This window comes from Enterococcus sp. DIV0806c, from assembly GCF_051710905.1.
Lineage (GTDB): Bacteria > Bacillota > Bacilli > Lactobacillales > Enterococcaceae > Enterococcus_B > Enterococcus_B mundtii.
On sequence record NZ_JBIOLO010000001.1, the window covers coordinates 1651714 to 2113086 of the forward strand.

The following is a 461373-nucleotide window of genomic DNA, read 5'->3' on the forward strand; positions in this document are numbered from 1 at the left end:
TAAAATCAAATAGCTTGTTCCAGCGCATCCCCTTTCTTCTCCAGACACAAGTTAGGCAAGGCGAGCAAAAAAGGGAAGGAAAGCATAAGAAAAGGTCAGAAACCTTTTCGAACAAGATTTCTGACCTAGCATCATCTCATCGTCCGAGTTTTAGCACTATACAACGTAAAGAACGTATTCTTAGCTATTGGAAAAAGCCTTAATCCGACAATTCCTGTTTGACCCATTGGCGTCTTTCGACGTTTCTGGGCAATAGCCTATGTTTGTATAGGAGCCTCACCTAACAAGGTTAGTACTTATTTGATTTTCACAAAATTTATCATATTCCTCTTCGCATCGATAATCAATAAAATAAAGAATAAAATAACTAAATTAAACTTTATTTAATAAATATGAGAATATCATTTGATCTATAAATATTTTTTCGTTAGAAAAAACTGCGTTATCGACGTACATTTATTCCGGACGTAACAAGCGAATGATCTCACCTAACTTGCCGTAGTCGTTTCCTGCTAAGCGGCTGATTGGTTGTAACTGTTTCGGATCAATATAGCCTGTTTGTTCATCATAAACAGCTTCACTTATTTGATAAGTAGAAATTTGCAGTAAAAATAAATCAGCGGTCGTTTCTTGTTTTTTTTTGATCGGCACGTGTTGGTATAGTGTCGTTTCAAAGGCAATACTTGCTTCATTGATCCTTGGGACGCTGATAGTATCTGATTCGGAAGTAGTGAAAGAAGTCAACGTCAATTCACTTTCTTCGCTCGATAAGCTAGCAGCTGTCTGATTAGCATCTATCAGAATTCTTTCGTCTAGAACATGGATCACTGCTTCTTTTGTATCGATAAGATGTTTTGCCGTATCTTTCCACTCCCCATTTTTTCTTTGGATAGCTAAAGAAAGAATCGGTGGATTTGAACTAACAATATTGAAGTAACTAAATGGTGCAACATTGGTCACTCCTTGTAAAGATCTTGTTGCAACCACTGCCACCGGACGAGGGATAACTGAACCGATCAATAGTTTATAATTTTCTCTTTCTGTTAAGTCTGAAGGTACTCGTTTGAACATTTCTTTTCCTACTTTCTGGTTGAATGACCATTTCTGATGATAATCATGGTATCGAACAATCTAAAGCATTGTCAACTAAACGTTCTTACTACTATCTTTTTTGATACAAAAACACCCAGTGCATTTAGATGCACTGAGTGTGAATTTGATTATTTCAAGCGGAATAATGTCGGCGCTTGATTTGGAGACCATGTTACATCACCAAAGTTAAAATGTGTTACAAGGGTTGTGTATACTCGTCCTTGGAAGCTTACTTCTTCGTTTGCAGTATAAAGTTCCGGTGAAGACATAGAACCTAATCTCCATTCACGGACACCTTCGATTGTTTCATCTTGTTTCGTTGTCACTAATAGAGTGTTACTTGCGTCTGAAACTTCGTCTGTAGTACTGATTGCACGTACCACGTATGAATAGGTTGTACCAGAAGCTAAGTTCTCATCTGTGTAACTCGTAGATGGTGTTGAAGCCACTAACTGACCATTACGATAAATATCATATTGTTTGATTCCTTGTGTATGTGTTGAAGCTCCCCACATCAATGATACGCTTGAAGTCGTTTCACCCATTGAATGTAAGTTTTTAGGAGCAGTTGGTTTTTCTTCCGCAGTTGTCGCTCTAGTTGTTACTGAAATCGTTGTTTTGTCAGATGTCAATCCAGTTTGGCTAACTGCTTCGATCTCATAGTTGTAGGTTGTTTCTTCATTTAGTCCTGCATCTTTAAATTCTGGATCATTTGTATTGCCAACTAATTCACCGTCACGGTAAACGTTATATGATACAGTATTTGCTTGTCCATTCCATGCTAATTCTACAGAAGAAGCAGTCACATTTTCAGCACGTACATTTTTAGGAGCTTGAGGTTTCACAGGAATAGCTGAATCACCTTTTACATCCACGTCAATCACGTTATAGAATGCATTAGCTGTGTCCGCTACATCCCAAACAGCTAAAATCACATGGTAACCTAAACGATCACTTGGGACGTTGATTGCGTGTGGTGTCGTTGATGCTGGTGTTCCATTATGGTTGATTGTACCGATCAATTCAAAATCAGAACGTTCCAATTTATCATTTGGGTTCCAGTCAGCTTTCGTCATATAATAATGCCATTTTGTCGTCGCATGTCCGACAGTATAGCGCCATGTAAATAAATTCGCACCTTGGTTGATTCCTTGTTTTGTCCATAAAGTTGAGGTTTGTTGATCAAGATTGAAATCACCAAGCGAACCACCTGCTGATGCAATTTGTCCATCGGCTGGTCCAGCTTGTGGGTATCCTTTTAATGCTTCTAAAGATTGAGGTTCGTTGATAACAGCCCCATATTTTTGAAAAGCAGCAGTCCAGTTTGAATTTCTGTCTAAATGTCCTTGATACCCACGACTGATAGGAGACTGTACATATCCATGTGCAGATGCTTCATTCCCACCAATTGCTAAGCTTGCTCCAAATAAAATACTTGAGCATAAAATAGTTCCTAAAATTTGTTTTTTCATGTTTCCCTCCATAATTAACGATTAATATAGATAACTCCAGATTTTTCAAAAAAATTCTATTATGTATTTGCTTTTGTTATCTTAAATTAAGAATAACAGACAGATATGATTAAATCTAACCGGTTATTACCGCAAGCAAGGTAATAATAAATTACAAAAAAAATGTTAAAACACCGTACAAAATGTTGTATAAACAAGATTTTATGGACGTATTTTAGTAATAGATATTCCAAAAAAATATTACTTGTTTCTATTCTTAATTTTTTTATTATAAATTAACAAAGTTTGAATGATTCAATTTTCGTTATTTCTTATTTGTAAAAAAAACTATAACTCTAGCTATAATAACATCTATCCCCTTGCTCTTTTGCTGGTGTAAGTTCATTCATTTGCGGTATCAATTGCTTCATCATATGATGATACAAAGGGGGGTGTATGTATGAGCGCTTGGCTGATCTTACCCTTTGCAGTTTTACTGTTTTCATTAACGAGTTGTGAAGAGCCACAGCAGATGACCGTTCCTGATCAAACGAAAAGGACCACTTCTACTATCGAGCAAACAACCACTGAACAAACCGATCATTTAATTGAAGAAACGGAGGAATCGCTTATGAGTTACCCATCTGGCAGTTTATTAGCCGCAGTTGAAGACAACGATCGAAAGAAAGTTGAGGATATTCTAAAAACAGAGTATTCAATCGATGAACAAAATGACAAAGGTGAGACACCTTTACTGATTGCCACCCATCATGATTTTGTTGAAATCGCCAAACTTCTGATCGATCATGGTGCGTCGATCGACATCCAGGATACGATCCAAGACAGCCCTTACCTTTACGCTGCCGCACAAGGAAAAACAGAGATTCTATCTTATATGTTGGAACATCGTGAACCAAATCAAGCAATTGTCAATCGTTTTGGCGGTAATGCCTTGATTCCAGCAGCTGAAAAAGGCCATTTAGATAATGTGAAACTTCTATTAACCGACGCACGTGTGGACATCGACCATCAAAATAATTATGGTTATACCGCGTTGATTGAAGCAGTTGCTTTACGAGATGGGTCTGAAATCTATCAACAAATCGTTAAAGAACTGTTGAATCATGGCGCAAACAAAACATTACGTGACAATCAAGGAAAAACTGCGGAAGATTATGCTAGAGAACTGGGATATACTAAGATATTGGCACAACTGACTCAATCATAAAATAAATATAAGCGCTGAAAAATCTCCCTAAAATGCGATGTACACGCATTCGAGGGAGATTTTCATGCTAATATTTTTATTTGCCGATCACGTTGAAATTATGATTCACTTTTGCATCAATCACTTTTTTTCGTTTGAGATAGTCGGCAATCAATTCGGTCATGTCGATTGGACATTCTTTTACGATCTTCTCCGCTGAAAACATCTTATAATTCCCACCACCAACTGCTCGATATTGATTGATCACCACTTCTAGTGATTTATCTAAGGGAATTGGCTCTCCTGCTTTTTCAAAGCGTGTCACACGATGACCGATTGGTTGATTTAAATCAATCGTGTAATTTATACCTTCATACATATCATAGTTATAATATTGAGGCTTGGGCTGGATATACTTTGGGTCAAACGTAATTCTTTCATCGGTTGCCATTAAGTAACCAGCTGTTTGTTCGAGCGCTGCTTTCAGTTCTTGTCCAGTCACACGTACAACAGCCAGAGTATTTGGGTAAATATAATTCGTAAGAATATGACGCATGCTGACAGATTGTGGGAATCCCGTCACTTCATTATTGAATAAGGCTGTTCCTGAAATCTCTGCTCCAGTTGCATCCATCTGTATTCGATTGATCAGTTCAATATATGGATGCTCATTGACTCTTGCTGCCATAGGATCAACAATCCGTAGATTGCCCAGCACTTCTCCCACTGGTTGGTCTAGCCACATATCTAATGCTTTAGAAACCGGTTCAATTTGTTTAAGGATTATAGGATCTGGAGAAGCCTCTTTCGTTGGATAAAGTTTACACGAGTGATCCAAGACGACAAACTTGTTGTCTTGTTTTTTGACAGTTAGTTGGATTGCTCCTACAAAAGCCCCACGATACCCTGGCTGGATCACAGGTACCCCATTGACGATTTCAGCAAGCTCACGATGTTGATGCCCTGTGACTAACGCATCGATCCCAGGCACTTCTTGTAACAACCGACTGGCTTCATTTTCACCGGTCAATGCTTCAGTCGGCTCGTTTGTTGTTAAATCTCTTTCAAAACCGCCATGGTATGCGACGACGACTAAGTCTGCTAACTCACGTAATAAAGGTACGTATTTTTTGGCGGTTTCAACAGCCGACACAAAATGAAGATCCTTGATTGTTCCAGGGTTTTCCCAGTTGGGGATATACTGAGTCACGAGTCCCAAAACAGCCACTTTGATCCCTTGTTTCTCAATGATCTGATACGGAGGTAAAACCGATTCCTGTTGATTCTTCCTCAACATATTGGCTACGACTATTGGGAAATCATAGGATTGGATTGCTTCATTCAAATAGGACCAGCCATAATTGAATTCATGATTGCCTAACACACCAACATCATAGTTCATGCTGTTTAGAAGCTTCGTTAACGTCGAGACAGAATACTCCGATTGTTTTGCAACAAAATAACTAAGTGGCGAACCTTGGATAAAGTCACCGTTCTCAATCATGAATACCGGACCGCTTACTGCCTGTCTTAATTCCTTCAGTTTTCCGGCTACTTTCGCCACGCCAAATGGTTGTTCTAAGTCACTGGCATAATTCGTCGGCAGAATGTAACCGTGCATGTCACTTGTTGCAAGGATTGTCACTTCCATTATCTCATCCTCTCAGTCGTTTTTATTGATTCCAAGCGTCTTCTAACTGGGGTACTGAATCTGAGATCAATTGATCTGTATCTTGATTCGTATTAGCTAATATATTTTCCATGATCGTACGCATTTCATTGAACGCATTGTCACTATTCTCCACTACTGGAATCGAGAACAATTCTTTAGTTGCACCCTCTAACTGTCGTGGTACTTTTGTTTCAGATGAATTTTTGTAGTCATCACTTTCTAATACTGATTCGATCGTTGGCATATAGCCAGTCATGGTTGCCCAATACAACTGGTTTTCTGGCTCTGATAAGAATTTCATATATAAAAATGCTGCTGTCCGTTCTTCTGGTGTGGCACTACTGAACATATAAAGATCCGTTCCTTGTTGTAAATTGATTTTTTCAGGACGTGGAGCAACATCATACGTAAATACACCTTCCGTATCTTTCTTTACATAGCCTTCCCCTGCAATCGAACCAATAAACATTGCTACCTTTTGATTGGCAAACGGACCAGATAAATAGTTGTCCGATCCTGCGATCCGGAAGTACCCATCTTTGACACCCTCCGCGTAGTAGTTGATCAATTCTTTGGATTCGTCACTAGTCAAATCTGTCTCTTTGTCAAATTCGACTCCTTTGTTTTCCATACCGATCGTATAATAGTTGTTCAAAGAATCGAATCCGGCTCCTACCACTTCGCCATTCGTTGCTTCGTAAATCGTTTTTGATGCTTCTTTTAGTTCATCTAATGTCGTGGGCACAGGGACATCATATTTTTCCAACATATCTTTATTATAAAAGAGCATTTCAGTCGATTTATTAAAAGGAATACCATACTGGACATCATCGATCTTGGCGCCATCCATCAAAGAGGTGCGAATCTCTTCTTGGTCTTGCCATCCAATCGTGTCATTATCGATCAAAGGTTGTAGATCGACGAGCATCTCATCTTGAGCCGCGTTATATAACCAACCAGGATATGCCTGAGTGATTGTTGGAAGATCTCCTGCTGATGGAAGAGTAGCATTGATCTTTGCTTGTAGATCAGAATATTGGGCTTGATTTTGTAATTCGACTTTGATAGTTGGGTTTGCTTTGACAAAATCATCGGTCATTTTTTGTAACGCTGTTTCTTGCGCACCATTCATTGCGTGCCAAAAAGTGATCGTCGTCTCTTCTGTTAGCTCAGTGACGATTTCTTCACTAGATGAAGAGGCATTCGAGCCAGTGTTCCCGCAAGCGCCTAAAGTCATTACAGCTGCTGATGCTACCAAAAACTTACTAATAGTTGTCCATTTCATTTTTCATTTTCCTCCGATTATAGTTGAATGGTTTCGCCTCTTTTTACTAATACTCTGCTTCCATATGGATTGTGCATACTCTCAGGTTTTAAAGTATGGATGGGAACCAACATAGCTGGTTTTATCCGATCGATGATTTCAGCTAGATCCGCTGGTTTTGCATGACCTGATAATGATAACTGCTTAAACTCCACTTGTTGCTTTTCAAATGCTCCTCTAAAAATCGCGTACTGGGGATCAAACTCGCCTAATGGTTGGGCATCACTGTGTATATACAGACCTCCTTTTTGTAATGAATCAACCTCACCAACAAATTGCCAGAAATAATCCGTCGAATCTGCTAATAAAGTTTCGTAAGAATACTCAAGTCGGGGGTCTAATGTACCGATCCGCTCTTTCTTCTCAGCGTAGTAATAAGGGACTTCTCGTTTTGCGACTTTTTGTAAGAGTAAAGCCATTTCTGCTTCGACAACTACTCGTCGTGGGGAAGCATCAATCAAAGCTTCCCAGCGTTTGATATTGGCTGGATAAAAATTGAAAGTCAATTGACGATTCTCGTTTTCTTGGATCATCTTCACTAGTTGCTCCGTCAACGCTCGTTCACTGTCTGGTGATGCCTCATTTTTCTTCTCTTTTTCCGGGAAACTAATGCTGACTCCTTCAAGCATCAATACATCGACCTTCTGTGCCACTTCACAGAAATTCTCTGTCAAATGTCGATCAAATCCATGAAGTCGAAGATCACCAGAATAAGCAATCAAAGCAGTTGGTGTCTCGATAAGAAAGGCTGCCGCACCATACGCATCATGATCTACAGGAAACAAACGAATCATCAATTCGCCGGTGTGAAGATCCTGACAAGGCGCAATCGTTTTGATCGTTCGTGTATTTCCTTCTATATAAGGTGAAGACAGCAAGAATGTTCCGTTACGATTTAAGCTTTCCAATAAAACTTTGGTTGGTTCTAATGTATACAATGGGATTTCTGGATCAAGATAATTGATCATTTTTGTGTGATCCAAGTGAACATGTGATAAAAATACGGCGGTATTTACAAACTTAGAATCCCTCTTGCGTGTGGTCAATCGCGGATCATAAATATCAATTGCTGGAATAAATCCCACATCTAGTAAAGTCGATAGCTCTTCATTTGGTAAGTTGATTTCAGGGTGATATTCTGTTCCAAAGTCAAAAAAGATTCTATCGTCGCCGTAAGCAACTTCAATGACTGTCCCACCAATCGTCAAGAGCCCACTGTGAAAGGTAATGCTGGTTTTTTGATTAGCCTTTGATCCCATTTTTTGCCACTCCTCGGATGATTTCTTTTCTAAAAATAAAGTAAATAAGCACGATTGGTAATACGGTTAAAGTAGCTGCTGCTAATTGTAAGTGAACGTCACTGCCACTTTCGCTCGTAAATGCAGATAAGCCATTGTTCAATAATCGAAATTTTTTGTCATTTGTGACCAATAACGGCCATAAAAAGGAGTTCCAACTCGAAATGAAAGTCAAAATCCCTACTGTGACCAGTGCTGGCTTGGACATCGGAATAAGGATCTTTTTGATATATTCCATATCAGAAGCTCCATCGATCTTAGCTGCTTGATAAAAGGAACGCGAAATACTTTTCAAGTAATTAGTCAAATAATAAATATAAAAAATACTCGTCAAAAACGGCAAGATCAAAGCTGTATAAGAGTTCAATAAGCCTAAACGTGCGATTGTATTATAATTCGTAAATATGATCGACTCGTATGGAATCATCAACAAAGAAATCAATCCTACCATCACTACTTTCTTGTAGCGAAATTCCAAAGTTGCTAAGGCAAATGCTGCAAACAGTGAAGTGAGAACGGTTGCCAATGTGGTCACTAACGATACAAATAAAGTGTTGATGAAGTATTGGATAAATGGCGCTTTTTCGAATACTGTGAAATAATTCACCCATTGAAAGGAATCAGGTATAACAGTTGGTGGAATACTTGTCGCTTCCCGATATGTCATCAATCCACCAAGTATCATATAGATAAATGGAAACACCGTAATGATTCCTAGGAGTGTCAAAAATAAGAGTGAGAGCAATGTAACGATTTTTTTCATCTTTTTCTCCCCACCTTCTTCAAAATCAACTGTTGGAAAAAAGTAATACTTAGAATAAGCAAGAATAAAACAAGTGTTGCTGCCATAGCTAGACCTGGTCTACCTGCAACATGGAACTTATCATAAATGTAAAATACTGCGGTCATCGCACTTTTAGCAATCCCAGCTTGACCACCAAATAGTGCGTAAACTTGCGTATAGATTTTAAACGCACCAATCAAATTGACTGTTAAGAGGAACGTGAGTGTAGGAAGTAATTGTGGCAAAGTGATCTTCACAAAAATCTCCCATTCATTTGCGCCAAACATCTTCGCGATTTTGTAATGCTCTTTCTCGATGTTACGGAATCCCGCTAATAATATGATAATATTGAAAGCTAAACTCGTCCAAATGCCAAAGAGGATCAAAGTCGGCATACTCATTGATACACTATCTAACCAATTCACTCGTGGGAGCCCAAAAAATTCAAGTAAGTAATTGATGAGCCCGTATGATCCGTTGAAAAAATAGCGAAAAACAATACCGATCGCAATTGTACTCGTGACATAAGGCATAAAAAAAATCGCTTCAAAAAATGACTTGTACTTTACTTTTTCAAAAATCACCCACGCAATCGCCAGTGAAAGAATCAAAGCAATTGGTACGACGGTAAAACTGTAGAACACAGTATTTTTCAACGCGCGGAAAAATACTGGATCACTAAGCAAACGTTGATAATTCTCAACTCCTGCAAATCGAGGATTGATCAATGTCCCTTTTTGAAAGCTCATAAAAAAAGCCCGAAAAAGCGGATAAATATTGAATACAAAAATTGCAAGTAATGCTGGAAGTAAAAAATACCAAGCTTTTAATTGATTTTCAGAATTATAATTTTTCTTTCCCATCAATAGATCCTCTCTCCATCAAAGCTAAATAGGAACACTTTGTGATAAGCTAAGTCAAACGTAACCGTAGTTCCTTCAGTGATCTCATTTTCCACCCCTACGATTGACTTTACTCGCTCTCCTGCGAGTTCAAAGTGTAAAATTCGTTCACGACCAATCAACTCAACACTTTGAATCTTCCCTTTTAAAGGACCACTATCGCTTGGTAAAATATCTTCAGGACGCATGCCTAAGTAATATTTCCCATTTGTGATCGATTTTTTGAAACGTTTTTCGATAAAATGAGTGAGTGGTAAATCAAATGACGCATGTTTGATCCCATCATCGACAACTTCAATTGGTAAAAAATTAATGATTGGATTACCGATGAACTTTGCAACGAATAAATTTTCTGGCTCTAAATAGAGATTTTGAGGATCATCTTCTTGCTGTATCTTGCCATCTTCTAACAAGATGATTTTGTCACTGATCGATAAAGCTTCTTCTTGGTCATGGGTGACAAAAATCGTTGTGATCCCCACTTCTTTCACTAACCTGCGAATCTCTTCACGGATCTTCAAGCGTAATCGAGCATCCAGATTACTTAAAGGTTCATCCAATAATAGGACTTCTGGTTCTTGTACTAACGCTCTCGTGATAGCTACTCGTTGTTGTTGCCCACCAGATAAAGTTCCAGGTTTCTTATTCTGTAACTCTTTGATATTGGTTAATTCCATATATTTTTCAGCAATCGCTTTAGCATCACCTTTTTTCTTTTTATTATCCCCAACTAATAATGGAAACATGATGTTCTCTAAAACAGTCATATGTGGATACAATGCGTAATTTTGAAATACGAATCCGATATTTCGATCTTTGGGCTCCGTTTTTATGACCGATTCCCCCTTAAAACGAATATCACCATCTGTCGGTTGTAACAGTCCTGCGATGAGGTTCAACATTGTCGATTTACCACAACCACTAGGACCTAAAAGACAAACAAGTTCCCCTTTTTCTATCGTAAAATCCACTTGCTTCAATGCTTCAAAGCCATTATCAAAAGTTTTTTGTAATCCGATCACCTCAATCATAAGTGACCCTCCACTCTTCCATATATTTTTATGACAGCTGTTTTCTTTCTATATCTTCATCTTAACGTTCGAATATTTAGATTACATATATTATATGTAAATATCTTGAAAATATTCTCAACTCCTTGTTTTTATGATTGTTTTTTGGTAAAAATTGAAATCAATGTTATAAAATGATACTTATGAAAACTCTTCATATAATATTTCAATAAAAGGATAACAAAGAAAAAATGCTTTATCTATAGCAACATTTAACATTAAGACAAGAAATAACAGTTGTCTAACAGTTAAACCTCAAAGAATGCTATGGATAAAACATTTTGTTATTTTTTTAATATCAAAAAAATATAGTTTACATATTATTTTTATGGGCAACACAGCGATTCAAGTTAATCAATCGATTGAAACACACAAACAATGGATGTTCGAAAATATGTACAAATAAACCGACCACAAAGAGTAAGTACAAAAACTACTCTTTGTGGTCGGTTAGAATGTTTAGTCGATCTATTACTTAATCTCAAATCTTTCAATCTGAGTAAGCGCCCTTTGCTTAAAGTTTACGTGCAAAGAATGAAACGATCAATACTAAAATGATTGCTCCGATAAGTGATGGTACGATTGCCATTCCACCGATCACTGGACCCCAAGTACCTAAAAGTGCTTGACCAATAGCTGATCCAACTAGACCTGCGATTACATTCGCAATGATGCCCATTGAAGAACCTTTATTTGTGATTGCTCCTGCAATTGCTCCGATAATACCACCAACGATTAATGACCAAATAAATCCCATAATTATTTCCTCCTAAAATTCTAAAAAATTAAGTTTATTGTACGCGTGGTTCATTGTTTTCTTTTACTTTTTGCGCACCTTTGCCAACAGCTGATTTTGCTTTGTCAGTTTGTTTTGAAGCAAATTGACCAGTTGATTTTGCTGCATCAGTTACTTTATCTTGAACTGTTTCTTGATCTTTTTCGTATTCTGCTTGTGTTTTGATGTCAACAACATTTACATTGACTTCGATCACATCAAGATGAGTCATTTCATTCACTTCTGTGCTGATCAATTCTTTGATTTGATCATAAATGTTTTCGATATCTTTGCCATATTCAACAACTACATCTAAATCAACAGCCACTTGTTTTTTACCAACTTCTGCATTGATTCCAGCAGTCACGTTGTCTGTATTGACTAATTTTTCAGCAATGTTTGAGAAAAATCCACCATCAAGAGTCAACAAACCGTCAACATCTTTCAATGCGTAACCAATGATTTTTTGAATGACTTTGTCTTCATAAGTCAATTCACCTTTTGCTGCAGTGTCAGCAACTGGATTTGTACCTGTAGTAGTGTTCACGTTTTTGAAATCTTTGTTTTCCATATTAAATTCCTCCTATGATTTGAAATATTCATCTAATAATCTTGTTTCTTTTAAATAAAAACCAATACCCACACCAATAGCGGTCATGATCAATATTAAAAGAGTTTTGAAAAATCCAACTGTTAACCATAAAACGGCTAATAGTAAGCCAAGACCCCCAAAGATAATAGGGAGCTTATATAGTGAAAAGAATTCTTTCATTTGTGTGCCCTCCTATTCTACTCGTGAGTGCTGGTTGTCTTCATGTTCTTTTTCATCTTGATAACTACTATAATTGACAGCTACTTTGATCTCTTGTTCTGAACCAAGGACATTGGCAACTTGCTCTCTCACTTCTTGCATCAACATTTCTGTTTTACCAATAAGAGAAGAAGTACGTTTTAGATCGCCTTTTACATGAATATTGATTTTCTGTTTTGTTGATCGTACTTTGACTTTTGGTGATTGAATGAATTCTTCTTCGTGTAGATACGAACGAGTCAGTCCTTCAATGGCTTTTTTATCCAACGTCAATTTTCCATCTTTGTGCTTTAATACGAAGGTTCCTTTCGATTTTGGATAGAAAAGAACAAATAATAAGATGAGAACGACAACAATTGCAAATACGACTGCAGCCCAGAAAATATATTGTTGCATATAATAATTTGTTATCGTAAAAAAGCGAAAACGTTCCAATTGTTCAGGTAAGACATATGGTGCATTAACTAGAGCGATGATCAAAAGTACTGAAAGTAAAATTATGCTTACAATTACACCGATGATCTTTACCCCCTTATTCATTTTCCACCTCCTAAGTATCTTATTTTTTATTTTCAACACATGACCAACAAGTATATCGCTTGAGGAACCTATAGGAATACCTACTTTAAGTAAGCGCTACCAAAAAGTGCAGACTCAAAATAACTTTGGTACTCTCCCCTGTATAGAAATCTTAAATAACAGTAACAATTATTATATAACTTCTATTGTTTCTTGCTGGCTATACTACAAGAATAGTATTCAAGATTAAAAATTGCAAAGATAATGCTCATTTATATTACAAAATAAAAAATAAAAATGACAAAATACAGCGAGAACCGATAATTTCCCGCTTTCAAACCAAATGTTTTAATCTTTTATTATAAAGGATGATACCCTTTTCAAAAATCATTGAAATATTTTATAATAAGTTGAAGAAAAATGTTAGAATAATAGTAATTTGATTTAGTTAAGCTATTATTCTTAGAAAGAGGTGTCACATGTTAAAAAAATCCATATACGCATTTATAATAACGATTATTTATTTGATTGTTTCCAATGCTGGCAATCTATTTTTTGGGGTGTCAAAAGAATTTAGCTGGACAACTACGTTGTGGGAATCATTATTTTTCTTTTTATTCGTTCTCTTACTACAAAATTATCGAAAGAAATGAATTGACATTTACAAAAAAAAAAGCAATTTAGATTTTTTCTAAATTGCTTTTTTATTTTTATTTATTCATTTCATTTTTTAATGCTTCTGGCATTTTTGGTTCGTAGATAACGAATGTGCAATCCGCACCGATCGTTCCCATTGCATAAGTTGCGATAGCAATCGCCATTGTTGAGATAACCTGCATCATTTGTAATTTCTTTGTTTTTAGACTTGTTAACATATTTACTCTACCCCTTTATTTTTAATAAACATCAACAATGTAGCAATTGCTAGACCTAACAAGAGATATGTACGAATACTGTCACTAGGTAAAAGCACGCCGATCGTTGTGATGAACAGAATGATAAAGACCGTTTTTCTTAATCGGAAAGGTCCTTTTGTTTGATTGATCGTTCGCTCTTTTACGAGTATTCCTAAGCCAACGAATAGAATTCCGAGAACAAACAAAGGACGAGTCAATTCAAAACCAATCGAAGCGGTGATCCAAGGCAAAACAACCAAGAACAGCACACTAAGTATTGTACAAACTGCACTATTACTTGCATGAAATCCTTTCGTTGTCAAACGAACTGAGATGAATACAAGGTGTGTGATGAACACTGCTCCCACAATGTGTAAGAGAAACGCAATCCCATACATCACGATCATCTTGAACAGATCAACAAATAGGATCGATAACCCATATTCCATCTTTGCTTGTTCAATCGGTGAAAGGCCTAATTGTGAAGCGAAATGTCCACTTATTTTCTTTGATAATTTTTCCTCTATTGAAATGTACTCTTCAGTCATCTTTCACGCTCCTTCGCAGTTTATTATACCTATTTTACTAATCTATAGATTATTTTATCAAAAGTGTTTCTAATTTTGTCAAAAGTGCAAAAATCGATGCATTTATGCTTTGGGCGAAAACTCATTTTCAAAGCGAGTGACTAATTTTTTTAAATACCTGGTAGAGACTAAACATTCTTCCCCATTCGTCATGATCACTTTTCGCTCTTTCTTATTGATTTCTGCTATGTTTGCCAAATTGACGACAAACGATTGGTGACAACGACACAAAGAATCACTTAATTTTTCGATTTCTTTGATTTTCCCCGCATACTCAATCATGCGATTGTCCAAGTGTACGATCAGTTTATGTGGTGTTGGACTTGAACTAAAAAAGAGAATTTCATCAACATATAATTTTACATCGACGGCACCGCTTTTTAGCCAGATCTGTTCCCTAGTAGACAACGCAGTATTCATATATCGTTCAATCGCAATATCAATACAACTGATGATTTTTTGTTGCAATTGTTCTTCATTATCTTTGATTATATAATCCAACGCCTCTACCTTATAAAGAAAAGTAAGATAGACAAAATCGGTGTACGTCGTAACAAAAATGATTTTGGCTGTTGGATCATACAGTCGGATCTGCTTCCCTAGTTCTACGCCATTGATATCTGAATTTAAATCGATATCTAAAAAATAGATACCCTCTGTTTTGTTAGTTGATACATAAGATAAAATATCATACGGGTTATCTGCAGCTAGTTGGAACTCAACATCATAATCCATCATCATTACGTAATTTTTAATAATGTTGGTGATGCGGTTACGATGGATCTCTTCATCATCACAAATAAAAATTTTTAACATACTTACCCCTCTACCTCACATATAGTTATGATTTGTATAAACTTATCATCTTGGATCTTTGTATCTAAAAACACATTTGCATTCAACTGGACTAGCTCATCCAGATTTGTCAAACCTATCCCAGAATTACCGGGTTTTGTTGTAAAACTTGCTTTCTTTAAATCATGTAATTTAGGCAAATCACTTGGACAGTTATTGATCAACATAAAGGTACAGTCTTTATGGTCTGCCACGATTGCTAGTTCGATCTCTGGATGTTCAAGTTCTTCTGAGGCTTCAATTGCATTATCCAAAATGATCCCCAGCATTCTTACGAGTACCATCGTAGACACTTCCACATGATTGACCACCTCAGGCACAGAAATGCTCACATGTATCCCTTTCTGGTGTGCCATATATAACTTGCTCATGATCACACTTTTGATTTCTCGGATTTTTATATTCGAAATCGAAGACATCCTGAAAATTTCTTGATCAAAAATCGAACCTGTCGCCTTGATACTATTTCTAAAATAATCCTTTAGTCCTGCTAGATCTTCAGTTTCGATATACTCTTCTAATGAAATAAGAATGTTTTTGTAATCGTGTTTAAATTTTAGAATCTCTAGATAATTTTTTTCAGCTTGTTCACTGTATTCGATCAAGTAACTCATTTGGCGTTTTTGTTCTCTATTTTCATATTCCGTTCTTTTTATGAAAATAAAAGAAAAACAAATGATTGCTGACAACAGCCCATACAATATCATGAATAGCTCATGTGCATCGATCAAATAAATGCGCAAATTAGGAAATCTTTCTATGACGACTAGACTAAAATAGACACAAATCGTCGCTGTCGCAATGACTCCGCTGATTTTCATCGTCAAGAGATCTTTGTAGCACTTTTCTAATAACCGTGTTTTGAAAATATATGCAAAGAAGAAAAAAAGAAGAGTTCCTAAAATCACAGTTAATCTTATATTTAGAACCAAGTGAAGAATCGTATAACTGAAATTGATGATATAATCGGAAAAAATATATAAACAGAATGTGACAGAAGGGATAAATAGCGCAATATAAATATTTCGCCGGAAGTAATAAGTTACGGCACATAAACTAGCCCATAAAACTGCAGTTGCAAAAACATTGATTACAAAATAAAGTGCCATATAGCAAATGATTCCAATGATCGACAAAATGACGTAATACCGATTTTTTAAATGCGTATCCAAATAGCTAGTCACCCAAAAGATGCAAGCCGTTTGAACGATGACAATCAACAAGCTTTCCAGCGTGTCTAAATTCACAAAATGTCCCCCTAATTTAAGTAAGTCCTCACGTACACAACAAACCAAAAACAACAAAGAATTGCTTCATTAAACTATTTTTTTAAAACAAAGCCTAAGTTCTTCATTTTATGTATCTTTCGATAACAAAAACGTTTTAATCCTTTTCAACAAAAAAGATTGTAGCACATTTCACTAGTCTTTTGGATTACATGTTGATTAATAAACTGCGTAGAACTTTTCATTTTTTCGGTACAGCCAATGTTTTTTTTCTGAAAGTTATAGTCTATTTACATCTATAGCATGTTGTGCTATAATGGAATTATTACGAATCATATGTTATACGACATCTTAATTTGTTTTTATGAAATTTAATCCCACTGGCGTAACTAAAGGGTTACAAGGATGTATTAGTGGTTAGGGAATACATTGTTTAAATGAGAAAGAGTTAATATAGAGTAATCGCCTCTTTAGAGGTTTTAAGTAACACAAATGCTTCGTTAGATTGCCTTTTCTTCGGGAAAGGCAATCGTTCAGCTATTTGTTTATCGAAAAACGATAAATAATAATTGAATATCAATATATATTTATTTAAGGAGTTAAACAAATGAAAATACATTCATTATTTTTAAAAACAACTACTATCGGAGTATGTGTCGTTTTCGGTCTATTTGGTCTATTATTTGGTACTCAGTTATTAACCAATGAATCGAACACCCTCTTAGATTGGCAAACCATTCTTATGATTTTAGTCATTTTCACTACTCTGCTATCAGGTATAATCATTGGTGGCATCATTTTTAAATTATTAACAATCGTATCTAAAGACCAGACATTTTCAAAGCATTCCCATCGTTTAGTTAGCTATATCCGGAAAGTAATGATTTTCTTATCACTCAGTGCTTTTGGTATTTTACCAAAATTCTACCAAATGGCAGATGCGGATGACGCTCCTGGATTGATGCTATTAGGCCTTGCACTGGTTTTCTTACCTTTTGCAGGGTTAGTATTAATGAATGTCTTGATCAAAATATTGGAAAAAGCAATTCGTTTGAAGAAAAATGACGAATTGACAGTGTGAGGTGCGAGATGGCGATCATTGTTAATTTAGACGTGATGTTAGCAAAACGGAAAATGTCAGTAACTGAACTAAGTGAGAAAGTTGGCATAACCATGGCTAATCTTTCAATATTGAAAACTGGAAAAGCAAAGGCGATCCGCTTCACTACGTTAGATAAAATCTGTGAAGTTTTAAATTGTCAACCAGGTGACCTTCTTGTCTTTGAAAAAGATAAAGAAATCTAACTATTTCAGCTATTATAAAAATGCAAGCCCCATAATCTCAAGATTTGGAGGACTTGCATTTTTTTATTCGTTATCAAGCAAGCAATTCTTGATAAAAGTTTATCAGATTATGTATCTCCCTTGTTTTAGGGAAAACGGAGATACCGAATATAGGGATATTATATGTTTTATCAATCGTAATATTTGAAATAATACAATCAAAATTCTCATAATTAATTAGATCCTGAGATAATACTTTATTGTTTTTCACGACAAATTCATATTGATTGCCCAACTGGTGTTCTAGCTTGCTGAGCAAATAGTCGTCATATTTAAGGGTAGAATTGGTTATGACTAATGCACGAACATGTTTATTATCTTCGAATTTTTTTATTAGATCTGGCCAGTACAATAATATTTCTGTAAATACAGTTGTCGCAAATTCTTCGAAATCATTTAGTAGAATATTATGCGTATGGACGTAATGTTTTAACTTATTCCATAATCGAAGTTGGATTTTATTCATTTCTGAGTGAGTGTTTTTTAAAAAAAGTGAGTGCTTTTGGTAATTTATGGAAAATGGCACCGTATTTTGTTGTAATAAAATAGTGATCTTGTGGAAGATCTTTGTTTTGTCTTCGCATACAATTCCATATTTCTCTTCCACCTCTTTGATGAAGCTATCTAATGCAAGTATAATGGGATTTTTTTGATTCAAAGTATCTATATCGAATAATTGGAAAATAAACGGTTGATCGAATATAAACCGTGCCAAGTGCTCATTAATCAATTCGTTCTTCTTAGGTAGGTGCAATTGCTTAGTTGTTAATATTTCGTACTTGAATTTCTTTGTTTTTTTACTGTTTGAAACTAGCGCACTATCATTTTGGAGCAATAGTATACGGCTCGCAATCCAAAAATGAAATATTTTTTTCTCTTGTGGCTCCAAACTAATCAGCGTTTGTTGCAAGTTATTTTCTTCAACAAACTCCTGTGCTAGTTGAGTAACAATCAACCGAAAAGTCGCAGGGAAAGCATCCTCAAAATAATGATATTTTTCCATTAAGAACTGTACAGTCATTTCAGTAATGATTTGGTCGTTACCAACAAGCTTAATCAATGCTTGTACTTTCAGATCAAAACTTTGTAACATCGGATTGATTTTATCGACAATTCGTCGCAAGGTACTTTCAGAAATAAATAAATAGTCTGCTAATTCTAGATAATTCTTAAACTTATGTAATAATATAGCTTCTAAGTAACGATATTCGATCGACTCTTGCTTGATCACTTGATAAATATAATCTTCTGTTACATGAGGTAGAATTGTTGCTTTAACCCCTTCTTCTCGTGTCATTTGAATGGTAATATCACTGGCATAAGAGTTAAGATCAAGTAAGTCATTCCTCAAAGTTTTTGCTGAACAACCAAGTAAATTTTCTAAGTCGTTAAAACGATAGGTATTGCCTTCAAATAAGTACTCTAGTAATTTCAATTGTCTTTTTAATTTTTTTGACAAAATTTTCAACATTTCTATTCACCTCACTAACAAATAAAAAACACTCAAATTTGGGTCTCCCCTCCTTTGAGTGTTTCCCTTATTTAATTTTAGTGGTCTTTTTTCTTCTCTAAAAACTATTTTTTCTACAATGGATAAAAAGTGGATAAAAAGTTGTTTTATTCATTTGACTCTTCTTCCACCTCGTCAGTAGATCGTTTTTTCCAAAAGAAGATGCCGCCAACCAATGTCAGTAATATGGTACCCAATACAGAGAGAAGCGTGTTTCTAGTGGCATTTGTTTGTGGTAAGTTGCCTGTTGCTTCTTGATCACTTCCGTCATTTGGTCCACTTTCTCCGTTCTCGCCGGTATCACTTCCAGTCCCCTCTTCACCAGCAGCACCTGGAGTATCTTCTGCACCTTGTTCAACCACTGAGTATCTTCCTTCAGCACTTGTTGTAAAACCACCATGTGCTTCATTGACTTGGATGTCTAAACCAACGACATTGTTACTTCCAAGTGCAGATGTATCGATTTGTGAATCTTCTTGTAACTGAACCGTATAAGAATTGGCTGGAATTTCGCGACCATTTACTCTTACTGTTTCAACCATAGATTTCGGATCGACTCTTTCTGTGCCAATCGCAATAGAAGCTACTCGTGTTCGAACATCTAACTCCCCTGTTGGCTCAAAGCCATATTCTGTCACATTATAAACAGCAAACTGTCCTCCATAAGTGAAGTTTCTTTCTTGTTCTTCATGCATCAAGATATTGTTGTTCGCATCTTGGTGGAAGACCTTGACAACATCTCCTTCAACTACTGGAAAGGCACTTCCACTATTGAACCGTGAAATAGCTTGTTGGATCGTTTGTGTTCCACGAACTTCATATTGATATTTCGACCGTCCATCTTGGCCGATGATTTCGATTCCATAATACACATTATTGTCGTCCACTTGCGTTACTCGATTATTTAAAATCGTACGATCCGAACCTTGAATGGATTGAATCTCGATTTGGCGACCACTTTTCACTAAACCAAATGAACCTACTGTCTCATTTTGACGATTCTTTAAATGGATCGTGCTGCCCCATTTGACTTCATAAGGCACTTCGATATCTGTTGCGGTTACACCATCTGCTGTGGATACACGAACGGTCACTGATTTTTGACCAGCTGTTTGTGTATCGAACGCATCAATTTGTTCCACATTATATAACGAACTAGATAATTGGTGTCCGTTAAAGCGGACTTCATTGATCAGCTTTGTTGCATCCAATTCACTTGCATCTTCACCTAAAACCAAGCTTTGATTTTGTTTTTCTGCATGGATCATAGTGATTGGTTCAAACTCACCGTTTTGGATTCGGTAATGGGCATAATTAGATCCCGCCGTAAAGTTTCTGACCAAGTTATCACGCATCAACAAGTTACGATTTTCTGTTTCCGCATGATAAACTTTGAAAATATCCCCTTCATTTACTTCTAACGGTTGCCCATTATTAAAGCCTTGGATTGCTTGTCTGATCGTCATATGTCCTGTCACTTCATAGCTGTATTTGATATTATCAGGAAACAGGCGACTTTCTGGCTGCTCTGGATCAGCTAAAATTTCGATTCGATAATACGTATCACGACCAAAAACATTATTCACCGCATTGTTTAAAATCGTTCCTTCCTCGCCTTGAGTGGCGTGGATTTTTGATAGCCCATCTTGCTCGACGATACTGAATGCCCCAACTGTTGCATTTTCTAAGCCCTTCAATAAGAATGTACTACCCCACTTCACTTCATAAGGAATCTCCAGCTCCACGGAGGCTAGACCGTCCTTCATAGCCATTCTCAACCGAACTTCTCGTTTACCAATGGTTGAAGTATCGAAATCAGATAAGCGCTCGATCGTATAGGTATCTTCTGCCACAGGTTCTCCATTGATCGTCACGCTATCTAATAATTCTTCCAATTCAAAGTTGGTTGTATCTTGCGCTAAAACAAGTTCCTTATTTGCTGTATGAGCATCCATTACTGCCATTGGTTCAAATCCGTATGCGGTTACCTCATAGTAGGCATAAGAAGAATTGTGAGTAAAGTCTTTTTCTTCCTCATTAACGAATAACACTGAACTTCCTTCTGAACGTTGCGGATGATAAATTTTGATGATATCTCCAAATTGAACGGTTACCGCGCGATTGGTTCCAAAATTATCCATCACTTGTTGTAGCGTTGCTCGTCCTGGCATATCTTGAGAATAAATTGTACGATCGCCACGAATGATCTCCATTGAGTAATACAAGGAAGAGTTTGGACTCAACTGCTCATTTAACGGTGAATCAATCCCCGGGAACATCGTTAACTGACGCACCGAATTATTACTTCCTGGTCTTAAAGAGAAAGCTCCTGCCGCACCGCCATTGGCTGAACGCATCACAATCGTATTCCCCCACTTGACTTCATAAGGGACAGTGATTTCTTTTGAAACTAATCCATCTCTTGTTTCAAATTGGATGCGTAAATCTTTCTTACCAGCAGTGGATGTATCAAATTCTTCTAATTGAGTCACTGTATATAGACTCGGTGCTAATTCGACCCCATTGACTGTGATATGATCGATCAGATTTGCTCCATTGATGCCTGCTGTACTATCGCCTAAAGTAAATTCTTGTGGTGAAGATTCTGCAGCCACGGTAATAATTGGTTCTAACCCATTATCTGTCACTTCGTAATAAGCATAATTTGAACCAATCGTGTAATCACGAACTAATTCGTCTTGCATGAGCAAGTTTCGCCCTTGCGAAGCACCTTGAGGATCTGCATGGTAAACTTTGATCACATTGCCTTTTTCCACTGGTAAAGGCTGTCCATTATTGAAGCCATTGATCGCATCTCTAATCGAGGAGTTACCTGCTACTTCATATGTAAAATTCGAGCTAGTTCCTCCCATGATCTCGATCGAATAATACGTATCGCGACCAAAGTGATTGTTGACTGGATTGGCAAGGTTCGTACCACTTACGCCTTGAGATGCATGGAGTGCCAATTGTCCGTTTTCTTTAAGCAAACTAAACGCACCAACCGTTGCTTCATTCAATCCTCTTAACACAAAAGTATGGCCCCAATTCACGCCGTATTCTACTTCCATTTCATTCGAGGCAAGACCATCATTCATATTTAGTCTTAGACGCATATTACGTGTGCCAATCGTACTCGTGTCAAAATCAATCAGTGATTCCACTGTATATTGGCTATTATCAATTCTTCGACCATTGATCGTCACATTATCGATCAACGAGCTAGGATCAATGTTGGAGGTGTTTTCACCTAATGCAAAGTTTTTTTGTGAAGCTTGCGCTTCCATGACCGGAGCAGGTCTAAAACCAGAAGAGGTGACTTCGTAGTATGCATATTCTGTGTCATAGGTAAAATCATGCTCTTCTTCATTCATCATCAAAACTGAGCTGTTGGCTGTTCGTTCCGGATGATGGATACGAATTACATCGCCCAATTGGACATTGAAAATATTGTCTGTGTTACCAAATTGATCCATGATTTGTTGTAGAGTCGTACGATTCGACATCTCTTGATTGTAGATTACATTGTTATTACGCATAATTTGGATCGAATAGTATGTAGAAAAAGGAGAAGTTAATCGTCCTACAGAAGCGTCCATGTCTGTTGCTAAGCCATTAGTAATTCTTAGGGGAATATTATTAGAATCTGAATTACTTAATAATAATGAAAATGCCCCAGCTGATTGACCGTTGATCGATCTCATCAAAATTGTGTTATCCCAACGCACGTTAACAGTAGTTTCAATTGTTCCTGTGGTTCTCACGTTTACGTCTGGTCGTTGTCCTTCAACAGTTAATCTTAATTGATGTTCACCAACTGTTTGATAATCTGGCTCAAATGATTCTGAAGCAACCAATCTAAGAGAATCGATATCTAGTGGTGTTCCTCTAAAAGATGCAGATTTGATTAAATCTCTGAATGCATTACTATTCAATAAAGATCTTGTATTACCTAGCTGTTGAGCTCTGATTGGATGTAACTCAATCATTATTCCTTGGTCTGGTATTACTTCAGCATTCACAGAAGCGGTTGCTTCTCTGCCATCTTGTGTACGAACTCGCGCTTGCCATACGAAGGAACCTGGGGTCGCTGTACTCGTCGGAGTAATCCATGACAACTGATAGGAACCTTGATAATTGACGTCAAAAAGTTCATCCAAAGCTGGTACTGGATCATTTTGATAAACTTGTATTTGATCTTCTTTTGTAGTAATCAATGGTAGGACTTCCATATCAAAAGTCACGATTACTGGAGGTCTGCCAGTTTGATCCCTGACTTCTATGCGTACTTGTTGCTTACCTATTCTGTTCGTATCTGGTTCCGTTAACCATCGGTAACTGACATCTCCACGAGAATTCACTACGTTTACATAGCTTTCAGGATCGGGAACTGTCTCCCCATGGCTAAGTGTATGTGTACCTGGCTTGACATTCGCACGTAGATCACCAATATCCGTAGTTGAAAAATCAAATTTAAACTCCGTCGCAATTCTTACCGTACTCCAAGCTTCATTCCAGGGTTCAATATACCAATAATAAGAATACGGAAATCTCTCTACATCAAATATTTCTTCTTGAGGTGGAGCTACTCTTAGACGAGTGAATACAACATTTATTTCTCCAATATTCAAATTTTGAGCTGTAGAACTTTCCGTAGGGGTGATTTCCATTCGCCAATTTCCACTACGTGAAATGGCGTTGATCCTGAAAACTCTTCTTGGTGCAGAATCCCCATTCGCCCTTAATGGGCTCAGATTATTGATTGTTACTCCTGGTGTACTCACACTAGAGGAATAATAAAAAATAGGTGTCACGTTTCTAAATATCATTGTGTCATTAACACTTAAATTATCATTGTCTGTATTGAATTGTTCATTGATCCCTTTTTGCATCTCATTAACTAAAAACTCACCTAAACGAATTGAATTAGTACTAGGAGCAACTAGGATACTATCTGGAACGTCTATCGCATATCTAGGATTTAATAATCGTTCCAAAATTCGTTCTTGTTCTTCTTTTGATTCTTTCTCTGATACCGTGCGAGAATTTGTTTCTTCTTTATTTGATGTACTATCTGTTGTTCTACTGGCGTTTTTATTTACCTTTTTACTATCTTCAGTGTTTTCTATCGCCTTCTCAGAGTCATCATTTTTTTGCCTATTACTAACTTGTCTATTTTGACTCATTCCTAAATTATTGAATGCAGTCACTGCCTGAACAACTGTTCCATTAAGATTACCTAAAGTCAATCCTAGGATCAAAGCACTGTTCAACAGTTTTTTTCTTGTTCTCAAATCATTACCTCCCTATTCTCAAACAACAAGAGAAAAAACATTTCGTCTGTTTCATTCTCTGTTGGTAGTCATTTATTTACCTTCAAAGGATGTTCGTAGTATCTCAAATGACTCTTTTATTAAAAACGTTATGTATTTTCCGTTTCTTAATCGTCTTTTTACTATTCACTCCTTTTTCAAATCATTTAGAAAAGCATCGAAAAGCTTTACTTATTCAAGCTTATCGGTCATCCTCATCTTGTGTAACGCCATTTTTTCCCTTTCGATTGGGAGTAATTGAAAGGAGGTTTTTTGTGAGAAAATAATCTTTTGCTTATCTACTTGATAAAACGCCGAAAGGACAACAAAAAAGAAGGATCTTTACTTCGTTGAACAAGTCAACTTGTAAAGATCCTTCAATCAAATAACTGTTAATTGAATGTTACCGATTATTTCAAAGTAGAAGAATTTTTGCATTCATCGCAAATTTCTTCTTTATTCTTATAATTTACGTGCAAAGAATGACACGATCAATACTAAGACGATCGCACCGATCAATGAAGGAACGATTGCCATACCACCAATTACTGGTCCCCATGATCCTAGCACTGCTTGCCCGATTGCTGAACCAACAAGTCCTGCAATGACGTTTGCAATGATACCCATTGAAGAACCCTTATTTGTGATTGCTCCTGCAATTGCTCCGATAACTCCACCTACGATTAATGACCAAATAAAACCCATCTGTATTTCCTCCTATAGTGTCTAGCCGATTTTTTCAATGCGACATCTTATTTATTTTAATTAAAAGTTTTTTTGACTCACCAAGATACTTTATTGTACTCTTGGTTCGTTATTTTCTTTTACTTTTTCCGTTCCTTTGTTTGCTGCATGTTTTGCTTTGTCTGTTTGTTCTGACGCAAATTCTCCAGTTGCTTTTGCAGCATCTGTCACTTTATCTTGAACAGTGACTTGGTCTTGTTCAAATTCTTCTTTTGATTTGATATCTGTGACATTGACATTCACTTCGATGACATCTAAATGTGTCATATTCGCTACTTCTTCACTGATGATCTCTTTCATTTGTTTAAAGATATCTTCAATGTCCTTGCCGTATTCAACGACGATCGACATATCAACAGCCACTTGTTTTTTTCCAACTTCTGTTTCGATGCCTGCTGTTTCATTGTCCGTATTGACTAATTTACCAGCAACATTTGAGAAAAAGCCTCCATCTACTGTTAATAGTCCGTCGATACGTTCTAATGCGATCGCAATAATTTTTTGAATGACTTTGTCATCATAAGTTACTTCACCGTTCATTGATTCTTCACTGCCCTTCACTTCGTTTGTCTGTTTACTTGCCTCATGAGTTGGAGTATGCACACCTGGATTTTTTGCTTCATGATGTGGATGATCATGGTGTTCTTTTTGATCATGCGCTACTTTTTCTTCTACATGTGGCACCACTGGATCTGGATGTGCAGATACCGGTGCTGTTTTATTTTTTTCATCCTTGATCCCTTGCGCTTGATTTGGCGTTGTTGGATCTGGATGTGCTGATTTCGGTGTATTTCCGTTTGTATTTGTATGATTGTTTTCCATGGTAAAGCCTCCTAAGATTTAAAGTAATGTTCTAAAATTCCGGTTCTTTTTAAATACATGCCGATGGCTACGCCAAGTGCAACCATGATCACGATCAGCAATGTTTTAAAAAATCCGACAGCTACTAGCAAAATAGCTAATATCAATCCAAGCGCGCCACAAATAATTGGGAGCTTGTATGTCGAAAAGATCTCGTTCATTTTCTCTCCCCCTTACTGTACTCGTGAGTGTTCAACTCTTTTTGATTGTGGTGAATCAAAACCGGTATAATTGATCAGGACATTCACTGGTTCATCTGTGCCGATGATTTGTTTTACATCGCGCTCAATGTCTGTCATTAGTGCTCCTGTTTTACCGATTAATGATGACGTACGTTTCAACTCGCCTTTTACTTTTACGTCAATTTTATTTTTTGTTGCTTTGATCGTTACTTTTGGGGAAGAAACAAAGTCTTCTTTCGTCAATCGTGAACGAACCATTCCTTCGATTGCTTTTTTATCTAATGTTAACTCTCCATCACCTTTTTTTAATAAGAATGACCGGTAAGTTTTTGGGTAGAATAATAAGACTAGAATCAATATCAACGTCAACACAGCAAACGCTGCGGTTACCCAAAAGACATATTGTTGTACGTAAAAGTTAGTTAATGATAAAAAGCGAAATTCTTCTAACTTAAACGGCAATGGATACACTGAGCTTAGCAACATTGCAAATATTAAAACAGACAGCAGAAGGATCAGTAAGATCGCTCCTATCGTTTTGGCTCCTTTGTTCATTTTCTCGCCCTCCTAGCTTCTAGTCACTGATTATAGATTGATAGCTTCTCCACCAGTGATACCGTAAATCTGTGCTGTGACATAGCTTGCTTTGTTGGATGCAAGAAAGACATAAACAGGTGCTAGCTCAGCTGGTTGACCTGCACGTTCCAACAATGCTTGTTGACCAAACTCAGGTAGATCTTCTTTTGGTTGACCTGCATCTAGTTGTAATGGTGTCCAAATTGGTCCTGGTGCTACGCCGTTGACACGAATTCCTTTTGGTGCTAATTGTTTTGCTAAACCAATGGTGAAGTTTGCAATCGAAGCTTTAGTCGCTGCATAATCTAACAAGTGTTCACTTGGATTGAATGCTTGGACAGAAGTCGTTGTAAGGATTGCTCCTCCTGCTGGAATATGTGGAATTGCTTCTTTCACAAGTGCAAACATTGCGATGATATTTACAGCAAAAGTATCTTTTACTTGTTCTAATGGGATTTCTGCAATTGAAGGAGACGAAATTTGTTGCGCCGCATTCAGAACAAGTGTGTCTAATCCACCAAATGCATCCACTGTTTTTTGGATGATTTCTTTTGGTGCAGCTTCATCTCGCAAATCATAAGGTAATAGTAATGCTTTACGTCCAGCTTCCTCGATATAATGGGCCACTTGTTGCGCGTCTTCTTCCTCACCTGGGAAAAATTGAATGGCTACATCTGCGCCTTCTCGTGCAAAAGCAATGGCAGCGGCACGTCCAATACCAGAGTCTGCACCTGTGATCAAGACACGTCGATTTGCTAATTGCTCCGTACCTTTATAACTTTCTTCACCGCAATCAGGAACTGGTTTCATATCCTTTTGCAAAGCCGGAGTTTCTTGATCCTGTTTTGGAAATTCTTCTGTGTGGTATAGTTTTCTTGGGTCGATTAAATTTGGTTCTGTCATGTTGATCCTCCTAATTTTTAGTCATAACTGACGTTATAAATTTGGACATAAAAGCCCATATTAATTATTTTGTGTAATCTTTTCTAAATAAATGATACCCTAGCGCAGCAGCCGCAAGGATTGATCCTCCTAATACTAAGAGAAAACCAGTTGCTGAATCTTCTCCTGGTAATCCACCGGTATTCATTCCCCAAATACCAGCGATCATCGCAGGTACAGAGATGATCAATGCGGTAGAATCCAGATATTTCATCAGATGATTCAAATTGTTGTCCATCATTCCATTGAACAGATCGCCGATACTTTCTAACAGATCGCGATAAATCAGAATCATCTTCTCTGTTTGGCGTTGCCTTAAACGAACGTCATAAAGAAGCTGTTCGTCATTGACACGTTCTTTGAATTCAGGTGTTTCCCACAATAGTTCCATTGTCTCTTTTTGATCCCGCAACGTATGATCGATGTAAACAATGTCTCTTTCTAAATCAGCTTGCTTGTACAGCTCTTCATTTTCTGTCGTTTTTCGAGCTTCTTGATCTAACGCATCAATACGCGTTTTCATTTCACGAAGTTCTTTGACAAAATGGGTATAGATATCTAATGCCGCATAAACAATCACTTTTTCGAAAGAATCAATTTTATTACCATGATGTTCAATCAGCCGATCGATAAAATTGGTTTTTTCGTCCCGACAGGTAATCAATAAGTCATTTGACATGACGAACGACAATGGCGTCAGGCGACGTTCGATTTTTTCTTTTTCACTTGAAAGGTTGAGCAGTACTAAGGAAATCGGGTTGTTCAAACTTGTTCCTGATAGATGTTCAAGCCGTGAGACCTCTTCTGGATAAGTCATACCGACAAAAATATCTTCAGGAAGCTGATAGGTTCGAGTAACCTGTTCGATTTCCTCAGTATCGCTCGTATCAATAACAAGCCAATTAAAATGTTCTTCATCTGCGGCTATTACTTTCTTGTTTTCATCAATCAAGTAATATTCCAGCATGGTGAATCGTCCTTTCCAGTATGCACTCAACTAAAGAAACAATTAGTTAGTTTGATATTATGATCTAGTACAGCAATCTCATTTTCTAATGAGAAACTGTTCAATACATGATCATAATCCATCGTCAAATATTTGCCTAAATAGCATTGTTCGCTTTGTGATGTATAGATTTCTAGCGAAGGATGATTGATTTTTGTGACGTATAGTCCAAATTCAGTAACAAAAGGGATAATTTGGAAAAAGCTACCTTTCGCACAAGCTCCTTTGTCTCTAAGAAAAGGATCTTTACTATTGATCAATGCAAGTGCTAATTTTGATTGTTCGCCTGCTTTTTCCTTCAAGATGTCCATCGCATTTCTTGTCAGTGTGATTTCCATATCGATCATCTCCTCTATATAATAGTAAGTTTTTCTATTATCGATCAATGACTCAATTCTGTATTTCGTTTAACACGAGCGTACATTGGATATTTAGGGAATGATTTAACACAACGAAAAGCGGTCATATTTGCATACTTTTCATAGTATTTTTTACTAGCACCTTTAAAATCTTCACTCCATGGTTTGATGTGTCCAGAGTAATGGATGATATAAGGCTTACGACGTGCTTCTTCGTACTCTTTTTCTCCTTCAGCTGTTGGATGTTGTTTTGCTTTCGCCATGATGTAACCTTGTGCATTCCATTTTGGATGCAAAGCAATCCAACGATCGTGTAAGATAGCATTCAAAGCATCTTGGTCATGGAATCGAAGTTTTTCTGGATTTTCTTCAATGAAGTTAAGAACTTTTTTCGTGATATTTTGTTCTAACCATTTTTCAACATTGATCAGCATCAAGCCTGAGTTAAAGTAACGCATTGAGTCTGCTTCGATCTCCATTTTTTCAAGACGTTGGTGGAAACCAGCATCTTCAACTGCTGCCATGACTGCGCCGTTAAACTCTAAATCCCATAGTTTGCTGACATCGTTCAACGCGATCATGTCACAATCCATATAAAGGACACGTTCCACATTTTTCCCTCTAAACAACTCAGGGATTGCAATACGATAGTATGCTGTTTCAGGAATACGATCACTTGTTACTAAGTTTTTGAAGAATTTTTTATTGATTTTCAAAAATTCTACATCTGTATTCATTCGTGAATTCTTCACTGAATAACGTAAAAGATTTTTACTTTCTAATTCAATATCATCATCAACCACATAGAATCGTACAAACACTTTTGGGTCACTATTTTCTAAAATCGACACGAACAGTGCTGCTAGATGAGGCACAAATTTTGTATTACAACTAGAGACAACTGCTACTTCTTTTCTTCTATTCATTTACCTCGCCTACTTTCATTAATACGCTATGCGCTAGATTTTTTAGATAGATTTGTGTATAAGGATGATCCTCCAATGTATTCCAAGGTTTATCATGCCCTGTGAAATGAACGATTGAAGGAGCTTCATTCCCACTCTTATATAACTCTTCATATTTTTTATCTGGAGCTGGGTGGCGTTCAAAAATCAACGAACATTGCATGTTCCATTTTGGATGAAGTTGTTCCCAATCTCCATATAAGACACCATTCAATGCGTCTTGGTCATGATAGATAATCTGATCACCATTTTCTTTTAGGAATTGGATCGTTTTATCTGTAATGTCTTTTTCAATCCATTGATCAATATCGATCACCATAACACCTGAGTTAAAATAATATTCTTCTGAATCGATCCCTAGGCGCTTCAACGCTTTCGTTTGTCCTGGATCAATTACTGCCCCAATTGTTTTACCGTTCAATGATTCATCATATAATGCAACAATATCATCTAATACTAAAACATCTGCATCTAGATACAACACTTTTTTATAATTGTATTTTGCTAAGATCTTAGGTAGAGAAATTCTTAAATACGCAGTTGTTGTAATGTGGTCACTGACTAAGAAATCTTCATATACATCTTTCTCCACTGTCAAGAATTGGATGCTTGCATGTTCTGAGTGTTGTGCAACTGTCTGACGCAATCCTTCTTTACTATATTCTGATAGGCCATCATCAATCACATAAAAATATATATGTCTCATCTTATTCGCATTTTCCAGTGCCGTTGCAATCATTACGCTTAGATAAGGAGCATAATTTTCATCTGAAGCAGTCACAACCGGTACAGTCCCATACTTAATCTCCATCAAAATCACTCCTTTTTTTAATCTTTTTCTAACCTGTTCTACATCTACAATATGCCTACTTTTTCCTGAAAGCAAAAGATATGCTTTGTTTTTTATGAATATTACCCTAAATTTGACCTTTTTTATGAAAATGAAAACGAAAACATTAAGATTGTTATGCTTTTTTATACAGCGGTCTTAACCATTTACTTACTAATATTCTTTTCATCCTTTATGAAAAATCTTTTTTGAAAAAATTCAAAGAGTTAAAGCATTTTATTTTTATTTTAGAAGTTTCTCATTTAAGCTATTGGTGAAAGAAAAAAGACTAAGGGAGCGTAAAAAGATGAAATTAGCAGCAATCGATCTAGACGGGACCTTGCTTGATTCCCAAGGAGTTGTCCCACAAGAAAATATTCGAGCATTAAAAGCATTCTCCTCTAATGGAGGAATCGTAACGATCGCTACAGGAAGAAATAGTATATCTGCAAAGGATGTCTTTGCACAATTAGGAGTTAGTGGCTATTTGATTTCTTCTAACGGTGCATTAATTTCGGAAATGAAAGACGGCAAGATCGATCATGTATTAAGACGCTCAAAAATTGAAGTACCTATACTAAAAAAGGCCTTTTATTTAGCAAAAGAAGCAAAAATATCGATCATCGCAAGCCGAGAAACACAAGATGACCAAATCACTTTTAACGAAAATGCCTTAGTAAAAGACGACCCTTATTATCAACACTTTAACTTGCAAAATCATTCTTTCGATGAGATCACAGCACAGTTGGACGATCCTTCATTGAGCTATTTGAAACTGGCACTGACGGATAAAAATGAGGAAAAACTAAAAAAAATCCAAGTAGAGTTGGAGAAAGAAGGAATTGATTCTGTCTTTTCAGACCCACATTTCCTGGAAATCACTCCTAGAAATATTACAAAGGCACACTCTCTCTTATTCCTAACTGAGTACTTAGGTTTATCTTCAGAAGACGTCATGGCGTTTGGTGATCAAGAAAATGATTTGGCAATGCTTGAGTTCAGTGGATTAAGCGTGGCTATGGGCAATGCGCAAGAACATGTGAAGGATTTAGCAGATGAAGTGACAGAAACTAATGACGAAGCCGGTGTCGCAAACTTTTTGAATGATCACTTTTTATAAGGAGAGATGATAGATGTTAGTGGTTATCGATATGCAAAATCATATTTTAGATCCAACTAGTGAATTTTATTTAGAAGATGGTGAAGCATTAGTTGAACGTGTAAACACACGCTTAAACCAAGCACGTGCAGCGAATGAATACGTACTATTCACTCGAGATATCCCTATCGAACGGAAAGATGAGGCAGAGAGTGAAGATCTTAAAATCATTCCCGCTCTCTCCCCTCTATCAGATGAGCGTGAAATCAAAAAATACTACTTCACTCTGCCTCCAGAAATATTAACAGAGATCAAACATTCACTTTTTGAACGTAAAGAAGAACAAAAAACAATTGAAGTAGTTGGGATCGAAACTAATTTGTGTGTCTTATCCAACACGATTGCTTTACAAAGCGCCTTTCCAGAAGCTGACTTTATCATTGATTCGTCACTAGTCAGCAGTCGTAATCATGAGCCACAAGCACTTAAACTTCTAAAAGACTTTAATGTTTATGTTAAAGAGTAAATGGTCGAAACCAATCGAAAAGCATAAAAAAGGTGGAATGAAGGTTCCACCTTTTTTTATTTTTTTCAAATGATACGTCTACAGAAAAATCATGTTTTTTATCGAAATATTTGTTCAGAATCGTATAACATGCTATCTTTTATTTAGTGAATATAAATCTAGTATATTCTCAAATAGAATAACTCAAAACACAATTTATGCACGAATAAAATATAGCTATGGGAGTTTATTTATTATGCTGGAATTGAGCCGACTTGCTTTTATTTTTCCTGTTTTTATCTTTGTACCGATCGTTTTTTCATTTATCAAATGGACAAAAGAACGAAAAAAAATCGCTTTGGCTAGTTTTCCTGCGATCTATTTTATGTACAAAGTATTAAATTATCAGTTTTTCGAACCCTTCCAGATCTTTACGTTTAATTTAGTTGGGTTCATTTTCTCCATACTCTTTGTCATTGGGTATTTATTTTATCTAAACAGAAAAAATAAACGTTAACTCTCATAGATAATTATTTAGAGAAAGGTGAGGTAAAATGACCATTGAAGAAGCGATTTTACTGGATACACTGCATTGCCGTTTAAACTTCCTCAAAGATAAAAAGCATTTAACTACACCACAGGTTGCTGAAAAAGTGAACTTACCGATTGAGACATATAAAAGCTATGAAGATGGAAAAAATATACCTAGTATTATCGAATTAATCTTTATCGCAGATTTTTACGACACGACCATCGATTATTTGATTGGTCGAACGGAAGCATCATAAACACTCAATTCACTGTTTTAGAAAGAAGGAAATCTTATATGCGCTTATGGCATCAAAGCCTCTTGCAATCACTTCCACGCCAACAATTATTAGGACAACATCGCGAATGTTGTGCTCTGAGAGGCAATGGTTGGGGACGAAAACATGCAACTGTCGATTACGTTTTTACACATTCGCCTTATAAATTATTTCAATATCATTTGTTAGTAATGGAAGAAATGAAGAAACAGAATTATAAACCTGGTGAAGAATGGTTTGATCCCTTGTATCGTGGGAAGATCTGCGAACCTTATCCTACCCTTTCCCCTATCGAATGGACCTCACCCCTTTATCCAGAACATGATCAGATCTACTTAGCCGAATGCGTGGCAAACTTAGAACAGAAAGGGATCATCTTATAAACAAGTAATAACTCATGGCTCTATCAAACCTCTCGATTACTGAATCGAGAGGCTTTTATTGAAATTAGACACAAAAAAACTGCTCTTTCATAAGAAAGAGCAGTAAGATATCAATCGTTTGATTATGCTTTAACGATGTTGATTGCTTGAGGGCCACGTTGTCCATCTTCAACATCAAAAGTCACAGCTTGACCTTCGTCTAATGTTTTGAAACCGTCACCTTGGATAGCTGAAAAATGAGCGAATACGTCATTTCCATCTTCACCAGTGATAAATCCAAAACCTTTGTCTGCGTTAAACCATTTTACTGTACCGTTATTCATGTATATTTCCTCCTGATACGTATCAACGTACGTTTATAGTGCAATAAATATTTGATAGGCAAAAGGAGTCTTATAATGTTTAACTTATAGCTCAAATTACGTTTCAAAATAGATTACTTTTATACTATAGCATGCCCTTTCATAAAACACAACTATAAACCCTCGGTACTTTCAATTTCTCTATTTATCTCATTTGTTTGATTCGTTCATTAGATGAAGTAATGTCTTTCTTTTGATAAATCATCCCTAACTCCTGCATCAAAAAACGCTCACTCACATTTGACAACATTTGTCTAATTCCGCTGATAGCTTCTTCTGCAGCAGATCCTTGAACAAACCAGAAAACAGATTTTTGATACAAAGGAGCCTCTGGTGTGTCTAACCCATACTCAAATAGATCCGTCCAGCGATCAATAAATGTTTTTAACAGACCGGTCACATCCCACCAGTAGATAGGTGTACCAATCACCAAGACGTCAGCTTGTTTGATTACTCCCATGACTTTGTCAAATTCATCCTCTTCGGTCATCTGCCCTAACTGATTGATCGAATAATCAACTAAATGCAGGACCGTATAGTCGATATCTTTTAAGATTTTTTCTCCCCATTTAACGGTCATCCCCTCTTTGTTCGGGCTTGCATTAATAAACAAAATGCGCATATTATCTCCTCCTCTACCCAGTTTTTCATCCTCACTCTTTTTTTCATATGAACTCTTGGTTAATTTTTATATTCAAACGATTATGATATCAAAACGATACTTTTCTTCATCAAATATAACATTTTTTACATTAAAAAAACAAATATTAAAAAAATCATCATCCATTAAAATTCTCTGTTATTATGTTCATCTTAATGATAAAATAAAGTTTGTTTGTTATTATTTCTTTATATAATTATAACGTTGCGCTTTCTTGTACTACTATTCTTTTTTGATTTATCTACACTCTCTAACTGGCTTTCGTCGGTTCGATTCCGACATAGAGAATACGGTCAAGCGCCGTAAATAAAACCAATCGCTTTTATTAGGGGGAGCTTTGTATGAAAGCGATCTATTTTTTGTAGAAACAGGAGGAAAAAATGAATTTATTGTTGTTATTGTTAGGATTAATCAGTTTGATACTTGGTCTCCATCTATTTAGCCGATCAAGTAAAAGAAATGGAAAAACTTGGCAGCGCCATCTCATTTTATTTAGTGCTTTATTCGGTTTACTACTAATCAGTAGCGCTTGCGGATCTGGTACCAATCAAGCGTCAAAAGCAGATACTGCTGCTACTTCGAAAACCACTTCAACATCCAGTGAAGATAAAGCCCAACGAGAAGCGGCTGAAAAAAAAGAATTAGAAGAGAAAAAGAAAGAAGAAAAATTAGCAGCTGAGAAAAAAGCACAAGAAGAACAAGCGAAACGTGAAGCAGAAAAGAAAGCGCAAGAAGAACAAGCAAAACTTGAAGCAGAAAAGAAAGCACAAGAAGAACAAGCTCGTCTTGAAGCAGAAAAGAAAGCACAGGAAGAACAAGCTCGTCTTGAAGCAGAACAGGCAGCACAAGCACAGGCAGCGGAACAAGCGCGTATCGCTGAACAAGCTCGTGTAGCCGCTGAACAAGCAGAAGCCCAACGCGTGGCACAAGAACAAGCAGCCGCAGCTCAAGCGCAACAAGCACAAGCGAATGAAGCACAAGTCTTAGTTACCAGAACTGGAGCAAAGTACCATACGCATAAGTGTGGTAACGGTGACTACTATCCTGCGACAATGAGTGAAGCATTGGCACGCGGATTGACCCCTTGCGAAAAATGTTACTAAAATAATTTATGCAGTATACGAGATCGCTACCGATCTCGTATACTGCTTTTTTCGGCTCTTTGTCAATAAGGACTGATGAGTTGCGAAAAATTAAATCTGGGTCAGAATGAACCTCATTCTGGCTCAGATTTTTTGTTATCTAACATTGATTAATTGATTGGTCAAAAAGATTCTAATTTTCATGTTCTCAAATGATCTAAAACCGTAGGATACTCGTTTCATCGTTTTTATGTGGGTATTCTTTGCTTCTATTTTTCCATTGGAGTAAGGATAAATCATCGCATTGGCGATGCCTTCTTCGTAGGTCAGAAGGTTTTGAAGTTTCTCACGAAAGCCGTCATCTAACGTTTCGGGAAGTTCTGCCAATAAGGAGAAAAACAAGTCAGGGTCTTTGTCTCGAAAAGCTTCAACTAATTCATGGAAAAAGGGATACGCCTCCTTTAGGGGCGTAGAAAAGCTAAGCAATCGATCAATCATCATTGCTTCAGTAAGAAATGGGTATTTAGGTGCTCGGAAACTTTTCCATGTTTTATACTCATAGTGGTTAATGTTTGCACGATTTTTTAGCAGAAAGCGCCAGTTCTTTTTCAGTTTTTCTGCATGGCTTTTCTGTCCTGCTTTACGCAGTTCATTCATTTCACGGATACGCAACTCATTGAAAGCTTGATTCATGTGTTTGACAATATGAAACCGATCAATCACTACTTTCGCATTTGGCAGAACGCGTTTGGTAAGCTGGAAGTAGGCGGCGTTCATGTCTGTGACTAAGAATTTTACTTCTTCTGGATTGATGCAGCCCAAGAAATAGTTTGTTAATCGAGGTAATTTACGCGTAGGTAAGATATCAATTAAATTACCTGTTTCTCCATCTGCGCAAATAAAGCTCATTTTATCTTCTATGGAAGTGTGCGAACGAAATTCATCAACCATCAATACTTTGGGGAGAATCCTCTTAGTGGGCTTTGGTAAATAGCTTTTAAACTCTTTCAATGTACGAATAACAGTGGTCAAAGATACCTGACAGCTTTTCGCAATAAAAGATAAAGAGACTTTTTCAGTCAGTAAAGAAGCAATTTTATATCTGACATGATCCGCAATTGAATGTCTTGGGCGGACAAAATAGCTTTGAGCAGTCCAATGGGATCGACAGTTTTTACAGGTATAGCGTTGCTTTTTTAAGCGCATAACCATTGGCATATGATTGTATTGTTCAAAGCGGACAATGATTTCCTTCTTCCCATTTTTCACCACAGTTGCTTTCCCGTTTCCATCTACCACAGTAGAACCACAACTTCTACAGGCACGAGGAGTAGGTGAGAGAATGGCATTAATGACCAATGTCTTTTCCTTATGAAAGATCTCGTAAGAGATCTTAGTAATCATCAAATCTTTATCTATTAATCTCAGCATTTTTTTGATAGAATCATTCATATAGCATATCGTCCTCTCAGTTGTTTATTTTGTGGTGATTTAATCATACTAGAGAACGATATGTTTTTTAATACCTAAAATGAAAATGAGACTAAAGAATCAATTTTGATTCATCAGTCCCATAAATTATAGAGCCCTTTTTTCTTATCAACTTTATAATTTAGTGTACATCTTCTTATCCTTTCTTTTCATTTAAATAATCCAATTTTTTTGTGTCAATGTTGCCCTTTAAATAATAATCATTATTATTTAATAAAAATACAGTTGATTCAATTCAACTATCTGTGCTATAATAGTTATGGAATTTCGTTATCAACGTATCGTTGCCTTTCAACAGAACAATAAGAAAGGAGAATGACTATGACATTCTATAACAAAGAATTACAATATCGTGTCACTCTTAATACCGATTTAAATCTTTTCGTCGTGTTCGACAAAGAAGATAGCAATCGTGTAGCGACTGGTGTAACGATCGAACAAGCAGTGCAAGAACTTAAAAAATCCGCATAGGAGTGAAAACCTCGAATGGACGATTGCAACTCTAGTTCACAATAAGACACCTACTTGAAAGATCAAAGTAGGTGTCTTAAATTTTATATGCGTGACGAAACTCTTCTCTTATTTTACATATGATGATCGGATGATCCTAGCTTATTCTTAAGAATATTCTTTTTTAAATTATTCGATCCTATTTTCAGCAACTGGAATAATGACCTTATTGGCACTAATCTTCAACTAATCCTTACAATCTTTTTTGCTTTATGCTAAAATTTCTTTTTCAAGATAAAAAAATATTTTTGTCTTTAGAAGCCGTTTACAAGGAGGTTTAGAAATGAAAACAGCGACAGTTCACTCTTCACGTGATAGAAAAAATGGCTGTCTCCATGTTTTCAATTTGATATGGAAAAGAATCTAACCGTATGGACTTTACTATTATGTTTGATCATTGGATTAGCTTTATTACTTTTTAATGTGATTAGTTGGACAACATACTTTGTTGTAGTATTGATTATTGCTGGATTGACGTTCTATGAAAAAAAACGACGTTCCAACCTTAATAAATAAAACTCGTTTGATTATGTAAAGGCAACGAAAACTGCATTAGAAATATAGTTAAAAATAAGCGCCACCTCTCGAAAATCATTTTTATGGTTTCGAAAAGGGTGACGCTTATTTTATAATGAAGTGGATCTCAATTATATTAAATGATAGAACTGATGGGATGACAAATACGCTTTTTATACCACCAAGCTATTGTAATAATTCTGGCAATCCAAATACTTCAAATCCATAGATTCTTGCTGCAGTGTCTGATCCTTGTGTTGGTTTGTCAATACGTAATCGGACATATCGTGCAGATTGTACCGCAAAAGTCTCGACCGAGCTACTCGCCGTATTATTGGTAGTTTTGGCGACTTCTTTATATATCTCTCCATCTTCACTTAGTTCGATCACATATGCTTTTGTATTCATATCAGGACTTTCTCCACCTGCTTGCGCATGGTCTATACGAACTTCACTAATGGTTTGAACATGCCCTAAATCAAGTGTCAATTCGTGTGGCGGCGTACCCGTTGCACACCACTTAGTCGTCAAGTCGCCATCTATTGCAAAATGAGGTGCTTCCGCTTCATTGGTGTAAGAAGAAGCGGTCGCTTTCACGTCTCGTGATAACAGCGGCAACTCAGTTGGTACTTTATCAGAAATTGTGATCAAACCGACTTTTTCGACAGGTGTCTCCCCTGCTTGATTGCTTGCCGTTAATTTGACTTTATAAACACCTTCTTTGTGGTAAGTGACAACTGGCGAATTTTCATGACTTGTCGTAATATCCCCACCTTCAAATTCCCAAGTAACCGTTTCGGTATTTAAAGATGACGTGCTTGTAAAAGTAATTGCTGACCCTGCAGCGGCTAACGTTCTTGAAGCAGTAAAATCAGCTCTCGGCACTTTATTATCCGGCCAATCAAAAGAAACGACCTCTGAAGGTTCACCTTGATTACCCAGCACATCTACAGGCACGACAATCAATTTTGTTTGCGTGGTGTCTAAGGTTCGTTCAAGGGCATTGATATAATGATTCGTAGCTGGTGTTGCTCCTAAGAAAGATTTTGAGTTATCAGGATTCAACCGGTAGATCTCATAATAGCTTGCTTGACTCTTCGTCTCATCCCAAGCAAGTCGTATGCCAGCGTATCGCCCTTCTTCTTCATCAAATGCAACATCTTCAAGCGTCAGTCCCGAAACTTTTGTGGTTGGAAGTTCCTTTCCATCTGTCAGAGCTAATTGACCTAAGTGTAACGAGTAATCCGGCTGAGTCTCTGAAGAAGCAAGCTGATAAGAGAGTGTGTTGATTTTTTCTCCTGCTAACCGACTGACATCATAGCTGACAGTTGTCCAATCCCGACCGATTGGCTCACTTGCCGAGATGATTTCTTTTCGTCCGTCAGCCATTTCTAAAACTAAGTCAAGTTGGCTCATGCTCGTTGCTTTTGCCGTTGTTGTGATAGAAGTTTTATCGGAAATGATTCCATCCATTCGATATAGTTTGATTGTACTTGATGCCTCGTTCGCCATACTCCCTTTAAGAAGCAAAGAATTCCCGCCACGAAACGCCTCATCATAATCCATCTCAACTGCTAATTGATTTTCTCCTTGATGTTCAAAGATCCAACGATACGTTGGCATCACGTCTTGCATACTGCGATTATTCCACTGTAGATTAGATACTTTTTTTCCATTAATGAAGTAACCATACCCATTCCCCACATTAAAATTCGTTACAAAAGGTATGCTGGTAATAGCGCTCTGCTCTACTGCATACGTAGAGATCCCAGGCCATTCTTTTTCTACCGGTGCCTTCCCTTTCGTTGGATCACCTTGTTCATTGACCCAAAAACGCATTTCACGACGTTGAAAATCAGCAGGATCACTTGCTGATGTGTAGGTCCAACTCGGGACATACAGTCCTAATGAAGTATAAGGAGTGCCAGTTTCATCTGTGAATAGCCGCCAGTTCACAGGGGTATCATACCCATTTTGTTGGACATCGATTCCCGCATATAATTGATAAGGATCGATCCCTAATTCATTGGCTTTCTTCTTTGAAGCTTTCAATAATTCTTGACTCGCTAAACGATCGGTATTCCACCAAAAATTCAAAAACATGCTATCAGCTACAGGATTCATTTCCGCATCGACTAAAAACGCTTGGTTTTTATCTGTCAACGCATTTTGCCAATCCATCTTCCCTTCCGAAGTCATCGAATCGTACCACATGATTTCTAAAGCTGCTGCTTTTTGCTTGAATTGTTTGATGAATTCTTGCATCAAATCCGCATGTTCTTTACTCAATCCTCCTGCTGTATTTGCCCCTTCTACCTTTTTTTGATTGTTTGCATCATCAAAACTTGTGACTAGTGTGTCCGTTTCCTGATTGATAAACCAGCCATCAAACCCATATCGAGTAGCTACTTCGATCAATTGATCAACTAAAGGAAAGGTACCGTCCTCATCTTTTTGCAAGAATGTATCCAACCATTCGATTTTACCGCCATGAGCGGACTGCGGAAAGAAAACTGTCCCTAATACTGGCACACCATTTTTATGGGCCGCATCAATGACATCAGGACTTGGCGGTACAATGATCCCTTCACCAGACGAACCACCCCAATACACAAGTTGGTCGATATATTGCCAATTGGAAAATACATTGGCATCAAAAGTATTGATACCTCTAGGCGCATTCCCACTTGTACTGCTATTCATGATCGACAAAGCGACCACTTTCATTTCTGGTGTTTGCGTGTCATTTGAAGTTGTCAGTGCCTTTTTATCGATCCGTTTTGCTAAAGGCACTTTACTGACGTTATAAGGTGCATCCAGATCTTTAGAAAATTCCCATTCTAACAATTCTTCAGGAAACCAGTAAGACGATTCCGGCTGATTATCCATTCCTCGTTGATAAGTTGCTGCTTCTGTTTCTTTGTAATCAAACGTTTTAGTCTCTGCGTGATACGTTGTCCCACTGCCAATTGCGCTTGCTATTACTACTGCACAAAAGAGTCCGACTGCTATTTTTTTCTTATTCTTCATCTCCGCTCCCCCTAAATTTAATTGATACACAAAAATGATAACGCTTTCTTAAACATGGGTATATGAACAAAGCATAGAACTTTCACAACAAATTATAGGTAACATGAATAAAAAACTGATTTTGATCGTCGATCGAAATCAGTTTTTATATTGTTGATTCACTATTATGCCGTTTTACGATAGATTTTATTTGAAACCCTCACGAAACCAATCAACTATAATAAAACTTGTATTGTAGGTCAGCATGATTAGTTACTTCAATGGTATTACCTTTATTCATGGAGATAGTTACTTCAACATTTGACTTTTCGTCGTTTGTTCAGTGATGACGGATTTTTCAATCATTCATTCCATCACTGAAAACACGAATCTCATAAACGATTTCTTCTAATGTTCCAGTGGAAGCTTCTGCTTCAATCGCAAGAACTGCCGCTTTTTTTTCAAAGATTTCTGGAAATAACTCTGGAAGGCGCTCACCGTAACTTTTAGGACTAAATCGGCATACGTATTCTCCACTAGGTAAAATCTTGATATTGTTACCGACATTTTTTGTAGGCTTGATCTCTATATACATATACTGCTGCACGTCTTTATCAATAAATTCATAGAGAATGCCAAAATCATATAAAGGCTCATACCCCGCTTCCATTGAGCGATCAAACAAATGGGCTGCTTCTGTATAAAGAGTCTTTTTGTTATCAGTCGGTTGGTAAGGAAAAACATATAAGTACTTTTCTGACAATTGACGAATATGTTGCTTTTTAGAATGTCTGTATTTTTTTAATAATTTGATTTCCTCTTTGACCTCTTGCATCCCTTTTAAGTTTTGTTGAAGTAACTCGATTTTTTGCTTCATCAATTCTTCACTATATGATAAAAAAGATAGATAATCGATGGAATTATTTGGATCACTAAAGCGATGCAGTTCTTTTAATGGTAAACCAATCTCTACACATGCTTGAATCAGCTCGACCGCGCTCACTTGGGCTAAGGAATAATAGCGATAGCCAGAATCTGGATTGATGTATACCGGCAACAACACTCCGACTTGTTCATAATATCTTAACGATTTAATATTGACACCGGTTATTTTCGCCATTTCCCCGATACTCAACAATTCACTTCTTTTGTCCTTTTCTCTCATTGCAATTCTCCTACATACTAAATATTGCTCCAGTATCAAGTGCTTAGATATTGATTATACCATAGGCAATCTTTTAACTTTACATTTTATTGTTATTTTTTAATGTAAAACCATTTAACAAGCTTCTATTTTTCAAATATATTTAACTTCGAAAAATCCTAAACAACAATTATTTTACACTAATTTACATATTCTCTATTTTTTTAAACTATAAAAAACAAACGTAATATTATCACGTCTTGTATTATTCATTAGATAAAGATATAATATTAGTGTGTTTTCGATGAAGCGACAAAAAATTAGATACAAAAGCTCGTTCATCACAAATTGAATACGTTTTCTAACCGCACCTTGTGTTAACCATTTTTGGTAACTACTACATTTACATAGTAGTGAAAATAATTTTTTGGGGGAAAAAAATGAAAAAAATCGTTAGTCGTTCCGTGTTATTGTTCGTTCTACTATTTCTAGCTGCCTGTGGAAAGCAAGTCAGTGTTGATGACCTGAAAGCCAATGATTGGCTGATTGAAGAATTGGAGGAAGTAGACATGATTGCCTCTTTCTCAAATCATGTGGTATCGTTTCGCATTGATCCTTCTTCTTACCAATCGACCGCTACCAATGAATGGGAAGCCTTGGGTGAAGAATTTGCGAAAAGCATGCTTGAAGAATTTCAACATAAGTTTGAATACACGTTAGAAGGAAATATCATGACCTGGGAAAACGACGGGGAAACAGGTAAGTATACAGTAACAAAAGAAGATAAAAATATTATTCTCACACCTACCAAAGATAACGAGGAAGATAAAAAAATTGTTCTGAAGCCATATGATAAAAGTAAAACAGCAACATCTTCTACTTCTTCAGACAGCACCACAACTGATAAAGACGCAACAGATGATTCATCTCTCGTAGATATCACTGATAACTCAACTGAACTAAGCGGCTCGGATGACGCGTCAGGTGATTCTGCTTTTGGCAAACGCTCAAACCCTGTGCCCCTCGACAACCCGATCACGTTCGACACTGTTTATTATGATGACGAATATGAAGAAATCGATACAAATATTTCCTTAACCATCAGTAACGTTGTCCGTGGTGAAGAAGCGTATAATTATATGATCAGCATGGATGAGTACAATGAACCAGCACCAGAAGGAAAAGAATGGGTAGTTTTTGATGCAGAGCTAACTGTCAATAAAGGGAGCCAAGATGAGCCATATCGCGCTTTTTCTAGATTCGTACCAGTTAGTTCAACTGGTGAAGAAGTCAATCAGGAAAGCTATAGCTACTTAGGCAACGAAGAATTTGGGAACAAAGATTTGTACGAAGGTGGTACGGACAAAGGCAAAGTTGCATTGCTCGTTCCGATTGGGGACGATACGCTTATTGAATTTAATGATTTTACAAATAGGATTTTTTTCAAATTACAGTAACCTTTGAAAAGCAGCAAGAAAACGTACTAGAGAGCATTAAAAATCATCGCCAGCTGACAGTAGCAGACTAGTCAAGATATGCTTTAAATAAGGGCTACACTCCTAGAAATAACTATAGCCCGATCCAACTAGTTTTTACTTGACATCAGAGAAAAAGGACCCATCTAAATCAATACGTAGATGGGTCCTTTTGTCTCACTATTGGTTGTCATCTGCTGAAAACTTTTAATGGTCTTTTCCACTACTTGTAAAACAAATGTATCAGCTTTAAAACGCATTCTAAAAGCTTTTTAAAGTCTTTTAGAATGCGTTTTACATCATGTATTCATAAGGATGTTGATCGACTATTTTATTTCGAAATCAATTGATTCGTCTCACGGACAATCATACGTTCTTCATTCGTCGGTACAATCATGACAGCCACTCGACCATTTTCTTGACTGACAATTGATTGTCTTGCATTGTTTCTTTCTTCATCAACGGTTACGCCAAAGAATGACAAGCCTTCACACGATAGTTGACGAATGATTGGCGAGTTCTCTCCGATGCCAGCCGTGAAGATCAACACATCAAGTCCGCCTAGTTCAGCAGCGTAAGCACCGATCATCTGTTTTACGCGACCACAAAACATGTTCATTGCTAAAACCGCTTTTGGATCGCCCTGCTCAAAAGCTTCTTCGATGTCACGAGCATCACTACTGATGCCAGAAACTCCTTTGAATCCTGAGTCTTGGTTCATCATCTGCTCGATTTCTGCGAAGCTCATCTGTTTTTCTCTGCCTAGATAGGTCACGATGGAAGGATCGATATCGCCACAGCGAGTACCCATCATAATACCTGCTAAAGGAGTGAATCCCATACTAGTAATAACAGACTGGCCATTCTTGATCCCGCAAATACTCCCCCCATTTCCTAAATGACAGGAAATGATTTTTAAATCCTCAAGCTTTTTACCTAAAGACTTGGCAGCTTCCGTCGCCACAAATTGATGACTTGTCCCATGAAATCCGAAACGGCGAATTCCCTCTTCCTCATATAATTTATAAGGAATTGGATAAAGATAGTTTTCTTCTGGCATTGTTTGGTGGAATGACGTATCGAAAACAGCCACTTGCGGACAAGCTGGCAAATTATTTTTGAACGCTTCGATCCCCATGATGTTGATTGGGTTGTGCAACGGTGCTAAATGAGAAAGCGATTTGATTTTTTTCAATGATTCATCCTCAACGATACAGGACCCTTTGAAGAATTCTCCACCATGAGCGACACGATGGCCGACACCAGTGATTTCTGACAAATCAGCAACGATTTTTTCTTCCAATAAAAAATCTAGTAAATACTTGACTGCATCTTCATGTGTTTCACCTTTAACTGAGCGACTGCTTTTACCACCGTCTAAAGAATACGTCAAATCCATGGAGCTTGCTAACCCGATTCGTTCGAACAATCCCTTGGCGATCTTTTTTTCTTCAGGAAACTCATAGACTTGAAACTTTAACGAAGAACTTCCTGAATTGATTGCAATAATTAATTCTTTCAATGCTTTACCCCTCAATCTAATCTTTTACAGAATGTTTACTAAAAGCACAGCAATCGTTGCACCAACGATCGGGCCTACTAATGGTACCCATGCGTATTTCCAGTTATAGTCAGTGTTTTTATTTGGTAATGGCATCAATGTATACATCAAACGCGGACCAAGGTCACGCGCTGGATTGATCGCGTAGCCTGTTGTCGAACCAAATGAAAATGAAATTCCTACTAGCAAGAACAATGCAACAACTGGTTGGAATCCTCCTGGGAAGTCTCCCGCTGGAAGTAACAATAAGGTGAAGATAAATGCAAATGTTGCAATGATCTCACTGATGACATTCGCAATAGGTGCGTCGATTGCTGGACCTGTAGCAAAGATGCCTACGGAGTTTCCTTCATCTGGTCCGGTTTCTTTAAAGTGAGCCATAAATGAGATTGCAGCGATCAATGCACCTAAAAAAGCACCTGCAAATTGCGCTAAAACAAATGGTACAACCATATTCCATTCAAAAAGTCCGCCAATCGCAAAAGCAATCGAAACCGCAGGATTCAAATGACCTGGCGATCCAAAGTAGCCCGCAGAATAAATCCCTAACATCACGGCAACACCCCAGCCAAACGCAACTAATACCCAATTGGTACCAACTCCTTTGGCCAAAGTCTTCTTCAAGTTGATGCTACAACCAACACCACAACCGAAAAGTGTTAAGACTAACGTTCCAATAAATTCACCTAATACTGTATTATCCATTTTTGTACCCCTTTTCAAACGATTTTATGATAGATTTCTTTTAGTTTTGTACGATCAAACGAGATTGGATTCGATTGGAAAGTAAAATCGTTCATCGCATTGTCAGCTACTTGTTCCGCTGCTCTGATCGCTGTTGATTCTTCGATGTTCCATTCGGCCAATGTTGCTGGCACCCCAGAATCTTTACTCAATCGCTTGATGGCATCTACTAATTTGATCACAGCCACTTCGTCTGAAAGACCGTTCGTACATAATTTAAGTTTTCTTGACACATCAGCGTATAAAGACTTTGCCGTCCAATCTTTGGCATTCGCTAAAACGACATGTGGTAACAACATCGCATTTGCTAAACCATGAGGAACTTTGAAAAGCGCGCCGACTTGATGTGCTAAAGCATGGCAAACACCTAAACCAGCATTGTCAAAAGCCACTCCAGCAAGTGTTGCTGCTTCGTGCATTTGGATGCGTGCATCTTCATTTTGGCCATTTTTAACACACTCAACTAAATTCGAAAAGACAAGCGTGATTGCTTTTTCTGCAAGCGCAGAAGAATAATTTGTTCGACCTTTTGCGACCAATGCTTCTAAGGCATGAGTCAAGACATCCAAACCACTGTATGCCGTGATCGAAGGTGGGCTTGTCATCACAAAATCAATGGATAAGATTGCTTCGTCAGGAATCAACTCTTCAGCAAATATCGGATATTTGATTTTGTTTGCCGTATCGGTGATCACAGCTGCACTGGTCACTTCAGATCCAGTGCCACTCGTTGTTGGGATCGCAACAAAATAATTGATTGATTGCTTTGCTACCTTCTGATAGAAATAGATGATCCCTTTTGCCGTGTCTAACGCTGAACCACCGCCAATTGCGATCACAACGGTTGGCTCAGCTTGCAAAGCCATTTGCATGCCTGTTACCACTTTTTCAATCGGCGGATCTGGCACGATCTCCGTAAAAGTGATCACGCGATTTTTTTGTTCTAGATATGCAATCATTTCACGTACTTTTTGATTGCTTTTCAAAAAAGGATCAAAAACGAACAAGACAGTTTCGTCTGAAAAACGTTCGAACCTTTTAACGATGTCTGTTGTTACAGCTACTTTTGTTTTCATTGACCATTGATTCAAACTGTTTCCTCCTAACGAATCGAAAATCCGTCCGTTAATACACAACGACGTTTTCTAGCAAAATTTCTAGCAGTCGTCGTACACTCGCCGGTTGGTGTTGCAATCGTGAATGTGGTTGGACCTTCGCCACCAAATCCTAATCCTGCAAATGAAGAGCCATTTTTTACAAAGATCGAGGTTTGGAATTTTTTCGCTGCAAGGTTCAATCGTTGAATATTTTGGGAGTGCATCGTTGCTGTATGGTGACATTTATTTTCGATTCCTAATGCTGTCGGTAATGCTTCATCAAAATCTTTTACAGTCACGATCGGTAAGATCGGCATCAACATTTCTTTGACAACAAATGGATGATCTTTCTGTGTTTTCATGATGATCACTCGAATGTCCGCTGATACATGGACACCTACGGCGGCTAAGATCTCGCTCGCGTTTTTACCGACAAACTGTCGGTTAGGCGCACCATTTTCCGCAATCATCTGTTCGATCAATCGTTGAATGATTTGTTCATCACCTACATAATAAGCCCCTTGTTTTTCCATTTGTAAAATCAAGTAGTCAACGACTTGTTCGACAGCAACGACACTTTTCTCTGCCGTACATAAAATATTATTATCAAAAGATGCACCCAAGACAATATCTGCCGCTGCCTTATCAAGATCGGCGGTTTCATCAACAAGTGAAGGTGGATTGCCTTCTCCAGCAGCAATCGTTTTCTTACCACTCTTCATTGCTTGTCTCACCACACCAGGACCGCCTGTGATCACTAATAGTGAAATGTCTGGATGGGACATCATCTCTTGAGCAGCTTCAATCGAAGGTTTTTCGATCGTTACAACCAAGTTATGGATGCCACAGCTTTGATAAATCAATTCATTCAATTTTGAAACGACCCAGCCAGAAATGCGCTTCGCGCCTGGATGGACACTGAAATAAATAGCATTGCCTGCTGCAATCATTCCGATTGCATTACAGATCAACGTTTCTGCCGGATTAGTACTTGGTGTCACCGCACCGATCACGCCATACGGAGATAACTCATAAAGGGTCATTCCGTTGTCACCAGTGACCGCTTCAGTAATAAGATCTTCGACACCTGGTGTCTTGTTGATCGCAAGAGTCAATTTTTGGATCTTATCTTCATATCTTCCCATTTTCGTCTCTTCCACTGTTTCACGAGCAATTGTTTCGATATGCGGCGTCATTCCAGTACGAATCGCAGCAATGATTGCTCTTCGCTGTTCCAATGACAAGTCATCTAAACGCTCTTGTGCTACTTTTGCTGCGGCAACTGCTGTATCAACCGTTGGAAAAATCCCGACGGAAGAAGTTGCAACTGTTGCGGTAGTCGGTTCTTCTAAAAGGATTCCTTGAATCACTTTCATGATTTGTTCTTTTAATTGTTCTTCGCCCATCATGCTCGCTCCTTAAACTTTTTGATTCCTTTTGTTGCAATTTCCATATCTTGATCTGGACTACCACCGCTCACACCAATACCACCAACAATGTTTCCTTGCCCATCTTTGAGAAGGAATCCACCACCAAAGGTCACAAGCTTTCCATCACTTAATGTTTCTAATTGGAAAAGCGGCTGGTTTGGTTGTACCAACTCCGTTAGTTCGTGGGTGTCAGCTTTCATTGAGACCGTTGTATAAGCCTTTTTGATTGCCATGCTTTCACTCACAATCAGTGCATCGTCCATTCGATAGAATTGTTTCAAAGCCCCGTTTTTATCAACGATTGCAATAGAAACCGGTACGCTCAAACAATTCGCATGATCGATACACGCGTGAACGATCTCTTCAAAATCAAGTTTGATCTTTGGTTGTTGCACCCGTTCTTGATAACGACGGATGATTTGATTAAGCAGCACTTCTTGTTCCTGTTCATGATCTGCTTCACGGGCAAAAGAGTACAGACAATCAGATAAACGGTTGGCAAACTTGCTGAGTTCTGAACGGACTTCTTCGTTTTCCATAAAGCGATCAAGAACACGTTCCCCACGACGGCAAACCGTCCGAGCAACATGCAACTGCGCCCCTGCTAGACTTTTTCCAGGCAAAATAAATTCATGGATTTCTGGTAGTTTTGCTGTTTTTTCATCGATCCAGATTTCCAATTGATGAATATCTTCCGCAGAGATCAAGTCGCTTTTATGCGCTAATTTATCCTTTTTTGTTGCTGTCGCTAATTCTGCGTTCATCTGAAAAAGTTTATTTTGCACCCAGTCAAGCGCTTGTTGGCTTTCTGGATTTTTCAACATTTTTTGTGCCAAGCTGATTTGCGCACAGCACTCGTCAAACGTTCCATAGACTTCTACTCGTAAACTTGCTTTTTTTACTCGTGTCCCATCAAAAAGGCTCGTCATTCCTTGATCACCAGTTTTTGTATAGATCGGCATTCTTTTCACTTCCTTACATATCAAACGTATCGATGATACCAACAATCGCACAATCCACCGCTTCTGATGGCTCCGAGAATAAATGTCTCGCTGAACTACCGCTATTTAACAGAACATAATCACCAATTCCAGCACCTACCGTATCAGCTGCCACTTGTTGAAAACGTACTGCCTCTTTTTGAGCATTTATCGGTTGCACGATCATTAATTTTTTGCCTACAAGAGAGGAATCTTTTTGAGTAGAAACAACGCTACCAATAATTTTTCCCATTAACATTGCGATCCGCTCCTTTTACAGATAGTCATCTGTTTTTCCTGAATTTTTTCTTGCGCCAATAATGTAAAGTTTTGATTCGTTGAAAGTATCAACGCTGCTTGATTCGGTAAAACAGCCACTTGCTTGTAAGTGATATACCGATTTGAAAAGGCATAACATGGTTTTTCAGCAACTGTAAAAACTTCGACGTTATAATGGAAGATTTCTACAGGTATCAAAGTCAGATCCGAAAAAGAGCATTGAAATCTAAGCTCACAACCGTAGTCCAAGCTACGAAATAGCCATCGTACGAATGGGTCGTTCTCATTTTTTGTTGCAAATTTCGTTAAAAAGAAGCAGTCGCAATTTTTGACATAGATATATTTATTCGACAAAAAAGGGCTGATCGAATCCGTTTGAACGGAATCAGTTGATACGAACAATGTACTTTTTTCTCTTTTTATTAGCCAACCCACTACTTTTTGAACAATATCTTCCATACGAAACTCCTATTCCACAATGACTTTTGAGGCCATCGCTATGCCGATCGGTGTAACGAATTGCGGATGAACAGGTTTCAATACTTTCTTACCAATGACGCTACTCATTTCTTCTTCAAACTGTGAAAAATAGGCAGCCCCGCCGACAACAAAAATCGGCTCTATTGGATGTTCATCTAGCATTTTTTTGGCGATGGTCGCCATTTTTTGGATCACTGGACGACAAATCGTAAAATTTTCTGCTTCATTTTTGGGATTTCTCTTTATTTTTTCTGCGTCATCTATATCTACGCTATGATAACCGGCGATCACTAGAGTCATATGTGTACCACCAGTTGGTTCATCATCAACGAAGGCAACTTCTCCATTTTTAAGGACACTGATCCCCGTCGTACCGCCCCCGATATCAATGACCGCCCCATCTGTAATATCAAGTGTCAAGGCAGCCGCTGATGGTTCATCCACTAACTGGTCGATTTCCATGCCGGCACTTTCAATGACGTTTGCCACGACTTTTTTGTTGTTGCCGATCGTTCCTGGGGGGATAGCCCCGGAAGCTGCTTTAAGTGCAAACCCTAAAGCGGCTTCCGCTTCTTCCCTTAATACTTCAACGATCTTTACTGCTTTTTGATAATCAACGACCAAGCCATCACGTATCACTTTGGCTTCTTTGAACGAACCGAACAATGGTTGATTGTCAGCATCTAAGACAACTAAGACGATCGAAGCTGTGCCCAGATCAACACCAACCTTATAGCCATCGGCCGCTTTGTGACCAGTTGGCACAAAAGAATGGACGATTTGATTGAAAGATTCTAGTAACTCATTGCCTTTCTCAATTCCTTGCATCTTTTGCTCCTTCTGATCAACGAATGATCCTTGCTCTAGTTTCGGTAGTGACATTGGCCGCATTGGCTTCATCTGTATCGATGTGCATTTCCATGATAAATTTTTCGTGCGGGCGTAGCGCAACCTCATGATAGACAGTTCCTCGTTCGCCAGATAAAATTTCGACTGAAACGCTCTCATCCTTATGCAGATCCAAACGTTTCATATCTTCATGATTCAAATGGATGTGACGTTGTGCGATGATTGTAGCTGGGATCGTAATTGAAGCAGCTTCGGTCATCAAAGTGATTTCTACTGCTTCATCAAGATCACCAGAAAGTTTGATTGGTGGATTGATCCCTAATAGACGTGCATCTGTTTTTGATACTTCTACTTGTGAGCGATTGCGGAACGGACCCAGAATCCGCACTCTTTCGATCTTTCCTTTTGGACCGATCAACGTCACCGTTTGTTTTGCCGCAAATTCACCTGGTTGCTTTAAATCACGCAATTTTTCGATGGATTGTCCTGGGAAAAGTTGTTCAAAGTGAGCAGGTGTCAAATGGATATGACGATTAGAGATACCAATCGGAAAGGTTTGATCAAGATCTGCGATCACCTTCCGAACGATTTCTTTCAACTCAGCTTTTGAAAAATCAAGCATTGTTTTGACCTGCTAATAGTTTGTTCACATCATGATGAGGGCGAGGGATCACGTGTACAGAAACCACTTCACCTATACGCTCAGCTGCGGCAGAACCTGCATCTGTCGCTGCTTTAACCGCACCAACATCTCCACGAACCATGATCGTTACTAAACCAGAACCGATTTTCTCCGTTCCGATCAATTGTACGTTTGCGGCTTTCACCATTGCATCAGCTGCCTCGACAGCCCCTACTAAACCTTTTGTTTCGATCATTCCTAATGCGTCATTCATTTATGTGTTCCTCCTAGTTTTTCTTATTTTTTTTGGTTGCAGTTTTATTTCCTTTTTTAGAAGAATCTTTTGACTTTTTTTCTTTGCTTGCCACTTCATCAGTGCTAAGTGAAGTAGGTTCTTTCTTATCTTCCTTGATAACAGGTACATTTTCACTCTTCACTGGTGTGGTTTTGTCTATTGAGGGTTCTTGCTTCGTTGCTGTTTCCTCAATATCAATGACAGGTTGCTCTGCTTGTAGGGAATCATGTTGCGCTTCTTTTGAAGAAAAGACATCAAGGATATTGTCTCCTGGTCTTGGTATAACTAGAGAAGAGACGTAAGCATCCAGACCAATGGCAGCTGACTTCGCTGCATCGATCGCTGCTTTGACAGCCCCGACATCCCCTTGGATCATCACGGTCATCCAGCCAAAACCTTTTGTTTTTTCTATACTCAAAAGTTCAATATTTGCGGATTTCACCATGATATCAGAAAGGTTGATGGCACTGGCTAATCCTGTTGATTCGATCATTCCGATTGCTTGATTCATTGTTTCACCTCCAATAATTCCAAGGATTTTAATGGAATACCTTTGACGATTCGAGCAGCATTACTTCCTAGATTTCTCAAGATCGCAGAAGGGACAATTGAAACATGCTCCAACACTTGATAAGGTTTCTCTTTTTTCAAGCTTTTATGATGTATGCAAAGAGTGTCCCTGCTCCCACCAATACCTACTTGTAAAGGAGAAGCTAAAGCCGCTTCATACGCCGCTTGTGCTGCATCTTCAAATACTTTTGCTTCTAGCTTATACGGAATGCTTTCTTCTTCTATCCCATAGAGTAACGAAGTCAAGATTTCTTCGTCTATTCCATTTACGTAGATGATGATCGACGGTCTATCCATGTTCATTCCTCCTCAAATGTGAAAGGATCAACCCAGTGGCAACCGCATTTCTAGGACCTTCACACGCACGGACATTTCCTTGTCCAGCAACTAACCCATAGTGAGATAACGCATCTGTCACGATTTGGGGAATCTCAAAATCAAGTGCTGATCCTCCAACGATCACAACAAAAGGAATATCACGGATGTTGCCAGTTGGACTTACTCGTTTCAATGCTCGAATCGTGTTTGTTACAAATACTCGTTTTTTCGCTGTCTGTCTAACTAATTTGATTTTTTCGATTGAAAGATCAAGTGGAATTGGAATGAGACCCTCTGGTTTGACAACGACAACTTTCGCAAATAAATGAGGATCTAACGGTTCCTCAAAGAATTGCACACTACCGTCTTCATGTCGGATATAAAAGATGTTCTCTACTTTTGCCAAAGGATACTTTTTGATATCTTCTGCCAAGTAAATATCGTCGATCCCTAACTCCGACTTGATCAATAATGTCACCATATCTCCTGCACCAGCCAAATGTGTAGCAGAAATCGCTTGTTCCCCAATGATCGACGCATCAGTCGAACCAGCACCTAAGTCCAAAATAGCTAAAGGTGTGCTTGTACCAGGTGTCGTCAAGGCGCCCAAAATAGCCGCTTCTGCTTCTGCCCCGCCAATTTCAACAGGTGTTTTCAAATCTTCTTCAATGGATTGTGCGATTTTCGACATTTGCAAATGATCCGATTTGACCATCGAAGCAATCCCTACTGCTTGCTCCATCGAGAACTCACCGGCAACACCACCTTTGACCTCTATCGGCACAAAAGTATCGACTGCCAGTAAGTCTTGGATGAAAATTTCTGCGAGGGGGCGTTCCGTTAAATTCGCCATCGTTAGTCGAACTTTTTCGAGCATCCCACCGACATTGGTTCCTGACTCACCAGTCACATTGTCGATTTCTGCAAACGAACTCACCGCAGTCATGATATCTTCTGCACCAGCAGAGATTTCAACGATTTTACGACGATTGCCACCTGTAATCTCAATACTTCCTGCCGGGATCACTCGTGCTTGTACATCCCCTTGAGGTGTCTTGATCACAACGGCAGAACGATTACCAATCAACGCACGAGCCATAGGAACGATACTTTTCGTTGCTTCTGAATCCAGTTCAAAAACTGTCGCAATACCATATGGATTCGATAATTGAGCAACCCCTTGACCGGCAGGCGCTACTTCGACCGCAGCTAACATGCCTAGTGGAATTTTTTCAATATAAGCCACTTCGTCTATGATCGGGATCTTATGAGTCAAACGATTATTGACTAAAACCCCATCATCACTTTGAAGAATCGCACCTGTGACCCGAATATTCGTTTCAACGATTTGGTTGATCCATTTCGCCGCCTGATCAAATTCGATTTCTTTTTCAACGACGACGACATAGTCATCATCGCTGAATGTTTTTTGGACTAATTCTGATAATTTGATCGTTTTTCCTACGCCTAAGCCATGACCGCCAGGCGTTTTTGGGTTGTGACCGATCATCGTCGATTCGGTGATGATCGTTTCCGTGATCATCTCCATCGCCACGTCACCAATGACAGGCGTTGCCTCGTTGATGCGGATCAAATCGATATCGGAGATCGTAAGATCATTTTTAGCGCAAGCTTCATTGATTGCTTTATAGATCCCAAAGAGATTTTTCTTTGTTCCTTTGATCCCCGTTGTTTCAGTAATAGCCGATTGTAGAAAATGAACCTGATCATTCGTATCGATCTCTGCAAGTGCGATCTCCGTTGAGGAATTTCCAATATCAATACCTATAATACGTTTCATGCACATTCCTCCCGATAACTGGCGATCCTTTAATTATCCCCTTTGAGCTTCTTACGTGTTTCATAATGTTCACTTGCTTCACGGAAATAAGCAGCAGAGATTTTCGCATGGTATTTCGTTTCTAATTCGTCGGCAATATCTAACAATTCTTGTTTACTTGAGCGATACGGACGTAACGCATTGTACATTGCTAAGACACGCTCATCAGGAACCGCCGTCAATTCTGCGGCACGATCGAAGTTAGAAGAAATCGTCTTGCGTCCTGCACTATGAGCAATTTCACCTTGCGCTTTTAAGATCGATGGTGTGATCTTCAAGTCTTCTGGCGTTAAAGAACCGTTCAATACATTAGCTAATGTGATATCTTCTAACGTTTTGCCTGTTTTTGTTTTCACCCAGTCTGGATGTTTGACGGCAATTGGGTAATCAGCAGTCGTCGCTTGGGCGCCATTCGCAACTTCAGTTGTCCCAGTCGGTTTATTGTTCATATCTTGTAAGATATTTCTTACCAAGCTTTCTAATGTCTGTTCGTTCATCTGTTTCACCTCGTTATAATGTTACAGCAATTTCTTCTGCTGGTTTCCCAATGACAACATGCTTTGTTTCTTTGATGTGAAGTAAAGCAGATTGTGCTTGGTATTTCGGACGTGCCATTTGGTCATTCATCATCGGCACTGGATTTGGTGATTCGCCTTTTGCATATTTCGCAGCGTTCTTACCGATTGCACGATACGTTTCCAGCGTGATCAGTGGCGCTTGCGGGAATAATTCAAGATTTGACAATGGTTGTAGATCTTTTTGGTGAATGATCGCCGTTCCTTTTGATTGGATCGACACGCAAATTCCTGAACCTGAAAGCTTATCTCCCTCAACTGCGACAAATGCCACATCAGATGAACGGAAAACTTTGACTACACGGGCTTTCAACCCTTCTTCTTCGATTCCTGCAATCACTTGTTTCAAGATATCTTTATGGCTCACACCAATGATATTCGTTGTTTGAGATGTTGCGAATGCAGGTCCAACTGCAATAACCACTTCGTCTTGTGCATTGCCAGGTTGTGCGACACCGATTGAACGGAACCAAGATTCAGAATTGTTGTCTGTCGCTACAGCCGTCGACGGTGTACTTTTGAACGCAACTGTTTGTTCACTTTTCGTTGTATCCATTTCAGTCAAGACTTCTTGAATGATCGATCTTAGTAAATTTTCGTTGATTTCTGCCATTTCATACTCCTCCTATATATCCTGCGGGTTGATTGCGTTAGGAATTGCTTTCACTTTTTCCCACTCTGAGCCATCTAAACGGTGTCCAGTTCCTGGTCCAGCATAGTCATTTTTATCATTGACAGCAGAAATGACATTCCAATCTTTATCAAAGATAGAAGAAGTTTGTAAAAAGTCTCCGGCAACGCGTTGTTTCAATAGATTCAATACACTGACAGCCACATCTTCAAAGCCTGTTTTAGATAATGCTTTGACTAGATCTAAACCAGTTGCTCCACTAGCCAACAACTCTTCTGCACCTTTGATATCTTGAACCATATCACGAGCAGGCATGTCATCAGAACCACGAGCATAAGTCGCCGCTTCTACTTCTTCGTCTGTGATCGTTGGCAACCCTAACTCTGCAAATAGTGCTTGCATCGCTTTCGCTGCTTTATTACGAACTTTGATCACTTCTGCTTCTTTGACTGGTCGTAAACCACCATCAACACGAAGGTCACGTTGTAAAATGTTGTAATCGTCGAAATCATCTGCATCAAAGTTTGAACCCGCAAACATATTGTCGTAATTCGGAGTAGCAGAGTAGCCAGAAGAGATATAGTCAGTCCCTGGTAAGAATTGCATCAATAAACGAGCTGTTCGACGGATATCTGAGTGAGAGAATGTTTGGTCATTTCCAGAGGCCACTTCAAGGTCAAGCAACATAGCGATCAAGTTTTCCGCTAAGACCGCACGAATCCCTGATGGCACCGCACCTGGAATACCGATACAACTGATCGAACCATTTTGTAACCCTTGAACCCCCGCTGCTTTTGTCAGATAAATACATCTAGTTTCCAAGTACAACATCGATTTGCCTTCTGCATAACCCATTTGTACTTCTGAACCAGTCCCTGAGGTGAAACGCATCTTCAAGCCGCGAGACGCATAACATGAGGCAAGGAATCCTTTCGACCAAGGCGTATCATCGCCATCGGTAAATACTTTCTCTGTTCCATAAACTGAGATCGTTTCAGCATAAGCTGTGAATCCTCTCATACCAAGGTCAAGTTCAGTTGCTTCTTCCAATGAGCACTGTGTCAACACCCCTGGACGTCCAACTTGTGAACCAATCATGATCGAGATGGCATTAAATGGTGCATAACGTGCAACCGCAACTGTGGTTTCTTGTTCATCAAACCCACGTAAAGCACCTTCAGCGGCATCCGCAGCAATCTGCACTGGGTTGTCGCGTAAGTTTGTTACGTGAGATTGGGTGGTAGGACGACGGCGAGCACGCATTTTTTGCACAGCCATCATCATTTCAACCACGTTCATGTAGCCAACCACTTCATTGATTTTTGCCGGTGTAGCAGAAGTCGTCAATTGGATGATTTCTTCACGACAAATGTTTGGATCAACGATTTTATTCGCTAATTCTTTCGATGACATTTGCATAACTTCTTCCGCACGAGTGATGTCGATGCCATACTGTGCAATATAAGCATCGATCAAATCAAAGTCTTCTTTTGCTTTTCCATCTAATTCAACGACTTCACCCGCAACGATCTTGATGCTTGGTTTTGGATCATTAGGACTTTGCATGGCAATCAGACCTTCGTCTATCCACTCATCAACAAATCCATCTTGGTTCACTGGTCTTTTTGATAATTCTTCAAATCGTTTCGATTTCATCTATTTACTCACTCTCCAATTTAAATATATGATGGCTGATCATTTGTTGGCTCACTACCTAATGTCGCTAATAGTTTGATACCGATTTCGCGAGCAGAAATAACAGCCTGACGGACAGCCCCTGAATCACCACTAAATGTCATCGTGACTTCATTTGAGAAATTCTGTCCATTTTGTGGAGTCGCATAGCTGACCACTTCAATATTCGCCGCCTTCATGGCTGTATCTGCCATCACTACACCGATTGCAGCTGGTGCACCAACGATCAAACCAAATGATTTGCCGATTGGAGTTCCAAATACTTTGTTACACGCATAACTTGCTCTGGCAGTGTATTGACATTCAATGTGGCCTGCTTCATTCGCATACACATCTCCGAACGTGCGAGTATCCACTTCTTTTAACGTCACTTCTACCGCTCGTTTAACATCCGAAACATCATCCCCACCAAAAATGATAAGCGAACCATGTCCAGCGCCACCTTTAGTATCTCTTGGCATTTCGATCGAGATGACTTCTGTGTTTGTTGCTTTGACTGCTTCATCTGCCGCTAAAATATGCGGTCCAGCACCGGTACGAGCACCTACGATACCAATCGATCGATATTTTTTCTCTAATTTCATCGTATCCAATAAGGCTGAATCAACATTTGCGATCACTAAACCAATAGTATCCCCAAATGCTGATGCACCGACAAATTCTGTTAATCCACAATATTTTTCAATCATTTTGCTTGTTCCTCCCGATGTAGTTTCCTTTGTTTCATTCGATTCGATTTTATTCAAAACTTTTTTCAAGATTTCTTCTACTGCTGCATTGCTTTCAACCATTTAAATCACCTCAGTCAGTTAAATTTGGGAGTACTCTCTCAACCTCAGAGTGAGGGCGTGGAATCACATAATTTGAAACAACTTCTCCCACAGAACTAGCTGCTGTCACGCCAGCATCAACTGCGGCTTTTACTGCACCTACATCTCCTCTGACCATTACAGTGACTAAACCTGAACCGATTTTTTCAGTACCGATCAGCGTTACATTTGCCGCCTTCACCATCGCATCTGCTGCTTCGATCGATCCAATCAAACCGCGAGTTTCAATCATGCCTAAAGCTTCTTGACCCATTGTCATACCTCCTAATTTTAGTAGCGCTTACAAAAACTATCATAATAAAAAAAGATGGGAAATAATTGCCCCATCTTTTTTGTACCTATTGAGATAATAATAATAATTTGCTGTGAATAAAAAAAGAAAACACGACAAATAGGCTTAAATTTAAATAATTCAAGCCAAATAATCTATCAAATTCTTGTCATTTGATAGTCAAAATTGTGGTATTTGTGATGTTTTATACAATAACCATTGTTTTTCTGTTAAAATAAGTGCCATGAAAGGGGGCTGTTGCATGATTCAAGGTCATCCAAAAGGAATTCATTCAGATAGACTAGCAAAGATATTGGAAGAATTTGCATTAGCAGTCGATTATGGCGCTGTTTTAGTTGATATTCACGGCAAAGAAACGTCAAATCTATTTAATTTTTCTCCTTTTTGCCAAAATATGCGAGCAAATCCACAATTCAAACATCTCTGTCAAAAGTGTGATGCTTACGGTGGTTTAGAAGCATCAAAGACTGGAAAACCACACATTTATCAATGCCATGCTGGATTGACGGATATCTCATTACCTTTGATCCATGATCGACAACTGCACGGTTTTGCACTTTTTGGGCAAGTAAAAGTATCAGATATTGAAGATCATCAAATCGACCGCATTCATCCATCCATCACGAATTGGAAAGAGCATGCGGAGTTGAGGCATGCACGTAATAAGGTACGCGTAGTGAACAGAAAACAGGTCACGGCTGCCGCCTCACTTTTCGAAACGATTGCTCAACATTATGAGAAAGAAGAAAACCATCCTAGAGATCGAATCAAATTCAATATCAAAACAGCTGAACATAAACCGATTAAGTCTAAAAACAAACGAATCGACTCCGACCATGGAGAAATCAATAAAGCAATCGAATATATCAATAAAAATCTCTCTCGCAATATTACCTTAGATGAAGTGGCAAATCATGTCTATTTGAGTCATTATTATTTCAGCAGACTCTTCAAAAAAGAATTAGGCATCAGTTTTGTCAACTACCTTAATAAACAGAGAATCGAACAAGCAAAAGAATTATTACGCCAAACCAATTTAAGCGTTCAAAAAATTGCTTATCGCATCGGTTATACCCAACCGAGCTATTTCTGTAAGTTATTCAAAAAAGAGACCGGAACAACTCCTGCTTCCTTTCGAAGAACGAGCTGATCCACTGAAAGACAGTTGTCCGACTGTCTTTTTGTTTAATAAAAAATGAAGTGTCTTCGAAAAAACACTTCACTAAACAAACCGTTCAATAGGAATCGGTTCGGCTCGCAAAGTAATTTTCCCAATAAAATCACTTTCACATCATGTAAGGTATCCTGACTTTGCTTCATCCTACTACCTCGCCTTCCCGTAAGTGGCTAAATTGAGGGGTCGTCTGCATATACAGTAAAAAGGGTCTGTCAAGGATTCGCACCTTGTTCCCTTCACATCATGTGCTCATATTTTATTATTTTCAATTATACATTAATTCACAATCGCGGTCAATAGATAACGGAAACGATTTATTTTAAAAATTGTTTTTGGCTTTTATCCATTCGTAGACAAGTGTTTCTCTAACTCATCTAAACCAAAACCTGTTATCGTAGAAACTTCAAATATCTTAGAAGCACCGGCTAACTCCAATAATTCACGGGCTTTTGCTAGCGTCTGCTGATCTGCTAAATCGACTTTGGAGATCACACCAATCACTTCTTTGTTGAATCTCGATGAAAAATAAGGTGGAAAATAGTTTTGTGCGCTTGTAATATCTTGAACGAATGCCACTACCTCCGCCTCGATTGAAGCACTGACCAACGCATTATAATAAAACTGATTTTCCATGAACTCACCCGGTGTATCAATTGACTCATCCAGATAATACACTTGTTGAGTCTTGTGATAAGAAATGTCTTTCTTTTGTAGCCACTGTGACAATGTAGTCTTACCGCTACCTGTTTGTCCGATAAAAATCACTCGACGCATCTCTTCACCTATCGTCTCTCATAAATAAATAACTACCAACCATTTAGGTTTTTGTAATATTAGGCGTATCAAACCCCAAAACCGTACTCATTGTTTGGATAACTTGTTGCAAAGCATATTCAACTGAAGATACCTCACCAGTAAAAACGACTGATCCACTAAAGCGATCCATGAAACCAATCGCCACATCTCCAGATTTTTTTGCGATATCTGCACCAATAATCGACGCCTCACTCGGTGTGATCGTCAAAATACCGATAGCATTACTTGCTTCACTTAATCCAAGTTTTGTAAAAACTTCACGATCTGCATTTGGGATAATATGCGCAAGTGTGACCTGTTTTCCAGGGACGTACTCTTGGATCGTTCGTTCGATTTGTCTTTCATTTGCTACCATTTGCCACCTCCTACAATCTGATAATAACTATATTCTAGCATAGATGAATAAAAGGATTTTGCTTTTGATTCAGTGGAGTAACAAATATTTGCGGCTTGGTATAATTTATTATGCGATCAAAAAACTGCTATTCTCAACTTTATCAGAGCTGTGGTTGGCTCCCCGTCAAGTGGACATGGAAATATAATAAAATTTTTAGAGAGCTGTTTGCTAACTTTGTGGCAAACAGTTCTTTTGATTTTCATTGTTTAAACCTGATTGGTGTATTTCTTAGATGTGAGAAACAAAGGACATTTCACACATCTAAGAAATACGATTATTACGCTGCCATTAAAAGCTGTTGGTGAACTTGTAATGGAGTTTTAGATTTCAAGCATCGTTGATAACGGCCATTGTTATAGTAGTTGATGTAATCTTCGATCATCGATACGAGATCTTCGCGACTTGTAAATTTACGACGATAGTATTTTTCACGTTTCAATGTTCCCCAGAACCCTTCCATTGGCCCATTATCAATACAATGGGCAACACGAGACATGCTTTGTTTCATCCCTTGATTTTTGATTTTAGTTCTCATGTTTTTACTGGTGTACTGAAACCCTCGATCGCTATGTAATAGCGGATGAGCCTTAGGCTCAAGTCGAATCGCTTCGTCAAAGGTATCAAAAACCAACTTATTATCATTTCTATCGCTAATGATAAAAGAGACAATACGTCGATCTGCTAAGTCTAGAATGGCACTAAGGTAAATTTTCTTTACTTGGTTTTCTAGAGTGTACTTGAATTCACTGACATCAGTTAGCCATTTTTCATTTGGTTTATCTGCATGGAAATCTCTATTTAGATAGTTCTTGGCAATATGATAAGGATTATTGAAAGCTTTAGTAATTCCGTTTGGATGGTGTTTGACGGTAGATTTAATTTGAAGATTACGACAAATACGTAAGACTCTTTTGTCATTGACATGCAAACCAAAATCTTGAACCAAGTCGTCTCGGATTCTCCGATACCCCTTGTCATTATCTGCTTCATAGATGTATCTTACTAGGTCTGCCAAGTGTTCGTTAAAGATAGTTTGAGCTGATTTTGGTTGCTTTAACCAACGGTAATACGCTGATCTGGAGACGTTAAAAAAATCACACATTAATTTTATCGAATAATTTTTGAGATCGTGGAGTTCCTTAATTGCTTGGTATTCAAAGATATGACGGTTGAGGTCTAGTCCCACTTCCTTTCTAACTCCCTTACTTTTTTTAAGAGGTCATTTTCCATTTCTAATCGTTTGATTTTGCGTTCTTGTTCAGCCAGTCGATCACGCATTTCTTCTTCAGGTGTCCGACTGGGTTCTGTTCCAGCTCGATGTCCTCGGCGATCTTTTAGGCCGGCTTCGCCCATTTCTTCAAATTTTAGTACCCAATTACGTACCTGTTGGTACGATACCTGGTACTTGATAGCCGTTTTTCCATAGTTATGATCATGCACAATACAATAGTGGACAATTTCCACCCGTTCTTTGAAGGTTGTTTTTCTTGATTGACTCATTTGACTTCCACCGCTTCCTGTTTTGAAGTTTCTATGAGTATTATATATCTTTATCCAATCTCGTAGTTGTTTAGACTGTCTTAGTCCATATTTCTTAGTAATTTCCGACAGACTCCCCAAACCATTTAGGTAATCATTTACAGCCTGAATCTTTGTTTCAATCGTATAATGTGTATTCTTCCGTCTTGCTAATAAGCCAGTAGGTCCCCCATTCTCATAAAGCATAATCCAGTTTTTTAAAGCAGCCCAACTAATGCCTGCAGTGCGAGCTAAGCTGATAATACTGGCTTCACCATTCAAATAGCGCTCTACTAGTTCAACTCGTTTTTCTGGAGTGAGTTTCATCTTTCTTTTTGGCATACAAAATACCCCCTACACAGGACTTTTATATTTCAGTGTCCTATATAGGGGGAGCATATCACTGACAATAGCAGTTTTCTTTTACTTAATAGATGTGATAATCAGACTTTTCTTCTTGTTCAATGGTTATCACTAGTCGATGAGGCAAACAGATACTAGTCTGTCCAGGTTCTTTTCTTATCTATTATTTTTCCCTGAATGAAGAATATCATCCGCTTTATCTGCAATGGATTCCGTTAAAAGGACTGAAAAATTTATCCCCGCACGTTTGCCTAACGTATCGGCCCATCGTGGTATCGTTAAAGTCTTTTTGACAAGTTCTGTATCCTTTAGATATTTAGCAACATCTACACGAATCAATGTCGTAAAGGAATCTTTTTCAGCCAAGACTTCTTTGATCGGCGTCGGCTCTGGTATTTGCTCTTCGTGCTCAATATAGTCCGCTAGAACCATACCTAATACCTCTTGTGCCATAGCAATTCCATAAGAGATATCATCTTCATTGATTCCTGTATAAGCACCCTGAATATCAGGAAATTCAATGAAGTAACCGCCACTGTCTTCGGGTTTAAAAATAGCAGGATATGTTTTTGCTAAAGGTTCGCTTAACATTTCAGTCAATCCCTTCTTGTAATCAAATGCGAGATTATTTCAATCCCGCATCCTTCAAAATTTTTTGCTCAAGTCCTCGGCCTAGATCTTGATTGGCATGAACAGGGACAGTAATTCTAACGCCATCTTTATAAAGGTGATGATGAGAGTCTTCCTGCCTTCGCTCAATCCAGCCATTCTTCTTCAATAACCGAAGAATTTCTTTTCCTGTAAGCGGCATTCTGCACGATACCTCCTTACAAAAACAACTATAGCACGTGCCAGCACGTATGTAAAGGTGAGGCTATATTTTTAACGAGCGATTTTTCTTGGTTGATAAATTCTAAATTTTGAAATCATTTAAATAGCTCATGCCATCTTCTTTAATTTTTAAATACATATTTTTTAATGTATGATCATATCCGATTGTACCCTGTTACTCTGGAGAAAAAAAACTACCACCATCAACTTTCTACAAGCTGACAATAGCAGTTTTCTTTTACTTAATAGATGTGATAATCAGACTTTCCTTCTTTTTCAATGGTTATCACTAGTCGATGAGGCAAACAGATACTAGTCTGTCCAGGTTCCGAGATCCAACCTGTTCTTACAGCGATTTGATCGGGGCTATTATCTTCTTTGACTCTGATCTTACCTTCTTGGATTTCGACAATATTGTATTGGGTATCAGATGGATGGTAAGTCACCATCTTGCTACTGATTTCATCTAAATCAAAACGTTCGACTTCTTTTCCGTCGATTTTGACTATCGCATACGTCACGCTATTTTCAGTTTCTGCATTATCAAATGACAAAGCAAAAACAATTGTCGGAGCGAAAGAAGCAACTACCAGAACAAAAATAATGATGATATCCCAAGGTTTTATACCTGATTTACGAAAGTTATGCATATAGATTGTCCTTTTGGCTTTTCTTATTCTATCCTTTTACCGATCTTCTAAATAGATGTTGATTTGTTGTTCGTCATCATAATCCAGTTGATCCGTTTCAAGCATTTCCATTAATTCTATTTTCAAGTCTACAGGAATCTCCCAGAAGCCGTCAATAGATTTGAACAAATCGGCATCATACTTTTGAAAAATAGGATAAATGTCCAAAAATTCTTCAAAGGATAAGTTTTGTTTTTCGTAATAGTCTTTGACAAAGCCTTGCTCTATCGCATGTTCTGTAGGAAGACCAGTTTCTGTAATCAGTTTCTTATCGACCATCGCACGATAGAATTCTCCTTTGTCTACAGGTTCGTTTTCCGTTTCCGAATAATATTTGATTCCTTGTTCGACCAATGGCGGATAAATAATTTCCATTTCTTGCAGCCTCCTTGCATCGTCCAATCGATTATTCTGTCACTTTCCGTCCTTTATAATAACCTTTTAAGGAGACGTGATGACTTCGACGATAATCACCAGTCACCTCGTCAAAAGAAATCTCTGGTTTCGTCAAACGTTGGTGTGTTCGTCGCAAACGTTTTTTAGCTTTCGATGTTTTTCTTGCTGGTACTGCCATGACTTTTTCCTCCTATTTTACCAACTTGCTTTTTTAACTCCTGGGATCATTCCTTGATGCGCCAGTTCTCTAAATGTGATTCGAGACATACCAAATTTTCTCATGTAGCCACGAGGACGTCCGTCTGTCTGATCTCTCAGTTTCAAACGATTAGGATTAGACTCTTTTGGTAGCTTAGCTAGTCCTTCATAATCTTTTGCTGCTTTTAACTCTTGACGTTGTTCACTATATTTATTGATCAAAGCTACTTGCTTATTCATTTTTGCAATTTTTGATTTTTTTGCCACTAATAATCTGCTCCTTTATTCCACTTTATATTTATTAAATCGTAATAATTACGTTTTGGGTAGAACTACAATACCACTTCTTTATTTGTTTGTCAAAAAAGAAATACGAATAAAGTCAATTTATTAACGACTTCAGACTGAGCTCATCTTTCGAGTACATTGAAAAAGCTCCAATGATATTTATCCTTAACATCACTGTGAGCTTTTTCTACTATTAATAAATGGACACTAAGAATTCAACATCCTAGCCATTACGAATTGATTTTTTCCAACGCCTTCGTAGGCACTTCGTTTTCTGGTACTTCACTCCATCCTTTTCCTTGCATTCCTTTTGCATAGATTTTTAAGTATTTACCTTGTTTTAACTCGTGATCCACTAATTTTTTTACTGTTTGTTGATTGCCATCTTCATCGTATCCTTCAAACGTGTAGAGATAATCCTTCCCTTTTTTATCCCCACTACTTGTTTTGACATAGTATTCCTTCACTTCTTTATCAGATAAAAAATTTTCCGTTAATGCTTGAAAGCCTTCTGTCTTTGATTCAATAAAAAATGCACCAATTCCTAAAATAAGCACAATTGCTAATAATCCTTTTACTAGTTTTCCCATTATCATTCCCACTTCCCTATTCTTTTTCACTTCCTGTCTAAATCATACTAAATAGGCATGTGGGTTGGAATCTATTCTACTAGTGATTAGCTTACATTAACGTAACAAATTTTTTTGCAATTGCTTTTGACCTAGCTAGAATTATGCAATAAAAAAACCGTAAAACCCAAGAAGATAATTCATTCTCGGATTTTACAGGCTATTGAAAAGTATTACTACAACAATTGGTTTTATTATGGTTTAGTCTATCTTACAACTACCGCGTATTTACGTGCATTATAAATATTCTCAAATGTTGTCCGATTCATCCAATAAGAACCACTGATCGGATCTGATACATGGACTTGATTACTTCCTTTATTATATCCATCAAGAGTGACCGCATGATTATTATTCGCTGCGACACCAAAATTCCAATTCCCCCAACGGATTGGTTGGAAATTGATCGTCACCCAAGCAACAACCGGATGGCCATTTTTGACTTCGTTTAGCAACGTATTCATCGAGCTACCTGAAATATTTTGGGCATTTCCGTACTTCTTGCCCCACGTCGTCAAAGGTGCAGGATAAATTGCAGAATAAGTCCATGAATTTTCGACGAATGGGCTGCCAACAAAACCGCTGTTTGGATTACCATTCGGTGATTTAGGGATCGTATTCAAGAATTGAGTCAAACTCCAATTGGTGATCTTCCCTTTATATTGAAGTGCTTGCAATAAAGAAGCCCCTTCACATCCACTTGGCGCACCTAACGCATATTGGTTGTAATTTTTCACACCCAATAGTTTATAGTCCTCTTGATTTTGTTGACCACTACCAACTGCGTACCAACCAACACCTTCATAGACCCAGCCTTGTTTCGTGATTACTTTTTTCTCATTTTCATCTAACGTGTAATGGTGCCAGTTCACTCGTTTACTATATAAACGACTGACAGGAATGGCATTCGCTCCTTTATAGGAATACCAACCGATTCCTTCATACTTCCAGCCTTGTTTCGTGATACTATCTCTTTCTTTTGCGTTCAACGTATAAAAATGTTCCCCATTATAGCGATTGTACAAACGATAGACAGGATCACCACTTGTCGGTGCCTGCCAACCAACACCTTCGTAATTCCAACCAATCCTTCTTAAATTATCTCGTTCACCAGTATCTCTCGTGTAAAAATGCTCACCACTATGTGGATTGAATAAACGATACATTGGAATCGTTTGCACAGCTGCTCGAAATAATCTTGGGGAGCCTTCGATCAATTCCTCTTTTGGCGCTTGTGTGATATCCGCTTCGTTTTTACCAGCTTTTTCTGGTGCTTCCAAAGCGACTTCTACTCCATCGACGATTGCAGTTTGTGGTTGCTCTGGTTGAACTTCTGTTTCTTCACTCGCTTGTATTGATGGTGTTTGTTGTGACTCTTGCGTTGGTATCTCTGTTTCTGTCGTTTCTGTCGTTTCTGTCTGCTGACTGACTACATTTGTTTCTGTATTTTTTATCTGTGGAGCTGCTGACGTTTGAGTCGATTCAGTCGAGGTAGCCATTGTAGACGAATCCTCTGCAAAAACTTGACTCACACCAAACGAACTCGCTAAAATCGCAAGTATCGTGAACCCACAAATCCCCTTAGTAATAAATCCCCTTTTCATCTTTTTCCTCCTCATAAATGAATAAAAAATAGCAATAAATTTAACATAAAATATTCTCTGAAAATATTATAACGACAGTAATATATACTATTGTTTAAATTATACATGAATCTATTTTTTTGTCCGAATGATTTGTTTAATTTATTTGAGAACCAAAGAAAGCATACGCTAATTTCATTGAGTAAAACTAGATGGAGCTAAGGTAGGAATGAATGAATCTTATCTTTTAGAATATGAGGTTTTCCAATGCTGGCGAACATATATTATTATGAATGCGCCCATCCTTTAAAACAATTGCTCTGGAAGATTGACTGGCAAGCTCTAGGTCATGAGTCACCATAACGATTGTCTTTCCTTTGCTTACTAATTCTTTCAGTACTTCCATAATAAGGACACGTGAGTGAGTATCTAATGCGCTAGTAGGTTCATCTAAAAATAATATTTCTGGATCTGCTAATATTGTGCGACCAATTGCCACTTTTTGTTGTTCACCACCCGAAAGAGCATCAATGGGTTGGTGTAAATCCGCTTTTAATTCCAATCGTTCTGCCAGAGAATAAACATTTTCCCTTTTTATTTTGTGACCATTCAATGTTCCTGGGAGTACCATATTATCGTAGGCTGACAATGAAGGTATGAGTTGGAAATCTTGAAAAATAAAGCCGATTTTTTTACGGCGAAACTTTGCTAATTTCGCTGCACTCCATCCATATGGTGATTCGCCATCGATCATCACCTCTCCCTCTGTAGGAGGTAATAAGCTAGAGATACAATGAAGCAACGTTGTTTTCCCTGAACCAGAAGGTCCTACGATTGATACAAACTCTTGTTGTTTTACATCAAAAGAAATATCAGTAAGCACTTGTAAAAGATTTCCTTTCGCAAGCTCTATTTCTTTTTTTAATTCAGTTATTGAAATCACTATCTCTCTCATCGGTCTTAACCTCCAAAAATTTAATAATACTAATAGTACTATCCTTACCACAAAATCATTCTAGTTTATAAATCGAATTCTCATATAGAACTGTAGGGCGCAAACTACTCACTGATAGTAGAAGGATCTCCCCTTTCAGCTATTCCCCTACTTCTTTCAATCTGAATTTATTACTCTCTTATGATTGGTTCAACTAAAACAGATGGATTCTTTTAGTATACTAATAAATCTACTCCACATACTTCTTTGATGTATGACGCTCAAACCAATAAATGGAAATAAAACACAAACCGAAGACAACAAAATTTCCTAACGATAATAGAATATTAATCGACCAATTCGCCTTAAAAATATTGCCCCCACCCAGATAGGTCACTCTTAATAATGGAATCGCAAACATTATTATTCCAATGAAAGTAACTATTATTGATATGAGTGAAACTATACTGATTTCAATGATTCTCATTTTAAAAATCCAATTTGGTGTACATCCAGTATAAAAGTATTCTTTAGATTCAACTTTTGTTTTAATTCTAAAAAGAAAAATTGACACAAATACATTGGCCAAGCTGATGAGTATTGGAGCACCAAATACAAAAATAAGGTTGATGACCAAATCTGAAATATAAGAGTTATCATTTGTACCATCAATCAGTAGTTTAGTGTTGAGAAACAAAGCTATAAAATTCCCAACTAGCAAAGTAATGATGCTGACAGGACGAATTAATTTTATTAATTCTTCTATATTGTATTGCATATTGTAAAATGCAGTGCGGACCATTGGATTCTTTGTCATTTTTGGTAATCCAACAATTATATGTACGATCCCTCGAAATATGGGACGAATCAAAAAATTCATAGTCATAAGTATAGAAAGCCACAGAAGGAGCAATAAATTCATTGAGTTACTCATACTTTGAGTATATTCTTTTATTAAAGTTGGATCAGGAATATTTTTGAAATATAAATATACTGTCGCACCTACGCTTATGAGTAACGCAATTATTCCCAAAAATCTACCACTGTTCTTCGTTTTATTAGATGCTCTATGAGAGGAAAGGCTTCCCTTTCTTTTCTTATAGTTTTTAAGACAATAGCGCATACATGTATATAGAATAATTGCTAGTTGAATCATTATCACAGCAAAAATGATATTCCATGAGAACTGAAGAGGGATATGTACAAGAGATTCTTTAGCAGCACTCGAAGGTAATGTGGATAAAAAAAGCTGTGAAGATTTTAAGGAAAAGCAGCTTCCAAAAAACGCTCCAATCATACCGATTAATGACATTTGACCGGTCATTACCAAACTAATTTGAGCTGGAGAAGCCCCTAAAAGAAGCAATATGTCATTTGTTTCATCAAAAAAATCTATACACTGTTTCATTGCATTGGTAGTCAATAAAAACAACACTACTATCCCTATAACTATTGGTAACTGCATAAAAACACCATAATCAACCGAACTGTTAAGATCAGCCCTACTTAAAGCATTTAATATCACAAAAGCAGTGCTAAATATTAAACCAGAAACAATAAAAATAGGTAGTATTGATAGCCAAATTTTCCAATGCTGTAAAAATTGCTTAATAATTAACTTAAACATTTACCAGCAGCCTCCTTATTTAGTATTTCTAAATTTAAGGTAGCATAAGAAAATTGTAGAAACAATTAGACTTTAGCCTGATCATTGAATTAATACTTTTGATATTACGTATCAAATTCAAAAATACCTTCTTTCGATAAAAATATCCTAAAATGGTTCTATGAGAAGCAGACAGAAGTAACAAAAAATCTACCTCTTGCTTCAGAATATAAACCAAATTAGGATACACTTCTTCTTTCACATACTGAAATCTGGATAGTTATAGTATGATTTAACAGTCTTATATCACTTGGATAAGTATTCCGCCAACCCCAGTTAGCCGTACTACCGCATTCTCCTTCGACTTCCTCGATAACTTCATCTTCGATCTCAAGAGATTTAAACTTCAAAATTTCGTTTGACATTGCTAGTTTGTCTCGTATCTGTCATTTTTGGTAATAATAAAAATTCATCTGTTGCAATCGATTCCAGTGCAAGTACTAAACCTGCGAAACCGGAAGCAACATCAGTGGTCAAACGCATACCACTATCACCTGCAACACATGAACCCTTACCGAACTTGATTAAGTGTTGGGAAATACCAGAATATACGGATTTTATAATTTCTTGAACATCATCTTTTTTTAGATACTTATTCATCATCATTTGTCCCAATTTCAACCCTGCAAATCCATTAAATAACCCTGGTGAAATGCAAAAATTTGTTTTTGTCGCTTCATAAAGCGATTCAAATACATGCATGTATTTTTTATCAACTATATCGGCATTTTGTGAGATGAGTATTCCTAATCCTGCACTTCCCATCGAAAGATATGGTAAAATTCTAAAACCTTGAGCATATTGCATCATGTCTGTATCATCTTTGAAATATCCTTTTAGCTCATTAGCTATTGATTGATTTAATCCTTTTATATAAATAGTCTCTCCAGTATATCTATACATTTCAGCAAAAAGCCAACCAAGACTAGCATGTCCATATAGTAACCCGGCTTCAATCTTATGCGGATTATTAGTCGCAATTTTACCTTTTCCAATTGATAAATATCTTTCAGGATCAGAAATGTACTCCTTCACATAAACTTTTGTAACAGTCCTAAGTATTACTTCAAACTCTTTTGAAAATAATCCTTCATTGGCAAAATCCAGTCCTACTAATAAAATACCTGCTTTACCTTTATAAATACTATGATTATTGGTCTCTTTCCACCAAATTGCAAAATTATTTTCAAATATTCTTGCAGCAACATCGGAGTTTCCCATTTTATGCATGATCCACAAAGTTCCTGCTGCTCCTTCTCCAAAACTAAAATCACGCATGTGACCATTGGCAATTTCATTTACCAGTTCAATTCTCACTTTTTCTTGTAGTTGTTTGAAGTCATTAGATAAAGTAATCCCAATTCTTTTTGCAGCAAGTGAATAAGCCCAAAATATACCTAAATCAGAAAAAGCTATTCCTTGGAGTGTAGTTAACCCATAATAGTGCACAGGACAGTTACGATAAGGATATTTCCATCTTCTAATTGTTTCATCAAAGCCTTGAAGTAATTCTCCTAATATATTCTTAAAATCAATATTTTTCTCCTTATATCGATCTAAATAAGGATGTAAGTTTTTTCGATCAGTCAAAACTTGTACATTCCCTGCTTTATTTCTCAACCTATTGAGCGTCACTAAAAATCCACTTAGGACTTTAACATCAACATTTAGCGAATCAAATATCTCTTTGCCAGCCTTTTCTTGCTGTTTGGAAAACCCATAAACTAAATCTCCTTGTAAAGCAACAGGGAAAAACAAACTATGAGCAAGTTGAGAAACGCCATACCAATCTATTTCCTCTGGTGTTGTTTGTCCCCACTGCCTGAATCCAGGTGCTGCTACCATATGGAATCTTTTATCAAGTTCATTGAATACCGCTTGCTCCCAATCAATTACACTAAAGTTGTCTTGCACATCAATAACAAAGTTTTTAGGATGAATATCTTGATGAAAAATACCTTTTTCATGTATAGTTTCAAAAAATATCTCTATTTTTTTTACTAACTCATGTGCTCTGTTAAGATAATCCGTCGCGTACCATGTACCAGCTTTGTCGCCTTTAGAATACAATGGATAATTTTTTGTGATCCATCGATTTAATGTTACTCCGTTAACTTTGTCCATAACAAGAAAATGATGTTCCCAAAGTTCTCCTTCCCACAGGAATTTAGGTACACAGGTTGAATCGGCAAGCAACTTCAATGCTTTTCCTTCATTTTTTATTCGATCAATCGCTGTGAGGTGCTTATCATCAATTCCTGTATATGGTCTCGCCTCTTTTATAAAAACTAATTCGTCTCCCAGTTCAGAGTAGTATCCTTCATAGATACCGCCACAGTTTGAAAATCGAATCGGTCTAGCTATTTCAAAAGGAATTAAGTCAGATGAAGATGAAGCATTTTCTTGCACATTTAGCCACTGCTTTAGAAACTCAGGAATTACACTATCATCAGGTCTCACGAAGAAAGACTTCCTGTTATCAGCGACCATTTTCCCATCTATTTCAAGTTCATCACTAAACATTCCTTCACTATTTGGCGAACCTTTCTTAAACATTCCATATCGTAAATATATCGGCCCTTTTGCCCAACGTTTATCGCTTAAAATATAAGGCCCTGGATAACCATGTAATTGGTCTTCTAAACGGTTTAGAAATTCTTCTAAAATTGACTCATCAGGATAACAAGTGATGAACTTTCCAGCATGTTCTCGAGGTATTTGTTTTCCATTGCGATTAACAAAACGTTTAAGTGTTGATAAATGCTTAAAAAACAACGTTTTTTTTATAACAATAGTCAGAGACGATTTTTAGTATCTCATCTGTATACTCAAGAGTTGAACTAATATGGACTTTCCATCCTTGACGTTGCATATTATTTTTTAGAGGAATGATATACGTCCACTCAGTTTCACGAAATTCTTCCCAATTGTTAGGGATTGGCACTGAAAAGGATTTAGAATTATCTGTATCGTATTTCGAATCTGTGAAAAAAAGTACATCGTCTGTTGAATAGTTACCTTCCACTTGATCACCTCCATATATATAAAACTTTTTTATTCAATGATTTAATCTATTAATCTACACTCATAGTCTATCAAATTAAAATATTTTACACGTCATATGTAACAAAAACAAAATAACATGTAATAAAAAATAAAATGGACTTTAACTAGTAAAATTTTAATCAATAAAATTTGCGAACAGTTACGTTCAAACGATAAAACGTTACAAGATATTAAAAATATATATTTTTGGTGTAAAATAGAGCTAAATATCTATGGGAGATGAGTCGTATGTTAAATATAGCAATTTGCGATGATGAGCCTTCGTTTATAGAGCAAGTTGAACGCCAAATTTTAAGTTATCCAAATTTAAAATTCGACGTTGATGTATATACAGACAGTGTTCAATTGTACAAGAAACTAAAAAAAGAGAAATATGATATTTACTTCTTAGACATAGATATGCCCAAATTGGATGGCATTTCTTTAGCTGAAAAAATAAGAGAAAAAGATGACTATGCCATTTTAATTTTTTTTACTAGTTATAGAGAATATATGGAAAGTGTCTTTAAAGTACGACCTTTCGATTATCTATTGAAACCTTTAGATAGACAGAAAACTTGGGAAATTTTGGCAAAAGCTGTGCGCCATCTGAATGAATTTCCAAATCAATTTTCCTATTTAAGTGAAAAAACCAATTTTATAATTGCTAAAAACGATATCTATTTCTTTGAGAAACAGAAGCGAAAAGTCATAATGCATGGGAAAATCGGTAAAAAATCCTTTTATATGGATACAAAAACACTTTTAGAGAAATTAGGTGACGGTTTCGTGCAGATTCATACTTCATATATCGTAAACGCATATTATATACGTGGTGTGAAAAAAAGATCTGTTATTGTTCAAATTTATGATGGTTCTGAAGAGTTACCTATTAGTGCAAAGTTCAATGAACAGTGCAAAGAACAAATCCTATCAACGTTAGGAGTATGAAATTTATGCTAGTTTACTTTATTAATACTTTATTCACTCTCATAGACTGTCTATTAATGGCTTACATTTATAAAAAATCTGCTCCTACACAATCTACGAATAAGTGGATAATTTTAGTACTTATTTGCTTCATACTAAAATACGCATTATTTATCTTTATACCTGAAAACTTATTTATTAAAGAGTTCATTAACTTAATTTTTTCATTTATTATTTACCTTTGTGTCGGAATCTTAATGAAAGTTGAAAAAAGCAGCATTATGTTATGGGCTTTTGTATTTTTGAGTATTGTTATGATTTCTGAAAACCTGGCACAGCTTACTCAACTAGGTACAGCTAGAGAACCTTGGTTCACTGATTCAGTTCCATCGTTAATTCCATATCTTAACCTCTCTCTCTTTTCTAGTATTTTAAAGATAATATTGCTTTACATCATATTTTTGATATTTTTTCAAAACCATCTAAAACAAATACCCAAGCTTCCAAATAAACTGGTTCTCATCTTGTGTGTTGTTCCTATTTCATCAATAACAATTTTATTTACAACTAGATTATGGTGGTATAATCGCATTGTTTTATCAGTGATTGGGTTATTAGGAATAGATTTTGGCGTTATAACAATAACTATGGCTAACTTACTTATATTCAAATTTATCCAAATACATATTCTTGAATTATCACACAAAAAAAGAAGAGAAATTATTGCGAAGAATAATAGCCAGTATCTTAATGATCTTGAAACTAAAGAAAAAAGAATTCGAACAATGCACCATGACTTAAAAAATCAATACCTCATATTAGCTAGCTATATTGAGAATCACAATGAGAAAGCAGCTTTAAATTATATAAATAAATCCATTATTACATTGGATCAATCATTAATTGATTTTTATACAAGTAATCCAAGCATTAACTATTTGTTGAATCAAAAAGCGCAACAAGCTAGAGATAATAATATAAAAATGGCAATTGAAACATTTATACCAAATAATTTTTATATAGGAAATACTATTATTACCTCAATATTAGGCAATCTGCTTGATAATGCCCTTTATGCATGCATTAGACAAAAAAACTTAGAAAAGAAAATGAATGTTTCGCTAAAATTATTTAATAACAATCTCATCATAAATATCGATAATACTTTTGATCCTAGCGAAATTCGTTCAAGAAAATGGCGTATTAGAAAAGGAATTGGGCTAAAAATCGTTCAAACTATTGTGGAAGAACAGAATGGATTATACCGACATTGGATTGAAGATGGTATTTATCATGCATCAGTTATTCTAATGAATATCTATGGCGAAGAAGAAAAAGAAGAAAAAGAATAAAAGATTCATAACCGTTCATTTAATCAGTAGCTATAATTTCACTGAATTTATTTGCCACTTGAATTCTTGACGATAAAAAAAGCATCTCCTGCGAGATGCTTTCCTCTAAAATCAATTTAAATTTTCTATTTCTTCGGTTCATCCTCATCCATTTTCAGAACAGCCATGAAGGCTTCTTATAGTCTTGTATTCTAAAAGTATTATATGCATTTTCAGTAAGTTTTAAATTGCTTCATATAGAAGTCTTTTCAATTGCTGCATGTTCTATTGTTTTTTCACACTACTTCGTATCACTTCACATTTTTTTGTAGTTTTATATAGACTCCGTGGGATAAATGTGGGAGATATTGTCTTTATCTAACTCTTAATAGTTAATCTGTTGTTTGCTAGTAAAGTCCTTAACCACCAAAAAAGAAAAACATACTTATGGTTTGAATTTGACCCTTCAAATAGATCTATCAAAGATTTATATAAATTATGATATTCAGAAGTTTTTTTGGCAATCGAAGATAGCTTATTAATCAATCTCTATGATTCCAATAAGAACTACTTTAAAATCCCTGCTGCAAAAACTAGAATAAAAAAAAATTTATATTTTTATTTGATATCGTGACGAGCGGAGCGATCATCGGCTGTATGACTATATAGAGTATAATTTATTGATCTAGAAAAGTATGTAATAAAAAACTCACCTCAAAATGATAGAGGGGAGTTCATATATATTTATAAATATTTAGACCTGAGTAATCTAAATTATACCTCTTAATACTTCTAAAAAATTATCATTAAGCTTAACTTTGTTAGTAACCTTCTTGTATAAAGCAGGATTATCTATTTTAAATCTATAAAAAAGAACCTCGATTTCTTTTATGAAGTTATTTCTGACTGTTTCTCTTTTCGACAACATAATAACAATAGTCACAAACAAAGAAAAAATATCGTTTTTTAATACTCCCTTTAAATATAAACCTTTTATTTCCTTTTTGTTAAGGGCATATAATTCTAAAAGATGTATTTTTATATTATGCTTAGAAGAGTGATTAATAATTCTATTACCATGAGCTGCTCGATTCCTATACTCTTTTATAAGAGTAGTTAAATTCGTAAAAAGTTCAATATTTTCTTCAATATCGGTTATGTGGGTAAAAGGATATTGTTCAAAATCATAAAGCATAGTTTGCACAGTTTTTTCTTTTATTTTTCTGTTGGATAGTCTATACCAATACATGAGAGTATCCATAGATAAGCAACTAGCTAATACCCACGGTGGTACATATCCATATATTTTTGAATAATGCTCTATTTGTAAATCTCTTTCCATATCGATTGTTCTATTTAATTTTTCTAATAAAATATCTACTTCAAATTTTTGTTCTCTTGCAACATAATTACCTTTTCTATATTTTTTTACATCTAGATAATCAGTATTCTTATGACCATACTGCTCTCCAATATAATATGAAAATATAGCTTTAATAGAATCTTCAATCCTTAATAAATATTTGAAAACTAAAGCTGAAAGTTCCTTATCAAAATCAAATGTATCTCTCAAATCAACAAATAGTTCATGCTGGTAATCATCTTCTCCACTTTCATCAAGAATACAGAAAAAATCCTTATATCCATTAACTAGTGCATAATATGAATTATTTTGCAATGCGAATTTTGCATTTTTTCTTTCTTCATCAGTTCTAAAACAAATATTTCTAGACTCAAGTTTTTCTACTTGCTTGTTCCATGTTAAAAAAATTTTTTCTCCCATATTTATGATTTGTCCTTTCAAAATCATAGAAAAATAGCCCCACTTCATAACACATATGAAATGAGACTTATTTCCTAGGCATCGCACCCTTCATTAAATAAAATATACCACAATAGTTTTTTTAATTCAACTAGTAATTACATTTTTTTATATTTATAGAATATTCAAGAATTATCACTTTTTTATGGAAATTTACTTATTTTATTTTCTGTTACTTATTAACTCAGTCACTGTCATTACCGTCACTTAAAAATTCTTTTAACGGCTTTATTTTTTTGTAATTCTCTAGTCGCTCTTTTTGTTCCTCCATGTATTGTTGTATTAATTCTATCGGAAATATTATCTGTTTACTAAATTCTTTTCCTTCCACATTTTGATATACAATTTCTAAGGTCATCTTTCTTAAATATTTATTCCTTTTAGTACGCTTATATAAATACGAAAGATGATCATATAGTAATTCTACTTTAACTTTCTCTATTTTTGTTCTTTCTTTTGATCCTAGTGTTTGATACTCAGGGCGTCGTTCTTCGAAAGGGTTGCTTAAATCCAATGGGTTCTTTGGTATTTTAAAAAATAATTTCCCTAAAATAGTATACTTTGGTCTAATTGTGTAAAAATATACAGAATCTGGATTTTTCGAAAAATTAACTGCATAGAATTCAAAGAATACTGGCTCACTATATCCAATAAGCATCTCATTATTTTCCTCTGTATACAATGGATATAATACTATTCTAAATTCTCTTTTATTATCATTTAAATAGTATTTAACCGTAAAAAATATGGTAAGAGCTGTTACTAATATACCAACCCAATCTGCGACACTACCCATATATTCAGGATTATATACCAATTCATTTCATCACCTCTTTATCATTATACCAAAATATAACAACTAGGCGAGTCTTCCATCACTTTATGTATTGCCCCTCAATGAGGGGTTATTTTTATTTATAACACTAAATAAATATCAGAAATCCTCACGTTATTTACTGCACCTTCACCATTAGAATGATTGCATCGGCGTAAAATAATATCAATCTTCTTCCCTTTCAGCCAATCAGTATCAAAAGTTACATCAAAACCAAGAGTATCTCCACCTTGATAACCATATGCTTTTTTGACATCTGGACGTGAGATACCTTTAGATTCAATGCGAGTAAATTCTTTATTTGTGCCATGCTCCATGATCAAAACGAATGCTCTTGTACCAATAGGTCCTTGCGGAATGCTAGGCACTAACCATCCAGCGACACGAGCTTTGCCCTTCTCGAAGACATTGAACTTATCAAGCTTGGCTATCGCATTTCCTTGCCGAACTGGCGCACTTGCAGCAACTGCCTTATCATGTTCGCTAGGAGTAGATGGAGTGAGTTGCTCTCCAATTACATCTCCTGGTTTCATGGAAGGACTGTTATAAAATTTAGATACTTGGTTAATAAAATAATCCTGTAGTTTGAGAGAAACTGCGCTTGGTACTGCCAATGTGGAATCATAACCACAATGCTCAATTAGTGAACGCTTAGGACACTCTGTTGCAGAAAACGTGTGATGCAACCGTACAGTATTACGATTTACTGGCAAGCCATTTTCTCGAAGCATTGCAGCTACTCGCCAAAATGTGATTTGTTCCGTTAATAGGTAAGCTGTACGAGACGTGTTACGATTACAACAAATTTCATAACCGATAAATCCATTGTTACCAACACTATTCGCAACATGCCATGCTCGATTTAAATGATTTTCTGTTACATAGACTGTGTTACTGTCGATGTATTCATGGGCAAATCCTGCTTCCAATTGTGCAGGAGTCATTCTGGCAAGTCGGTCCGCCTCTTGTTTAGCCGTAGCGGAACTCCAAGAGTTATGGATTACAGCTCCTTGAATCGCCCCACTACGTCGACCAGCAACTCCTCTAGTTACATAATTTACAATGATTTCAACTGCCATTATTAAAACTTCCTTTCTTATACGTGTATTATTTTGAAGGTTCTGAATAGCTCAATGCCTTTTCACTATCCGTCAGTCCTTTACTAGTTGGATCTGGCACCATGTTTAGAGCGTTTACTACTGTCAATCCTAGTAAATAAGGGTTGCCTATAAATTTACCTAATACATCTAACAAGGTATCGAAAGAAGTAATATCCTCAAACTTTAATCCGAAGTATGCGAGAATCGGAATTAATAATGCTCCGATAAAACGTAAAACAAAAGATAAATTACCTTTGCTAAAGCGGACCTTCCAGTTAATATTTTTCATTTCGTCCTCTCCCTAAATAAAGTTCTGATTTGCTGCGTGTGTTCAACTAATTTTTCTGCATGCTTATCTAACCTATCATCATGTATTTTTAGTTCTTCATGAATCGTCATACGATCAGATTTACTTGCTTCTAGATCTTTCGTTAGTAAATCTAAATTTCTACTCACTTTTGATAAAGTCTCGGTAATTTTTGAAAATGAAGTTGTAATTGGTTTGATAACCAATAAAATTAAAGAGACAATAGCTGCGATTGAGCCAGCTATTGCTCCCCATTCTCCCAAATTAATCATGTAGCAACTCCTTTTGCCATAATAAAAAGCGCACTCGTTTGAGTACGCCTCTCTAATTTTCTGTATTTACAATTTTTTCTGCTTCCTCATTAGTGATACAGAGAGGAACAAACTGCCTAACTTGGTCATCAGTGAAACAACCCCAATCATACATCATCTTCACATCTTCAAAACTAAACATTCTCTTCTCCTCCTTCAGTTTGAGAATTCAATTGCTCTTTTATATTCGAAATTTCTTGCGTACACTGATTTATAGCTAGCATTGTTTTCGAGTTGATTTGAGCCAACCCATCTGCTTTTTGTTTTAATAGAGTATTCTCTTGTTTGATTGCTACATCATTAAGCATTAATTTACCATTCAATTGTTTTAGATTATCATTCTCTGATTCTAAAACATGGTACATTGCTTCTAAATTATTTAGTATGTTATGATCCAAAAGATTTGATAAGACAACCCAACGATTTTCTTTTGGGTCAAATGCTTGATCATTGATCGATAGTGGTTCACCATCTTCACGTATTCCTTCAAGCGGTGATACATCAGTAAAAGGTACTGTTACAAGTAAATCATCTACAACTTCACCAACGTATTCTCCGCCAGTTCTTCCATATTTCCAAATATTCTTCAATACATTTCCTCCTTACGCTGTCAAAATTTCTCTGATATACACTTGATCAACACCCCATGCATTGACTGAATCAGTTGTATAATTTGTTCCAGTTACAAGCGTTACTACATCACCGACGTTAAATTTCCTTACACAAAACCATCCAACATCATTTCGCCAATTTAGTGTTCCTCCTATACCAGCTACACGCCAGTCACTCGCCCCATTCACACGCATTCCTAGATAAGCATAGTAACTGGCATTGTTCGTTTGACAGGTAAATTTACCGATAAATTGAAGCGCACAGCTTTTTAGAATCGTTAAAGATTTAGCGTCTTCAGATATTGTAAATAAATCATTCATTTTTGATCGTTCATTATCATATGCATACGGTCTTCCCCAATTTAAAACAGTCCCATCTGAAACGGGTACTCCTGTTAATTGTCCACCAGTTAGTGATACTCCAAATTTTTCAGTTGATATACGTTCACCTGAAATTAAAGGTTGCTCTAGAAAATTCTTCGTTCCAGCAATGGATTGTGGTTCTGTTAAACTTACTTTCTCATTCAAACTTTTTTCAGTATATGCTGAGGTTACATCCCAGCTATAATCATTTGGGTCATTGCTATCTTTTAACCCCTCGCCGAAGTATTTGTAAAAGCTGATTGGTGGTGTTGCCACTGTTCCGTACTCAATTTTACACCACTTAATAGACACCGCACCTAAGTTACTATTAGGATGCTGATACAATCTAAAACGTTGGGTCAAGTCTGTATCATCAAAATTATAGTTATTGACAACTAACTCCCACGTATTTTTTAACCCTTCAACTTGTACCATATCACCTAAGAAATCATTTGAAACCACTGTTCCGTCAACCTTTGTCTTGTACATATAAAATCTAAAATACTTATCATTAGGTTTAGTACCCTCTAGTCTAATAGTGAATGTAGAACCTTTTTTGATAAACTCACTAGGGAAGTAGGTATATACCAGGTAATTACTTGTATTAACAGGTGTCATACCGTTTGTATCTAGATGGTTATTTAGTGCAACTTTTGATACTTGATAAGGCTCTTGTAATAGATTAGGTTGATATGGTGTAGCATCTGCACCATGTTCTATTTTTAGCTTTCTTATTTTAAGTGTACCAGTAGGGTTAACCGTATTGCTTACTGTCTGCCAAGTAAAATATAATACTTTAGGCACACGCCCTTGATAATCTATAGTTGAAGTTCCACTTACAGTGATCCAAGTATTTCTAGGTGCATCACTTGGCAAGCGTGATGTTTGTAAAATGCTATATCCACCATCTGTGTAAGCATAGTTTGCAAAAATTTGTGTGACATCCCCTGTGTAGTCAGATCCCACGTATATTTCACAACTCATCGTATACTGCGTTTTATCCTTCAAATAAGCACTTGTTTCTGAATTTACATTATATCTGCTCAATCTTCCACTGCCATCCATATGAACAGTATATTCACCGTTCGCATAGGTTACTGGACCACCTGTCCCTGATTTAAACGTATCTGAGTTAGTTATGGCTAGATTATGATTTCCAGAATAATCGTAATCCCCAAAATCAATACTGTTTGAGTACATCTTTTTAAGTTTTCCAAGATTACCAATTTGTTGATTGGTTAGATCTATACGATCATTCGCCTCATTAATTTCGTTGCTCAAAGTTTCAATATTTTGATTTGCTTGAACGATTCCATTGTTAGCTTCTTCCAACTTTTCATTAATTTGCTGCTCCGAATCTGCAATCTTCTGATCAATCGCTTGCTTACCATCAGTCATAATTTTTTCTATTTTATCGATTGTTTGACTAAAGCCATTGAAATAGTAGTCTTCTAGCTCTGATGTGGTTTCATCTATAGGGCTACGTCGAATCGTGAAAGTGAATCGACCAGCAGTATCTAACGAGCGATTATCAGGAAAATTAATGTAAACACTACCTTCTACTTTACCGACATAGCCCAAAATATTATCTTTCAAAACAATTGAAACAATACCACCTAGTCTATCTTCAATAGTTGCTAGATAATCATGTTTTCCAAATCCGTCTTTTGCGGTTTTTGATTTAAACTTTAACCGAATCGGAATCGTTGTCCCTTCGGATAAAATTTGCGGAGTATTGTCCTTTCTCAACAATTGCATACGTAATTTTGCTGTGCCTTTGTCATAAGACCAAAAGACAGCATTCGTTGGAATATGACTTAATGATTCTGCTTGGATTCTTATGATGGATTCATTTATTTTATAAACCATTAAGACAACACCGTCCCTTTAGTAATGATAAGTCCATTTTCAACAACTTCGGTAGGCGTAGTTGCAAAGTTGCTTGGCAAGGTACCTCGAACAATCGCAGCTAAGCATCTCACACCCTTGGTATTTTCTGACCCTTTGATACTGGATAAATTTACCTGTCCCATCAACTTTGTGTGAATCGCAATACTTTGACGATAAAAATAAGTAGACGTGTATAAATTCATCGCAGACATACCACCACAATAGACTCCCATCGCATTTCTATTTCGAGTATCTTCAGCAAATTTACATCTTTCTACGGCTAGATATCCCCCTTGCTCGACTAATAATCCATAGCTGTAACCTTCAAAAAGCAAGCCATTTGCTTGATCAACAAACTGAATGCTTGAAACTTGAAAGTATCCTTTGCATTGATAGAACCCAATACTTCTTACCTTTACAGGAAGGTCAGAAGTAGAAGGATCAATACCAGTAGTATTATTTTGTGGGCGAATTCTTATTGTTGTAAAGCTGATATTTCTGATCACAACATCTTCTAGATAGACACCATCATCAATCCAAATCGTTACCCCTTGCACCACGATTAATGGAATTTGATTCACTGCTGTTTGAATCGTCGCAAAAGGTTTCTCTTCTGTGCCATTGCCAGTTTGATCGCTGCCATTTGAAGCTGAGACATACAAATCTATTGCTTCACCACCGCCTCCAACCAAAGTTGCCACGCTATCATTCAACTGACTCACTTGATCGCATGTATCCACCTGCATACTTTTTAAAGATAAAATATTTTCTTTGGTACTTCTTTCTGTGTCATTCAATCTTGATTGAAGTGTTTCAAACATTTCACCATCGATATTTACACGAGCATCGATCACTTCATTTGGCGAATCACCACCAGAATTTAAAACGAGATTATCAATACGACTATTTGTCGATTTATCTTTATTTGATAATCTTGTTTCCAGACCATCCAAATAATCAACATTCTTGTTAAATACCTCTTTCCATTCAGCGGAAATACGATTATTGATTAGTTTTAGTAACCCCATTAAATCACTCCTCTCTGTGCCATATCAGCAAGAATCGCTGTCATAGTTTTTTTCGTGTTACTCAATATAACTTCTGGTGGCTTATTTGGTATCGCTGGATATTTTTTGATACCTACAATCTGAATGTAAGTATTTATATTCAGTGGTTCATAAATGAATGGGACGTAGTCACCCTTTTCTGGATTAATCTTCCATTTTAATGTCACTGAACCAGAAATGCTTGGATAATCTTGTAAGTCATTTTTTAAGCGCTCTAACATATTTCCTGCAACTGTATAACGTTCATCTTCTACTGGATCTTGAATGCGTATCCCCCACTTATTTGACTCAGGACTTGTATAAGTGATTGGGCTGAAGTAGTAAGATTCATCTTCTTTCTTCTTGCCGTATCCACGAATTTGAGTCTTTAAACTATAGGTATCAATTTCAAATGAAACTTCATCCGTATTGAATTTATATCGGATTTGTTCCTCTGTTTTCTGGCCATATTCAGAGGCGGGATAAAAAGTTAGATGTTTATTATTAGGAATCACTATCGCATTGTAGTCAGATAGAATTTCATTGATCAGCTTCAAATAATTCCCATTTCCAAAGTTTTCTTGTTCAACCGTAAGAAGTTTTTTATTCGGATCGATGACTTCCCACGTAAACCCACGGTTACCCGCGCTGAAAATGTGTGTTAGTAATTGGCTAACCGATCTTGTACCAGTTAATGTATTGTACTGATATCCGTCTTGAATCGTATAGTAAACATGAGTTGCGACTACTTGCTTGATAACTAATTGTCCGACAGTGTTACGGTTCATTTCTTTAATAATGAACTCTTGCCCATCAAAAAAGACTGACGACTCATATTCAATTAAATCGAATACTTCTTTTTGTACTGAACTGTTCGTCGCTGTAAAAGCAATTTCCCATGTTTCATTTTGTTGCCAATTCTCATAAAAAGAATCCTTGTTATAACCGACAAGGATTTCTTCTTTAGTTTGTTCATAATTTCGGATAATTAAATCAGTCACTCAATCACCTACTTATACAAGAAACGGAAATCCCATGCTGATTTCACCCTTGTAATATTTTGGATTTCAATTTGATTTACTCCCTCGGACAAACTAATTAATCCATGATTAGTGTCAATACCACAGCTAACTCCATTCAAACGAGGAATGACTCCATCTACTACTAAAGATTGTCCCAGCTTCGTAGATAATGGAGGATAATATATAAACCTTTCACCTGTCGTTCTATTAAATATGGTTGCATTCCCTTCTGACTCACCTTCCAACACAATTCGAAGATAATGTTCTCTCGGATCAATCATGATGCTTCCACCGTTATAAATAGTGAAGCGACTTGTTTGATGCCTGTAACTATAGTCTTCAGAGATCATCCCTTGTGAGAATTGCCATTCATTTTCTAAACTAAAGTCTGATAGTGTAGTTGCAATTGATTCCGATAGACCTTTGATTGCTAACAGATTAACAGTATACCTTGTATAAATTGCCCCTTTTCTTTCATCTTCAATTGAATCATAAACAACTCGATATTTTTTACCTGGTTCTTTACTGTAATTTAAATAGAATTCAGGTTCTTTTGTAAACAATTCACGAAGTTCAGTCTTTTCTAAAACCAAGTCAAACATAGATTTTTCTAAGCTTCGAATATCAAATATTAACGTGATGGGGAAGGAGTCCAAAGAGCTATTAGAAAGGCGTTTACCATTAGTCCCTGAAAATTCAACGTATTCATTTTTTGCTACAGGCATACCTATATTTATATCAATTAATCGTAAGTGCTGATTATCGGTTAACTCAATTCTTTCATTAGCAAATTCGAGATATATCGTCGTTTTTTCACTCATTCAATCACCCTCCATTTGTGTATCGTCTACGATTTATTGTTTTTCCAAAACGATTATCTATATTCTCACCTACTAGAGATCCGTCTAAATAGCTTAAGACCTTAACTGGTTTCCTTGAAATAATCTGTGCAAGTTTATCAATATCAATCTGTTTTTGGTTGTTGTAGGTGTTATTAACGATCTGCGATCCTACAGATGCCATGCCCATTCTCGAAGTGCCAAGAGCTGATTCTGGAGTGATAGTTTTCATTAATCCATTGGATAATTTATCCATTGCTGAATAAGCGGTTTTTGCATCAGCTTCAATACCTACTGCCACACCTTGAGGAATAAATTTACCCACATAGTCTCTCATCCACCGAGAAGGAGAATGTATGCCTAAAGCTCCAGTAATTTTATCTTTGATGTTTCCAGCTACTTCAGCAATTTTAGATGTTACAGCTCCAACCATTGAGCCAATACCATTTACTAATCCCTGAATGATATTTTTCCCAATATCGAATAAGTTGATATTGCCCAACGTGTCCATTATAGAACTTCCAATATCAGTAGCCGCATTAATTACTGACCCAACAGAGCTTGTAATACCAGAAACTAGATTACTAATTAAATCAGCACCTGCACGAAGCATTCTACCTAAGAAACTTGCAATAGAACTTAATAAGCTTGTAATCAGTCTTACACCAGCAGCTACTAATTGACCAACCAAACTTAAAATTCCTCTTACTAATGCACTTATTAATTGGATACCAGCAGATAATAATTGTGGGATAGCACCAATTAATGCTCTAAGTAAAGCACTAATCAATTGTAATGCCGCACTAACCAACTGAGGTAAAACCGAAATCACACCATTTACTAAGGAGACAATCAATTTAATTCCTGAAGAAATCAATTGTGGCACCATATTAATTACAGCATTAACTAATGCAATTATTAATTGAATTCCAGCTGCAATTATTTGCGGAATAATTGAAATTATCCCTTGAATTAAAGCTAATATTAGTTGAATCCCAGCATTAATAATTTGTGGAAGTGCGTTAATTAGTGCTCCGATTAGCGCTAAAACTATTTGGATTGATGCATTGATCAATAATGGTAGCACTGATAGCAATCCATTTATCAGTGCCATTAACATCTGTATTCCTGCATCGATCAATGTTGGTAGAGCTTCAATAATTGCACTTAATAGACCGGTTACTATTGTTGTAGCAGCTGTAACTAATTGAGGAAGTGCTGTAACAATTGCATTAACAAGTGTTATTACTATTTGCAAGCCAATTTCAAGTAACATCGGCAAAACTGTAATAAAGGCATCAACTATAGTATTTATTATTTGAACAACAACTTCTATGATTTTTGGCAAAGCAGAAATGATACCGTTTATTAATGTTGTCAGTAATTTAACTCCTATTTCAATCATTTGCGGTAAGATTTCAGATAAAGCATTGATCAAAGTGGTGATAATTCCTGTTGCAACAGTCAATAACTTTGGTAGTGCAATAGATATGCCTTGAACTAAAGTACTTATGATAGAAGTTGCAGTCTCAGTTAATTTTGGTAAATAAGAGACTATCGCCTGTGTTAAACTTTGAATAATTTGGATTGCTGCTTCTGTAAGTTGAGGCAACATTTCTATAATTTTGTCTACGATTCCAGTAATAATAGAGGTAATAGTTTCGATTATTTTTGGAAGATACTTTGAAATTGAATCTGCTACGTTCCTAATAGTTTCACTTAGTTGGTCAAATACAGTGGCAATCCCATCTGCACTAAAATCACCTGTTTTAGCCCACGCTGCTATAAATGAGATTACTAAAGAAATAACTAATCCAAGAGGTCCTGTTAATCCTAATGCTGCAATAGCGACTTTTGTTAGCATACTTACAACTATAGAGATTACCCCACCAATTTTTCCAAATGATCCTCCAAGTTTTTCTAGTAAATTCCCTGCTAGTTCCATTCCAGAAGAAAAAACTCCCGATAATACACTACCGATTTGAGACAACATTGCCCCAAACTTTTCAATACCTGAGGAAATGACATTTTTTACTGCATGAGCAAATGCTTCAAAAGCTGGTACGACAACCGAAGCAATCGATATTCCTACATCAACAAGTTTTTGAAAACCATTTACTACAGATACAGAAATCACGCCTGCTACACTTTGCAGTGTCGGCAATATAGAAGAAAGTACAGATTTTAAGTAGTCGAAAGCCTTAATTAGTCCTGACTCTATTATTTTAATTGTTTGGTTAACACCATTTTTAAAAGTTTCATTTGTTTTATAGAAATACAAGAATGAAGCGACCACTGCACCAATGACTCCGGCCAGTAATGAAAAAACTGTCACACCAGCTGGTATAATTGCTGCAAGTAATCCGTATGCAGTACCTGACACCCCAAGCATACTAACCATGCTACCTAGAGCAGTAATGATCCCGTATATTTTTGTGACAAAAGCAACCATTGTCCCTAATGACAATGCTGTTTTAAACCCAATGTATGCCCCTGTTGCTGCAACAAAAGCTGGTGCTAATAAGTCAACTATTTCCAACAAGCTATCAAATGCTTTTACCAAATTATCAGAATGACTGATTAATACATCCATTCCTTTAGCCATTTCTTCAAATGCTTTATTGATCAGAGCTTTCATTCCATCAATATTTTGTGCAATGGATTGACCAGTCAGCTTTTGAGTGAGTTCATCAAACTTAGTAATCATATTAGCTACGCCTTTTGAAACAGCATTCCTAAGATTGCCAAATGAAGTAGCAATCCCTAAAGAATTTTCCTTGGCTAAATCAGCTAACATACCTGTTCCAGTACCTAATTCAATTAATTTATCTTGAAATTGGTCAAATGTAACTGTGCCTTCTTTAAGCGCAGTATAAAGATCTCTTTGCGCTGATTTTCCAACAAATCCCATAGCTTCGGCAGTTTTTTGCAAGGCTAACGGCATAGTTTCTTGCAAAGTTTTCCAACTCTCAAGGTCTACTTGTCCTGTGGAGAGCATTTGATTGTATTGCTGCATTCCTCGGCTGGCATCATCCGTTGAAGCTCCCGAAGCAAGAAAGGCATTATTCAAAGCTAATACTGTATCTGTTGACTTGTCTAGGTCACCTGTTATTGCTGTCATTTGTTGCGTGCTTGCCACTACATCATCTAACTTTGTCGGTAAACCATCGATACCATCAGAAAGTTTGTTAATAGAGCGTTGTGATTCTTCAGCACTAAATCCCAAAGCTTTCATGACTTTCGGAAACTTCTGCATGGTATCGAAACGACTGATTGCTGCATCAAGCGAGTTCTTCAAAACATTAAAAGCTGCCGCTGCAACTTTGACGAGGCCTAAGGAAATGACTAAGTTCTTAATTGATGCGCCAGCCTTGTTACTTTTCCCCTTTAACTGATCAAGATTATTGTTTAGTATTGTTACGCCTTTACCATCAACATCAACTTCAATCTGGATTTTTCCATCAGCCATCGTCTTCACCTACTTCCAAATCGGGTAAAGCATATTTTTGCTGCAACTTTCTCATTCTTTCTTTTTCTCTAGTAGATTCTCCTTTGCTTGGTTCCCAGTTTCTAATTTGAATAATGCGAGAAAGGATTGTGTCATCTGGTAAACTCTCTAATAATGCTTGGAACTCTTCCCATGATAAACGTCCTTGTTCTTCAAAAAGATTAATTCCGATTTGTCTAAACGAAGCATAAATATATTTGGCATCATGAACTAAATTGATACTCCTATTTTCTTTACCAGCACTTGGCATAGGATTTCCTAATCGATCTGTTTCAACAATATCAGTATTCCCCACTGAAATATAGTTTTCTAAAATATAGTTGAATAATAAAAACTGTTGATCAGCTGAACCTTGAGAAGTTTCATCAAAGTTAGTGAGCAACAGTCCTAAAGCCATGTTTACTTTTTCTTCTGGAAATAATTCAGAATCTTCGAGAATATCGAAAACATCAAGTACATTATCAAATGTTAAATCTATAGGATGTTCCTTCCCCTCAAATTCTATAGAAGTGACTAACGGATCATTTAACCGCATTTAATCACCTACTTCTTTTTCTTATTTTTCAATGCTTTCTTCTTCAATAAGTCTGCTTTCTTTTTGGATAAGGTGTCTTTGCGCTTCAATGCTTCTTTTTCAATTGCTCCAGCAACTTCAAAAGCAATTGGATCAAATAATTCAATCAATTGTTCTGCATCTGGATAAGTAGAGTAAATTCTTTCAAAAGATCCTTCTCCCAGTAAAGAATCATACTCAGCTTTCGCAAGTTCCTTGGTTAGAGAAATAATGCGAAGTGCATCTTCTTTATCAGGTGTATCAATATTTTTGATTTGTTTTAGTTGCTGTTTGAGTTCTTTCACATGTTCTTCAAATTCAGCTTGCACATCAAAAAAACGTGTCAATTCCTCCGTTGTAGTTCCGAAGAAAAATTCAAGATCCCCAATATTTACAGGAAATCCTTTTTTCTCTAGTTGAAACGATACTTTATTAGTCATAATATCCTCCTTAAAGCTATCCAATTGGACAACTTTTTTAATCTTTGTTCAGCATTACAGGATCGAACCAGTCAGAATATATATCAGATTCATTAGTATTCATGACCCCAGCTAAATTCTGGGGTGTATTAGGGTGTAACTGGCACTTCTTCTGCTTCTGGCGTACTGTCAAATGCAATTCCGCATGAAAAGTCACCATAAGCCGTCGCATCGCCGACTTGTGCAACAGGTTCTGTCACGGTTGCTTTTCCAATACGTTGTTTTTTACCAGAAGCTGATACTACTTTGAACCAAACTTTTCGAGCTTCACCAGATTTACCGATCATATTTTCAATTGCTGCCATGGCTTCATTCTCTTCGTCATATAATCCAGTAAATGAATAACCAAGTTGGTGTGAAGTAACATCAGTTTCGCCTTCACCGTTCCCATCGTAATATCCAGTAGTTTCAGATTCTTCATTTGAATTATCATCAACATTGGAAATCCATTTTGCTAATTCTAACCAGCTATCTTCGGTTGGCGTATCAGCATTAGTAGTTGTAATTAATTGAATAAAATAAGATTGTAAAGCGTTTTTCCGTCTCATTTATTTTCCCCCTCAAATGTGGTTAATTTTGTTTGAAAATCTAATAAAAAAACGAACCAACCTTGTTCATCTGCTTCATTGATGAAGGGCCTGTTCGTTATTGTTAAATTGTTATACTCAAAAGAGCCATCTTTACTTGATAATTCTTCAATATTTTCTAATACATCCGATAGTAGCCACAACGTTTGCTCTATCTTAGAACCGTCTTTTGATTTCATGGCAATTTCATAGTTTAATAGTTCATCTTTGATGCCATCATAATATTCGACGTCGACCTTGCCACCTGGTAATGGATAAATTACTAAACTTTCTACTGCGGAAAGATAACCTTTCCGAATATTTAAAGTTAGATTAGGAATCTGATTTAATTTTTCGTTTAAACAATCAAGAAAATCCATTATTTAATACCCGCTCCTTTCAAAAAAGCTCGTTTCCAAGAATTCATGTAAGCACCTTTAGCTTTTAAATCCCACCTTGGACCTGTGCCTGGAGTAGTATATTTTTTCCCATTTAGGTAGAATTGACGTTGTGCATATTTTGTTTCATACACAATTGCACTACCTGAATTATTAAGATGAGCGCTCTGTCTAAGGTTACTATCTTTCTTAGGAACAAATTGATTCATGTCTGCCATTGCTTGATTAGCTAATGCGTATCTTCCGCTTTTCATAGCTTCAGGGCTAACTTTGCCTTTCACACCAGTTAAGTCAACTTTAATCCCCACTAAATCACCTCTATTTCGTATGAATAGATTACAGCGGAATAAACTTCCGTAACTCTATCGATTTTAGTGATAACATGGTCTTTCCCATCAAATTTAATTAGTGATTGCTCTTTGAATTTTGGCATTGGATCAGTTAAGCCGTTATAACAAAAGATTACCGCATTATAAAGTAATTGCTTGCCACTTGATGAGAAGGAGAATTGACTTCCTCGGTCAATCCGACAATATGCTATATACGTATCATTCCCATAAATTGGCTTATTCCAATCTCCTTCGCCTAAAAACTCTTTATAAATAATTGAATCAACTAAAAATTCTTTCGGTGGTTTTGGCATTACCATGATGGAACACCTCGCTGCAAGAGACCAGTTCCTTCCAGATAAATATAAATATCTTCAGCAACCAATGATTTACTTTCGTTTTCTCCGGAGGGATTATATCTACTAGCATTTGACACACTTGTCCTACCAGCCGAAAAGCTTTGTGGAGTATTATTTATGCTCTCATAAGTATCAGCACCTACCTCATCAAAATAAATGATTTGAGAGCATAGCGCTAATTTAAACTGATTCACACGGAAAGTTATTGGATCACTTTCAAGACTATTAAACTGATAATATCTGTTTGTAATATTATCCAATACAGCTGAAGCCTTCTGTAAATATTTCTCAAAGGTAGTTACAAAGTCATCTGTTTTTCCAGTAATACATTTGAAGTCTTCAAAATCAATATATGTCATATGCCCCTCCTACTAAAGGAGGCATTAGCGCCTCCCTATTTTTGCTTCTTACCCTTATTTTCTTTGTCTTCTTTATTCTCTTCTTTAGCTTCGTCATTGTTTTCAGTTAATTCTTTAAAATCTTTTGCTAACAGTTCTTTATGAAAATCACTATCTTTTTGTACTCTATAAACCATATTAGCTTTTTCCAATTTAATCATCTTTAAATTATCCCTCCTGTGTAGCTGCTGGCTTAGTAGAAACATATAAACCATCTTTTTGTTGTTTTAAGACAAACAAATCATGATATAAACGATTTTGATATAAATATCCGTCTCCATTAGTATGATCACCAGGAGCGAATAGAAATACTGCATTATGTTTTGCTTTAGCAATTACCGCAGGTTTAGCAACTACTAAAAAGTTGATGTCTAACCCATCATCAGCTTTAACAAATCCTTCTGTAAAATCAAATTTTGTTGCAAAACGCTCCGTATCCCATACTTCTACTAAAGTAACACCATCAATAGAAGTTACTCGCGATTCTAATGCAGTCACTCCAACATTCTGATTTGTAATATTGCGATTAAATTCTTTAGAACGTTCTAAAAGATCCATTGTTTCTGATGAAACGTAAGTGATAATATTCTGTGGTTTATATTTACGAATTGGTAAAATAGCCGCTTTTAGTTTCGAGTAAACATTATCTACAGTTAAAATTTCTGAATCTGTCTTTTTATTACTAATTGCTTCAGTTGCCATCTTAGAGAAACGATAAGCATCTACTTCGGGTCCAGCTTCTTCAGTAATAAATGTATTTGAAATTTTTGCAGCTGCTAAATCTTGATCTGTTTCATCCACATCCATCGTGTCTACATAAAATTCGATATCACGATCAAACCCTAACGTATATGTTTCTTTATCGTTTGTATATGAGCCGCTATTGAAGCCTTTACTACGTGAATGATTTTTAAATCCTGTAGTAGAAAGTGTTGTTACTTCAAAAGATTTTGCACCAGTCCAATTTACATTTGGTGTTTCAATTAAAGATGTCAATGTCTCTTGTATTAATTTTTGATCAAATAAACCTGAATTTTTCTTTGCATAGTTAATAGCCATATCTTAATTCCTCCGATTACTCATTAGTTTTGAGACCCAATGCTTGGGCCATTTTTTCGTCATTTGTAACTTGTCCTCTACCCGCAGGATTTCCACCAGTTACAATTGTTGGTGTAGGTTTCTCATTTGGATCTGTTAGCTGAAATAAAAATCCTTTATTTTCTTGCAAGTTTTTTAATTGTTCTTCAAACCCTTGTAATTTACCATCAATGATTTTGATAGTGTCCTTATCTAATTGACCTAGTACAATATCTTGATCTAATGCCTGTGCTTCTTTCAATGCTAACTTAATTGCAAATTCCTTTTGTTGTTCGGCAAGTTGCTGTTCGGAATTTGTTTTCGATTCATCAAACTTCGTCTGCAATTCAGTAAGTTGTTTTTCAAGGTCCTCATTACCTTTTGCTGACTCTTTTAACGAGTTTAATTCAGCTTGATTGTCAGCAAGTTCTTGCTTCACAGTATCACGCTCATTTTCTGCGGCAGCTAGTTGTGAATTTAGCTGTGTCACTGTTTTCCCATGCAACGCCATGATAGATTTAGCTTTTTCCTCCTCTAAACCTAATGCAATCAAATCTTCTTTTTTCATTAGCTGTTCCTCCTAAGTGTTTTTTGAGTGGCAACTCCCACTGTGAGCCGTCTTTTTGAGACTTCCGAGCAGGTCTAGGGCAAAACAAAAAGCACCAACCTATTTGCAGTCAGTGCTTTCTCATTCAATTATTTCAATATCTTTTATATCTTTTACGAAAATCGTAACTGGATAGTAGGAGGCTGGATACGAATAGGGTAGATGCGTACATCCTGTATCTATGTTTAAAGCATCTCCAATGTCATTATCAAAGGCAGTTTCTGATGTATCAACAAAACCAACAATCACCTTATCATCTTTTTTTGTGATTCGTACAATATGATCTTCAAAACTATACATATTAAAACTTTTAGTAACTACCACATCCATCACCTCTCTTCCATTTTGGTTGGAACAATATGAATCCCTGTCTTAGAAATATGAATTTTAGCACGGTTCGTTTTTAGTTTTTCGCCAGTCGTTTGATTCACATATACTCCAATAATTTCAGGAAATTCAATGATTTTACTCTGTTTTGAGTAATCTTCTTCTGTCAATAAAACATCTATCATTTGTTGGGCTTTTTTTGCTGATATAGTTAAATAACTAGGCGCTTGTCCTGCTCGTGTTCCCTTAGCTAAATAGCTATCATATTCCTTTGTACCTCGTACATGCCGATTAAATTTATCCATGTTTATCTTACTTCTAATTTTATCATATTGATTATCATATCTAAAATCTTTAAGCAACCTGTCAATCGGTGTATATACTTTCTCCCGTGCATAGTTACGTGAGAGGTATGGATTACTGTCTATCAACCCTCTAATAGCACGTTGAGCATTAGTAATGTTTCGTTGCCATTGGCTCGCACCATCAATATTTCCCATCTCTTCTGCAATCATTTTATTTTTTTTGAATTTAATGATTTGTCTTTCAAAATAGCGCTGTTTCTTTGTCAATTCAACTACTTTTGCATTCTCTTCAGGATCAATTTTTGGCTGATTGTTAGTATTGGCTCCAGGAATGAATGGAATATGGAGATGTTGACAATTTACCCCTCGATGCCCACCTGCTGTCCCGTATTCCGCCTGCCAATTAGGATCATAAATACTTCTATATTTCCAGTTGTATGGTAATTCCGATGTCTGCCTTAGATCTACAACTTGCCCTTGAATTCTAGAACAAGCTTGTCGTGCTCCCATATGACTTGTGACTACTACTGTATTGACCCCATATTCGCTCATACGGTCCTTTCTTAGAGTATCGTAAGTATTTGCTAGGGTAGACTTTAAAACAGTTCTAACGTAACGCTCTAAGCTCCATGTATGGCCCCCTTTATCTGTAAAAGTAGATTTGATACCTTTTTGTGCCCATTCTCTAATCGTTTTTTCCAATGCTTCATCAAACGTAAATAGACCACTGTTAAATGCAGCAGCCGTCTTATTGATTATCTCATTGTACATTCTCGTTGTTGCAGTACTGTATCCGAAGTTAGTTGAGAGTAAAGTTTGATTGACGTTATTGGTGATATCGGACCATGCTTGCTCATGATAGGCCTTCATTATATCATCGAGATTTGATGGTAAAGGTCTGGGATCGTAAGGTAATTGCATGTCTAAATCCTTTACAATTCTTTCTCCTGACTCCTCAAACATCTTTTCAACCTCACCATGTGCGATTCCTGTTACTTGAGAAATAATTTTTGTGGTTTCTTTATTAAAAAGATGTAGTTGCTGAAGTTTTTCCCTTTGCCAGTCTAGAATGTTGCCGTGACCACTATGCAATCGTTTGATAAGAATTCGTATCAATTCACCTTCTAATGATTGATAAAGATGTGACATGTTACTGGACCATAAATCTAATTGATGAGGCGTTATCACTATTCCTCATCTCCTAACTCATTTTCAACAGCCGTTTGCTCATGCTCTGAGTAATCCATTTCAAGATTTTCAGCTCGTATCTGATACACAATCTTTTTTGCTTCTTTTTCTGTAACGCCAGTCAACTTTTGAATAGCAGTAAGTTTTGATGTTAAACCTGCTGTTACTAATTTTGAATAGTAATCAGCTTTTGCATCCTGTGACTGAAACACGCCATCGTCAAAATCGATGTTGGCTCCAAACTCTTTGACAGGTTTAAAGAGCCCATATGCTGATGCCAACTCAAATATTGTAGTGATTAGTTCTTTCAATGCTTCTTCCACGATAAGAACGTTATCAGATCGAGTAGAAAAAGTTTCTGAATTTTCACTAATGATTTCTGTTGCAGTTTTAACAGACTGACCATCAAAACTAAACGTTCCACTAGAAAATCCTGTTTGAAGCTCAATAATACGCAAAATAAAATTAATACTTGCTATAAACTCCTCAGATCTTAATGAAGGAGAAAATTCATCGATAAATGGTTCATCTGATTTCAAACGTTGAAAAATTGATGTTTTACTATCAAATCTTTTCATAGGTTGGCCTTTTTCACTATAGCTATACTTAAAGAAGTGATCAGAGGCCAAGATTTTTCTCCTTGCTTCCTCAATTTCCCACATAAACTCATCGTACTTCTCATTGATATCTTTGAGTTGTCTTTTAGCATTGTCAATAATTCCGAGACTTAAAGGACTATCTAAATCGATATTGTTTTTCCCTGCTAATTTTATATATATAAAAAGAGGACGACTGAAACCTTGTAGTATCGTCTCCTCCTGTAAGTTTTTGTACTTCTCTAAAGAACCTAGCGGGACTCTTACTCCAACTTGTTTTTGATTTTCAGAACGATATAATTCATTTCTTATGCAATACTTCTCATCAATCCATTCATGAAATTCAAGTAAAGTATAGTAAATCATTTTCTTACCTTCTGCTTGTTGTGTTACGGTTGCAATAGCTGCTTCTGAAATATCATTGGTATTGGATTGTAGTGGGAAAAATGTATCTGCTCGACAGAAAGAGATTCTAATTTTTCCTGATTTAGTATCAACATACGGTCTCAATGCTAATCCGCCAATAGCATACCCAGCTTCTAGCTCTTCACCGAAATTTTTTCTAAACTTGTTATCAACAAACACCGATTGCAAAAATCTATCCGCTTTTTTATCATCTAAGCTTATATTGCATCCGTCATTAAATACTAATTTAGATAGTTTTCTAGATACTACTTTGGATACATTTAATGAGTGAAATGGGCGTGTCTGTCTGTGTCCATCGCTATTTATATACTCAATATCCTTATAAACACTTTTGTAGATTTCTTTATTAGCTCTGATTCTGTTAAGTTCACTAGCTTTCATAGCAATTTTTGGATGATCAGTAATACTATTCAATGTTTCAACCATTCCTATTTTCGCACCTCCAATCTTAAATAAAGCTTTTAATTTCTCGAACATTTCCCCACCTCGTTTCTAAGCGATGTAAGTTTTGTAAAAATAGTTATTCCCATATCTCGCTTCATCGAGAGCATGATTGTATTTATCAATTGGTAATCCATTGTCATTTCTCACATACATTGATATCTCTTTTTCAAAACTATAGTGATCATATTTATCTCCAGTTTCCAAAATGATAAATTGACCGCTTGTCATAGTATTTTGTAGCCTTTCAATCCCTACCTCGATTTTCAAACCATTGCTAGACACTTTATCTGAGCTATTGTTGTCTGCTTTGTCGGTATCAATACCAATCAAATCCAACTCAGTTCGTAGTGTTTTACATGCTGGATCGACAAAGAACCAATTCCAATGAGGCAGAAAACTCCATTTCGTGTAACACCATTCCACAAACTTTTTAATTTCTTTCGCATAAACTGACATTGCTTTGGTTTCACCTGTATCCGTTCCGCTGTGATAATAGTTAGCTAAACGATATAAATAGAATTTACCCTCATGATGAGTAACAACCCAAAAAGCGCAAGTCGTAGCATCTGCTTGCCCTCCATCTGCTGTAAAAAAGGTTTCTACTATATTACCTTTAATGACATCAGCTTTATTATTCTTGCCAAACATGGAATAAATCACACCTTGTGGCAACACTCTGTGTCCATACCAGTCACGTTCTAGAAGATATTCACTACTTGATAACTCATCGTATAATTGTTTTTTCCGCTCTTCTCCAAGTATTGGGTTATCATTTGGTGTCCAGTGACGAAATAAAAAACGTTCCGATTTCTCAAAACGCTCTAATAATTCAAGATTTGGATGATTCGGAGCTGGTGGATTTTGTTCGCCTAAGTGATAGCGCCATTCAGCAGCAAAGGTCCGTCTAAAACACTCATTAATAAAATCTTTGTGCAAAAGATTGAATTCAAGAAATGTTACGGATCCCAAAGACATACCTGTAATGGCACCGACTGAATTTATTTTCCCTCCGCCTTTGTAATAGATTTTCTTTTCACCGTTCGGAGCATATAGTAATAGATGATCGCCATGTTCGTCATGACGTATATCTGAACAGCCGTCGAAAATATGGACTAATCCTAATCCATCTCCATCCATAAACATCCGATATGCTTGTTCTTGGTTGTATGCAGTCACGAGATGGTTCTGGTCAGGTGATTGCAAATAGAAATCTGCCATTTTAAAGATGTCAGAAGTAGTTTTCCCACTCCTTGGTGTACCTTCGTTCAACTCAAACGTTATGCCTTCAGTAGGTTGGTTGATGTTTTCAATCTGTTTCTGACTGAATTGTAGCTGAGCCACTGCCATCTCCTCCTGACTTGACATCCAACAAGGAACGAAGTAGTTCGTTGACTTTGCCACTAGATGTTAGCTTATCAGCTGTATTCTCAACGATCTTAGTTTCAGCTGATAATTTTCTCACTTGAATACTTGCGATCTTAGTTCTTTCAGCCTGTAACTCTAATTCATTGAACAGCTTAATAGTTTTTGTTAGGTTATTGCTGATTCTCGTCAATGCTTCTTCTAAAGATAAAATATTATCTATTTTCCGATAAGTTTTCCTTGTTACTTGAACATCTTGCATAACCTCACGCTTGATTTCTAACTTTTTACCATCCTTTTCGATTGGTGTTTTAATCTTTCGCAGTTGTTGCAGGCGGTCAACTTCTTCATCGTTTAAACCAACCTCGGCTTGCTGTATTCTTTTCATCATTCGCAACTGCCTTATCTTCAGCAACCGTATTTCCTCGGACAAAACAAAAGAAGGATCATCATCCAAACTTGAATAGATGTCCTTCTCGTCATCGCTTAACGTATCAAAGAATATTGTTTCGTATTCACCTGTTTTCAAAGCGTTCTTGTTTCTCTTAGGTGGTGATGCTCTGCTGTTCCCTTTATTCCCTTTAGCGTTCTGATTACCAAAAGGAGCACCTCCTTGATTAGTAACGTTACCTTTTGCATTGGTAACACTACCTTTCAATTCAGCACTCCATTTATCAATTGATTTCCATTTCCTAATTTGAGAATCTGAAACATTTAATTTTGATGCAATTTCCTTTAATTGCTTTTCTCCGTTGGATTCTAGCCAAATCTTTTTGGCTTCGTCACGTCTTGGATCACGTTTTCTTGCCATTCAATGTACACCACCTCGCAATCTTTTTAAGTTGAGTTTTGTTTTCTATTTTCCTTCCTTAGCTTTATCCCATTCTATTTTTAGATATAAAGATATAATCAACGAAAAATCTTCTATAGATTTTTGATAGTCTATTAATCTGCTTTTTAATTTTTTTATTTCTTCTTGATAATGTGTGATATTATTTTCTGCGGCTGCGTAATCATATGCTTTCCCTTCTAATTTCTCTGCTGGTGTATTTTTTATTTCCATTAAGTCTGACGCTTCATGTGATAAAGTATATTCAAAATTTTCTTCATACAGTTTGTTTATTAAATCAGAATAAAACCTTATCTCACTGACAATCTTTTGGTAATTGTCTTCTTTATACAATTCAACTAAACACTCAATGTATCTTTTTATATATGCGTGTTTATTAATATTATCAGTTTCTTTAAAAACTATAAATCCAGCTGATTTAGAAATGATTATTTTGTTTTTATCAATATATATTTCTGAATTTGATTTTTCATTCATTTTTGAATTAAAATATAACTTTAATAGCTCAGATACCTCTTCTATTTCCAACCATTGTTCATAAAAAACTGTTTTTTCTTTTTGTAATGAAAGTAATAAAGAAATAAGTTCTGATGTTTTATCTCTGACTCCACCTATCCATTTTATTCTTGCTGTTGCTTTTAAATTAGCATCTATTTGTTGTTTAGCTATTTTCCTTTGTGTCCGTACATTCATAATTACACCTATAAACACAAGAAAAGCAGATAAAGCTGAAACAGTAGCTGAAACACCTGACCAAATAAGCTCTCCATTTGAATCAATGAAAATATTTGATAACATTTTATACCTCCGTTAGTTTTATTTTAATTATCTACTAACTATCGATATCTTTCAACATTAGATCAGCTTCAATCAATATCTTTAAATCTGAAACTTTATCCAACTTGATTTGTCCTGATTGGAGATTTTTAAGCCATTTCCCCAAAGCTATTCGAATGATTTTCTTATATTCATCTATAGATTCTGATTTCTCCATAGCCTTTTCAATCTCATAATCTAAATCAAAGTTTTCATTTTCCATTGTCTAAGCACCCCTACATCTGTTATGATGCTAAAAGATACAGAGGGTATCAGAAAACCACGCGTGGGCATTCTCTGTATCTTCGGGGGCTTAAGGTCCTTGTTGAAGTAGTCGAGTGTTTGCGCACTCGGCTTCTTTTTATTTAGTTTATCTTAATTGCTTTTTTACCTGTAAATTCTTCCCATCGATTAATGATTACATCTACATAGCGAGGATCCAACTCCATTAGATATGCATGTCTATTATTTTGTTCACAAGCAATCATTGTAGTCCCGCTTCCTCCAAATATATCCAATATTCTATCGCTCTTCTTAGAACTATTTTTAATTTGGTAATCAAATAGAGGAACTGGTTTCATAGTAGGATGTTCCTTGTTAGACAATGGCTTATCAAAATCTAGGACAGTAGTTTGCTTTCTATCTCCCCTCCATTTGTGACTGCCATCTGCTTTCCATCCGTAAAGGCATGGCTCATGTTGCCAGTGATAATCTTGCCTTCCCAGTACGAAAGTATTCTTACACCATATAAGTTCTTGTTTAACTAAAAAATTTGAATCAACTAGCGCAGTGACAAAGTTCACTACTTCAGACGATGCATACCATACATAAAAAGATGCGCCTATGTCTAACTGTTTATAAACTGCATCAAACGCGTTTTTTAGGAATTCATAAAATTCAAGAGAAGTTTTATTATCATTTTGTATAGTTAATGAATCTTCTGTTTTACCTTCATAATTTACATTATATGGAGGATCAGTAATTAGCATGTCTGCCTTTTCTCCATCCATAAGTTCCTCTATTTGTTCAATATCTGTACTATCTCCACACATCAATCTGTGATTTCCTAGCTGATAGATATCACCTAATTTAGATTTTGGCTCTTTAGGAAGTTCAATTTCATAATTATCATCTATTGCTTCATTTCCCATATCTAATTTCGCATCAAACTGATCAATTACATCCTGAAACTCATCTTCAGAAAAACCTGACACATCTAAAGCCTCGCTATCTAATTCTTTTAACAATACAGCTAACTTGTCTTCGTCCCATTGTCCAGAGATCTTATTGAGAGCCACGTTGAGGGATTTTTCTCTTTCTAAGGATAAATCTACTACCGATACCTCTATCTCTTCGCATAAGCCCAAATCTTTTGCCACAGCAACACGTTGGTGACCGCCTACAAGATTTCCTGTTCGTTTGTTAAAAATGGGTGGATCAACAAATCCAAATTCTAAAATAGAGTGTTTTAACTTCTCATATTCATCCATGCCTGGTTCTAAGTTTATTCTAGGGTTATAATCAGCAGGTTTTAGGTCCACTAATTTCATTGATTTAATTACCATTCGTATCCCTCAAATTCTTGTCTATATTTTCTTGAATATATGGTTCGTTAAAATACCCGCAACCACAGTAGCGAAGATTATATTTATCAATCTCTTTAGGAGTCGCTTCTCGTGCCAACTCAATAATTGAGTATTTCTTTTTTATCTGTACTGATTGAACCATTCTAATTGGATCAGATTTGTTTGATTTAGGATATCTGTTAGATAATGATATGTACCAAAAATTCCTCATATATACCATCCTTTCAGCATAATAAAAAAAGACCACTCTACGAGTGATCTTCATTCACCTTATTCATCAACTCAAAGGAGTCAATTAGTTACCGCTATCCAAAATACTTGGATATTCAAAATTAGTTTTCATTATCATTTCACAAAATTTAATGAGATTTGTTGCATCTTCTTTAGATTTAATTACAGTTTCGTGAGTAGCTTCATTTCCTGTAGTTCTTATCTTATCTACCCAAATTTTACTATTTCTTGAAATATAATGGTTTTCATCTAGATAGTCTACATACTCTATAAATCGTTTACCTGAATCTGCTCCTAATTCCACTGCTATATTCATTAATAGTTTTCTACATAATAAAACTACTCCGGTATATGCACTGACAGAATAAGAATTTCTAGCTTCGTCATACAAATTAGATAGCTCTTCAGAAATTCCAGTAACTGTGTTCCCAAATTTATGACCCGGCACTTGTTCGTGATTCCAAAAAAAGCTAGGCAACTGACAATGTGTACATATATATACGCCATCATTTTGGTATTGGTTGTAAAAACCTCTATCATTTTGTTTCATTAATGACATTCCAATTATTGAGGAGGTATGACGATCACAATATCCACACACATAATCCCTTTCAGCTATCTTATCACCATTCAGTTTAAAATTTTTATAACTTGAAATTTTATTCATATTTAAAATCTCCTACATTTTTTATAAATCTATTATAACCAAAACAAAGTTTAATTAGTAATTAAAATTTATAAATAAGTTGTAGTAGTTTTGAAACAAAAAAATATTTAAATTCTGTCTCCTAATCTTTCGACACTATCAGAATATCACGATAATTCAGCTAAAAAACGCCATGATTCCGCCAAAAATCCGCCAAATTATTTATAAGCGATAAGCTTTCCATTCTTATAAGCCTCAGCAAACTCAATCAGTCCCTCTGACTTCATCCGCTGTATACTTCTTTCTGAATATCCTACCTCACGACTGATCTTATAGTTGGAGTAGCTGTCGGGCACGCAGTAGCAGTAATAAAGTATCTGGCGACTGTTTATACTCAAAGCCATTAAAGCCGCTAATATCGCATCTCTTTCCGTTTCAGCATCTAACAATTGGACGATGGCATTTTCGGCACTATTTCCAAGTTTAGGTGCCTTTGGCATATCTGTGATGATAGGTGATTTCACATTAATCAAGGAACGACCTGCTATCCGCTCCAAACGTCTAAAGTTTTTAAGCACGCTTCTCGCATTCTCTCTAGTTTGTTTGAAATCTACTTCTTTTAATAATTGCATCAAGTCAAACCGCTCCTTTTTATGGTATAATATGAATACCTTGGCAGGGGCAAATCATATTTGTCTGGAGCAGCAAGCTAATTATTGCTTGCTGTTTTTCTTTGTCCTCATTCCTTTATTACCTTTATATCCACCAATCGAGCGACTGCTAAATTTTCTTTACTCCTTGCTAAGGATTTATCGCATTCCATTGTGTTTTCAATACGAATAATTGCTGAATGATTGTAAACATGTTTTACATACCCTCTAAACGGATAAATGAACTCTTCTGCCTCGCATCGGACCATATCGCCAACTTTTACTTTGGCTTTCCTTTTCTTTTTAGGTCTATTTGTAGGGACGTCTAATACTAGTCCTCCAATACCAAAACTACTTTTATAAAATCCATCATTTATTTTCAATTTACTACCTCCTGCTTTTCTATGATTTTTTCAGTATATTTGATACTTATTTCTTTTAAATTCACTCTTCGATGATGTCGAACGATCATTCAAATTCTTTCAATCTAAGAATCTCAGTTCTTAAATTCATCACATGTAAGTCAATCGCTTCTTTTGCAGTCTCATTATTCATTGCTGATTTTATAAACCCTAACTCCTCAATTTCACTATGACAGTATTGAATGTGTGCTTGAATAAGTTCTTCGGGTGTCATAATTAATCACCTCTCTAAAATCGTTCTTCTTTAAACGTCCTTCTGTATTTCTTGGCTAGAATTAATGGGATTTGATACTGGTGGCAAAACAGCTTCGCCTTGAGCTTAAAGTCTTTTGTCTGTATTCCTTTGACATCTACAACCTTCACTAATTTACCGTTTTGATAGAATGTAAAGTCAGGGATATACTCAATTTTTCTGTATTTCTTTCCCTCTAACTCATATTTTGGCAACAATTCAAACCGTTCTTGAAGCTTGAGTTTCCATCCATTCGCCTCAGCTTGCCAAGTGGCTAAATCATAATATTCTGCTTCTGCCACTGAATCAAATTGAATACCACGATAAGTTGTTTTTCGGTTACGATATTTACTCACTCTTAAGTAATGCCTCCTTTTTAGCCTGATAGGCAGCAAAACGAGCTTCCATTTCTGCTTTTTTATCAGGATCAAGCGCCTTTTCTTCGACAGGCTTATCTACCCATTTTGGGAGTTTTTCACGTCTAACATTTTGAGGGAAGCCTCTAGTGTTTTTTGCTTGCTGACTTTTTCTTTTTGCTTCTTCTCCTTCGATTGCTTCTTTGCTGAATAAACGTTTATTGAAACGATTCTTCAAAATGCCATCCAAGTAGTTCCAGCGACGATTATTGTTTTCAATCGCTGTATTGACTCCATGAATTAACCAAGCATCTGCTTGTTTGATTGTGAGACCAGTTTCTTCAAGATCCTTCAACCAGAAATTGATATTGTCACCCATAGTATTGCCATACGGACTACCGAAGCCATTTTGTTCAAGGTAGGTATAAATTTGGATTGAATACTGCTCTGGTTCAGTAGTCTTTGTTTTACTTTTATTTACTTTAGTTTTATTTACTTTACTTTGGGGATTAATGTCAGCATTAACTCTTTCATCTTGTGTATTATTGTTTACATTAATTACGTACTTAGTTGGTTTTGGTAATTTTCTTCTTTTTATTGCTTCAAAGTATACGGCTTGAATGTTTTCAGATGTCAGCACCTTAGCCGAATTGAACAGGTCTTCATTAAAGAATCCCCACGCAACCAAGCGGGCTACAATCTGATCTAACAATTCCTTACTTACTCCGGGCAGGCGTTTCAAAAGGGTTGCTTTGGTTAAATCATTCCACACAATGAAGTATCCTTTTTTATATACCGCACATAGCAGCTTGATAACCGCAAGCTCTCCTTTTATGCCAAACTCCCCAGCAATAGCCTCTATTTTTTCATCTTCGAAAACATCCACATCAAGAGGAAAATAATCAAGACCATCTTTTGTAGGTCTTGCCACAAGAACACCTCCTAGAATGAGAGGGAGATAACTCCCTCGTTATTTGTTTAGTGGTGGATTGGAAGTATCGAACAATCCAGTTTGTACTTCGTCTGCTTCTTCATTAATAGGTTCTGCTTCTTTTCTCTCCGGCATATCTTCCTCAACATCTGTTTCAGCAATAATATTCCCATCTTCTTGCACTCGTTGAACTTTTTCATCTGAGGTAGTAGCTTCTTGCATTTCAATGGATAAAATTCCCCATTTTGATAGAAGATTTCTTAAAACAGTTTTTCGTGCCATTGCATTGTAATCGGATGCCCAAACACCACTTAATTTTGTTTTGTCACGATCCTTATTGTTTGCAATGCGATGGGTTTCTATTTCCTGTTTTGTCCAATAGACTGTTTTTTTGAATCCATTCAATAGTTCAAAATAACCTACATAACCAATCACTTCATCTGATGTTCTACCGTTTGGATCAAATTCAAATTCTTCAGTCAATCTGTTCCAACTATTCAACTCTCCTTCATATACTTCAATCACATTTAATGCTTTGTATTTACCCGAACGTTGAGCTAGTTGGATATATCCCTTATATCCAAGCATAAATTGAGCTTTCTTTTCCCATTTTCCTGTTTGTTTGTTTTTACTATTGAATGGAACTAAATACGCATAACCTAAATTCTTGTCTAATCCAAGATTTAAAGTTGCTGCTGTTAAGGCACCACTCATGATGGAAATTGGTTCGCTATCTGCAAGATAGCTGTCATTAGATACAAGAGTCATAACATTCGACATAAAAGCATTTGCATTATCATGTAGGACCTCTTCGAATTTCTTTCTCATTGTTGGCGTGTTCATCAATGCTTTAAGCCCTAATTGATTGGATGGAACTTGTTTCTGCACTTTGCCTAATTGATTTTTTAAAGTTTCATTTGTAGCCATCTTATTTGATCTCCTTTTCTGTCAATCTTCTAGATTCAGTAATGCTATAGATTTCTTCATCACTTGCGATAGCTGGGTATTTCTCTGCTAGTTTCTTCGTGTTCATGCGTTTAGTACTGACAAGTTTCCAGCTGATGATGTTCCTTTGTGTAATACCGATACTTGCCTGACGTTTCCCTAATTCACTTATAATTTCGTTGTCTACTTGACGGATAGCTGTTTCAATTTCTTTCTTGGTCCGTTTAAGTTCTCTTTTTTGTTCGATAAGTTCATCAAAATGCGATGATAGTGCTGTTTGATTTTCTTCAACATCTGCATATTTTTCTTTTAAGAAACCAGCAGCCGCTTCACTGCCATCAATTACAGGCTCGACACCTCCAATTACATTTGTTTCCCAAAATTCAACCAAGCGTTCTGTAATTGTATCGATCAATTCTTGATCTCTCGCAACTCGCTTCCAAATGAATCTTTGTCCTCCAATCAACACAGCAATGTAACAATAATCTTTGTTCAAAACATTCATATAATGTTGAACCTGACAGAGATAGCTAAGTGGGACTTCTTCTCCCTCCCACTCTTTGCCAAGAAATTGGTTAGCTGTTTTGCATTCAAGAATGGAATTTTCACCTACTACGTCACGATCAATATTTGCTCTTAAAAATGGATGTAACGGATGTTCAAACACTTGGTTTCTTCTGCGTACTTTTTTGCCTGTTCGTTCTTGAAATTCTTTTGCAACAACTTCTTCCAAAACATTTCCCCAATAGGCTGGTTCACTTTCTGATTCTGTCAAAATGACTTGCTCAGTTTTTTCCAACCATAGTTGATAAGGTGATTTCCATTTATTCAATCCTAAAATTGTTCCAACATCAGAACCACCGATACCCTTCTTACGATCTTCGAGCCATTCTTGCTGGCTCATTTCTAAAGTAGATTTACTCATCCTCTTCCTCCTCTTTATGTGGCGTGCCCCATTCAGGAGTGGTTAAATATTGATCGAGTGCTTGTCCAAAATCATTCATTGTTTTAGCTTTCCTTTCGTGCTAAAATATAGTTAAGTTATTTTAATATGTTGCCGATTAGCGATTGCAGTCGCTGGTCGGTCTTTTTTGTTTAGGTATTTTAAAACTTTCTCTTGTGAACGTTGCTGAAAATAAACCTCCCCAAATTATCAATGCAAATCTAACATCAATACTAGCTAGTACGATTGCTACTAGACTCATGAGCAAAGCACTTTTGACAGTCATTTTGTATACAGTTTTCATTTATCCCACCTCAATTAGTTTTGTATAGACTATTCTTTTTTAACATTTCCGGATCTGAAAATTTTCTATAATCTTTTTGGCTACTGATAGCAGATTTCATAAATCTTCTAATTTCAAAAAGAGGAATTGAAAGAGTTCCAAATTTTATTGCTCTTAATTCTCCCGTTTTAATAAGGTTTCTTATTACGTGTTCACTGGTATTCATAATTTTAGCGGTTTCCTTAACAGAGAAACTTTCTTTTGGTATGTTTATTGTTTGACTCACAGATAATCATCCTTTCATATATCCTTGGTTGATCCAGTACGATAATCGCTGCTCACTGAGCTTGCGGATGTCGATACCAAGCATTTCGCATAATGCACTGATAAGAGTTACTTCAACCATAATCTCGTCTAAAAACTCATAGGCATATGAGATTATTTGTTGACGATCGTCAGCGGTTAAATAATTAACTTGTTTGAGAAGAATTTTCTCAACTTCTTTTTTCTTTTGCTTTCTTTCATCAGATTCAATCATTTGCAATTTATCTAATGAAGATGGATCTCTTCTATAAACATCACCATCAATTGATTTGAATAGACCAAAAAACTCATGAATCACTTGAAGTGTAAAATCAGAATCTCGAAAGTAATCAGTTAAAGTTTGGGCATTTTCAAGTGTGACTGGCTTTGTATTATGCTGTGTTGACCAATCGCTTAGTGACTGTTGTGAGACATTGATTTGCCTTGCAATCTCCTTCTTGGTTTCACCACTCTTATTAATCGCTTCAATTAATGATTCTCTAATGACCACTGATTGTTTTAGCATTTTCATCACTCCTTTTTTCTTATTTGCTCACATACTAATATGAACAAATTCCCTATATCATTAATTTGTGAATCAAACAAACGCTGCTTCATCTAGTTCTCGTTGAAGTTCTTTTTGAACTTCCTCAACTAAGCGATCAAGTTGATCATCGTTAGCACATTTGATGATGTGAACTAAACGTGGTCTAGCATTAAGCACAATGTTTATTTTTTCATGTCTTGTCATTTGGCAATCTCCTTCCTGTTGTTTTTTGGCAATACTTCACTAAAAATAAAAAGCTTATCAAAATCTTTTTCAGAAAGTTCGAAAGCTTTGAGTAGTTTAGGGATCAGTTCTCCGCCAATCCCTCGATCTCCATTCAATATCCTATAGACTGTTGATGGAGCGACGTCCATTCTTCTAGCTAAGGAATATGGATCATCCCCCTTTAATTGCATTAGGGAATTGAGTTCGTCTTGTTTAAGTAATGTTTTCATTTTGCACCTCCGTTGCCTTATGACAATAATATAATACATATTTTGTCATTTGGCAATACTTTTTTGTTGCCAAATTGCAATTTTTTTTGCATTTGTTGCCATAAGGCTATATCATTTACCTAAGAAAGGGGTTTTATCATGGAGTTTGGAGAAAAACTAAAAGAATTGAGAACCTCTAGAGGATTAGGGGTGAATCAGTTAGCATTAAAATCTGGTGTTAGCGCTTCTCAAATATCTAGATTTGAAAAAGGAGAACGAAAAGACCCTACCTTAGAAACACTAAAAAAATTATCTACAGCTTTAGGTGTGTCTATATCTTATTTTGAAGACAATTCACCAATTAAAACAGATGTAATTCCAGAATGGGCTGAAGAAGATGATTTAATCGAACTTGACAAGATGCTCGAATCAAATATCAATATGGCATATGGCGGAGAGACATTAACTAACGCGGAGAAGCAACGAGTAAAAGATGTTTTAACTGGTCTTTTTTGGGAGTTTAGAAAAGAAGATAAAAGCAAAGAGAAGTGATTTAAGTATGGAGATGGATGTCATTAATTTAGTAACGGATTTGAAAAGAAAATATAATTCATCTAATCCTTTTAACATCTGTGAACAAATGGGGATTCAAATTAAATATGTTCCCTTTATGACAAATCCGAAAGGACAATTTCAAGAATTATTAGGCCGATCCGTAATTCTTTTAAATCATGAACTCAAAGATTCAGAGGAACGCTTTTATATTTGTGCTCACGAACTTGGTCACGCAATCTATCATAAAGGATTATCTAGTTACTATGTCTCTAATAGGAAATCACGTAGCAAGTCAGAAAGTGAAGCAAATTGCTTTGCAGCTAATCTTATCGTTTGTCTTTATAAGGAAGACTACGACCAGTATCCTCGAAGAATTGAAGATTTAACTAACTTATATGGCCTACCTGAAGGTGCATATAGATTTTTAATATAACCTAATAAAAATCCTAATACTAATTAAAGAACATAAATGGAAGAAGGGAACTTAATGGGGTTGTTCAGCAATAGCAAAAAGAAAGAAGAAAAAATAAAGAGGAAATTATTAATTAAAGAAGAAAATGAAGAAAAAAAACTAATGAAAAAAAGAAAGCAAGAAGAAAATCTAAAAAAACTAAAAGATTTCAACCCTACTCGAACAATTGAAAAAAGTATTTTTATAGATACAGAAAAACGACAATTTAAACTCAAAGGACTTTCAAATGCTACTTATATTTATGATTTAGATAAAATAAACAGTTACGAATTAGTTGAAAACGGAACTTCTATTTCTTCTGGAGGTTTAGGAAGAGCTGCTGTAGGTGCCCTAGCTTTTGGCGGAGTTGGAGCAATAGTTGGCGCAGTTACTGGAAAAAAGAAAGACAAATCTATTGTTGATAACCTTAAAATAAAAATCAATATGGATGATTTAGACAATCCAGTTATATATTTACCTCTGCTAAGTGTAAAAACTAAACGCAGCTCGCTGATATATGAAAATGCTATTTTACAAGCTGATAAAATTCTTTCAACCTTGAACATATTATTGAAAGAAAATACTATGGATAAGCAAGAAGATGAAACAAAGAATATTTCTGTTGTTGAAGAAATAAGAGAATATAAAAAGCTACTAGATGAGGGAATAATAAATCAATATGAATTCGATACAAAAAAGAAAGAACTTTTAAATCTATAGTGATATGCTCCCTATAAAGTAGACAAGGAAAAAAACAAAATTCCAAATCTACTTTATAAGGAGTTTTTTGTATGTCTAAGAGAAGTCCATATTCTCCAAAAGAAAAATATCAGATCATTTCAGAGGTGATGGGTGGTCGTTGTAGCGTAAACAGTATAACGAAGAAATATTCTCTTTCCAATGGGACGATAGAAAGTTGGATTCATAAATATAACGAGGAGGGGCTCGAGGGGTTAAAAGAGGCGAAAACCTGGAAGCGGTATGATCGTGAACAAAAACAGAAAGCCATTCTAGCTGTCCTCAATAAAGAGATGTCTCTTCGTCAGGCAACGCTATTATTTCAAATATCTTCACACTCCGTTTTAAGAAAATGGATTTCAAGTTATACTAAGGGGGAAACACTAAAATTTACAAGTAAAGGCAGTGTACCCAAAACCATGACAAAAGGACGTAAAACCACTTATCAAGAGCGTATCGAGATCGCTCAATACACCATCGCTAATGAGCTGAATTACGCTCAGTCGATTGAAAAATACGATATTTCCTATCAACAAGTGTATTCTTGGGTAAAAAAATACCAACAATACGGAGAAGAAGCGTTAAAAGACAATCGTGGTCGAAACAGATCAAGCGAGTTCTTAACCGAAGAAGAACGGCTGAAATTACGAGTAAAAGAGTTAGAAGCTCGAAACAAGCATTTAGAAATGGAGAATGATTTCGTAAAAAAGTTACAGGAAGTTCGGCGGCGAAACCATCCCTCACGTTAGTGAGGAACGTTGAACTCTACCAAACGATTTCTTCTCTTCATGAAGAGAAGAACTATTCAATCACTCAGCTCTGTCAGTTAGCAGGGATTGCCCGCTCTTCCTACTATAAATGGGTGAAATGGCAACCTTCCAAAAAGGAAATGGCCAACCGAAAGTTGGCGAAAGAGATTAAGAAGAAATATGACAGCAAAAAAGGAGCAATTGGTTATCGGCAAATTCGAATGCAGATTAACAGAAAACTAAAGAAACAGTATTCTCGAAATCGTTATTATCGATTAATGAAAGCCATTGGTATCAAAGCAGTCATCAAAAAAAAGCGTCCCACTTATATAAAATCGATGGAAGCACATGTTGCAGAAAATGTATTAAACCGTAAATTTGTCGCTAAAAAGCCCAATCAGAAATGGTGTACAGACGTGACTGAATTGCGCTATGGAAATGGTAGAAAAGCCTATTTAAGTGCAATCATCGATCTCTATGATCATTCGATTGTCTCTTGGGAGCTAGGTCATTCAAACAATAATTTACTTGTCATGAATACGATAAAAAAAGCAATGGATAAGAACTCTGGAGTAAGACCATTACTTCATAGTGATCGTGGGTTTCAATACACGTCTTATGACTATAAGAAACTTGAAACAACATATAAGTTCACCAAAAGTATGTCCCGAGTGGGGCGTTGTCTAGATAATCAACCGATTGAACATTTTTGGGGAACCTTTAAAGAAGAAAAATTTTATCAAGAAAGCTACCAGAATTTTGAGGACTTAAAGAAATCTGTAGGTGAATATATGCGGTATTATAATAACTACCGCTATTCGGAAGCCTTGAATGAGCTTTCGCCGAATGAGTTTAGAAAGCAAGCTGCATGAAAACAGGAATCGAGTGACTCGATCCCTGTTTTCATACCATGGACTTGGTATAATAAACTAGACAATAAATTAAGAGAAAGAGAGGATCTAGATTATGCCAAGACGTTCATTTGATAAAGCATTTAAAATCGCCGCTGTAAAACTGGTAACTGAAGAAGGATTTTCTGTTAAAGAAGTTAGCCTACAGCTAGAAGTTCACGCTAATAGCTTGTATCGATGGGTTCAAGAAGTTGAAAAATATGGAGAAAGTGCGTTTCCTGGAAAAGGGAGCGCACTTTTTGATGCCCATTACGAAATAAAGAAACTCGAACAAGAAAATCGTTACCTAAGAGAGGAATTAGACTTATTAAAAAAGTTCCAGGTCTTCTTGAAGCCAAACAAGAAGTAAGATTTCAGTACTTAAAAGAACACAAAAATGAGTTGAATATCCGGAGAGCTTGCCAGACATTGAACGTTTCAAAAGCTGGTTTTTATGAGTTCCTTAAAAGAAAACCATCCAAAAGAAAAAAAGAGAATGAACTCTTGAAAGAAGAAATCGCTACTATTTTTCAGGAACATCATGGAAGATATGGAGCGATTCGAATAACAAAAGTATTAAATAAAAAAGGAATTCTTGTTAATCGAAAACGTGTAGGAAAGCTTCTCCATCAACTTGGTCTTTATGCTAAAGGCAGTACCTATAAATACAAGTATTATAATCGAAAATCGCCCTCTCTTTCACGACCCAATCTTATTAATCAAACGTTTAAGGCAACAGAAAAAAATAAAATTTGGTTAGGAGACATTACCTACATCCCTCTGAAAGAAGGAACACTTTATTTATCTGTATTTATTGATGTCTGTACGAGAAAGATTGTTGGATGGTCTATGTCACCTAGAATGAAAGATCAATTAGTTGTGGATTCTTTTCTTCAAGCATTTGGAAAAGAGCAGCCTGGACCAGGATTGATTATTCACACGGACCAAGGCTCACAATACACAGGTACGAAATTCCAATCGGTGTTAAGAAAAAAAGAAGCACGCGCTAGTATGAGTCGAAAAGGAAACCCCTATGACAATGCCTTAATGGAATCTTTTTATAAAACGTTAAAAAGAGAGCTGATCAATGATGCTCAATTCAGTGATATCGATCAGGCTCAAATGGAGATATTTAAATATATTGAAACTTACTATAACACAAAACGCATACACTCTGCCCTTGGCTACCAATCTCCTAGAGACTTTGAAAAAAAATCCGCTTATTCTCTTAACTAAGTGTCTAGTTTTTCTTGACAAATCCACCATTTTTGTTTTTTTACTGTCTACTTGACAGGGGGCACTTCATAGTTTAGCCTTCGGGCTTTTCTTTTTAAATCAAAAAGAACATACGTTCGTACTATTGGCGGAAATATAAGAAAGTAAACAAATTTAACTCACATTAACTGATGTAGTTAAACAGGTTGTCATATTTTTTGATTACAACTACGAAAGGATTGATATATATGAATGGATCTGTTAGAAAACGAGGAAAAAGTTGGTATTACAGAATTGATTTAGCATATATAAACGGAAAAAGAAAACAAATCGAACGATTTGGAGGAAAAACAAAAGAAGAAGCACAGAATACTTTAAGAGAAGCTATCAGAGAATATCAAACAACTGGTGACGTATTATCTTTATCTGATATATCTGTAATCGACTACTATGAGTACTGGTTTAATAATTATGTAAAAATAAATTTGAAACTGAATACTCAAAAAAACTATCGTGGAATACTTGATAATCACATTTTCCCTTACATTGGTAGTTATCAATTAAAATCAGTTAAACCTGGTGCCCTTCAAAAGTTACTAAACGAAGAATTTGATAAGGGCTTCTCGAAGCAGACACTTTCTATTATAAAAGGTGTATTAAATAAAGGATTTCAAATGGCTGTCTACCCTTATGGATATTTACAACAAGATCCTACAAGATACATCTCTATTCCTAAATATGATATGAAAGAATGGAAAGATAAAGGAGATTTAAAAATAATATCTATGGAAGATTTCAAAATCCTCTCTTCTGTTGTTTCTCAAAGCGATCCGTTTTACCTACCTATGATGATAAGCTTTCAAACAGGTTTGCGACGTGCTGAGGTCTGTGGTTTGATGTGGAAAGATATAGACTTCGATGAAGAAACTTTAACCGTTGAACGTATTATGGTCCAAGATGGAAAAGACTTTGTCTTAGGAACTCCGAAAACAAAAGCATCATATAGAACAATTGCAATGGGAAGTACACTTGTAAAGATTTTACGGACTATGCGAAAAAGACAAAAAGAAAACAAACTTTTTTATGGAGATAAATATATGGATACAGATTTTGTTTGTGTAAAAGAAAATGGTCAACCGGTAACAACAAACTCTATTAAGTGGTATACAGCAAAATTAAGAAAACAAACAAAAGTTAATTTTAATTTTCATTCTTTTAGACATACACATGCGACTATGCTTCTTGAACAAGGGGCAAAGCCTAAAGATATTCAGGCAAGGTTAGGTCATTCTCGGTTATCAACTACTATGGATACTTACGCTCATGTTACAAAAAAAATGAAAAAAGATACTGTAGATATATTTGAAAGAATGTTAAAAGACAGTATGATTTAAATTTCCCATACAACCGTGGGAAATCCGTGGGAAAAAGCAACAAAAAAGGTCTAGCCCGACGGCTAGACCCCTTACTATTTCTTCGGTTCATCCTCATCCATTTTCAGAACGGCCATGAAGGCTTCTTGAGGGACTTCGACGTTACCAATTTGTTTCATTCGTTTCTTACCTTCTTTTTGTTTTTCAAGAAGTTTACGTTTACGGGAAACGTCACCACCGTAACATTTAGCCAGCACATTTTTACGTAAGGCTTTGATGTCTGAACGGGCAACGATTTTTTGACCGATCGCTGCTTGGATCGGAACCTCGAATTGTTGACGAGGGATCAGTTTTTTCAGTTTTTCAACGATGGCTTTTCCGCGTTCATAGGCAAAATCACGGTGAACGATGAAGCTTAATGCGTCGACTTTTTCAGCATTCAGCAAGATATCCATTTTCACTAGCTTGCTCTTTTGATAACCTGACATTTCGTAGTCAAGTGAAGCGTAGCCTTTCGTGCTTGATTTTAGTTTGTCAAAGAAATCAAAGACGATCTCTGACAAAGGCAAGTTATAAACGACATTGACACGATAATCATCTAAATAATCCATTGTAATAAAATCGCCACGTTTACGTTGCGAAAGTTCCATGACTGCACCAACGTACTCATTAGGTACCATGATCTGTGCTTTCACAAAAGGTTCTTCAACATCTTGGATCGTGACTGGTTCAGGAAAATCAGCAGGATTATCAACAACGACCATCGAACCGTCTGTCTTGTTGACATGATAGATTACAGAAGGCGCTGTCGTGATCAATTCAAGATTGAACTCACGCTCTAAACGTTCTTGGACGACGTCCATATGAAGCAATCCTAAGAAGCCACAACGGAAACCAAAGCCAAGTGCTTGTGATGTTTCTGGTTCAAACTGCAAAGCAGCATCATTTAGTTGAAGTTTTTCCAATGCTTCACGTAGATCATTATATCGTGATGTGTCGATCGGGTACAAACCACAATAGACCATTGGATTCATTTTTCGATAGCCTGGTAATGCTTCTGTAGCTGGATTATCCGCAAGTGTCACGGTATCTCCGACGCTTGTATCTTGGACTGTCTTGATACTTGCAGTGATATAACCGACATCACCGACCATCAAAAAGTCACGCGCAATCGTTTTTGGTGAGAAAACACCAACTTCGGTCACATCAAAGGTCTTGCCATTACTCATCAATTTGATTTTATCTCCTGCTTTGACAACACCATCTGTGATACGCACATTTAAAATAACTCCGCGGTAGCTGTCATAGATCGAATCAAAAATCAATGCTTTCAAAGGAGCTTCAATATCGCCAGAAGGTGCTGGGACATATTCCACTACTTGTTCTAGTATTTCTTCGATACCAATTCCAGACTTCGCACTTGCTAACACCGCTTCACTGGCATCGATGCCGATCACTTCTTCGATTTCATTACGCACACGCTCTGGATCTGCGGCTGGTAGATCGATCTTATTGATGACTGGTAAAATCTCTAGGTCATTATCTAATGCCAAATAAACATTGGCTAATGTTTGTGCTTCAATCCCTTGAGCGGCATCCACGACTAAGACTGCTCCTTCACAGGCAGCTAAACTTCGGGATACTTCATAGGTAAAATCGACGTGCCCTGGGGTATCGATCAAATGGAAGATATATGTCTCTCCATTTTTAGCCGTATAGTTCAATTCTACGGCATTTAGTTTGATCGTGATCCCACGTTCACGTTCTAGATCCATGGAGTCTAATAACTGATCTTGCATTTCGCGAGACGTCACAGTGTTCGTCTTTTCCAAAATCCGATCGGCCAAAGTTGATTTCCCATGGTCGATATGAGCAATGATCGAAAAATTTCGAATTTGCTCTTGGCGTTGTTTCATTTTCTTTATATCCATAGCGTCTCCTCTTTTCATATAATCAGCACTTTTCATTATACCAACGAAAAGGAGGAATTTAAAGACTTTTTCCTTCTAAGGACTTTAGAAGTTTTTTTTAGAAACTTTTGTTATACTGTGAACAAGTAACTAAATTGGAGTTGAAAAAATGGACCAAACAGATTTTAGAGAAAATTTTGAGTTGAAGCCTGTCACGGAGGAACATGTTGACCAGTTCAATGAGTTACTTTCCTACGTTTTTCAAGTCACTGACTCTGATATTGAAGAAAGTGGATTCGAAAACAAACGGGAATTTGTACGTTCCAAGCGACCGATTCTAGAATTATCAAATGTATTCGGCTGGTTTCATAAAGAAAAATTGATTTCTCAAATCGCGATCTATCCTTGCGAGGTCAATATCCACGGTACACGGTACCAAATGGGCGGAGTGACTGGGGTTGGAACCTATCCTGAATATGCCAACCATGGATTGATGCAAGACTTGATCATCGTCGCATTAGACAACATGCGCAAAAACAAACAGTGGATCTCTTATCTTTATCCTTACAATATCCCTTATTACAGGCGTAAAGGTTGGGAAATCATGTCAGATAAGTTATCCTTTAAAATACGTGATACGCAACTACCTAAACAAGTACCTGTTTCTGGTATCGTGGAACGACTGCCTGTCGATCACGAAGATGTTTTCCGTGTCTATCAACAGTTTGCGGGAAAGAATCATGGTGCGCTGTTTCGTAGTGCCTTTCACTGGGAAGAATATTGGCGTTTTGAAAATGAAGAAGAACGGACTGCGGCGATTTATTACAATAGTGACAATGAGCCAACCGGAGTGCTTTTTTATTGGGTCGCCGAAGAAGTCTTCCATGTCAAAGAGATGTTTTATTTGAACCAAGAGGCGCGTAACGGATTGTGGAACTTCATCTCTGCACATTTTTCAATGGTTTACTGGGTACATGGCGATATCTACAAAAATGAACCCCTTGCTTTTTTATTAGAAGATAGTCAAATCAAAGAACAGATCGAACCTTACTTTATGGCAAGGATCGTTGACGTCAAAGAATTTATCCAGCGCTTCCCTTTTTCTGGTACAGCAGAAGACTTCCATTTCATCGTGGAAGATTCCGTGGCACCTTGGAATAACGGCGTGTTTGGCTTGACGTGGCGAGATGGCCACTTGTCGATCGTTAACGAACCGATTGGTAAAATGGTTCGTTTAGATATCCAAACATTGACGTGTCTAATGATGAATTATCGTCGTGCTTCTTACCTTGCTCGAATCGAGCGCATAACCACAGATGAGGAGATGGTCAAGACATTAGAGCGGATCATCCCAAACATGGAAGCTTATTTTAGTGACTATTTCTAATACAAAGGATGTTGAAACGAATGAATATTTATTTTGCAGCACCACTTTTTGCAAAGGGAGATTTGCTTTATAACGAATCTCTTGTCAAAAAAATCAGAGAGATTTCTTCTGATTTGTCGATCTATCTACCACAAGAAAACGAAGCGATCAATGATAAGACTGCATATGCAGACAGCAAAATGATTGCCTTGGCTGATACAGAAAAAGTACTAGAAAGTGACTTGATGATCGCTCTTTTAGACGGATTAACGATCGATGCCGGAGTTGCTTCTGAGATCGGAGTCGCCTATGCTAAAGGCATCCCGATCATTGGTTTATACACAGACAGCCGCCAACAAGGAGCGACTCATCCAAAAAAAGTCGCTGCCTTGCAACAGGCCGGTGAAAATCAGTTTCATTATTTAAATCTTTATACGGTCGGCTTGATCAAGTTGAACGGAACGATCGTGTCTTCTGAAGAAGCATTGTTCGAAGCATTGAAATCATATCTAGCTGGGGGAAATATTAGTGAGTAAGACAGTAAAAAAAGTTCAGATTGCATTAACGATTTTCGGTCTATTTGTTGTGGGTTATAACATTTTCGAATTTGTAACAAATAAATATTCGACCACACAAGGAATCACCTTTATCGTCGAATCTTTGGCAGGTATCTTATTGATTTATTTGCCACAGATCATTCGCCGATTGTTCAAGATCCATGTTCCTGATGCGATTGTTTTATTTTATTGGTTTTTCTTGTTTATCTCTGTCTTTTTAGGAACAGGTATGCACTTGATCAGTATTATTTCATTTTGGGATAAAATCTTACACGCCGTTAGCCCGATGGTTCTGACTGCCTTAGGTTACGGTTTGATTGGCTTCTTGCTGAAAGACGCACCAATCGAGAAAACAAGTCCTTGGCTATTTCTTTTATTTGGATTTGCTTTTGCCGGATTATGCGGTGTTTTCTGGGAGTTCTGGGAATTTCTATGCGATCAATTCTTAGGGATGAACCTGCAACGATTTGCTGCTTCTGATGGTACACTCTTCGTCGGACGCGAAGCATTGATGGATACAATGGGAGATTTACTAACAAATACAGTCGGCGCCTTTATCATGGGTGTTTATGCGTGGGTCCAAGTGAAAAAAGACCCAGCACATTTTGAGAGCTACCGACTAAAAAAATTGGAAGATTGATTGCTAGTATCAACAGTAACCTTACTAAAAAAGTGAGTTTGGGATCCTAAAGATTCCTGACTCACTTTTTTTCCTGCAAATTTTTACTTCAACAAGCTCATGCCAATTACACCGATGACATACACCAGTGTACCCAAATACACAAAACGTTTCTCTAATACCGTTTTCTTTTCTCTCAAAAGAATGATACTTCCGTAAGTTGCCACAAGCAAACTCATTTGCGAAAAGGAATAAGTGATGCCCACACCTAAAGACGAAGATACAGCAAATAACGTCGTATTAGCGATCACCCAAGAACAACCGGTGATGATATTTCGAGTAATGGCATTGACTTTCACTTGTCTGATCTTCTTCATTGAGATGATCATCCCTCCAACAAACATGCCGATGGATTGAGGTAGAAAAACTTGTGGTCCATGAATATCAAAATAACTAGTGATTGTTACATATAGCATCAAAAATGCAGATGAAATGCACAAAAAGACAATGACTTGTTTGGCAACTGCGCCGTTTCCATTGCTTGTTTTAGTCACCAAAAGCACACCGACTAAAATGACCGCCAACGCCACGATCGACATAATAGCTACAAAGATACTCGTCCATTCTAACAAAAAAATGCCTGAGACTAGCGTAACAAAGGCTAATTGTGTCCCAACAGATATGGGCATGGCTTTTGATACTTCGGCCTTTTCTAATGCGCGGAACTGAAAGTATTGCCCCACCGCCCAAAATGCTCCGGACAAAAAACAAATAATAAATGAAACCGTTTGGTACGTCGCTTGTTGAGACAAACTAAATATCAAACCAAATAGTAAGGCAGCAATGGTGGTGCCGATCAACTGTTCTTCTGACTTCCCTCCCATGATCTTAGATAATATTGGCATCATTCCCCACCCTAATGCTGGGATCAAAGCTAAAAATAAAAGGTGTATCGCCATAATTTCTCCTCTTTCAATTTCACAACTAAAGAAAGACACAAGTAGTCAACTTGCTGTTCCTAAAACCCGCTAAACGGTGTTCCAGAAGCAACGCCTTGAGAACCAACTTGTGCCTCAATGTATTTTTTATTTTGTTAATAAATAAGTGGCTAAACCATAGCCGTTGATCGATTTTGTCTCTGTCACTTCTTCTTCCAAGGCATTGATACGTGTGTACTTAAATCCTGCAAAAAGCTTCTCTGGCTCAAGGTAACGTTTTTCTGAAGTGCCATTGACTAATCGAATCACTACACCTTCTGAATAATAAGCGTTATGGATCGCACTGACAGCTAATCCTTCTGCTAAATCTAACGAAATTTGCGTATACGTACGTTCACTCAAAGAAAGTGGTTGGATTCTACTTTGGATCTTATTGTCGATTCGATAAACGAAATAATTCAAATCTTGCAATTGATACGAAATCGACGGTTGTTCTTTTTCTGCTTTCCATGTCACTAACGTGTTTTCTGAAATATCAGTTGGTGCCATGCGCACCGAAAAGTCAAAATCGATCCGTTGATTTTCCATTTGAGCAAGCGGTGTGTCCATCATGATATGCCCTTTTTTCGTCGTATCTCCTGAAGCTCGTCCTGGACGATACATCAAATCTGGTTTCCCTAACGAATCCGTCGTGGCTAATACGGTGACATATAAGGAGTCATTGATATATTCGTATTCCTTACTTTGTTCGGTATAAAACACTAGTGCCTCTTCGGAACTATACGCGATCACTTGTTTTTCAAATGGTTCGATATTTACTGGCATTTCAGAATATTTTTGTTCCCAATCGTTCATCGACTGGTTTGTTTTTTCCAAGTAACCAAATTGGATCGCAGAAACGACCTTTTCAATCGATTGATTCAACTTTGTTTTGATGCGGATACGGTGATTTAACACAGAATTTCTAAAAGAAAGACTGCCTTGGACCTCTCCCTGTTCCGTTAACTTCAATGTCAGCTGGTAAGCGAAGATTTTCGTTGTTTGACCGGCGATACGTTCTGCCAATGTATAAGGAAGCGCCAGTTTCCCTTCCAAGATCAAGGTTTCTTCGTCGCCTTTACATGAATCAAACGGCAAAGAGAATGGGTGATCATTAGGTATCGGAGAATAATCGTAAGTGTCTCCGGCATTACTATCATCCACGATCGTCAAGAAGTCTTTGATCGTATGATGACCATCTGAAAAGGCAAGTTGTCCCTCTTCAAAAGTCAAAGAATAGTTACCTTTTGAGATCATCGTGCGTGGGGTCATGTCAGGTAGACCAGTCGTAGTCTGTTCGACGAAATCGAAGACTTGATAGCCTAACCCAGCAAATGAACAATCAACTGCTACTTGTAAAATATAGTATCCTGGCTCTTCGATAAAACGATTGCCGGCTGGGGTTTCTTCCATGATATTTTGACGACTAGGTACATAATCCAACGAGATGACAGCAGAATCATGGCCCAATACTTCGATTTGCTTGACTTTTGAGATGAGTTTTACCACTTTTTTTCCTTTGAAAGGTGTAACTGAAGTATTCAAAATCAAGAATTGTTGATCCGTCAGCTGTAGTCCTTCAGAAATTCTTTTCAATACTAAGTTTTCGATACTATCACAGATTTCTGATACTTCTTTCAAACGATGAGCGATGTCTTGCGCGACACTATCTGACACACAGCCGGCTAGACTGTCATGTGCTTGGCACTCAAATAATTTTTTCCATGCCTTCATGACTAACCGATTGCTCAAAACGATGCCTAGCTCCTTCGCAATAACGACCATTGGTTCGATTTCTAATGTCAGTTTATTTTCTAATCTGAAAATCTCACGTTTCAAATCCATCCGGACAGAACCAATCGTTTTGTGTACGCGAGCAAAAACAGGTGCACGAAATTCTCCTTGGTACTCTTCCAGATCTTTTTGACGAACCAAGTCCATGAACGCTTGATACGTGCTTGTTTGATAGTTATATTTACCGATTTGATTGATTTTATCGATTTTCTCTTCTAAAGATGAGATAATGCCTAATTGATCGTTTCCTGTTGGAATCAAGATGTCTGTTTCATCTGCGTAGCTCTTGATAAAATCGATGCCTTTATCTAATCGTCCTTCCACATAACTCTTCGTTGGTTCTAGTTGTTGTTGCGCACCATAACCTTGGGGAAAGTTCACTGCATACAATTCATTCTCTCCACTTAGACTTTTCCATTTGAAATATGGCGATTGGACATGTTCAACTAAGTCGATCCCACGCCAAAAAATAATATTGTCAAACCCCGCCTCGTTTAAAATCGTCGGCATTTGTGCATTGAATCCAAATGTATCTGGAAGATAACCAATAGGTAGATACTCCCCATATTTTTTACTTTCAAAGACTCCTACCATTGCATTTCTTAAAATAGATTCCCCTGAGGCAAAAAACGCATCCGTTTGTGTGAACCAAGGGCCAATAAATAATTGACCCTTCGCAACTAATTCTTTGATCTCTGGTAATTTTTCTGGATATAGTTCCAAGTAATCATCTAAGATCGAAAGCTGTCCATCTAATACAAAAGTAGCATTAGGCTGTCTTTTCAGCTCTTCCAAAACATCTGTAAATAACTGATCACTTAAAACGATGCAATCCATTGAAGTAAAGTACCATTCTCTATCCCAATGTGTATGATTTACAATGTGTATATTTGTCATAGTTACGCTTCCCATTGCTCTTCCCAAGCAGCTTCATCAAATTCTTCTACTGCTGATTCTACTTCTTGTCCAGCATCTTTTGAACGTAACACGCTAGTTAGGATCGCGATGAATAACGCACCTGTAGCGATCGAAAGTACATAGATCGGCCATTTTTCCACTGTGAACCAGCCATAAAATCCTGAGATTGGCGCTGTGTTCACTGCCCCTAAACCAACTGCCATGGCAGAACCTAAGGCAGAACCAATCATATTGATTGGGATAACTTTTAATGGATTTTCAACAGCAAATGGGATCGCTCCTTCAGAAATACCGACAAGTCCCATGATCACAGCTGATTTTCCAGCTTCTTTTAATTCATTGTTGTATTTATTTTTCGCAAAGATCGTGGCTAATCCTAACCCGATTGGTGGAATGATGATGGCCACTTGTGCTGCAGTATTTGGTGCATAAACATTACTAGTCAATAGCGCCATTGCTGTTGTCACCGCCGCTTTATTGACTGGTCCACCTAAGTCAAAACCAACCATTGCGCCAACGACTGCTGCCATAACGATGGCATTTCCACCACTTAAACCGTTCAACCATGATTCTAACCCAACGTTCAATGCTGCAAATGGCGTACCGATCACATAATTGACTAATAGAACGGTGATCAATGTACCTAAAACTGGTACTAGAAATACTGGTACAACGGATGCCATTGATTTTGGCAATTTGATTTTGTTTTTGATCAACAAGCAAGCATAACCAGCGATCAAACCAGAAACGATTGCGCCTAAAAAGCCTGCATTGATATCTTTCACTAACATCCCGCCAACTAAACCAGGAGCAATCCCTAGTTTATCTGAGATCGAATAGGCAATAAATGCGGAAATCACTGGGAACATTAAACCAAGTGCTGTGCCACCGAAACCATCTAAACTATGCAATAAACGAATGATCGCATTCCCACTCTCGCCATGAGAACCGTCCCAAATATCCACAATTCCGTAAAATGAACCACCCACACGAGAAATGGCCATGATTACTGCTCCGGCGATCACTAACGGTATCATATAAGATATTCCTGTTAAAACATGATTTTTGATTTCACTTGCTATTTTTTTCATTTACTTTCTCCCCCACTGATTAATTGATTAGTCGATCATTCCTAAAGCTTCTTCGATGACTTTTTCGGCATTCTTGATTGGTGCGGCAACTGGCACTTTTAAGATCGTTTTGCCTTTGAAACGCTCTTCATTTCTCACTTTTGTATCTACTGCAAAAATAACGACTTCGCCAATCTTGCAATCTTTTTCAGTCAACTCATTTTCGATACCTGTTGCTCCTTGTGTTTCAACTTTGATCAAATCTCCACGTTTTGCTGCTGCTTTCTTTAGTGCTTGAGCTGCCATATACGTATGAGCGACCCCTGTAGCACAAGCTGTAACTGCGATAATTTTTCTTTTCATCTCTTTTTCCTCTTTTCATTTGTTTATTCGCTTAATAGTTTCGCGATTTGTTGTTTATCTGTCTCAGTTTTTAACTGTGCCGTAATCTCATCATCCATTAATTTCATCGCAATCTCAGATAAGATTCTTAGATGGGTATCCCCTTTTTGTGACTCTGGGATCGCCAATAAAATGACCACAAAAACTGGTTCTTCATCTAATGATTGCCAATCGATTGGTTGTTTCAATCGTGCAAAAACAATTGCTGGCTCACTGACTGCTTCACTTTTCCCATGAGGAATGGCAATATTGTTCCCAATGCCTGTCGTCGAATGTTCTTCTCTTTCTAATACAGACTGGATATAAGCTTCTTTATTGTTGACTAAGCCGTTATTCGTTAAAACTTCCCCTAATTGACGAATCGTTTCTTCTTTGGTTGTACTCTCCATATCTAAAAAAATATGATTAGAAGGTAGTAAAGTTGCAATGCTCATATTAAAATTCCTCTTTCAAATAGTTTTTGATCTCATTTTTTGTTCCTTTTAGCAAATGTTTTTTTTCACCAGATTCGATGATCTCTAGCATGACATCATAGACTTCTTCCAGCTCTTGTGCTGTTTCATCTTTGATACAGATGAAAAATAAATATTTGACTTTCGTTTCTCCCCACATCAATTCATTAGCTAAGCGTAAAAAGACGATCGCTGATTTTTTGACGTATTTAGGGGCCCCGTGTGGTGTCGCAAATTTTCCAAAAGAGGTAAAAGATAGCTGTTCTCTTTCTAAAGAAGAAGAGATGATTTTTTCTTCCGCGTATCCTTTTTCAATCAATTGTTGTCCAACGAATTGGATCACTTCCTGATAGTCTGAGAATGAATGATCCAAAAAGATCAATTCCTCTTTGATCAAGTCCGCAAAGTGATTCGTTGACTTGATGGTATTATTTTGAGCATCCTTTAAAAAACGCTCAATTTTTTGACGTTCTGATTTGTTGAGAACCGGTGAAACATTGATCGTTGGTATCGTCTCTAGGTTCAAGTTGACAGTCGATATCACCAGATCTTCATCGATCGATGTCTGCATCAACTCTTGGATTGAAAGTATCCTAGAAATTTCGATCTTCTCATAATTTCTACGAAGTCGGGCAGCCAAGAGTTGTGATGTGCCTTTGCCACTGCTACAAACAAGTAAGACACTGACTTTCTTCTGATATTTTTCTTCTTTTTGCTCTTTCATTGCTTGGATATGGACAGCAAGAAAAGCGACTTCATCTTCTGGGACGTTGATCACAAAATCTTTGCTCAAGGCATTAGCTAATTGGATCGCTTCTGTAAAAGCCACAGGAAAGTTTTTCTTCACATCTTGTAAAAAAGGATTATGGATCAACAGTCCTTTTTTGATACGCAAGACTGCTTCTTTGATGTGTGTAACTAATCCTAAAATGATACTTTCATTGTAAAGGGTTACATTTTCGTGAATCAATTGTCGAATGCGTTCATCTGTCACTTCTTGCATATGCTTCGTTTGTTCAAGCAACGTATCACCTTCTAAGTGTAAGAGAATATAACGGACTTCAGAAGAAGGTAATGTCAATGAGAAAGTTTTTTCTAGTTTTAGAATGAATAAATCAAATGGTTTATTTTCTCTGACTTTTCCAAATACTCCTTCACTTTCTAAATAGTTATCCTCTCTTACGCGATCAATCATGATCAACAGATGGAGCAATAATGAATGATAGGTCGTATCATTCAACCTTATTTGTGCATCTTTTAGATATTCCTGCAACATTGTATCAACTAATGTGATGTTCTTCATGTCGATGAAATCATTGACAAAAGGAGGAATACCTTGGATCGAGTGTAGATATAGTTGGTTCTTTTTGGTGATTTTCCAATTACTACCCCAAAAATAGTAAATCAGATCAAAGGCTAAGCGTCTTTTTTCTTGCTCTGATAAGTTTAGAAATGAACCTTTACCAGGCAATCGATCGATGCTAACGTTGAAATGGCGGAAAATCTCATGGACTTGGATCATATCACCTTCTAATGTCGATTTGCTTATAAATAGTGTATCTTGTAGTTCTTGGCGAGTGAAATAGGTCTTTTTTTTCAAGAGTTCAAAACAGAGGAATTGAATACGTTCTTTTTTAGAAGCTGGAACTGTTACCATGTTCGTTGTATCGATCTGATTTAATATTTCGTTTGGATCACCGTTGATCGAGACACCGACTCGTGGTTTTCTAATTAGTTCGATGGTTGTTCCGCTAAATAGCTCATCGATCAATTTTAGTGATTGTGAAACTGTTTTATTCGATAAATTCATGTGTTTTGCTATTTTTGTGACCGTCGTATGTTCGTTCATCAAAATATATTGAATGATTGCTTTTTCCCGTTCCTTGATCATCACACTATCACCTCATCTACATTTTCTATCTTAGCTTGTCTGCCGTTTTATGAAAACACTTACTTTTACCGTTTTGAATACAGTAAATCATAGGTTTAGTCGCTAACTTGACTACGCCATTCATTTTTTAGTTTCTGTTTCTTCAATGAACCAACTAATTGTTTATTAAAGTATAGACGAAAAAAAATACCTGTCAAAGTGCAGACTATCAGTAATAGTCCACTACTTTGACAGGTAATGATTTCCGCTTCTGTCATGTATAATGGTGATACAAGCGCTTCTTATTATTCGTCTTCGGGTAAGTTTTCAGTTGCGAATGCCAAGTGGTGATCAAACAAAGTGATCGTTACTTTCGATTTTGGCATGATCTTGCCAGCTACGATTTCTTTAGCCAACGGCGTTTCAACTTCTTTTGTAATGAATCGTTTCAATGGGCGTGCCCCATATGCAGGCTCATACGCATTTTCTGCAATCCATGTTTTTGCTTCGTCACTGATTTCCAAAATGATTTCTTGATGTTCTAAACGATGTGCCAAATGAGAAATCATCTTGTCAACGATCCCTTTGACATTGTTTAGACTTAATGGCGTAAAGAGGATCGTGTCATCAATACGATTCAAGAATTCTGGTTTGAAATGACTACGAAGGATCGTTCGCACTTGTTCTTCGACTTCTTCTGGAATCGTTCCTTCTGGGGTGACACCTTCCAACAATAATTGAGAACCGATATTGCTTGTCATGATCATCACCGTGTTTTTAAAGTCAACGAGACGACCTTTTGAATCCGTCAAACGTCCATCGTCTAATACTTGTAATAAAATATTGAAGACATCTGGATGTGCCTTTTCAATTTCATCAAGCAAAACGATCGTATATGGGTTTCGTCGCACAGCCTCTGTTAGCTGTCCACCTTCTTCGTAGCCAATGTAGCCTGGAGGCGCACCAACTAAACGAGAAACGGCATGTTTTTCCATGTATTCACTCATATCGATCCGCACCATATGCTCTTCAGAATCAAACAAGTTTTCTGCTAAAGCTTTTGCTAGTTCGGTTTTACCGACACCAGTTGGTCCTAAGAATAAGAATGAACCCAATGGTCGGTTTGGATCTTGTAATCCCGCACGAGAACGAATGACCGCATCACTTACTGCGTCTACCGCTTCATCTTGCCCAATGACACGTTTATGAAGCGTTTCATTCAACTTGATTAGTTTTTCGCGTTCACCTTCCACGAGTTTCGTTACTGGAATCCCTGTTAAACGACCTACAACTTGAGCAATTTCATTTTCAGTGACAGATTCTTGTACCATCTTGATGTCACTGTCTTTTGTTTTTGCTTCAAGTTCTGCTAGTTCTTTCTCTAATTGTGGAATCGTACCATGACGCAAAACAGCGGCACGCTCAAGATCATAATTGTTTTCTGCGTCTTCTAATTCATGTTTTGCCTTATCGATTTCTGCACGTTTAGAAGAAACGGTATTTACTTCTTCTTTTTCAGTTTCCCACTGCATCTTCATCGCATTGGCTTCTTCTCGAAGATCGGCTAGTTCTTCTTGTAAGTTCTTCAAACGTTTTTTACTTGCATCATCAGATTCTTTCTTCAAAGCTGCTTCTTCGATCTCCAACTGCATCAAACGACGAGTCACTTGATCTAATTCCGTTGGCATAGAGTTCATTTCCACTCGGATCGTAGCACTTGCCTCATCGATCAAATCAATGGCTTTATCAGGTAAAAAGCGGTCTGTGATATAGCGATCGGATAATGTAGCTGCTGCAACCAAAGCATTGTCATGGATATTGACGCTATGGTGGATCTCAAAACGCTCTTTCAATCCTCGAAGGATACTGATCGTATCTTCAACAGTTGGTTCCTTCACTAATACTTTTTGGAAACGGCGCTCTAACGCTTTGTCCTTTTCCATGTATTGGCGGTATTCATCTAAAGTAGTCGCACCGATCAAATGAAGTTCCCCACGTGCTAACATCGGTTTAAGCAAGTTACCGGCATCCATACTACCTTCCGTTTTCCCTGCACCGACGATGTTGTGGATCTCATCGATGAACAAGATGATCCGTCCATCGCTTTTCTTCACTTCTTTCAAGACTGCTTTTAAGCGTTCTTCAAACTCCCCACGGAATTTTGCTCCAGCAATCAAGGCACCCATATCTAAAGAAAAAATGGTTTTATCTTTTAAGTTTTCTGGTACGTCTTTGCGAACGATTCGTTGCGCTAATCCTTCAACGATCGCTGTTTTACCCACACCAGGTTCCCCGATCAACACAGGGTTGTTTTTAGTTTTACGCGACAAGATCCGGATCACATCACGAATTTCTTCATCTCGGCCAATGATCGGGTCCATTTTGCCACTACGGACTTGTTGGACGAGATCGACACCATATTTTTCTAACGCTTTATATTGTTCTTCTTGATTTTTAGAGGTCACACGCTCTCCTCCCCTCATGTCTTCGATATTTTTACGCAATTCTTTTTCATTCAGTCCCTGTTTGGTCAAATAAACCGTCAGTGGATAATTTTTTAATTTCATTAAAGCTAATAGCACGATCTCAGTGGATAAGAATTCATCGCCAAAACTTTCTCTCAATTGATCCGCTTCGTTCAATAAATGAAAAAGATTTTGACTAAGATTTTGTCCATATTGGACATTGCTGCCTGAGACTGTTGGATATTCATCTAACACTCGATCAATCTCTTGTTCAAAGGCATCTGCATCAATGCCTGCATCTGTATATAGATTACGGCCAAAATGATTTGGCTGTAAAAAGATCTTCCATAAATGAACGATGTCGATTTCTTGATGTTTTCTTGTCATCGCTACTTGTTGTGCTTCTGCAATCGCTTCTTGGAGCGTAGTTGTCATTTTTTCACTATTCATATATTTCCCTCCTGTAGTAGAAGTTGTTTGGTCAAAGTCAACTATATCTTTCTCTAGCGTCTATATCATCCGTCTAAAGTCTCGTTTTCTTTAACCTTTACATGATTATTATACTCATTTGGTCAGCTTTGGTCAAAGATTATACTCACGATTATCAAAAAAATTTGAGACAAAAGTTACCGTAAATGTTGTCTGTCACTCTATACCAAATAAACGGCAGAAACAAAAGAAACCTCTATAAAAATAAAGGCAACAACCACAGTCATTTACAGAACGATTCCGTGGTTGTTACCCTTCATTCTAGAGGCTGGTTATATTCCGACCTAGAGGTATTTATTTCTGATGATTGCTTAGCACAAACTAGTTGATTCATCAAAATCAAGTCATGAGGATTGATTTTGATGAGTGAGCGCTGAAATAAAGTAGCTGATATTTTTATATGAATCATTTAAACCAATTCCGCCTTTTTTAGGCATTTTTATTACATTGATCTTTTTAGCATAGCGTACAAAGGCAGGATTTTCTTCAGACATCGCAGCTACACTTGGGATTCCTTGTTCACTGAAAACCAAAGCTAATTGGGCCGCCATCATGCCAAAATTAGCATAATGCATCGCGGGACCACAAAGAACAGCATCTGCATCGAATTTTTTGGCAAAACCTATAAATTTTTTGTTTACCTCTTCTTGGTGATCGAGATAATACTGATCACCACAATACAATGTAGCAATGATTTCTGTATCGTGTTCTTGAAAAAGTGGATTTAAGGTACGCCCTGGTCCAAGAGCTGTTTTTTTGCCCCCAGGAGGTAGCTGGGCATTTTCATCACTGCCCAAGCCTGCAGTCAAATGATTGAGAATCAAGACTATTTTTTTCATTCCTATGGCCTCTTTTCCTATAAATCATCAAAATCGAATTCATCAAAATCGATTTCTTCTTCTTCCTGTACCGCCTCTGCTTCTTCTTTTAAATACTGATTATCTAGCACTTTAATAAAAGGATAATAAATAGCCATTCCTAATAGGATCAGTAATGCTTGCAAAACAGATGCCTGCCAACCACTAACTAAAAAACCAGAAATGATCGGTGGCGTTGTCCATGGTAGTTGAATACCATTCGTATAATTAACTAATCCTACCTCCATACAAAAATAGGAAATGATAATATTGATCGTGGGTACAAGTGCAAATGGAATAAGTAAGACTGGATTTAAGACAATCGGTAATCCAAAAATAATCGGTTCATTGATTCCAAAAATCCCTGGTACTAGTGACAATTGCGACAGTTTTTTTACTCGTTGGCTTTTGCATACTAGAATCATGACTAAAATCAATGAAAGCGTAGATCCTCCACCACCAAAAGTAGCAAACATATCTTGAAATTGACCTGTGATGATATTTGGTATATCTGCGCCATTTTTGAAGGCATCTAAATTTTCAACGGATAGTGCTCGTAAAATCGGATTGAATACTGCCCCAACTACACTCGAACCGTTGATACCGAAAAACCAAAAAAAATGCAAGAATAAGTAGGCTATGATCATCGCGCCTAGAGTATTTCCTAAGCTAAGTAAAGGAGTTTGTAGGAACTTAAATAGTATTTCTTGTAAATTACCATATGAGGTTAGATTTGCTAACCAATTGACAATCATAAAAAGAGTAACAATCACAAAACTTGGGATCAACGCTTCAAAGGATTGTACGACGGTTGGTGGCACACCTTCAGGCATTTTGATCGTCCAACCTTTACGTAATAAAGCGACAAACAATCGGGTAGCAACCAAAGCCACGACCATCCCTAAGAACAGGCCGCTAGAACCCATCCAACGTAATGGCAAGCTTCCTACTTCATAGACTTCAGTGGAGCCTTCTGGTGTAAATAGGGTTGTAAAAGGGGTCACGATAAAAAAAGCGACCAATGAAATAATTGCCGCTTGCATGGCATCTACTTTAAATTGTTTTGCCAGACTATATCCAATACCCCCAACCGCTAAAATCGTCATAATATCAAAACTTGCCGTGGCAGGCATATTCAACATCGTTGCCCAGTTATCTCCGAGAATATGGCTCATCGTTTCATTCCAATTTGGAATTGGAAAATTAGTCAAAACTAAAAAGAGCGATCCTACGATCAGTAAGGGTGTTGATAGCAAAAAACCATCACGAATCGCAATCAAATACTTATTTTCACCGATTGTTTTCGCCATTGGTGTTAACACACGTTCTAACCAATCCAAAAATTTTTGCATGTTTCTTCCTCCCATCCAGCTGCTTTATTTTTGTTTGAGGACACAATTTTTCGATTGAAATCCCATTTTATTAAGCTACTTTGTCGCTTTTGATTTTTTGATCAAACCCAAGACATCTTTCAACGCTTTTTCCCCGTCCATCATGCCATATGTTTCTGGAGCAATCGTGCCAACAGGAATCCCCATTGGGTCAAACGTTTCTTTCATTTTACTCGCTAAATGACGGACTTGAGGCCCTAATAAAATAGCCACAGGTTTTTCTTGTGCGACTTTTTCTTCCGCATGGATCGCAGGAAAAGCGGCAATTTCTAATGGCATTTTGTGTTTTTTGACGACCTCCATCATTTTATTGACCATAATACTTGTTGACATTCCTGCTTCACAAAATAAATAAATTTTTTTAGTTGTCATATTTATTCCTCCATTTTATTCTTGTTAACCGTTTATCCGATTCGCTGTTAAATTGGTGCTTTGATACGTGCTTCATAGGCATCAAGCCATGCTTGTGTGATTGGTGTGATCACTGTCGTCTGATCTGGACCAGGATTGGCCATAAAAATTGCTGGTTCTTGAGCCATCGTTGCGACACTAAATGTAAATTCAACGTTCGTAGCTACCCCCCATTCGCCATATTTATCTAATGCTACTAACGAGAACGCCCCCGCTTTGCCATAACGTTTACGCAATCGCTCATCAAATCCATAAACGGCTCGATCACAAGCCGCTTGTGGCGTAAATCCATTCCCCATCAATCGAACGATTTCATAAGAGAGGCAGCCCTTCATAAGATCCTCCCCTAAGCCTGTAGCTGTCGCACCGCCAATCGTACTATCCACATAAAATCCCGAACCAGATAATGGCGAATCTCCTACACGTCCATGTTTTTTCATAAACAAACCGGAACTGGATGTTCCTACTGCCATCTGTTGTTGCGTATCGAGCGCGACAACCCCGACCGTATCATGGCCATCGTAAGGATCTAAATTCAACTTAGCGATTTCTTTTACTCGTTGTTCCCAGATTTTTTTTGCACGTGCTGTTAACATATTTTTTCGTTCAAAACCAGATAGCATTGCATATTCTGTTGCTCCCTGTCCTACTCGAAAACTATTGAATTTTTCATCACTTAATTGCCGAGCAACAGAAATCGGATTGGCTACATCAGTAATCCCTGCAACTGCACCAATCTTAAATGTTTCTCCATCCATAAAAGCAGCATCCATTTCTACGATTCCTTTTTCATTTGGTAACCCACCATAACCAACGGATTTATAAAATGGATAATCTTCTACCACTTTGATCGCCGTTTCCACAGCATCTTTACATGAAAACTGTGCTTCTAATTGTTGTTTAGCCGCCAAGACACCTTCATGTGCCATGCGCCAAGTTGCAATCATTCCCCACATTTTTTTCCCTCCATCTCCTAACATTTGTAGCGCTTTCAAGTATATTCTATATGGTATATACTATTATGTCTATACTAAAAAACGAGTTTCTTTCTAAAACTCATCGTTTTATTAGAAACTCGTTTTACGTGAAATTTATTTTTCAATTGTTCGTTCTATCTGAATGTTTTATTCTGTTAATGCTTGGAGGCTGCGCATGTAGATTTCTAAATTTGTTCGCAAATCTGCGGAATCCATGTATTCGTTCGCCGTATGCGCAATCCCTTTTTGCCCTGGAAATGAAGGACCAAATGCTAAGATATTCGGCATTTTACGCGCATACGTGGCGCCTGTTGTTGTCACTGGTTTAGGATCATTACCGGTGACTTGATGATAGATCATTGACAGTGTATCGATTTTTTTTTGCTCTTCTGTCCGACAAAATCCAGGAATACTACGAACCACTTCTAAATCAACACCTAGAGGCAATTGGTTTTTCAAACGTGACACGACTTGTTTTTCTGATACGGTCACCGGGTAACGTAAGGCAATTTCTAATAGCAAGCCTTCTGGAGACTTTTGTAGCACAACAGGTGTCAAAATCAACTTGCCTGAATCTTCGTCTTCAAACGCTAAATCGATCCCTTCTCCAAAATGTTTTTGATGAAAGCTTTGACAAATCCAGCGAAAATAACCCTGTGCAATTGGCGTGATCATTCGTTCTTCAGCTAGTTTTGACACCAAGATCGTGATAGCATTTTCTCCTAACTCAGGCGCGTTACTTGGTGCTCGTTTACCACTGGCACTTATTTCTTTTTTGGCAATTCTCACGTGCAGTTGGTCTGGAACATGATCACGGAACTGGTCCCCTTCGAATCGACTGATTTGTTGATGTTCCTCTTCGGGTAAAGTAAAGTGGAGTACCACATTTACGATCCCACGTTCGCCATAGACCACAGGATATTTACAATCGGGCGTGAACCCGAATAACGGAGGGCTTTCCTCGGCTAAGTAATGAGAAATATCTGACATGCCACTTTCTTCATCCGTTCCAAAGATGATCCGAAGATTCTTTTTTGGCTGGTGTCCTAGGTCTTTTAATAGTTTCATGCCATACAGACAACACATGATAGGCCCTTTGTTGTCTAATATTCCTCGACCATAAAAACGACCCTTTTTCTCACTGAGATCAAACGGCGGAAACTCCCATCCTTGACCAGCAGGAACCACGTCAAGATGTCCCAGGATCCCGATATAATCACTTCCATCATTCCCCCACTGGGCATAGCCGATCGCATCATCGATTACTTTTGTTTGGAACCCATACCCGGCACTTTTGTCCATGACCAAAGAAAGAACCGAGCGTGCTTCTTTACCAAAGGGAGCTCCTGGTCCAGGTACTGACTTAACACTAGGAACTTGCATGACTTGTTTGAGTAAATCCAGAAAATCTAGCCAATTCTCTTCGATTGCTGTGTTGATTTGATCCATTTTTCACCTCTTATTTTTGACGTATCAATGTATTTTTAAACGTATATTGATCTGCACGATAAAAAGACGTGTCGAACAATATCGGTTTAGCAGAAGGGGAATAAGTCATCGAATGGACGAGAAGCATTGGATCATCTTCTGATACATGCAATAACTTGGCAATATCTGGGGGACTTATGACTGCTTCGACTTCTTGATGCGCGTAGCCAATCTCAATGTTCTCTTCAATTATTTCATATAATGAAGATGCCAGCTGAGCTTGAGGAAGTTCACCACTTTCATTTTGCAAATAACGTTTTAGTATATAGAGGTTTTCTACTGTCATTGGTTCATCATCAAAGTAACGTAAACGAGACAGATATACCATTGCTTCATTTCCATAGTCAGCGAACATCTGGCGAATCTTCAACGGTACTTCTTTTACGATCTCAACTTGCAATACTTCTGTCCGTGTCTTTTTTCCTTGAGCCTTGGCAGTTTCAGTAAAACTTTGTAAGCCACCGGAACCGCTTTGGATCTTCGGTTGCTTCATGACATAAGTTCCTTTTCCTCTTTCTTTCACTAAAATATTTTGACTGATCAAAAGATCAATTGCTTTGCGTACTGTCAGTCGACTGCATTGAAATTCTTCCGCTAAATCATAATCTGAAGGCAACTTTTGACTGGTCACGTAAGTTCCATCATTGACTCGTTGTGCAATTTTTTCAGCTATATCTTGGAAAACCGCTTGTTTTTTCACTTTATTACCTACTTTCTAACTACATATCATTCATCAAACAGTCGATTCATTCTGACATCAAAAGTCAAACATCTAAAAGTTGAACGGTCCAAAATGAAAGAGCAACTTCTATCGTTTTTTATCCTGCTTGTAGGATGAGTAAAATCAAGAAAATCTTTCTTGTCGAAAGCTAAGTTTTCGATTGATTTTATATATAGTATATACCATTAAGTATAGACTTTCAGCAACTAATCGTGGGATTTTAATTTTACCCTACCGGTGTTGATTGTTTCTTCCATACATTTCGAGGGACTGTTTTGTTTGAGAGATAGCAACGTCTAGCCTATTCTGCGTGAAAGCAATTGTTGAACAGATATTTTTTAACAAACGAAAAAAGAATCAATCTAAGCATTTTCAGCTCAGACTGATTCTCCATTTAAATTTTACTTGAAAGTTGTTCAAATTATTTAAATTTTCCCCTTTGTACGCTTTTTTTCTGCCTTTACTTCATGGATCTCTTGACGTAAGATATTCCGTCTTTCTGCAATCACATAGAAAAAACCATAAATGAATGGCAAGATGAACGAGCCAAATCGGTAAAGTAATAAGGAAGAAACAGCATCCACCGTTCCAACTACAGGTCGAAAGAGCAATAGATAGACAAATTCAAACGAGCCAATGCCTGCGGGAGTTGGTAAGACTCCTGATAAAACTACTGCAAAGCTAATAAATGAAAATGTCAAAAGAAAATCAAGATGTGGATGGTTTTCTACTAAAAACAGATAAGGCATCACATACCAACAGAGTAGTTTTAGCAGGTTCCAACAATAGATCCTGATCAATGCGGTGCGGTCTTGGATGATCGTTTGTACCGTTTCTCTCAGTGAATAGATCTGGCTGTTGCACGTATCGACCCAGTGACGTAAACGTTCAGTTTTGAATAAACGATTGGACACTTTGACGAAAAAAACTTGAAGATTCAAACTGACGGAGACGGTCACAAGAAATAAAATGATCAAAGCCGTCAAAATGATCCCAGCAATGATAAACCAAATCATATTGGGTGCCTTTTCGTAGAACAAAGAAAATTGAACGATCAAGCCAATGACTGCATAAGTGATCACCGCTAATTTATACATAATCATATGCAAGGCAGTGACTCCTGCTCCTTGAGAAAACTTCAGCCCTTTTTTATTGTAAAAATAAATTTCTGAGATCAGTGTACCCGTTCCAAATGAGACGATCCGATAAAAGGCAATATAACAAGACGTCCAGAACCCATCACTTGTACTGAAAGATTTGGAAAACGGCTTGGCGATCTCTTTGATTGAGCGACCTTCTACAATTTGATAAAGTGTACCGAAAAAAAACATCGCCAGAAGCACTTGGACACTTGTTGAAAGCAACTCTTTGAAAATATCCGCAAAAGATTGGTTGATCAAATAATAAATAATAGCGAGAATAATAGTCAATAATAATAAATTAATGATGATTTTGATTTTTGTTCCTTTAGTAGACATGTACGACTCCTTAATGGAAAAAATAGATCAAGACGAGATCAATCATGATTCCTAACATGAAAACGATCGTGAACTTCTTTTTTTTAGTTTTGTGACGGAATATGCGTTGTGCGAACAAACCGCCCAAACCACCGCCTAACAAGCTAACAAACAACAAATTACTTTCTGGTACACGCCAAGCGCCTTTTTTTGCCTGACGTTTATCATAACCCATCAAGCCAAATAGATAAACATTCACAATGAATAAGTAAAACCATAAGGGATTATGCATCAATACTTCCATCAACTTCCTCCAATTATTGCTCTTCTTTTGGTACGTAGATCGTTATACCTTCTGGGATGACTTTTAATTCGATCGGTAAGTCATCTGTAGTGTCACCATCCGTCCGAGTTGTCACTTTCTTTTCTCGTGCCTGGATATTGACTTGACTAGCTGTCAGATATTTGATGCCAGGAACAGAATAGATCTTACCTTTGATCATACGTGGGAGATAAAATGCAAACCGGAAAAAATCTAATGAAGGAACGATGGTGATGTGGAACTTGCCATCATCTGGCGCAGCAGAATCATCAAAACCAGTAAAACCGCCTACTGAGTTGGACATCGTGATCGTCAACAACTGTGCTTTACCCTTCCAATGCTCTTCTTCCGTCTTGATATCTAAATGATATTTTTTCTTTTTTAGCAATAATTTCACGAAACGTTTGATAAAGATCCATGAACCGTATTTTTGCTTCTCTTTTTGGCTGATCCAGACCGCTGTATCGGCTAATATGCCAATAGTCAAAGTAGAAATGACTACTTTATCATTCACTTTCCCATAATCGATTTTGCGGATCGATTCCTCTAACATCATCGCTGCGGCTTCTTCTTTCTCAAAAGGAATGCCTAACACTTTCGCTAAGTTATTGATTGTTCCACCAGGTAATAAGCCAACACGATAATGGTCTAATTCATCTTGGAATGCTTGGATGATATGATGGATCGTGCCATCACCACCAATGATGACTAGTGTATCTACCTCATGTTCTTTTGCTTTTTCTCTCAATGTTTCATCTTTGATCGACGGTCCAGTTTCCGTTAGATAAACATCTAGTTCTGGTCGATGTTTTGCGACATACTCTTTGAACCATTCTGCTAATTGTTCCCCTTCATCCTTTCCTGAACTTTTGTTATAAAATACCAGTAACTTCTTCATAAACCATATTCCTCCTACTTTCCTGCAAAAAACAAAGGGAGTGGATGCGAAATAAACGCTCACCCTCCCCCATGAACAGTGATTCGAGCACTGACTAAAATAGCCTCGAATCAATCATATGTCAATGCAGTGTAGCAATCAACCAATAATGTGAGATTATTGGTTGAAATTTAATCTTTTTTATCAATGAATCGGATCAATTACACATGCGTATTCAACTCTGCGATTTTAACAATGACATCTGTCGCTTTTTCCATGACTTGTAGGGACACAAATTCAAAACGTCCGTGCATGTTTTCGCCACCTGCAAATAGATTTGGTGTTGGTATCCCCAGATAAGAGATTTTTGAGCCATCTGTCCCACCACGTACCGGTTCGATCACTGGCTTGATGTCTAGTTCGATCATTGCTTTTTCAGCTAGATCAACGATACTCATATCCTTTTCGATGATTTCACGCATATTGTAGTATTGATCATACATTTCTACTTGAATACGCTCTTGGTCAAACCGTTGATTCATTTTTTCTTGAATGCTTGTGATCATTGCTTTTCTTGCTTCAAATGACTCACGTTTATGGTCACGGATGATATAGCTCATTTTCGCCTCTTCTGGACTTCCATTCAAAGCCATCAAATGGAAGAATCCTTCGTAACCATCTGTTTTTTCAGGAACTTCATCAGCCGGTAACTCATTGTGGAAGTCGATCGCTACTTGTAAAGCATTGATCATTGTATTCTTCGCTGTACCAGGATGGACATTTTTCCCTTGGATCGTGATGTTTGCTTGCGCTGCACTAAACGTTTCGTATTGTAGCTCTCCTAAAGGTCCACCATCGATCGTGTAAGCAAAATCCACGTTGAACTGTTCTACGTCAAATTTGTCTGCACCAACTCCGATTTCTTCATCTGGACCAAAAGCGACTTTGATCTCCCCATGAGGAATGGAAGGATTTTTCAACAAAATCTCCATAGCTGTCATGATTTCTGCAATACCCGCTTTGTCATCTGCGCCTAATAATGTCGTACCATCAGTTGTGATCAATGTATGGCCATCATAATTTTTTAAATTAGGGAAATCTTTGACATTCAATGTAAAGCGTCCTTCTTTATCTAAAACGATCGTTGATTCTCCATCATAATTTTCAATGATCTGAGGATTTACGCCTACTGCATTGAAATCAGCTGTATCCATGTGAGCAATAAAACCAATCGAACGTACGTCATGATCGATATTACTAGGTAGTGTAGCAATCAGAAAACCGTTTTCTGTATTATATGTTACATCAGACAAGCCTAGATCTTCTAATTCTTTTTTCAAGACTTGCGCAAACTCTACTTGCGTTTGCGTAGATGGCGTAGTACGACTTGTTGGATCGGATTGTGTTTCCGTTTTGACATATCTTAAAAATCGGGGTAATAAGTTCTCGTACATAAATGACTCTCCTTTTTATTTAAATTCAAATGGATTGGTCGATGTTTCTGAAACAAAAAAGTCAACCGTCCAATTCTCTTCGTTTTTCCACTTTTCAAATTTCTCTACAAATTTTTCCTTGCACAATGATTCGATATAATGGCCAGGATCAATTGCAGCTAATCCCGCACTTTGCATATCTTGCGCTGTATGGAAATAAATATCGCCAGTAATATACACATCCGCTCCTTGAGCCAAGGCTGCGGGATAAAACTTCTCACCACTCCCACCACAAATAGCGACTCGTTTGATCATTTTTTGTGGGCTTGTCGTTGGGCGAACCACACGTAAACCTTCCAATTGAAAAACTTCTTTTACATGGGCTGCGAAATCATCCAAGCTCTGTTCTTTTGCTAGTTCCCCAATGCGACCTAATCCCCAGGTTTTAACTGGTGCATCGATCGAGAACAAATCAAATGCCGGTTCTTCGTAAGGATGTGCTGCAAACATCGCTTGTAAGACTTTCTCTTCTATATTTTCTGGGAAGATCACTTCGACTTTGGCTTCTTGAACTTGTTCCCCACGTCCGACTTCACCAATTGTTGGATTCGCTCCAGCTTTTGGACGGAATCGACCTTGGCCAATCGAGGTAAAACTTGTACTATCATACTCTCCTTGTTCTCCGGCACCCGCTTTTGCCAAGGCAGCTCTTAAACGCGGAGCATCCTCCACTGGAAGATAACTGATCAATTTTTTGTAGCCACGTTCATGCGTTTGAACAAGATGACCTGTGACCTCAATTCCTAATTGCTCACAAAACCAATCGTTCAACCCATCTTCAATGATATCCATGTTTGTGTGGGCTGCATAGACTGCAATATCATGTTTCAACAAATCAGCGTACATTTTTTCTTGTGGAGAATCAGTGATCAAGCGTTTGACTGGTCTAAAAATCGGGGGATGTTTTGCAATCAAAAGATCGATCTTTTTCTCAATGGCTTCTGCCACCACTTCTGGTCGGACATCTAAAGTCATCATCACACGTTGGATCGGTTTGTCCAAAGTGCCGATATGCAACCCAACTGGATCGCCTTCTTCCGCTAACCATTGCGGGCAATAGCTTTCAAATTTTTTGATGAAATCTTGTGCTTTAATGGACATGTCATAAAACCTCCTTGATCCATTCCACCTCTTGTTGGATTGTCTCATATCTGTTTTGTTCACTCGCATTTTTTAATTGCTCTAAGATCACTTCACGTTGTTTGAGCTCCCGTTGCCATTTTGCCGAAAAAGTAGCGTTTTTATCTTCGAGTAAGAATGGCCCGAACATCAGCTCTTTTTCAGAATAGTCAATGGGCTGTTCTTTCTTTTCAGCTACGATGATCTCATAGATCTTTTTGTTTTCTTCGATGATTTCTTCTGCAATGATCTGATAGTTATTTTCTTTCAGCCACGTTCGTAACGTTTTTTCGCCAATATTGGGCTGTAGAATCAAACGTTCTTCTCCCGATAAGCGCTGGTTTTGCCGACCAGCTTCTAAGATGTCACGAATCAAAGAGCCTCCCATGCCAGCAATCGTGATCGCGCTGATTTGATCATGCTTTTCGATGGCATCTAATCCATTGGCCAAGCGTACCTCAATTCGCTCAGACAGTCCATTTTTCATCACCTGTCGTTTTGCCGATTCAAAAGGTCCTTTAACGACTTCTCCGGCTACAGCAAAGTCGATTTTTCCTTTGAGCATCAATGCGACGGGTAAGTACGCATGATCTGAACCGATATCTGCTAAACGAGCAGCTTCTGGTACAAAACGTCCGACAGTTTCAAGACGTTTCGATAACTCTGTGTGATTCATTTTTCCACTCCTTAACTACTGAATGTTTGGATAGCATCCAATTTGTCATGACTTTGGACAAACACTTACTTATTAAAGTTATCCTACTTATTTACGCTTTTGGGATAACTATTGTTCTTGTCCCTATCATAACATTAGTTTATGTTCACTAGAAAAAAGAACTGGGAAAATATCCCAGTCTTTTTTTAACAAGTAATCAAAAGATTTCAATTGATTCTTTTTTATTGGACAGTGATCTCAATGATCGAATTTCCAGGAACTTGTGGAGGGATCGACATCGTCATGACCGCCATTTCTACCAATTTAAATTCGATCTTTTCTCCTTCTTTTAAGGAATCGACACCACCAGTGATTTGATCCACTGAAGCATTCAAGATCACTCCATCATTGCTGAAGGACGTACCGATATTTGCTGGATCTTCTATTTCTTCTACATCTTTGACGGTGATTTGGTACACATCACCTTCCGCTTCGCCGAAGCTTTCGATCGTACCTGTAAACACACTTTGTTTTTGTTCGGTAGAACTATCTGTTTCCACTGTCGATTCTGCATTGATCGAATCGATTGAACCTGTACTTCCTTCTTCGTTGCCGCAGCCTGCCAATGCAAACACGAGACCGGCAGCAACTAGACCAGTTAAAATAGCTTTCATCATACATCCTCCGTGTAATTTCTTGCGTTACTGCTTTGATGATTCCATCCGGTTATTTCTTCAAGTCCATGGATTCGTTTCATCTTAACTTTGTTCATTTTATGAATTTTTATTGAAAAGGTGAAAAACAGTGACAGTTGAGTAGATACTCCAACCTGTTTCTGTAAAAATCAATTGCTGGCATTAGCCATTTCGACGATTTCGGCCTGTCATTTCGATTTCTTTTGTCAAATAGCGGATTCGTTCCATGATCCGTTTGGCTTTCAACGGTTCCTCATCGCCTCGTTGTGTCACCGTCAAATGTTGTTCTAATTCGTTCATCGTGAAGTTTGAAGAAAAGAATGTTGGCAATTGTTCTTGCATCCGATACTGTAGGATGACACCAAATACTTCGTCACGGATCCAACTACTCATCGCATCCGCTCCAATATCATCGATCATCAAGATCGGCGATTTCTTCACCGCATCTAACTTCTCAGCCACTTGATCTTTGCCGATGGCTTGCTTCATTTCAACAGCAAATGTTGGGAAATGAACCAACGTTGTGGTGAATCCTTTGATTGCCAGTTCTTTCGCTGTTGCACCTAAAAGATAGGTTTTCCCGATACCAAAACTTCCGACCAAGTACAACCCTTTGTGGAAGTTTTTAGGATCAGCTGAATATTGTTCAACGAAGTCTAATGCTTCTAAGCTTGCATAGCCACGTCCATCTGTTCGTTCGAAATTTTCAAAGGAAGCAGATTGGATGTCTTTGGGCATATCCATTGCTTTCACACGACTCTTGATCTCTTCTTGTTTTTGACGAGCTAAGAGTGCTTCTGTCGGCACATAGGTGACATCGACATAGTGGAAATTCAATGTCAATTTTGGTTCATATCCGGGAGCGATCATCGTTGGATCGTTCGTTTGATATTTTCTTTTTTCTTGGACATACTCATAGAGTTTGGCATAGCTTTTTTCGATATCCGCTTGCGTCAATCGGTCTTGATGGGCTGATAGAAAGGCTTGAACATCCGCATCATTCAAAACTTCAGCAATCATCTCGGAATACTTTTCTTGGTAGTTGCGTTTACTGATGATTTTCTTCAGTTCTTTTCCTACATCTTCCATTAGCTCTCACCTTCCTTTTTAGCCAGATACTCTTTGAAGCGACGATCGATCTCGGCTTTTTTCTCTGTACTGATTTGCGTTTCGTCTTTTGGTTGATTGACCCAATCAGGCAATTTTTCTCGCCTTACGTTTCGTCGATAATTTGACGTGTTGTTTTGTTTTGTCGCTTTTGGTTGCTTTGCTTTCGTACTCAATGTATGGAGATGCTCAATCGCATCTTCTGGCGTACTGATTTTTTTTTGCGCCCACTCATTGGCGATCGTATTCACGAAGCTCGCATTCAAGCTCGCATGGTTTTTTATGACTAACACATAGTTGATCAAAATGTTGATGACACTGCTAGACAGACCGGATTGGGTGACCAAATCTTGCAACAACCAATTTTCCTGTTTGGAAACATACCCGCCTTTTTCTTTTTTTATCGCTTCGAGATAACGCATCGGTGGGGTTTGTCGTGCGACTTGGATCAATTGTTGTGCAGCACTAGGCAACGCCTGATTGACAGGGACACCTGTTTCAGCAGGCTGATCGGTATCCAGAGTGTTACTTGATTGTCGCAACGCATTCTGCTGTTGCTGCCGTAGCAAGACGATCCGTTGAAGTTCTTTTAAAGATACTTCTTCTGTCGTAAAATCAAACGACTGTAGAATCAACTCTCCTAAAGTCAGTTCATCAAAGCCATAGAGTTGTTGGTATGTTTTCACTTGTTGAAGGACTGGTTCTGTCAACTGATTGATGTGTTGTTTCTTCAACCAATCGGTCAGAAACGTCCAGTCAAACGAGTCTGAATCTGCTATCAATGATTTGGGTCCAACAGGTGTGAATTTTTGCTGGATCGATTCCACTTGTTCTTGGTTTGCTGCATAGACTGTTTCATTGAACCGATAGACTTCCAAAAACTTCTTAGTAATTTTTTGATAGCCTTCATGCGAAAGATTTTTTGGCTTAAATAACTCTGTCAATTGGTTGAATCGACGTTCACCAACTTTTTCTAGAAGTAAAAAAGAAAGTAACGTATCATTGAAAAACGCAGGAACGTCCATCGGTTCTAACAACTCATAAAGAAAACAATTGCCCAAATTTTCATCTTTTTTGAAATAGACTTCTAAAAGACCGATTCCTTCTAGTTTTTTTCGCGCCTCATAAAATTGTGGTAATCCACAACTTAGACTACTCAATAAATCGGCGTGTAATCCTTCAGGACCTACGCCAGTTTCTAACGAGATCTCCGAGTACAACGTCAAGTAAAGACTCAACGCTTCTCCCCCGATCAATGGTTGGTAAAGGGATAACAAGGCTGACTTTCCTTCTTCTTTTAAAGGACTGCTCTTTCTTCCTTGGTAAATATTTTTCGGTTGTAATTCTTTCCACGCATTTTCCAAGGAATGCTCCCTCCTTTATTAATTACGCATCATTTTCACTATTACCCGAATCTTTGGCTTTATCAACAATGTCTTGTAATTCTTTCAAAAAGACAGACATATCTTTGAATTGACGATAAACACTCGCAAAACGAATATAGGCGATTTCATCTAAATTCACTAAATCTTCCATGACGTATTCGCCGATCAGATTAGTTGAAACCTCATTTTCGCCAAGACTTCTTACACGATTTTCAACATGATTGACGATCTGTTCCATTTGTTCCATCGCTACTGGACGTTTTTCGGCAGAACGGATCAATCCACGTAAAATCTTGTCACGATTGAATTCTTCCCGTTCACCATTTTTCTTGATAACTAATAAAGGTGCCGCTTCAATTCGTTCAAAGGTCGTAAAACGGAAGGAACATTTTTCGCACTCCCGGCGTCTTCTTATCGCTCGACCATCGTCAGCTTGACGACTATCGATCACTCTTGAGTTGTTATGTTGACATCTAGGACATCTCATCGTAATTTTCACCTCTCTTGGTGTAGTTTAATCGCTTATTTGAATGTACCAAATGAAGTTGTTCCATCAGTTAACTCTTCCACCTACTATGAATCATTGGTGTTAAAAAGGCTGATTTTCACACTAAGCTTAAAAATTATAAAATATGAAAAGGACTTTTTCAATTTATATCTTATTGCTCAGGTCAAAATAATTTTTACAACTTCACTGCTTAATTGTGTTAGATTTTTTCCCACTGATTTTTTATTGAACTAATTCAAGTGGATCGTAATAAACGTTTTCTTATTACTAACTTTAGTATAACATGAAACAATTAAGCAATGCGACTGTCCCAGTTAAAAAATCGCTTGAACTGAAAGATTTGTTGTGTTTTCATCTCAACGAACGAAAACAGACTGGCGTTAAGCACCAGCCTGTTTCTTTTTGATTTTCTGTTTTACTAAATGATTGGGTAATCTCTATAGTTTATCTTCGATTCCCGTATAATGTTTCATTCGTTCTTCTTCGATTTTTTGTTCTGTTGAACGATGATCGAATTGGGGGGCTTGTTTTTCTTCAGGACTTGTCTCTGGATCTTTGCGTTCTGTTGTTAAGTCTTGGCGTTTGGCTTCTTTTTCGACATGTTGGTCTTCTAACTCAGCAATTCTCGCCCGGTATTCATCTTCACGGATTTTACCTTCTTCTGCTTGGATCTGGCCCTTTTCCTGTAAGTCTTCTTTGTGGAGAATCTCACCAATCTTTTCTTTCGCAGAACCTACTACTTTGTCTTTTTGGTTTTTGAATGTACCCATCGTATCATCTCCCCCTCTTTCTTTATATAAATAGCATAGCAAAATGTTGCGATTTACTCAAAGAAAGCGATTAAGTAACAACCATTTTTTGATTTCAGCGGATAAATCTTCCTTGGTTTGACGATTATCGAACACGATATCCGCACGTCGTTTTTTTTCCTCGATCGACAATTGACTTTTCACCCGTTGTTCTGCGTCTTTTTTTGATAATTGATTGCGTACCATCAAACGTTCGATCTGCTGGGATTCTGGAATATAGACCACTGCGACGGCATCCATTTGTGTATCATACTGTCCCTCAAATAATAATGGAATATCGACGACGATCAGCGGATATTTTACTTTCTTCTCTATGATTTCTTCAGTGATTTTCCCACGGATAAATGGATCTAATACTTGATTCAATTGCTCACGTGCGGTGACAGAGCCGAAAATCAATTGTCCAAGTTTTGCCCGGTCTAAGCGACCATCCTGTTGGAGGATCTCCTTGCCGAACGCTTGAACCAACGCTTGAAGTCCTGGCGTATCCGGTTCAACGACCGCTCTTGCCACTTGATCGGCATCAATTACTGGAAAGCCATATTGTTGGAAAATAGCAGCGGCAGTACTCTTGCCTGTCGCAATTCCTCCTGTCAAACCTAAAACAAATCCTACTTGGGTATTCTTAATTTCTGACATGTTGGACAATAGTGCGTCCCCCTTTGCGCAACTTTCGTTTTCACGATTGGTGTTTGACAACGAACACATGCTTCTCCTGTCTGTCCATAGACATGTAAAGCCACTTGGAAACTCCCTGACTCACCTAACGCATTGAGATAACTTCGGATCGTTGTCCCCCCTGCTTCAACTGCTCGTGACAACACATCAATGATTGCTTGACGGAGTAATTTGATTTCTTTTGGGCGTAAAGAATCAGCTGGTTGCTCTGGATGGATCTTCGCTTCCCATAATGCTTCATCTACGTAGATATTTCCTAGTCCTGTGACCAACTTTTGATCAAGTAACAAAGGTTTGATAGCTTTGTGTGACTTTTGTAGTCCTAAGGTAAAGTCTTTCAACAAGAACAAATCTGGTAAAGGTTCTGGACCTAATTTCAAGATCCCTTTATAGGTATTGCTCGCCCCTTTTTCAACAATCGTCATCCGACCGAATTTTCGTACATCGTGGTATCGTAATTGGCTGCCATCTTCAAAAGAGAAAATCACATGTGTGTGCTTATCGATTGGTTCTTCTTTTTCAAAATATTGATATTTTCCCTCCATCCGTAAATGGGAAATCATTTCATAATGACTCAAGTGAAAAATCAAAAATTTCCCTCTGCGACCGATCGATTCGATGGTTTCACCAATTAACGTTGCTTCAAAAATTGGTACCTCCGGTTGTTCAATGATTCTCGGCCACAGCACTTGAACGTTTTTGATTTTTTTGTTTTTCACTAATTTTTCTAATCCTTTTCGGACAGTTTCAACTTCTGGTAATTCGGGCATGCTTTTTCTCACCTACATTTTTCACTTATTTGATTTAAATTGAACTTATTTGGGACAGAAATAAAATCTTTTTTGTTCCTGAGCTTAAAACCGAATAAACGGTGTTCCAGAAGCTGACCTTCAACATTACGCAATAAAATTGTAAAATATAAAAAACTATTTTTTGATTTTCTATCTTACGGCTCAGGTCAAAATGCGTTTATCACAACCTTGATAAACGGTACTCCAGAAACAACTCCTTCAGGAATAAGCTAAGAAACCCAAAAATTTTAAAAAAAATTTTCGGGTTTCTCGCCTTATTCTCGGAGCTGGATATTTCAGTCACAATCTACTCCCGCATCGAACGAACCCGATCCAAGTGCTTCCCTCAAAGTTTGTCTGTCAGTATAAAAGTAAAGAATTATTTTGCTTCATACCATGTTTTGCCCCAACTGCTATCTGTGATCAATGGGACATGTAAAGCAACCGCCTGTTCCATTACTTCGCTGACTAATTTATCTAACCTCTCTAATTCACTTTCTGGCACTTCAAAGACTAATTCATCGTGCACTTGAAGCAACATCGTCGCTTGCAAGTCCGATTCTTTCAAGCGTTTGTCTAATTCGATCATGGCGATTTTCAGGATATCCGCCGCACTTCCTTGGATTGGTGTATTGATCGCTGTTCGTTCAGCAAATGAACGAATGTTGTAGTTTCTTGAATTGATGTCGGGTAAATAACGACGACGATGGTATAACGTTTCAACAAAACCTTGATCTTTCGCTTCACGAACGATACGCTCCATGTATTCTTTGACACCTGGATATTTTTCAAAGTACGTATCGATATATTGTTGAGCCGCTTTACGAGTAATGCCTAAGTTTTGTGATAACCCATAATCAGAAATTCCATAAACGATTCCGAAATTGACTGCTTTCGCTTGACGACGCATATTTGGTGTCACGTCTTCGGCTTTTTCAATGCCGAACACACGCATTGCTGTACTTGAATGGATATCTTGTCCTTCTAAAAAGGCAGCTTTTAAATGCTCGTCATCTGAGATATGCGCCAATACACGTAATTCGATCTGAGAATAGTCAGAAGAATAGATCAACCAATCTTCATTTCTAGGAACGAATGCTTGACGGATCTTGCGACCTTCATCTAAACGGATCGGAATATTTTGTAAGTTGGGATCAACTGAACTCAAACGGCCTGTCTGCGTCAATGTTTGAACATAGCGAGTATGGACTTTCCCGTCCGATTGGATCACTTTCAGTAAACCTTCGACATAGGTCGATTGGATTTTAGCGATTTGTCGATAAATCAAAATATCATCAACGATCGGTGCTTGCTCACGCAATTGTTCTAAGACATCAACCGCAGTCGAATACCCTGTTTTGGTTTTTTTGATCACTGGAAGACCCATCTTTTCAAAAAGGATGACACCTAATTGTTTGGGTGAGTTTAGATTGAATTCTTCTCCAGCCTCTTCATAGATTTTTCGTTCGATCTCTCTCAATCGATCCGAAAATTCGATTTTCATTTCTTGAAGGCGAGTCGCATCCACTTTGATCCCACTGATTTCCATTTCAGCCAAGATGATCGACAAAGGTAATTCCATTTTTCGGAAAAGATCTTCTTGATTTTTTTCTGCTAGTTCTTGACTTAGTTTAGGTGTCAAGCCATTGATTGCTGAAACTTTACGTGCTAGGTGGGCAAAGAAAACTTCTTCATCTTCTGGTAGACCTTTCTTCGCGCCTTTTCCATAGATTGCTTCATCCGATTGAATATCATGGTACCCATAATGTGATGCTATCCCTTCGATGTCCTCACTTTTCTCGTTCGTATCCAATAAATAAGCACCTAGTAAGACATCAAAGTCGATCCCTTGTAATTTCGTTGCATAGCGGTTCAATGCCACATACGTACGCTTAGCATCATATACATTTTTCAGGCGAGTCTTGTCCCCAATCCATGAAAGAAAGGCTTCATTTTCAAAAATCGCTAAGTCATTTGTCACATAGATTTTCTCTGGTGTTCCCCAAGCCACACCAACGATGTCTTCTGTATGATAGTTGTCGCCCATCATCTCGACATATAAAGCCATATTTGTCTGGAACATGCTTTCATCATATTCATGGACCACTTCAAACAAAATATCTTTCATTTCTACTTGTTCTTCGACCACATCTAATTTAGCAAGGAATTGTTTGAAATCCATTTCCTTGAAGAAAGGCACCAGTTTATCTAAGTCTTTCCCTTGATAAGCAAGAGATTCAATATCAACTTTTACCGGCGCATCGGTATCGATCGTTGCTAATTTTTTAGACAAGAAAGCTTGCTCTTTGTCATTGATCAGATTTTCTTTCATCTTACTTTGTTTCATTTCGTCGATATGTTCATAGATCCCTTCAACAGAGCCATATTGATTCAATAATTTGATCGCTGTTTTTTCACCGATCTTTGTTACGCCTGGGATATTATCTGAAGCATCCCCTGCTAATCCCTTCATATCGATGATTTGTTTCGGTGTAAGTCCATCATATTTTTCCGCCACATGTTCTGGCGTATAACTTTCAATATCACTTACACCTTTCACAGTAATATCGACTTTGATTTCTTTTGATGCCAATTGTGTTAAATCTCGGTCACCGGACAAGACAACTACATCGAATGTTTCTTTATCCACTTTTTCTGCTAAAGTACCAATGATATCGTCTGCCTCATAGTTCGGCAACTCGTAATACTTCACACCTAGACCGGTTAGAAGCTCACGGATATAAGGCATTTGTTCTTTGAATTCTCCCGGTGTCTTTGAACGGCCACCTTTGTATTCTGCATACATTTCTGTTCGGAATGTTGTTTTCCCCGCATCAAAAGCAACCAAAACATGGGTTGGTTGTTCTTTTTGCATGACATTTTCAAACATATTATGAAACGCATAGATTGCGTTTGTATGCAACCCATTACGATTTTTAAAACGTTCCAACGAATTGTGCAACGCAAAGAATGCACGAAAGGCCACACTATTTCCGTCAACGAGCAATAATTTATTTTTAGTCATCCGCTTAACTCCTTACTATAAAGTTCTTTCTCATTCTAACAAAGAATGCCAAAGAATGCGAAAAGAAAAAACGGACAGGCAAAAGGTTGTTAGAAAAGCGGTCCGTACTAAGGAGTAAGATACCAGTGTTACTTTTTGAATACCGTTTATCCTAGATCGCGAACAAAGTAATTTAGGATAAAAATAGTGATTATTGGTATCGACGACCCAAAAAAAGAACCCACTAGAATTTGACGATCAAATTCTGTGGATTCTTTCTTTTCATATGAGAGATATTTTTATCTTGTTCTTCGTTTATTGCTTAGTTATTACGTCCAAAGATTCGTAAGAATGCCAAGAACAAGTTGATGAAATCTAGATATAGTTGAAGTGCCAAGAATACGGCAATCCCACTATTTGCTTGTCCATTTGATTGGACATATACATTTGCGATCTTTTGGTTATCATAAGCAGTGATACCTGCAAAAATCACGACAAGTAGTAATGAGATGAACAATTCAACTGCACTACTTCTTAAAATAAAAACATTCAAGACCATCGCAATGATCACACCGATCAATGCTGCCATACCGGCACGACCCACACCTGTTAGATCTTTTTTAGTGAACATCCCGATTGCTGACATCCCAATGAACATCCCAGTTGCTGAAATAAAAGCAGTCGTGATCGTTCCGATATCATAGAAAGCTAATGTAACAGCTAAAACTATACCGTTCAACAAGGAATATGCGATAAATCCACCGATTGCTAAGCTTGGATTTTTTTGTGCTTTTGCTCCTAAAACTAAAACCAAAATGATTTGGACGATCCATAATCCCATAAAACCTAATGGAAAATTATTGATGAAACTTGCTACTTGATAAGGAAAGACTTGGATCGCTAAATAGGAAGTGATCGCACTCAGCGCTAGACCGATTCCTAAAAATCCGTAGACTTTCGCATAAAAGCGGTTGATACTATTTGATATGATTTGATTGTTCATCTTATTCACCTTCACTTTCAAGAGTTAATTCTTGTTCTAATTCTGGTGGTTGTACCATGACTACCGCATCTAATACACGATTGTCTTGTGTATTCGTGGCCTCCACTGAAATAGTCACAACATTTTTCATCTTATCCACTCGAATGACTTCAAACTGAAAAGTCAATGTTTCATAATGAAAAACCGGCTCGACAAAATTAGCTGAAAAATTCACCACATGAGAACCTGGACCAGGCAAGTGTTTGGACACTGCACTTGTTATGATTCCCATTAGCATCACAGTTGGAACAATGGGTTGATGATATTCCGTTTTCTGTGCAAAATCATGTTGGATATATAAAGGGTTGGCATCGTTTGTTAATCCTAAATACAATAATAACTGATTATCTTCAATTGATTCTGTTAAAGATAACGAGTCACCTTCCTCGATTTCATTGATTGTTTTTCCTAATTTACGCGGTTTACTTATGTTCAAGTTTAAACCCTCCAGTTTATTTATTCATTCGTACCAATTGTACCAAATCATACAAAAAACGCAAGTTACAGAACATGCTTTGGTCTTTCACTTATGTAAGCAATCACTTCGATGATCGTACATTATTTATTGTAGACTATAGCATAGTTGAATAAAAACCGTTCGTATTTTGTCTGGATACTTTAGGATTTCTTAATTCGATCGAATACGTACGGTCACTATAAGCAGGCGAAACATTACTGAAAACGAACTACCCATCACCCACAAATAAACGTCAAAAGGGGCTGCCACCTGACAATCCCTTTTGACGCTAACTTCTTTTATTCACTTAAGTGATTACAGAACGTTTTTCGTTGTACTGCTCAATAATTTTTCATAGGCTTGTTCAAATTTTTGAACATCACCAGCACCCATGAAAATAATCACTGCTTCGTGGTAGTCTAATAACGGCGAAACGTTATCTTCTTTGATTACTTGACCACCTTTTTTGATTTTTGCTCCTAAGTCTTCGATTTTAACGTCCCCTTGTTCTTCACGGGCAGAACCAAAAATATCACATAGATACACACGGTCAGCTAAATCTAAGGCTTCGGCAAATTCATCCATCAAGGCAATCGTACGAGTAAATGTATGTGGTTGGAAGACTGCAATGATTTCTTTGTCTGGATATTTCTGACGTGCGCCATCAATAGTTGCTTTGATTTCTGCTGGATGGTGAGCATAGTCATCAACGACTGTCATATCAGCTACGATTTTCTCGCTAAAACGACGTTTCACTCCAGGGAATGTCAACATTTCGTCAGCAACTTCTTTCACATCTAACTTTTCAAAGTAGGCAACTGCGATAACACCAAGTGCATTCAAAATATTATGTTTTCCAAATGCTGGAACTGTAAAGTGTCCAACAAACTCTTCGCCATGGAACACATCAAAAGCTGAACCAGTTGTCGTACGTTCAATATTACGTGCTTGGATATCGTCATCTTCATTCATACCGTAATAATAGATTGGCACATCCGCTTCTAACTTTCTTAGATAGTCGTCATCTCCGTAAGCAAAGATCGCTTTTTTGACTTGTTTTGCCATCGTTTGGAAAGCTGAGAAAACATCATCGATACTTGTATAATAATCAGGATGATCAAAATCGATATTCGTCATGATCACATAATCAGGAGAGTAAGCTAAAAAGTGGCGACGATATTCACATGCTTCAAAAGCAAAGAATTCTGCCTCTGGATCACCATGACCAGTGCCGTCACCAATCAAGTAACTTGTCGGACGAATCCCTGTCAATACATGTGATAATAGACCTGTCGTACTTGTTTTCCCATGGGAACCAGTGACAGCGATACTCGTATAATTTTGGATAAAATCTGCAATAAAATCATGGTAACGGATTACTTCTAATCCAAGCTCTTTTGCACGTTGGATCTCTTCGTGTGAATCTGGAAAAGCATTGCCGGCGATCACGATCATTCCTGGTTTGACGTTTTCTGCATCAAACGGCAAGATAGAGATATTGGCTTTTTCTAAATCTCTTTGAGTAAAGAAATATTTTTCGATATCTGATCCTTGGACGTTTAATCCTTTTTCATGTAATACAAGTGCCAAAGAGCTCATTCCTGAGCCTTTAATACCAACAAAGTGGTACAAATTTTCTTGATTTTTCATTTGAATCCTCTTCTCTTAACTATCATCCATTATTTTATTCATACATTCAACACGAAACCCATTATCTTATAAACAATAAAAAATTTCAACCAAATTTATTCGGATGATTTTTAGTTCCTTAAATATTAGTGCCCTGATTACCTTTTTAGCGAAACTTTTTCATTCATTGCTAAGAGACGTAAATAAGCAGACCACACCTCATCTGGGATGTCGACATGACCGATAAATCCCGTTCCATTAGGTCCGTAACCTTGGGCATCATCTTTCAAACGAACCATTTCTCCAAATACTAAGGCTTGGAAATAATCAGAAGGCCACAAGTCATTTAGTCTTTGATCAGAGAAGTTGAATCCCTTGGTACTTTCTGTCACTTGTGGAAGTATCGGTACATAATTATAAAAATGAACAGACTCATTGCCCCAATCCTTCTCAAAAGTCGCCTTTGTTCGTCGTTGCAAGGTCGGATCATTCATTAAAAGAACACGTTCAGGTAATGGGCCCTGTGCTTTTAATAACTTGTAAGAAAATGAAGCATTCTCGCCACAATTGGTTGACTCTGTTTCTAACAATAGCGCTCGTTTTGGTAACTCATATTTTTCAAGCAAATAGCGGGCACAAATCTCACTTTCACTTAAACCTTGTTCAAATAAGAATCCTTGTTTTTCAAAATTTTTATAGAGATACTTCGTCGCATGTCCGATCCCACCAACTAAAACGATTTGCTCAACCTGCTGATTCAAGTATGCCTTTGCTGCTTCATCTACTAGGACGGGCAGACAATTCCCCGCTAAAATCAGTGTAGGTGCTTTTAGTTCCGAACGCTCCTGTAGGTCAGGGTCGGCTAAAAAATCCAATAAGCAATTCCAGTCTGCATTTCTTGATCGTTCACCTGTCATTCTATTTCTCTCCTCATACTATTATTCAACATCCAAGTACGTGGTTTCTTTCCATACCAATCGTCCTCTACAACGCCCACACAAATAGCGATCTGTATTGATTTTCCTTTTACGATAAATCCATTCAGCACACTTTTGGCATTGATATCCTTCGATTTTTTGCCTTCTATTTGAAGGAATGGCAGGTGCATAACGTAACCCACCCGTCTTTAACAATAAATGTTTGAAATCTGAGTCACGATGACGATAGCCTTTTCCAGTCAAGTGAAGATGATAATGACACAGCTCATGTTTGATGATCCCGATGATCGTAGCTTGATCGGCTACTGCAAACATCGTCGGATTAAAATCCAAATGGTGGTCATTCAAATGATACCTACCACCTGTTGTTTTCAAACGCTTATTGAACATTGCTTGGTGCATGAACGGACGCTGGAAGCTTGTTAAAGAAATCTCTTCGACTAACTGTTGTAATTCTTCTTGTGTCACGCTTGTTCCTCGTAAGGCGAAAGCATCGTCAGACTGATGCGCCCTTTGTTCGTATCCACTTGTTCGATCCAAACAGTGACGACATCCCCAACGGAAACAACGTCAGTTGGATGTTTGACGAATTTATTGCTTAATTTAGAGATATGGACTAAACCATCTTGTTTCACCCCAATATCAACGAATGCCCCAAAATCGATCACGTTTCGGACTGTTCCTTTTAATTCCATGCCAGGTTTCAAGTCTTCCATACTCAATACATCTGAACGCAAAAGTGGCGCAGGCATTTCATCTCGCATGTCTCGTCCTGGTTGGGTCAACCCTTCAAGAATATCTTTCAATGTTTCTTCACCTACTGGCACCTGTTGCACCAAACGTTGCGGAGAAAGTTGACTTAATTTTTCGATTGCTTCTTTTGTTCCTAAGTCTTTTTCAGATAATTGGTTAGCCTGTAAGATCTCTTTTGCTACTGCATAACTCTCTGGATGGATCGCAGTATTATCAAGTACATGTTTCCCACCAGGCACACGCAGGAAACCGATCGCTTGTTCATACGCTTTTGGCCCTAAACGTGGGACCTTCTTCAATTGCGTTCGAGAAGCAAATGCACCATTTTCTTCACGATACGTCACGATGTTTTGAGCAGTCGTCTTATTTAGACCAGAAATATGTTGCAACAACTGAGGACTCGCTGTATTGACATCGACTCCTACTTGGTTCACTGCCGTTTCAACAACAAAATCCAACTGTTCTGCTAATCTTTTTTGTGAAACATCATGTTGATATTGTCCAACGCCAACAGCCTTCGGATCGATTTTCACTAGTTCAGCCAACGGGTCTTGTAGTCTTCGTGCAATCGACACTGCACTCCGTTCTTCGACTTGTAACTCCGGAAATTCTTTACGGGCAATATCACTTGCGGAATAGACAGAAGCTCCGGCTTCATTGACGATGGCATAAAACGCTTGATGTTTGGCTAACTTCAACTGTTCTGCCACAAATAACTCCGATTCACGGCTCGCCGTTCCATTACCGATGGCAACCATATCCACATGGTACTGATCAATCAATTTCACAAATGCAGGGCCTGCTTCGGCTCTTTTTGCTTGATTTGCCGGTTTATGCGGGTAAATCACTTCGATCGCTAAAACCTTACCTGTCGCATCCACCACTGCTAATTTACAACCGGTACGATAAGCTGGGTCAAAGCCTAAGACAACTTTCCCTTTTAAAGGTGGTTGTAATAACAAGTTACGCAGATTCTCACCAAATATAGCGATGGCTTGTTCATCCGCTTTTTCGGTCAATTCATTACGGACCTCCCGCTCAATCGCAGGTTGGATGAATCGTTTGTAACTATCGTGAATCGCCAAACGTACATAACTAGCAGAAGGCGAAGCTGTATCAGGAATCAGTTGTCTTTCCAAGTAAGTTAAAAGTGCAGCTTCATCAACCGTTAAATTGACTTTCAATACTTCTTCTTTTTCTCCACGATTGGTCGCTAAGATGCGATGAGAAACGATTTTATGAATCGGTTCAGAAAAATCATAATACATTTCGTATACGCCTTTTTCATCATTCTCTTTGTTCTTGACCGTACTTTCATACAGGCCCTTGTTGTACGTATAGGAACGGACCCATGTTCTGAATTTTGCATTGTCACTTACCTGCTCCGCAATGATCTCATGGGCACCTAGTAAGGCTTCTTCAGGAGACGGAACTTCTTCAGTGACGTATTTAGCTGCTTCAGTCAAAACATCCTCAGATGTAAAGGTCAATAACCAAGTGGCTAAAGGTTCTAACCCTTTTTCTTTCGCAATCGTTGCTTTCGTTCTTCGTTTTTGTTTGTACGGACGATATAAATCCTCTACTTGTTGCATTTTTACAGATTGTGTAATACTTTGTTGTAATTCTGGAGTTAATTTTCCTTGTTCATCAATCAAACGCAAGACTTCGGTTTTACGCTTTTCTAAATTTTCTAAATAAGCATAGCGCTCTTCAATTTCACGGATTTGTACTTCGTCCAAGCTTCCGGTCATTTCTTTACGGTAACGAGCAATAAAAGGCACCGTATTTCCTTCTGCTAATAGATTTAAAACAGTCGTCAACTGTTTTGCTTGATAATCTGCCAATTCTTTCTTTACAAGATCTAGAATCGTTGGATTTACTTTGTCTGTCATTAAATAGCCTCTTTTCTAAGTCGAAATCGATTCTTGCTACGGTTTACTCATTAAAAAGCAAGAATCAAAAAATCATACTGATTTATTTTAGCATAGATTCTGGTATTTCTAAATGTAACTAAACAGTGTCTAGAACAAAAATAAAATTCATTTTTGTTTTTAATTTTAAAACGAATTATTGGTGTTCCAAAATCTGACCTTCAGGACTAAGCGAAAAAGCCCAAAAATTTGAAAAACAAATTTCGGGTTTCTCGGCTTATAAATCACAACTGGACACTTTTATCAAAAACTTTTTTTGATCAATCACGTGGTTGCCATGGTCCTTGATTGTTTTGATACTCGATATCTTGGATGATTCCAATTGGATCAAAAACGACACCATGCATTGATCCGCCAAAGACAGCCCCACCGTCGATCCCGATTTTCTGATCTTGTATCCATAAATCAGTTGTCTGCATATCTCCATGGAGTAGTGGCGTGATCGTATGACCAAATACGATCGTCTTACCCGTCCGATTCTTATGCTCATGAAAAGGCTCTCTGATCCATAAAAAATCTCTAGGGCTAGTATCACGCCAATCTTTTTTAGTTAGATCAACACCCGCATGGACAAAAAGATAGTTTTCCCATTCATAATATAAAGGCAAATTACATAAAAAATCGACCAATTCACGATATCTTGAACGAATCATCATGGCAATCTCAGTTGGTGAATATTCTTCTGCTGCACCTGGATGCAAAAGACTTTCCATTGTTTCTCTTCCACCGTTTCGTAAATAAGACGGATACCAGTCTTCTGGTTCTTGGAGAAACTGTAAGAAGTACTCTTCATGATTGCCTCGCAAGTAGATCGCACCAGTTTCTTTCACTAACTTCATTCCTAGTAATAAGCAATCTTTTGTTTTTGGTCCACGATCATTCAAATCACCAATCAAGACTAATTGATGAAGATGTAGATCATAATGTGTTAATAGCTTTTGAAAAAGATCATAACTTCCATGGACATCCCCGATTGCATAGACAAATGGTTTATTCATGATACCACCACCTTTTCATTTGATTATATCGTAATTCCACTATCATAGGTAGCAACAATTTCCGAATAGTTAAAGGAAAAATCTCCTGATTTCAGATTAAAATGAGAGCCACGAAAATTTGAAGAACAACTTTCATGACTCTCATTTTATTTTATAAACACTAGCTACGTCTGCTTTTATTGTTAGAAAAATTATACAAATGCTGCTAAATGTGCATCGATTTCTTCTGTTGTTAGATTTCTTTCTTTGACATAGCGATTATGCGGATGTTTGGCACATGCTACTGAACATGATCCTAAATGTTTTTCTTCGTTTTCCACTGATGCTAACATTTGACGATTACACTCTGGATTTGCACAGTTGATATAACGTTCGCAAGGAGTACCATCAAACCAGTCTTTCCCTACGATCTGCTTATCTACATGATTGATGTCGACAGCGATACGCTCATCAAAAACATACATTTTGCCATCCCATAGTTCCCCTTGGACTTCTGGATCTTTGCCATATGTCGCAATACCACCATGCAATTGACCGACGTCTTTAAATCCTTCTCTCACTAACCACCCTGAGAATTTCTCACAGCGGATGCCACCTGTACAGTAAGTAACGACCCGTTTTTCCATAAACTCTTCTTTATGGTCACGAATCCATTGTGGTAGTTCTCTAAAGCTACGGATATCAGGGCGAACCGCTCCTCTAAAATGCCCAAGATCATATTCATAGTCATTTCGTGCATCGATCACAACCGTATCTTCATCAAGAATCGCTTCTTTAAACTCTTTAGGCGATAAATAAGCGCCCGTCATTTCTTTTGGATCAATGTCATCTTCTAGTTTTAGTGAAACTAGTTCAGGACGCGCACGAACAAACATTTTTTTGAATGCATGACCCTCGCTAGGATCAATTTTGAAAAATGTGTCAGCAAAACGTTCATCTGCCAACATCGCTTCCATGTATGCCTCAGTTTCTGCGATCGTTCCAGAAACCGTGCCGTTGATTCCTTCTTCTGCGACAAGGATACGACCTTTCAAATTCAAAGATTTACAAAAAGCAAGATGCTCCTTCGCAAAAAGTTCAGGATCAGTGATCGTTGTATATTTATAATATAATAGTACTTGGTAATCCATTTAGTTACTTCCTTCCTACAATTCATTCCATAATAGTATAAAGAAGTCTAACTGAAATGACGATTTTTCTGCTTGTGCATTTTTGCGCAAGTATAGTTTACATAATATAAATATTGTAATTTTATGTATTCATAGACACAAAAAAACCGACTAAAATTTCAGTCGGAGTTCTTGCTTCATTCTTACTAAGTAAGTTATTTTCCTGTCACAGCAAAGTAATTCCCATCAGGATCTGCAAAGTTGAATACATATTCTTCACCTAAATGGACTAAATCACCTAATGTCACTTCTAATTGTTGCATCTTTTTGTATAAACCAAAAATGTCCGCACTATAAAACATCAAAGAAGGTGCCCCACTAGCTGTGCCTGGTGAATGCTGTTCGATAAATTCACGATCATATAAAACAAACGCAGTACCCGCATCTTTTGATTGGGCAATCTCAATAATCAATGTACCATCCATTTCTTGACGATCCAACACAACAAAACCGATCTGCTGCCAGAAATCTGCATTTTTTTCAACATCATCTACGTATAACATGATTTTCATTTCATTTGTAAACATCTATTCATTCCTCCACTTTTTTCGTCCTAGCTAGTTTAGCATAGCTGGTACTGAAAATCTATGTTGGAGAGGTACGGATGAGAAAAGTGATTTATGTCCTTCATTTTATAAGTAAACTTATCTTTTACTAGTCAAGTCTATGCTATATGATAGTAATCAGTCAAAAATGTTTTAATATAGCATTATTCGAAAGCTGCATGAATAATAGTCTTCACTTGGATAAGATCTTTTCGAGTATATTTGTAACTTAGCTTTTTTTGTTTAATAAGAAATTCACTTTCAGAAATTTTATTGATATAGTACACATTCCGTTTTTCGTTTACAATTTCTGATAAAACTTTTCTGCCAATTTGAACATCTTTAATATATTGAAATTTTTCACCACTATCATCTAGTTCACCAAAAAGAAATTTTACAATTTGTCTCCCACCTTTAACAAGTACTGTAAACCTATTTATTGGTACATCATAAATACATTCAATCTTAAAGAATTGAGATCTATGAAGACAATTTTTATCCCTTTTGTTTTTCTAAAAATCATATGCCTTATCATGATACTATACTGTATTCCTTAAGGGGATATTTTGTTTATTGCTGTTCTTTGACTTTTACTTAAAATATGGTTTAATCCATAAAGATTTTAGGCATTGATCATTATCTACCACAGCGATGACATTCTCAAGAAACTCTACACATTTATCACTGTTATTAAGCATAAAATCTCCAAAGCATAACCAATTTCGTTATGAATCATAGTAAGTAAGCCACGATTCTTCCTTATCTGGCCTCCATGAACCTGATTCCAAAGCCTCTTCTAGTTTGATTTTGCCTTTCTGTACCCTTAACGGTAAAATCAAATCTTTTTTATTCCAACTTTCTTTTGGTGTGTATCCCCAAACTTGATTAGCAGAATTTTTAGTAGAGTCAAATCCTATATTTATATAATTTATAAGTAATAAAATATCTGAGTTTAATTTGGGATTAAAATCTAAGTTTCCATCCTTATCATCATACGTTACTTGTCCGTTAATTATTTCATTCTCAAAATTTATATTTAGTTTTATCATTTTTCACCCCATTAAACTAGTTTTTCTATCTAAATTGTTTTTTTCATTTTATGATTTCTCCTCATAGACTATGGAGCAGGAGTTGAATATGTACGTATAGCCTAAAAATCATCGTTAAGATTCATTCACGTGTTGTATTTTCGATGTACAACTTAAAGTATCAAGAACAAAAAATCATCCACAAACTAGTGATGTGATGATTTTTTGTTCTTGAAATACCTTACTTACTATTTTCTAAAGTTTATAATTTTAATTTTTCTACTAATTTTTTAAAATTACGAATGTTTTTATTTCGCAAAGAATTTAGTTTAATTATTTCTGATAAATAATACTCTGATTTCTCTAATACTTCTGTTCTGAAGTCAGAAAATAGCATTTTTTTATCTTTCCAGAATTGATAATCCGGATTTGAAAGTTTCTCTGTGCGAATCCACCCTCCTTGACCCACTTTAGTACCTGAAACCTTACTAATAGATAGGATTTCTTTATCTCTATAAATTTCTATCCACGTATTAAAAGATTCAATATCATTAATCAAAACATAGTTTTCTGTTTTTAAAATCTCTAAGGCCCTTAAAAAACTTATAAACCAATCATATAGAGATACAGTAAAATCATCTAGTTCTTCTTCCAGGATAATCCCATAGTGTTCATTATCAATTGTGAAACTAAAATAGCCATATTCTCCGATAAGATTGTCTGAATCAATGTTTTCAAATACTTTAAATTTTATTTCAAGCATTTTCTCACCCTATTTCTTAAGATTTTTAAATTCCTCTAAAGTATACCGATACTTCCCATAAGACGTTCCAAATCCTCCATCAGGTTGGATATAAATATTGATTTCCTCTCCATTTATCTTATATAGAAAAGTATCTCCCTTCTTTCCTTGTGACAATAAATCATTATAAGCAATTTCTGTATATTTTTTTATATCTTCACTAGTCCAATTAGAATTGAAAAAGCTAGTTCCATCTAACTTTTCAGTCAATTGATTTTCAGTTAAAAACTGTGATTGTTTCTTGAGAGAATTAATATTATGTTTATTTATATGTGATTGATTATTTTTACTAAGAGGTCTTTTTATTTTAACATCTGATATCGCCCCACCTACCTCCTCAATCTTACCATTTTCCACCTGCTTCACACCAGTAGTCGTCAATACTTTGTAAGACGCATAAGTAAAGCCTAAGACCATCAAGGCTTGACCCAGTTCAGATTCATTGATCCATGTGTAGCCGTCTTTGACGTATTGTGAGGTAGAGACGAGACTGCCTAAGAGTGGGTCTAGTTTTTCACCAGTTTCGTAATTGACGCCTTGACGCCATGCTGCATTGACTTTCTCTTGGTAGGTATCGTACGTCATGAATTGGATCAGTTCAGGTTCTAAGTAGTGACCTACTTTCGTGACATATTGATACAGCTCGGGGTTCACGATGCCATAGCCTGATTGCTTGTCTTCGATTTTCCAAAAGACACGTGGGTTTCCCTCGCTATCGTGAATAATGAGGGCATAGACGTTGTACTTTTCTAGTTCTTTGTTTTTAGTTGGATCGATGCCTTTTTTCTCGTTTTCTGCTTGTTGCCATTTGTCTTGGATCGTAGTTGTCCAGGACAAATCTTTCGGCATAGAGAATGTCTTCGTTTGACTATTCCAAGCAGTTTTCGTTTGAGCAAGGCCTTGATTGACTGCTTGTTCGAGACTTTTGATTTCTGTAAAAAATTGCGCGGAGCTTTGGTTGTAAGCTAAGAGTTTTTGGAGTTTTTCTTCCAGCTTGTGTTTCAAGTCATGATACATCGTGAGTAACAACGTATTCTGATTGAGTTGAAAGCTTTGATGTTCTTCTGGCATATAAGGTGAAAGAAGCAGTTGCCGTATCCCTTCAGCTTGGGTGATATATTGATTCATTTGACGAATTTGCGCTTCTAATTCGGATTGTTTCAAGCTGATAGAATCAACTTGATTTATGTATTCCTGTGGAAATCGTTTCGCTGCTTTTTCGACCGCTTCGGAGAGTAAAATTCCTCCTTGGACGAGTGGGTAAAGTATTTGAGAAAAATAGGCTTTCGCAGCGTCGTAGGTTTTCCCTTGGAGATTGGGCGTTTGTAAAGTGAATTGAGTGATGGCTTGTTGGAGATTTTGGTAATCAGTGACTTGTTTTTGGCAGAAGTGACTGGCGCTCGTGGCTTGGGCTAAGGAATCGGACAGATACATATCGATACTCATGTGTTTTGATCCTCCAACAAAATTTTTCTTTTCTCAAAGCTAATCTCATCAAGCTTTTGCGTGATTTTTTGTTGTTGGATCATTTCGTAATGTTGGCATTCATCAAAGCCATTCATCAATCGCCTACTTTGATGTGAAAACTCCGAGGTGAATGTTTCGATGGACGTAAAGGTATTCGATTTCTGGTAAGACAATTGTAATCGAAATAAGAAGTTTCCGATTTCTTTAAAGTGATTCTGGTAATCTGAACGGCAGGCATCAAGTTGTTTCATTTTCTTTTCCTGTTCTTCTCTTTTTGCTTGCAGCAACGTTTCCTCGGTATCAAGATTTATCCATTGATTCATTAGCGTCTCTCCTTAAAAAGATCTCGACTTAACTGAGTGTCTAGTGTAGAAAATCCTTGAGCAGCAGTTTGCAATTGATTGGCAGCGCCTGAGATGGCTGAGGCAATTTGATTGGCTGAGTTTTTGGCGGACGTTATGCTACTTTGAATGTCTTGATTGCCAATTAGCGTGGTGCGTGTGTCATTTTGAAGCGATGATGCTTGGTTTAAAGGGGTGGTTGCACTGGTGATTCTTGAAGTGGACTGTTGGGCTTGTTGAGAACTACTGCTGAATGTGACCATTGATCTCCTCCTCGATTTATATAGGCTGTATAGAACGCTTACATATTCATTATAACAATACATAACCTTCCGTTGGATGAGAATTGTATTAGATAGGTCTTGTTACCTTATTGTTTTATACATTTTTATATTGAAAATTCCACACTTTCACTTTTCGGAATATATTTACAGAGTAAAAAAGCGAGAGCATTTGGCTCTCACTTTTCTTTTTTTATTAAGCATTCACGTCAACGACTTTTGCTTCATCTTTGATCACATCTCGATCAAGATCATTGATACGTGCACTTGTAACAATACCTGCTACCATACTACCACTTACGTTGACAGCTGTACGAGCCATGTCGATCAATGGTTCGACGGAGATAACTAAACCAACGATTGCTACTGGTAAGTTCATTGAACCTAATACGATCAATGAGGCAAAGGTTGCCCCACCACCGACACCAGCTACTCCGAATGAGCTGATTGTTACGATGGCTACTAGTAGCAAGATGAATTGAATGCTAAAGACATCCATTCCAGCTGCTGGTGCAACGATTGTCGCTAGCATGGCTGGGTAAACACCCGCACAGCCATTTTGACCGATCGATAAACCAAAGCTGGCAGCAAAGTTTGCTGTGGCTTCATCCACACCGAGTGCTTTTGTTTGTGTTTCGATATTCAATGGCAAAGCCCCCGCACTTGAACGTGAAGTAAATGCAAAACTTAGTACTGGAAATGTTTTTTTCAAGTAGTCGATCGGGCTGACTTTCACACCGATCAAAATCAAGAAATGAACGATCATCACTGCAAACAATGCAAGATAAGACGCTAACACAAATTTACCTAAGTTCAAAATGGCATCAAAATCACTTGTTGCCATCACGTTCGTCATCAATGCGAACACGCCATAAGGTGTCAAACGCAAGACTAACGTCACGATACGCATCACGATACGGTACAAGCTATCGATCATATCAGCAAAGAATGATGCTTCTTTTGGTGCTTTTCGTTTGATTCCTAAGTAAGCAACCCCAACAAATGCCGCAAAGATCACGACAGCAATCGTACTTGTTGCACGAGTTCCGGCAAGGTCTGCAAAAATATTTTTAGGAATAAATGACAAGATTTGTTGTGGGATACTTAATCCTTCCACTGTTTCTTGTCGTGTCGCTAACTCAGAAATACGAGCAGTTTCGGCCGCTCCTTGCGTAAATTCAGCACCTTGAAGACCAAATGCGATCGTCACACCGATCCCAATCAATGCGGAAATAGCCGTTGTTGCTAATAAAGTGGTCAGCACCGTTGCACTGATTTTACCTAATTTTTCTGATACTTTCATTTTTGTAAAAGCCGCAACGATTGAAACAAAGACTAAAGGCATGATCAACATTTGTAAGAAACTAACGTAGCCGTTCCCAACGATACTGATCCAATCCATGGATTGCGTAATAACCTCGTTTTCTACTCCAAAAATTAGTTGCAACGCGCCCCCGAATACGATACCGGCAGCTAGCGCAGTGTAAACCCGCGTTGAAAATTTTGCATGGCGCTTTTGCATACGATAAAACACATATAATAATGCCGCAAAAACTAGAACCACTAAAACTGTGATGAGTGTTGTCATTTTCATCCTCCTCTTAATTTGTAATGACAAGTCCATCTAAGGAAGTAAAGGTTCCCGAGAAGAACTCTTCAGCTCTTCTCCTGAAAATATTTTTTTCAGTGACTTATTCATTCTAGACTATTTTCCGAAATTTTTCCTTACTTTTGCTTACAATTAGTAATAGAAAAAAACACCAGTGATAGCTAATAACTATCACTAGTGTTTTTTTCTTAATTTTCTTCTTTGGCTTTTTCTTCTTTTTCTGATTGGAAGTTCAATTTCACACCTGGTGCATCCAAGGCGATCTCTGTTACTTCGTAGGCCAGACGTTTGACCATCTCAAAAAGCGGTGCCACTAATTCATCGACCTCTTCTTGCGTCACATCGTTTTGATCTTGGACTTTACGATTCAAGATGTGGTTGATTTGACTAACGCTTCCAGATAACACATATGTATCAAATACTAAACGAAATTCTAAACGGGCACCAACGATGCTATGTTCTTTCGGATAGTTTTCAATTGTCTCTTTTAGTGGTGAAAAACCTACTTTTAAGTCGGTTTGTACCTCTTGATCAGGCTTTAAAAAATCATAATGAAAAGCTTCTACTACTTCTTTTTGTCTTCTAATTTCCATTTTATCACTCCTCTGTTTAAATTATAGCATAACTAAAGTTGAAAGGGGATACTTATTCTGCATTCTTTTCGATTGCTAAAATATCCGCTAGATTCGCCACAATATGATCGGCAGGAATCTCACCTAAGAAATGATCAATATCATATAGGCAAGTGTGGATCTTTGCATTGATCCCTGCTTCAATATCTAATCTTCGATCCCCTACCATCATAGTTTTTTCTGGGTCTAAGTGATACTGATCGATCAAGTGATTGATGGCATCAGGTGCTGGTTTTCTGGCAAAGCCTTGGTCGATACCAATCACTTCTTCGATCAAATCTGCTAGCTCAAAGACTTTTAAAAGTTTCCAAGTAGAAGCCGTTACACGATGTGTTAAAATATAATGTTTTGCTCCATTCTGTTTTAAACGGCGTAAAACCATTTCAGTCTCTTTGAACGGTACTGAGAGTTCCTGATATTGTTCTTCATATTGATGAAACAAATGATTGAAGGAGACTTCTTCTAATTGATAGCTTTCTCGTAGTTTTCTCACCGATTCTTGCTTCATCACACGATAGATTTCCTTTTTTGGGCGTTCGATACCAAAATCTTGTAATGCTTGAGATACTCCTTCAACCATCGCCGGATACGTATCGAACAATGTCCCATCAAAATCCCAAATGTAATTTTTAATCATTCTTTTACTCCTTTTTACTCATTTCACTAGACATTTGACTAGTATTTTTTCTTATACCTTTCTTGTAAATTGCGTGCCACACTTTTTACAAGTCACTCGAATCTCACCCTTGCCTTTCGGCGCTCTTTGCTTGAGTTGACAAGTTGGACATGAAAAAATCGTGTAGGTAGCGCTAGCTTGTTGTTCAGGTTGACGTTTCAGTTTATTTTTTATTTTTGTAAACCAGCTTTTGATCGCCACTGTTTTTTGTAAATACGCTTGATTTTCGTTTGAACGAACATAGATTTTCTTTGAACTAAATCGAGCGATGGTCAAAGCGATAAAAAAGAAGAAGAGTAGATAGCCTAAACTGAAAGGCAACCAATATCTAACGACAAAGAAAAATAATCCTAAAACTAACAATAAACGATTCAATGGATCAAGACGCGCATATCTCCCTTTCATAACTTGTTGATATTTTTGTTGAGCTTTCATTATACGTTGTATCCAAATAGGTCCCATTTTTTTCTCCATTTCTCTTTTATTCAAAAAGAAAAAGCCTTAGTTGGCCTTTTCCATCGTCATTTGTTGTAACACATGACGGTTCCGCATAAAATCGATCACGATCAGTTTTTTTTCATCTTCACGTTTTACCACTCGAAAGGTATCTTGTAAAGGTAATGTCAACTTCTTAGATTGGATTTCCTTCAAGCGAACAAAACGACGGATCAACGAGAGCAATTGTGGAAACTGGATCGATGTGTGTAATAATTCTGGATATTTTTTTAATAACTGCGTTGTTTTAAACAAATTTCTTTTTCGGCTGATTTGTTTTAAAAAACTTTTTAATATCTTTTGCTGCCGCTGAAAGATTGAAAGAGAGCCTTCTTCATCGATCTGGTAACGCATCTGACGTTGTAGATCTTTCACCGATAGATGTACTTCAGTGGTACCTGACTCTACGTTGATTCCTTGAGGGAAAAGTTCTGAGATTGCTTTGTCCCACTCTTTTAATGATACTTCAAGATAGTCATTCATTGGCAGTTGAAGTTCTTGAATAAAAAAATGCTTGGCAGCTTGGATGCCACCTTGTTCGTAAATCTCCCCAATCGTCAACCCTTCTAAATGAAACTCCGGCGAAAAATGCAAGACTGTTTTTTGTTCATCGATTTGTGTATAGATGAATGTCGACCGTTTGAGAATCGTATCTTTTAAAACAACTAAAAAATTCATTCTTCTCCCCCTTTTTTCTACTACAAAATAGCATATTTTCAACGGTTTGTGTGCAAATATGCAGGAGATTTCATAAATTCTTATTCTTTGAATTTTATACGCATATAAAAAACTTATTTTATGGCTCTATTCGTTTTTTTATTCATGTATTTGATGTTATGGGCGATTCGATAACCGTTACCTAGTATCTGAATCTAAAGGTGTCTGACAACTTATAGATTCAATTCGGTGCGCCTTCTGATTTTTTGCTCGTTAATAAGCCTTGTATTCGTATCATTACTATTTGCTTTACCTATATTTTTGATTGTTGAAAAACTTCTATTTCCCGAAGGGGCCTGTGTATGCTGTGAGACGTTGATTTCTGTCGTTATTTCCGCGTTTTCTAAGGTAGTTTCTAATTGATGCTCGGTTACTAAATTCTCCACATTAACTACTTCAATCACAGCAAGAGCAAACAATAGGTCGCCGTTTCCTAGTTGGTCAGCTAGACTTCTTTTTACGGGTGCTCGCTCAAAAAAGTTTCGTCCTAATCCAATATCACGAATACAAGTCATCAGCATCTCAGCATCGGTTATTTGAAGGTTTGCTTTTAACATCTTGTCAGTCAGTACAGCATTGAAGACAGCTTGTTTTGTGACAGTCGGCAAATTTAACATCTCACTTACATTCTCCACAAAAGAATCAAACCCTTCGCCATGAATTAGCTTCAGAAAATTTACTTCGTATCTCTTTCGAAGATCTTCTCCACTACTCCTGAAACCTATCGGACTACTTGGACAACTTATCAAATCGTCCGATGACGCGACAATATGGGTCACTTCGTGCATAAGAGTATCCTTGGAACTTGGCTGTGCTTGAATTCCTGGTCTAGTAGCTGGATTTACATGAAAACCATCAAGCATTAAAATAATTCGACATTCAGGGTCAAACCGCATAACAAACGCATGTGCACCCATGTGTCCTTTAATTTGTGAGTAGTAATTTTTTGTCACCTCATCACGCAATAAATCAGTAGAAACAAGCCAAATATTTTTAAAATTAAAATCCTCCGTTTGTTGAAGAAGCTGCGTACTTTTTTTTGCAACTGATAACAAGCGCTTCATAATTTCTTTTAAAATTTGTTCTTGATTTTCCGCATCACTTAGTCTAAACATTTCGATTAAGTAAGCTCCCGCAGTCGTAGGTGCAAGAGCCTCTTCTTTTGATAGTTCCTTCTCCTTATCTATAAATTTCTGGAAATTTTCGTGCGCATTTTTAAACTCTGCAGTAAATTGTTTTAGAAATGGTTTGAGTGATTCTGGCGCCTTAGTGATGTCGATACCAGAAAATACACGATAATTCGGATTTGAACCTTCGGGGAAAAACCCTTTAATTCCTAAAGTAATTTGCTCTCTTAATTTTGCTTCATCACTGATTACATAAGGCGGGAATTCTGGGACAAACTCCGATAAAACTGGTACTATCACTTTTGGATCCTCCACTATATCTGTACCTTCAGGAACTTGTATTGCTTGGCGAAGTTTATTCCACTCCTTCGCATAAGGTAGTGTATCTGGAAGTTGGAAATATGGTGGATACCGATTATCAACGAATACTTGTGATGAAGATGACGCTAGATGATCAAAAAGTGAATCGGCGCCTTTTGAAGTGCTAGGAATTTGGTCATCTGAGACATCGTCTTTCCCACCTGCGGGTTGTGCATAAGATTGAAATTTGAGGGCACGTTTTTCTAGTTCCGTTTCAAATCGGAACTGATCATTTGCTAAATCTAAGCGTAAGACTGTCATCGGTTCAAGAATATCGTTTTTAACTAAATGATAGCGCTGTTTCTCTTTATGGAATAAAACTAATGGTACATAACGTTCATTAATCTTGATATAGGTTCTACCTGTCTCTGAACTCATCAAGCCCAAATCATCTGGTGGTGAAAGCGTACTTGGCTCTTTCAATGATTGAAATTTATCGATATTTTTACTTACTTTTTGTAATACTTCTTCGGAGAGCGTTCGCGAAGTGGCTGGTTCGAAATACCATTCAATGCCGTTGTAGTTCACCGGAAAAACCCGTTCTCCTTCACAGATATCATAACGCACGCCTTGCTCCTTGATGACCGTTACTCTTATAGGCGTAATTTTATTTTTCATTACAATGTAGCGGCTACTTTGCTCTCCTTCTTTTTTTCCTGTTAAAATCATTCCGTCACCATAAAACTTGACGTTTAGATTCTTTTCCTCGACAAACTGTTGATCGATATTCACTTTACTGGATAGACGATTGATCAAATCAAGTTGGTCAGAGGTAAAGGAGGCTTGTCCTTCAAACACTCTTAATTGTCCTCCTCGCAACGTATAGAATTCTCCAAAAACATCTCTAGTTTTCAAATTGGTTACTCGCATGTATAGTTGGGCTTTCACCCGTTTGACGAAAACCTTGGGACCATTTTTTTTCAGCTGAGCGGAAATAAGCTCTTTCGATAATGGTTCTGACGGTTTTTTTATTTTATTTAGCTTTACCAGTAGTGGTTTGATATCTTTTCGAATAAATGCGCGTGTTTTCATATTGATCAGCTTCTGGAGGACTAACTGACTACTCCCTTTTACCAGCTCAACTCCCGGATCAATATAACGGATCGCACCTATTACTAGAGACTCTATCTCGGCGATATTGGGAAGGGCCCGCACACTATTTTTAACAATTCCTTCTGCACCACCCACTATTGCTGCTTTTGCCACGGATAAACCGAATTTCAGATTAAGGGAAGTGACCTGTCCCAAAACAGGTAGTAAAAGCACCACGTCGATTGTGCAAGAAATAGCTGCTCCTTTCGTATCTCGATTATTGATCCCAACAATGCAATCATAAAATGGAATAAAATGCTTGACACCATCCCAGGCAGCACTAGCAACTGTTTTATCATTTCCTGAATCATATAATTGGCGATACAACTGGTCCCGATGTTTCTGAGCAATCCTGTCAATAACTGTTCTCAAATCCCCTTTAGAAGTGAGTGCATTCATTCGATCAACTTGACTAGAAAAAGTGTAGTCCTTGTTGCCGATTCGAATCTTTTCCCCGACTTTCGAATATCCTCCTCCCCAGACATTTTTTTTATCAAATAAGCCATATTTAAGATAGAGCATAGGATCCTTATCTACACGATAGATGGCATACCCTCCCTCTTTATCTAGGTTTTTCAAGGCATACACCCGTTCTTCTTTTTCGTTGACAGCTACCAAAATATTCGTCTTTTCTAAATTAAGAGTTGTATCCAGCCAAGTTTCTCGATTCCCAAAAAATACTGGAGGAATTGATCCTGGTGCGGAAGGCGCATAATAGCGCACTTCATTTTTCAATTGAGTAAATGCTTCATAAATATGTGTCTTTGGAGAAATAATAAAATTGAAATCTTCTATATTGAGTGAATGAAATGCATACTCCATCAACTTCTTATTTAATGCACGGTGCTTGTCTGCTACTTCTTTCGTTAATTCGGTGTACCATTTTTCTATATCTCTTGGGATCCATGGCCCGGGGCATGGGTTTCCACCATCAAGATACACTTGATCTCCAAATAAACTCACTCTTATCCCGAGTCGTTCACACTCTGCTAACACTTCATTCACTAAGCCTTTTTTACGACGCCAGTTTATAAAAGCCTCTTCATACTCTTGATACAGATGCTCAACATCTTCTTGATTTTCCATATAATTGAAATAGCCTTTTTGGTAATAACTCATAAAACTACTTAATGCAAATTCTTTATGAATCCCTAACTCCATCGCCTTATTTAACCGCTCTGGCTCTAGTTGTGCTGTAGCTAGTAAGGCTGGCACAAAAAAATAATTCAATTCATTTAAATTATCTATACCTTGATGAGTGGCAATATCAAACAAAAACATTCCTAAAGTATTCGTTTCATTTTTATTGAAATTCGAATGATAGCCTGTATCTTCTAAAAATTTTGAACCAATCAATTGCATCAAAGATTCATAGTCAGAAATCAACAGCTCATCAGCTAACTGACTTGTTTCTAGGAAATAATTTGGGAGCATGTTTTTTGTCAATAGGATCCATAGTTTCGTTATAGTCTCTTGTTCTTCCTTCTTAGGTCGTTGCTTGATCAGACCAGCTTCAATTAGCTCGTGTACCTCAAATAACTTTCTAAGACGGCCGATAGTAAACGTTGCCGGATCAGGAGCGGAAATAATATTTTGGACGATGTAGGTTTCCACCGATTTTTCCAGAACTGTTTCAAATACCCACTTCATGACTGTTGATTCAGCGTCCTTATTTGAAATCTTCTCGTCTGACTTCCCTCCATAAAGATCCAACTCATTAAGGATTACTTTCGCAACTGCCTGAACTTTCTCTGGCATTAGCACCGTCCCAACACCTTCTTGCGTAAACCATTTTCCGACTGCAAGTAAAATATCTTCTTTCGTGGGTCGTTCAGATAGCAATCCTTTTTGTCGAAAAAAAAGTTCAATTTGGTTCTTGATATTCTCAGATTGCCATTTTGAAACTATCGCTTTACTCATAGTCTGAGATTGTTTTTGCTCTAAAGTATTTTCTTTAGGTTTCACTTCCAAAGATGGAGTATCCATTTCTATTGTATCTTTCATCCACTGGACAAATATTTGTTGGGCTTCTTCGTTAGAGATCACCCTCTCTTTTTCATCCCCTAGAATTACCCGAACTAATTCTTTCAATTTCCCCCAATCGATCGTATCAATCTCTAACCCTTCTACTAATGCCCATTTAGCGGCACTTTCCACCAAGATATTTTTATTACTTAGATCGTTAGCAAAACCTCTTTCTGATAAAAAATTGGTCATATTTTTGCATATAAGCTCATATTGTTCAATAGTAGAATTGGGTAAAGAAAAAGCCAATGGTTCACTAATCGTTGGTTTTGAGGAATCAATCTCATTCTCACGTAAAAAAGTGATGATTTTCTTATCTAATTCTTCCCTTTTATTTCCTTTGTTCCACTCATAGGCATAATTTCTTTTGTCTTTTTCAATTGTATACCCATAATACGCATTATTATTCCCCCATTGAAGATAGATGGCAACAGCTTTATCGATCGATAAATCTTTTTCCTCGAGTTTATACGTTTTTACAATGATTTTTGCTATTTTTTTTACTCGTTTAATTATTGTTTTATAGGTCTCTCCAGCAATAATCCAATGATCTACCGCTTTTGATACATCCGCCAGGGACGCTCCCTGAGTTGGGATTCCCTTTTCATCTAATATCTTTTTCAAATCATAAACTGCTTTTACTATGTTATTCCTTACTTCAAAAAGTGGCGGATAATAGACAAAGGGAATCAATGGATGTTCATGAGATATCAAGTCATAGCGCTCATTGATGAAATCATCATAGATTTGATTACTTTCACTTTTTTGTTCTTGATTACGGGCTAATAAAGAATCTTCCCATGGAGATAACTTATAATAAATCGTTTGCTGATCTATTTTCTTATACTCATTTTTCTCAAGTAAGGTATTGGCTTTCCACTGCATGAAAATTCCGAATAACTGATTGGCTGATAGGGAATCTCCTAGTCTGCTTTGTCCCACTCCATAAGCTTTCAAAATAACATAAGCAAGATACTGTATTTTTCTTGATTTATATGACTTCTTTGAGCCCCAATCTTCTTGGCTATACTTTTCGATTGCCTTTACCAGTTCCAATCCACTGTCAGAAGAGGGTGTAATACCACTTTTTCCAAGGAGTTTCTTCAATTGTTGATTCACCTTACTAGTTTTTTCCCTATGCTCAAAAAGATCATATTGGTAATAAAAAATCGGTAATAACTCTCCGTCGTTTACAAGAAGGTTACGATTATTCATGAGATCTCTCACAAGTTCATCAATTCGCTCTAAGTCTGTTTTCTTAGAGGAAATTGTGGCAGGTGTAGTCTCACTCACAGGCTTGTTTTTTTCTTCATTACTCAGAACATTTGAAGGTGTCCATATAATCTTTTTTATTATTTTAAATTGAACATTTTTAAATATATTATTATTTCGCCATTGAAGGAAAATAGCATTTGCTCGCTCATCAGTCAGTCCGTGTGTTGAGAGGCCACAAGTATCAAAAATGATATGTGCAATCTGTGTTCTTCTAGCAATCACTTTTTCAACTACTTCGCTATTTTCCAATTTTTGTAGATTTGTGAATACATAACGCATTGAGGTATCGTCTTCCAGCCACCAGCCAGAACCCTCCTCTCGTAGATATTTTTTGACCGCTGTATTGATTTTTTCCGTTTCATTCCGTTCTTGAAAAAGAGCGTAATTAAACCAAAATGGTAGTTGTTTTTCACCCAACTCGTACTCAGGCAAGTTAACTTGAATGTATCTTTTAGTAGCTAAAAAAACAATATTAGAGGTTTCCATTTGCAAAGTCTCATAGGATTTCAACGAAGATTCCAATCGATGATCAGACCGTGGATTCAATGGGCTAATATCAAACCATGGAGCTGCTTCAACTCCCTTTACTTTCAGAACATCCCATTTATCAATATAATCATCCAAAGTATCTGATAGTTTATTTGTTAAACTCCAAAGCTGTGAGAAGATCCCTTCCTCTCTAACCTGTGTGATCGAACTTTTTTTTGAAAAAAACAGTCCTTGAAAAGATTCCGGTAAGAAATCAACGAGTGATGCAGATACTGACTCTGCATTCTTGGCTTGATCATCTGATAGAATTTGTTGCTCATCGTTCCTGTAAAATACTCGATTCATCATCCCCAGAAAAAGATCGAGCACTGAAATACCGTTTAAATCTTTCATTTTTTCCGTGAAGGTTGCATTTTCAGGAATGCTAAAAAAAATAGTGAATTGATCGGTCATATCTTTCCAAAAAGCTGCTATCAACGAATCCTCATTGATCGAAACTATCTTGCTGGTACTGCCTGAAGGAATGATGTCAGTTGATCTAAACTGATAGTTAACATTGGCTTCAAATACATTTTTTAATTTCTCAGCCGAATTTTTTGCTATAAAATAGGAGGAATCGGTTTCTTCTGTACGTGGCTCAAAGTGATTTCGGGAGAGAGTTAGGGTTTGCTGTTCATTTGATTGCTGTGCTCTCAGAACAGCTGCTTGGCGGATTTTGCTAAACTGGTTTTGAGTATGATTGAAAGATTTCTGGGAGCCAGGTTGCTTTTGATTAGAAAGTTCTCTATTCATCGTATAATTGGCGCGTTTTGAGAATAGCTGGGCAAGCTGCTGCATGTTGAGATTCCATTGATGTGCTTTAGCCGTTAGATAAATCATTGGATTAGTTGAGGATAGTTGCTCAATGAGGGGATTGACTGTTTTATGAAAGTCTGGATAGCTGAAACGTTTGAGGTCTACACTTGAACTTGATGAGGGGCTATACATCGTGAATTTCTTTTCTTTTTGGCGAACCTTTAAATGAGTATCTTCTTTAAAAGCAGCTGACTGTTTCTTTCCCACTTGCTGACGTGTCAGTGGGACTTCCCCTACTATTTGAAAGTTACCTAAGATATTGCAAATATAAAGGTAACCTGTTAAACTTCTTAGACCTTTTGGCGTAAGCGTATTTCCCATTTGATTTGTACTATAATTCGGCCACATTTGATCATTTAACTGTTTAAAATCCTCGTGACGTGTATTGTACAATTTACCAATCTCTTCGGAATAACTGTCTTTAGTCACTATCTTCACTCCTTAAATTTATTTTTATTTTTTCTACATTACACAAAAAATAACACACACACTTTAGAGCCATTACTTAAACTGTTACAATTGTTTTAGTACCCGAGCGATTTCTCTTGATCAACTTAACTACTTTAGTAGCACATACATCCACCGATCCTATATTTAATCGGTCTCAAGGCTAATTATAAGTAAATACAAGAAGTCTACCTCACCTTTTTCCAATTAAAAATCGAAAAAAAGTTTATCTAATCAGAAGTTTCTTTATTTATAATTTTAAGTTATAACCTAAAAAATGCTCATCCCGCAATATAGACAAGCATTTTTGGTAAAAGAAAAAGCCGTAAAAAACTTAAAATAGCACAAGGTCTATTTTGTTTTTTTCGACTTATTGTCAAAACAAGATGATCAAATTTTGGTATATTTCAAGGTAAGTGCTATTCCGAATTTAGCCACTTGCAATTGGATGAGTTTCAATTATCTTCTAATAAATCTTTCATTTCAACAACTTCGCGATATTGATGGATTTTCGTAATACCAATTACTTTATCGATATCAATACTAAAACAAATACCATTACCCGGAACATCGATCTTGATGCCTTTTCCTATCGCATCCATCACTTCGTTTGTCAAACTATCTGGTACTAATGTCAGAACGATATCCTTTTCCGGTGAGATATCCAATCCTAAGAATTTTCCTGTGTCATGGACGCCAGAACCACGTCCATGTAAAATCGTCCCCCCTGATGCGCCAGCCTTCTTTGAGTAATCGATCACATCTTCCCCAATGCCACCATCCACGATCGTGACGATCATCTCGAGATTTAGTGCGACTAAATCATTCATTGTTGTTCCTCCATTTGTTGTAATTTTTCTTTGTTTTTCTGATCTTTCTTGTCTTTTTGTTTATAAATGAACCCTAAGACTAATGTTGATAGTATTGGTGTCAATGCGATCATTGCCACCACGCCAAATCCATCAATAATTGGATCTCGACCGTCGATCTGTGTGGCGATTGCCACACTCATAGACAAAATAAAGGTAGAACACATCGGTCCTGTGGCGACACCGCCGTTATCAAAAGCCATCGATAGAAAAATCTTGTCGACTTTTGCACCCAAGACAAAAGCTAAGCCATATCCAGGAACCAAGAAATAATAAAGAGAAAAACCAGCTAATAAGCGCCACATGGATAGACCGACTGCTAGACCGATCCCAATCGAGATCACTGCTAACATTACTTTTGCATGAATCCGACCTTCACTTAGTTCTTCGACTTGTTTGACCATCACATGGATAGCTGGCTCTGCAAAACCTACTAAAAATCCCATAACAAACCCTAAAGGAATCAGGATCTGATTATTCGCTAAAGAAGCAATTGCACTTCCCAGGTGTTGCCCCACTGGTACATAAGCAACATTTACACCATGTAAAAATAAAACTAATCCGATAGTTGTGATCAAAAAACCTTTCATGATATCAAAAAAACGTTTTCTCCTCAGTTTGAATGAAAGAAAGTTCATTAGTACAAATAGGCCCACGATCGGTGCCACCGCAAGGATGACTTCATATCCAACTTGTCCAATACCTGCAAAAAAAGTGACCAAAAAATTCATTGGAAGATCACCCCCAGGATCATGACAGCCAAGATAGGACCAAGTGAGGCAATACCAACCATTCCAAAGCTATCGTTTTCATTTTTCCCTTGGCGGATCATACTTGTCATTCCACCAGCCAAGGCTAGAATAAACGGAACAGTCACTGGGCCAGTTGTGACTCCACCTGCATCAAAAGCAATCGGCATAAATTCATTACTTGTAAAGAAGGAAGCGATAAGTACCGCAAGATAACCGATCACCATCAATCGATAATACGACAGTTTAAATACGACTCGTAGTAGTGCAAAAGCTAAAAATACGCCGGTTCCCACACTGACTATACCGATCAATAAGACTCGACCAATCTCTCCATCCGAAATATCAAATACTTGTTGACCCAATACTTGCACCGACGGTTCGGCAATCGTGATCACGATCCCAATCAGAAAACCCAAACTAATGATGATTGGTAGACTTTTCTTTTTGATCATATATTTACCGACCAAATCACCAACTTCCATCATCGAATAATCAGCACCAAATAAAAAGAGACTCATGCCAACCATCATCATGATTGCTCCTAAGATGAATCTTCCCATGGTTTCAACATCTAATGGTGCAAATACAAAGGTCAGGATAACGATCAATACCGTCATAGGCATGATTGCAATGATTACTTCTTTAAAATTTTTCCTCATGTATCCTCCTCCTTTACTTCTAGTTTACCTGATTAAAAGTAAGTTTACGAGGAAAAACCGTAAGCGATACCATTTTTATGTAAAAACTTTTAAAAAAAACAGCAACAAACTAGCTAAAGCATCAAAAAAAATCAACGAACATTATTTTTTATTTTTTTAAAAAAGTCTCAACTACTTGCTATAAGCGATAAAAGCCAAAAATAGATAAACTATTTCTGACTTTTATCGCTTATTTTTAAGAAGTTTATTTTATAACGAAAGTTATCCATAAATCGAAAGTCTAAAGGGGTCCTTTTTTCTCATTTTTGATTATTCAGAAGATAGTTTCTGAACATGAGATTTCAGGCTTAATTCTGTCTATTTGACAGAACCAATCATCCCTTGAACAAATTGTTTTTGTAAAACGAAAAACACAAGTGCAGTTGGTAAGGTCGCAATCACCAGTCCACTCATGATCATGCCATAGTCTGGTGTATAGGATGCCCCCATGGCTGATAATACTAATGGAACTGTTCGTTTATCTGGAGATTGTAACGCCACTAAAGGCCAGAGGTAATTGTTCCAACTACTCATAAACGTGATGATCGCCGCAGCGGCATACGTATTTTTAGCTGTTGGTAAATAGACACGAAAGAAAATACTTAATTCTTTAAGACCGTCTAAACGTGCCGCCTCTACAAGGTCCTTAGGAAAGGACTTCGCGTTTTGACGGAAAAAGAAAATCAAAAAGGCGGTACTTACTGAAGGTAAGATGACAACTAGAAAACTATTGATTCCTAATATCGTACCATTCAATTGAGAAAACATCCGATACAGCGGGATCATCAATGCCGCAAAAGGTACCATCATCGATAATAACAAAATATTAAAAACGACCTCTTTTCTTTTACTCTTATAGATCTCAAAACCATAACCTGCCATGGAGGAGATCAATAAAGCAAAAATCGTTGTAACCACAGCGATCATTGCAGAATTAAGTAAAGAGCGTGAAAAATTCAAGTCATTCGAAAAGAGATTTTGGAAATTGATCACTAAATTCTCACCAATCATCAGTTTACCTGAACTAATATCCACTGCGGTATTCGTCATCCCTAAAATCATCCAAACAAACGGGAAAATTGAAATAAAGGAAACGATGACTAAAGAGGTATATTTAAAAATGCTCAAGAGTAACTGTCCAATACTCACTTGCTTTTTCGTAATTGATCGGGGTTCACTACTTGTCATTTCTCTCATTTGCTCTCACTCCCTATTTTAGTTTGAATCACTGATAACAAGACGATAAATAGTACGATAACGAAAGAAACAGCTGCGGCATAACCAAAATTCGGGGTGAATTTATAACTCAAATTATAGATATATTGTGACAATGTCGTCGTTGCATTAGCTGGCCCACCACCAGTGATATTTTGTACCTCATCAAATAATTGCAAGGTACCGATCGTTGAAGTGATCGACGTAAACAAAATGATTGGTTTCAAGTTAGGTATCGTGATTTTAATGAACTGTTGCCACCTTGATGCGCCATCAATATCAGCAGCTTCGTATATTTCTGGATCGATGTTTTGCATACCAGATAAAAAGAAAATCATATTATACCCTGTCCAACGCCATGTGATGGAAATAATGATCAAAACTTTTGCCCAAAATGGATGAGTCAACCAACCGATCGGGTTATCGATCAAGCCAATTCCAACTAAAAGGTTATTGACTAAACCTGATTGGGAAAATAAACTTTTCATGATCAAAGAATAGCTGACCATTGAGGTAATACATGGCAAGAAAATCGCTGTTCTGAACAATCCTTTGAACTTCAATTTTTTATCATTCAATAGATTTGAAATAAACAATGCCAAAAACAACATGACAGGAACCTGTACTAATAAGTATAAAAAGGTATTGAAAAATGCTTTACGAAAAGTCGAATCTCCTAACATTCGTTGATAATTTCCTAATCCGTTGAACGTCATATTTACAGGAGGTCCACTTTGAAAAGAGGTGATCAGTGCTAACACCATTGGTATAAAAACCAAAATCGAGATCATGATCACTGGCAAAACTAAAAACGCATGACCATTTCTGAATAGATCCTTTTGTTTCATATTATTCCCCACTTTCATTACACATATGTTGAAGAAATACATGCCTCACAGAAAGTCAGACAAAATAGATTGTTATTTTCTTCTAAGCTTTGAACCACTGCCCGTGATTGGTTCCATCCGACAGAGAATAGAAAACGAGCGGAACTTCTTATTTTTTCGAATACCATTGCTAAAGTTATACAGGATAGCTAACGGTGTGAATGTCCATGTCCCCCATACGCGTTTCAATTAATTGCTTATTCCATAAGCGATACCTTCAAACGAACGAACAATACACTCGTTGATCCGTTTGAAGAGATCGCCACTCATTTCTTTGTTGTTCCATTCATAATCGGTTTACTGTTGACGCTGGATATGACTTAATTGGCTAACTGCGCTTCGACTTGTTTTTGCGTATCTGCCAAAACTTTGTCCGCTGATTCACCATTGATGATTCGGCTCAAGGATTCCGCCACAACAGATTCAATGGCATAAGTTTCATGACCATAGTTCACTTCAGGGATTTCTGCTGTCCATTTTGAAAAGTCATCAAATACTTTTTGATTACTATAGAATTCAGATGGCTGTTGATAAGCTTCTTGATCATTCGCACTCAACATGGTCGATACTAAACCAATTTCTTCAGCTAATTTGCCCATCAATTCTTCATTTGTTGCGAATGTCTTTTCCAAGAAATCTTTCGCATTTTCTTCACCAGCTACGCCCTTGATCACATACCAGCCGGCACCACCCAAGTTGGAAGCTTGTGCCTTTTTCATGTTAGCAGGTAGAGCTGGAATCGGTGCGATCTTCCACTTGCCTGATTGATCTTCTGCCCCTTGGATGGTTGAAGAATACCAAGCGCCAGTTGGTGTAGAAGCAACAGCTCCTGATTGGACCGCCGTAACCCCAGCATTCCAGTCAGATGTTTGTTCGACTAGATCTTCTTTAAGTAAGGTAGCAAAGAGTTCTAATCCATATTTTAATGATTCATTATTTTCGATCGTCACTGTTTCTCCATCTTCCGAGGTATACCACTCTCCAGCTTGTTGCATGATCATGCGCACACGACCTAAATCGGAAGGATTGACTTCAGAGATTTTTTTCCCTGTTTTTTCTTTGACATCTCGTGCAACTTGTAAATAATCATCCCACGTCAAGTTCTTCATATCTTCTTCCGAATAACCAGCTTCTTCTAAGATATCCGTACGATAGAAATTAGCTGTCACACCTGAGTCAAAAGGTACGCCGTAAATTTTATCGTCAACTTTGTTTACTGCAAATTTGTAGGCGGCAAAGTTACTTTCATCCACAATATCCGTCAAATCAGCAAACGCATCTGGGTAAGAAGTAAGGTATCCTTGGATACGGTAATCTTCGATCAACACAACATTTGGTAACCCATCTGTATTTCCGCTGGCTAATGCCGTATTCAGTTTTTGTACGATATCATCTTGAGACATCGTCACTACTTCCACGTCAACATCCTCATTTTCGTAAAACTCTTTGGCTTCATTGACGGCTTTGATATTAAAGGCCTCATCCCATGCCCAGACCGTTACTTTATCTTCGTTTCCGGAAGCATCGCTGGAAGAATTGCCACAACCGGCAAAAAGTGTAACTGCTGCTGTTAGGACGAAAGCGCTAGCTAAGATTTTTTTTAGTTTCATTTTTTTACCCACCCTTTTTAGTGTTTGTTTTTTTTACATGCTTATCATAGCAGACTTGCAAGCGTTTTCTTCGTTAATGATCGTTCTCAAGAAAAATATCCTAAAATAAGAAAAAAGTACAATTTTGTCATCTTTTGATTTAGTAAATGAAATTTTAGACTTGCATTTGTAAACGTTTCCCAGTATTTTTAACTTACGTAACAAAGGAATAGGGGGAAAAACATTGAAAAATATCGTATTGATCGATGATGAACAGACCATTCTCTCTGGTCTAAGTACCCTGATCGATTGGCCAGCGCACGACTTCCATCTCAAAGGGGCCTTTTCAAAACCATTAGAAGCGCTCGAATTCATTAAGCATCAGTCTCTTGATATCATCGTAACGGATTTGATGATGCCAGATCTAAATGGTATCGAACTTTCTCGATTGATCAAGAAGGAACAACCTGAAGCAAAAATCTTGGTTCTATCTAGCTATGATGACTTTCAATTGGTCAAAGATTCATTCAAAGAAGGCGTCTCAGATTATTTACTTAAACCAAAATTGAACCCTAGTGAATTTTTAGCTTCTCTAAAGAGTCTGGTGGAACAATCTACAGAAGTAAAGAAACCACGTTTGACAGAACTCGAAAAAACGAGTCAATTACTGAGCAATTATTTGTCCGGAACTTCTCTTGATTTAGGTATGTCACGCAAACAATTCCCATATGACCACTTTTATCTAGTATATTGTGAAGAAAAGCAATCGGAAAAACAGCGTCGGAGTGAACAAATGATTGCAGAAGCACCACGATACACAAATCAGCTCGCCTCTGTCTTTCCTTTTTCTACGACAGCAAATGATATTGGTTATTTTATCAATGTCGCTTCGAAGAAGGCATTCGATCGGTTGATTGAACGATTTCAGCAAGAGCACCAGGCAGATTCTTGTCTCTATGTTCTATCTGATGCACTTGATTTTGAAAACTTTTATTCTGAATTCCTTACATTAAAGCAAAAAAGTAGCGGACAGCACTTTTATCTGACAGATCACTGCGTTATTTGTGAAGAGCTATTATCTCCCCTACTCTCTTCTTATGAGCAACAAACAAAAAGTTATTTGACCAAGATCATGAACAAAGATTTTGTATCTGCCATCGAAGAATTGGACAATTACATGAGTAAGGTACTTGATCAACGATTGCAACCAAGCTATCTGAAACACGAGATCATCAATCGACTCTATGCCTTGATCAACGCGATCGCGGACGAACATGAAAAAAGAAAAGAGATCATGACACTAAAAATCACGATTCCAGCACAGATCACGCAAGCAGAACGGTGGGATGATCTGGTCTTGATCGTCAATAATACGACGAAGTTATTGCGTGAAGTCACCACAACCTTCAGAAAAGACAACTCAGATGTGTTGACGTTGATCTATGAGTATGTGCAAGAGAATTATCATCAAGACATCAGTCTACAAACGCTATCCGAAAAATATCATTTTTCTTATAGTTATTTATCGACGATTTTTACAGAAAAGTATGGGATCAATTTTACGAAGTACTTAAAAAAAGTCCGTATCAACCATGCAAAACTATTGTTGAAAGAATCGAATCTTTCGTTAAGTGATATTGGTCAGCAAACTGGATTTACTGAACTTGGTTATTTTTCTCGAGTATTCAAAGAAGAAACTGGGTTGACCCCTTCACAATATCGTAAAGGAATACTGACCGTATGATTAAAAAGCTAAGAGAACACGAGCTTTTGACCAAACTTTTGATCATTCTTTTTATTGCTTTGTTCACTCAAGCAGCGACGATTTCTTTGTTCATTTATCAACGCTCAAGAGACGCCTACATTCAACAATTCGATCGATCCAATCGAATGACCTTACAAAAGATCCAACATGATTTTGAAACATTGAATGACAATATAGAGAACACGTTGACATTATTGGCTGAAAGCTCTGCTGTAGAGGGGTATTTCAAAGAAGGGCAACAAACGACTTTGGAGAAAATCAATCAACTACGTACGGTGCAAAAAATGAATGATTCATTGGCACCGATCTTTCCAAACATCAAAGATGATATTTTTCTTTTTGGGGAAAATGGTCGGATGTTCATTAGTAATGATATGGTGAGTGATCTCACTGCTGATGACTTTTTTCAATTAGAGTTGATCCAGAAAGTCAATGAAAATCCAACAGCGACACAAATGGTCTTTACCCAGTTTGGACTGACGAAACGCGACAAACAATCACCAAGTGTCTTGTTTATCAAAAAGCTTAGATCCACTTTGAACCAAACTTATGGTTATGCTGTCGTTGCCATCACTTCTGATGAGTTGGCAAAAATATTCAGCCAATCAGTCGACCCGCTAATCACGCAAATCGATTTTGTGACAGATGAGAAAAAAATCTTTGCTTCGAATGTTGAAAATCGGATTGGAACGACGTTTGATTCATTTGATGAGTTGGTCGAACACGAGACGTTGACCAAAGCCAATCAGCGGATCACTCGGTTACCACTTTACCGACAAAACTCGGCTTTAGTCAGTGAGGTCAATGTCCACTCGATCGCCGATCAAATGAATGTCATCATTCCGATCATCCTTTATAATATTGGAACACTGATTTTAGGTGGTATCGTAGTAGCGATCTATTTGAATCGCAATACTCGCTCAATCTATCAATTAGTAGATTCATTGAACAAAATCAAAGAACCGGTAGCAGCTACTGTTCCGATCCAGGGAACCTATGAGATCCGGACACTCGCTACTACAATCAATCAGCTGCTAACAACGATCAGTGACAATCATACGCAATCTTTACAAAATGAAAAGAAAAAAAGGACCTTAGAGATACAAGCGATGCAAGCACAGATCCAGCCTCATTTTATATATAATACGTTAACTAGCCTCAAATTTTTAGTGTGGCAACAAGAAAATGAAAAAGCAGTCGCAGGCATTGACAGTTTTATCGATCTCTTGCGCAGTACGATCGGCAATAAAAATGAAATTATCCCTGTGGAAGAAGAATTGAACAGTGTGAGAAGTTATATTGCGATCTTGACACTGCGCTACGGTGATGCAATCTCAACCAAAATCATGGTACCTGAGGAACTTTATTCTTTGTACATGCCCAATATGATCATCCAGCCAATCATCGAAAATGCTTATTTACATGCGTTCCAAACGAAGAAAAGTGGCTTCATCACTTTGTATGGGATGATCAGAGAGGATAAATTGTCGTTTGAAGTTATGGATACAGGTGATGGCTTTGATACGGAACAGCCAACGAAAAACAGAGACTATTTTTCAGGTATCGGTAGCAAAAATGTTCATGAACGAATCCAATTACTTTATGGTGAAGATTATGGCTTACACATTGATTCGGTAGTCGGTGTGGGTACATCGGTAACGATCACGTTACCGATCATAAAAAAGGAGAGTAAAACTGAATGAACGTGTAGACAGAAACAATTCCTTCAGCAATTCTGGCGAACCACTTCTTTCTTGACCTTCAAGTATCAGCCACAACTCATAGGACCCTCTAAAAATCCGCAGAATGGATTTTTAGAGGGTCCTATTTTTGATTTTACGAATTTACATCATTTAATGATAAAACTGAACGCGTGGTCTTCTTCACCACTAATATGATAGGCTTCTTCGACATCCGCTCCCCAAGAATCGATACCTCCGACTCCTCGGACTTTCGCCAACATCGTGACAACCGTTCGCCGTTCTGGTGGCAGTTCCTCCATGTGTGTCGCCTGTTCTAATTCTTCTGCTTTGAACGGTAATGCCGCAAAAGCAAATGGCGAATCCTTTTGTTCAAATCGTAAGGAAAACTCTTCCTGACTTTTATCTGCATTATTCAAGGTTGTCTTGCGCGTGATCTCTAACCACTTGGTATCCATATGGACGCCACAATCTTGTGGCACTAAATAAGGTGGGATCGGTAGGCCCTCTACATGATAGACCCCAGGTACGCCACCAGCTTTACGATCCGGATAAGTTTCACCTGACAGCCCTTCGTAATCGAAATGAGTGGCTTTCGTTGGCATGATCATGCGAAATCCTATTACTGGCAGTTCGGGTAATCCTTCTTTGCCATGATAGTGCATGTTCACGTGTAGATCCCCTTGTTCATTGACACGATACGTCATATCGACGGTCGTTTGTGGAGTTGTATTGACAGCCAATGTGAAAGTGATTTCGACTGTATTCGCATACTCTTGATTGCTATAACGATTATTGACTGGTGCGATCGGCAGTTCGATGGCTTGGTCGTTTATTGCAACATGGATTGCTTCCACTTTTAGATACAACCCTGCACCAAGCCACATACTTGAGCGATACCCAAAGCCATTTCCTCGATCATTATCTGTCAATGCTCGCCAAAAAGTTGGTTGCGTTTCACGATAAAGCCATTCTTTCCCATTCTTTTTGAGTGATTCCAAACCACCTCTGGTGTAAGAGAAAATATAATGTTTTTCTTCTGTTTTGATCCCTAAGGTGCAGTCGCCATAAATGATTCTCAGTTTAGGAGCTGTATTTGCCATAATAGTATCTTACCTCCTGTAATGCTGGTTTTTCTTGTCCATTTGCAAAAACGATGCCATTTCCCGAAAACTCATAATCACTTGGACGATCATCAAAATCGCCGCCGTAACGCATGACTTTTCGATTTGTCACTGGATCAAGTACCTCAAGTGCCTGATCTTTAAAATCCCAAATATATCCGCCTTGATACATCTCATATTTGTCTAACAGTGCCATATAAGAACCTAATCCACCTAAAGAATTCCCCATATCGTGCATGTATTCGCACAAGATATATGGTTTATCTGCTTGATTCTCTAGATATTCAGCGACTGCCGTAGGTGTTGCGTACATACTACTTTTCATGTCCGAAACAGAAGCTTCAAATTTGGGATCAACATAATTCCCTTCATAATGCACCAAGCGGTCTGGATCAACCGTCTTGAAGTATTCATTCATCAAGCGAATATTCTCCCCTACATAAGACTCGTTGCCTAAGGACCAGAACAAGATACTGGTATGGTTTTTGAAGGTTTCAAAATTGGTTTTTGCTCGATCTAGCACCACTTCTCGCCATTGCGGAATTCCTCTTGGTACATTATAGGATGGCTCAAAAGCACCCATTTTTTGCCATGACCCATGTGATTCTAAATTGGTTTCTGCCATCACGTGGATACCTGCTTGATCGCATAGGAAATACCAAGGAATCTGGTTGGGATAATGTGAGGTCCGCACACCATTGATGTTAGCATTTTTAATCACTGCCAAATCCTTTTCCATGTCAGCTAATGTGATTGCACGTCCTGTTTTTTCACTCCACTCATGACGATTGACGCCATTGATGATCAAACGTTTTCCATTCAGATACATCACTTTATCTTTTAACTCGATCTTGCGAAAGCCGAATGGATACTCGACATATTCAGTCACTCCGTCACGGTCCCTGGTTTCAATTTCAAAGCTATACAGATTCGGGGCAAAATGATCCCATAATACTACTTCACCTAAATCAATACTGAGCTGCATCGTTTCAACTATCGTATGCTTTTCTTCATAGATCGTTTGCTTGTCTAAATCAAGGACCCTTACCTGTAAGACACTTTCAGCTGTGAGATTTTCAAAAGACAACGACACATCCAATTTACCTTTTTGATACGTGTCATCTAATTGGGGACGTAACCACAAGTCTTCTAAATGATTCTTGCCACGAGCAACTAAAATGACATCCCGAAAAATCCCGAAGAAACGGAAAAAATCCTGATCTTCTAAAAAGGCAGCTGTGCTACGTTTGTGGACTTCGACTGCCAAACGATTCTCTTCTTCTAGATAAGGGGACAAATCAAATTCTGACGGAGTAAATGAATCTTCCGCATAACCGACGAAATGACCATTCAACCACACATACATGGCTTGTTCGACACCTTCAAAGCGAATCGTGACATCTTTCCCTTTCAATCCTTCTGCTAATTGGAAAGTCGTGACATAGGTCCCCACTGGATTTTCTTCCGCTTGAGAGAACATCCCTGCCATTTCCGTTTCTGAAGCAGTTGTATAAGCGGGACGACGAAACTCATGACCCTCCCATGGATACATCGTGTTGATATAATGGATCTTATCAAAATCACTTAGTTCAATGTGCCCAGGCACATGGATCGTGTCGAACGAACGATCATCAAAATCTTGTTCAAAAAACTCTTTTGGGCGTTTTTCTGCATTTTCAGAAAAACAAAAGCGCCATTCACCATTTAGTGACTGTATTCGGGAACTTTGACTTCTCATTTCTTCTTTTGAACCATAGACTGTATGATCGCTATGTGCCTTTAGCTGATTCACACGAAAAACTTGCGGATCATCTAACCAATCAATTGATGCTTGCATTTTCTTCTTCCTTTCCTGTAGCTATTTTTTCAAAGTGAAAGACTTCTGTTTGAAAATCTCCGTGAAAATCAGGGAGATAAAGCCCCATCGTCATTAACTCCGAGCCTGAATAAATCAATGAACTTTTACGCTCACGATACATCCCTTCCTCTAAACCAACCAAGCGGATCTCATGAAAAGGTGGTTGTCCAGAAGTTAATCGTCGTGCCATAAAGACAACGATCTCCTTTTTATTTGGAGAAACAAATTGCCACGCCGCAATGTTTTGTTCAAAGGGATTTTCTAAGCGGTCAAACTTTCCCTGTTGGACGGTTTGACGAATTTCTTTATACGTGCTGATCTGTTCTTTGATGATTCTCTTTTCTTGTTCGTCTAATGCGGTCAAATCTAGTTCATAACCAAATACCCCGCTCATCGCTACGTCCCCGCGTGTCTTTAAATCTGTCACACGTCCACTTTGATGGTTAGGTGATGCGGAGACATGAGCGCCCATCGAGGAAATCGGGTAGCCAAGACTCGTTCCGTATTGGATGTCGATTCGTTCCATCGCATCAGTATTATCACTTGTCCAGGATTGTGGCATATAATAAAGGATTCCTGCGTCAAAACGGCCACCACCACCTGAACATCCCTCCCATAAGATATCTGGGTAAGCTGTGGTCAACTCTTCTAAAAGATCATATAAGCCTAAAACATACCGGTGATAGACCTCTCCTTGATTCTCCACGTAAGCAGAGTAAACATCTGATAAGGAGCGATTCATATCCCATTTGATATAATCGATCGGTACCTCATCCAAAATTTTTCGTAATTGCTGACTGATCGAATCTCGCACTTCTTTTCGTGTAAAATCCAAAACAAATTGTGACCGAGATGCCGCAGGCGTTCGTGCTGGTTCTTGCATCAAATAATCAGGCGTCTGACGATACAATTCAGAATCGATCGAGATCATTTCGGGCTCTACCCATAGCCCAAATTTGAGGCCCTTTTCATGGGCATACTCTGCAATGCCTTTCAAACCATTCGCCAATTTCCCTTCATATTCAAACCAGTCTCCTAAAGAAGAAGTATCTGCATCTCTTTTCCCAAACCAGCCGTCGTCTAAGACGAACATTTCCATACCTAACGCTGCTGCTTCATCGATCAGTGCTTCGATTTTTTTGCTAGTAAAGTCAAAATAAGTCGCTTCCCAATTATTGACCAAGATTGGACGTGGTTCGTACTGATGCTTCCCACGTGCCACGCGTTCTCGCAGCAGTTCATGATGTATGTGGCTCATACCATTTAATCCTTCGTCTGAATAAGAAAGGATCATTTCTGGCGTTTGAAACGCTTCGTTGGTTGAAAGTTGCCATTGGAACTGATACGCATTGATGCCACCAACGATTCTTAGTTGATCGATTTGATCTTTTTCGATCTCAAACGCATGATTGCCAGAATAGATAAACTGTAGACCGATGGCTTCTCCAAGGTTTTCTGTCGTATGTGTATGTGTCAAAGCGATAAAATTGTTCATTTGGTGACTACTGCTTCCTCGTCGACTTTCAAATGATTTCACCCCCTCAGTGATCCGTTGTCGCGAAATCAAACGCTCTCTAGCGTGGGCTCCAGGTAAAGCGATCACTTCAGTAAATCTGCCAGAATTTGTCAAATCTAATTGAAAAGAAGCAGCTTTATCTAACCAGATCGTTTGCTCTGTTTGATTACGATACTTAGCGGAGCGGATAATGACCCCTCGTTTTTCGTAAATCGTATAAAAAAGATCCACATAGATCGGTAAATCTCGGTCTTTCAATGTGATACACAACGTTTGTGCTTCCTGTTCCTCCAATATATAGGTTTGTGGTAATCCTGAAAGCTTTGGTTTACCTTGGATGATCTGATACGTTTCATATCTTAAATCAAGTAAGCTAGAGCCATTCTCACGTGTGATGATCGTGGCTGGTATGCGATAATCCATACTTCCGTGTCCCGAAAATTCTTGTGGCAACGTATCTTTTGAAAATGCTCGCTCCTCATGCAAAGGAACATTTCCTGAAAAACCGCGATCTCTTCTTGGGTATTTTTTGGTATCGGTATAGTTACTCACTTTTTTACCGAAATGAATATGGCTCAACACACCAGATTCTTCAATTTTCATCACATAAGAAATCAATGGATTCGACAAATGAAAAACATTTGTTTCCGAATCGAATGCAATCAATGATTGTCTTTTCATTTCTTCACCTCACAAATTTTTAGAAACCGTTTACTTTTTAACTAACTCCTGTATACTGTTTACTAAACATATTTGTCAATAACTTTTTTTATATTTCTTAAAGGGGTGATTTTATGGTAGGTATTCGTGATGTCGCTCGAAAAGCGAATGTCTCTCCTGCAACTGTTTCGCGCGTATTGAATCAAGATAAGACGATCCATGTCGCACCAGAAACAAAGAAACGGATTTTTGAAGTTGCAGAAAAATTGAACTATGATATCAATAAACGAAAATATATCAAAAAACGAATGCCCTCGATCGGTGTGATCTCGACGATCAGTAAGGCAAGTGAAGCACAAGATGTCTATTACAAAGAATTACGTATGGGATTAGAAGAAGAAGCAAACCGCCTGCATATTGGCATGAATCGAATTTACAATCTCTCTGACAATCCCAAGGAATGGAAAGACCTAGATCAACTAGGAGCGATCATCGTAGTTGGAACAGTGACGAAGCAGTCGATCACTGATCTATTATCACAAAATCAGCATTTGATCGTTGTTGATAATCCTGATATCCAACAAGAAGTCGATATGGTTTATGGAGATTTAGAGCGAATGACCAAAGCTGTTTTAGAGTTATTTCTAGAGAATGGGCATCATCGAATCGCCTATATCGGTGGCTACCAAGTCGATATGGATGAACGAGGAGGCAAGACGATCAATCCAGATGAAAAACGCGTCCGTGCCTATTTGCATTTCATGTCCGATCACCAGTTACAAGATTACAGTACGCACTACCTGGGAAATTGGACCGAAGAAGACGGTGAACGATTAGCTGAAGAGCTGATCCAAAGCTCTGATCCACTTCCAACCGCACTCCTTGTAGGAAGCGATCCAATGGCAATCGGCGTCTATCACACCATGAAAAAGCACCATTTGGCCATCGGTAAAGACATCATGATCGCCAGTTTCGATAACATTGAAGCAGCCAGTAGACTAACTCCTGGCTTGACCACTGTCCAAATCAATGCCAAATCCATCGGTAAAGCCGCTGTTCGCTTAGCCGTCGAAAGAATCGACCAAATCCGCGACGAACCCATTATTTTGACCTACCCCACCCGATTAGTGGTAAGAGAAAGCTTTGTGCCCAAGAGGTTGTGAAATGAGCGCTCTGACCTGAGCAGTAAGCTGTCATGCCGTATAAATAAGAAAAACCGTTAAGAACAACTGAGTTGTTCTTAACGGTTTTCCTGAATACTTGGTTCGTCGGCTATTCCTTAATTCCAAACCTCTTCTGCGATACTCTTGATCAATGCGATTTTTTCCCATTGTGCTTCTTCCGTCAAAATATTCCCTTCCTCGGTAGAGGCGAACCCGCATTGTGGGCTTAAACACAATCGATCTAAAGGGACGTAACGAGTGGCTTCATAAATTCGTTCGATGATTTTTTGACGATCCTCAAGTTCACCGGATTTTGAGGTTATCAATCCTAATACTACAAGTTTTTCTTCACCAACTTTCGCAAGTGGTTCAAAACCGCCTGAACGATCGTTGTCATATTCTAAATAATAGGCATGAACATTTTCTTCCGTAAATAGTGGTTCAGCTACAGCTTCATATCCGCCAGCTGCTGCCCAGGTGGAGTGGTAATTCCCTCGACAGACATGGGTATTCAAAATCAAATCTTGTGGTTGATTTCCAAGAACCGCATTATTGATTTGTAAATAGGTCTGCGCCAACTCTTTGCGAATCTCGCTTTCCTCTTTATCACTCTCTGCTAAAAATCCTTCTGGTAAAGGTGCTACTAATACGCCCCACGTACAGTCATCCAATTGGATCGTTCTGGCACCTGCTTCATATAAATCCGCAATCACTTGACGATAAGCAGTAACGATATCTTGAAAAAGTTCTTCATTTTCCGGATAGATGTCACGGACATATGGCAAGATATCTGGACGTAATAACTCGACTAACAATTGTGCTGGGGCTGGAATGGTTTGCTTTACTTCGATTCCTTCACTTGTATGGGCCCGGGTAAATCGAAAATGGTCGACAAAAGGGTGTTTTTCTCCCTTGATTTTTCCCGTTACAGTCACTGTCCCTGGACGTGTCTCTTCTCCGTGAAATTGATACCCTCGCTCAGGGACAAAAAACTCAATACCTTGTAAACCAAAGAAAAAGTCCAAATGCCACCAACTCCGACGAAACTCACCATCTGTCACCGCATGTAAGCCAGCAGCTTCTTGTTTTTTGATCAGATCGATAATAGCTTCATCTTCGATCTCTTTCAAATCAGTAACAGAAATAAGCGATTCGTTATACGCTTTTCGTGCCTTTTTTAACTTCTCTGGGCGCAAAAAGCTCCCAACGATGTCATAACGAAATGGGGATGTGGTACGATTAGTCATAAAAAAAATTCCTCCTTAGATTACGTAGTAGCTGAAGACCTGATGAAAACAAAAAACACTCATCCCTTTTGCCAATTCTTGACAAAAGGGACGAATGCGTCGTGTTACCACCCTTATTTACATTATCCTCACAAATAATGCCTCAACGATACCATCAGATATCCGGCGAGTTAACGGTCGCAGTCCGGTTCTACTCACTTACTAGTAAAACAAGCTCCAAGTTCATCTTCACTAAGGTTTTAGGTCTCCTTTTTCACCCTCCGGAGTCTCTTTTTACCGTTGACCGTTAGTTACTCTTCTCTTCTACGCTTTGATATTGTCAATTACTATCCCATGTTTACTTCCGAATGTCAACTAATCCTACTTCCCCTCACTCACTTCGATCCATGCTCGGTAATATTCAAAGGAAATCTTGTCCTTTGTCGTATGAGTCAACAAGTATTGACCAATCGTTTGCCCTAATCGGTAGCCTTGCTTTTGCAACCTGTCTTTTACTTCAAATAGATTATTATTTTTTGTGTTATTCACTTGGACTTTTAATAGAAATCGCACGTACTTTTTCGCAGGATCATTCTGCCAGATTGTCTGTGAGCCTGGGAGTTTTTTCGTGTGCTCGTCCGTACAGAACCCATAAATACTGTTCTGATTATTTTCTGGAAAATAAATCACGAAACTTGAATAATTCTTTAGATATTCCTTTGAATATAAGATGTCATCAGATGCTGCCACGACGATTTTTTGAAAGGGAATTTCTTCTTCAGGAAATTTATCTGGTTCACTATCGATCATTTCTTTCAACTGGTTTTTTCTTGATAATACTTCTTTATGCTTTTGTTCTAAGATTTTTTTCTCATGATCCAAGCGCTGTTCCGTTTCAGCTAAAATGTCGTACATCTCATTTAATGATTTACTATATAGATTTTTCATTTGCTTCATGGGAATATCTAGTTTTCGATAAAAATTGATGTCATATACTTGAAAAATGGCATCGATATCAAATAATCGATACCCATTTTCCTCTTCTCTTGCTGCATGGATCAATCCTTCTGCATCCCAATACCGAATGGTTGATCTAGGGATATTCAATAACTCCGATACTTCCCCAATCGAATACAATCGTTTCATACCTTTCACCTCAATGATAGTTTATGCTTTTTCTTCTTGACCTTCAAGTAACTTTAAGGTGTAGAATGCGTATTTGTCGGGAAAAGGAGGAAACACAATGACATTATTAAAAAAATCTATAAAAAACAATAAAGGAATTGCATTACTTACTCTTTTATTTATCTGTTTACAACTTCTAGGAACCCTCGGTGTGCCAAAGTTAGTAGCTGATCTCATAGATACAGGGATTGCAAGTGGCGAAGTGAAACAAATCCAACAAATCGGAATTCAAATGTTGATCGTTGCCTTATTAGGATCTTTTGCCGCAGTTGCCTCAAGCTACTATTCTGCTTTGTTAGCCGCTCGATTTGGCTATCAGACACGAGCAAGCTTTTTTCAAAAATTCCAACAATTATCAATGAAAGATGTTGATCGATTTAACACCGGTTCTCTTTTGACTAGAATGACCAATGACGTAGATAACGTCCAACAAATGATCGTCATGTTCTGCCAGATGATCATCCCAGCACCGATCATTTCGCTATTTACGATTCTGATGATGTTGGAGCATTCCGTCAAGTTAACAGTGATCACTTTAGGCTCGATCTTCGTCTATGCTCTAGTCACGTATTATTTGATGAAAAAAGGAACGCCTTTATCTTTGAGTATCCAACCGAAGATGGACCGTGTCACGACAACGCTACGTGAATTCTTTACAGGTGTCAATATGATCCGTGCCTTTAATAATCAAGACTACGAAGAAAAAAGAACAAATAAGACCTTTGAAAATTACGCGCAACAAATGATTCGTGTCAATCGGATCTTTGCTTGGGTCACACCCATTGCCTTTTTATTGATGGGCATCGTTTATGCCTCTATTTTGTGGTTTGGTGGCGGTTTGGTGGCTAATGGTAGCTTACAAATCGGCACAGTGACTGCCATTGTAGAATATTCGATGTTGACACTTGCCTATTTGATGATTGCCGCAATGGTTCTTGTTATCGTGCCAAAATCAATTTCTTGTCTTAAACGGATTGAGGAAGTATTACACGCTGAAATCGAAATTAAAGATCCCGACCAACCAGAAACTTTATCCTTCGATTCAATCGATGATACTTTCTTATCCTTTGAGAATGTCACGTTTCGTTATAACGAAACCGCTGATCCTGTGTTGGAAAACATTGATTTTTCCGTCCCAAAAGGTAAAACCACAGCGATTGTTGGTGGAACAGGTTCAGGAAAAAGTACCATTGCAAAATTATTGCTACGTTTAAATGATGTTTCAAGTGGCCAAATCACTTTCGCAGGCACTCCAATCAAAGAAATGAACCAAGAAACACTGCGAAGCTATATTAGTTATGTTCCCCAAAAAGCTTTTTTATTTAGTGGAACGATTCGAAGTAATCTACTGATGGGTAAGGAACATGCGACAGATGAAGAATTAACCAAAGCAGTTCGCGTCGCACAATTGAATGAAGTCTTAGAAAATCTACCAGATCGATTGGACAGCTTTGTTGCTCAAGGGGGAGATAATTATTCTGGCGGACAAAAACAAAGGATATGTATCGCTAGGGCGTTAGTCAAACCTGCTGAAATCTATGTCTTTGACGATAGTTTCTCTGCATTGGACTATCGGACAGATGCCAAATTACGACGTGCGTTGCATCGAGAAATGGCAGATAAAACATTGATCATCGTGGCACAACGTTTAAGTACCATCGTGAACGCTGATAATATTATTGTTTTGGATGAAGGACGGATCGTCGGACAAGGCACGCATGAAGCGTTATTGAAAACCAATCACTCGTATCAGGAATTTGCGAAATCACAAGGTTTGTTGAAGGAGGGAGTCGATGGAAATGACTAAAACAACGATAAAAAAACAAAGTTTGAAACGCTTCTGGAAAATGATCCAACCCGAGCATAAAATCTTCTATGGTTCATTACTTTGTAGCTTGATCGGGAATACATTAGTCGTTGCAATGCCTCTGATCATGGGTATCGGGATCGACCAACTACTCGCACGTATCCAAGCTGTTGGCTTGCCCCAAATGACTGCGGCTGATGTGAAAGAAACATTGCTTTTACCCGTTATACTGCTGATACTCTTTTCTTTACTGAGTAGCGTCACTTCTTTTATCCAAGAACGAGCAATGGCTTCATTGAGTGAACGAGTAACATTGCGTGTCCGAAAAGAAGTCACGAAAAAATTCAAAGCTCTACCGATGGCTTTTTATGACCGCCATCAAGTCGGCGACATCATTAGTCGTACAACTACTGGTTTAAATCAACTATCACAAGTTTTGCTAACAGGTATCAATCAATTTTTCACCTCTCTTGTAACGATTCTTTTAGCTGGTATCATGTTGTTTTACATCGATATAAAATTGACTTTACTTGTTCTTGTTTTGATTACGATCAGCACAGTTGTCACAACAAAATTTGCAAACAAAAATAAAAAAATTTCTGACAATAACCAAGAAGAACTGGGAGATTTGAACAATAAAGCGGAAGAATATTTGACTGGTAATTTGGTGATCAAAGCTTTCAACCAACAAGCATTAGCGATTGAAGAAGTCGATAAAGTAAATGAAAAACAATCGCAAGCTTTCAAAAAAGCGCAATTCATGAATTTTGCGATCTATCCAGCGATTCGTTTGATCAATCAATTAGCGTTTATCGCTAGTGGGATCATTGGCGCAATATCTGTTTTATCTGGTGGTATCACAATTGGTTTCTTGCAAGCCTATTTGCAGTACATCAACCAAATCTCGGAACCAATCTCGACCGCTTCTTATGTCATCAACTCGGTGCAATCAGCAATGGCTTCCATCGAACGAATCTTTGAAATCATGGATGAGCCAGAAGAAGCCATTGATCAGGTAGTAGAAAATCCAATCATCACACCACAAGGAGCTATTGAATTCAAACATGTGCGCTTTGGTTATACACCAGAAAAACCGTTGATGAAAGATGTTAACTTCTCGGTCAAGCCACAACAAACTGTTGCCATCGTTGGGCCAACTGGCGCCGGAAAAACAACACTTGTCAATCTTTTGATGCGTTTTTATGAGATCAATGACGGTCAGATTTTATTCGACCGTCATGACATCACCGATTTGCCGCGCCATGAATTGCGCAATCTATTTGGCATGGTACTACAAAATACTTGGTTATTCGAAGGTACTGTTGCAGAAAATATTGCTTACGGCAAAAAAGAGGCAACCAGAGATGAAGTCATTCAAGCAGCAAAAATTGCTCAATGTGATCATTTTATCCGCACATTGCCACAAGGTTATGACACCATTATCTCGAGCGAAAATGGGTCGATATCTCAAGGCCAACAACAGCTCTTAACGATTGCACGAGTCATTTTAGCTAATCCTGCAGTCGTCATTTTAGATGAAGCAACGTCGAGTGTCGACACACGTACGGAAGCGTTGATCCAAGAAGCAATGAATGCTTTGACTAAAAACCGGACAAGTTTCGTGATTGCCCACCGCCTTTCTACGATTGAACATGCGGATATGATCGTAGTGATGCAAAACGGAGATATCATTGAAACAGGAACACATACAGAACTATTACAACAACCAACTCTTTACGCGAGCTTATACAACAGCCAATTTCAAAATAGTTGAGCCACAAAAAAGCCAACTTAGTCTAGGTTCATTCCGAAACTAAGTTGGCTTTTTGATTTTATAGAATCAATCGTTACGATTTTTCTTTTTATTGTAGATATAAGTTCCGATCGCTCCACCTACGAGGGCTAAACCAAGAACTGCTGCACTAGATTGGATCTCACCCGTTTTTGGTAAGTTTTTTGCTGCATTTCCTTGGACTTGTCTTTTTTGGGTCGCAGGGGTGTTGGCTGTTTTCTTTTGCTGAGTATTCCCTCCGCCTGTGTTGGCATTTCCTCCCGTAGTCCCTCGTTTACTCACTGTCACTTGACTTGTTTCTGAAACGGAACCATTCGTATAAGTGATCGTGTAGGTTCCTTCTTTGTTGGTATCAACATCACCTGACACCATATTCTGGTCAAATGCAAGAGTGAACCCTTCGCGATTTGTTGCCGATACGAAGCCATCGCTTGGGTCCCACGTATCACCGATATATAATTGAAGATCCTTTGTTACAATCGTTTCTCCGTTTTCTTTTACGACTACCATGACTTCTTCTGTTGCTCGACCGTTGGTATAAGTCAACGGATAATCGCCAGCTTTAGTTGTATCTACCGTACCACTGACCATGCTTTCATCAAAAACGATCATTTCCCCATCTTTGTTTGTAGCAGATACAAATTGATCACTTGGCGCCCACTTATCACCGACATAAATGCTGCCATTTTTTGCTTGGATCGTTTCTCTATTTTCAACCACGGTCACTGTGATTTTTTGAGAGGCTTCTCCATTCGTATAAGTAATGATGAAGTTTCCTGTTCGTCCGGTGTCAACGGTGCCTGACACCATACTTTCATCAAATGGCAAAGTGTCACCTGCTCTATTGGTCGCTGAGATAAAATTATCGCTTGGATGCCAAACATCCCCTGTGTGGATTCTTGAATCGGTCGCCTTGATCGCTTCTTGACTAGCAATGACGGTCACTGTGATTTCACGACTGAGTCTCCCAAAAGTATAGGTGATCTTGTACTCACCTACTTGCGTCGTATCGACTTCGCCGCTGACCATATTTTCATCAAAGGCAACAGCTTCTCCCGTTTTATCAGTAGCGGAAACAAAATTATCACTTGGTGTCCAAGCATCCCCTACAATGATCGTCGAATCTGTGACTTTAAGGGTTTCTTGACTTTCTTCGACAGTCACATTGATCTGTTGACTTGCAGATCCATTGGTATAAGTCACTGGATAGACTCCTGCTGTCGTCGTATCCACTGTACCAGTGACCATACTTTCATCAAAAGGAATTGATTCTCCATTTGGATCGGTCGCTAAGACAAAATTGTCGATTGGTTCCCAACTATCACCAACATAAATCGTTGAATCAATTGCGCGGATCGACTCACTAGCGGTTGGTTGCCACACATAAGTATCCGCCATACTATTTTCATAAGTTGACATCAGTGAAGAGGAGCTTAATACATATTCACCGAGTGGGACATCGTCTGTGCCAGATCCCACGTTTTGCCAATACCCCGTATGCTCTTCTGTAGCGAGCAAATCTGGAATATTGGTATCATTTAAAGAATAAAACTGGACACCTAAAGAGATTTTCGATAAGGAGGTTGTACCAGCAAACATCTCTTGCTGCAATTGTACCTTGCCAGTTTTAAAATGAGATAAATCCAATTCAGTGATCTTTTGGCAGTTTCTAAACATTCCTCGCATAAATCGAAGATTCTCCGTATCAAAACCACTGACATCGATTGTTTCTAAATTGAGACATTCTGCAAACATAAAACTCATTGTTGTCACGTTAGTTGTTGAAAAGTTCGTAACATCTAACGCTGTCAGACCGGAACAACCGAAAAACATATAGTACATAGAAGTCACGTTTGTCGTATCAAAGCGGCTAACATCAAGTTCTGTCAAACCGGAACAGCCATGGAACATATAATGCATGTACATAACGTTGCTCGTATCAAAATGTGTCACATCTAACGCTTGTAATCCCGAACAGCCATGGAACATGAAGGACATTTCTGTTGCTTGACTCGTTACAAAACTAGAAAGATCCAGTTGAGCCAATCCGGAACAACCGCGGAACATATGACTGAAATTTGTCACGTTGGCTGTTTGAAAACCAGTTACATCCAGTGTCTTCAAGGCAGAGCAATCATAAAACATGTAGCTCATGTTCGACACGTTCGTCGTGTTAAAACTGGACAAATCTAATGAAGTCAATCCACTCATCCCATAAAATATATGACTCATTTCAGTGACGTTCGCAGTATTGAAGTTGGTTAGATCGAGCGTACTGACAGAAGATACCCCATTGAACATGTGGTTCATCGAACGAACATTTTGGGTATCAAAAGTTGTAAGATCCAATGAGGTCAGTTGCTGGCACCAAGCAAAGAAATAATCCATATTCGTGACTTGACTTGTATCTAGATTGGTTAAATTCTCGATCGTCGTTAGCTGATTCAGATCAAAAAACAATCCTAGTGATTCAGCATTCGCTACCACTGGTCCAGTAAGAACCACTTTTTTGATGAGTGAACGGTGAGGAAACCACGGCGCACGAGCCGCCAAAGTTGTTTCTCCTAATGTTCCTGCATCTATGTACAATACACCTTCCTGGTCGATCCGCCAAGGACTGCTACCAAACACACCAGATGCTAATTGATCTTCTGTTCCTTGTATCTCAAAACATTCCGTCTTGGCATTTGGATCTGGAATAACTGGTTCACTTGAAACATCTGTCACTTCTTGTTCCACAGTGGTGGGAACTGTCGAATCGACAGTAGATTGCTCTAGCTCAGCATTTCCATCTGGAGTTGTTTCTGTGGTGGATTCTGTCGGCGCTTCTGATGTAGCAGTTGCTGGGGATTCTGGCGTTTCACTTGTTTGTTGTTCATCCATCGCTTCGTTTTCTGCTGTTTCCATCAGGCTGTTCTCTGTTGGTTCTTCGATGGTCGAATTGACTAGCTCTTCTGTCATTTGTCCACTGTCTAAATGATCAGCAAATGTCGTGATACTCTGTTGGGATGCGTTCATGAGTAATAACATTGAAGCTGTCACTTTTACTATTTTTCTGTGGTCCATTCCTTATTCAACTCCTCAAATTATAGAAAGATAAAAAAACATCCAACTAAATTCTAACGTAATCTGTGAAAGAAAATTTTTTATTTTTTTTTTTTGAAAAAAATATTTGAGAATCGATTTGTATTTCCAAAATAAGAAAGATAAAATAAAACAATCGAATAAGAGTCACCCAAACGAAAGGAGCAATTAATGGAACCTTTTTTCAAACTACATGAAAATAAACAATTACATCGCCAAATCAAGATTCTTACTTATTTGAGAAAACGAAATGACATCACTTCGATCACAGAACTAGTTCAAGAAATAGGCTGTACACCTCCCACTCTACGTTCAGATATTCAAGCATTGCGTGCCAAATTACCACCATCAATTCAATTGCAATCAACCAAAATGATCGGTTACCGCTTAAAAATACCCGATGGGGAAACACTGGATACCTATCTTTTATCTCTTGTTAGAGAAACGATTACTTATAAAATCATTGACCGTAGCCTTAAGGGAAATCAACAATCCTTCGAAGCCATGCGCTTGGAGTATCATTTATCTAGTTCGGCTTTACGCAAAATCATTCAACACATGAACCATGAACTAAAAAACTACCGAATCCAACTCTCTCCCAAAAATGGTGATCTTGTTGGAAAAGAAAACGAGATTCGTTTTTTCTTTTTTAACTTTTATACGAGTTTTCGACGAACGATCATTACAGATCATTCCTATCTATTCTCACAAGAGACATACAAAGTCATGTTCGCTGAACTAGAGCAAGTATTTCAGTCTCATTTACATATTAGTAATTTTCGCGCCACGTTATGGTTGTCCATCTTAAAAGAAAGATGGTTGCGTCGTAAACAAGGTGAAATCACCTCAGAAACATTGAGTATGATCCAGTCTAGAAAAAGCTTCAAAAGGTTCTCAAAAAAAATCACTCCTTTTCTGAGAGAGATTCTTGGGATTCAACAGCTGTCTGTAAATGAACTAGTTTGGGCTTATTTGATTGCTTTACACTGTATTTCCTATAGCTCATCGAACTATCAAGAGACAAGATCGCATAAAGCGACCCATTACCAAGAAGAAGCACCAACCAAAAAATGGATCAAGCAATTTTTACTCGACGAAGCGCTGATTGACGGTACAACAAAGGAAGGTATTGAGCAAATGAGTGCTTACTTAGCTAATCTACGCTTGCTTAATAAAATCACTGATGGTTTTGAGAATCACCCATTGTCGATTGATCATTTAGTCGATCCATCCTTTGAATTACTCTATCACTCCTGGCAAGACCGATTGCAGCAACTCAAATGGCAAGAGATCCTACCAATGACCTGCATAAAAGACGTTGCACTATCTTTAAGTATGATCCAATCCTCCTATCAGCAAATCCAAAGAAGGAAAAAGCAAACAATCGTCTTTACTTTTCATGGAGATGCTGGCTACGATAATTTTTTAATGGCTATGATCCAAAAGTGGCTACCTGAAACGTATCACCCTCTTTTTCTTTTTGATCAACCGATTAAACAAACAAAGATCGACGAGTTAGAAGCTTGTCTCATCGTCAGCAACTATGATCTTACGGAGAAAATGGCCTGTGAAGTGATTCAAATTGCCCAAATACCGACCCATGAGGAGTGGAAAGACTTGAAACTACACTTGATTGAACGGGCTTCAAGTCATTCATAGCAGTATCCAGGAACTACTCGATTTTTGCTGTAGACTTAGAGAGAAACGTCTAAAATTTCTCCCTAAGTCTAAGACTTGCGGCTATTCACAAATGAAGCTACTAGACTATGGATGCCAACCAAGGAAGGAAAAGAATCGAACTAAAACGTAGTGCGACATTCTTTCAAAATAGTTTAAGACAGCGAAACACTTGAAATAAATCATCCCTGTGGTTCCGTATAAGATAAACGCTTAAAATGGTAACCACAAGCACTAAAACAAAGACATCGATCTGTTTATCTGTTCTCGTCTGCATAGAAGGTTCTCTCCTTTCATCTGACTTTTTTGTTCATTGTTCTTTTTCTTTGTCTATGATAAAAAAGAACAAAAAATGCAACGCCAAAAAGAGTAACAATCCAAGAATCATTGGCGAAACATTTGGGTGCCGATTGAAGTATTTTGTGGTCCTCACGCTGATCCAACCTTTTTTTGCTTGTTGACGAACCTGATGATCAAGTTTTTTTGAGGGGGAACTATCTAAAAGTTTATGTAATCGATCATTTTTGCTGGCATAATTAAACGATTCTCCATCGAGTAATTCTGTTCTCAAATTAAATGGTATCAGTAATAGTGATTTCATACCATCCGCCCCTATTTTTCATCTGTCGATTTCATTCTTTGAACATACCATGAGTCAAGAATGAGTTGTTTCAATGAACATTCTTGACTCATGTTTGTTATCTATCTATACTTAATAATTAGCAATGCGACAACTCTCGTATTTTTCCGCCAGATCAATTACTTAGTTGTTGCATTGTTTTTTTGATATTCTGTTCTTTTTCATCGTTTCACTAAATAAACAATACCACTACTGTATACTAAAAAACCACCAACTAATAGTAAGAAGATCCCAGCATAATTTGTTACGATATTGACTTGATTAATGATGATCACAGATTGAGCAATACCTAAACCAATAAGCGTGATAAAATGTGGTGTCGCTGATTTTTTTTGTTGTTTTATTTTGTGCCAAGCATAAATCACCATAAATAGTACAATGAAATTCATACCATTCAAGAGAATCGATATCGTACTATTCGTTTGTCCATCACTGATGACTTGAAATAATCTTCCTACGAGTAAAACTACACTAAATAGCATTGCAGAGATTCCTGCTAATTTTTGAATTGAATTTCCCATTTTTTTCACCGTTCCTTTTAATCTGAATTTTTTTCATGTCCGAATCGTATCGCTTGAATGGATTCGATTGGTAACTCTTTGATCCGGCCACTTCCTACAAATCTCTGTTCTTTCGTTAAATAGACATAAACTTTACGACTATTACTGATCGTATCATGCAACCATCTATCACCATCTACATTGATGATCACATCACTTTCTGTCATTTGTCTCATGAAAGTACAATCCTTGATTTTCTTGATATCTTGTAACTTCAATTTGAGTTCAAGATCTCTCATTCCCTTACCTTGAATGACTTCATCCCTCCAATACTTTAAAGAAGGCAGGTCTGCGGCATCAATGATCCCTGAAAAATCAGCGCTTTTATCAGTTAAAACAGGCAAATTTTGCTCATTTACCTCGTGGTAACCAACAAACAGAACCATCAATGCACTACTGATCAATAGACATATTTTTCTCAATTTTTCTTGCCCCTTTACTAAAGGTTTAATTGGATCTACCGATAAAGGTCTCCATCACTCCATACGCATCACCACCTTTCATTTTTTAATCATTCAGCAAGTTTCTTTTCACTTCTGGAGGTACCATCTTTTGGATCTACGATCACCACGTTACTTGCCTCCGCTTTTACGTATACTCCAGGATGCAGTATCTTAACTATGTTTTCCCCAAACAACGGTAAATTCAATCTCCGTTCAGCGCCTTGCTCATCAAACATTCTGATATTAGGAAGGATTTCTAATATTGCTAAGCCCTCTTTTTCATAAGAATCGAAACCGTTGGACTTTTCAATTTTTTATCGTTGCTTTTTCCCTTCTCGCAAAACAGGCACATGATCTTGCTTTAAAACACTAAGTCTTTCAATCGTCCTTTTTACTTTGATTTCTTGGTAAATCCCCATAGATGTATTGACTAAAATCGAGACCTTAAAAAAACTATTTCTAAAAGATCCGATCGATACAACTGTAATGAACCACATGACATTAAAAAAATTAAATAAAGTCATACAATTTTTTAAAATAATTTCTTTTGTCGTTTCCAGCAGATTGTGTATCTAGTTCATTCGATTTATTTTTTAAGAGCCTTTCTTCAACTTGGCTTTTTATTCAGCCTGATTTCTCATTTAATTATTCAGGAATTATTGAGAAATATTCTTCCATTTTTTTTCCTCCTAATTCATTATCATCAAATAATTTATTGAAAAAAGAGAGACCCAATCGTAAAACAAAAAAGGATTCCGTTATATTTACTCGTAGCTATCTTCCTAAATACCTTAACATTAAATAACCAATTTCTAAATACACTTTTTTCTCCAAAATGAATTTTTTATAAAAAATCATAAAAAATATGCATAAAAACATTATTAAAAAAGCTATTTAATGTATTTTTCATTTAATCGTTATTATATTCTAAAAACCAAAACGATATAAAATAACAATAACCATCGTTTTCCAACGTTCTCTTTAATGTGATTTTATAAAAATAAAAATAGCTTATGTATTTTTATCAAACAGGTTTTTTTCTGATTTTTTTCCCAATAATTCTTTATATTTGTTTGGAGGTTTATTTTACTAGAGACCTATTTCTTCGTTTTTAGACAAAAAAACACCAGTGATTACTCACTAGTGTTAGTTTATAACAACAAATAATTCAGCTGATATATACCAGTCGTTCATTATTTATTATAGATTTTAGGTCCTTTTCTCATGTTACTACGATCATTCTTTGGCGTAGCCATCTTTTCAACTCGACCGCCACCTTGTTTCTTTTTGATTATTTCAAGCATTTTCTCTTTTGAATTCATCTGTTTCCCTCTTTTACTCTATTCACTTTTTCGCTACTGTGATAAACACTTCGCTATTGTACCACATTTTTACTTAAAAAATTCATACTTATTGATTTCTTTATGCTTTTCATCATAAAAACGTACGATGTTTGTATGTTCATCACAGGTTAAGATCACATAGCTTTTCTCATTATAAAAACCTAATACAAAAAGCAGATGAAGATCACTAACTTGCTGCTGTGTTGACGTTGATTGGTGCAATCGTTACATGATGGTGAATCGCCGTAACAAATAGAGAAGCCAATGCTTTGGCCGATCGTTGCAATGTGCGATACGCTTAAACTGCTTTGACAAACACAAGTAAAGCACCAATGGCAGAATTTCCAGGGATCAACGGTAAAATCACTCGGCGCAAACGATAAAAATACAACCACCAAAAATCACTGCACTTTCATCTAGAGTAGCGCCGATGTTCAGTAAGACTATGATCAAACATGAAATAAAGAGAATTGGAAATTTTAAAACAGGCTTAGTTTAGAACGAATGAGAGTACAGCAAATCTGTCGTGCCTACCCAATCAAAGTTCCTTTATTTTTAGTCCTTACGAACGGTGCATATATCATGATGTTCAATGCAATCAAAGCCATTTGCAGAAAGGCTCCAGAAACTCCAGAGGCTAAGAATCCAGAAATAATAGGTGGTGTCGTCCATGGAATTTGGATGCCATTTGTTTTCGCTACAATTCCTACACTCATAGAAAAATAAGCTATGACTGTGTTGACTACTGGACAAAGAATAAATGGGATAAATACTCTAAAGTTTAGTAAAATCGGAAGGCCATAAATTATTGGCTCGTTTATGTTAAATAAACCTGGGATAAATGATACTTTTGCTATACTTTTTTTGTCACTGTTCTTTGAGAAGAATAGTATTGCTAGAATTAATGCAAAGGTACTTCCGCTTCCTCCAAAATTAATAAATAAAGATTGGAACGTTCCAGTAATAATATTTTTAGGAACTTCTCCTTTGGTTATACTCAAAAGATTTTCCATATTTAATGAAAAATAAATCGGATTCATTATTGAATTGAATAGATAACTCCCATTAAACCCAAAAAACCATAACAATGTAATTCCTAGATTAATTATGATAACTGCTGGAAGAGTACTACCTAAATTCGTGATCGGTACTTGGATTAATCCATTGATCATACTAGATGGATTGTCTATTTTTAAAGTTACTAAGACTAATTTTATAAAAAATAATACTACCGTGGTCGTAAGGAAAGGTAACAAATATTCAAAGCTTTCTGCTACTTCTCTTGGAACAGAAGAATGTAGATTTATCTTTTTTTTCTTTTTAAAACTTACAGTTAATATACCGCATGTCATAAGAGCACAAAGCATCGAAAAGAATATACCTTGTGATCCAAGTGAATCGATCAATTTATCTGGGGATTCAAGCGGCAAAAAAATAAAATAAGCGAATATTGTTGATGTGATGTACAGTATATAATCTTTCTTTTTTATTTTACAATAATTATAGGCAATCGATATTAAAATAAACAAACCTATCAGATTATTAAAAGCATTGGGAATTGAAGGAAGGGCAGTCGTCCATAATACATTGAAATTTTTTTCCATAAATTTAGTAAAAGTTGGGATAGGAAAATTCACTATCAGAATAAAAAATGAACTGATAATCGTAATTGGCATCAATGAAATAAAACTATTTCGCAATATTTTTAAAAGTAAATTATTTTCAATCGTACTATATACTTTATTCATTTTGTTCTTCCTTTTTTAAGGAGATTTCTGTGAGTGAACTAATAATATTATTTGCTACAGTAAATAACTCACTATTTCCATTAACCATGCAATATGACTTTTCAGTAAGCATAAGCATCTCTTTATCATTTAATTCATCTCCAACAATGATTGAGTTGCTGACATCAGCTTCGACTAAATTTCCTAAACAAATAACGGAACTAGCCTTTCCACTCCCAAGTGGTGAAATATCAATGTATTTTTTATTTTTATTCACCTGAAAGCCTGTCCGCTCTATAGCTTTTGTGAAAATATCTATTTCACTGCTTAATTCTTTATAACCATTGACTTCTAAAGTAACAGAGTTTGTTATTAAAGGGATATTGGATGTTCTTTTCAAAAAATTATTACTATGGATGCCTTCTAAAAAAATATTCTGTTGAAGATGACTAAATGTAATATTGATAATGGTCTCTTTTTTTACTAACATTTCTTGAACTATCGGTAATATCATACTAGTTTTCATAATTAAACTTAAAAGTATGGAACCGTGTTTATCCATTACTAAAGCACCATTATTAAGTATACAATATTCATATTCAAAGTTATATTCTTGTATAAAACGATGGAACATTGCGTAATTTCTTCCTGTAGCCAAAACAATTGGATGCCTTTTAGATACAGAACTTAAAAAGAACAATTCCTCTTCTGTTACTTTTTTCTCTCTATAGATTGTTCCATCGATGTCACTTATAAAAAAAATAGAATCCATCATTCCCTAACTCCTTTTCACAAATTGTAATATACGTTCTCACTCCCCAATAATTGGGAATTGTTTCATAATAATGGGACTTGTAAAAGTCCATTTCTAATATCCCTTGAGTCGTAGCGATACCAAAATATGGATTGATCTCAAGCACACGCTTAAAAAATGAGAGTGCTTGAAAATAGTTCTCGGAAAAAAAGTAGGTTAGCCCTATATTTATATATATGTGTATACACAGAGGTGAAATTTCAAATGCTTTCTCGAAAAATTCCCTAGCAGTTTCATAATTCCCACAACAGAGTTCTGTTATTCCTAATGAATTTAGAGCCCTAGTATTCTTAGGATTAATGATTAGTACTTTTTGAAATTGTTTTTTTGATCGTTGAATGTCATTTTCACTTCTAAAAATATATCCTAAAAAGAGTTGAGCAATTTCACTATCTGGATTAGCTTCTGCTGCTTCTTGTGCATTCTTCTTTGCTAATTTTAGTTTTCCTGCATTTCTTTGAATGATTGCCAAATAAGATTTCGCTAGTGTCTCTTTTGGGTTATTCAAAATTTGCTCGTTCATTATTTGAATATACTTTTCATTTTTCATTTGTCGTTCTTTGAAGGGTCTTAGGTGGTCTAAATGATTGAGTGTAATAGGAATATCGGCAACACTAAACCCTTTACATTTAATTGATGGTTCTATTTTTTCGGTGGCTTTTTTATAATATTTAAATCCACAATGATTCCGAAACAATTTTACCATTGAGTCAGAGTACCACCCACCTGTTCCAAAAAAGTTATACCTTAAAAATCTATAGCCACCAGTATTGCTATCATCACTATTACTTTTTATAAAATGTCTAATTTTGTACCAATCCGATTCCAATAGTAACTCATCTGCATCCAAGAATAATATCCAATCTTCTTCTACCTTCTCTAGCAAATAATTTCTCATAGCTGAAAAATCATTATTAAAAGGCTTACTATAAATATTAGTTGTATATTTTTGCGCAATTTGAATTGATTGATCAGTTGATCCCGTATCAAGTACATAAATAGCATCAGCAAAGCAGTTTCGAAAAAAATCATCTAAATATTCTTCTTCGTTTTTCATCATTAAACATAATGCTAAGCCCATCCAAAGGCCTCCTCAAATTTCAATATTTATTATTTCGTTATTTTGAAATTCAGTCATTTCTAATTTAAATTCTTCCAATGGATAAAACAAAGGATCTTTAACAAGATACACTTCAGTTCCAATTCTATATGCTTCCATAAAAATTCTTTTTTTCAAAGTTGGAAATATAGAAATTCCTGCGTCAAAAAGAAATACGCAATCAAAATAGTTATCCTTGTAATTTGTAGAAACACCAAAATATTTAGTCGTCTTGATTGTCGAAAGGTGTTTATTCACAACTTGCTCAAACCTATCGGACCATACTAGTATTTCTTGGGGCAATAACTGTTTTAATATGCTAAGTGAGTCAGTCCCTATGAATAAATTATTGCTTTTCATTTTTGACTTGATAGCACTCAAGTCATGGTGAGCATAAACTGGTGACATCGAACAAATAACAGTTACTTCTAATTTATTGAGAACGTTATTCAAATTTATCCCAGTAATGTATTTATATAATTCACTTTTTATTGCTGGATTCTTCATAAAAAGTTTGCACCTATTATTAAAATACTCCTTAGAAATGTTTTTTGACTTACTTGGATGCGGAAAATGAATAACCGGAGATTTTTCAGAAATTATAAAAGTGTTATTATTTAGAAATAATCGATAAGACAAATCCGTATCTTCTGCTCCCCAACCATTAAAAGATTCATCAAATCCTTTCACTTTCATAAATTCGGAGTTATTACATGTGAAAGCACCACTCCATCCATATACCCATGGAGCTCTCAACGTTGAGAGATCATCTTTATACAGTTGAAAAACATCTTTTCTATAATCACTCCAGACGTCCTCATATGTTTTTAAAAACTGCCCAACATTCATCGGAGATATTTTTTCAAAAATAGATCGATTAGGTAGAGTATCTTCTACATTAAACCCATAAATATAATGTAAAAGCACAGTTTTATTTGTAACTTTTTTCAATTTAAGAATAATTTCTTCAAAAAAATCTTGCTTAAATATCATATCTACGTCTAGAAAAGTTATAAATTCTCCTTTTGCAAAATCAGCCCCATAATTTCTTAATTGAGAAATATTTCCTTGTGCATGTTCATAAATTGATACATTTGGAATAGAACTAGTTGAAATTGAGTCATTTGTTACAATAATCCATTCAAATTGGTAAAGATCAGGGCGAATAAGCTTCTCGATATATTCCAATAATCTATTCAATTCTTTCGGTTTGTTCATTGCTACAGTTACAAAGGAATGGATATTACTGTTTCCAATATATTCCTTCATTAAACCCACCTCGTTCTTCGTACTTTTTAGTTTTAGCGTGCAATACATGTTCTTTCTTTAATAAGTCAAAACTATAAAATGCGTCGATTACTTCTAGAATATCTGCCATCTCTTCATTTTTTTCATACACACTTTTAGCCTCAATAAATTCTTGTACTTCCTCTAATAGCTTTTTTTTAAGTTCACTTTCTACTTCAATAGACGTTAAATCAATGAATTTAGCATTTGGATTAGTTTCAAGTATTTTTTCTCTTAATTTGGTTCTAATTAGTTTATTCATTATTTTCACCTATAATTAACTTTTTCTTCGCTGAGTAAAATTTATTCCACTCAGGAAATTCTTGCCAGTTTGCTAATTCTGGTCTTCCAATTTTTATTGCAGTTATAAACCTTAAATACTGTCTTTGTAAAGGTTGCGTAATTGGTACAAGAAACTTCCTTGAAGTTACATCTTCATAATATAAATAATGTCCATATTCCATATACGCCTTGAAAAATTCACGATCATTTTCTAACTCGATAGGAAATAATCCATCCGCTTTAAAACTTTCTAGTAAGTCAATCGCAACAGGTACCGCATGCAAGTGTCTATGGTAGCATAATTGCTCTCCAGGTTGTACATTACAATAACCTACACGTCCATGTTCATAAAAAATACACGCCCCATAATACTTAGTTAATAAATTTCGTACTTTTTGTTTTAATTGAAGATATTCTTTTTTTAAAATATCTGGTAGAGCACCAATACAATGATAATGATCATTAGGCATAATTAGTGAATAACCTTCAACGATTTGACCAATAGCTAACCAGACTGTAAAATTTTCAGTTTTGATATAAATTTTATCTTTTTCCTGAGAACAAAATGTACAAAAATCAATCGTTTTACTTTTCATTGAAATACTTCCTTTCTGGAATGGGCAATTCATAAACCCTTGGAAGCTTAATATTTTGATATTCTCCCACCTTGTTACAAATCCCTCCCAAGATATCTATTAGTTTGTCTGCCTCTTCCTTTGTATTTGATTCAGATAAACTAATCCTCACACAACCATATACATTGTCATGGATATGATGGTGCAAAAAGGTTGCGCATAGTAAACCTGAGCGTGTCTTAATATTTTCTTTTTGAAGTAAGCTAGAAACTCGTGCAGCAATCATTCCTTTAATATTAAAAGAAACGATACCTAATACATTGGCATTGCTATAAATATCAATATTATGCATATCAGTTAATTTATTTATTAAATAATCCGTCAGAGTATATATGTATTCTTTTTTATTTTTTAAAGTCTCTATAGACATTTCTGATAAACTACAATACAAAGAAAAAATTCCTGGATAGTTCAATGTTCCTGATTCAAAATAATATGGGAGAGTCCTTGGCTGACTAAGAAGTTCTGATAAAACACCGGTGCCACCAACTTTCAAAGGAGAAATACTAGTATGCTTGGGGTTAATATAAAACCCACCAATACCAGATAACGCTTTCAAAGCTTTATGACCAGTAAAAACGATAAAATCTGCTTCAAGGTTATTATTATCAATTTCTATATGCCCTATGGTTTGAGACATGTCAATCAAAATAGGAATATCTCCTTTTTGTTTGACACGTTTACAAATCTCGGCGATTGGTTGTACTTGACCAGTTACATTTGAACCATGGTTCACTATAACAAGATCTGTTTTTTCATCGATAAAATCAATTAGTTCATCTACATTGATTAAACCATAGCGATCACATTCAACCCAATCAACTGTTATATTTCTAATCTTTTGTAAATAGGTTAACGGACGTATTACTGAATTATGTTCTGTGACAGTAGAAACTATATTTGCGTTTTTATTTACGAATCCAAAAATAATGGTATTCAGAGCTTCTGTTGCATTACTTGTAAATATAATATGGGTTGGATACTTTACTCCTATAAGCTCTGCTAGTTTTCTCCTAGTTTCAAAGATATAATCACTTTCTTCAGTTGATTCTGAACGATTGTAACTACCGTCAGTATTTTTTATAAAATCTGAAATACTTTCCAATACTTTTTTACTTTTAGGAAATGATGTAGATGCGTTGTCAAAGTAAATAGAATCCATAGAATCGCCTCCAATATTTTAATTCGTCATCATTTTTTTTGAAACTTAAAAATATAAATTTTGTTTTTTTTCTCTTTGTTTTAACTATTGTTCTTTTTTATTTATATCAACCCCCGCTCTTCTATGTATTATTCGATACTATATCTATCGCTAGAAATATTATATCTAGAATATGATATAATGTTTCCAGAATGTACAGATTTCCGTCAAGAGAGGTGGTTACCAATGAAACATCATGAAATAATAAAAAGATTACGCAAAGAAAGAAATATAAGTCAGAGAACTCTAAGCGAAGGGATTTGTAGCCGAACAACTCTTTCTTCTTTCGAAAATACTGGAACTAATATTTCTTTGAATTTGTTCCAATCGTACTTGGACAGATTAAATATTTCTGTTGAAGATTACTTTTTACTACATTTTAATGAAGAATGGCCAAATCAAACAGTAGCTTCAAATAAGGAAAAAGCGAATAAAGTATTAGAAAAAGCCTATTATACGTATAACTGGACTGACTTAGAAGAAAAAATAAACCATACATATCAGCTATACATGAAAAGTAATGATTTCTATTATTATTACTTATTCATCCAATACAAATTATTATTATATCGAAAAATCAGGGCTGAAAAATTTATTATCACAGAGAATGAAGTTATGGTTATAAAGAACTATTTAAATGATGTAGAAGTATGGGGGGCATTCGAATTAAATTTATTCTCCAACTGTCTCTCCCTTTTTAATGATGCTTATATTTTTTCAAAAGTAAAAATTCTTCGAAAAAAATATCGGAATGTGCGAGGGAGTTTTAAATTTTACAAATTATATAGCTTCTTTATAATCAACGTTATCATGTTGAAATTTGAAAGAGACGAGCTTGAAAATATGAACTTCTATTTAGCCGAACTCAAAAGTTTCAACACGATCAATTATGTAAGAGAACGTATTTTATATAATATTTTTACTGAGATCTTAAAATGTAAGTATGATCCTACTGTCAAAAATTTCAACACGATTGATTCATTTATCGATATGTTTAGACTATTGGATTTTAATGATTATGCTCAAGAAATGGAGACTTTCGCAAAAAAAATGCTTGGATTAAGGTAATTTTATAGGGATTTACTTGTAATCTATCCATCTTCCAAAAATGTTGCTAGTGATTATGGCTCCAACCATTAACAAGAGTGATGTCAGAAAAAAACATCAACAAAATGCTGATACTTTTAATCTATAAAACCACTAAAGATTGTAAATTTTATACACAAAGTTTTTTAAGAAGTCTAATTTGGATAGTATCAATCGTCTATTTTACAAAATTTTTGACCTATCGAGTACATTCAGGATTAGACCCCAAAACATTTAAAAATCTTTTGATAGTTTTCAAAATCAACAATCTATTGGTATAAAGACTTTCTAGTCGCTCTCCTCCATCCTTAATGTGATGGTCTAGTTTATAGTCCTTTGTGAATGTGAAAATTTTATGTACGTTGCTAATTTCAGGTGACAACTAAGTTTTCTTTTTATATTTTGAGTACGATACCATTTTTAGAAGAGCTCTCCTTGATAACTAATATTATCACTCACCTAAAAAAGACGTTTCTTTTGACAGAAACGTCTTCTAAAATGAGTTTATAGGATATAATGCCTTGCGCTCATCTATTTAAATCAATTAACCTTTACGTAATAATCCGACACATTCCACATGATGTGTTTGTGGGAATAAATCAACTGGTTGGACTTTTTCCAATTTATAACCATCTTCTGCAAACAACTTCACATCTCTGGCAAACGTTGCAGGATTGCATGAGATATAAACGATTCGTTCAGGAGCCATCTCGATCGCTGAATCAATAAAGCGTGCATCCAAGCCTTTTCTTGGAGGATCGACAACTAAAACAGTTGGTTTGATCCCTTTTTCTTGCCATTTTTTCATGACTGTTTCGGCTTTTCCAACTTCATAATGCGCATTTTCGATTTTGTTTGTCAATGCGTTAAACTGCGCATCTTCAATCGCTGCTGGTACGATTTCCATTCCATAGACGCTTGCTACTTGATCTGCGATAGATAAACCAATCGTTCCAATTCCTGAATAGGCATCAATCACGACATCGTCATTTTTCAATTCAGCAAATTCAATCGCTTTTTGATACAGTACTTCGGTTTGTAATGTATTGACCTGATAAAAGGATTTAGAAGAAATACGATAGGTCTTACCAAGTAACTGATCTTCGATATATGATTGACCAAAAAGAACTTTTTCTTTTTCTCCTAAAATGACATTCGTTTTTTCTTCATTAATATTTTGGATCACTGACACCACTTCCGGTAAAGCTTCATGGATGGCTTCAGCGATTTCTTTCGCTTTGAAGAATTTTTCTTTTCGAGTGACTAGAACGACCATCATTTGATGCGTGTAATGACCTCTACGAACAATGATATGACGAATTTGTCCTTCATTTTTTTCTTCATTGTAACCACGTACTTGGAAACGTTGCAAGATGTCTCTTACCTTAATGATGGCTTGATCGATTTGTGGGTCTTGGATGAAGAAATCTTCTATTTCCACTAAGTCATGACTGTTTTTCTTGTAAAAACCAGTCACTAATTCGCCTTCGACGCGACGAACAGGAATCTGTGCTTTATTGCGATATCCTGTAGGTTCTTCCATCCCGATCGTTGGTTGCACTTCGACTTCAGGCGTTTTAGCGATTTTAGCTAAAACGTGTTCGACTTGTTTTTGTTTGAATACTAATTGTTGATCATAACTTAAATGGGCTAAAGGAGCGATTCCTGTACGCAACAGAACATTACTAGTGATTTCTTGACGGTCTGGTGACGTCGTCAACCAGTTTTCGACCTTACCATAGCCAAATTTATTGCCTGCTTTTACGACAAGGATCTCCACTTGTTCACCTGGCAAAGCATTTTCAATAAATAATGGATAGCCATCAATTTTCGCAACACCTAATCCTTCGTAACTTAAATCGATGATATCAACAGTATACCGTTCATTTTTCTTAATTGTTTGTGTCATTTCATTACTCCTATTCTTTTGAATGGTTTCTAATTTTGTCCGTTTAACAAAGGAAAGAGCTGGGAGATCCATTCATTCCCAGCCCTTTTTTTCTTCAGTCTATTGGAAAAAGTAAGTAATCCTATGATCATTGATTTTTCCTTCTAATAGTCGTCCAATCCTGCTCAGCTCTGATCCTTATCAGCAATTTTGCCATCGCCATCGATGTCTTCATCCGTCAAACGTTCTACTTCTTTGACGAATTCTTTGCTAACTTCTTCTAGTTCTTCTTCCTCAAAACCAGTGATTGCCTCATCTGGAATTTGATCTGTGTTTGCATAAAACTCGATATGTTGATGAAGATTTTGGAAATGCATCGGAGCATTACCTCCATATTCGCCATCTAAATTGATCATGACAGGACGATTCGCATTATCTTCGGTTTCAACATAAAGGGAACTTGTTTTTGTATAAATGACCCTTGGATCATCTACATGCTTTCCTCCATTGAGCATGAGTGCCGCAATGTGTAGGATCTCAAAAATATTCGCCGTTTTGACAATGATCAAAGAAAATTTTCCATCATCTAGCTTTGCATCAGGCGCAATTTGTTCAAATCCACCAACGGAATTCGTCAACCCTAAAAAGAACATCGAAGCATTGCCATTATATTCTCCTTCGTCATACTTCAAGTGCATCTTGATCGGTTTGACACGTGGTAACATTTCTGCTCCTTTTGCCAAATATGCAAGATAGCCAAAAATACTTTTCAATTCGGAAGGAACTTCGTAGGTCAATTCTGTCAAGTAGCCACCAGCTGCAATATTGATGAAATAGCTATTATCGGATTGACCGATATCCATTTTGACTGTTTGATTCTTTTTGATGACTTCTGCTGCTGCCTTGATATTATCTCGAGGAATCTTCAAGGCGCGAGCATAGTCATTGGTCGTTCCCGCTGGAATGATCGCCATTTTAGGTCTAACTTCCAGTGAGGCGATACCATTGACGACTTCATTGATCGTCCCATCGCCACCAGCAGCAACGACAAGATCAAAACCTAACTCAGCGACTCGTCGTGCTTCATTTTTTGCCGAGTCCTCTTCCGGAGTCGTGGCATAAGCACTTGCTTCATAGCCCGACTCCTCCAGAGCTTGGAGGATGTCGGCAAGATTACGTTTTAACAATTCTTTACCTGAGACCGGATTATAGATCACACGCGCTTTTTTCATAGCATCCCTCTATCGTTTCGCTAATTCTTCATTTAGCAATTTGTTGACCACACCTGGGTTTGCTTGTCCTTTTGTAGCTTTCATGATTTGTCCAACTAAGAAACCGACTGCACGGTCTTTTCCGTTTTTGAAATCATCAACAGATTGTTGATTGTTATCTAAGATTTCATTGATGATCGGTAATAACTTCGCTGGGTCAGATAATTGGACCCAACCGTTTGCTTCGACAACACTTTGTGCATCTCCGCCATTCATGATCAACTCACGAAAGACTTTTTTCGCAATTTTAGAACTGATCGTACCATCTGCGATCAAAAGAATCATACCTGCTAAGTTTTCAGGTGTTAATTTCGTTTCAGCTAATTCTAACTTTTCACTGTTTAAGTAAGCTGATACTTCACCCATCAACCAGTTGGATGCTTGTTTGGCATCTGCCCCATTTTCCAATGTTGCTTCAAAGAAATCAGACATTTCTTTTGATAGTGTCAATACTTTTGCATCATACTCTGGTAGACCCAGTTCACGAATATAACGTTCACGACGAGAGGCAGGCATTTCTGGTAAGCTTGCTTTCACTCGTTGGATCCATTCGTCATCGATCACGAATCTTGGGATATCAGGTTCTGGGAAGTAACGATAGTCACTTGACCCTTCTTTGACACGCATCAAGATCGTCTTATTCGTCGTTTCATCAAAGCGACGAGTTTCTTGTTGGATCTCTCCACCAGATAACAATACTTTTGCTTGGCGTTTTTCTTCAAATGCTAAACCTTTTTTGACAAAAGAAAGGGAGTTCAAGTTTTTCAATTCTGCTTTTGTCCCAAATTCTTCTTGTCCATAGGGGCGTAAAGAAATGTTCGCATCACAACGCATTGAACCTTCTTCTAATTTCACGTCACTGACTTCAGTAAATTGGATTACAGAACGCAAAGCTTCTAAATAAGCATAGGCTTCTTCTGGAGAACGCATGTCTGCTTCTGAAACGATCTCGATCAATGGTGTTCCTTGTCTGTTTAGATCGACATAAGAGTACCCACCGATGCCGTGCATGTTTTTCCCTGCATCTTCTTCTAAATGCACACGTTCAATGCGGATTTTTTTCTTTTTACCTTCTACTTCGATCTCAATCCAGCCATCATGACCGATTGGTTGATCGAATTGTGAGATTTGGTAAGCTTTGGGATTGTCAGGATAGAAATAGTTTTTGCGGTCAAAATGAGTATCTTTCGAAATTTCGCAATTCAATGCTAACGCTGCACGCATCCCAAATTCCAGCGCGGCTTTATTCATTACTGGTAAAACTCCAGGGTATCCCCAGTCGATCACATTGGTGTTGCTGTTTGGTTCAGCACCAAAATGCGCAGGAGCTGGAGAGAAGATTTTTGAGTTGGTTTTTAATTCCACATGGACTTCAAGTCCAATGACTGTTTCAAAATTCATTCGGCTTTCCCTCCTAAAATAGCTGGTTGTTGACGATGGAACTCAGTCGCTTGCTCAAACGCATAAGCTGCTTGATACATGGTTTTCTCTTCGAAATAATTACCGATGATCTGTAAACCAACTGGTAATCCTTCCGATAAGCCTGCAGGTACTGACATGCCTGGTAGTCCTGCCAAGTTCACTGGGATCGTCAAGATATCACTCATATACATCGTGATCGGGTCGTTGATATTTTCACCAAGACCGAACGCAACTGTTGGTGAAGAAGGGCCGATGATCAAATCATAATCCGCGAAAACTTTTTCAAAGTCACGCTTGATCAATGTACGGACTTGTCCTGCTTTTTTGAAATGCGCGTCATAGTAACCTGCACTCAATGAGAACGTTCCTAACATGATCCGGCGTTTTACTTCTTCTCCGAAACCTTCAGAACGTGAATTGACATAAACGTCATCCAAGTTCTTGACATCTTCTGAACGATATCCATAACGAATACCGTCAAAACGTTGCAAGTTCGAACTTGCTTCAGATGAAGCAATGATATAGTAGACAGCCACGCCATATTTTGAATGAGGTAAGCTAACTTCTTCAACTGTTGCACCTAATGAACGGAATGTTTCAGCTGCTTTAAGAATTGCTTCTTTCACGCCTTCATCGACACCTTCACCTAAATATTCTTTAGGTAAAGCAATCTTCATTCCTTTAATATCACCAGACAAGCCATCTGCAAAGTTAGGCACAGATACACCAGATGAAGTACCGTCTTTTTCGTCGTAGCCACTGATTGCGGTCAATGCTAATGCGTTATCTTTGACTGTCCGGGTCATTGGACCGATTTGGTCTAAAGATGAAGCAAATGCAATCAAACCGAAACGTGACACACGACCATAAGTTGGTTTCATTCCTACGATCCCATTGAAAGCGGCTGGTTGGCGGATACTTCCACCAGTGTCACTACCTAGAGAAACTGGCACTTGTCCTGCGGCAACTGCGGCGGCTGAACCACCAGATGATCCGCCAGGTACTTTTGTTTGATCCCAAGCGTTCTTTGTTTTTTTGAAGTAAGAAGTTTCGGTACTTCCGCCCATTGCAAATTCATCCATGTTCAATTTACCAACAGGGATCATGTCTGCTTCGTATACTTTTTCCATGACTGTCGCATCGTAGATCGGTTCAAAATTATAAAGGATCTTTGAAGCTGCTGTCGTCAAAAGATCTTTTGTCACGATGTTGTCTTTGATACCGATCGGGATACCAGAAAGGACATTATGCTCATCGATGCCTTTTTCATCTAAGGCTTTGGCTTGGGCTAAAGCTTTCTCTTCATTCAATGTAATGAATGCATCAATCGCAGGTTCTGTATCCTTGATACGATCAAATGTAGCTCTCACTAAGTCTTGTGCAGTGATTTCTTTTGACACTAATAAGTCGTGTAGTTCTTCTAATGAACGATTGTATAATTCTGTCATTATGCGCCAGCCTCCCCATTATCGATGATTGCTGGTACTTTGATGAACCCATCTTCTTTTTCTGGTACATTTTTTAATAATTCATCTCTGCTCCAACCTAGTTGTGCACGGTCTTGTCGCATGACGTTGACAGTCTCAACGACGTTTGATGTAAATGGTACGCCTTCTGTGTCTACTTCTTCCAGCATTTCTACCATATCAATGATTTTTCCTAATTGGTCAGTAAAACCTGCGCGCTCTTCATCGGCAAATTTCAATTTGGCTAACTTCGCTACATGTTTTACTTGTTCTTCACTAATCGCCATAGTACCCCTTCTTTCCTAAATGAAAACTTTGCTTCTTATTTTAACATAAGAAATTCGCATTCTGAAATTCTTTCTTGAAATTTATCTGAAAAATTATTCTGCTCCCTCGACAGGATGACTCTCTGCTAACGCGTCAGCCATTTGATCTTCCGTCCAAACCTCGACCCCTAACTCTTGGGCTTTCGTTAATTTACTACCCGCATCTTCGCCAGCGACAACGATATCTGTTTTTTTCGACACGCTACCAGTGACTTTTCCGCCAAGATTCTCAATCGTTTCTTTGGCTTCTTCCCTTGTGAATCGAGTTAGTTTACCCGTCAATACGATCGTCTTGTTTTTGAACGGCGATTCTACTTCTTTCAGCTGTGTCGAACGAATCCCTTTGTATTCAAGGTTGACACCTGCTTGTTTTAACTCTTCCATCAACTCGTGGACTTCTTCGTTGTCAAAATAAGTCACTACACTATCTGCAATAATATCCCCAATCGTATCTAATTGGATGATTGATTCAAAATCGCTGCGACTCAACGTTTCTAAATCGCCAAAATGCTCTGCTAAGATTTTCGCTGCTTTTGCGCCAACGTGACGGATACCTAAACCAAAGATCAAGCGTTCTACCGAGTTATCTTTGCTCTTGTCGATCGCTGTTAAAATATTATTCGCTGATTTTTCTTTGATTTTGTCTAACGTCAATAATTCTTCTTCTGTTAGTTTATAGAGATCGGCAACATCAGCGACTAGTTTCTTATCGTACATCTGTTCCAAGACTCTTGGGCCTAAGCCATCGATGTTCATCGCATTTCGGGAAACGAAATGGTTCAGTCCTTCTTTCATTTGTGCGGGACACTTCGGATTGATGCAACGCAAGGCAACTTCTTCATCTAAATGAACCAGCTCACTGTGACAGACAGGGCAATGTTCGGGCAATTTATAAGGCTCGCTGTCTTTTGGACGTTTATCTAAAATGACTTGTGCGACTTCTGGAATGATATCCCCTGCCTTATAGATTTGGACAGTATCGTTCAAGCGGATATCTTTCATTTGGATATAATCCCCGTTATGCAGACTGGCGCGACTGACCGTCGTTCCAGCAACACGAACTGGTGTCATGATCGCTGTCGGTGTCACTACACCCGTTCTGCCGACCGTCCATTCGATTTCTTCGATGACCGTTTCTACTTCTTCAGGTGGAAATTTATAGGCTGTTGCCCAACGTGGGGCTTTGACCGTGAAACCTAATTGGTCTTGGATTGAAAAGTCATTGACTTTAATAACGATCCCGTCGATCTCATAAGGTAAGGCTTTTCGTTTTTCATGGTATTCCTCAATGAACGCCCAAACTTCTTCGATTGAGTGACAAAGCCGTTTTTCATGGTTCGTATGGAAACCGATCTTGTCTAATTCTTCTAACGCTTCGTATTGCGTAGTGGCTTGCATTGGTCCAAAATCGGCTACGGTATATAAGAACGTATCAAGATTTCTTTTTGCTGTGATCTTGGAATCTAACTGGCGCAAGGAACCTGCTGCAGCATTGCGGGGATTGGCAAAGACTGCTTTACCTTCTTCTTCATTTTTTTGGTTCAATTTTACAAATGAACGTTTTGGCATAAAGCATTCGCCACGCACTTCAATACTCATTGGTTCTTTTAATTTGATTGGAACAGAGCGTACAGTTTTCAGATTTTCCGTGATATTTTCGCCGACAGAACCATCCCCACGAGTTGCTCCCCGAACAAACTCACCATTCTCATAACGCAAGGATACCGATAAACCATCAATTTTCAATTCACAGCAATAATCGACTGGATGGCCGATTGCTTTTTGGACGCGTTGATCAAATGCTAATAGTTCTTCTTTATTGAAGACATCGTTCAAACTATATAATGGAATGTCATGTGTGACTTTTTCAAATGCTGAAAGAATCTTTCCACCTACTCGTTGTGTCGGTGAATCTGCGGTGATCAGGTCTGGATATTGTTCTTCGATCGCCACTAATTCGGCATAGGTTTTGTCGTAGATATAATCTTCTACTGTTGGCTGGTCCAACACATAATACTCACGAGACCAACGATCTAACTGCACTCTGAGTTCTTCTGCTTTTTTTGTTGCTTCATCGATCGTCATTTCGTGTTCCATCTTTTTCTCCCCCTATTGAACTAAACTTTTTCGATTGGTGCAAAAGCGGCTAATACACGCTTGACTCCTTGACTTGGAAAAGCAATATCAAGTTCAAGATCTTTTGCGTCACCACTTACTCTAACCACTGTTCCTGGTCCCCATTTTTTATGTTTGACTTTATCTCCTGGTTTCCAACCACCTGTTTCGCCACATGTAGCGACTTTTGCTGAAACACCTGCTTTTGTTGGTTGTTGGTACTTAGGTGTCGCGTTATTCGTACGAAAAGGTGACGGTTGAGACGCATTCGGTGTTGGACGCATGCCATGGATGTCTAATAATTCTTGATCAATTTCTTCTAAGAAACGTGATGGGCGATTGTACTGCGTGCGTCCATACAACGTTCGCGAAAAGGCATTTGTTAAAAACAATGCTTCTTCGGCTCTGGTGATCCCCACATAAGCCAATCGACGTTCTTCTTCCAATTCACTTTCTTCCATCAAGGCACGTGAAAGCGGAAAAACCCCTTCCTCTAAACCAATCAAGAATACCACTGGAAATTCTAATCCTTTAGCCGCATGTAATGTCATCAATGTTACTTGTTTCGTTTCTTCTTCTAAATTATCCAGATCTGAAACAAGCGCTAAATCATTCAAGAATACGGTCAATTTGTCTTCTGGTGATTCTGCATTATCTAATCCTTCTTTTTCAAATTGTTTATCAAATTCTTGTGTCACGGTCAAAAACTCTTCCAAGTTTTCGATACGTGCTTGTGATTCTAAGGTATTTTGGATTTTTAGATCATCTAAATAGCCGCTACGCTCTAACACTTCTTTGGTTAACTCTGTGACGGTCAAATAAGGGATCATTTCAGTCAATTGGTGCATCATCTCGCCAAAAGAGCCTAATTGTGTTCCGGCTTTTCCACCGATGTTCGCTAATTCAACATTTCTTGCAGCCTCTAGCAATGGCCATTCGTGCATCGTGGCAAAGCTACGGAGTTTTTCCACCGATCCTGGTCCAATGCCACGTTTTGGTGAGTTGACGATCCGCTCAAAACTCAGTGAATCTTGAGGATTAGCCATCACATTAAGATACGCCAAAACATCTTTGATTTCTTTTCGATCATAGAATTTATGACCTCCAACCATTTTGTACGGAATATTGGCTTTCAGTAAGGTTTCTTCCATGACACGCGATTGGGCATTTGTTCGGTAAAGAATGGCAAAATCTCCATAATTCCGACGATTCATCTGGATCTCTTCTTGCATTCTTTCTACAATAAAACGTGTTTCGTCACGTTCATTGTCTGCTCGATAGTAGGTGATTTTATTCCCATCTTGATTTTCAGTCCATAGATTTTTGGGTTTGCGATTGCTGTTGTTTTCAATGACTTGATTCGCTGCATTCAAGATTGTTTTTGTTGAGCGATAATTTTGTTCTAACAAGATCACCGCAGCATCTGGATAATCTTTTTCAAAGTCCAAGATGTTTTGCATATCTGCTCCACGCCAACCGTAAATACTTTGATCTGCATCTCCTACTACGCAAAGATTTCTGAAACGTCCGGCTAATAGATTGACCAACGTATATTGTGCATGGTTCGTATCTTGATATTCATCTACATGGATGTAATGGAATTTGTTTTGGTAATACGTCAATGAATCTGGATGCTCATCAAATAAACGGATCGTATTCATGATCAGATCATCAAAATCCATACATTGGTTGTATTGGAGTTCCTTCTGGTATGCTGCATAGCATTTCGCAGCAATTTCTTCATAGTAACTGCCTTGCATTTTGGCAAAAGCCTCTGGTGACAATAAGCTATTTTTTGCTTGCGAGATCGAACCTAAAAGGCTTCTTGGGTCGTACTTTTTAGGGTCGATATTCAGTTCCTTCAAAATTCGTTTCATCAACGATAATTGTTCGGAAGAATCAATAATCGTAAAGTTTCGGTTATACCCGATATAATCCACATCACGTCTTAAAATACGGACACACATGGAGTGAAAGGTAGATACCCAAACATCTTCGCCGCCTGTTTCTAAAATGGCATTGACCCGTTCTTTCATTTCTTTCGCCGCTTTATTGGTAAAGGTGATCGCCAAGATATTCCACGGATTCACTTCTTTTTCTTCAATCAAATAAGCGATTCGATGCGTCAAAACGCGGGTTTTCCCACTACCGGCGCCAGCCATCAATAAAAGCGGGCCATCCGTATGTAGAACCGCTTCTTTTTGACGAGGGTTCATTCCCTTTAATAAGTTTTCTTTGGATGACATTCACAACATCCTTTCTATTATCAATCCTTCTAATTATAGCATTATCATGCGGTTCAATAAAGGGAATCTTCTTGTGAAAGCTTGTTTATATCTTGTGAAGAACCTAGAATAAAAAAGAAATATTCTACTTTAATATACGTCTAACCATCGGTTTTACAAAATTTTGAAGAATTTCAAAAGGCGTCCATTTTGACCATTCATAAATGAATAAAGAACCCTTGTATCATGTCAGAAAAAGGTCAAAAAAGCAGTCTGGTCTATTGTTCTACTTTGTCATCCTAAAAAAGCCAGAAAATCTAAAATATGCCCATTTTTAGATTTTCTGGCTTTCGTTTGAAGATCCCTCTCCTAAAACATCCCTTATTTAGTTTTCAAATTAATAACAAGCTGCGTTCACCGCTTCTTCCGTACATGGCAACATCTATTTACTAAGTTCAACTTTGAGCGCTTAGTTTGTAGATGAACCGGTATCTCACATCATGTTTATCCGTCATGGGACCAGAATATTCTCCTTTAAGGTATAGTTTTAAGGGATTCTCAAGAAAAGGCAATACTTCAATTGAATCTGATTGATTTTCACCAAGAATCAATGGCCCAGAATGTTGCCCATTTGTCGCTGCTAAATGAAGACGTAAATGTTTATGGGCGTCTTGCACTACATTATTCACTAAAGTCACTGGCGTTTCTTCAATTGAATGGTCAATTACTTCAGTCACTGAAAAATCGATTGGAAAATTACTATGGCTGATGATTGGTTGGGCGGCGGCCAGTTCATCAAATTCTCCTGCTTCACGGACAGTAAAGAATTTCTCCAAAGGTACTTCCACACTCAGCACACTCTTAGGCACATCAACTACGAATTCCTTCCACAAACTTTGACTTAAGTATTTCTGAAGTTCTGGATCTTCTTGCATGATTCCTGTTACTTTCACATAGACATAGTAGGTGCCAGCGCGTAATTTTTCTTGTTTCCAAGTTCTTTCAGTCTCTGAAGTTTCAATTGCTACTACACCACTAGTTGCAGGGGTAGTACTAGTAATCTGCGATTGAGCCGCCTCTGTGTTGATGGACATCCCTGACCAAAGCGGTTCTTTACTCAGTATAAATTGATGATTCGTCAACGGGCGGTTGCTTGGTGTCACCGTCTCAATTGTCGTGGTCAGTTCACTCACATCTAAATCAACCTCTGGACTAGTCTCAACTGTTGGAATATCGAATTTTTTTTGGTAAATCACTTCATTCGTTATACCAAGCGTATACAAATCAACAAGTTGTTCTGTCGCAATATCTTTCGAAATCGGTTGATTATACCGATCCTCCGCATTGAATTGATAGCCACCGATTTCTCCAGATTGCCCATCTAAACGGTTGATTTGAATTTTTTCTATTCCACTACTAATTGAACTAGTTACTGACGTACTTCTTTTTTTGAACCTGATCAATTCAGGCTCATTCACATTAAACAAGACTTTAGAACTAGGCGTTAGAAGGGGATTAAACGTGGAGTAAGTGCTGAAAGTCAACTGTGCATCTTTAGCAACATTTATCTCCGACACCGTGGTTGAAGACTGCTTGGCAAGCCCAAATTCCATTAACCCCTCACTTTCATAACTTAGCTTACTGCCTTCTCCTATAAATAGATCATATCCCACAGGTGTAATGCCTAACTGAGGAATATTGGCATTAATGATTACTTCCGAACGATCTTCTAGTTGAATTTGTAATCTTTGATCAGCCGAACTTTGACCGGTTGCTAATTGAGTACTAAATATCGCTGAATTAACGAGTCTATCATCAGAAATCAGATACGTTTTAGAATTTTCTGCAAATGTCACATGCCACATGTCGATCATCGAACTATAGATTGGAAGAAAAGAACCATCAATAGTGATTATATTTTCTCCGTAAAAAGTAATTGTAGATTCTTGGTTGTTAGTAAAAAATCGACGACCACCATAATTCGTATAAATCGTAATATTTTCTACACTTAAATGAAACGGAATGGACACATTAGCAGAAGTCAATATTCCAGATGTAGGAAGCAAACTTATCTCTGACCCTCCAGGAATTACATAGCCCTTTTTACCAAAATTAAGATTTTTGATGGTTACATTTACGTTTGGGACTTGTACTCGAAAGAGATAAGATCCTTGGTTGGTACTGGAAGAATGCATGTAAAACCCTTGCCCGTCAATGATGATATCTTTATGAATATCATGGACACCTGAAGCGTAAAAAAGAATATTAGCAGTGTATTTAATATGATAAGGTCCGCTACCGGCATCGGTATTTATCGCATTTAACGCAGCAATCAAATCGTCTCGGGAAGCTACTGTATAAGGATCGGTTTCTGTCCCACTTCCACCATATGCTCTAGCCACTTGATTAGATTCTGATAGAGTCCCTTCTCCATTATCATTTACTGAATTGCGATCACTTCCCAAAAAATTAGGGTCCCTCTGTCCGCTTTGTACAATACTTGATTCAGTTTTTCCATCTACTAAATCAGTTTCAGCGTAAACTAATTGATTCAAAAATAATAGTTGAGTGAACAACAAAAATGTCCAATAGATAAGCCACCTTTTATGTTGTTTCATATTTACCTCCATGTATGAGATTTTTTTATTGATTCATAGAGAGTTCAACGCTTACTATAAGCCAGTTCACCCTTTTTTATCTGAAAACTCCTGATACTCTTCACTAGTTATTCACTTCATTATTCAGTTTAATGATGACCAGCCTGTAAGCGATGACATAAATAACTAAAAAATCAGTTCAGTTTCAATCGCTGTCTCCACTAAATCATTTGTTCATTTTACGATCAATAATTCGATAGCTGATCACAGCAAACACAAGGAAAATACCTACCCACGTCACAACTAAAGGTTCCGATTGTTCATTGGTTTTTGGAAAATAATCAATCGTTTGCGTTTCGACTTTGATCGGTATTTGGGTACTCCCTTGGATATCTGTTCGAATTGCTGTGTTTGTATCGTTTATTTGTTCAAGTTGCTCATCTGTCCTCGTTGAATCCGTCGTTGATGTGCGCTCCTCAGAAGAACTACTCTCCTCTGTTGATGGCTGACTTTCTCCAGGGGGTGGTTTAATTTCTTCAGTCGGCGGTCGACTATCCACGATACCTAATTCGCCTTTTAACTCTATATTTGTCTCCATAATATTCCTTACCCCTCTCTATTCAAAGATAACCAGCTTCAAATGTTCCCCTTATATCTATAAAAATCAAACGTTTCGACTGATCATCTGCTTATTTTTGCTTGATTATTTCGCTGTCAACTGATAAACAAATGAATAGCTGACCTCATGTTTTTGCTGGAGTGACCCAGCATATTCCCCCTTGAGATACAAATGCAACGGATTATCTAAAAATGGAAGTATTTCAATGGGAGACGCTTGGTTCAGTCCCACAACTAGAGAACCAGAATCTTGGTTATTCGTCGTCCCTAAGTGCAAACGTAGCTGTTTGTTTGCGCCAGATAGAATTTCATTCACCAATGTCACAGGTGAAGCTGTGGCATGTTCCACGACTTCGGTTACCGTTAAATTGATCGGAAAATTACTGTGGCTGATAATCGGTTGAGAGGATGCAATCGTATCAAATTGCCCTTCTTCACGAATTTTAAAGATTTTTTCTAAAGGAACTTCGACATTTAATGGACTTTTTGGCACCTCGATAACGACTTCATACCAAAAGCTTTCACTTGGTAAATGTGCTAGTTCAGGATCTTCATGTAATTGACCAGTTACTTTCACGTAGACATAATAGGTGCCAGCATAAAGTTTTTGCTCTTGCCATAAACTTTCAGTAGGTGAAGATCGAACAGCAACCATTCCATTCGTTGTAAGGGTAGCATTGTTGATTTGAGTTTGTGCTGTTTGATTATTGACTGAACTACCTGTCCACAACCGTTGCTTACTTAATTTGAAATCGTGCTTTGTTAGCGGTCGCTCAGGCGGAATCGTTGTATTGATGGTAGTGGTTAAATTACTTATATCTATACCCACCTCTGGTTCTACTTGAATCTCGTCAATCACAAAATTCGGCTGATAGATAATATCATAAGTGCCTGAACCACCACTATAGACAGTAGTTAAATCCCTCGATACTGTGGTATTTGGAAATACACTTAAATTGCCAAGTTGAGTATTGGCGACCCTATAGCTAACTTGGTAATGACCACCAAATTCACTTGCTGTATCAAGTCGATTAACTGCAAATATCCCTCTTCCAGTTAATGTTTGTCTTGCTGCTGCTCTAAAAAGGATATACTTCGGTTTATCAGCCATAAATGTATAAGAATTGCCGATCATCGTTTGACTCTCATGTACGACAGTAGCGTTTGGTCCAACTAGTATCATTGTACCAACAGCACTAGAATATTGAGTGTGATAAATCATATAGGATGAAATAGCTGTCGGGTGCGTCGTATAAACAAATAGTCTCGCCTCGGTTCTTATATCCATCCTGATAGAATTTATTGCAGATATTGCTTTAGGAGTAGGTGTTACTATGGATAATTCGGCATTTCTGTCAATGACAAATGGTTCGTTTAAACTAGAATTACTCAGGTAAAAACAGTAATCTATCATAGAACTTGAAGGTTGCATCGCATAAATTGCAGTTGTGGAATTTTCCGCAAAGAATACTTGCTGGTTGATGACAAATCTTCCCGCATTTCTAAATGAATTATGCCCTTTAAATGTCACTCTTGCTGCGTAAATCACATCAAAATAGACTGTTCCATAGTAATTGATATTTTCAATAATTACAGATACATCATAAATAGAAGATGGACTGACACTTTCTCTATAGATCAAACGAGAGGGGTTTTTGTTGTAAAGTATACCATTACTATCCATCAGTGTATCACTGCCAATATTCATGTTCCTGAGTGTAACACTTAATCCTGCCACAGCCACATTGAATAATCTTTCAGCTCTAGAAGGGCTGTCATTATTATGCAATACATAATAGCCTTTCCCATCAATTACTACGTCTTTGTAAATATTAAAAACAATGGTGGCTCCTTCATAAATAATATTGCCCGTTAACTCAATATAATAGGTCCCAGTACCAGGATCATTTTGAATCATAGCCAAAGCGCTGATCATTTCGGCCTGAGAACCTACCAAATAAGGATCAATCTCAGTTCCGTTTCCTGCATAGGCAGTAATTGGCTGATCAGAGCTATCATTTAAAATTGTTGCTGGTATAACATTCTCATCGTTTTTATCGGAAAAGTTTTTTTGAGCGTCTGTAGGGACTTCGTTTATTTCTTCATACGACCAGCTATCATCTTCTGTTGGTATATTTAATGAATCATCCGAGCTTACACTTTCCGAATTGTTTACTGTTAATGGTTTGTCGCTTTCAAATGTCTCCGTTAGAGCAAAATGATGACTCATCGTTGAGCTAGTAAAACAAATAATAGAAACAAAAATAAGTAAACGTGATATTTTTTTCATAACGACCTCCTTTTCCTACTGTTTGTCTCAGATCATCGCGAAGTCAATTGATACTAAAATTCTCAGCTGACTCCATGTCTTCGATGACTAAATTCTGAATAATGCACTCTTAAATAGAGTTTCAATGGCTTCTCTAAAAGGAAATCCATTGAAGAATCACTGTAACAATTAATAGATGACGCACATTTTATTCATTTGATGAACATATAATATTTTTTCAATCATTTTTGTGGACGATTCTGTCACAACTCTTCATCCATCTAAAGCCGATTCCCTTTGTAGCAACTCACCTATTCCCCTTTTTTTGACAATTTCCTCCCGCTGATAATCTTGATTTTATTTATTTGAGTTATTTTGATCATAATAGTCATATGAAAACCTTCATATTGATTCAAGCAAGCCTTACCCTTTATAGACAATTAGATCACGAACAATAATCTAGTAAATTTTTACTTGTTTTTCGTGCTTATTTATATTGATTAAAATTAGATTATAAACAGATTGCAAAATAATGATACTACACTCCTTTATTTATAGTCAAAACATGTTCTATGGCAAAACGCTGAAAACGATCGTTATATAAACAACAAAAAATTAATTTCCCTCTATAAAAATGTTAAGCGAGGTATTATTTTAGCTAAACAGCCGAACCATTCACACTTGATCACTATTTATGGATTGTCAAAATAATACAAAAAATAACAAATAATTTTTTAGTCTCATAGATGAGACTCATTTTTTCCAAGGTTATTTATGTAATAAGTGCCGCATGAAATCTATCTATCGAGTCAACCGATTTTTGTCATTGGGAGAATTCAAATCAGTACGATATGTTACTAGTACGATATCTTTTATTCAAATTAAAATAAAACGTTACGAATGAATGGCTGTTTTCGATATATGGAATCGCTCTATTCACAACAGGTTTTCAATAGTGTTTACATTTCAATTGAAGCAAGCATGTGACCGCCCTAAGGTCTTTTCTATGACGAAAAAAGAACAGAAAAGAGATGTTAATCTTCTTTCTGCTCTTTTTACTTAAAACCTTCTCAATACCTACTGATTTGGATTTTTAAGGATTTGTTTTGTAAGTTTTATTTCTTGAATCAAGTATTGTCCAATTGATGTCTCAGAAACAATCCCCCTACGATCATAAAAATCAACACGAATCCTAAAAGTGAAAGATATATACCTGTTTGATCATTTGTCTGTGGCATTGGTTGAACCACCTTCACTTCTGTACGGGCCACCTGATTTCTTTCGGTTGTAGGCGATTCTTCGGGTACTGGTGCAAGTGTCGGTGTTTCTACACCTAGCCTCCCATTCAATTCAATCGTCGTAGTACTCATAGTATCTCCTCTAACTTAGGATTAAAAGTTCACGGCGTCTAATTGAAGTGTCAGTGTAAATGACGGATTTGCTTCTGAAATATTAGCTGATGTGACAGCACCACTATAGCTAAAAGTAGTAGAGGTCGGGTTTGATGTATCACCAGTAGCTGTCAATCTCCCCTCACGATTTGCTAAAGTGAATATCACTCCGGATGATTCAGGTGTGAAATCTTGCAGTTGACCGTTGGCGATCAATCTTCTTGACGCTGATAAAGGTGATGGCGAAACAATATCTAAGGCAGAGATAGCGGAATAATCGCCAGAATTGCTTGCAAAATTTTTAACAGACACTGCTACTGGTCGACCAGAATTATTGGCGATATTGTAGGTTGGTGAATTTATGCTGGTTGTGCCTGCAAGATTATAAAAAATTGTCGCAGTGTCCAGTGTGACATTGATCCAATTTGTATCACCTTCTTCGATTTCTTCTTCAGGATCTGTATTGTCCAACCCCAAAGAACCGTTGATTTGAATATCTGCCGTTGGTTCTCCAATAACATCCGATGCTAAAATCGTCGTTGGTGCAAACGCTCCCGCAGTTGTTCCTAAAACGAATACACTTGCTAATAATTTCTTTTTCATCCTAATATTCCCCTATCTAATGTATTTTTTATTCGATGACTAGTGTTACTCCAGCTGCTACTTGTCCTTTTTTCTGATTCGTATCTGGATCGTATAAGCTAAACATTGCTACAGATGGATGTTCTCCTTTCTCCAGTGACTGTTCAAGTGTTACCTCTTTTATTTCATACCCTGGCTGGATTGCGCCAGATGTATAAACAAGTTCATCATTACTCTGTTTTCGTATTTCCACATTGATGGGATGGCCATTTTCAAGTGGGTTCTTGATCATCAATTCACCTTGCAGCGTTCGGTGATTAAACGTCGCCTCTGGTGAAATCATTAGATTGAATTTACTTCTATCAACTGCTGTTTGCGATAATTCTAACAACTCTTCTTCTGAGATTCGTTGCGCATCTTTTCCATCTGGAAGGAATTCCCCGCTGACAAGTGTCACTGGTTCAGGTGTTTTTTGAAAGTAATATCGATAAATCAGCCAACCACTAATCAGTAATAATAGACTTACCAATATAATAATCAGAGTTTTCTTTCGTTTATTCATCCCTATTTCCATTAATCCACGTCTCCTTTTGCTGTCAGAGTATAAGTCAATCTAAAATCTGTTTCATGTTTCTTGAAAATCGATCCAGCGAATTCACCTTTTAAGAAAAGTTCTAATGGATCTTTTAAGAACGGTTCTAATGTGATCGCTTCCGGTCGATTTTCACCTACAATCAACGGCCCAAATGCTTGACCATCATTTGTACTCAACTTCAATAACAAATGATCCCCCTCCACTTCTGGTATCTGAACAACCAATGAAATTGTCGGATCAATCGAGTGATCAGCAATATGTGTCACTGTAAAATCAATGGTAAAATTACTATGGGTAATGATTGGTTGGCTATGTTCCTCTTGATGAAAAGTTCCAGCTTCACGAACTTCAAATATCTTTTTCAGAGGCACTTCTACATGTATCGGACTGCGGACAATCATCACTTCTTTTTCCTCCCATAAACTCTCAATCGATAAGGGCTCCATCTCTTGCCCTGCAACCGCTCCGTCAGCCATCTGTTGAAAAATCACTTGGACATACACATAATACGTACCTGCCCGTAATTGTTCATTCTGCCAAGACAAGCTTGTTGTATTTTCGACTGACATCACTCCTGGTGTATCCAGGTTTGCTTGTGCAATCGCATCTTGGGCAGCACAGGTGAGGTAACCGAATCTCCACTCCAAAGACGTTCAGTGCTAAGCTTATAGCGGACCTCTTTAATAATCTGGCTTGTTGGATGAATCGTAGTCAATAGTTCACTTTTGCCGATCTGTACATTTGGAATGCTGTCCCACGTAAAATGAACACCTCTTTGGTAAATCGCTTGTCGCAACCCTATGAGACTAAACTGATTGTCTGCCAAGATTTGTGTCGCCCTTCCTGGTATTTGCTTTTTCCCTACGCCTTGGTCATGATCAAGATAATTAATCTGGTAATCTCCAGTAACACCTGGAACACCATCTAAGCGATTGAGCGTCATATCTCGGGCGAATAATCGATTGGTTGTACCGACATTTTCAAAATGGATAAACTCCGGTTCATCGACATTGAAAGTTACTGAATTACCTGAATTGATCGGGCCGTTGCTTAAGAATGTTGTTTGAGCGTCTCTACCGATATTGATCGTTGTAGCATGTGAATCGGAAAAATTAAGTGCCCGATTCGCTGTTTGTCGATAGAAGAATTTTGCATTGTCAGCGATTGTAAAAATCAATGGTGCACCATGTGTCAAGTTTTGCTTTGATGAAAGAATTGACACTTCTGCCTCTTCTTCGATCACGACTTCTATTCGCCTATTACCTCCATTCGAACCTCCAGTACCAAATCCATGAATAAATCCTGAATCGGTTTCCGTTTGATGATCAATCGTTGTTTTTGTACCTGAACCAAAAACAAGATTATAACCTTCCATAAATTCCTGGCTATTTGTTCCTGCTCGACTAGTAAAATGGTTCTCTCCTTTAAATATAAACGTCGACTCTTGATTCCAAGACAAAAGTGGTTGCGCACCTGTTCTTGCATAATAATCAACATCTTCAAAAACTGCCGTAAAGTTTATTCCTGATACATTTCCAGATCCAATAATTCCATAGTAGGTATTATTGTCATAGATTCTTCCAGCGGCATCTGTCATGCTATCGCTTCCAAAATTCATATTTCTAAGTGTCACATGTCCCCAGATCTTTGGATTCGATATCCCGTATTAATCGCTGTACTACTAGAACTATTAGAGTAAAGCATGTGAAATCCCTGCCCGTCGACCACTAAATTTCTTCTTATCTCAAAGACATCTGAATCTTGGTACAAGATATGATTCGTCAGAACAACATGATAAACGCCATTTGAAGGACTTGAATTGATTGCTCTTAGCACATCACGTAATTCAGTAGCTGTTCCAGCAGTATAGGGATTCCCTTCAGTCCCAAGCCCATTCAAGGATTCAATTTGTTCAAATCCATGATTATTCACATCTTCAGTCATCACATAGTCAAACGTTTCCCACTCGGTTCCATTTTCTAAATCCGATAGAATTTCTTCTTTTTGAATAAATAGCTCTTGTTCTTTTTCGTTATTTTTTGAATGTTCAAAATGATTGATATCTTCTCCTGCTTCATGAGAATCATTGACTTCAAATTGTATGTCTCTAGCGTAATAATAAACGATTGGTAATAGACTTAAATAAAAAAAAACTAGTAATATAGATATTTTATTCATTATAATCATAATTACCTCCACATATTTTTTAAAAAAGAAAAAATTAGATAGATTAGATTTTGATTGCAAAACGATGATACTATGAAAAGAAGTAATAAGTCAACTTATTTGGTATAGTGTTTTTTTTTAAAAAAAGAATCTTACTAAAGAATTATACTTTAGTAAGATTCGACTATTTCTATTAAACAACTATACTATATCAAGCTTCAACAGCGGCAGGTGCTTTTCTTAGCCAACCATAGATAATACCGGAGACCACTGCACCAATTAAAATAAATACAAGATACATAATCGGATGACTTAGTAAGAAGACAACGAAGATCCCACCATGTGGTGCTAGCAATTTGATACCAAAAGCTCCCACTAAACCACCTGTCAATGCAGAACCAATAATGAAACTTGGAATTGCTCTGATTGGATCAGCTGCGGCAAATGGAATCGATCCTTCGGTTACGAAAGAGAGCCCCATAACAATGTTTGTCAACCCAGCATCTTGGTCTGTTTTACTGAATTTATTTTTGAATAAACGTGTTGCAACGAAGATAGCTAATGGTGGAACCATTCCTCCCGCCATAACGGAAGCCATCACAACACTACCACCCGTTGCGACAGTGGTTGCTAATGTTGCTGTACCGAACACATATGCTGCTTTATTGATTGGTCCACCTAGATCGGCAGCCATCATCCCAGCAAGTAATGCGCCTAATAACGCAGCATTTGAACCGCTAAGTCCAGACAAGAAACCGTTCAAGCCATCATTGAGTGCTTTCATCGGTACATTGACCATCAACATCAAGAAACCGGTAATCAACAATCCGAATACAGGATAGAATAGAATCGTTTTGATTCCTTCCAGTGACTTAGGTAAGTTTTTGAATAATTTACGTAAGAAGACGATCACATAACCTGCCAAGAAACCACCAATCAAGGCACCCAAGAACCCAGCACCGCCAGCATTTGCTAATGCTCCCGCTGCAAAACCAACGATCAATCCAGGACGGTCACCAATACTTGACGCAATGAATCCAGCTAAAACTGGTAACATAAAGCCAAATGCCGCTTGTCCAATTTGATTGAACCAGCTTGCTGCTTGGTTGTAATTCCCAAGGTTGGCTAATTGATCTTGTGGTACACCCATGAACTGATCGACCATGAATGATAATGCAATGGCGATCCCACCGCCGATAACGAATGGTAACATGTGAGAAACACCATTCATCAAATCTTTATAGATTCGTTGGCCGATCGTTCCATCTGCATTTCCTTCGTCAGAAGAATTTTCTTTTCCATCACCATGGAAAACTGGTGCTGAACCACTGACAGCTAAGTTGATCAATTCTTCCGTTTTTCGAATACCGTCACTTACTGGACGATTGACTAATTCTTTTCCGTCAAAACGATTCATTTCGACTTTTTTATCAGCCGCAACGATAACGCCATCTGCACGGGCAATATCTTCAGCAGTTAAACGGTTTTTGATTCCTTCTGAACCGTTTGTTTCAACTTTGATCTCAACACCCATCTCTTTGGCTTTTTTCTTCAACGCATCTTCAGCCATGTAAGTATGGGCGATCCCTGTTGGACATGCAGTAACTGCAACAACAAATTTTTTATTAGAAGAAGTCGCTGTTTGTGCTGCTTCTTCTTGTTCCGCTACCGCTTCTGCTTCTTTTTGTTGTTCCGCTGTTTGGAATAATTCTTGGACCTCTTCCGGTGTTCCTGCTTCTTTTAATTTTCCAACAAAATCTGGATCGATCAACAAACGTGATAAAGCAGCTAATGCTTGCAAATGTGTGTCGTTTGCTCCTTCTGGTGCGGCGATCATAAAGAATAAGAAAGTTGGTTGACCATCTAGTGCTTCATAATCCACGCCTTTATTACTTTTCGCAAACAAAACTGTTGCTTCTTTGACAGCCGCATTCTTCGCATGTGGCATTGCAATGCCATCGCCCAACCCAGTGGATGTTTGAGCTTCACGAGCTAAGATCCCTTGTTTATAAGTTTCGATATCTGAGATACGACCTGCATCATACATTTTTTGGACCATTTCATCGATGGCGCCTTTTTTATCAGTTGCCTGTAGATCCATGATCATCGCATCTTTGATCATTAAGTCTTTGATTTCCATGATTTATCCCCCACGATATTAATCAATTTTTGTTATTTCTACTTCTGGTAATAATTCATCAATGAATGAACGAACCGCTAAATCATCCGAAAAAGCAGTTGCACTTCCACATGCCACGCCCCACTTGAAGGCTTCTACCGCATCTCTATGTTTGCTATATGAACCGATAAAACCAGCAATCATCGAGTCTCCGGCACCCACTGAATTTTTCAATGGTCGAACTAATACATTTGAACGGTAGGTTCCTTCTTTTGTAAACAATAAAGCACCGTCCCCAGCCATTGAGATCAACACATTTTTTACTCCTTCTGCTAGTAATTTCTTGCCATAAGGAATGATATCTTCAACGGAATGGAATGTCACATCATACAATTCAGCTAGTTCGTGATTGTTTGGTTTGATCAATAACGGTTCTTTTTTTAATGCTTCTTTCAAATCATCGCCGGTGGTGTCAATCACAAACTCAGCACCTTTTTCACGGATGATCTCAATCAATTCTTGATAGAATCCCGCACGTAAACTCGCAGGTGCGCTTCCTGACAATACCACGATATCGTCTGCTCCAACTGTTGCTAATTCTGCTTTCAAACGTTCAATGGCTTGATCTGAGATTGTTGGTCCTTGTCCATTGATCTCTGTTTCAGAATCAGACTTAAGTTTGATGTTGATCCGTGTATCTTCTTCCACTTGTGTAAAAGCTGTCGCGATTTGTTCTTCTTTCAACCAGTCAGAAATAAAATTCCCAGTGAAACCACCAAGAAATCCTAAAGCGGTCGAATCAGAATCGATTCGCTTCAATAGACGAGAAACATTGATCCCTTTTCCTCCAGGGACTTTGAAATCTTCGGTCATTCGATTTAAATCACCGAGTTTTAATCCATCTACTCGTACGATAAAATCGATGGATGGATTAAGCGTTACTGTATAAATCATTGATTTGCCTCCTTAATTGTCGTCCGTTCACTGTAGTCGTCAAGAAATTCTAGTGGACAACGCTCGGTTATGATCGTGGCATCTTGCAGTGGTGCAACAGAAACAAAGGTTTGCTTATTGAACTTCGTATGGTCAAGTAAAACATAACTATCTTGGGCATTTGTAATTGCTAAGCGTTTGACCGCTGCTTCTTCTGGATCTGGGGTAGTGAATCCACGTTCAAGATGAACGCCATTCATTCCCATAAATGCTTTATTAAAATGGTAATCCCGTAATTGGCCAAGTGTATTAGCTCCTAATACTGCATTCGTTGAGAGTTTCACTTGCCCCCCTAGGACGATCGTTGAAACTTGTAGATCAACTAGCGCAGCAGCATGTTTTACTGAGTTAGTTACAACAGTGATCCGTTTATCTTTTAAAAAGGGGATCATCTCTAACGTAGTTGATCCTGCATCAAGATAAATGACTTCTTCATCATTCACCAGATCTGCTGCTAGTCGTGCAATCACTTGTTTTTCATGAACGTTTTTGAGCGTTTTCTCACTCATGTTTTGTTCAAAACCTAAAAGATCCTCTTTTTTTGCTCCTCCATGGATACGTTGCAATAACCCTTCATCTTCTAGCTCTTGAAGATCCCGTCTAATCGTTGATTCAGAAGCATCTAACAAGACTACTAACTCTTGGGATTTGACAATTTTATGTTGTTCCAATAGTTGTAGGATTTTCTGTTTACGTTCTTCTGTAAGCATTTCCACGATCACCTCACGATAGATTCTAGCATATTTTGATTTAACATTCAACAAGATTCATTCAAAAACATTCAAAAACGATAAAAATCCTGAATCTACAAATAACTTCAACTACAATAAGAAGGCATCCACAAAATCATGCTTCACTTTTTGTGGATGCCTTCTGACATTTTAGGTTTTAAACTAGCTTACGTTTTCAATTTTCTGATCGTCTCAGCACGATCCAGCTTTTCTTGCAAACGATTGAAATGAGCTAATTTTTCTGCATCAATAGATTCCCAGACAATTCAGCTTGATCTAATAAGACGACCCGGAGACGTTTTTTTCCTTGTACTGCGTCAAAGCTTAAACGTCCTCTTCTCTTGCGGATTCGTTTGAATTGGATCTCTGATAATCGATTGCGGATCTCTTCGATGGGAAAATCAGCTAAAAACTTAGTCGGCAAGTAAATACGTAATGAGGTCAAATAGTCTTGGTACATTTCATCGGGGGCTTCGACATTCAAGTATTCATTGATATAATAACTATAAGCATCGATCCCCTTGTCTAACATGAATGTTGGATCGATTACTTTATAACAGATCAACTGGCTATGGCTTTCATCGACCCATGGAAAAAATGCTTGACGATTAAGGACACCTCTCGCTCTTTTTTCTTTGTAATCGTAAGTAGCAAAATCATAGCTTCTTGTTACGAAAAATGTAGCTTTCTTCTTTTCTGTTGGTTGCATCAAGTGATTTTGATATTGGACAGCTTGTAAGGAATCCTGCGTATAGGCATACTCGACAAATGGCTCTTTCAGTAAACCAACGCCATTATCCCACGACAAATGATCAAAGCCTAATTGATCTCGATAGTATTGTTGAAATTTTAAATTTGCTTCACATTGCCAACGAAATGGGTCGCGATACAACTGGATACCAATTACTTGATTCTCATATTGGGTGACTTTCTCTACCTGTTGCATTTCCAAAAAAATCTCTTTAGGAATCAATCGATAGTAATATTGACTATAATACATTTCCCAACAAGAAGTAAAACAACGCCCTTCCACGATTAGATCATAACCGGAAAACTGGTTACAATCTACCTCGATCTGTCCATTTCGCCCTTTGATTTTAGGTAACTTCTCGATGTTCTCGGCAGATTCAAAGGATAAACGCTTTTCGATTTCTTTCGTATTATGATACAAATATTCTTCGACACTTCTCATGTAAGCAAAAATACCATTTTTTTGCATTTTAATTTGAAGATAGTTTCGAATCACCGATTCATTTTTTTGAAATGTCTGCCATAAAAACTGATAATCAATTTGGAGATGATGATAGCCAAATTCAAAACGGCAAGTAATACCATTCGCATAAATTTCCAACCAACCGATTTCTTCATCAGAGATTTCTTCTAAGGCTTTTTTTACTGCAATAAAGGTATATGGTTCTTTCGTCTGACGAGAGGATTGGTAAAAATCAGGGGTAAGCAAGATACGAGTAAGCATGGACCAATCATAGGCTTCTTCTTTTTCGTTCGTACGATCTCTGGTCAAGACGAGACGGAGCATCATTTTTTCTTTCGTCACCACATTTCTCACCTCTCTCAAATCTATTTATAATCAAATTATAACGAATAATAAAAAAAAACTAAAACTTTTCGTCTTATGCCACCGATTGAGGAGGAGCATGTTAAAATAAAGAAAGAGGTGATAAACATGGGATTGAAATTTGAGCGTACAGATAATTTCGACAAACTATTTGAATCTTTTGGCGTTGATCCGGAAAAGACCGTTGCTCCAAAAGAAGATATTGACCGCTTTTTAAAACCAAAAAGCGACCCAAAAAAAGACAAAAAAAAGAAATAAACAAAAAAGACTTGATACCTTAGCTTTTTGAAAGTTCGCCTTTCAACCTAAGTATCAAGTCTTATTTGTTTACTCGCTGATCGCGTCTTCGATGGCTTTCCACGCTTCTTCTTTTCCTTGTTTGGTTACAGAAGAAAATAAAATGAATGTGTCATTGCGATCAAAATTCAACGCTTTTTTAATTTCACTTTCGTGTTTGTTCCATTTTCCACGAGGGATCTTATCCGCTTTTGTCGCAACAACGATCACTGGGATATCATAGTATTTCAAGAATTCATACATTTGGATATCTTCTTGTGATGGTTTATGGCGAACATCCACCAGTGACACGACTGCTTTTAATTGTTCTCTAGATGTCAAATAAGTTTCGATCATCTGTCCCCACTTCGCACGCTCTGTTTTAGAAACTTTCGCGTAACCATAGCCTGGAACATCGACAAAATGCAGCGCATTTTCGATCAGATAAAAATTCAGGGTTTGTGTTTTCCCTGGTTTACCTGATGTACGAGCGAGATTCTTTCGATCGATCAGCGTATTGATAAAGGAAGATTTCCCGACATTTGAGCGACCTGCTAAGGCAATCTCTGGTAGATCTGTTTCTGGATATTGTTTCGGTGCAACAGCACTGATCACAATATCCGCATGATGGACTTTCATATGCTCTCTCTCCTTCAAAGCGGCAAAGTGGCTCACTCCCTCTCCACTTTCTTCGACAGAATGAAAAGGAGTAGTCGAAAAAGCTTCTAAAACTTTCACGACTGCTCCTTTCATTTTATCCCGCTTTTTTTTCTGAATCTTTGTAAATAACTGTTGGTTTGCCGGTCAGTTCGGCAGCTTCTTTTGTAATAATCACTTTTTCGATTGTTTCATCAGAAGGAATATCAAACATGACATCCATCATGATTTCTTCGATGATCGAACGTAAGCCACGTGCACCAGTATTGCGCTCAATTGCTTTTTTCGCAATAGCTTTTAGTGCTTCTGGTTCAAATTCTAAAGCAGTGTCATCTAGTGAAAGTAATTTTTGGTATTGTTTCACTAACGCATTTTTCGGTTCCGTCAAGATACGAACTAAATCGTCGGTTGTTAGTTTTTCTAACGCAGCCATTACAGGTAAGCGTCCGATAAACTCTGGGATCAAGCCGAACTTCAATAGATCTTCAGGAATGATATGTTGCATGACACTTTCATTTTCTGAAAGTTTTTGGTTTTGTGTACCGAAACCAATCGTTTTCTCGCCCATACGATTTTTTACGATTGTTTCGATGCCATCAAACGCACCACCGACAATGAACAACACATTCGTCGTATCGATTTGGATGAATTCTTGATGAGGATGTTTGCGTCCACCTTGTGGCGGCACACTGGCAACTGTTCCTTCCAAGATTTTCAGTAAGGCTTGTTGTACGCCTTCCCCTGATACATCGCGTGTGATCGATACATTTTCGCTTTTACGTGCAATTTTGTCGATCTCATCGATGTAGATGATTCCTTTTTCCGCACGTTCAACATTGTAATCAGCAGATTGCAAAAGTTTCAATAAGATATTTTCTACATCTTCACCTACATAACCCGCTTCTGTCAAACTTGTTGCATCAGCAATGGCAAATGGTACATTCAATGTTTTTGCTAATGTTTGCGCCAAGAATGTTTTACCTGAACCAGTCGGACCGATCAGGCAGATATTGCTTTTTTGCAATTCGACATCATCGTTGTCTTGTGCTTCTTGATTGACACGCTTATAGTGATTGTAAACAGCTACCGCCAATGAACGTTTTGCACGTTCTTGCCCAATCACATAATTATCCAATACTTCAAGAATCTCAGAAGGTTTCGGTACTTCAGTAAACTCTCGTACTGCTTCTTCGTAAAATTCTTCATCAATGATTTCTTTACATAGGTCGATACATTCGTTACAGATGTAGACCCCCGGACCTGCTACGATTTTCTTTACTTCTTCCTGTGTTTTGCCACAAAAAGAACAGCGTACAGTCTCATTACCACTTGGATTATCATACATGGTCTTCACCCCTTAACTTGCGTTGCTTCGCAAGAAACTATCAAAGACTTTACAGTCTTTCCCTATCATACCATAATTTAAAAAAAAGCAAAAGTATCAATGGAGTTTGAAACAAAATGAAAGAGTCTAGGCTTCATTTAAGCGCCTGGACTCTTTCATATAGATGCAGATCAACAATTCTATTCGCTTATTCTGCTTCTTTTGCTGTACTTGTAATCAATTCGATCGCTTTTTTCATGATCACATCATGTTTTAGCATATCTTCTGTCAATACACGTTTGATTTGATCAATCGGCATGTTGTAAGTTTCTGCTAATTCTTGGATCTCTGCAGTGATTTCTTCTTCTGTTGCATCTAAGTTTTCAGCAGCTGCTACAGCTTCGATCACAAGGTTTGTTTTTGTACGCATTTCTGCTTCTTCTTCAAACTGTTTGTGCAAGTCTTCTTCTGTTGAACCAGTTAATTGGTAGTACATTTCTGGTGAGATTCCTTGACGTTGCATGTTGTTCAAGAATTCGTCCATTGAACGGTGAACTTCATCATGGACCATCACATGTGGAAGATCAACGATTTCCGCATTTTCGACTGCCAATTTGATTGCTGCTTCATCTTTTGCATCTTCTGCAGCTTTTTCTTTTGTTTCAGTCAATTCTTTCATGTATTTTTCTTTTAATTCTGCTAATGTAGATACTTCATCGTCTACATCTTTTGCAAATTCGTCATCTAATTCAGGTACTTCTTTTGTTTTCACTTCGTGGATCGTTACTTTGAAGACTGCTTCTTTACCCGCAAGATCTTCTGCTTGATAATCTTCTGGGAATGTCACAGTAACATCTAAGTTTTCGCCTGATTTGTGGCCAACCAATTGTTCTTCAAAACCAGGAATGAATGAACCTGATCCTAATTCTAGTGAATGGTTTTCGCCTTTTCCGCCTTCAAATGCTTCATCGTTGATGAAACCTTCAAAATCGATAACGACAGTGTCGCCATTTTCAGCTGCAGCATCTTCTTTGATGACTAATTCAGCTTGCGCTTCTTGTTCACGTTTAATACGTTCTTCAACGTCGGCTTCTGTTACTTCACGGTCTTGTTTTTCAACCACTAAGTCTTTGTAATCACCTAATTTTACTTCAGGTTTTACAGTTACTTCTGCTGTGATCGTCCAGTCTTGGCCTTTTTCCATACTTGCTACATCGATCTTAGGTTGAGAAACCGGATCGATTGCTGCTTCTTTAACAGCTGCTTCATATGCTTCAGGTAAGACAGCGTTCAATGCATCTTCGTACAATGCTTCTTCTCCGTACATACGGTTGAATACTTGACGAGATACTTTTCCTTTACGGAATCCAGGAACGTTCAAGTTTCCTTTTACTTTATTAAAGGCAGTTGTCAATCCTTTTTGGATTTGATCTTGCCCGATCGTAAATGTTAAAACACCATCATTTGTGCCTTTTTTTTCGAATGTTGCAGTCATTTATTTCCCTCCGAGTTTAGAAATTCATTTGATACATCAAAAACGTTTCATGCATACCTTTAAATAGTACACTAACCCTTCCAAATTGTAAACATATTGAACGAGGAGAATCCACGTTTTTCATGACTTTTTTATCTTTCCCTCTGTTTTTTTACGTATTGAATAATAATAGTTCTGTCATTATTTTATTTCTTTTTTCAGTGAATTCGAGTTGTTCAGATGCCAAAAGATCCTCACACGGCTGATTCGTATAGGTTGCTACTGTTTGTTTGAACCATTTGTCAAGATTTCCAATGTAGCTATCATAGATCGGATAAACGATCGCCGATTGCATCGTGAACTCTTCTTTCAAATTCTCACTCATCAAGGCGTCTTCTCGCTCATACGCTTCCGCCATTTGTTTGATTCGTCGATAGGAAGTTTGCTCTTCTGGACGCACCATTTTCTTTGGTATCACTTCGATCAACTCTTCCTCGATCGTCAAGTATGCAACTGGCGCTGCTTCTTTGACTTGAACGAGCGACTCAAGCAACTTGGCCCTTACAAGAACATGGACCGTTTTTAAAACGATCAACTTTTTAGCGGTCTGGATAAATTCGTGGTAAGGCAGTTGCTCGATTTCTTGGATATACCTCAACTGAGTAGTTGGTTTTTCAAAAGGTAATTTTTCTACCAGTTGATAGATTTCACGAATCTTCTGTCTTTGCATCTGTCCGACTAATTCTTCTGATTGTTGGATTTTTAGCAAAACTGCTTGCTCAAAATCATCGGGAAAATCAGCACTTGCAATCAATTTTCGTGCATATAAAAAATCTTTTGCTGTAATCAGTAGATCAAAGTAAAAAGTAGCTAATTCTTCATTCATCAAATACTGTTTTTCATGCAAAAGTGCTTGATGAAGTGCTTCTTCCCACATATCCAATTCTGATAGTGCCAACACGTACAACGTATTTGCCTCAAATGTTGCTTCAAGGTCATATGCACGTTCAAACAGCTCTTTTGCTTGACTATACTGATGATCTGTTAATGCCTGTTGGCCAATACGCATCAAATTGTCGTATTTATCAGGAAAATCGATCGGTCTCACTTAGGTTCTTCCCTTCACTCTTTTATCATTTGTCTGACACGACTTATTGAACAATAACCAATATTCAGCCATTTTCTCTACCTAAAGAATCAAGCATTCATCTCTTGATTAAATGCTTTGATCATATTGATCGTTACTACACTCGTATTTGAGAAATAATCCCCGATGTGTTGTTTTTTCTTACTAAAGATGACCGGGAGATAGCCGATAAAAAGTAACGGAAATCTCAAAATGAAGCGACAAGCGCCTTCACGAACTAATACTGTACTCCATGAAAGTTCCTCTTCATCAAAACTGATCACTCGAATACCAAAAATCATTTTCCCAATCGTCTGTCCGTGATTCCATTTCGTCAATAAAATAAAATAAGCTAAATAGGCGATCAATGACAAACTACCATAGATACTCAAATAAGAATCAGAAACTTGAAGCCATCTTAGGTTCACTGCAATGCCTAAAGTTAAGCGAGTAATTGACCCAATACAAATCAGATCAACCAAAAACGCAGCAAAACGAACCCAAAAACCGGCAAAGAAATAATAAGGAAAGCGATTGATACTTGGTTCATCGGTTTTCTGTTCTGTATATTTTTTCCATTTTTTTTGATTTTCTTTGATCTCAGTTTCTGACAGTGGTTTTTCTTTAAAGGAACTTAGCACCTTTTGAGAAAATCCCGGATCTGGTCCCACAGCCGGTTGGTCATTTTTTGCTTGTGTTGCAAACTCAAGTTTTTCTGACGAGCTACTTGTGTTTTTGCCAGCTGTAATTTCGTCTTTAGGAGCAACTGAAGCGTCTACCGTATCTTGCTTTCTACTAGTCGGATCTACTAATTTATTTTCTTCTACCTTAAAAACTTGTTCAGATGATACCTCCGTACGTTCAGTTACTTTCGGTTCCTCATTGGTCTTTGATCGTTCTTCGGGTGTTGACGCATTCGTTGATTTCTCGTTCATGCTTACTCACCTCCATATAGATACATGGCTCTTGGAGATTCTGCTGTTCCTAGACTTTCAAGTAATGACAAGATCTGACTTGTTTCAGACGCTTGCAACCCTTGTAATTCTGCTAATTTTGCACCAAACCAAGTATTGCCAAATCCAGTTGAACTAGTTGAGTATTCAACCAACTCAGCATCTTGTAGATCAAGATCTTCTCTCATCGCAGCTAAAGCATCTGTTGGATAGCCGATTTCGTCCACCAAACCTGCTTCTTTCGCTTGGACACCGTCGTAAATACGACCATCTGCGACTTTTTTCACTTCATCTTCTGATTTGTTTCTTCCTTCACTAACTACTTTGACAAAACGATTATAGGCGTTATCAATATAAGCTTGCAACACTGCGTGATCCTGCTCAGTTTCAGGTCGAGTAGCCGATCCCATATCTTTTAATGCGCCACTTTTTACTGTAGTATCTTCAACACCGATTTTTTCAAGTAAGCCCGAATAGTTGAGTCCGGACATGATCACACCGATTGAACCTGTCACTGTTTCTTCCGTTGCAAAGATTTTATCTGCTTGTGCAGAAATATAGTAACCACCACTAGCAGCCATATTTTTCATGCTGACATACATCGGTAGATCACGTTCTGTTCGGACCTCGTTGAGTAAATTGGCAATTTCTGCACTTTCATAAACTCCGCCACCCGGAGAATTGACTTCCAATAAAATCCCGCTGACGCTTTCATCGGCTTCGATCGCTTCAATTTGTTTCAAGAAATCTTCATGATTATAACTCTCAGTAGCGAATAGACCGGAAGAGCCTCCACTAGCTATGGCGCCATCCACAGTCAATTTTGCGATTCTTCCCATACCACTGCCTTCTTCAAGTACCACCGGTGACATTTCATCGTCTCCATATAACCAACTATTGATGTTACCCATTTGTACTTCTTCTTGCGGTTGCGTCAAACTTGAAGATACCAACGAAACAACCAATAAGCCGGCAGCAATCAGTACTGCTATCCAACGTTTCTTATTCATTTTACACTCTCCTAATATAGATTTCTAATCACGATCACCGCTTCAGAACCAGGTGTCGCATTCATCTTTTCTGCTTTTTCTTCAAGGGTGTAACCAGTAAACTGTTCGTGGGTCAATTCATCTTCAACGACAAACTGTTGCGCATGTTCGATTTCGAACGCATCAGGGGCGATTTCTTGGATACTGTCCCATCCGGTATCCAAAAAGATTTTAGTGTCATCCGTCACGTGTTCTGTTTTTTCAAATGCTGCAATTTGTTTTTTTAACATCCCCAACGTCATGATTTCTATCTTCTCTTCCATCTTTCATCCTCCTTCTATCTATGATTATTGTACCGAACTACAAGAAAAGATGATAGTCGAATTTGATAATTTTCTTTCGTCCAGGCCAATTAGATATATACCAATTTAATTTTTTATCTTTTTTATTGACAAACCTCACACATTAACGTTATGATTTTAGATGTTTCCAAAGAAAATAATAACAGGAGGATAATTAGACCAATAAGGAATAGCGCCAGGTCTGTTTTAACAGATGACGAGGAAAGGGTTGATCGAAGGATTCGGCGGATGGCCCTAGGGACTGCACCCTAAAAAGAAACATAAAAACTATCTGTGAAGGTAGAACAAAAGGTTTCTTACGCAGTTGGAAACGCTAATATCAAGTTTATAACAGAAAGTAGGATGTTTTTTTATGTGCGGAATTGTTGGAATGATTGGATTAGAGAACGTGACACCAGGGTTGATCAATGGGTTAGAAAAATTAGAATATCGCGGATATGATTCGGCGGGTATCTTTGTCTCAAATGGAAAACAGGACCATTTAGTCAAAGCGCGCGGTAGAATCCAAAACCTTAAAGATAAATTATCTCCAGAAACGACTGGTACAGCAGGTATCGGTCATACAAGATGGGCAACTCATGGGGAACCCGCAGAGAAAAATGCACACCCCCACCACTCACAAAGCGGACGTTTTGTTTTAGTCCACAATGGGGTGATTGAAAATTTTGAAGAATTGAAACAACAATACGTAGCCACTGATGACTTCATTGGCGAAACAGATACGGAAATCGTTGTTCATTTGATTGAAAAATTCGTGGAAGAAGCGCAAGATACACAAGAAGGATTTAGAAAAGCGCTAGAAGTCATCGAAGGTTCTTACGCTTTTGCCTTGATGGATCGCACAGCTCCTGAAACAATTTTCGTTGCCAAAAACAAAAGCCCTTTATTGATCGGTAAAGGCCAAGGATTCAATGTGATCGCAAGTGATGCGATGGCGATGCTTGCTTACACTAAAGAATTTATTGAAATCGAAGATCAAGAAATGGTGACCGTTCAAGCAAAAGATATCATGATCCAAACAATGACTGGTACGATCATAGAACGTGATTCTTATGAAGCACAAGTAGATGCTTCTGACATTGAAAAAGGAACATACCCTTACTATATGTTGAAAGAAATCGACGAGCAGCCGATCATCATGCGTAAAATCGCGCAAACCTATGTGAATGAGGACAATGAAATTCCTTTAGATCACAAATTGATGGACGAACTGTTAGCAAGTGACCGTATTTACATCGTCGCATGTGGCACAAGTTATCATGCAGGATTAGCGAGCAAGCATTCCTTCGAACAAATGACTGACATTCCAGTAGAAGTCCATTTGGCCAGTGAGTTTGGTTATACCATGCCTTTATTATCGAAAAAACCATTCTTCATCTTTTTGAGTCAAAGTGGCGAAACCGCTGATAGTCGTCAGGTGTTAGTCAAGATCAATCAATTAGGTCATCCTTCATTGACGATCACGAACGTTGCTGGTTCTACGTTATCAAGAGAAGCTGGCTTCACTCTGTTGCTACATGCAGGTCCGGAGATCGCTGTTGCTTCAACTAAAGCATACACTGCTCAAATCGCTGTACTAGCTTTACTTGCAAAAGCAGTCGGTGATCAAAAAGGCAATAAACGTTCATTGACATTTGATGTAGCGCACGAATTGAGTATGGTAGCGAATGCGATGGAAACAGTGATTACCCAAAAAGATGAACTCCAAGAACTAGCTGCGGAATTCCTGAATGACACGCGCAACGCCTTTTATATCGGTCGTAGCAACGATCACGATGTCGCTTTAGAAGCTGCTTTGAAACTAAAAGAAATCAGCTATATCCAAGCAGAAGGTTTTGCTGCCGGTGAATTGAAACACGGTACCATTGCACTGATTGAAGAAGGCACACCAGTGATTGGGATTATTAGTGAGGAAATCACAGGGGCTCATACACGTGGGAACTTAAAAGAAGTTGAAAGTCGTGGGGCAAAAACCTTAGTGATCGCCGCACATGGATTAGAAAAAGAAACGGATCAATTAGTGATTCCTGCTGTCCATCCATACCTTTCTCCTCTTGCCATGGTCATCCCGACGCAATTGCTTGCTTATTACGCGACCCTATTGCGTGGATTCGATGTAGACAAACCAAGAAACTTAGCTAAATCAGTCACGGTTGAATAATCAATCAAGTGACCCTTTAAATAGTCAATGCTCTTTGAGATCCCTGTACGAAATGATTTGTCATTTCGTACAGGGATCTTTTATTTGATCTAGTAAAGCAGTTGCTCGCTCGTTTTGTATCATGCGACAGCCATCGTCTTTTAAATGACCTTATGTGTAATGACCCATTATTTCAGAAACGAACACAAAAAGAGAGTCAATCTCTATAATCCAAAGATTGACTCTCTTTTATATGTCATTCTATTAATCGATTCCAATCTCAGCTTTGACAACCGCTGCGATTTTGTCAACATAATAGTTTACTTTTTCATCAGATGGTGCTTCTGCCATCACGCGTAGTAATGGTTCTGTTCCGGAAGGGCGGACTAAGATACGTCCTTCACCGGCCATTTCAGCTTCTGCTTCTTCAATGACTTGCTTGATTGCAGGAACTTCCATTGCACCGTTTTTGTTGCTTACTCGGATATTGACTAATTTTTGCGGATAGATCGTTACCTCTGCTGCTAATTCTGATAATTTTTTACCAGTTTGTTTCATGATATTCAACAATTGGATACCAGAAAGCATACCATCTCCCGTTGTATTGAAATCTAGGAAGATCATATGACCAGACTGTTCGCCACCGAAGTTGTAGTCATTTTTACGCATTTCTTCGACCACATAGCGGTCGCCCACTTGTGTCACAACATCTTTCAAACCGATTTCTTCGACCGCTTTATGGAAGCCGAGGTTACTCATGACCGTTGTAACGATCGTGTCTTTTTTCAGACGATTTTTAGCTGACAAATATTTCGCACAGATAAACATGATCTTATCGCCATCTACGATATTTCCTAATTCATCCACCGCAATGATACGGTCGCCGTCGCCGTCAAAGGCAAGACCGACGTCTGCCCCTTTTTCTACTACCATTTCAGCTAGACGCTCAGGATGCGTTGATCCGACACCGTCATTGATGTTCAAGCCATTCGGATTTGTTCCCATTGTGTAGAAATCAGTTTCTAAATCAGCAAACAAGCGATTGACAGATGTTGCTGTTGCACCATTTGCCGCATCTACACAGACCGTTAAGCCTGAAAGATCGCCGTTGATCGTCTGTACTAAGAATTGTGAATATTTCAGCAACCCTTCTGGAAACTCTTCGACTGTACCTAATCCTTCAGCAGAAGGTCGTGGTAATTCATCGACTTCCGCATCTAACAATGCTTCGATTTCTAATTCTTGGTCATCATCTAATTTAAATCCATCTGCACCAAAAAACTTGATGCCGTTATCTTGAGCTGGATTGTGTGAAGCAGAAATCATGACACCTGCGCTTGCTTTTTGCAAACGTGTCAAGTAAGCCACTCCTGGTGTAGAGATCACACCTAATTGAAAAACTTCGATCCCGACAGATAACAGACCAGAAACTAACGCTTCTTCGAGCATTTGACCTGAAATTCTTGTGTCACGTCCAACCAATACACGTGGACGTTTTCCATCTTTCTCATGTTGGCTCAGTACATAACCGCCGCAACGTCCTAATTTAAAGGCCAATTCCGGTGTTAGTTCTTTATTCGCTTCTCCACGGACACCGTCCGTTCCAAAATATTTACCCATAACTGTAAATTTGCTCCTTTAACTTAATTTTCCGATGAATCCTCTTGACTATTCGGTTGACTACTTGATTGTGTTGTCTCACTTGATGATTCATTCGACCCTTCACTCGATGTTGACTGCGTCTCTTCGGACTGACGTGTCGTCGATGACGAAGAGTTCGCAGGTGTCGACTCTGCACCAGAAGTTGTACTTCCTCCCGAATTTCCCGAATTAGAACGGCTAGTGTTTTCCGTACTTGTTTTCAGGATCGGTGTGATCTCAACATCGATTGAAGTTGGTGTGATACTAAGTCCACTCTCTACCGGAATATCAATATTTCTTGTCGTCCGGTGGACGATCCCAGAAATATCGATAGGTATCGTGATGCTATTTCCTAGTTGAGCCAGTTGACTCTCTGAACCAGTGACTTCTGCTTCAATGTCAGAGAAACTGAAATCGTAACTCTCCACGTTATCTGCGGGAGTCCCTTGCGCTGTTCCATAAAGACGGATCGTTTTCGTAGGCTTTGTGACCGTTGCTTTTGCAGTGACTTGCACTGGATCTGAGACAATACTTAAAGGTTCTCCTGCACTATTCAATGCTTGTACAGTGACTCTCGTGTCGACCCCATCGTCCGTGATCATCGCAGGTTCGATCCTCGCTACGACCTGTTGGATCTCTTCCAGTGTCTGATCACCAGTCGTGACCGTCACTTTTTTTGGTGATAGTTCAAGGTCATTCAATTCGAATCCAGCTGGAGTTGATTCTGTAGTGAGTAATGGCGTGACCTCAAATTCTTTCGTCACTTTTTTCTCGATAGTCACTGTGATCGTATCTGGCTCTAGTTTTGCTTTGACCGCACTGCTCAGATTTCTGATTTTCAATGGTACTTCATGTGTTCCCTCACCTAAACCAGTGAGATCCGCTGTCACTCGAAACATTCTTGTATCTTCAATTGCTTCGGCATTCAACTGAACACGATTGGCACTGGACAACTTCGCTGTGACTGTACTCTCATATCCATGGATATAATATTGATCCGTGTCGTATAAAAGTTGTACTGACACATCAGAAACGTTTTGCGTATAGGCTTCATTTCCTGACAGCGTGTCTTGGACAGTTTGTCCGTTTGCATTAAAATACAGCACAATACTGAATAATAACGCAACAAACGCATATAAGATACTTTTACGCCTCTCTTTTGAGATCATTTGTGATCCCCTCCCTTAGTCATCACGTCTAAGAAGGTTTGGAGCGTATTTTTATTTTTGTTTTTTTCTTCGACGATCAAATTTTTACGCAAGATCGTCAAATATTCTTCTTGAGATAAGCCAGGCATCAATTGGTTATCCAACGTAATGCTGACATCTCCTGTTTCTTCTGAGACAACGATCGTAATCGCATCGCTCGCCTCACTGACTCCGACAGCCGCTCGGTGACGGGTTCCGAATTCTTTCGGAATCAACATACTTTCAGATAAAGGCAAGTAGGCACTGGCTACTGCAATTTTTCCATCTTTTACGATCACTGCACCATCATGCAGCGGTGTATTCGGAATAAAAATATTGATCAGTAATTCGCCAGTGATATCGGCATCTAAAGCAATCCCTGTTTCGATATATTCATCCAAACCAGTGTGGCGTTCGATCGTGATCAAGGCACCGATTTTACGTTTGGACATATATTGGATCGCTTTGTCGAAAGAAAGGATCATCTGTTCATCTTCTTGCTTCTCACTCTTCGATTGTTTGAAAAGTGAGCTACGACCGAGGTGTTCTAATCCACGCCGTATCTCTGGTTGAAAAATGACGATAGCCGCAATCACACCATACGTGATCACTTGATTCATCAACCAAGATAAGGTATGTAGACCAATGATCTCGGCTAAGATCCGAATAACAACAAAAATCCCTACCCCTTTTAGCAATTGGATTGCTTTTGTTCCTCGCAATAGTTGAATGAGTTTATAAACTAAATACCAAACAACCAATACATCGAGTATGTTCACCAAAAAATTCTGAGAAAACAAGTCACCGGAAAACATTTGTCGCCAATAGTCTAAATTAAAAAGTTCTCCGATTTGAAATGACATAGACAGCCTCTCTTCTCTTTTGAGATTTCCTCTTTAGTATATCATATGTTTCATCAGAAGAGACTTATCTGCTTGGAATTTCCTAACAAAAACCAATTTTTTTCAAGAAATTTACATTTTCAATTTATTCTCCAATAAGTTATTCTATTTCCTTGGATCGTTTCGTTTTGTCATTCTTTGGTTTTTCTTCGTTCCGCTCTAGCGGCACGTCTGGCAGCACGTCTAGCTTCTGCTTCCGGATCAACCGTTCGTTCTTTTTTGACTCTCGGTGTTTCGGTCTCTGGACTTTCAGTACCTTCTGTCGGTTCGATCTTCGCTTTGATTTTTTCTAATTGACCAGTCATCGCCGCATAGTTGTAAAACCGTTTTTTCGCATCTTGGATCGTTTTGTCGAATAATTGCTCCGCAGCCTGTGGATGGATCGTTTCTAGTGATGAAAAGCGGACTTGCTTGCGCATGAAGTCAGCCATCATGGTAAAATCAGGCTTTTTATAGTCTAGCGTCATCGGCGTTTTATTCTTTTCGATCAATTCAGGATTATAGCGATACAACGACCAATAACCTGAAGCCACTGCTTCTTTTGCTTCTTTGATCGATTCTTTCATTCCACCTAGTAACCCATGAGCAATACAAGGCGTATACGCAATGATCAACGATGGTCCAGGGAATTTTTCCGCCTCTTCAAATGCTTTGATCGTTTGCATTTGATTTGCACCGGAAGCAATTTGTGCTACATACACATTGCCATACGTCATTGCCATCATGCCTAAGTCTTTCTTCGACGCATATTTCCCATTTGCTGAGAATTTAGCGATTGCTGAAGCAGGTGTAGCTTTCGAGACTTGTCCACCTGTATTGGAATAGACTTCATTATCCATTACTAAGATGTTTACATCTGCGCCACTTGCCAAGACGTGATCGATTCCGCCAAAACCGATATCGTACGCCCAGCCATCCCCACCGATCATCCATTGACTGTTTTTGACAAATAGATCTTTTTCTTGATAGATCGCTTGTAATTCAGGAACAAGTTCAAGCTCATTTTCGATTGCCGCACGTAATTTAGCTGCCCGCTGTTGGGTTCCTTCGCTTTCAAACATATGCGCCAACCAATCTTCCATCAACTCACGTAGTTCTAAGGAGACTTTAGGCATCACTTTTTTCATTGTTTCTGCTAAAGCTTCTCTTCTTGTTTGTGCGGCTAAAAGCATCCCATAACCAAATTCAGCATTGTCTTCTAATAATGAATTTGACCACGCAGGTCCTTGCCCACAATCATTTGTGGTAAATGGTGAAGCCGGTACTGCTCCGCCCCAAATGGATGAACAGCCTGTGGCATTGGCAATCATCATCCGATCACCGAACATCTGTGTCAATAACTTCACGTAAGGCGTTTCCCCACAACCGGAACATGCTCCAGAAAATTCTAATAAAGGTTGATTGAACTGTGTTGATAACACTGTATTTTTGCCTTTGATCGGATTTTCTTTTTGTCGCAAGGTCATTGCAAATGCCCAGTTGATTGCTTGTTTCTTTTGTTCTTCATAGGGCTTCATCACGAGTGCTTTGCCTTTTGCTGGACAAGCTTCAACACATAGCCCACACCCGGTACAGTCTTCGACAGACACTTGGATACGATACTTCAAGCCATCTGGTCCACGCATTTCTCGAACAATGAACCCTTCCGGTGCTTCTTCCAGTTCCTCCTCATCGGCTAAGAAAGGTCGAATCGCTGCATGAGGACAAACGAAAGAACATTCATTACACATCGTACAGCGCTCACTGATCCATTCGGGCACTTCAAGTGCGACCCCGCGTTTTTCGTAAGCAGCGGTTCCTAAAGGCATATCCCCTCGTGTCATTCCGTTTTCTGCTAAGGTCCTCACTGAGAGCTGATTTCCTTCTTGAGCGTTGATTGGTTCAAGGATGTCTCTAATATAGCGATTTGAGGTGTTCATTTCTTTTTTTGGAAGCGCCAATGTTGCCCACTCAGCCGGCACTTCGACTTTATGCAACAATTCCACCGTGCGATCGATTGCCTTGATGTTTTTTTCAACGATCGCCATTGATTTATGACCATAACTCTTCATGGCTTCCTCTTTTAAAATCGGCAGGACTTCTTCAAATGGTATGATATTCGCCAACTTGAAAAATGCTGTTTCCATCGCCGTATTGATCCGCCGACCTAGACCAACTTCTTGCGCCAAGCGCATCGCATTGATCGTATAAAATTGGATCTCATTTTCAGCTAAATACCGTTTTAAATGGGTCGGTAGATGCGTAGCTAGTTGTTCGTCTGACCAAAGCGTATTCAACAAGAAAGTCCCTTTTGGTTTCAACCCTTTTACTAGATCATAGCTGTGGAGATAAGCAGGGGTATGACAAGCGACAAAATCGGCATGCTCGACTAAATAGGTCGACCTGATTGGCGTATCCCCAAAACGCAAATGAGAAACAGTCAGACCACCTGATTTTTTTGAATCATAGTAAAAATAGCCTTGTGCGTATTTGTTTGTATGGTCACCAATGATTTTGATCGCTGATTTATTTGCTCCAACAGTCCCATCAGATCCGAATCCCCAGAATTTCGCTTGATACGTATTCGCTTCGGTCAAATCAAGCGATGGGCCAACTTCCAAAGAACAGTAAGTTAAATCATCAATGATCCCGATCGTGAAGCGTTTCTTCATATCCGTTTTTTCTTTTTTCAATTCATCATATACCGCTACAATCTGATTAGGAGTGACATCTTTTGAACCAATGCCATAACGTCCGCCGATCACTTTCAGATGACGTTCTGCATCATATAACGCACTTTGAACGTCTAGTAATAAAGGTTCTCCCCCTGCTCCCGGCTCTTTACTGCGATCTAGAACAGCAATTGCTTTTACGGAATTCGGTAGTTTTTCGATCAATGTTTCGATTGGAAACGGGCGATATAAATGGATATTCAAGAAGCCGACTTTCCGACCGTTTTGGTTCAAGTAATCAACTGTTTGTTGGATCGTTTGCGCAACTGAGCCCATTGAAATAATGACTTCCTCTGCGTCGGCTGCTCCATAATAAGTGACTAGATCATAAGAAGTTCCTCGGAGTTCATTGATTTTATCCATATACTTTTTCACGATTTGAGGCAAACGATCATAGTAGCGGTTAATTGTTTCTCGTTGTTGGAAATGGATATCAGGGTTTTGATTCGTTCCACTAGTCGTCGGCCGATTAGGATTCATCCCACGTTCACGAAAGGCCTGCAATTTTTCTTGAGGAATCAAAGGAGCTAATTCATCATATTCCAACACTTCGATTTTTTGGATTTCATGACTCGTTCGAAAACCATCAAAAAAGTTGACGAAAGGGATTTCTCCTTCTAAGGAAGCTAGATGTGCAACTGGTGCTAAATCCATCACTTCTTGGACGCTGCTTTCCGCAAGCATCGCAAATCCTGTTTGGCGAGCGGCCATCACATCGCCATGATCACCAAAAATATTCAACGCATTCGTCGTCACCGCTCGACTAGCTACGTGAAAAACACTAGGTAAAAGTTCACCGGCTATCTTATACATATTTGGGATCATCAATAATAATCCTTGTGAAGCAGTGTACGTTGTTGTCAATGCTCCGGTTTTTAATGACCCATGTATGACACCAGCAGCACCAGCTTCTGATTGCATCTCTACGACTTTAACTGGTTGTCCGAAAATATTTTTTTTGCCTGAAGCTGCCCATTGATCAACCAGTTCAGCCATTGTTGAACTAGGCGTAATTGGATAGATCGCTGCTAATTCTGTAAAGGCATATGAAATATATGCAGCAGCAGTATTCCCATCCATCGTCTTCATTTTTCGCATGTTTCATCACCTTTGCTCAATTTATCTAAATAATCTTTATTATTATACCGTAAACGAACAAAGAAAACCTCTTAATTTTGAAAGAAAAATCACATGCTAAAGATATGACAAAAATGCTTCGACCAGAATCGACAGCTAGAAAAAAAATAGCTTTTCCTCTCTTACAACTTTTATCTTCATGATTAAGGAAATGAGAGATTGACTAATTACCCACACTTATTTTTTGAACAAATTATTGTCTTTTTTTGGGAAAAGTTATTACAATAGAATAAAGAGGTGTTAAAAAATGGATATTTCAATTATCGATGCAACAAAAACAAACAAAACTACTGGAATCATGTACGGAAACGAAGATGCACCAAAACAAATGATCGAATTTGTCAATCTTGCTTGTCCTTATTGTCGACAATGGTTTATCGAATCTTATGACATTTTAGAAGAGGCGGTTCAATCTGGAAGACTCTTACGAATCATCAAATTGTTCGACAAAGAAAAACCTAGTTTAAAAAAAGGAAATGTGATGCATCATCATATCACTACGACGGATGGAAAAGTCGCATTAAAACAAATCAAAGCGATTTTCGATGCGCAAGATGAATGGAAACAACTTGATTTAGACGGCATTGCTGAATATGCTACTGAAACACTTGGTTTAACTGAACAAGAAGACCAAGCAATCACTCAAGCAATCATCGATGAAGCAAACGCTGCTCACATCCAATTCGTCCCTACTGTAATTATCGATGAACATATCTTTGATGAATCGATCACACCAGAAGAATTGAGTGAATTGGTTAAATAACTCATCATTTGATCATTCTTTGATCTTCAAAATCAAAAATAGACCGAAAAGCGATTGGCTTTTTCGGTCTATTTTTTCGTTGGAAGAAAGAAGTATTTTCGCTTGAACGAAACTGATGCGTTTTTTCTTGCAGGACTCGTTTGATGTTAGGATGATTTGTTAAATATGTGTGGGAAGTGATTTGACAAATATTGGCAGCATTTTCTTGTAACTCCCTCTGCCTTCTCTCCATTTAGCCTAAGTTATGCTAATGTTTGAAGAAAAGAAAAAAAGTGGTCTGATATTTGTTCCCCGTTTCGATGAAATATGAAGACATCGAAACCGATACAAATCATTCAAACCACATAGACTGCTTCTTGTCGATCATCCGTATTAAAATAAACCCCATTACTCTTTAGGATGCTTGTTCCTTTAATTTTTCAGCAAATTCGTTGATTTTACGAATCCGATGATTGATCCCTGATTTCGAGATCGCCCCGGATGGGATCATTTCTCCTAGTTCTTTTAAACTGACTTCAGGATGTTGCAAGCGTAATTCAGCAATCTCTTGTAACTTTTCCGGAAGTGCTTGTAAACCCACTCGTGCTTCGATCAATTCAATATTTTCAATCTGTTTTGATGCTGCATCAATGGTTTTGTTCAGGTTAGCCGTCTCACAATTGACTAACCGGTTCACTGAATTTCTCATATCACGCACGATCCGCACATCTTCAAAGCGCAACATCGAATTTGTTGCCCCAATCAGAGTCAAGAAATCAGCAATTTTTTCGGCCCCTTTTAAATAAGAGATATAGCCATTACGTCTTTCTAGTGTACGCGCGTGTAAACCATAGTAATTCAACATATTACAAATATCTTGGTTATGTTGTTCGTAGATCGAATAAATCTCTAAGTGATAGCGACTTGTTTCCGGGTTATTGACTGAACCCGACGCCATAAATGCGCCACGTAAATATGAACGCATCTTTTGTGCATTTCCCATGATCTCATCGGAAACATGCCCATTGAACATCATGCCATCCATGATATCCAGATCCATCAATACATTTTTTGTTCCTTGTTTCAAGCGAACGATGTAGACATTATTCTTCTTTAATTTCATTTTCTTGCGTACGAGCAGTTCGCTTCGTACTTGATAATGATCTTTTAAAAGTGAGTAGATCCGTCGAGCAATTGCGGCGTTTTCTGTTTGTACATTCAAGATGAATTGCTGGTTGACGATTCCAAGTGAGCCATTCATTCGTAATAACGCGGCTAATTCCGCTTTTGCATGTTCTCGATGGACTTCCAAACCAGTCAATTCCTTCTTGACTTCAGCTGCAAATGACACGTTATCCACCTCCTTTTCACAAAATTTTTCCTTTAATTACTTTGAGCCAAAGACGATGCGGAATAGTTCTTCGACTACCTTTTCACCATCATGGAAGACTCCGCCATTTTTCAACTCTAAAAAGTCAGTCGAGATGACCCGACAATTTTCTTCTCTTAAGCCATTAAAATCATGTGCTACTTGGACAAGGTATTCATCGTAGATTTCCGGGTCCATGTAATCTTTTGGTACTTTTTCTGTATTGACTAAGACAGTATCAATAAAGGGTTGGTCTAAATGTTGATGCAACACACGAATATGATCTGCATCTGAAAAATGTTCTGTTTCCCCTTTTTGTGTCATGATATTACAGATGTATACGACCTCTGCTTTCGTTTGAAGCATGGCTTCACCAACTTCTGGTATGACTAAGTTAGGAAGAATACTCGTGAACAAGCTTCCCGGCCCTAAGACGACCATATCTGCTTCCATGATCGCAGAAACAACTTTGCGCCCTGCTTTGGCTTCACTTTCGTCTTCTGTATTACGTACGAATACCCGATCGATCGTTTTGCGGTCAACAGCGATTTTAGATTCTCCGATCGCTGTCGTTCCATCTTTGAATACCGCATGTAAGGTCAACGGCGTTTCAGAAGAGGGATAGATGTGTCCATCCACGTGCATCATTCGAGACAATAGTTGTACTGCTTCATAAGTACTCCCTCTCATTTCAGCAACTGCCGCAATGATCAAGTTACCAATGGTATGATTGGCTAAAAATTGGTCTTCTTTTTTGAAACGGTACTGAAAGATATCTTCGTAAAATTGAGGCATATCAGATAGCGAGACTAACACATTTCTTAAATCGCCTGGAGGAGCCATCGCGATCGACTGGCGGATCTCACCGCTACTACCGCCATCATCTGCGACGGTTACGATTGCCGTGATATCGGCTCCTTGATTACGTAGACTTTTCAAAATAACAGGTAAGCCTGTACCGCCTCCGACTACAACGATTTTGGGTTTTCGAATTCGGTAAGTTTTCATTTTCATGAGCGGTTCACCGTCTCTTTGCGCTTATCTTTGTCACGATGAGTTACATTGACTTTATATGTTTCACTAAGCGCTTGAGATAACCTTTCTGTTAAAGCAACTGAACGGTGTTGTCCACCCGTACAGCCAATCGCTACAGTCAAACTGCTTTTTCCTTCTTTGATGTATCCTGGCATGACTGTTTTTAATAAATCAAGGAATTTCAAATAAAATAATTCTGTTTCGTCAAAGGACATGACGTAATCATAGACTGGTTTATCTTTCCCAGTCAATGGTCTTAAATCAGCGATATAATGAGGGTTCGGTAAAAAACGAACATCCATCACAATATCTGAATCGATCGGTAACCCGTATTTGAAACCAAACGAAACAAACTCAATGCGAAATCCTTGATCATCTTTTGTTTTAAATGTTTGATTGATTTTCTCACGTAGTTGTCGTGGGGTTAAAGTCGTCGTATCAATAATGACAGAAGCTTGTGCTTTGATGTCATTTAAAATCGCCCGTTCTTTACGGATGCCTTCCGTTACTAGTCCATCCATAGCCATCGGATGTGTTCTTCGGGTTTCTTTGTAACGAGCAACCAACTCTTCGTCAGAGGCATCTAAAAATAAGACAGAGGTATCAATAAAATTTGTATTTTCGATCTCGATCAACATACTTTGGATCTCTTCAAAGAAAGAGCGTGAACGTAGATCCACACCAAGTGCCATTTTTGTGACTTTCCCTGATTCCTTGATCAGTTCCCAGAATTTTGGGATCAGTGTTGGGGGCATATTATCGATACAAAAGTACCCCATATCTTCAAAACTTTGAATGGCAACAGTTTTACCTGCCCCGCTCATTCCTGTAATGATTACTAGTTCTAAATTATCAGCCATCCGTATGGCCTCCTCTCTCGTTCTCCTATAAAATTATATCATCCCGGGCGTATCATTGCTAGTTCGAATTCGATTTCTTTGGTTTTTATTCAAAGGCTGTAAAGCAAAATCAAACGACTTCAAAATAAGCGCGAAAAGTGAGGGGCACATTAGTCCTCTCGCAGATTCTAACACTGAATAAACGATGGAAACAAAAGTAACCTCTTCGGAAATAAGGCGCCATCCACAAAAATTTGAAAAACAATTTTCGTGGATGGCGTCTTATTTCTCGAGGGGAAACATTTCTGTCTCTAACTCTTTTCGCGCTAATTTATAGGAGCTGAACCCCTGTGGATCAAACTCAGCCCACAACTATTATTACACTAAAAACGTATCTTACTTTCGAGCAGATAGTGCCATCTCGATTGTTCGATCAGCTAGTATCGACTGCGCATCGATCACAGGATAAGGATTATCGGAAGCAACTTCTTGCATCAAAGACAATTCTGTACAGCCTAAGATGATCTTTTCACACGCCAAGCGTTGAACAACTTCTTCTAGAATCTCAAAATAAAGTTCTTTGTTCAACCGATCCGCTTCTTTGATTTCATGATAAATCAAGTAGTTCACTTTTTCTTGTAGTTCTTGGTCAGGAATCACCACGTCAAAACCTAATGCTTTGATCTCTTTTTCGTAAACACCGGCAAGAATACTTCCTTGAGTTGCTAAAACAGCTACTTTACCCGTTGTTTTTTGACGGAGAAGCTCTTTTGCCGCTTCTCGTGGCATATGCAAAATCGGAATCGTCGTCTCTGCTTGTAAGTCATCAAAAAAGTAATGAGCTGTATTACAAGTCAAAACAATGAAATTCGGTTGTAGTAAATTTTGTTTTTTGACGTCCTCTACTAAATAAGGGACAGGATTTTCTTTCGTTTGATCCAAAATGTAGGCCGTTCGATCAGGAACTGTCGCATGATTGAATAATACATAGTTCAAGTAATCCTGATCTTTGGCAGCTTTGACACGATGATTGATCAAGCGGACAAAGCTTTCCGTTGCCATCGTTCCCATCCCACCTAAGATACTGAAAAAATTCTCCATGAACTAGCCTTCTTTCGAATGAAAGTATTTTTTAAATCTTGGAATATAGTTTCGGAACATATAAGTCATCAATACCCAGCGTTTAAGTGAGTGATCTTTCTCATAAAACACAGTCGTTCCATAGCGTTTTTCTTTGATCAACTGCAAGGCACGTTGTTTTTGTTCGTTCTCTTTGGCATAAGTCAAAAAGACTTTTTTAGGCACGCCCAGCCATAGCTTCGCTTGGTCTGATTGGTTCGTTCCGTAGGTCGTTTCCACGAACGGCACACCAAAGACACGGTCTTCTGTTAGAAAACGTGCTAAATTCAGGCCATTGAGCGTAACAAAGAAACTACTTCTTCCTTGACGAAGATTGATCTCAAATAATTTATATTCGCCATCTCGTGGGTCATACTTCATGTCAAAGTTTGCAAAGCCAGTGTACTCGATTTTTTCTAGAAATGCTTTGATCGTTTGGTAGATCTTCTCGTTATAGTCAGGCATGATCACGACATAGTTTCCGATAGACGCTGGTGTTGGGTCTTCAAGTAATGGATGTCCTAGACACATCATTCGTACTTGATGCTGGTCATCAACGTAGGCATTCAAGACCCGCATATTGCTGTCATCCCCAGGAATAAAGTCTTGTGCGATCATTTCGCTCGTATAGCCCGCTTCATAGATCCGACCTAGCATCAAATCAAATTCCTCGCGATTGTCAATAATAAACGCTTTTTTTCGTCCCTCAAATTGGACAGATAAATACTCCACACTATTTGCCGGCTTTAGTGCTACAGGAAAGTTGAAAGGTAACTTTTGTTCTAAGCGGCCATTGTTCAACATTTCTTTTCGAATGATCAATGTTTTGGGATAAGGTAACTGATATTCTTCACATATCTCATAAAAACTCACTTTATTCACTAATCGCTCGAAAAGTGAATAATCGATATAAGGACATATAAAAGTTTCAGACAGCTCCTCTTTATGCTGAGAAATCAACTCAGCATATCCGTCGCCACAAGCTATCAGTAAATATTTTTTATTTTTATCCGTATATTTTTCTTTTGCTAAACGTCTCATCGTCTCTATAAAGACCGGATCTTGATCAAATCCTGGAATCACTTCAACGTTTACGATTTTGCTATAGCGGGTAGGCGCTAATTGATTCGACGCATAGGATTGACAAACTGTGCCATATGCCTCGTGAAATGAACGGGCCATACCATAAACGTTCATATCGCTACCTAATAAAATAGGGATAAATTCATTTTTTTCATTACTGTTCATCATTATCTCTCACTAACTTAATAATCTCTTGTTTTTTCTTTTACAATTACACAAGGAATATCATACCATAAAGAAAAAAGCAATCAAAGGAATCTCCTCCGATTGCTCAATTCTTTTTTGAACGGATTGAACTTATAGGAAGTTTTTATCTATACCAATAAGTGTAGAAAGAACTACCATATAAAATATTCTAGAATACTCATGAAAAGAAAACAATACATATTGTATTCTTTTAATATTTTTTTAACTATCATCATCACTTTTATTATTTTTCCATGATTTTTTTCAAATAATGTCCTGTATAGCTTTCTTTGACTTTCACTAATTCCTCTGGTGTACCAGTCGCTAGGATCGTACCGCCACCTTCGCCACCTTCAGGTCCTAGATCGATCAAATGATCCGCTGTTTTGATGACGTCTAAATTGTGTTCAATGACTAACACAGTATTTCCTGCATCAACCAATCGTTGCAAAACATGCAATAATCGAGCAATGTCATCAGTGTGAAGCCCTGTAGTCGGCTCATCTAAAATATAAAAATTCTTCCCATTAGAAATCTTGTGCAGTTCACTCGCAAGTTTCATTCGTTGCGCTTCTCCGCCGGACAATGTCGTCGCTGGTTGTCCCATTGTGACGTAGCCTAAGCCAACATCAACGATCGTTTGTAGTTTGCGATGGATCTTAGGGATCGGTTGGAAAAACTCAACGGCATCTTCAACCGTCATCTCTAAGATATCCGCAATACTTTTTCCTTTGTAATGAACTTCTAGTGTTTCTGAGTTATAACGTTTCCCATGACAGACTTCGCATGGGACATACACATCTGGTAAGAAATGCATTTCGATCTTGATGATCCCATCACCGCGACAAGCTTCACAGCGACCACCTTTCACGTTGAAACTGAAACGGCCTTTTTTGTAACCACGCATCTTTGCTTCATTGGTTTGAGCAAACAGATCACGGATATCATCAAAGACACTCGTATAAGTCGCCGGATTACTTCTTGGTGTCCGACCGATCGGGCTTTGATCGATATCAATGATTTTTTCGATTCCTTCATAACCAGTTATTGTTTTGAACTTTCCTGGTTTGGCTGAGTTCCGATTGATTTTTTGTGCTAATGCCTTCTTCAAGATACTGTTCACAAGCGTACTTTTTCCTGAACCAGAGACGCCAGTGACCGCCACGAATTCACCCAAAGGAAACTCAACGGACACATTTTTCAAGTTGTTTTCTGTCGCACCTGTGATCTTGATCGCTTTACCTGTACCTTTTCGTCTTGTTTCAGGAACAGGGATCGATTTTTTGCCAGACAGATATTGTCCGGTCAATGAATGTTTATCCTTAGCAACTTGAGCGGGTGTCCCAGCAGAAACGATCTCGCCACCTTGATGTCCTGCACCAGGACCAACATCGATCAAATAATCGGCTGCACGCATCGTATCTTCATCATGTTCCACAACCACTAAGGTATTGCCAAGATCTCGCATTTTCTTCAATGAACCGATCAAGCGATCATTGTCCCGTTGATGTAAGCCAATGGAAGGCTCATCTAAGATATAAAGAACTCCCGATAGATTTGAACCGATTTGTGTGGCTAAACGAATCCGTTGCGCTTCGCCACCTGATAAAGTGCCCGAAGCACGACTAAGTGTCAAATAATCAAGACCGACATTTTCTAAGAATGACAAACGGTCATTGACTTCTTTTAGAATCGGACGAGCGATGACTTTTTCTTGCTCTGATAAAGTTAGATTTTCAAAAAATTCAACGGCATGTTGGATCGACAACTCATTCGTCTGACCAATATTCGTCCCATTGATCTGTACGGATAAAGCTTGTGGATTCAATCGATAACCGTCACAAGTCTTACACGTCAATTCTGTCATGTAAAGACGCATTTGTTCTCTCGTAAAATCGCTGTTCGTATCATGGTAACGGCGTTTGATATTGGTCATCACGCCTTCAAATGACGTTTCAACATCTCTCACTCCACCGAAATCATTTTCGTAGTGAAAATGGAAGGGCTCTGAGGTACCATTCAACACGATTTCTTGATGTTCAATAGGTAAGTCTTCAAATGGTGTATCCATATCGATCCCATAACTTTCGCAAGCTTGTGCCAGCATTTGTGGATAATATTGCGAACTGATGGGATTCCAAGGGATGATTGCTCCTTCGTTCAATGTTTTTGTTTTATCTGGGATCACTAGATCGATATCGACTTCTAATTTGACTCCCAAACCATCACAATCCGGACATGCGCCAAATGGTGCATTGAAAGAAAACAAGCGCGGTTCTAATTCTCCTACTGTAAACCCACAGTACGGACACGCATAATGTTCGCTAAAGAGCATCTCTTCTTCGCCAATCACATCGATCAATACATAGCCATCCGCTAAACGAAGCGCTGCTTCGATCGAATCGAATAAACGAGAGCGGACGCCTTCTTTCACCACGATTCGGTCAATCACGATCGCAATATCGTGTTTTTTATTTTTCTCTAATTCAGGTACTTCACTAACGTCATAGGTTTCTCCGTCTACACGGACACGAACATACCCTTCTTTTTGGACACGTTCAAATACTTTTTTGTGTTGTCCTTTTTTCTTTACCACGATCGGTGCTAAAATTTGGATCTTCGTCCGATCAGGCAGTTCTAGCACTTTGTCCACCATTTGTTCGACGGATTGACTAGTGATCTCAATATGGTCATTTGGACAGATCGGATGACCGACCCTAGCAAATAACAAACGTAAATAATCGTTGATCTCTGTCACTGTCCCTACGGTAGACCGAGGGTTTTTACTGGTTGTTTTTTGATCGATCGAGATTGCTGGGCTAAGTCCATCAATACTATCAACATCCGGTTTATCCATTTGTCCCAAAAATTGACGGGCATACGCAGATAAACTTTCAACATATCGGCGTTGTCCCTCTGCGTATAATGTGTCAAAAGCAAGTGAACTTTTCCCTGAACCGGATAATCCGGTGACGACCACGAATTTATCACGTGGGATCGTCACATCGATATTCTTTAAATTATGCGCTCTTGCGCCATGAATAATAATTTTATCGTTAGCCATGTTTACCCCCTACTCAGATGCTTTTAATTCAAGAATCATATCACGTACATTGGCTGCAGTCTCGAAATCCAATGCTTTCGCTGCATCTTTCATTTCTTTTTCTAGTTTCATCAATAATGTTGCTTTTTCTTCTCTTGTCATCTCTTCATAAGAAACTTGCACCGTTTCTTTTGCATCATCTTCTGATTCTTTCGTAATCGAGATCAAGTCTCGGATTTCTTTGATGATCGTTTTCGGAACGATGCCATGGTCCTCATTGTATTGTTGCTGGATACTACGACGTCTTGACGTTTCATCCATGGCTAAACGCATGGAATCAGTGACTCTGTCCGCATACATGATGACTTTACCTTCTGAGTTACGTGCCGCACGTCCGATGGTTTGGACTAATGAACGTTCACTTCGTAAGAACCCTTCTTTATCGGCATCTAAAATAGCGACTAACGATACCTCAGGCACATCTAATCCTTCACGTAGTAAGTTGATACCAACTAATACGTCAAACTCGCCTAAACGAAGATCACGAATGATCTCTGTCCGTTCTAATGTTTTGATATCGCTATGCAAGTATTTTACTTTGATCCCTAACTCTTTGAAGTAATCGGTCAAGTCTTCTGACATCTTTTTCGTCAACGTGGTCACAAATACCCGTTGGTCTTTTTCAACTCGCTCATTGATCTCACCTACCAAATCGTCGATCTGACCCATGATTGGTCGTACCTCGATGACTGGATCTAATAATCCTGTTGGTCGAATGATTTGTTGGACCACTGTATCTGTTTGTTCGTACTCATAAGGTCCAGGAGTAGCAGAAACATAGACGATCTGGTTGACATGTTTCTCAAATTCTTCTAGACGTAAGGGACGGTTATCTAGTGCAGATGGCAAGCGGAAGCCATAATCGACTAGCATTTGTTTTCTCGCACGGTCTCCGTTATACATTCCACGGATCTGTGGCATCGTCACATGAGATTCATCAATGACCATCAGCGCATCCTCAGGGAAGAAATCTAATAACGTATACGGCGGTTCGCCTTCTTTACGACCATCCATATGACGTGAATAGTTTTCGATCCCAGAAGTATAGCCCATCTCTAACATCATCTCGATGTCATAGTTCGTCCGTTGTTCTAAGCGTTGCGCCTCTAATAATTTGTTCTCATTACGCAACACAGTCAAGCGTTGTTCCAGTTCTGCTTTGATATTGGCGACCGCATGTTCCATATGATCGTCATCAGTGACAAAGTGAGTAGCGGGGAAAATAGCGACGTGTTCTGTTTCGCCTAATACTTCACCTGTCAACGCATTCACTTCACGGATTCTTTCGACTTCATCGCCAAAAAATTCAACGCGTAATGCTCGCTCATCACGTGAAGCTGGAAAGATCTCCACGACATCACCACGCACTCGAAAACGACCGCGCTGAAAATCAATATCGTTTCGCTCAAATTGGATGCTGACTAGATCTCGGATCAATTGATTACGGTCCATCTCCGCACCTTGTCTGATCGACACGACTTGTTTTTGATATTCAAATGGTGAACCTAACCCAAAAATACAAGAAACCGAAGCAATCACGATCACGTCATTTCGTTCTAACAATGAACTTGTGGCGGAATGACGCAATTTATCGATTTCATCGTTGACACTTGAATCTTTTTCAATGTACGTATCACTCGAAGGTACATAGGCTTCTGGTTGATAATAATCATAGTAAGAAACAAAATATTCGACCGCATTGTTCGGAAAGAACTCTTTAAATTCCCCATATAATTGGCCAGCAAGTGTCTTATTATGTGCAATGATCAAAGTTGGTTTATTTACTTTTTCGATCAAATTAGATATCGTATAGGTTTTCCCTGTTCCGGTCGCACCTAATAAAATCTGCGCTTTTTTACCCTCATTTACACCTTCGACCAACTGCTTGATCGCTTCTGGTTGATCGCCGGCTGGTTGGTATTTTGACACCAACTCAAAATGACGGGAGGTATCTCTTTCAATCATTGTTCGTCCTCCTTTTCGTTCATTCCTTCTCTCATTTCATCAAAAAAAGAAAAGGAAAGCAAAGGCATTCCTTGTTCCTCTATTGTATCACGGCGAACATACTTTCGCCAATTGAAAGTTTTGGATCTTACCTGTAATCTCCTTCTTTTATCGCATGTCATGTTTTCTTACATAGCATGTAATAAATCGCTACTTTTTTAAATTATTTTTTCTTGGAATCTTGTGTTAGGAATATCTTTTCGCCTATAATAGTTAAATATTGGAAATTATCGAAATTTATATAGGAGGTTATTTATGAAAAAAAGAAACATGTTACAGACATTCCTTTTCATAATGACAGGACTTGTTACATTCGCTCTGCATACGCCTGTGCAAGCTGACGAGACGCAATCGACTACAGCAACTAGCGAGACGATGCAAAAAATAGAACCTAAAAAAGACGTTTATGTGATTGCAAGTGATTCGGCCTTCGCTCCATTCGAGTACCAAAATGCGGATGGCGAATATGTGGGGATCGATGTCAGCTTAATGGAAGCTATCTCAGAAATGCATGGGTTCAATATCCGCATGGACTTCCGAGGTTTCTCTGCTGCGTTACAGGCATTGGAATCCGGACAAGCAGATGGAATGATCGCGGGGATGACGATTACAGATGAACGTAAAAAAACGTTTGATTTTTCAGACCCTTATTTCCAAAGTGGTATCCAAATCGCAGTCAAAAAAGGCAATACTTCGATCAAGTCTTATGAAGACTTAGATGGAAAAACAGTCGGTGCGAAAGTTGGTACCGAAAGTGCAGATTTCTTGGTCGCTAACCAAGAGAAATACGGCTACGAAATCAAATATTTCGATGCCGCAGATCAGCTATATGATAGTTTGAGAGTCGGAGCAATTGACGCAATGATGGATGACTATCCAGTAATCGGTTATGCGATCAAAAATGGTCAGGAATTAGAAACGCCAATCGAACGAGAAACTGGCGGCTCTTATGGTTTCGCAGTGAAAAAAGGAGAAAATCCTGAATTATTAGAAATGTTCAACGAAGGCTTAAAAGAATTAAAACGAACAGGTAAATATGACGAGATCATCAATCAATACATCTCTACAGACGAAAGTGCAGCAGCACCAGCTGTTGATGAATCGACATTGACTGGCTTGATCCAAAACAATTACAAAGCGCTATTGAAAGGCTTATGGCAAACGATCCTATTAACCTTGATTTCATTTGCACTAGCTTTAGTTGTCGGCGTAATCTTCGGTCTTTTCAGTGTTGCACCGATCCGCGCCTTACGAACAGTTGCAAGCATCTATGTAGATATCATTCGCGGAATTCCGATGATGGTACTTGCTTTCTTCATCTTTTTCGGTCTACCAAGTATCGTGGGCTTTACGATTCCTGACTTTATTGCAGGGATCATCACATTGACCTTGAACGCGAGTGCCTATATCGCCGAAATCGTACGTGGCGGGATCAATGCTGTTCCTACAGGACAAATGGAAGCTTCACGAAGTTTAGGTCTGTCTTATAACCGTACGATGCAAAAAATCATTTTACCACAAGCATTTAAAATCATGATTCCATCGTTTGTCAACCAATTCGTGATCTCATTGAAAGATACGACGATCATTTCAGCGATCGGTGTGGTCGAGTTGTTACAAACTGGACGGATCATCGTTGCTCGTACCACTCAAAGTACGTATGTCTACTTGATCATCGCAGTAATGTACTTGATCTTGATCACTGCATTGACGAAATTAGCGAAAGTTTTAGAAAAGAAGGTGAAATAAGATGACAGAAAAAATCTTAGTCGAACATCTTGTAAAAAAATATGGAGACAACACTGTCTTGAACGACATCAACGTGTCGATCAATGAAGGCGATGTTGTTTGTGTGATCGGACCTTCTGGTTCAGGTAAAAGTACTTTTTTACGTTGTTTGAACCGTTTAGAAGATCCAACATCCGGTGATATCATCATTGATGGTGCTCATTTGATGGATAAAAACACAGATATCAACTTAGTAAGGCAACATATAGGCATGGTATTCCAGCATTTCAATCTTTTCCCACATCTTTCTGTGTTGGAAAACATCGTTTTAGCACCGATGGATCTAAAAAAACTCTCTCGTGAAGAAGCAGAGAAAAAAGCAATCAAATTGTTAGAAACAGTTGGCTTAGAAGACAAAAAAGATATGTACCCAGATAACTTATCTGGTGGACAAAAACAACGGGTTGCTATTGCTCGTGCATTAGCAATGAATCCCGATATCATGCTCTTTGATGAACCTACTTCAGCCTTGGACCCAGAAATGGTCGGCGATGTATTGAATGTCATGAAAAAATTAGCGAAACAAGGAATGACTATGGTCATCGTGACACATGAAATGGGCTTTGCTAAAGAAGTCGCTAACCGTGTCATGTTTATAGATGGCGGCAACTTCCTCGAAGATGGCACACCACAACAAATCTTTGAAGATCCGCAAAATGAGCGAACGAAAGATTTCTTGGATAAAGTATTAGATATCTGATCGACTAAAGAAAGCCCCTAAGAACGTCTGGAAAAACCAAGCGTCCTTAGGGGCTCTTTACTATTGATTTTTAACGAATGTTACATGATCCACCGATACCCATCCTTGCGCTTTTGCATCAACATAAATGCCAATCTCACTCGTGCCGGAAGTAACCGGTATATCTTTGATCGTTACCTTCGTCCACTCGCCACTTTTAGTGATCGAAGCCTTCAGCTCTTTCCCACCATGATTTTTGACATACATCTGACTAGCGGTCAAATCGCCACCTGCCATGGTATAAGCAGTTAATGTGTACGTTCCCTTGCTTAATCCATTAACAGTTTGATAGATCGACATTTGATACGCTTGGTCATCCCAAAAGGTTGCTTTATACGCTCCGGAAAACCCACCAGTTTCAGTTTTCAATGTATCGATTGCTGCACCATTGCCTCGCCACACAGACCAATTTGCCGGTGTGTTCGTGAAACCGTCATTTTCAAAACTAGGATTTTTCAGAATATTTTGCTGTCTCCCTGCTTCTTGAAACGCCTTTAAGCTAGGAAGTGCTTGCCCATTGAAATCGAACATCGCCTGGTTATCCCACTCATTTCCTGTTTGTGATTGTACGCCTAAATAGTTCATTCCAGCAGCTGTTGCCCAAGAGACATTACCGTTATACCATAAAGGTTCCCAATAGAAAAAGCCATTCCCTTTCTCATTCGGCACGGTTTGGATACGAGTCACCAAATCATTTAAATATTCTCGTTGCCCTGCTGGTGTTGCCGCATATCCTCCTGCAATCTCTTGTTCTGGACCAAAAGCATTGGGCATACTATCCGCATTGGCAGTTGTGTGTCCATATGCAGTCTCTACCACATTGACTTCTTTATCATATCTGGCACTGATTGTGTTCATTGTCGTTTGCAAGGCATTCATCGAGCCATGCCAATAAGGATAATAGGAAAGGCCGATCAAATCGTAATCTACCCCACGTTTTGTAATCTCATCAAACCACCAAGTAAAGACATCCGTATCTCCACCATCAGCTAAATGCAGCATGATTGGGGTGTCGACTGGTTGCGTTTCTTTTACTCCCCGAATCCCAGACTTCAAGAAAGTGGCTAATCGATCAAACTCGCCACCACCTTCCCCCCATGATTTTCCATAAGGCCAAAGCATGCCGCTGTTCAATTCATTGCCTATCTGGACCATATCAGGATATACACCATTGTTTTTCATTTCTGTCAATACACTTTTCGTATAACCGTATAAGGCTGCATCAAGTTGCTCAAAGCTATAGTTTTCCCATGCTTTCGGAAGGTTTTGTTTGCCAGGGTCCACCCAGAAATCACTATAATGAAAATCAAGTAACACTTTCAATCCTAGGTTTTTCGCACGTTTCGCCAAAGCAATCGTCGTGTTCAAATCATTCGTGCCTGCACCATATGAATTCCCTTGATCATCATAAGGATCTTGCCATAATCGCAAACGAACATAGTTGACGCCATTGTTCTTTAGAATCTGTAATGCATCTTTTTTCACACCATTTTCGTAATACCCTGCACCAGATTTTTCCATATCCGCTAATATCGAGATATCTGCTCCACGTATCAATTCCTTTGCCTCCACTTGCTTTGAACCTAATGCCACACTGACTAACGAAACAAATAATCCGACAACCAACACTCGCCAACCTTTTACTTTGTTCATTTAACGATCTCTCCTTTGATTTAAAATTGATCTAAAACAAACCGAACAGCTTTCTCAGGATCTCTTGTCAAACCAATGTATTCTGCACCTTTTGTGGCAACCAATTTAATCCCTAAACGATCTGTGTCTTCCTTGATGTCCTCATAGTAAGATTGGACTTGCGGCGCCAAGACGATCATATCAAAGTCTTCCATCATCTCGTAATGAGAACCATAAGCACCTGCTAAAGCACTGATTGGTGCATCAAATTCTTTTGCTCCTTCTTTCAAAGCATTTGCAAGCATAGCACTTGTACCTGCGCCTGCGCATAAAACTAATACATTGATTTCTTTACCTGAATCAGCCAAAGAACTCGCTTCTGTTGCTAATACTTCATTCGCCGGAATCGTCACGGTCACTTTTGTTTCGTTTTCTTGCATGGCTACTTGTTCTGCTTGTCGCGCTTCTTGCTCGACTAGCGTCGCATCATACGCCTTACAGAATGGGAAATAGATGGCAAAGTCGACGAGAATCAAAACTGCGGCTAATACAAACGCCAAAACCCCCATGCCAGTTCCTAAGACTAAACCAATCGGAGCTGGCGTTGCCCAAGGTAAGACATACATGAAACTATTCATTCCAAACACATCAACAAAAAACTTGAACAAGCAAACGTTTACAATCGGTGTCAATAAAAATGGAACAAAGAAATACGGATTCAAAATCATCGGTGCCGCAAACAACAACGGCTCATTTACTGCAAAGCTGACTGGAATAACTGAAGCTTTACCAACCGCTTTTAACTGTTTGGATTTTGCAAATAGCAAAAAGATAAACGGAACGACTAAAGTCGCACCTGTTCCACCCATCGTTCCGACAAAATTCCCTAAACCAACAGTCAATACATGTGAAGCTTGTTCCCCGGAATTAAACAGTTGTAGATTGGTTTCGACATTCGCATAAATGATCGCTGCAATCGCTGGTTCAACAATCGATGGACCATGGACACCAACAAACCAGAAAAATGCCATAGCACCCCAGATCACGGCTATCCCCAAATAGCCATCTGCTGCTGTAAATAGTGGTTGCAATAAAGTGATGATGGCTTCTGCAAAAGAGATGCCAAAAAGACTACGTGCAGCTAAGTCGACCAACACGGCGGCAAAGACAGAAAATGAAAATGGAAAAATATCGCGGAACGTTTGAGAAATTGTTCCTGGTACTTCTTTTGGCATCTTGATCGTAATATCTTTTCGTACACAAAACTTATAAATGTTTACAGTAATAAATGCAGCGATGAACGAAGCAAGCAACCCTTTCGTTCCCATATATTCTGTTGAAAAACCACCTTCGATTGGTGAAACACTCAACAATAAGAAACTAACTAAAGAAGCAAGCATTACCGATGTAGTATTGATGATTTTATTTTTCGGCATTCTCCGATTCATCGATTCAGCTAAACAGCGTGCAGTAGTTGTAGAAACTAATATGCCTACGACCCCCATCGAATAATTGTAGATTTTCCACAACCAGGTCGATACTCCTTCTGGCCATTGAAAACCAAAAATCTCAGGAACTGCCGCAATCAAAATAAAGATACTTGAAAATAAAATTGCTGGCATAGCCGTCAAGAATCCATCTCTGACCGCACCTAAGTAAATGTTACGTGAGATTTTTTCAAAGATCGGTTTGCCTTTTTCAATTTGCTTGATGATCCCATTCATGCTTTTCACTCCTAGTGATTATTTGTTTTTATATAACTCAATGAAATCTTGGATCAAATCTCTTAGCAATAAAGTAGTCATCAAGTGATCTTGTCCATGGATAAAAATAAATCCCATATCCATATCTTTTCCTGAAGCCTCTTCTGCTAAGATCTTTGTTTGCGAATTATGGGCTAATGTCAAATTCTCATCTGCATCCTTCAAGGCTTCTTCCACACGATCAAATTTTCCTTGACGGACTTCTCTTAATAATGTGAGTAACGTACTACGTGCATCCCCTGAATAAGCCACGATCTCAAAACCTAACATTTGCAATTCTTCTTTATTCATCTTCCATTCCTCCAACTTAAATGATTGTTTTTGTTTCACTGACGAATTTGTACCAATAGGCGGACTCTTTAGGGTAACGTTTTTGTGTTTCGAAATCGACATAGAAGAGTCCGTATCGTTTGTTGTAACCATTTGACCAAGAGAACAAATCCATTAACGACCATAGGAAATAGCCTTTCACGTTTACTCCAGCAGATATAGCTTGGCTCAATGATTCTAAATAGACTTTCAAATATTCGATCCGCGGTTGGTCCATGATCACACCATCATCGAACTGATCTTTGAATCCCATCCCATTTTCAGTGATGTAGATTTTATTGTAGTGAGGATAATCTTCCTTGATACGTAACAATAGATCATATAACCCTTCTGGATAGATCAACCAGTCCCAATCCGTTCGAGGGATTCCTTCTTTATAGATCCGTTCTCCAATTCCTTTTACTTTATAAACAGAAGTTCCTTTGTCCCCTGTTCCATTATGATGGATCGCATTCTCTCCATGATACGCTTTGACAAAGTGACATTGATAATGGTTGATACCCAAGTAATCATTACGGTGCGAGGCACGCTTCATCTCCGCCAAATCCTCTTCCGGAAAATCATAACTTGCGCCGTTTGCTTCACAAATCTCAGCAAGCGCTGACAATGTTTCATCAGAGTAATATCCTAAGTAAGTGGCATCTAAGAGGAAACGGATCGACAACGCATCATCTAAGAACGCTGCATGTTGATCTTCCAAAGCGTCCGATGCAGGATATTTCGTTTCTAAAGAATGAACCACACCAATTTCACCGGCATATCCCTCGTCCTTGAACAAGTTCACCACCCTTGCGTGCGCATACATCATGTTATGCAAACAAGCAATGATTTTGGTAAAATCATAGGTTATTCCTGGTGGGAAAATCCCTAATAAATATTGATTCGTTGCCACTGGATAAATCTCGTTGAATGTACTCCAGTAACGTACTTCTTTAAATTCATCAAAGCAAAATTTTGCATACGCAACAAACGCTTCTATATTGTCTCTATTTAAAAAATCACCCTGATCAAATAAAACTTTTGGGGTATCAAAATGATGGAGCGTCACAAAAGGAAGTACACCATGTTTCTCACAAGCTGCAAAGACCTTATGGTAAAATGCCACACCCTCTTCATTCACTTTCCCAGTTCCATCAGGAAAAATACGACTCCACGCAATGGATAAACGTAACCCATTCACACCAAACTTCTCACATAATTCAATATCTTTTTCATATTGATGATAGAAATCACTTGCCGGATCAGGACTGAATCTTCCTTGTTTCTCTAAAAACTCGTCCCAAGCAACTTCACCTTTTCCGCCCTCTTTTGTTGCGCCTTCTACTTGGTATGCCGCTGTTGCTCCGCCAAAAATAAAATCTTCTGGTAATTTCAGCATCTCTTCCCCTACCTTCTTGTCTACTAATTTATATAACAACACGAATTGTAATCGCATTCAAAACATTTGTCAACAAAAACAAACAAATTCAATCAATAAATTGCATTTATTTGAAATAAAAGGGGGGATTGTTTGTTTAGGTTGATTATTTTTGTTTGCATGTGTTTGTTTTTGTTGACCTCCATTCTATTCTATGGTAGATTATTTGTGAATTGGGAGTGATTAGATGTTAAAAAGAGAGCGCTTACTAACAATTAGTGAGATGGTGAATAAAAAAGGGATTTTAACGGTCAGTGAGATCATCGAACAATTGAATGTCTCTGATATGACCGTTCGTCGAGATTTGGATGAGCTAGAAAAGTCAGGAAAATTATTGCGTATCCATGGTGGGGCCCAAAGTCTTACCTATACCCTCGACCAAGAATTATCACATACAGAAAAATCAGTCATGCAAATCAAAGAAAAGCAACAGATTGCGGCAACAGCTGCACAGTTGATCAATGAAGGTGATACAGTCTTTTTGGGTCCAGGAACGACGATCGAGTTATTAGCTTCTCACTTGATCCACAGAAAACTGCGGATCATTACGAATAATTATGCCGTTTTTGAAGTGTTAGCCCAAGCAGAAGTTCCCGAAATTTTGTTGATCGGTGGCGACTTTCGAAAAAACACTGGTGCATTTGTCGGCCCCATCACCAACGATAACCTCAGAAAACTGAAGTTCACCAAATCATTTATCAGCGCTAACGGTGTGCATAATGAAGCAATCTCAACCTATAGTACCGAAGAAGGTGAAGCTCAACAAATTGCCTTGAACCATTCGAAAAATAAATACTTATTAGTGGATCACCAAAAATTTAATCGCGATGACTTTTATATCTTTTATCAATTACATGATTTTGATTTACTGATTACTGATCCACACATCAAACCACATGTGAAAGATCATTATTCGCAATATGTCCAAATAAAATTAGCGGAATCGCTAGAAAATGAACTTTAGGAGTGAACGTATGAAAGGAATTATTTTTGATTTTAACGGGACGATGTTCCAAGACTCCCATTTACATGAAGCGGCTTGGGTCCAAATGATCCATCATTATTCTAAAAAAGAGCTTTCTGATGAAGACATTGTTAAAAATATCCATGGACGTACCAATAGTGAGATATTGAATTATTTTATCTCCCCTACTTTATCGAAAGAAGAAGTCGAGAAACTATCAAACGAGAAAGAGGCATATTATCGCACTCTTTGCTTAGAAAAACCGGATGATTTAATGCTGACGCAGGGATTGATCGGTACTTTGGACATATTAAAAGAGGAAAACATCCCGATCACGATCGCTACAGCTACAGTCAAAGATAACGTTGAATTTTATTTTGAGATTTTTGATTTAGTAAGATGGTTTGAATTTGATCAAGTCGTTTACGATGATAATACTTTCCCAGGTAAACCACAACCTGATATCTTTATCAAAGCCGCACAAAAATTAGCTCTTGAACCAAAAGATTGCTTGGTCATTGAAGATGCTTATTCTGGACTTTTAGCAGCCAAGCGTGCAAATATCGGTACGATCATCGCCATTGATCCATTTGGGAAAAATCGCCAGTTATTCTCCAATCAAGAACTAAGAAAAGATGGTGTGATAGAGAATTTTGATGATTTCTATCTCAATTTCTTCTCCACTGCAACTTCATCAAAAAAAAGATAGACGTATGATCGTCTATCTTTTTTGTATTTATTTACGTTTTTTTCCGCCAAACGCATCTTTTACTTTATCAAAAAAACCATCTTCTTGTTGCTCTTGAACATGCATGCCGCCTGCTTTAGCAAATGCGCGTAAAGCTTCACGCTGTTCTTCATTGAGGTTTTTAGGTGTAATCAATTTCACACGCACATGTTGGTCCCCTGTAGACCCACCACGTAAACGTGGCGCTCCTTTACCACGTAAACGGAAGTTCGTTCCCGTTTGCGTACCAGCAGGGATTTTCAATTTGACATCCCCATGAACGGTTGGCACTTGTACTTCATCACCCAGCGCTGCTTGCACGAAGCTTAATGGTAACTCATAATAGATCTCAGAACCATCGCGATCGAAGATATCACTTTCTTCTACTCGGAAGACCACATATAGATCTCCGAATGGACCACCATTCTCGCCTGCTTCACCTTGTCCTGCTAAGCGCATTTGTTGTCCTTCTTCCACACCGGCTGGTACATTCACTTTGACCGTATGTGCTTTCTTCTCATGACCAGAGCCATGACAAGTCGGACATGGTTCTTTGATTTCTTTCCCAGTGCCTCGACATACATCACAAGTTTGACGGCTCATCACACGACCAAGTGGTGTTTGACGTTCCACATTGATCGTTCCAGAACCATGACATTTATGACAAGTCGTCGGTTGTGTTCCTGGTTTTGCACCATTTCCGCTACACGTGTGACAAATTTCTTCACGATTGTATTTGATTTCTTTTTCTACCCCAAAGATTGCTTCTTCGAAGGATAAATTGACTGTATATTGTAGATCTGATCCTTGACGAGGGGCATTTGGATCAACAGATCTTCCACCACCGCCAAAAAACGAATCAAAAATATCTTCAAATCCACCAAAGCCAGCTCCACCACCGGAGAAGCCGCCAAAGCCACCAAAGCCGCCGCCACCAGCGCCATAATTAGGATCAGTTCCGGCATGTCCGTATTGATCGTAAGCCGCACGTTTTTGTGGATCACTTAAAATCTCATAAGCCTCGGAAACTTCTTTGAATTTTTCATCAGCATCAGGCTCTTTATTGATATCTGGATGGTATTTCTTTGATAACTTTCGATAAGCTTTTTTTATTTCGTCTTCTGAAGCTCCCTTTGACAGCCCCAAGACTTCGTAATAATCACGTTTTGTTGCCATAGGCTTTCCTCCTATTGGTTCTCTTCATTTCCACGTCGTTTGTTATCATATCACACTTTGATCGAAACAAAAACCGGAAATTTCGAAGTATCGACTAAAGAAGAAAAAATCGATCATTGATTTCTATGGCACAAAGAAAAGATAACATTTCTCTTCTTGATCCAAAGAAAAATCATAACTGATGACTTGTTACTTTACTCTAGTGATGCTTCTAAACTGCATAAAATAAAGTGATACAAGATTATTCCCTCGGAAATAAGCCGAAGAATCGCGAAAATATGAGAAGCTATTTTCGAATTCTTCGGCTTATTCTAAAGCGGGACTTGATCTCTTTAAGTGAAACTAAATGAACTGATTATTTTTTGTCGTCATCGACTTCTTCAAAATCAGCATCTACGACATCATCCGCTCCGCCTTGGGCAGCTTCAGGATTTTCTTGAGCTTGTTGTTGTGCCGCTTGTTCATATAATTTAACTGTCAAGTTTTGCACGATTTCGTTCAACGCATCACGTTTTGTTTTCATTTCTTCGATGTTGTTTGCTTCTACTGCAGCTTTCAATTCGTCACGAGCTGCCTCAGCTTTTTTCACTTCTTCTTCGTCAACTTTACCTTCTAATTCTTTCAAGGTTTTATCAACTGAGAATAGCAACGCATCGACATCATTACGTAGATCAACTTCTTCTTTACGTGCTTTATCTGCTTCTGCATTAGATTCAGCATCTTTCACCATACGTTCGATTTCTTCGTCTGTTAGACCTGAAGAAGATTTGATCGTGATTTTTTGTTCTTTTTGTGTACCTAGATCTTTGGCAGATACATTTACGATACCATTTTTATCAATATCGAATGTTACTTCGATTTGAGGGATACCGCGTGGTGCAGCTGGAATGTCTGTCAATTGGAAGCGACCTAATGTTTTATTGTCCGCAGCCATTGGACGTTCCCCTTGTAATACATGGATATCTACAGCAGGTTGGTTATCCGCAGCTGTTGAGAATACTTGTGATTTACTTGTTGGGATTGTTGTATTACGATCGATCAATTTTGTAAATACGCCACCCATCGTTTCGATACCCAATGATAATGGAGTTACGTCTAGTAAAACAACGTCTTTTACATCACCAGTGATCACGCCACCTTGGATTGCTGCACCCATCGCTACAACTTCATCTGGGTTTACTGATTTGTTTGGTTCTTTTCCTGTTTCTTTTCTTACAGCTTCAACAACCGCAGGAATACGAGTTGAACCACCGACTAAAATCACTTCATCGATTTCTGATTGTGACAAACCAGCATCTTTCAATGCTTGACGTACAGGAACTTTCGTACGTTCCACTAAGTCAGCTGTCAATTCATCAAATTTTGCACGAGTCAATGTCATTTCTAAGTGCAATGGACCAGCATCACCAGCTGTGATAAATGGCAAGCTGATTTGAGTGCTTGAAACACCTGAAAGGTCTTTTTTCGCTTTTTCAGCAGCGTCCTTCAAACGTTGTAAAGCCATTTTATCTTGACCTAAGTCAATGCCATTTTCTTTTTTGAATTCAGCAACCATATGATCAATGATTTTGTTATCAAAGTCATCTCCACCTAAATGGTTGTCTCCAGCAGTAGATAATACGTCGAATACGCCATCGCCTAATTCAAGGATCGATACGTCGAATGTACCACCACCAAGGTCAAATACTAAGATTTTTTCATCGCGATCTGTTTTGTCTAAACCATAAGCTAGTGCTGCCGCAGTCGGTTCATTGACGATACGCTCTACTTCTAAACCTGCAATCTTACCAGCATCTTTAGTTGCTTGACGTTGTGCGTCATTGAAGTATGCAGGAACAGTGATAACTGCTTTTTCTACTTTTTCGCCTAAATAATCTTCTGCGAATCCTTTGATGTATTGTAAGATCATTGCAGAGATTTCTTGTGGTGTATATGATTTACCTTCAACATCCACTTTATAACCAGCTTCACCAATATGGCGTTTGATGGAAGAAATTGTATTAGGGTTTGTTACTGCTTGACGTTTTGCGACTTCCCCTACTTGGATCTCACCATTTTTAAATGACACAACAGAAGGTGTTGTACGGTTTCCTTCTGGGTTTGCAATGATTTTTGCTTCATTTCCTTCTAATACAGCTACTGCTGAGTTTGTAGTACCTAAGTCAATTCCGATAATTTTACTCATAATCAACGTCTCCTTATCTTATTACTAAGTTGTTGTTTCTATTCCATCATGACTTTATTGCGCAACGATAACCATTGTCGGTCTCAATACGCGGTCATGTAATTTATAGCCTTCTTGTAACACTTCAACGATCGTATCAGCAGGTAATTCATCTGTTGCTGGTACCGTCTGAACTGCTTGATGCAATGTCGGATCAAAAGGTTCACCTTTTGCAGGGATTTTTTCGATTCCTTCTTCCTTCAATGCATGTTTCAAACTTTCAAGAACCATCTCGACACCTTTTTTCAAACTTGCACCTTGCTCATCAGATACTTCTGTTGCTAAAGCACGTTCTAAGTTGTCGATCGAAGGTAATAATTTTTTGGCTAAATCTTGTGAACGATATTTTTGCAATTGCTCTCGTTCGTTTTTACCACGATTTGCCATATTAGCGATTTCTGCTCTCGCACGCAAAAACTTGTCTTCCATTTCATCAAATTCAGCTTGGAGATTTGCAAGTTCGTTTGCTTCTTCTTCCACTTCTGAAACTTCCACTTCTTCCGTTTCTGGATCTAGCTGCGTATCATTCAATTCCTGATCTAATTCTTCATGGTTTTCTTTCATGATGCAGTCTTCCTTTCATTATTCAGTCAGATGCTTGATCGCTCAAATCGAAAAAACGATCAGTCACTTTTGTGATTGTTCAAAAATCCGAGCGATCAAGTGTGCGATAATAATCAGCGAGTTTGTGCGCCAATTCTTTTCGATAGACATCGACAAGGCCTAACATTTTGGAATATGGCATACTAGTTGGTCCTAGCAATGCGATGGTTCCACGTCCATGGCCGACGATTTCATAACTCGCTTGGATCATACTCATATTTTGCAATAGGTCATTGCCTATTTCCGAACCGATTTTGATATGTATCTTGCTATCCATCGGTACGATCATCTGTGTCAGTTCATAGGAATCTGTCATAAATGAAAACATTGACTTGAACTGATCCACATCTTGCAACGGTTCATAATCCAATAAGTTCATTTGGCCACTCACATAAACTTTATCTTCAAACGCGTGACTCAAAACCGTATCAAAGAGACTTGACATCCCTTCCGTTGTTTGAAAATATTTATGCAAGATCATCGGGATCTCCGTGCGTAATTTGTTGTATACCGTCACTAACGGATCTCCTACCAAACGGTCATTGACAATACGAACCATTTTTTCTAAGTCCTGACTACCTAAGTTTTCAGGAAGAGTAAAAACCTGACTTTCAACGTTCCCATTGTCAGTCACAACGATCGCAATGACCTGACGACTATTCAATGGCACGATGCGAAAACCGGTCAAACGGCGATCTTTAATCTCGGGTCCTAACGAAAAAGTAGTGTAACTAGTCAACTCAGATAAAATCTCAGCTGATTGTTTGATGATTTCGTTGATTTCATGGAATTCCTTGTTTAAAGACTGTCGAATTTGGTGCAAATCATCATTTGCTACACGAGCAGGTCGTAACAGATGATCCACATAATAACGATAACCTAGCGCAGACGGTATACGTCCAGAAGAAGAATGTGTCTTTAAAAGTAGACCTTCATCCTCTAAAGCTTTCATATCATTACGGATCGTCGCTGGACTTGCCTCGACTCCTTCCGCCATTAACGTTTTGGAACCAACGGGCACCCCACTACTCGTATAGTTTTGGATGATCAGACGTAAAATATCACTTTGTCGCTGTGTTAACATCTTTCTCACCTCTCATTAGCACTCTTAGCTTCTAAGTGCTAACCCACTTATAAATATAGCAAGAAGACTAAAAAGTGTCAAGGAAAAGAACCCACTTTTTTAGCACTCTTACATTGAGAGTGCTAATCAATTTTCAACTTGCTTAAAATACCGTCATATCAGGCATTTGATCATAAAAAACTTGATTAAAATCGTTTTTTTATTTCGTTGTTATAAAAAATTTAAACAATCATTCAGTCGTTTACCAAGTCCTTATCCAATAAAAAACGTTCGAATACATTATTCCCCAAAAAAGTTCCTTTTTGTGTCAAATATACTCGGTCTTCTTCATTCACTAACAACTCTTCTGCTACTAACTCATCCAGGACAGATTGATACAACGATTCAATCGATTGACCATAACGCTGTAAAAAGTGTTGCTTCTCAATGCCCACCTTTTTTCTTAAACCAAGAAACATCTCTTCCTCGATTTGATTCTTACGAGATAACTCTTCACGTTCTAATACTGGTAGCTCACCTTCACGTAACGGACGCAAATAATGTTGGATCGGCCCTTTATTTCGATATCGCGTATGATCCAGATAGCCACTTGCTCCTGCGCCAAAACCGAAATAGTGATCATTATTCCAATACATCAAATTGTGTTGGGATTCATGACCAGCTAAACCAAAGTTACTGATCTCATATTGACGACGTTGATGTTTTTCCATCGCCGCAATCGTTTCTTCAAACATCCGTGTCTCCGTCTCTTGATCTGGCAACTGCAACCGTCCTTGTCGAACCCAATTCATGAACATCGTTTTATTCTCTAAAATCAATGAATAAAGAGAATAATGAGGCAAGTCTAAGGCTAATGCCCGCTCTAACGTATCAAGATAGCCTTCTAATGTCTGTCCAGGTAATGCATAGATTAAATCAATGCTGACATTTGAGAAATTTTCCGCCTCTAAAAATCGCATCGTTTCATAGACATCTTCCGCCGTATGTTTTCGACCAATTTTCTTTAATAAGCGATTATCAAAGGTCTGGACCCCCATCGATAAACGATTGACCCCATAATTCTTCATTACTTGTAGCTTTTCCCTTGTCAAATCACCAGGATTCGCTTCCACCGTAAACTCTTTTCCTTCATTAAAAGGTAAGATCTCTCTGGCACCAGACAATAGTCGATCGAGCTGCTTAGCCGATAAAGAAGTCGGCGTTCCACCACCCACATACAGTGTCTCCAATTCATTCACCGGACGACACTCCATCATGATCGCCATTTCCTTTAGTAGCATTTCGACATACTCATCCACTGGTTGACCTTCCAGAAACACTTTATTGAAGTCACAGTAATAACAGATATGTTCACAAAACGGGATATGGATATAAGCAGAAACCTTATGTTCTGCGGATTTGTTTGTTTCTTTCATTTGATTCTCTTTCTCCTTACGCCAAAAAGTCGTACCGCTTTTCGACCACTCTTTAAACGGTGCTCAAGTGCCAACTCCTTGAAATAAGCCAGCAATTTTCAAAACATGAAAAGCTGCTTTCTTATTGTCATCGGAGCTAACCGGCACTTTCACGACCTCTTATATACGCATACTAAACGTATTTAACAAACAAATCCACTAAAAAATCCAAGAATCGATTTCTTGGATGAGTTTTTCTTTGGTTGTTGTGGAGACTTGGTTGTAAATTTCCAGTGTGGTTTTCATGTTGGCATGCCCTACACGTTCCATGATTGCTTTGTGCCGCTTGAAAACAGGAATCAAGTGATTCGATTCCTATTTTCATACTATTTTTGTTTTTTTACTGTCCACTTGACAAGGGGCACTTCAAAGGATCAACCTTTGGATTCCCCCCCCTAATTTTACTTCTCATACTATATTGATTTCCTTTCTGGCTAATATCTCCTTAACGAATGGACTATCTATTTAAACAGCAACGATGATTATATTTCCCATAAATTTTCAGTCTAGTTTAATAGTATGTATAAATCGTTATCCGTATTATTTAGCTAATCCTACTAATTTGGTTACCTCTATTTGCCCCTTTGCCACAAGCAAAGCTTCTATATCGCTTATATGTTCAACTCACTTCTAAGTTGTTGTTTGAACTGCTTACCAGTATACGTGCTATTTATAATCTTACTGATTATCTTCCCCCTATTTACAAGGGTCGCAAAACTTTTTTTGTCACTATTTTGTGAGGTGGGTGTTAAAACATTTTCTGCTGTTGTTTCTTTTGGCCTATCTTTTGGTATTTCTTTTAATGTAACCTTTTTTTCAAGATTTTCATAATTCCATAGATGCATCATTACTTGGAACATAAACATAAATCCGTTTCCTAATTTTGAATGATCGGCACTTCTTTTAAAACGTGGTCGTATGTCAAACTCATTTCCTTGTGCAATATCTCGAATAATGATCATTGCCATTTCTGCATCCATTAATTGAAAATTACTTCGTAACATAGAATCTACTTTTAGTGCTTCAACAACAGTATTTTTAGATAGATTCGGTTTGTTTTGTTCCAGAGCTAGTCTTTTAACAAACCTCTCAAATGTCTCCGACAGTACAAAGCTAGAATAATAACGTAGAAACTCATCTCTCAAGTCTTTTCCGCTTCTTCTTGTCCCTATTGTAGGTAAAGTATAGGCTATAATGTCATCTGTCGAAGATGCAAGATGTGTGGCTTCATGCATAATCGTTTCCTCTGGAGCTGTTTTTAACTGCTCTTCTGGAGATATAGCTGGCTTTAAGTGAAAAGCATCTGCCATAATAATGATTCGACATTCGCCATCTTGTTTAAATACAAATGCATACGCATTTAAATATTCATTATATTGTGAATAATAGTTTTGTGTGATTTCATCTTGAACAAGGTCAGATGAGACAATCCACATGTTTTCAAATCCCCAATCCGCTGATTGTCGAAGAAATAACTCCCCCTTTTCTGCGATCGAAAGGACTCTTTTGATGATTTCTCTTAAAACCTGTTCTTGGTTCGTTGCTTCTACTAAGTCAAACATTTGAATCAAATATTTCCCTACTTTTGTTTCAGCAATTGTAGATTGTTTTAATAATTTCGAACAAATTTCTTTGGCTTTGCTGAAATTTTCTACTGCTTTATAAAACTCTTGGGATAATTCTTCGATAAATGGTTTGAGAAAGTCAGGAACCTTTGTGGCATCAAAGCCCACAAATACTCGATAGTCAGCTCGAAAGTTTGTGGTACCTCCCTCCTCTACTTGACTAGTCAACTCGTTTTCTTTTACGAATTCAATTTCCCCTTCATTTGGATTACCGGGTTGTTCAGGTACCAGGTCAGGCGCTACTTCTTCAATATTTTGAGCAATAGAATCCTCTACCCATCCTTTCATAATCTCTAAATCTTCGTCTGTAAATAGAGGCTCTGGCGGTTGATTGAGCGTCACGTCTTCATTAGGAAATGATGTTTCTACCCATTCCTCTAATTCTGTTAAGTCACTAGTTGCCACAATAGGGACATTCGAAGGTCCCGCATCTAATAGATCATCAATTGCTTTTGATATTGCTTCACCTAGACCCTCTTCTTCAGGAATTACCTGATGTTGAGAAACTTTCTTAGTCAACAAATCGTTAATTGTACGAGACAATGCGCTTTCTACCAAAGCTTGATCGTTTATATAATAATTTTGTGGCTCCGAAATAAAGCTAGTTAACGGTGTAAGTGCCACATCGTTATCTTCATATCTTGGAAATTGGTAATCATTTGGAGTGACTACTGCTTGTCTGAATTTGTTCCAATCACTTATTTTCCCTGCCCCTGTAGGGATTGTATTATATGGTGGGAATATTCTATTTTTAGAGGTCTCTTCCTGTGATGTGCTCGCGATACCTGCCTTTGAGGTACTAGCCTTCTCATGTTTCCCACCAGTTTTTGACACGGCACTCATATGATCAACAGAGACTCTTTCTAAATGAGTCTCAAAACGAAAATGTTGAATGCTAGAATCAAATCGTAATACAGTGAGCGGTTCTAGAATATTCTTTTTTACTAAATGGTATCGATTCTCTTCCATGTCCAACAAAATCAATGGAATGTACCGATGTGTGATTTTTATATACGTTCTTCCTGCTGCATCGCTCATCAACCCATACGCATCTGGAGCGGAAAGACCAGTTGGATCTAGTAACACTTCAAATCGGTTGATTTGACTCTCAACAACGGTTGTTACTTCTTTAGAGAGAAGGGGTGACGTCCCTGGCTCAAAATACCATTCCACCCCATTGAAATTGACTGGAAATATCTCATTTCCATCAATAACATCGTAACGTACCCCATGGCCTTTCACTGGCTCAATTCTGATAGGTATAATTTGGTCATTCATTTTTATACCATACGAGATGGATTTATCTTTATTTTGTATGGTATAAACTATCCCCTCCCCATATCCCTTTGGGTAAATATTCGCTTCTTCAACAAACGGAACGTCTTTATCTACTTTCTTTGTTAAGCGATCAATCAATGCTTTTTGTTCTGGCGTAAAAGATGCTGCCCCTTCAAATTCTCTTAGTTGATTGCCTCTCAAAGTAAAGTATTTACCAGAGACATCTCCATTTTTTAAATCTGTCACCTTCATATATAATTTATTTTTTACCAATTTCACTTGAACTTCTGGACCATTTCTTGGTAAATGTGTACGGATGTATATGTCAGACCAATCTGTTGTTTCTTTTTGTAACTTTTCTAGTTTTAACAAGATTTCTTTGATACTATGGTTTAAAAAATTTTGATTTTTTAATGTCACTAATCCTTTTATGACTAATTGACTCCCACCTACAACTAACTCAAAACCGGGATCAATATAGCGTGCCACACCTGCTATGAGAGCTCTCAGTTCTGCTGGATTAGGGATTACGTTCGCACTGCTCATTATTGCATTTCTTAACCCACCTCGTGCAATTGCTCTGGCTACGCCCACAACAAACTTCGTATTCAAAGCAGTAACCGTTCCAAACAAAGGAATCAGCAGAACAACATCAATTAGACAAGAAGACACGGCCTCACCCACTTGTCCATTTATACTACTTACCACACAATCGTAAAACGGAATAATATGCTTCACCATATCCCATATTTTTTCAGTTGTCGACTTGTCATTTCCTGACTCATACAGTTGTCGGTAGAATGCATCACGGTGCTTACTGCTGATATTCTCGACGAATGTCTCTACGTCAGTTCCACGAGATAATTCTTTATCGCGATGGACTTTAACAGTAAATGTATAGTGTTTTTTATTTATCAAGACCCCATCACGGTCTTTTTGAAAACCTTGATTCCAAATGTACTTCTGATCAAACAAACCATATTTAAGATATAATAATGGATCAGTATCGACACGATATAACATATACCCACTGTCTTCATCCAATGCTTTTAATGCGTATAAACGTTCTTCATTGTTGCAAATGGCAACGAACAGATTGGTATTTTCTAACTTAAGGATTGTATCGAGCCAATCCACGCGTTTTGTAAAGGAAACTGGTGGCATACCCGGCGCACCTGCACCTCCTCCGACATAAGGAGCTTCATTTTTCAACTGCGCCGAAGCTTCGTAAATTTTGGTATCAGCCGAAAATATAAAGCTAAGCTCCTCAGGAATTACTATTTTTAGTGCCAGTTCAATCAACTTCTTATTGAACGAGTGATAGGCATTCGAAACAGCTTTAGTTAGGTGTGTGTATTTCTCATTAATATTTGGCAAGTCCAAAAGTTTAGGACATGGATTTTTCCCCTTAAGATATATCTGATCAAACCCTCTGACATCTATTACTCCCTTTTGTCTACATTCTTCGGCTACTTCTTTTGCCAACGCTTGCTTACGACGCCACTCCCTGAATGCTTTTTCATACATTTGATAAGAAACATGTATCATTTTATGTAGCTCTAAAATTTTGAAATAACCTTTCTGTCGATAACCTATGAAAGTGCTTAAGGCAAACTCTTTATGGTTTCCTTTTTCTAATGCTTCACTTAATCCCTTCGGATCGAGTTGAGCAATGGCTAATAGTGCTGGCGTGATTAGATATTGCAACTGATTAAGTGAATCGACGCCTTGTTTACTGACTGTCTCACAAAAAAACTCGCCAAACGCTCGAATTTCCGTTTGGTTGAACTGTTTCAGATATCCTGCATCTTTTAATAACATCGAACCTGTTAACTGCATTAATGTATCATAATCAGAAATCGGTAAATCATCAGATAAATTACTTGCCTCTAAAAGATAATTTGGTAATACGCGATCGACTAGATGGATCCATAAACTCTTTAAATTCGCTTGATCCTCCTCTTGCTTTCGTGAATCAGCAAGTGTATGTGCTCGAGGTAGAGGATCGATCAAACCCGATTTTTTCAACTCCTCTAGCTCAAACAGCTTTCTGAGCTGTCCAATCGTATAGGATGATGGATCTGAAGATGCAAGTATACTTTTAGCTATGTATGCTTCGATTGAACTTTCTAATAAATTTTCAACAGCCCATTTGGAAACCGTAGCTTCTGCAAGATTATCGGAGATTTTTTCCTCTAATTCTCCACCATATAGATTTAACTCTTTAAGAATGATCATCGCGATTGCTTGTAAGTTTTCATGTATGATCACTCGTTTGTCACCACTTCGTATCAACCATTTTCCCATTACAACGAATAGATCTTCTTTCGTTGCTTCATTTGCTAATAGGCCTTTATTGTAAAAAAAACGTTTCACCTGTTCCATTACTCGTCCCTCACGCCACTGATCCCCGTCACTCGTTGTTTTTAAATTAATAATATTTCCTAAGATATCTTGTTTATCTTTAGGTATATCTGCAGGGGGTACAGATGAATTCGAACTAGTTGATTGTTCAAATATACTAGATGTTCTATTTTCATTTAAAGAAGTGACATCTTCAATCGTTTGAGAAAGCCAAACAATGAAAGTGATTTTTGCCTCCATGTCTGAGATTACTCCATCTTGTTCTTCACCAATAATCAATCGAGCGATTTGTTTCACTTTCACCATATCAATTGTTTCTTGAGTAGTATCTTCAAGTAATGTCCATTCTGACACTTTTTCAACTAACAAACGAAGATTAGAGATATCGCAAGGAATCCCTTTTGTAGTTAAGAAAGTGGCAATTCTTTGATTGATTTGTTCTTTTTGAGTAGAATCGATTCCATTTTCAAAATGGTTCTGTAATTCGTTGGTTACCTGTTTGGCTGGATCAATATGATTTTCATTCAGAAATGCTTCAATTTTTACCTTTGTCTCTTTCTCTCCCTCTATCTCTTCAGTGATCCCTCCAACAAAACGACGTTCACTTTCTCTGAATTCCTTATAGAAATATCCTTTCTGTGCGTTATTGTTTTCCCATTGGAGAAAAATCTTTCTTGCCTCATCAATGGTAATAAAAGTTTCTTTAATACCATAATTTTTAAGGAGGAGATTGGCTGCCTCTTTTTCTCTTTTGATAATCAAATCATATGTATCAGCTGATAAAGTCCACTCGCGCAATTTTCTGACTAATTCACTCGTAGATGAATTAATAAAATGGGCATTTTGCTCATGGAGAAACGTCCTGACCGCTTCGTTCACTTTAGAAGTTTTGGTGCGATTTTCAAAAAGAGCAAAGTGGTAACAGACAAGAATGATTGGTTGTGTATTAGGTATAGAAAGCGGTCGATCATTAATAAAGTCGGCATAAATTTGATCACTATGTTTTCTTTTCTCTAGGAAATGACTCATCACGGATGTTTCCGGTTGAGCTAGTTGATAAATGTGCGTTTGATTCGTTTGATTTTTGTATGTATTACCCTCTAAAATCGTATTTGTTTTCCATTGCATAAAAATTGCCTGTAATTGAGTCGCAGAAAGAATATCTCCCAACCTTACATTTTCTACGCCATACGCTTTGAGTAAAAAAAAAGCTAAGGTTGCTAACTTTTCTGATATAACTGATACTTCATTTTTTTCACTTATTCCTACCCTATCTTGAAGTCTCTTTATCAGTTCCGTGTCAGTGACAGAATCACTCAATAATCCTTGTTTGATGTACCAATCTTTTAGATGTTTATTTACCGTTTTTGTAGCGTTTCTTCTTAAAAAAAGAAGTTCGTTATAATAAAAAATCGGCAATGGTTGATCCTGATCGATTGTAGGAAAACGATTTGCCGCAATCGCTTCAGTCACTTTAGATATTAATGTTAATTCAGTCGCATTCATTGTAGCTTTATCTTGATTCATCTGGGTGTCCATTATGATTGTTTGGTTCTTCATCAAAGCAAAATTTTTATTTATTGAAAATGTAACGTTTTTAAAAATATTATTATTTCGCCATTGGAGAAATACTTCAATGGCTCTACTATCCGTCAGATGTTCTTCGGAAAGATCATAAGCTTTCAAAATGATTCGAGCAATTTGTTTTCTTTTATCCAAAATATCTTGATTCGTGTTCCCTCTATTTCCCCAGTATTGGATTGCAAGAAACAACTCTCTGAGCGATGATTCATTCGACAAACACAACTCCTTATCATGCTGGCACACACGCTCAATAATCACTTTATTAACCGTCTCCGTCTTATCACGCTTGCTAAAAACCGCTAAATCAAACCATACTGGCCTCAGTGATTCAACTATTTTTTCTGAAGTAAGTTCATTTTTCATATAAGACGAAATCGTAGACTCGATTTTTTTTAGTGTATGATCCGAAAAGTCTTCATATGATTTCAGTGGAATGTTCACACTTCTATCCAATGGGAATATTTTTTTTCTACCATCGGATAATTTGACAGGAATCGTTGCCGCTTCTGCAACTCTTACTTTTAACGGATCCAATATTTCAAGGAATCGGCCAACACTTTCCGTTGCTTTCTCCATTAATGTCCATACCATATTAAATTGTTCTTTTACTATTGAGCTGTTATCTAGATGTTTAGTGAGTTGAAATAAGTTGGGGAAGAAATGTTGTATTGGATGTCTAATATTCTTTCTAACTTGGGTAGTTTCCGAATTTTTTGTTTCATAGTAGGGAGGAAAAGTTTGCTTGAAAAAGGGGAAAAAATAGTCAATTAAAAGGTATCCATTTGCATTTTCTTGTTTTTCTGTAAATATACTATTTAAAAATCCACTAAAATAAATGGGAAATAAATCAATCTTCTCTATCGGAAATTCTTCTACATTTGATACTGCTCCTTCAGTTGCATTTACTGAAAAATATTTATTTGACAAAGAATATAAATCTTCCATGTGGAATTGAAAAACAGTTTTTAATGTTTCAGTCATATCCTTTCCAATAGAAAATGGCAAGTCGTTTTCTGTGCTAGTTTTTTTAAAGTGAAACTTTTTAATGTCTATTGGGCGGTATGTTTGTTGACCTAGCCTTTCTTGTGAATCGATGATGGCTCTCTGACAGATTGTTTTAAAGTGAGATTGTGTATGATTGGGAACTTGCCACAGTCCCCAATGTAGTCGATAGTTAAACTCACTATTGGTTGTACAATTTTCAAGTTTCGAAATCCCGTGAACTACCTGATGAATATTGACACTCCATTGATGAGCTTTTTCAGCTAAGTACATCATCGGAGGATTATTAGAATTCCCTTCAATGATTGGTCCGACTATCGTATTGTTACCTGTTTCTGCCTGAAAATGCAACCGGTTAGAAGTAGAAGTTGAAACAAAAGATTGAACTGTGAGAAATTCTTCTTGATTACGCACTTCTATGAAGGTGTCTACTTCAAAAGCGGAAGAATCTCCTTTACCTATTTGTTGAAGATTGGGTGATACTTTATCGGATAATCGAAAATTCCCTAATACACTTAATAGATAAAGGAATCCTAGCGGACTGTGAAATCCCTTGGGGCTGAGCGTCTGTCCCATACTATTGGCTAAAGCGTTCAACCATCTTTGTTCTGCTTTTTGATTATATTTCTTTTGACATTGATAATAAAATTCACCATTTTTTTCCTATAAACTTCTATTATCATTTTTTTCACTCCTTCATCTGTTTTAATAAAAAAAATTATGTAATAATCATATTTTTAATCATAGAGAGTGTTAAGCCTGGATACCGAAATAAAGGAAAAGCATATCGTCAATAGCAATTAAAAAAACTAAAAAAATTTTATTTTTATATACGTTAATTGTACAAAAAATATGACTATCCAATGTGACTTTATTTGAATGATTGATGAAAAAAATGGTCTAGTCATAGTGACGATAGATATACTCACTAAAGAAATATGGATAGAAGCAGAAAACTTATATCCTATAGATTTGTTTGCCTCTCCTTTTATTTTTCTTTAGTTGTTGTCGAAACTTAGTTACAAATTTCCATTGTAATTTTTCATATAGAAACGTTCGACACACATCAGGTCAACCATGATGACATAGCTAATTTAACAAAGGATATGATTTATCTTTTCTGTTGTTACTAAATATAAAACTATCATAACAATGAAGTGCGACCCCAAAGTTAGACCCAAAAATCTAACGTAGGGGGTATTTTAGTGACTAGATACGATTACGCATTTAAAAAACAGATAGTTGAAGCTTACCAAGGAAGTGAAGGTGTTTATAAACCATTGACGGATCGGTATAGTATTCCAGACTCCTATCCAGTTAAAAACGGATAAAAACAGTTGAGACGCTCGAATTTGATGCTTTTCACAAGAAAAAACGAAACAAAGTTACTCTTCTCAATTCAAACAAGATGTCACATACTATTAGTTGAATAGTGATAAATCTTATCTTGACATTACCCTGAAATACGGCTTGTCCTCCAACGCTCCAGGTTTTTCATTGGCATCAATCATCCCTCAAATAAGGCATTTAAAGTCTTTCACCGAAACCGAAAGGAAAATTTTCATGGAAAGCCAATCATCAAAAAATTATATCTTAGCACAATCCATTGGTTAGTGGATCGAGTATTAGAATCATCTGCGCATCAAAACGAAACTCGGCTGCAGTCCTGTTCAATATCGTAAACGAATGGCAACATAAAAATACCGACAAGATTTCTCCAGTCGGTACTAGGTCTCACTATTGGATCTCACTTCAACCTACTAAAAGGTTGGTTTCTTTTTTCTAACGTTATTAATCCAATCCTAATAATTCCCTCTGCTTACGATTCGCTTCGTCTGCTACATATTTCATGACCGTTTTAAACTCTTTAGCGGTGGCATTTTCTGATAAATCAGCAATGCTTTTATTTAACTGATTGATAAACTACTTAGGCAAAATAAAACTCAGTTGAACATCCTCCGTCTTTATACTATGTCTATAAAAAGAAGGAATGTTCAACCAACCTTGTTTTTTGGTGCGAAAAAATAGAAGAGATATAAGTAATTTCATGCATCTGTTCTTTTGTCGAAATCACCTATTTAGCAAAGCTCATTAACACCGCCTTTTCAATCGAAAATTAAGCGATAAAAACTTGGTATTTCTGATAAAATGACTACTTGTAAATCTTTATCGGGCGGAAATATTTCTAACTCTTTCGACTTTGGCTAGAAAATGATATGTCAAGAAGTTTCAACTGGTTTGAGGGACCGCTTGAACTTTTTAATTATTGAAACAGGACTGTCACATTTGCAACCACACGCACTGTTCGTCCATTTGGATATGAAAGCATTAGCTCTAGCTTATGTTGACCAACTTTTGATAGAACTTCAGGATTCAAAATAGTGATTTCAGGACGATCATTTTCTTCTATATGGGTCTGCTCAACAAAATCAAATGGATCATAAGGTTCTCCTAAAACAATCTCAACCCTCCGGCCAACAGGAAATGCATCTTGTATTGGTATTTGCGTTTCTTTATATTGATCATACAATGTAGAATCGATCAAACTTCTCCAATCCTTTGGCATTTTATCATACTCAGCTGAGGTCCAATACTCAACATTTAATTGTCGATCAGATGTATCATCACGTGTATTGCCAGAAACATACGTTGACTCTCCTTTAAAACCTTCAGAAGCTTGATTCATGATCAATAGCTCTCTCCGGCGGTTGGCTGGAATATTGTGATAATTGATAAATTGATTATCAATAAATACTCCATTATATACGTTGTCCTTTCCAGTATGCCGATTATACTCTATCCCAATCGCGTATTTATCCTGCCACTCTTTAAAATCAAACACGTTATTTGCTACTAGCCAATTCGATAACTCCGCTACTTGACCTTGATCAAAACTATCTCCTAATCCAAATTCTGGTGTTTCATACATAATAATACCGGTATTACGTAGATAATTATTCATGATTGTGATGTTACGTCCTGATTTGAATTTAAATCCACCATAAGGTCCATTGTGCAATCCACGAACGTGATTGCCTATAACCTGTACATTCTGTGATCCTCTTAGATAGATGGCATGATCACCTACCACACCATATCGATCCTCGTTCTCGTACATCTGCTGGAAGAAATTATCTTTTATCAAAACATTCTTCGAATTACTATATGAATTGACACCACAAGAAAGATAGTTTTGTTCGTTATGTTCAAGAGACATTTGCTCAGACTCCAACGCAGATTGTAGACGATTGATGGTTTTGATAATCTCAGGATTGCTAAAGCTCTTGATTGCCTCTAACTCATTGATCCGTAATCCAAATAGATTATCTGTAATCTGTACGTTTTCCATATACTCATATCTTCCAACCGTCGAAAAACCACCAATATAGATTGCCCGATTTTCTGTATCTGGCGTGGCATGTTCATGGTCTCTCATAAATATATTATTTTGCATAGTTGCCCCATTGGATGTCTGTAGGTTGATCGGATACAAAGAGACAGGATGATAAAACACATTATCATTGATAGTAATGTTATTTGCTAAACGTGTAAAAATTCCTACTCCATCGAAAAACAATGAATGAATCTCAATATTGTGGCTTGTCTGGTAATTTTCATCTGACAAATAAACGTTTTGTCCTGTTTCATTTTTCAATATCGTTGGATTCTCTTCTTCTCCTTTGATCTTGAGACCGCTTCTTAACACCACATTTTTATTGATGATATACGTATCAGCTGGAATATATAACTGTTTTGTTAAAGAATTGGTGTGATCAATAATCGTTTGTAATTGATCTGACTGATCTTCTAAACTCTCACGTCGCAACGCGTGCTCCCCAAAAATCGTCTCATCTGTTGCATCTAACCATTCGGTGTGCTGAGCCGGAAAAGTTTTTTGGCCCTCTAACTCATTCGTTGCTTCTGCGTTTATATTTGCTGGTATGCTTATTACAAACAGAACCAGAAAACATAACATCATTTTTAGTTGTCGTTTGTTCATTTGTCTCTCCATTCTTTTTAGCTGTGATTGGCTATCGTTCTAAACAGGAAGTATTCTTTTATTTTTGGTGTTAGGTACCTTTTGTTTAAGACACCATAAAATAACGAACGATATCCATTTGTAGATTAGCAGATAAATAAATAGTTTGGCACTCAATAATTTCATTCACAGGTGAAATTATTGAGTTCTTTCGCAAAAAAAATAGTTGAGCAACAGTTTTACCTAAAAAGACCCGACTAAATTTCTCTAGTCGGGTAACAGTCCTATTCGTTATAAATTATCACTTGAAACTTGATAATCCTTTTCTATTTTCTTTATCAATTATCTGGGTTATCTTAAACTCTTTTTCACCATACACTCGATGCATCGTCCACTGATCGATAAATGGTACTGTTAGATTCATGACAACAATCGCTACGCCGATCCCCCCTGGTAAATCTAAGACAATTCTTAAAACGGCACATAGTAAACCACAGCCGATAGCGAAATAATACTTCCCTTTATCGGTTGCAGGTGAAGTCGTATAGTCTGTTACCATGAAAACAGCTGCCATGATCAATGCTCCACTAAGCAAATGAGCTGTAGCAAAGCTGAAATTAAACCCACTATAAATCAAAATCGCTAGATAGAAAGAGCTTAGGGTTAATAAAGGAACGAATGGATGGATGATTTTTCGCACGATCAAATAGCCCCCAGCAATCAATAAAAGCAGTTTACTTGTTTCCCCCATTGGACCGCCTAGATCAATCCCTAAGAAAAGTTTCCACCATTCAGGTGTGGTCGCGCTGATTTCTCGAGAAAAATGACCAAGTGCCACAAGTGGCGTCACAGTTGTGATTACATCTGGTCCTGGTGCGATCCAATTAGTGATCCAAGGAGATAAAAAGAGCTTTAGAAGGACTCGTGCTGCTACTGCGGGATTGATCCAGTTCCTTCCTAACCCGCCTCCTAGATGCTTTACAAGGACGATAGCAATAAAATCCCCGACAAGCACTGTCCATAAGGGTGCACTAGTAGGCAATGTCAAAGCTAACAACCAACCTGTGATCACAGCAGTAAAATCATTGACCGTGATCGGTTGTTTACTTGCTTTTTGGATAACCCCTTCAAGTAAGACACATGTGAGGATACTGGTAATGATCATCACTAACGACCGCCCACCAAAAAAGTAACTAGCACCAATCGTTGGAAATATAAGAGCAATCAACACTTGTTTCATTTTCCATTGGCTTGTCCAATCATTACGGATATGCGGACCATTGATCGTTCCGTTTCCTAGATATTTCGTACTCATCCTTTTGCCTCCATGATCTGATTTTTTACTGCTCTGATATCTTTTAATAAATCGATTTTTGAAGGACAGATAAATGAACAAGCACCACATTCTAAACAATTCAACGCGCCTAACTGTTCGGCTGTCTGAAGATCCTGATGACGGTACGCTTGACTGATCAAGATCGGATGTAGACCGATTGGGCACGCATTCACACACTCGCTACATTTGATACATTTTTGTTCCTTTGGGATCATTGCCTCTGCTGCAGACAATGCTAAAATCAAATTAGTCGTTTTTGTGATTGGTTCATCTAATGATTGGATCAGTTTCCCCATCATCGGACCACCATTCAATACCTTAAGAGGTGACGACACAAATCCACCACACGCATCAATCAATTCCTCTACTGGTGTGCCAATTCGTACTCGTAGATTTTTTCCTTCTTTGATCGGTGTACCTGAAACTGTTACTACCCGTTCGAAGGATGCGACCTGCTTCAACGTAGCACTAAAAATACTATGTATCGTCGCTACATTCAAGATGATCACTCCGACATCAAAAGGGAGCTTGCCTTTAGGTATTTCTTGAGATAATACATGCTTGATCACTAATTTTTCCGCACCTTGAGGATATAGGTCCCCTAGAATATGTAACTGGATTCTTGGATCAATCAGATGTTTATGTAAATGTTCAATCACTTGTACAGATGATTTTTCGATCGCAATCCTTGCTTTTGGGATTTGATAAGTATCCAGAATCATTTGTATACTCTCGATCATTTGTTCGGTATCTTCAATCAATAATCTTCTATCACTAGTAATGGATGGTTCACATTCTGCTGCGTTAATGATCAAGGTATGGATCTTTTGTTCTTCTTGAGGTAGTAGCTTTATGTCAGTTGGAAAACCAGCACCTCCCATCCCTATGATTCCTGCATTCGCAACGATGCTATGTAAATCTTTATTTTTTGTATGTAATAATTCTATACGATCAGAAAAGTCATTTTCTATAATGACCACTTTAGTCAACTGATGATTGACCATGCGCTCCTCGATTTTTTTTACGACTCCTGCCACTGAACTATGTACATTGGCAGATATTCGTCCATCTTTTTCTCCGATGAGTGTCCCAATTGCCACTTTATCTCCTACCTCAACAACAACTTTAGCAGGTTTTCCAAGATGCATAGACATTGGTAAAATAATTTTCTTTGGTGGCGTTAGTTTCTCGATGGCTTGTTGTGCTGTATGTTTGTTTTTATCAAGATAGACGCCATTCAACCTTTTTTTTATTATTAATTTCATTTTCATTCCCCTAACGATAGATAAAAAAGTAATAAATCAAACTGATTGCTACTAATACTAATTGCAAACCTAATCCGATCCATTCATATTTTTTTCGATAACTAATTTTTTTCATTTCTCCCCCTACGATAACAATGATTTTTTTATATGAAACAGTTGTTTTATTCCTTGTAAAACTTGATCAAAATAGCATATATCCGCCATAATCCATTAAATAAAATGATTTTACAGTAAAATCGTTTGCTATTTCCGTTTATATTAAAGAAAATAAAATAACCATTTAACACAAATATAATAACACGATGCAAAGTAATATAAAAGATTAATTTATAAAAATTTTTATCTTATCTTTTTTACTAAATGACAATAACAAAAAAATTCTAACTCATGGGTTGCTTTGAGTTAGAATTTTTTATTGATTTGCTTGCGAGAAATAATTTGAAGGACTACCTTTTACCAAGTCCTGATTGCCAAAATTTTTTTGTGGAACGTAGCTGTCTATCCTGTAACAATATGCTTACTAATCGTTACTCCACAGCTTGCTTTTCCACATTTTGATGATAGGGACTCTGTTCAAACAACACTTTCCCATGTGAAAAATATAATTCAGCGTCTAAACATTGCCTGTCGTTAAGTAAATCAGTTATGACATTCGCTAATTTGATTACCGCAATTCGATCAAATGCGGTGATCATCGACTGTCCAATGGCTAAATTATCTAAAACAATACTTCTATAGTCGGATAAAGTCGGACAAAGCGTTTCAACAAAAGATTCGATTGAACTCACTGAACGGTTCAATAAAAAATGCATAGGATGGCTATTCATATGTTTCAAAAGATATTTTTTATTATTCGTTAAATCAAGTTGATTAGCAATACAAACATCGATTTCATTTGTCAAAGATAGTTCTCTTGTGACTTTACCTGTGATGGTATCGTCAATTTGGATGAACGTTACTTTCTGATGAGAATGTCCAGTATCGACGATCCGATCAATCACTTTTGTTACGCCGTTGATAAATGTATCTGAACCTACTGTATAGTCACCACTTGGGTAATCAAGATAGTTAGATACTGGTACAGTGATTACTGAAAGCCCATGGCTACGTAGCTCATTTGCAAATACAACACTCGAAGTCCCACCTAATAATACGAAGGAGTCGTAATTTTCTTCTTTTATCAATTGAATAAATTGATAGTTAACATGGTTAGTTTCTGAACATAAATAGGAGCAATCAAATAAATGCCAATGATTTACATTTTGATCCAGCTTTGTTTGGATATATTGTTCTTCAGAAAAATTGATTGCAAATAATTCGATTTCTTGTTCAGGTATGGAAAGCACAAGCTGTTCCACCAACCGCTCTCCCCCTTTTACATAGCCTTCTATTGATAAAATACCAACTTTTTTCGCCATATTCGTTTTCCCCTCACTGTATTCTTTCATTGAATTTCCATACTAAGTCAGTTCCAACAGCTATCTTCCTCAGACAGTAGTAATTTCTCATGCCGATCAAATAAATAGCAGCCCGATGTAATCGGTATCATTTAATCGTAAAATTTTTTGGAAAAGTCACTTAATTTTGCGATTTTCATATGATAGACATAGTTTCCTTCCGCTATTTTCTATTTAAGTAAAATATACCATATTTATTCCAATATAGCATAGAGGTTTTTTTATTGGTAGAGAAAAGTATAGGAATACTAAAATAGTATCAATTGCGACAGAACAAATTCTGATATTTTTGTCTCACGGCAACAGCTAGAAATCGAGGAAGACAAAGACATATCTTCTCTTGGTGATCATTGAATCTAGCTTTAAATCTATTTTCAATCAAAAAAATAGACCACAAGTTTGACTTGTAGTCTATTTATATCGTTCGATAACTCAAAATAAAACAGCTTTAAACTTATTGTACCTTCAGCTGTAACAGGTATATTTTATTGGTAGCAAACAATTAGAGCTGTTTGATGTTGAATGATCCAACATAGAGTGAGATAATGTGCTTTTCATTTAACAAACGATCGATCGCTTCGACAGATCAGTTAAAAAATTTTCAATAAATAAATCTGTTCCTTCTTTTGTCAGTTCATTCGCTTGACTAAACTTTTCTTTTACATTTATTTTGATTTCTTTGAGGGTCTGTTCCTTTGTCAGAAGATCGAAGATATATGTCGCTACTTCATTCTCCAATAGAAAGATGCCCTCATCTGATGACAAATAGATTGTTTTTCCTAATTTTTCATAAGCGATTGTTTTGTTTAACTTCATTTCTTTTCTTCCCTTCCTTTAACTCCATAACCAATAGTTCTACTATTGATCGTCTTCTTTTAACAGTCATTCTTCGAAATTGATGGTGTTCTGAATATTACTTCACATGGACTAACTTTTCAAAAGCATTAACCCTATTACTTGTTCTCATTCCTTATTCCAAAGATAAGAGTCCCTTTATTCTTGGCGGGTGATTGATTCTTGCTTTTACTTTACATCGTAAAGTAATCAAATGCGAATAAGTAGTAGTTATCATCTCAAAACGTTATGTATACACATAATATTTCCTATATAAATAAGGGCTATCCGTCTTATCTGATCTTATTCATCGTTAACTTACAATTGATTATTGTGAGGCAAATCATAAACGAAATCATTTGCCTCACAATAAGGGGATTTTTAGGAAACTAAAGTTAGTCTATACAAAAAAGGGGAGTTTTTTAGTGTACTAACTTCGTTTCTACCATAAAAAAGAACGGTGTAAGCTTTGGTCCATTTGTTAAGCTACTAGAACGATTACATGACTTCACTTTAGTATACGGTCATCTAATATGCTTAGAAACTCTTCTCAGATCCTTTGAGCTAACTATCACCGTCCTCCTCTCTAGCATTTAGGAAAAAATTTCACTTTTTTTCCTAACATTAGTATAACGCGATTAATGTAAAAGTCAATATTTTTGTTAGGAAAAGTTAGGAATAAGCTTTTTTATTAAACAGCTTATTCATACTATTTTCATGGATTGCAGGATTTTAGACACTGAATTAAGGAGTAACTAGCTACCCTATTATTGAAACACTCACAAATTTTAGGAAATGTTTTAGAAAAAGGTTTAGGCGGATTGTTTCCAGACTTGATATTTACCTTATCGATTTTTTTGCAAAAGTTTAAAAACATTAAAAACATAACAATAATCTTCAAAAATTATGGTTTTAATGCTTTATATTGAGTATAATAATTTGAAAGATATCCTTATTTTTTCTCTATTTATTTATTATTTCACGCTATATTTATATATTTGATAGGCAAATCATAATAGCAAGAATCATTTATCTAACTCGTAAATGGTACTAGTTATTTGTTTCTATCATTCAAGAAAACGGAGGAAGGAAAACTGATGAAGAATTATTATTCAGTCAATGAACTTGCAGAGATTCTAGGAGTAACCACTCGTTCTGTACGAAATTATTTACGCGAGGGAAAACTACAGGGGATAAAGGTTGGAGGAAAATGGAAATTTTCAGAAGAAAATCTGTCAGAGTTTCTACAGTTCTCCCTTAAAAATAAACCAAGTTTCGTAGGAACTGACCAACCAATAAATAGTGCAGTAGTCCTAAAATTCTACCTTCAGTACGAAACGTTGGAGTCATTGCACCAATTTAGAGATTGTATGATCAAGTATCATCAAGATGTTTATTCAAATAAAGAAGATCGTTACTTTTTTTATAATGTCTTAGATGACACCTACGCGGAATTTATTATTAGCGGGAATTTTAACTATGTTCAAAGTTTTGGTACTTGGTTCAATGAAGCTGTTTTAAAACGAACGGATATCTCATTGACCGCACCAAAATAAAGCAGTGTAAGACATTTTTGTTAGTTGATGTCTTACATTGCTTTATTTTTTTAAATCAGCACAGTGATCATACTACCCCCGACAATCAAGGCTAACCCGATCAAAGTGTATCTTAATTCTTTTTTGTTCTTCTTTTCGTGCAAAATAACCATACCACCTAATGTTGAGATCACTACGTTCAGTTGCGTGATGATATAGGCAGTAGCTACTCCATTGGCATTAGCTGAAAATATATAAGCAAATGCTGCTAAACTAAAAATGACTCCGACGATCGTTGCTTTCCAACTTTTTCCATCTCCGTACGCTTTTGGTTGCTTCAAGACGACGTAAATAGCTGCTGCTAAGAAAACACCTAACATTTGTGGAAAGAAGATAGCTACACCGTCTGCATTGACTAATTTAGGTAATGCACTGTACACCCAATAACCAATACTCGTAGAAGCAAGAATCGAAATTCCTTTAGTTATCCCACCTTGTTTACTTCCCCCATCAGTTACTGCTGTTAGTGCAGAACCAATCACTAGCAAGACGATCGCTACTCCACCAATCACTTTTCCTGTTGTTCCTGCCCATTCGCCAAAAGCAAAAACACCGATTAGTGACGTTCCAACAAGCTGCATCGCAGTGGAAATAGGCATTGTTTTTGATACGCCGATCAAATTGAACGTGGTGTATTGTCCGATTTGGCCAATGACCCAAAACGCCCCCGATAAAAGACTGATCAAAAATGTAGTAATCGAAATACCACCGGGTGACATGAACAATTGAACAACTAGACCAACGAGTAATGCGCCAATACCCGTACCTAATATTTCATTAGTGGGACGCCCACCGATTTTTTTCAAAACCAGTGGTTGAATCCCCCAGCCAATCGCTGGTATTAATGCAATTAAGATTCCCATCAATCAATACCTATCCTTTCCCACCTTGAAATGAAGGATAAAGCGTCATACCACCGTCTACAAACAACGTAATACCTGTAACGTAGCTTGATTCATCTGAAGCCAACCAAGCAGCTGCAGCGGCAACTTCACTTGGTTTTCCGATCCGTTCCATCGGGATCATACTTTCTGTTGTCGCTTTTTGTTCTGGATCATCAAACTTTTCGGCATTGATCGGTGTTTTGATCGCTCCTGGTCCGATACTATTGATACGTATTCCTTCAGGCGCATACTCCATCGCAACACTTTGAGTGAATAGTTTTACCCCACCTTTTGAAGCGGCATAATGTGAGAAAGTCGGCCATGGGATTTGTTCATGGACAGAGGAAAGATTGATAATACTTCCTTTTACTTTGTGTTTTTTGAAATAATTGATCGCGGCTTTTGTTCCTAAGAACACGCCAGTAAGGTTGACTTGCATCACAGTTTCCCATTCTTCCAAGCTTAATTCGTGTGTAGGTTTTTGGTTCTCAGTGCCAGCATTGTTGACCCAAACATCCAACTGACCATAGGCTTCTATAGCTTGATCAATCAAAGTCTGCACGCCTTCTTCTGTTCCCACATCCGCTTTGACAGCTAATGCTTGGCCCCCAGCTTCTTCAATCGCTTTAACTGCTTCTTCGGCTCCCTCAGCATCCGAATGGTAATTTACGACTACTTTCATCTTCTCTTCTCCAAAACGCTGAGAAATGGCTGTACCGATCCCTTTGGACCCACCAGTCACTACAGCTACTTTCTGTTCTAATTCTTTATACATAGAAGACACCCTTTCTTTTATCACATTAATAACAGATATTTTAAAACATTCGTTATTAGCTATAAAGACAGTGTACACTACGCAGTGTAGGTGAAAGCAAATCATACGCACTAAAAAATTCTTTCCAAAAAAAGAAAGCCCTTCAGTTATCCTGATTGGGCTTCTTCCTTATTCTCGAATACTACATTTGCTTATTCAACATGTTCAAAAAAATCAGCAGTTACTTGTTCGTCTGCTTTTAATTGCTCGATCAAAGCTTCTGCTCCATCAAACTTCACTTGATCTCGGATAAACTCGTGCCAACGAATGTAGACATGTTCACCATAGATATCTTGATCAAAATCTAGAATATACAGTTCGACTGTCAATTCACGTCCATCGCCAAATGTATCATTATGCCCGATTGATCCCATCGCTGGGTACCACGTCTCACCGATTTTGATTTCACAAACATAGACCCCCACTTTTGGTAAATGAACGGTGCTTTTAACTTTGACATTGGCTGTCGGGAATCCTAATAAGCGACCACGTGCGTCCCCGTGGATGACCACACCGTCGATTTCATAAATATATCCTAGCAAATGGGCCACACTCGCGACATCCCCAGCATCCAAGTCTTGACGAATCCGTGAAGAACTGATTTTTTCCCCTTCTTGTTGCTCTTTTGGTACAGTGACTACTTCAAAACGACCTTTTGCATAACCAGGGAGATGAGGGACATCCGCAATTTCTTTTGGACCATACGTATAGTCAAAGCCAGAAACAGCATACTTAGCATTTAGTCCTACAATATATTGATCAACGAAATCTTGAGGGGCTAAGTGGGCAAATGCAGAAGTAAATTCAATTTCGTAAAGATAATCGATACCAAGTTCTGCCATTTTTTCTTCTTTTTGTTCTAACGTAGTCAAGTATTTGACGTTACTTGGATTGATTTTTTTAAAGACGATTGACGGATGTTGATTAAATGTCATCAATGCCAATTTCAGACCCTCTCTTTGAGCAATTTCTCGCCCTGTTTCAATCACTTTCTGATGTCCTAAATGAACTCCGTCAAAGAAACCTAAGATCAATACGACGTCTTCTTTCGGAATTTGAGAAACTTGATAAGGGTGTCTGATTTTGATGATTTCCATTTTTACATTAAACCTCATTTCTTAAAACTTTACTTGGTTTTAACTTATTTTTTTCTTTTGGATTTGGTTGGTAGATACTCACTACTTTTCCTTGATAAAAAAGAGCAATTTCTTCTGATGGCATCTCTGATAAACCAAATACTTGGTAATCTAAACGCATACCATTCTTGACTTTCTGCCAAACTGTATCGTCGATATCGACCTGTTTGAACTTTGTTACACCCGTTTCAATGGGTAATAAATACTCTTCGATCGTACCATTCTCCATATATGATGCTACTTCAGCTAAAGTCATTGCTTGGGATTCATTCATGCCGGCACTCGCTGTTCTCGTCAAATCTGACATATGTGCAGGATAGCCCAACTTACTCCCTGTATCTACAGCCAATGTCCGGACATAGGTACCTTTCCCACATTCGACTTCAAACCGCCACGAAACGGTGCCTGCTTCTTTTGACCAGTGGATTTCACTCGTTCGTTCAAAACGATAGATCTGCGCCTTGCGAACAGGTCGTTCCACTGTTTCATTATTTCGAGCATATTCATATAAACGTCGACCATTGACTTTCACAGCCGAGTACATCGGAGGAATCTGTGTGATCTCACCGACAAAAGCAGCCATTGCTTCATCTATTTGGTCCTCTGTCAACGCTTCGGTTACAGCCCGTTGTTCGACGATTTCTCCTGATTTGTCTTCAGTCGTCGTACTGTAGCCAAGGGTGATTTCTCCTTTGTAGGTCTTCCCCGAATCCGTCAGATATTCAATGACTTTAGTGGCTTTACCAATACAAATTGGAAGAACACCATCTACATCAGGATCTAATGTCCCACCATGTCCGATTTTCTTTGTATGTAAAATTTTTCGTAATTTGAATACACAATCGTGGCTAGTCATGCCGCGTTCTTTCCATAAAGGTAATAAGCCTTCCATCTTTTGTTCTCCATTCTTTTAAGTATTAACTGAATTATTATAACACATCGGATCAATAACTGACGGGATTGATCCTTAAATGTACGATTATTTTGTTTTAGAAACATAAACGTAACAAAAGTTCACACTGTTGTAAATAGAAAGATGGTATTCTTTTTGTAAAGGAGGGAGCACCTATGGAAAATCTTTTCTTTGCACCTTTTGATTGGTTATACGGATGGTTATCTGGTAGATGATCGGATGATTCTTTGATCAGTCAATTCTTATATTTTGCTTTTATGATGAAACATGTTTTCCCCAAAAGCGGACAATTCAGCGATGATCATCTGCTACGAATACAACGAAAAAATTCGAAAATGGCTTCTTCTATTTTTGGATTCTTTCGTTGTATTTCGTTTGGCTCTCTAGTGTCGAATGTAAATATACAAAAAAACAGGGAGGATACAGTTATTGTATCCTCCCTGTCAGATTGTAGACAAAGTACTTATTTATAGTGCTTTGTCTTTTTTTATACGTTAAAATAAAACTATGAATTGGAGGTGTAACCCGATGCTCTCAAAACAAGATATGAGTAAGCGTGCACAGATGGGCTTTTTTGCTCTTGAAGACTTAGTTCCCCAAGACCATTTATTACGACAAATGGATCAGTTTATTGATTTTTCTTTTATTTACGATTTGGTAAAAGATAAATATGATGAAACCCAAGGACGGCCAAGCTTAGATCCCGTTCTTCTAATTAAATTACCGATGATTCAATATTTTTTTGGTATTAAAAGCATGAGACAAACCATCAAAGAAATTGAAGTGAACAACGCTTATCGATGGTTTTTGGGGTTAGGTTTAGAAGATGCAGTTCCTCATTTTTCTACATTTGGTAAAAACTATACGAGACGGTTCAAAGGAACCACTACATTTGAACAAATCTTTTATGAGATTTTAGCACAATGTATGATGGAAGGAATCGTTGATACCTCTGAAGTTTTTATTGATGGGACGCATATTAAAGCACATGCGAATCGAAACAAGAAAGAATCCGTCGAAGTGATGGATCAAGCCTTTTTTTATACGGAAAAATTGACAAAAGAAATTGAAAAAGATCGAGAAAAACGCCTAAAAAAGCCCTTAAAAGAAACAAACGCAGAAACTAAAATAGCTATGAAAAAAACAAGTACGACTGATCCCGAAAGTGGTTGGTTTCATAAAGGTGAGCATAAAGAAGTTTTTGCTTATAGCGCACAAGTAGCATGTGATAAAAACGGCTGGATACTAGGCTATACGACCCACCCAGGAAACTTACATGATAGTCGTACGTTTATTACTTTATTTAAAAAGCTCAAAGGAGCTTTTACTCTAGATAAATTGATTATGGATGCTGGGTATAAAACGCCAGCAATCGCTCAATTACTTCTCGAAGAGAAGCTGACGCCTGTTTTCCCTTATAAGCGACCCATGACGAAAGCGGGTTATTTCAAGAAGAACGACTATGCCTACGATGAATATTATGATTGTTATATCTGTCCTAATGATAAGATCCTCACTTATTCGACAACGAATCGAAAAGGATATTTAGAATACAAAAGTAATCCAGAAGAATGTAAAAATTGTCCTGTTCTATCTACTTGTACAAATTCAAAAAATCATACAAAAGTAATCACCAGACATATTTGGGCGAAAGCAATCGAACGATGTGAGGAAATACGTCACCAAAGAAATTTTAAAGACCTATACAGAAAAAGAAAAGAAACAATTGAACGAATTTTTGGTACAGCAAAAGAATTTCACGGATTACGTTATACGAATCAAATAGGAATTGAAAAAATGCACATGAAAATTGGGCTTACTTTTGCCTGCCTAAATATGAAAAAATTAGTAAAAATCAAAAAAGGCAGAGCAAGAAAGGAGTGTTTTTCTTTAGAAAAACAAAGCTATTTCTCTTTAATTATTGAAAACATACATATAAAAAAGACAAACCTCATTTTTACATAAGGTTTGTCTACAATCTGACAGGGAGGATACAGTTATTGTATCCTCCCTGTTCGACCATTGATACGAACGAGTCAACTCGCTAGAACATTAGTCTTTATTTAAATTACGCAATAATTCATCGATATGATTACCATATACAACTGATTCATCTAGCTCAAACGTCAATTCAGGTGTTTTATAAATGCTCATGTTATGTCCTAATTCACGACGAATCAGTCCACTTGCTTTATTCAACCCTTCTTGCGCTTTTTTCTTATCTGAGGCTAAGTCAGATAAGAGGCTATAATAAATCGTTGCTTGTTGCAGATCACCCGTGACATGCACATCTGTGATCGTTACGTTTTCCACTCGTGGATCACGTACCTTTTTGCGTAAGATATCATTCACTTCTTTTAAAATTTCTTGACCGACTCTGCGGTCACGATAGTTAGCCATAATGAGCGGCCTCCTTTTTTTAAATTAGTCGACTTTGATTTCTTCCATGATAAAGCCTTCGATAACATCGTCTACTTTAAGATCATTGAATTTCTCTACCATTGCTCCACATTCAAAGCCCATTTTCACTTCTTTAACATCGTCTTTGAAGCGTTTCAAGCTTGCTAATTGTCCTTCGAAAATGACGATGCCATCACGAATGACACGCACACCGCTATCACGACGAATGTAACCATCAGTGACAAAGGCACCAGCGATCGTTCCAACTTTTGATACTTTGAAGGTTTCACGGACAGTCATTTGACCCGTGATTTTCTCTTCAAACTCAGGATCTAACATCCCTTTCATCGCAGTTTCAATTTCTTCGATGGCTTTGTAGATGATACGGTGAAGACGGATATCCACTTCTTCTGTATCTGCTTGGATTTTCGCTTGTGGTGTCGGACGAACATTGAAACCAATGATGATCGCATTACTTGCCGCAGCAAGCGTCACATCACTTTCATTGATTGCTCCAACAGCTGAATGGACGATCTTGACACGTACGCCTTCAACGTCGATCTTCTTCAATGAAGCAGCTAGTGCTTCTGCTGAACCTTGTACGTCAGCCTTGATGATGACATTGACTTCTTTTAATTCGCCTTCTTTTAAGCTTTCAAACAAGTTGTCTAATGTCACACGACTAGTTGCTGCACGTTGTTCTAACATCGCACGTTTGCCACGTTCTTCACCCGCCGCACGAGCTGTCTTCTCGTCTTCAAAGACAACAAAACGATCGCCTGCTTGAGGTACATCATTCAATCCTGTGATTTCAACTGGTGTTGCTGGTCCAGCTGTTTTTTCACGGCGTCCTAAGTCGTTGACCATTACACGGACACGACCGTATGTGTTTCCGACAACGATTGGGTCTCCAACATTCAATGAACCTTGTTGAACAAGTAATGTTGTCACAGGACCTTTTCCTTTGTCTAATCGTGCTTCAATCACTGTACCGATCGCACGTTGTGTTGGATCAGCTTTCAAGTCTTCCACTTCAGCGACTAAAAGAATCATTTCTAATAGTTCTTCGATGTTTTGGCCGAATTTTGCTGAGATTTCTACAAAAATCGTTTCGCCACCCCATGCTTCAGGAATCAATTCATATTCACTTAATTCTTGCATCACATGTTGTGGGTTTGCACCTGGTTTATCGATTTTGTTGACTGCAACGATGATTGGTACACCAGCTGCTTTCGCATGGTTGATCGCTTCTACAGTCTGTGGCATTACGCCATCATCGGCGGCAACAACTAAAATCGTGATATCAGTGATACTTGCACCACGCGCACGCATACTTGTAAAGGCCGCATGTCCTGGTGTATCCAAGAATGTGATTGGTTTGCCATCAATATCGATTTGATACGCACCGATATGCTGTGTGATACCACCGGCTTCTCCGCTTGTTACGCGAGAATGACGTAAGGTATCGAGTAAAGTTGTTTTCCCATGGTCAACGTGTCCCATGATCGTAACAACTGGTGGACGTGAGACTAATTTTTCTGGGTTCACTTCATCCGCTTCAAAGAATTTGTCAATATCCGCAATATCTACTTGGATTTTTTCTTGTGGCTCCATACCGTAGTCTGTTGCTAACAATTCGATCGTATCTTTATCTAATGCTTGGTTTTGATTGACCATCACGCCTAGCATAAATAATTTTTTAATGATCTCTGCTGGTTCGCGGTGGATTTTTTTCGCGATATCTGCAACATTCATACCTTCTGTATACTCTAATACTTCAGGTAACTCACGGAATTTACGTGGTGGGACTGCTGGCTTGTTTGACGTTTGTTGTTTGCCTTTTTTCCCTTTTTTGTTGAAACGATTGCGGTTGTTATTGTTGAATTTACCGCGATTGTTATTATTGTTTCTATTTTGGCCGCCGCCTTGGTTCGTTCCTTGACGGTTTTGGTTACTGCCCTGAGTGTTTCCTTGGGCAGTTCCCTGACGGTTTTGGTTGCTTCCTTGGCTGTTTCCTTGGGTAGTTCCCTGACGGTTTTGGTTGCTTCCTTGGTTGTTACCTTGGGTAGTTCCCTGACGGTTTTGGTTGCTTCCTTGGTTGTTACCTTGGGTAGTTCCCTGACGGTTTTGGTTGCTTCCTTGGTTATTACCTTGGCGATTTTGATTATTGTTTTGAGTAGTTCCTTGACGGTTTTGATTGTTTCCACCTGTCTGATTACTCTTATTCTGATTTGTTGATTGGTTTTTTCCTTGATTCACTTGACCGCTCCCTTGACCGCGATCTTGATAGTTGCGGTTACTTTTATTTTTTTGTTGGTTCGATGGTTCGTTTGTTTTCTTTTGGTTACTTGGCTGTTGTCCGGCTGGTTTTTGGTTTGCTTTTTGTACTGGTTGCTTTTTCTGCTGTGGTTGGTTGAACGCTTGTTGCAGTTTCTTTTCATCTTGTGTGCTGACCGCACCCATGTGATTTTTCACATCGATTCCAAGTTTCTGCGCTTTATCAACGACCTCTTTACTAGACTTGTTCCATTCTTTCGCTAGTTCATAAATTCGTTTATTGCCCATGCAATCACCTTCCTAACCTTCAATTAGCTCCTTGACCTTTTTTGCAAAGCCGGTGTCCGTGATTCCTATCACTTTCCGAGGTTTACCGATCATCTGCGTGATTTCTTCCTCAGAAAACAGCTCAAAGCAAGGAACTTCGTAGTACGAACTCTTATCTTTGATTTTTTTTCTGGTATTCTCACTGGCATCACTTGCGACGAAAACGATCTTGGCTTTTTGGCGACGGATGTCTCCGATCGTCAATTCTTCACCTGTGATCATTTTCCCTGCACGCATCGCTAGACCAATAAGATTCATGGCTTTTTGCCGATTCATTCCATTCATTCGCCAAATAGCTCTTTTCGGGCTTTTTGGTGAGTGACGTAATCTAATAGTTCTTGATAAAATTCATCTGTTAGCTTAGCTTCAAGTACACGATCCAAGAGATGTTTATCCCAAGCTTGTTGTACTTCCTCCGGCTCAAGTGAGACATACGCTCCTCGTCCAGGCATTTTTCCAGTAGGATCGATCGATACCACACCTTCTTTTGAACGTGTGACACGAATCATCTCTTTTTTTGGTTTCATTTCACCTGAAACCACAGATTTGCGTAAAGGGATCTTCCTTTGTTTCATCTCTTTGCCTCCTTCACTAGCAGTTAAATTTCTTCTTGTTCAGTTACTTCGGTTGTTTCGTCTTCAAATGCGATTGTTTGATATTCATCATCTGTCAAATCTGATTGGATGATTGCTTCATCGTGTAATTCTTCAGAGATCGCTGCTTCTGCCTGAGCTTTTTTCTCATAGAATTCAGTCATGTCTGACTCTGATTTGATGTCGATTTTGTGGTTCGTCAATTTGGCTGCTAGACGCGCATTTTGTCCGCGTTTACCGATTGCCAATGACAATTGATAATCCGGCACAACGACCGTACAAGCTTTTGGATTTTGTTCGTCAAAAATGACATCCACGACTTGTGAAGGATTCAATGCGTTCGCAATGAACACCGCAGGATCTTCATCCCACTCGACGATATCCATGTTTTCGCCCTTCAATTCATTCACGATTGCTTGGACACGTTGGCCTTTAGGACCGACACATGTGCCGACAGCATCGATATTCGGATCAGTTGAGCGAACAGCCACTTTTGAACGATCGCCTGCTTCTCTAGCAACGCTGACGATTTCAACAAGTCCATCATAAACTTCTGGTACTTCTTGTTCGAACAAGCGACGCAAAAGATCAGGATGACTACGGCTAACAAAGACTTGAGGGCCTTTTGATGTATTCTCAACACGTGATACATATACTTTGATACGATCATGTGGTTGATAAAATTCATTTGGCATTTGGTCTTGTTTTGATAGGACTGCTTCGATTTTACCTAAATTGACATAGATATAACGTTTGTCTTGACGTTCAACGATCCCTTGCATAATGTCTTTTTCATACGCACTGAATTCGTTATAGATGATTGTGCGTTCTGCTTCACGTACACGTTGCAAGATGACTTGCTTCGCTGTTTGGGCAGCGATACGGCCAAAATCTTTTGGTGTGACTTCAAAACGGATCTTGTCACCGATCTCGTAAGCAGGATTGATCAACAAGGCGTCTTTCAAAGATACTTCTAATTGTGAGTCCATCACTTCTTCGGTGACTTCTTTCACTGCATAGACATGGATCTTGCCTTTTTTTTGTTCAAATTCTACTTCTACGTTTTGTGCTTGCCCATAATGGCGTTTGTATGCAGAAACTAACGCAGCTTCTAAAGCGTCGATCACGATTTCTTTTGAGATTCCTTTTTCAGCCTCTAAAGCATCTAACGCGTTCAACATTTCTTTACTCATTCTTCTGTTTCCTCTCCGTGATTAAAATTGGATTGCTAAGCGAGCTTTGGCAATATTCTTACGGTCAAAAACAATTTCTTTTTCCCGTGTCTTTATGCGTATCTTCAATGTAAGCTGTTCAGCATCAAATGATTGGAGAAAACCTTCGTATTGTTTTTCTCCGTCAACTGGTTGATATAAAGACACATGGATATACTCTCCTCGTGCTTTTTCATAATCTGCCTCTTTTTTCAAAGGGCGTTCTGCGCCTGGAGATGATACCTCTAGGAAATATGCTTGTGGTATCGGGTCTGGCTCTGTCGTATCAAGTTTCTCACTTAATTTTTCACTGACAAATGCGCATTCTTCAATGTCGATTCCGCCTTCTTTATCTATAAACACCCGTAAAAACCAGCTTTTTCCTTCTTTGACAAATTCTACTTCTACTAGCTCAAACTTTTGTTCATCTAAGATCGGTGTCACCATTTCTGTGACTGTTTCAACGACGCTACTCAAAGATTTCGCCTCCTTAAAATTAGATCCGTAATTCCATTAAAAAGAGTGAGCGAAAATTCCGCTCACTCACAGTTAGTATCATTACCTTAAATAACTATAACATAAATCACTCTAAATGACAAGCCATATCATTAGAACCAACTGGCAACCAGCTTTACTAATCTTTGCTTTCATTTTGATTCATTTTCATTTCTCACGTTGACTTTTATAACATATCAAATAACGATAATTGATTTTCATCAGGTAAATCTTTCAAGACACCATTTTCTGTCATATACTCGATCAATGTCTTCGAGACTTTCCCACGAGTTGCCAAGTCTTCTTTGGATAAGAAAGGACCATCTTTTCTCGCTTCGACGATTTGTTTCGCTACGTTGGCCCCTAAACTTGGTACCGCGCGGAATGGCGCAATCAGCGTGTCTCCTTCGATCACAAAGTTTACTGCATCGGATTTGTATAAATCGATCATTCCGAATTTCAAGCCACGTTCTAGCATCTCATTGGCTAACTCTAAAACTGTCAACTGATTCTTTTCTTTTACAGAAGCATCTAAGCCTTTATCCGTGATTTCCTTCATCGCCTCTTTCACTGCTTCTTTTCCTTTGCACATAGCGACAAGATTAAAGTCATCTGCACGAACGGAAAAATAGGCACAGTAATACAATATCGGAAAATAAACTTTGAAATAAGCAACCCGTAACGCCATCAAGACATAAGCAGCCGCATGGGCTTTTGGGAACATGTATTTGATTTTCGAACAAGAATCGATGTACCAGTCAGGTACGTTATTTTCTTTCATTGCGGTCAAATACGTTTCACGTAATTCGTCAGGGATCTTATTCCATAATCCTTTACGCACCGTCTCCATGATTTTGAACGCCATGCCACTATCTAAGCCAGCATGGATCAAATAAACCATGATATCGTCACGACAGCCGATTACTTCAGCCAGCGTCGCATCCCCACGTTTGATCAATTCCTCTGCGTTCCCTAACCAAACATCCGTACCATGAGAAAGACCAGAGATCTGCAATAATTCCGCAAAAGTCGTTGGGTGTGTTTCCTCTAGCATCCCACGAACGAAACGTGTCCCAAATTCCGGTATCCCTAATGTTCCTGTTTTAGAATAAATCTGTTCTTGTGTGACACCCAAGACTTCGGGTCCAGAAAAGATCCGCATCACTTCCGGATCATCGGTTGGGATCGTTTGTGGATCAATCCCAGATAAATCTTGCAACATCCGGATCACCGTTGGATCATCGTGTCCCAGGATATCAAGTTTCAAGACATTGTCATGGATCGAGTGGAAATCAAAGTGGGTCGTTTTCCATTCTGAATTCTGATCGTCTGCCGGATATTGGATCGGCGTGAAGTCATATACATCCATATAATCGGGGATAACAATGATCCCCCCTGGATGCTGTCCAGTCGTTCGTTTGACCCCAGTAGCACCTTTGGCTAAGCGGTCCACTTCGGCACTTCGGTAATGCAAATTGTGATCACGTTCAAACCCTTTAACGAATCCATACGCCGTCTTATCCGCAACAGTACCGATCGTTCCCGCACGATAGACATATTCTTCACCAAACAATACTTTCGTATAATGATGGGCTTCTGCTTGATAATCCCCTGAGAAGTTCAAATCGATATCGGGTACTTTATCGCCATGGAAACCTAAGAATGTTTCAAACGGAATATCATGCCCATCTTTATTTAAACGAGTGCCGCATTTTGGACATTTTTTCTCAGGCATATCAAATCCTGAACCGTAAGTTCCATCTTCATAAAATTCCGAATACTGACAATCTGGGCAATAGTAATGGGGTGCCAATGGATTGACCTCTGTGATCCCGGTCATGGTTGCGACGAAACTAGAACCAACCGAGCCACGAGAACCAACTAAATAGCCATCTTCATTACTTTTATGCACTAACTTTTGTGAAATCAAATAAATCACTGAGAAGCCATTACCATTGATCGAATCCAGTTCTTTTTTCAGACGCTTTTCTACGATATCCGGTAATGGATCACCATACATTTGTTTTGCCTTCGTATAACTTAGATCTGTGATTTCATCTTCCGAACCAGGGATTTTAGGCGTATATAATTCATCTTTAACTGGCACGACTTCTTCACAGATATCTGCAATCTTATTGGTATTTTCAACTACGATTTCTTTTGCTAAATCTGTCCCTAAGAAGGTGAAAGCAGTCAGCATCTCATCCGTTGTTCTGAAATGTACTTCAGGCAGACTGTGACGATTCAATGGATTGGCTCCTCCCATCGAATTGACCAAGATTTTACGATAGATCGCATCTTCTTCATTCAGATAGTGGACATTTCCTGTCGCTACAACGATTTTATCTAATGATTTGCCGATTTCTACTAAGTTACGAATGATTTCTTCTAAATCATGTTCATTTTTGACAAGCTCTTGCTCCAGGAGTGGTGCATAGACAGCTTTAGGCATGACTTCGATATAGTCATAAAATTTCGCCCGGTTACGTGCTTCTTCTACCCCTTTTTGCATCATGGCTTCAAAAATCTCACCCTTGTCACAGGCAGAACCAACTAACAGATCTTGTCGAAATTTTTTCAGCTGTGATCGGGGGATTCGTGGCACGCGTTCAAAATAATCGACGTTGGACATCGAAATCAATTTGAACAGGTCTTTTAATCCAGCTTGGTTTTTAGCCAGTAATGTGACATGGAAAGGTCGCGCCCGTTTGTAAGAATCACCCTCACCTACATGGGCATTCAACTGATCGTGATAATACATTTCGTGGTTTTCCATCGCTTCTTTGATAAATATCCAAGCCAGATGTCCGGTTGCTTCCGCATCATAAATCGCGCGGTGATGCTGTTCCAAGCTAACACCGAATTTTTTGGATAGGACACCTAAACCAAACCGTTTGAATTGTGGATATAAATAACGAGCTAATTCTAAGGTATCGATGACTGGATTGGCTGCTTCAGGGATATTGTATTTGGCATAACTTGTATTCAAAAATCCCATATCGAATGCCGCATTATGGGCAACTAGGATCGCATCTTTTGAGAATTCCAAGAATAAGCGTAAAACTTCTTCCTCAGATTTTGAACCGCGAACCATTTCATCCGTGATCCCTGTTAAATCAATGGTTGTTCGTGATAAGGGATGTCCAGGATCGATAAATTCATCAAAACTTTCGATGACATTTCCTTTGTACATCTTAACAGCAGCTAACTCGATGATCGTATCATAAACAGCAGACAAACCTGTTGTCTCCACGTCAAACACGACATAAGTGGATTCACTCAATGAATCATGGGCGTCATTATACGCAATCGGCACTCCATCATCGACCACATTCGCTTCGACACCATACAAGATCTTCACACCAGCTTTTTTCCCTGCACTATGTGCCTCTGGAAATGCTTGTGCACCGCCATGGTCAGTGATTGCAATTGCTTTATGTCCCCACTTACCTGCTTGTGCCACAAGATCTGCAATATTGTTCGTCGCATCCATGGTACTCATATTACTATGAAGATGTAATTCGACACGCTTTTCCCCTTCAGGAGAATAATCTTTACGTGGTGCATGTTTGACTTCTAAAATGTCTTGGGCATTCATCACTAGGTCACGAACAAAGGTGTCTTCTTGGACACTCCCACGAACTTTCAACCAACTACCCGTACTGATTGCTTCAAAGATTTGTTCATCTTTTTCATTATTTGAAAACTTTTTGACGATAAATGAAGAAGTGTAATCTGTGATCTTCAATGTCAAAATCTTACGTTTTGAACGAAGCTCGCGTACTTCTTTGTCGAACACGTAACCTTCGATCGTTACCCGGCGTTCCTCTTCCAAGATATTGATCATCGGTGTGATAGGCTCATCATTCGGGATATTTCTACCTAGTTGGATCGGCCCGTCAAGCGCTGGTAATTGCTCTTTGCGCTCTTTTTTCTTTTGTTCATGAACAATCAAGCTTTCAGCCGCTTGTTTCATAAACGCCTCAGCCTGTTCTTGTCGTCTTTCTTCAAAAAGCTTTAGGACTCTTTCTGCTTGTTGCTCATCAACTTCTGGTTCGATCCGAAACTTAGGAAAGCCGTAACTAACAAATAACTGTTCTACTAATGGCAGATATTGTTGTTTAAGATAGCCGATCGCTCCCTCACCATCAACAGGCAAAATCACCTTATGATCTTTGATCGTTGGCACTTGCGTCTTTAATACCTTTTGTACTAAAGGCGTATCGCATTGCTGACTCTCCAGTGCTTGCGACCAATAATCCTGTAAGAGTTGTTCATCAAATGTTTGATCCGCTGCTTGAACTGTGATTTTCACCTCAGCAATTTCTTTGAATGCAAGTATGACATGTTGCACCAACGAGCGATAAAGCATCACAGGCAAAATAGCTGGAAAACGTAACGTAAACTCCCACAAACGAGATTTACGATGGACCACCACCTGTTCCATTTCACCAGCAGAAATAAGCGGATGCGCTTTTTCTGTTTCTTCTAATTGGATCTGCTCCAATAATTTCTCAAATAACTCTCGTTTTTCTGACAAAAATATACGCCCTTTCTGTCAAGACCAGAAATCATTCCATTTCCGACCCTTACTTTTCAATACTATCTAGTATAACCCTTTTTAGGGAAATTTTCATTAAGGTTGTGAAAGAAGCGGTCAGCACTGAGTAATAAGACAAGAAAATCGAAAATGGCTTTTTCATTTTTGATTTTTTTGGCTTATTATTGAAGTGTTGCTTCTTGAACACCGTTTATCAAGGTTGTGAGAAAGCCGGTTAGCTCCGAGTATTAAGGCAGAAATTGAGAAAATAGCTTCTCATATTTTTTGATTTTCCAGCTTAATGTTGAAGGTTAGCTTTTCGAACACCGTTTATCAGGTTGTGAAAGAAGCGGTCAGCACTGAGTAATAAGACAGAAAAATCGAAAATGGCTTTTTCATTTTTGATTTTTTGCCTTATTATTGAAGTGTTGCTTCTTGAACAACCTCTATCCCAATCACCAAAGGAAATGAAAAAGTCGCTTCCGTCTTTTAAAAGACTGATACGACTTTTCCACTCTTATTTATTCGCCTTGATTCAATAAAATCGGTAATGTATTTACAAGTTCTTCTTTCCGAACTTCGACCATTTCACCTGTTTTTTTGATTTTCACTTCGACGATGCCATCTACTGCTTTTTTACCGACGGTGATACGGATTGGACATCCGATCAAATCAGAATCAGCAAACTTAACACCTGCACGCTCATTGCGATCATCAACAAGTACTTGATAACCGGCTTCGTTCATTGCTTTTTCCACTTCATTCGTCAAGTTCGTTTGGAACTCATCTTTTAAGTTCATTTGTACGACATGCAAATCAAATGGTGCAATGCCTTTTGGCCAGTGAATACCGTTTTCGTCTGCATTTTGTTCAACGATTGCTGAAAGTAGACGGCTCACACCGATACCATAACAACCCATGATCACGTGTTTTTCACGACCATTTTCATCAAGAACAGTAGCACCCATTGATTCACTGTAACGTGTCCCTAGTTTGAAGATATGACCGATCTCGATTCCTCGAGTGAAGGCTAATACGCCATTATTATCTGGCGAAGGATCGCCTTCTTGGACAAAGCGTAAGTCTTCATATGCTAGAACATTGAAATCACGTTCTGGATTGACATTGATATAATGGTAGCCAGTTTCATTCGCTCCCGCAATCGCGTTTGCCAGATCTTGAACATGACGATCCGCATAGACTTTGACCTCTTCAGCTACACCGATTGGTCCAACTGATCCAAAATCAGCGCCTAAATAGTTTTTCGCTTCTTCTTCTGTTGCTTCTTCTAAGAAATCTGCACCTAAGAAGTTTTTCAATTTCACATCATTGACTTCATGATCGCCGCGAACTAAAACTAAAACAGGTTGCTCATCTGCTGTGAAAAGTACAGATTTGATGATTTTTTGTGGTTGAACGTCAAAGAAAGCTGCAACCTCTTCGATGGTTTTCACATCTGGTGTTTCTTTCTTTTCCATTTCCAATTGTGTTTCATGGGATTTTTTTGGCACATAGTAGCTCGTCGCCATCTCTAAATTTGCTGCATAGTCACTTTCTGTTGAATAACAAATCGTGTCTTCACCAATTTCTGAGATTGCCATAAATTCTTTTGAGTCTTTTCCGCCCATCGCGCCACCGTCACCGATGATTGCACGGAACTCTAGACCACAACGCTTAAAGATCTCTGTATAAGCTTTTTCGTAATCTTTGTATGTTTCATCCAAACTCTCTTGAGAAGCATGGAAAGAATACGCATCTTTCATGATAAATTCGCGTCCACGTAATAGTCCAAAACGAGGACGTTTTTCATCACGGTATTTTGCTTGGATCTGATAAAGATTCAAAGGTAATTTTTTGTATGAATTGACTTCATCACGGATCAATTCTGTAAATGTTTCTTCATGTGTTGGTCCTAAGATCATCTGACGATCGTTGCGATCATTCAAGCGATACAAGTTGGGACCGTATGTTTCATAACGACCAGATTCTTGCCATAACTCAGCAGGTAAAATCGCTGGCATCAACATTTCTACTGCGCCGATTTTTTCAAATTCTTCGCGCATGATCGTTTTTAATTTTTCTAATACACGATTTGCAAGTGGTAAATAAGAATAGATTCCAGCCGAAACCTGACGAATGTAACCGGCACGTAGTAAGATTTGATGACTTAATACTTCCGCATCATTTGGAACTTCTCTTAATGTTGGAATCAACATTTTTGATTGTCTCATTATATAAACTCCTTTATTCCTCAAATAATCTAACGCATGTCATTATACCCTACTTTTTCTAGAAAAAGAATCGTTGAATGTCATTCCATGTTACTAATACCATCAATAGCATCAGGAAGCCAAAACCAACAAGCGTCAAAACGCCTTCTTTTTCCTGACTAAGTGGTTTACCACGGACACCTTCAAAAATATTCAAGACTAGTTTTCCACCATCTAATGCTGGAATCGGTAATAAATTGACGATCCCTAAATTCATGGATAAGATTGCCATCAAACCAATGACTGTCATGATCCCTTGATTCGCTGCCTCAGAAGACAATTGGAACATCATCACCGGTCCACCTAATTTGTCCAAGCTAAAGCCGGTAAATAATGAACCTAATGCTTTGAATATTTCCAAAGAGCTACTAAATGCACGTTGTGTTCCACCGATGATCTTATCGAAGAAGCCAGTTTTCATTGGCGCTTGTATTCCAAGTTGACCAATTTTTTCACCATTCGACTCAATTGCTTTCGGTGTCACTTCAACAGAAGAAACCTGTCCATTTCGTTCAACTTCAAAATCAAGTGGTTTATTTGGATTTTCAGTAATGATCGCTGTCAGATCATTCCATGTTTGGATCGATTTCCCCTCAACTGAAAGAATTTCATCATTTTCTTTCAGTCCGGCTGCAGCCGCAGCTCCGTCTGGCGTAACAACACCGATTTGGTTGGTATTTGTGACTGTCACCCCGCCTTGCATGAACGCTAATACGATGAACAATAGAATCGCTAAAATAAAATTATTCATTGGACCCGCAAAGTTAGTCAACATTCGTTGCCATAATTTGGCTGATTGAAACTGCACATCTCTCGGTGCGATCCTCAATTCAGTCCCATCCGCCTCGATGATCGAAGCATCGTGATCCACTGCATACGTTACTTCTTGCGTTTCATCACCATTCACATAACCTGTGATCGTGAGTGCTTCATCAAGATCATAACGGATCAATTCCATTGGGATCGCATTGGTCAATTGGATTTTTTTGCTTAAATTGATTTTCTTTACGACATGATCTGAATCCATCAAGAGCGATAACGGCATTCCTGGGGCCATTTCCGTTTCGTCGTCCCCATTCCCAGCCATTCTCACATAGCCACCGATCGGTAACAAACGCAATGTATAAGTCGTGCCGTCTTTTGCTTGATGACCGTAGATTTTAGGTCCCATGCCAATCGCAAACTCGCGAACTAGGATTCCTGATCGTTTCGCAAAGAAGAAGTGGCCAAATTCATGTACGATCACTAAGATGCCAAAAACGATAATGAACGTGATAATTGTTCTCATCCTATTCTCCTTTACATTAATCATTATTTTTTATTCAGTTAAAATAAAACTACTTAATTTTACCATATTATCGACACTTCACCAAGCACCTATTAAAATGTAAAAAAATAAAAATCCTGTAAAGAATCTCCTTACCGATCGTGTCTGATTGACGGACGAAAAACTTTTGGCTTCGGAAGCTTCTTTTACAGAATTTTTATTTATATCAATCCAAATAAGTACATGACTGGAAAGACGAACAATAGACTATCGAATCGATCTAAGATCCCACCATGTCCAGGTAAAATGTTCCCTGAATCTTTGACCTCATAGTGGCGTTTAATTGCCGACTCGACTAGATCCCCAAATTGGCCTACGATCGATAGAATGATCGTTAGGAGTAACATGACGAATAAGCCATGTCCAAACAATTCTTGTGGTGGATAAAGTAAGAAATACAGTAAGGCAACAACTAACGCACTACCGATCCCCCCTAATGCACCTTCAATCGTTTTGTTGGGTGAGATATCTGGCCATAGCTTACGCTTACCAAAACGTCTACCAACTAGATATGCGCCAATATCGGTTGCCCAAACGATGAATAAGCCAAAAAGCAATACGTTGATTCCTTCTGTACGCGCACTAACAAAGTTTTGAAAACCAAAACCGACATATAAACTGGTAACAACTGGAAAACCAGCTTCATCGATCGTATACATATTTTTTGAGAAGACAGCGGCACCCAATAGGATCATCACAGTCAAATAAAACAACATAAATTCATTTGTTTGTTCAGGTAAAAAGAAAAACCAGCGCTCTTTCGGCAGGACAAGAAAAACTGCACCGATGGCAGAAAGAACTCCTTCAAAACTTAATAGTGTCAATCCTTTCATACGAAAAAGTTCATAGACACCAACTACTGCTAATAAAGCCGCTACTAGCTCAAGCCCAATTCCTCCGATCCAAATGATCGGAATAAATAATGCCAATGCTACGACCGCAGTGATCACACGTTGCTTCATGATTGTTCTCCTTTATCTACACTTTTTACACCACCAAAACGACGGTCTCGATGTTGATAAGAAGCAATTGCTTCTTCTAAATGGGCGCCGTCAAAATCTGGCCATAAGGCTTTTGAAAAATATAATTCACTATAAGCAATCTGCCACAATAAGAAATTACTGATCCGTTCTTCGCCACTTGTCCGGATGACTAATCCTGGATCGCGAAGTTCGGGAGGTAAGAAACCGGTCATCAGATGATCCGCGATCATGTCCTCGTCGATGTCTTCCGTAGAAAGATCGTTTTCTTTTACTTGTTCACTGATTGATTTGACTGCAGAGATGATTTCTGCCCGACTACCATAATTCAGTGCGAAGTTTAAGATCATTCCCGTATTTTCTTTGGTTTGTTCAATAGCACGGCGTACTGCATCTTGCGTATGTTCCGGCAAGAGTTCTTCATAGCCCATCACTTGTACCTTGACATTTTCAGCAATCAACTCAGGGACGAACGTATCAAAAAAGTCTACAGGTAATTGCATCAAAAAATTGACTTCCTCTTTTGGACGTTTCCAATTTTCGGTTGAAAACGCATAGAGCGTTAACACCTTTACCCCAAGTCGAGAAGCTTTTTTAGTGACTTTCTTAACGGTTTCCATGCCTTCTTTGTGGCCAGCCACTCGTGGAAGACGACGGTTTTGTGCCCAACGACCATTCCCATCCATGATGATGGCGATATGTTTCGGGATATCTCTCTGCGCATCAAAATGGTGCTCACTTTTTTCTTGAATATATTTGTTTTTTTGCGGAAAAAAACGTAACATTCTTTTTCCTCCCATACTAAAAAATTACAACTATCTTTACCATTATAGCAATATCTATCGTTATTTCCTATGGTATAGCCCTTTTTTTACGTAAATTCAAAGGATTTTTTAGTTTTTCTTAGTCAAAAAGTAAAAAACAGGAGTCAGCACTTCACACTGTCCACCTGTCTTTATTGATTCTTATACTTCAAGCAATTCTTTTTCTTTGTCTGCAGCGATATTATCCACTTCTTTGATACTGTTATCTGTCAAAGTTTGCACTTCTTTTTCTAAGTCGCGCAAATCATCTTCTGTGATATCGCCATTTTTTTGTTGTTTTTTGTACTCATCGATTGCATCACGACGAATGTTACGGACAGCGATTTTCGCATTTTCAGCTTCTTTTTTCACGTCTTTTGCTAATTCTTTCCGACGTTCTTCTGTTAACTGAGGAATGACTAAGCGAATCACATTTCCGTCATTTGTTGGACTGATCCCGATGTCGCTTGCCATGATCGATTTTTCGATGTCTTGAAGCACACTTTTATCGAATGGTGTGATCATCAATACTCTTGCTTCTGGGATCTGGATCGATGCTAATTGGTTCAATGGTGTTGGTGCACCATAATAATTAACAGTGATACGATCTAATAAGCTCGCATTCGCACGGCCGGCACGGATCTGTCCAAGTTCACGTTGTAGATTTTGTGCTGCTTTTTGCATCTTGTCTTTTGCTTCTGTCATAATTGCATCTGCCATTGTTTATTTCCCCCTTACGGTTGTTCCGATATTTTCACCTAAGATTGCTCGGCGAATGTTTCCATGTTCATTAAGATTGAACACAAGTAACGGGATATCATTGTCCATACTCAATGAACTAGCAGTTGAATCCATTACTTGTAATCCTTTTGCAATGACTTCCATGTGTGTCAATTCATCGAATTTCACTGCTGTTGAATCGATTTTTGGATCGGCAGAATAAACACCGTCAACATTGTTCTTAGCCATTAAAATAACATCAGCGCCAATTTCAGCTGCACGTAATGCCGCAGTTGTATCTGTAGAAAAATAAGGGTTTCCAGTACCACCGGCAAAAATAACGATGCGCCCTTTCTCTAAATGACGCTCTGCTTTACGACGGATGTATGGTTCTGCGATTTGTCGCATTTCAATTGAGGTTTGGACGCGTGTAGGAACACCAACATTTTCTAATGTATCTTGTAATGCTAAAGCATTCATCACAGTTGCTAACATGCCCATGTAATCCGCTTGTGCACGTTCCATCCCCATTTGTGCGCCAATTTGACCGCGCCAGATATTTCCACCGCCGACAACAATTGCCATCTCTACGCCTAACTCGTGGACTTCTTTGATCTCTTGGATGATTTCTTTGATAACTGGTGGTTTGATTCCAAACCCTTCATCTCCAGCTAAAGCTTCTCCACTTAATTTTAAGACGACACGCTGATATTTTGGTGTGACCATGTTCATTCCTCCAATATTTTCTATTGACATTCTACCATATCCAGATAGTTTAGGCACGAAAATACCTATGCTCTTGATATCTCTTGCCCTAAAAAAAAGAGCTGTGACGAATGTCGCTGCTCCTCATTTCATTCAAATAAGCGATGGAACCGATGTGGTCACAAAGAAAATGCAGAATAATCTCTATTTTCTTTGGACCAAACATCGTACCATTAATCAAGTCCGTAAACCGGATTATTTTTTCACTTGGTTCATTACTTCTTCTACAAAGTTATCTTCGCGTTTTTCGATACCTTCGCCGACTTCAAAGCGGACAAATGATTTCACAGTTGCGCCTTTAGAAGCAACAAATTTTTCAACAGTCATATCAGGATCTTTAACGAATGGTTGGTCAACCAATGCGATTTCAGCTTTAAATTTGTTTAAGCGTCCTTCAACCATTTTTTCAACGATGTTCGCTGGTTTGCCTTCGTTCAATGCTTGTTCAGTCAAGACTGTACGTTCGTGATCTAATTCAGCTTCAGGGATTTGTGTTTCGTTTACATAACGAGGGTTGATCGCTGCTACGTGCATCGCTACGTCTCTAGCTACCGCTTCGTCAGTTGTACCTTCTAAAACAGCTAATACAGCAATACGTCCACCCATGTGTAGGTAACCGCCAAATGCAGCGTTGTCATCTTTTTCGATTACTTCAAAACGACGGAAGCTGATTTTTTCACCGATAACTTGTGTTGCTTCGATCAAGTCAGATTCAACTGTTCCTTTTGATGTTTTGATTTTCATTGCTGCGTCCATGTCAGCTGGTTTGTTTTCAGCAACTAGTTCAGCGATTTCTTTTACTAAGTCTTGGAACATTTCGTTTTTAGAAACGAAGTCTGTTTCTGAGTTGACTTCAACGATTGCTGCAGTATTACCTTTCACTGCAACTGAAGCAAGACCTTCAGCGGCGATACGATCGTTTTTCTTCGCAGCTTTAGCCATTCCTTTTTCACGTAAAAGATCTACTGCTTTTTCGATGTCACCTTCAACTTCAACCAATGCTTTTTTCGCATCCATCATTCCTACGCCAGTCATATCGCGTAGTTCTTTTACCATTTTAGCTGTAACGTCTGCCATTTTTACTTCCTCCTAGTTGTATGCTTTTTCTTTAAAAAAAGCTGTTTCAAAGGAGAGTGAGGCTTGTCGCCTAGCCTTTGAAACAGCTCCATCATTTAAAAATTATTCTGCTGAAGAGTTGTCGCCTTCAACAACATCAACGATTTCTTCGATTGAAGTCGCTGTGTTTTCTGCTGAAAAATCTTCTTCAACTACTTGATCTTCCCCTTGATTTCCTTCGATGAAAGCATCAGCCATTTTTGAAGTAATCAATTTAACGGCACGGATTGCGTCGTCGTTTGATGGGATAACTACGTCGATCTCATCTGGATCACAGTTTGTATCAACCATTGCTACGATTGGGATATTCAATTTGTGTGCTTCTTGAACGGCAATGCGTTCTTTACGTGGGTCAACGATGTACATTACATCTGGGATTCTTGGCATATCAGCGATACCACCTAAGAATTTTTCAAGACGTTCACGTTGTTTGTTCAAACCAGCAACTTCTTTTTTAGGTAGAACTGCAAAAGTTCCATCTTCTTCCATTGCATTGATTTGTTTCAAACGAGCGATACGTTTTTGGATCGTATCCCAGTTTGTCAATGTTCCACCTAACCAACGGTGGTTTACAAAGTATTGTCCAGCACGAGTAGCTTCATCTTTGATTGCTTCTTGTGCTTGTTTTTTCGTACCTACGAATAAAGCAACGCCGCCTTCTTCTGCTACGCTCTTCATGTAATCGTAAGCTGCATCTACTAATTTAACTGTTTTTTGCAAGTCAATAATGTAGATTCCGTTTCTTTCTGTGAAGATGTATTTCTTCATTTTTGGGTTCCAGCGACGAGTTTGGTGACCAAAGTGTACGCCGGCTTCTAGTAATTGTTTCATTGAAATTACTGCCATGTTTGTTTCCTCCGATTTGGTTTTTATTTTCCCTCTTCTTGTCTTCCAACTCGCTAGCCAACTTTTTCAAGCACCGACCAACGATCCAACAAGAATGTGGATTTATTGAGTAGTGACGTAAGATACACCAAAGTGATCTTTTTCTGCTCAACATTCAATAGTTTAACTGAATTGGGCATAAATTTCAAGAAAAAAAATCAACTTACTTATTTTTTTGTGTCTTCTTTTTCTCCCTCTCATTTTTTTACTTTATTTCTTTGTTTTTTTATAAGCAATTCGTGAAAAAATAAACAGGTAAATGGAAAATAAAGATGGGCAATTCAACGTTTTTTTGTTATGATACTTGTGAAAAGTTTCGTTAAAGGAGAACTAAAATGCGAAAAACTGAGCGACACTTGTTGATTAAACAAATCATTGAAGATTATACGATCCGTACACAAGATGAAATGTTAGCTAAGCTGACTGAAATGGGTGTATCTGCGACTCAAGCGACGATTTCAAGAGATATACGTGACTTAAAAATCGTTAAGGCGCCTGATGAAAATGGTGTTTCCCATTTTGTCCTGTTCAAAGAAAAGGAGACAGCTGAATCAAAAAGCGAAGATGAAAAACGTTTGATCCAGATGATTGAAGATATCGTGTTAAAAGTGGAACGAGTTCATTTTTTGACTATCGTCCATACCTTACCAGACAACGCACCGTTGTTCGCAGCTGTCTTAGATGAAATCAAACCGCCTCATATCGTTAGTACGATTGCTGGCTTTGATACAACGATCATTATTTCGAAAGATGATGAAGATGCGCAGTTAGTTGAAAACTTCTTGCATCATCCCACTACAGCAACAATTTTTTAAATGCCATAACAGTTAGTAATTGTATATATATTTTTTGATGTTGGTGAAATTTGCCAGCATCTTTTTTTATTTAAATCAATACTGGAGAAGAACCATGAACCTCTCTCAAGTTGACTTAACCTTTCGTTGCTATGAAAGCCCACTATACCTCGCACTCAATGCCTCATAGAAACAATAATAGTAATGTTTTCCACTAGTAGAATAAATTCAAATATCATTGAGAAACACAACAAGCGCTAAAAATCATATAAAGCTTCGTTCACTTTGAATTAGGCAGGTATTGCTTGTTTCATTATAAATCCCCACTTTTTTCTGATCGACGAAAAAACAGTCCCCCACACTCCTTATTTACATGTCATACTTTAATTTAAAAAAACTTTTATAGTATAGAAAGGAAAAACGATTATGACCTTCTTCCCCTTTGTTGATCCCAACCGTCGACCACAAGCAGAGATCAAAAAAATGACAGAAGAACTGACCCAAAAATTTCAAGCAATCGATCCAGATTTGACTTTGATACATAATGATAACTTTATTGATTATGGTCCGGAGGTCTTTCCACAACTTTCGTCGATTTACTGGGATCCTCGCGTGGCAAAACATCCGATGGAACATTTTGTGTATTCGGAGTATCTACTTAGATATAGAGGCTATCCTCTTTACTGGTTTAATCCGTATGGTGAACAAATTTACGAATATTATAGAAAACCGAGCGGGGCTTCAGATTCTTCTAGACAAGCAGTAAAAGTGATTGACCAAGCTATCTTAAAAGTCATTCATGATTATCAAGTGCATAACCTATTCTATTGGAATGACTTATTTCCAGAAAAACAATTGGAACAGGAAGGGTTAAAACCTTATAATCGACCATCACAATTCATTGGACCAGGAGAACTCGTTAGTTCGCCGTTTAGTTTCACTGACCCCAAGCATCGACCTTTAGCTGCTGTAGAAAAGAATACCGAATTTTTAGAAACTCAATTAGATCACTTAGATTCTCAATTAACGGTGATTCATGATGATTCTTATATTGATTTTGGTCCGGATATCGGCCATTTTCTTGCGGAATGTCCTTACGATCCAGAGGAAGACGAGCCAGATGATCCTATTCGTTACTTATCTCATTATGATTACCACATTTATTTTAATGAGACACCCATTTACGGACTTTCTCCTTATAGTATAGGAACTAGTTTTCATGGCGACTTCTTCAATGGGGGGATTGCCAACGTTACGTACCTTGGACTTAGTAAGGAGCTAGATGATGCGATCGAAGTGATTATGAGGAAATATATGCTTTATAACAAATATTACTGGCGCAACAATTATTCCTATGAAGATTTCCAAGAAATAGTGCGTAACTATAAAAAGACCTGGAAGTTGAATTAATTCAACATCTTATGATTGAACTAAAAAAATCTTGAACAGAAAGGATAGTAACTATGACCTTCTTCCCCTTTGACGATCCCAACCGTCGACCACAAGCAGAGATCAAAAAAATGACAGAAGAACTGACCCAAAAATTTCAAGCAATCGATCCAGATTTGACTTTGATACATAATGATAACTTTATTGATTATGGTCCGGAGGTCTTTCCAAAGCTATCAAAAATTTATTGGGACCCTCGTGTGCCAGATCACCCAATGGAACATTTTGTGTATTCGGAGTATCTACTTAGATATGGCGGCTATCCTCTTTACTGGTTTACGCCTTATGATGAAAAAATTTAGGAATATTATAGAAGCCCTGGAGGGAATGCAGGCTCGCGAAGAAAAACTTTAAAAATGATTGAACAGACTATCCTAAGAATCATTCATGACTATCAAGTTCATAACCTTCTCTATTGGAAAGATATATTTACTGAAAAACAATTGGAACAGGAGAAGTTAAAACCCTACAAGAGAGTATCGCAATCTATTGGACCTGGCGAAATAATTAGTTCACCAATTAGTTTCACTGACCCCAAGCACCGACCTTTGGCTGCTGTAGGAAAGAATACGGAATTTCTAGAAACTCAGTTAGATCAATTGGATTCTCGATTAACCGTGATTCGTGATGACTCATATATTGATTTTGGTCCAGATATCGGTCATTTTCTTGCGGAGTGCCCTTACGATCCAGAGGAAGACGAGCCAGATGATCCTAGACGTGATTTATCTCGTTACGAGTACGACATTTATTTTAATAAAACATTACTTTTCTCTCTCTCTCCTTATTGTAGTGGGACTGGATTTCATGGCGATTACTTTAATGGGGGAATACCGAATGTTACCTACCTTGGACTAAGCAAGAAGCTAGTTGATGCGATCAATGTGATTATGAGAAAATATATGCTTTACAACAAATACTACTGGCGGGAAACCTATACCCCAGAACAATTTCAAAGTAAAATACGTGAAGATAAAGAATGGTGGACTTTATTTTAACAGTTTATTCAAAAAATAAAATCTTGAACAGAAAGGATAGTAACTATGACCTTCTTCCCCTTTGTCGATTCCAACCGTCGACCACAAGCAGAGATCAGAAAAATGACAGAAGAACTGACTCAAAAATTTCATGCAATCGATCCAGAATTGACCTTGATTCACAATGATAACTTTATTGATTATGGTCCAGAGGTCTTTCCACAACTTTCGTCGATTTACTGGGATCCTCGCGTGGCAAAACATCCGATGGAACATTTTGTGTATTCGGAGTATCTACTTAGATATAGAGGCTATCCTCTTTACTGGTTTACGCCTTACGATGAACAAATTTACGAATATTATAGAAAACCGAGTGGGGCTTCAGATTCTTCTAGACAAGCAGTAAAAGTGATTGACCAAGCTATCTTAAAAGTCATTCATGAATATCAAGTACTTAACCTGTTCTATTGGAATGACTTATTTCCAGAAAAACAATTGGAACAGGAAAGGTTAAAACCTTATAATCGTCCATCACAATTCATCGGACCAGGAGAACTCGTTAGTTCACCAATTAGTTTTACTGACCCCAAGCATCGACCTTTGGTTGCTGTAGAAAAGAATACCGAATACTTAGAAACACAGCTCAACAAACTAGATTTGCGCTTATCTCTTATTCATGATGATTCATACATTGACTTTGGCCCAAAGATTGGTCGTTTTTTAGCTGAATATTCTTATGATCCAGAAGAAGATGAACCTAATGATCCTATATGCGACTTATCTGATTCAGAGTATCAAATCTATTATGGTGATACTCTTTTGTACAGTTTTACTCCCTATAGCTTTGGAACTGGTTACCAAGGAAATATTCTTAATGGTGGCATACCTAGTTTCGTTCATCTTGGACTAAGTAATGAACTTGATGCTACTGTAATAAAACATGTTCACAAATATCAATTGAATAATTTATATTATTGGCGTGATTATTATACTACTGGAGAGTTCCAAAAAGAAATTAAAAAAAATAAAAAGATGTGGTGCTTAGAATAACTAAGCACCACCATCTTTATTATTTTATAATCGGATATGCTGTCGCAACCGTAATTTTTCCATTTGCTTTAACATTCGCATGTCCTTCTATCGTAAAACCTTCTGTACTTTCACCACTAAAAGGATGTCTCCCCGGTATATTAGGAACCTGTTTTTTTACAATTTGTTCTACTTCACTCGTAATTTTTTCTGCATCCCAGCTGTCTGGAAAAACAATATATTTTGTATTCTTATATTTCCCATCATACTTAACATTCGCCTCAAAAGGTCGTCCTTCCACCAATGTCCCAATTGGTTCATAAACCACTCCACTGTCTGGATTATAAAAATCAGGGTGCCGTGAATGAGCACCTGTGATTTCAGGATCGCCAGTTCTTCCCGGTCTCACCTCTCCTGCCACATGACGCAAGGCTTTACGGATATAGTATTAGTGATTGGCAATTTTTCTACTAAGGACTACTTGGGATGTTCGATAGTCGATCTAACGCTTAGATAGGTGCCCCACCTAGATGTTTATTATCGCTTTACTCCTGTTCTCTTTACTTCGACTTTTTCGAAAAAAAATTCTTTATACTGTCTTTCAACATGTTATGATTCAAATGAAAAAACTTGATATAGAAAGGAATAATACCTATGACCTTCTTCCCCTTTGTCGATCCCAACCGTCGACCACAAGCCAAGATTCGAAAAACGACAGAAGAACTGACTCAAAAATTTCATGCAATCGATCCAGACTTGACCTTGATTCACAATGATAACTTTATTGATTATGGTCCAGAGGTCTTTCCACAACTTTCGTCGATTTACTGGGATCCTCGCGTGGCAAATCATCCGATGGAACATTTTGTGTACTCGGAGTACCAACTTAGATATAAAAACTACCCTCTTTACTGGTTTACTCCTTATGGTGAATGGCTTTACGAAACTTATCAAAAACCTGGAGGAACTCCAGATCCAGAAAGAAAAACTTTAAAAATGATTGATCAGACTATACTAAGAATCATTCATGACTATCAAGTTCATAACCTTCTCTATTGGAAAGATATATTTACAGAAAAACAATTTGAACAGGAAAAGTTAGAACCTTATAAACGATTATCACAATTCGTTGGACCAGTAAAAATCATTAGTTCGCCAATTAGTTTCACTGACCCCAAACATCGATCTTTAGCTGCTGTAGAAAAGAATACCGAATTTTTAGAAACTCAATTAGATCACTTAGATTCTCAATTAACGGTGATTCATGATGATTCTTATATTGATTTTGGTCCGGATATTGGCCATTTTCTTGCGGAATGTCCTTATGATCCTGAAGAAGACGAGCCAGATGATCCTAGACGTTACTTATCTCACTATGATTACAACATTTATTTTAATGAGACAGCCATTTACGGACTTTCTCCTTATAGTATAGGAACTAGTTTTCATGGCGACTTCTTTAATGGGGGGATTGCTAATGTTACGTACCTTGGACTTAGTAAGGAACTAGATGATGCGATTGAAGTGATTATGAGGAAATATATGCTCTATAATAAATATTACTGGCGCAACAATTATTCCTATGAAGATTTCCAAAAAATAGTGCGTAACTATAAAAAGACATGGAAGTTGAATTAATTCAACATCTTATGATTCTTGAACAGAAAGGATAGTAACTATGACCTTCTTCCCCTTTATCGATCCCAACCGTCGACCACAAGCAGAAATCAGAAAAATGACAGAAGAACTCACTCAAAAGTTTCATGCAATCGATCCAGATTTGTCTTTGATACATAATGATAACTTTATTGATTATGGTCCAGAGGTCTTTCCACAACTTTCTACTATCTACTGGGACCCTCGTGTACCGAATCATCCGATGGAATATTTTGTGTATTCGGAGTATCTGCTTAGATATAGAGGCTATCCTCTTTACTGGTTTACGCCTTACGATGAACAAATTTACGAATATTATAGAAAACCGAGCGGGGCTTCAGATTCTTCTAGACAAGCAGTAAAAGTGATTGACCAAGCTATCTTAAAAGTCATTCATGAATATCAAGTGCATAACCTGTTCTATTGGAATGACTTATTTACAGAAAAACAATTGGAACAGGAAAGGTTAAAACCTTATAATCGTCCATCACAATACATTGGACCAGGAGAACTCGTTAGTTCGCCGATTAGTTTCACTGACCCCAAGCATCGACCTTTGGCTGCTGTAGAAAAGAATACGGAATTTCTAGAAACTCGATTAAATAAATTAGATTCTCGATTAACCGTGATTCGTGATGAATCATACATTGATTTTGATCCAGAAGTTGGGTTCTTTTTCGCTGAATTCCCTTATGATCCTGAAGAAGATGAACCTAATGATCCTAGACGTTATTTGTCTAATGAAGAGTATACAATTAGTTACGGCGGTATTTCTTTATTTGGTTGTTCCCCTTATCAATTAAGCTATGGAATACATGGGGATTTTTATAGCGAATGGATGTTTAATACGGACTACCTTGGTTTAAGCGAACAATTGAATAATTCAATTTTAGCTATCATCTATCAATATCAACAGAACAATTTATATTATTGGCGTAATGTATATACACCTGAAATGTTTCAAAAAAAAATTAATGAATATAAAGAAAGAGGTTTAAGCAGGCTTGGAAAAAAACTTTAAATAGATTCCTATAAATAAAAAGACCAATATCAAAGCTTAAAAAATAGTTTTGACATTAGTCTTTTTATAGTTAATTAATAAGTCCCACATCTGCGTTTCTTATTCACCCATGTCATTAGAAAATCTTTTACTTCAGAGTATATATTTATTTTAAAATGGGATATGCTGATACCACGGTTATTTTACCATTCATTTTAACATTTACATTTCCTTTTATCTCAAATCCAGCTGTACTCTCACCACTAAAAGTATGGTTTCCAGGAGAGTCAAAATTTTTTTGCCTTACAATTTGTTCTACTTCACTCGTAATTTTCTCTGCATCCCAGCTGTCTGGAAAAACAGTAGATTTTGTATTCTTATATTTCCCATCATACTTAACATCCGCCTCAAAAGGTCGTCCTTCCACCACCGCCCCAGTTGGTTCATAAACTACTCCACTGTCTGGGCTATAAAAATCAGGATGTCTCGAATGGGCACCTGTGATTTCAGGATTGCCACTTCTCCCAGGTCTCACCTCTCCTGCCACATGTCGCAACGACTTGCGGTTATAAAATTCAGTAGTTGGTAATTTTTCCACCAAGGCTTCATTTGGACAGCCCTTGGTAATCAGAGCCTTTTCCGCTTCCAATACGCGAGCGGCTTCAGCTTCTTCAACTTCGATCGCTGTTACGAAGACTTCTTCGGATTCAACTGCTCGTAAGACAGAAAACATTTCAGACAACGGTAAGCACATAATGATCAGTAAGATGTCTGTTTTTTCGAGCTGGATTTGGGACTGTTTGATGACCCAGTCGGTATTTTCGTAATTTGGTAAATTCTTCAATACATTGCCACCGACTTCAGAAATCGCTGCAATGGTGGTTTCATCTAGACTCCTTGGTAAGGCATTCGTGCGTTCTTCATCGAACAAGCCATCGGCTAACGCATAATAGTTGCAATAGACACCGAAAAAGCTTTGCACTTTGCGGATCGTATAGATGACTTCTTGGTTAAAGCCGATGTCGATTTGGTCTAAGGGAACAATTTCTTGCGTTCCCCGATACACAAACTCACCTTCCCGATCAATGACAACTTCTTTGTCATTGGCTTTCGCTGCAATCCGGAATAGATTGGTCTGAAACGTATCAGGTAATTGATCAATCAGCGCATCCCGCTCATCGATCATTTTACGGGTGATTTCTTTTCCGACTTCATTGACGGAATCGACATCTGTTAGGTCTACTGCCCCGAATTGGACCGAAGAATATCCTTTAACCAGTTCCAAGGCTTGTTCAGGTGTGGCGATTTCTGCTAAAAATGTATCAAAGTCCGTCTCCATGGGAATCGTGATGCCACGAACATCATATTGTGTATATAGTTCTTGGCGATGATCATAGGCGGTGTAGCTCATAGTCACATTGACATACGGTGTTCCTGGACCATTATATGGAGAAAAATTGATTTGTTTGAGTGCGCCGATCCGCGGAGGTAATTTTTCATTTCCCGGTAAGTATTCATTCAGTGAAGTATCTGGATAAACTAACAGACTTTGATTGTTCGTGCTTTTCGGCACGAATAATCTGCTCACACCGTCTGTGCCAGTTCGCATCTCATATCCAGATAAGTCGGGGGTCGTTTCTATGTATTCGAGAAACTGGTTTTGGACTGAAATCCAACTAGCCAACTCGATTTTAGTGGTTGGATAAATCTCAATCGGATCTTCGGGTGCATCAATGGCGTCACCAAGTAAACTGATCGATTGTCTTAAGATATTGGTGGAGGTCACCCGATATAACTGACTGACAGCCGTCTCTTTGGACGATTCTTTTAAGTAGGGGCGGGTAAATTCAGCAAAGGCGGTAGCTTGGATGATCGGTGCAATTTTCGAACGAGCAAACCGTGCACTGAGGGGTAACGTACTTGGCCCTTCCATCATGTCTAAATAATCCGCTAGAACTAAATTATCAAATACGTTATGTTAGGCAGTCAGGGTATCCGTAAATCCTCGGAGTTTTACCCATTCGTTCCATGTTTTTTCATCTTTTGCTGGCGAAGTGCCACTTAAATCAATCTCAACAGCTGGACGCGAGGTTGCTTCTTTGAAGGATCGATCACTCGCAAAGGCTAAGAGCGTCGGTTGGAAAACCGACGACAACAACATCACAACCATCAACAACGAGAACCATTTCTTTTTCACTTTCATTTTTCCACTCCTTTTCTTTTTTATTTACACCGAGAGTATACCGCAAGAAAAGAAAGCGCTTAATAAAAAGTGAAGATTCTCATGAAACGACTTTTTCTAAAATAAGAAAAGGAAATTCAATTATTTATTCATAAAAATTTTTGTATGTACAATTCAACATAAAACAACTATGAAAATGTATGCCGTACCAAAAATACGTCAAAAAAGCCGGGATTTTTTCAAATCCCGACTTGGCTCGTTTCTAAAAGAGAACCTTCTAGATAAAAATCAATTCAATTGTAAATATGCAATGGATTATTGACTGATAAATAACTTTTAGATTTCTCTTCAGAAAATCATTGAGCAATGAAACTTTTTACATTTTATCTGGTGCATGTAATCCTAATAGACGTAAGTCTTCTTTTAGTAAAACAGTTACCGCATAAACTAACGCTAAGCGTGCTTCTTTTTGGTCATCGTCCGCTAAGATTTTTGTATGTGCATAGTATTTATTGAATGCTTGTGCCAGTTTGATCGCATGTTTTGCAATGATCGATGGCTCATATTTTTCACCCGCTTGAAGTACTGTTTCAGGGTATTTCTGTACAAGCTTCACGACTTCCCAACTATTTTCATCATTCAACGCATAAGCTTGATCTTCAGAAGGAACAAAACCTGCTTTGTCTAATAAACTCATCGCACGAGCATGAGTATATTGGACATAAGGACCAGTTTCCCCTTCAAAACGAACCACTTCTTCTAAATTGAAGTCAAAGGTATTCAAACGGTCATTTTTTAAATCGTGGAAAATAACAGCACCAACACCGACTTGTTTTGCGATGACATCTTTGTTTTCCAAATCAGGATTCTTTTCACTGATTTGTTGTTTCGCTGAGTCGATTGCTTCATTCAATACTTCTTCTAGTAAAACGATCTTTCCTTTACGTGTAGATAGTTTTTTACCACCTTGTGTGATCAAACCAAACGGGATATGGTGCATATCATCTGACCAGTCAAAGCCTAGTTCTTTCAAGACAGCTTTTAATTGTTTAAAGTGATAACTTTGTTCATTACCAACTACGTATAGTGATTGACTGAAATCATACGTACGTTTACGGTATAGTGCAGCTGCCAAGTCACGTGTGATATAAAGTGTCGCACCATCTGATTTTTTGATCAAGGCAGGATTTAGATCATAAGCAGATAAGTCAACGATTTCTGCACCTTTGTCTTCTTGTAAGAGATGTTTTTCTTCTAGTAATTCGACGATTTCATCCATCTTGTCATTATAGAAAGCTTCCCCGTTCAATGAATCAAAACGAACTTCTAACAAGTCATAGATCTTGTTGAATTCTTTCATTGATTCGTCACGGAACCATTGCCATAACTCCATCGCTTCTTCGTCGCCTTCTTCTAGACGCTTGAACCAAGAACGAGCTTCATCATTCAATTCAGGTTGTGTTTCAGCTTCTTCGTGGAATTGGACATATAGACGCAATAATTCATTGATTGGTTCAGCTTTTACAGATTCAGCAGATCCCCATTTTTTGTAGGCAACGATCAGTTTTCCAAATTGTGTGCCCCAGTCTCCTAAATGGTTGATACGTACTGGTTGGTAGCCTAATTTTTCCATGATAAAGCCAATTGAGTTTCCGATTACTGTCGAACGTAAGTGACCCATTGAAATTGGTTTTGCAATGTTTGGTGAAGACATATCGATAGGCACGCTTCCTTGGTTACCGATCGTGCTATCACCATAGTGTTCTTTTTCTTTTACTACTGTAGCTAACACTTGCTTACTAATGATCTCTTTGTTCATAAAGAAGTTCAAGTATGGTCCAACGACTTCGATTTTTTCAAAATTTGTTGCATCGATTTTCTCAGCAAGATCCGCTGCGATCTGTTGTGGTGCTTTACGGAAGATTTTTGCTAAAGAGAACGTGGGAAATGCGACATCTCCATGGTCCGCTGATTTTGGATTTTCAAGTAATTGTGCGACTTGCTCCAACGTCAAATCATCTTGTACTACTTCATATAGTGCTTTTGCAACAACATCTTTGTTATTCATTTATTTTCCTCCTACATATTGTTTGCTGTAAAACAAAAAAATCTCTAGCAAATCCATATTTCCTATGAATTTACTAGAGACGAGAATTCCCGCGGTACCACTCCAATTGTCCTAAAAAAGGACCTGCTCGATCTGATATCGGTAGACGACCGTCTGTCAAAGACAGAGTTCTCCAAGTGCGCTTCATTGGGATTTGTCCGTCCGGCTTCCACTCTACCCAGACTCGCTTTGAACGAAATGACACCAATTACTCTCTTGTTCAGCAAACGTTGCTCTTATTTAACTTGATTTGAATTATAGCAGATATCCAATCGACTGGCTAGAGTTTTCTTCATAAATAAACGGTGTTCGAAAAGCTGACCTTCAACAACAAGCTAAAAAATCAAAAAATATGAGATACTATTTTCTGATTTTCTATCTTATTGCTCAGGTCAAAGTGCTTTTCTCACAACCTAAAATGTCCAGGAGGTCTAAAGGAGATTAAAAACCAACTGGACATTTTATACACATGGTCATGGTAAAACGATAAAAAGTTTCTTACGCTTCATCAGCAACAATGATCGTTCCTTCTTCTGAAGCTAATAGATTCTCAATATTTTCTAAGGAAGTAATAATTGCTTTCCCAGTAGGACGAGCCTCAACAAAGGCAATCGCTGCTTCCACTTTTGGCAACATGCTTCCTGGAGCAAATTGGTTTTCAGCAATGTATTGTTTCATTTCTGAGACACCAACTGTTTCTAGTTTCTTTTGATCAGGTTTTTGATAATTCACATAGACATTATCGACACCCGTCAACACGATCAGTAGATCTGCTCCGATGATCTCTGCTAATTTTTCAGAAGCAAAATCTTTGTCGATCACGGCTTCTTTTCCTTCAAGACCTGTTGCAGTTTCCACTACTGGAATACCGCCACCACCTACAGAAATGGTGATCACGCCTTGTTCCACTAATGTTTGGATGACACGAGCTTCTTTGATTGAGATTGGTTTTGGAGAAGCAACGACCTTACGCCAACCACGTCCTGCATCTTCTTTGAATGTTACGGAAGAGTCTGCTTTCATCTGATCGTTCGCTTCTTCTTCTGTATAGAAAGGTCCAACTGGTTTGCTTGGATTTTTGAACGATGGATCATTTTCATCAACAATGACTTGTGTCACTAAAGAAACGACATCTTTATCGATTCCTTTCTCCTTCAACACTTCGCCCATCGCATTTTGCAACCAATAGCCAATTGAACCTTCCGTCATCGCCACACATGTATCTAATGGCATTGCCGGTGTTTTTTCTGAATCAGCCGCTTGTTGTTGGATCAATAAATTTCCGACTTGAGGACCATTACCATGTGAGATGATCAATTCATCTCCTTGTTCAATAAATTTCACTAAGTATTTTGCTGTTTCCATCAATGCGTCTTGTTGTGCTTTTGCACTTGCATCTGTTGATAAAATCGCGTTTCCGCCTAATGCAACAACCACTTTTCTGTTTGCCATATCTATCTCCCTTTCTTTCAGAACATTCTGAATTTTACCGATGACAAAACAAGCCAGCGTTCTTTCTGAACGATCCTTACGCTGACTCGTTTTGATTATTTACTTGTTAGTTGTTACACACGAGGAATGAATAAGTTTCCTAGTGTTGCTGCCATGATTGCTTTGATTGAGTGCATACGGTTTTCTGCTTGCTCAAATTGACGTGCATATTTACTGCGGAATACTTCGTCTGTTACTTCCATTTCAGTGATGCCGAAGCGTTCTTTCATTTGTTCACCGTAAACTGTCTTCGTATCATGGAAGGCTGGTAAGCAGTGTAAGAAGATCAAACGATCTGTATTGTTTGTTTTTTCGATCATATCCATATTGATTTGGTAAGGTTTCAATAATTTGATACGTTCTTCAAATTTATCTTCTTCACCCATTGATACCCAAACGTCTGAGTAAAGAACGTCTGCTCCGTCAACCCCTTTAGCAACATCGTCAGTGATCATTAATTGTGCACCTGATTTCGCTGCAAACTCTTCAGCCATTTTCACGATTTCTTCTTCAGGTTGTAATTCTTTTGGTGCAACAATACGCATGTTTGTTCCTAAGATCGCACCTGTTACTAACAATGAATTCGCCATGTTGTTACGTCCATCGCCACAATAAGCAACTGTGATGCCTTCCACTTTACCGAAGTTTTCTTGGATCGTTAAGAAGTCAGCGATCATTTGAGTTGGGTGCCATTCATCAGTTAAACCATTCCATACAGGTACGCCTGAGAATTCTGCTAATTCTTCCACCATTTTTTGGCTGAAACCACGGAACTCGATTCCGTCAAACATACTACCTAATACTTTGGCAGTATCTTCTGTAGATTCTTTTTTACCTAATTGGATGTCATTCGCACCTAAATATTCAGGATGCGCACCAAGATCGATTGCTGCAGTTGTAAATGCTGCACGAGTACGTGTTGATGTTTTTTCAAATAGTAATGCAATATTTTTTCCTTCTAAGTAATGATGTGGGATGCCACGTTTTTTCAAATCTTTCAAGTGTTGAGAAAAGTCGATCAAATATTGTAACTCTTCCTTTGTAAAATCTTTTTCTGCTAATAAACTTCTTCCTTGAAATACTGATTCTTTCATATGAACATTCTCCTTTAAAATTGTATTCTATTTGATAGTACATAAAGTACTTGGTATTAAGAGGAAATCTGATGGCAGCTGACAGGGACTGCCATCAGAAATAAACTATTTTAAATCTTCACGAACTAATGGTTGGCTCATGCAACGAGGGCCGCCACGACCGCGTGACAATTCACTTGAAGTGATTTCCAATACTTTGATGCCGTAGCTTCTCAATAATTCGTTTGATACATAGTTACGATTGTAAGTAACTACAACCCCTGGAGCGATCGCTAATGTGTTTGAGCCATCATTCCATTGTTCACGAGGTGCAACGATCGCATCGCCATTACCTGTTGGGATCAATACAAGATCATCTAAACCTAGAACTGATTTCAATGACTCTTGTAAATCATCTGAATGAGAAATTTTGATATCATCGCCAGCTTGTTCAATTGTAAAGACGTCCATTTTTCCTTCTTTACTTTGGATTGCTGGGTGGATCGTGAATTTATCATGATCAACCATTGTAAATACTGTATCTAAATGCATCATGGCACGATTATTCGGAATCTTGATTGCCAAGACTTTTTCAAATCCGGCGTTTTTCGCAAATAAGTGACGTGCTAAACGCTCGATCGCTTTTGCATTTGTTCTTTGTGAGATACCCACAGCGACAACTGTGTCACTAAGAATCAATTCATCCCCACCTTCGATATGATCTGGATTTTCGCGATCCAACCATACGTCAACACCTTTATTTGCAAAACGTGGGTGGTGGTTCAAAATGTATTCTGTGAACATTGACTCACGACGACGCGCTTCAAATGCCATTTTATTGATTGTCATCCCATTCCCCATTGATGCGGAAGGGTCTCTTGTAAAGTATAGGTTTGGCATTGGGTCCATGTAGAATGGATAGTCGTCATCAGATGATAAATCGTATAAACTACGTGATTTCACATCGATATCTTTTGTACGGACACCCGCCATGATCTTATCTACCATATCTTGAGTTTCCATTGATAGAAGGAACTCATGAAGACCATCTCTAACAGCATTAGATGCAATAAAAGATTCATCTAACATTTTATTTAAAAATTCCTCTTTGACATTACCTGCATCGATTGCTTCAGCCGCTAATTTCTCTAAATATAATGTTTCAGCGCCTTCACTTTGGAGCACTTGTGCAAATTCATCATGCTCAGCTTGTGCAATCGGTAGATACGGAATGTCGTCGAACAACAAACGATCCATAATATCAGGTGTTAGATTTTCAACTTCTTGACCAGGTCGTTTTAATAATACTGTCTTTAACTTTCCTATCTCAGAGAAAACGTGAATCGGTTTATCCATGTTGTGTTGCCTCCTTCGTTTTGATTACATACTTAGAATAAACTGCTTTTGTAATCACTTTCATGCTTTTCTCGCATTTTAAATGAGAAGAATCTCTCATTATTAAAGCTTAATTAAATAATTACACATTTTTGCATCTTTTATTAATAATTTCTCTTTTTTTTATACTGAAAACTCTATCAAAAAAATTTTTATTCATCAAAAAAATTTTTCTGTATATTTTTAAATCCCATTCAAATTAAGGTTGTTAGCGTTTACTTTATGTATATTATTTGTTTTTTATACACTTTTATGATCACTCATCAAATTATATTCATCTGTTTTGTATAAATCCTACATAATAACAAACGCAATTGATTTTTTACAAAATATAGCTTTTCTCGGAATGTATTATGGCTTTACAAAAGAAATAAAAGAAGTCACAATAGAAGGAGAGAATTATAGGAAGCAGGGATGTTCATGCGTGTAAATAAAATCGATTATCATTTTTCTAAACTCAGATATCAACCTGATTTTGAACACTTTACTGATGAGGAATTTGAAGAAATCAAAGAGCAGACTGTCCTACGTTCATATAAGAAAGGACAAGTGCTTTTTGATGAAGGAGATGAGCGGCAACGTTTCTATGTCTTAACAGAAGGATTGATCCGTTTAGAGCGTTATGACGAAAGTGCTACTTATTACTACTATGATTATGTCACAGCAAATAATCTCTTTCCAATGTCTGGTATTTTTGAAGAAGAACCTTATACGTATACAGCACAAGCCATGACAGATATCGAGACTTTTTATTTTCCTGTAGCTTGTTATGAAAAAATCGTCAAAAACAACCCCAATCAATTGATTTACATGATCCAAAAGTTAGGAAAAGTCGTTCAGATGCACGAACTACGCATTCAAATCGGCTTGACCTCCAGTGCATTTGACCGAGTGAAACAAAACCTATTTGTTTTAAAAGAAGAATTAGGAATCCCTACAGAAGACGGTCATATATCGATCCCCTATCCAATCACGTTGAAAGAACTAGCAGTCAATAGCGGGACCACTCGTGAAACCGCCGGACAGGTGATCAAACAGCTGAAAGATTCCGGCTTGGTGAATTATGATAAGAAGCGGTTCACTTTTTGTAAGGAGGCAGTGACACCGGGGTGGCGGGAGTGAAATTATAAACAAATAACACTCTCTTTTAAAACATAATATATATTCTATTAAATTAAAAGCATTTTATAATGCCCCCTAAGTGAGACTTTAGTCTCACTTAGGGGGCATTATAAATTATCTGTGGAATATTGTATATGAAAATCTCTTCCAAATTATAGTAATAGTTATTAGAAAAGATACAGCAAGTGAATATATGAAAAAATACTTGTTAAAAATTATATATCCTATAGCTTGTATATAAATCAGGAAGAACAGACTGAGGAATTGTTTAAAATCAATTTTTATCTTAATAATTTTTTTTGTATCAATATACCTCATTACATTAACTACAATATAGCTAAGATTGGAAGCCACAATAGCTCCTAATATCCCTATCGTAGGAATAAGTAGTATAGATGAAATTATACTTACTAATGCTCCTGATAGTGTGGAGATCATTATCATTTTATTATTCATTGCAGCAGTGTATATTGAACCGAAATACACTGAAAGGCAGTTTAATACCGCTGATACTAGTAATAGTGGAACGTAATACCAATATAAAAAAAACTCTCCTTTTAAAACTATTCTAGAAATCATAGGAATAAATGTAATTAGATAACTACATGCCAGAATTATCAAAGTATAGTATATAGAAAAAACCTTTGAAAAAAATTTACTTGATTCTTTCTGTTTAATTTCTTTTGAGGCAGAAAATTGCCATGCTTGCTGAAATATTGAAGATAGCATATTTATAATTGATGGAAGCTTACTTATTGCAGTAAAAATCCCTGCTATCGCTACGCCTTCAAAAAACATCAAAATATATCTAGTTGAAATATTAGCAAACCACCAAGAAACTGAGTTGGGAATCATTGGAAGACTATAAGTAAGCATGCGCTTTACTAGCTGCGAATCTTTTGACGATATATTTATGAACTTGTATAATTTTAACCTAAAAAATAAATAACTTGCCGAAAATAAATTTCCAATAGCAATCGAAAAGATATATCCTTGAACTCCTTGTTTTAATATGCCGACGAGTAATATGCTAACTAGACCAAGGGCCAAAGCATTTAAAATACCACTAATTGCAAATTCTTTAGAATAGCCTATACCTCGAGAAAACTGTGCAAAAATTTGTCTTAGACTGTATGGAATTAACATGGATAAAAAAAGTAATGGATAATTACTACTAGCTATCAAACTAATTGCTATACACACCACTATAGTAGCAACTAATGATTTTAGTAATAGTCTAAGGCTATTACTAAAAACTGCTTCTTTTGTAGAATGAATGTTATCAATACTAAATCTAAAAACTGCTTCATATAAACATAAAGTAATAAAAGGCATTATTAAATCCACACTGTTATTCAGCAACTCAGCAGTTCCATACTGTGTAGGAGTCAAAAAACTAGTATATAAAGGCATTAATAAAAAGAGAATAAGTTTTGATAAAATATTCCCAATTCCAAAAATCAATGTATTCATACCTAATGTTTTAAACTTAGCATCCAACTTAAGTAAGTTAGTTAAATTGTTTTTTCCATTTTTCAATTTTTTCTACCTCAACTGTTATATTCGTGTCCCACTTACTATTTATTAGGCCCTGCAAGCTTAAAGAAGTTTCATCTCGCTCAATGCATGGGATATGATTATTTTTTTTGATTTCTCTTGCTCTATTGTCGATGGCAAGTATTATAGATCTTCTACCGTGTTGCAGAGAAAAAATTCCTCCATGTAATCTGGTTCCAATATAATCACATTCATGCGTCTTTAAAAATTGGTCAAAGGCATTCAGATTGGGAGGTAATATGTTTACATTTTCTGCCTCATTAAGCTCATTTAAATAAGTTAAGTCACCTAAACTTTGAGGCCAAAAATAAACATTGCTATAGTTTTCTTTTATTATTTTAACCATCTCTTTATCTTCATTGTAATTTCTAAAAGACCTGTAGTGTGTGAGAGTAAAAATAGCACAATTATTTTTAGTAGTGGGGATACTCCTACAAACCTCTGGAGTAAGTTCCCAAAGTGTTGGACATCCAGTTACAATTGCTTTTAACCCAATTTCTTCCAACATTCTTTTAGTAGCCTGATCTCGTACACTATGAATATAATCATGTGAGAGTACTTTTTTATAAAGGAATTTTGTATATAACGTTGTTTTTTTAGAGTTATTACCGCTACCTACTCCGAATAAAATACTATTTTTTTGAATAGAAGTATTTAAAATATTTATATTCCAATTCGGCATAGGCCGTAACATATTTTTATATAGCAAGTTAGTTCCACAAATAAATTTCAAATCTGCAGCGCCAAAATTTTCTTTAAAGCTCTTATTATATAAAATTTGAAAATGGTTTAATACATTAGTTCTAGTAGGTAATTTTAATATATAATCTTCACTAAAAATCTTCTCTGATTCCCTCGCAATTGCTTCATTAATTATTTCGTCTCCAATATTTAAAGTACCTATTGAAGTATCAAAAAACAATATTTTTTTCACTATCTTCACTCCTATTAATTATGCCCTTATAATATTCTATAAGTTTTGGTGCTTCTACATTAATGTCATAGCCCATTTCTTCTGTTTGACTCAAATTTCTGTCTATATTAATATTTACAATATTTATAATTTGTTTAGCCCACTCAAGAGAAGAATTGTTCAAAGAAATATAATAACTCTTTTCTGATTGAAACTCTTTTGATATTTCATCACTAAATATACATGGGAGTCCAGAGGATAACGCTTCAACACCAATAACAGGTAATCCTTCATATAAAGAAGGCATCAAAAAAATATCAATTCCTGATAATATAAAATCAATGTCATTCCTACTACCGGTGAATATAACTTCATTATTAAGTCCTAACTTCTCAGATTTAGCTTTAAGGTTTTCTAATTCTTGACCCTCGCCAACAATTAGTAGCTTACTATTAGGTAATTCTTTATGAATTTCATTAAATATATCGATTAAGAATTTTTGATTTTTTTGCTTTGATAATCTTCCAATACTAGCAAATACTACTTCATCTTTAAGTTTAAACTCACTCCTAATTTTTTTCCTTTTTTCTAAAGAAAATTCAAATTTTTTAATATCTATAGCATTCTTTAATATATTCACTTTATGCATTTCCATAAATCTCTTTCCAAATAAAAAATATCCTGCTTCGCTTGAACAAGCAATAAAATCAGTACAAAGTTTTTTTAGATTAACACATAACAGTCTATTTCTAATTGAATTAATTTTTTTATCAGAAAATTTTGTAGCATGGCTATGCGCAATTATATTTTTAATTCCTGATCTTTTTGCATATTTAGCAACTAGGAAAGCAATATTAACTGTATGAATATGTGCAATATCATAATTATTCGAATATTGTTCAAAAAATTTTTTTACAGCTGTTTTTAGTACAAACAGATTTTTCATTTCTAAAGCAGGTAATACATAAACATTTGATCCTAATTTTTTGACAAAGGCATCAAATTCACCATCTTTTTCATTTGAAAAGAGAAGGTAATCAAATATTATTTTTTCATTAAAGTGACTTTGATAATTTTTAACTACGGCCCCTATGCCACCTGTCGGCCTTCTCCCTATAACGTTTAATACTCTCACCATATTATTTTCATTTCTCTCCTGTATATTTTCTATTGTGAATTCCAAAAGAACTCATATGGATATACTCTGTTCCAGTCCGGTCTGTAAATTATTATCACCAAATAATATATAAAGAAACAAATCAGTATTATATATATCAAAAATAATTTAATATTTTTAGTTTGTTTCGTAAAACTCAGTGCATTAGGAATAAGTATAATTGAATAAACTGTAAAAAAATCACTAACTCTATCTAACAAACTAAATCTCAAAGATATAACTGTAATTGAAATTCCAAACATTAACATATGAAACATTAAGTTATTGACTTTGTTTTTTTCAAACTTACATATATATACAAATAAAAGTATTACCAAGTTTACCAATATATTTAGAATGGTAGCTACCCTAGTATTTCCATCCATATAGCTTGAATTCAAATAATATGAATACGTTGGAAAGAACCGCAAAACGAAAGAAAATATAGTATTAAAACTAAATAATCCTACTAATGTTATTAAAGATAAAAAAGCTATATACCTTTTTTCATTTTTAATTTTCTTAAGAATAGCTACTACCAAGAACACAATAGCTGTATTATGGAATAAAGAAGCTAAAAATACTAATATAATGAAATAGAGTATATTTTTTTCTTTAATTAAAATATAAAAGCCTAAAAACAAGATAACCATTGCTAAACTTTGTCGTAATATATTCATAGACAAATCAAAATATCTCAACGTAAAAAATAGATAGACACTTAGCCAAACTATTTTTGAAAATTTATTGATAAGCATAGCGTAACCTAGACAAACTATGAAAGCCGATATAACAAATAAAGACTGACTATTTTCAAAAAAAATTTGTATAAATTTGTTAAAATATAAGTATCCAGTTTCGAACCGCCAAGTAAAATTTTCGACAGGCATAAATTTAAGATTTTCAAACAATAACTTATAGTCACTAGTATCATTACCTATGTTGACAGATCTTAGAGCTGATAGTGCAAAAAAAAGTGAGAAAGTGCAGAATAAAAAAATTTTTTTCTGCTTCTTAAAAATTGCAGCTAATAATAGTATATATAATGTCAAGATAAAAAATAACCCCATATGATCTCCTTATTATCTAAACTAATATTCTTTAATATATTTTCTAATTGTTTCTTTAATTAAATCATATTTATTTTCAACTTCAATAAAATTAAACTCTTGAGAATTGTAGATTTTTTCCATTTTCTCAAATGATTTCCAAAAACTAGTTTTATCTTCTATTAAGCTAACAGCATTACTAGTTTTTATCCACTCGTATTGTCCTGTCACTTTATGATTATATGTTTGAAAAATTAAACACGGGGTATTCGTAATATATGAAAAGATCATTCCGTGTAGTCTATCTGTAATAACCATATGTGAAGCAGAAAAATCATTTAATTTTTGAACTAATACATCTTCACGATTGCTAGAGTTGACATCAAAATCTACAACTGTATCTGTAATTTCTACTTGATATCCTTTTGCAGTTAATTGTTCTGACAGCCATGAAGCGCTCATCCTGTTTTCTGCTTTTTCTCTGTCATTTCTCAAACATAATAAAATATTCTTCTTTCCTCTGGATATATCATTTTTATTCATACCTTTCATTGTAAAAACAATATCAGGAACTAAATAAATGTTTTTCACATTTTTTTCTTTTAATAGTTTAAATGACTCTACATCTCTCAAAAAAACATGGATATTATCTCTACTTCTAAAAATATCTATTGTGTTATTAAATTCTTTATCTCCAAGCTTAGTCTGCGGGAAATAAACTGTCTGTGGAAATAAAATCACTGGGTGGGCTTTGAATGAATTTAAAATTTTCCTCCGTAATAATTCTTCGCGAAAATACTCTATACCTATGTTCCCTCCACCTTTTATTGTTATAATATCATCCTTAGAAATCTTATTTTTTAAAAACTCTATCGCATTCAAAGTTTCATCTACACTGTATTCAACAACTTCATATTCCGGGAAATTATTTTGTAAAAATTCTTTGTGAGATAGTGTTAAAGCATGATCTCCTAGATTAGGATAATCCGTGCCAAGTAATACGAATAACTTAGGTTTATCAGTGGTAAATTTATTTTGAATTGAATTTACTTTTTTTGTATTTAAGTGAAGTTTAATTAGTTTCAACTTTAAATTAAGAGGTAACATTTTTTTAATTTTCTCTATTATTTTATACCTTTTACTCATTAATCACTTTTCTCCTTAAGAATTTATCTGAAACATATTTCATCACTGGCTTTGGGGCTATCATAAAAAAAACTTGGCTAGCTATTACGTAACTCAAATCAAACACATTACAATACTTTTTCTTGTAATAAGTATTTATAGTTTTTATATAATTAATACAATTTATTTTGTCTTTTCTTCGAAGATAGTTATCTCTATTAGACCTAAAGTACAATCCGATTTCTTCTAAATTTTCAGCATAGTACCCCCTACTAAGTGCATTTAAAAACAACTCTAAGTCTTCTTTTCTTCGGACATCTTTGTATCCACCTAATTGGACTATTCGAGATTTTCTATACATTACAGTGGGATGATTAAATGGACTTCTCCGTTTTGAAAATTTAACTATATCGTCATATCTACTAGGAACTTGTCTAATACTGATTATATCATCCGGATTAGAATAAAACTCTGCAATTTGCATTCCTAAAATATCCAATTTCTCATTGGAATTAAACTTTTTCAGTTGTTTTTCACACCGATCCTTTAAACTAATATCATCACTATCCATACGTGCTACTAGCTCATTCTTACAATTCATTAGACCCTCATTCAAAGCCAACCCTAACCCCATGTTTTTTTGCAAAGCAACTATCTTTATATTATTATATTTTCTAGAATATTCTTCTAAAACAGTGTCTAACTCGGGAGTTAACTTTCCATCCTTTACGATAACAAAGTCATCTGTTGAAACGGACTGATTCAAAATACTTTCAATACTTTTTTTTAAATAATAAGGATCTTCCTTGCTATATACTGACATTAAAACTGAATATGTCTTGTTTTTTTTCATTTCATAGCTCCTGTTCTTCGACTGCAATAACTAAACTTCCAAATGCTTTATTTATCAATCTTCCAACTTTTCCTGGAACATATCCTAACAAACGAATAAACCAATTCATCCAAGAAAACAAATAAATCTTTCGACCATTTTCTTCTGCAATATCTCTGACCATAGAACTCGTTCTAACATATGAATCATTTTGTGGGAAAAATATCCCTTTGTCTTGATTATCTACTCTTTCTTTGACGAAAGAACATAACTTGTCAATATGCAACATGGAACGTTCGTTTTTAACGTCTGGAAATATAGGTAATCTATTTGCTATTTTAACTAACTGTCGATAATTCCCCTTACTATTGGGGCCATATATCATTGGCGGCCTAAGAATCACAATTTTAAAATGATTTTCGTTTAATGGTAACAACCCTTGTTCTGCTTGCAATTTGCTATCGCCGTAAAAGTTTGAAGGGTTTGGCTTAGTTTCAGCAGTAATCACACGTTTCTTATTTATATTTGTCTCTTCCCCATAAATAATAATGGAACTCATATAAATAAACTGACCAGATTTATCAGATAAATCCTTCTTATATTTCTTTGCAACATTAATTGCTAAATCTCTATTCACTTCATAATAAAGATTTTTTGTCTCTTCTGAAACTTTTGAGACATCTGCATGGGCAATCCCAGCTACATGGAATACTGTGTCATAAATGGAAAAGTCAAATTGTTTCCATTCATCTCCCCTCACACTTAGCGAATCTATCTGATAGTTATCGCTATATTGTTTCATCCAACTTTCAAAAGATGTTCCGATATAACTGTTTGCACCAGTAATAAGAATTTTTTTCATTTATTATTCTCCTTTTTTAGTGAACCTGTTCCACCCTCTAAAACACCTTCACTCTTAAAAACTGAGATTATTGTTCCAAAAAAACATTTTAAATCCATCCAAGGAGTAACGTTAGCTGTATAGTATCCGTCTAAATTAGCTTTATGTTCGATAGCTAATTCATCACGTCCACTGATTTGTGCTAACCCGGTCAAACCTGGTCTAATATCATTTGCATCATATTTTTCTCGTTCCTCAATTAAATCATATTGATTCCATAATGCCGGACGAGGACCAATGATTGACATATCTCCTTTTAGAATATTAAATAGTTGAGGTAATTCATCCAAACTCGTTTTCCTTAGAAATCGTCCTACACGTGTGATATAGGCTTCAGGGTTAGATAGCAAATGTGTTGGCATTTCTTTCGGTGTCTCGATTTTCATCGTACGGAACTTAAAAATATAAAAATATGATCTATTTTTGCCGAGTCTTTTCTGTTTAAATATGATTGGTCCTCTAGAATCTAATTTAATTGCTATACATAAAATTAGATATAATGGAGACAAAATGATAATCCCCACGAAAGATAAAAGTATATCAATGACTCTTTTCAACCCATTTTTATACATAAATAACTCCCCCTATTTACTCGAAGCCCTTGCAAATGCTACGACTTCTTTTGCTAGCTTTTTGTCATCGTCGGATAAACCTGTTACAAATTCCATGACTTCTTGGATCGGGTAACCTTTGATATTCCCGACAAAAATCTTTTCATACACCTGTTCATCATTTCGTTCTTTGTCCAATAACAGTTCTTCATACAATTTTTCGCCAGGTCGAATGCCTGTTTCGACGATTTCGATTTCTTCTTCAGTGTACCCACTCAAGCGGATCATATTTCGTGCAAGATCTAAGATTTTAACTGGTTCACTCATATCTAAGACAAAGATTTCGCCACCTTTGGCTAATGCACTCGATTGGATGACTAAACGGCTTGCTTCTGGGATCGTCATAAAGTAACGGGTCATCCGAAAGTCGGTGATCGTGATTGGTCCGCCTTTTGCGATCTGTTCTCGAAAAACAGGGATCACGCTTCCACGGGAGCCTAACACATTACCAAATCTTACGGCCGAAAACTTGGTACAGTTTTCTCCATTCAAGCCTGTCACGATCATTTCTGCGATTCGTTTGGTGGCTCCCATTACATTTGGTGGGTTATTTGCTTTATCTGTGGAAACCATTACAAAGTTTTTGACATTCGCTTCTTTGGCAGCCTCAGCTACATTTTTTGTTCCTTTGATATTGTTTTTTACTGCTTCTCTTGGGTTATATTCCATCAATGGCACATGTTTATGTGCTGCTGCATGATAGACGATATCTGGCTGATGTTCTTTCATGATATGGAAGATCTTTTCACGGTCTTGGATATCAGCAATAATTGGAATGATTTCTGTTTTATTATAAGAGGGATCTCCTGATAGTTCGCGATGAATCAAATAAATCGAGTTTTCACCATGTCCTAATAAGAGTAATTTTTTTGGCGAAAAAGCAAGTACTTGACGACAAATTTCTGAACCAATAGAGCCTCCAGCTCCGGTAACAAGTATGACTTTTTCTGAGATGTGTGATTTTAGTTTGTCTAAATCTAATTTGACTTCTTCTCGTCCTAACAAGTCGACTACGTCGATTTCTTTCAAGCGAGAAACATTGATTTTCCCTGATGCGATTTCTTCAATCGAGGGCATGGTATTCATCTTGACTTCTTTTGATTCGATAAGATGGAAAATTTCACGAATTCTTTTTCGTGGCAAGGAAGGTATCGCGATCGTTACCATGTCAATCGACAATTCATCGATCAATCTTGGTAAGTCTTTGGTATTCCCTACGACTTTTATCCCAGACAAATATGTTTTATATTTGTTCGGATCATCATCCACAAAGCCAATCACTTCCAAATCGTTGATTGCTTTTGAACTAAGAATACTATTGCATAGGATACGTCCGCCTTCGCCAGCTCCGATAATTAGTGTTCTGTGTTTGTTTAGTGGCGATTCTTGACGCTGTGCTTTATGTTCGATATATATACGCCAGAATAAACGACTGCTGATGATGAGAAACATAGATAAGATGTAAGTTAATAATTGTAATCTAAGGCTGATTTTTTGCATAAACAAATATTGGATGATAAATGATGAAATAACGGTACAAGTGATCGCTGAAAAAATAGCTGCCATCTCATTTAAATTCGTATATCGATTGATTCGCGTGAATGTTTTGAACAGCATGCCATATCCAATGTAAAAAATTAGTGATACGCCTAGATTCACGGCTAAATAATCTTGATCGATACCAACAAATGGTGTCATAAAATAATAGCTTGATAATATAGAGATGCCTAATAATAAACTATCAACCAAAACTAAAATAATTACTTTTCTTCTTCTAGTAAGTTCAAACAAACCCTGCGCCCCCTAAAACTTTTATACAATAGGTCGAAAATCTTTTGCATGCACTTGCTCCCCATTGATGATGTCTCTTGTTACTTGATCCATTTCTTCGATGACTGTAGATCCAAATTTTTTCTCTACGATACTATATGCTTTTTCCATATAAAAATCCCGATCTTTTCGACTATGGGCATCTGAGGCGATCATCTGGACAAGCCGATGTTGGACCAGTTCTTCACTTAACTTCTTGATCTGTTTGCCATAAACACCTGCAATGCTTGGTGCAGTCAACTGCGCCAAACAACCCATATTCAAGTAGGGTAATAATAGATTAGGACTTTCTTGGAAACCGCGGTTCCGCTCAGGATGGACAATGATTGGTACGATCCCCATCTGACGTAATTCATAAAACAAATTTTCTGTGTATTCGGGAATGCTGTTTGTTGGTAGCTCAGCTAGCAAATAGCGATCGGTGACATCTGCAAAAAGAATCTTGTCACTTTTAATTTCATCTATCAAATTACTTTTTATTCGAACTTCTTGTCCTTCAAATAAAGTTAGGGAGATGGACTGTCGATCGAGTTCTTTTTGCAAGTCTTCGACAGCTAGTAATACATCTGCTTTTTCATTGGTGAAACGTTGATTGTGATGAGGGGTGCATAAAATGTGGGTGATTCCTTGTCGAACAGCTTCTTCTGCCATGGCGATCGATTCTTTGACCGTTTTTGGTCCGTCATCTAAACCAGGTAAAATATGACAATGTAAATCAATCATTTTTGCTCACTTCCTCATCAATAGTAATAATAATTAAAATCTGCATTCTTCTTCGCACCGTTGTAAACAACACCTAAAATCGTTGCTTGTGCAATGGATAGCAGTTCTTTCGCTTTGATTAATTCTTGTTTCATTGTTTTGCGTTCTCGGACGACTAAAAGTGTCCCATCTGTTTTTGCGGCTAAGATCTGAGCATCAGTGACTGTTGCAATGGGAGGTAAATCAAAAATGATCAAATCAAATACTGCTTTTAGTTGTTCGATCACTTCTTCCATTCGTTTCGAATCAAGTAGTTCTGATGGATTCGGTGGTTTTGGTCCACTTGTCATGACCCAAAGATTTTCGACGGAACTGGTATGATAATATGATTCCGGTCTTCCTTCACGATCGCCTAAAAAATTACTTAATCCATTGACATTTGGCAATTGAAAAGTCAATGCTACACTTGGTTTTCTCAAATCAGCATCCACCAGCAAAACTCGTTTGCCACTATTTGCGAATACGACAGCTAAGTTAGCAGCTGTTGTTGATTTTCCTTCACCTGGACCAGATGAAGTCACGACCATCGTCTTCAATTCACGATCGACAGAAGCAAATTGGATATTTGAACGAATCGTCCGATATTGTTCGGAAACCATGGCATTTTTATCGGTAATGCTGAGGAGTGAAACAGGTAAAATAGTGTTTTTCTTCATAAATACTTCTCCTTATACACGTTTTCGTGAACGACGGCTTTCTCTTTGTTCTGTTGTTTCAATCGTTTCGACTTCTGCTGGTTGAAACATACGGCCGTTTTCAAGTTCTTTCTTCGTCATTTCATTGACGTCTCCAAGAATCGGCAATCCTAATTCTTCTGTGACAAAACGCTCATCTTTGACTGTTTTATCTAACAACTCTAGAAGAAAGGCTAATCCGACTCCAATCATCAAGCCAAGCAACCCACCGATAACTACGTTCAACATGTTATTTGGTGAAACAGGTGTAGGATTGCTTTGTGCTGCAGAAGTGATCGTCACTTTATTGACATTCAATACGTCCGTTGCTTTTGATTGGAATACTTGTGCTGTAACGTTGGCGATATCCGTCGCATGATCTGGATTATCGACAGTTGCAACGATTTGGAACATTTGTGAGTTTTGTGATTGATTGACACTGATCACCGATTTCAACTCACCCTTTGTAAGACTTTGTCCATAATTTTGTTCAAGTTCTCTTTGAACATCATTGATGACAACATCGCCTAAAATCATATCTTTATAAGTATTGATCAACAATACGTTAGCGTTGACATCTTGTAGATTCGTATTCGTATTTTCTGCTTTTGACTGAACGATCATCTCAGCTGATGAACTGTATTTAGGTGTGATCAAAAAGAACGTGACTCCAGCAGCTAATGCAAATCCGGCAAGCGTGGTCGCAAGAATCAGCAACCAACGCTTTCTTAAAATCTCAAATAATTCCCCTAGACTAATCGTTTCTTCCATGTTTTCTCCACTTTCTATCGTTAATATCTTTTCTTAACTTTTCGTCTTCTTAATAATTCGCTCAACATCCAGATGATGAAACTACAAATTATGAGCACGATTCCCCATTGGATAAATGTTACAATAAAGTTGCTTAGATACGTAGTTAAAAAATGATAGAGCGACTTTGAATTGATGCCAATACGCTCGACCATTTTGGAAAGGTACACAAAAAGAGGTAACGCTAAAAGCATTAAACCAGCGCCCCCCACTGCATAACTTAAATAGCGTAACGCACGATGGAAAAAACGTGTGTCGATTGCAATGATCGCAATCACTAATAATGCAGAAACTGTCATTGTAAAGAAGATCAATAAGGTCAGCGTTCTTTTATACCCCATCACTTGCTTACCATAGGTCAAAAGATAAGGGATCTCAATATATTCACTATAGGTTTCGATGGCAGATTTTTTTAGATTATCAATCGATTGTTGTGTTTCTGCATTGATTTCATAATTGTTTTCTTTCGCATAGTCTTCGACTTTTTTCTGGATGATTTTGTCTACATCCTCTGTCCGTTCAATCAAAAAAGGAATGTCTGTATAAATGGTGCGAATATAGTGTTCAACATTCGATTGTACATAAGCTTGAGGAACAGTGTCTGCCAATACATCTGCAGGAATATTGCTTCCTCGACCCAGATCGCTGATTCTTTGATTGATCTCAGAGGTGATCGTTTCTGAATAATTGGCTTCTTCCATGGCTTTTTCCATAAACTGTTGGTTGAACAACGTTAGTCTCAATACAACTAACGTCATGCCGGCAAACAAACTCAAAGAACAAATAAAAGTAAGTAGCCAACGAGACCCTTTTTGCATGAATTTTTGCGTACTCATGATTTCCTCCTATTTATTAGGATTGATCAACGGACCTTCAACTAACTCACAGATAACAAAAAGTCGTTCATCCGTCATGCCTAAACTATCGACAGGATAGCATGTATAAAGAAGCAGTATTGGTTTATCTTTTTGACTGATCAATTCATTGATTTCCGGATCATCTTTATGACGAATCACCATTTCTTTTACTTGATAGCGGTAATTCGCATAGGTCGTCTTAGCTGTTACGATATCATTTGTTTGAATACCGCTTAGCTTACCAAACCCATCAACATTGTGCCCACCGACTAGTGACGTTCCAGTCTCACCTATGTAGACAGAACCCATATATTGTCCGGCACCTTTTCTTAATATCTCATCGGTATCTCCAAAATACAAAGGCACATTCAGATCTAAAGAATCCACTATGATGTCACCATAGCGTTCGCCACCTCTAGGGTAAGCGACACTGCTAGATGCCAGTTCATTGTTCTCATCTTTAGCGACATCTTCTTCTTTTACAGCTTCAAAGCTTTGTTCTTGCGTTTCGAATGTTGGGACATCTGAAAGTAAAAACAAATTTAAAGAAGAAGTGGCAAAATGAATGACAGGTCTTCCTATGACGTACATTAGAGAATAACCAGCTGCCAAAAAAAAGACAGGGACAAAAAGCATTGCCCCTAGTCTCTTAAGCAGCTTGCGTTTTTTACGCAATCTTTGTCTTTCTTCCTACTACGACCGCACCTGCTGCGACTAATAGTAACGAAGCAATTGCCATTGCACTAGCGGTATAGTTACCACCTGTTTGTTTAATTGGAGAACTAGTACTAAAAGCTGGTGATGTTGTTCCATCAGCGTTTTTCGCACCGATTTGGATGTTGCTACCATTCCAACTTAGTACAACTAATCCCAACGCGTCAGCAACTCTCGTTACCTCTTGTTGGATTTGCATGATGACATCCCGTGGTAAAGCACGGATCAAATCATCAAGCGTGTTGACTCCTGTCATATCTATTGTTACTGAACCTAACAGATTACGCACATTTTGAATACCTGTAACGGCAGTTTCTACTTGTGCATCCGTTAAATCATTTTGTTTCAAATGGTTTTCGGCTTGTGTAATGTAAGTATCAGGGACAGTGAATTCTTTTCCTTGAACACTTACTGGTGCTTTCAACAAGTCTAGGATCTGTTGCTCATTCGCAGAAATCGCGCCAGCGGCATCTACAGGGACAGTGAACAATAATGCAGTGAAAAATACAACTAAATATCCGACAAACTTTTTCATCCATTCGACCTCCTTTGCATTGAATTGTGAAGGCTTTCAACCTTCAGTTTAAACACTATAGAAAATAACATTATCCTTTTTATTTTCTACAGTTCCTATACTATCACATAGAATTAACTGACACAATTTATATAACCTGAGTTAATTTAAGTTTTTTGGGCCTTTCAGCCTTGTCAATGCTAAGTGTATGGAAAAGGAGAAGTCTCCAATTCCATAACTATACTTATAATAACCTAGATTATATCCATATAATCTTTTTTGCATTCAAATTTCTTAGATGAATGTCAGGTAATTTACCTGACATTTTCTATTGTCTCACCTAACACTAAACCTGGTTCTGCGTTCAGTCGATAATCAGCAAGACTTCCTTTTCGCCATTCGACGGATGCAGCGGCACCGATCATTGCCGCATTGTCCCCACAAAGGCGTAATGGTGGTACGATCAGTTCCAATTCAGGTAATTCTGTGGCTAAACTTTCTTTTAAGCTTTCTCTTAGCCCTTGATTGGCAGCAACGCCACCTGCAAGGATCAATTGCTTCACCGGGTAACTTTTGCAAGCACGTATCGTTTTTGTTACCAAGACTTCCACAACACTGGCTTGGAAACTCGCAGCAAGGTCTGCTCGATCCAATTCTTCCCCTCGTTGCTCCGCGTTGTGGACTAAATTGATAAATGCACTTTTTAAGCCACTGAAACTAAAATCATAGTTATCTTCACGAAGCATTGCTCGAGGAAAGTGGTAGGCATCTTTACCTTGATGGGCTAATTCATCGATTTCTTTTCCACTTGGATAGCTCAATCCTAAAACACGTCCTACTTTATCGTAGGCTTCTCCAGCGGCATCGTCTCTTGTTTCACCGATGATCTCATACGCGCCATCTTCTTCCATATAAACTAACTCCGTGTGTCCTCCGCTGACCAACAACGCCATTAATGGAAATTCATACGCTTTTTCGAAGCGGGCGGAGTAAATATGTCCTGCCATATGATTCACTGGGATCAATGGTAGATGATTTGCCCAAGCAAAAGCCTTTGCTGCTGAAATACCGATGAGTAATGCCCCTACAAGACCAGGTCCTTCTGTGACAGCAACCGCGGTAAGTTGTTCAGCAGTCACGCCTGCTTCCACCAACGCTTCTTCGAGACATAAAGTAATTTGCTCTACATGATGGCGACTGGCCACTTCAGGTACGATCCCGCCAAAGCGTTTATGGCTGTTGATTTGAGAGGCAACGATATTCGATAAGATTTCTTGACCATCTTTCACGACCGCTACGCTTGTTTCATCACAGCTTGACTCGATTGCTAAAATCAATTCTGTTTGTTTTTCGTTCATGGTTTCATCACCTCTGTTTTTAGCTTTGTACACATGATGACCGCATCTTCGACCGGATCATGATAGTAGGCTTTTCGTTTACCTACTTGGCGGAATTTTTCTGATTCGTAAAGGTGTTGGGCAGCAATATTTGACTGTCGTACTTCTAAAAAAACACTATGCGCTTGGTTAGCTTTTTCTCGTTGCAGCATCTCTTGTAATAATTGTCTTGCTACACCTTTGTGTTGTTCAGCAGTCAGAACTGCAAGATTCGTCACTTCTACTTCATCAAGTACTTTGGCATATCCAATAAAGCCAATGATTTCATCTGCCTGATTAAGGACTAAATAATTGGTTTGCGGTTGTTGGATATCAGACAAAAATTGCTCTTTTGTCCAAGGTGATCCATTTAAAAAAGCATCGTCACTGACTTGCCAAAGCGCTTGAGCTAATTTTGTATCCTTGAAAGCTGTTTTTTCTTCAATCACTTTATTTCACTCTTCTTTTAATAGTTTTACCATATCTAAGGCATCTTCATTCGTTTCTGTATAATACCCTTTTTTTACTTTTCTTGATTGGAAACCTAGTTTTCTGTATAAGCGTTGGGCATTCTGATTACTGATCCGTACTTCTAATGACATGGTCTCGCATTGATTCATCCGTGCGAATGTCTCGATCTCGTTGATTAAATAGGTGCCGACACGCTGCCGTTGGTAACTGGGACTGACCGCAATGTTCGTGAGATGGCAATCGAGTCCTAATACTCTAGATCCAACAAAGCCGAATAATTCTTCTCGATCGAATATCCCTAAATATAAAGTCATAAATGGGGAAGTCAGCTCTGAGATAAATGCACTTTTTGTCCAAGGTAACTCCCCTAAATAAACTTCCCGTTCGATACTTAACAATGCCTTGACATCATCAACTGTCAGTTCCCGTATTTGAAATTGCTTTTCGCCTACAGTGATCGTTTTCTCTGGATAATCTGCTTTTTCTTGAAGCATGGTCCGTAGATAGGCTTTAAATTTTTTCAACATAGCTTTCTTCTCCTGGCGTATGTGTCTCCAACCATTTTTCTTCTGCTTCCACTCGTTTTAAGTAACGTGGTAAAAAGGCTTGGATATCGTTGACCGGATTACTTGAAGCCCCTAATTGCGCGACGACAACTCCACTAGGAATATCCCAAAGTGGCAAGGAGTTACGCTTAGCATCAGGCATTGATTCAGCGATTTCTGAGTTGAATTTGTGGCAATCGCTACCGACAAAAGTGATCGATCCATCCATTTGTTTTAATTTTTCGGTTAATTCTGCAAAAGCAATATGGGTGTCTTCTAGAACGTTTTCTAATGTTCCATGATGCCAGCGATAGGCACCAGCATAAACATTTTTTCTTCTCGCATCAAACATCGGTACAATGATTCCTTCGATTCCTACGCAATTTGCTGCAAGTACAGCAAGACTGGAAACACCCACCAATTCTTTCTTTAAAGTATAGGCTAATGTCTTGGCAGTTGTGACACCGATTCTCAATCCTGTATAAGAGCCTGGACCACTTGACACAGCAATTCGATCGATTTGTTCTGGTGTGAGTTGGCAATCTGAGATCAATTGATCCAACGCTGGCATCAATGTCAGACTATGATTTTTCTTTCTATTGATTTGGATTTGACCTAACACTGTTTCGTCTTCCAATACGCCAACAGCTAAGGTTTGATTTGCTGTATCGATCCCTAATGTAATCATTTGACCGTTCCCTTCTACTACTCTAATGTCGTTTATCATTGTAGCATACTTCGAGGTAAAAAAGGGGAGGAAAAATCAAGTTGGGCTCTCGCCACTGTTGAAATTTCCACCCCTTTACTTAGGTTGATAATCGTCTATTTGATCGTGGCTTGTTTTGTTGATTCTCGTAAAATTAGTTCTGTCGCGATCGTGATTTTTCTTGAAACCGGCGCAGTACTATGGATTAACTGGCTCAATGTCTCAACTGCCAACTCCCCCATCCATTCGGTGTACACTTTGACTGTAGAGAGAGGTGGTGAGACATACTTTGCTACACTGATATCGTTGAAGCCTATCACTGAGATATCTTGCGGGATAGTCAATCCTGCTTCTTTGATTGCCTTCAATGCACCAATTGCTAACGCATCATTCGCAGCAAACAACGCATCAGGTAATTCCTTTTCTTGCAATAAAAAATCATGAACAGCTTGATATCCTGCCTCCACTGAAAAATCCGCTTCAATGATTTTTCCTGAGAGGTTCTTTTCTTCACTGATCAGTTTTTGAAAAATTGCCGTTCTAGGATCAGTCACCGGTGTTCGGTGTTGCTTCGTGTACTCTTTTCCGGCTATCATCACGAGTTGTTTGACTTCTTCTTGTAAGAAATGACCCATCACTAAGCGGAGACTCGACTCAAAATCAACGACTAAAGAATCGATGCCAAATCTTGTGCCATCTGAATCGACAAGTAAAAGGTTCTCTTGCGTACGTTTCAATTCATTCAATTGCTCTTCGTCAAACTTTCCTAAAGCAATCGTTCCGTCTGCAGACTGCTCACTGATGGCATCCCAGGTTTCCTTGATCAGGCGAATATTCGCTTCCTCTGCTTTTTTTTCGATTCCTAAGCGTATAGAAAGATAATAAAGGTCTTCTAATTCTTCTTGTGTATCATACCATTGGATCAATTTGATCGTTTGTTTTTCAGAGGCTAGATTCTTATGATGTTTTTTATAATTCAAGTGTTCAGCTGCTTCAAAAATTTTTTGTTTCGTTTCCATGCCTACTGACAATTTCTCATCATAATTCAGCACTCTTGAGACAGTGGCAGGAGAAACTCCCGCCAACTGAGCAATATCTTTGATTGTGGCCATTCGTTTCCCCTCCTGTAACTGACCGATGCTTATAATGTTTCAGTAAAGCGCAAGAACGCAGCTCTTCCTTGTTCGTCCCGTTTGAAGACGCCGGCATCTTCTAACACTCTGGCGAAGACTTGCCCAACAGCATTTTGGATAACAACTGTCGCAGTCTCTTCAGTCAAATCAGGATTTGCTTGTTTTAGCTGTTCTGCCCATTCACGATGATAGTCCGCGAGTTGATTTTCTTCACCCAGTAGATATTGCTTCACTTCTTCCAATTCTGGTTTTAAGCGTGGTGGCAAGACGGCCAACCCCATAACTTCGATCAAGCCAATGTTTTCTTTTTTGATATGTTGGATATCACTATGAGGATGGAAAATCCCTTCAGGATGTTCTTCGGACACATTGTTGTCGCGCAATACTAAGTCGATTTCGAAGTAATCATCTCTGCGACGAGCAATCGGCGTGATCGTGTGATGTGGCGTACCATCTGCTGAATAGGCGATGACTGATACTGATTCATCTGAATAGTTCTGCCATTTGTTTAAGACTGCATCCGCTGCTTCTACTAATAAATCTTTATCGGGCGACTGTAAACGGATCACAGACATCGGCCATTTGACGATCCCTGCAATCACCTGTGGATACTCGCCTAGCTTGATCAATTTCTCCATCGGCGCTTTCGCCATCGGAAATTCATGACGCCCTGCTTGATAATGGTCATGTGAAAGGATCGATCCACCAACGATCGGCAAATCAGCATTTGAACCTACGAAATAGTGTGGTAAGACTTCAGTGATCTTCAACAACCGAGCAAACGTTTCTTTTGTGATGCGCATTGGTCGATGTTCTTCTGATAAAATGATCGAGTGTTCATTGTAGTAGGCATAAGGCGAATACTGAAATCCCCAACTTTCTCCGTCTAAGTTCATTCGGATGATTCGATGATTGGTTCGTGCTGGGTAATTCAATCTTCCTTTGTACCCTTCATTTTCCATACATAACATACACGATGGGTAATCGACATGCACCGCTTTTCTTTCTGCAGCGATTTGTTTTGGATCTTTTTCAGGTTTAGATAGATTGATCGTGATTTCCAAGTCTCCGTATTCAGACGGATAAGTATACACGATATTTTTTGCGATGGCTCGTGTTTTGATATAGTCATTGTTGCGGCTCAACTGATAAAAATAATCCGTCGCTTCTTCTGGACTTTTTGAATAATGTTGAGCAAAAAAAGCATTGACAACAGAAGGTGGTGGCGTCAAGAAATCCATCAATTGTGCCTCAAATATTTCTCGGTCAGCTGTTACATCCGTCACCAAGCCATTTTCTTTTGCTTGTTCAACTAAACGATTCAATAGATCGACCGATTCTTCTTGCACTGGACGTACTTCAAAAGAGTCGCCGGCTTCTTCGCCAATAAGACCTAAAATACGATTTTGTAAGTAGATACGGTCCATTTCCATCCAACCACCAGACGCGATTGCTAGTGTGACAAAATCTGCAATTGTTTGACTAATCGTCATTTTCTTCCACCTACTTTTCATACCCGTTAGGATGGCTTTCATGCCATGCCCAAGCAGTTTTGATGATTTCTTTCACATCTGTATATTCAGGTGCCCAGCCAAGGATTGCTCTCGCTTTTTCACTTGAAGCTACTAAACGACTTGGATCACCCGCTCTTCGTGGTGCGATTTTCGCAGGGATATCGCGGCCTGTGACTTCTCGTGCTGCTTCTAGCATCTCTGTGACTGAATAACCTTTATTACTTCCCAAGTTGAAGAAGTTACTTTCATTTCCAGCTTTTAAATATTCTAAAGCTAAAATATGTGCAGCAATCAGATCTTCTACTTGTACATAATCTCTGATGCATGTTCCGTCTGGGGTATCATAATCATCGCCATAGATCGCTAATGACTCTCGTTGGCCTAAAGCCACTTGTAAAATGATCGGTACTAAATGAGTTTCAGGTGTATGATCTTCGCCGATCGACGCATCATTCTTAGCTCCTGCTACATTAAAATAGCGTAAAGCCACATAACGCATGCCATATGCTTCGTCACACCACTTCATCATTTTTTCCATCATCAACTTGCTTTCGCCATAAGGATTTTTCGGATTCGTTGGTGACTCCTCTGTGATCGGCGATTCTTTTGGCTCACCGTAAGTCGCAGCTGTTGAAGAAAAGACGATCCGTTTCACATCAAACTCGTGCATTACTTCTAATAATACTTGCATGCCATAAACATTATTATTGAAGTAGACTAAGGGTTTTTCAACTGATTCACCGACTAACGAGCTCGCTGCAAAGTGCAAGACACCTTCAATCGTTTCTTTTTGGAAAACTTCGCGTAAAAATTCTTTATCACGAATATCGCCTTCATAAAAACGTGCATCAGTATGAACTGCTTGACGATGGCCTGTCAAAAGATTATCCACGACTGCTACATCATAGCCCTTTTCAATTAATTGATCGACGGCATGGGAACCAATATAGCCTGCTCCGCCTAATACTAAAATTGTCATGTTAAGACTCCTTTATCCATATAATTATATTCGTTATTTATTTTAACAAAAGTGATGACTAGAAAACAGGAACTTTTTTTGACAAAACCTTCTTTCATTTTATTTAGTAAATTTATAATAAAACATTTAGTAAATTTTTTCAAGAATTTATTGTAAAGGGTTTCAAATAAAAAAACGAAAGACTAGCGTTTTTCCTGGTTTTGCTTCATAATAGAAGTGTCAAATAGATAAATGAGGTGAATCATTATGAAAAAATTTGTATCAGGTATCTTAGTAGGTAGCTTGGCTACTGTAGCAGCTGTGGCTGGTTTAGTAACTTCTGTGAAGAAAACAGTCATCGACCCAATCGACGAAAAAGAAGCAATGATTGAAGAAAATCGTAAAAAAGCAATGAGAAAACGTGTATCACGATAAGAACGAGTGATTGAAGCATTCAGCTTCAAAAACGAAAAACCCAAAAATTGTTCTCCAATTTTTTGGGTTTTTTTATTTCTAACAAGTTTTTTTTAAAACTCGCATTTTTAAGTTACGATAGGAATGGAAGCTGACGAATAGCACAGTCAGGTTTCTTCTATCTCCCTCGTGCTATCCAAAAAGAACGTTCCTACAAGAGGTCGGGACAGAAGTGTTTATCCTCGAGAAATAAGGCGCCATCCACGAAAATTGTTCTTCAAATTTTTGTGGATGGCGCCTTATTTCTGAAGAGGTTACTTCTGTTCCCGCCGTTTATTCGGTTTTAGGTGGTGGGAGAGAACTAATGTCCCACTCTCCTGAAAGAACGTTCTTTTATGATTCTTCAGCTAAAATCAGTTGTGCGATACGATCGATTTGTCTAAGGTTCCAAAAATCGACATGTGGTCTCGGAACGGAGGCCGTTAACCATTCTACCCCTTCTGTTGGGATGCCGATACAATACAAATTGTTTTGTACTTCCCCATGTGCATCGATCACACGTGAACTTTCTCGTTCGATCGCTACCGCACCAGAAACGAAATCGCCACTTGGATCATGCAACTGGAATGGCTGAAGGACCTGGGCATCACGTAGACTGATCAAGGCTGGATTTCTCGTTGTTCGTAAGTCATTTTTTGGTAATCGTGCCTCAATAAGGTAGTCACTTGTAAGCCCTTCTCGTTCGAGGTAAAATCCTTTGTCCTTTCCTACTACAGTAAAAGAAGGTTCCACCAAATGGAATATCTCTGCATCGATCAATGCTGCTAATTCCTGGGTTCTTCGTAAAGGCGGACCAATAGTAAAAAAAGCATCAAACGTATTGAACCATTGCCACAATACTTCTTTATATTCTTTTGCAGAAAAAACTTCCCATAGCATTGCTTGATGCACCATGTTTCGCCAATCTTTCAATGCATCCAACGTCGCAATCAATGGACCGTCCACATTCCCTTTTTGCGCTTCATTGATTTGATCTTCGATATATCTCCGACTCATTTGTGGATAGGGTAACGTGTGGTCGGTCAAGTGATCAAGTAGGTTCCAAGACCACAAATGGTTTGCTAATGCAGGATATTTTTGCAGCCATTCCTTTTCTGTAGCTCCAAGAAAGACTTCTTGAAATTCGCTGAGAGCAATCGACAACCCATGTTCCTCAATCACTTTTTTATAATAGAACAATTCGAGATCTTTTTTTAAGTCCGCAAAGAAATCTTGTCCAGTCAGTTTTTGGGTCCGATAGTACGTATTTAATCGTTCTTGCGTCAGAATAACTGGCTGTGCCACCTCGCCAACTTTTTTCTGGTTGCGTCCATGGGGATAGTAAGGTAACCCTCGCCGAGAGCCACAATAGACGATAGGTTCTTCTCCAGACGGACGATAAACCAATCGACCTTCCAGTTCTTCAAAGCGACCGCCTCGTTGTTGTGTCAACAAACCGATATAATCAAAAAAACAGAGTCCTAACCCCCGAACAAACACCGGTTCTTGGGCAGGGATCATCGATAAATCAACATCGGCTGGATTAGCTGGTCCTTGGTAAAATAAGTGATGCTCAGCCGCATACTCACTTAATTGTCTTTCTTCTGACGTTCGTTCATGTTCCCAATGACCCGTTGCTAGGATCAGTTTATCCACCACATAGGCTTCTTCTTTAGTTCGCAGAATGAATTGTTTCTCTTTCTTGGTGGCTTCGATGACTAATTCTTGTATATAATCGAAACGATCAGAAAATCGTTCTTGTAGACGCGCGTAAAACCATTGGAGATAGACGCCAAAAAAGCGACGACTTGTTGGTTGGTTTTCTAATAAATTAGCTGCTTCACACAAAAACGCTTCTTTTTCTTTGATAGTTGTCTTACTAAGATAAGAAGGAGCAAATTCTTTCGCCCATTGATAAAGATTCACTCCGTTAGCGACCACGCCGCCACTACTTAATGTCTCATCCGTAAACATCGTCACTTGTGACGCCAATGAATTCATCAGTACTTCTTTTGGCTGATCGACTCGCCAAACCTTGCCACCGATTCCACTTGGATCAAAAAGGAGGATCTCAATATCTTCTTCTTGTTGATTATAGAGTAAACGCTCTAACATGCTAAGTCCACGAGGACCTGCCCCGATGATCCCAATTCTCATCTATCCACCTACTTATATGTATTTGCTTGATTGTCACGCATCTTTTCTCTTGATTTCACTCAATACACGCTACAATGATTTACTTGGCTAACTCACTGAGGAGCAACAGTTCTTCATGTTTTTCGTTTTGTGAACAACTGATTTCCTAATCACATCCGTAAATTAAAAAAACGAATTTAGGAAAATACTTGGTGCTGACTACCTTTGTCATATCCTCTCATTCCATCATAGCATAATTTTTCTGCAATAAGAAAAAACAACAAGAAAAAAGAGCGAATAACCGCTCTTATTCTTGTTGCTACTAAGGTAACATAAGAAGTACAAGACTCCTCGTTAGATTTTTTTACTTTTGATTTTACCTGACCAACCATCATAGCCACCTTTTAAGATATAGATATCTTGGTAGCCTGCTTTACGCAGTTGGTTAGCTGTACGAATACTCAAACTTTTCTTTTGATCATAAATATAAACCGGTTGGTCTTTACGAATCGAACCAAGTGAATTTTTTAGCACTGTATAAGGAATATTTCTAGCGCCTAAAATATGACCCGCGTCAAAGACATCTTTTTCACGAACATCGATGACTTGTGCACGACGCATTCCTTCACGAAATTCTTCTTCTTCAAGCATTGTTGCAGAACGTTTAGCCATTACTCGTAAGTAAACTTCCCAAAATACGATAGCTAAGATGATCAGTAATAAAATGATGTTAATAATCCATAAAACCATGTCGTGCCTCCACTTTATTCAGCATATTTCAAGGCTAATGAGGCAGCACCGATGACGCCTGCTTCATTTCCTAATTCAGCTAATTTGATTTTTGTTGATTCTCTCACTTGTGGGAAGGTAAATTCTTTGAAGTATTTCTCCACACGACTGCGTAAAAATTCTCCCGCAGCTGATACACCTCCACCGATGACAATACTTGATGGATTCAACGTGTTTCCTAAATTCCCGCAAGCTAGTCCTAGATATAGACAGACACGATCGACCACCATCAAACCAAATGGATCATCTGCTTCTGCTAATTCAAAAACATCTTTACTTGTTACTTCTTCACCATTATCAAGCATCGCTTTCAAGCGTGAATCACCGGCATATTCTTCTGCCAAATGACGGGCCACTCGAACGACACCTGTCGCACTTGAGACAGTTTCTAAACAACCACGTTTGCCACAAGTACATTCGAATCCATTTGGATCGATCGTAATGTGTCCTACTTCTCCAGCGGCTCCAGTCACACCATGAAGTAAATGACCATCCGCCACGATACCGCCACCAACACCTGTACCTAGAGTGATGAATACGACATCAGGATCATTTTCGCCTGCACCTTTCCAACGTTCGCCTAGTGCTGCGACATTGGCGTCATTATCGATGGCAAATTTGATGCCCGTTCCTTCTTCAATCATTTTTTTGACAAATTGAAGCTCGCGCCAGTTTAAATTGTACGCACCAATCACTGTACCAGCTTCGCTGTCGACTGTCCCTGGTGTTCCCATACCGATACCGATAAAGTCTTCAGCTTTCATACCGTATAAGTTCAGACGATGATTGATAGATTCAATGATTTCAGGAATAATGTGTTTGCCATCATCCAAAATATTGGTATCGATACTCCATTTCTGTTGAATTTCTCCGTCAGGTGTCAAGATCGCAAATTTTGCTGTTGTTCCACCTAAATCAATCCCAATAATTTTTTTGTCCATGATCAAATTCCTTTCTTTCTGCTCTCTTCGATTCGGTGTTCTCTTTTTAAGATGTGCCACGCAGTCATATATGTTTCGTGATCGATCAAATGATTATCATAAAGCTTACGTAATTCGATCGTCATCAATTCAATATCATAAATCCGTGCGCCCACATAAATAAAGATACCAAACCTCTTGAATAGCTGTTGTACGTCGTATAAGCTTTCCATTTAAAGCACTTCCTTCACATTATACAAGTATTCCATAATTTTTTAAACCCACTAAAACACATATTATAAAAAGAAAGAGAAAAACGATCGACGATATAATACGATGATGGATCGAGTAATCATTGGATCGATTTGGTAATCCTAATAGATTCCCTATCAGGAAACCTCCGATCAAGCCACCCACATGTCCCCAGATATCCACTGAGGTATCTGATATACCGAATATAAAAGAAAAAACAATGAATATCATGTAACGGCGTACCAGCTGTTTTACCACATAATCATTTTTGTAATGAATACCTAGAACAAATAATGCACCAAATAAACCAAAAAGTGATGTACTTGCCCCACCAGATAACACATTCATTTCATTGAAGGCAAAACTGGTCACATTTCCCATGATACCACTAAGTAAATAAATCAAGAAAAAGCGCCAATGACCGTATACCGTTTCGATTTGTGAACCCATAAAATACAAGACGACAGAGTTCAATACAAAATGCATCATTCCAAAATGAATAAATATTGGTGTGATCAAACGCCACCATTCATGTAAATAGGCAACATGCTGGCCAGACATACCTAGTTCAAAAGCCACGCTATTACCAGGTAATACCTCCATTGCGATAAAGACGATTGTTTGGATCACTAAAAAAATCTGAGTTAAAAATGGCCCATCGAGCCAAGATTTTAATTTGAATTGTTGCTGCCGATTTACTTTCATATATACCCCCTTGATTTTTAGTCGCTCAATAAATGTTGGATTTTCTTATCAAAGTTTTCTGGTTCCCAATCATTATGGATCATCTCTTTGAAAGTCAAGCTGCACGTTTGATGCGGATACTCTTTCAGATAGCGATCATAATATCCTCCACCAAAGCCGATCCTGTACCCATCTGGATGAAAGATGATTCCTGGGACGATCAATAAATCGATCATTTGTGACTCATAAAGATGAGTTGAAACGGGTTCTAAGACACCAAAACTTGACCGTTCCAATACTGTGTTCTCAGAGAACTCATAAAATGCCATTTGACGTTTCGGCAATGTCTTAGGGATCACAACGATTTTCCCTGAGGCTCTCGCTTGTTCGATCAACGGTCGTGTATCTATTTCAAATTCATTTGAAAGAGTTATACCGATGACTTGTGCCTGCTTCCAATACTCTGTTGCAAACAATTGCTTATAGATTTTTTGTTCTTTTTCTTTTTTATAACCACTTGCAGCAATTTTTTTAAGTTCATTAATGCCAAATTGACGGAGCTGTTCTTTTTTCTGCTTTTCGTGTCCCAAATAATCACCTGCCTACCTTCTGTTAAAATGGTAGCGGAAAACGGAGAAAATAGCAATTTAACTTTTTAGATTTTTGCATTTGTTCTATCTAATTTTAGTTAGGGCATCGATTTATCATAGCCGTACTGGTTTTACATTCGTTGAACCATGTGTAACCCGCGACTACGTCATGTAGTTATTGCCATCAAATTCCACAAAAAACATTCACAAATTAGTTTTGACTAATAATGTGAATGTTTTTTATTAACTATGTTTCCTATTCAGTTTCAACTTCATTACTTATGAATTGAGTATTTTCAAGTATTTAAATGTGTTAAATCTTAACAACTCGATTTCTATTAAACCTTAGTTTACTTTTTTCATTTTTAAAAAATATATAATATATCTTTGTTTGAAATGAAAGATTTTGGAATGACTTCTTCTAAATTCTCAATCCTAGCGGTCATGTATTCTTTCTCTTCTCCCTGAAGATTTGCTATTGCCCAGCTCTTCAGTAAATCTAATTCTTCCATGACAACTTCTAGTTTAGTATTATAAAATTCCGCACCATCTTGTATATATTTGATACCCAATTCTCCTATAGCTTTTTCCCAATACCTTTCATAAAATAATTGTGAGGATATGTTTTCACTTAAGATCTTCATTATAAAATCTACTATTAGGTCTCGAAATTCCGAGAGTTTGAAAATCACCAGAAATTGGATCTAAATATTTTTTACCTTTATTTATTAACTAATTTCGTTTGCTACCATATCTAGAAGAAATTCTCCAAAATCATTGTATAAAACTTCATTATTCTGGGAGCCTTCAGGGAAACCCGGGAAATATGAAGTTATTTTAGGTTCATTATTTTCATTTAATTCTTTATAATTCAAGCAATACATTTCTCCCATTCCAGTGTTATACAAAATAACTAAGTGACTTGGCATATTTACTAACTTCCGTTCATTCAAAGTTGCCCAAACAGTATCAGGAACACCAGAATTTTTAAAATCCTCTCTGAAAACCCCATAAATTTCAATTGAGCCAAACGTTAAAGCACCAAAAGATGATAAAAAAAGTTTATAATCTTTTGGGAATTGTAAATTAAGCTCTACTTGGGCTGCCTGTATGAGGGTATCAGAAGCTCCACCAAAATCATCTACTACATTTTTATTTTCTTCTATTATTTTTTTTGCCCTATTGTACTCATCGATCATTCCATAATCTCCTTTATTTAAAATCATTTGCTCTATTTTTCCAATAGTTAGAACGCCATTTATTATAAGTTTTTCTATCAATTCCAGATGGTACTGAATTATAGAACGCTTACATATTCATAATAACAATACATAACCTTTCGGTGGGTGAGAATTGTATTAGATAGGTCTTGTTACTTTATTTCCTATCTAATTGTTGAAGGTATTTCTCAATCTACAAAAAAACACTGAAGGCAAAATCTCCTTCAGTGTTTCCCAATCCCAACATTCTGCTCTTCTCTTATACAGATAGTTGTTTCTTCTGAATGTAAAATAATAAATAAAGAAAATACGGCGCACCCAAGACAGCAATCAGGATTCCTGTTGGTACTTCTCCATCGGGTAAAATGACGCGCGCAAGAATATCAGCAATGTTGACAAATAATCCTCCGAACAAACCACTGAATAGGAGTGCCCATTGATTTTCTTTACGTACAATGATTTTGGCAGCATGCGGTGCGAGTAACCCCACAAAGGACAAGCTACCTGCGACAGCCACACTGCCACAGGCTAAACCAACAGCAAGCAGTAATAAAACTGACTGACTTCGTGACACATTCAGTCCTAAGCTTTGCGCACGTTCTGGTCCAAAGGATAAAAGACCAATCCTGCGACTATAGAAAAACGCTAAAGGGATCAGAATAAGTACCCATGGCAAAAATGCAGTGACATAAGGCCAACTGGCGCCCCAGATCGAACCTGCTAACCAAGCGTTCACAAACCCATAATTTTCTTTTGATATCTTTATCGTACTTAATAACATTGCCGCAGAAAAGCCGGCATTTACAGCGATACCTGAAAGGAGCAAGCGATTCATCGCCACTTGTCCCGAACGCTGATAGGCAACAAAATAGACTAGACATGCAGCAAGCGTGCCGCCTAGAAAGGCAACAAAAAGCAACAAGAAAGGTGACGCATGGCTAGTAAAAAAGCCTAAATATAGCATCACGAAAAAGCCTGCACCGGAATTGATGCCTAAAATACTTGAATCGGCTAATGGGTTTCTAGTTACTCCTTGCAAAAGATAGCCAGCGATTCCTAGACAGGAACCTGCGAATAAACTGATCAATAGGCGTGGCAAGCGAAATTCTGTCAGAACCAATTGTTGGACCTGTGTTCCTCTACCAAGTGCGACATCGATCAATTGGTCAATATAAAGAAACGGTGTACCGATCATTAAACTGATTCCCGCAGTCACAAGCCATAAAAATAGTAACAGGCCAATCCCCCAATATATTTTTTTCACACGCGTTCCCTCCTAACTTGTACTAATAAGAAAGGGACACCGATCAAAGAGATGACTAAGCCAAATGGTGTTTCAAAAGGTGGATTGATCATTCGTGCCACAAAGTCTGCTAACATGACTAAGATTCCCCCAGCGATAAATGAAGCTGGCAAGACATACCGATAATCCGTACCGACAAAGCCACGAACAACAGGTGGAACCATCAAACCAATAAATGAGACGGGCCCAACTAAAGAAACAGCTAACGCTGCTAAGATCGAAACAAAGATGAAAACCAAGACCCGTGTGCGCTGTGGATGTCCTCCTAAGGCGATCGCATGGGATTCACTCAAATGGATCAGGGAAATCGACTTTCCTAATAGAAAAGAGCCAATAACCGCCACTAAATAGATAGGAGAAAGAACGAGCAACTGTTGCCAAGTAATATTAGCCGCACCGCCAACAAACCAAAAAGTCAAATCTTGTTGTAGATTAAATAACTGGGTCAGTGCTTGGCTGATTGCCGTAAAAAAAGAACTGATCGCCACACCGGCTAAAATCATCTGCATGGTGCTGAGTCCGATTTTTGAAAAACTAAAGAAACCTAGAACCGTCATCGTCACGATCAACGACCCGAGCAATGATAGTAGAAAAATTGAAAACGGCGAAGCTTTAGGTAAAAAAGCAAAGCTAAATGCCATGGCTAACGACGCACCTGCATTGATCCCTAACAATCCTGAATCTGCCAAGTTGTTTCGCGTTACCCCTTGCATCAAAGCGCCACTGAGGGCGAAACAGCTGCCCACGACAAATGCTCCGATGACCCGAGGCAGACGGATATTACGAATGATCTGCTGGGCTTGATCAGTTGGATCGAACTGGAACAACGCCTGCCAGACTTCATTGCCTTTAACTGTAGAAGCACCATTATACAAAGCAAAAAAGAAGACAATGATTGCCAATAACAGAAGCAGCCATAGGGTATTTATTTTTTTCCCTTTCCTCATCATTTTCCCTCCGGTTTCTTGATGAGATCATATGTTAAAAAGACAGGTTTATTTGTTTCAGGTAATTGAACGATTTGTGCTTCGATCTCAAAAATCTCTCTCATCCATTCTTTCGTGATGACTTGTTCTGGGGTCCCATTGACGATTAATCGCCCTTCTTTCATTGCGACTAAATAATCGGAAAAGCGGGAGGCATGATTGATGTCATGGATCGACATCAAAATCGTTGTTTTTTTCATTCGGTTGATTTCTTTCAGTAAATCTAAGATCTCCAGTTGATGCGCAGGATCTAAAAAAGTTGTTGGTTCATCAAGGATCAAGATATCTGCTTCTTGAGCTAACGCCATCGCAATCCAGACTCGTTGGGCTTGACCTCCGGATAAACTCGCTAAGTCTCGATCTTTTAGCGAGATCAGATCCGTCGCTGTCAATGCCCACTCAATGGCCTGCAGATCTTGATCATCCATGCCACTGAATAGTTTTTGATAGGGATATCTACCGTAAGAAACGACTTCTTCAACTGTCATTCCTAATGGGTATTCACTCGTTTGGGCTAGTAAGGCAAGTTTCCGAGCTAGTTCTTTCGAATGATAGGTCGTCAAGTCACGATCGTTGACTAATATTTTGCCGTTTTTTACAGGAAGTATGCGGGTAAAGCTTTTTAATAATGTAGACTTACCACTGCCGTTTGGGCCAATCAAACTGGTGATTTTCCCTTCTGGTATAGCGACAGACAAATTTTCAATTATCGTTTTGTTGGGGTAACCGGTAGTAATTTCAACTGCATTTAATCTAGACATATACTTCCCCCTCTCATTGAAAATCATTCTCAATTATGACGGTACTTCACAAATTCGTCAAGCACAAATTTCGTCGTTTACGTTAGTAAAAAGAGTTGACAGCGCCCTTTTCTTGGGGAATAATAGCAATTGAGAAACATTCTCAATTACGATCGGAGGAAAGACATGAGACTTAAAAATAAACTATTCACAATCTCTAGCGCATTACTTTTGGTGGGATTACTTAGTGCTTGCTCGCCAGGCTCATCCACAACCGAAGAAACAACTGCATCATCGACTACTGCTGATAATGGTACGCATACCTTGACAGATACATTAGGACATTCAGTTGAAATACCTAACCAACCCAAGCGGATCATCGGCAGTTATTTAGAGGATTATCTTGTTGCGTTAGGTGAAACCCCGGTTGCTCAATGGACAGTTGGTAGTGGTTCGATCCAAGATTATTTACAAGATGATCTGAAAGATGTCCCAACTATCTCCTATGATCTACCCTATGAAAATGTGTTAAGTTTTGAACCTGATTTATTATTGATTTCTTCTTCTGCCACTGTTGAAGGCGGCAAATACGAGCAATATAGTAAAATTGCTCCAACCTATGTTGTTAAAAATGGTACCGATGTCACATGGGAAGAACAGTTGCAAGACATTGGCAAAGTATTGAATAAAGAGGACAAAGCAGAGGAAATCATTCAAGATTATCAAGATTACGCGAAAGAAACACGCGAAGAATTGAGTGATCAGATCGATGGGAAAACAGCAGCCGTCTTATGGGTCACGAACAACTCTGCCTTTATGGTCAGCCAGAATCGTTCAAGCGGTCGCATCGTTTATGAAGATCTACAATTCGGTGTACCATCTTTAGTAGAAGAAGTATCAAAGGAGGCAACCTCTGATTGGTCAGCTGTTTCATCAGAAAAATTAGCTGAATTAGACGCAGACTATATCATCTTAGTCAATAGTGATGAACAAGCAGCGATGTTCAACGAGCCCACTTGGCAAAATCTGAAAGCAGTCAAAGCGGGTCAAGTATTCGAATTTGGTCCAACTTCTAGCTGGTTATATAATGGACCAATCGCTAGTCGTCAAATGATCGATGATATCAAAGGCGAGCTAAAGTAAAAGCGTGAAAACCACAATTTGGCTTGAGCTGTAAATAAAAGAAGTGTTCAGTGTGCTAGCTGGTAAACAGCACATCAAAAAACGACAATCACCAAGAGGTAAAATTCTTCGGTGATTGTCGTTTTTTTCGATGTTCAATTTGTTTGTCGCTTACTAAGAATTTCGGTAATCACGTAACCGATAGCCAACTCCGATCTCAGTGATCAAATATTCTGGACGAATGGTATTTTTCTCGATTTTTTTCCGAATGTTTGACATATTCACTCGCAACACTTGGGAATCTGTTCCGTAAGGCCCCCAAACTTCTGATGTTAATACGCGATAAGTGACGACCTTCCCAAGGTGTTGGAATAATACGAGCAAAATGCGATATTCATTCTTAGTGAGATGGATCGGTTCTCCTGCTTTGGTTAACAGCTGGCTTTCTGTGTCCAAAGACAATTCCCCATTCGTGATGACTGAAGGTAACTCCTCTTGTTTACGATGACGAAAAGCGGTTCTGATCCTAGCAAGTAATTCATTCATCCCAAAAGGCTTAGTGACGTAATCATCAGCACCGAGATCAAGGGCTTTGACTTTTTCATGCTCGTTGTTTCGCGCAGAAATCACGATCAACGGTGTAGCCAGTCGTTTACGAATGATTTTCAATAATTCGATGCCATCAATATCTGGCAAACCTAAATCGAGCAAAATCAAGTCAAAGGAATCTTCTTGGAACACATGCAAAGCTTCCATGCCAGTTGTGGCAATCGTAACGTGATAATGTTCTTTTGCCAACACGACTTCCATAAAATCAGTGATCGTTGGGTCATCTTCAATCAATAGTACTTTCCTCATGTAACGTCACCTCCTCACTCTTGTTCAAATAGATGCGAACCACTGTTTTCCTTTCTGATACAGCCATCTCTAATTTCCCATTATGGGCATGGATGATGGTTTTGACAATACTTAATCCAATGCCAAGACCATTTTTTGAATCGATTGGTACTTCTTCTTCATTGGATAGATTCATCTGGATTTTTTCATATTGCTTCAATGAGATTTCACCCTCATTTTTTACTTCACAAATGACCTGTTCTCCCTCTTGGAACACGCTGACTTCTACTTGCCCTTGTGTTGATCCATGACGAAACGCATTTTCCACCAGATTGAACATCGCTTGCTCAATCAAGATAGGGTCAACTTCGACAAATAAAACCGCTGTCGGTAAATGGACCAATAATTCCTTGTCAAGATAAACTTTTGTGACATGTTCATAGACTGCTTCAATGATTTCCTCAATCGGTTCTGTTGTTTTTTTCACTTGCATTGTGTCCATATTGATCCGTGTGATCGACAACAGATTCTCCACCATGCGAATCAACCATTGGGATTCTGTCTGGATATCGGTCAGCAATTTTTGGCGCGTCGCTTGTTTCAGCTCTTCATCTGTTTGCAAGAGTGTTTCTGCAATCCCAGAAATTGCAGTCAATGGCGTACGCAAATCATGGGATATCGCACGTAATAAATTACTGCGAACTTTTTCACGTTCATTTTCTAACTCGATTTGTTCTTTTTCATTCTTAAGCTCTGTTTGCTCTAAGATAACAGCAAGCTGGGTCAACACTAACCGTAAGTAGTTCAATTGACTATCCTCGATCGGAAGCCCGCGACTGCGACGAATCCCTAAAACAGCTAACGTCTTCCCATTTGCGACAATCGGTAAATAAAAACCTTTTGCGCCACTTAATGTATCAGTTCCATAACCTGAATCTTTTTGATTTTTAGCCGTCCAATAAGCCACTGCCGCTTCTTCTGGATGATCGAGTAAAAATGGGGCATCTTTTGGTGTATATTGGCTTAGCTTGATGGCATGTTTATCAAAGAAAATCACTTCCCGATCCAATAGTCTGCCTAAATAAGTGGCAGATAATTCAACGATTTGTTGCTGGTCTTCTGCTAAAACAAACTGCTTGTTCAGTTCATACAGAATTTCCATCTGTTGTTCTTTTTCTCTGGCATGGACAGCCTGTTTTTTCAGACGAACCATCAAATTACTGATCATCAGTGCAACGATCAGCATGATGACTAAAGTAATCGGATAGCCTTGTTTATATACGGTCAAGGAATACAGTGGCTCGACAAAAAACCAGTTGAAAGCCAAGACACTTAAAATAGAAGATAATGCGCTCCAAAAATAGCCAGAGGTCAAACGGGCAACAAGTAAGATAAAGAAAATGTACACCAACATCAAGTTTTGTTCTCCGAAGTGGAGATATTGCATCACCTCAGTCAAGAGCGTTGCTACGAACACACAGATCAATGAAATCGCAACATCTTTTCCTCCCCCTTCCACTAGTTTCTTGGAGTGGGAAAGGATGGTTGAACGTTTTTCTTTATAAGGAATCAAGTGAAGTTCAGTTTCTGGCAATCGTTTGAGCAATCGAACATCCAGCTCTTCTGAAAACAATCGCTCCGTCCACGGTTTCGCCAAATTTTTACCGATGATCAAATCGGTTGCACCGACCAGTTTAGCATATTCGACGATTGTTTCAAATGAATGATCCTCCTCGATCACCACGACTTCTGCACCAAGTTTCTCCGCTAAGTCATTCGTCCCCTGTAAACGATCATCGGAACGAATGTATAGCACGATCCATTCTGCCCCCAAGCCTTGAGCTAACCGAGCAGTCCACCGAATACTTTTCTCAGCCATTTTAGGGAAAGCATCTTGAACGATCGTGATTAGTTTGCTTTGGACACCATTTGTTTTACCGATCACACGATTGATATGATCCGAAGCCCGTTGGATCGCTAGACCTCGTAACTGTTCCAATTTTTTAGGAATAAAGAAGTGCTGCAAGGCGCGTTTTGCATTTTCATCGGCATAGATTTTCCCTTGCGCTAAACGATCGATCAATTCATCTGGTTCCACATCAATGACCTTCAATGTCGCCTGTTGGAAAAACGTATCCGGAACCGTTTCTTTTACTTCGATCCCAGTCACTTCTTCAACGATATCATTCAAGCTTTCAATATGTTGGACGTTGATCGTCGTATGGACATTGATCCCCGCATTCAATAATTCTTCGATATCTTGATATCGCTTGCGATTTCTTGATCCTGGCGCATTACTATGGGCTAATTCATCGATCAAAACGATTTCTGGCTGACGTTTGATAATGGCATCAATATCAGGTTCACTCAAAGTCAGCCCCTTATACGGCACTTCTTTTAAAGGGATCTGTGGTAACCCTTTTAATAATTGATTCGTATCCGGGCGATCATGAGGTTCGATGTAGCCAACCACAATGTCTTTACCTAGTACGCTAAGCTCTTGTGCTTCCGCCAGCATCGCATAAGTCTTGCCGACTCCTGCTGCGAAACCAAAATACACCCGTAGACGTCCTCGGCTTTTTTCACGCTGGTGTAACATTTCTGAAACATCCTGTCTTTCCATCTTTGTTTCTCCTAACCCCTCTGCCACCTACATGTTATCAAGTGACAGATTCAATTCAAGCACATTGACAAACATTCGATCTGAAAACCAATCTTTCTGTGCTTTTTCCTGTATTATAGCACGAATTTTGGCAACGTCTTGTCCCCGCTCTTTAGCGATACGAGAGACTTGATTTTCTGCGGCTGCCACACTGATATGCGGATCAACACCGCTTGCAGAGTTTGTGACTAGATCGATTGGGATCTCCGTAGTTTGATTGCTTTGTTGTGCCAATTCTGTTTTATCTTCTACTAATTTCTTTTGCTCCGATGAGGTTGGTGAAAGTTGGGTCACGTCTTGCCCTCTTCCATTAAAATAAGCTGCCTGTTGAAAGGATTGTCCAATCAACGAAGAGCCGACCACCTTCCCTGAAACAACTCTCTGACTACCATTGGCTTGCTGGGCAAAGAAAAGTTGACCGATACCAGTAACAGCGAAGGTGTATAGCCCACCAAGGAGTAGTATGCTGAGGAATAAAAAACTAAGCTGTGCTCTAAGGATATTTTTCATAGGTGAATTCCTTCTTTCTGTAAAATGTCTTTCTTTTTATATCAAGAAAAAGCTCAAAGCGAGATCGATCAGTTTGATGAATATGAATGGGGCAATTAAACCGCCTAATCCATATACCAATAGATTGTGTCGTAAAATTTGACTGGCAGGTTTTTCTGTATACTTGACTCCTTTTAACGCTAAAGGAATCAATGCGACAATAATCACTGCATTATAGATAACAGCCGATAAAATCGCTGTAAGAGGACTACCTAGTGCCATGATATTCAACTGGGCCAATTCGGGATAGATCCCATAAAACAAGACTGGGATCACAGCAAAATATTTTGCGACGTCATTTGCAATACTGAACGTGGTCAAGGCACCTCTAGTCATTAATAATTGTTTACCGATACGTACGACTTTCAATAGCTTCGTTGGACTAGAATCTAAATCAATCATATTGCCCGCTTCTTTTGCAGCTTGTGTCCCTGTATTCATCGCCACTGCCACATCTGCTTGTGCTAATGCCGGCGCGTCGTTCGTTCCATCACCTGTCATTGCTACAAGATGTCCTTTTTCTTGATAGTCACGAATAAGATCCATTTTATTTTCAGGTGTTGCTTCTGCGAGAAAGTCGTCGACCCCCGCCTCAGCCGCAATCGCTGCTGCTGTCAAAGGATTATCTCCTGTGATCATGATAGTTTTGATCCCCATTTTACGCATATCTGCGAAGTTTTCCTGTACGCCATTTTTTACAATATCTTTGAGATAAATGACCCCCATCACTTGATCATTTTTTACAACCACCAAAGGAGTTCCGCCGGCTTGGGCAACTTTTGCGACGATTTGATCACATTCTTCTGGATACTGTCCACCACGTGCCTGCACATATTTCTTGATCGTATCTGCGGCACCTTTACGAATCTGATCGCCACGATAATCCATGCCGCTCATGCGGGTTTGCGCACTAAAATCAATGAACTTCACTTCGGATTTTTCAAAAATACGTTCCCGCAGAGCAAATTTTTCTTTAGCTAAAATGACAATACTGCGTCCTTCTGCCGTCTCATCTGCCAAAGATGAGAGCTGTGCTGCATCAGCTAATTGTTGTTCTGTGACGCCATTGACAGGTAAAAACTCACTTGCCCGACGATTTCCTAAAGTAATCGTTCCTGTTTTATCTAACAGTAATACATCAACATCTCCCGCTGCTTCGATGGCACGACCACTCATTGCGATCACGTTTTCTTTCGTTAACCGACTCATTCCAGCAATCCCGATCGATGAAATCAATGCACCGATCGTCGTTGGCGCTAAACATACGAATAAAGCAATGACAACGATCGTCGCAATCGGCGCCCCTTTACCTGACAGCTGACTACTGAATTCGGTAAAAGGAACTAAACTAACAGAGACCGCTAAAAAGATGATCGTTAACGTGATCAAAAAGATTTGTAACCCGATCTCATTCGGGGTTTTCTTTCGTTGTGTCCCTTCCACCATTGAAATCATTTGATCTAAAAAGGAGTGTCCATTTTCGGATGTCACACGGATCACCAAGTAATCAGAAACCACCGTCGTCCCACCAGTAACGGCACTTCGATCGCCCCCTGATTCACGGATCACTGGTGCTGATTCCCCTGTAATGGCACTTTCATCCACTGAAGCAGCTCCTTCGATTACATCACCATCCGCCGGAATTTGTTGACCCGATACTACGTAAATCAGATCCCCCTTTTTGAGATCAGAAGATTTGATCTCAATAAATTCTTGGTTTTCAATGTCTTCTAAGCGATTGATCTTATAAGTGACTACTTCTTTTTTTGCTTGCTTCAAGCTATTTGCCTGAGCTTTTCCGCGACCTTCTGCGACTGCTTCGGCAAAATTTGCAAACAACAAAGTGATCCATAACAAACAGGTGATCGTTATAGTAAACCATAAAGGCACCGTTGTTTGTTCAAAACAAAGGATCGTCGCTAAGATCGCTCCGATGTAGACCATGAACATCACTGGGTTTTTGATTTGTTGTCTTGGGTCTAATTTGACAAAGGCTTCTTTGATTGCCCATACATAAATAGTTTTCATTTGATTTTGCTCCTTCTAACTTAAGGTAAAATGATCAGCGATCGGACCTAACGCCAACGCTGGTAAAAAGCTCAATGCTCCGACAACAAGGATAACGATCATCAACATGGAGATGAATGTGCCATTCGTTGTTGAAAGTGTTCCATCATTGATCGCGATCGTTTTCTTCCTTCCCATGTTTTCAGCCAAGAACAAAATAGCAACGATCGGAATGTAGCGAGAACACAACATCAAGACACTTCCTAAAAGATTTAGAAACGGTGTATCTGCCGTCAACCCACCAAATGCACTCCCATTATTATTTGCTAGAGAAGTCACATTATAAAGCAACTCACTAAATCCATGAGGCCCTTTATTGGTCAACCAAGTTAAAACATCAGGATGCAGTGAAACTGCCATCGTACCAAACAACGTCAATAATACAGGCGTCAAAATCACTAAACTAGCCATCTTGATGTCGAAAGCCTCGATTTTCTTGCCTAAATATTCTGGCGTACGTCCAACAAGTAGACCGGCAATAAATACTGTCAAGAGCAGAAATGCCAACATGCCATACAAGCCACTACCCACACCACCAAAGATGATCTCCCCTAATTGCATCAAGAAAAGCGGGATACCACCACCGAGAGGCGTAAAACTGTCCAACATCGCATTGACTGATCCATTCGATGCCGCTGTTGTGCTAACAGCCCATAAACTTGACCAACCTACACCAAAGCGTACTTCTTTTCCTTCCATATTCAGTGAACCCAGTACATCCGTAAAAGCGGGCCCATGATATTCACTAATTGCTACACCTACAAAAGCTGCAAAAAGAAAAACAAACGAAACGATCAAAATCGTTCGACCTTGTTTCCATTCTTTGACCCAATAACCAAAAGCAAAAATCAATGCAGTAGGTATCAACAAGATGGCGAGATTCTCGATGAAATTAGAAAAGATCGTCGGATTCTCAAATGGATGAGCGGAATTTGCACCGAAAAATCCACCACCATTGGTTCCTAATTGCTTGATGGCTACTTGACTGGCCACAGGTCCTAGATACAACCATAAAGATTCTCCTGATAGATCAGTGTAAGACAGCCCATGACTAAACGTTTGAACCACGCCTTGGGAAATCAGAAGTACAGCAGTAATTAATGAAAGTGGTAAAAAAATGTAAAGTAAACTACGTACTAGATCTTGCCAAAAATTGCCCAATTGGCTCGATTTCCTTTGGATGATGCCGCGGATCAATGCACAAAGAACTGCTAAACCTACAGCTGCTGACAAGAAATTTTGAACAGTCAAACCAAGCATTTGCGTCGTATTCGAAAGTGTCAATTCTCCCGTGTAAGCTTGCCAGTTGGTATTTGTCACAAAACTAACAGCTGTATTCACGGCTAAATCAAATGACAGATTTTCCACGCCATTATTGCCAGGAAGCCAACCTTGGACCATCAATAATCCCGTTAAAAATAGCAAAGAACAGATCCCAACACCCAACACATGCGCTAAATAGCGCTTCGCCGTCATTTTCTTTTGACTCTCAGGACCAATCAATTGATAAAAAAAGCGTTCGATTGGTTGGATGAAACGTACATATTTTGGTGTTTCCCCTGTCATGATCAACTTGATGTACCACCCAAGAGGTGCGGCTAAAACAAGTAGAATAAAAAAGAAAAACAATCCTTGAAATACTGCACTCATCATTGCTCTTCCCCCTTAAATAAAAACCAGAATAGATAAGCTAACAAAATCATACTGATACAACCTAAAAATAAGATCATTTTCTTCCTCTCCTTTGTTTTCATCATAGACAAAGGACTATAAAGATAGTGTTAATATTCAAGAAATTTCTTTATATGTTCTTTATACAACACAAAAAACAGCTAAATCTTAAGGAGCAACCCTCGCTTGACTTAGCTGTTTCTCAATAAAAAAGACAAAAAAAAGATGCTCCCATGATCTTGAACATCTCCCTTTATTTCTTTCACTCATTCATTTTATACATCAATGATCAGAACTTACTTTCTTACCCATTTTTGGAAGCGATGCGCATAATGGTTTTCTTGATCCGTGATACCGATATGTTCTTCTGCTAGTTCAAAATCACTAAAGTCGATCTCTCCAATATACGTATCTCCATCAAACTCACCATCGATCAGTGTTCGCCAAATAATCCCAGTCTGGGGCAATAGTTCTTGAAAGATCCGACTTCCACCAGAAACATAAATATCTTCTGAAACAGTCTCCGCAAAAACCAATAATTCATCGATCGAATGCATGACTTCTGCATTTTCTTTGACCTCAAAATCTTCTTGGGTAGTCAACACGATGATGTGGCGATAAGGAAGAGATAGGTCGCCCATGCCTTCGTATGTTTTACGCCCCATCACTAATAAACGATCCACCGTATGTTCTCTGAAAAAACGCATATCATTTGGCAAACGCCAAGGCAATAACCCATCTTTACCGATCAATCCATTCTTGTCTTGGGCCCACATGGAAATAAACATTTTGACTCGCTCCTTTCATCTACTACTTGATTATACTAAAAATAAAAAAGCTTGGGTACAGACCCAAACTTTTTTAGACATATTATTTTGTTTCGCGGTGCAAAGTAACTTTACGTTCGCGTGGGCAATATTTTTGCTTTTCCAAACGATCAGGATTGTTACGTTTGTTTTTGTTAGTTAGGTAGTTACGTTCTTTACAAGAAGTACACTCTAAAGTAATATTTACGCGCATGATTTTCCCTCCCATTTATACTAGAATCCTCTAAGATGACTCTCAGACTTGATTATCTTACCATGATTTTTATCAGATTGCTAGCCTTTTTGACGATTTTGTTAAGTAGTTCTACTTGACGAGCAAAAAACAAGCTCAGGAAAAATTGAAACAGATGATTTTTCTTTTTACCAAGTTGAGATTACACTTGTTATAGTAGTAAAATCAATTATTCTTTTAGGAGGAGTTAACTATGCCTTGGAATATGAAAGATTTCCCACCAGCCATGAAGAACTTGGAAGAGTTGACCAAAAAGAAAGCAATCGATATCGGCAATGCGCTTTTAGATGAAGGTTATCCTGATGATCGAGCAATCCCGATCGCAATCAGTCAAGCGAAAGAATGGGTGGAAAGTGCAGATGAGAAAGAGAAGAAAGCTTTCTCAAAAGAGAAAAATCCACAAAAAAATGACAAGCATGATAGCAATCCGCGAGCAGCTAAATTATTAGACGCCACAGTCGAAGTCAAATTCGAAGAAGATCATTGGATCGTTCGCTCTAAAGGCGCTGAAAAAGCAAGCAATCACTTCGATCATAAAGAAGATGCCATTGAAAAAGGAAAAGAAGTAGCTCGTAATAAAGAAACATCCTTAATGATCTATAAAAAAGATGGCACATTCGAGCGAGAAGTCCATTACTGATTGTATATTATCGTCCCTTTGAATAAAAAATCAACTCATTCCGATTTACGGCAAAAAAAAACGAAGAGTCTACCCATTATGGATCGGCACTCTTCGTTTTTGCGTTCAATAGAAACATCGTTGGATCGTCTAAACTGTTACATATTGGATCGGTTCAGCTTGAGGAATCGTTTCATCCACAAAATAAACTTTGTACCACGTCAAGAAACTGAAAATCGTCCAAATCTTACGTTGTTCTTCACTTCTACCTTCATGATGGTCATCAAGTAATTGGATGATTTTCGCTTGATCAAAGAACTCTTTCGCAAAATCAGCTTCAAATAATTCTTTTACTTGGTGATAGCCATGTTCTTCTTTCAGCCAAGCTTTGATCGGTACAGGGAAACCAAGTTTTACACGATTTGACCATTCTTCAGGCAGATGCTTGTTCGCAGCTTGTCTAAAGACATCTTTCGTATTGTTTTGATTCAATAAATACTTACTTGGGATTTGTTGCGCTAATTTCATTACTTCGATATCAAGAAGTGGTACCCGCACTTCCAGTGAACTTGCCATTGAAAGTTTATCGGCTTTTAACAAAATATCTTTTGGCATCCATTGGTGTAAGTCAACATATTGCATCTTGTTGATCTCGTCTTGGATTCCTTCAGTTTTCGCATAATGTTCTGCCATGATTTCTTTGACTGTTGGGGCTTGTTGAAATTCTGGCGTCAACAGGTTGGCCGCTTCGTTTTCTTCAAAGATCCGTGCATGTCCGATAAAATATTCTTTGGCAGGCGCTAATGATTCATATAAATGGATCCTACCATGGAAATTACGCATCTTACCGATTTTTCTACCTAAGTTATAGCGAGTGCCTTTCGGTAATTTTTTCAATCCTTGAGCAATCACTCGGATAAATTTTGAATTTGTGTGGAAGCCATATGATTGATAGCCAGCAAATAATTCATCTGCCCCTTCGCCAGATTGAACGACTCGTACACTTTGTGCCGCAAGATTCGCTAAGAAATACAACGGTACACAAGATGGATTAGAATCTGGTTCATCTAAATGATATTGAATCAAAGGGAAAGCCTTAAAGGACATGTCTCCATCAATGACAGCTGCGGTGTTATCCAAGTCAAGCATTTCTGTTAATTTACGTGCCTCGATTGCTTCATTATAAGTTTTATCATCAAAGCCTATTGAGAATGAATGGTCTGGTTTCAAAACAGAAGTCACATAACTTGAATCGACCCCACTTGATAAGAACGAGCCAACTTCCACATCACTGATCGTGTGTGCTTCGATCGATGCTTTCACTGTGTCATCAATTTGATCGATCCATTCTTGACGGCTTTGTGTGCCTTTTTCTTCAAAGTTCGCATCCCAATACTGTTGGATATCCATGTGGCCATCTTTGTAAGTGAAATAATGACCTTCTGGTAAACGATAGACGCCTTTAAAGAACGTTTCTCCATTTAAAGGAGAATATTGGAACGTCATATATGGTTTCAATGCTTCCCGATTCAATTCTTTATTGAAATCTGGATGTGGTAAAAAACTCTTGATTTCAGAACCAAACATCAAAGTTCCGTTCATTTCAGCATAGTAATACGGTTTGATCCCAAAATGGTCTCTTGCACCGAATAATTCTTTTTTCTCATTATCCCAAATCGCAAAAGCAAACATCCCACGTACTTTTTGCAATAACTCAGTTCCCCATTCTTCATAGCCATGTAATAAAACTTCTGTATCTGCATGAGTTTTGAAAATATGACCTGCATCGATCAATTCTTTTCTAAGTGGTTGATAGTTGTAGATTTCTCCATTAAAAATAATGATTTTTGTTTGGTCTTCATTGTAAATGGGCTGTGTGCCCCCTTCTAAGTCAATAATACTTAGACGTCTAAAACCCAAAGCCACATCACGATCAATGTATTCACCTGAACTATTCGGTCCGCGGTGAATGATGCGATCCATCATGTCATTGATGATTGCTTTTTTATTATCTTTGTTATTAACAAATCCTACGATTCCGCACATTTATTTCACATCCTACTAAAATTACTATTCCATTATTATGTCCACATGAATCTTATCACAGGAAGGCATTCAGAATGAATGATTTTCACTCTTACAATTTCGTCACATGAAAACAAATAAAATGAAAAATCTCTATCTTTAAAAAAAGTAGACTCAACAATTAATTTAACATGTTTTATCCTAGGAAGCTACTGGATTCTCCTATAGTTTACAAATATTTCATGTTATTCATAAATAGGGAGATTTTTGTAGACATATATCTTCAAAATAACAAGCGATTTCATTTTTTATTTCAATCTAAAATCTTCGTTGTTTGCGCTTTGATAGGATACCTTTTATCCATCACTGTCTTTTACGTCGGCATGTAAGAAAATCATCATGCGAGAAAAAAAGTACGTTATTCTGTTTGGTAGAAGTGAGAATTACTCAGCACAATATATAAAAAAACTTTATATTCACCTTTTATTTCATTTGAAAATAACTGAGTATCTCTTTGTACTACCTGCTTCACTTTGTAGAATAGGTAAATTTCAAGAAATAAAAATCAATATACAATAACTATAACCTGCTATCAAATCACTTGACGAAAAAACGAATTTCGGAGATGCTCAATTTAAGAACATATTTTATTTTAAAGTTAGGAAGGATCAACATGAAAATCGGAAAAGTACTATTAGGGATATTGTTAGGGGTAACAACTATTATTGGAGCATTTATATTAGGTATCATGCTATTCCCGTTATTTGCACCAGAAATCCAAAACACGACAATTCAAAAAGCCACGAATACTTCACAGACAAAAAGTACCGAACGTTCATTAACTACAACAGAAACAACAAGCTCAAATGATCAACAGCTGGTAAATCAAACACCTGCAGAACAAGGACAAACACAAGATCCAATTTTGGAAAAAGCATTAAATACACCTGCTACACCATTGACCGCCTTTAGCTCAGATCCTTATGATTGGGATCTAAATCAAGCGAATATCACGAATGGCACCGCTCAGTCAATCGGCTGGATTCAAGCAGAAGACCCAACTGGACGAATAGAGGTAGAATATCACTGTTTCGCTTGCGACACGAATTGGAGTGGCAGAAATTACGCCTATGAATGGAATGGCCAAACGACGACGACTAAAATAACTCCTTTCACGATCGTTGGAACACCTTGCGAACATCAAAAATCCTTAAAAAATCATGGCTATATTAGTTGATTTCAGATAAATAGAAAATCTATATCAAAAAAGAGAACAGATTACTTGAATACAAGAAAACAAGCGCACAACCCAAAAAAGACTACACCACCATTTGGATTTCTGCGCTTATCTTCTTGTAAATAAATTTTTATTGTTTGCCCAAGAAACGAAGGTCACCGATTTTCATATTGCAATCCAAAAAGTCACTGGAACCCCGATAACATAAAAATCAAAATGGGCAATCACTACTTTTATAAAATTTTTTCTTCTATCCTGCTTATTTCATGAATTTTTTAAAACAACCTATTCCATCATAGTGAAAAAATAATCCTCATGCTCACTCAACCATCCAGTATAATCAAATTATCAACGAGCAAAACGTTGAAATAAATCAGGATGGTAGATAGAGATGGCAATTTATTATTTTAACAAAAACACAGATGATCGAGGAAATCACGAAGTCCACGTGATCTCATGTACGCATTGTCCAGAAGATGCACTTTTTATTGGCGTATTTTCTACATGTGAAGAAGCACTACATCAAGCAAGCACAACCCACACATCCAAAAGTTTCGATGGTTGTTCTCACTGCTGCAAAGACTGTCATAACGATTGATTGCAAGAAATAACTAGGCTGTCCCTTGTTGTCTCTTTATTTTTACAGAGAACTTTATTTATACATAAAATCGATCATGTTTGAAAATTCAAAAATCATATGAAAGGAGTATGTAAAAGTATAAAAGGAGTACCAAAAGGGGAGTCAAAAAATATTTTAGGGTAAAAATACAACAGTTAGACACGACCTAAATCGTGTCTAACTGTTGGTATATAAGGAAGGTACAGGATTTGAACCTGCGCGCCGGTGTTAGCCGGTTCGCCGGATTTCGAGTCCGGTGCATTACCACTCTGCCAACCTTCCATGCCTACTATTTTTAATCTTTTTTCTAAAAATGTCAAGAGGTATTATGCACTCTTGTTAATCTTGTTTGTTTTGTAAACTGGTCATTTAAATACCATAACTGTTATGTTTAAATCCAAGAACACTGTTCAAGTTATTCGCTAAGAATAAAGTAGCTTATGCAATATTCATCCTCTCGCACCATCTACAACTGAATAAACGGCGGTAACCTCTTCGAAAAAATAAGGCGCCATCCACATAAATTTGAAGAACAAATTTCGTGGATGGCGCTTTATTTCTCGAGGCTAAACACTTTTGTCACAACCTCATGATGTGGCAATTAGCGTATTTTTTCTGGATTTTCAATTGCAAGTACGGAATCGACCGTCGTTTTGATGATCGAGATGATTTGCTCTTCTGTAGGATGCATGATACTAGAAGACATCAATGAAGCGATACCAGTGATAGTTACCCAAGTACCAGTATGCAGTGCATCGATATATTCTTCCGATAAATCTTTATAACGTGCGTCCTCTTTTAATAACTTGCGGAAATAATTATAAGAAAAATCATGCATCTTTTGACCATTTCCATGCTCATCGATATATAAAGCCATATAAAGGCTATGGTTTTTCTTAGCGAAATAAATATAATTCAATCCTAAATCGATGATTTTATCTCCTGTACGCTCTACAGGAAACACTTCTTCTTCTAACTGTTGGAAGATAACATCTAATAGCGTATTTTTTAAATCTTCCATATTTTTGAACTCTAAGTAAATCGGTTGGGTAGATATCCCCATCTTCTTCGCGATATTTCGTGCAGTGAAACCTTTAAATCCTTCTTTAGCAACAACTTCATATGCAGCTTTCAGAATTTGATCCTTCGTATAGACTTTTCTTCTCATAATAAACTCCCCCACTTCATGCTACAGTCTCTGTTCTTTTATTTTAACCGATATTGATCAATTTTTGCAAATAATATACCTAAATTGTTATATTTTAAAGCATATATGTGTTTTTTATTGGTTTTCTCAATTTTCTAAATATTTTTTTACGTAATTTGTTTCCCCTTACAATTTTTGATTTTGTGTTGAATTTAAGTTGACCTAAAGTTTTCTTTCAAGTTATAGTTAAATAAAAAGGAAAAGAAGGTGTGTAATGAAGAATAAAAGTGACGTTATTTATATTCATCCTAAAAAAAGAATCATTTCTCAAAGGAAAAACTATTTTTACCTTATTTTTTCAGGATTGTTTTTTTTGATTATTGGCTTGCTCAGTGATTCTTTGACAAATAATCTTGTTGGACTAACGGTCATCATGACCTCTCCAAGTAATCTCTTGACTGATTATATTGCTTTAGGCGGATTTGGAAGCGCATTTATGAATGTAGGCTTACTTACACTCTCTTCTGTGTTACTCGCCTATCGCCATAAAGTCATGTTGAATGGTGCGATGTTTGCTTCCATATTGACTGTCGCAGGTTTTTCATTCTTTGGAAAAAATCTATACAATTCCATCTCCATTATTCTCGGTGTTTATTTATATGCCTATTTTATGCACAAACCATTTTCTCAATATGTAATGATTGGCTTATTTGGTAGTGCACTCTCTCCAGTTGTCAGCTATATTACGTTCGGGATGGGTTTACCAATCCTTCAAGGTGCTCTCTTGGGTAATTTAGCCGGTTTGATCGTTGGTTTTTTATTGCCGATCCTAGCTGTTCAGACTCTGACCTTTCATCGTGGTTTTACACTTTATAATATTGGTTTTACTTCAGGGTTGATTGCTATGTTGGTAACAGGTATCCTTCGGCAATTTAGTTATTCGATCGAAGTACACTCGATTCTTTCGACTGATTACCACCACGAATTGACTTGGATCATCTTTTTATTCTTTTTATCAACCGCCGTTTGTGGCTTCTTCTTTAACGCATTCAAATTGAAAGGGCTACGTGAAATCTTTGAGTCTTCTGGAAAACTTACAACAGATTTCATCGGCACATCAGGTATCGGCGCCACCTTGATCAATATGGGCTTGGTTGGCTTGTTATTGATGTCTTACGTCTTGCTGATCGGTGGTGTGCTAAATGGGCCTGTGGTGGGAGGAATCATCTCAGTGGCTGGTTTCAGCTCATTCGGAAGTCATGTTAAAAATTGTTTTCCGATTTTGATTGGTATCTACATTGCCTCAATATTAGGAACGATGCATGATATGACCGAAACGACCATGCTCGTAGCTGCGATTTTCGGTACAGGTCTTGCCCCGATCAGTGGATTTTATGGCGGCGTTTATGGAGTGATTGCAGGCTTTTTACATATTACTCTTGTCCATAATCTGAGTACCTTGCATGGAGGATTGAATCTATATAATAGTGGGTTTTCAACGGGATTTATTGCTGGTATACTAGTGCCTATCCTAGAAAATTTTACGTTTACGGGGAAGGGAAAGAACGCACATGGAAATGGAAAAAGAACTATCAAAGAGGATCATTGATGAATTTCTCACGTATCTTTACGAACACGAGATCAAGGAGATTCGTATTGGCTTAGAGTATACAGATGAAGGACTATACATCGAATTCCAAGGAACAACAAAAAATCCGCCAAAAGATTTGAATACATTGGCCTCACTGTTGAATACACCTAGAGATCCTAGTATGGAGATCTATTACCACGAGTTGCTAGGCACCCCTTCTCATGGCCAAGAATCCTATCGATTACTTGGGAATCTGATCGATGATGTAGAAATCATGTATGATTCGCCAATTTTAAACATCAAGATTTTTCGCCGAATTTAAATGTGAAATAGCCATGAACCTTTTATAGATCATAAAATTAAGTAAATAAGACTCTAGATGGATGTTTTATTTTGTTTCATCCTCTATACTTGGTTTGAACTTACAAAATTGTTTGTTGTTTCTCACTTGAAATAGTGGCGCGCAGTTATGCTTTTCAGGTAAAATACAATTATCAGATGAAAACCTCGAAGGAGTTGACTAGGGATGAACGTTGCAGTATCACGTAAATTAATGAATATTATATCGATCATCGGTATTGGTTTTTCAATTGCACTTACGATTTATTTTATTAATCTAGGCGTCTTTAAAGATTTGAACGCATTAAGAGGTCTTGTAGGTGATTCAATTATTTTAGGACCGATAATCTTTATCTTGATCCAAATACTGCAAGTCGTTATACCGATCATTCCTGGGGGGATCAGCACCGCAGCAGGTGTCCTGATTTTTGGTCCTTACGCTGGCTTTATCTATAATTACGTTGGTATTTGTATCGGTTCGATCATTATTTTCCTATTAGGTAGAAAATATGGAAAACCATTTATCCTGTCGATGATTAGTGATAAAACATATGACAAATATATTGGTTGGTTAGAAAACCAAAGTCGTTTTGAAAAGCTTTTTGCGCTAGCGATCTTCTTACCAGTAGCACCAGACGATGCCTTGTGTTTAATGGCTGGCTTGACAAATATCTCAGTCAAAAAATACACGTTGATTATTTTGATTGCTAAACCCTTATCGATCTTTTTGTACAGCATGGCATTGATTTATGGTGGTAACTTCCTGACTGGCTTGTTAGGATAATTTCTTAATAGATACACTGTGAGTACTGCAATGAAAGATTCCTGCAGTACTCCTTTTTTATGTTTTTTGCGCTATAATGTTAGGAGTAGGTGATAATAATGATCGTTTATTTAAAACGAAGTTTAGGAAATGCTTGGGACTTCCTTAAAGGAACACAAGCTTATTTTCGTGATGTAGTTCTGATGCATGGGTTTATTTTGTTTATTTGTTTGCCTTTGCTTGGTAGTATGACACGCTTGATTTTACAACGTGGGTCGATCGATTATCTTTCAACGGATAATATCCCCACACTGATTTCGCAACATCCAGGAGTTTTCTTCTCCTTGATTGCTGTCTTATTGTTGATTTTGCTCTTAGTCTATTTTGAGTTTACTTTTTTGCTAATGAGTGTTTATTTCATCAAAAAACAAGAACCAATTTCATTGAAGCAATTATTGCAGTTGACCATCCGACAAATAAAAAAAGTTCGTCCGATGATTTTTTTATTTTTCTTAGCTTACTTTTTTTTGATTTTACCAATCAGCGGATTAAGTTTTAATTCAGACTTACTTTCTAAAATAAAAATTCCTGCATTTATTATGGATTTTATTTTCACTAACCGCTGGATCATCGTAAGTTCTTTTCTACTTGTCTATGTCTTCCTCGGCTATATCGGGATTCGTTTAATCTTTGCATTACCTGAAATGATTTTAAGAGATCGCCCTTTTCGTGAAGCGATCCGTGAGAGTTGGCGTTTGACCAAAGCACGTTTTTTTGCGATTTCAGGTCAATTTTTAGTGATCAGTGGTACGATTTTATTGATTTCAACAATCAGTTACTTGGCAATCTTGTCAGGTCAGATCTTTGTTGAGGAATATTTCTCCGATTACTCATTGATTAGTGCTGTTTTTGCCATGACACTCTTACAAGGCGTTCTTTTGTTCAATATTGTGATGTCTACCGTCGGAATTTTTTACGTCATTGTAGACTTTATGGATGATGAAGGTTTCTTACCAGATATTCCCAGCTGGTTCTCTTCACAAGAAGTGCCCAAAAAACACACAGCTTTAAAAAATACTGCGTTTACTTTATTTGCTGTTTTCTTTGGTGTTGGTGTTTGTATTTACAATATGAATTACCTGACATCTGCTTCTGAAACAAAACCTTTAACGATTTCCCATCGTGGCGTTAGCTTAGGGAACAGCGCACAAAATACGATTGCTGCACTAGAAAAGACGAGCAAAGATTATCATCCAGATTATGTAGAAATGGACATCCAAGAAACAAAAGATGGTCAATTCGTGGTCATGCATGATTTCAATTTAAGAAATTTGACTGGAGTCAATAAAGCACCGCAAGACCTAACTTTAGCAGAACTGGAAAAATTGACTGTGACTGAAAATGGTGCCAAAGAACCATTGGTTTCATTCGATACGTATTTAAAACGAGCAAATGAATTGAACCAGAAGTTGTTGATCGAAATCAAAACGACTCGAAAAGATTCGGATAATTTAGTCAAAAACTTTGTTAAAAAATATGAAGAAACTATTTTAATACATGGACATATTTTACAAAGTTTGACTTATCAAACAGTCTCAGATCTAAAAGCTGAAAACCCCAATTTTTATGTTGGCTACATTTTGCCTTTTAATCTAGTTGGCCCTCCAGTAACACCTGCGGATTTCTTAACCATGGAGTACAGCACGATCAATCGTAACTTTATTGATTCTGCCCATCAGGATGGTAAGAAAGTCTATGTATGGACACCTAATGATTCAGACGACATGAGCCGAATGATGTTTTATGGTGTAGATGGTATTATTACAGATGATATGCAAGCATTGAATGATACGGTCAGAGAGTCAGAAGGAGAAATTACTTACTCAGACAAGTTATTAAACTTTGTTCTAGGTGTTGGTTAATATAAAAACGTGTCGCTCACTATCCCATCGGATAAGTAAGCGACACGTTTTATTTAGTTTATCTTTGCTTTGATTCCTTAATAGCTCGAACGACTGCTAAAACAGCAGGTATAGCAGATATAACTGCTAGAAAAATGCTTAATTTACCAGAATTTTTTCTTTTTTGCATAGCGATTCGCCCCCTTTCTTTTATTATAATGAAGTTTGCGAAATATCTCAAAGCAAGTGTTTGCTCAACGCTTTCAATTTTCACTATTTTGATTCCTGTTTTGCTATTATTCCAGTCATTTCAACCCAAAATATGACAATTTTGTTTGAACATTATCCCCCACTGTTCGTGAGTCCAAACCAAAAAAGAGATACACTGGGCTTAAAGAGGTGAATAATGATGGTCTATATTCAAACTGGTATATTTATCTTATTAATGATTGGATTATTGATGGGAATTTCAGAGAATTAATTTCAAGTAAACTAGCAACAGCTATCTTATAGCACATTGATTGCCCAAATTTTAGAATGGTGCTAAACTTAAGGTGTATTCGGAAGTTTTATGAAAAATTTCATGAATACACAAATACCAATGAAAGGAGAAATATCTATGACATTCACAAAAACAAGCATCAGCTATCGTGTAGCATTTGATAGTTCAACGAATCGCTTCATGGCAATCGATGCAATGAACGAACAACACATCGCTTATGGGATCACCATTGAGCAAGCAGTAAAAGCGCTACACGAATCTAACTAAGGAGTGTTCCCTTTTCATGTCAGCTGATAATTCTATAGAGAATTAAAAGACGTTTTTGGCTAAACGAGCCATAGAAACGTCTTTTTTGTTTGCTCCAAATAATAAGAATATCCTTGCAGTACTTTTTAAGAAAATCCTCTCGATCATTTTTTGTACTTCCCCTGCTCCTCTGAGAAATCACGCCATTTTTTCAAACGTACTTTAACAAAATCAGGTACAGGTATTCCTAGTTTCCTTAGATTTTCAATAACAGACAAGCCATAGATGGCAGAATACGAGAACACCAAAGCAATACCAATTGCTTCAAATCCTGTAATCTTTAGATAGGGATAAGCAATCATAACAATAAGGAAAATCAGTAAATATTTGATCACATCTTTCATCACAGAACGTTTAAATCGTTTCTTTTTCCCTGTTTTCAGACAGATACCGCTAATAAAATCAAGACATAGAATCAATACAAAAATCTGAATGTACACATTATTTACAAGATTTCTAAACTCATTCAATACCACAGCATTCTCTACAATCATTTTGCTCACCCTCCACTTTATGGAATACCTAACCTTTGTTTATCCTTACCCATCGCAACCTGCTACTACATTGTTAATTAGAATTCAATGTTCATCATCTTTGACACCAAATAACTTTTAAGCTATTATAAAGTCATTAGAAATAAAAAGAATACGCTTTATCTTAATATGATCGATTGAAAGAACTTTTAAGTGACTGTATTCTTCACTTTTCAAACAATTGAATCAATCTATAAGCAAACTATAATAGCTTAAAAGCTAATTGTCAACTATAATAACTTTTATGCTATCAAAATATCAAGAAAGGTGGTTCCTTATGACACTCGTTGCGCGAATCAAACAATTAGCAGAAGAAAAAAACGTAACCTTTGCTGAAGTCGAACGTGCCGTAGGAATCTCTAATGGCCAGATCAGAAGATGGGATCGTGTTTCACCAAAGTCGGAAAATTTAAAAAAAGTTGCAGATTATTTTGGGGTAACAACTGATTTCTTATTGGGCAGCAACCAAGCGCCGAAATGGGCAAATAAAGATGATTTATTTGAGTTAGACAAAATGCTCAATTCAAATGTCAACATGGCGTATGGTGGAGAAACTTTGACAGAACAGGAAAAGCAACGTGTAAAAGATGTATTGACGGGACTTTTCTGGGAATTTCGAAAACGCGGCAAAGAGAAGTGAGCATATATGGAGATGGATATTATCAAACTAGTAAGCGAACTGAAGCGTACCTATGATACCGCCAATCCTTTTGTGATTGCTGAAAAATTAGGAATAGAAATCAGATATGTTTCTTTTCTCGATAATCCAAAAGGACAGTTTCAAGAACTATTAGGCTCCCCTATTATTTTATTGAACAACTCACTGAAAGAATCAGAAGAACGTTTTTACATTTGTGCCCATGAACTTGGACATGCTTTGTTCCATCGGGAAATATCTAGTTACTATGTGTCCTCTAGAAATTCAAGAAGCAAATCTGAAAGCGAAGCCAACTGCTTTGCTTCGAATTTGATCGTTTCCTTGTACAAAGAAGATACGGAAACTTACCCAAGAGAAGTGGAAGAGCTGACAAGACTTTATGGCCTTCCAGAGAGTTGTTATCGGTTTTTGATTTAATAAGTGTACTATTATTATGTTTATTTAGGACTTAGTGGGGTAAGTCCTCGATAATATAGATTTGGCGACTACTACTACCTGCCGATAAATGGGAGTAAGAAACTATCAGGAGGGCAATTATGGAATTGGAAAAGTTTCAAGATAATTTAAAACAGTTAGGTAAAAGAGTTATTGAGCTAAAAGATAGTATTGGTACAGAGGAGGCAACCAAAACATCTTTGATCATGCCGTTCTTTGCAACTTTAGGCTATGACTTATTTAACCCCACAGAATTTGTACCAGAATTTACAGCAGATGTTGGCATAAAAAAGGGAGAAAAAGTTGACTATGCTATTGTCTTAGATGGAAAACCCACTATATTAATCGAAGCAAAGTCAATCAATCAACAGCTAACGAAACATGATTCTCAATTGTTCAGATATTTTGGAACAACAACATCTAAGTTTGGAATATTAACAAATGGCGAAGAATATAAATTTTTTACTGATTTAGACGAGCCTAATAAGATGGATTTGACACCTTTTTTAACTATAAATATCACAAAAATTAAAGATAACCAGATTCCTGAATTAGCAAAATTTCATAAAGATAATTTTGACGTTGATAAAATCACAAGCTCTGCGGCAGAATTAAAGTATCTCAGTTCATTAAAATCTTATCTCACTTCTGAATTAAATGAGCCTTCCGATAACTTCGTTAAGTATCTATTAGGCGAAATTTATGAGGGGATGAAAACAAAACAGACAATAGAAAAATTTAAACCCATCATAAAAAAAGGAATGAATCAATTTATTGCTGAAAAAGTAAATGATAAATTAAGTGCAGCATTGAAAACATCAGTTATTACAGATGAAAATGAAGCTAAATCTCAATCAGACACAACAGATGAAAGTGACAGTGAAGTTATTACTACCCCAGAAGAGCTAGAAGCTTATACCATTTGCAAAGTTGTCTTAAAGGATACCATTCCATTAAATCGACTATTTTATAGAGATAATAAAAGCTATTTTAATATCCTATTAGACGACAATATTAGAAAATGGATTTTACGTGTTCGTTTTAATTCAACTGGTATGAAAATCGAATTGAACGATGAAAATAAGACGATTTATGAGCTATCCGAACCAATGGATATCTATAACTTATCCAAAGAAATGATCAACGTGGTAAATAAGTTTTTATAACCGCAAAAAAAGAAAGCGCTATTATTTATAACACCTTCTCTTTATGAGTTTGTTGTCTATTCAAAAAAAAGTAAAAAGTTATCTGTAAAAATATTATTTGTATTTTTTACAGATAACTTTTTATTTCAAATAATCTTTTCTACTTACACAGTTCACTCGGTTTTAGGAGAAGAAAAAATATTTACAGTTAGTTTTGTCTCCAGCTTACCTTTTATATATTTTATTGACTAGCGTTTTCTAACATACGCATCAATAGTACAGATTACTTGCTGACATTACTTTACCAACACATTGATGCGGCGTAACTGCCGTTGTTTTGGTGTATCTTCATTCCGTTGATGCTTTCTGTTCTAGTTTTTAAAATCTTACTATTTAACAAAAAAACCATCTCACAAGGAGATGGTTCAAATTCGTCTATTGAATTATTTATTGATATTTACTGCTTGTGGTCCACGTTGACCATCTTCAATATCAAAAGTAACTGCTTGGCCTTCATCTAAAGTCTTAAAGCCTTCACCTTGGATAGCTGAAAAATGTGCAAACACATCTTGTCCATCTTCACCAGTGATAAATCCAAAACCTTTGTCTGAGTTAAACCATTTTACTGTACCGTTATTCATATATATTTCCTCCTATTACGTAGATCATACGTGTTTTGTTGCAATTAACATTACTTGGTAAAAGGAGTTTTTATAGTGTGAATATATCGCTCAGATTACGTTTCAAATTAGATTACTTATTTAATATACCATGTATTACCTAAGAATACAAACATTTACGCTTATTCTTTTGATTCATCATTCTAGTAGCATAAATTTGTACCATTCACATTTTTATTTTGTCAATGTGTACTCAATACCATGGATCGTAATATTTTTGATAGTATCAGGCCATCCTTTGCTCTGCCATTTCTCTTCATTTGCCTGTTTTTCGATTTGATCAGCACCTTGGTTATAAAACTTCAGTTGGTTTTTATTATACCAAGGATCTTTATGTGGATTTGGACTTAATTGGTAGCGATATTTCCCTGGGTTGATTTCATATCCTCTGTTCGTACCACCAAATGACGCTTCTCTCCATTTATACTGTTTTCCTTCTATTCTCATGGTACACCCTAGAAGGTAAGTGCCACTTTGTTCCTTTGCTGCCACATCTTTACTATTCCAAAACATACTCCCACTTAATAACACAGTTATACCTAAAACAATCACTAAAATTCTCTTCATGAAAAAATTCTCCTATCAGTATTTTTGAATTCGCTTAATCTTACAAATAATATGTGAAAAACATATTGAATTTCCCATGATTTTTACTAAGAATGAGCTTACGAAAACGTCAAATCAATGTTCAATAAATACGAACAAAGATGTCTGCATACTTGTTTTACTTATTCAAACAACTGATTAATCGCTTAGTATGAACCGATCCTATTCATTCGGATCTTTCATTCATCAAATTTTTTTTTAATACCCGCATCAATCGTCCAAACCGATCATTTTCCTTAGTTATTTCCTGATATCCCCATTTTTCATATAACCCTTCATGTTGAGTTGTTATATATACACTGCCGAAACCAATTTCCTTTAGTTTATTTTCACCTGCTGTAACTAATTTTTTGCTGATATGCTTCCCTCGATATTCTGGCGCGACAAAAACAGTGGCAATGTTAGGCGTGTAGTCCTTCGTATCAATAATGTCTTTTTTTACAAGAGTACAGAATCCTACAACAGGATTTCCATCTTTTGCAATAATCACGGATTCCCAATCTGTAAATTCTTGTTTTTCCATTTTTTCTGCTATATACTTTGCTGCTTTCCATTCAAATTGACGAATAGAATGAGCTACTGAAAGCCAATCAGAATGTTCTTGGGTTATAATGACGTATTTCATATACTTTTCCTCTTTTCTAATTACTTTAAGAGCATTTGATTTTCTGATTTTACGCGTATTAAAAATAGCTGTATGTTTCAAAAACTTAATAAAGTGACAGAATAGTTATTCCTTTTTGATCGATCCATTCTCTAATGGCCAGAAGAATCATCTATTATTCTTTGAATTTTATGAATGATACAAAATTCATGTATTCCTTATCAACCACTTATGGTGCTTCTTCCTATCTCTACCTACTGATCATTAAATAATAGTTTACTTAATTTTTCAAATGTTTCCAAAATTTTCGTATCTATTCCTAATAACAAAAAAAACCATCTCACAAGGAGATGGTTCAAATTCGTCTATTGAATTATTTATTGATATTTACTGCTTGTGGTCCACGTTGACCATCTTCGATATCAAAAGTAACTGCTTGACCTTCATCTAAAGTCTTAAAGCCTTCACCTTGGATAGCTGAAAAATGTGCAAACACATCTTGTCCATCTTCACCAGTGATAAATCCAAAACCTTTGTCTGAGTTAAACCATTTTACTGTACCGTTATTCATATATATTTCCTCCTATTACGTAAATCATACGTGTTTTGTTGCAATTAACATTACTTGGTAAAAGGAGTTTTTATAGTGTGAATATATAGCTCAGATTACGTTTCAAATTAGATTACTCATTTAATATAGCACGTATCACCTCAGGATACAAATTATAACTCTCACCAACTGTTTTTTTGAGCTTATTATCTAAATAGTCTTATGTAACTTTGGTTCAATTGATATCGATACCTTCTTGAATTTATTTTGTAGATACTATCCACCTTATCCCCTTTCGTTTTAATTGAACTGTCTATTAAATAGGTTAATTTGCATTTTGGCTCTCGGTTTATTGTATTCTATCTTGAACCAAAAAATACTTTACCTAACAGATGATCGTAGCTCTATTCAAGCTAAATACTACTTTTCTTTACTCAGAGTATATTTCAAAAAGCCACTATCTAACTAGAAATAAAAAGGATGGCTAAATCAGCCATCCTTTCGTTTTGGGTACCAGAATGGGTACCACATTTTATTTCGAAGGGAACATATTTTGAGCACTGATTTTTTATCAGTAATCTAACCCCCATCTTACAGGCGTTCGTTCAATTCTTTCGCAAGGTCTTCAAACCCTGGTTTGCCTAGTAGAGCAAACATGTTTTTCTTGTAAGCTTCTACTCCTGGTTGGTCGAATGGGTTGATACCATTCAAGTAACCTGAAATGCCGACAGCAATTTCAAAGAAGTACATTGTGTAACCTAATGTGTAAGCATCCATTGTAGGGATTTTAACTAATAGGTTTGGTACATCGCCGTCTGTATGAGCTAATAATGTACCTTCAAAAGCTTTTGTATTTACAAAGTCGATTTCTTTTCCTTGTAAATAACCAAGTCCGTCCAAGTCTTCTGCTTGTTCTGGAATCGTAATCGATTTACGTGGTTTTTCAACTTTTACGATTGTTTCGAAGATATTGCGACGTCCTTCTTGGATGTATTGTCCAAGTGAGTGCAAGTCTGTTGAGAAGTTTGCACTTGAAGGGTAGATTCCTTTTTGATCTTTACCTTCTGATTCGCCGAATAATTGTTTCCACCACTCAGAGAAATATTGCATTCCTGGTTCGTAGTTGATCAATAATTCAGTAACTTTGCCTTTACGGTAAAGAATATTACGCATTGCTGCATATTGGTAAGCTTCGTTTTCTTCAAGTTTGTCGCTTGAATAAGCTTTGCTTGCATCGGCAGCACCTTGCATCAAGGCATCGATATCTGCTCCGCTTGCGGCGATCGGTAATAAACCAACTGCTGTCAATACAGAGAAACGTCCACCGACGTCATCAGGAATCACAAATGTTTCCCATCCTTCTGCGTCTGCTTCTACTTTAACAGCCCCTTTTGCTTTGTCTGTTGTAGCGTAGATGCGTTTGTTTGCTTCTTCTTGACCATATTTTTTAACAAGTAATTCTTTGAATACACGGAATGCAATGGCTGGCTCAGTCGTTGTTCCTGATTTTGAAATGACATTTACTGAGAAGTCACGGTCGCCGATCACTTCGATCAAGTCAGCAAGATAAGTTGAGCTGATTGAGTTTCCAGCGAAGAAAATTTGTGGTGTTTGGCGTTTGTCGCTTCCCAACAAGTTATAGAAGGTATGTTGTAAGAAATCGATTGCTGCACGAGCACCTAAATAAGAACCACCGATACCGATGACCACAAGGACTTCAGAATCAGATTGGATTTTCTTAGCAGCAGCTTTGATACGATCAAATTCTTCTTTGTCGTAGTTCGTAGGTAGGTCGATCCATCCTCGGAAATCGCTGCCTGCGCCAGTTCCTTCTCGTAATAATTTGTCTGCAGCAGTAACTTGACTCTGCATATAGCCTAACTCATGTTCATTGACAAATGGTGCAACTTTTGAATAGTCAAAATGAATGTGTGCCATTTTTGTTCCTCCTTAAAAGTTTCAATCTACAGATATACTTTACGTTTTTTTTTATTATTTTTCAAGCAAATATGCGAGAAGCTTCTAATATTTGCAAGAAACTTCCATTTTTTATACTAAACCTTGCATAGCCATTACTTTTGCGACTTTTTCAAAACCTGCCACATTGGCACCAAGCAAAAGATTTTTTTCGTTGCCAAATTCTTTGGCAGTTTTACGACACGTTTGATAGATCGTCGCCATGATCTCGTCGAGTTGTGCATCGACTTGGCTGCTTTCCCACACCAAGCGTTGTGAATTTTGGCTCATTTCTAGCGCAGATACAGCTACACCACCAGCATTGGCAGCTTTTCCTGGACAATACCAGATGTCTGCTTTTTCATAGACTGAAACAGCATCTAATGTGGATGGCATGTTCGCACCTTCTGCGACGATCTTCACGCCATTTTCTACAAGGATCTCTGCCAATTGTCCGTCGATTTCATTTTGTGTTGCACAAGGTAAAGCAATGTCAGCCGCTTGTTTCAATGTCCAAACCGATTCATTTTCGTGGTATTCAGCCGATGAGCGTTCTTTGGCGTATTCTGTTAAACGGGCTCTTTTGACTTCTTTTAATTCTTTTAATAGATCAAGATCGATACCTTCTGGGTCATAGATATAGCCACCTGAATCAGAACAAGTAACGACTTTCCCACCCAGTTCATGGACTTTTTCGATTGCATAGATTGCCACATTCCCACTACCTGAGACCATCACTGTTTTGCCAGCAAATGAATCTTGTTCTTCGTTCAATAGATGTTTCACATAATAAACTAAGCCATAACCTGTTGCTTCTGTGCGGATCTTACTTCCCCAGAAATCTAAAGGTTTACCTGTCAAAACACCTGCATCATATTGTTTCAATCGTTTATAGGCACCATACATATAGCCGATCTCACGAGCACCTACACCGATGTCGCCTGCCGGTACATCAATTGAAGGTCCGATATGTTTTGCCAGTTCCAACATGAAACTTTGACAAAAGCGCATGATTTCATTATCCGATTTTCCTTTTGGATCAAAATCACTTCCGCCTTTACCGCCACCGATTGGTAGGCCTGTCAGGCTGTTCTTGAAAATTTGTTCAAATGCTAAGAATTTTAAAATACTCAAATTGACACTTGGATGAAAACGTAAGCCACCTTTATATGGTCCGATGGCTGAATTGTATTGGATTCGGTACCCACGATTCACTTGCCAGTTTCCTTGATCATCTTGCCAAGGAACACGGAATTGGATCACTCGTTCTGGTTCAACTAAAATCCCTAGAATATTTTTTTCAATGTATTCTGGATTTTTTTCTAAAAATTGGATGACCGTAGGCATAAATTCATCGACCGCTTGTAGAAACTCGATTTGGCCGTCATCTTTTTGGTGAAGTTTTTCTTGTATCGCTTGTACGTATTCTTTTGCATTTGACATAGGTTCACGCTCCTTTATTCATCTGACTTTATTTTAGCTTATTTCAATCATAGGTCAAAACATTTTCTGCGAATCGTCTTCAAATATGCTACACTCTCTGTGAGGTGAGAAAATGGAAAAAACTTATGACGTGATTGTTGTTGGCGCAGGAACAAGTGGCATGATGGCTGCAATCAGTGCAGCCGAGTATGGTGCCAATGTCTTGTTGATCGAAAAAAATAAAAAAGCAGGAAAAAAATTATTGATGACTGGTGGCGGTCGATGTAATGTCACAAATAATCGCCCTGTTGATGATTTGATTGCGCATATCCCAGGAAATGGTAAATTTTTATATAGTACATTTTCTCAATACAACAATTTTGACATCATGGAATTCTTTGAATCACAAGGAGTTCACTTAAAAGAAGAAGATCACGGACGGATGTTTCCAGTGACAAATAAATCAAAAACGATCATTGAAGCGCTGGTTCATCGTCTGAATGAATTGAACGTCACGATGTTTTTTGGCGAACGTGTAGAAAAATTGATCCATAAGGACAACCAAATCTATGGTGTGCGTACTGAATTTGATGAATTTAAAGCAAAATGCGTCATTTTGACGACTGGTGGACGCACGTATCCTTCTACGGGTGCAACAGGTGATGGGTATAAATTGGTCAAAAAAGTAGGCCACACGATCACACCACTTTATGCAACAGAGTCTCCTTTGATTTCTGAGGAGTCATTTATTGCGGATAAAGTGTTGCAAGGTCTTTCTTTACAAGATATTACGTTACGTGTCTTGAACCAAAAAGGAAAAGTGATCACGGAGCACACGATGGATCTTTTATTTACCCATTTTGGGATCTCTGGACCAGCAGCTTTAAGGTGTTCCAGTTTCATCAACACTGAGCTACAAAAAACGCAGGCACCTGTAACTGTTTCTTTAGATTGCTTCCCGACGAAGTCAGTCGAAGAACTGATACGAGAGTTAGTGGAACTAAGTAAAGAATCGAAAAAGAATTTGATCAATGCGTGGCGTGGTTTTCTACCTGAACGTCTACTCCAATTTTATCTTGAACGGCTAGAAATGACCGAACTAACTGGTAGCCAAACATCTGAAAAACAAATCCAAGAATTTGCTGAATTATGTAAAAACTTTGAGCTATTGATCCATAAGACATTTCCCATCGAGAAATCTTTTGTTACTGGTGGTGGCGTTTCATTAAAAGAAGTCAATCCAAAAACCATGGAAAGCAAAGTATTGAACGGACTGTTTTTTGGCGGTGAATTACTTGATGTAAACGGGTATACAGGTGGCTTTAATATCACGGCAGCTTTTGCTACGGGACGTGTTTCAGGAATGCACGCAGCGATGCAAAGTCAATGGTAAGAGAAGAAAAGCAAAACATTGCTTGAATGAAACATCCATGAAAGGCAACGCGTGTCGTTCGCCTTTCATGGATCGATCTTTCAGCATTTGTTTTGCTTTTTGTTTGTGGTTTTTAAATTTTGATATCGACAAATGTTGCATTGGTCAACTCAGCGATTGCTTCTGGAGCAAGTTCCATTTGAAGTCCGCGTTTTCCAGCAGAGATAATGATCTGGTCATATTCTTTTGCCTGTTCTTCAATAAATGTTGGGAATAATTTTTTCATACCAATCGGTGAACAGCCACCTCGAATATATCCGGTCGTTTTTTCCAAGTCCTTGAGATGGAGCATTTCTACTTTTTTATTGCCGGAGACTTTTGCTAGTTTTTTTAAATCAAGTTCAGTGCTTCCAGGGATAACGGCAACGATCGGACCTGTGTTATTCCCCACTGCTACTAATGTTTTAAAAATTCGTGATTCACTTCCTGGCAACTGAGCAGCAACGGATGAGGCACTGATATGTGCTTCATCCCAAGCATATTCATGTTCTGTATAAGCAATCTTTTTTTGTTCTACCATACGGATAGCATTAGTTTTTACTGGTTTCTTCTTTGCCAAAATCTTCACCTTCGTCTAGCTTAATTTTCATTGAGTAAACTAATGATTTGTTTTAATTCTTTAACTGGTAATTGGCCAGGTGCAGAAGCTCGTGTCGCATCTAACGCACCGAAAGTGATGGCTGAACCTGTCACGTTGCCTGCAAGTCGAGAGACCATGCCAAGCTCACCCATTGACATAGTGACTAGAGGCATTGACACAAACGCATGAGCGCGACGAGTCAATTCCATCATCCGCAAAACATCACGTTCATTATTTGGCATCACAGCAATTTTGCCAATACTTGCACCAAAATGTTCCATCATATTCAAACGATACAGCAAGACCGGATCTGCTGGTGTTTCTTTAAAATCGTGGCTACTGATGACCAGTGGGATCTGGCGGCGGTGGATATCATGGAGCAGATCCTTTTCCATACTTTCGATTTTGAACAACTCAATATCTAGCATTTCCACTAATTCTGTGTCGATCAAAAATTTATACAGATCGTGGTAGTCTTTGATTGAAATATCTTGCGTTCCACCTTCTTCTAAGGTTCGAAAAGTCAAAAGCAATGGTAGTCTTTCTAACATTTCATAGATCAGTACTAACGTTTCCTTTAGTTGTTCTTTGTTGAAGACATCATGATAACAATCAAGACGCCATTCAGCTAAATCAGCACCGGCTTCCCTCGCCAGGATTGCTTCTCTCAGAAGTTCTTCGCGAGTTGTACCAGTCAAGGGCGCACAGACTTTTGGACGTCCAGTACCAAATCTTACTCCTTTTACTTGAAACATTGACTTCACGCCCTCTCTATTTTTTTATTTCATAAACAAATACCTTTAAATAATTTCCTTCTGGGAAAGAATCAATGGTTTGAAAATCATCAGGCAAACGATAAACACCGCTGATTTGGTACTCATACTCAGCAGAGATTAGTTCATCTTCGATCATTGCTTGAAATTGATCAATCGACACATTGGCTGCATTTGTTGAGGCAATCAGGATTCCTTCATCGGCTAAGATCGACAAGCTATCTTTCACCAATTCACCATAATTTTTGGCTACACGAAAGACTTTTTTCTTGTTCCGAGCAAAACTTGGAGGGTCCAAAACGATTACATCATAAGAGAAACCTTTACGTTGTGCATATTTAAAGTATTCAAAAACATCCATGACGATGATTTTATGGGCATCAGGTGTCAACCCGTTGACCTCAAATTGTTCACGAGTTTTTTTCAAACTTCGTTTTGCTAGATCGACACTTGTCGTTTCTGTTGCCCCACCCATAGCAGCAGCTACAGAAAAAGCACCGGTATAGCTAAACATATTCAGTACTGATTTCCCTAAAGCTAAGCCATCGATCAACGCCCCTCTGACTTCTTTTTGGTCAAGGAAAATCCCTGTCATTAGACCTTCATCCAAATAAGTGGCATAAGTCACTCCATTTTCTTGGACAAGTAGTGGTTCTTTGGCCACTTCTCCAGTCACATGCTGGCTCTCCGGTAATCGTGTTGTTTCAAAGCGAATTTTTTCGTTGATTCCGACAATTTCAGGATAAGCAGCTTGAAAAGCTTTTAATAAAACTTCACGAGCCAAATATAAGGTTTCATTGTACCAAGAAAAGACAGCAAAGCTATCGTAGTAGTCAATGATCAAACCACCGATCCCATCTCCTTCTCCATTGAACAAACGAAAAGCTGTTGTCTGCTCATCATTAAAATAGCTTGTCCTTTTTTCTTTAGCTGTCAGAAATTTTAGTTCAAAAAATGATTGATCAAATGGTTCATCTTTTTGGCTGAGTACCCAACCAATCCCTTTGTTTTGTTTTCCTAAATAGCCTTTTCCTAAAAATTTTCCTTGCTGATCAATTAATTCTACCCATTCTGTCGTTTTTTTCATTTGGACTAGATCTTCTTCTTGGATCAATGGATAGCCTTTTAAAAATTTCTTGACTGCTCTTTTTTTTATTGTTAGTTTCATTGGCTCACCTGCTTTTTCATTCTCCCTTTTAGTATAACAAAAAACACGCTTCTTGTCTTAGAGATTCCTTGTCTTGTAGGTAGTTTTCCTTAGAAAAAAGCTAAAATAAAAACTCCTTATCTCCCACTAAAACTAAATACACAGTGTTCCGAAAGTAGCTCCTTCAGAAAACATTTTGAAAAAACGACAATTTGAAGAAGGATTTCCGATTTTTCATCATGATTTTTCAGTGCTGAGCACTTCTGTCTCCCTCTTCATGTGTAGATTTTTGTACAAAACTTAGCGATCTTAAAGAAAATCTTAATCTATCAAGCTTGATTTGTACTTTCAATTGACACTATTTTGGTCTACTAGTAAAATGGTTAGGAGTATGTGAGTCGTGAGTATGTTTCATGTCACTCTTTTTTTATGTAAGAGTGCAGAAAGGAAGATTAATTTGAAAATAAAAACACCCGCTTTTTTAAATAAAAGGCTCGGATTTTTTTCTTTACTAGCAGTTTTGTTATGGGTCAAAACGATTGCTACTTATCTATTTGATTTCCATTTAGGGATTGAAAGTGGCATCCAATATTTTATCTTGTTCATCAACCCAATCGCAACGACTATCCTTCTTTTAGGGATTGCCTTATATGTTAGACGAACGAAAGCAGCGTATATCACGATGCTAGTCATCTATTTCTTGTTGACCTTGCTCTTATTTTCTAACATCATCTATTATCGTGAGTTCACTGATTTTATTACGATCAACGCGATCCTAGGCGCCGGAAAAGTCGCAAGTGGTTTAGGCGAAAGTGCCTTACGGTTATTCCGTCCTTATGATGTCCTTTATTGGATCGATATCATTTTGATCGTCGGACTTTTAGCAACGAAAAAAATCAAAATGGACACACGTCCTGTACGCGCTCGAATGGCGTTTGCTTTTACTACTTTAGCAGTGATGATCTTTTCAGGAAATCTCTTTTTAGCTGAAGCAGATCGTCCAGAGTTATTGACACGTACCTTCTCTCGTGATTATTTAGTTAAATATCTTGGACTGAACGCGTTCATGGTGTACGACGGTATCCAAACCTACCAAACAAACCAAGTACGAGCTGAAGCAAGTCCAAATGATATGAAAGAAGTAGCGACTTACGTCAAAGAACATTATGCTCAACCAAACCAAGATCTCTACGGATTAGCTGAAGGTAAGAATGTCATCTACATCCATTTAGAAAGCCTACAACAATTTGTGATCGATTATAAACTGAAAGACGAAAATGGCGTAGAACATGAAGTAACGCCTTTCTTGAATAGTTTGTTCCACAGTAATGAAACATTTAGTTTTGACAACTTCTTCCATCAGGTGAAAGCTGGTAAAACAAGTGATGCAGAAACATTGATGGAAAATTCATTATTCGGGTTGAACCAAGGGTCTCTATTTACTCAACTTGGTGGTAAAAATACTTTCCAAGCGGCACCAAATATTTTAAAACAAACAAAAGGGTACACCAGTGCAGCATTCCATGGTAACGCTGGTACATTCTGGAACCGTAACGAAACCTATAAGAGTTTTGGGTATGATTACTTCTTTGATGCTTCATACTATGACGTGAATGACGATAACTCATTCCAATACGGTTTACATGACAAACCTTTCTTTGAACAATCCGTCCAATATTTAGAACGGATGCAACAACCTTTCTATTCAAAATTCATTGCTGTATCGAATCACTTCCCTTATTCAAAATTCACAAATGAGGAAGCTGGATTCCCGGTAGCAAATACGAACGATGAAACAATCAATGGTTACTTTGCGACAGCTAACTATTTAGACACAGCGGTAGAAGAATTCTTCAACTATTTAAAAGCAAGTGGCTTGTATGAAAACTCAGTCATCGTCTTATACGGTGACCACTATGGGATCTCTAATACAAGAAACAGATCTTTAGCTGAATTAGTTGGTAAAACAAGTTCGACCTGGACAAATTTTGACAATGCAGCGATGCAACGCGTGCCATATATGATCCATATCCCTGGACAAACAAAAGGCGGAATCAATCATACGTATGGTGGCCAAGTCGATGCTTTACCAACATTGCTTCATTTGTTAGGTGTTGATTCAAAAAATTATATCCAATTAGGACAAGATCTCTTCTCACCTGATAATAACCAGTTAGTTGCTTTCCGTGATGGTGACTTCGTTTCACCTAAGTACACCTATTATGGTGGAGCTGTCTACGATACCCAAACAGGTGAAGTCCTATCCGATATGACTGAAGAACAACAAGCAGAAGTTACTGCCTTACGTGAAGCAGTCAGCAAGCAACTCGCTGTTTCAGACCAGATCAATAATGGCGATCTACTTCGTTTCTATACAGAAAGTGGTTTAGAACCACTTGATACTTCTAAGTTTGATTACAAAAATGGCTTGCAACATCTAAATGATGCCGAGCGTTCACTTGGTGACAAATCAACAAGTGTCTTCAGTGAGAACAACAATCAAACGACACAAAATCTTTACGAAACAAAAACCTTCCAAGATATCCATGGTATTCCTGCTGAGGAACCTACGGATAGTGAAGATTCAGTGGAAAACAACGAATGAACAACGTGAGAACAAGTAGCTAATGTCATCACTCAACGAACAGCACTCGAGGAAATCCTTTCTTCGGGTGTTTTTTTGATTTAAAAACTAGATATAAATAGATTTACTTATTCCTACTCAGTGATTTTTTTCTTACCAGCATCTTACCAGCAATATTGAAGGAGCAAAGAGATGCTATTAACCATATTCGATACACCTCTGTCCCCTCATACATACTCTAAGTCTGAAACGATTAAAATCCCAGATAAATCATTTCATTCTTGGCGACTCATTGCTCGTTCATTGATCTTGACATGGATATGAGTTTTAGCACTGGATCTCATAGTACGACCAAAGGAATAGCAGCACTAAAGAAGTTTTTTATCCGCCTTCATGTTCCCTTCGCTTGTCCTACTTGATCAGCCTTCCTTTATTTCGGTTTTTCACTAAATGATTTTCATACTTTATTCATATTCATTTTTTATACTATTCTTGAGGTGAAAAGTATGAATATGATCCGTTATTCTACCGCACGATTACTTTATTACAAAAAACAAACATTTCTATATACTTTGTTTTCAAGCTTTTCTGCTTTTCTATTATTGATCAGCTTTAATTTATATAATCTACAAACCACTTTACACAAACAAATCCAAGATCGGGTGTTGATATTTGATGCTTCTGATGTCAAAGAGAACTTACCTTCATCAGAAACGCTTCAACAAGCCTATCTGGTTGTGATCAGTTGCATACTGGCACTGTTTGCCTTGTGTTTCTTTTTTTTCTTTTTACTCTCACTCTATCGTCATCGTATGGAAATCATCAATTGGCGATTAGCGGGTCTTTCCAAACCAAAAATGTTCTTCTTTGTTTTTTGGCAATCCTTGATTCCATTAGTCCTGAGTTGTCTTGGCGTTCTTTTGATCGTTTTTGCTTTCCAAAATGGCTATCAAGCTTTACTCCAAAAAATCAATTTGGCTCTATTAGATTTCTTCGAACTACCGAATTTACCAAGTGTCTTTTCATCTGGAAATGGTTTATCGATCTCGATTGACCAAAATAGTTTTTTTATGATCGACTTTTTTAGCGATAACTTTTTAGTAGATACCTTAAAAGGGATCGGACAGACGATCATTTGTTTAGTTAGTATTAGCACATTACTTAGTACGTGTCTTTTCATGATTTCAAATCGACTTTTAAAAAGAAAGAAGCTGATCATTGATGAACCAACATGATTCACTGATATCATTTAGCGGTTTTACCGTTCTGATCGGTTCGAAAGCCGAACAACAGGTGATTTTCACAGAGATCAAAGCACAACTCCTTGCTTCAGAACGAACAGATCTGATGATCGTTCAAAAAAATTGGCCGTTCTTTCCTTACCTTAATTTAAAAGAACAAGTATTTTTGGACATCCCCGAAAAACAAAAAAAAGCCAAACAGGAACAAGCGCAAGCTAAGCTAATGATTGATTCCTCGTTGCTCAAAAAATCAGTAAGTGAATTGAGCACGTTTGAAAGAATCAAATTACAACTGATGCATGCGATCCTTGCAGATAAAAATAAACTGATCATTGAAGACCCTATCGATGATTTGTCCATTATCGAAATTCAAGATCTTTTGACAAATCTTTGCGATTTAGTCAACGATCATTCTTTTTCGATCTTATTGTTGACGCATGATCTTTCCATTGCCGAAAGTCCATATGTCACTGATTGTAAAGAAGCTAGTTGACTTGTGCTTGTTGCTCTCCATCAAAAAAACCGTTAAAACAAGAGAAACATCTTGTTTTAACGGTTTTTGATTTAGTTATCATTCGATTTCAACATCTGGTAATTTTACAGTAAATGTCGTTCCTTTTCCTAACTCGCTTGTTACGTCGAGTTTTCCTTTGTGTAATCGCACTAATTGTTGAACGATCGGTAACCCTAAACCGGATTCGCCATATTTTGTATTTTTTCTAGATGGATCAACTTTGTAATAGCGATCCCATATACTTTTCATTTGTTGTTCTGACATACCAATACCGGTATCGGTCACTTTGATGATCGTTTCAAGATACCCTTTTTCTAATGTGACTGTGATCGTTCCATTTTCAGTGAATTGGATCGCATTTTGAATAATGTTGACCATGATCTGTACAAACCGATCATAATCAGCGTATACGACTAATTGTTCAGGTGCTTCTAAAATCAATTGATTACCCGCAGCTTCTGCTTTTGCTTCCAATTGGGCGACAATATTTTTTAACGTTTCTGTCCCATCAAATTTTTTGATGACCATGCTGATTTGATTCGTTCTGATTTTTTCATAATCTAAATTCTCATTGACTAGACGAATCAAACGTTCGGTTTCATTTTTCATCAGTTTGATGGCATTTTCTCGTTGGTTTTCTGGGATGGCATTATATTCTAAGCCTTCTAACAAGCCATTGATGGTTGTTAAAGGGGTCCGCATTTCATGGGAAGCATCTGCCATGAATTGTCTGCGCCGATTCTCTTGTTCCTCGATTTCTGCTCGTGATTCTTTCAGTGAGTTGGTCATCTTATTGAAATCGTCTGCTAATTCGTCAAACTCATCTTTATCATTTACAGGTAATTGCACATCGAAGTTGCCATTCGTGACTTCTTTTGTAGCATTTCTCAAACGATTGATCCGTTTGACTTGGAAAGCCGCAAAGGCATAGCTTGCGATGATCGCAATGATACTTGAGAAGATGAAGCCTTTGAAGAGATTCAAGGTGACTGATCGCACGCTATTGTCGATGTTTCTGGCTGGTTGGCTGACAACTAATCCCCCATAAAACTCATGATTCAAGTTGAAAGGAACCAATGCATAGGAAGTGGCTTGATTCTCTCCTGAGATATTTTTATTTGAAGTAAACTTGACTTGGCGACCGCTTCTCAAACTTTCCCATTGATCGGCTGTAATCGTAAAATTCAAGTAAACCCCAGCCGTTGGATAGATCACTCGCTCATATTTATCAATAAAGATAAAATTGACATTTTGTTCGGTTAATACTTGTTCAGTCAGTTCCAACGCATTTTGGAATGCTTGATCCTGATTGAATTGAGGAAACGTATCCGCAAAGGTTTGGGTCGTTTTCTCCACCGACTCGGCATAACCAAAAAGTTGTTGGTAATTATTTTCTTCGATCGTCTGCTTGGTCAATTGCGTAAAAGAAATACCGACGATCAAGATGATCATGGCGATCATCCCACAAAAAGCCAGTAATTGTTGGTATAAATAGCGCATCAGGCAACACCTGAATCATCAAATTTATAGCCTACTCCCCAAACGGTCTGGATCACTTGTGGTCCTACTTTCTCGATTTTTTGACGCAGTTTTTTGATATGGGCGTCGACGGTTCGTTCATCACCAAAATATTGATAATCCCAAACTAGTTCCAATAACTGTTCTCTTGAAAATACTTGTCTTGGTTTTTTTGCTAATGTAAATAAAAGATCAAATTCTTTTGGTGTCAATCCATCGATCGGTTGGTTATTCAAGTAGGCTTCACGCGTTTTCGTATTCATCTTGAAGTGATCGGTTTGGATGTCAAAATTTTGATCAGATAATGGATTTTCTTCTTTTGTTTCTACCAATTCGCTACGACGGTGTAATGCCTTCATACGTGCAATCAACGTCAAGGGACTAAAAGGTTTAGTGACATAGTCATCAGCTCCCATTTCCAAACCGATCACTTGATCACTTTCAGAATCTCGGGCGGTCAACATGATGATTGGTACCGTACTAGAAACTTTTCGGATTTCTCGCCCAACCATCATGCCATCCATTGTCGGAAGATTAAGATCCAACGTGACCATATCCCAATGTTGCGGATTCTCTAAAAACGCATCTAATCCTTCTTTACCGTCATATTTGAAGGTTGCTTCCCATCCTTCATTCAAAAAAAACATCTGCATCATTTCAGATACGGATTGATTATCTTCAATCATTAAAATGTTCATGCTCGTCTCCTCCATTTATCAAATCGTAAGTTTGTAATTTTTTTTCTGTTAATATAAAAATCAGCATGATCGGAAACACTAAGAGTAACATTTCAATAATAAAAAAATTGGTATGTCCTGTGATTTTTAATCCGTAGCCGATCAAGGTCATCAATAATCCAAAAATCAAGAAATATTTTCCGCTTGTTCGTTGGGCAATCCGCCAATGTTCGTCGGATCTTGTAGCACGTTCTGAATGATAACCATAGAAAGGTAAATTACCTTTAGAAGGCAAAATTAAAAATAAGAGCCCTATCAAGGTCAAAAAAAGACCAACTGTTAAAAAAATCATGATTTCACTCTCCAATCTCTGTCTATAGTATACTCTAAAATGGTTGCTGAACCAATAAGTTCAGTAATTCTTCACGAAACGTTTGTCTTTTGTTCATTCTTTGATAAGATAAAGATATTCAAATGAAAAAGGAGTTTTATTTGTGACAAACTATCAAGCAATCACATTTTTCGATCTCGATGGGACTTTATTAGATGGACATTCTAAAATAACTCCTGAGATCGCCGCAGCAATCCAAGCATTAAAAGACAATGATATCCTACCTGTTATCGCCACTGGACGGACAGAAATGGAAATCAAACAAATCATGCATGATGCAGGTATTACTTCCGCTGTAACAATGAACGGTTCTTGTATTAGCGTAGAGGGAGAAGAAATTTATTCTGTACGCTTTTCTAAAGAAGAATGCCAAAAAATGCGTGACCATATCGAAGAGCAAGGTCATGCCCTTTGTTTTTATAATAGAGAGAACATTTGGAGTACTCATCACACAGAGACGATGAGAAAAGCTTATGGCTTTATCCATTCAGATGTGCCACCAATCGATCCTTCCGCTTTTCAGGATCATCCGATCAATATGTTGCTGATTCTTTCAGAATCAGGTGATGAATATTATCATGAACGTTTCCCAGACATGACTTTTTACCGCAATAGTCCCTATTCGATCGATACGGTCAGAAAAGGTATTTCAAAAGGTGCAGGGGTCAAACGCTTAAAAGAAACATTAAAATTAGAGAATGTCCCAACTTTTGGTTTTGGTGACGGGCCGAACGATTTTGCCTTACTTGAAGCTTGTGATCACAAAATCGCGATGGGCAATGCTTATGATGAGTTAAAAGAACTTGCAACCTTCATTACGAAGAAAAATACCGAAGGCGGGATCGTTCACGCATTGAAGCATTTTGAATTGATTTGATTGTGGAACTGCTTAAACATGACAAAACGAAATAGCCGTCACTTTAACAGAGGACGACTATTTCTACTATACCGAATGAAATTTTTGGCGCCGTTTTTAGCGGCGCTTTCCAAAGGGACTGTTCACGCAGTTCCTTTTTTATTGTTAATCTCGCCCAAGACTGAGGATTCAGACATCGCCCCTAAGTCCATGAGTAGGGAATTTTATCTAGTCAACTTCTCTAAAATGACAAATATCCACCTTTATTTTACTATCTCTCAACCGCGGCTAAAAACCGAATCCTTGTTTTGACATCAGTTCATGTCTATCATCACTTCAACCGTTTGCAGTGGTACGTCATAAAATCGGTCTTCGCGACGTCCTAAGAAATCTTTGGCTTGCTGTGGGAATAACGCATAGCTTAAAAGATCTTCTGGTGATTTTGCATACTCACTGATTTCTTTTTTGAGTAGCGGCAATTGAGGTGCTAGTAAATCTGCGGGTCGCTCTTGGATCACTTGTTCATCGCCTATGATTTTTTGTTGGATGGCTTCAGCGATTGGTGCTGGAGAACGGCCATACAGTCCACGGACGTATTCTTTGATTTCAGTTGGGACGAGCTTATATCGCTCACCAGAGAGTACATTCATCAGCGCTTGCGTTCCTACCATTTGGGATAACGGAGTAACGAGTGGCGGAAAGCCAAGATCTGCTCGAACTTTTGGCACTTCTGCTAATACTTCTTCATATCTATCTTGTAATCCTTGTTCCGTCAACTGACTTAATAAATTAGATAACATACCGCCGGGCACTTGATAAATCAATGTTTTAGGTTCAATGTCCTTGACTTTAGGATTCAACATCTCTTCATCTCTAAAACGATCTCTGATCGGATTGAAGTATTCTGCTATTTCTGTCACTTTTTTCATATCTAGCCCTGTATCATAGCCCAGTTCTTCAAGCACCAAAGCCATTGATTCAGTTGCAGGTTGACTCGTTCCACCCGCAAAAGAAGAGATAGCCGTATCGATGATGTCCGCCCCTGCTTCAACCGCTTTTAAATAGGTCATTTCAGCGATCCCACTTGTTGCATGAGTATGGACTTCTAATGGTAATGGAACAGCATCTTTGATTCGACTGATCAATTCGTAACCAGTTTGCGGGGTCAATACGCCCGCCATATCTTTGATACATAACGAATCTGCTCCAGTATCCGCCATTTCTTTTGCTAACCTCACAAAATAATCGATCGTATGGATCTCACTCGTCGTATAAGAAATAGCTGTTTGGCAATGGCCACCAGCTTCTTTAGCTGTCACAATAGCAGTCTGTAAATTTCGGACATCATTCAATGCGTCAAACACACGAATACTATCAATGCCGTTCTTGATCGATTTCTCGACAAATTCTTTGACTACGTCATCTGCATAATTTTTATAACCAAGGAGGTTTTGTCCTCGAAGTAACATTTGTAGCTTTGTTTGTTTGACTTGTGAACGAATCATACGCAAACGCTCCCATGGATCTTCATTTAAGAAACGTAAGCACGCATCAAAGGTAGCGCCACCCCACATCTCTAATGAATGGTAGCCTGCTTCATCCATCGTTTTCAAGATTGGCAACATGTCTGCTGTAGTCATTCTTGTAGCAATCAAGCTTTGTTGCCCATCACGCAAAACGGTTTCCATCATTTGGATTTTTTTTGCCATTTATTTCCTTCCTTTCTCAACGAGTTGCTGGATATGTGTGCGTATTATTTGAAGGGAATGTTTCTGTTCGCGACTACAAACTTTGGCTACTTCTTTACACACGTAACATGTCCGTTGGTTATATCCCAGCATCTCTCGACTCAACTGCTGCATCTTTCCTTCTTCCCAAAAAAGTACATCAAGATCGACTAATCGACCATAGGGGCAAGTTTCTTCGAGTTCGATCATGCGCTTTTTTAGTCGTTCTTTTCTTAAAGGAAGAAGCAAAAAATACTCGTAACCTGTTTTTTTCTTACGATACAACTGGACCAATGGAGTGACCTCTGAAACACATTCTTCTATAGCTTCGACCACTACGTGAAAGACTTGTGCGATTTCTTCTGACGTTTTGACAGGACCTGGTATATTCATAGTTGTTGAAAGCAATACATGTTGCGGATTTGCTTCCAATAATTTCCTCTGTCTGTTGGCACGTGCCTCTCTTGCGATAAGGATTTCTTCATGCGTCACAGTCGGTCCATCGAATAATTTGCTACACATTTTTGACCACATCGATCAATGTGCCATCGCGATATTCAACTAAGGCAACGATTTTTTCGCCATACTGAATGGCTGAAGGCTCGCCAACGATGGCATATGCTTTTTGTTTAAGCTCGTCAATCGTATATTGAGGTATATCTACACCCTTGAAATACTCGATCAGATCTTGACATTGAGGATTGATGGCGATACCTACTTCCGTAACTAAGACATCAATGCTGGTTCCGGGAGTCACAACCGTATTGACATGATCAACAACAGTGGGTATCCGTCCACGAACGAGTGGCGTGATCACCAGGCTCATTTTACAACCCATACTTGTATCTGGATGTCCGCCAACAGCTCCACGAATCACTCCATCTGAACCAGTCATGACATTGACATTGTAATCCGTATCGATTTCTAACGCAGACAAAATGGCTGTATCTAACTGATTCACCATAGCACCTTTACTTGCTGGTGAAGCATACATACTTGCATCTATTTCATAATGTTGGTTGTTTTCGCCTAAAGAAATCGCAGATAAATGATCGAAATCCTGGACATCGATAATCTTTTCTACTAACCCTTCCTCCAGTAATTCCACCATCGCATTTGTAATTCCACCTAATACAAAACTAGCTGTCATTTGGTCTTTCAACATTGCTTCCCGCAAAAAGCGAGTAACAGCCAGTGCCGCACCACCTGTACCAGTTTGAAATGAGAATCCTTGTTGATAATAGGGCGAATGAGTGATGACTTTTGCTGCATACTCTGCGATCAAAAGTTCTTTAGGATTTTTAGTAAAGCGTGTCGCACCTTTTGCAATGCCTTCGGGATCACCTATCGCTTCCACTTCTACAACATAATCGACATCCGTCTGTGCAATACTGATTGGGATATTAGGAAAAGAAACTAATGTATCTGTGAGGATGACCACTTGATCCGCATATTTTGCATCGACCATGGCATAACCTAGTGATCCGCAAATGGCTTTTCCAGTGGTTCCATTGGCATTTCCATATTCATCCGAACTTGTCGCCCCTAAAAAGGCGACATCAATATGCAGATCACCGGATGCAATCGCTCGCGCTCGTCCACCATGGGAACGAATGATTACTGGTTTTTCCATGATTCCTTGCGAAATCGCTGCGCCTACTTTATCCCGCAAACCACTCGTGGTAATTCCTGTCACAACACCATTTTTTATGTGATCAATCAAAGGTTCATGGACGTTTGCGATTGAACTTGGTGCGATCGTGATATCTTTGATTCCTAACGAGGCAATCTCTTCCATGACCTTATTAAGTACAAAGTCTCCTTCACGGAAATGATGATGAAAAGAAATCGTCATTCCGTCTTTTAGCCCTGTCTTTTCAATGGCTTCTTTGAGACTTCCCACTATTTTTTTCTCATTTGGACGGACAGGATGGATATTTCTACTGGCTTCTTTGAATGGTTCAATATGGACCAACTCACCTTCGTACAGACGGTGAGTAACTGTTGCTGATTGTGGAATCTCTTTACCAATTTTATTTACATCCATTTCTAGATCTCCTCCTCTCGGATCAACTTCGCCGCTTTGGCAAGAGCAATCACTCTTTCTGCTCGCTCGACGATTGGTTTATCCACCATCTTGCCATTCACAGAAATCACGCCTGAACCTTTTGCTTCTGCTTCTTGGATGCCCCAGATCACTTCTTTCGCTGCTTGGATCTCTTTTTCTGTTGGTTCATAAAGAGCATGGACTAATGGAATCTGACGTGGGTTGATCACTGATTTCCCATCAAAGCCTAGTTGTTTGATCAGACGGACTTCTGCTTGAAATCCCTTAACATTTTCAACATCTGAATAGACAGTATCGATTGCTGCAATACCAGCAGCTCGGGCGGAATGAAGGATCATATTTCGAGCAAAAGACAATTCTTGTCCATCGGGATATCGTTGGGTTTTCATATTGGTCACATAATCTTCGGCACCTAACGCGATGCCAACTAACCGTTTGGAAGCTTTAGCGATTTCTCTTGCATTCAATACCCCTTCTGCAGATTCGATCGCTGCCATCATTTTTGTGGTTCCCACTGGGATTTGATAGGTTTCTTCCACTAAAGTGATGACCTGATCGACCTCGATGATGTCTTGTGCGGTTTCTGTTTTTGGCAAGCGAATGACATTGATCCCTGCTAATACCATTGCCTCAATGTCTTGGTCACCCCCAGCCGTCAATGCGTTGATTCGAACGACCGTTTCTACTTTGCTGTAGTCAAATGTTTTTAATGCCAAATGAACAAGCAAACGTGCCGAATCTTTTTCTTTTAAAGATACGGCATCTTCCAAATCAAACATGAGTGAATCTGCACCGTATAATGGTGCATCTCTCAGCATCGCTGCATTTGCACCAGGGACAAACATCATCGTTCTCCTTAAACGTTCCATGAATTGATCTCCTTCCAATCATAGCGATCTTGCTTTCCAGCTCGATGGACTGCTGTAATTGTCCTTGCCTGGATCGTGCAATCAAGCGCACCTTTATCGACAGCTGTTACTTTGGCTGCTTCAATGCCCAACTGTTGTAGGGTGTCCATAATGACTTTTCTGATTTGGTGACCAAATTGTTTTTCGACATTGCTTGTCAAGGAAAGTTCAATCCCTTTTTCTATCTTTGGATCGATCGTGATCATGATATCACTGGATTCAATTGTTCCAGCCACTGCACTTTGATAAATTTTCACTTCCTGTCACCTCTATTACGTTTATGATTTTTGATATAGTGATAAGTCGAAGCAGGCAAATACGCTTGTAATGTCTGCACGTCATTTTCTTGTAAGGCTTTTCGGACTTTTGTTGCACTGATTGCTTCGTTTTTGATACATTTTCGCGGTAGGACAATCAAAGAAAGCGATTCTCCAAATACCTTTTTCAACGTTTCATTATAGATTTCAGTTACCTTAGAGTACGGTTCTTCACCGACAAATCGACTTTCAATTGCAAGTATCGGTGCAATTTTTTCTTTAAAAAGGTGCGCATCCAAAGTACCTTGTGCTTTTGCCGCTTCTTCTGTAGCATGTTCCTTTAAAAAATAGGCAGGAAATGTGGCGGAAGAAATCAGATAATCTTCTGTCGGCAAAATCGTGACATTTTTTACATGCGCGACCCCTTGCTTGACCATCTCTAAACGATCGGAAAAGGAAAATTCTGAACGATCTTCTGAAAGGATAAAAAGATAGACTTGGTCTGCTTGTTTGGCTGCACATTCTACCAAGTACTGATGCCCTTTTGTAAAAGGATTGGCATTCATCACAATGCCACAGCCTGTGCCTTTTTTCTTTTTTGCCTTCAACAAGGCAAGATATTCTTGAAAGTCAGGTGTACCTTGTTCCATAAACAATATGGTTTCAGTGGCAATGATCTCTTTAAATCCCATGGCATGAAAAATCGGGTGATTACTAGGACTTGTGTAGACAAAGAAATGCCTTTTGTTTTCTTCAGATAAATGATCAATTAATTGCTGAATGATCTTCGTCAATAAATTTTCTGATTGGAAATCTTTCGCAACAGCTAAATATTTTAAAATATTTCGCTCATAAGAACCGGTTGCAATCAGCCGCTCTTCTTCATAGATCCCAACGGTATAGTCAACTTTTTCATTCAGTGTGAGACCGGATTTTTCGATCAACTCCATCCATTGTCGATAGACTTGAGCATCCTTTTCCACCCATAATCTTTTGATTGTATACATGTACCAGACCTTCTTTTTATTTTCTTACTGGAAACAAGCGACTGAGTAGCATTGATGCGAGATAAATGATCAAGATAACAACGAACACGCCACCCCATCCTAAAACTAGTAGTTCAAGAGATTTGATTAAATCTGCTGACATCATTTATTCTCCTTTCTTATACTAATAAGGCGAGCAATAAGCCACCGGCAATCACTGAAGCAATCTGACCAGATACATTGGCTCCAGCTGCGTGCATCAAAATAAAGTTCTGTGGGTCTTCTTCTGTTGCCATTTTCTGAATGACGCGACTAGACATTGGAAAAGCAGAGATTCCTGCTGCTCCGATCATTGGATTGATTTTCTCTTTTCGGAATAAATTTAATAATTTAGCAAATAATACTCCACCGATCGAGTCCATAATGAACGCAACCAATCCTAGACCGATAACCATCAACGTATCGATCTGTAAAAATTCTTCATACTGCATTTTGACCGAAATGGCGATCCCTAATAATATGCTGATGAGATTGACTAACTCATTCTGAGCAGTGATCGACAAACGATCTAATACGCCACATTCTCGTAACAAGTTCCCAAACATCAAGAAGCCAACAAGTGGCAAAGAAACAGGCGCAATCAAACCAGCGACGACTGAAATAACTAACGGAAAAAGAATTTTTGCTGTTTGCGACACTTCCCCTGCACGATAATTCATTCGAATACGTCGCTCTTTTTTAGTCGTCACAGCTTTGATCGCAACTGGCTGAATGATTGGCACGAGCGCCATATACGAATAGGCAGCCACCATGATGGCACCCATATATTTCGAATTCAACGTGTTCGCGACAAAAATGGAAGTTGGTCCATCCGCTGCTCCGATGATGCCAATAGAAGCTGCATCATTCAAGTCAAAACCTAATAGGATCGCTACGATGATCGTAAAGAAAATCCCAAATTGTGCGGCGGCTCCAAAGAGTAATAAAAATGGATTTTGTAACAATGGGCCGAAATCGATCATTGCACCAATACCAATGAATAATAAGAGCGGAAATAGCTCCGTCGTAATCCCCATATCAAACAAAATTTGGAATGCCCCAGCCTCGCCCCCAGCACTCAGCACCCCTGAATTAGGGAAATTGACTAAGATCGTCCCTAACCCCATCGGTACGAGTAACGTTGGTTCATATTCTTTTTTTATCCCAAGGTACATGAGGACTCCGCCAATCACCATCATCACGATGCGTCCCGGCTCTTGCCCCATGCCAATAACTCCTTCAATAAGTGTTTCCACACATGTCACTTCCTTTTACTTAATATTGAATACCAAGAGTCACCAAAATGACTCTACTCTCAAAGCGAACATTTAACTAATCGTGATAAGTGGATCACCAGGATTCACCATTTCTCCTTGACTGATATGGATACCAGTCACTTGACCAGCTCTTCCAGCAACGATTTCATTTTCCATTTTCATCGCTTCTAAAATCATCAAAGGCTGATTGATTTCCACTACCTCCCCAACTGTAACTAACAGACGAGAAATCGTGCCTGGCATCGGCGAAGTCATCGCATCCGCTCCCGCTTCGACTGAGGATTTCGTTTCTGGTACAGTTGTTGAAACGTCTGCTGGTGCGACCACTTCAACTGGTGCAGATCGTTCTGGTGTTGGAACTGGATTTGCTTGCGAGGTTCCACCGATTTCTTCCATTTCCACTAAATATTCTTTTCCGTCAATTGAGATTTTGAATTTCCGTAACATTTTTTCTCCTCCAAAGCATTTATTTTTTAGCTATTTTTCGTATAATAAACTGACTATTTGGATTGGTACCAGCTGCTACACCTGTAGCAATCAGTGAAACCAAAATTGCTTCCGGATTCCTCTGTTTGATTTTTTTGATGATGAATCGACTCTCGGGATCATATTCTGCTACTAAACTTGCAGCTATCACACTGACAAGCTGAACATCAGCTGGCGCAGCATCAATATATGCAGGAACCGATTTCAATTTATCCTTCTTTTCTTTGTTCCCTTCTACTACTGAGGGGGTGGGCTCCACTGCTGGTTGTTGCTTATTTGTTCGTTTGGTAAACAGCCACATCTTTCTTGCTCCTTTCTTCTTTTCTGTCCTTATTTTTATTATAGGATGATTCAATCAATTATGTTTTCCAAACTGATAGAAGATTGTTTTTTTGTTGTTTCTTTTTCTTGAATCAAGGGAGAAAAAACAATACAAACATTGATATAAAAGCTTTTCCCAATGAATTAATGTTCTGTTAAGGTACTATTAAGCCTTCGATAAGATTAGGTAGACCAAATTGTTTTTTTTATGTTCTTTTTTCTCCCTTCATCTATCTTCCCATTAAAATATTGCTTATCCTAAAGTCGTCAAGGAGGCGTCAATTTTAGAAAAACACAACTCTTTCTGTCCTTAGAATGGTTTTCTACCCACCTGATTTTGATACCGCTTACAAACAATACAATCAGAAAAGGAGAAGCGTATGTTATTAACCGTTTTATCTTATGCAATGATTATTATCTTCATGTATGTCATCATGAAAAAGAAAATGTCCCCGTTTACTTCCCTTGTGGTTATTCCACTTTTATTTACCTTAGTTGCAATGATTTCTGGTGCTTCAAAGAAAGGAAATATTGGCGATTTTGTATTAGAAGGCATCAAAACAACTTCAAATACAGGAATCATGCTATTATTTGCCATTTTATATTTTTCAATCATGTTAGACGCTGGTCTATTTGATCCAATCACTAAAAAAATGATTTATTTTGCCAAAGGCGATCCAATGAAAGTTTTAATGGCAACTGCGATCGTTGCCGCAACCGTTTCGCTGAATGGCGATGGGACAACGACTACGTTGATTTGCTGTTCTGCTTTTATTCCTATCTATAAAAAATTAAACATGAAAATGATGAACTTAGGGGTATTGATCATTCTTCAAAATACCATCATGAACCTATTACCTTGGGGTGGACCGACCGCTCGAGCGATGGCAGTATTGGAAGTCGATGCGGATATCTTGTCTTACTTAGCTCCTGGAATGATCTTGTCTTTGCTTTATGTCATCTTTTTCGTTGCACGCCGGATGGGAAAACAAGAACGTGACCGTTTAGGTATTACCCAATTATCAAATGAGGAAATTGAAGAAATCACTAAAATCACTGATCCTGAAACGGCAAAAATACGCTGTCCTAAAAATTTTGTATTCAACGGTGTACTAACGATCGTGTTGATTGCTTGGTTAGTTGCTAGCTCGTTTATCTCTTCGATTGCCTTGCCACCTCTTTTATTATTTTTAGTAGGAACATGTATTGCCTTAATGGTCAACTACCCTAATCTAAAAGATCAATCCGCACGTATTGGTGCAAATGGCGGCGATGCGGTGCAAGTCGTGATTTTAGTTTTTGCAGCGGGAGTTTTCATGGGGCTTTTCCAAGGTTCCGGTATGGCTGAAGCACTCGCGAATAGCTTTACTTATCTTATTCCAAAACAACTAGCAGGATTCTGGGGCTTAGTTATCGCCTTGATTTCAGCGCCAGGTACTTTCTTTATTTCAAATGACGGTTTTTATTTCGGTGTATTACCCGTTTTAGCAGAAGCCGGTCATGCCTATGGCTTTACAAATATGCAAATGGCTCTCGCCTCTTTGATGGGTCAAGCCTTCCATTTGCTCAGCCCTTTAGTCGCTTTTATCTATCTTTTGTTACGTTTGACCGGATTGGATATGGGGAAATGGCAACGAGAAGCTGGAAAATATGCCTTGGGTATTTTTACTATTTTTGTCGTCACAATTATTCTTTTTGGACATATGCCATTTTACATCCCACAATAAAAACCAATCGTACCAACAAGAGTGACTAACTAAACGAACGGCTCCTTCATTATTGGAATACTAATTTTCACGTTCTGCCAAAGTGAAGGAGCCGTTTTAACTGCTATTGACATATTTTTTGGTTCGTTCTCTTGAGGGTTGGAAAGCATGATAAACTTAGAACAGAAACTGAATGTCTAAGTAGAAATGGGGAGAAAAAAATGAAACAAGTGGTTGAAGCATTACGAAAAAATTTGGATCTAACTCAAAATAAAACATTGAATGCACTTATTTATGAAGCGTTTCGTAAAACGATCATTCTTGGTGATATTCCTGCAAATACACGAATCAATGAAAAAGTCTTAGCGGAAGAATTGAATATCAGTCGCACACCCATTCGCTTAGCAATGAAGCAATTAGTCAATGAAAAATTAGTTGAACACGTGCCTAAGATCGGCATCGTCGTCAAAGGTATTCGCATAAAAGATGCTTACGAAATCTATGATATCCGTAAATCTTTAGATACACTTGCCACGATCAAAGCAATGAATCAGATGACAAAAGAAGATTTCATTGAGCTGAAAGAACTATTATTACGAGGCGAAAGCTATAATCAAGCAGATCAAACAGAAAAAGTCTTGCAAAATTTTTCAGACTTCAATACGTTTATTTACGAGAAAAGCCAAATGCTCCGTTTAAAATCTATTGTCTTAGAGTTACAAGCTTACCTCGTTTATTTTCGCGATATCGCCATTCGTTCATCCAGACGGAGAGATAAAGCTCTTGAAGAACATTGGCTGATCTATCGCGGAATGCAAACAAAAAACGCAGAACAAATCACCTTGATCACCCACGAGCATTTAGATCGTTCATTACAATTTATTTTAGCTGAAATGGAGCGTAGAAAAATTGACTAATCATACACTGATAGGTACGATCGCACAGGCTGCACAGCACGCTTTGTTTTACGAAGTAGCATTAAGTCCAAAACCAGGACTAGTCGATCCTATTTCAAATGGCGCGCATAATGATATGGATTTTCAAACCTTTCAAATAAGTATCGAAACGTTAACACCTTTTTTCCAAGAATATATCGAAGCAGGTTTTACTCATAAAGGGAATACGAAATCATTATTTAAAAAACTAAGAAGCATGGGGTATCAAGCAGAACAAGCAATGCTTGTCGCAACGAATGATATCAATACACATAAAGGAGCGAATTTTTCGTTTGCAGTCATCTTGGGCGCGATCGGTTGGCACATGCAACAGTGTTTTATCCAAAGACTTCCATTAAACGCCAAACAGACGGAGCAAATACTAGATTTTACAGGAGAACTGACACATGATTTGATCAAAGAGGATTTTCACGACTTAGCGCGGAAAACACACCGTACATATGGGGAAGAGCTTTTTTTGACACATGGTATTTCAGGTATTCGTGGCGAGGCTGCTCAGTGTTATCCCAGCCTTACTTCCATTCTTCTCCCTTACTTACGTTCAGCAAACTATCATGCGCCCGATGAAGTCTTTCTACGTGCCTTGGTTTTATTGATGAGCGAAATCGAAGACGGGAATATACTTCACCGAGGCGGTATTCAGGAGTGGCAAAAAGTACAACAAGAAACAAAAAAAATTCATCAAGCAAAGCTCCCATGGAAGCAGCTACTTGATGAATTAACAATCTATGATCAACGATTGACCAAACGCAATTTAAGCCCTGGTGGTGCAGCAGATTTACTTTCATTAGGTATTTTTTTCGCTCAATTAGAAGGATTACTTTCTTTACCAGAGGGTAAGAAAATATAACCAAGTCCTCTAACCGTTCTGAGGTACTGGACATTTTTTGGATCATCTTCGATTTTGTTTCGTAAGTGATTGATAAAAACCATAATGGTATTGGCATCCAGCTCACTGTCATTCCAAACACTTTGATAAATTTGTTCCTTTGAAAAAACCTGTTCGGGATTTTCTATAAAGAATTGCATCAGCTTGATTTTTTTTGAAGACAACTCAATCGATCTGCCTTTTTTATATAAACGATAGAGCGCTTTGTCAAAGCAAAAATCACCTATGATGATTTTATTTTTTTTACAGTTGGTGGTTTGTTCTTTAAGTACCTTGTGTCTGTCCAAAATAGCGAGAACTTGCGCCTTTAGCAGTGTCGGATTGAATGGTTTAGTGATGTAATAATCTGCTCCCATCTCCAATCCAGTGATAATTTCAATCTCATTTTGTTGTTCGGTAAAAAAAACGATGGGAGAAAGACTGTCTTGCTCTCGGATGAGTTGCACAATATGGTAGCCATCTGTTTGATGAGCCAAGCGAATATCTAAGAGATAGAGATCAAAAGTCACTCTAGACATGATATCCAGTGTTTTTTCAACGGAATCACTTTGATAGATCAAAACCCCAGCTGGTTGTAAGGCCTTCCAAATCATTCTTCTAAATGTTAGATCTTCATCAATCGCCAATATCTTTTCACTTCTCATTTTCTTTCCTCCTGCCCAGAACATCCATAGGTTAAAACTGTAATTTACTTATTCAATTAAAAAAAGCAATTGATCATAATATCACAATTTATTCTTCAGCTCTATTATACGCACAGAAACGATGATTTCTCGTCTCAAAAAAAAGAAAATACAATAAAAAAACATTTTTATTTACTCCATATAGACGTCGCTTCATATAATAATTTGTTTTTACTATTTTTTATGATAGTTAAACCTAGTGAAAATTTTTATAGAATTTTTTTTTACAGCTTTATAGTATGACTAACTATAAATATCTATTATTAAGAAAAGTACAATTTGTCCTCAGAAAAAACTTTGAAAGAAAAATCCTTTAAAAAAGAAAGATACTTATAATTGTGGATAGAGTATGCAATGGAATATTTTGCTCATTTTTTTAATATGTTTTAATTATGTACACAAGATAATTCTAATACAGATTTGAATGTTACTGCTGAAGTCACTTTAATCAAGAGTTTTAAAAAACATAGCATATTATAAGAAAGAACGGTAAAAATGTCCTGAAATACTCATACAAAAAACTTTTAAAAATTAAATTATATCTCTTAATAGTTCTGAAAAATCGTAATCAAGCCTAACCTTACTCGTTACTCTCGTATATAGATTGGGATTAGCTAATTTAAAATTATAAAATAGCGCCTTAAGTTCTCTTATGAAGTTGTTCCTAATTGTATTTCTCTTTGATAACATAATGGCTATAGTAACGAATAAAGAAGAGATATCATTTTTTAATATACCCTTTGTATATAAGCTTCTAATTTCTTTTCTTTCAAGTGCGTATAACTCTAAAAGATGGATTTTGATATTGTGTCTAGAGCGATGATTAATGATTCTATTACTGTGTGCAGCACGATTCCTGTATTCTTTTATGATTGTAGTTAGATTTACAAAGAATTCCAGATTTTCTTCTATATCAGTTATGTGGTAAAACGGGTACTGGCTGAAATCATACATCATAGTTTTAACGGTTTGCTCTTTTATTTGTCTATCAGATAGCTTATACCAATACATAAGAGTATCCATAGATAAACAACCCGCCAATACCCATGGTGGTACATAGCCATACATATTGGAATAATGCTTTATCTGTAAATCTCTTTCCCTATCAATAGTTCGATTTAATTTTTCTAATAAAATCTCAATTTCGTATTTTTGTTCTTTTTTTACAAAACTACCTTTTCTATATTTTTTTCGATCAAGATAATCATGGTTTTTATGTCCATAATGTTTGCCAATATGGTATGAAAATATAGCTTTAATAGAATCTTCAATTCTCAATAAGTATTTAAAAATCAATGCTGAAAGTTCTTTATCAAAATCATATGTATCTCTTAAATCTACAAATAGTACGTATTGATAATCATCTTCCCCATTTTTATCTATAATACTGAAAAAATCTTTATATCCGTTAACTAGTGAATAATATGAATTATTTTGCAATGCATATATTGCCTCTTTCCTTTCTTCATCATTCCTAAAACTAAGTTTCCGAGACTCAAGTTTTTTTATTTGTTCTTCCAAAGATAAAAAAATTTTTTCTCCCATATTATTATCCCTTCAAAATGATAGAAAAATAGCCCCAATCCATAAAAAATATGAAATGGGACTATTTTCCTAGGCATCGCGCCCTTCGTTAAATAAAATATATCATAGCAATTTGATCAAATCAATAGATAGATAGATTTTTTCATACTAATGTTTTAGCACAAGAATTTTTTCTATTTAGTTGGAATAGTCAATACTTAATACTTAAAATAAAAATCCTGATGTTCTTCATTATCGAAACCAGCAAAACATATAAGAACGTCCAATCTCGCTTAGGTCATTGGGATATCCAAACGACTATGAATATCTATACTCATGTTTCTCCAGAAAAGCGTGATGAGACGGCAGTTAACTTTGCCAACTATCTAGCAATGAACTGAACGTATTCAAAAACGTATTCAAAACAAAAAAAATGTAGCAAAAACACTGTACAATCGTTGGTACAACAGTGTTTTTGCTACTTATATGATTTCTCCGAATGGAGACGGCGGGAGTCGAACCCGCGTCCAAACACATCGCCACTTAAAAATCTACGTTCATAGTCAACTCATTTAGAGGTTCGCTTTACAGCTTGCCGAGTGACAGGCATTCTGTATCGCTAGTCTGATGTTCTCTTTTTCAACTTACAGACGGAAAGTTGAAACGTATCCCACTAAAGTTAGGACCCTTACTCGAGCACATGGGCGATGCCGAGAGGATCTACGCTAACTGTTTTTAGGCAGCTAAAGCGTAAGAGTTGTTTTCGTTTTTAGCAGTTATATTTAACTGTAACGTTTTAGCGTAGACGTAACCTACGAAACGCAATTCAAGCTCGAACTGTGCCTGTCGAATCCGTAACGTCCCCTTAATAAAATGGGTTACGGTATTTTCAAGATACTTACATAATATACCACATATGTAGTTTTTTTTCAATATGGTTGATTGCTTTTCAAGTAGATGCTTCACTTCTTGAGGGAAACAAGAAAGGTCTAAGGGATAAATAGACATTAGACTTTTCTTGCTCCCTCTTAAAGTGAACGTTCATTCTACTTTAGCTGCTTCGATCGCAAAAGAACGTTTCAGCGAATTGTTTTAAGCAAGTGTTTTCGCGACATTCAATTCTGTTTCTTTTTCTGCATATTCAGGCATGTTTTTGAACAATTGTTGCAACAATGGACTTTGGTTATGTCCTTCGATTGCTTGTTCATCCCGCCAATTTTCAACCATCACAAAGACATTTACTTGTTCCGTTGACTCATACAATTGATAACTCAAGCAGCCGTCTTCTTTTCTAGTCGCTTCGATCAATTGTGTCGCTTCTTCTAAAAATTCAGCGCGCTTTGCTTCTTTGATAGTGAATTTTGCATTGATGATGATCATTCGTCCGTCTCCTTTTTCTTTCTATTTGAAAGAAGTGATTTTTTCTGAAGCTAAACGAACAGATTCGTAGCCTTGATCGACCGCTTTACCAACTGACAAGATCATTACAGGTACGTAACGTTCTTTGTCCAAATCGAAAGCTTCTGCTAATTGGTCTGCTTCAAATCCGCCGATTGGATTTGTATCATACCCATGGCTACGTGCAGTTAACATAAATTGCATAGCTGCTAAGCTTGAATCGATTTTCACTACGTCATTCATTTGTTCACGTGTGAAATTTTTGTAATAAGGAATGATCGCTGCTAGTTGTTCGTCACGAACTTCTGCTGGCATTTTACCTTCTTCTACAGCTTGATCATAAATTTCTTCTCCGTATTCGTAGCAATTCATATCACCAAAAATCAAGACCATGGCAGATGAAGTATCATTTTGTTTTGTGTTGAAACGGATCAATGGTTTCAATTTTGCTTTTGCTTCTTCGCTTTCAACTACTACAAAGCGCCAAGGTTGTAGATTCACAGAAGATGGTGCTGTTGTTGCTTCTTGGATCATTTCCAACATTTCTTCATGAGGGATTTTCACATTTTCGTCGTACACACGGATTGATTTTCTGCCAAAGACGATATCAGAAAAATCATTGTTTGCTAGAGTTTTATTCATTACTTAACCGCTTCTTTCTTCATTTTGATTTTTAGTATAATTTATCTAGTAATTTAGTCAGTTGATCGATTTCTTCATCTGATAGCGAAACACACAGGGAGTCATCTGATTCTTGATGATTTTTTTCACACTCGGTCAATTCATTCACTGCTTTATCGGACAAAGAAACGAATACTTCACGATTATTGTTCTCATTTCTTTTTCTGATCACATATCCTTTTTGTTCTAATATCTTTAGATGACGTGAAATAGCTGCCAAATCGATTTTTAAATCGCTCTGTAACTTATTTTGCAAACATTCCCCATTTTCTTGTAAGAACATCAAGATCTCGTACCTCGTTAAACTAAATCCAGTTTCCTTTTCAAATAAAGCTGTTCCTTCTTGACTGATGATTTTTATCTGATAAAGCAATTGACTTAACTTTCTCAGCTCCATACTGTTGCCTCCTACTATCGTTGACTAATCAATTATTGACTTGTCAACAATATAAATCATTTACTTCCTTTTGTAAAGTAAAAAGAAAAAGAAGCAAGTTAAAAGTTATTTTCCCTTTTAACTTGCCCCTTCTTCAACTGTCTGTATTCGAGTATTCTATTTCTTGACGATTATGTATGAATGCTCAATTGCTTCTATTATGTATGCAAATTAAAGGAAGTCTGATAATTAACAATAGCTTATTCAAATCAGACTTCCTGCTAGGCGATAGTCGTATTCATCACTTTAAGATACCATTGCTTGTGTGTAAAGCTTGGTTGGTGACTGAAAGACTTGTTCAACGGGACTCAACTCAAAGATATCTGTATATTTTGCGACAACTTTCCCACATTTCTCTAGAATATCTAAGTGATCTGTACGATCATATTCCTCTACACTCATAATCACACAGTTTTCTAATTTTCCAATTACTTCTCCGACTACTTTATTTTTGATGCCGATTGGATGGCATACATATTTTTGTCCTAAAACGATTGTTTCGCTTGTCATAACTCATTCTCCTCTTGTTCTTTAATATTTCATAAAATGATAATAACATTAAAATTAGATTATGAAAACAAAAATATTCAATAAATTTAAAAAAAGTTGAAAAAAAGTGATCAAACACCTTTTTTCAACTCTTTTTCACTTTATTTCATAACATTTACAGGAAAATCACCTAACAATAACTCAACATATCGTTCCAAAAATTCTTGATCTAAAGCATCGTAGCCCTCGGTCACACCACAATCGATATCAAGTACTCCGATCAATTGGCCTTCTTTGATCATTGGCACTACGATTTCAGATTGTGCGGCTAAATCACATGAAATATAATTTTCATGGGTTTTCACATTCGCAACGATCAATGTTTTTTGCTTTTCTGCTGCTTCGCCACACACACCTTTTCCCATTTTGATACGGGTACATGATACTCTACCTTGGAAAGGACCTAAAATCAATTCTTGTCCATCATATAAATAATAGCCGGCAAAGACTGTTTGAGGTAATGTTTCATTCAATAATGCAGAGGAATTAGCTAAATTGGCTAACCAGTTATCTTCTGCTTCTAAAAGTCCTTTTTGTTGGAGTAGCAAAATTTCATAAGCATCTCTTTTTTCTTTTTCTGTCCATAACATCCAAACTCACTCCTTCTATGCCCAAAATTATAGCCTAATTCAAGGAGCAATGCCATGATTTGTTTTTCATTCTTAATGACTAGATCATTCTGCTTGCTCGATTTCAGCAGCTAGATCTGCATAGTCGATTTCATTTTGGATAAAAGTCGGATCATTTGTCGGAAAATGTTGCATCAAAGATTCCATTTGACTGATTTCTACTGTTCCTTGCGACACATCAAAATCAAGGATATGCCCTCCAAATGTTTTCTCATCGTCAATAAAATGCAAATGGAAGCCTGCAGCAGCCACCCCTTGAAATAATTCCGGTGTATAAAACCCAACAATTGTCCCTTGAATATCTGATCGATGGAACTCTGGCTGGGATTCTGAGATCTTCGCTAAGCGTCGGTATGGTTTCTCTTGTTTCGGCATGATCCGGATATGCATATCTTTAAATAAACCGCTGATCTTGACAGCTAAAAAGAGATTTTTCCCTGCTTCGTCCTTCAGGATTTGTTCTTTTAATGCTTCGCTAGATAGCTGTTTGACTGCAAATGAACGATCCACTGAAAATGCAGTGATTGCTGCATAAGGAGTGGACTCTTCTCCGGACAAATGGATCAATGCGCCATCTGATCTACCTTGATAGGCTTCACCGTCTAAAAATATCACTTCGCCGTCTAACCCATGCAATGTTCCAAGACCTAGTGTACCGTACTTTAAGACCTCAGCGATGGAAGTTGTACCGTCCATCAGTCCCGCCATTAGCGCACCTAATGTACCATGTTGATATAATACTTTCTCTGTCATCTGAACATCCCCTTAGTAAAATTGGTCTGGTAAGATCGTTTCACCTAATTTTTCATTATCCCGATAGTCAATCGGGATATCGATGATGACTGGTCCTTCTGTAGCAAATCCTTCTTCTAAGGCAGATGCCAATTCTTCTGCATTGCTTACTCGCAGACCTTTAGCCCCAAAAGCTTCGGCATATTGAACAAAATCAACTGGTCCAAAATCAACCCCTGATGCTCGATCATATTTCATGATTTCTTGAAACTCGACCATATTATAACGACCATCATTCCAAATCAAATGAATGATCTTCAATTTTTTACGCACAGCTGTTTCTAAGTCTTGGGCAGAAAATAAGAAGCCACCGTCTCCTGACACAGAGATTACTTGCGTATTTGGACGAACCAGTGCAGCAGAGATTGCCCAAGGAAGTGCGACTCCTAATGTTTGCATGCCATTACTGAATAGCAAATGACGGGCTTCATAACTTCTAAAGTGGCGGGCCATCCAAATGTAATGACTACCTACATCAACCGTCACAGTCATATCGTCCGTTACTTTCGATTGCAGTGTATTGATTACTTCTAACGGATGTAAGATCCCGTCTTCACTACTGGTTTCACAAATATCTCGTGCCTTCAATTTTTCTTGCAACGTATTTAAATATTCTTGCGCATCTGCCGATACTTGTGTTTCTTCTAATGACTCTGTCAGTAAATCTAATGTTGCAGAAATGTCCCCGATTAGTTCACGTTCTGGTTGCATGTAACTGTCGATTTCAGCTGGTGTTTCATCAATGACGATGATTCTAGCATCTTTTTCAGCATTCCAGTTTCTCGCTTCATATTCGATTGGATCATAACCAATCGCAATTACTAAATCACTCCGTTTTAACAGCATATCTCCAGGTTGATTGCGGAATAGACCTACTCGACCAAAAAAGTGGTCTTCTAATTGACGAGAAATCACACCGGCTGCTTGGAAAGTTTCTACCACAGGCAATCCTGTTTTTTCAACAAGTTGACGAATGGCTGCTGTTTCATCTTTACTTGATCCACGCATTCCAACTAACAATACGGGTAACTTCGCTTCACGAATCCGTTCAACCAAGTAGTCGATATCTCCTGAAGAAGCTGAGCCTAATTTAGGATCTTGTAATGGTTTGATAACATCACTTTTGACGGGTGCATCCACCACATCTTGAGGGATACTGATAAAACTAGCGCCTTTTTTCGAACTCTTTGCCATTCGGTAGGCATTAGCGATAATTTCTGAAATTGTTTCAGGATCTTGGATTTCTGCACTATATTTTGTGATTGGTTCAAACAACGCGGCATTGTTCATGCTTTGATGTGTTAATTTTAATAAATCACTTCGTTTTACTTGCCCTGCGATTGCCAACACAGGATCACCTTCTGCTGTCGCTGTGACTAGTCCGGTTGCTAGATTACTCGCACCTGGCCCACTTGTCGCAATCACCACACCTGGTTCTCCAGTAATACGACCAATTGCTTGCGCCATAAAGGCGGCATTTTGCTCATGACGCGTCACGATCAACTCTGGACCATGATCTTCTAATTCATTGAATACTCCATCGATTTTCGCTCCTGGAATACCGAATACGTAATCAACTTGATGATTGATTAAACTTTCTACTACAGTTGTTGAACCTTGTTTTTCTTTAATCACTTCTTCTGATACAGTTTCTAAACCTTGTTTTTCCTTAACCAACATGAGACATCTTCCTTTTCAACGCTATTTACATGGTCATTACATAATAAATAGAAATAATATTAATACAGATATTCACACCTGTTTCATTTATTAGTCTAGCACTTAATGAGTCATTTGTGTAGTAAGAAGCAAAAAAAAGAGCATACATTTTTGTCACATGGACAAAATGTATGCTTTTTTATTGATTTTAATATTTTTTTCCTAGAATGATCAGGTCATTTTCTTGATCGCCCATGTTGGCAATTTTTGGCAAATGTCCCCAAATGGCATATCCATTTTTGAGAAATAACTTTTTACTCGCCTGATTTACATCAAAAACAAATGCCAGCACTGTCTGGATTTTTAAACGATGCAGTTGAGTTTCCACAAAGGCAAGTGCGGCCTTGCCTAAATGATGACCACGTGTCACCGGGTCTAGATAAATACTGATTTCAGCTGTTTGTTGATACGCAGGCCGACCATAAAAATCACTAAGGCTGATCCAACCGACGATATGATCGTCGTGATACATCACCCAAAGCGGTCTGGTGTCAGGATGATGCGCTTCAAACCAAGGGATTCTCGAGTCAACCGTTATCGGTTCTAGGTCCGCCGTTGCTTGCTTCGATGCGATAGACTGATTATAAATGTCAACAATTCGCGGTAGATCCTTGATCGTTGCATAGGTATACTTGATATCGATTGGTTTCGCCCCCTTTATTTTTGAATAGTATAACACGTTTTTTATCATCGTTATACAGTAAAAAAAAGGAGTTGTATTGAAACCAATGATATTACTACTATTAGTATTTATTCTTCATTCTTTTTGATTGTTGGATGATTTTGAGCGCACGTTTTCGTGTTTTGATATTCGGGCTTTTCAATCTTCTGTATGCACTTGAAAGATCTTGCTTCTCCATTTTATCCCACCTTTTCTCGAATGTTCATTCCATACTATTTCACTTCTGTAAAAAGCATTTTCTTTCTTAACTTAGGTGAATATTTTTTCAGCGCTAATCGTTCAGGGGTATTTCTTTTGTTTTTACTCGTCAAATAGATCCGTTCACCGGTTTCCTTGCATTCTAATGTAATGTTTTGTCGCATCTTTTTTTCCTTCTTTCACTTATTTTTATGATTCAATCGCGGACTTATTTCGGCTTTTACTCAAATTTTCTATCCATCGCAAACAGTAATGATTACGATTTATAAAAATAATATACGCTACTCATTTACTTGTGTCAATAAAAAAACGAATGAAAATTCACTCAAATGAATGCGCACTCATTTCACGCTATGAAAAAATAACAAAAAAACTGCTGTTTAATGAGGCAACTGCATACTCCATTGACCGACAGTTTTTTGTCTTTACTATTAATTAGTACATGTTTCTAGCAATTCAAATAAATCTGTTAATACAAACTCTGCTTGTGGCTCATCTGCCCAAATACCGACCATACTCCCCTTCACCGGTAATTCAGTACCGCTAACTACAGTGGATGTTGAGATTGTCGCTTGTGCGGTTTTTGCTGTATCAAAGGAGTAATGTCCTTGTTCACTTGTTTTTCGACCGATGACCCAATACCAGTGATCGTTCGTATTCACTAGTTGATGCCCTTGATCAAGTAAAAATTCGGCAGAACTGACGTGATAGTTGTCCCACCCTGCTGTCCAATAGGCAATCACTAAGTCTTGATCGAATCGACCAAATTGTTCTTTTTCCTCATAGTAAATGCCGTCGTTAAATACGATCGGAATCATCCCATAGGTTTTAACCAGTTGAGCCAATTGATTGGTATATGTGACAAAATCTCGATACTTCCCAGACTGCTGGAGTCCTCGCCACCCGCCATCAGTTAAATCATTGGCAAATTCATCGCAACCTATATTGAAGGAACTAGCTATCGTTGAGAAGTAGCTCACATATTTTTCAAGCAGTGCTTTCGTGAAAGCGACCGCTTCTTGATTGTCCAGATCAAGTGTGCGAATGGACGTTTGATAGCAGGGATGTTGAATACCTAATTGTTGCATTCCTGTTAAAATCGCATCCATATGTCCAGGCGTATTGATCAGCGGGATCACTTCCATGTTTTCTGCCTTAGCCACACTAGCTAACTCTGTCATTTCTGTTTCCGTCAAATAAGTACCATTAGGATCATCATAATACTGTTTTGTTCCTGCAATCAATGCTTCTTTGACTGATTGACTGGCATAAGTTATTCCTTTGACAATCAGCGTCATGTCATCCAGTAAAAAGCGTAAACCATTATTTCCCAATGCAAAAGAAATTGCCGTATATTGACATTGACTTGCTTTTTTTATGATCCGGATCAATTGTTCTTTTGAAAAATATTTACGTCCATTATCAATCAATAAAACCTTTTCCATCTTTACCTCCACAAAAGAAATCGTTTACATATTATACAATAAAGGAGGCCCAACGAAAATACTCTTTTTCATTTAAATAAAAAAATCCCCCTCCCAACCAGATTACTCGATTGTCAAGAAGGAGAGGGTTTGCTTATTCAACTGGAGCTACACAGAATGCCTTTTCTTTGGCTAAAAAGAACGGACGGAGATAACCGACAGTGTTTGATAATGGCAGTAATTCTTCACTTAAATGAATCTTCAAGACATCTGCTAAATATTGCTTACGTCCAACGATCCGCTCCCACATGTCTGGATATTGCTCCTTCAATTCATTTCTCAATCCTTCATCTGCAAGTGCCACACATTCTTCTGCACTTACTCCAGTATATCCTGATACAGAAGGAATAATATCTAATTGGAAGATCATACCACTCTTGATGATTTCTTGCGAACCAGAATAAATGGGTGAGGCTAACCATTCTTCATCCGCCGTCAAGTGTCCTGGATTCAAATGCCAGTGATAGGTCGCTTGTGGCAAGACTGTTTCAATCAACTGATACAGATCTGCCCCCTTCATTCCGATATGGATGGCTTCTAACCAACTAACGATAGCTGCATAATAAGGTTTTGCTACTCGATCAAGATAATCGGCTTGTTCTGCTGGCAGTTGAGCTTCTTCTTCGATCACAAATCCTGTACGACTGGATAAGCCACCTTTGAAGCCTGTCGTCAATGACAGCGGATCACCTAATCGGATCTTTTTGGCTGTCGGATAAAGATTCGCAAATTCAAAACGGCGTCCAGTTGCAGCAATCGTGATCACTGTATTCGCTTGTCCTTGTCCGTACAATAACTCTCCGATCTCGGATTCTTTCACACCAGGTTCAATGGCATCTAATGCACGTAGCATGCAAGACGAAGCAAGATTTGCCCCATATTCGTAGTGTGCGATTTCATTTGCATTGTTCGTGACACGCGCCCCTTCCTCACCAATCAATAGATGAGTGCCATTGACGATAGCCGTTTCCGCAGTGGTTGCTTGTTTTAGCGCATCTACGATAAAAAATGGTACATCGAACAATTGGCTATTGTCTTGTGTCGTAGACGTAAACAACTTCCAACCGACTAAACCGATTTTCTTTCTATCTGCTACCTCTAATGATGCAAAAATAGTTGACAGATTTTGTTCATGGTCCATTGGTTGATTCGGTAAAGAAAATGCTGGATAATGGATCAAATCAGCAGTGATCCGCGCATGTGCATTCATTTTTAGATTCTCATTCCCAAGGATCATCGTGAATTTGCCTGTTTGATCTAACACCAATAATCCTTCTTCAAATCGCGGGATAAAGCCTGTAAAATATTCAAAATAACCACCATGCTCTTTATCTGCATATATAACCAACAGTTCGATCGCTTCGGCTTTCATGCGTTCGATCGTTTTGTTGATTCGTTCGGTGATCGTGTCCTCTGTCAAAAAAACAGGGGGAACATCTGGAAAAATCGCTGGTTTTGGTATAGTTGTTAACTGGATGTTTTCTTTTTTCATTCATTCTTCCTCGCTTCTATGAGTTCTACGTGGTTCTCAGTCAGTGCTTTGGCTAATGCTTTTGGAGGCTTTTGATCCGTGATCAAATAGTCAATCGCTGATAAGTCGCAAACTTTATAAAAACCAGTTTTATCTAGTTTTGTATGATCCGCTAGTGCGATCACCCTGCGTCCTTGTTGGATCATCTGGCGTTTCACTAAGCCTTCTTCCTCCGTATGGATGAACAGACCCTCATTTGACAATGCAAAAACGCCAAGTAGCGTATAGTCTGCTTGATAATTTTTCAACTGCTCCACTGTTTCCGTTCCAAATAAAAACAACTGTTCTTTGTGTAATCTACCGGGCAATAATGAAATAGCTGTTTTCGGATAATTAGCTAATAATAAAGCGTGAGATAAAGAATTGGTGACCGCATGGATTTTTTTGTCCGGTAGTTCTCTGATCACTGCTTCCACCGTGGTCGAAGAATCAAAGATGATCGAGGAAGGATCTTCCATTATTTCAAGCGCCTGCTCAGCCATTTGTTTTTTCACATCATTTAGGATCGTTGACCGTTGTTCATAATCAAAGATCGTTGCTTCTTTTTGAATTGCTAAAGCACCGCCATGGGTCCGTTTGATTTGGCGCTGTTTTTCTAACTGGATCAAGTCGCGGCGAATCGTATCTTTCGACACATCTAAGCGATCTGCTAAATCTTCGATCGAAGCACTTTTTTCTTGATCAATCATTGTTTTGATACGCTGGATGCGTTCTTCCTTCAACATGATGCTCACTCCTTTTATCTAAGATACGCTATTTTGCATTTTTTTGCAACATTCTGCTGTTTTTTCATAAAAAGTGGGCCATTCACCCTCTTGCACCACTTAAAACTGAATGAACGGCAAAAACAGAAGGAACTTCTTCGAAAAAAAGGTGTCATCCACAAAAATTTGAAGAACAATTCTTGTGGATGACACCTTATTGCTCGAGGTTAAACACTTCTGTGCAGACCTCTTGATGGTGGGACGAATCAATTCATAACAGCTTGCTTCTCTTCAATCATTTCTATGAGTCTTGGCAAATCAGAAAACCGATCGATCACATGATCTGCACCAGCTTCTAAAAATTCTTGACGCACCCGTTCAAAAAGTTTTCCTTTTTCAGCAGCTGACAATTGCTGATACGTGTCAAAGGAATAACCAGCTTGTGAACTTCCTTCAATTACGCCCACAGAAAGGACTCCTGCATTCTTCCCTTCGAGTATATCAGAGATCGTATCTCCTAGTTTTAACACTTCTTGTCTATTTTCCTGTTTAAAATAGTTCAAGTTCTTTAATAACATCTCTGGGGAGGGACGCCCTTTGCCGTCTACTTCATCTGGCGTGACGATGCGATCTGGTTGATACCCTTGTTCTTTCGCCTTCGCAACAACGATTGCCATCATTTCACTCGTATAACCAGTCGTACTGCCGATTTTTGTTCCTCGCTTACGTAAAGTCGCGACTGTGTCAAGTACACCTGGTTTCACTTCTGCATGATTTGCCAATTGTTGGAATAATACTTCTTCAAATGTTTCATAGATTGCCTCGATATCAGTAGTTTCAGGCTGACGTCCGTGAGTTTCTAACCAACTTTCAGCAATTCGAGGCATTTCTAGCATCATTTGGATATGCTCGATTTTTTTCATTCCCATCGGCTCTCTGATTTCTCGTTCAGTCACAGTGATTCCTTGATGTTTAAAGGCTTCGCGAAACGCCGCCACCGGTGCCATACAACCAAAATCGACTGCTGTTCCTGCCCAATCTAAGATGACCACATTAATCATTTTTTCGCTCCTCCATATATTGCTGGATCAACCCAGCTACTTTTTCAATATCTTCCAGATAGATCTCACCAATATTCCCAATCCGGAAGCAATCAGTATCACTGATTTTTCCAGGATAGATTGCGTAGCCATGTGCTTTTAAATAGTCATAAAATGCTTGGAATTCGAATTGGATGCTCTCTGGATATTTGAATGACGTGATGAAAGGTCCTTGATTCTCACTAACATAGGCTTCAAACCCAATTTCCGCCATTCGTTCACGCAAACGCTCATTGTTCAACTGATACCTGTCATAGCGAGCATCGATACCACCTTCATCCGCCAACTCTTCTAGCGCTTGCCAAAACGCTAATACAGTATGTGTTGGCGAAGTGAAACGCCACTTCCCATCAATGTCCATCACACGAAATTGATCATAAAGATCCATACTCAACGTGCGTGCTTGTCCGGCACTTTTTTTTAGTAGCTCTTTTTGACAAATCACAAAGCCAAATCCAGGCACTCCTTGGATACATTTATTTGCACTCGAAACAAGAAAATCGATTCCTAACTCTCCAACAGGGATCGGAATGCCACCAAAGCTTGACATTGCATCAACGATAAAACACAATTTGTGTTTCTTTGTCACTGCTGAAATCGCTTCTAAAGGATTCAAAATACCAGAAGTCGTTTCACTGTGGATCATTGCAAGTGCAGTAATATCAGGATGCAACACTAATAGTTCCTCGATTTTTTCAGCTTGTGGTATTTCATTTTCAGCCACTTGATAAATCACATGATCAATGCCGTGGTATTCAGCCATTTGCACCATCCGTTGGCCATAAGCACCATTTGTACAGATCAGTAAGCGGTCTGTCGAGCCAACAACTGAACTTAACACAGATTCAACTGCAAAGCTGCCACTTCCTTGCATCAAAACAGCTGTATAAGCCTCATTGGAGACACTAGCAAGATCAAGCAATCGTTGACGAATCGCCTGGGTGATGACTTTAAAATCATCATCCCATGTACAATGATCGACAAGCATTGCTTCTTTCACTGTACGACTCGTGGTCAGAGGACCTGGTGTCAATAATTTATAATTGATTTTACTGTGATTGATTTCTTTTTCATACTGTTCAATCACCTTTGTTTTTCCACTCATTTTCTTTCTCCTATTCAACTAGACTGGCATGTTTTTTTAGTAGATCTGGGGTTAATGCCTCCGGAAAGACTTTTTGATTTTTGGCGGTTTCAACCCCCGATAGATCATCTGTTTCATAAAGTTTACTTGGGTAGAATTGTAATAAATCTGCCCGACCTTCTTTAAGGATCACATTCAGCATTTTTTCGGCTAAAGGATTCGTCGCTTCTCCTTTATCGATCACCGCGAGTGATTCTGTTAAAGCGTATGTTCCTTCACTTGGTTCTACAAAATCGATTGGCAATCCTTCATTTTTATCTTTGATTGCTTGATGACGTAACCCAAAACCCAACGCCACTTCACCGACGCGGACTTTTTTCAACGGACCAGAACCAGACGCTTCTATATGGTCGCCTGCATTGTCATAAATATCGGCTAAAATCGCTTGCGCTTTTGTCTCTCCATATTGATCAATCAATCCTTGGAACAATAACCAAGCTGTTGAGGAATGGTTGATATCAGAAATCGCTAGTTGCCCTTCGTAGATTGGATCAGCTAAATCAGCTAAACTCGTCGGTACAGGTAACTCCGCTTCTTTCAGTGCTTGAGTATTGTAGAAAATGACACCTTCTTGTGTCGTCATCGGTGCTTGGTAATTTGGCAGATCATCCATTGGTTGGACTTCTAATGCCAATTCTTTGAATATCGGTTCATTTTCTTGGACACCATCCAAATAGAACGTACTCATTGTCACTAGATCCGCTTCAATATCTGTGCCTTCCGCCCAAAGTTTTCCGCTCAATTCCGAAGTGCCGAAGGATTGTAGCAAGTATTGGTTTTCAAAACCATTCGAATCAAGGACATCTTTGATGATTTGAACCGGCTCTTCATCTGCGTTGGTGTAGATGATGACTTTTTCCTTGTTGTCATTGGCATTCTCACTTGCATTTGACGTACTACACGCCCCTAAAATTCCTAAAGCGCTGACGAATGACAGATAAATGAACCCTTTTTGAACTAGTTTTTTCATTTGCTTCAAATCTCCTCATGATAAATTGTGCAAGTATTCTTGCGGTTAAATTGATCAATAATAATAAGATAGATAGGATAAAGATTTCTGTGAATCTGCCGAAATGCTGTAATTCTTTGATTTTGGTCGTGATCACCATCGTTCGGGCACTTGTCAGAAACACCACTGCACTGATCGTAACCATCGAATTTGTAAAATAGTAACAAGCCATCTCAACGATCGTCCGCTTTGAATTTGGAAGAATGATTCGAATCACTGTATCAAGCCAACTATCCCCCATCATCTTCGCTGTATTTTCCCAGTTGGGATTCATTTTTAATAAGGCACTTTTCGCTAACTGATAAGGAGTTGCAAAATAATGCACCATGTTGGCAATCACCAAAATACTGATCGTACTTTGAAGAGTCGTTCCGCTAAACACTAGCAAATAGGCAATCCCTAAAACCATACCTGGAATCGAGTTCGTGACAGAAGCGAGACTATCGATCGTTTTTGTTATCACGCTTTGTTTTGTGGATCTAGCGGTGAAAATTGCTGCCAAATAAGCAATTACTGTTCCAAACAGCGCCGTCCATAGGGCAACGAAAATCCCTGTATTCAACGTTCTTCTTAAATCAGACGTTTGTAGGAACGCTTCGATATGGCGTGTGGTAAAAGTCATATCAAAGGGCCACCCTTCGACAAAAGGAAGAAGGAACATCACGAGGAAGACTCCTACAATAAACAGGCCACCAACTGTCAGTCCTACACCAAAGAAAAAATCTCTGACAGGGTTGCTTTTTACTGACATATTTGTCCCGGGGGTTGCATGATCATTTTTTTGGATCTTACGCAAAAACAGAACACTAATGATCGAAGGAACTAACATGATCAGTGCAATGACGGCTCCGCGATTAAAGTCTGGAATCGACCCCATAAAGTACTCATACAACAAAGTCGTGATAAACGGTTCTCGACCACCTACCGCTACAGGTATACCAAAATCAGTAACCCCCATGAAAAAGGCTTGGACGAAAGCAACACCAAATGTTTTGCCCAACGGTTGCAGGATCGTGATTTTCAATCCTCTAAAAAATCCGTCTCCCATCAATCTGGATACCGTCAAATAGCGTTTATCCAAATAATTCATGGCGTCATTCATCAACAAGAAAGTCACTGGGATCGTATAGATCAGTAACCCTAAGATCACACCTGATTTTCCATAGATCGAAAACAACTCTTGACCGAACAAACGCGTCCACAATCCTTGACGGCCAAAAGAATAGATCAACACAAAGCCGTATGTGATGGTCGGTAATAACATTGGTAATATAAAGCATTTCTCAATCATCCACTTGAATCCTTTAGGTAGTTTCGTAAAGTGCATCCCGTAAGCAAACCAAAAGCCAAAGAAGGTCGCAAAAATCGCTGTGATCCCAGCAATGAGCAAACTATTACTTAACGCATTTAGCCAATCGAAGTCCCTTGCTAGTTCTCGGAACAGCTCAAAGGAAAAGCTGCCTTCAACAGTCAACGCTTCTTTCAAAACATTCGCTAATGGATAAAACAATACGAGGACAAAACCAAATAAGATAATCGTTGGCAATAGCGTTTCTATTTTCATCCTTCTCATGAGAAGCGAACCACTTTTTCATGAACTACGCCGGTTGCTTGAGTAAAGATCCGTTCAATATTGCGTCGTTTGATTTTTAGCTGATCGACAATAAATGCCTGCACAAAGGGTTCCATCGTATTTGTCACGATATCTTTCGGTGTACTGTATTGTGCGATCCGACCATCTTTCAAAACCATGATTTTATCAGAAAGGGTCAATGCCTCTTCTGGATCATGTGTGACGATGATCGTCGTTAAGTTCAGTTTTTTAGCAATCAATTGGATACGTTCTTTGATCGATTCTTTGATGACACCGTCCAATGCACTTAATGGCTCATCAAGTAACAATACTTGGGGTTTCATCACCAGAGTCCGACCTAATGCCACCCGTTGTTTTTGCCCGCCAGATAATTGGTGGATGCGTTTATCCAAATGATCATTCAAATCCAATAGATCGATCAACTCTTGTAATTCTTCTTTAGAAGTGATATTTTTTTGTTTTCGCAACCCGTAGACCAAATTTTCATAAGCACTTAGGTTAGGGAATAAAGCATAGTCTTGAAAGACAATATTAAATGGTCGTTTTTCCATGACCTGTTTTGTGATATCTTCGCCATCATAAAGTAGTTGACCGTTTGTTGGTTGCTCCAATCCAAGGATAATATTCAATAAAGTGGTTTTTCCTGAACCCGAAGCACCGAGTATTGAAACGATCTCACCTTTATCGATCGATACATTGATTTCTTTTAAAACTTCATGATGATTAAACGTCTTACTAATACCATCTAGCTTTAACATGCGTTCACTCCTTTGTTCTTTCTATACTGCTAATTGTAGAAAATCACTTTTTACTTCTGATTAACTTTAAGTAAATTCTTTGTAGGAATATATATTTTTTGTGTAAATTTTCTAATGATTTTCAGATAAATATTTCTATAAAAAAACAGTGGCTTGCCTCAATGCGATATCCTCAGCATTGAAAGCAACCCACTGTTTCAGTAATTACTTGTTCAATTATTTTATTTATAAACTTGATGTAAATTTGATTCAAGCTTAAGCTCGCCTAGTTCTAAATCTCTCTCCGAAAATCAGCACTTCTTCGACTTGACTAACGTTGATCGGCGAGCGTTTCTTCAATATTTTTCACGATATTCTCTACTGTCAAACCATTTTCCGCTAATAGTTCCGTTGTTTCATAGCGATCATGAAAGGCTTTATCTAAGCCGTAAGTTTGCACACGGATCGCTGCATCTCCTAAATAGCCAGCGACCATTTGACCGTAGCCGCCTTCCAAGATACCATCTTCAAGTGTGACAACTACATCGTGCGTTTCTTTAAGTTCATCCAGCAATTCAGTATCTAAACCAGAGATGAACGCTGGATTAATCACCGTAGCCGTTAGTTGGAGAGCTTTCTTCAATTCAACAGCCACTTCTTCTGCCAAACCATAAAAATTACCTACACCCATGATTGCTACTTTTTCGCCTTTTTGGATGACTTTGTTCTTATATAATTGACTGTAATCTGTTCGATCTACTTCACCAGAAGAAGTGATTGGGCCGACTGGTACGCGGATTGCCACTAATCGATCCGTTTGATCGATCGACCATTCAAGCATCGCTAAGTATTCTTCTTTAGTTGTCGGTGCTAAGTATACTAGATTTGGGATATGACTCAAAAATGGAATATCAAAGATCCCTAAATGACTTTCATCATTCATTCCATTTACAGAAGCAAGTGTCACGAGGATCGTACCCGATAAGCGATTCAATGCTAAGTCATGAGAGATTTGATCGTAACTTCTTTGTAAAAACGGTGAATGGACTGCCCATATAGGTTTTACCCCGCCTTTGGCTAATCCAGCAGTCATCGTCGCCGCATGTTCTTCGGCAATCCCTACGTCAACAAATTGTGCGTCGACTTGTTGACGCTGTTCCGGTGAAAATAAAATCATCGGTGTGCCTGCATTTACTGCCACAACTGTCGGATCTTCCTCCATTTTGTGCAATAAGAAGTCTGTTGTTAGGCTGCTGTAGGTTTCTGCCCCTTTCGATCGCAGATACTCGCCTGTTTCGAGACTAAACGGCCCTCCCGCATGGAACTTTTCGCGATTTTCTTCTGCAAAGGAGAACCCTTTTCCTTTAACGGTATGGATATGCAACACAACCGGCTCTTTTTGATCTTTTACTTCTTCGAATAACTCGATCAAAGCAGCTAAATCATTGCCTGCATCAAGATAACGATAATCAAGTCCTAAGGCTTTAAAGAAATTGTTCGTGGCCTGACCATTCGTTTCCCTTAGCTCTTTGAGATTTTTGTAAAGTCCCCCATGATTTTCTGCGATCGACTGGTCATTATCATTGACGATAATGATCGTATTCGTACCTAGTTCAGAAATATTGTTCAAACCTTCATAGGCTAAACCACCTGATAAAGACCCATCGCCAATCACTGCAATGACATTATTTGTTTCGTTTTTCAAATCTCTCGCCTTAGCTAGACCATTTGCTAAAGACAATGAAGTCGATGTATGCCCGATCGTGAAGAGATCATGTTCGCTTTCTAATGGGTTCGTGTAACCCGAGACTTCCTGATAATGCGCTTGGTCTAAAAACGCTTGTGCTCTTCCTGTCAACATTTTATGCACATAGGTTTGGTGTGAGACATCAAAAACAAATTGATCCTTTGGTGAATCGAACACATAATGTAGCGCCACCGTCATTTCAACAACACCTAGGTTGGGGCCATTATGCCCACCGTATTGGCTGATTTTTTCTAATAACGCGGCACGTGCTTCCTCTACCACTTGTTGAAGCTTTTCTTGCGTCATTTGTTTCAGATCTTGAGGACCTTTTATTTGTTTTAATAACATAGATTTCCCTCCTTTATTTCTGCTTAATCATACACCTTGAACCGAACTCTAAGTCAAGTGATTTTTTTAACAAATAATTCTAATTAGCGAAAATGTTGATCATACTGTTTTAAAGCTATTTTTTTATAAAAAAAAACCGTAGATCCTTCAATCTACGGTTCAGATTGTAGACAAAGTACTTATTTATAGTGCTTTGTCTTTTTTTATACGTTAAAATAAAACTATGAATTGGAGGTGTAACCCGATGCTCTCAAAACAAGATATGAGTAAGCGTGCACAGATGGGCTTTTTTGCTCTTGAAGACTTAGTTCCCCAAGACCATTTATTACGACAAATGGATCAGTTTATTGATTTTTCTTTTATTTACGATTTGGTAAAAGATAAATATGATGAAACCCAAGGACGGCCAAGCTTAGATCCCGTTCTTCTAATTAAATTACCGATGATTCAATATTTTTTTGGTATTAAAAGCATGAGACAAACCATCAAAGAAATTGAAGTGAACAACGCTTATCGATGGTTTTTGGGGTTAGGGTTAGAAGATGCAGTTCCTCATTTTTCTACATTTGGTAAAAACTATACGAGACGGTTCAAAGGAACCACTACATTTGAACAAATCTTTTATGAGATTTTAGCACAATGTATGATGGAAGGAATCGTTGATACCTCTGAAGTTTTTATTGATGGGACGCATATTAAAGCACATGCGAATCGAAACAAGAAAGAATCCGTCGAAGTGATGGATCAAGCCTTCTTTTATACGGAAAAATTGACAAAAGAAATTGAAAAAGATCGAGAAAAACGCCTAAAAAAGCCCTTAAAAGAAACAAACGCAGAAACTAAAATAGCTATGAAAAAAACAAGTACGACTGATCCCGAAAGTGGTTGGTTTCATAAAGGTGAGCATAAAGAAGTTTTTGCTTATAGCGCACAAGTAGCATGTGATAAAAACGGCTGGATACTAGGCTATACGACCCACCCAGGAAACTTACATGATAGTCGTACGTTTATTACTTTATTTAGAAAGCTCAAAGGAGCTTTTACTCTAGATAAATTGATTATGGATGCTGGGTATAAAACGCCAGCAATCGCTCAATTACTTCTCGAAGAGAAGCTGACGCCTGTTTTCCCTTATAAGCGACCCATGACGAAAGCGGGTTATTTCAAGAAGAACGACTATGCCTACGATGAATATTATGATTGTTATATCTGTCCTAATGATAAGATCCTCACTTATTCGACAACGAATCGAAAAGGATATTTAGAATACAAAAGTAATCCAGAAGAATGTAAAAATTGTCCTGTTCTATCTACTTGTACAAATTCAAAAAATCATACAAAAGTAATCACCAGACATATTTGGGCGAAAGCAATCGAACGATGTGAGGAAATACGTCACCAAAGAAATTTTAAAGACCTATACAGAAAAAGAAAAGAAACAATTGAACGAATTTTTGGTACAGCAAAAGAATTTCACGGATTACGTTATACGAATCAAATAGGAATTGAAAAAATGCACATGAAAATTGGGCTTACTTTTGCCTGCCTAAATATGAAAAAATTAGTAAAAATCAAAAAAGGCAGAGCAAGAAAGGAGTGTTTTTCTTTAGAAAAACAAAGCTATTTCTCTTTAATTATTGAAAACATACATATAAAAAAGACAAACCTCATTTTTACATAAGGTTTGTCTACAATCTGAACCGTAGATCCTTCAATCTACGGTTTTTATTTATTTCTTCGATGAATAGTTCACAATGATTTCACTCATTTTTTTTGGATTTCGTCGCTTGTCACGAATAATTTGATAACTAACAAGAACGATCAAAATCAAAATCACGCCTGTCAAAACGTACAATACTTGTATTTGTTCTCCCAATGGTAGTAAAACGTTTTTTTTAGGCGGTGCGCTTGGAGTCACTGATTCTTTCGGATCACCGGTATCCGGCTTCGTAGGGCTTGTTTCTTGTGTCCCATTTGAGTCAAACTTTAGTTCTCCAGTGACTTCAATGTTATTAGAACTAGCTTCTATGTGCGTTTGTGGCAATCCAATGATCAATAGACCTAAAACCATGAACAAACAAAGAATTGTTTGTTTTTTTTGTTTCATCCAATCACCTCACGATTTGAACTATGGATACGGATCTCCAGCTTCATCTAGCGCTTCAATATTCAGTGTCAACGTACTTGCAATTGAGATTGATCCTTTATCCGTTGGAAAATCAAGAACATCAGTATCAACATCTCCTTCAAAAGTAAACGTCGCTGTACTAGCTCCTGTTAAATCACCTGGACGTGCATTCGGTGAAGCTAAAGTCATAAAGTCTTCTGATATGGTTGTATTTACCGAACCATTTTCAATCAAAAGATTGCTGGCTCCTAAACTACCAACCAATGTTAACCGATCGATTGCTGAGATATCTCCAGAAGAAACTGTGTAATTTCCTAGACTGATTTTTACTGGACGACCGGAATGATTGGTGATCTTATGCTCTCCACCTAGAATTGTCTTATAGTCTTCTGGTTCAGTGAAGAAGACCGCTTTTAAAGGTAACGTCACATTCAACCATTTATCTGGATTGCCTGGTTCCGGTGCCTCCGGATCTGTGTTGTCAAATCCTAAAGTTCCATCGATTGCCACATCTGCCGTCTTATCGATCGATCCACCTAATGAATTATCAATCGTCTGGTCATCCCCATTGATGATCACATCAGCTTGAACACTGGCCCCTGCTGCTAAAATCGTGCCGAACATCAAACCTGTTGCTAGAATATTTTTTACTTTCATTTTGTTTTCTCCTTTATTTATGTCTTTATATCCTAAAGCATGATTGCTTTATTCCGTTTTTATTGATTGACATTGATGGTCACGTCAACCGTCGTTTTACCCATAAGCTTTTTATTTTCTAAATCATAAAACTCTAATTCTACTACTCCTGGATGCGTGCCTGTCGTTAACTCTTTTGCCAATGTCAATTCAGTTACTTCATATCCAGGCTCCAATAAGCCTGTTTCATATAATGTTTCTTTAGAATCCTTCATGGACAATATTGCTTGTTGCCCATAACGATTGGTCGGCAAGTTTTGGATCCAGATATTGCCCGTTTTTCCATCCGCATTGACACTGACTTCTGGATACACATTGATAGTTACATTACTATCATCTACCGCTTGATTGGCATATTTTTTCAATTGGTCGCCTGTCATTTTTTCCGCATGTTTGATCTCCGGAAAATCGTCCGACAAAATCTGCGTTGGTTGGTTATTGACATACCAATACCAACCAATCGCAACGATCGTAAGCAATAATAAAAGAAGCGCCAGTAATCTTTTTTTCTTTTGTTGTTCATTTTTTTCAGTTATTTTCTGTGTTTCCTGTGTGATCATGTTCACCTTCTTGTGTGTGTTCAATTTATCTTCGCAGCAAAGTGTAAACTCAACTTGCCTGTTACTTTATTATTTTGTGTGGGATCACCAAAATATTTCCCTGTAAAACCAAGTGACATTTGGGAATCTGATGGCACTGATTCGGTCCATTGTGCACCAGCAAAAGTACTTGCTTGTCCAACTAACGGCTTGTCAGATGGCGTCGCACCGATTCGTTGCAAATATAAAAACATTGATTCGCTCGTCGCTTCTTGTTCCGATGAATCTAAAAAGACAATATTCGAAGTACTTGCTAACTCCACATCGTTTTTGGTATGGAAGGAAACTGTCAATTCTGTCGTTGTCGAATGATTGATCACCTGATAATCATCACTAGTCACTTGATCGTCTAAGACGTCAAAAGCCATTCGGACTGGTAACGTTACATGGATCGCTGGATCACTTTCCACCACAAAAGGAACGGTATATTCCCATGTGGCTTTTTCACCATTAACCAATGACTCGCTGACAACGATCTTGCCAGTCGTCGTTCCTTCTTTGGACGTATCGGGATATTGAGTGAAACCTTCAATTTTCAAGGTAGGATATTGACTGATATCTAAATATCGTCCAATTTGACGATCCATATCTTCACGAGACATTCCTAACACTGTTTTTTGTTCACTTGGATTTAAACGATCGATGTTTATTCGTTCAAATCCATTCGCAGTGATTTGATAACGGCTTCGATTATCCGATATCCTTGGTTGCACCACATTATCTTTGATATTGTCCAGTCTGCCATTGGCTTCCGCATGGAAAATTTCTACGATATCGCCTTTCGCCACTGATAGTCTTCGATTTGTTCCGAAACCATTCAAGGTATCCAACCTTTGATTACCATTAACAGAAAAATCGAAATCTGGCGTTTGTGCATTCATTGGACCATTAGAAACAGTTACTTGGTTATAGTGCCTGATTTGATAGTACATATCATTTCCAAAATAGGAATGAACCGAAGTTCCAGCTAATGCACTATTATAGGTCGCAACAATTTGCGTTTGATCACTGTTCAAGCTTAAAGTTGCTGCTCGTAGGTCTGTTCCTTGAAAACTAATTCCTCTTACATTTAACGAATGACCAAACTGATAAGTGACTGGTACATCGATCGTAGCCAATACTGTGCCATTTTTTGAAACCTCTACACGTGCAGATTGACCATTCAGTGAATCTGGGAAACTTACAAAACGCGCGTCATAATCATCTGTTTCAGTTTGATCTTTGAAGACTTTGACAAAGTCTTTTGCCTGATAATCCGTTTCTCCATATCCATAGTTCAAGACTTGGCTATTCGGCTGGATATCTGTGTAATTTCCGATACCAGTAAAGCCAATGATGCCTTGTTCATTGATGACCCCGATTGAAAAACGCTCGGCATTATTCCGATTGATCTGGAATGTACCTGTTGTGACCTCTCCTGCCAAGTCCGCTTGATATGGATTGAATAAGCGAACAGGGTGTCCTGTAAGATCTAAAGTTACTGTTACTTGGTTTGTTGAAACAGCTGTATCTACTTCTGGTTGGATCGAGTTGAAGAACTCGGAAGTTTGTGCCCCATTCGTCTGCCACCTCAAGTATGGGTATGTTCGATTGGCACTGCTCCCCAAAGCAAAACCTGTGAACCACTTTTCACCAAACCCAAGCTCCGTTATGGTTGCATCGATCAATCCTGTAGTGCTACGCGCTTCACCCACACCACTTGTCGTCGTTTTTCTTGTAGTGCTTGCATCAAAATAAACATTGTTTGCTGTAATTCCTGTGGTAGTATTCGAAATCGGTTCTCCAACAGTAAATCCTGCGACGAATAAATTCGTGAGCTGTGCGGTTGCAGTTGCACTTATCGCTCCGATCACTCCTTGTCCATTTGATGAACCAACACCATAATTATCGGTCATCACTAACTGACCACTGTCTTCAATCCTACCAATAAATCCACCAGAACCATTAGCAACATTTCCAAGAATATAGCCACTGTGATAACTCTCATTAATCGTCACATTTCCTGCTAAACGACCAATAAATCCACCAGCATAACTATTTCCACTTCGAAGATCACTCGAATTGATACTTCGTTCAATGTGTACTTGACCATTTCCTGTAACATAGCCAATCAACCCTCCACGATAGCTAGATATTGAAGAATTGACCGTTGAGCGAGTCTCGCTATGCGTATCGGTGATCGTTACTGTACCAGATACTTCACCGATCAATCCTCCTAGATTCAAGGAGTAATTATTACCACCAGTAAAATTCACTTTTGAACTAGAATGACTCATGGTAAGCACTCCTGTCGTGCGACCAACGAGACCACCTAGTAAACCGTTTGAAGTATTCGAGTGAAGATTACTTGAGACTTGGCCATTCGTAATCGTTAGTTGTCCACTGTTGTTTCCAACGAAAGCCCCGCTCCCATTCGACTGGTTTGAAAGAATACTACTGCTACTGTCCATTCTGATATTCTCAAGTTCAACAATACTTCCTGCGCTGATTACGGCAATCACTCCTGCAGTATAGTTGGTAAATGACTGACCTCTAGTATTCGTCACTCGTAAATTTTCAAATGTTAGATTCTCGATTCGTAAAGGATCGTTTCCGACTGAGCGAATAAATGCTAAGTCTATTTCTCCACTAGTCAACGTCAAATTCTTGATGACTGCATGATTACCGATCAATTTCGCTCCATATACTTGTCTACCAGAAAAAGTACCTGCATTTGCCATATCGATTGCTATTCCATCTTCTGGTTCAATCGAATAGTTTTCATCATCTTTATCAAAAGGCGCTTGACTATTCAGAAAGCGACTTAGATCTTCTGCCGTTCGTATGACCGTTTGGACATAATTTGCCGTCACTGTTGCATCTTCTGTCCCCATCGTGAAAGTAGCCGTTCGATTTTCCTGATCAAATCTTGTCACCGTACTCCCTGTGCCAGTCACGCTAAATCCAACAAAGCGATACCCTGCATTTGCTTCAGCCGCCTGAATCGTTGTGGTTTCCCCTTCGATAAAATTCGTTCGGTCAGCGTTTGGATCAGCTGCACTTCCTGCCAAGGGATCACGGACCAGTGTCAAACTCATTCGCCGTGCGGTAAATCCAACCACTCCTTGTTGATTGATGACACCAATCGATACTCTTGCAACAGATCCACGATTGAAAGTGAAGGTTCCTGCTGTCGCTTCACCAGCTAAGCCAGAGCTGTATGGATTAAATAGTTTTAAAGGCTCGTTTTGTAGATCTAACGTGACCGCCACTTGATTGCCCGTCACTTGACGATCGACCATTGGATCGATGCTATCAAAAAACATCGATGGTTGCGTATTTTGCGTCTGCCAACTGAGATACGGATAGGTTTTATTCGTTCGTTGAGCGACTGAAAAATCGGTCCGCCAACGATTCCCAAAACCTAACATAGCGGTTGTTGATTCGATCAACTCTAGCGTAGTTTTCGCTTCCCCTACACCTGTCGTTGTTGCTTTATTCGTGGTACTGGAATCATAATAAACATTGGTCGCAGTAATACCTGTCGTATCTGAGGTAATTGGCTGTACCCCTGTAAAACCTGCAACAAATAGTTGGCTGAGTGTCACTCGATCCGTTAATTGATTGATCCCGATCACACCATTGCCATTGGAGGAGCCAATGCTATAACTATCCACGACACTGAGTGCGCCATTGCCTTCGGTCATACCAATGAACCCTGCAGTTCCTAGACTTGTACTTCCTTGGACATGTCCATTGTGATAGCTTTCCTCGATTTTAGCAGTTCCTGACATCCTTCCGATAAATCCGCCCACATTACTGTTATTTCCTCGCATATCACCGGCATTGATACTTCGTTGGATCGTGACATCCCCTGAGAAGGTCACTCGACCAATCATTCCACCTCGATATGTTCCGCTCAATGAATTGATTGCTGTTTGGCTTTCACTTACAGAATCAGTGATTATTACCTCACTACTGGTTTCGCCCACTAGTCCACCGATATTTAATGTATATGAACCACCACCAGTAAAAGTAACTCGAGAAAGACTACTCTCAATGGTCAATGGACCGTCATTTTTACCAACAAGTCCACCCATTAGTCCATTAGCTGTGTTGGAGTGTAACGTTCCTGAAACCTCACTGTTTTTGACCACTACTGAACCCATATTATTTCCAATCAACCCTGCACTTCCATTCGGTTGATTCGCTAAGATTCGGCTACTCTCATCGATCGTGATATTTTCAAGCTCCACTGACTTACCGCTTGCTACTTGACCGATGATTCCAGCTGAATTAGACGATGATCGTGTATTATTCAGCGAGATACCAGCTAAGGTCAGATTCTCGATTCGTGAAAGATTACTGCCATTGATTGTTTGGATCAATCCAAGGGAGGCATTTTGAGATACTAATGAAAGATTTTTGATGATCGTGCCATTTCCGATCAGATGACCAGAAAATTGACTACGTCCTGAAAAATCACCTTCTCCTGACATGTCGATCGTTTGATTTGTTTCTGGTTCGATCGTGTAAGTCTGGTCGTTTGCATCATAAGGAGACTCACTTCGTAAAAACTTTCCGAGATCATCGGCATTACGGATAATCGTTGAGGCGTATTCTGCTGTGATGACCGTGTTTTCAGTTCCAATCGTTACTGTCGCTGTTCGTGCGTTCAAATCGATGTTGGAAACTGAACTCCCCGCACCAGTTACACTGAATCCAACAAAACGATACCCTTGGTTAGGTGCAGCTGCTTTGATCTGTGTCGTTTCGCCTTCAAGAAAATCATTTTTTTCAATCTCCGGATCATGATCGCTACCAGCGATTGGATTGCGAGCGCTCGTCGCCGTCATTCGCCGTGCGGTAAATCCAACGACGCCTTGCTGATTGATGACACCAATCGACACTCTTGCAATAGATCCACGATTGAAAGTGAAGGTTCCTGTTGTCGCTTCACCAGCTAAGCCAGAACTATATGGATTGAATAGTTTCAATGGCTCATTTTGTAGATCTAATGTTACCGACACTTGATTACCCGTTACTTGACGATCGACCATTGGATCGATGCTGTCAAAAAACATTACCGGTTGCGCGCCTTGGGTCTGCCAACTTAGGTAAGGGTAGGTTTTATTCGTTCGTTGAGCGACTGAAAAATCGGTCCGCCAACGATTCCCAAAACCTAACATAGCGGTTGTTGATTCGATCAACTCTAGCGTAGTTTTCGCTTCCCCTACACCTGTCGTTGTTGCTTTATTCGTGGTACTGGAATCATAATAAACATTGGTCGCAGTGATACCTGTCGTATCTGAGGTAATTGGTTGCCCTCCCGTGAAACCAGCGATAAAGAGTTGATTCAACGTAACATTACTTGCTAGTTGATTGACTCCGATCACTCCATTACCGTTGGAAGAACCAATACTATAACTATCCATGATGCCAAGGGCTCCACCGCCTTCAGTCAAGCCGATGAATGCTGCGGTTCCTAGACTTGTACTTCCTTGGACATGCCCATTATGGTAACTTTCTTCGATTCGAGCAGTTCCTGACATTCTTCCGATAAATCCACCGACAATACTGTTATTTCCCCGCATATCGCTAGCATTGATGCTTCGTTGGATCATCACATTCCCTGAGAATGTGACTCGACCAATCATACCACCACGATATGTCCCACTCGCTGAATTGATTGCGGTGTGACTTTCACTTCTAGAATCAGTGATTGTGACCTCACTACTGGTTTCACCAACTAACCCTCCTATATTTAAGGTGTAAGAGCCTCCTCCAGTAAAAGTAACACGAGAGACACTATTTTCAATCGTTAGTTGTCCTTGGTTTTGCCCAACTAATCCGCCCATCAATCCATTAGCAGTGTTGGAATGTAAGGTTCCTGAAACCTCACTGTTTTTGATCGTTACTGAACCTTGGTTGTTTCCAATCAACCCTGCATTTCCAGCGGGTTGATTGGCAGCAATTTGGCTACTTTCATCGATCGTAATATTTTCAAGCTCGACTGTTTTCCCGCTTGCTACTTGACCGATGATTCCAGCTGAATTAGACGATGATCGTGTATTATTCAGCGAAATGCTAGCTAAGGTCAGATTCTCGATTCGTGAAAGATTACTGCCATTGATTGTTTGGATCAATCCAAGGGAGGCATTTTGAGATACTAATGAAAGATTTCTAATAATCGTACCATTCCCGATCAAGTTACCAGAAAATTGACTACGACCTGAAAAGTTCCCTTGTCCAGACATATCGATTGTCTGATTGGTTTCTGGTTCGATCGTGTATGTTTGTTCATTTGAATCATAAGGAAACTCGCTACGTAAAAACTTTCCGAGATCCTCTGCATTGCGAATGACTGTCGAGGCATACTCCGCTGTGACTGTCGCATTTTCAGTCCCCATTGTGAAGGTTGCGGTGCGATTTGCTAAATTAACATTCGTAATCGTCCCGTTTCCTGTCACATTAAAGCCAACCAAACGATAGCCAGGAGACGGTGCTCCTGCTGTGACCGTCGTTGTTGCACCAACCACCAGACTAGTCGTCGGCGCAGTCGGATTACTTGCACTTCCAGCCTGTGGCGAACGTGCCAAAGTTAAGGTTCGATTACTCAGTTCGTAACGTGCAGTAACTGTCGCATTTTGAGAACCCATGGTAAACGTGCCTGTTCGATTAGATGTATTTACATTCGTGATTGAACTTCCCGTACCACTCACATCAAATCCTGCAAACTGATAACCAGTCGCTGGGGCTGCAGCGGTGACCGTCGTTGTTGCACCTTGTGCCAGTGTGGTCACAGGCGCCGATGGATTTGCACTCGCTCCTTGCGATGGATTTCTAGCAAATGCCAAAGTATGAGCGGGTAATTCTGTAAAACTGCCACGGATCGCTTGGTTTACCGTTGCTACAAAGTTCGGATAATATGAATGATTCCATATAGTTGCAAAATAAAAATAGGTATTGAATATCCAATCCAAATCTACCGTAAATGAATTTGCTCTTTGACTAGTAAAAGAAGCATCACGGATACGCTCAACTCGTATAGTAAATTCTTGAAAATCCGCTAAAGTCCCTTCATTCAGATTGGATGGCGATAAAACTGGACCTTTTATTTGGTAAGGTGTTGTTTCTTGAATAGTAAAGTGAAAATCTCCTTGTCCATGTTGAATCGTATTCACTCCAAATTGATACTGATTTCTTGTTGGCATTCCATAAAAATCGACTCCTGCATACAACAAACTATTTCCGTCGCGATATAAAAACTGCCTAGGCAACATAATTCGCCCTACAATACTATTTCCTGTTCGGTTACCTAACTGATTACTCCCCGACCATACAATGGACGCTCGGCTGTCATTTAAAAAATAATTCCTAAAAGTTGTTGGAAACTGTGTACGGTTTCCACTGGCATTTCCTTGTAAAAATCTAGAGATCCAAAAATTATCTAGCGTATTCAATAGCTGCGCATTTCTTGGTTCCCTATCTAATAAAGGTCCATCTTCCACCACTTCTTCTGGCGTCGCTTCTACCGGTTCGCTCTCGTCCTCAGTCGCCTCCTCACTTTCTACCAATGTTTCTTCTATTGTTTCCTGTGTTTCACCAATATCTTCTACCTGTTCTTCTACACTTGACTCGTTGGTCGTCTCAGCAATAACGCTGATACTATTTCCTAATGACGAAAAAAGCAGCAAGATAATTACAATCATATGTAAAATTTGTTTCTTATAAAAATGAGTCATTTCCTCCTCCTACTCTACACGTATTACTTGACGTGACGTAATCTGCTGATTTTTTGGCAGAAAGTTATACTCAATGTATTGAATGTACTGACTTATGGTGCTTCGTTTTCTACTTAATATCTTCTATTGTACGATTGATACCCTACACAACTGTTCTTCGTAATAGAACATGCCTACTTTTTTTGATATCCGCTAGTTGTATGTTTGACTAATTAAATGTATGCACCCCTTTCTTATCCAGATGAAACTATGATATTAAATAACAATGTAATAAAACTATTATTTTTTCATCTTTTGATTATAATAACACTAATCTACTTTTTGTTTATTTTTATTTTTTTCTCAAACAAAAAAAATAAAGCACTACCTTATTTCTATAAGTTCCGTAATTCTAGCAATAGTCATTGGTTACAATACACGCGCCCATAGTCAAAAACTTTTTTTTTATTATTTAGAAAAAAATATCACACTATGCACCTAGGAAATTTCTGCATAATTTTTATTGGAAAAACAAAATCTCCTCACTTTTAAAAAATAACAAAATTATTTAAAAAACACTTATTCGATAAAAAACACTGTAATTCCAACTATTCCTCCTTGATTTAAAACACATTATTTTTAAATTATCATGAATTTTCCATTTAAAACGTTTGTTTTTTTTGTATACTTATACTATGCACATCTTCCCCTTAGCCTATCTAACTATGTGTTTTAACATTAAAGAGAGACTCTATTTCTTACATATCTATAGAAAAATAAAGATTGGAAGCCAGAATAATGGAAAATTTACCCATCACCTTACAACTTGATAATCAGTTTAAACGACAATATCAAATTTTAAATTTAGTACATAAAAATAAAACCAACCAGTTAACAATCAATGATCTTGCTCTTGACTTAGAGAAGTCAAAGCCTACACTCAAAAAAGACATTGAAGAAATCAATCAAGCGTTGAATGAGCAGTGTGTTTCACTAAAGATTGATCATAAAGGACTATTATCATTCCAATACAAAAAAGTAATGACGATCGATTCGATGATCACCTTATTAGCAAAAAGGACCATCACTTACCAAATCATGGATCTATTACTTCATAATGTGACCTACTCAACCGATGAATTAGCCGATGCCTTGATGGTCTCTAGAAGTACAATTTTTAAAACGATTCGTCATATGAATAATATCTTGAAGGAGTTCAGCGTGACGATCACTACTGGACCATTGACTTTGTCAGGTAGAGAGGAAGATATTCGTTTTTGCTTTTTTGCCTTTTACTCAAGTTTTGGCGATAGTACGATCATTGATTCAGATAGTGAGATCGATGCACAGTATTTAGTTGACGAAGGTCATAAAAGAGATCACGCCTTTTTACATTTTAGCCATTTCCGTGCCGCTTTATGGCTGTCGATTGCAAAAGCGCGGTGGAAGTGTAAAAAACTTTGCAACTTGAATCGAAGTATCAAAGTGTTGATCAAAAGTAGTAAAGGCTTCTCTTCACTTGAGCCATTATTACAGGATTACTATCTTTCACGCTCAAATGAAACGCTCTCATTAAATGAAACGATGTGGTTATATTTAGTCTCACTTCATTATATTTCCTACACACGTCAAAGTAATTTAGATGATGGACGCTCCTATGCATTTTATCGAGAAGAAAACCCTACTGTCATCGAAGTGATCCAACGTTTTCTAGCGACTGTTTTCCCAGAACACATGATCAAAAACGGGACACTAGAAAAAATGGAAGCCTACTTAGTCAATGCGCGTTTACTTTCTAAAATGAGCCATACTTACGAATTACATTCACCAACTATGGTTACTCAAATGAAAGCACGTTATTCTGAGATCTACCAAGTATGGCTTGAAAAATTGACGCTTCTAAAAAATAATCCATTGTTTGGTTTTGTTCATATCGATTATCTCGCAGCTGCGTTGACAACGTTTCATGCTTCGCTTTTGATGAGACAGTCGTATCGTCCTTTACGTATTTTGTTTACGATCCAAGGACCGCCATCTTTAGATGATTATATCCTGAATGAGATCGAGACACTCTTTATGCAACGTTCAACGATCGAATTTCAAATTGAACATGCTGTCACAAAAGAATCGATCGAAACCTACCAAG

421 protein-coding genes, 1 tRNA gene, 1 other RNA gene, 6 pseudogenes and 2 riboswitches (2 of these 431 cut by a window edge) are annotated in these 461373 nt (G+C 37.8%); of the genes and pseudogenes, 72 read left to right on the forward strand and 357 right to left on the reverse strand.

Annotated features, from left to right (window positions below; genetic code table 11):
- From IGK77_RS07780 to IGK77_RS07790, 3 genes are all read right to left on the reverse strand, one after another.
- A protein-coding gene (locus IGK77_RS07780) for a hypothetical protein (protein WP_157811373.1) crosses the window boundary here: on the reverse strand, positions 1-28 show its beginning. The gene continues 128 nt to the left of window position 1, outside the view; 28 of the gene's 156 nt are visible here — the first part of the coding sequence; the start codon lies at positions 26-28; its stop codon lies beyond the left edge, outside the window.
- 100 nt (positions 29-128) lie between these two features.
- Positions 129-295: riboswitch (M-box (ykoK) riboswitch) on the reverse strand.
- A gap of 161 nt (positions 296-456) precedes the next feature.
- Positions 457-1071, reverse strand: coding sequence for a flavin reductase family protein (locus IGK77_RS07785; protein WP_074799068.1), 615 nt, complete (start codon positions 1069-1071; stop codon positions 457-459).
- Between the two features lie 149 nt (positions 1072-1220).
- Positions 1221-2564: a lytic polysaccharide monooxygenase gene (locus IGK77_RS07790; RefSeq protein WP_074799070.1), complete on the reverse strand. Its 1344-nt coding sequence runs from the start codon at positions 2562-2564 to the stop codon at positions 1221-1223.
- Positions 2565-3003: 439 nt separating this feature from the next.
- Between IGK77_RS07790 and IGK77_RS07795 the strand changes: the two genes are divergently transcribed.
- The gene (locus tag IGK77_RS07795) at positions 3004-3771 is read left to right on the forward strand and encodes an ankyrin repeat domain-containing protein (RefSeq protein WP_074799072.1); all 768 of its coding nucleotides are present in this window, start codon (positions 3004-3006) and stop codon (positions 3769-3771) included.
- A gap of 76 nt (positions 3772-3847) precedes the next feature.
- Here IGK77_RS07795 and IGK77_RS07800 read toward each other — a convergent pair whose 3' ends face one another.
- From IGK77_RS07800 to IGK77_RS07865, 14 genes are all read right to left on the reverse strand, one after another.
- On the reverse strand, positions 3848-5401 hold the full coding sequence (locus IGK77_RS07800) for a bifunctional metallophosphatase/5'-nucleotidase (RefSeq protein ID WP_074799074.1): 1554 nt from the start codon (positions 5399-5401) through the stop codon (positions 3848-3850).
- Positions 5402-5423: 22 nt separating this feature from the next.
- Positions 5424-6707, reverse strand: coding sequence for an extracellular solute-binding protein (locus tag IGK77_RS07805; protein ID WP_086334703.1), 1284 nt, complete (start codon positions 6705-6707; stop codon positions 5424-5426).
- 17 nt (positions 6708-6724) lie between these two features.
- Complete coding sequence (locus tag IGK77_RS07810) at positions 6725-8005, reverse strand: MBL fold metallo-hydrolase (RefSeq protein ID WP_074799078.1); 1281 nt, start codon at positions 8003-8005, stop codon at positions 6725-6727.
- Positions 7989-8807: a carbohydrate ABC transporter permease gene (locus IGK77_RS07815; RefSeq protein WP_074799081.1), complete on the reverse strand. Its 819-nt coding sequence runs from the start codon at positions 8805-8807 to the stop codon at positions 7989-7991. Before IGK77_RS07815 ends, IGK77_RS07810 begins: the two co-directional genes overlap by 17 nt.
- A complete protein-coding gene (locus IGK77_RS07820) occupies positions 8804-9691 on the reverse strand; it encodes a carbohydrate ABC transporter permease (protein ID WP_074799083.1) in 888 nt (295 codons plus the stop codon). The genes IGK77_RS07815 and IGK77_RS07820 overlap by 4 nt, the downstream gene beginning before the upstream one ends.
- The gene (locus tag IGK77_RS07825) at positions 9691-10761 is read right to left on the reverse strand and encodes an ABC transporter ATP-binding protein (protein ID WP_074799084.1); all 1071 of its coding nucleotides are present in this window, start codon (positions 10759-10761) and stop codon (positions 9691-9693) included. Before IGK77_RS07825 ends, IGK77_RS07820 begins: the two co-directional genes overlap by 1 nt.
- A 553-nt stretch (positions 10762-11314) precedes the next feature.
- A complete protein-coding gene (locus IGK77_RS07830; protein ID WP_010735387.1) occupies positions 11315-11557 on the reverse strand; it encodes a GlsB/YeaQ/YmgE family stress response membrane protein in 243 nt (80 codons plus the stop codon).
- Positions 11558-11591: 34 nt separating this feature from the next.
- On the reverse strand, positions 11592-12146 hold the full coding sequence (locus IGK77_RS07835) for an Asp23/Gls24 family envelope stress response protein (protein WP_019724584.1): 555 nt from the start codon (positions 12144-12146) through the stop codon (positions 11592-11594).
- A gap of 12 nt (positions 12147-12158) precedes the next feature.
- The gene (locus tag IGK77_RS07840; RefSeq protein ID WP_065096371.1) at positions 12159-12347 is read right to left on the reverse strand and encodes a DUF2273 domain-containing protein; all 189 of its coding nucleotides are present in this window, start codon (positions 12345-12347) and stop codon (positions 12159-12161) included.
- A 12-nt stretch (positions 12348-12359) separates the two neighbouring features.
- Positions 12360-12926, reverse strand: coding sequence for an alkaline shock response membrane anchor protein AmaP (gene amaP, locus IGK77_RS07845; protein WP_071867427.1), 567 nt, complete (start codon positions 12924-12926; stop codon positions 12360-12362).
- A 689-nt stretch (positions 12927-13615) separates the two neighbouring features.
- Positions 13616-13780, reverse strand: a complete 165-nt coding sequence (locus IGK77_RS07850; protein WP_010735382.1) for a cyclic lactone autoinducer peptide — start codon at positions 13778-13780, stop codon at positions 13616-13618.
- A gap of 2 nt (positions 13781-13782) precedes the next feature.
- Positions 13783-14349 carry an accessory gene regulator B family protein gene (locus IGK77_RS07855; protein WP_071867428.1) on the reverse strand — a complete coding sequence of 189 codons (567 nt, stop codon included), beginning with the start codon at positions 14347-14349 and terminating at the stop codon, positions 13783-13785.
- 102 nt (positions 14350-14451) lie between these two features.
- Positions 14452-15204, reverse strand: a complete 753-nt coding sequence (locus IGK77_RS07860) for a LytR/AlgR family response regulator transcription factor (RefSeq protein ID WP_071867429.1) — start codon at positions 15202-15204, stop codon at positions 14452-14454.
- Positions 15205-15206: 2 nt separating this feature from the next.
- Positions 15207-16490: a GHKL domain-containing protein gene (locus tag IGK77_RS07865; RefSeq protein WP_071867430.1), complete on the reverse strand. Its 1284-nt coding sequence runs from the start codon at positions 16488-16490 to the stop codon at positions 15207-15209.
- Positions 16491-17076: 586 nt separating this feature from the next.
- Between IGK77_RS07865 and IGK77_RS07870 the strand changes: the two genes are divergently transcribed.
- Together IGK77_RS07870 and IGK77_RS07875 are read left to right on the forward strand one after the other, a co-directional pair.
- Positions 17077-17550 carry a DUF2975 domain-containing protein gene (locus IGK77_RS07870; RefSeq protein ID WP_074799085.1) on the forward strand — a complete coding sequence of 158 codons (474 nt, stop codon included), beginning with the start codon at positions 17077-17079 and terminating at the stop codon, positions 17548-17550.
- An 8-nt stretch (positions 17551-17558) separates the two neighbouring features.
- Positions 17559-17774, forward strand: a complete 216-nt coding sequence (locus tag IGK77_RS07875; RefSeq protein WP_019723937.1) for a helix-turn-helix domain-containing protein — start codon at positions 17559-17561, stop codon at positions 17772-17774.
- Positions 17775-17847: 73 nt separating this feature from the next.
- On the opposite strand, the gene IGK77_RS07880 is transcribed toward IGK77_RS07875, so the two are convergent.
- From IGK77_RS07880 to IGK77_RS07930, 11 genes are all read right to left on the reverse strand, one after another.
- The gene (locus IGK77_RS07880; RefSeq protein ID WP_071867432.1) at positions 17848-19284 is read right to left on the reverse strand and encodes a helix-turn-helix domain-containing protein; all 1437 of its coding nucleotides are present in this window, start codon (positions 19282-19284) and stop codon (positions 17848-17850) included.
- Positions 19285-19430: 146 nt separating this feature from the next.
- Positions 19431-24617 carry a putative mucin/carbohydrate-binding domain-containing protein gene (locus IGK77_RS07885; protein WP_074799086.1) on the reverse strand — a complete coding sequence of 1729 codons (5187 nt, stop codon included), beginning with the start codon at positions 24615-24617 and terminating at the stop codon, positions 19431-19433.
- 480 nt (positions 24618-25097) lie between these two features.
- The gene (locus IGK77_RS07890) at positions 25098-25340 is read right to left on the reverse strand and encodes a GlsB/YeaQ/YmgE family stress response membrane protein (RefSeq protein ID WP_071867434.1); all 243 of its coding nucleotides are present in this window, start codon (positions 25338-25340) and stop codon (positions 25098-25100) included.
- 90 nt (positions 25341-25430) lie between these two features.
- The gene (locus tag IGK77_RS07895) at positions 25431-26201 is read right to left on the reverse strand and encodes an Asp23/Gls24 family envelope stress response protein (RefSeq protein WP_071867435.1); all 771 of its coding nucleotides are present in this window, start codon (positions 26199-26201) and stop codon (positions 25431-25433) included.
- An 11-nt stretch (positions 26202-26212) separates the two neighbouring features.
- A complete protein-coding gene (locus IGK77_RS07900) occupies positions 26213-26401 on the reverse strand; it encodes a DUF2273 domain-containing protein (RefSeq protein ID WP_010735369.1) in 189 nt (62 codons plus the stop codon).
- Positions 26402-26413: 12 nt separating this feature from the next.
- Positions 26414-26977 (reverse strand): alkaline shock response membrane anchor protein AmaP, encoded by a 564-nt coding sequence (gene amaP, locus IGK77_RS07905; protein WP_071867436.1) that lies wholly within the window; start codon positions 26975-26977, stop codon positions 26414-26416.
- A 30-nt stretch (positions 26978-27007) separates the two neighbouring features.
- The gene (locus tag IGK77_RS07910) at positions 27008-27901 is read right to left on the reverse strand and encodes an SDR family oxidoreductase (protein ID WP_023519734.1); all 894 of its coding nucleotides are present in this window, start codon (positions 27899-27901) and stop codon (positions 27008-27010) included.
- A gap of 64 nt (positions 27902-27965) precedes the next feature.
- Entirely contained in the window at positions 27966-28907 is a 942-nt protein-coding gene (locus IGK77_RS07915) for a magnesium transporter CorA family protein (protein WP_074799088.1), read from the reverse strand.
- A 26-nt stretch (positions 28908-28933) separates the two neighbouring features.
- A complete protein-coding gene (locus tag IGK77_RS07920) occupies positions 28934-29284 on the reverse strand; it encodes an iron-sulfur cluster biosynthesis family protein (RefSeq protein WP_071867438.1) in 351 nt (116 codons plus the stop codon).
- A 44-nt stretch (positions 29285-29328) separates the two neighbouring features.
- The gene (locus IGK77_RS07925) at positions 29329-30231 is read right to left on the reverse strand and encodes a glycosyltransferase family 8 protein (RefSeq protein ID WP_071867439.1); all 903 of its coding nucleotides are present in this window, start codon (positions 30229-30231) and stop codon (positions 29329-29331) included.
- Complete coding sequence (locus tag IGK77_RS07930) at positions 30224-31081, reverse strand: glycosyltransferase family 8 protein (RefSeq protein WP_071867440.1); 858 nt, start codon at positions 31079-31081, stop codon at positions 30224-30226. Before IGK77_RS07930 ends, IGK77_RS07925 begins: the two co-directional genes overlap by 8 nt.
- Positions 31082-31406: 325 nt before the next feature.
- Here IGK77_RS07930 and IGK77_RS07935 point away from each other — a divergent pair, with 325 nt between their 5' ends.
- The 5 genes from IGK77_RS07935 (at position 31407) to IGK77_RS07955 (ending at position 33892) form a co-directional block, all read left to right on the forward strand.
- Positions 31407-32219, forward strand: a complete 813-nt coding sequence (locus IGK77_RS07935; RefSeq protein ID WP_071867441.1) for a Cof-type HAD-IIB family hydrolase — start codon at positions 31407-31409, stop codon at positions 32217-32219.
- A gap of 13 nt (positions 32220-32232) precedes the next feature.
- Positions 32233-32724 (forward strand): isochorismatase family cysteine hydrolase, encoded by a 492-nt coding sequence (locus IGK77_RS07940; protein ID WP_071867442.1) that lies wholly within the window; start codon positions 32233-32235, stop codon positions 32722-32724.
- Positions 32725-32959: 235 nt separating this feature from the next.
- Positions 32960-33220 (forward strand): hypothetical protein, encoded by a 261-nt coding sequence (locus tag IGK77_RS07945; RefSeq protein ID WP_071867443.1) that lies wholly within the window; start codon positions 32960-32962, stop codon positions 33218-33220.
- 37 nt (positions 33221-33257) lie between these two features.
- A complete protein-coding gene (locus IGK77_RS07950; protein WP_071867444.1) occupies positions 33258-33491 on the forward strand; it encodes a helix-turn-helix domain-containing protein in 234 nt (77 codons plus the stop codon).
- Between the two features lie 38 nt (positions 33492-33529).
- Positions 33530-33892, forward strand: a complete 363-nt coding sequence (locus tag IGK77_RS07955; RefSeq protein WP_071867445.1) for a TIGR02328 family protein — start codon at positions 33530-33532, stop codon at positions 33890-33892.
- Positions 33893-34014: 122 nt separating this feature from the next.
- Here the strand turns inward: IGK77_RS07955 and IGK77_RS07960 are convergent, their stop codons facing one another.
- A complete protein-coding gene (locus IGK77_RS07960) occupies positions 34015-34215 on the reverse strand; it encodes a cold-shock protein (protein ID WP_010735357.1) in 201 nt (66 codons plus the stop codon).
- Positions 34216-34399: 184 nt separating this feature from the next.
- On the reverse strand, positions 34400-34876 hold the full coding sequence (locus IGK77_RS07965) for a flavodoxin family protein (protein WP_074799090.1): 477 nt from the start codon (positions 34874-34876) through the stop codon (positions 34400-34402).
- A gap of 419 nt (positions 34877-35295) precedes the next feature.
- Here IGK77_RS07965 and IGK77_RS07970 point away from each other — a divergent pair, with 419 nt between their 5' ends.
- Positions 35296-36018: a hypothetical protein gene (locus IGK77_RS07970; protein ID WP_081355894.1), complete on the forward strand. Its 723-nt coding sequence runs from the start codon at positions 35296-35298 to the stop codon at positions 36016-36018.
- A gap of 135 nt (positions 36019-36153) precedes the next feature.
- Here IGK77_RS07970 and IGK77_RS07975 read toward each other — a convergent pair whose 3' ends face one another.
- The gene (locus IGK77_RS07975; protein WP_438713035.1) at positions 36154-37449 is read right to left on the reverse strand and encodes an ISL3 family transposase; all 1296 of its coding nucleotides are present in this window, start codon (positions 37447-37449) and stop codon (positions 36154-36156) included.
- 360 nt (positions 37450-37809) lie between these two features.
- Between IGK77_RS07975 and IGK77_RS07980 the strand changes: the two genes are divergently transcribed.
- Positions 37810-37959, forward strand: a complete 150-nt coding sequence (locus IGK77_RS07980; RefSeq protein ID WP_010735353.1) for a hypothetical protein — start codon at positions 37810-37812, stop codon at positions 37957-37959.
- A 741-nt stretch (positions 37960-38700) separates the two neighbouring features.
- Here IGK77_RS07980 and IGK77_RS07985 read toward each other — a convergent pair.
- The gene (locus IGK77_RS07985; protein ID WP_074799091.1) at positions 38701-41544 is read right to left on the reverse strand and encodes an endo-beta-N-acetylglucosaminidase; all 2844 of its coding nucleotides are present in this window, start codon (positions 41542-41544) and stop codon (positions 38701-38703) included.
- Between the two features lie 337 nt (positions 41545-41881).
- Positions 41882-42688 carry a MerR family transcriptional regulator gene (locus IGK77_RS07990; RefSeq protein ID WP_074799093.1) on the reverse strand — a complete coding sequence of 269 codons (807 nt, stop codon included), beginning with the start codon at positions 42686-42688 and terminating at the stop codon, positions 41882-41884.
- 419 nt (positions 42689-43107) lie between these two features.
- Here IGK77_RS07990 and IGK77_RS07995 point away from each other — a divergent pair, with 419 nt between their 5' ends.
- Positions 43108-44124, forward strand: a complete 1017-nt coding sequence (locus IGK77_RS07995) for a hypothetical protein (RefSeq protein WP_074799095.1) — start codon at positions 43108-43110, stop codon at positions 44122-44124.
- Positions 44125-44473: 349 nt separating this feature from the next.
- On the opposite strand, the gene IGK77_RS08000 is transcribed toward IGK77_RS07995, so the two are convergent.
- Genes IGK77_RS08000 through IGK77_RS08085 form a run of 18 tightly spaced genes read right to left on the reverse strand, consistent with a single transcriptional unit; the run spans position 44474 to position 59191 of the window.
- The gene (locus IGK77_RS08000; protein WP_074799097.1) at positions 44474-45664 is read right to left on the reverse strand and encodes an acetate/propionate family kinase; all 1191 of its coding nucleotides are present in this window, start codon (positions 45662-45664) and stop codon (positions 44474-44476) included.
- A 24-nt stretch (positions 45665-45688) separates the two neighbouring features.
- Entirely contained in the window at positions 45689-46408 is a 720-nt protein-coding gene (locus tag IGK77_RS08005) for an MIP/aquaporin family protein (protein ID WP_074799098.1), read from the reverse strand.
- A gap of 14 nt (positions 46409-46422) precedes the next feature.
- Positions 46423-47538 carry a 1-propanol dehydrogenase PduQ gene (locus IGK77_RS08010; RefSeq protein ID WP_074799100.1) on the reverse strand — a complete coding sequence of 372 codons (1116 nt, stop codon included), beginning with the start codon at positions 47536-47538 and terminating at the stop codon, positions 46423-46425.
- 11 nt (positions 47539-47549) lie between these two features.
- Positions 47550-48950: an aldehyde dehydrogenase family protein gene (locus IGK77_RS08015; protein WP_074799102.1), complete on the reverse strand. Its 1401-nt coding sequence runs from the start codon at positions 48948-48950 to the stop codon at positions 47550-47552.
- A complete protein-coding gene (locus tag IGK77_RS08020) occupies positions 48950-49936 on the reverse strand; it encodes a cob(I)yrinic acid a,c-diamide adenosyltransferase (RefSeq protein WP_074799104.1) in 987 nt (328 codons plus the stop codon). Before IGK77_RS08020 ends, IGK77_RS08015 begins: the two co-directional genes overlap by 1 nt.
- Positions 49937-49949: 13 nt before the next feature.
- Complete coding sequence (locus IGK77_RS08025; protein WP_071867455.1) at positions 49950-50213, reverse strand: EutN/CcmL family microcompartment protein; 264 nt, start codon at positions 50211-50213, stop codon at positions 49950-49952.
- Positions 50207-50692: a PduM family microcompartment protein gene (gene pduM, locus IGK77_RS08030; RefSeq protein WP_071867456.1), complete on the reverse strand. Its 486-nt coding sequence runs from the start codon at positions 50690-50692 to the stop codon at positions 50207-50209. Before pduM ends, IGK77_RS08025 begins: the two co-directional genes overlap by 7 nt.
- A gap of 9 nt (positions 50693-50701) precedes the next feature.
- Positions 50702-51541 (reverse strand): ethanolamine utilization protein EutJ, encoded by an 840-nt coding sequence (gene eutJ / locus IGK77_RS08035; RefSeq protein WP_115357683.1) that lies wholly within the window; start codon positions 51539-51541, stop codon positions 50702-50704.
- 16 nt (positions 51542-51557) lie between these two features.
- On the reverse strand, positions 51558-52184 hold the full coding sequence (gene pduL / locus IGK77_RS08040) for a phosphate propanoyltransferase (RefSeq protein WP_074799108.1): 627 nt from the start codon (positions 52182-52184) through the stop codon (positions 51558-51560).
- The gene (locus IGK77_RS08045; RefSeq protein WP_438713134.1) at positions 52177-52458 is read right to left on the reverse strand and encodes a BMC domain-containing protein; all 282 of its coding nucleotides are present in this window, start codon (positions 52456-52458) and stop codon (positions 52177-52179) included. The genes pduL and IGK77_RS08045 overlap by 8 nt, the downstream gene beginning before the upstream one ends.
- 13 nt (positions 52459-52471) lie before the next feature.
- Positions 52472-52990, reverse strand: coding sequence for a BMC domain-containing protein (locus IGK77_RS08050; protein ID WP_074799112.1), 519 nt, complete (start codon positions 52988-52990; stop codon positions 52472-52474).
- A complete protein-coding gene (locus tag IGK77_RS08055) occupies positions 52987-53346 on the reverse strand; it encodes a glycerol dehydratase reactivase beta/small subunit family protein (protein ID WP_074799115.1) in 360 nt (119 codons plus the stop codon). The genes IGK77_RS08050 and IGK77_RS08055 overlap by 4 nt, the downstream gene beginning before the upstream one ends.
- Complete coding sequence (locus tag IGK77_RS08060) at positions 53339-55168, reverse strand: diol dehydratase reactivase subunit alpha (protein WP_074799116.1); 1830 nt, start codon at positions 55166-55168, stop codon at positions 53339-53341. Before IGK77_RS08060 ends, IGK77_RS08055 begins: the two co-directional genes overlap by 8 nt.
- A gap of 29 nt (positions 55169-55197) precedes the next feature.
- On the reverse strand, positions 55198-55704 hold the full coding sequence (locus IGK77_RS08065) for a diol dehydratase small subunit (protein WP_071867463.1): 507 nt from the start codon (positions 55702-55704) through the stop codon (positions 55198-55200).
- 13 nt (positions 55705-55717) lie between these two features.
- A complete protein-coding gene (locus IGK77_RS08070) occupies positions 55718-56395 on the reverse strand; it encodes a propanediol/glycerol family dehydratase medium subunit (RefSeq protein ID WP_074799118.1) in 678 nt (225 codons plus the stop codon).
- A 12-nt stretch (positions 56396-56407) separates the two neighbouring features.
- A complete protein-coding gene (locus IGK77_RS08075) occupies positions 56408-58069 on the reverse strand; it encodes a propanediol/glycerol family dehydratase large subunit (protein WP_071867465.1) in 1662 nt (553 codons plus the stop codon).
- A gap of 20 nt (positions 58070-58089) precedes the next feature.
- Positions 58090-58899: a propanediol utilization microcompartment protein PduB gene (gene pduB / locus IGK77_RS08080; RefSeq protein WP_074799120.1), complete on the reverse strand. Its 810-nt coding sequence runs from the start codon at positions 58897-58899 to the stop codon at positions 58090-58092.
- A 10-nt stretch (positions 58900-58909) separates the two neighbouring features.
- A complete protein-coding gene (locus tag IGK77_RS08085; protein ID WP_071867467.1) occupies positions 58910-59191 on the reverse strand; it encodes a BMC domain-containing protein in 282 nt (93 codons plus the stop codon).
- Positions 59192-59471: 280 nt separating this feature from the next.
- On the opposite strand from IGK77_RS08085, the gene IGK77_RS08090 reads away from it, so the two are divergent.
- Complete coding sequence (locus IGK77_RS08090; protein WP_074799122.1) at positions 59472-60380, forward strand: PocR ligand-binding domain-containing protein; 909 nt, start codon at positions 59472-59474, stop codon at positions 60378-60380.
- Positions 60381-60508: 128 nt separating this feature from the next.
- Positions 60509-60676: riboswitch (cobalamin riboswitch) on the reverse strand.
- Positions 60677-60746: 70 nt separating this feature from the next.
- Here the strand turns inward: IGK77_RS08090 and IGK77_RS08095 are convergent.
- From IGK77_RS08095 to IGK77_RS08170, 16 genes are all read right to left on the reverse strand, one after another.
- Positions 60747-61181, reverse strand: coding sequence for a EutP/PduV family microcompartment system protein (locus IGK77_RS08095; protein ID WP_074799124.1), 435 nt, complete (start codon positions 61179-61181; stop codon positions 60747-60749).
- A 43-nt stretch (positions 61182-61224) separates the two neighbouring features.
- On the reverse strand, positions 61225-61578 hold the full coding sequence (locus IGK77_RS08100; protein ID WP_071867470.1) for a BMC domain-containing protein: 354 nt from the start codon (positions 61576-61578) through the stop codon (positions 61225-61227).
- Positions 61579-61897: 319 nt separating this feature from the next.
- Positions 61898-62806, reverse strand: coding sequence for an IS3 family transposase (locus IGK77_RS08105; RefSeq protein ID WP_218150058.1), 909 nt, complete (start codon positions 62804-62806; stop codon positions 61898-61900).
- Complete coding sequence (locus IGK77_RS08110) at positions 62797-63480, reverse strand: transposase (protein WP_438712849.1); 684 nt, start codon at positions 63478-63480, stop codon at positions 62797-62799. The genes IGK77_RS08105 and IGK77_RS08110 overlap by 10 nt, the downstream gene beginning before the upstream one ends.
- A gap of 177 nt (positions 63481-63657) precedes the next feature.
- The gene (locus IGK77_RS08115) at positions 63658-64092 is read right to left on the reverse strand and encodes a type II toxin-antitoxin system HicB family antitoxin (RefSeq protein WP_074799126.1); all 435 of its coding nucleotides are present in this window, start codon (positions 64090-64092) and stop codon (positions 63658-63660) included.
- 34 nt (positions 64093-64126) lie between these two features.
- Complete coding sequence (locus IGK77_RS08120) at positions 64127-64312, reverse strand: type II toxin-antitoxin system HicA family toxin (protein WP_074799127.1); 186 nt, start codon at positions 64310-64312, stop codon at positions 64127-64129.
- 262 nt (positions 64313-64574) lie between these two features.
- Complete coding sequence (locus IGK77_RS08125) at positions 64575-64982, reverse strand: NusG domain II-containing protein (RefSeq protein WP_074799130.1); 408 nt, start codon at positions 64980-64982, stop codon at positions 64575-64577.
- A gap of 36 nt (positions 64983-65018) precedes the next feature.
- Positions 65019-65396 (reverse strand): hypothetical protein, encoded by a 378-nt coding sequence (locus IGK77_RS08130; RefSeq protein ID WP_074799133.1) that lies wholly within the window; start codon positions 65394-65396, stop codon positions 65019-65021.
- 31 nt (positions 65397-65427) lie between these two features.
- The gene (gene rpmF, locus IGK77_RS08135; RefSeq protein ID WP_074799136.1) at positions 65428-65595 is read right to left on the reverse strand and encodes a 50S ribosomal protein L32; all 168 of its coding nucleotides are present in this window, start codon (positions 65593-65595) and stop codon (positions 65428-65430) included.
- Between the two features lie 17 nt (positions 65596-65612).
- The gene (gene rpsN, locus IGK77_RS08140) at positions 65613-65882 is read right to left on the reverse strand and encodes a 30S ribosomal protein S14 (RefSeq protein ID WP_074799138.1); all 270 of its coding nucleotides are present in this window, start codon (positions 65880-65882) and stop codon (positions 65613-65615) included.
- 251 nt (positions 65883-66133) lie between these two features.
- Positions 66134-66493: a YxeA family protein gene (locus IGK77_RS08145; protein ID WP_115357691.1), complete on the reverse strand. Its 360-nt coding sequence runs from the start codon at positions 66491-66493 to the stop codon at positions 66134-66136.
- A 245-nt stretch (positions 66494-66738) separates the two neighbouring features.
- Entirely contained in the window at positions 66739-68136 is a 1398-nt protein-coding gene (locus tag IGK77_RS08150) for a C39 family peptidase (RefSeq protein ID WP_074799139.1), read from the reverse strand.
- Between the two features lie 226 nt (positions 68137-68362).
- Positions 68363-69070: an ABC transporter ATP-binding protein gene (locus IGK77_RS08155; protein WP_074799141.1), complete on the reverse strand. Its 708-nt coding sequence runs from the start codon at positions 69068-69070 to the stop codon at positions 68363-68365.
- A 229-nt stretch (positions 69071-69299) separates the two neighbouring features.
- The gene (locus IGK77_RS08160) at positions 69300-70676 is read right to left on the reverse strand and encodes an FtsX-like permease family protein (protein ID WP_074799143.1); all 1377 of its coding nucleotides are present in this window, start codon (positions 70674-70676) and stop codon (positions 69300-69302) included.
- Between the two features lie 378 nt (positions 70677-71054).
- Positions 71055-73490, reverse strand: coding sequence for a lanthionine synthetase LanC family protein (locus IGK77_RS08165; RefSeq protein ID WP_081355896.1), 2436 nt, complete (start codon positions 73488-73490; stop codon positions 71055-71057).
- Entirely contained in the window at positions 73480-73740 is a 261-nt protein-coding gene (locus IGK77_RS08170) for a hypothetical protein (protein ID WP_074799147.1), read from the reverse strand. Before IGK77_RS08170 ends, IGK77_RS08165 begins: the two co-directional genes overlap by 11 nt.
- A gap of 269 nt (positions 73741-74009) precedes the next feature.
- Between IGK77_RS08170 and IGK77_RS08175 the strand changes: the two genes are divergently transcribed.
- From IGK77_RS08175 to IGK77_RS08185, 3 genes and pseudogenes are all read left to right on the forward strand, one after another.
- Entirely contained in the window at positions 74010-74711 is a 702-nt protein-coding gene (locus IGK77_RS08175) for a LytR/AlgR family response regulator transcription factor (RefSeq protein WP_074799149.1), read from the forward strand.
- Between the two features lie 236 nt (positions 74712-74947).
- Positions 74948-76042: a GHKL domain-containing protein gene (locus IGK77_RS08180; RefSeq protein WP_177187646.1), complete on the forward strand. Its 1095-nt coding sequence runs from the start codon at positions 74948-74950 to the stop codon at positions 76040-76042.
- Between the two features lie 379 nt (positions 76043-76421).
- Positions 76422-76718 (forward strand): annotated as a pseudogene (locus tag IGK77_RS08185) (DUF5960 family protein); the annotation flags it as partial.
- A 72-nt stretch (positions 76719-76790) separates the two neighbouring features.
- Here the strand turns inward: IGK77_RS08185 and IGK77_RS08190 are convergent.
- From IGK77_RS08190 to IGK77_RS08405, 44 genes and pseudogenes are all read right to left on the reverse strand, one after another.
- Positions 76791-77831 (reverse strand): Abi family protein, encoded by a 1041-nt coding sequence (locus tag IGK77_RS08190; RefSeq protein WP_438713135.1) that lies wholly within the window; start codon positions 77829-77831, stop codon positions 76791-76793.
- Positions 77832-78027: 196 nt separating this feature from the next.
- The gene (locus IGK77_RS08195) at positions 78028-78660 is read right to left on the reverse strand and encodes a hypothetical protein (RefSeq protein ID WP_438713136.1); all 633 of its coding nucleotides are present in this window, start codon (positions 78658-78660) and stop codon (positions 78028-78030) included.
- 98 nt (positions 78661-78758) lie between these two features.
- Positions 78759-79757: an N-acetylmuramoyl-L-alanine amidase gene (locus IGK77_RS08200; RefSeq protein ID WP_074799154.1), complete on the reverse strand. Its 999-nt coding sequence runs from the start codon at positions 79755-79757 to the stop codon at positions 78759-78761.
- Between the two features lie 28 nt (positions 79758-79785).
- Positions 79786-80067 carry a phage holin gene (locus IGK77_RS08205; protein ID WP_074799156.1) on the reverse strand — a complete coding sequence of 94 codons (282 nt, stop codon included), beginning with the start codon at positions 80065-80067 and terminating at the stop codon, positions 79786-79788.
- A complete protein-coding gene (locus tag IGK77_RS08210) occupies positions 80064-80357 on the reverse strand; it encodes a hypothetical protein (RefSeq protein WP_074799158.1) in 294 nt (97 codons plus the stop codon). Before IGK77_RS08210 ends, IGK77_RS08205 begins: the two co-directional genes overlap by 4 nt.
- 52 nt (positions 80358-80409) lie before the next feature.
- Positions 80410-80538 carry an XkdX family protein gene (locus tag IGK77_RS08215; protein ID WP_074799160.1) on the reverse strand — a complete coding sequence of 43 codons (129 nt, stop codon included), beginning with the start codon at positions 80536-80538 and terminating at the stop codon, positions 80410-80412.
- Positions 80531-80986 carry a hypothetical protein gene (locus tag IGK77_RS08220; protein ID WP_074799162.1) on the reverse strand — a complete coding sequence of 152 codons (456 nt, stop codon included), beginning with the start codon at positions 80984-80986 and terminating at the stop codon, positions 80531-80533. The genes IGK77_RS08215 and IGK77_RS08220 overlap by 8 nt, the downstream gene beginning before the upstream one ends.
- Positions 80987-80998: 12 nt before the next feature.
- Entirely contained in the window at positions 80999-83239 is a 2241-nt protein-coding gene (locus IGK77_RS08225) for a BppU family phage baseplate upper protein (RefSeq protein WP_074799163.1), read from the reverse strand.
- Entirely contained in the window at positions 83239-84288 is a 1050-nt protein-coding gene (locus IGK77_RS08230) for a hypothetical protein (protein WP_074799165.1), read from the reverse strand. The genes IGK77_RS08225 and IGK77_RS08230 overlap by 1 nt, the downstream gene beginning before the upstream one ends.
- On the reverse strand, positions 84288-85307 hold the full coding sequence (locus IGK77_RS08235; protein WP_074799166.1) for a phage tail protein: 1020 nt from the start codon (positions 85305-85307) through the stop codon (positions 84288-84290). Before IGK77_RS08235 ends, IGK77_RS08230 begins: the two co-directional genes overlap by 1 nt.
- A gap of 8 nt (positions 85308-85315) precedes the next feature.
- Positions 85316-86149 (reverse strand): phage tail domain-containing protein, encoded by an 834-nt coding sequence (locus IGK77_RS08240; protein ID WP_074799168.1) that lies wholly within the window; start codon positions 86147-86149, stop codon positions 85316-85318.
- A 4-nt stretch (positions 86150-86153) separates the two neighbouring features.
- Positions 86154-89636 (reverse strand): tape measure protein, encoded by a 3483-nt coding sequence (locus IGK77_RS08245; protein ID WP_074799170.1) that lies wholly within the window; start codon positions 89634-89636, stop codon positions 86154-86156.
- Complete coding sequence (locus IGK77_RS08250; RefSeq protein WP_074799171.1) at positions 89629-90210, reverse strand: Gp15 family bacteriophage protein; 582 nt, start codon at positions 90208-90210, stop codon at positions 89629-89631. Before IGK77_RS08250 ends, IGK77_RS08245 begins: the two co-directional genes overlap by 8 nt.
- 8 nt (positions 90211-90218) lie before the next feature.
- Positions 90219-90668: a hypothetical protein gene (locus tag IGK77_RS08255; RefSeq protein WP_074799173.1), complete on the reverse strand. Its 450-nt coding sequence runs from the start codon at positions 90666-90668 to the stop codon at positions 90219-90221.
- A gap of 128 nt (positions 90669-90796) precedes the next feature.
- Positions 90797-91255 carry a phage tail tube protein gene (locus tag IGK77_RS08260; RefSeq protein ID WP_074799174.1) on the reverse strand — a complete coding sequence of 153 codons (459 nt, stop codon included), beginning with the start codon at positions 91253-91255 and terminating at the stop codon, positions 90797-90799.
- Entirely contained in the window at positions 91252-91653 is a 402-nt protein-coding gene (locus IGK77_RS08265; protein WP_074799176.1) for a minor capsid protein, read from the reverse strand. Before IGK77_RS08265 ends, IGK77_RS08260 begins: the two co-directional genes overlap by 4 nt.
- On the reverse strand, positions 91653-91979 hold the full coding sequence (locus tag IGK77_RS08270) for a minor capsid protein (protein WP_074799177.1): 327 nt from the start codon (positions 91977-91979) through the stop codon (positions 91653-91655). Before IGK77_RS08270 ends, IGK77_RS08265 begins: the two co-directional genes overlap by 1 nt.
- Positions 91979-92320: a putative minor capsid protein gene (locus IGK77_RS08275; protein WP_074799179.1), complete on the reverse strand. Its 342-nt coding sequence runs from the start codon at positions 92318-92320 to the stop codon at positions 91979-91981. Before IGK77_RS08275 ends, IGK77_RS08270 begins: the two co-directional genes overlap by 1 nt.
- Positions 92314-92718, reverse strand: a complete 405-nt coding sequence (locus IGK77_RS08280; protein WP_074799181.1) for a hypothetical protein — start codon at positions 92716-92718, stop codon at positions 92314-92316. The genes IGK77_RS08275 and IGK77_RS08280 overlap by 7 nt, the downstream gene beginning before the upstream one ends.
- A gap of 35 nt (positions 92719-92753) precedes the next feature.
- Positions 92754-92918 carry a hypothetical protein gene (locus IGK77_RS08285; protein ID WP_438713138.1) on the reverse strand — a complete coding sequence of 55 codons (165 nt, stop codon included), beginning with the start codon at positions 92916-92918 and terminating at the stop codon, positions 92754-92756.
- Positions 92919-92925: 7 nt separating this feature from the next.
- Positions 92926-93816, reverse strand: a complete 891-nt coding sequence (locus tag IGK77_RS08290) for a hypothetical protein (protein WP_074799183.1) — start codon at positions 93814-93816, stop codon at positions 92926-92928.
- Positions 93817-93832: 16 nt separating this feature from the next.
- Complete coding sequence (locus IGK77_RS08295) at positions 93833-94402, reverse strand: phage scaffolding protein (protein WP_074799185.1); 570 nt, start codon at positions 94400-94402, stop codon at positions 93833-93835.
- A gap of 120 nt (positions 94403-94522) precedes the next feature.
- Complete coding sequence (locus IGK77_RS08300; RefSeq protein ID WP_074799187.1) at positions 94523-94771, reverse strand: hypothetical protein; 249 nt, start codon at positions 94769-94771, stop codon at positions 94523-94525.
- Positions 94771-95073 (reverse strand): polymorphic toxin type 50 domain-containing protein, encoded by a 303-nt coding sequence (locus IGK77_RS08305; protein WP_256209235.1) that lies wholly within the window; start codon positions 95071-95073, stop codon positions 94771-94773. The genes IGK77_RS08300 and IGK77_RS08305 overlap by 1 nt, the downstream gene beginning before the upstream one ends.
- A gap of 30 nt (positions 95074-95103) precedes the next feature.
- A pseudogene (locus IGK77_RS08310) lies at positions 95104-96261 on the reverse strand (phage minor capsid protein); the annotation flags it as partial.
- Positions 96261-97760 carry a phage portal protein gene (locus IGK77_RS08315; protein ID WP_074799188.1) on the reverse strand — a complete coding sequence of 500 codons (1500 nt, stop codon included), beginning with the start codon at positions 97758-97760 and terminating at the stop codon, positions 96261-96263. The pseudogene IGK77_RS08310 and the gene IGK77_RS08315, both read right to left, overlap by 1 nt.
- Positions 97761-97775: 15 nt before the next feature.
- Entirely contained in the window at positions 97776-99074 is a 1299-nt protein-coding gene (locus IGK77_RS08320; RefSeq protein ID WP_074799191.1) for a PBSX family phage terminase large subunit, read from the reverse strand.
- Positions 99034-99900 (reverse strand): phage terminase small subunit, encoded by an 867-nt coding sequence (gene terS / locus IGK77_RS08325; protein WP_074799193.1) that lies wholly within the window; start codon positions 99898-99900, stop codon positions 99034-99036. The genes IGK77_RS08320 and terS overlap by 41 nt, the downstream gene beginning before the upstream one ends.
- A 45-nt stretch (positions 99901-99945) precedes the next feature.
- A complete protein-coding gene (locus tag IGK77_RS08330; protein WP_074799195.1) occupies positions 99946-100737 on the reverse strand; it encodes a hypothetical protein in 792 nt (263 codons plus the stop codon).
- A gap of 34 nt (positions 100738-100771) precedes the next feature.
- On the reverse strand, positions 100772-100978 hold the full coding sequence (locus tag IGK77_RS08335; RefSeq protein ID WP_074799197.1) for a hypothetical protein: 207 nt from the start codon (positions 100976-100978) through the stop codon (positions 100772-100774).
- Positions 100979-101120: 142 nt separating this feature from the next.
- Positions 101121-102320, reverse strand: a complete 1200-nt coding sequence (locus IGK77_RS08340) for a site-specific DNA-methyltransferase (protein WP_074799199.1) — start codon at positions 102318-102320, stop codon at positions 101121-101123.
- Positions 102310-102552 (reverse strand): hypothetical protein, encoded by a 243-nt coding sequence (locus IGK77_RS08345; protein ID WP_074799207.1) that lies wholly within the window; start codon positions 102550-102552, stop codon positions 102310-102312. The genes IGK77_RS08340 and IGK77_RS08345 overlap by 11 nt, the downstream gene beginning before the upstream one ends.
- Positions 102553-102636: 84 nt before the next feature.
- The gene (locus IGK77_RS08350) at positions 102637-103239 is read right to left on the reverse strand and encodes a DUF4145 domain-containing protein (RefSeq protein WP_074799208.1); all 603 of its coding nucleotides are present in this window, start codon (positions 103237-103239) and stop codon (positions 102637-102639) included.
- Between the two features lie 197 nt (positions 103240-103436).
- Positions 103437-103850, reverse strand: coding sequence for an ArpU family phage packaging/lysis transcriptional regulator (locus IGK77_RS08355; RefSeq protein WP_074799210.1), 414 nt, complete (start codon positions 103848-103850; stop codon positions 103437-103439).
- Positions 103851-103957: 107 nt separating this feature from the next.
- Positions 103958-104251 (reverse strand): hypothetical protein, encoded by a 294-nt coding sequence (locus IGK77_RS08360; protein WP_074799212.1) that lies wholly within the window; start codon positions 104249-104251, stop codon positions 103958-103960.
- Between the two features lie 85 nt (positions 104252-104336).
- Entirely contained in the window at positions 104337-104504 is a 168-nt protein-coding gene (locus IGK77_RS08365; protein WP_143073221.1) for an antitoxin, read from the reverse strand.
- A gap of 14 nt (positions 104505-104518) precedes the next feature.
- Positions 104519-104878, reverse strand: a complete 360-nt coding sequence (locus IGK77_RS08370; RefSeq protein ID WP_074799214.1) for a DUF1064 domain-containing protein — start codon at positions 104876-104878, stop codon at positions 104519-104521.
- The gene (locus IGK77_RS08375) at positions 104871-105809 is read right to left on the reverse strand and encodes a Lin1244/Lin1753 domain-containing protein (RefSeq protein ID WP_438713139.1); all 939 of its coding nucleotides are present in this window, start codon (positions 105807-105809) and stop codon (positions 104871-104873) included. The genes IGK77_RS08370 and IGK77_RS08375 overlap by 8 nt, the downstream gene beginning before the upstream one ends.
- A gap of 39 nt (positions 105810-105848) precedes the next feature.
- On the reverse strand, positions 105849-106736 hold the full coding sequence (locus tag IGK77_RS08380; RefSeq protein WP_074799218.1) for a recombinase RecT: 888 nt from the start codon (positions 106734-106736) through the stop codon (positions 105849-105851).
- 1 nt (position 106737) lies between these two features.
- Positions 106738-107679 carry a YqaJ viral recombinase family protein gene (locus IGK77_RS08385; protein WP_074799220.1) on the reverse strand — a complete coding sequence of 314 codons (942 nt, stop codon included), beginning with the start codon at positions 107677-107679 and terminating at the stop codon, positions 106738-106740.
- Positions 107680-108011: 332 nt separating this feature from the next.
- Positions 108012-108266 (reverse strand): helix-turn-helix domain-containing protein, encoded by a 255-nt coding sequence (locus IGK77_RS08390; protein ID WP_074799224.1) that lies wholly within the window; start codon positions 108264-108266, stop codon positions 108012-108014.
- A gap of 6 nt (positions 108267-108272) precedes the next feature.
- Positions 108273-108818 carry a hypothetical protein gene (locus IGK77_RS08395; protein WP_074799226.1) on the reverse strand — a complete coding sequence of 182 codons (546 nt, stop codon included), beginning with the start codon at positions 108816-108818 and terminating at the stop codon, positions 108273-108275.
- 63 nt (positions 108819-108881) lie between these two features.
- Positions 108882-109034, reverse strand: a complete 153-nt coding sequence (locus IGK77_RS08400; RefSeq protein WP_177187648.1) for a hypothetical protein — start codon at positions 109032-109034, stop codon at positions 108882-108884.
- On the reverse strand, positions 109031-109285 hold the full coding sequence (locus IGK77_RS08405) for a helix-turn-helix domain-containing protein (protein WP_074799227.1): 255 nt from the start codon (positions 109283-109285) through the stop codon (positions 109031-109033). Before IGK77_RS08405 ends, IGK77_RS08400 begins: the two co-directional genes overlap by 4 nt.
- Positions 109286-109423: 138 nt before the next feature.
- Here IGK77_RS08405 and IGK77_RS08410 point away from each other — a divergent pair, with 138 nt between their 5' ends.
- The 7 genes from IGK77_RS08410 to IGK77_RS08440 all read left to right on the forward strand — a co-directional run bounded on the left by IGK77_RS08410 (position 109424) and on the right by IGK77_RS08440 (position 115256).
- Positions 109424-109816, forward strand: a complete 393-nt coding sequence (locus IGK77_RS08410; protein WP_074799229.1) for a helix-turn-helix domain-containing protein — start codon at positions 109424-109426, stop codon at positions 109814-109816.
- 7 nt (positions 109817-109823) lie between these two features.
- A complete protein-coding gene (locus IGK77_RS08415) occupies positions 109824-110252 on the forward strand; it encodes an ImmA/IrrE family metallo-endopeptidase (RefSeq protein WP_074799231.1) in 429 nt (142 codons plus the stop codon).
- A 54-nt stretch (positions 110253-110306) separates the two neighbouring features.
- A complete protein-coding gene (locus IGK77_RS08420; RefSeq protein WP_081355900.1) occupies positions 110307-110990 on the forward strand; it encodes an SHOCT domain-containing protein in 684 nt (227 codons plus the stop codon).
- Between the two features lie 71 nt (positions 110991-111061).
- Positions 111062-111757, forward strand: coding sequence for a helix-turn-helix domain-containing protein (locus IGK77_RS08425; protein WP_115357196.1), 696 nt, complete (start codon positions 111062-111064; stop codon positions 111755-111757).
- Positions 111757-112629 (forward strand): IS3 family transposase, encoded by an 873-nt coding sequence (locus IGK77_RS08430; protein ID WP_115357195.1) that lies wholly within the window; start codon positions 111757-111759, stop codon positions 112627-112629. The genes IGK77_RS08425 and IGK77_RS08430 overlap by 1 nt, the downstream gene beginning before the upstream one ends.
- 94 nt (positions 112630-112723) lie before the next feature.
- Positions 112724-113883 (forward strand): IS3 family transposase gene (locus tag IGK77_RS08435; protein ID WP_185953894.1). Its coding sequence is split into 2 segments (ribosomal slippage): positions 112724-112970 and positions 112970-113883, totalling 1161 coding nucleotides; the frame shifts between segments, so codons are not numbered across the junction.
- Positions 113884-114110: 227 nt separating this feature from the next.
- Positions 114111-115256, forward strand: coding sequence for a tyrosine-type recombinase/integrase (locus IGK77_RS08440; protein ID WP_438713140.1), 1146 nt, complete (start codon positions 114111-114113; stop codon positions 115254-115256).
- Between the two features lie 74 nt (positions 115257-115330).
- On the opposite strand, the gene lepA is transcribed toward IGK77_RS08440, so the two are convergent.
- Positions 115331-117166 carry a translation elongation factor 4 gene (lepA, locus tag IGK77_RS08445; protein ID WP_065095933.1) on the reverse strand — a complete coding sequence of 612 codons (1836 nt, stop codon included), beginning with the start codon at positions 117164-117166 and terminating at the stop codon, positions 115331-115333.
- Positions 117167-117314: 148 nt separating this feature from the next.
- Between lepA and IGK77_RS08450 the strand changes: the two genes are divergently transcribed.
- From IGK77_RS08450 to IGK77_RS08460, 3 genes are read left to right on the forward strand one after another with little or no spacing between them, the layout of a single operon-like run.
- Positions 117315-118532 (forward strand): GNAT family N-acetyltransferase, encoded by a 1218-nt coding sequence (locus IGK77_RS08450; RefSeq protein WP_019723397.1) that lies wholly within the window; start codon positions 117315-117317, stop codon positions 118530-118532.
- A 20-nt stretch (positions 118533-118552) separates the two neighbouring features.
- A complete protein-coding gene (locus IGK77_RS08455; protein ID WP_071867692.1) occupies positions 118553-119047 on the forward strand; it encodes a nucleoside 2-deoxyribosyltransferase in 495 nt (164 codons plus the stop codon).
- Entirely contained in the window at positions 119040-119708 is a 669-nt protein-coding gene (locus IGK77_RS08460) for a hypothetical protein (protein WP_071867691.1), read from the forward strand. Before IGK77_RS08455 ends, IGK77_RS08460 begins: the two co-directional genes overlap by 8 nt.
- A gap of 83 nt (positions 119709-119791) precedes the next feature.
- Here the strand turns inward: IGK77_RS08460 and IGK77_RS08465 are convergent, their stop codons facing one another.
- The 53 genes and pseudogenes from IGK77_RS08465 to IGK77_RS08725 all read right to left on the reverse strand — a co-directional run bounded on the left by IGK77_RS08465 (position 119792) and on the right by IGK77_RS08725 (position 182080).
- Positions 119792-120646 carry a GRP family sugar transporter gene (locus IGK77_RS08465; RefSeq protein WP_074799233.1) on the reverse strand — a complete coding sequence of 285 codons (855 nt, stop codon included), beginning with the start codon at positions 120644-120646 and terminating at the stop codon, positions 119792-119794.
- 126 nt (positions 120647-120772) lie between these two features.
- The gene (locus IGK77_RS08470; RefSeq protein ID WP_438713141.1) at positions 120773-123355 is read right to left on the reverse strand and encodes an alpha-mannosidase; all 2583 of its coding nucleotides are present in this window, start codon (positions 123353-123355) and stop codon (positions 120773-120775) included.
- 2 nt (positions 123356-123357) lie between these two features.
- Positions 123358-124467 (reverse strand): PTS fructose transporter subunit IIC, encoded by a 1110-nt coding sequence (locus IGK77_RS08475; protein WP_019723575.1) that lies wholly within the window; start codon positions 124465-124467, stop codon positions 123358-123360.
- A gap of 27 nt (positions 124468-124494) precedes the next feature.
- Positions 124495-124809, reverse strand: a complete 315-nt coding sequence (locus IGK77_RS08480) for a PTS fructose transporter subunit IIB (protein ID WP_071867688.1) — start codon at positions 124807-124809, stop codon at positions 124495-124497.
- A gap of 23 nt (positions 124810-124832) precedes the next feature.
- Entirely contained in the window at positions 124833-125282 is a 450-nt protein-coding gene (locus IGK77_RS08485) for a PTS sugar transporter subunit IIA (RefSeq protein WP_074799235.1), read from the reverse strand.
- A gap of 1 nt (position 125283) precedes the next feature.
- Positions 125284-127191 carry a BglG family transcription antiterminator gene (locus IGK77_RS08490; RefSeq protein WP_074799237.1) on the reverse strand — a complete coding sequence of 636 codons (1908 nt, stop codon included), beginning with the start codon at positions 127189-127191 and terminating at the stop codon, positions 125284-125286.
- A 284-nt stretch (positions 127192-127475) separates the two neighbouring features.
- Positions 127476-130085, reverse strand: a complete 2610-nt coding sequence (gene clpB, locus IGK77_RS08495) for an ATP-dependent chaperone ClpB (protein ID WP_074799239.1) — start codon at positions 130083-130085, stop codon at positions 127476-127478.
- Positions 130086-130468: 383 nt separating this feature from the next.
- Entirely contained in the window at positions 130469-130963 is a 495-nt protein-coding gene (locus IGK77_RS08500) for a GrdB-related putative oxidoreductase (RefSeq protein WP_074799240.1), read from the reverse strand.
- Positions 130964-130980: 17 nt separating this feature from the next.
- A complete protein-coding gene (gene celB / locus IGK77_RS08505; protein WP_074799242.1) occupies positions 130981-132333 on the reverse strand; it encodes a PTS cellobiose transporter subunit IIC in 1353 nt (450 codons plus the stop codon).
- A gap of 75 nt (positions 132334-132408) precedes the next feature.
- On the reverse strand, positions 132409-132744 hold the full coding sequence (locus tag IGK77_RS08510) for a PTS sugar transporter subunit IIB (RefSeq protein WP_074799244.1): 336 nt from the start codon (positions 132742-132744) through the stop codon (positions 132409-132411).
- A 47-nt stretch (positions 132745-132791) separates the two neighbouring features.
- The gene (locus tag IGK77_RS08515) at positions 132792-133739 is read right to left on the reverse strand and encodes a N(4)-(beta-N-acetylglucosaminyl)-L-asparaginase (protein WP_074799246.1); all 948 of its coding nucleotides are present in this window, start codon (positions 133737-133739) and stop codon (positions 132792-132794) included.
- A gap of 168 nt (positions 133740-133907) precedes the next feature.
- Entirely contained in the window at positions 133908-135209 is a 1302-nt protein-coding gene (locus IGK77_RS08520) for a Sapep family Mn(2+)-dependent dipeptidase (RefSeq protein WP_074799248.1), read from the reverse strand.
- A gap of 10 nt (positions 135210-135219) precedes the next feature.
- Complete coding sequence (locus IGK77_RS08525) at positions 135220-135948, reverse strand: GntR family transcriptional regulator, LSA1692 subfamily (RefSeq protein ID WP_065095944.1); 729 nt, start codon at positions 135946-135948, stop codon at positions 135220-135222.
- 446 nt (positions 135949-136394) lie between these two features.
- Positions 136395-137447: a lysylphosphatidylglycerol synthase transmembrane domain-containing protein gene (locus tag IGK77_RS08530; protein WP_074799250.1), complete on the reverse strand. Its 1053-nt coding sequence runs from the start codon at positions 137445-137447 to the stop codon at positions 136395-136397.
- 10 nt (positions 137448-137457) lie between these two features.
- Positions 137458-137730 carry a DUF1294 domain-containing protein gene (locus IGK77_RS08535; protein WP_010735321.1) on the reverse strand — a complete coding sequence of 91 codons (273 nt, stop codon included), beginning with the start codon at positions 137728-137730 and terminating at the stop codon, positions 137458-137460.
- Between the two features lie 13 nt (positions 137731-137743).
- On the reverse strand, positions 137744-138646 hold the full coding sequence (locus IGK77_RS08540; RefSeq protein WP_074799252.1) for a diacylglycerol/lipid kinase family protein: 903 nt from the start codon (positions 138644-138646) through the stop codon (positions 137744-137746).
- 200 nt (positions 138647-138846) lie between these two features.
- A complete protein-coding gene (gene pepT / locus IGK77_RS08545; protein ID WP_074799254.1) occupies positions 138847-140079 on the reverse strand; it encodes a peptidase T in 1233 nt (410 codons plus the stop codon).
- A 15-nt stretch (positions 140080-140094) separates the two neighbouring features.
- Entirely contained in the window at positions 140095-141219 is a 1125-nt protein-coding gene (locus tag IGK77_RS08550; protein ID WP_071867676.1) for a Nif3-like dinuclear metal center hexameric protein, read from the reverse strand.
- A gap of 1 nt (position 141220) precedes the next feature.
- Entirely contained in the window at positions 141221-141913 is a 693-nt protein-coding gene (locus IGK77_RS08555) for a tRNA (adenine(22)-N(1))-methyltransferase (RefSeq protein WP_071867675.1), read from the reverse strand.
- Between the two features lie 221 nt (positions 141914-142134).
- On the reverse strand, positions 142135-142566 hold the full coding sequence (locus IGK77_RS08560; protein WP_071867674.1) for a hypothetical protein: 432 nt from the start codon (positions 142564-142566) through the stop codon (positions 142135-142137).
- A gap of 183 nt (positions 142567-142749) precedes the next feature.
- Positions 142750-143676 (reverse strand): primosomal protein DnaI, encoded by a 927-nt coding sequence (dnaI, locus tag IGK77_RS08565; protein ID WP_071867673.1) that lies wholly within the window; start codon positions 143674-143676, stop codon positions 142750-142752.
- On the reverse strand, positions 143676-145058 hold the full coding sequence (locus tag IGK77_RS08570; RefSeq protein WP_074799258.1) for a replication initiation and membrane attachment family protein: 1383 nt from the start codon (positions 145056-145058) through the stop codon (positions 143676-143678). Before IGK77_RS08570 ends, dnaI begins: the two co-directional genes overlap by 1 nt.
- 22 nt (positions 145059-145080) lie before the next feature.
- Positions 145081-145566 (reverse strand): transcriptional regulator NrdR, encoded by a 486-nt coding sequence (nrdR, locus tag IGK77_RS08575; RefSeq protein ID WP_071867671.1) that lies wholly within the window; start codon positions 145564-145566, stop codon positions 145081-145083.
- Between the two features lie 458 nt (positions 145567-146024).
- A complete protein-coding gene (locus IGK77_RS08580) occupies positions 146025-146357 on the reverse strand; it encodes a CsbD family protein (RefSeq protein ID WP_071867670.1) in 333 nt (110 codons plus the stop codon).
- A 57-nt stretch (positions 146358-146414) separates the two neighbouring features.
- Complete coding sequence (gene coaE / locus IGK77_RS08585) at positions 146415-147035, reverse strand: dephospho-CoA kinase (RefSeq protein ID WP_071867669.1); 621 nt, start codon at positions 147033-147035, stop codon at positions 146415-146417.
- On the reverse strand, positions 147008-147844 hold the full coding sequence (gene mutM, locus IGK77_RS08590) for a DNA-formamidopyrimidine glycosylase (RefSeq protein WP_071867668.1): 837 nt from the start codon (positions 147842-147844) through the stop codon (positions 147008-147010). Before mutM ends, coaE begins: the two co-directional genes overlap by 28 nt.
- A gap of 400 nt (positions 147845-148244) precedes the next feature.
- Positions 148245-150890, reverse strand: a complete 2646-nt coding sequence (gene polA / locus IGK77_RS08595) for a DNA polymerase I (protein WP_074799260.1) — start codon at positions 150888-150890, stop codon at positions 148245-148247.
- A gap of 301 nt (positions 150891-151191) precedes the next feature.
- A complete protein-coding gene (locus IGK77_RS08600; RefSeq protein ID WP_034688779.1) occupies positions 151192-151872 on the reverse strand; it encodes a Bax inhibitor-1/YccA family protein in 681 nt (226 codons plus the stop codon).
- Position 151873: 1 nt separating this feature from the next.
- Positions 151874-152347 carry a MaoC/PaaZ C-terminal domain-containing protein gene (locus IGK77_RS08605; protein ID WP_019722649.1) on the reverse strand — a complete coding sequence of 158 codons (474 nt, stop codon included), beginning with the start codon at positions 152345-152347 and terminating at the stop codon, positions 151874-151876.
- A gap of 336 nt (positions 152348-152683) precedes the next feature.
- Positions 152684-154018, reverse strand: a complete 1335-nt coding sequence (gene murC, locus IGK77_RS08610; protein WP_010735306.1) for a UDP-N-acetylmuramate--L-alanine ligase — start codon at positions 154016-154018, stop codon at positions 152684-152686.
- Between the two features lie 137 nt (positions 154019-154155).
- Positions 154156-154914 carry a YdcF family protein gene (locus IGK77_RS08615; RefSeq protein ID WP_074799261.1) on the reverse strand — a complete coding sequence of 253 codons (759 nt, stop codon included), beginning with the start codon at positions 154912-154914 and terminating at the stop codon, positions 154156-154158.
- 21 nt (positions 154915-154935) lie between these two features.
- Positions 154936-155403: a SprT family protein gene (locus IGK77_RS08620; RefSeq protein ID WP_071867665.1), complete on the reverse strand. Its 468-nt coding sequence runs from the start codon at positions 155401-155403 to the stop codon at positions 154936-154938.
- Positions 155400-157580 carry a Tex family protein gene (locus IGK77_RS08625; protein ID WP_074799263.1) on the reverse strand — a complete coding sequence of 727 codons (2181 nt, stop codon included), beginning with the start codon at positions 157578-157580 and terminating at the stop codon, positions 155400-155402. Before IGK77_RS08625 ends, IGK77_RS08620 begins: the two co-directional genes overlap by 4 nt.
- A 299-nt stretch (positions 157581-157879) precedes the next feature.
- A complete protein-coding gene (locus tag IGK77_RS08630; protein ID WP_071867663.1) occupies positions 157880-158617 on the reverse strand; it encodes a metallophosphoesterase family protein in 738 nt (245 codons plus the stop codon).
- 191 nt (positions 158618-158808) lie between these two features.
- On the reverse strand, positions 158809-159747 hold the full coding sequence (gene trhO / locus IGK77_RS08635) for an oxygen-dependent tRNA uridine(34) hydroxylase TrhO (protein WP_071867662.1): 939 nt from the start codon (positions 159745-159747) through the stop codon (positions 158809-158811).
- Between the two features lie 194 nt (positions 159748-159941).
- Complete coding sequence (locus tag IGK77_RS08640) at positions 159942-160313, reverse strand: VOC family protein (protein WP_019724568.1); 372 nt, start codon at positions 160311-160313, stop codon at positions 159942-159944.
- 743 nt (positions 160314-161056) lie between these two features.
- Complete coding sequence (locus IGK77_RS08645) at positions 161057-161380, reverse strand: hypothetical protein (protein ID WP_218150053.1); 324 nt, start codon at positions 161378-161380, stop codon at positions 161057-161059.
- Between the two features lie 241 nt (positions 161381-161621).
- Positions 161622-162122 (reverse strand): hypothetical protein, encoded by a 501-nt coding sequence (locus IGK77_RS08650; protein WP_074799265.1) that lies wholly within the window; start codon positions 162120-162122, stop codon positions 161622-161624.
- Between the two features lie 9 nt (positions 162123-162131).
- Positions 162132-163607 (reverse strand): transposase, encoded by a 1476-nt coding sequence (locus tag IGK77_RS08655; protein WP_438713143.1) that lies wholly within the window; start codon positions 163605-163607, stop codon positions 162132-162134.
- Positions 163604-163951, reverse strand: coding sequence for a DUF3958 family protein (locus IGK77_RS08660; RefSeq protein ID WP_071868111.1), 348 nt, complete (start codon positions 163949-163951; stop codon positions 163604-163606). Before IGK77_RS08660 ends, IGK77_RS08655 begins: the two co-directional genes overlap by 4 nt.
- Positions 163951-164232 carry a TIGR04197 family type VII secretion effector gene (locus tag IGK77_RS08665; RefSeq protein ID WP_074799267.1) on the reverse strand — a complete coding sequence of 94 codons (282 nt, stop codon included), beginning with the start codon at positions 164230-164232 and terminating at the stop codon, positions 163951-163953. Before IGK77_RS08665 ends, IGK77_RS08660 begins: the two co-directional genes overlap by 1 nt.
- A 214-nt stretch (positions 164233-164446) precedes the next feature.
- Positions 164447-165838 (reverse strand): L-cystine transporter, encoded by a 1392-nt coding sequence (locus IGK77_RS08670; RefSeq protein WP_019724480.1) that lies wholly within the window; start codon positions 165836-165838, stop codon positions 164447-164449.
- 209 nt (positions 165839-166047) lie between these two features.
- Positions 166048-166452 (reverse strand): DUF1149 family protein, encoded by a 405-nt coding sequence (locus tag IGK77_RS08675; RefSeq protein WP_019724590.1) that lies wholly within the window; start codon positions 166450-166452, stop codon positions 166048-166050.
- A 52-nt stretch (positions 166453-166504) separates the two neighbouring features.
- Entirely contained in the window at positions 166505-167125 is a 621-nt protein-coding gene (locus IGK77_RS08680; protein WP_177187653.1) for an HAD-IA family hydrolase, read from the reverse strand.
- A 54-nt stretch (positions 167126-167179) separates the two neighbouring features.
- Entirely contained in the window at positions 167180-167602 is a 423-nt protein-coding gene (locus IGK77_RS08685) for a hypothetical protein (RefSeq protein WP_233433775.1), read from the reverse strand.
- Positions 167603-167668: 66 nt separating this feature from the next.
- Positions 167669-168340 carry a hypothetical protein gene (locus IGK77_RS08690; RefSeq protein ID WP_438713145.1) on the reverse strand — a complete coding sequence of 224 codons (672 nt, stop codon included), beginning with the start codon at positions 168338-168340 and terminating at the stop codon, positions 167669-167671.
- Between the two features lie 212 nt (positions 168341-168552).
- Positions 168553-176031 (reverse strand): QWxxN domain, encoded by a 7479-nt coding sequence (locus IGK77_RS08695; protein ID WP_074799271.1) that lies wholly within the window; start codon positions 176029-176031, stop codon positions 168553-168555.
- A gap of 473 nt (positions 176032-176504) precedes the next feature.
- Positions 176505-176879, reverse strand: a complete 375-nt coding sequence (locus IGK77_RS08700) for a P-II family nitrogen regulator (protein ID WP_019723997.1) — start codon at positions 176877-176879, stop codon at positions 176505-176507.
- A complete protein-coding gene (locus IGK77_RS08705) occupies positions 176876-177649 on the reverse strand; it encodes a DUF1538 domain-containing protein (protein ID WP_074799273.1) in 774 nt (257 codons plus the stop codon). The genes IGK77_RS08700 and IGK77_RS08705 overlap by 4 nt, the downstream gene beginning before the upstream one ends.
- A complete protein-coding gene (locus IGK77_RS08710) occupies positions 177646-178329 on the reverse strand; it encodes a DUF1538 domain-containing protein (protein ID WP_071866303.1) in 684 nt (227 codons plus the stop codon). The genes IGK77_RS08705 and IGK77_RS08710 overlap by 4 nt, the downstream gene beginning before the upstream one ends.
- A 357-nt stretch (positions 178330-178686) precedes the next feature.
- Positions 178687-179493: pseudogene (locus tag IGK77_RS08715) on the reverse strand (carbohydrate ABC transporter permease); the annotation flags it as partial.
- A 68-nt stretch (positions 179494-179561) separates the two neighbouring features.
- The gene (locus tag IGK77_RS08720; RefSeq protein ID WP_071866301.1) at positions 179562-180431 is read right to left on the reverse strand and encodes a carbohydrate ABC transporter permease; all 870 of its coding nucleotides are present in this window, start codon (positions 180429-180431) and stop codon (positions 179562-179564) included.
- A 359-nt stretch (positions 180432-180790) separates the two neighbouring features.
- Positions 180791-182080 carry an ABC transporter substrate-binding protein gene (locus IGK77_RS08725; protein ID WP_438713146.1) on the reverse strand — a complete coding sequence of 430 codons (1290 nt, stop codon included), beginning with the start codon at positions 182078-182080 and terminating at the stop codon, positions 180791-180793.
- A gap of 223 nt (positions 182081-182303) precedes the next feature.
- Here IGK77_RS08725 and IGK77_RS08730 point away from each other — a divergent pair, with 223 nt between their 5' ends.
- Both IGK77_RS08730 and IGK77_RS08735 read left to right on the forward strand, forming a co-directional pair.
- Positions 182304-183803 (forward strand): response regulator transcription factor, encoded by a 1500-nt coding sequence (locus IGK77_RS08730; protein WP_074799277.1) that lies wholly within the window; start codon positions 182304-182306, stop codon positions 183801-183803.
- Entirely contained in the window at positions 183800-185527 is a 1728-nt protein-coding gene (locus IGK77_RS08735; protein WP_074799279.1) for a cache domain-containing sensor histidine kinase, read from the forward strand. The genes IGK77_RS08730 and IGK77_RS08735 overlap by 4 nt, the downstream gene beginning before the upstream one ends.
- Positions 185528-185673: 146 nt before the next feature.
- Here IGK77_RS08735 and IGK77_RS08740 read toward each other — a convergent pair whose 3' ends face one another.
- The 3 genes from IGK77_RS08740 to IGK77_RS08750 are packed head-to-tail and all read right to left on the reverse strand — an operon-like array spanning position 185674 to position 190703.
- Complete coding sequence (locus IGK77_RS08740; RefSeq protein WP_074799281.1) at positions 185674-186627, reverse strand: beta-galactosidase small subunit; 954 nt, start codon at positions 186625-186627, stop codon at positions 185674-185676.
- The gene (locus tag IGK77_RS08745) at positions 186608-188485 is read right to left on the reverse strand and encodes a glycoside hydrolase family 2 TIM barrel-domain containing protein (protein ID WP_074799283.1); all 1878 of its coding nucleotides are present in this window, start codon (positions 188483-188485) and stop codon (positions 186608-186610) included. The genes IGK77_RS08740 and IGK77_RS08745 overlap by 20 nt, the downstream gene beginning before the upstream one ends.
- Positions 188469-190703 (reverse strand): alpha-galactosidase, encoded by a 2235-nt coding sequence (locus tag IGK77_RS08750; RefSeq protein ID WP_438713147.1) that lies wholly within the window; start codon positions 190701-190703, stop codon positions 188469-188471. The genes IGK77_RS08745 and IGK77_RS08750 overlap by 17 nt, the downstream gene beginning before the upstream one ends.
- Before the next feature lie 113 nt (positions 190704-190816).
- Between IGK77_RS08750 and IGK77_RS08755 the strand changes: the two genes are divergently transcribed.
- Entirely contained in the window at positions 190817-191845 is a 1029-nt protein-coding gene (locus IGK77_RS08755; RefSeq protein ID WP_074799286.1) for a LacI family DNA-binding transcriptional regulator, read from the forward strand.
- Positions 191846-191961: 116 nt separating this feature from the next.
- Here IGK77_RS08755 and IGK77_RS08760 read toward each other — a convergent pair whose 3' ends face one another.
- Together IGK77_RS08760 and IGK77_RS08765 are read right to left on the reverse strand one after the other, a co-directional pair.
- On the reverse strand, positions 191962-193092 hold the full coding sequence (locus IGK77_RS08760) for a 5-methyltetrahydropteroyltriglutamate--homocysteine S-methyltransferase (RefSeq protein ID WP_074799287.1): 1131 nt from the start codon (positions 193090-193092) through the stop codon (positions 191962-191964).
- A gap of 360 nt (positions 193093-193452) precedes the next feature.
- The gene (locus IGK77_RS08765) at positions 193453-194217 is read right to left on the reverse strand and encodes a MerR family transcriptional regulator (RefSeq protein WP_074799289.1); all 765 of its coding nucleotides are present in this window, start codon (positions 194215-194217) and stop codon (positions 193453-193455) included.
- Positions 194218-194314: 97 nt separating this feature from the next.
- On the opposite strand from IGK77_RS08765, the gene IGK77_RS08770 reads away from it, so the two are divergent.
- On the forward strand, positions 194315-196063 hold the full coding sequence (locus IGK77_RS08770) for an ABC transporter ATP-binding protein (protein ID WP_438713148.1): 1749 nt from the start codon (positions 194315-194317) through the stop codon (positions 196061-196063).
- Positions 196050-197837: an ABC transporter ATP-binding protein gene (locus tag IGK77_RS08775; protein WP_074799291.1), complete on the forward strand. Its 1788-nt coding sequence runs from the start codon at positions 196050-196052 to the stop codon at positions 197835-197837. The genes IGK77_RS08770 and IGK77_RS08775 overlap by 14 nt, the downstream gene beginning before the upstream one ends.
- 66 nt (positions 197838-197903) lie before the next feature.
- On the opposite strand, the gene IGK77_RS08780 is transcribed toward IGK77_RS08775, so the two are convergent.
- The gene (locus IGK77_RS08780) at positions 197904-200921 is read right to left on the reverse strand and encodes a bacterial Ig-like domain-containing protein (RefSeq protein WP_074799293.1); all 3018 of its coding nucleotides are present in this window, start codon (positions 200919-200921) and stop codon (positions 197904-197906) included.
- 189 nt (positions 200922-201110) lie between these two features.
- Here IGK77_RS08780 and IGK77_RS08785 point away from each other — a divergent pair, with 189 nt between their 5' ends.
- A complete protein-coding gene (locus IGK77_RS08785; RefSeq protein ID WP_074799295.1) occupies positions 201111-202598 on the forward strand; it encodes a helix-turn-helix domain-containing protein in 1488 nt (495 codons plus the stop codon).
- 328 nt (positions 202599-202926) lie between these two features.
- Here the strand turns inward: IGK77_RS08785 and IGK77_RS08790 are convergent, their stop codons facing one another.
- The 11 genes from IGK77_RS08790 to IGK77_RS08840 all read right to left on the reverse strand — a co-directional run bounded on the left by IGK77_RS08790 (position 202927) and on the right by IGK77_RS08840 (position 212608).
- Positions 202927-203217, reverse strand: a complete 291-nt coding sequence (locus IGK77_RS08790) for a DUF3114 domain-containing protein (protein ID WP_074799296.1) — start codon at positions 203215-203217, stop codon at positions 202927-202929.
- 200 nt (positions 203218-203417) lie between these two features.
- Entirely contained in the window at positions 203418-203777 is a 360-nt protein-coding gene (locus tag IGK77_RS08795) for a hypothetical protein (protein WP_071866286.1), read from the reverse strand.
- A gap of 17 nt (positions 203778-203794) precedes the next feature.
- Positions 203795-204238 carry a hypothetical protein gene (locus tag IGK77_RS08800; RefSeq protein ID WP_074799298.1) on the reverse strand — a complete coding sequence of 148 codons (444 nt, stop codon included), beginning with the start codon at positions 204236-204238 and terminating at the stop codon, positions 203795-203797.
- 1214 nt (positions 204239-205452) lie between these two features.
- The gene (locus IGK77_RS08805) at positions 205453-205581 is read right to left on the reverse strand and encodes a hypothetical protein (protein ID WP_010735268.1); all 129 of its coding nucleotides are present in this window, start codon (positions 205579-205581) and stop codon (positions 205453-205455) included.
- A gap of 551 nt (positions 205582-206132) precedes the next feature.
- Entirely contained in the window at positions 206133-207350 is a 1218-nt protein-coding gene (locus IGK77_RS08810; RefSeq protein WP_074799300.1) for a PTS sugar transporter subunit IIC, read from the reverse strand.
- The gene (locus IGK77_RS08815; RefSeq protein WP_074799302.1) at positions 207343-208104 is read right to left on the reverse strand and encodes an HAD-IIB family hydrolase; all 762 of its coding nucleotides are present in this window, start codon (positions 208102-208104) and stop codon (positions 207343-207345) included. The genes IGK77_RS08810 and IGK77_RS08815 overlap by 8 nt, the downstream gene beginning before the upstream one ends.
- Positions 208076-209224 carry a glycosyltransferase gene (locus tag IGK77_RS08820; protein WP_074799304.1) on the reverse strand — a complete coding sequence of 383 codons (1149 nt, stop codon included), beginning with the start codon at positions 209222-209224 and terminating at the stop codon, positions 208076-208078. Before IGK77_RS08820 ends, IGK77_RS08815 begins: the two co-directional genes overlap by 29 nt.
- Positions 209225-209236: 12 nt before the next feature.
- On the reverse strand, positions 209237-210511 hold the full coding sequence (locus IGK77_RS08825) for a glycosyltransferase family 2 protein (protein ID WP_074799306.1): 1275 nt from the start codon (positions 210509-210511) through the stop codon (positions 209237-209239).
- Complete coding sequence (locus IGK77_RS08830) at positions 210486-210791, reverse strand: nucleoside triphosphate pyrophosphohydrolase (protein WP_081355902.1); 306 nt, start codon at positions 210789-210791, stop codon at positions 210486-210488. Before IGK77_RS08830 ends, IGK77_RS08825 begins: the two co-directional genes overlap by 26 nt.
- Complete coding sequence (locus IGK77_RS08835; protein ID WP_074799307.1) at positions 210784-211407, reverse strand: hypothetical protein; 624 nt, start codon at positions 211405-211407, stop codon at positions 210784-210786. The genes IGK77_RS08830 and IGK77_RS08835 overlap by 8 nt, the downstream gene beginning before the upstream one ends.
- Positions 211397-212608 (reverse strand): aminotransferase class V-fold PLP-dependent enzyme, encoded by a 1212-nt coding sequence (locus tag IGK77_RS08840; RefSeq protein ID WP_074799308.1) that lies wholly within the window; start codon positions 212606-212608, stop codon positions 211397-211399. The genes IGK77_RS08835 and IGK77_RS08840 overlap by 11 nt, the downstream gene beginning before the upstream one ends.
- Before the next feature lie 225 nt (positions 212609-212833).
- Between IGK77_RS08840 and IGK77_RS08845 the strand changes: the two genes are divergently transcribed.
- Positions 212834-213715, forward strand: a complete 882-nt coding sequence (locus IGK77_RS08845; protein ID WP_071866277.1) for an Rgg/GadR/MutR family transcriptional regulator — start codon at positions 212834-212836, stop codon at positions 213713-213715.
- 562 nt (positions 213716-214277) lie between these two features.
- On the opposite strand, the gene rlmD is transcribed toward IGK77_RS08845, so the two are convergent.
- The 20 genes from rlmD to IGK77_RS08945 form a co-directional block, all read right to left on the reverse strand.
- Positions 214278-215642: a 23S rRNA (uracil(1939)-C(5))-methyltransferase RlmD gene (gene rlmD, locus IGK77_RS08850; protein WP_074799309.1), complete on the reverse strand. Its 1365-nt coding sequence runs from the start codon at positions 215640-215642 to the stop codon at positions 214278-214280.
- 164 nt (positions 215643-215806) lie between these two features.
- A complete protein-coding gene (locus tag IGK77_RS08855) occupies positions 215807-216853 on the reverse strand; it encodes a diacylglycerol kinase (RefSeq protein ID WP_074799310.1) in 1047 nt (348 codons plus the stop codon).
- Between the two features lie 9 nt (positions 216854-216862).
- Entirely contained in the window at positions 216863-218293 is a 1431-nt protein-coding gene (gene gatB / locus IGK77_RS08860; protein WP_071866275.1) for an Asp-tRNA(Asn)/Glu-tRNA(Gln) amidotransferase subunit GatB, read from the reverse strand.
- Complete coding sequence (gatA, locus tag IGK77_RS08865) at positions 218290-219762, reverse strand: Asp-tRNA(Asn)/Glu-tRNA(Gln) amidotransferase subunit GatA (RefSeq protein WP_071866274.1); 1473 nt, start codon at positions 219760-219762, stop codon at positions 218290-218292. The genes gatB and gatA overlap by 4 nt, the downstream gene beginning before the upstream one ends.
- Complete coding sequence (gene gatC, locus IGK77_RS08870) at positions 219762-220067, reverse strand: Asp-tRNA(Asn)/Glu-tRNA(Gln) amidotransferase subunit GatC (protein WP_010735262.1); 306 nt, start codon at positions 220065-220067, stop codon at positions 219762-219764. Before gatC ends, gatA begins: the two co-directional genes overlap by 1 nt.
- 93 nt (positions 220068-220160) lie before the next feature.
- The gene (gene ligA / locus IGK77_RS08875) at positions 220161-222203 is read right to left on the reverse strand and encodes an NAD-dependent DNA ligase LigA (RefSeq protein ID WP_438713150.1); all 2043 of its coding nucleotides are present in this window, start codon (positions 222201-222203) and stop codon (positions 220161-220163) included.
- Between the two features lie 20 nt (positions 222204-222223).
- Complete coding sequence (gene pcrA / locus IGK77_RS08880; protein WP_074799312.1) at positions 222224-224467, reverse strand: DNA helicase PcrA; 2244 nt, start codon at positions 224465-224467, stop codon at positions 222224-222226.
- A 434-nt stretch (positions 224468-224901) separates the two neighbouring features.
- Positions 224902-227064: a hypothetical protein gene (locus tag IGK77_RS08885; protein ID WP_074799313.1), complete on the reverse strand. Its 2163-nt coding sequence runs from the start codon at positions 227062-227064 to the stop codon at positions 224902-224904.
- A 205-nt stretch (positions 227065-227269) separates the two neighbouring features.
- Positions 227270-227641: a hypothetical protein gene (locus IGK77_RS08890; protein WP_074799314.1), complete on the reverse strand. Its 372-nt coding sequence runs from the start codon at positions 227639-227641 to the stop codon at positions 227270-227272.
- Positions 227642-227746: 105 nt separating this feature from the next.
- Positions 227747-229951 (reverse strand): hypothetical protein, encoded by a 2205-nt coding sequence (locus IGK77_RS08895; protein WP_438713151.1) that lies wholly within the window; start codon positions 229949-229951, stop codon positions 227747-227749.
- A gap of 1106 nt (positions 229952-231057) precedes the next feature.
- Positions 231058-231300, reverse strand: a complete 243-nt coding sequence (locus IGK77_RS08900) for an LPXTG cell wall anchor domain-containing protein (RefSeq protein WP_071866268.1) — start codon at positions 231298-231300, stop codon at positions 231058-231060.
- A gap of 21 nt (positions 231301-231321) precedes the next feature.
- The gene (locus tag IGK77_RS08905; protein WP_071866267.1) at positions 231322-231924 is read right to left on the reverse strand and encodes a hypothetical protein; all 603 of its coding nucleotides are present in this window, start codon (positions 231922-231924) and stop codon (positions 231322-231324) included.
- Positions 231925-231952: 28 nt separating this feature from the next.
- Positions 231953-232477, reverse strand: coding sequence for a hypothetical protein (locus tag IGK77_RS08910; protein WP_081355904.1), 525 nt, complete (start codon positions 232475-232477; stop codon positions 231953-231955).
- The gene (locus tag IGK77_RS08915) at positions 232477-233067 is read right to left on the reverse strand and encodes a hypothetical protein (RefSeq protein WP_074799316.1); all 591 of its coding nucleotides are present in this window, start codon (positions 233065-233067) and stop codon (positions 232477-232479) included. Before IGK77_RS08915 ends, IGK77_RS08910 begins: the two co-directional genes overlap by 1 nt.
- Positions 233067-234095, reverse strand: a complete 1029-nt coding sequence (locus IGK77_RS08920) for a hypothetical protein (protein WP_438713152.1) — start codon at positions 234093-234095, stop codon at positions 233067-233069. Before IGK77_RS08920 ends, IGK77_RS08915 begins: the two co-directional genes overlap by 1 nt.
- 32 nt (positions 234096-234127) lie before the next feature.
- Positions 234128-234685 carry a hypothetical protein gene (locus IGK77_RS08925; protein ID WP_074799318.1) on the reverse strand — a complete coding sequence of 186 codons (558 nt, stop codon included), beginning with the start codon at positions 234683-234685 and terminating at the stop codon, positions 234128-234130.
- A 190-nt stretch (positions 234686-234875) separates the two neighbouring features.
- Positions 234876-236804 (reverse strand): PTS fructose transporter subunit IIABC, encoded by a 1929-nt coding sequence (locus IGK77_RS08930; protein ID WP_074799319.1) that lies wholly within the window; start codon positions 236802-236804, stop codon positions 234876-234878.
- An 18-nt stretch (positions 236805-236822) separates the two neighbouring features.
- A complete protein-coding gene (pfkB, locus tag IGK77_RS08935; protein WP_074799320.1) occupies positions 236823-237737 on the reverse strand; it encodes a 1-phosphofructokinase in 915 nt (304 codons plus the stop codon).
- Positions 237734-238486, reverse strand: coding sequence for a DeoR/GlpR family DNA-binding transcription regulator (locus IGK77_RS08940; protein ID WP_074799321.1), 753 nt, complete (start codon positions 238484-238486; stop codon positions 237734-237736). The genes pfkB and IGK77_RS08940 overlap by 4 nt, the downstream gene beginning before the upstream one ends.
- 253 nt (positions 238487-238739) lie before the next feature.
- Entirely contained in the window at positions 238740-240065 is a 1326-nt protein-coding gene (locus IGK77_RS08945) for a hypothetical protein (protein WP_074799322.1), read from the reverse strand.
- A 126-nt stretch (positions 240066-240191) separates the two neighbouring features.
- Between IGK77_RS08945 and IGK77_RS08950 the strand changes: the two genes are divergently transcribed.
- Positions 240192-240341, forward strand: coding sequence for an SPJ_0845 family protein (locus tag IGK77_RS08950; protein WP_010735255.1), 150 nt, complete (start codon positions 240192-240194; stop codon positions 240339-240341).
- 69 nt (positions 240342-240410) lie between these two features.
- Here the strand turns inward: IGK77_RS08950 and yihA are convergent, their stop codons facing one another.
- The 7 genes from yihA to IGK77_RS08985 form a co-directional block, all read right to left on the reverse strand.
- Positions 240411-240998 carry a ribosome biogenesis GTP-binding protein YihA/YsxC gene (yihA, locus tag IGK77_RS08955; RefSeq protein WP_029594239.1) on the reverse strand — a complete coding sequence of 196 codons (588 nt, stop codon included), beginning with the start codon at positions 240996-240998 and terminating at the stop codon, positions 240411-240413.
- Positions 240999-241113: 115 nt separating this feature from the next.
- Positions 241114-242361 carry an ATP-dependent Clp protease ATP-binding subunit ClpX gene (gene clpX / locus IGK77_RS08960; protein WP_071866262.1) on the reverse strand — a complete coding sequence of 416 codons (1248 nt, stop codon included), beginning with the start codon at positions 242359-242361 and terminating at the stop codon, positions 241114-241116.
- Positions 242362-242548: 187 nt separating this feature from the next.
- Positions 242549-243835, reverse strand: coding sequence for a trigger factor (gene tig, locus IGK77_RS08965; RefSeq protein ID WP_071866261.1), 1287 nt, complete (start codon positions 243833-243835; stop codon positions 242549-242551).
- A 151-nt stretch (positions 243836-243986) separates the two neighbouring features.
- Positions 243987-244922, reverse strand: coding sequence for a hypothetical protein (locus IGK77_RS08970; protein WP_086334772.1), 936 nt, complete (start codon positions 244920-244922; stop codon positions 243987-243989).
- Between the two features lie 89 nt (positions 244923-245011).
- Positions 245012-245689 (reverse strand): RDD family protein, encoded by a 678-nt coding sequence (locus tag IGK77_RS08975; RefSeq protein WP_081355908.1) that lies wholly within the window; start codon positions 245687-245689, stop codon positions 245012-245014.
- A gap of 188 nt (positions 245690-245877) precedes the next feature.
- On the reverse strand, positions 245878-246903 hold the full coding sequence (gene sppA, locus IGK77_RS08980) for a signal peptide peptidase SppA (RefSeq protein ID WP_071866259.1): 1026 nt from the start codon (positions 246901-246903) through the stop codon (positions 245878-245880).
- 11 nt (positions 246904-246914) lie between these two features.
- Positions 246915-247205, reverse strand: a complete 291-nt coding sequence (locus tag IGK77_RS08985; RefSeq protein WP_071866258.1) for a hypothetical protein — start codon at positions 247203-247205, stop codon at positions 246915-246917.
- Positions 247206-247596: 391 nt separating this feature from the next.
- Between IGK77_RS08985 and glmS the strand changes: the two genes are divergently transcribed.
- Entirely contained in the window at positions 247597-249405 is a 1809-nt protein-coding gene (glmS, locus tag IGK77_RS08990; RefSeq protein ID WP_074799325.1) for a glutamine--fructose-6-phosphate transaminase (isomerizing), read from the forward strand.
- Between the two features lie 243 nt (positions 249406-249648).
- Here glmS and glmM read toward each other — a convergent pair whose 3' ends face one another.
- The 4 genes from glmM to nifJ form a co-directional block, all read right to left on the reverse strand.
- Entirely contained in the window at positions 249649-251004 is a 1356-nt protein-coding gene (gene glmM, locus IGK77_RS08995) for a phosphoglucosamine mutase (RefSeq protein WP_010735243.1), read from the reverse strand.
- A gap of 23 nt (positions 251005-251027) precedes the next feature.
- Positions 251028-252194 carry a CdaR family protein gene (locus IGK77_RS09000; protein ID WP_074799326.1) on the reverse strand — a complete coding sequence of 389 codons (1167 nt, stop codon included), beginning with the start codon at positions 252192-252194 and terminating at the stop codon, positions 251028-251030.
- The gene (gene cdaA, locus IGK77_RS09005; protein WP_010735241.1) at positions 252191-253075 is read right to left on the reverse strand and encodes a diadenylate cyclase CdaA; all 885 of its coding nucleotides are present in this window, start codon (positions 253073-253075) and stop codon (positions 252191-252193) included. Before cdaA ends, IGK77_RS09000 begins: the two co-directional genes overlap by 4 nt.
- Before the next feature lie 170 nt (positions 253076-253245).
- Positions 253246-256923, reverse strand: coding sequence for a pyruvate:ferredoxin (flavodoxin) oxidoreductase (gene nifJ, locus IGK77_RS09010; RefSeq protein WP_438713153.1), 3678 nt, complete (start codon positions 256921-256923; stop codon positions 253246-253248).
- 286 nt (positions 256924-257209) lie between these two features.
- Here nifJ and IGK77_RS09015 point away from each other — a divergent pair, with 286 nt between their 5' ends.
- Positions 257210-257725: a DsbA family protein gene (locus IGK77_RS09015; RefSeq protein ID WP_071866253.1), complete on the forward strand. Its 516-nt coding sequence runs from the start codon at positions 257210-257212 to the stop codon at positions 257723-257725.
- Positions 257726-258119: 394 nt separating this feature from the next.
- Here the strand turns inward: IGK77_RS09015 and whiA are convergent, their stop codons facing one another.
- The 7 genes from whiA to uvrB form a co-directional block, all read right to left on the reverse strand.
- Positions 258120-259055, reverse strand: coding sequence for a DNA-binding protein WhiA (gene whiA / locus IGK77_RS09020; protein ID WP_010735234.1), 936 nt, complete (start codon positions 259053-259055; stop codon positions 258120-258122).
- Between the two features lie 36 nt (positions 259056-259091).
- Complete coding sequence (locus IGK77_RS09025) at positions 259092-260087, reverse strand: gluconeogenesis factor YvcK family protein (protein ID WP_065096810.1); 996 nt, start codon at positions 260085-260087, stop codon at positions 259092-259094.
- Positions 260084-260968: an RNase adapter RapZ gene (gene rapZ, locus IGK77_RS09030; RefSeq protein WP_010735232.1), complete on the reverse strand. Its 885-nt coding sequence runs from the start codon at positions 260966-260968 to the stop codon at positions 260084-260086. The genes IGK77_RS09025 and rapZ overlap by 4 nt, the downstream gene beginning before the upstream one ends.
- Positions 260969-261343: 375 nt before the next feature.
- Positions 261344-262048 (reverse strand): amino acid racemase, encoded by a 705-nt coding sequence (locus IGK77_RS09035; protein WP_074801527.1) that lies wholly within the window; start codon positions 262046-262048, stop codon positions 261344-261346.
- A 3-nt stretch (positions 262049-262051) separates the two neighbouring features.
- Positions 262052-263317, reverse strand: coding sequence for a D-aspartate ligase (locus IGK77_RS09040; protein ID WP_074801525.1), 1266 nt, complete (start codon positions 263315-263317; stop codon positions 262052-262054).
- 262 nt (positions 263318-263579) lie between these two features.
- Positions 263580-266399: an excinuclease ABC subunit UvrA gene (uvrA, locus tag IGK77_RS09045; RefSeq protein WP_065096989.1), complete on the reverse strand. Its 2820-nt coding sequence runs from the start codon at positions 266397-266399 to the stop codon at positions 263580-263582.
- A gap of 9 nt (positions 266400-266408) precedes the next feature.
- Positions 266409-268403, reverse strand: a complete 1995-nt coding sequence (gene uvrB / locus IGK77_RS09050) for an excinuclease ABC subunit UvrB (RefSeq protein WP_071866251.1) — start codon at positions 268401-268403, stop codon at positions 266409-266411.
- 294 nt (positions 268404-268697) lie between these two features.
- Here uvrB and IGK77_RS09055 point away from each other — a divergent pair, with 294 nt between their 5' ends.
- A complete protein-coding gene (locus IGK77_RS09055) occupies positions 268698-270191 on the forward strand; it encodes an amino acid ABC transporter substrate-binding protein/permease (protein ID WP_438713154.1) in 1494 nt (497 codons plus the stop codon).
- 1 nt (position 270192) lies between these two features.
- Positions 270193-270930, forward strand: a complete 738-nt coding sequence (locus tag IGK77_RS09060) for an amino acid ABC transporter ATP-binding protein (protein WP_071866250.1) — start codon at positions 270193-270195, stop codon at positions 270928-270930.
- A gap of 60 nt (positions 270931-270990) precedes the next feature.
- Here the strand turns inward: IGK77_RS09060 and IGK77_RS09065 are convergent, their stop codons facing one another.
- The 5 genes and pseudogenes from IGK77_RS09065 to lacG form a co-directional block, all read right to left on the reverse strand.
- The gene (locus tag IGK77_RS09065; protein WP_074801520.1) at positions 270991-272622 is read right to left on the reverse strand and encodes a glycoside hydrolase family 53 protein; all 1632 of its coding nucleotides are present in this window, start codon (positions 272620-272622) and stop codon (positions 270991-270993) included.
- A gap of 20 nt (positions 272623-272642) precedes the next feature.
- A complete protein-coding gene (locus IGK77_RS09070; protein WP_374955056.1) occupies positions 272643-273041 on the reverse strand; it encodes a lactose/cellobiose PTS transporter subunit IIB in 399 nt (132 codons plus the stop codon).
- Positions 273041-274325 (reverse strand): annotated as a pseudogene (locus IGK77_RS09075) (PTS transporter subunit EIIC); the annotation flags it as partial. The gene IGK77_RS09070 and the pseudogene IGK77_RS09075, both read right to left, overlap by 1 nt.
- 18 nt (positions 274326-274343) lie before the next feature.
- On the reverse strand, positions 274344-274655 hold the full coding sequence (locus IGK77_RS09080) for a PTS lactose/cellobiose transporter subunit IIA (protein ID WP_010735223.1): 312 nt from the start codon (positions 274653-274655) through the stop codon (positions 274344-274346).
- 16 nt (positions 274656-274671) lie between these two features.
- Positions 274672-276072 carry a 6-phospho-beta-galactosidase gene (lacG, locus tag IGK77_RS09085; protein WP_071866247.1) on the reverse strand — a complete coding sequence of 467 codons (1401 nt, stop codon included), beginning with the start codon at positions 276070-276072 and terminating at the stop codon, positions 274672-274674.
- Between the two features lie 226 nt (positions 276073-276298).
- Between lacG and IGK77_RS09090 the strand changes: the two genes are divergently transcribed.
- Complete coding sequence (locus IGK77_RS09090) at positions 276299-277075, forward strand: DeoR/GlpR family DNA-binding transcription regulator (RefSeq protein ID WP_071866246.1); 777 nt, start codon at positions 276299-276301, stop codon at positions 277073-277075.
- A 10-nt stretch (positions 277076-277085) separates the two neighbouring features.
- A complete protein-coding gene (locus IGK77_RS09095) occupies positions 277086-277784 on the forward strand; it encodes an HAD family hydrolase (RefSeq protein WP_071866245.1) in 699 nt (232 codons plus the stop codon).
- A 27-nt stretch (positions 277785-277811) separates the two neighbouring features.
- On the opposite strand, the gene dnaJ is transcribed toward IGK77_RS09095, so the two are convergent.
- From dnaJ to IGK77_RS09125, 6 genes are all read right to left on the reverse strand, one after another.
- Positions 277812-278978, reverse strand: a complete 1167-nt coding sequence (gene dnaJ / locus IGK77_RS09100; protein WP_010735219.1) for a molecular chaperone DnaJ — start codon at positions 278976-278978, stop codon at positions 277812-277814.
- A 355-nt stretch (positions 278979-279333) separates the two neighbouring features.
- Complete coding sequence (gene dnaK, locus IGK77_RS09105; RefSeq protein ID WP_010735218.1) at positions 279334-281163, reverse strand: molecular chaperone DnaK; 1830 nt, start codon at positions 281161-281163, stop codon at positions 279334-279336.
- Positions 281164-281217: 54 nt separating this feature from the next.
- Positions 281218-281766, reverse strand: a complete 549-nt coding sequence (grpE, locus tag IGK77_RS09110; RefSeq protein WP_010735217.1) for a nucleotide exchange factor GrpE — start codon at positions 281764-281766, stop codon at positions 281218-281220.
- Between the two features lie 79 nt (positions 281767-281845).
- A complete protein-coding gene (gene hrcA, locus IGK77_RS09115; RefSeq protein ID WP_071866244.1) occupies positions 281846-282889 on the reverse strand; it encodes a heat-inducible transcriptional repressor HrcA in 1044 nt (347 codons plus the stop codon).
- Between the two features lie 233 nt (positions 282890-283122).
- Complete coding sequence (gene hemW, locus IGK77_RS09120; RefSeq protein WP_074801517.1) at positions 283123-284304, reverse strand: radical SAM family heme chaperone HemW; 1182 nt, start codon at positions 284302-284304, stop codon at positions 283123-283125.
- Between the two features lie 650 nt (positions 284305-284954).
- Entirely contained in the window at positions 284955-292793 is a 7839-nt protein-coding gene (locus IGK77_RS09125; RefSeq protein ID WP_438713155.1) for a QWxxN domain, read from the reverse strand.
- A gap of 608 nt (positions 292794-293401) precedes the next feature.
- Here IGK77_RS09125 and IGK77_RS09130 point away from each other — a divergent pair.
- Positions 293402-293527, forward strand: coding sequence for a hypothetical protein (locus IGK77_RS09130; protein WP_256209304.1), 126 nt, complete (start codon positions 293402-293404; stop codon positions 293525-293527).
- A 932-nt stretch (positions 293528-294459) separates the two neighbouring features.
- On the opposite strand, the gene IGK77_RS09135 is transcribed toward IGK77_RS09130, so the two are convergent.
- From IGK77_RS09135 to IGK77_RS09155, 5 genes are all read right to left on the reverse strand, one after another.
- Positions 294460-296196 (reverse strand): glycosyl hydrolase family 28-related protein, encoded by a 1737-nt coding sequence (locus IGK77_RS09135; protein ID WP_074801512.1) that lies wholly within the window; start codon positions 296194-296196, stop codon positions 294460-294462.
- Between the two features lie 280 nt (positions 296197-296476).
- The gene (locus tag IGK77_RS09140; RefSeq protein WP_074801508.1) at positions 296477-297490 is read right to left on the reverse strand and encodes an RnfABCDGE type electron transport complex subunit D; all 1014 of its coding nucleotides are present in this window, start codon (positions 297488-297490) and stop codon (positions 296477-296479) included.
- Positions 297487-298776: an electron transport complex subunit RsxC gene (gene rsxC, locus IGK77_RS09145; protein ID WP_074801506.1), complete on the reverse strand. Its 1290-nt coding sequence runs from the start codon at positions 298774-298776 to the stop codon at positions 297487-297489. The genes IGK77_RS09140 and rsxC overlap by 4 nt, the downstream gene beginning before the upstream one ends.
- A gap of 527 nt (positions 298777-299303) precedes the next feature.
- Positions 299304-300194 (reverse strand): 6-phosphofructokinase, encoded by an 891-nt coding sequence (locus tag IGK77_RS09150; protein ID WP_074801503.1) that lies wholly within the window; start codon positions 300192-300194, stop codon positions 299304-299306.
- A 597-nt stretch (positions 300195-300791) separates the two neighbouring features.
- Positions 300792-301049: a PqqD family peptide modification chaperone gene (locus IGK77_RS09155; protein WP_438713156.1), complete on the reverse strand. Its 258-nt coding sequence runs from the start codon at positions 301047-301049 to the stop codon at positions 300792-300794.
- 1115 nt (positions 301050-302164) lie between these two features.
- Here IGK77_RS09155 and IGK77_RS09160 point away from each other — a divergent pair.
- Positions 302165-302623: a helix-turn-helix domain-containing protein gene (locus IGK77_RS09160; RefSeq protein WP_071866234.1), complete on the forward strand. Its 459-nt coding sequence runs from the start codon at positions 302165-302167 to the stop codon at positions 302621-302623.
- Positions 302624-302673: 50 nt separating this feature from the next.
- Here IGK77_RS09160 and IGK77_RS09165 read toward each other — a convergent pair whose 3' ends face one another.
- The 4 genes from IGK77_RS09165 to truB all read right to left on the reverse strand — a co-directional run bounded on the left by IGK77_RS09165 (position 302674) and on the right by truB (position 306388).
- Positions 302674-303525 (reverse strand): GRP family sugar transporter, encoded by an 852-nt coding sequence (locus IGK77_RS09165; protein WP_074801501.1) that lies wholly within the window; start codon positions 303523-303525, stop codon positions 302674-302676.
- Between the two features lie 10 nt (positions 303526-303535).
- Positions 303536-304321 carry a glucose-1-dehydrogenase gene (locus tag IGK77_RS09170; protein WP_074801500.1) on the reverse strand — a complete coding sequence of 262 codons (786 nt, stop codon included), beginning with the start codon at positions 304319-304321 and terminating at the stop codon, positions 303536-303538.
- Between the two features lie 191 nt (positions 304322-304512).
- A complete protein-coding gene (ribF, locus tag IGK77_RS09175; RefSeq protein WP_065097010.1) occupies positions 304513-305457 on the reverse strand; it encodes a riboflavin biosynthesis protein RibF in 945 nt (314 codons plus the stop codon).
- A gap of 7 nt (positions 305458-305464) precedes the next feature.
- Entirely contained in the window at positions 305465-306388 is a 924-nt protein-coding gene (gene truB / locus IGK77_RS09180) for a tRNA pseudouridine(55) synthase TruB (RefSeq protein ID WP_074801499.1), read from the reverse strand.
- 549 nt (positions 306389-306937) lie between these two features.
- Here truB and IGK77_RS09185 point away from each other — a divergent pair.
- Positions 306938-308374 carry an IS1182 family transposase gene (locus IGK77_RS09185; protein ID WP_086334391.1) on the forward strand — a complete coding sequence of 479 codons (1437 nt, stop codon included), beginning with the start codon at positions 306938-306940 and terminating at the stop codon, positions 308372-308374.
- An 87-nt stretch (positions 308375-308461) separates the two neighbouring features.
- Here IGK77_RS09185 and rbfA read toward each other — a convergent pair whose 3' ends face one another.
- From rbfA to rpsB, 15 genes are all read right to left on the reverse strand, one after another.
- Positions 308462-308809: a 30S ribosome-binding factor RbfA gene (gene rbfA / locus IGK77_RS09190; protein WP_010735198.1), complete on the reverse strand. Its 348-nt coding sequence runs from the start codon at positions 308807-308809 to the stop codon at positions 308462-308464.
- A 24-nt stretch (positions 308810-308833) separates the two neighbouring features.
- Positions 308834-311374: a translation initiation factor IF-2 gene (infB, locus tag IGK77_RS09195; RefSeq protein ID WP_074801815.1), complete on the reverse strand. Its 2541-nt coding sequence runs from the start codon at positions 311372-311374 to the stop codon at positions 308834-308836.
- Positions 311375-311386: 12 nt separating this feature from the next.
- Positions 311387-311698: a YlxQ-related RNA-binding protein gene (locus tag IGK77_RS09200; RefSeq protein WP_010735196.1), complete on the reverse strand. Its 312-nt coding sequence runs from the start codon at positions 311696-311698 to the stop codon at positions 311387-311389.
- A complete protein-coding gene (gene rnpM / locus IGK77_RS09205) occupies positions 311695-311988 on the reverse strand; it encodes an RNase P modulator RnpM (RefSeq protein ID WP_010735195.1) in 294 nt (97 codons plus the stop codon). The genes IGK77_RS09200 and rnpM overlap by 4 nt, the downstream gene beginning before the upstream one ends.
- A 23-nt stretch (positions 311989-312011) precedes the next feature.
- Complete coding sequence (gene nusA, locus IGK77_RS09210) at positions 312012-313199, reverse strand: transcription termination factor NusA (protein WP_019723218.1); 1188 nt, start codon at positions 313197-313199, stop codon at positions 312012-312014.
- 21 nt (positions 313200-313220) lie between these two features.
- Positions 313221-313694, reverse strand: a complete 474-nt coding sequence (rimP, locus tag IGK77_RS09215; protein ID WP_010735193.1) for a ribosome maturation factor RimP — start codon at positions 313692-313694, stop codon at positions 313221-313223.
- Between the two features lie 205 nt (positions 313695-313899).
- Positions 313900-318252 (reverse strand): PolC-type DNA polymerase III, encoded by a 4353-nt coding sequence (locus IGK77_RS09220; protein WP_065096790.1) that lies wholly within the window; start codon positions 318250-318252, stop codon positions 313900-313902.
- Between the two features lie 521 nt (positions 318253-318773).
- Entirely contained in the window at positions 318774-320483 is a 1710-nt protein-coding gene (locus IGK77_RS09225) for a proline--tRNA ligase (RefSeq protein WP_010735191.1), read from the reverse strand.
- A gap of 58 nt (positions 320484-320541) precedes the next feature.
- Entirely contained in the window at positions 320542-321810 is a 1269-nt protein-coding gene (gene rseP / locus IGK77_RS09230) for an RIP metalloprotease RseP (protein WP_074801812.1), read from the reverse strand.
- Positions 321811-322010: 200 nt separating this feature from the next.
- The gene (locus tag IGK77_RS09235) at positions 322011-322811 is read right to left on the reverse strand and encodes a phosphatidate cytidylyltransferase (protein ID WP_023519848.1); all 801 of its coding nucleotides are present in this window, start codon (positions 322809-322811) and stop codon (positions 322011-322013) included.
- Positions 322808-323614, reverse strand: a complete 807-nt coding sequence (locus IGK77_RS09240; RefSeq protein WP_074801809.1) for an isoprenyl transferase — start codon at positions 323612-323614, stop codon at positions 322808-322810. The genes IGK77_RS09235 and IGK77_RS09240 overlap by 4 nt, the downstream gene beginning before the upstream one ends.
- A 180-nt stretch (positions 323615-323794) precedes the next feature.
- Entirely contained in the window at positions 323795-324352 is a 558-nt protein-coding gene (frr, locus tag IGK77_RS09245; protein ID WP_065095887.1) for a ribosome recycling factor, read from the reverse strand.
- 3 nt (positions 324353-324355) lie between these two features.
- Complete coding sequence (gene pyrH, locus IGK77_RS09250) at positions 324356-325078, reverse strand: UMP kinase (protein ID WP_010735186.1); 723 nt, start codon at positions 325076-325078, stop codon at positions 324356-324358.
- 234 nt (positions 325079-325312) lie between these two features.
- Positions 325313-326194 carry a translation elongation factor Ts gene (gene tsf, locus IGK77_RS09255; RefSeq protein ID WP_010735185.1) on the reverse strand — a complete coding sequence of 294 codons (882 nt, stop codon included), beginning with the start codon at positions 326192-326194 and terminating at the stop codon, positions 325313-325315.
- A 102-nt stretch (positions 326195-326296) separates the two neighbouring features.
- Positions 326297-327079, reverse strand: coding sequence for a 30S ribosomal protein S2 (gene rpsB / locus IGK77_RS09260; protein WP_010735184.1), 783 nt, complete (start codon positions 327077-327079; stop codon positions 326297-326299).
- A 374-nt stretch (positions 327080-327453) separates the two neighbouring features.
- On the opposite strand from rpsB, the gene IGK77_RS09265 reads away from it, so the two are divergent.
- The 4 genes and pseudogenes from IGK77_RS09265 to IGK77_RS09280 all read left to right on the forward strand — a co-directional run bounded on the left by IGK77_RS09265 (position 327454) and on the right by IGK77_RS09280 (position 331388).
- Positions 327454-327933 carry an arginine repressor gene (locus tag IGK77_RS09265; RefSeq protein WP_010735183.1) on the forward strand — a complete coding sequence of 160 codons (480 nt, stop codon included), beginning with the start codon at positions 327454-327456 and terminating at the stop codon, positions 327931-327933.
- 405 nt (positions 327934-328338) lie between these two features.
- Positions 328339-329322: a hypothetical protein gene (locus IGK77_RS09270; protein WP_438713158.1), complete on the forward strand. Its 984-nt coding sequence runs from the start codon at positions 328339-328341 to the stop codon at positions 329320-329322.
- Positions 329323-329375: 53 nt separating this feature from the next.
- Positions 329376-330359: pseudogene (locus IGK77_RS09275) on the forward strand (hypothetical protein).
- Between the two features lie 45 nt (positions 330360-330404).
- Positions 330405-331388: a hypothetical protein gene (locus IGK77_RS09280; protein ID WP_074801803.1), complete on the forward strand. Its 984-nt coding sequence runs from the start codon at positions 330405-330407 to the stop codon at positions 331386-331388.
- Between the two features lie 19 nt (positions 331389-331407).
- Here the strand turns inward: IGK77_RS09280 and IGK77_RS09285 are convergent, their stop codons facing one another.
- The gene (locus IGK77_RS09285; RefSeq protein WP_256209307.1) at positions 331408-331776 is read right to left on the reverse strand and encodes an EndoU domain-containing protein; all 369 of its coding nucleotides are present in this window, start codon (positions 331774-331776) and stop codon (positions 331408-331410) included.
- A 245-nt stretch (positions 331777-332021) separates the two neighbouring features.
- Between IGK77_RS09285 and IGK77_RS09290 the strand changes: the two genes are divergently transcribed.
- Positions 332022-333005 (forward strand): hypothetical protein, encoded by a 984-nt coding sequence (locus IGK77_RS09290; protein ID WP_074801798.1) that lies wholly within the window; start codon positions 332022-332024, stop codon positions 333003-333005.
- Between the two features lie 40 nt (positions 333006-333045).
- A complete protein-coding gene (locus IGK77_RS09295) occupies positions 333046-334044 on the forward strand; it encodes a hypothetical protein (protein ID WP_074801795.1) in 999 nt (332 codons plus the stop codon).
- Positions 334045-334189: 145 nt separating this feature from the next.
- Here IGK77_RS09295 and IGK77_RS09300 read toward each other — a convergent pair whose 3' ends face one another.
- From IGK77_RS09300 to arcA, 6 genes are all read right to left on the reverse strand, one after another.
- A complete protein-coding gene (locus IGK77_RS09300; protein ID WP_438713159.1) occupies positions 334190-335959 on the reverse strand; it encodes an EndoU domain-containing protein in 1770 nt (589 codons plus the stop codon).
- Positions 335960-336001: 42 nt separating this feature from the next.
- On the reverse strand, positions 336002-336226 hold the full coding sequence (locus tag IGK77_RS09305; protein WP_256209305.1) for a hypothetical protein: 225 nt from the start codon (positions 336224-336226) through the stop codon (positions 336002-336004).
- Between the two features lie 355 nt (positions 336227-336581).
- On the reverse strand, positions 336582-338273 hold the full coding sequence (gene argS, locus IGK77_RS09310) for an arginine--tRNA ligase (RefSeq protein WP_074801792.1): 1692 nt from the start codon (positions 338271-338273) through the stop codon (positions 336582-336584).
- Positions 338274-338810: 537 nt separating this feature from the next.
- Positions 338811-339764 carry a carbamate kinase gene (gene arcC / locus IGK77_RS09315; RefSeq protein WP_010735176.1) on the reverse strand — a complete coding sequence of 318 codons (954 nt, stop codon included), beginning with the start codon at positions 339762-339764 and terminating at the stop codon, positions 338811-338813.
- Positions 339765-339877: 113 nt separating this feature from the next.
- Positions 339878-340897 (reverse strand): ornithine carbamoyltransferase, encoded by a 1020-nt coding sequence (gene argF, locus IGK77_RS09320; RefSeq protein ID WP_010735175.1) that lies wholly within the window; start codon positions 340895-340897, stop codon positions 339878-339880.
- 105 nt (positions 340898-341002) lie between these two features.
- A complete protein-coding gene (gene arcA / locus IGK77_RS09325) occupies positions 341003-342232 on the reverse strand; it encodes an arginine deiminase (RefSeq protein ID WP_062805084.1) in 1230 nt (409 codons plus the stop codon).
- 459 nt (positions 342233-342691) lie between these two features.
- Here arcA and IGK77_RS09330 point away from each other — a divergent pair, with 459 nt between their 5' ends.
- A complete protein-coding gene (locus IGK77_RS09330; RefSeq protein ID WP_023519859.1) occupies positions 342692-343393 on the forward strand; it encodes a Crp/Fnr family transcriptional regulator in 702 nt (233 codons plus the stop codon).
- 114 nt (positions 343394-343507) lie between these two features.
- Here IGK77_RS09330 and IGK77_RS09335 read toward each other — a convergent pair whose 3' ends face one another.
- The 22 genes from IGK77_RS09335 to galE form a co-directional block, all read right to left on the reverse strand.
- Positions 343508-344932 (reverse strand): lipopolysaccharide biosynthesis protein, encoded by a 1425-nt coding sequence (locus IGK77_RS09335; RefSeq protein ID WP_161642521.1) that lies wholly within the window; start codon positions 344930-344932, stop codon positions 343508-343510.
- A complete protein-coding gene (locus IGK77_RS09340) occupies positions 344904-345884 on the reverse strand; it encodes a polysaccharide pyruvyl transferase family protein (protein WP_074800728.1) in 981 nt (326 codons plus the stop codon). Before IGK77_RS09340 ends, IGK77_RS09335 begins: the two co-directional genes overlap by 29 nt.
- Complete coding sequence (locus IGK77_RS09345) at positions 345862-347001, reverse strand: glycosyltransferase (protein WP_074800731.1); 1140 nt, start codon at positions 346999-347001, stop codon at positions 345862-345864. Before IGK77_RS09345 ends, IGK77_RS09340 begins: the two co-directional genes overlap by 23 nt.
- A 29-nt stretch (positions 347002-347030) precedes the next feature.
- The gene (locus tag IGK77_RS09350; protein ID WP_074800734.1) at positions 347031-348089 is read right to left on the reverse strand and encodes an EpsG family protein; all 1059 of its coding nucleotides are present in this window, start codon (positions 348087-348089) and stop codon (positions 347031-347033) included.
- 21 nt (positions 348090-348110) lie between these two features.
- On the reverse strand, positions 348111-349214 hold the full coding sequence (locus tag IGK77_RS09355; protein ID WP_074800737.1) for a polysaccharide pyruvyl transferase family protein: 1104 nt from the start codon (positions 349212-349214) through the stop codon (positions 348111-348113).
- A complete protein-coding gene (locus IGK77_RS09360) occupies positions 349207-350046 on the reverse strand; it encodes a glycosyltransferase (RefSeq protein ID WP_074800740.1) in 840 nt (279 codons plus the stop codon). The genes IGK77_RS09355 and IGK77_RS09360 overlap by 8 nt, the downstream gene beginning before the upstream one ends.
- 1 nt (position 350047) lies before the next feature.
- Positions 350048-350887: an NAD-dependent epimerase/dehydratase family protein gene (locus IGK77_RS09365; protein ID WP_074800742.1), complete on the reverse strand. Its 840-nt coding sequence runs from the start codon at positions 350885-350887 to the stop codon at positions 350048-350050.
- Entirely contained in the window at positions 350884-351498 is a 615-nt protein-coding gene (locus tag IGK77_RS09370) for a sugar transferase (RefSeq protein ID WP_074800745.1), read from the reverse strand. The genes IGK77_RS09365 and IGK77_RS09370 overlap by 4 nt, the downstream gene beginning before the upstream one ends.
- A 12-nt stretch (positions 351499-351510) precedes the next feature.
- On the reverse strand, positions 351511-353328 hold the full coding sequence (locus IGK77_RS09375) for a polysaccharide biosynthesis protein (RefSeq protein ID WP_074800749.1): 1818 nt from the start codon (positions 353326-353328) through the stop codon (positions 351511-351513).
- A 21-nt stretch (positions 353329-353349) separates the two neighbouring features.
- Positions 353350-354090 carry a tyrosine-protein phosphatase gene (locus IGK77_RS09380; RefSeq protein WP_074800752.1) on the reverse strand — a complete coding sequence of 247 codons (741 nt, stop codon included), beginning with the start codon at positions 354088-354090 and terminating at the stop codon, positions 353350-353352.
- A gap of 17 nt (positions 354091-354107) precedes the next feature.
- Positions 354108-354785 carry a CpsD/CapB family tyrosine-protein kinase gene (locus tag IGK77_RS09385; protein WP_062805073.1) on the reverse strand — a complete coding sequence of 226 codons (678 nt, stop codon included), beginning with the start codon at positions 354783-354785 and terminating at the stop codon, positions 354108-354110.
- Between the two features lie 12 nt (positions 354786-354797).
- Complete coding sequence (locus IGK77_RS09390) at positions 354798-355574, reverse strand: YveK family protein (protein ID WP_010735161.1); 777 nt, start codon at positions 355572-355574, stop codon at positions 354798-354800.
- A gap of 20 nt (positions 355575-355594) precedes the next feature.
- Positions 355595-356449 (reverse strand): hypothetical protein, encoded by an 855-nt coding sequence (locus IGK77_RS09395; protein ID WP_010735160.1) that lies wholly within the window; start codon positions 356447-356449, stop codon positions 355595-355597.
- Positions 356450-356458: 9 nt separating this feature from the next.
- The gene (locus IGK77_RS09400) at positions 356459-357106 is read right to left on the reverse strand and encodes a class D sortase (RefSeq protein WP_074800759.1); all 648 of its coding nucleotides are present in this window, start codon (positions 357104-357106) and stop codon (positions 356459-356461) included.
- Between the two features lie 31 nt (positions 357107-357137).
- Positions 357138-357719: a hypothetical protein gene (locus tag IGK77_RS09405; protein ID WP_074800761.1), complete on the reverse strand. Its 582-nt coding sequence runs from the start codon at positions 357717-357719 to the stop codon at positions 357138-357140.
- Between the two features lie 293 nt (positions 357720-358012).
- Entirely contained in the window at positions 358013-359056 is a 1044-nt protein-coding gene (gene tsaD / locus IGK77_RS09410; protein ID WP_074800764.1) for a tRNA (adenosine(37)-N6)-threonylcarbamoyltransferase complex transferase subunit TsaD, read from the reverse strand.
- Positions 359053-359523, reverse strand: coding sequence for a ribosomal protein S18-alanine N-acetyltransferase (rimI, locus tag IGK77_RS09415; protein ID WP_074800767.1), 471 nt, complete (start codon positions 359521-359523; stop codon positions 359053-359055). The genes tsaD and rimI (IGK77_RS09415) overlap by 4 nt, the downstream gene beginning before the upstream one ends.
- A 6-nt stretch (positions 359524-359529) precedes the next feature.
- Positions 359530-360072, reverse strand: coding sequence for a ribosomal protein S18-alanine N-acetyltransferase (gene rimI / locus IGK77_RS09420; protein WP_074800770.1), 543 nt, complete (start codon positions 360070-360072; stop codon positions 359530-359532).
- Entirely contained in the window at positions 360056-360778 is a 723-nt protein-coding gene (tsaB, locus tag IGK77_RS09425) for a tRNA (adenosine(37)-N6)-threonylcarbamoyltransferase complex dimerization subunit type 1 TsaB (RefSeq protein ID WP_074800773.1), read from the reverse strand. Before tsaB ends, rimI (IGK77_RS09420) begins: the two co-directional genes overlap by 17 nt.
- A gap of 134 nt (positions 360779-360912) precedes the next feature.
- A complete protein-coding gene (locus tag IGK77_RS09430; RefSeq protein WP_074800776.1) occupies positions 360913-361908 on the reverse strand; it encodes a LacI family DNA-binding transcriptional regulator in 996 nt (331 codons plus the stop codon).
- A gap of 29 nt (positions 361909-361937) precedes the next feature.
- The gene (galT, locus tag IGK77_RS09435; protein WP_438713163.1) at positions 361938-363422 is read right to left on the reverse strand and encodes a UDP-glucose--hexose-1-phosphate uridylyltransferase; all 1485 of its coding nucleotides are present in this window, start codon (positions 363420-363422) and stop codon (positions 361938-361940) included.
- 10 nt (positions 363423-363432) lie between these two features.
- On the reverse strand, positions 363433-364422 hold the full coding sequence (galE, locus tag IGK77_RS09440; protein WP_074800782.1) for a UDP-glucose 4-epimerase GalE: 990 nt from the start codon (positions 364420-364422) through the stop codon (positions 363433-363435).
- A 246-nt stretch (positions 364423-364668) separates the two neighbouring features.
- Here galE and IGK77_RS09445 point away from each other — a divergent pair, with 246 nt between their 5' ends.
- Positions 364669-364836 carry a DUF3042 family protein gene (locus IGK77_RS09445; RefSeq protein WP_010735150.1) on the forward strand — a complete coding sequence of 56 codons (168 nt, stop codon included), beginning with the start codon at positions 364669-364671 and terminating at the stop codon, positions 364834-364836.
- A gap of 372 nt (positions 364837-365208) precedes the next feature.
- Here IGK77_RS09445 and IGK77_RS09450 read toward each other — a convergent pair whose 3' ends face one another.
- The 13 genes and pseudogenes from IGK77_RS09450 to IGK77_RS09510 form a co-directional block, all read right to left on the reverse strand.
- Positions 365209-367011 (reverse strand): FAD/NAD(P)-binding protein, encoded by a 1803-nt coding sequence (locus IGK77_RS09450; RefSeq protein WP_074800784.1) that lies wholly within the window; start codon positions 367009-367011, stop codon positions 365209-365211.
- Positions 367012-367187: 176 nt separating this feature from the next.
- On the reverse strand, positions 367188-367382 hold the full coding sequence (locus IGK77_RS09455) for a hypothetical protein (RefSeq protein ID WP_143073251.1): 195 nt from the start codon (positions 367380-367382) through the stop codon (positions 367188-367190).
- Positions 367345-367740: a rhodanese-like domain-containing protein gene (locus IGK77_RS09460; RefSeq protein ID WP_010735146.1), complete on the reverse strand. Its 396-nt coding sequence runs from the start codon at positions 367738-367740 to the stop codon at positions 367345-367347. The genes IGK77_RS09455 and IGK77_RS09460 overlap by 38 nt, the downstream gene beginning before the upstream one ends.
- Before the next feature lie 14 nt (positions 367741-367754).
- Entirely contained in the window at positions 367755-368720 is a 966-nt protein-coding gene (locus tag IGK77_RS09465; protein WP_019723942.1) for an ROK family glucokinase, read from the reverse strand.
- Positions 368721-368722: 2 nt separating this feature from the next.
- Positions 368723-368932, reverse strand: a complete 210-nt coding sequence (locus IGK77_RS09470; RefSeq protein ID WP_010735144.1) for a YqgQ family protein — start codon at positions 368930-368932, stop codon at positions 368723-368725.
- 19 nt (positions 368933-368951) lie between these two features.
- On the reverse strand, positions 368952-369656 hold the full coding sequence (locus IGK77_RS09475) for a rhomboid family intramembrane serine protease (protein ID WP_074800787.1): 705 nt from the start codon (positions 369654-369656) through the stop codon (positions 368952-368954).
- Positions 369657-369673: 17 nt separating this feature from the next.
- Positions 369674-370225, reverse strand: coding sequence for a 5-formyltetrahydrofolate cyclo-ligase (locus IGK77_RS09480; protein ID WP_074800791.1), 552 nt, complete (start codon positions 370223-370225; stop codon positions 369674-369676).
- A gap of 365 nt (positions 370226-370590) precedes the next feature.
- Positions 370591-370869: a hypothetical protein gene (locus IGK77_RS09485; RefSeq protein ID WP_074800794.1), complete on the reverse strand. Its 279-nt coding sequence runs from the start codon at positions 370867-370869 to the stop codon at positions 370591-370593.
- An 84-nt stretch (positions 370870-370953) separates the two neighbouring features.
- A complete protein-coding gene (locus IGK77_RS09490; protein WP_074800795.1) occupies positions 370954-371424 on the reverse strand; it encodes an SMI1/KNR4 family protein in 471 nt (156 codons plus the stop codon).
- 13 nt (positions 371425-371437) lie between these two features.
- Positions 371438-371512, reverse strand: a pseudogene (locus tag IGK77_RS09495) (hypothetical protein); the annotation flags it as partial.
- A 192-nt stretch (positions 371513-371704) separates the two neighbouring features.
- Positions 371705-372709: a FecCD family ABC transporter permease gene (locus tag IGK77_RS09500; protein WP_074800798.1), complete on the reverse strand. Its 1005-nt coding sequence runs from the start codon at positions 372707-372709 to the stop codon at positions 371705-371707.
- Positions 372706-373695, reverse strand: a complete 990-nt coding sequence (locus tag IGK77_RS09505) for a FecCD family ABC transporter permease (protein WP_074800801.1) — start codon at positions 373693-373695, stop codon at positions 372706-372708. The genes IGK77_RS09500 and IGK77_RS09505 overlap by 4 nt, the downstream gene beginning before the upstream one ends.
- The gene (locus IGK77_RS09510; protein WP_023519886.1) at positions 373695-374495 is read right to left on the reverse strand and encodes an ABC transporter ATP-binding protein; all 801 of its coding nucleotides are present in this window, start codon (positions 374493-374495) and stop codon (positions 373695-373697) included. The genes IGK77_RS09505 and IGK77_RS09510 overlap by 1 nt, the downstream gene beginning before the upstream one ends.
- A gap of 165 nt (positions 374496-374660) precedes the next feature.
- Between IGK77_RS09510 and IGK77_RS09515 the strand changes: the two genes are divergently transcribed.
- Positions 374661-375617 carry an iron-hydroxamate ABC transporter substrate-binding protein gene (locus IGK77_RS09515; RefSeq protein WP_023519887.1) on the forward strand — a complete coding sequence of 319 codons (957 nt, stop codon included), beginning with the start codon at positions 374661-374663 and terminating at the stop codon, positions 375615-375617.
- Positions 375618-375770: 153 nt separating this feature from the next.
- Here the strand turns inward: IGK77_RS09515 and IGK77_RS09520 are convergent, their stop codons facing one another.
- The 7 genes from IGK77_RS09520 to rpmG (IGK77_RS09550) form a co-directional block, all read right to left on the reverse strand.
- A complete protein-coding gene (locus tag IGK77_RS09520; RefSeq protein WP_074800804.1) occupies positions 375771-376454 on the reverse strand; it encodes a response regulator transcription factor in 684 nt (227 codons plus the stop codon).
- A complete protein-coding gene (locus IGK77_RS09525) occupies positions 376432-379056 on the reverse strand; it encodes a sensor histidine kinase (RefSeq protein WP_074800807.1) in 2625 nt (874 codons plus the stop codon). The genes IGK77_RS09520 and IGK77_RS09525 overlap by 23 nt, the downstream gene beginning before the upstream one ends.
- Positions 379057-379083: 27 nt before the next feature.
- The gene (locus IGK77_RS09530; RefSeq protein ID WP_071868013.1) at positions 379084-379605 is read right to left on the reverse strand and encodes a potassium-transporting ATPase subunit C; all 522 of its coding nucleotides are present in this window, start codon (positions 379603-379605) and stop codon (positions 379084-379086) included.
- A gap of 36 nt (positions 379606-379641) precedes the next feature.
- On the reverse strand, positions 379642-381672 hold the full coding sequence (kdpB, locus tag IGK77_RS09535; protein WP_074800810.1) for a potassium-transporting ATPase subunit KdpB: 2031 nt from the start codon (positions 381670-381672) through the stop codon (positions 379642-379644).
- 15 nt (positions 381673-381687) lie between these two features.
- On the reverse strand, positions 381688-383364 hold the full coding sequence (kdpA, locus tag IGK77_RS09540; RefSeq protein WP_074800813.1) for a potassium-transporting ATPase subunit KdpA: 1677 nt from the start codon (positions 383362-383364) through the stop codon (positions 381688-381690).
- A gap of 314 nt (positions 383365-383678) precedes the next feature.
- On the reverse strand, positions 383679-384170 hold the full coding sequence (locus IGK77_RS09545) for a dihydrofolate reductase (protein WP_074800816.1): 492 nt from the start codon (positions 384168-384170) through the stop codon (positions 383679-383681).
- An 82-nt stretch (positions 384171-384252) separates the two neighbouring features.
- Positions 384253-384417, reverse strand: coding sequence for a 50S ribosomal protein L33 (rpmG, locus tag IGK77_RS09550; protein ID WP_373865805.1), 165 nt, complete (start codon positions 384415-384417; stop codon positions 384253-384255).
- Positions 384418-384634: 217 nt separating this feature from the next.
- Here rpmG (IGK77_RS09550) and IGK77_RS09555 point away from each other — a divergent pair, with 217 nt between their 5' ends.
- The gene (locus IGK77_RS09555; RefSeq protein WP_010735127.1) at positions 384635-385081 is read left to right on the forward strand and encodes a DUF2188 domain-containing protein; all 447 of its coding nucleotides are present in this window, start codon (positions 384635-384637) and stop codon (positions 385079-385081) included.
- A 129-nt stretch (positions 385082-385210) separates the two neighbouring features.
- Here IGK77_RS09555 and asnB read toward each other — a convergent pair whose 3' ends face one another.
- Positions 385211-387106 carry an asparagine synthase (glutamine-hydrolyzing) gene (gene asnB / locus IGK77_RS09560; protein ID WP_071868009.1) on the reverse strand — a complete coding sequence of 632 codons (1896 nt, stop codon included), beginning with the start codon at positions 387104-387106 and terminating at the stop codon, positions 385211-385213.
- 652 nt (positions 387107-387758) lie between these two features.
- Between asnB and IGK77_RS09565 the strand changes: the two genes are divergently transcribed.
- Positions 387759-388322, forward strand: a complete 564-nt coding sequence (locus IGK77_RS09565) for a hypothetical protein (RefSeq protein WP_071868008.1) — start codon at positions 387759-387761, stop codon at positions 388320-388322.
- A gap of 391 nt (positions 388323-388713) precedes the next feature.
- On the forward strand, positions 388714-388920 hold the full coding sequence (locus tag IGK77_RS09570) for a hypothetical protein (RefSeq protein ID WP_071868007.1): 207 nt from the start codon (positions 388714-388716) through the stop codon (positions 388918-388920).
- Positions 388921-389135: 215 nt separating this feature from the next.
- Here the strand turns inward: IGK77_RS09570 and IGK77_RS09575 are convergent.
- Positions 389136-389223 (reverse strand) — tRNA-Ser (locus tag IGK77_RS09575).
- A gap of 319 nt (positions 389224-389542) precedes the next feature.
- Positions 389543-390109, reverse strand: coding sequence for a TetR/AcrR family transcriptional regulator (locus tag IGK77_RS09580; RefSeq protein WP_023519894.1), 567 nt, complete (start codon positions 390107-390109; stop codon positions 389543-389545).
- 253 nt (positions 390110-390362) lie between these two features.
- Here IGK77_RS09580 and IGK77_RS09585 point away from each other — a divergent pair, with 253 nt between their 5' ends.
- From IGK77_RS09585 to IGK77_RS09600, 4 genes are all read left to right on the forward strand, one after another.
- Positions 390363-391697 carry a DUF1576 domain-containing protein gene (locus IGK77_RS09585; RefSeq protein ID WP_074800819.1) on the forward strand — a complete coding sequence of 445 codons (1335 nt, stop codon included), beginning with the start codon at positions 390363-390365 and terminating at the stop codon, positions 391695-391697.
- Positions 391666-392001 carry a hypothetical protein gene (locus IGK77_RS09590; RefSeq protein ID WP_176285314.1) on the forward strand — a complete coding sequence of 112 codons (336 nt, stop codon included), beginning with the start codon at positions 391666-391668 and terminating at the stop codon, positions 391999-392001. The genes IGK77_RS09585 and IGK77_RS09590 overlap by 32 nt, the downstream gene beginning before the upstream one ends.
- Before the next feature lie 204 nt (positions 392002-392205).
- The gene (locus IGK77_RS09595; RefSeq protein ID WP_010735121.1) at positions 392206-392802 is read left to right on the forward strand and encodes a TVP38/TMEM64 family protein; all 597 of its coding nucleotides are present in this window, start codon (positions 392206-392208) and stop codon (positions 392800-392802) included.
- 101 nt (positions 392803-392903) lie between these two features.
- Positions 392904-394703, forward strand: a complete 1800-nt coding sequence (locus IGK77_RS09600; protein ID WP_177187683.1) for a glycerophosphoryl diester phosphodiesterase membrane domain-containing protein — start codon at positions 392904-392906, stop codon at positions 394701-394703.
- A gap of 58 nt (positions 394704-394761) precedes the next feature.
- Here IGK77_RS09600 and IGK77_RS09605 read toward each other — a convergent pair whose 3' ends face one another.
- A complete protein-coding gene (locus IGK77_RS09605) occupies positions 394762-394956 on the reverse strand; it encodes a hypothetical protein (RefSeq protein WP_034687708.1) in 195 nt (64 codons plus the stop codon).
- 345 nt (positions 394957-395301) lie between these two features.
- Here IGK77_RS09605 and IGK77_RS09610 point away from each other — a divergent pair, with 345 nt between their 5' ends.
- A complete protein-coding gene (locus IGK77_RS09610; RefSeq protein ID WP_010735118.1) occupies positions 395302-395451 on the forward strand; it encodes a hypothetical protein in 150 nt (49 codons plus the stop codon).
- A gap of 143 nt (positions 395452-395594) precedes the next feature.
- On the opposite strand, the gene IGK77_RS09615 is transcribed toward IGK77_RS09610, so the two are convergent.
- Positions 395595-395984, reverse strand: coding sequence for a phage holin family protein (locus IGK77_RS09615; RefSeq protein WP_071866810.1), 390 nt, complete (start codon positions 395982-395984; stop codon positions 395595-395597).
- 316 nt (positions 395985-396300) lie between these two features.
- On the opposite strand from IGK77_RS09615, the gene IGK77_RS09620 reads away from it, so the two are divergent.
- From IGK77_RS09620 to IGK77_RS09630, 3 genes are all read left to right on the forward strand, one after another.
- Complete coding sequence (locus IGK77_RS09620) at positions 396301-396663, forward strand: helix-turn-helix domain-containing protein (protein ID WP_071866811.1); 363 nt, start codon at positions 396301-396303, stop codon at positions 396661-396663.
- A gap of 6 nt (positions 396664-396669) precedes the next feature.
- Positions 396670-397098, forward strand: a complete 429-nt coding sequence (locus IGK77_RS09625; protein WP_019722947.1) for an ImmA/IrrE family metallo-endopeptidase — start codon at positions 396670-396672, stop codon at positions 397096-397098.
- 119 nt (positions 397099-397217) lie between these two features.
- Positions 397218-398282 (forward strand): type I restriction endonuclease, encoded by a 1065-nt coding sequence (locus IGK77_RS09630; RefSeq protein WP_074800825.1) that lies wholly within the window; start codon positions 397218-397220, stop codon positions 398280-398282.
- A gap of 422 nt (positions 398283-398704) precedes the next feature.
- On the opposite strand, the gene IGK77_RS09635 is transcribed toward IGK77_RS09630, so the two are convergent.
- From IGK77_RS09635 to gdhA, 6 genes are all read right to left on the reverse strand, one after another.
- Complete coding sequence (locus tag IGK77_RS09635) at positions 398705-398902, reverse strand: cold-shock protein (protein WP_019722950.1); 198 nt, start codon at positions 398900-398902, stop codon at positions 398705-398707.
- 213 nt (positions 398903-399115) lie between these two features.
- On the reverse strand, positions 399116-399508 hold the full coding sequence (locus tag IGK77_RS09640) for a hypothetical protein (RefSeq protein ID WP_071868102.1): 393 nt from the start codon (positions 399506-399508) through the stop codon (positions 399116-399118).
- Positions 399509-399713: 205 nt separating this feature from the next.
- Complete coding sequence (locus tag IGK77_RS09645; RefSeq protein ID WP_260697619.1) at positions 399714-400172, reverse strand: GNAT family N-acetyltransferase; 459 nt, start codon at positions 400170-400172, stop codon at positions 399714-399716.
- Positions 400173-400524: 352 nt separating this feature from the next.
- Positions 400525-400722, reverse strand: a complete 198-nt coding sequence (locus IGK77_RS09650; protein ID WP_019722950.1) for a cold-shock protein — start codon at positions 400720-400722, stop codon at positions 400525-400527.
- A 570-nt stretch (positions 400723-401292) separates the two neighbouring features.
- Positions 401293-402639, reverse strand: coding sequence for a glucose-6-phosphate isomerase (locus IGK77_RS09655; RefSeq protein ID WP_074800827.1), 1347 nt, complete (start codon positions 402637-402639; stop codon positions 401293-401295).
- 111 nt (positions 402640-402750) lie between these two features.
- Positions 402751-404100, reverse strand: a complete 1350-nt coding sequence (gene gdhA, locus IGK77_RS09660) for an NADP-specific glutamate dehydrogenase (protein ID WP_074800830.1) — start codon at positions 404098-404100, stop codon at positions 402751-402753.
- Positions 404101-404212: 112 nt separating this feature from the next.
- Between gdhA and IGK77_RS09665 the strand changes: the two genes are divergently transcribed.
- Positions 404213-405472: an NAD(P)/FAD-dependent oxidoreductase gene (locus tag IGK77_RS09665; RefSeq protein ID WP_071866814.1), complete on the forward strand. Its 1260-nt coding sequence runs from the start codon at positions 404213-404215 to the stop codon at positions 405470-405472.
- 112 nt (positions 405473-405584) lie between these two features.
- On the opposite strand, the gene ybaK is transcribed toward IGK77_RS09665, so the two are convergent.
- The 3 genes from ybaK to IGK77_RS09680 are packed head-to-tail and all read right to left on the reverse strand — an operon-like array spanning position 405585 to position 408032.
- On the reverse strand, positions 405585-406070 hold the full coding sequence (gene ybaK, locus IGK77_RS09670; protein ID WP_010735105.1) for a Cys-tRNA(Pro) deacylase: 486 nt from the start codon (positions 406068-406070) through the stop codon (positions 405585-405587).
- Between the two features lie 20 nt (positions 406071-406090).
- Positions 406091-406846: a type I 3-dehydroquinate dehydratase gene (gene aroD, locus IGK77_RS09675; RefSeq protein ID WP_071866815.1), complete on the reverse strand. Its 756-nt coding sequence runs from the start codon at positions 406844-406846 to the stop codon at positions 406091-406093.
- Positions 406847-406862: 16 nt separating this feature from the next.
- A complete protein-coding gene (locus IGK77_RS09680; protein WP_074800833.1) occupies positions 406863-408032 on the reverse strand; it encodes a class I SAM-dependent rRNA methyltransferase in 1170 nt (389 codons plus the stop codon).
- A gap of 385 nt (positions 408033-408417) precedes the next feature.
- On the opposite strand from IGK77_RS09680, the gene IGK77_RS09685 reads away from it, so the two are divergent.
- The 3 genes from IGK77_RS09685 to IGK77_RS09695 all read left to right on the forward strand — a co-directional run bounded on the left by IGK77_RS09685 (position 408418) and on the right by IGK77_RS09695 (position 412329).
- On the forward strand, positions 408418-410616 hold the full coding sequence (locus IGK77_RS09685) for an LTA synthase family protein (RefSeq protein WP_416829469.1): 2199 nt from the start codon (positions 408418-408420) through the stop codon (positions 410614-410616).
- Between the two features lie 485 nt (positions 410617-411101).
- Positions 411102-411830: a hypothetical protein gene (locus IGK77_RS09690; protein WP_019722957.1), complete on the forward strand. Its 729-nt coding sequence runs from the start codon at positions 411102-411104 to the stop codon at positions 411828-411830.
- The gene (locus IGK77_RS09695; RefSeq protein WP_074800839.1) at positions 411817-412329 is read left to right on the forward strand and encodes a hypothetical protein; all 513 of its coding nucleotides are present in this window, start codon (positions 411817-411819) and stop codon (positions 412327-412329) included. The genes IGK77_RS09690 and IGK77_RS09695 overlap by 14 nt, the downstream gene beginning before the upstream one ends.
- 78 nt (positions 412330-412407) lie before the next feature.
- Here IGK77_RS09695 and IGK77_RS09700 read toward each other — a convergent pair whose 3' ends face one another.
- From IGK77_RS09700 to IGK77_RS09710, 3 genes are read right to left on the reverse strand one after another with little or no spacing between them, the layout of a single operon-like run.
- Positions 412408-413850: a sensor histidine kinase gene (locus tag IGK77_RS09700; protein WP_074800842.1), complete on the reverse strand. Its 1443-nt coding sequence runs from the start codon at positions 413848-413850 to the stop codon at positions 412408-412410.
- Entirely contained in the window at positions 413850-414566 is a 717-nt protein-coding gene (locus IGK77_RS09705) for a response regulator transcription factor (RefSeq protein WP_010735098.1), read from the reverse strand. The genes IGK77_RS09700 and IGK77_RS09705 overlap by 1 nt, the downstream gene beginning before the upstream one ends.
- Positions 414547-414897: an SdpI family protein gene (locus IGK77_RS09710; RefSeq protein WP_438713166.1), complete on the reverse strand. Its 351-nt coding sequence runs from the start codon at positions 414895-414897 to the stop codon at positions 414547-414549. The genes IGK77_RS09705 and IGK77_RS09710 overlap by 20 nt, the downstream gene beginning before the upstream one ends.
- Before the next feature lie 142 nt (positions 414898-415039).
- Between IGK77_RS09710 and IGK77_RS09715 the strand changes: the two genes are divergently transcribed.
- Positions 415040-415813, forward strand: coding sequence for a Cof-type HAD-IIB family hydrolase (locus IGK77_RS09715; RefSeq protein WP_074800844.1), 774 nt, complete (start codon positions 415040-415042; stop codon positions 415811-415813).
- A 293-nt stretch (positions 415814-416106) separates the two neighbouring features.
- Here IGK77_RS09715 and IGK77_RS09720 read toward each other — a convergent pair whose 3' ends face one another.
- From IGK77_RS09720 to IGK77_RS09765, 10 genes are all read right to left on the reverse strand, one after another.
- Positions 416107-417501 (reverse strand): oxaloacetate decarboxylase subunit alpha, encoded by a 1395-nt coding sequence (locus IGK77_RS09720; RefSeq protein ID WP_074800847.1) that lies wholly within the window; start codon positions 417499-417501, stop codon positions 416107-416109.
- On the reverse strand, positions 417502-418041 hold the full coding sequence (citX, locus tag IGK77_RS09725; RefSeq protein WP_081355936.1) for a citrate lyase holo-[acyl-carrier protein] synthase: 540 nt from the start codon (positions 418039-418041) through the stop codon (positions 417502-417504). It abuts the gene before it with no gap.
- Positions 418034-419566, reverse strand: a complete 1533-nt coding sequence (gene citF, locus IGK77_RS09730; protein WP_074800853.1) for a citrate lyase subunit alpha — start codon at positions 419564-419566, stop codon at positions 418034-418036. The genes citX and citF overlap by 8 nt, the downstream gene beginning before the upstream one ends.
- Positions 419567-419568: 2 nt before the next feature.
- Positions 419569-420456: a citrate (pro-3S)-lyase subunit beta gene (gene citE, locus IGK77_RS09735; RefSeq protein ID WP_074800856.1), complete on the reverse strand. Its 888-nt coding sequence runs from the start codon at positions 420454-420456 to the stop codon at positions 419569-419571.
- Positions 420444-420752, reverse strand: coding sequence for a citrate lyase acyl carrier protein (citD, locus tag IGK77_RS09740; RefSeq protein ID WP_071866824.1), 309 nt, complete (start codon positions 420750-420752; stop codon positions 420444-420446). The genes citE and citD overlap by 13 nt, the downstream gene beginning before the upstream one ends.
- Positions 420749-421759: a [citrate (pro-3S)-lyase] ligase gene (gene citC / locus IGK77_RS09745; RefSeq protein WP_074800859.1), complete on the reverse strand. Its 1011-nt coding sequence runs from the start codon at positions 421757-421759 to the stop codon at positions 420749-420751. Before citC ends, citD begins: the two co-directional genes overlap by 4 nt.
- 16 nt (positions 421760-421775) lie before the next feature.
- Positions 421776-421901: an OadG-related small transporter subunit gene (locus tag IGK77_RS09750; RefSeq protein WP_086334846.1), complete on the reverse strand. Its 126-nt coding sequence runs from the start codon at positions 421899-421901 to the stop codon at positions 421776-421778.
- Positions 421902-421917: 16 nt separating this feature from the next.
- Positions 421918-423033: a sodium ion-translocating decarboxylase subunit beta gene (locus tag IGK77_RS09755; RefSeq protein WP_034691433.1), complete on the reverse strand. Its 1116-nt coding sequence runs from the start codon at positions 423031-423033 to the stop codon at positions 421918-421920.
- Between the two features lie 72 nt (positions 423034-423105).
- Entirely contained in the window at positions 423106-423501 is a 396-nt protein-coding gene (locus IGK77_RS09760) for an acetyl-CoA carboxylase biotin carboxyl carrier protein subunit (protein WP_074800862.1), read from the reverse strand.
- A 19-nt stretch (positions 423502-423520) separates the two neighbouring features.
- Positions 423521-423841 carry a hypothetical protein gene (locus IGK77_RS09765; protein ID WP_074800864.1) on the reverse strand — a complete coding sequence of 107 codons (321 nt, stop codon included), beginning with the start codon at positions 423839-423841 and terminating at the stop codon, positions 423521-423523.
- Between the two features lie 400 nt (positions 423842-424241).
- On the opposite strand from IGK77_RS09765, the gene IGK77_RS09770 reads away from it, so the two are divergent.
- From IGK77_RS09770 to citG, 3 genes are all read left to right on the forward strand, one after another.
- Entirely contained in the window at positions 424242-425588 is a 1347-nt protein-coding gene (locus IGK77_RS09770; RefSeq protein WP_071866828.1) for a CitMHS family transporter, read from the forward strand.
- Positions 425589-425788: 200 nt separating this feature from the next.
- Positions 425789-426484: a GntR family transcriptional regulator gene (locus IGK77_RS09775; RefSeq protein ID WP_019724391.1), complete on the forward strand. Its 696-nt coding sequence runs from the start codon at positions 425789-425791 to the stop codon at positions 426482-426484.
- Positions 426477-427373: a triphosphoribosyl-dephospho-CoA synthase CitG gene (gene citG, locus IGK77_RS09780; RefSeq protein WP_081355937.1), complete on the forward strand. Its 897-nt coding sequence runs from the start codon at positions 426477-426479 to the stop codon at positions 427371-427373. Before IGK77_RS09775 ends, citG begins: the two co-directional genes overlap by 8 nt.
- Here citG and IGK77_RS09785 read toward each other — a convergent pair.
- The 22 genes from IGK77_RS09785 to IGK77_RS09890 all read right to left on the reverse strand — a co-directional run bounded on the left by IGK77_RS09785 (position 427328) and on the right by IGK77_RS09890 (position 448101).
- Entirely contained in the window at positions 427328-428056 is a 729-nt protein-coding gene (locus IGK77_RS09785; protein WP_066025248.1) for a response regulator transcription factor, read from the reverse strand. The genes citG and IGK77_RS09785 overlap by 46 nt on opposite strands.
- Before the next feature lie 570 nt (positions 428057-428626).
- The gene (locus IGK77_RS09790) at positions 428627-429640 is read right to left on the reverse strand and encodes an Abi family protein (protein ID WP_074800866.1); all 1014 of its coding nucleotides are present in this window, start codon (positions 429638-429640) and stop codon (positions 428627-428629) included.
- Between the two features lie 476 nt (positions 429641-430116).
- Positions 430117-430484: a transfer-messenger RNA gene (gene ssrA / locus IGK77_RS09795) on the reverse strand.
- A gap of 227 nt (positions 430485-430711) precedes the next feature.
- Positions 430712-430999, reverse strand: coding sequence for a putative quinol monooxygenase (locus IGK77_RS09800; RefSeq protein WP_023519920.1), 288 nt, complete (start codon positions 430997-430999; stop codon positions 430712-430714).
- Between the two features lie 21 nt (positions 431000-431020).
- Positions 431021-431659, reverse strand: coding sequence for a nitroreductase family protein (locus IGK77_RS09805; RefSeq protein WP_010735080.1), 639 nt, complete (start codon positions 431657-431659; stop codon positions 431021-431023).
- 31 nt (positions 431660-431690) lie between these two features.
- A complete protein-coding gene (locus tag IGK77_RS09810; RefSeq protein ID WP_019724433.1) occupies positions 431691-432095 on the reverse strand; it encodes a MarR family winged helix-turn-helix transcriptional regulator in 405 nt (134 codons plus the stop codon).
- Positions 432096-432380: 285 nt separating this feature from the next.
- Positions 432381-432644: a hypothetical protein gene (locus tag IGK77_RS09815; RefSeq protein WP_066025247.1), complete on the reverse strand. Its 264-nt coding sequence runs from the start codon at positions 432642-432644 to the stop codon at positions 432381-432383.
- A 140-nt stretch (positions 432645-432784) separates the two neighbouring features.
- The gene (locus IGK77_RS09820; protein ID WP_074800869.1) at positions 432785-433273 is read right to left on the reverse strand and encodes a GAF domain-containing protein; all 489 of its coding nucleotides are present in this window, start codon (positions 433271-433273) and stop codon (positions 432785-432787) included.
- Positions 433274-433357: 84 nt separating this feature from the next.
- Positions 433358-434065, reverse strand: coding sequence for an acetolactate decarboxylase (gene budA, locus IGK77_RS09825; RefSeq protein WP_074800871.1), 708 nt, complete (start codon positions 434063-434065; stop codon positions 433358-433360).
- 12 nt (positions 434066-434077) lie between these two features.
- Positions 434078-435784: an acetolactate synthase AlsS gene (gene alsS / locus IGK77_RS09830; protein ID WP_074800874.1), complete on the reverse strand. Its 1707-nt coding sequence runs from the start codon at positions 435782-435784 to the stop codon at positions 434078-434080.
- A 187-nt stretch (positions 435785-435971) separates the two neighbouring features.
- Positions 435972-436514 carry a GNAT family N-acetyltransferase gene (locus IGK77_RS09835; RefSeq protein WP_071866873.1) on the reverse strand — a complete coding sequence of 181 codons (543 nt, stop codon included), beginning with the start codon at positions 436512-436514 and terminating at the stop codon, positions 435972-435974.
- A 52-nt stretch (positions 436515-436566) separates the two neighbouring features.
- Entirely contained in the window at positions 436567-436683 is a 117-nt protein-coding gene (locus tag IGK77_RS09840) for a putative metal homeostasis protein (protein ID WP_086334907.1), read from the reverse strand.
- 34 nt (positions 436684-436717) lie between these two features.
- The gene (gene rpmG / locus IGK77_RS09845) at positions 436718-436867 is read right to left on the reverse strand and encodes a 50S ribosomal protein L33 (protein ID WP_071866836.1); all 150 of its coding nucleotides are present in this window, start codon (positions 436865-436867) and stop codon (positions 436718-436720) included.
- 267 nt (positions 436868-437134) lie between these two features.
- On the reverse strand, positions 437135-438148 hold the full coding sequence (locus tag IGK77_RS09850) for a family 20 glycosylhydrolase (protein ID WP_074800876.1): 1014 nt from the start codon (positions 438146-438148) through the stop codon (positions 437135-437137).
- Between the two features lie 133 nt (positions 438149-438281).
- Positions 438282-439679 carry a M24 family metallopeptidase gene (locus IGK77_RS09855; protein WP_438713168.1) on the reverse strand — a complete coding sequence of 466 codons (1398 nt, stop codon included), beginning with the start codon at positions 439677-439679 and terminating at the stop codon, positions 438282-438284.
- Positions 439676-440443, reverse strand: coding sequence for a DeoR/GlpR family DNA-binding transcription regulator (locus tag IGK77_RS09860; protein ID WP_074800881.1), 768 nt, complete (start codon positions 440441-440443; stop codon positions 439676-439678). Before IGK77_RS09860 ends, IGK77_RS09855 begins: the two co-directional genes overlap by 4 nt.
- Before the next feature lie 245 nt (positions 440444-440688).
- Positions 440689-441483, reverse strand: coding sequence for a phosphonoacetaldehyde hydrolase (gene phnX / locus IGK77_RS09865; RefSeq protein ID WP_074800883.1), 795 nt, complete (start codon positions 441481-441483; stop codon positions 440689-440691).
- Positions 441476-442627 (reverse strand): 2-aminoethylphosphonate--pyruvate transaminase, encoded by a 1152-nt coding sequence (phnW, locus tag IGK77_RS09870; RefSeq protein WP_071866839.1) that lies wholly within the window; start codon positions 442625-442627, stop codon positions 441476-441478. The genes phnX and phnW overlap by 8 nt, the downstream gene beginning before the upstream one ends.
- A gap of 10 nt (positions 442628-442637) precedes the next feature.
- Positions 442638-443636, reverse strand: coding sequence for an extracellular solute-binding protein (locus IGK77_RS09875; protein ID WP_074800886.1), 999 nt, complete (start codon positions 443634-443636; stop codon positions 442638-442640).
- Entirely contained in the window at positions 443563-445248 is a 1686-nt protein-coding gene (locus IGK77_RS09880) for an ABC transporter permease (RefSeq protein WP_074800889.1), read from the reverse strand. Before IGK77_RS09880 ends, IGK77_RS09875 begins: the two co-directional genes overlap by 74 nt.
- Positions 445245-446027 carry an ABC transporter ATP-binding protein gene (locus tag IGK77_RS09885; RefSeq protein ID WP_074800891.1) on the reverse strand — a complete coding sequence of 261 codons (783 nt, stop codon included), beginning with the start codon at positions 446025-446027 and terminating at the stop codon, positions 445245-445247. Before IGK77_RS09885 ends, IGK77_RS09880 begins: the two co-directional genes overlap by 4 nt.
- A 310-nt stretch (positions 446028-446337) precedes the next feature.
- Complete coding sequence (locus IGK77_RS09890; RefSeq protein ID WP_438713169.1) at positions 446338-448101, reverse strand: 1-deoxy-D-xylulose-5-phosphate synthase; 1764 nt, start codon at positions 448099-448101, stop codon at positions 446338-446340.
- 244 nt (positions 448102-448345) lie between these two features.
- Between IGK77_RS09890 and IGK77_RS09895 the strand changes: the two genes are divergently transcribed.
- Entirely contained in the window at positions 448346-449782 is a 1437-nt protein-coding gene (locus IGK77_RS09895) for an IS1182 family transposase (RefSeq protein WP_071868096.1), read from the forward strand.
- A 48-nt stretch (positions 449783-449830) separates the two neighbouring features.
- On the opposite strand, the gene IGK77_RS09900 is transcribed toward IGK77_RS09895, so the two are convergent.
- The 4 genes from IGK77_RS09900 to IGK77_RS09915 are packed head-to-tail and all read right to left on the reverse strand — an operon-like array spanning position 449831 to position 459248.
- Entirely contained in the window at positions 449831-450208 is a 378-nt protein-coding gene (locus IGK77_RS09900) for a hypothetical protein (protein WP_074799488.1), read from the reverse strand.
- A gap of 21 nt (positions 450209-450229) precedes the next feature.
- Entirely contained in the window at positions 450230-450886 is a 657-nt protein-coding gene (locus IGK77_RS09905) for a hypothetical protein (protein ID WP_071866845.1), read from the reverse strand.
- A gap of 59 nt (positions 450887-450945) precedes the next feature.
- Positions 450946-451485: a hypothetical protein gene (locus IGK77_RS09910; protein ID WP_071866846.1), complete on the reverse strand. Its 540-nt coding sequence runs from the start codon at positions 451483-451485 to the stop codon at positions 450946-450948.
- Between the two features lie 20 nt (positions 451486-451505).
- The gene (locus IGK77_RS09915) at positions 451506-459248 is read right to left on the reverse strand and encodes an InlB B-repeat-containing protein (protein ID WP_438713170.1); all 7743 of its coding nucleotides are present in this window, start codon (positions 459246-459248) and stop codon (positions 451506-451508) included.
- Positions 459249-460025: 777 nt separating this feature from the next.
- On the opposite strand from IGK77_RS09915, the gene IGK77_RS09920 reads away from it, so the two are divergent.
- Positions 460026-461373 carry the 5' portion of a helix-turn-helix domain-containing protein gene (locus IGK77_RS09920; protein ID WP_074799490.1) on the forward strand. It continues 155 nt past the right edge of the window, so only the first 1348 of its 1503 coding nucleotides appear in the window; it begins with the start codon at positions 460026-460028; its stop codon lies off the right edge, out of view.

Bases quoted from the DNA above. Each gene is read 5' to 3' on its own strand.
- IGK77_RS07820 (WP_074799083.1), bottom strand. From the start codon at position 9,691: ATGGGAAAGAAAAATTATAATTCTGAAAATCAATTAAAAGCTTGGTAT.
- IGK77_RS07850 (WP_010735382.1), bottom strand. From the start codon at position 13,780: ATGTTAACAAGTCTAAAAACAAAGAAATTACAAATGATGCAGGTTATC.
- IGK77_RS08725 (WP_438713146.1), bottom strand. From the start codon at position 182,080: ATGAAACTAAAAAAAATCTTAGCTAGCGCTTTCGTCCTAACAGCAGCA.
- IGK77_RS09455 (WP_143073251.1), bottom strand. From the start codon at position 367,382: ATGGTTGGTCAGGTAAAATCAAAAGTAAAAAAATCTAACGAGGAGTCT.
- IGK77_RS08905 (WP_071866267.1), bottom strand. From the start codon at position 231,924: ATGAAAAAGAAATTATTAGCAAGTGTATTCGTTTTAGGAACAACTGCG.
- IGK77_RS08845 (WP_071866277.1), top strand. From the start codon at position 212,834: ATGAAACATCATGAAATAATAAAAAGATTACGCAAAGAAAGAAATATA.
- IGK77_RS08785 (WP_074799295.1), top strand. From the start codon at position 201,111: ATGGAACCTTTTTTCAAACTACATGAAAATAAACAATTACATCGCCAA.
- IGK77_RS09840 (WP_086334907.1), bottom strand. From the start codon at position 436,683: ATGGAGAAGCAAGATCTTTCAAGTGCATACAGAAGATTGAAAAGCCCG.
- IGK77_RS08055 (WP_074799115.1), bottom strand. From the start codon at position 53,346: ATGGATAGACCGTCGATCATCATCTACGTAAATGGAATAGACGAAGAA.
- IGK77_RS08885 (WP_074799313.1), bottom strand. From the start codon at position 227,064: ATGAAACAACATAAAAGGTGGCTTATCTATTGGACATTTTTGTTGTTC.
- IGK77_RS09400 (WP_074800759.1), bottom strand. From the start codon at position 357,106: ATGCTTTTTGTCCCTGTCTTTTTTTTGGCAGCTGGTTATTCTCTAATG.
- ligA (WP_438713150.1), bottom strand. From the start codon at position 222,203: ATGGAACACGAAATGACGATCGATGAAGCAACAAAAAAAGCAGAAGAA.
- IGK77_RS09595 (WP_010735121.1), top strand. From the start codon at position 392,206: ATGAACGTTGCAGTATCACGTAAATTAATGAATATTATATCGATCATC.
- IGK77_RS08550 (WP_071867676.1), bottom strand. From the start codon at position 141,219: ATGTCCATTAAAGCACAAGATTTCATCAAAAAATTTGAAAGCTATTGC.
- IGK77_RS08810 (WP_074799300.1), bottom strand. From the start codon at position 207,350: ATGAATAAAGTATATAGTACGATTGAAAATAATTTACTTTTAAAAATA.
- IGK77_RS09065 (WP_074801520.1), bottom strand. From the start codon at position 272,622: ATGAACAAAGTAAAAGGTTGGCGAGTGTTGGTTGTCGGATTATTTGTT.
- ribF (WP_065097010.1), bottom strand. From the start codon at position 305,457: ATGGAAATCATCAAAATCAGACACCCTTATCAAGTTTCTCAAATTCCG.
- IGK77_RS08315 (WP_074799188.1), bottom strand. From the start codon at position 97,760: ATGTTCGAGAAATTAAAAGCTTTATTTAAGATTGGAGGTGCGAAAATA.
- IGK77_RS08065 (WP_071867463.1), bottom strand. From the start codon at position 55,704: ATGAACGAACAGACATTAGAAAGCTTGGTAAGAAATATCTTACAAGAT.
- IGK77_RS08480 (WP_071867688.1), bottom strand. From the start codon at position 124,809: ATGAAAAGAAAAATTATCGCAGTTACAGCTTGTGCTACAGGGGTCGCT.
- IGK77_RS09055 (WP_438713154.1), top strand. From the start codon at position 268,698: ATGAAAAAAAGAAACATGTTACAGACATTCCTTTTCATAATGACAGGA.
- IGK77_RS08830 (WP_081355902.1), bottom strand. From the start codon at position 210,791: ATGAATAAACTAATTAGAACCAAATTAAGAGAAAAAATACTTGAAACT.
- IGK77_RS09385 (WP_062805073.1), bottom strand. From the start codon at position 354,785: ATGAAGAAAAACACTATTTTACCTGTTTCACTCCTCAGCATTACCGAT.
- citX (WP_081355936.1), bottom strand. From the start codon at position 418,041: ATGTGTAGCAAATTATTCGATGGACCGACTGTGACGCATGAAGAAATC.
- IGK77_RS09470 (WP_010735144.1), bottom strand. From the start codon at position 368,932: ATGGAAAGCTTATACGACGTACAACAGCTATTCAAGAGGTTTGGTATC.
- IGK77_RS07935 (WP_071867441.1), top strand. From the start codon at position 31,407: ATGAAATTAGCAGCAATCGATCTAGACGGGACCTTGCTTGATTCCCAA.
- IGK77_RS09090 (WP_071866246.1), top strand. From the start codon at position 276,299: ATGTTAAAAAGAGAGCGCTTACTAACAATTAGTGAGATGGTGAATAAA.
- IGK77_RS08405 (WP_074799227.1), bottom strand. From the start codon at position 109,285: ATGAAAACATTACTTAAACAAGACGAACTCAATTCCCTAATGCAATTA.
- IGK77_RS09580 (WP_023519894.1), bottom strand. From the start codon at position 390,109: ATGAGAAGAAAAGTCTATACGAAGGATCAAATTCTGAAAGCTGCATAT.
- budA (WP_074800871.1), bottom strand. From the start codon at position 434,065: ATGACAGAGAAAGTATTATATCAACATGGTACATTAGGTGCGCTAATG.
- IGK77_RS09805 (WP_010735080.1), bottom strand. From the start codon at position 431,659: ATGAATAAAACTCTAGCAAACAATGATTTTTCTGATATCGTCTTTGGC.
- amaP (WP_071867436.1), bottom strand. From the start codon at position 26,977: ATGAACAAAGGAGCCAAAACGATAGGAGCGATCTTACTGATCCTTCTG.
- IGK77_RS09880 (WP_074800889.1), bottom strand. From the start codon at position 445,248: ATGAGAAGGATGAAAATAGAAACGCTATTGCCAACGATTATCTTATTT.
- IGK77_RS09270 (WP_438713158.1), top strand. From the start codon at position 328,339: ATGACCTTCTTCCCCTTTGTTGATCCCAACCGTCGACCACAAGCAGAG.
- IGK77_RS09620 (WP_071866811.1), top strand. From the start codon at position 396,301: ATGACACTCGTTGCGCGAATCAAACAATTAGCAGAAGAAAAAAACGTA.
- IGK77_RS08795 (WP_071866286.1), bottom strand. From the start codon at position 203,777: ATGGGAAATTCAATTCAAAAATTAGCAGGAATCTCTGCAATGCTATTT.
- rlmD (WP_074799309.1), bottom strand. From the start codon at position 215,642: ATGACACAAACAATTAAGAAAAATGAACGGTATACTGTTGATATCATC.
- IGK77_RS08020 (WP_074799104.1), bottom strand. From the start codon at position 49,936: ATGCCGATCTATACAAAAACTGGTGATCAAGGAATGACGAGCCTTTTT.
- IGK77_RS09280 (WP_074801803.1), top strand. From the start codon at position 330,405: ATGACCTTCTTCCCCTTTGTCGATTCCAACCGTCGACCACAAGCAGAG.
- IGK77_RS08045 (WP_438713134.1), bottom strand. From the start codon at position 52,458: ATGAATGACGCATTAGGAATGATCGAAACAAAAGGTTTAGTAGGGGCT.
- IGK77_RS09265 (WP_010735183.1), top strand. From the start codon at position 327,454: ATGCGAAAAACTGAGCGACACTTGTTGATTAAACAAATCATTGAAGAT.
- IGK77_RS09160 (WP_071866234.1), top strand. From the start codon at position 302,165: ATGAAGAATTATTATTCAGTCAATGAACTTGCAGAGATTCTAGGAGTA.
- IGK77_RS07965 (WP_074799090.1), bottom strand. From the start codon at position 34,876: ATGCGCATTTTGTTTATTAATGCAAGCCCGAACAAAGAGGGGATGACC.
- IGK77_RS08015 (WP_074799102.1), bottom strand. From the start codon at position 48,950: ATGGGCGAAGAACAATTAAAAGAACAAATCATGAAAGTGATTCAAGGA.
- IGK77_RS09770 (WP_071866828.1), top strand. From the start codon at position 424,242: ATGTTATTAACCGTTTTATCTTATGCAATGATTATTATCTTCATGTAT.
- rapZ (WP_010735232.1), bottom strand. From the start codon at position 260,968: ATGGCTGATAATTTAGAACTAGTAATCATTACAGGAATGAGCGGGGCA.
- IGK77_RS08925 (WP_074799318.1), bottom strand. From the start codon at position 234,685: ATGATTATAATGAATAAAATATCTATATTACTAGTTTTTTTTTATTTA.
- IGK77_RS08005 (WP_074799098.1), bottom strand. From the start codon at position 46,408: ATGGATAATACAGTATTAGGTGAATTTATTGGAACGTTAGTCTTAACA.
- IGK77_RS07995 (WP_074799095.1), top strand. From the start codon at position 43,108: ATGAAAAAAATCGTTAGTCGTTCCGTGTTATTGTTCGTTCTACTATTT.
- IGK77_RS09380 (WP_074800752.1), bottom strand. From the start codon at position 354,090: ATGATTGATTTACATTGTCATATTTTACCTGGTTTAGATGACGGACCA.
- IGK77_RS08760 (WP_074799287.1), bottom strand. From the start codon at position 193,092: ATGACTAATCGTACCACATCCCCATTTCGTTATGACATCGTTGGGAGC.
- IGK77_RS09750 (WP_086334846.1), bottom strand. From the start codon at position 421,901: ATGTCAGCAGATTTAATCAAATCTCTTGAACTACTAGTTTTAGGATGG.
- pepT (WP_074799254.1), bottom strand. From the start codon at position 140,079: ATGTACGAGAACTTATTACCCCGATTTTTAAGATATGTCAAAACGGAA.
- IGK77_RS09330 (WP_023519859.1), top strand. From the start codon at position 342,692: ATGCGTGTAAATAAAATCGATTATCATTTTTCTAAACTCAGATATCAA.
- IGK77_RS09760 (WP_074800862.1), bottom strand. From the start codon at position 423,501: ATGTTACGGAAATTCAAAATCTCAATTGACGGAAAAGAATATTTAGTG.
- tsf (WP_010735185.1), bottom strand. From the start codon at position 326,194: ATGGCAGACGTTACAGCTAAAATGGTAAAAGAACTACGCGATATGACT.
- IGK77_RS09690 (WP_019722957.1), top strand. From the start codon at position 411,102: ATGAATATGATCCGTTATTCTACCGCACGATTACTTTATTACAAAAAA.
- kdpB (WP_074800810.1), bottom strand. From the start codon at position 381,672: ATGAAAACTATTTATGTATGGGCAATCAAAGAAGCCTTTGTCAAATTA.
- gatA (WP_071866274.1), bottom strand. From the start codon at position 219,762: ATGACAGAATTATACAATCGTTCATTAGAAGAACTACACGACTTATTA.
- gdhA (WP_074800830.1), bottom strand. From the start codon at position 404,100: ATGTCAAATGCAAAAGAATACGTACAAGCGATACAAGAAAAACTTCAC.
- glmS (WP_074799325.1), top strand. From the start codon at position 247,597: ATGTGCGGAATTGTTGGAATGATTGGATTAGAGAACGTGACACCAGGG.
- eutJ (WP_115357683.1), bottom strand. From the start codon at position 51,541: ATGCAAGGAATTGAGAAAGGCAATGAGTTACTAGAATCTTTCAATCAA.
- IGK77_RS09630 (WP_074800825.1), top strand. From the start codon at position 397,218: ATGGAATTGGAAAAGTTTCAAGATAATTTAAAACAGTTAGGTAAAAGA.
- IGK77_RS08070 (WP_074799118.1), bottom strand. From the start codon at position 56,395: ATGGCAGAAATCAACGAAAATTTACTAAGATCGATCATTCAAGAAGTC.
- IGK77_RS08365 (WP_143073221.1), bottom strand. From the start codon at position 104,504: ATGACACCCGAAGAACTTATTCAAGCACACATTCAATACTGTCATAGT.
- IGK77_RS08120 (WP_074799127.1), bottom strand. From the start codon at position 64,312: ATGCCGCTTACAGGAAAAGAAATTCTTCGGTTATTGAAGAAGAATGGC.
- IGK77_RS09785 (WP_066025248.1), bottom strand. From the start codon at position 428,056: ATGAGAAGTGAAAAGATATTGGCGATTGATGAAGATCTAACATTTAGA.
- IGK77_RS08710 (WP_071866303.1), bottom strand. From the start codon at position 178,329: ATGAGGAAAAATTTTAAAGAAGTAATCATTGCAATCATGCCTATGACG.
- IGK77_RS09680 (WP_074800833.1), bottom strand. From the start codon at position 408,032: ATGAAACTAACAATAAAAAAAAGAGCAGTCAAGAAATTTTTAAAAGGC.
- IGK77_RS07985 (WP_074799091.1), bottom strand. From the start codon at position 41,544: ATGAAGAATAAGAAAAAAATAGCAGTCGGACTCTTTTGTGCAGTAGTA.
- IGK77_RS08245 (WP_074799170.1), bottom strand. From the start codon at position 89,636: ATGGCTGATGGAAAAATCCAGATTGAAGTTGATGTTGATGGTAAAGGC.
- IGK77_RS08740 (WP_074799281.1), bottom strand. From the start codon at position 186,627: ATGGCAAATACAGCTCCTAAACTGAGAATCATTTATGGCGACTGCACC.
- IGK77_RS09695 (WP_074800839.1), top strand. From the start codon at position 411,817: ATGAACCAACATGATTCACTGATATCATTTAGCGGTTTTACCGTTCTG.
- IGK77_RS08255 (WP_074799173.1), bottom strand. From the start codon at position 90,668: ATGACTAATAAAGTATCGTTTCAACTAGAGAAAAAAGGATTTCCTGTA.
- IGK77_RS08400 (WP_177187648.1), bottom strand. From the start codon at position 109,034: ATGACAAGACATGAAAAAATAAACATTGTGCTTAATGCTAGACCACGT.
- IGK77_RS07840 (WP_065096371.1), bottom strand. From the start codon at position 12,347: ATGAAAGAATTCTTTTCACTATATAAGCTCCCTATTATCTTTGGGGGT.
- IGK77_RS09570 (WP_071868007.1), top strand. From the start codon at position 388,714: ATGGCAATTTATTATTTTAACAAAAACACAGATGATCGAGGAAATCAC.
- IGK77_RS07930 (WP_071867440.1), bottom strand. From the start codon at position 31,081: ATGGAGATTAAGTATGGGACTGTACCGGTTGTGACTGCTTCAGATGAA.
- glmM (WP_010735243.1), bottom strand. From the start codon at position 251,004: ATGGGTAAATATTTTGGAACGGACGGTGTCCGTGGAGAAGCGAATAAA.
- IGK77_RS08655 (WP_438713143.1), bottom strand. From the start codon at position 163,607: ATGAGTATCGATATGTATCTGTCCGATTCCTTAGCCCAAGCCACGAGC.
- IGK77_RS08160 (WP_074799143.1), bottom strand. From the start codon at position 70,676: ATGTTTAAGTTAATTATTAAGCAATTTTTACAGCATTGGAAAATTTGG.
- IGK77_RS08180 (WP_177187646.1), top strand. From the start codon at position 74,948: ATGAAAGTTGAAAAAAGCAGCATTATGTTATGGGCTTTTGTATTTTTG.
- argS (WP_074801792.1), bottom strand. From the start codon at position 338,273: ATGAATAACAAAGATGTTGTTGCAAAAGCACTATATGAAGTAGTACAA.
- IGK77_RS07900 (WP_010735369.1), bottom strand. From the start codon at position 26,401: ATGAACGAGATCTTTTCGACATACAAGCTCCCAATTATTTGTGGCGCG.
- dnaK (WP_010735218.1), bottom strand. From the start codon at position 281,163: ATGAGTAAAATTATCGGAATTGACTTAGGTACTACAAACTCAGCAGTA.
- IGK77_RS08450 (WP_019723397.1), top strand. From the start codon at position 117,315: ATGGACCAAACAGATTTTAGAGAAAATTTTGAGTTGAAGCCTGTCACG.
- IGK77_RS08750 (WP_438713147.1), bottom strand. From the start codon at position 190,703: ATGAAAAGACAATCATTGATTGCATTCGATTCGGAAACAAATGTTTTT.
- IGK77_RS09405 (WP_074800761.1), bottom strand. From the start codon at position 357,719: ATGAAAAAGTTTGTCGGATATTTAGTTGTATTTTTCACTGCATTATTG.
- IGK77_RS08215 (WP_074799160.1), bottom strand. From the start codon at position 80,538: ATGTTTAGTTTTGAAGATGTGAAGATGATGTATGATTGGGGTTGTTTC.
- pduM (WP_071867456.1), bottom strand. From the start codon at position 50,692: ATGGAAGATATTGTTCAAAAAGTAGTGGGTTGGCTAATAAAAAGAGAA.
- IGK77_RS09095 (WP_071866245.1), top strand. From the start codon at position 277,086: ATGAAAGGAATTATTTTTGATTTTAACGGGACGATGTTCCAAGACTCC.
- IGK77_RS08345 (WP_074799207.1), bottom strand. From the start codon at position 102,552: ATGAGGAATTTTTGGTACATATCATTATCTAACAGATATCCTAAATCA.
- IGK77_RS08145 (WP_115357691.1), bottom strand. From the start codon at position 66,493: ATGGGAAAACTAGTAAAAGGATTATTAGCAATTGTGCTTATTTTAGGA.
- IGK77_RS09465 (WP_019723942.1), bottom strand. From the start codon at position 368,720: ATGGACAAAAAAATTATTGGGATTGATTTAGGTGGAACAACAGCAAAA.
- IGK77_RS08540 (WP_074799252.1), bottom strand. From the start codon at position 138,646: ATGAAGAAGTTACTGGTATTTTATAACAAAAGTTCAGGAAAGGATGAA.
- IGK77_RS09820 (WP_074800869.1), bottom strand. From the start codon at position 433,273: ATGTTATGGACAGAAAAAGAAAAAAGAGATGCTTATGAAATTTTGCTA.
- IGK77_RS08920 (WP_438713152.1), bottom strand. From the start codon at position 234,095: ATGACAGATGCCGCTGGAAGAATCTATGACAATAATACCTACTATGGA.
- tsaB (WP_074800773.1), bottom strand. From the start codon at position 360,778: ATGATTACATTAGGGATCGATACAGCAAATCAAACCTTAGCTGTTGGC.
- IGK77_RS08470 (WP_438713141.1), bottom strand. From the start codon at position 123,355: ATGACAAATATACACATTGTAAATCATACACATTGGGATAGAGAATGG.
- IGK77_RS08340 (WP_074799199.1), bottom strand. From the start codon at position 102,320: ATGGTAATTAAATCAATGAAATTAGTGGACCTAAAACCTGCTGATTAT.
- IGK77_RS07940 (WP_071867442.1), top strand. From the start codon at position 32,233: ATGTTAGTGGTTATCGATATGCAAAATCATATTTTAGATCCAACTAGT.
- IGK77_RS08745 (WP_074799283.1), bottom strand. From the start codon at position 188,485: ATGCAAGCATCAATTGATTGGTTAGATGATCCGCAAGTTTTTCGTGTG.
- IGK77_RS09350 (WP_074800734.1), bottom strand. From the start codon at position 348,089: ATGGGGTTATTTTTTATCTTGACATTATATATACTATTATTAGCTGCA.
- IGK77_RS09555 (WP_010735127.1), top strand. From the start codon at position 384,635: ATGCCTTGGAATATGAAAGATTTCCCACCAGCCATGAAGAACTTGGAA.
- IGK77_RS07835 (WP_019724584.1), bottom strand. From the start codon at position 12,146: ATGGAAAACAAAGATTTCAAAAACGTGAACACTACTACAGGTACAAAT.
- IGK77_RS08560 (WP_071867674.1), bottom strand. From the start codon at position 142,566: ATGAAAGCTATTTTAACTGGTCTAGTTGCTGCCGGTCTCGTGTTTGCA.
- IGK77_RS08130 (WP_074799133.1), bottom strand. From the start codon at position 65,396: ATGGAAATTATTTATCCGCCATTGGTCGAACAAGGAATCAAATATTAT.
- IGK77_RS08100 (WP_071867470.1), bottom strand. From the start codon at position 61,578: ATGGTAGCAAATGAAAGACAAATCGAACGAACGATCCAAGAGTACGTC.
- arcA (WP_062805084.1), bottom strand. From the start codon at position 342,232: ATGGATAAACCGATTCACGTTTTCTCTGAGATAGGAAAGTTAAAGACA.
- IGK77_RS08910 (WP_081355904.1), bottom strand. From the start codon at position 232,477: ATGGAAATAGGGATGAATAAACGAAAGAAAACTCTGATTATTATATTG.
- IGK77_RS07950 (WP_071867444.1), top strand. From the start codon at position 33,258: ATGACCATTGAAGAAGCGATTTTACTGGATACACTGCATTGCCGTTTA.
- IGK77_RS09035 (WP_074801527.1), bottom strand. From the start codon at position 262,048: ATGGAGAATTTTTTCAGTATCTTAGGTGGGATGGGAACGATGGCAACG.
- trhO (WP_071867662.1), bottom strand. From the start codon at position 159,747: ATGGATTACCAAGTACTATTATATTATAAATATACAACGATCACTGAT.
- IGK77_RS09000 (WP_074799326.1), bottom strand. From the start codon at position 252,194: ATGATCTCAAAAGAGAGGCGTAAAAGTATCTTATATGCGTTTGTTGCG.
- IGK77_RS08265 (WP_074799176.1), bottom strand. From the start codon at position 91,653: ATGGATTTTCTTGATTGTTTAAACGAAAAATTAAATCAGATTCCTAAT.
- IGK77_RS09365 (WP_074800742.1), bottom strand. From the start codon at position 350,887: ATGAAAAAAATTCTTATTACTGGTGCAAACAGTTATATCGGAACATCT.
- IGK77_RS08930 (WP_074799319.1), bottom strand. From the start codon at position 236,804: ATGGAAATCAAAGACTTAATGATCAAAGATGCGATGATCATGGATCTA.
- IGK77_RS09235 (WP_023519848.1), bottom strand. From the start codon at position 322,811: ATGAAGCAACGTGTGATCACTGCGGTCGTAGCATTGGCATTATTTATT.
- IGK77_RS09635 (WP_019722950.1), bottom strand. From the start codon at position 398,902: ATGAATAACGGTACAGTAAAATGGTTTAACTCAGACAAAGGTTTTGGA.
- rnpM (WP_010735195.1), bottom strand. From the start codon at position 311,988: ATGAAACAAAGGAAGATCCCTTTACGCAAATCTGTGGTTTCAGGTGAA.
- nifJ (WP_438713153.1), bottom strand. From the start codon at position 256,923: ATGCGAAAAATGAAGACGATGGATGGGAATACTGCTGCTGCATATATT.
- rseP (WP_074801812.1), bottom strand. From the start codon at position 321,810: ATGAGAACAATTATCACGTTCATTATCGTTTTTGGCATCTTAGTGATC.
- IGK77_RS09625 (WP_019722947.1), top strand. From the start codon at position 396,670: ATGGAGATGGATATTATCAAACTAGTAAGCGAACTGAAGCGTACCTAT.
- IGK77_RS08660 (WP_071868111.1), bottom strand. From the start codon at position 163,951: ATGAATCAATGGATAAATCTTGATACCGAGGAAACGTTGCTGCAAGCA.
- clpB (WP_074799239.1), bottom strand. From the start codon at position 130,085: ATGAATAGTGAAAAAATGACAACTACGCTCCAAGAAGCGATTGCAGAA.
- tsaD (WP_074800764.1), bottom strand. From the start codon at position 359,056: ATGAACGAAAAACAAACAGAATTGATTTTAGCAATCGAGTCAAGCTGT.
- IGK77_RS08510 (WP_074799244.1), bottom strand. From the start codon at position 132,744: ATGACAACTAAAAAAATTTATTTATTTTGTGAAGCAGGAATGTCAACA.
- rpsB (WP_010735184.1), bottom strand. From the start codon at position 327,079: ATGGCAGTAATTTCAATGAAACAATTACTAGAAGCCGGCGTACACTTT.
- IGK77_RS09460 (WP_010735146.1), bottom strand. From the start codon at position 367,740: ATGGTTTTATGGATTATTAACATCATTTTATTACTGATCATCTTAGCT.
- IGK77_RS08300 (WP_074799187.1), bottom strand. From the start codon at position 94,771: ATGGATGTGGTAGTTACTAAAAGTTTTAATATGTATAGTTTTGAAGAT.
- IGK77_RS09155 (WP_438713156.1), bottom strand. From the start codon at position 301,049: ATGAAGTTAAACAAAACAATCGCTTATGAAAAATTAGGAAAAACAATC.
- IGK77_RS09800 (WP_023519920.1), bottom strand. From the start codon at position 430,999: ATGATCATCATCAATGCAAAATTCACTATCAAAGAAGCAAAGCGCGCT.
- IGK77_RS07980 (WP_010735353.1), top strand. From the start codon at position 37,810: ATGACATTCTATAACAAAGAATTACAATATCGTGTCACTCTTAATACC.
- IGK77_RS08320 (WP_074799191.1), bottom strand. From the start codon at position 99,074: ATGGCAGTGGCTCAGCTACAATTCAGTCAGAAACAGATTGAAAACATC.
- IGK77_RS09295 (WP_074801795.1), top strand. From the start codon at position 333,046: ATGACCTTCTTCCCCTTTATCGATCCCAACCGTCGACCACAAGCAGAA.
- celB (WP_074799242.1), bottom strand. From the start codon at position 132,333: ATGCAAAAATTTTTGGATTGGTTAGAACGTGTGTTAACACCAATGGCG.
- IGK77_RS09585 (WP_074800819.1), top strand. From the start codon at position 390,363: ATGAAGAATAAAAGTGACGTTATTTATATTCATCCTAAAAAAAGAATC.
- galT (WP_438713163.1), bottom strand. From the start codon at position 363,422: ATGACGATTAGTCAAACAATTGCAGATTTTGTCACACTAGCAATCGCG.
- citF (WP_074800853.1), bottom strand. From the start codon at position 419,566: ATGGATGTAAATAAAATTGGTAAAGAGATTCCACAATCAGCAACAGTT.
- IGK77_RS07790 (WP_074799070.1), bottom strand. From the start codon at position 2,564: ATGAAAAAACAAATTTTAGGAACTATTTTATGCTCAAGTATTTTATTT.
- IGK77_RS09855 (WP_438713168.1), bottom strand. From the start codon at position 439,679: ATGAAAAAAGAAAACATCCAGTTAACAACTATACCAAAACCAGCGATT.
- IGK77_RS08790 (WP_074799296.1), bottom strand. From the start codon at position 203,217: ATGAAATCACTATTACTGATACCATTTAATTTGAGAACAGAATTACTC.
- IGK77_RS08645 (WP_218150053.1), bottom strand. From the start codon at position 161,380: ATGATAAAACTAAATATAAATTTTGAGAATGAAATAATTAACGGACAA.
- IGK77_RS09185 (WP_086334391.1), top strand. From the start codon at position 306,938: ATGCTCTCAAAACAAGATATGAGTAAGCGTGCACAGATGGGCTTTTTT.
- pfkB (WP_074799320.1), bottom strand. From the start codon at position 237,737: ATGATTTATACAGTAACGCTTAATCCATCCATCGATTTTATCGTACGA.
- IGK77_RS08465 (WP_074799233.1), bottom strand. From the start codon at position 120,646: ATGGCGATACACCTTTTATTTTTAGCTTTGATCCCAGCATTAGGGTGG.
- IGK77_RS07915 (WP_074799088.1), bottom strand. From the start codon at position 28,907: ATGCTGGAATATTACTTGATTGATGAAAACAAGAAAGTAATAGCCGCA.
- alsS (WP_074800874.1), bottom strand. From the start codon at position 435,784: ATGTTGGTTAAGGAAAAACAAGGTTTAGAAACTGTATCAGAAGAAGTG.
- IGK77_RS07890 (WP_071867434.1), bottom strand. From the start codon at position 25,340: ATGGGTTTTATTTGGTCATTAATCGTAGGTGGAGTTATCGGAGCAATT.
- IGK77_RS08535 (WP_010735321.1), bottom strand. From the start codon at position 137,730: ATGGAAGTATTGATGCATAATCCCTTATGGTTTTACTTATTCATTGTG.
- IGK77_RS09140 (WP_074801508.1), bottom strand. From the start codon at position 297,490: ATGAGTACGAAATATCTAGGAAACGGAACGATCAATGGTCCGCATATC.
- IGK77_RS08440 (WP_438713140.1), top strand. From the start codon at position 114,111: ATGAATGGATCTGTTAGAAAACGAGGAAAAAGTTGGTATTACAGAATT.
- IGK77_RS08490 (WP_074799237.1), bottom strand. From the start codon at position 127,191: ATGATCAAGGAACGGGAAAAAGCAATCATTCAATATATTTTGATGAAC.
- IGK77_RS08555 (WP_071867675.1), bottom strand. From the start codon at position 141,913: ATGAATCACACAGAGTTATCGAAACGTCTTGAAACTGTCGGACGTTTT.
- IGK77_RS09520 (WP_074800804.1), bottom strand. From the start codon at position 376,454: ATGAGGAAAGTACTATTGATTGAAGATGACCCAACGATCACTGATTTT.
- IGK77_RS09170 (WP_074801500.1), bottom strand. From the start codon at position 304,321: ATGTATAAAGAATTAGAACAGAAAGTAGCTGTAGTGACTGGTGGGTCC.
- IGK77_RS08780 (WP_074799293.1), bottom strand. From the start codon at position 200,921: ATGGACCACAGAAAAATAGTAAAAGTGACAGCTTCAATGTTATTACTC.
- IGK77_RS08665 (WP_074799267.1), bottom strand. From the start codon at position 164,232: ATGGTCACATTCAGCAGTAGTTCTCAACAAGCCCAACAGTCCACTTCA.
- IGK77_RS07830 (WP_010735387.1), bottom strand. From the start codon at position 11,557: ATGGGATTTATTTGGTCATTAATCGTTGGTGGTATTATCGGAGCAATT.
- clpX (WP_071866262.1), bottom strand. From the start codon at position 242,361: ATGTATGATAATCCAAGTGGTAATGAGACTGTACGCTGTTCTTTTTGT.
- nusA (WP_019723218.1), bottom strand. From the start codon at position 313,199: ATGAGTAAAGAAATGTTGAACGCGTTAGATGCTTTAGAGGCTGAAAAA.
- IGK77_RS09015 (WP_071866253.1), top strand. From the start codon at position 257,210: ATGGATATTTCAATTATCGATGCAACAAAAACAAACAAAACTACTGGA.
- IGK77_RS09875 (WP_074800886.1), bottom strand. From the start codon at position 443,636: ATGAAAAAACTAGTTCAAAAAGGGTTCATTTATCTGTCATTCGTCAGC.
- IGK77_RS09390 (WP_010735161.1), bottom strand. From the start codon at position 355,574: ATGGAAGAAACGATTAGTCTAGGGGAATTATTTGAGATTTTAAGAAAG.
- IGK77_RS09810 (WP_019724433.1), bottom strand. From the start codon at position 432,095: ATGGAGCTGAGAAAGTTAAGTCAATTGCTTTATCAGATAAAAATCATC.
- argF (WP_010735175.1), bottom strand. From the start codon at position 340,897: ATGAAAGAATCAGTATTTCAAGGAAGAAGTTTATTAGCAGAAAAAGAT.
- IGK77_RS09060 (WP_071866250.1), top strand. From the start codon at position 270,193: ATGACAGAAAAAATCTTAGTCGAACATCTTGTAAAAAAATATGGAGAC.
- asnB (WP_071868009.1), bottom strand. From the start codon at position 387,106: ATGTGCGGAATCGTAGGATTTGTTAATAACAAAGATAATAAAAAAGCA.
- IGK77_RS07825 (WP_074799084.1), bottom strand. From the start codon at position 10,761: ATGATTGAGGTGATCGGATTACAAAAAACTTTTGATAATGGCTTTGAA.
- uvrB (WP_071866251.1), bottom strand. From the start codon at position 268,403: ATGATTGAAAGAGATACCTCCCGTCATTTTGAGTTGGTGTCAAAATAC.
- IGK77_RS09345 (WP_074800731.1), bottom strand. From the start codon at position 347,001: ATGGTGAGAGTATTAAACGTTATAGGGAGAAGGCCGACAGGTGGCATA.
- aroD (WP_071866815.1), bottom strand. From the start codon at position 406,846: ATGTTTCAAGTAAAAGGAGTAAGATTTGGTACTGGACGTCCAAAAGTC.
- IGK77_RS09885 (WP_074800891.1), bottom strand. From the start codon at position 446,027: ATGTTAAAGCTAGATGGTATTAGTAAGACGTTTAATCATCATGAAGTT.
- IGK77_RS08355 (WP_074799210.1), bottom strand. From the start codon at position 103,850: ATGCAATTATTAAAAGAAGTAGATTTCAAACAAACTAGAGAGAATGCG.
- polA (WP_074799260.1), bottom strand. From the start codon at position 150,890: ATGACTAAAAATAAATTATTGCTCGTTGACGGAAATAGTGTGGCCTTT.
- IGK77_RS08095 (WP_074799124.1), bottom strand. From the start codon at position 61,181: ATGCGTCGAGTGATTTTTATCGGACAAACAGGTAGCGGTAAGACTACA.
- IGK77_RS09775 (WP_019724391.1), top strand. From the start codon at position 425,789: ATGAAACAAGTGGTTGAAGCATTACGAAAAAATTTGGATCTAACTCAA.
- IGK77_RS09720 (WP_074800847.1), bottom strand. From the start codon at position 417,501: ATGGCAAAAAAAATCCAAATGATGGAAACCGTTTTGCGTGATGGGCAA.
- IGK77_RS08385 (WP_074799220.1), bottom strand. From the start codon at position 107,679: ATGAGTAAATCTACTTTAGAAATGAGCCAGCAAGAATGGCTCGAAGAT.
- IGK77_RS09645 (WP_260697619.1), bottom strand. From the start codon at position 400,172: ATGAAATACGTCATTATAACCCAAGAACATTCTGATTGGCTTTCAGTA.
- IGK77_RS08950 (WP_010735255.1), top strand. From the start codon at position 240,192: ATGGGATTGAAATTTGAGCGTACAGATAATTTCGACAAACTATTTGAA.
- coaE (WP_071867669.1), bottom strand. From the start codon at position 147,035: ATGTCAGAAATTAAGAATACCCAAGTAGGATTTGTTTTAGGTTTGACA.
- IGK77_RS08765 (WP_074799289.1), bottom strand. From the start codon at position 194,217: ATGAAACGATTGTATTCGATTGGGGAAGTATCGGAGTTATTGAATATC.
- IGK77_RS08580 (WP_071867670.1), bottom strand. From the start codon at position 146,357: ATGGGTACATTCAAAAACCAAAAAGACAAAGTAGTAGGTTCTGCGAAA.
- IGK77_RS08940 (WP_074799321.1), bottom strand. From the start codon at position 238,486: ATGCTTACAGAAGAACGTAAACAGAAAATCCTACAACTATTGGAACAA.
- IGK77_RS09545 (WP_074800816.1), bottom strand. From the start codon at position 384,170: ATGTTTATTTCCATGTGGGCCCAAGACAAGAATGGATTGATCGGTAAA.
- IGK77_RS09640 (WP_071868102.1), bottom strand. From the start codon at position 399,508: ATGAAGAGAATTTTAGTGATTGTTTTAGGTATAACTGTGTTATTAAGT.
- IGK77_RS08815 (WP_074799302.1), bottom strand. From the start codon at position 208,104: ATGATGGATTCTATTTTTTTTATAAGTGACATCGATGGAACAATCTAT.
- yihA (WP_029594239.1), bottom strand. From the start codon at position 240,998: ATGAAAGTCCATCATGCGGATATTGTGATCAGTGCTGTTGCACCGAAA.
- gatB (WP_071866275.1), bottom strand. From the start codon at position 218,293: ATGAATTTTGAAACAGTCATTGGACTTGAAGTCCATGTGGAATTAAAA.
- IGK77_RS08060 (WP_074799116.1), bottom strand. From the start codon at position 55,168: ATGAAACGTATTATAGGTATTGATATTGGAAATTCCTCAACGGAGATC.
- murC (WP_010735306.1), bottom strand. From the start codon at position 154,018: ATGAAAAATCAAGAAAATTTGTACCACTTTGTTGGTATTAAAGGCTCA.
- IGK77_RS07910 (WP_023519734.1), bottom strand. From the start codon at position 27,901: ATGACAGAACCAAATTTAATCGACCCAAGAAAACTATACCACACAGAA.
- IGK77_RS08895 (WP_438713151.1), bottom strand. From the start codon at position 229,951: ATGAAAAAAATATCACGTTTACTTATTTTTGTTTCTATTATTTGTTTT.
- IGK77_RS08755 (WP_074799286.1), top strand. From the start codon at position 190,817: ATGGTAGGTATTCGTGATGTCGCTCGAAAAGCGAATGTCTCTCCTGCA.
- IGK77_RS08640 (WP_019724568.1), bottom strand. From the start codon at position 160,313: ATGTTTACAAATGAAATGAAAATCATGTTATACGTAGATGATGTTGAA.
- IGK77_RS08600 (WP_034688779.1), bottom strand. From the start codon at position 151,872: ATGAACAATCAAATCATATCAAATAGTATCAACCGCTTTTATGCGAAA.
- IGK77_RS07920 (WP_071867438.1), bottom strand. From the start codon at position 29,284: ATGGAAATCACACTGACAAGAAATGCGATGGACATCTTGAAGGAAAAA.
- IGK77_RS08290 (WP_074799183.1), bottom strand. From the start codon at position 93,816: ATGGCTATTAACTATGCAAAGAAAAATTCAGGTTTATTTGATCAAAAA.
- IGK77_RS08125 (WP_074799130.1), bottom strand. From the start codon at position 64,982: ATGCATAACTTTCGTAAATCAGGTATAAAACCTTGGGATATCATCATT.
- IGK77_RS09475 (WP_074800787.1), bottom strand. From the start codon at position 369,656: ATGAAAGTAAATCGGCAGCAACAATTCAAATTAAAATCTTGGCTCGAT.
- hrcA (WP_071866244.1), bottom strand. From the start codon at position 282,889: ATGTTAACACAGCGACAAAGTGATATTTTACGTCTGATCATCCAAAAC.
- IGK77_RS09915 (WP_438713170.1), bottom strand. From the start codon at position 459,248: ATGACTCATTTTTATAAGAAACAAATTTTACATATGATTGTAATTATC.
- IGK77_RS08425 (WP_115357196.1), top strand. From the start codon at position 111,062: ATGTCTAAGAGAAGTCCATATTCTCCAAAAGAAAAATATCAGATCATT.
- IGK77_RS08210 (WP_074799158.1), bottom strand. From the start codon at position 80,357: ATGATTAATTTGGGAGAATGGGGAGCAATAGCTGGCTCAATCGCAGCT.
- frr (WP_065095887.1), bottom strand. From the start codon at position 324,352: ATGGCAGATGCAATTATGACAGAAGCAAAAGACAAGATGCAAAAAGCA.
- IGK77_RS09790 (WP_074800866.1), bottom strand. From the start codon at position 429,640: ATGGGAGAAAAAATTTTTTTATCTTTGGAAGAACAAATAAAAAAACTT.
- rsxC (WP_074801506.1), bottom strand. From the start codon at position 298,776: ATGAAATTAATAATAAAAAAAAGGTTGAATGGCGTCTATCTTGATAAA.
- IGK77_RS08825 (WP_074799306.1), bottom strand. From the start codon at position 210,511: ATGAAGGAATATATTGGAAACAGTAATATCCATTCCTTTGTAACTGTA.
- IGK77_RS09490 (WP_074800795.1), bottom strand. From the start codon at position 371,424: ATGATCGATGAGTACAATAGGGCAAAAAAAATAATAGAAGAAAATAAA.
- IGK77_RS09710 (WP_438713166.1), bottom strand. From the start codon at position 414,897: ATGATTTTTTTAACAGTTGGTCTTTTTTTGACCTTGATAGGGCTCTTA.
- IGK77_RS07895 (WP_071867435.1), bottom strand. From the start codon at position 26,201: ATGGAAAACAATCATACAAATACAAACGGAAATACACCGAAATCAGCA.
- IGK77_RS09290 (WP_074801798.1), top strand. From the start codon at position 332,022: ATGACCTTCTTCCCCTTTGTCGATCCCAACCGTCGACCACAAGCCAAG.
- gatC (WP_010735262.1), bottom strand. From the start codon at position 220,067: ATGGCGATTAGTGAAGAACAAGTAAAACATGTAGCGAAGTTAGCCAAA.
- IGK77_RS08675 (WP_019724590.1), bottom strand. From the start codon at position 166,452: ATGGAAATTAGAAGACAAAAAGAAGTAGTAGAAGCTTTTCATTATGAT.
- IGK77_RS08735 (WP_074799279.1), top strand. From the start codon at position 183,800: ATGATTAAAAAGCTAAGAGAACACGAGCTTTTGACCAAACTTTTGATC.
- citE (WP_074800856.1), bottom strand. From the start codon at position 420,456: ATGGAACGTTTAAGGAGAACGATGATGTTTGTCCCTGGTGCAAATGCA.
- lacG (WP_071866247.1), bottom strand. From the start codon at position 276,072: ATGCTGAAATTACCAGAAGATTTTATTTTTGGCGGAGCAACAGCGGCA.
- IGK77_RS09485 (WP_074800794.1), bottom strand. From the start codon at position 370,869: ATGAAGATCTTAAGTGAAAACATATCCTCACAATTATTTTATGAAAGG.
- citC (WP_074800859.1), bottom strand. From the start codon at position 421,759: ATGTATACAATCAAAAGATTATGGGTGGAAAAGGATGCTCAAGTCTAT.
- IGK77_RS08330 (WP_074799195.1), bottom strand. From the start codon at position 100,737: ATGTTATCAAATATTTTCATTGATTCAAATGGAGAGCTTATTTGGTCA.
- IGK77_RS09430 (WP_074800776.1), bottom strand. From the start codon at position 361,908: ATGGCCACAATCAAAGATATTGCTCAGTTGGCGGGAGTTTCTCCTGCC.
- IGK77_RS08205 (WP_074799156.1), bottom strand. From the start codon at position 80,067: ATGAAAAATATTAACTGGAAGGTCCGCTTTAGCAAAGGTAATTTATCT.
- IGK77_RS09305 (WP_256209305.1), bottom strand. From the start codon at position 336,226: ATGAAAGTGAAAAAGAAATGGTTCTCGTTGTTGATGGTTGTGATGTTG.
- IGK77_RS07795 (WP_074799072.1), top strand. From the start codon at position 3,004: ATGAGCGCTTGGCTGATCTTACCCTTTGCAGTTTTACTGTTTTCATTA.
- IGK77_RS08175 (WP_074799149.1), top strand. From the start codon at position 74,010: ATGTTAAATATAGCAATTTGCGATGATGAGCCTTCGTTTATAGAGCAA.
- IGK77_RS09850 (WP_074800876.1), bottom strand. From the start codon at position 438,148: ATGGAAAAGGTTTTATTGATTGATAATGGACGTAAATATTTTTCAAAA.
- IGK77_RS09860 (WP_074800881.1), bottom strand. From the start codon at position 440,443: ATGTTGAAGGAAGAACGCATCCAGCGTATCAAAACAATGATTGATCAA.
- IGK77_RS08835 (WP_074799307.1), bottom strand. From the start codon at position 211,407: ATGAAAAGTAAAACGATTGATTTTTGTACATTTTGTTCTCAGGAAAAA.
- IGK77_RS08260 (WP_074799174.1), bottom strand. From the start codon at position 91,255: ATGAGACGGAAAAACGCTTTACAATCTTATTTTATTCAATTAATTACA.
- IGK77_RS08155 (WP_074799141.1), bottom strand. From the start codon at position 69,070: ATGAGAGAGATAGTGATTTCAATAACTGAATTAAAAAAAGAAATAGAG.
- cdaA (WP_010735241.1), bottom strand. From the start codon at position 253,075: ATGTCATTTCAAATCGGAGAACTTTTTAATTTAGACTATTGGCGACAA.
- IGK77_RS08075 (WP_071867465.1), bottom strand. From the start codon at position 58,069: ATGAAATCGAAACGATTTGAAGAATTATCAAAAAGACCAGTGAACCAA.
- IGK77_RS09665 (WP_071866814.1), top strand. From the start codon at position 404,213: ATGGAAAAAACTTATGACGTGATTGTTGTTGGCGCAGGAACAAGTGGC.
- IGK77_RS09910 (WP_071866846.1), bottom strand. From the start codon at position 451,485: ATGATCACACAGGAAACACAGAAAATAACTGAAAAAAATGAACAACAA.
- IGK77_RS08805 (WP_010735268.1), bottom strand. From the start codon at position 205,581: ATGAATTCAAAAGAGAAAATGCTTGAAATAATCAAAAAGAAACAAGGT.
- IGK77_RS08530 (WP_074799250.1), bottom strand. From the start codon at position 137,447: ATGTCTACTAAAGGAACAAAAATCAAAATCATCATTAATTTATTATTA.
- rimI (WP_074800770.1), bottom strand. From the start codon at position 360,072: ATGTTGAAAAAATTTAAAGCCTATCTACGGACCATGCTTCAAGAAAAA.
- IGK77_RS09655 (WP_074800827.1), bottom strand. From the start codon at position 402,639: ATGGCACACATTCATTTTGACTATTCAAAAGTTGCACCATTTGTCAAT.
- rbfA (WP_010735198.1), bottom strand. From the start codon at position 308,809: ATGGCTAACTATCGTGACCGCAGAGTCGGTCAAGAAATTTTAAAAGAA.
- grpE (WP_010735217.1), bottom strand. From the start codon at position 281,766: ATGAAAGAAAACCATGAAGAATTAGATCAGGAATTGAATGATACGCAG.
- dnaI (WP_071867673.1), bottom strand. From the start codon at position 143,676: ATGGAAGATGTAGGAAAAGAACTGAAGAAAATCATCAGTAAACGCAAC.
- dnaJ (WP_010735219.1), bottom strand. From the start codon at position 278,978: ATGGCAACAAAACGTGATTATTACGAAGTCTTGGGGCTGTCAAAGGGA.
- IGK77_RS08200 (WP_074799154.1), bottom strand. From the start codon at position 79,757: ATGGCAGTTGAAATCATTGTAAATTATGTAACTAGAGGAGTTGCTGGT.
- IGK77_RS09450 (WP_074800784.1), bottom strand. From the start codon at position 367,011: ATGAGAATTGGGATCATCGGGGCAGGTCCTCGTGGACTTAGCATGTTA.
- IGK77_RS08380 (WP_074799218.1), bottom strand. From the start codon at position 106,736: ATGGCTACAAATGAAACTTTAAAAAATCAATTAGGCAAAGTGCAGAAA.
- IGK77_RS07810 (WP_074799078.1), bottom strand. From the start codon at position 8,005: ATGGGATCAAAGGCTAATCAAAAAACCAGCATTACCTTTCACAGTGGG.
- IGK77_RS08115 (WP_074799126.1), bottom strand. From the start codon at position 64,092: ATGTTAAGCGAACCTTTAGCAAAAACATATCCTGCTATTTTTAAACCC.
- IGK77_RS08500 (WP_074799240.1), bottom strand. From the start codon at position 130,963: ATGAAAAAAATAGTCTTGATTCTCAATCATTTGACTGCAGGCTTGGGC.
- IGK77_RS07785 (WP_074799068.1), bottom strand. From the start codon at position 1,071: ATGTTCAAACGAGTACCTTCAGACTTAACAGAAAGAGAAAATTATAAA.
- IGK77_RS09370 (WP_074800745.1), bottom strand. From the start codon at position 351,498: ATGTATAAAAATGGGTTGAAAAGAGTCATTGATATACTTTTATCTTTC.
- IGK77_RS08625 (WP_074799263.1), bottom strand. From the start codon at position 157,580: ATGACAGACAAAGTAAATCCAACGATTCTAGATCTTGTAAAGAAAGAA.
- IGK77_RS07800 (WP_074799074.1), bottom strand. From the start codon at position 5,401: ATGGAAGTGACAATCCTTGCAACAAGTGACATGCACGGTTACATTCTG.
- IGK77_RS08295 (WP_074799185.1), bottom strand. From the start codon at position 94,402: ATGAAAAAAGAAGATTTGATTGCATTAGGTTTAGAGGAGGAAAAAGCT.
- IGK77_RS09565 (WP_071868008.1), top strand. From the start codon at position 387,759: ATGAAAATCGGAAAAGTACTATTAGGGATATTGTTAGGGGTAACAACT.
- IGK77_RS07880 (WP_071867432.1), bottom strand. From the start codon at position 19,284: ATGTTGAAAATTTTGTCAAAAAAATTAAAAAGACAATTGAAATTACTA.
- IGK77_RS09395 (WP_010735160.1), bottom strand. From the start codon at position 356,449: ATGAGTACGCAAAAATTCATGCAAAAAGGGTCTCGTTGGCTACTTACT.
- IGK77_RS09525 (WP_074800807.1), bottom strand. From the start codon at position 379,056: ATGGAAAGACAGGATGTTTCAGAAATGTTACACCAGCGTGAAAAAAGC.
- IGK77_RS09445 (WP_010735150.1), top strand. From the start codon at position 364,669: ATGAAAAAATTTGTATCAGGTATCTTAGTAGGTAGCTTGGCTACTGTA.
- IGK77_RS09610 (WP_010735118.1), top strand. From the start codon at position 395,302: ATGACATTCACAAAAACAAGCATCAGCTATCGTGTAGCATTTGATAGT.
- IGK77_RS08150 (WP_074799139.1), bottom strand. From the start codon at position 68,136: ATGAAAAGGGGATTTATTACTAAGGGGATTTGTGGGTTCACGATACTT.
- pduB (WP_074799120.1), bottom strand. From the start codon at position 58,899: ATGGTTGAAAGCAATGCAGCAGTAGAAGAAATCTTGAAAAAAGTTTTG.
- IGK77_RS09650 (WP_019722950.1), bottom strand. From the start codon at position 400,722: ATGAATAACGGTACAGTAAAATGGTTTAACTCAGACAAAGGTTTTGGA.
- IGK77_RS07945 (WP_071867443.1), top strand. From the start codon at position 32,960: ATGCTGGAATTGAGCCGACTTGCTTTTATTTTTCCTGTTTTTATCTTT.
- IGK77_RS07925 (WP_071867439.1), bottom strand. From the start codon at position 30,231: ATGAATAGAAGAAAAGAAGTAGCAGTTGTCTCTAGTTGTAATACAAAA.
- IGK77_RS08775 (WP_074799291.1), top strand. From the start codon at position 196,050: ATGGAAATGACTAAAACAACGATAAAAAAACAAAGTTTGAAACGCTTC.
- IGK77_RS07975 (WP_438713035.1), bottom strand. From the start codon at position 37,449: ATGAATGATTCTATCAAAAAAATGCTGAGATTAATAGATAAAGATTTG.
- IGK77_RS08770 (WP_438713148.1), top strand. From the start codon at position 194,315: ATGACATTATTAAAAAAATCTATAAAAAACAATAAAGGAATTGCATTA.
- IGK77_RS07855 (WP_071867428.1), bottom strand. From the start codon at position 14,349: ATGACTGAAGAGTACATTTCAATAGAGGAAAAATTATCAAAGAAAATA.
- IGK77_RS08410 (WP_074799229.1), top strand. From the start codon at position 109,424: ATGGAGTTTGGAGAAAAACTAAAAGAATTGAGAACCTCTAGAGGATTA.
- IGK77_RS08690 (WP_438713145.1), bottom strand. From the start codon at position 168,340: ATGAATTTTTTAGTTGTTTTAAAAGATACGATTCTCAAACGGTCGACA.
- IGK77_RS08190 (WP_438713135.1), bottom strand. From the start codon at position 77,831: ATGATTTTGAAAGGACAAATCATAAATATGGGAGAAAAAATTTTTTTA.
- IGK77_RS09890 (WP_438713169.1), bottom strand. From the start codon at position 448,101: ATGTTATTAAAACAAATAAAAGGTCCTCAAGATCTGAAACAAATGACG.
- IGK77_RS08840 (WP_074799308.1), bottom strand. From the start codon at position 212,608: ATGGATTCTATTTACTTTGACAACGCATCTACATCATTTCCTAAAAGT.
- IGK77_RS08515 (WP_074799246.1), bottom strand. From the start codon at position 133,739: ATGTGGGGAATGATTGCAACTTGGCGCATGGCACATGAAGGTGTCTTG.
- IGK77_RS07870 (WP_074799085.1), top strand. From the start codon at position 17,077: ATGAAAATACATTCATTATTTTTAAAAACAACTACTATCGGAGTATGT.
- IGK77_RS08915 (WP_074799316.1), bottom strand. From the start codon at position 233,067: ATGTCAGTCGAAAATACAACAAGCTTGTCTTGGCAGAATGAACAATTA.
- IGK77_RS08900 (WP_071866268.1), bottom strand. From the start codon at position 231,300: ATGAGTACTACGACGATTGAATTGAATGGGAGGCTAGGTGTAGAAACA.
- IGK77_RS09080 (WP_010735223.1), bottom strand. From the start codon at position 274,655: ATGAATAAAGAAGAATTGCAAATGTTAGGTTTTGAGATCGTGGCTTAT.
- IGK77_RS08520 (WP_074799248.1), bottom strand. From the start codon at position 135,209: ATGGATCAAATCAACACAGCAATCGAAGAGAATTGGCTAGATTTTCTG.
- arcC (WP_010735176.1), bottom strand. From the start codon at position 339,764: ATGGCAAACAGAAAAGTGGTTGTTGCATTAGGCGGAAACGCGATTTTA.
- IGK77_RS09700 (WP_074800842.1), bottom strand. From the start codon at position 413,850: ATGCGCTATTTATACCAACAATTACTGGCTTTTTGTGGGATGATCGCC.
- IGK77_RS07860 (WP_071867429.1), bottom strand. From the start codon at position 15,204: ATGTTAAAAATTTTTATTTGTGATGATGAAGAGATCCATCGTAACCGC.
- IGK77_RS08335 (WP_074799197.1), bottom strand. From the start codon at position 100,978: ATGGAAAATGAAAACTTTGATTTAGATTATGAGATTGAAAAGGCTATG.
- IGK77_RS08085 (WP_071867467.1), bottom strand. From the start codon at position 59,191: ATGGGTCAAGAAGCTTTAGGCATGATTGAAACTCGCGGTTTGATTGGA.
- IGK77_RS08475 (WP_019723575.1), bottom strand. From the start codon at position 124,467: ATGAAAAAAATAGCAAGTGAAATCAAAAATCATGTTTTAACAGGAATA.
- IGK77_RS09355 (WP_074800737.1), bottom strand. From the start codon at position 349,214: ATGAGTAAAAGGTATAAAATAATAGAGAAAATTAAAAAAATGTTACCT.
- rpmF (WP_074799136.1), bottom strand. From the start codon at position 65,595: ATGGCAGTACCAGCAAGAAAAACATCGAAAGCTAAAAAACGTTTGCGA.
- IGK77_RS07960 (WP_010735357.1), bottom strand. From the start codon at position 34,215: ATGAATAACGGTACAGTAAAATGGTTTAACGCAGACAAAGGTTTTGGA.
- rpmG (WP_373865805.1), bottom strand. From the start codon at position 384,417: ATGGGAGGGAAAATCATGCGCGTAAATATTACTTTAGAGTGTACTTCT.
- IGK77_RS09070 (WP_374955056.1), bottom strand. From the start codon at position 273,041: ATGCAAGAAAACGAAACAAAAGTGACCGTGACGATTCCGGCGAATGAA.
- hemW (WP_074801517.1), bottom strand. From the start codon at position 284,304: ATGAAAGAAACAAACAAATCCGCAGAACATAAGGTTTCTGCTTATATC.
- IGK77_RS08415 (WP_074799231.1), top strand. From the start codon at position 109,824: ATGGAGATGGATGTCATTAATTTAGTAACGGATTTGAAAAGAAAATAT.
- IGK77_RS08985 (WP_071866258.1), bottom strand. From the start codon at position 247,205: ATGGAAGAGAAGATAGAAATCATGACGTTGGGGATGTTAAAAAAACAA.
- IGK77_RS08305 (WP_256209235.1), bottom strand. From the start codon at position 95,073: ATGGATAAATTTAATCGGCATGTACGAGGTACAAAGGAATATGATAGC.
- IGK77_RS09135 (WP_074801512.1), bottom strand. From the start codon at position 296,196: ATGAACAAACGACAACTAAAAATGATGTTATGTTTTCTGGTTCTGTTT.
- IGK77_RS08615 (WP_074799261.1), bottom strand. From the start codon at position 154,914: ATGACAGGTGAACGATCAAGAAATGCAGACTGGAATTGCTTATTGGAT.
- IGK77_RS08670 (WP_019724480.1), bottom strand. From the start codon at position 165,838: ATGACAACACTCATCACAGTTTTAGTGGTTCTAGTTTTTGCGGCATTA.
- IGK77_RS09515 (WP_023519887.1), top strand. From the start codon at position 374,661: ATGAGACTTAAAAATAAACTATTCACAATCTCTAGCGCATTACTTTTG.
- amaP (WP_071867427.1), bottom strand. From the start codon at position 12,926: ATGAATAAGGGGGTAAAGATCATCGGTGTAATTGTAAGCATAATTTTA.
- IGK77_RS09765 (WP_074800864.1), bottom strand. From the start codon at position 423,841: ATGTGGCTGTTTACCAAACGAACAAATAAGCAACAACCAGCAGTGGAG.
- IGK77_RS08720 (WP_071866301.1), bottom strand. From the start codon at position 180,431: ATGAAACAAAAGGATCTATTCAGAAATGGTCATGCGTTTTTAGTTTTG.
- IGK77_RS08485 (WP_074799235.1), bottom strand. From the start codon at position 125,282: ATGAGCATTGCAACTTTACTACCTTCTAATCATATTTTTTTAGATATG.
- IGK77_RS09905 (WP_071866845.1), bottom strand. From the start codon at position 450,886: ATGAAAGTAAAAAATATTCTAGCAACAGGTTTGATGTTCGGCACGATT.
- IGK77_RS07805 (WP_086334703.1), bottom strand. From the start codon at position 6,707: ATGAAATGGACAACTATTAGTAAGTTTTTGGTAGCATCAGCAGCTGTA.
- IGK77_RS09150 (WP_074801503.1), bottom strand. From the start codon at position 300,194: ATGGCGAAAAAAGTTGGTATTTTATCAATAGAAGGCTATGTAAAAGGG.
- IGK77_RS07815 (WP_074799081.1), bottom strand. From the start codon at position 8,807: ATGAAAAAAATCGTTACATTGCTCTCACTCTTATTTTTGACACTCCTA.
- pcrA (WP_074799312.1), bottom strand. From the start codon at position 224,467: ATGTCATCCAAAGAAAACTTATTAAAGGGAATGAACCCTCGTCAAAAA.
- IGK77_RS08090 (WP_074799122.1), top strand. From the start codon at position 59,472: ATGATTCAAGGTCATCCAAAAGGAATTCATTCAGATAGACTAGCAAAG.
- IGK77_RS09225 (WP_010735191.1), bottom strand. From the start codon at position 320,483: ATGAGACAATCAAAAATGTTGATTCCAACATTAAGAGAAGTTCCAAAT.
- IGK77_RS09815 (WP_066025247.1), bottom strand. From the start codon at position 432,644: ATGACAAGCGAAACAATCGTTTTAGGACAAAAATATGTATGCCATCCA.
- IGK77_RS08230 (WP_074799165.1), bottom strand. From the start codon at position 84,288: ATGGGGTTACTAAAACTAATCAATAATCGTATTTCCGCTGAATGGAAA.
- pduL (WP_074799108.1), bottom strand. From the start codon at position 52,184: ATGCTTGATTTTTCAAAAGCTGAGTTGAAAGAAATCGTTCGGAAGGTG.
- IGK77_RS08700 (WP_019723997.1), bottom strand. From the start codon at position 176,879: ATGAATGATTTAGTCGCACTAAATCTCGAGATGATCGTCACGATCGTG.
- IGK77_RS09895 (WP_071868096.1), top strand. From the start codon at position 448,346: ATGCTCTCAAAACAAGATATGAGTAAGCGTGCACAGATGGGCTTTTTT.
- IGK77_RS07875 (WP_019723937.1), top strand. From the start codon at position 17,559: ATGGCGATCATTGTTAATTTAGACGTGATGTTAGCAAAACGGAAAATG.
- IGK77_RS08240 (WP_074799168.1), bottom strand. From the start codon at position 86,149: ATGAGTGAAAAAACGACGATATATCTCGAATTTGCTAATGAAAGAATT.
- IGK77_RS09040 (WP_074801525.1), bottom strand. From the start codon at position 263,317: ATGATGAACAGTAATGAAAAAAATGAATTTATCCCTATTTTATTAGGT.
- IGK77_RS08420 (WP_081355900.1), top strand. From the start codon at position 110,307: ATGGGGTTGTTCAGCAATAGCAAAAAGAAAGAAGAAAAAATAAAGAGG.
- IGK77_RS08455 (WP_071867692.1), top strand. From the start codon at position 118,553: ATGAATATTTATTTTGCAGCACCACTTTTTGCAAAGGGAGATTTGCTT.
- IGK77_RS08250 (WP_074799171.1), bottom strand. From the start codon at position 90,210: ATGCGGTTAAATGATCCGTTAGTCACTTCTATAGAATTTGAGGGGAAG.
- truB (WP_074801499.1), bottom strand. From the start codon at position 306,388: ATGGAAGGCTTATTACCTTTATGGAAAGAACGCGGCATGACTAGCCAC.
- kdpA (WP_074800813.1), bottom strand. From the start codon at position 383,364: ATGATGAGTGCAGTATTTCAAGGATTGTTTTTCTTTTTTATTCTACTT.
- infB (WP_074801815.1), bottom strand. From the start codon at position 311,374: ATGGGCAATAAACGAATTTATGAACTAGCGAAAGAATGGAACAAGTCT.
- IGK77_RS08225 (WP_074799163.1), bottom strand. From the start codon at position 83,239: ATGGTTTATAAAATAAATGAATCCATCATAAGAATCCAAGCAGAATCA.
- IGK77_RS08685 (WP_233433775.1), bottom strand. From the start codon at position 167,602: ATGAAAGCTCAACAAAAATATCAACAAGTTATGAAAGGGAGATATGCG.
- IGK77_RS08110 (WP_438712849.1), bottom strand. From the start codon at position 63,480: ATGCCAAAAAGAAAGATGAAACTCACTCCAGAAAAACGAGTTGAACTA.
- IGK77_RS09025 (WP_065096810.1), bottom strand. From the start codon at position 260,087: ATGAAAATGAAAACTTACCGAATTCGAAAACCCAAAATCGTTGTAGTC.
- mutM (WP_071867668.1), bottom strand. From the start codon at position 147,844: ATGCCCGAATTACCAGAAGTTGAAACTGTCCGAAAAGGATTAGAAAAA.
- IGK77_RS08855 (WP_074799310.1), bottom strand. From the start codon at position 216,853: ATGAAAAAAGCGCGTGTGATCTATAATCCGGTCTCAGGTAAAGAATTG.
- IGK77_RS07970 (WP_081355894.1), top strand. From the start codon at position 35,296: ATGAATTTATTGTTGTTATTGTTAGGATTAATCAGTTTGATACTTGGT.
- phnW (WP_071866839.1), bottom strand. From the start codon at position 442,627: ATGAGTGGAAAAACAAAGGTGATTGAACAGTATGAAAAAGAAATCAAT.
- IGK77_RS09530 (WP_071868013.1), bottom strand. From the start codon at position 379,605: ATGAAAAATATCCTTAGAGCACAGCTTAGTTTTTTATTCCTCAGCATA.
- IGK77_RS08820 (WP_074799304.1), bottom strand. From the start codon at position 209,224: ATGGGCTTAGCATTATGTTTAATGATGAAAAACGAAGAAGAATATTTA.
- nrdR (WP_071867671.1), bottom strand. From the start codon at position 145,566: ATGAGATGTCCTAGATGTCAACATAACAACTCAAGAGTGATCGATAGT.
- IGK77_RS08285 (WP_438713138.1), bottom strand. From the start codon at position 92,918: ATGATTAAATTGGAAAAAGCTAATATGGTTTATAGAGTACAAAAAGAT.
- IGK77_RS08350 (WP_074799208.1), bottom strand. From the start codon at position 103,239: ATGAATAAAATTTCAAGTTATAAAAATTTTAAACTGAATGGTGATAAG.
- IGK77_RS09685 (WP_416829469.1), top strand. From the start codon at position 408,418: ATGTTTCATGTCACTCTTTTTTTATGTAAGAGTGCAGAAAGGAAGATT.
- IGK77_RS09165 (WP_074801501.1), bottom strand. From the start codon at position 303,525: ATGGGAATCTTAATTGCATTAATACCAGCGATTGGCTGGGGGATTCAA.
- galE (WP_074800782.1), bottom strand. From the start codon at position 364,422: ATGACAATTTTAGTATTAGGCGGAGCAGGCTATATTGGTTCCCATGCC.
- IGK77_RS09505 (WP_074800801.1), bottom strand. From the start codon at position 373,695: ATGAGGAAAGGGAAAAAAATAAATACCCTATGGCTGCTTCTGTTATTG.
- IGK77_RS08705 (WP_074799273.1), bottom strand. From the start codon at position 177,649: ATGAATTTTTTGGTCACTTTTTTTGCAGGTATTGGACAAGTTGGATAT.
- terS (WP_074799193.1), bottom strand. From the start codon at position 99,900: ATGGCAAGAAAACGTGATCCAAGACGTGACGAAGCCAAAAAGATTTGG.
- pyrH (WP_010735186.1), bottom strand. From the start codon at position 325,078: ATGGTCACACCAAAATATCAGCGTGTCGTCTTAAAATTAAGTGGAGAA.
- IGK77_RS08025 (WP_071867455.1), bottom strand. From the start codon at position 50,213: ATGTTAATGGGAAAAATTATTGGTAGCGTTGTTTCTACTCAAAAAGAT.
- IGK77_RS07955 (WP_071867445.1), top strand. From the start codon at position 33,530: ATGCGCTTATGGCATCAAAGCCTCTTGCAATCACTTCCACGCCAACAA.
- IGK77_RS07990 (WP_074799093.1), bottom strand. From the start codon at position 42,688: ATGAGAGAAAAGGACAAAAGAAGTGAATTGTTGAGTATCGGGGAAATG.
- lepA (WP_065095933.1), bottom strand. From the start codon at position 117,166: ATGGATATAAAGAAAATGAAACAACGCCAAGAGCAAATTCGAAATTTT.
- phnX (WP_074800883.1), bottom strand. From the start codon at position 441,483: ATGATTAATGTGGTCATCTTAGATTGGGCAGGAACAGCAGTCGATTTT.
- IGK77_RS08050 (WP_074799112.1), bottom strand. From the start codon at position 52,990: ATGAATCAAGCAATCGGAATGATCGAATCAACAGGATTAGCCAGTGCC.
- uvrA (WP_065096989.1), bottom strand. From the start codon at position 266,399: ATGGCTAACGATAAAATTATTATTCATGGCGCAAGAGCGCATAATTTA.
- IGK77_RS09300 (WP_438713159.1), bottom strand. From the start codon at position 335,959: ATGATGGAAGGGCCAAGTACGTTACCCCTCAGTGCACGGTTTGCTCGT.
- IGK77_RS09200 (WP_010735196.1), bottom strand. From the start codon at position 311,698: ATGAATGGAATGAATCGGCAAAAAGCCATGAATCTTATTGGTCTAGCG.
- IGK77_RS09590 (WP_176285314.1), top strand. From the start codon at position 391,666: ATGGAAAAAGAACTATCAAAGAGGATCATTGATGAATTTCTCACGTAT.
- IGK77_RS08630 (WP_071867663.1), bottom strand. From the start codon at position 158,617: ATGAATAAACCATTTGTCTATGCAATCGGGGATGTCCATGGAAGTTAT.
- IGK77_RS09615 (WP_071866810.1), bottom strand. From the start codon at position 395,984: ATGATTGTAGAGAATGCTGTGGTATTGAATGAGTTTAGAAATCTTGTA.
- IGK77_RS09510 (WP_023519886.1), bottom strand. From the start codon at position 374,495: ATGTCTAGATTAAATGCAGTTGAAATTACTACCGGTTACCCCAACAAA.
- IGK77_RS08650 (WP_074799265.1), bottom strand. From the start codon at position 162,122: ATGCTTGAAATAAAATTTAAAGTATTTGAAAACATTGATTCAGACAAT.
- IGK77_RS09705 (WP_010735098.1), bottom strand. From the start codon at position 414,566: ATGAACATTTTAATGATTGAAGATAATCAATCCGTATCTGAAATGATG.
- rpmG (WP_071866836.1), bottom strand. From the start codon at position 436,867: ATGCGACAAAACATTACATTAGAATGCAAGGAAACCGGTGAACGGATC.
- IGK77_RS08275 (WP_074799179.1), bottom strand. From the start codon at position 92,320: ATGGTAATGCCAAAACCACCGAAAGAATTTTTAGTTGATTCAATTATT.
- sppA (WP_071866259.1), bottom strand. From the start codon at position 246,903: ATGAATAAGAAACGTTGGATAGCAGTACTGATTGCTGCCGGCTTATTG.
- IGK77_RS08280 (WP_074799181.1), bottom strand. From the start codon at position 92,718: ATGACATATATTGATTTTGAAGACTTCAAATGTATTACTGGAAAAACA.
- IGK77_RS09835 (WP_071866873.1), bottom strand. From the start codon at position 436,514: ATGATAAAAAACGTGTTATACTATTCAAAAATAAAGGGGGCGAAACCA.
- tig (WP_071866261.1), bottom strand. From the start codon at position 243,835: ATGACTGCAACATTCGAAAAAAAAGGCACAAATGATGGTGTTTTAACA.
- IGK77_RS09900 (WP_074799488.1), bottom strand. From the start codon at position 450,208: ATGAAACAAAAAAAACAAACAATTCTTTGTTTGTTCATGGTTTTAGGT.
- IGK77_RS09360 (WP_074800740.1), bottom strand. From the start codon at position 350,046: ATGAAAAAAAACAAGACATATTCAGTTTTAATGTCAGTATATAGCAAG.
- IGK77_RS09240 (WP_074801809.1), bottom strand. From the start codon at position 323,614: ATGTTACGTTTTTTTCCGCAAAAAAACAAATATATTCAAGAAAAAAGT.
- IGK77_RS08890 (WP_074799314.1), bottom strand. From the start codon at position 227,641: ATGGAGACAAATATAGAGTTAAAAGGCGAATTAGGTATCGTGGATAGT.